Annotated in this window: 383 protein-coding genes, 1 tRNA gene and 4 pseudogenes (1 of these 388 running past the window's edge); 175 read left to right on the forward strand and 213 right to left on the reverse strand. The window is 61.9% G+C overall.

The genetic code is table 11. The features are described 5' to 3' along the window. The 4 genes in view from ACSW29_RS18585 to ACSW29_RS18600 are tightly spaced (at most 26 nt apart) and all read right to left on the reverse strand, a layout consistent with a single transcriptional unit that may run on beyond the window. Positions 1-329: the 5' portion of a DUF350 domain-containing protein gene (locus ACSW29_RS18585; RefSeq protein WP_448277969.1), read on the reverse strand. Its footprint begins 175 nt before the window's first position; only the first 329 of its 504 coding nucleotides appear in the window; its start codon is at positions 327-329; its stop codon lies beyond the left edge, outside the window. Then, positions 326-703, reverse strand: a complete 378-nt coding sequence (locus tag ACSW29_RS18590; RefSeq protein ID WP_042448578.1) for a DUF4247 domain-containing protein — start codon at positions 701-703, stop codon at positions 326-328. The genes ACSW29_RS18585 and ACSW29_RS18590 overlap by 4 nt, the downstream gene beginning before the upstream one ends. A gap of 26 nt (positions 704-729) precedes the next feature. Beyond that, the gene (locus tag ACSW29_RS18595) at positions 730-1,230 is read right to left on the reverse strand and encodes a DUF2617 family protein (RefSeq protein WP_448277970.1); all 501 of its coding nucleotides are present in this window, start codon (positions 1,228-1,230) and stop codon (positions 730-732) included. After that, the gene (locus tag ACSW29_RS18600; RefSeq protein WP_230815187.1) at positions 1,227-1,859 is read right to left on the reverse strand and encodes a DUF4178 domain-containing protein; all 633 of its coding nucleotides are present in this window, start codon (positions 1,857-1,859) and stop codon (positions 1,227-1,229) included. Before ACSW29_RS18600 ends, ACSW29_RS18595 begins: the two co-directional genes overlap by 4 nt. Before the next feature lie 171 nt (positions 1,860-2,030). On the opposite strand from ACSW29_RS18600, the gene ACSW29_RS18605 reads away from it, so the two are divergent. Together ACSW29_RS18605 and ACSW29_RS18610 are read left to right on the forward strand one after the other, a co-directional pair. Further along, positions 2,031-3,344 carry a YhgE/Pip domain-containing protein gene (locus ACSW29_RS18605; RefSeq protein ID WP_347874799.1) on the forward strand — a complete coding sequence of 438 codons (1,314 nt, stop codon included), beginning with the start codon at positions 2,031-2,033 and terminating at the stop codon, positions 3,342-3,344. Positions 3,345-3,443: 99 nt separating this feature from the next. Beyond that, positions 3,444-4,820 (forward strand): NAD-dependent succinate-semialdehyde dehydrogenase, encoded by a 1,377-nt coding sequence (locus ACSW29_RS18610; protein WP_230815185.1) that lies wholly within the window; start codon positions 3,444-3,446, stop codon positions 4,818-4,820. 101 nt (positions 4,821-4,921) lie between these two features. Here ACSW29_RS18610 and ACSW29_RS18615 read toward each other — a convergent pair whose 3' ends face one another. Further along, entirely contained in the window at positions 4,922-5,200 is a 279-nt protein-coding gene (locus ACSW29_RS18615) for a hypothetical protein (RefSeq protein WP_230815184.1), read from the reverse strand. 49 nt (positions 5,201-5,249) lie between these two features. Here ACSW29_RS18615 and ACSW29_RS18620 point away from each other — a divergent pair, with 49 nt between their 5' ends. After that, positions 5,250-5,693 carry a hypothetical protein gene (locus ACSW29_RS18620; RefSeq protein ID WP_448277971.1) on the forward strand — a complete coding sequence of 148 codons (444 nt, stop codon included), beginning with the start codon at positions 5,250-5,252 and terminating at the stop codon, positions 5,691-5,693. Positions 5,694-5,704: 11 nt separating this feature from the next. Here ACSW29_RS18620 and ACSW29_RS18625 read toward each other — a convergent pair whose 3' ends face one another. Beyond that, positions 5,705-6,538 (reverse strand): alpha/beta fold hydrolase, encoded by an 834-nt coding sequence (locus ACSW29_RS18625; protein WP_448277972.1) that lies wholly within the window; start codon positions 6,536-6,538, stop codon positions 5,705-5,707. Between the two features lie 74 nt (positions 6,539-6,612). Between ACSW29_RS18625 and ACSW29_RS18630 the strand changes: the two genes are divergently transcribed. From ACSW29_RS18630 to ACSW29_RS18650, 5 genes are all read left to right on the forward strand, one after another. Beyond that, positions 6,613-7,092, forward strand: coding sequence for a MarR family winged helix-turn-helix transcriptional regulator (locus ACSW29_RS18630; RefSeq protein ID WP_448277973.1), 480 nt, complete (start codon positions 6,613-6,615; stop codon positions 7,090-7,092). Further along, complete coding sequence (locus ACSW29_RS18635; RefSeq protein ID WP_448277974.1) at positions 7,089-7,721, forward strand: 5-oxoprolinase subunit B family protein; 633 nt, start codon at positions 7,089-7,091, stop codon at positions 7,719-7,721. Before ACSW29_RS18630 ends, ACSW29_RS18635 begins: the two co-directional genes overlap by 4 nt. Then, complete coding sequence (locus ACSW29_RS18640; RefSeq protein WP_347874805.1) at positions 7,718-8,581, forward strand: 5-oxoprolinase subunit C family protein; 864 nt, start codon at positions 7,718-7,720, stop codon at positions 8,579-8,581. The genes ACSW29_RS18635 and ACSW29_RS18640 overlap by 4 nt, the downstream gene beginning before the upstream one ends. Before the next feature lie 47 nt (positions 8,582-8,628). After that, positions 8,629-10,179 carry a bifunctional 3'-5' exonuclease/DNA polymerase gene (locus tag ACSW29_RS18645; protein WP_448277975.1) on the forward strand — a complete coding sequence of 517 codons (1,551 nt, stop codon included), beginning with the start codon at positions 8,629-8,631 and terminating at the stop codon, positions 10,177-10,179. A 102-nt stretch (positions 10,180-10,281) separates the two neighbouring features. After that, complete coding sequence (locus ACSW29_RS18650; RefSeq protein ID WP_448277976.1) at positions 10,282-12,507, forward strand: MMPL family transporter; 2,226 nt, start codon at positions 10,282-10,284, stop codon at positions 12,505-12,507. A gap of 4 nt (positions 12,508-12,511) precedes the next feature. Here the strand turns inward: ACSW29_RS18650 and ACSW29_RS18655 are convergent, their stop codons facing one another. Genes ACSW29_RS18655 through ACSW29_RS18670 form a run of 4 tightly spaced genes read right to left on the reverse strand, consistent with a single transcriptional unit; the run spans position 12,512 to position 14,991 of the window. Beyond that, entirely contained in the window at positions 12,512-13,357 is an 846-nt protein-coding gene (locus ACSW29_RS18655) for a DNA-3-methyladenine glycosylase family protein (protein WP_448277977.1), read from the reverse strand. Further along, positions 13,354-13,953 carry a methylated-DNA--[protein]-cysteine S-methyltransferase gene (locus ACSW29_RS18660; RefSeq protein WP_448277978.1) on the reverse strand — a complete coding sequence of 200 codons (600 nt, stop codon included), beginning with the start codon at positions 13,951-13,953 and terminating at the stop codon, positions 13,354-13,356. The genes ACSW29_RS18655 and ACSW29_RS18660 overlap by 4 nt, the downstream gene beginning before the upstream one ends. Then, entirely contained in the window at positions 13,950-14,504 is a 555-nt protein-coding gene (locus ACSW29_RS18665) for an RNA polymerase sigma factor (protein WP_230815174.1), read from the reverse strand. The genes ACSW29_RS18660 and ACSW29_RS18665 overlap by 4 nt, the downstream gene beginning before the upstream one ends. Next, on the reverse strand, positions 14,491-14,991 hold the full coding sequence (locus tag ACSW29_RS18670) for a methylated-DNA--[protein]-cysteine S-methyltransferase (RefSeq protein WP_448277979.1): 501 nt from the start codon (positions 14,989-14,991) through the stop codon (positions 14,491-14,493). Before ACSW29_RS18670 ends, ACSW29_RS18665 begins: the two co-directional genes overlap by 14 nt. 144 nt (positions 14,992-15,135) lie before the next feature. Here ACSW29_RS18670 and ACSW29_RS18675 point away from each other — a divergent pair, with 144 nt between their 5' ends. Next, positions 15,136-15,681 carry a ribulose 1,5-bisphosphate carboxylase large subunit gene (locus ACSW29_RS18675; RefSeq protein ID WP_230815172.1) on the forward strand — a complete coding sequence of 182 codons (546 nt, stop codon included), beginning with the start codon at positions 15,136-15,138 and terminating at the stop codon, positions 15,679-15,681. A 4-nt stretch (positions 15,682-15,685) separates the two neighbouring features. On the opposite strand, the gene ACSW29_RS18680 is transcribed toward ACSW29_RS18675, so the two are convergent. The 4 genes from ACSW29_RS18680 to ACSW29_RS18695 all read right to left on the reverse strand — a co-directional run bounded on the left by ACSW29_RS18680 (position 15,686) and on the right by ACSW29_RS18695 (position 20,507). Continuing rightward, on the reverse strand, positions 15,686-16,423 hold the full coding sequence (locus ACSW29_RS18680) for an SDR family NAD(P)-dependent oxidoreductase (RefSeq protein WP_448277980.1): 738 nt from the start codon (positions 16,421-16,423) through the stop codon (positions 15,686-15,688). Then, a complete protein-coding gene (locus ACSW29_RS18685; RefSeq protein ID WP_448277981.1) occupies positions 16,420-17,445 on the reverse strand; it encodes a phosphotransferase family protein in 1,026 nt (341 codons plus the stop codon). The genes ACSW29_RS18680 and ACSW29_RS18685 overlap by 4 nt, the downstream gene beginning before the upstream one ends. Continuing rightward, entirely contained in the window at positions 17,442-18,653 is a 1,212-nt protein-coding gene (locus ACSW29_RS18690) for an acyl-CoA dehydrogenase family protein (protein ID WP_317825835.1), read from the reverse strand. Before ACSW29_RS18690 ends, ACSW29_RS18685 begins: the two co-directional genes overlap by 4 nt. A 75-nt stretch (positions 18,654-18,728) precedes the next feature. Further along, positions 18,729-20,507 carry an ABC transporter ATP-binding protein gene (locus ACSW29_RS18695; RefSeq protein ID WP_317825836.1) on the reverse strand — a complete coding sequence of 593 codons (1,779 nt, stop codon included), beginning with the start codon at positions 20,505-20,507 and terminating at the stop codon, positions 18,729-18,731. 94 nt (positions 20,508-20,601) lie between these two features. Here ACSW29_RS18695 and ACSW29_RS18700 point away from each other — a divergent pair, with 94 nt between their 5' ends. Then, complete coding sequence (locus tag ACSW29_RS18700; protein ID WP_019745447.1) at positions 20,602-21,189, forward strand: TetR/AcrR family transcriptional regulator; 588 nt, start codon at positions 20,602-20,604, stop codon at positions 21,187-21,189. Here the strand turns inward: ACSW29_RS18700 and ACSW29_RS18705 are convergent. Beyond that, positions 21,124-21,441, reverse strand: a complete 318-nt coding sequence (locus tag ACSW29_RS18705) for a response regulator transcription factor (RefSeq protein WP_448277982.1) — start codon at positions 21,439-21,441, stop codon at positions 21,124-21,126. The two genes, ACSW29_RS18700 and ACSW29_RS18705, sit on opposite strands and share 66 nt — an antisense overlap. Between ACSW29_RS18705 and ACSW29_RS18710 the strand changes: the two are divergent. Continuing rightward, positions 21,440-21,954: pseudogene (locus tag ACSW29_RS18710) on the forward strand (tyrosine-protein phosphatase). The gene ACSW29_RS18705 and the pseudogene ACSW29_RS18710 sit on opposite strands and share 2 nt — an antisense overlap. Here the strand turns inward: ACSW29_RS18710 and ACSW29_RS18715 are convergent. Further along, on the reverse strand, positions 21,941-22,918 hold the full coding sequence (locus tag ACSW29_RS18715) for a DMT family transporter (RefSeq protein WP_448277983.1): 978 nt from the start codon (positions 22,916-22,918) through the stop codon (positions 21,941-21,943). The pseudogene ACSW29_RS18710 and the gene ACSW29_RS18715 sit on opposite strands and share 14 nt — an antisense overlap. Before the next feature lie 34 nt (positions 22,919-22,952). Between ACSW29_RS18715 and ACSW29_RS18720 the strand changes: the two genes are divergently transcribed. After that, positions 22,953-23,531 carry a TetR/AcrR family transcriptional regulator gene (locus tag ACSW29_RS18720; protein WP_448277984.1) on the forward strand — a complete coding sequence of 193 codons (579 nt, stop codon included), beginning with the start codon at positions 22,953-22,955 and terminating at the stop codon, positions 23,529-23,531. Between the two features lie 50 nt (positions 23,532-23,581). Here the strand turns inward: ACSW29_RS18720 and ACSW29_RS18725 are convergent, their stop codons facing one another. Continuing rightward, complete coding sequence (locus ACSW29_RS18725) at positions 23,582-24,208, reverse strand: TetR/AcrR family transcriptional regulator (RefSeq protein WP_230815166.1); 627 nt, start codon at positions 24,206-24,208, stop codon at positions 23,582-23,584. A gap of 89 nt (positions 24,209-24,297) precedes the next feature. On the opposite strand from ACSW29_RS18725, the gene ACSW29_RS18730 reads away from it, so the two are divergent. Next, positions 24,298-24,759 carry an SRPBCC family protein gene (locus ACSW29_RS18730; protein WP_019745480.1) on the forward strand — a complete coding sequence of 154 codons (462 nt, stop codon included), beginning with the start codon at positions 24,298-24,300 and terminating at the stop codon, positions 24,757-24,759. Between the two features lie 2 nt (positions 24,760-24,761). Here ACSW29_RS18730 and ACSW29_RS18735 read toward each other — a convergent pair whose 3' ends face one another. The 3 genes from ACSW29_RS18735 to ACSW29_RS18745 all read right to left on the reverse strand — a co-directional run bounded on the left by ACSW29_RS18735 (position 24,762) and on the right by ACSW29_RS18745 (position 27,509). Continuing rightward, on the reverse strand, positions 24,762-25,409 hold the full coding sequence (locus ACSW29_RS18735) for a TetR/AcrR family transcriptional regulator (protein ID WP_230815469.1): 648 nt from the start codon (positions 25,407-25,409) through the stop codon (positions 24,762-24,764). A gap of 97 nt (positions 25,410-25,506) precedes the next feature. Further along, positions 25,507-26,268: an SDR family NAD(P)-dependent oxidoreductase gene (locus ACSW29_RS18740; protein ID WP_003939707.1), complete on the reverse strand. Its 762-nt coding sequence runs from the start codon at positions 26,266-26,268 to the stop codon at positions 25,507-25,509. 95 nt (positions 26,269-26,363) lie between these two features. Then, a complete protein-coding gene (locus ACSW29_RS18745; protein ID WP_448277985.1) occupies positions 26,364-27,509 on the reverse strand; it encodes an acyl-CoA dehydrogenase family protein in 1,146 nt (381 codons plus the stop codon). Positions 27,510-27,649: 140 nt separating this feature from the next. On the opposite strand from ACSW29_RS18745, the gene ACSW29_RS18750 reads away from it, so the two are divergent. The 3 genes from ACSW29_RS18750 to ACSW29_RS18760 all read left to right on the forward strand — a co-directional run bounded on the left by ACSW29_RS18750 (position 27,650) and on the right by ACSW29_RS18760 (position 30,338). Then, the gene (locus tag ACSW29_RS18750; protein WP_448277986.1) at positions 27,650-28,249 is read left to right on the forward strand and encodes a TetR/AcrR family transcriptional regulator; all 600 of its coding nucleotides are present in this window, start codon (positions 27,650-27,652) and stop codon (positions 28,247-28,249) included. Positions 28,250-28,284: 35 nt separating this feature from the next. Next, positions 28,285-28,863 (forward strand): DUF7822 domain-containing protein, encoded by a 579-nt coding sequence (locus ACSW29_RS18755; protein WP_317825845.1) that lies wholly within the window; start codon positions 28,285-28,287, stop codon positions 28,861-28,863. 62 nt (positions 28,864-28,925) lie between these two features. Next, positions 28,926-30,338 carry an FAD-binding protein gene (locus ACSW29_RS18760; RefSeq protein WP_448277987.1) on the forward strand — a complete coding sequence of 471 codons (1,413 nt, stop codon included), beginning with the start codon at positions 28,926-28,928 and terminating at the stop codon, positions 30,336-30,338. 8 nt (positions 30,339-30,346) lie between these two features. On the opposite strand, the gene ACSW29_RS18765 is transcribed toward ACSW29_RS18760, so the two are convergent. Both ACSW29_RS18765 and ACSW29_RS18770 read right to left on the reverse strand, forming a co-directional pair. Beyond that, positions 30,347-31,588, reverse strand: coding sequence for an RNA polymerase sigma factor (locus ACSW29_RS18765; protein WP_080909891.1), 1,242 nt, complete (start codon positions 31,586-31,588; stop codon positions 30,347-30,349). Positions 31,589-31,594: 6 nt separating this feature from the next. Next, positions 31,595-31,939, reverse strand: coding sequence for a YciI family protein (locus ACSW29_RS18770; RefSeq protein ID WP_007730031.1), 345 nt, complete (start codon positions 31,937-31,939; stop codon positions 31,595-31,597). 140 nt (positions 31,940-32,079) lie between these two features. On the opposite strand from ACSW29_RS18770, the gene ACSW29_RS18775 reads away from it, so the two are divergent. Both ACSW29_RS18775 and ACSW29_RS18780 read left to right on the forward strand, forming a co-directional pair. Then, positions 32,080-32,556, forward strand: a complete 477-nt coding sequence (locus ACSW29_RS18775) for a DUF309 domain-containing protein (RefSeq protein ID WP_020970927.1) — start codon at positions 32,080-32,082, stop codon at positions 32,554-32,556. Continuing rightward, positions 32,556-33,194: an LON peptidase substrate-binding domain-containing protein gene (locus ACSW29_RS18780; RefSeq protein ID WP_020970928.1), complete on the forward strand. Its 639-nt coding sequence runs from the start codon at positions 32,556-32,558 to the stop codon at positions 33,192-33,194. Before ACSW29_RS18775 ends, ACSW29_RS18780 begins: the two co-directional genes overlap by 1 nt. A gap of 6 nt (positions 33,195-33,200) precedes the next feature. Here ACSW29_RS18780 and ACSW29_RS18785 read toward each other — a convergent pair whose 3' ends face one another. The 4 genes from ACSW29_RS18785 to ACSW29_RS18800 are packed head-to-tail and all read right to left on the reverse strand — an operon-like array spanning position 33,201 to position 36,964. Continuing rightward, on the reverse strand, positions 33,201-34,016 hold the full coding sequence (locus ACSW29_RS18785) for a mycofactocin-coupled SDR family oxidoreductase (protein ID WP_019745487.1): 816 nt from the start codon (positions 34,014-34,016) through the stop codon (positions 33,201-33,203). Between the two features lie 58 nt (positions 34,017-34,074). Further along, positions 34,075-34,701: a LutC/YkgG family protein gene (locus ACSW29_RS18790; RefSeq protein ID WP_448277988.1), complete on the reverse strand. Its 627-nt coding sequence runs from the start codon at positions 34,699-34,701 to the stop codon at positions 34,075-34,077. Beyond that, positions 34,698-36,218 carry a LutB/LldF family L-lactate oxidation iron-sulfur protein gene (locus ACSW29_RS18795; RefSeq protein WP_448277989.1) on the reverse strand — a complete coding sequence of 507 codons (1,521 nt, stop codon included), beginning with the start codon at positions 36,216-36,218 and terminating at the stop codon, positions 34,698-34,700. Before ACSW29_RS18795 ends, ACSW29_RS18790 begins: the two co-directional genes overlap by 4 nt. Further along, positions 36,215-36,964, reverse strand: a complete 750-nt coding sequence (locus ACSW29_RS18800) for a (Fe-S)-binding protein (RefSeq protein WP_230815154.1) — start codon at positions 36,962-36,964, stop codon at positions 36,215-36,217. Before ACSW29_RS18800 ends, ACSW29_RS18795 begins: the two co-directional genes overlap by 4 nt. Positions 36,965-37,062: 98 nt before the next feature. Between ACSW29_RS18800 and ACSW29_RS18805 the strand changes: the two genes are divergently transcribed. Both ACSW29_RS18805 and ACSW29_RS18810 read left to right on the forward strand, forming a co-directional pair. Next, complete coding sequence (locus ACSW29_RS18805) at positions 37,063-37,773, forward strand: FadR/GntR family transcriptional regulator (protein WP_448277990.1); 711 nt, start codon at positions 37,063-37,065, stop codon at positions 37,771-37,773. Between the two features lie 53 nt (positions 37,774-37,826). Next, positions 37,827-37,900 (forward strand) — tRNA-Met (locus tag ACSW29_RS18810). A gap of 97 nt (positions 37,901-37,997) precedes the next feature. On the opposite strand, the gene ACSW29_RS18815 is transcribed toward ACSW29_RS18810, so the two are convergent. From ACSW29_RS18815 to ACSW29_RS18850, 8 genes are read right to left on the reverse strand one after another with little or no spacing between them, the layout of a single operon-like run. After that, on the reverse strand, positions 37,998-38,624 hold the full coding sequence (locus ACSW29_RS18815) for a TenA family protein (protein WP_448277991.1): 627 nt from the start codon (positions 38,622-38,624) through the stop codon (positions 37,998-38,000). After that, positions 38,621-39,373, reverse strand: coding sequence for a glutamine amidotransferase (locus ACSW29_RS18820; RefSeq protein ID WP_003939869.1), 753 nt, complete (start codon positions 39,371-39,373; stop codon positions 38,621-38,623). Before ACSW29_RS18820 ends, ACSW29_RS18815 begins: the two co-directional genes overlap by 4 nt. Further along, complete coding sequence (locus ACSW29_RS18825; protein ID WP_448277992.1) at positions 39,366-40,457, reverse strand: phosphotriesterase family protein; 1,092 nt, start codon at positions 40,455-40,457, stop codon at positions 39,366-39,368. The genes ACSW29_RS18820 and ACSW29_RS18825 overlap by 8 nt, the downstream gene beginning before the upstream one ends. Continuing rightward, positions 40,412-41,455, reverse strand: coding sequence for an ABC transporter permease (locus tag ACSW29_RS18830; protein ID WP_020970933.1), 1,044 nt, complete (start codon positions 41,453-41,455; stop codon positions 40,412-40,414). Before ACSW29_RS18830 ends, ACSW29_RS18825 begins: the two co-directional genes overlap by 46 nt. Beyond that, entirely contained in the window at positions 41,452-42,222 is a 771-nt protein-coding gene (locus tag ACSW29_RS18835) for an ATP-binding cassette domain-containing protein (RefSeq protein ID WP_003939830.1), read from the reverse strand. The genes ACSW29_RS18830 and ACSW29_RS18835 overlap by 4 nt, the downstream gene beginning before the upstream one ends. A gap of 2 nt (positions 42,223-42,224) precedes the next feature. Beyond that, positions 42,225-43,232 (reverse strand): substrate-binding domain-containing protein, encoded by a 1,008-nt coding sequence (locus tag ACSW29_RS18840; RefSeq protein ID WP_317825856.1) that lies wholly within the window; start codon positions 43,230-43,232, stop codon positions 42,225-42,227. Next, positions 43,229-44,128 (reverse strand): carbohydrate kinase family protein, encoded by a 900-nt coding sequence (locus ACSW29_RS18845; RefSeq protein WP_448277993.1) that lies wholly within the window; start codon positions 44,126-44,128, stop codon positions 43,229-43,231. The genes ACSW29_RS18840 and ACSW29_RS18845 overlap by 4 nt, the downstream gene beginning before the upstream one ends. A gap of 2 nt (positions 44,129-44,130) precedes the next feature. After that, entirely contained in the window at positions 44,131-44,973 is an 843-nt protein-coding gene (locus ACSW29_RS18850; protein WP_003940276.1) for a BtpA/SgcQ family protein, read from the reverse strand. 234 nt (positions 44,974-45,207) lie between these two features. On the opposite strand from ACSW29_RS18850, the gene ACSW29_RS18855 reads away from it, so the two are divergent. Beyond that, positions 45,208-46,233, forward strand: coding sequence for a LacI family DNA-binding transcriptional regulator (locus ACSW29_RS18855; RefSeq protein WP_317825858.1), 1,026 nt, complete (start codon positions 45,208-45,210; stop codon positions 46,231-46,233). On the opposite strand, the gene ACSW29_RS18860 is transcribed toward ACSW29_RS18855, so the two are convergent. From ACSW29_RS18860 to ACSW29_RS18875, 4 genes are all read right to left on the reverse strand, one after another. Continuing rightward, positions 46,194-47,276, reverse strand: coding sequence for a M20/M25/M40 family metallo-hydrolase (locus ACSW29_RS18860; protein WP_448277994.1), 1,083 nt, complete (start codon positions 47,274-47,276; stop codon positions 46,194-46,196). The two genes, ACSW29_RS18855 and ACSW29_RS18860, sit on opposite strands and share 40 nt — an antisense overlap. A 27-nt stretch (positions 47,277-47,303) precedes the next feature. Then, positions 47,304-47,921, reverse strand: coding sequence for a class F sortase (locus tag ACSW29_RS18865; protein WP_448277995.1), 618 nt, complete (start codon positions 47,919-47,921; stop codon positions 47,304-47,306). Continuing rightward, entirely contained in the window at positions 47,893-49,587 is a 1,695-nt protein-coding gene (locus ACSW29_RS18870) for a hypothetical protein (RefSeq protein ID WP_448277996.1), read from the reverse strand. The genes ACSW29_RS18865 and ACSW29_RS18870 overlap by 29 nt, the downstream gene beginning before the upstream one ends. 133 nt (positions 49,588-49,720) lie before the next feature. Beyond that, entirely contained in the window at positions 49,721-50,293 is a 573-nt protein-coding gene (locus ACSW29_RS18875; RefSeq protein WP_070795619.1) for a peroxidase-related enzyme, read from the reverse strand. Between the two features lie 154 nt (positions 50,294-50,447). Here ACSW29_RS18875 and ACSW29_RS18880 point away from each other — a divergent pair, with 154 nt between their 5' ends. After that, positions 50,448-51,326: an AraC family transcriptional regulator gene (locus ACSW29_RS18880; protein ID WP_230815144.1), complete on the forward strand. Its 879-nt coding sequence runs from the start codon at positions 50,448-50,450 to the stop codon at positions 51,324-51,326. A gap of 63 nt (positions 51,327-51,389) precedes the next feature. Here ACSW29_RS18880 and ACSW29_RS18885 read toward each other — a convergent pair whose 3' ends face one another. After that, positions 51,390-52,037, reverse strand: a complete 648-nt coding sequence (locus ACSW29_RS18885; protein WP_007730017.1) for a CoA transferase subunit B — start codon at positions 52,035-52,037, stop codon at positions 51,390-51,392. Then, a complete protein-coding gene (locus ACSW29_RS18890) occupies positions 52,034-52,780 on the reverse strand; it encodes a CoA transferase subunit A (RefSeq protein WP_007730016.1) in 747 nt (248 codons plus the stop codon). The genes ACSW29_RS18885 and ACSW29_RS18890 overlap by 4 nt, the downstream gene beginning before the upstream one ends. Before the next feature lie 171 nt (positions 52,781-52,951). Here ACSW29_RS18890 and pcaH point away from each other — a divergent pair, with 171 nt between their 5' ends. The 6 genes from pcaH to ACSW29_RS18920 are packed head-to-tail and all read left to right on the forward strand — an operon-like array spanning position 52,952 to position 58,961. Next, the gene (gene pcaH / locus ACSW29_RS18895) at positions 52,952-53,671 is read left to right on the forward strand and encodes a protocatechuate 3,4-dioxygenase subunit beta (RefSeq protein WP_317825863.1); all 720 of its coding nucleotides are present in this window, start codon (positions 52,952-52,954) and stop codon (positions 53,669-53,671) included. Further along, positions 53,664-54,386 (forward strand): protocatechuate 3,4-dioxygenase subunit alpha, encoded by a 723-nt coding sequence (gene pcaG / locus ACSW29_RS18900; RefSeq protein WP_448277997.1) that lies wholly within the window; start codon positions 53,664-53,666, stop codon positions 54,384-54,386. The genes pcaH and pcaG overlap by 8 nt, the downstream gene beginning before the upstream one ends. A gap of 11 nt (positions 54,387-54,397) precedes the next feature. Continuing rightward, a complete protein-coding gene (gene pcaB, locus ACSW29_RS18905; protein ID WP_448277998.1) occupies positions 54,398-55,726 on the forward strand; it encodes a 3-carboxy-cis,cis-muconate cycloisomerase in 1,329 nt (442 codons plus the stop codon). Further along, the gene (gene pcaDC / locus ACSW29_RS18910) at positions 55,723-56,904 is read left to right on the forward strand and encodes a bifunctional 3-oxoadipate enol-lactonase/4-carboxymuconolactone decarboxylase PcaDC (protein ID WP_448277999.1); all 1,182 of its coding nucleotides are present in this window, start codon (positions 55,723-55,725) and stop codon (positions 56,902-56,904) included. Before pcaB ends, pcaDC begins: the two co-directional genes overlap by 4 nt. Beyond that, positions 56,901-57,725 carry an IclR family transcriptional regulator domain-containing protein gene (locus ACSW29_RS18915; RefSeq protein WP_095972084.1) on the forward strand — a complete coding sequence of 275 codons (825 nt, stop codon included), beginning with the start codon at positions 56,901-56,903 and terminating at the stop codon, positions 57,723-57,725. The genes pcaDC and ACSW29_RS18915 overlap by 4 nt, the downstream gene beginning before the upstream one ends. Before the next feature lie 24 nt (positions 57,726-57,749). Next, complete coding sequence (locus ACSW29_RS18920; RefSeq protein ID WP_448278000.1) at positions 57,750-58,961, forward strand: acetyl-CoA C-acetyltransferase; 1,212 nt, start codon at positions 57,750-57,752, stop codon at positions 58,959-58,961. On the opposite strand, the gene ACSW29_RS18925 is transcribed toward ACSW29_RS18920, so the two are convergent. Next, positions 58,962-59,498, reverse strand: a complete 537-nt coding sequence (locus ACSW29_RS18925) for a MarR family winged helix-turn-helix transcriptional regulator (protein ID WP_230815137.1) — start codon at positions 59,496-59,498, stop codon at positions 58,962-58,964. A gap of 72 nt (positions 59,499-59,570) precedes the next feature. Between ACSW29_RS18925 and ACSW29_RS18930 the strand changes: the two genes are divergently transcribed. Further along, positions 59,571-60,296, forward strand: a complete 726-nt coding sequence (locus ACSW29_RS18930; RefSeq protein ID WP_317825869.1) for an SDR family NAD(P)-dependent oxidoreductase — start codon at positions 59,571-59,573, stop codon at positions 60,294-60,296. Here the strand turns inward: ACSW29_RS18930 and ACSW29_RS18935 are convergent, their stop codons facing one another. Together ACSW29_RS18935 and ACSW29_RS18940 are read right to left on the reverse strand one after the other, a co-directional pair. Beyond that, complete coding sequence (locus ACSW29_RS18935) at positions 60,297-61,016, reverse strand: dienelactone hydrolase family protein (RefSeq protein ID WP_317825870.1); 720 nt, start codon at positions 61,014-61,016, stop codon at positions 60,297-60,299. 46 nt (positions 61,017-61,062) lie between these two features. Then, positions 61,063-62,070 (reverse strand): ABC transporter substrate-binding protein, encoded by a 1,008-nt coding sequence (locus tag ACSW29_RS18940; RefSeq protein ID WP_317825872.1) that lies wholly within the window; start codon positions 62,068-62,070, stop codon positions 61,063-61,065. Positions 62,071-62,435: 365 nt separating this feature from the next. Between ACSW29_RS18940 and ACSW29_RS18945 the strand changes: the two genes are divergently transcribed. Beyond that, entirely contained in the window at positions 62,436-62,639 is a 204-nt protein-coding gene (locus ACSW29_RS18945) for a cold-shock protein (RefSeq protein ID WP_003939930.1), read from the forward strand. Between the two features lie 69 nt (positions 62,640-62,708). On the opposite strand, the gene ACSW29_RS18950 is transcribed toward ACSW29_RS18945, so the two are convergent. From ACSW29_RS18950 to ACSW29_RS18965, 4 genes are all read right to left on the reverse strand, one after another. Beyond that, a complete protein-coding gene (locus tag ACSW29_RS18950) occupies positions 62,709-63,437 on the reverse strand; it encodes a Clp protease N-terminal domain-containing protein (RefSeq protein ID WP_317825873.1) in 729 nt (242 codons plus the stop codon). Positions 63,438-63,507: 70 nt separating this feature from the next. Beyond that, complete coding sequence (locus tag ACSW29_RS18955) at positions 63,508-64,293, reverse strand: alpha/beta fold hydrolase (protein ID WP_448278001.1); 786 nt, start codon at positions 64,291-64,293, stop codon at positions 63,508-63,510. An 83-nt stretch (positions 64,294-64,376) separates the two neighbouring features. Then, positions 64,377-65,369: an ABC transporter substrate-binding protein gene (locus ACSW29_RS18960; RefSeq protein ID WP_448278002.1), complete on the reverse strand. Its 993-nt coding sequence runs from the start codon at positions 65,367-65,369 to the stop codon at positions 64,377-64,379. 428 nt (positions 65,370-65,797) lie between these two features. Then, entirely contained in the window at positions 65,798-66,436 is a 639-nt protein-coding gene (locus tag ACSW29_RS18965; RefSeq protein WP_448278003.1) for a DUF2461 domain-containing protein, read from the reverse strand. Positions 66,437-66,516: 80 nt separating this feature from the next. Here ACSW29_RS18965 and ACSW29_RS18970 point away from each other — a divergent pair, with 80 nt between their 5' ends. Continuing rightward, the gene (locus ACSW29_RS18970; protein WP_019745515.1) at positions 66,517-67,368 is read left to right on the forward strand and encodes a mechanosensitive ion channel family protein; all 852 of its coding nucleotides are present in this window, start codon (positions 66,517-66,519) and stop codon (positions 67,366-67,368) included. 94 nt (positions 67,369-67,462) lie between these two features. Here the strand turns inward: ACSW29_RS18970 and codB are convergent, their stop codons facing one another. Together codB and ACSW29_RS18980 are read right to left on the reverse strand one after the other, a co-directional pair. Then, positions 67,463-68,794, reverse strand: coding sequence for a cytosine permease (gene codB / locus ACSW29_RS18975; protein WP_448278004.1), 1,332 nt, complete (start codon positions 68,792-68,794; stop codon positions 67,463-67,465). Further along, complete coding sequence (locus ACSW29_RS18980) at positions 68,791-69,255, reverse strand: nucleoside deaminase (protein WP_347874846.1); 465 nt, start codon at positions 69,253-69,255, stop codon at positions 68,791-68,793. Before ACSW29_RS18980 ends, codB begins: the two co-directional genes overlap by 4 nt. 175 nt (positions 69,256-69,430) lie before the next feature. Between ACSW29_RS18980 and ACSW29_RS18985 the strand changes: the two genes are divergently transcribed. Both ACSW29_RS18985 and ACSW29_RS18990 read left to right on the forward strand, forming a co-directional pair. Then, positions 69,431-70,951 (forward strand): PucR family transcriptional regulator, encoded by a 1,521-nt coding sequence (locus tag ACSW29_RS18985; protein ID WP_448278005.1) that lies wholly within the window; start codon positions 69,431-69,433, stop codon positions 70,949-70,951. Positions 70,952-70,977: 26 nt separating this feature from the next. Then, positions 70,978-71,622, forward strand: a complete 645-nt coding sequence (locus ACSW29_RS18990) for a formylglycine-generating enzyme family protein (protein WP_230815126.1) — start codon at positions 70,978-70,980, stop codon at positions 71,620-71,622. On the opposite strand, the gene ACSW29_RS18995 is transcribed toward ACSW29_RS18990, so the two are convergent. Next, positions 71,605-72,180: an AAA family ATPase gene (locus ACSW29_RS18995; protein ID WP_347874848.1), complete on the reverse strand. Its 576-nt coding sequence runs from the start codon at positions 72,178-72,180 to the stop codon at positions 71,605-71,607. The two genes, ACSW29_RS18990 and ACSW29_RS18995, sit on opposite strands and share 18 nt — an antisense overlap. 18 nt (positions 72,181-72,198) lie before the next feature. Further along, on the reverse strand, positions 72,199-73,308 hold the full coding sequence (locus ACSW29_RS19000; RefSeq protein WP_448278006.1) for a DUF6670 family protein: 1,110 nt from the start codon (positions 73,306-73,308) through the stop codon (positions 72,199-72,201). 145 nt (positions 73,309-73,453) lie between these two features. Between ACSW29_RS19000 and ACSW29_RS19005 the strand changes: the two genes are divergently transcribed. Genes ACSW29_RS19005 through ACSW29_RS19015 form a run of 3 tightly spaced genes read left to right on the forward strand, consistent with a single transcriptional unit; the run spans position 73,454 to position 75,727 of the window. Then, complete coding sequence (locus ACSW29_RS19005; protein WP_019745522.1) at positions 73,454-74,296, forward strand: alpha/beta hydrolase; 843 nt, start codon at positions 73,454-73,456, stop codon at positions 74,294-74,296. A 2-nt stretch (positions 74,297-74,298) separates the two neighbouring features. Further along, complete coding sequence (locus tag ACSW29_RS19010; protein WP_230815123.1) at positions 74,299-74,865, forward strand: nucleotidyltransferase family protein; 567 nt, start codon at positions 74,299-74,301, stop codon at positions 74,863-74,865. A gap of 58 nt (positions 74,866-74,923) precedes the next feature. Continuing rightward, positions 74,924-75,727 (forward strand): transglutaminase-like domain-containing protein, encoded by an 804-nt coding sequence (locus tag ACSW29_RS19015; protein WP_230815122.1) that lies wholly within the window; start codon positions 74,924-74,926, stop codon positions 75,725-75,727. A 7-nt stretch (positions 75,728-75,734) separates the two neighbouring features. Here the strand turns inward: ACSW29_RS19015 and ACSW29_RS19020 are convergent, their stop codons facing one another. The 5 genes from ACSW29_RS19020 to ACSW29_RS19040 form a co-directional block, all read right to left on the reverse strand. Then, entirely contained in the window at positions 75,735-76,706 is a 972-nt protein-coding gene (locus ACSW29_RS19020; RefSeq protein WP_230815121.1) for an alpha/beta hydrolase, read from the reverse strand. A gap of 143 nt (positions 76,707-76,849) precedes the next feature. Beyond that, complete coding sequence (locus ACSW29_RS19025; protein WP_448278007.1) at positions 76,850-77,287, reverse strand: SRPBCC family protein; 438 nt, start codon at positions 77,285-77,287, stop codon at positions 76,850-76,852. Positions 77,288-77,304: 17 nt separating this feature from the next. Then, positions 77,305-77,844 carry a LiaF domain-containing protein gene (locus ACSW29_RS19030; RefSeq protein ID WP_448278008.1) on the reverse strand — a complete coding sequence of 180 codons (540 nt, stop codon included), beginning with the start codon at positions 77,842-77,844 and terminating at the stop codon, positions 77,305-77,307. A gap of 46 nt (positions 77,845-77,890) precedes the next feature. Then, on the reverse strand, positions 77,891-78,421 hold the full coding sequence (locus tag ACSW29_RS19035; protein ID WP_230815118.1) for a gluconokinase: 531 nt from the start codon (positions 78,419-78,421) through the stop codon (positions 77,891-77,893). Positions 78,422-78,433: 12 nt separating this feature from the next. Then, positions 78,434-79,822, reverse strand: coding sequence for a GntP family permease (locus ACSW29_RS19040; protein WP_003939838.1), 1,389 nt, complete (start codon positions 79,820-79,822; stop codon positions 78,434-78,436). Positions 79,823-79,955: 133 nt separating this feature from the next. Here ACSW29_RS19040 and ACSW29_RS19045 point away from each other — a divergent pair, with 133 nt between their 5' ends. Both ACSW29_RS19045 and ACSW29_RS19050 read left to right on the forward strand, forming a co-directional pair. Beyond that, positions 79,956-80,684 (forward strand): FadR/GntR family transcriptional regulator, encoded by a 729-nt coding sequence (locus ACSW29_RS19045; RefSeq protein WP_230815117.1) that lies wholly within the window; start codon positions 79,956-79,958, stop codon positions 80,682-80,684. 97 nt (positions 80,685-80,781) lie between these two features. Next, the gene (locus ACSW29_RS19050) at positions 80,782-81,789 is read left to right on the forward strand and encodes an NAD(P)H-dependent glycerol-3-phosphate dehydrogenase (RefSeq protein WP_003940093.1); all 1,008 of its coding nucleotides are present in this window, start codon (positions 80,782-80,784) and stop codon (positions 81,787-81,789) included. Between the two features lie 54 nt (positions 81,790-81,843). Here the strand turns inward: ACSW29_RS19050 and ACSW29_RS19055 are convergent, their stop codons facing one another. From ACSW29_RS19055 to ACSW29_RS19090, 8 genes are all read right to left on the reverse strand, one after another. After that, complete coding sequence (locus tag ACSW29_RS19055) at positions 81,844-82,680, reverse strand: SDR family oxidoreductase (protein WP_317825881.1); 837 nt, start codon at positions 82,678-82,680, stop codon at positions 81,844-81,846. 173 nt (positions 82,681-82,853) lie between these two features. Then, positions 82,854-83,573, reverse strand: a complete 720-nt coding sequence (locus ACSW29_RS19060) for a M50 family metallopeptidase (RefSeq protein WP_230815115.1) — start codon at positions 83,571-83,573, stop codon at positions 82,854-82,856. After that, positions 83,570-84,757, reverse strand: coding sequence for an AAA family ATPase (locus tag ACSW29_RS19065; protein ID WP_448278009.1), 1,188 nt, complete (start codon positions 84,755-84,757; stop codon positions 83,570-83,572). The genes ACSW29_RS19060 and ACSW29_RS19065 overlap by 4 nt, the downstream gene beginning before the upstream one ends. Before the next feature lie 118 nt (positions 84,758-84,875). Then, positions 84,876-85,937 carry an NAD(P)/FAD-dependent oxidoreductase gene (locus ACSW29_RS19070; RefSeq protein ID WP_317825882.1) on the reverse strand — a complete coding sequence of 354 codons (1,062 nt, stop codon included), beginning with the start codon at positions 85,935-85,937 and terminating at the stop codon, positions 84,876-84,878. Positions 85,938-86,017: 80 nt separating this feature from the next. Next, positions 86,018-86,311 (reverse strand): DUF4259 domain-containing protein, encoded by a 294-nt coding sequence (locus tag ACSW29_RS19075; RefSeq protein ID WP_317825883.1) that lies wholly within the window; start codon positions 86,309-86,311, stop codon positions 86,018-86,020. 121 nt (positions 86,312-86,432) lie between these two features. Continuing rightward, positions 86,433-86,915: a MaoC/PaaZ C-terminal domain-containing protein gene (locus ACSW29_RS19080; protein ID WP_448278010.1), complete on the reverse strand. Its 483-nt coding sequence runs from the start codon at positions 86,913-86,915 to the stop codon at positions 86,433-86,435. Then, complete coding sequence (locus ACSW29_RS19085; RefSeq protein ID WP_124569115.1) at positions 86,912-87,361, reverse strand: FAS1-like dehydratase domain-containing protein; 450 nt, start codon at positions 87,359-87,361, stop codon at positions 86,912-86,914. Before ACSW29_RS19085 ends, ACSW29_RS19080 begins: the two co-directional genes overlap by 4 nt. A gap of 9 nt (positions 87,362-87,370) precedes the next feature. Then, positions 87,371-88,015 carry a TetR/AcrR family transcriptional regulator gene (locus ACSW29_RS19090; protein WP_448278011.1) on the reverse strand — a complete coding sequence of 215 codons (645 nt, stop codon included), beginning with the start codon at positions 88,013-88,015 and terminating at the stop codon, positions 87,371-87,373. Positions 88,016-88,126: 111 nt separating this feature from the next. On the opposite strand from ACSW29_RS19090, the gene ACSW29_RS19095 reads away from it, so the two are divergent. Together ACSW29_RS19095 and ACSW29_RS19100 are read left to right on the forward strand one after the other, a co-directional pair. Further along, positions 88,127-89,008, forward strand: coding sequence for an alpha/beta fold hydrolase (locus tag ACSW29_RS19095; RefSeq protein WP_448278012.1), 882 nt, complete (start codon positions 88,127-88,129; stop codon positions 89,006-89,008). A gap of 207 nt (positions 89,009-89,215) precedes the next feature. Then, on the forward strand, positions 89,216-91,171 hold the full coding sequence (locus tag ACSW29_RS19100) for an ABC1 kinase family protein (RefSeq protein ID WP_448278013.1): 1,956 nt from the start codon (positions 89,216-89,218) through the stop codon (positions 91,169-91,171). A gap of 14 nt (positions 91,172-91,185) precedes the next feature. Here ACSW29_RS19100 and ACSW29_RS19105 read toward each other — a convergent pair whose 3' ends face one another. The 3 genes from ACSW29_RS19105 to ACSW29_RS19115 all read right to left on the reverse strand — a co-directional run bounded on the left by ACSW29_RS19105 (position 91,186) and on the right by ACSW29_RS19115 (position 93,986). After that, positions 91,186-91,917 carry a hypothetical protein gene (locus ACSW29_RS19105; RefSeq protein ID WP_230817582.1) on the reverse strand — a complete coding sequence of 244 codons (732 nt, stop codon included), beginning with the start codon at positions 91,915-91,917 and terminating at the stop codon, positions 91,186-91,188. Between the two features lie 37 nt (positions 91,918-91,954). After that, complete coding sequence (locus tag ACSW29_RS19110) at positions 91,955-92,239, reverse strand: hypothetical protein (protein WP_230817581.1); 285 nt, start codon at positions 92,237-92,239, stop codon at positions 91,955-91,957. Between the two features lie 139 nt (positions 92,240-92,378). Beyond that, on the reverse strand, positions 92,379-93,986 hold the full coding sequence (locus ACSW29_RS19115; protein ID WP_230817579.1) for an AMP-binding protein: 1,608 nt from the start codon (positions 93,984-93,986) through the stop codon (positions 92,379-92,381). Positions 93,987-94,321: 335 nt separating this feature from the next. Between ACSW29_RS19115 and ACSW29_RS19120 the strand changes: the two genes are divergently transcribed. Beyond that, a complete protein-coding gene (locus ACSW29_RS19120; protein WP_448278014.1) occupies positions 94,322-94,837 on the forward strand; it encodes a CGNR zinc finger domain-containing protein in 516 nt (171 codons plus the stop codon). A 10-nt stretch (positions 94,838-94,847) separates the two neighbouring features. Here ACSW29_RS19120 and ACSW29_RS19125 read toward each other — a convergent pair whose 3' ends face one another. The 3 genes from ACSW29_RS19125 to ACSW29_RS19135 form a co-directional block, all read right to left on the reverse strand. Then, entirely contained in the window at positions 94,848-94,982 is a 135-nt protein-coding gene (locus ACSW29_RS19125; RefSeq protein WP_269068824.1) for a hypothetical protein, read from the reverse strand. Between the two features lie 88 nt (positions 94,983-95,070). Continuing rightward, positions 95,071-95,607, reverse strand: a complete 537-nt coding sequence (locus ACSW29_RS19130; RefSeq protein ID WP_317825891.1) for a hypothetical protein — start codon at positions 95,605-95,607, stop codon at positions 95,071-95,073. A gap of 150 nt (positions 95,608-95,757) precedes the next feature. Further along, positions 95,758-96,921 (reverse strand): LLM class flavin-dependent oxidoreductase, encoded by a 1,164-nt coding sequence (locus tag ACSW29_RS19135; RefSeq protein ID WP_448278015.1) that lies wholly within the window; start codon positions 96,919-96,921, stop codon positions 95,758-95,760. A 157-nt stretch (positions 96,922-97,078) separates the two neighbouring features. Between ACSW29_RS19135 and ACSW29_RS19140 the strand changes: the two genes are divergently transcribed. From ACSW29_RS19140 to ACSW29_RS19150, 3 genes are all read left to right on the forward strand, one after another. Further along, positions 97,079-98,410 (forward strand): MFS transporter, encoded by a 1,332-nt coding sequence (locus tag ACSW29_RS19140; RefSeq protein ID WP_448278016.1) that lies wholly within the window; start codon positions 97,079-97,081, stop codon positions 98,408-98,410. 140 nt (positions 98,411-98,550) lie between these two features. Next, positions 98,551-99,216: a TetR/AcrR family transcriptional regulator gene (locus tag ACSW29_RS19145; protein ID WP_347874869.1), complete on the forward strand. Its 666-nt coding sequence runs from the start codon at positions 98,551-98,553 to the stop codon at positions 99,214-99,216. Next, the gene (locus ACSW29_RS19150; RefSeq protein WP_317825895.1) at positions 99,213-100,868 is read left to right on the forward strand and encodes an FAD-binding dehydrogenase; all 1,656 of its coding nucleotides are present in this window, start codon (positions 99,213-99,215) and stop codon (positions 100,866-100,868) included. The genes ACSW29_RS19145 and ACSW29_RS19150 overlap by 4 nt, the downstream gene beginning before the upstream one ends. Before the next feature lie 6 nt (positions 100,869-100,874). On the opposite strand, the gene ACSW29_RS19155 is transcribed toward ACSW29_RS19150, so the two are convergent. Together ACSW29_RS19155 and ACSW29_RS19160 are read right to left on the reverse strand one after the other, a co-directional pair. Beyond that, complete coding sequence (locus tag ACSW29_RS19155) at positions 100,875-101,012, reverse strand: hypothetical protein (protein ID WP_153211511.1); 138 nt, start codon at positions 101,010-101,012, stop codon at positions 100,875-100,877. Between the two features lie 47 nt (positions 101,013-101,059). Further along, positions 101,060-103,426 (reverse strand): arylsulfatase, encoded by a 2,367-nt coding sequence (locus ACSW29_RS19160; RefSeq protein ID WP_448278017.1) that lies wholly within the window; start codon positions 103,424-103,426, stop codon positions 101,060-101,062. A 117-nt stretch (positions 103,427-103,543) separates the two neighbouring features. On the opposite strand from ACSW29_RS19160, the gene ACSW29_RS19165 reads away from it, so the two are divergent. Both ACSW29_RS19165 and ACSW29_RS19170 read left to right on the forward strand, forming a co-directional pair. Further along, positions 103,544-104,755, forward strand: a complete 1,212-nt coding sequence (locus ACSW29_RS19165) for a DUF2254 family protein (protein ID WP_448278018.1) — start codon at positions 103,544-103,546, stop codon at positions 104,753-104,755. A gap of 94 nt (positions 104,756-104,849) precedes the next feature. Further along, a complete protein-coding gene (locus ACSW29_RS19170) occupies positions 104,850-106,682 on the forward strand; it encodes an APC family permease (RefSeq protein ID WP_448278174.1) in 1,833 nt (610 codons plus the stop codon). 8 nt (positions 106,683-106,690) lie between these two features. Here ACSW29_RS19170 and ACSW29_RS19175 read toward each other — a convergent pair whose 3' ends face one another. Together ACSW29_RS19175 and ACSW29_RS19180 are read right to left on the reverse strand one after the other, a co-directional pair. Then, on the reverse strand, positions 106,691-107,764 hold the full coding sequence (locus ACSW29_RS19175; protein WP_448278019.1) for a VIT1/CCC1 transporter family protein: 1,074 nt from the start codon (positions 107,762-107,764) through the stop codon (positions 106,691-106,693). Between the two features lie 24 nt (positions 107,765-107,788). After that, positions 107,789-108,634, reverse strand: a complete 846-nt coding sequence (locus ACSW29_RS19180; protein WP_230817560.1) for an alpha/beta hydrolase — start codon at positions 108,632-108,634, stop codon at positions 107,789-107,791. A 190-nt stretch (positions 108,635-108,824) separates the two neighbouring features. Between ACSW29_RS19180 and ACSW29_RS19185 the strand changes: the two genes are divergently transcribed. Continuing rightward, a complete protein-coding gene (locus tag ACSW29_RS19185; RefSeq protein WP_448278020.1) occupies positions 108,825-109,451 on the forward strand; it encodes a DUF4232 domain-containing protein in 627 nt (208 codons plus the stop codon). 1 nt (position 109,452) lies between these two features. On the opposite strand, the gene ACSW29_RS19190 is transcribed toward ACSW29_RS19185, so the two are convergent. From ACSW29_RS19190 to ACSW29_RS19200, 3 genes are read right to left on the reverse strand one after another with little or no spacing between them, the layout of a single operon-like run. Continuing rightward, entirely contained in the window at positions 109,453-110,523 is a 1,071-nt protein-coding gene (locus ACSW29_RS19190; protein WP_448278021.1) for an ABC transporter permease, read from the reverse strand. Continuing rightward, positions 110,520-111,389, reverse strand: coding sequence for an ABC transporter ATP-binding protein (locus ACSW29_RS19195; RefSeq protein WP_448278022.1), 870 nt, complete (start codon positions 111,387-111,389; stop codon positions 110,520-110,522). The genes ACSW29_RS19190 and ACSW29_RS19195 overlap by 4 nt, the downstream gene beginning before the upstream one ends. After that, positions 111,386-111,802, reverse strand: coding sequence for a GntR family transcriptional regulator (locus tag ACSW29_RS19200; RefSeq protein ID WP_007729675.1), 417 nt, complete (start codon positions 111,800-111,802; stop codon positions 111,386-111,388). The genes ACSW29_RS19195 and ACSW29_RS19200 overlap by 4 nt, the downstream gene beginning before the upstream one ends. 308 nt (positions 111,803-112,110) lie before the next feature. Between ACSW29_RS19200 and ACSW29_RS19205 the strand changes: the two genes are divergently transcribed. From ACSW29_RS19205 to cobU, 4 genes are read left to right on the forward strand one after another with little or no spacing between them, the layout of a single operon-like run. Next, entirely contained in the window at positions 112,111-113,070 is a 960-nt protein-coding gene (locus tag ACSW29_RS19205; RefSeq protein WP_448278023.1) for an ABC transporter substrate-binding protein, read from the forward strand. 7 nt (positions 113,071-113,077) lie between these two features. Next, the gene (locus ACSW29_RS19210; RefSeq protein ID WP_448278024.1) at positions 113,078-114,112 is read left to right on the forward strand and encodes a FecCD family ABC transporter permease; all 1,035 of its coding nucleotides are present in this window, start codon (positions 113,078-113,080) and stop codon (positions 114,110-114,112) included. Beyond that, positions 114,109-114,897 carry an ABC transporter ATP-binding protein gene (locus ACSW29_RS19215; RefSeq protein ID WP_317825919.1) on the forward strand — a complete coding sequence of 263 codons (789 nt, stop codon included), beginning with the start codon at positions 114,109-114,111 and terminating at the stop codon, positions 114,895-114,897. Before ACSW29_RS19210 ends, ACSW29_RS19215 begins: the two co-directional genes overlap by 4 nt. Continuing rightward, entirely contained in the window at positions 114,897-116,219 is a 1,323-nt protein-coding gene (gene cobU, locus ACSW29_RS19220; RefSeq protein WP_448278025.1) for a bifunctional adenosylcobinamide kinase/adenosylcobinamide-phosphate guanylyltransferase, read from the forward strand. Before ACSW29_RS19215 ends, cobU begins: the two co-directional genes overlap by 1 nt. A gap of 2 nt (positions 116,220-116,221) precedes the next feature. Here the strand turns inward: cobU and ACSW29_RS19225 are convergent, their stop codons facing one another. Further along, the gene (locus ACSW29_RS19225) at positions 116,222-117,007 is read right to left on the reverse strand and encodes an IclR family transcriptional regulator (RefSeq protein ID WP_230817550.1); all 786 of its coding nucleotides are present in this window, start codon (positions 117,005-117,007) and stop codon (positions 116,222-116,224) included. Beyond that, positions 117,004-118,542: an APC family permease gene (locus tag ACSW29_RS19230; protein ID WP_230817549.1), complete on the reverse strand. Its 1,539-nt coding sequence runs from the start codon at positions 118,540-118,542 to the stop codon at positions 117,004-117,006. The genes ACSW29_RS19225 and ACSW29_RS19230 overlap by 4 nt, the downstream gene beginning before the upstream one ends. A 348-nt stretch (positions 118,543-118,890) precedes the next feature. On the opposite strand from ACSW29_RS19230, the gene ACSW29_RS19235 reads away from it, so the two are divergent. The 8 genes from ACSW29_RS19235 to ACSW29_RS19270 all read left to right on the forward strand — a co-directional run bounded on the left by ACSW29_RS19235 (position 118,891) and on the right by ACSW29_RS19270 (position 125,365). Then, on the forward strand, positions 118,891-119,481 hold the full coding sequence (locus ACSW29_RS19235; protein ID WP_448278026.1) for a MauE/DoxX family redox-associated membrane protein: 591 nt from the start codon (positions 118,891-118,893) through the stop codon (positions 119,479-119,481). A 43-nt stretch (positions 119,482-119,524) separates the two neighbouring features. Continuing rightward, on the forward strand, positions 119,525-120,133 hold the full coding sequence (locus ACSW29_RS19240; protein WP_448278027.1) for a redoxin domain-containing protein: 609 nt from the start codon (positions 119,525-119,527) through the stop codon (positions 120,131-120,133). Between the two features lie 75 nt (positions 120,134-120,208). After that, positions 120,209-120,880 (forward strand): methylamine dehydrogenase light chain, encoded by a 672-nt coding sequence (locus tag ACSW29_RS19245; protein WP_029256402.1) that lies wholly within the window; start codon positions 120,209-120,211, stop codon positions 120,878-120,880. Then, entirely contained in the window at positions 120,877-122,196 is a 1,320-nt protein-coding gene (locus tag ACSW29_RS19250) for a hypothetical protein (RefSeq protein ID WP_448278028.1), read from the forward strand. The genes ACSW29_RS19245 and ACSW29_RS19250 overlap by 4 nt, the downstream gene beginning before the upstream one ends. Then, positions 122,193-123,782: a multicopper oxidase family protein gene (locus tag ACSW29_RS19255; RefSeq protein ID WP_448278029.1), complete on the forward strand. Its 1,590-nt coding sequence runs from the start codon at positions 122,193-122,195 to the stop codon at positions 123,780-123,782. Before ACSW29_RS19250 ends, ACSW29_RS19255 begins: the two co-directional genes overlap by 4 nt. Before the next feature lie 27 nt (positions 123,783-123,809). Beyond that, a complete protein-coding gene (locus ACSW29_RS19260; RefSeq protein WP_003940240.1) occupies positions 123,810-124,157 on the forward strand; it encodes a plastocyanin/azurin family copper-binding protein in 348 nt (115 codons plus the stop codon). Beyond that, the gene (locus tag ACSW29_RS19265; protein WP_448278030.1) at positions 124,157-124,480 is read left to right on the forward strand and encodes a cupredoxin domain-containing protein; all 324 of its coding nucleotides are present in this window, start codon (positions 124,157-124,159) and stop codon (positions 124,478-124,480) included. The genes ACSW29_RS19260 and ACSW29_RS19265 overlap by 1 nt, the downstream gene beginning before the upstream one ends. 48 nt (positions 124,481-124,528) lie before the next feature. Beyond that, positions 124,529-125,365: a methylamine utilization protein gene (locus ACSW29_RS19270; protein ID WP_317825929.1), complete on the forward strand. Its 837-nt coding sequence runs from the start codon at positions 124,529-124,531 to the stop codon at positions 125,363-125,365. A gap of 95 nt (positions 125,366-125,460) precedes the next feature. On the opposite strand, the gene ACSW29_RS19275 is transcribed toward ACSW29_RS19270, so the two are convergent. Genes ACSW29_RS19275 through ACSW29_RS19300 form a run of 6 tightly spaced genes read right to left on the reverse strand, consistent with a single transcriptional unit; the run spans position 125,461 to position 132,518 of the window. Next, complete coding sequence (locus ACSW29_RS19275) at positions 125,461-126,150, reverse strand: SanA/YdcF family protein (RefSeq protein WP_448278031.1); 690 nt, start codon at positions 126,148-126,150, stop codon at positions 125,461-125,463. Between the two features lie 28 nt (positions 126,151-126,178). After that, positions 126,179-127,909, reverse strand: a complete 1,731-nt coding sequence (locus ACSW29_RS19280) for an ABC transporter ATP-binding protein (protein ID WP_448278032.1) — start codon at positions 127,907-127,909, stop codon at positions 126,179-126,181. Then, the gene (locus ACSW29_RS19285; RefSeq protein ID WP_448278033.1) at positions 127,906-129,720 is read right to left on the reverse strand and encodes an ABC transporter ATP-binding protein; all 1,815 of its coding nucleotides are present in this window, start codon (positions 129,718-129,720) and stop codon (positions 127,906-127,908) included. The genes ACSW29_RS19280 and ACSW29_RS19285 overlap by 4 nt, the downstream gene beginning before the upstream one ends. Continuing rightward, on the reverse strand, positions 129,717-130,064 hold the full coding sequence (locus tag ACSW29_RS19290) for a plastocyanin/azurin family copper-binding protein (protein ID WP_448278034.1): 348 nt from the start codon (positions 130,062-130,064) through the stop codon (positions 129,717-129,719). The genes ACSW29_RS19285 and ACSW29_RS19290 overlap by 4 nt, the downstream gene beginning before the upstream one ends. Before the next feature lie 10 nt (positions 130,065-130,074). Then, complete coding sequence (locus tag ACSW29_RS19295) at positions 130,075-131,637, reverse strand: multicopper oxidase family protein (RefSeq protein WP_448278035.1); 1,563 nt, start codon at positions 131,635-131,637, stop codon at positions 130,075-130,077. Then, entirely contained in the window at positions 131,634-132,518 is an 885-nt protein-coding gene (locus ACSW29_RS19300) for an ABC transporter substrate-binding protein (protein WP_225989551.1), read from the reverse strand. The genes ACSW29_RS19295 and ACSW29_RS19300 overlap by 4 nt, the downstream gene beginning before the upstream one ends. Before the next feature lie 284 nt (positions 132,519-132,802). Between ACSW29_RS19300 and ACSW29_RS19305 the strand changes: the two genes are divergently transcribed. Continuing rightward, complete coding sequence (locus ACSW29_RS19305) at positions 132,803-133,681, forward strand: TetR/AcrR family transcriptional regulator (RefSeq protein WP_448278036.1); 879 nt, start codon at positions 132,803-132,805, stop codon at positions 133,679-133,681. Here the strand turns inward: ACSW29_RS19305 and ACSW29_RS19310 are convergent. Beyond that, positions 133,596-134,759: an alpha/beta hydrolase family protein gene (locus tag ACSW29_RS19310; RefSeq protein ID WP_317825931.1), complete on the reverse strand. Its 1,164-nt coding sequence runs from the start codon at positions 134,757-134,759 to the stop codon at positions 133,596-133,598. The genes ACSW29_RS19305 and ACSW29_RS19310 overlap by 86 nt on opposite strands. A 175-nt stretch (positions 134,760-134,934) precedes the next feature. Between ACSW29_RS19310 and ACSW29_RS19315 the strand changes: the two genes are divergently transcribed. Continuing rightward, complete coding sequence (locus ACSW29_RS19315) at positions 134,935-135,375, forward strand: VOC family protein (protein ID WP_317825932.1); 441 nt, start codon at positions 134,935-134,937, stop codon at positions 135,373-135,375. A gap of 21 nt (positions 135,376-135,396) precedes the next feature. On the opposite strand, the gene ACSW29_RS19320 is transcribed toward ACSW29_RS19315, so the two are convergent. Both ACSW29_RS19320 and ACSW29_RS19325 read right to left on the reverse strand, forming a co-directional pair. Beyond that, complete coding sequence (locus tag ACSW29_RS19320) at positions 135,397-135,996, reverse strand: TetR/AcrR family transcriptional regulator (RefSeq protein ID WP_124569079.1); 600 nt, start codon at positions 135,994-135,996, stop codon at positions 135,397-135,399. 42 nt (positions 135,997-136,038) lie between these two features. Next, complete coding sequence (locus ACSW29_RS19325) at positions 136,039-137,472, reverse strand: FUSC family protein (protein WP_347874892.1); 1,434 nt, start codon at positions 137,470-137,472, stop codon at positions 136,039-136,041. A 58-nt stretch (positions 137,473-137,530) separates the two neighbouring features. Between ACSW29_RS19325 and ACSW29_RS19330 the strand changes: the two genes are divergently transcribed. Next, positions 137,531-138,046: a MarR family winged helix-turn-helix transcriptional regulator gene (locus ACSW29_RS19330; RefSeq protein WP_448278037.1), complete on the forward strand. Its 516-nt coding sequence runs from the start codon at positions 137,531-137,533 to the stop codon at positions 138,044-138,046. A gap of 1 nt (position 138,047) precedes the next feature. On the opposite strand, the gene ACSW29_RS19335 is transcribed toward ACSW29_RS19330, so the two are convergent. Further along, on the reverse strand, positions 138,048-138,452 hold the full coding sequence (locus tag ACSW29_RS19335) for a PaaI family thioesterase (RefSeq protein ID WP_019745591.1): 405 nt from the start codon (positions 138,450-138,452) through the stop codon (positions 138,048-138,050). A gap of 117 nt (positions 138,453-138,569) precedes the next feature. Between ACSW29_RS19335 and ACSW29_RS19340 the strand changes: the two genes are divergently transcribed. Beyond that, positions 138,570-139,013: a winged helix-turn-helix transcriptional regulator gene (locus ACSW29_RS19340; protein ID WP_448278038.1), complete on the forward strand. Its 444-nt coding sequence runs from the start codon at positions 138,570-138,572 to the stop codon at positions 139,011-139,013. Between the two features lie 2 nt (positions 139,014-139,015). On the opposite strand, the gene ACSW29_RS19345 is transcribed toward ACSW29_RS19340, so the two are convergent. The 4 genes from ACSW29_RS19345 to ACSW29_RS19360 all read right to left on the reverse strand — a co-directional run bounded on the left by ACSW29_RS19345 (position 139,016) and on the right by ACSW29_RS19360 (position 141,128). After that, positions 139,016-139,471: a PPOX class F420-dependent oxidoreductase gene (locus ACSW29_RS19345; protein WP_030536493.1), complete on the reverse strand. Its 456-nt coding sequence runs from the start codon at positions 139,469-139,471 to the stop codon at positions 139,016-139,018. A gap of 33 nt (positions 139,472-139,504) precedes the next feature. After that, positions 139,505-140,014: a hypothetical protein gene (locus tag ACSW29_RS19350; RefSeq protein ID WP_230817533.1), complete on the reverse strand. Its 510-nt coding sequence runs from the start codon at positions 140,012-140,014 to the stop codon at positions 139,505-139,507. A 70-nt stretch (positions 140,015-140,084) separates the two neighbouring features. After that, on the reverse strand, positions 140,085-140,900 hold the full coding sequence (locus tag ACSW29_RS19355; protein ID WP_448278039.1) for a DUF72 domain-containing protein: 816 nt from the start codon (positions 140,898-140,900) through the stop codon (positions 140,085-140,087). Positions 140,901-140,945: 45 nt separating this feature from the next. Next, positions 140,946-141,128 carry a hypothetical protein gene (locus ACSW29_RS19360; RefSeq protein ID WP_230817531.1) on the reverse strand — a complete coding sequence of 61 codons (183 nt, stop codon included), beginning with the start codon at positions 141,126-141,128 and terminating at the stop codon, positions 140,946-140,948. Between the two features lie 81 nt (positions 141,129-141,209). Between ACSW29_RS19360 and ACSW29_RS19365 the strand changes: the two genes are divergently transcribed. The 5 genes and pseudogenes from ACSW29_RS19365 to ACSW29_RS19385 all read left to right on the forward strand — a co-directional run bounded on the left by ACSW29_RS19365 (position 141,210) and on the right by ACSW29_RS19385 (position 145,035). Further along, positions 141,210-141,530, forward strand: a complete 321-nt coding sequence (locus ACSW29_RS19365) for a GYD domain-containing protein (RefSeq protein WP_448278040.1) — start codon at positions 141,210-141,212, stop codon at positions 141,528-141,530. Then, a complete protein-coding gene (locus ACSW29_RS19370; protein WP_230817529.1) occupies positions 141,527-142,423 on the forward strand; it encodes an LLM class F420-dependent oxidoreductase in 897 nt (298 codons plus the stop codon). The genes ACSW29_RS19365 and ACSW29_RS19370 overlap by 4 nt, the downstream gene beginning before the upstream one ends. Before the next feature lie 74 nt (positions 142,424-142,497). After that, a pseudogene (locus tag ACSW29_RS19375) lies at positions 142,498-143,248 on the forward strand (SDR family oxidoreductase). A 61-nt stretch (positions 143,249-143,309) separates the two neighbouring features. Next, positions 143,310-143,774 (forward strand): RrF2 family transcriptional regulator, encoded by a 465-nt coding sequence (locus ACSW29_RS19380; RefSeq protein WP_448278041.1) that lies wholly within the window; start codon positions 143,310-143,312, stop codon positions 143,772-143,774. 118 nt (positions 143,775-143,892) lie between these two features. Beyond that, complete coding sequence (locus tag ACSW29_RS19385; RefSeq protein ID WP_230817527.1) at positions 143,893-145,035, forward strand: GGDEF domain-containing protein; 1,143 nt, start codon at positions 143,893-143,895, stop codon at positions 145,033-145,035. Between the two features lie 70 nt (positions 145,036-145,105). Here the strand turns inward: ACSW29_RS19385 and lexA are convergent, their stop codons facing one another. After that, a complete protein-coding gene (lexA, locus tag ACSW29_RS19390; protein ID WP_020909365.1) occupies positions 145,106-145,795 on the reverse strand; it encodes a transcriptional repressor LexA in 690 nt (229 codons plus the stop codon). A gap of 77 nt (positions 145,796-145,872) precedes the next feature. Here lexA and ACSW29_RS19395 point away from each other — a divergent pair, with 77 nt between their 5' ends. Beyond that, a complete protein-coding gene (locus ACSW29_RS19395) occupies positions 145,873-146,331 on the forward strand; it encodes a hypothetical protein (protein ID WP_448278042.1) in 459 nt (152 codons plus the stop codon). Positions 146,332-146,431: 100 nt separating this feature from the next. On the opposite strand, the gene ACSW29_RS19400 is transcribed toward ACSW29_RS19395, so the two are convergent. After that, complete coding sequence (locus ACSW29_RS19400; protein WP_448278043.1) at positions 146,432-147,931, reverse strand: flavin-containing monooxygenase; 1,500 nt, start codon at positions 147,929-147,931, stop codon at positions 146,432-146,434. Between the two features lie 577 nt (positions 147,932-148,508). Between ACSW29_RS19400 and ACSW29_RS19405 the strand changes: the two genes are divergently transcribed. Together ACSW29_RS19405 and ACSW29_RS19410 are read left to right on the forward strand one after the other, a co-directional pair. Then, positions 148,509-149,168: a response regulator transcription factor gene (locus tag ACSW29_RS19405; protein WP_448278044.1), complete on the forward strand. Its 660-nt coding sequence runs from the start codon at positions 148,509-148,511 to the stop codon at positions 149,166-149,168. Between the two features lie 167 nt (positions 149,169-149,335). Further along, the gene (locus tag ACSW29_RS19410) at positions 149,336-150,223 is read left to right on the forward strand and encodes a ScbA/BarX family gamma-butyrolactone biosynthesis protein (protein ID WP_448278045.1); all 888 of its coding nucleotides are present in this window, start codon (positions 149,336-149,338) and stop codon (positions 150,221-150,223) included. 38 nt (positions 150,224-150,261) lie between these two features. Here ACSW29_RS19410 and ACSW29_RS19415 read toward each other — a convergent pair whose 3' ends face one another. Continuing rightward, the gene (locus ACSW29_RS19415) at positions 150,262-150,906 is read right to left on the reverse strand and encodes a ScbR family autoregulator-binding transcription factor (protein WP_019745609.1); all 645 of its coding nucleotides are present in this window, start codon (positions 150,904-150,906) and stop codon (positions 150,262-150,264) included. 86 nt (positions 150,907-150,992) lie between these two features. Between ACSW29_RS19415 and ACSW29_RS19420 the strand changes: the two genes are divergently transcribed. Next, entirely contained in the window at positions 150,993-151,835 is an 843-nt protein-coding gene (locus ACSW29_RS19420) for an NAD-dependent epimerase/dehydratase family protein (protein WP_448278046.1), read from the forward strand. A 343-nt stretch (positions 151,836-152,178) separates the two neighbouring features. Here ACSW29_RS19420 and ACSW29_RS19425 read toward each other — a convergent pair whose 3' ends face one another. Together ACSW29_RS19425 and ACSW29_RS19430 are read right to left on the reverse strand one after the other, a co-directional pair. After that, entirely contained in the window at positions 152,179-152,685 is a 507-nt protein-coding gene (locus ACSW29_RS19425; protein WP_317825948.1) for a hypothetical protein, read from the reverse strand. 248 nt (positions 152,686-152,933) lie between these two features. Beyond that, positions 152,934-153,590 carry an alpha-ketoglutarate-dependent dioxygenase AlkB family protein gene (locus ACSW29_RS19430; RefSeq protein WP_317825949.1) on the reverse strand — a complete coding sequence of 219 codons (657 nt, stop codon included), beginning with the start codon at positions 153,588-153,590 and terminating at the stop codon, positions 152,934-152,936. A gap of 94 nt (positions 153,591-153,684) precedes the next feature. On the opposite strand from ACSW29_RS19430, the gene ACSW29_RS19435 reads away from it, so the two are divergent. Genes ACSW29_RS19435 through ACSW29_RS19445 form a run of 3 tightly spaced genes read left to right on the forward strand, consistent with a single transcriptional unit; the run spans position 153,685 to position 154,983 of the window. Continuing rightward, the gene (locus tag ACSW29_RS19435; protein WP_317825950.1) at positions 153,685-154,029 is read left to right on the forward strand and encodes an ArsR/SmtB family transcription factor; all 345 of its coding nucleotides are present in this window, start codon (positions 153,685-153,687) and stop codon (positions 154,027-154,029) included. A gap of 2 nt (positions 154,030-154,031) precedes the next feature. Continuing rightward, on the forward strand, positions 154,032-154,514 hold the full coding sequence (locus ACSW29_RS19440; protein WP_448278047.1) for an SRPBCC family protein: 483 nt from the start codon (positions 154,032-154,034) through the stop codon (positions 154,512-154,514). A 40-nt stretch (positions 154,515-154,554) separates the two neighbouring features. Further along, entirely contained in the window at positions 154,555-154,983 is a 429-nt protein-coding gene (locus tag ACSW29_RS19445) for a VOC family protein (RefSeq protein WP_317825952.1), read from the forward strand. On the opposite strand, the gene ACSW29_RS19450 is transcribed toward ACSW29_RS19445, so the two are convergent. The 5 genes from ACSW29_RS19450 to ACSW29_RS19470 are packed head-to-tail and all read right to left on the reverse strand — an operon-like array spanning position 154,946 to position 158,828. Next, the gene (locus ACSW29_RS19450; RefSeq protein WP_317825953.1) at positions 154,946-155,239 is read right to left on the reverse strand and encodes an Ada metal-binding domain-containing protein; all 294 of its coding nucleotides are present in this window, start codon (positions 155,237-155,239) and stop codon (positions 154,946-154,948) included. The genes ACSW29_RS19445 and ACSW29_RS19450 overlap by 38 nt on opposite strands. Continuing rightward, on the reverse strand, positions 155,229-155,948 hold the full coding sequence (locus ACSW29_RS19455; RefSeq protein WP_448278048.1) for a 2OG-Fe(II) oxygenase: 720 nt from the start codon (positions 155,946-155,948) through the stop codon (positions 155,229-155,231). The genes ACSW29_RS19450 and ACSW29_RS19455 overlap by 11 nt, the downstream gene beginning before the upstream one ends. Positions 155,949-155,969: 21 nt before the next feature. Beyond that, the gene (locus ACSW29_RS19460) at positions 155,970-156,989 is read right to left on the reverse strand and encodes an ABC transporter substrate-binding protein (protein ID WP_448278049.1); all 1,020 of its coding nucleotides are present in this window, start codon (positions 156,987-156,989) and stop codon (positions 155,970-155,972) included. After that, the gene (locus ACSW29_RS19465) at positions 156,986-158,362 is read right to left on the reverse strand and encodes an MFS transporter (protein ID WP_448278050.1); all 1,377 of its coding nucleotides are present in this window, start codon (positions 158,360-158,362) and stop codon (positions 156,986-156,988) included. Before ACSW29_RS19465 ends, ACSW29_RS19460 begins: the two co-directional genes overlap by 4 nt. 46 nt (positions 158,363-158,408) lie before the next feature. Next, positions 158,409-158,828 carry a MerR family transcriptional regulator gene (locus ACSW29_RS19470; protein ID WP_230817510.1) on the reverse strand — a complete coding sequence of 140 codons (420 nt, stop codon included), beginning with the start codon at positions 158,826-158,828 and terminating at the stop codon, positions 158,409-158,411. A 132-nt stretch (positions 158,829-158,960) separates the two neighbouring features. Between ACSW29_RS19470 and ACSW29_RS19475 the strand changes: the two genes are divergently transcribed. After that, positions 158,961-160,370 (forward strand): ABC1 kinase family protein, encoded by a 1,410-nt coding sequence (locus ACSW29_RS19475; protein ID WP_448278051.1) that lies wholly within the window; start codon positions 158,961-158,963, stop codon positions 160,368-160,370. Positions 160,371-160,590: 220 nt separating this feature from the next. Beyond that, a complete protein-coding gene (locus ACSW29_RS19480) occupies positions 160,591-161,706 on the forward strand; it encodes an NDMA-dependent alcohol dehydrogenase (RefSeq protein ID WP_448278052.1) in 1,116 nt (371 codons plus the stop codon). 58 nt (positions 161,707-161,764) lie between these two features. On the opposite strand, the gene ACSW29_RS19485 is transcribed toward ACSW29_RS19480, so the two are convergent. Both ACSW29_RS19485 and ACSW29_RS19490 read right to left on the reverse strand, forming a co-directional pair. Continuing rightward, on the reverse strand, positions 161,765-162,769 hold the full coding sequence (locus ACSW29_RS19485) for an alpha/beta hydrolase (protein WP_448278175.1): 1,005 nt from the start codon (positions 162,767-162,769) through the stop codon (positions 161,765-161,767). Positions 162,770-162,978: 209 nt separating this feature from the next. After that, complete coding sequence (locus ACSW29_RS19490; RefSeq protein ID WP_448278053.1) at positions 162,979-163,569, reverse strand: GlcG/HbpS family heme-binding protein; 591 nt, start codon at positions 163,567-163,569, stop codon at positions 162,979-162,981. Between the two features lie 170 nt (positions 163,570-163,739). Between ACSW29_RS19490 and ACSW29_RS19495 the strand changes: the two genes are divergently transcribed. Together ACSW29_RS19495 and ACSW29_RS19500 are read left to right on the forward strand one after the other, a co-directional pair. Continuing rightward, on the forward strand, positions 163,740-164,927 hold the full coding sequence (locus tag ACSW29_RS19495) for a sensor histidine kinase (protein WP_448278054.1): 1,188 nt from the start codon (positions 163,740-163,742) through the stop codon (positions 164,925-164,927). Next, entirely contained in the window at positions 164,924-165,550 is a 627-nt protein-coding gene (locus ACSW29_RS19500; RefSeq protein ID WP_448278055.1) for a response regulator, read from the forward strand. The genes ACSW29_RS19495 and ACSW29_RS19500 overlap by 4 nt, the downstream gene beginning before the upstream one ends. 22 nt (positions 165,551-165,572) lie before the next feature. Here the strand turns inward: ACSW29_RS19500 and catC are convergent, their stop codons facing one another. The 3 genes from catC to catA are packed head-to-tail and all read right to left on the reverse strand — an operon-like array spanning position 165,573 to position 167,857. Then, positions 165,573-165,854 carry a muconolactone Delta-isomerase gene (catC, locus tag ACSW29_RS19505; RefSeq protein WP_138870757.1) on the reverse strand — a complete coding sequence of 94 codons (282 nt, stop codon included), beginning with the start codon at positions 165,852-165,854 and terminating at the stop codon, positions 165,573-165,575. A gap of 12 nt (positions 165,855-165,866) precedes the next feature. After that, a complete protein-coding gene (locus ACSW29_RS19510) occupies positions 165,867-166,988 on the reverse strand; it encodes a muconate/chloromuconate family cycloisomerase (RefSeq protein ID WP_448278056.1) in 1,122 nt (373 codons plus the stop codon). 29 nt (positions 166,989-167,017) lie between these two features. Further along, positions 167,018-167,857, reverse strand: coding sequence for a catechol 1,2-dioxygenase (gene catA, locus ACSW29_RS19515; protein ID WP_448278057.1), 840 nt, complete (start codon positions 167,855-167,857; stop codon positions 167,018-167,020). Between the two features lie 211 nt (positions 167,858-168,068). On the opposite strand from catA, the gene ACSW29_RS19520 reads away from it, so the two are divergent. Further along, a complete protein-coding gene (locus ACSW29_RS19520) occupies positions 168,069-168,839 on the forward strand; it encodes an IclR family transcriptional regulator (RefSeq protein ID WP_317825964.1) in 771 nt (256 codons plus the stop codon). On the opposite strand, the gene ACSW29_RS19525 is transcribed toward ACSW29_RS19520, so the two are convergent. Then, a complete protein-coding gene (locus ACSW29_RS19525; protein WP_317825965.1) occupies positions 168,836-169,774 on the reverse strand; it encodes an AraC family transcriptional regulator in 939 nt (312 codons plus the stop codon). The genes ACSW29_RS19520 and ACSW29_RS19525 overlap by 4 nt on opposite strands. Positions 169,775-170,047: 273 nt before the next feature. On the opposite strand from ACSW29_RS19525, the gene ACSW29_RS19530 reads away from it, so the two are divergent. Further along, positions 170,048-170,617, forward strand: coding sequence for a flavin reductase family protein (locus ACSW29_RS19530; RefSeq protein WP_230817500.1), 570 nt, complete (start codon positions 170,048-170,050; stop codon positions 170,615-170,617). Positions 170,618-170,628: 11 nt separating this feature from the next. Then, positions 170,629-172,257 (forward strand): 4-hydroxyphenylacetate 3-hydroxylase family protein, encoded by a 1,629-nt coding sequence (locus ACSW29_RS19535; protein WP_317825966.1) that lies wholly within the window; start codon positions 170,629-170,631, stop codon positions 172,255-172,257. Between the two features lie 185 nt (positions 172,258-172,442). Here the strand turns inward: ACSW29_RS19535 and ACSW29_RS19540 are convergent, their stop codons facing one another. The 9 genes from ACSW29_RS19540 to ACSW29_RS19580 are packed head-to-tail and all read right to left on the reverse strand — an operon-like array spanning position 172,443 to position 182,568. Then, positions 172,443-173,333, reverse strand: coding sequence for a phytanoyl-CoA dioxygenase family protein (locus ACSW29_RS19540; protein ID WP_020971037.1), 891 nt, complete (start codon positions 173,331-173,333; stop codon positions 172,443-172,445). A gap of 10 nt (positions 173,334-173,343) precedes the next feature. Further along, positions 173,344-174,219: an NAD(P)-dependent oxidoreductase gene (locus ACSW29_RS19545; protein WP_448278058.1), complete on the reverse strand. Its 876-nt coding sequence runs from the start codon at positions 174,217-174,219 to the stop codon at positions 173,344-173,346. A 5-nt stretch (positions 174,220-174,224) separates the two neighbouring features. After that, a complete protein-coding gene (locus ACSW29_RS19550; RefSeq protein WP_230817497.1) occupies positions 174,225-175,706 on the reverse strand; it encodes a flavin-containing monooxygenase in 1,482 nt (493 codons plus the stop codon). A 15-nt stretch (positions 175,707-175,721) separates the two neighbouring features. Then, on the reverse strand, positions 175,722-177,206 hold the full coding sequence (locus ACSW29_RS19555; protein WP_317825970.1) for an aldehyde dehydrogenase family protein: 1,485 nt from the start codon (positions 177,204-177,206) through the stop codon (positions 175,722-175,724). Continuing rightward, the gene (locus tag ACSW29_RS19560) at positions 177,203-178,693 is read right to left on the reverse strand and encodes an amidase (protein ID WP_347874916.1); all 1,491 of its coding nucleotides are present in this window, start codon (positions 178,691-178,693) and stop codon (positions 177,203-177,205) included. The genes ACSW29_RS19555 and ACSW29_RS19560 overlap by 4 nt, the downstream gene beginning before the upstream one ends. Then, positions 178,680-179,438 (reverse strand): gamma-glutamyl-gamma-aminobutyrate hydrolase family protein, encoded by a 759-nt coding sequence (locus ACSW29_RS19565; protein WP_347874917.1) that lies wholly within the window; start codon positions 179,436-179,438, stop codon positions 178,680-178,682. The genes ACSW29_RS19560 and ACSW29_RS19565 overlap by 14 nt, the downstream gene beginning before the upstream one ends. Continuing rightward, positions 179,416-180,501 (reverse strand): Zn-dependent alcohol dehydrogenase, encoded by a 1,086-nt coding sequence (locus ACSW29_RS19570; RefSeq protein ID WP_448278059.1) that lies wholly within the window; start codon positions 180,499-180,501, stop codon positions 179,416-179,418. Before ACSW29_RS19570 ends, ACSW29_RS19565 begins: the two co-directional genes overlap by 23 nt. Positions 180,502-180,521: 20 nt before the next feature. Continuing rightward, a complete protein-coding gene (locus ACSW29_RS19575; RefSeq protein ID WP_448278060.1) occupies positions 180,522-181,901 on the reverse strand; it encodes a glutamine synthetase family protein in 1,380 nt (459 codons plus the stop codon). Further along, positions 181,894-182,568 carry a hypothetical protein gene (locus ACSW29_RS19580; RefSeq protein WP_448278061.1) on the reverse strand — a complete coding sequence of 225 codons (675 nt, stop codon included), beginning with the start codon at positions 182,566-182,568 and terminating at the stop codon, positions 181,894-181,896. Before ACSW29_RS19580 ends, ACSW29_RS19575 begins: the two co-directional genes overlap by 8 nt. A 342-nt stretch (positions 182,569-182,910) precedes the next feature. Here ACSW29_RS19580 and ACSW29_RS19585 point away from each other — a divergent pair, with 342 nt between their 5' ends. The 5 genes from ACSW29_RS19585 to ACSW29_RS19605 all read left to right on the forward strand — a co-directional run bounded on the left by ACSW29_RS19585 (position 182,911) and on the right by ACSW29_RS19605 (position 188,099). Next, the gene (locus ACSW29_RS19585; protein ID WP_230817490.1) at positions 182,911-183,504 is read left to right on the forward strand and encodes a TetR/AcrR family transcriptional regulator; all 594 of its coding nucleotides are present in this window, start codon (positions 182,911-182,913) and stop codon (positions 183,502-183,504) included. Positions 183,505-183,776: 272 nt separating this feature from the next. Next, positions 183,777-185,234, forward strand: a complete 1,458-nt coding sequence (locus ACSW29_RS19590) for an APC family permease (RefSeq protein WP_347874921.1) — start codon at positions 183,777-183,779, stop codon at positions 185,232-185,234. 317 nt (positions 185,235-185,551) lie between these two features. After that, entirely contained in the window at positions 185,552-185,710 is a 159-nt protein-coding gene (locus ACSW29_RS19595; RefSeq protein WP_317825976.1) for a hypothetical protein, read from the forward strand. Between the two features lie 62 nt (positions 185,711-185,772). Beyond that, a complete protein-coding gene (gene aztD / locus ACSW29_RS19600; RefSeq protein WP_347874922.1) occupies positions 185,773-187,020 on the forward strand; it encodes a zinc metallochaperone AztD in 1,248 nt (415 codons plus the stop codon). 278 nt (positions 187,021-187,298) lie between these two features. Beyond that, positions 187,299-188,099 carry an NAD(P)H-binding protein gene (locus ACSW29_RS19605; protein ID WP_230817486.1) on the forward strand — a complete coding sequence of 267 codons (801 nt, stop codon included), beginning with the start codon at positions 187,299-187,301 and terminating at the stop codon, positions 188,097-188,099. Between the two features lie 219 nt (positions 188,100-188,318). On the opposite strand, the gene ACSW29_RS19610 is transcribed toward ACSW29_RS19605, so the two are convergent. Further along, the gene (locus ACSW29_RS19610; RefSeq protein ID WP_448278062.1) at positions 188,319-188,786 is read right to left on the reverse strand and encodes a VOC family protein; all 468 of its coding nucleotides are present in this window, start codon (positions 188,784-188,786) and stop codon (positions 188,319-188,321) included. Between the two features lie 102 nt (positions 188,787-188,888). Here ACSW29_RS19610 and ACSW29_RS19615 point away from each other — a divergent pair, with 102 nt between their 5' ends. The 6 genes from ACSW29_RS19615 to ACSW29_RS19640 all read left to right on the forward strand — a co-directional run bounded on the left by ACSW29_RS19615 (position 188,889) and on the right by ACSW29_RS19640 (position 194,539). After that, entirely contained in the window at positions 188,889-189,863 is a 975-nt protein-coding gene (locus ACSW29_RS19615) for a helix-turn-helix transcriptional regulator (RefSeq protein ID WP_448278063.1), read from the forward strand. Between the two features lie 121 nt (positions 189,864-189,984). Beyond that, on the forward strand, positions 189,985-191,187 hold the full coding sequence (locus ACSW29_RS19620; protein WP_448278064.1) for an MFS transporter: 1,203 nt from the start codon (positions 189,985-189,987) through the stop codon (positions 191,185-191,187). 102 nt (positions 191,188-191,289) lie between these two features. After that, a complete protein-coding gene (locus ACSW29_RS19625) occupies positions 191,290-191,958 on the forward strand; it encodes a FadR/GntR family transcriptional regulator (protein ID WP_448278065.1) in 669 nt (222 codons plus the stop codon). Between the two features lie 21 nt (positions 191,959-191,979). Beyond that, complete coding sequence (locus ACSW29_RS19630) at positions 191,980-192,414, forward strand: hypothetical protein (RefSeq protein ID WP_448278066.1); 435 nt, start codon at positions 191,980-191,982, stop codon at positions 192,412-192,414. Positions 192,415-192,529: 115 nt separating this feature from the next. Then, the gene (locus tag ACSW29_RS19635; RefSeq protein ID WP_448278067.1) at positions 192,530-193,891 is read left to right on the forward strand and encodes a DUF222 domain-containing protein; all 1,362 of its coding nucleotides are present in this window, start codon (positions 192,530-192,532) and stop codon (positions 193,889-193,891) included. A gap of 99 nt (positions 193,892-193,990) precedes the next feature. Continuing rightward, on the forward strand, positions 193,991-194,539 hold the full coding sequence (locus ACSW29_RS19640; protein WP_448278068.1) for a hypothetical protein: 549 nt from the start codon (positions 193,991-193,993) through the stop codon (positions 194,537-194,539). Between the two features lie 13 nt (positions 194,540-194,552). Here the strand turns inward: ACSW29_RS19640 and ACSW29_RS19645 are convergent, their stop codons facing one another. Next, complete coding sequence (locus tag ACSW29_RS19645) at positions 194,553-194,696, reverse strand: DUF4190 domain-containing protein (RefSeq protein ID WP_347874929.1); 144 nt, start codon at positions 194,694-194,696, stop codon at positions 194,553-194,555. Between the two features lie 11 nt (positions 194,697-194,707). On the opposite strand from ACSW29_RS19645, the pseudogene ACSW29_RS19650 reads away from it, so the two are divergent. Then, a pseudogene (locus ACSW29_RS19650) lies at positions 194,708-195,187 on the forward strand (SDR family oxidoreductase); the annotation flags it as partial. Positions 195,188-195,269: 82 nt separating this feature from the next. Beyond that, the gene (locus tag ACSW29_RS19655) at positions 195,270-196,577 is read left to right on the forward strand and encodes a serine hydrolase domain-containing protein (RefSeq protein WP_448278069.1); all 1,308 of its coding nucleotides are present in this window, start codon (positions 195,270-195,272) and stop codon (positions 196,575-196,577) included. A 19-nt stretch (positions 196,578-196,596) separates the two neighbouring features. Here the strand turns inward: ACSW29_RS19655 and ACSW29_RS19660 are convergent, their stop codons facing one another. The 3 genes from ACSW29_RS19660 to ACSW29_RS19670 form a co-directional block, all read right to left on the reverse strand. Then, positions 196,597-197,433: a DUF1206 domain-containing protein gene (locus ACSW29_RS19660; RefSeq protein ID WP_448278070.1), complete on the reverse strand. Its 837-nt coding sequence runs from the start codon at positions 197,431-197,433 to the stop codon at positions 196,597-196,599. 61 nt (positions 197,434-197,494) lie between these two features. Then, positions 197,495-197,896 (reverse strand): hypothetical protein, encoded by a 402-nt coding sequence (locus ACSW29_RS19665; RefSeq protein WP_347874932.1) that lies wholly within the window; start codon positions 197,894-197,896, stop codon positions 197,495-197,497. A gap of 59 nt (positions 197,897-197,955) precedes the next feature. Further along, complete coding sequence (locus tag ACSW29_RS19670; RefSeq protein WP_448278071.1) at positions 197,956-198,927, reverse strand: serine/threonine dehydratase; 972 nt, start codon at positions 198,925-198,927, stop codon at positions 197,956-197,958. 167 nt (positions 198,928-199,094) lie between these two features. Here ACSW29_RS19670 and ACSW29_RS19675 point away from each other — a divergent pair, with 167 nt between their 5' ends. Together ACSW29_RS19675 and ACSW29_RS19680 are read left to right on the forward strand one after the other, a co-directional pair. Beyond that, positions 199,095-199,733, forward strand: coding sequence for an NAD(P)-dependent oxidoreductase (locus ACSW29_RS19675; RefSeq protein ID WP_448278072.1), 639 nt, complete (start codon positions 199,095-199,097; stop codon positions 199,731-199,733). Positions 199,734-199,765: 32 nt separating this feature from the next. Then, positions 199,766-200,683 carry a nuclear transport factor 2 family protein gene (locus tag ACSW29_RS19680; RefSeq protein WP_448278073.1) on the forward strand — a complete coding sequence of 306 codons (918 nt, stop codon included), beginning with the start codon at positions 199,766-199,768 and terminating at the stop codon, positions 200,681-200,683. Positions 200,684-200,703: 20 nt separating this feature from the next. On the opposite strand, the gene ACSW29_RS19685 is transcribed toward ACSW29_RS19680, so the two are convergent. From ACSW29_RS19685 to ACSW29_RS19700, 4 genes are all read right to left on the reverse strand, one after another. Further along, positions 200,704-201,888, reverse strand: a complete 1,185-nt coding sequence (locus ACSW29_RS19685) for an alkane 1-monooxygenase (protein ID WP_448278074.1) — start codon at positions 201,886-201,888, stop codon at positions 200,704-200,706. 421 nt (positions 201,889-202,309) lie between these two features. After that, positions 202,310-203,293 carry an ABC transporter substrate-binding protein gene (locus tag ACSW29_RS19690; protein WP_448278075.1) on the reverse strand — a complete coding sequence of 328 codons (984 nt, stop codon included), beginning with the start codon at positions 203,291-203,293 and terminating at the stop codon, positions 202,310-202,312. Positions 203,294-203,388: 95 nt separating this feature from the next. Beyond that, positions 203,389-204,246, reverse strand: a complete 858-nt coding sequence (locus ACSW29_RS19695; protein WP_448278076.1) for an AraC family transcriptional regulator — start codon at positions 204,244-204,246, stop codon at positions 203,389-203,391. Beyond that, entirely contained in the window at positions 204,243-205,187 is a 945-nt protein-coding gene (locus tag ACSW29_RS19700) for a D-cysteine desulfhydrase family protein (protein ID WP_448278077.1), read from the reverse strand. The genes ACSW29_RS19695 and ACSW29_RS19700 overlap by 4 nt, the downstream gene beginning before the upstream one ends. Positions 205,188-205,258: 71 nt before the next feature. Here ACSW29_RS19700 and ACSW29_RS19705 point away from each other — a divergent pair, with 71 nt between their 5' ends. Beyond that, complete coding sequence (locus tag ACSW29_RS19705; protein WP_448278078.1) at positions 205,259-205,945, forward strand: dienelactone hydrolase family protein; 687 nt, start codon at positions 205,259-205,261, stop codon at positions 205,943-205,945. Between the two features lie 13 nt (positions 205,946-205,958). On the opposite strand, the gene ACSW29_RS19710 is transcribed toward ACSW29_RS19705, so the two are convergent. Genes ACSW29_RS19710 through kynB form a run of 3 tightly spaced genes read right to left on the reverse strand, consistent with a single transcriptional unit; the run spans position 205,959 to position 209,441 of the window. Further along, the gene (locus ACSW29_RS19710) at positions 205,959-207,392 is read right to left on the reverse strand and encodes an amino acid permease (RefSeq protein ID WP_448278079.1); all 1,434 of its coding nucleotides are present in this window, start codon (positions 207,390-207,392) and stop codon (positions 205,959-205,961) included. Between the two features lie 55 nt (positions 207,393-207,447). After that, on the reverse strand, positions 207,448-208,713 hold the full coding sequence (gene kynU / locus ACSW29_RS19715) for a kynureninase (protein WP_448278080.1): 1,266 nt from the start codon (positions 208,711-208,713) through the stop codon (positions 207,448-207,450). Then, a complete protein-coding gene (gene kynB / locus ACSW29_RS19720; RefSeq protein ID WP_448278081.1) occupies positions 208,710-209,441 on the reverse strand; it encodes an arylformamidase in 732 nt (243 codons plus the stop codon). The genes kynU and kynB overlap by 4 nt, the downstream gene beginning before the upstream one ends. 137 nt (positions 209,442-209,578) lie before the next feature. Between kynB and ACSW29_RS19725 the strand changes: the two genes are divergently transcribed. Next, entirely contained in the window at positions 209,579-210,070 is a 492-nt protein-coding gene (locus ACSW29_RS19725; RefSeq protein ID WP_007730865.1) for an Lrp/AsnC family transcriptional regulator, read from the forward strand. Positions 210,071-210,152: 82 nt separating this feature from the next. Then, positions 210,153-211,109: a phosphotransferase enzyme family protein gene (locus ACSW29_RS19730; RefSeq protein ID WP_448278082.1), complete on the forward strand. Its 957-nt coding sequence runs from the start codon at positions 210,153-210,155 to the stop codon at positions 211,107-211,109. Positions 211,110-211,157: 48 nt separating this feature from the next. On the opposite strand, the gene ACSW29_RS19735 is transcribed toward ACSW29_RS19730, so the two are convergent. The 5 genes from ACSW29_RS19735 to ACSW29_RS19755 all read right to left on the reverse strand — a co-directional run bounded on the left by ACSW29_RS19735 (position 211,158) and on the right by ACSW29_RS19755 (position 216,296). Beyond that, positions 211,158-211,784, reverse strand: a complete 627-nt coding sequence (locus tag ACSW29_RS19735; RefSeq protein ID WP_230817361.1) for an MBL fold metallo-hydrolase — start codon at positions 211,782-211,784, stop codon at positions 211,158-211,160. Beyond that, on the reverse strand, positions 211,781-212,869 hold the full coding sequence (locus ACSW29_RS19740) for an S-(hydroxymethyl)mycothiol dehydrogenase (protein ID WP_007730860.1): 1,089 nt from the start codon (positions 212,867-212,869) through the stop codon (positions 211,781-211,783). Before ACSW29_RS19740 ends, ACSW29_RS19735 begins: the two co-directional genes overlap by 4 nt. A gap of 148 nt (positions 212,870-213,017) precedes the next feature. Then, positions 213,018-214,280, reverse strand: coding sequence for a LuxR C-terminal-related transcriptional regulator (locus ACSW29_RS19745; protein ID WP_448278083.1), 1,263 nt, complete (start codon positions 214,278-214,280; stop codon positions 213,018-213,020). Between the two features lie 22 nt (positions 214,281-214,302). Continuing rightward, positions 214,303-215,472: a DUF4185 domain-containing protein gene (locus ACSW29_RS19750; RefSeq protein ID WP_448278084.1), complete on the reverse strand. Its 1,170-nt coding sequence runs from the start codon at positions 215,470-215,472 to the stop codon at positions 214,303-214,305. A 119-nt stretch (positions 215,473-215,591) separates the two neighbouring features. Next, positions 215,592-216,296 carry a type 1 glutamine amidotransferase gene (locus tag ACSW29_RS19755; RefSeq protein WP_317825996.1) on the reverse strand — a complete coding sequence of 235 codons (705 nt, stop codon included), beginning with the start codon at positions 216,294-216,296 and terminating at the stop codon, positions 215,592-215,594. Between the two features lie 131 nt (positions 216,297-216,427). Between ACSW29_RS19755 and ACSW29_RS19760 the strand changes: the two genes are divergently transcribed. The 6 genes from ACSW29_RS19760 (at position 216,428) to ACSW29_RS19785 (ending at position 221,762) form a co-directional block, all read left to right on the forward strand. Then, complete coding sequence (locus tag ACSW29_RS19760; protein ID WP_317825997.1) at positions 216,428-216,931, forward strand: PASTA domain-containing protein; 504 nt, start codon at positions 216,428-216,430, stop codon at positions 216,929-216,931. A gap of 129 nt (positions 216,932-217,060) precedes the next feature. Then, positions 217,061-217,837: an aspartate/glutamate racemase family protein gene (locus ACSW29_RS19765; protein ID WP_347874949.1), complete on the forward strand. Its 777-nt coding sequence runs from the start codon at positions 217,061-217,063 to the stop codon at positions 217,835-217,837. A gap of 36 nt (positions 217,838-217,873) precedes the next feature. Further along, the gene (locus tag ACSW29_RS19770; RefSeq protein WP_448278085.1) at positions 217,874-218,557 is read left to right on the forward strand and encodes a GntR family transcriptional regulator; all 684 of its coding nucleotides are present in this window, start codon (positions 217,874-217,876) and stop codon (positions 218,555-218,557) included. A 61-nt stretch (positions 218,558-218,618) separates the two neighbouring features. After that, positions 218,619-218,996 (forward strand): ArsR/SmtB family transcription factor, encoded by a 378-nt coding sequence (locus ACSW29_RS19775; RefSeq protein WP_003942971.1) that lies wholly within the window; start codon positions 218,619-218,621, stop codon positions 218,994-218,996. Further along, the gene (locus ACSW29_RS19780; protein ID WP_448278086.1) at positions 218,993-219,589 is read left to right on the forward strand and encodes an SRPBCC domain-containing protein; all 597 of its coding nucleotides are present in this window, start codon (positions 218,993-218,995) and stop codon (positions 219,587-219,589) included. Before ACSW29_RS19775 ends, ACSW29_RS19780 begins: the two co-directional genes overlap by 4 nt. A gap of 133 nt (positions 219,590-219,722) precedes the next feature. Next, positions 219,723-221,762 (forward strand): YhgE/Pip family protein, encoded by a 2,040-nt coding sequence (locus ACSW29_RS19785; RefSeq protein ID WP_448278087.1) that lies wholly within the window; start codon positions 219,723-219,725, stop codon positions 221,760-221,762. A 6-nt stretch (positions 221,763-221,768) separates the two neighbouring features. Here ACSW29_RS19785 and ACSW29_RS19790 read toward each other — a convergent pair whose 3' ends face one another. The 12 genes from ACSW29_RS19790 to ACSW29_RS19845 all read right to left on the reverse strand — a co-directional run bounded on the left by ACSW29_RS19790 (position 221,769) and on the right by ACSW29_RS19845 (position 233,982). Continuing rightward, entirely contained in the window at positions 221,769-222,968 is a 1,200-nt protein-coding gene (locus tag ACSW29_RS19790; RefSeq protein ID WP_448278088.1) for a DUF4185 domain-containing protein, read from the reverse strand. A 172-nt stretch (positions 222,969-223,140) separates the two neighbouring features. Continuing rightward, complete coding sequence (locus ACSW29_RS19795) at positions 223,141-223,926, reverse strand: RhlG family 3-oxoacyl-ACP reductase (RefSeq protein ID WP_020909426.1); 786 nt, start codon at positions 223,924-223,926, stop codon at positions 223,141-223,143. Further along, positions 223,923-225,122, reverse strand: a complete 1,200-nt coding sequence (locus ACSW29_RS19800) for an acetyl-CoA C-acyltransferase (protein WP_347874953.1) — start codon at positions 225,120-225,122, stop codon at positions 223,923-223,925. Before ACSW29_RS19800 ends, ACSW29_RS19795 begins: the two co-directional genes overlap by 4 nt. Positions 225,123-225,201: 79 nt before the next feature. Then, a complete protein-coding gene (locus tag ACSW29_RS19805) occupies positions 225,202-226,185 on the reverse strand; it encodes an NADPH:quinone oxidoreductase family protein (RefSeq protein WP_003943088.1) in 984 nt (327 codons plus the stop codon). Positions 226,186-226,216: 31 nt separating this feature from the next. Then, positions 226,217-227,314: an acyl-CoA dehydrogenase family protein gene (locus ACSW29_RS19810; protein ID WP_448278089.1), complete on the reverse strand. Its 1,098-nt coding sequence runs from the start codon at positions 227,312-227,314 to the stop codon at positions 226,217-226,219. Then, positions 227,311-228,504: an acyl-CoA dehydrogenase family protein gene (locus tag ACSW29_RS19815; protein WP_448278090.1), complete on the reverse strand. Its 1,194-nt coding sequence runs from the start codon at positions 228,502-228,504 to the stop codon at positions 227,311-227,313. Before ACSW29_RS19815 ends, ACSW29_RS19810 begins: the two co-directional genes overlap by 4 nt. A 34-nt stretch (positions 228,505-228,538) precedes the next feature. After that, entirely contained in the window at positions 228,539-229,297 is a 759-nt protein-coding gene (gene fabG / locus ACSW29_RS19820) for a 3-oxoacyl-ACP reductase FabG (RefSeq protein ID WP_230817346.1), read from the reverse strand. Between the two features lie 45 nt (positions 229,298-229,342). Then, positions 229,343-230,377 carry a phosphotransferase family protein gene (locus ACSW29_RS19825; protein WP_065455055.1) on the reverse strand — a complete coding sequence of 345 codons (1,035 nt, stop codon included), beginning with the start codon at positions 230,375-230,377 and terminating at the stop codon, positions 229,343-229,345. Next, positions 230,370-231,152, reverse strand: coding sequence for an SDR family oxidoreductase (locus ACSW29_RS19830; RefSeq protein WP_007730827.1), 783 nt, complete (start codon positions 231,150-231,152; stop codon positions 230,370-230,372). The genes ACSW29_RS19825 and ACSW29_RS19830 overlap by 8 nt, the downstream gene beginning before the upstream one ends. A 1-nt stretch (position 231,153) precedes the next feature. Beyond that, entirely contained in the window at positions 231,154-232,374 is a 1,221-nt protein-coding gene (locus tag ACSW29_RS19835; RefSeq protein ID WP_019745701.1) for an acyl-CoA dehydrogenase family protein, read from the reverse strand. Continuing rightward, positions 232,361-233,164: an enoyl-CoA hydratase-related protein gene (locus ACSW29_RS19840; protein ID WP_030536038.1), complete on the reverse strand. Its 804-nt coding sequence runs from the start codon at positions 233,162-233,164 to the stop codon at positions 232,361-232,363. Before ACSW29_RS19840 ends, ACSW29_RS19835 begins: the two co-directional genes overlap by 14 nt. Further along, positions 233,161-233,982 carry an SDR family oxidoreductase gene (locus tag ACSW29_RS19845; protein ID WP_003942864.1) on the reverse strand — a complete coding sequence of 274 codons (822 nt, stop codon included), beginning with the start codon at positions 233,980-233,982 and terminating at the stop codon, positions 233,161-233,163. Before ACSW29_RS19845 ends, ACSW29_RS19840 begins: the two co-directional genes overlap by 4 nt. A gap of 157 nt (positions 233,983-234,139) precedes the next feature. Here ACSW29_RS19845 and ACSW29_RS19850 point away from each other — a divergent pair, with 157 nt between their 5' ends. After that, positions 234,140-234,616, forward strand: coding sequence for a MaoC family dehydratase (locus tag ACSW29_RS19850; RefSeq protein ID WP_003942878.1), 477 nt, complete (start codon positions 234,140-234,142; stop codon positions 234,614-234,616). Positions 234,617-234,666: 50 nt separating this feature from the next. Here the strand turns inward: ACSW29_RS19850 and ACSW29_RS19855 are convergent, their stop codons facing one another. After that, positions 234,667-235,380, reverse strand: a complete 714-nt coding sequence (locus ACSW29_RS19855; RefSeq protein WP_411742517.1) for a TetR/AcrR family transcriptional regulator — start codon at positions 235,378-235,380, stop codon at positions 234,667-234,669. 105 nt (positions 235,381-235,485) lie between these two features. On the opposite strand from ACSW29_RS19855, the gene ACSW29_RS19860 reads away from it, so the two are divergent. Beyond that, a complete protein-coding gene (locus ACSW29_RS19860) occupies positions 235,486-236,988 on the forward strand; it encodes an AMP-binding protein (RefSeq protein WP_448278091.1) in 1,503 nt (500 codons plus the stop codon). A 72-nt stretch (positions 236,989-237,060) separates the two neighbouring features. On the opposite strand, the gene ACSW29_RS19865 is transcribed toward ACSW29_RS19860, so the two are convergent. The 6 genes from ACSW29_RS19865 to ACSW29_RS19890 all read right to left on the reverse strand — a co-directional run bounded on the left by ACSW29_RS19865 (position 237,061) and on the right by ACSW29_RS19890 (position 243,091). Next, on the reverse strand, positions 237,061-237,348 hold the full coding sequence (locus tag ACSW29_RS19865; RefSeq protein WP_230817338.1) for a putative quinol monooxygenase: 288 nt from the start codon (positions 237,346-237,348) through the stop codon (positions 237,061-237,063). Positions 237,349-237,404: 56 nt separating this feature from the next. Then, positions 237,405-238,037, reverse strand: a complete 633-nt coding sequence (locus ACSW29_RS19870; protein WP_347874964.1) for an HAD family hydrolase — start codon at positions 238,035-238,037, stop codon at positions 237,405-237,407. A gap of 38 nt (positions 238,038-238,075) precedes the next feature. After that, complete coding sequence (locus tag ACSW29_RS19875) at positions 238,076-238,750, reverse strand: TetR/AcrR family transcriptional regulator (protein ID WP_317826015.1); 675 nt, start codon at positions 238,748-238,750, stop codon at positions 238,076-238,078. A 68-nt stretch (positions 238,751-238,818) separates the two neighbouring features. Then, on the reverse strand, positions 238,819-240,210 hold the full coding sequence (locus ACSW29_RS19880) for an MFS transporter (RefSeq protein ID WP_230817335.1): 1,392 nt from the start codon (positions 240,208-240,210) through the stop codon (positions 238,819-238,821). 250 nt (positions 240,211-240,460) lie between these two features. After that, positions 240,461-242,116 carry an AMP-binding protein gene (locus ACSW29_RS19885; RefSeq protein ID WP_448278092.1) on the reverse strand — a complete coding sequence of 552 codons (1,656 nt, stop codon included), beginning with the start codon at positions 242,114-242,116 and terminating at the stop codon, positions 240,461-240,463. Between the two features lie 3 nt (positions 242,117-242,119). Continuing rightward, a complete protein-coding gene (locus ACSW29_RS19890; protein WP_448278093.1) occupies positions 242,120-243,091 on the reverse strand; it encodes a phosphotriesterase family protein in 972 nt (323 codons plus the stop codon). Between the two features lie 158 nt (positions 243,092-243,249). Between ACSW29_RS19890 and ACSW29_RS19895 the strand changes: the two genes are divergently transcribed. From ACSW29_RS19895 to ACSW29_RS19905, 3 genes are all read left to right on the forward strand, one after another. After that, the gene (locus ACSW29_RS19895; RefSeq protein WP_003943195.1) at positions 243,250-243,810 is read left to right on the forward strand and encodes a QsdR family transcriptional regulator; all 561 of its coding nucleotides are present in this window, start codon (positions 243,250-243,252) and stop codon (positions 243,808-243,810) included. A 101-nt stretch (positions 243,811-243,911) separates the two neighbouring features. Beyond that, a complete protein-coding gene (locus tag ACSW29_RS19900) occupies positions 243,912-244,616 on the forward strand; it encodes a FadR/GntR family transcriptional regulator (RefSeq protein ID WP_124568106.1) in 705 nt (234 codons plus the stop codon). Between the two features lie 15 nt (positions 244,617-244,631). Beyond that, entirely contained in the window at positions 244,632-245,438 is an 807-nt protein-coding gene (locus ACSW29_RS19905) for an ABC transporter ATP-binding protein (protein WP_230817332.1), read from the forward strand. A 12-nt stretch (positions 245,439-245,450) separates the two neighbouring features. On the opposite strand, the gene soxR is transcribed toward ACSW29_RS19905, so the two are convergent. Then, positions 245,451-245,891, reverse strand: a complete 441-nt coding sequence (gene soxR, locus ACSW29_RS19910; protein ID WP_283305409.1) for a redox-sensitive transcriptional activator SoxR — start codon at positions 245,889-245,891, stop codon at positions 245,451-245,453. 63 nt (positions 245,892-245,954) lie between these two features. Between soxR and ACSW29_RS19915 the strand changes: the two genes are divergently transcribed. After that, on the forward strand, positions 245,955-247,385 hold the full coding sequence (locus ACSW29_RS19915; protein ID WP_448278094.1) for an MFS transporter: 1,431 nt from the start codon (positions 245,955-245,957) through the stop codon (positions 247,383-247,385). Between the two features lie 32 nt (positions 247,386-247,417). Beyond that, complete coding sequence (locus ACSW29_RS19920; protein WP_230817329.1) at positions 247,418-247,630, forward strand: DNA-binding protein; 213 nt, start codon at positions 247,418-247,420, stop codon at positions 247,628-247,630. A gap of 9 nt (positions 247,631-247,639) precedes the next feature. On the opposite strand, the gene ACSW29_RS19925 is transcribed toward ACSW29_RS19920, so the two are convergent. The 3 genes from ACSW29_RS19925 to ACSW29_RS19935 form a co-directional block, all read right to left on the reverse strand. Beyond that, complete coding sequence (locus ACSW29_RS19925; RefSeq protein ID WP_317826019.1) at positions 247,640-248,734, reverse strand: GGDEF domain-containing protein; 1,095 nt, start codon at positions 248,732-248,734, stop codon at positions 247,640-247,642. 217 nt (positions 248,735-248,951) lie between these two features. After that, positions 248,952-250,091, reverse strand: a complete 1,140-nt coding sequence (locus ACSW29_RS19930) for a serine hydrolase domain-containing protein (RefSeq protein ID WP_448278095.1) — start codon at positions 250,089-250,091, stop codon at positions 248,952-248,954. 104 nt (positions 250,092-250,195) lie between these two features. Then, the gene (locus tag ACSW29_RS19935) at positions 250,196-251,089 is read right to left on the reverse strand and encodes an oxygenase MpaB family protein (protein ID WP_448278096.1); all 894 of its coding nucleotides are present in this window, start codon (positions 251,087-251,089) and stop codon (positions 250,196-250,198) included. Between the two features lie 95 nt (positions 251,090-251,184). Between ACSW29_RS19935 and ACSW29_RS19940 the strand changes: the two genes are divergently transcribed. Further along, positions 251,185-251,805 (forward strand): TetR/AcrR family transcriptional regulator, encoded by a 621-nt coding sequence (locus ACSW29_RS19940; protein ID WP_230817326.1) that lies wholly within the window; start codon positions 251,185-251,187, stop codon positions 251,803-251,805. A 9-nt stretch (positions 251,806-251,814) separates the two neighbouring features. On the opposite strand, the gene ACSW29_RS19945 is transcribed toward ACSW29_RS19940, so the two are convergent. Then, entirely contained in the window at positions 251,815-252,507 is a 693-nt protein-coding gene (locus ACSW29_RS19945) for a GntR family transcriptional regulator (protein ID WP_317826022.1), read from the reverse strand. 9 nt (positions 252,508-252,516) lie between these two features. Continuing rightward, on the reverse strand, positions 252,517-253,659 hold the full coding sequence (locus ACSW29_RS19950; RefSeq protein ID WP_448278097.1) for an acyl-CoA dehydrogenase family protein: 1,143 nt from the start codon (positions 253,657-253,659) through the stop codon (positions 252,517-252,519). A gap of 127 nt (positions 253,660-253,786) precedes the next feature. On the opposite strand from ACSW29_RS19950, the gene ACSW29_RS19955 reads away from it, so the two are divergent. Beyond that, positions 253,787-255,313, forward strand: a complete 1,527-nt coding sequence (locus ACSW29_RS19955; RefSeq protein WP_448278098.1) for an aldehyde dehydrogenase family protein — start codon at positions 253,787-253,789, stop codon at positions 255,311-255,313. A 12-nt stretch (positions 255,314-255,325) separates the two neighbouring features. On the opposite strand, the gene sfnG is transcribed toward ACSW29_RS19955, so the two are convergent. Continuing rightward, entirely contained in the window at positions 255,326-256,450 is a 1,125-nt protein-coding gene (gene sfnG / locus ACSW29_RS19960) for a dimethylsulfone monooxygenase SfnG (protein ID WP_007730790.1), read from the reverse strand. 98 nt (positions 256,451-256,548) lie between these two features. Here sfnG and ACSW29_RS19965 point away from each other — a divergent pair, with 98 nt between their 5' ends. Next, entirely contained in the window at positions 256,549-257,769 is a 1,221-nt protein-coding gene (locus ACSW29_RS19965) for an SfnB family sulfur acquisition oxidoreductase (RefSeq protein WP_317826024.1), read from the forward strand. A gap of 6 nt (positions 257,770-257,775) precedes the next feature. Here the strand turns inward: ACSW29_RS19965 and ACSW29_RS19970 are convergent, their stop codons facing one another. Further along, the gene (locus ACSW29_RS19970; RefSeq protein WP_448278099.1) at positions 257,776-258,438 is read right to left on the reverse strand and encodes a TetR/AcrR family transcriptional regulator; all 663 of its coding nucleotides are present in this window, start codon (positions 258,436-258,438) and stop codon (positions 257,776-257,778) included. Between the two features lie 119 nt (positions 258,439-258,557). Between ACSW29_RS19970 and ACSW29_RS19975 the strand changes: the two genes are divergently transcribed. Next, positions 258,558-259,952 (forward strand): MFS transporter, encoded by a 1,395-nt coding sequence (locus tag ACSW29_RS19975; protein ID WP_448278100.1) that lies wholly within the window; start codon positions 258,558-258,560, stop codon positions 259,950-259,952. A gap of 6 nt (positions 259,953-259,958) precedes the next feature. Continuing rightward, positions 259,959-260,954, forward strand: a complete 996-nt coding sequence (locus ACSW29_RS19980) for an ABC transporter substrate-binding protein (RefSeq protein WP_317826027.1) — start codon at positions 259,959-259,961, stop codon at positions 260,952-260,954. Here the strand turns inward: ACSW29_RS19980 and ACSW29_RS19985 are convergent. Continuing rightward, positions 260,941-261,768 carry a helix-turn-helix domain-containing protein gene (locus tag ACSW29_RS19985; protein WP_448278101.1) on the reverse strand — a complete coding sequence of 276 codons (828 nt, stop codon included), beginning with the start codon at positions 261,766-261,768 and terminating at the stop codon, positions 260,941-260,943. The genes ACSW29_RS19980 and ACSW29_RS19985 overlap by 14 nt on opposite strands. Positions 261,769-261,907: 139 nt before the next feature. Between ACSW29_RS19985 and ACSW29_RS19990 the strand changes: the two genes are divergently transcribed. The 4 genes from ACSW29_RS19990 (at position 261,908) to ACSW29_RS20005 (ending at position 265,395) form a co-directional block, all read left to right on the forward strand. Next, complete coding sequence (locus ACSW29_RS19990) at positions 261,908-262,576, forward strand: DsbA family protein (protein ID WP_317826029.1); 669 nt, start codon at positions 261,908-261,910, stop codon at positions 262,574-262,576. Positions 262,577-262,720: 144 nt separating this feature from the next. Beyond that, positions 262,721-263,152, forward strand: a complete 432-nt coding sequence (locus ACSW29_RS19995) for a MarR family winged helix-turn-helix transcriptional regulator (RefSeq protein ID WP_019745731.1) — start codon at positions 262,721-262,723, stop codon at positions 263,150-263,152. A 71-nt stretch (positions 263,153-263,223) separates the two neighbouring features. Then, entirely contained in the window at positions 263,224-263,682 is a 459-nt protein-coding gene (locus tag ACSW29_RS20000; RefSeq protein ID WP_448278102.1) for a MarR family winged helix-turn-helix transcriptional regulator, read from the forward strand. A 48-nt stretch (positions 263,683-263,730) separates the two neighbouring features. After that, complete coding sequence (locus ACSW29_RS20005; protein WP_411742518.1) at positions 263,731-265,395, forward strand: DHA2 family efflux MFS transporter permease subunit; 1,665 nt, start codon at positions 263,731-263,733, stop codon at positions 265,393-265,395. Between the two features lie 74 nt (positions 265,396-265,469). Here the strand turns inward: ACSW29_RS20005 and ACSW29_RS20010 are convergent, their stop codons facing one another. The 3 genes from ACSW29_RS20010 to ACSW29_RS20020 form a co-directional block, all read right to left on the reverse strand. Further along, positions 265,470-266,198 (reverse strand): YdcF family protein, encoded by a 729-nt coding sequence (locus ACSW29_RS20010; protein WP_019745734.1) that lies wholly within the window; start codon positions 266,196-266,198, stop codon positions 265,470-265,472. A 76-nt stretch (positions 266,199-266,274) separates the two neighbouring features. Further along, complete coding sequence (locus tag ACSW29_RS20015; RefSeq protein ID WP_448278103.1) at positions 266,275-266,421, reverse strand: hypothetical protein; 147 nt, start codon at positions 266,419-266,421, stop codon at positions 266,275-266,277. 150 nt (positions 266,422-266,571) lie between these two features. Then, entirely contained in the window at positions 266,572-267,855 is a 1,284-nt protein-coding gene (locus ACSW29_RS20020; protein ID WP_317826032.1) for a PucR family transcriptional regulator, read from the reverse strand. A gap of 136 nt (positions 267,856-267,991) precedes the next feature. Here ACSW29_RS20020 and ACSW29_RS20025 point away from each other — a divergent pair, with 136 nt between their 5' ends. Further along, complete coding sequence (locus ACSW29_RS20025; RefSeq protein WP_317826033.1) at positions 267,992-268,867, forward strand: SGNH/GDSL hydrolase family protein; 876 nt, start codon at positions 267,992-267,994, stop codon at positions 268,865-268,867. A 51-nt stretch (positions 268,868-268,918) separates the two neighbouring features. Further along, positions 268,919-270,295: a spinster family MFS transporter gene (locus tag ACSW29_RS20030; protein WP_317826034.1), complete on the forward strand. Its 1,377-nt coding sequence runs from the start codon at positions 268,919-268,921 to the stop codon at positions 270,293-270,295. A 114-nt stretch (positions 270,296-270,409) separates the two neighbouring features. Here ACSW29_RS20030 and ACSW29_RS20035 read toward each other — a convergent pair whose 3' ends face one another. Continuing rightward, complete coding sequence (locus ACSW29_RS20035; protein WP_448278104.1) at positions 270,410-270,970, reverse strand: hypothetical protein; 561 nt, start codon at positions 270,968-270,970, stop codon at positions 270,410-270,412. A 156-nt stretch (positions 270,971-271,126) separates the two neighbouring features. Here ACSW29_RS20035 and ACSW29_RS20040 point away from each other — a divergent pair, with 156 nt between their 5' ends. The 3 genes from ACSW29_RS20040 to ACSW29_RS20050 are packed head-to-tail and all read left to right on the forward strand — an operon-like array spanning position 271,127 to position 274,575. Further along, a complete protein-coding gene (locus ACSW29_RS20040; RefSeq protein ID WP_317826036.1) occupies positions 271,127-271,876 on the forward strand; it encodes a succinate dehydrogenase cytochrome b subunit in 750 nt (249 codons plus the stop codon). Further along, entirely contained in the window at positions 271,877-273,829 is a 1,953-nt protein-coding gene (locus ACSW29_RS20045; protein WP_448278105.1) for a fumarate reductase/succinate dehydrogenase flavoprotein subunit, read from the forward strand. Continuing rightward, entirely contained in the window at positions 273,826-274,575 is a 750-nt protein-coding gene (locus ACSW29_RS20050; RefSeq protein WP_448278106.1) for a succinate dehydrogenase/fumarate reductase iron-sulfur subunit, read from the forward strand. Before ACSW29_RS20045 ends, ACSW29_RS20050 begins: the two co-directional genes overlap by 4 nt. A 3-nt stretch (positions 274,576-274,578) precedes the next feature. Here ACSW29_RS20050 and ACSW29_RS20055 read toward each other — a convergent pair whose 3' ends face one another. Then, positions 274,579-276,060, reverse strand: coding sequence for an anion permease (locus ACSW29_RS20055; RefSeq protein WP_448278107.1), 1,482 nt, complete (start codon positions 276,058-276,060; stop codon positions 274,579-274,581). A 430-nt stretch (positions 276,061-276,490) separates the two neighbouring features. On the opposite strand from ACSW29_RS20055, the gene lepB reads away from it, so the two are divergent. The 10 genes from lepB (at position 276,491) to ACSW29_RS20105 (ending at position 284,764) form a co-directional block, all read left to right on the forward strand. After that, positions 276,491-277,234 (forward strand): signal peptidase I, encoded by a 744-nt coding sequence (gene lepB, locus ACSW29_RS20060; protein ID WP_448278108.1) that lies wholly within the window; start codon positions 276,491-276,493, stop codon positions 277,232-277,234. A gap of 106 nt (positions 277,235-277,340) precedes the next feature. Continuing rightward, entirely contained in the window at positions 277,341-277,694 is a 354-nt protein-coding gene (locus ACSW29_RS20065) for a VOC family protein (RefSeq protein ID WP_230817305.1), read from the forward strand. 54 nt (positions 277,695-277,748) lie between these two features. Continuing rightward, on the forward strand, positions 277,749-278,798 hold the full coding sequence (locus tag ACSW29_RS20070) for a saccharopine dehydrogenase family protein (protein ID WP_230817304.1): 1,050 nt from the start codon (positions 277,749-277,751) through the stop codon (positions 278,796-278,798). Continuing rightward, positions 278,795-279,379, forward strand: a complete 585-nt coding sequence (locus tag ACSW29_RS20075; RefSeq protein ID WP_095972813.1) for a TetR/AcrR family transcriptional regulator — start codon at positions 278,795-278,797, stop codon at positions 279,377-279,379. Before ACSW29_RS20070 ends, ACSW29_RS20075 begins: the two co-directional genes overlap by 4 nt. Positions 279,380-279,400: 21 nt before the next feature. Further along, on the forward strand, positions 279,401-280,027 hold the full coding sequence (locus ACSW29_RS20080; protein WP_448278109.1) for an SMI1/KNR4 family protein: 627 nt from the start codon (positions 279,401-279,403) through the stop codon (positions 280,025-280,027). Then, positions 280,024-281,124, forward strand: a complete 1,101-nt coding sequence (gene galT / locus ACSW29_RS20085) for a galactose-1-phosphate uridylyltransferase (protein WP_317826041.1) — start codon at positions 280,024-280,026, stop codon at positions 281,122-281,124. The genes ACSW29_RS20080 and galT overlap by 4 nt, the downstream gene beginning before the upstream one ends. Then, entirely contained in the window at positions 281,124-282,254 is a 1,131-nt protein-coding gene (galK, locus tag ACSW29_RS20090) for a galactokinase (RefSeq protein WP_317826042.1), read from the forward strand. Before galT ends, galK begins: the two co-directional genes overlap by 1 nt. A 119-nt stretch (positions 282,255-282,373) precedes the next feature. After that, the gene (locus tag ACSW29_RS20095; RefSeq protein WP_042446409.1) at positions 282,374-282,823 is read left to right on the forward strand and encodes an RrF2 family transcriptional regulator; all 450 of its coding nucleotides are present in this window, start codon (positions 282,374-282,376) and stop codon (positions 282,821-282,823) included. Between the two features lie 31 nt (positions 282,824-282,854). Further along, positions 282,855-284,048 (forward strand): globin domain-containing protein, encoded by a 1,194-nt coding sequence (locus tag ACSW29_RS20100; RefSeq protein ID WP_317826044.1) that lies wholly within the window; start codon positions 282,855-282,857, stop codon positions 284,046-284,048. Between the two features lie 92 nt (positions 284,049-284,140). Then, positions 284,141-284,764 carry a LysE family translocator gene (locus ACSW29_RS20105; RefSeq protein ID WP_230817299.1) on the forward strand — a complete coding sequence of 208 codons (624 nt, stop codon included), beginning with the start codon at positions 284,141-284,143 and terminating at the stop codon, positions 284,762-284,764. 2 nt (positions 284,765-284,766) lie between these two features. On the opposite strand, the gene paaK is transcribed toward ACSW29_RS20105, so the two are convergent. The 9 genes and pseudogenes from paaK to ACSW29_RS20150 form a co-directional block, all read right to left on the reverse strand. After that, complete coding sequence (paaK, locus tag ACSW29_RS20110) at positions 284,767-286,068, reverse strand: phenylacetate--CoA ligase PaaK (protein WP_448278110.1); 1,302 nt, start codon at positions 286,066-286,068, stop codon at positions 284,767-284,769. Between the two features lie 41 nt (positions 286,069-286,109). Further along, the gene (gene paaE / locus ACSW29_RS20115) at positions 286,110-287,189 is read right to left on the reverse strand and encodes a 1,2-phenylacetyl-CoA epoxidase subunit PaaE (RefSeq protein ID WP_317826046.1); all 1,080 of its coding nucleotides are present in this window, start codon (positions 287,187-287,189) and stop codon (positions 286,110-286,112) included. Between the two features lie 4 nt (positions 287,190-287,193). After that, the gene (gene paaD, locus ACSW29_RS20120) at positions 287,194-287,652 is read right to left on the reverse strand and encodes a 1,2-phenylacetyl-CoA epoxidase subunit PaaD (RefSeq protein WP_317826141.1); all 459 of its coding nucleotides are present in this window, start codon (positions 287,650-287,652) and stop codon (positions 287,194-287,196) included. A 65-nt stretch (positions 287,653-287,717) separates the two neighbouring features. Next, complete coding sequence (gene paaC / locus ACSW29_RS20125; RefSeq protein ID WP_230817296.1) at positions 287,718-288,635, reverse strand: 1,2-phenylacetyl-CoA epoxidase subunit PaaC; 918 nt, start codon at positions 288,633-288,635, stop codon at positions 287,718-287,720. A gap of 29 nt (positions 288,636-288,664) precedes the next feature. Then, positions 288,665-288,982, reverse strand: coding sequence for a 1,2-phenylacetyl-CoA epoxidase subunit PaaB (gene paaB / locus ACSW29_RS20130; protein WP_003942879.1), 318 nt, complete (start codon positions 288,980-288,982; stop codon positions 288,665-288,667). After that, a complete protein-coding gene (paaA, locus tag ACSW29_RS20135) occupies positions 288,979-289,947 on the reverse strand; it encodes a 1,2-phenylacetyl-CoA epoxidase subunit PaaA (RefSeq protein ID WP_317826048.1) in 969 nt (322 codons plus the stop codon). The genes paaB and paaA overlap by 4 nt, the downstream gene beginning before the upstream one ends. A gap of 91 nt (positions 289,948-290,038) precedes the next feature. After that, positions 290,039-290,824, reverse strand: a complete 786-nt coding sequence (locus ACSW29_RS20140) for an enoyl-CoA hydratase/isomerase family protein (protein ID WP_448278111.1) — start codon at positions 290,822-290,824, stop codon at positions 290,039-290,041. A 27-nt stretch (positions 290,825-290,851) separates the two neighbouring features. Further along, a pseudogene (locus ACSW29_RS20145) lies at positions 290,852-291,709 on the reverse strand (3-hydroxyacyl-CoA dehydrogenase family protein). Then, positions 291,706-292,434, reverse strand: a complete 729-nt coding sequence (locus ACSW29_RS20150) for an enoyl-CoA hydratase/isomerase family protein (protein ID WP_007730615.1) — start codon at positions 292,432-292,434, stop codon at positions 291,706-291,708. Before ACSW29_RS20150 ends, ACSW29_RS20145 begins: the two are co-directional and overlap by 4 nt. A 107-nt stretch (positions 292,435-292,541) precedes the next feature. On the opposite strand from ACSW29_RS20150, the gene ACSW29_RS20155 reads away from it, so the two are divergent. The 4 genes from ACSW29_RS20155 to paaI all read left to right on the forward strand — a co-directional run bounded on the left by ACSW29_RS20155 (position 292,542) and on the right by paaI (position 296,038). Beyond that, positions 292,542-293,153, forward strand: coding sequence for a TetR/AcrR family transcriptional regulator (locus tag ACSW29_RS20155; RefSeq protein ID WP_029256504.1), 612 nt, complete (start codon positions 292,542-292,544; stop codon positions 293,151-293,153). An 88-nt stretch (positions 293,154-293,241) separates the two neighbouring features. Beyond that, complete coding sequence (gene paaZ, locus ACSW29_RS20160) at positions 293,242-295,284, forward strand: phenylacetic acid degradation bifunctional protein PaaZ (protein ID WP_448278112.1); 2,043 nt, start codon at positions 293,242-293,244, stop codon at positions 295,282-295,284. A 6-nt stretch (positions 295,285-295,290) separates the two neighbouring features. Beyond that, positions 295,291-295,602: an EthD family reductase gene (locus tag ACSW29_RS20165; protein ID WP_003943191.1), complete on the forward strand. Its 312-nt coding sequence runs from the start codon at positions 295,291-295,293 to the stop codon at positions 295,600-295,602. Positions 295,603-295,639: 37 nt separating this feature from the next. Next, a complete protein-coding gene (gene paaI, locus ACSW29_RS20170; protein ID WP_448278113.1) occupies positions 295,640-296,038 on the forward strand; it encodes a hydroxyphenylacetyl-CoA thioesterase PaaI in 399 nt (132 codons plus the stop codon). Between the two features lie 32 nt (positions 296,039-296,070). On the opposite strand, the gene ACSW29_RS20175 is transcribed toward paaI, so the two are convergent. Together ACSW29_RS20175 and ACSW29_RS20180 are read right to left on the reverse strand one after the other, a co-directional pair. Next, on the reverse strand, positions 296,071-297,861 hold the full coding sequence (locus tag ACSW29_RS20175; RefSeq protein WP_448278114.1) for a CocE/NonD family hydrolase: 1,791 nt from the start codon (positions 297,859-297,861) through the stop codon (positions 296,071-296,073). 82 nt (positions 297,862-297,943) lie between these two features. After that, a complete protein-coding gene (locus ACSW29_RS20180; RefSeq protein ID WP_317826055.1) occupies positions 297,944-298,375 on the reverse strand; it encodes a cupredoxin domain-containing protein in 432 nt (143 codons plus the stop codon). Between the two features lie 149 nt (positions 298,376-298,524). Here ACSW29_RS20180 and ACSW29_RS20185 point away from each other — a divergent pair, with 149 nt between their 5' ends. Both ACSW29_RS20185 and ACSW29_RS20190 read left to right on the forward strand, forming a co-directional pair. Beyond that, positions 298,525-298,983, forward strand: a complete 459-nt coding sequence (locus tag ACSW29_RS20185) for a hypothetical protein (protein WP_317826056.1) — start codon at positions 298,525-298,527, stop codon at positions 298,981-298,983. 7 nt (positions 298,984-298,990) lie between these two features. Next, positions 298,991-300,130: a cation:proton antiporter gene (locus ACSW29_RS20190; protein ID WP_317826057.1), complete on the forward strand. Its 1,140-nt coding sequence runs from the start codon at positions 298,991-298,993 to the stop codon at positions 300,128-300,130. Here the strand turns inward: ACSW29_RS20190 and ACSW29_RS20195 are convergent. Continuing rightward, positions 300,114-300,875, reverse strand: coding sequence for a DUF2127 domain-containing protein (locus ACSW29_RS20195; RefSeq protein WP_230817285.1), 762 nt, complete (start codon positions 300,873-300,875; stop codon positions 300,114-300,116). The genes ACSW29_RS20190 and ACSW29_RS20195 overlap by 17 nt on opposite strands. A gap of 75 nt (positions 300,876-300,950) precedes the next feature. On the opposite strand from ACSW29_RS20195, the gene ACSW29_RS20200 reads away from it, so the two are divergent. The 3 genes from ACSW29_RS20200 to ACSW29_RS20210 all read left to right on the forward strand — a co-directional run bounded on the left by ACSW29_RS20200 (position 300,951) and on the right by ACSW29_RS20210 (position 304,670). Continuing rightward, positions 300,951-301,757, forward strand: coding sequence for an alpha/beta fold hydrolase (locus ACSW29_RS20200; protein ID WP_448278115.1), 807 nt, complete (start codon positions 300,951-300,953; stop codon positions 301,755-301,757). A 106-nt stretch (positions 301,758-301,863) separates the two neighbouring features. After that, complete coding sequence (gene gabT / locus ACSW29_RS20205; protein ID WP_448278116.1) at positions 301,864-303,237, forward strand: 4-aminobutyrate--2-oxoglutarate transaminase; 1,374 nt, start codon at positions 301,864-301,866, stop codon at positions 303,235-303,237. After that, on the forward strand, positions 303,234-304,670 hold the full coding sequence (locus ACSW29_RS20210) for an aldehyde dehydrogenase family protein (RefSeq protein ID WP_448278117.1): 1,437 nt from the start codon (positions 303,234-303,236) through the stop codon (positions 304,668-304,670). The genes gabT and ACSW29_RS20210 overlap by 4 nt, the downstream gene beginning before the upstream one ends. Here ACSW29_RS20210 and ACSW29_RS20215 read toward each other — a convergent pair. Continuing rightward, positions 304,646-306,178, reverse strand: a complete 1,533-nt coding sequence (locus ACSW29_RS20215) for a PucR family transcriptional regulator (RefSeq protein ID WP_448278118.1) — start codon at positions 306,176-306,178, stop codon at positions 304,646-304,648. The two genes, ACSW29_RS20210 and ACSW29_RS20215, sit on opposite strands and share 25 nt — an antisense overlap. 148 nt (positions 306,179-306,326) lie before the next feature. On the opposite strand from ACSW29_RS20215, the gene ACSW29_RS20220 reads away from it, so the two are divergent. Continuing rightward, the gene (locus ACSW29_RS20220) at positions 306,327-307,766 is read left to right on the forward strand and encodes an amino acid permease (protein WP_448278119.1); all 1,440 of its coding nucleotides are present in this window, start codon (positions 306,327-306,329) and stop codon (positions 307,764-307,766) included. Between the two features lie 397 nt (positions 307,767-308,163). Here the strand turns inward: ACSW29_RS20220 and ACSW29_RS20225 are convergent, their stop codons facing one another. The 7 genes from ACSW29_RS20225 to ACSW29_RS20255 form a co-directional block, all read right to left on the reverse strand. After that, complete coding sequence (locus ACSW29_RS20225; RefSeq protein WP_448278120.1) at positions 308,164-310,491, reverse strand: putative bifunctional diguanylate cyclase/phosphodiesterase; 2,328 nt, start codon at positions 310,489-310,491, stop codon at positions 308,164-308,166. Between the two features lie 237 nt (positions 310,492-310,728). Next, on the reverse strand, positions 310,729-312,351 hold the full coding sequence (locus ACSW29_RS20230) for an MFS transporter (protein WP_448278121.1): 1,623 nt from the start codon (positions 312,349-312,351) through the stop codon (positions 310,729-310,731). A gap of 42 nt (positions 312,352-312,393) precedes the next feature. Further along, entirely contained in the window at positions 312,394-313,557 is a 1,164-nt protein-coding gene (locus tag ACSW29_RS20235; RefSeq protein ID WP_317826065.1) for a VWA domain-containing protein, read from the reverse strand. After that, entirely contained in the window at positions 313,554-315,758 is a 2,205-nt protein-coding gene (locus ACSW29_RS20240) for a DUF5682 family protein (protein ID WP_448278122.1), read from the reverse strand. Before ACSW29_RS20240 ends, ACSW29_RS20235 begins: the two co-directional genes overlap by 4 nt. Beyond that, a complete protein-coding gene (locus ACSW29_RS20245) occupies positions 315,737-316,807 on the reverse strand; it encodes an ATP-binding protein (protein ID WP_317826142.1) in 1,071 nt (356 codons plus the stop codon). The genes ACSW29_RS20240 and ACSW29_RS20245 overlap by 22 nt, the downstream gene beginning before the upstream one ends. A 77-nt stretch (positions 316,808-316,884) precedes the next feature. Beyond that, positions 316,885-318,369, reverse strand: a complete 1,485-nt coding sequence (locus ACSW29_RS20250; RefSeq protein WP_448278123.1) for a DUF5691 domain-containing protein — start codon at positions 318,367-318,369, stop codon at positions 316,885-316,887. Beyond that, positions 318,366-319,667, reverse strand: a complete 1,302-nt coding sequence (locus ACSW29_RS20255; RefSeq protein ID WP_347875010.1) for an SWIM zinc finger family protein — start codon at positions 319,665-319,667, stop codon at positions 318,366-318,368. Before ACSW29_RS20255 ends, ACSW29_RS20250 begins: the two co-directional genes overlap by 4 nt. 295 nt (positions 319,668-319,962) lie before the next feature. Between ACSW29_RS20255 and ACSW29_RS20260 the strand changes: the two genes are divergently transcribed. Beyond that, the gene (locus tag ACSW29_RS20260) at positions 319,963-321,288 is read left to right on the forward strand and encodes a DUF222 domain-containing protein (protein WP_448278124.1); all 1,326 of its coding nucleotides are present in this window, start codon (positions 319,963-319,965) and stop codon (positions 321,286-321,288) included. A 93-nt stretch (positions 321,289-321,381) separates the two neighbouring features. Here the strand turns inward: ACSW29_RS20260 and ACSW29_RS20265 are convergent, their stop codons facing one another. From ACSW29_RS20265 to ACSW29_RS20285, 5 genes are all read right to left on the reverse strand, one after another. Further along, positions 321,382-322,671: a PucR family transcriptional regulator gene (locus ACSW29_RS20265; RefSeq protein WP_317826143.1), complete on the reverse strand. Its 1,290-nt coding sequence runs from the start codon at positions 322,669-322,671 to the stop codon at positions 321,382-321,384. 35 nt (positions 322,672-322,706) lie between these two features. Then, positions 322,707-324,140, reverse strand: coding sequence for a phytoene desaturase family protein (locus tag ACSW29_RS20270; RefSeq protein ID WP_448278125.1), 1,434 nt, complete (start codon positions 324,138-324,140; stop codon positions 322,707-322,709). Then, complete coding sequence (locus ACSW29_RS20275; protein ID WP_347875012.1) at positions 324,137-325,984, reverse strand: DUF3556 domain-containing protein; 1,848 nt, start codon at positions 325,982-325,984, stop codon at positions 324,137-324,139. The genes ACSW29_RS20270 and ACSW29_RS20275 overlap by 4 nt, the downstream gene beginning before the upstream one ends. 85 nt (positions 325,985-326,069) lie before the next feature. Further along, on the reverse strand, positions 326,070-327,542 hold the full coding sequence (locus ACSW29_RS20280; RefSeq protein ID WP_448278126.1) for a class I adenylate-forming enzyme family protein: 1,473 nt from the start codon (positions 327,540-327,542) through the stop codon (positions 326,070-326,072). A gap of 132 nt (positions 327,543-327,674) precedes the next feature. Continuing rightward, entirely contained in the window at positions 327,675-328,568 is an 894-nt protein-coding gene (locus ACSW29_RS20285; RefSeq protein ID WP_317826075.1) for a LysR family transcriptional regulator ArgP, read from the reverse strand. Positions 328,569-328,643: 75 nt separating this feature from the next. Here ACSW29_RS20285 and ACSW29_RS20290 point away from each other — a divergent pair, with 75 nt between their 5' ends. The 3 genes from ACSW29_RS20290 to ACSW29_RS20300 all read left to right on the forward strand — a co-directional run bounded on the left by ACSW29_RS20290 (position 328,644) and on the right by ACSW29_RS20300 (position 331,098). Further along, on the forward strand, positions 328,644-329,264 hold the full coding sequence (locus ACSW29_RS20290; RefSeq protein ID WP_448278127.1) for a LysE/ArgO family amino acid transporter: 621 nt from the start codon (positions 328,644-328,646) through the stop codon (positions 329,262-329,264). 106 nt (positions 329,265-329,370) lie between these two features. After that, positions 329,371-330,693: a ClC family H(+)/Cl(-) exchange transporter gene (locus ACSW29_RS20295; protein ID WP_448278128.1), complete on the forward strand. Its 1,323-nt coding sequence runs from the start codon at positions 329,371-329,373 to the stop codon at positions 330,691-330,693. A 48-nt stretch (positions 330,694-330,741) separates the two neighbouring features. Further along, complete coding sequence (locus tag ACSW29_RS20300) at positions 330,742-331,098, forward strand: nuclear transport factor 2 family protein (RefSeq protein WP_317826078.1); 357 nt, start codon at positions 330,742-330,744, stop codon at positions 331,096-331,098. Positions 331,099-331,126: 28 nt separating this feature from the next. Here the strand turns inward: ACSW29_RS20300 and ACSW29_RS20305 are convergent, their stop codons facing one another. From ACSW29_RS20305 to ACSW29_RS20315, 3 genes are all read right to left on the reverse strand, one after another. After that, complete coding sequence (locus ACSW29_RS20305; RefSeq protein ID WP_347875016.1) at positions 331,127-332,314, reverse strand: 4-hydroxybenzoate 3-monooxygenase; 1,188 nt, start codon at positions 332,312-332,314, stop codon at positions 331,127-331,129. Positions 332,315-332,413: 99 nt separating this feature from the next. Continuing rightward, positions 332,414-333,166: an IclR family transcriptional regulator gene (locus tag ACSW29_RS20310; RefSeq protein WP_448278129.1), complete on the reverse strand. Its 753-nt coding sequence runs from the start codon at positions 333,164-333,166 to the stop codon at positions 332,414-332,416. A gap of 66 nt (positions 333,167-333,232) precedes the next feature. Then, a complete protein-coding gene (locus ACSW29_RS20315) occupies positions 333,233-334,600 on the reverse strand; it encodes an NAD(P)/FAD-dependent oxidoreductase (RefSeq protein ID WP_347875017.1) in 1,368 nt (455 codons plus the stop codon). Positions 334,601-334,724: 124 nt separating this feature from the next. Here ACSW29_RS20315 and ACSW29_RS20320 point away from each other — a divergent pair, with 124 nt between their 5' ends. The 5 genes from ACSW29_RS20320 to ACSW29_RS20340 all read left to right on the forward strand — a co-directional run bounded on the left by ACSW29_RS20320 (position 334,725) and on the right by ACSW29_RS20340 (position 339,888). Beyond that, on the forward strand, positions 334,725-335,615 hold the full coding sequence (locus ACSW29_RS20320) for a LysR family transcriptional regulator (protein WP_230816016.1): 891 nt from the start codon (positions 334,725-334,727) through the stop codon (positions 335,613-335,615). 92 nt (positions 335,616-335,707) lie between these two features. Continuing rightward, entirely contained in the window at positions 335,708-337,171 is a 1,464-nt protein-coding gene (locus tag ACSW29_RS20325) for a benzaldehyde dehydrogenase (RefSeq protein WP_448278130.1), read from the forward strand. 154 nt (positions 337,172-337,325) lie between these two features. Continuing rightward, a complete protein-coding gene (locus ACSW29_RS20330) occupies positions 337,326-338,831 on the forward strand; it encodes an MFS transporter (RefSeq protein WP_448278131.1) in 1,506 nt (501 codons plus the stop codon). A 45-nt stretch (positions 338,832-338,876) separates the two neighbouring features. Then, positions 338,877-339,224: a hypothetical protein gene (locus ACSW29_RS20335; RefSeq protein ID WP_317826084.1), complete on the forward strand. Its 348-nt coding sequence runs from the start codon at positions 338,877-338,879 to the stop codon at positions 339,222-339,224. A gap of 10 nt (positions 339,225-339,234) precedes the next feature. Then, positions 339,235-339,888: a Dabb family protein gene (locus ACSW29_RS20340; RefSeq protein ID WP_448278132.1), complete on the forward strand. Its 654-nt coding sequence runs from the start codon at positions 339,235-339,237 to the stop codon at positions 339,886-339,888. Here the strand turns inward: ACSW29_RS20340 and ACSW29_RS20345 are convergent. Beyond that, positions 339,871-340,800: an alpha/beta hydrolase gene (locus ACSW29_RS20345; protein WP_317826086.1), complete on the reverse strand. Its 930-nt coding sequence runs from the start codon at positions 340,798-340,800 to the stop codon at positions 339,871-339,873. The genes ACSW29_RS20340 and ACSW29_RS20345 overlap by 18 nt on opposite strands. Before the next feature lie 175 nt (positions 340,801-340,975). Then, entirely contained in the window at positions 340,976-342,058 is a 1,083-nt protein-coding gene (locus ACSW29_RS20350; RefSeq protein ID WP_448278133.1) for a TerC family protein, read from the reverse strand. Positions 342,059-342,283: 225 nt separating this feature from the next. On the opposite strand from ACSW29_RS20350, the gene ACSW29_RS20355 reads away from it, so the two are divergent. Continuing rightward, a complete protein-coding gene (locus tag ACSW29_RS20355) occupies positions 342,284-342,631 on the forward strand; it encodes a hypothetical protein (protein ID WP_317826087.1) in 348 nt (115 codons plus the stop codon). A 4-nt stretch (positions 342,632-342,635) separates the two neighbouring features. On the opposite strand, the gene ACSW29_RS20360 is transcribed toward ACSW29_RS20355, so the two are convergent. After that, positions 342,636-343,868, reverse strand: coding sequence for a PucR family transcriptional regulator (locus ACSW29_RS20360; RefSeq protein ID WP_448278134.1), 1,233 nt, complete (start codon positions 343,866-343,868; stop codon positions 342,636-342,638). A gap of 167 nt (positions 343,869-344,035) precedes the next feature. Between ACSW29_RS20360 and ACSW29_RS20365 the strand changes: the two genes are divergently transcribed. Next, positions 344,036-344,863 carry an SDR family oxidoreductase gene (locus ACSW29_RS20365; protein WP_230816007.1) on the forward strand — a complete coding sequence of 276 codons (828 nt, stop codon included), beginning with the start codon at positions 344,036-344,038 and terminating at the stop codon, positions 344,861-344,863. On the opposite strand, the gene ACSW29_RS20370 is transcribed toward ACSW29_RS20365, so the two are convergent. From ACSW29_RS20370 to ACSW29_RS20390, 5 genes are all read right to left on the reverse strand, one after another. Next, a complete protein-coding gene (locus tag ACSW29_RS20370; RefSeq protein WP_317826089.1) occupies positions 344,864-346,087 on the reverse strand; it encodes a PucR family transcriptional regulator in 1,224 nt (407 codons plus the stop codon). It lies immediately after the preceding gene. Positions 346,088-346,124: 37 nt separating this feature from the next. After that, positions 346,125-347,678 carry an acetyl-CoA hydrolase/transferase family protein gene (locus ACSW29_RS20375; protein WP_448278135.1) on the reverse strand — a complete coding sequence of 518 codons (1,554 nt, stop codon included), beginning with the start codon at positions 347,676-347,678 and terminating at the stop codon, positions 346,125-346,127. Positions 347,679-347,760: 82 nt separating this feature from the next. After that, complete coding sequence (locus ACSW29_RS20380; protein ID WP_448278136.1) at positions 347,761-349,404, reverse strand: AMP-binding protein; 1,644 nt, start codon at positions 349,402-349,404, stop codon at positions 347,761-347,763. Positions 349,405-349,418: 14 nt separating this feature from the next. Further along, positions 349,419-350,297: a crotonase/enoyl-CoA hydratase family protein gene (locus ACSW29_RS20385; protein WP_317826092.1), complete on the reverse strand. Its 879-nt coding sequence runs from the start codon at positions 350,295-350,297 to the stop codon at positions 349,419-349,421. 45 nt (positions 350,298-350,342) lie between these two features. Further along, complete coding sequence (locus ACSW29_RS20390) at positions 350,343-350,936, reverse strand: TetR/AcrR family transcriptional regulator (protein WP_317826093.1); 594 nt, start codon at positions 350,934-350,936, stop codon at positions 350,343-350,345. 124 nt (positions 350,937-351,060) lie between these two features. Here ACSW29_RS20390 and ACSW29_RS20395 point away from each other — a divergent pair, with 124 nt between their 5' ends. The 3 genes from ACSW29_RS20395 (at position 351,061) to ACSW29_RS20405 (ending at position 353,839) form a co-directional block, all read left to right on the forward strand. Then, positions 351,061-351,702, forward strand: a complete 642-nt coding sequence (locus tag ACSW29_RS20395; protein ID WP_317826094.1) for a nucleoside/nucleotide kinase family protein — start codon at positions 351,061-351,063, stop codon at positions 351,700-351,702. 592 nt (positions 351,703-352,294) lie between these two features. Continuing rightward, the gene (locus ACSW29_RS20400) at positions 352,295-353,161 is read left to right on the forward strand and encodes an alpha/beta hydrolase family protein (protein ID WP_448278137.1); all 867 of its coding nucleotides are present in this window, start codon (positions 352,295-352,297) and stop codon (positions 353,159-353,161) included. A gap of 336 nt (positions 353,162-353,497) precedes the next feature. Further along, positions 353,498-353,839 carry an antar domain protein gene (locus ACSW29_RS20405; RefSeq protein ID WP_230816000.1) on the forward strand — a complete coding sequence of 114 codons (342 nt, stop codon included), beginning with the start codon at positions 353,498-353,500 and terminating at the stop codon, positions 353,837-353,839. A gap of 161 nt (positions 353,840-354,000) precedes the next feature. Here the strand turns inward: ACSW29_RS20405 and ACSW29_RS20410 are convergent, their stop codons facing one another. Together ACSW29_RS20410 and ACSW29_RS20415 are read right to left on the reverse strand one after the other, a co-directional pair. Further along, positions 354,001-355,335: an MFS transporter gene (locus tag ACSW29_RS20410; protein WP_317826096.1), complete on the reverse strand. Its 1,335-nt coding sequence runs from the start codon at positions 355,333-355,335 to the stop codon at positions 354,001-354,003. Then, on the reverse strand, positions 355,335-357,050 hold the full coding sequence (locus tag ACSW29_RS20415) for an amidohydrolase (protein ID WP_448278138.1): 1,716 nt from the start codon (positions 357,048-357,050) through the stop codon (positions 355,335-355,337). Before ACSW29_RS20415 ends, ACSW29_RS20410 begins: the two co-directional genes overlap by 1 nt. A 224-nt stretch (positions 357,051-357,274) precedes the next feature. On the opposite strand from ACSW29_RS20415, the gene ACSW29_RS20420 reads away from it, so the two are divergent. The 8 genes from ACSW29_RS20420 to ACSW29_RS20455 all read left to right on the forward strand — a co-directional run bounded on the left by ACSW29_RS20420 (position 357,275) and on the right by ACSW29_RS20455 (position 362,868). Further along, on the forward strand, positions 357,275-358,177 hold the full coding sequence (locus ACSW29_RS20420) for an Lrp/AsnC family transcriptional regulator (protein ID WP_317826098.1): 903 nt from the start codon (positions 357,275-357,277) through the stop codon (positions 358,175-358,177). Between the two features lie 78 nt (positions 358,178-358,255). Then, positions 358,256-358,915 (forward strand): FadR/GntR family transcriptional regulator, encoded by a 660-nt coding sequence (locus ACSW29_RS20425; RefSeq protein WP_448278139.1) that lies wholly within the window; start codon positions 358,256-358,258, stop codon positions 358,913-358,915. Beyond that, positions 358,912-359,715, forward strand: coding sequence for a class I SAM-dependent methyltransferase (locus ACSW29_RS20430; RefSeq protein WP_448278140.1), 804 nt, complete (start codon positions 358,912-358,914; stop codon positions 359,713-359,715). The genes ACSW29_RS20425 and ACSW29_RS20430 overlap by 4 nt, the downstream gene beginning before the upstream one ends. Positions 359,716-359,775: 60 nt before the next feature. Next, positions 359,776-360,315: an acyl-CoA thioesterase gene (locus ACSW29_RS20435; RefSeq protein ID WP_317826101.1), complete on the forward strand. Its 540-nt coding sequence runs from the start codon at positions 359,776-359,778 to the stop codon at positions 360,313-360,315. 34 nt (positions 360,316-360,349) lie between these two features. Beyond that, the gene (locus tag ACSW29_RS20440) at positions 360,350-360,652 is read left to right on the forward strand and encodes a hypothetical protein (protein WP_448278141.1); all 303 of its coding nucleotides are present in this window, start codon (positions 360,350-360,352) and stop codon (positions 360,650-360,652) included. After that, positions 360,649-360,954, forward strand: a complete 306-nt coding sequence (locus tag ACSW29_RS20445; protein ID WP_448278142.1) for a hypothetical protein — start codon at positions 360,649-360,651, stop codon at positions 360,952-360,954. Before ACSW29_RS20440 ends, ACSW29_RS20445 begins: the two co-directional genes overlap by 4 nt. An 88-nt stretch (positions 360,955-361,042) precedes the next feature. Beyond that, complete coding sequence (locus tag ACSW29_RS20450) at positions 361,043-361,366, forward strand: DUF6292 family protein (RefSeq protein ID WP_003942947.1); 324 nt, start codon at positions 361,043-361,045, stop codon at positions 361,364-361,366. Positions 361,367-361,446: 80 nt separating this feature from the next. Next, positions 361,447-362,868, forward strand: coding sequence for a DUF2252 domain-containing protein (locus ACSW29_RS20455; RefSeq protein ID WP_448278143.1), 1,422 nt, complete (start codon positions 361,447-361,449; stop codon positions 362,866-362,868). Between the two features lie 3 nt (positions 362,869-362,871). Here the strand turns inward: ACSW29_RS20455 and ACSW29_RS20460 are convergent, their stop codons facing one another. Beyond that, the gene (locus ACSW29_RS20460) at positions 362,872-363,129 is read right to left on the reverse strand and encodes a WhiB family transcriptional regulator (RefSeq protein ID WP_448278144.1); all 258 of its coding nucleotides are present in this window, start codon (positions 363,127-363,129) and stop codon (positions 362,872-362,874) included. A gap of 19 nt (positions 363,130-363,148) precedes the next feature. After that, the gene (locus ACSW29_RS20465) at positions 363,149-363,688 is read right to left on the reverse strand and encodes an HNH endonuclease (RefSeq protein ID WP_448278145.1); all 540 of its coding nucleotides are present in this window, start codon (positions 363,686-363,688) and stop codon (positions 363,149-363,151) included. 334 nt (positions 363,689-364,022) lie between these two features. On the opposite strand from ACSW29_RS20465, the gene ACSW29_RS20470 reads away from it, so the two are divergent. Next, positions 364,023-365,033, forward strand: a complete 1,011-nt coding sequence (locus ACSW29_RS20470) for a threonine aldolase family protein (RefSeq protein ID WP_448278146.1) — start codon at positions 364,023-364,025, stop codon at positions 365,031-365,033. A gap of 1 nt (position 365,034) precedes the next feature. Here the strand turns inward: ACSW29_RS20470 and ACSW29_RS20475 are convergent, their stop codons facing one another. Then, on the reverse strand, positions 365,035-365,889 hold the full coding sequence (locus ACSW29_RS20475) for an LLM class flavin-dependent oxidoreductase (protein ID WP_230815988.1): 855 nt from the start codon (positions 365,887-365,889) through the stop codon (positions 365,035-365,037). After that, positions 365,886-366,749, reverse strand: a complete 864-nt coding sequence (locus tag ACSW29_RS20480; protein WP_448278147.1) for a patatin-like phospholipase family protein — start codon at positions 366,747-366,749, stop codon at positions 365,886-365,888. Before ACSW29_RS20480 ends, ACSW29_RS20475 begins: the two co-directional genes overlap by 4 nt. 51 nt (positions 366,750-366,800) lie before the next feature. Between ACSW29_RS20480 and dhaL the strand changes: the two genes are divergently transcribed. Further along, complete coding sequence (gene dhaL, locus ACSW29_RS20485; protein ID WP_448278148.1) at positions 366,801-368,489, forward strand: dihydroxyacetone kinase subunit DhaL; 1,689 nt, start codon at positions 366,801-366,803, stop codon at positions 368,487-368,489. Positions 368,490-368,590: 101 nt separating this feature from the next. Continuing rightward, positions 368,591-370,213 (forward strand): long-chain fatty acid--CoA ligase, encoded by a 1,623-nt coding sequence (locus ACSW29_RS20490; RefSeq protein WP_003943212.1) that lies wholly within the window; start codon positions 368,591-368,593, stop codon positions 370,211-370,213. Positions 370,214-370,299: 86 nt separating this feature from the next. On the opposite strand, the gene ACSW29_RS20495 is transcribed toward ACSW29_RS20490, so the two are convergent. The 3 genes from ACSW29_RS20495 to ACSW29_RS20505 are packed head-to-tail and all read right to left on the reverse strand — an operon-like array spanning position 370,300 to position 372,923. Next, complete coding sequence (locus ACSW29_RS20495; RefSeq protein ID WP_230815984.1) at positions 370,300-370,926, reverse strand: TetR/AcrR family transcriptional regulator; 627 nt, start codon at positions 370,924-370,926, stop codon at positions 370,300-370,302. Positions 370,927-370,939: 13 nt separating this feature from the next. Further along, the gene (locus ACSW29_RS20500) at positions 370,940-371,701 is read right to left on the reverse strand and encodes a 3-hydroxyacyl-CoA dehydrogenase (RefSeq protein ID WP_003942978.1); all 762 of its coding nucleotides are present in this window, start codon (positions 371,699-371,701) and stop codon (positions 370,940-370,942) included. 28 nt (positions 371,702-371,729) lie between these two features. Next, the gene (locus ACSW29_RS20505) at positions 371,730-372,923 is read right to left on the reverse strand and encodes a thiolase family protein (protein WP_448278149.1); all 1,194 of its coding nucleotides are present in this window, start codon (positions 372,921-372,923) and stop codon (positions 371,730-371,732) included. Positions 372,924-373,294: 371 nt separating this feature from the next. Here ACSW29_RS20505 and lanKC point away from each other — a divergent pair, with 371 nt between their 5' ends. From lanKC to ACSW29_RS20520, 3 genes are all read left to right on the forward strand, one after another. Continuing rightward, positions 373,295-375,877 carry a class III lanthionine synthetase LanKC gene (gene lanKC / locus ACSW29_RS20510; RefSeq protein ID WP_448278150.1) on the forward strand — a complete coding sequence of 861 codons (2,583 nt, stop codon included), beginning with the start codon at positions 373,295-373,297 and terminating at the stop codon, positions 375,875-375,877. Between the two features lie 422 nt (positions 375,878-376,299). Next, a complete protein-coding gene (locus ACSW29_RS20515) occupies positions 376,300-377,286 on the forward strand; it encodes a hypothetical protein (RefSeq protein WP_448278151.1) in 987 nt (328 codons plus the stop codon). Positions 377,287-377,348: 62 nt separating this feature from the next. Continuing rightward, positions 377,349-377,927: DUF222 domain-containing protein (locus tag ACSW29_RS20520; protein ID WP_448278152.1), on the forward strand; the 579-nt coding region annotated here is incomplete at its 3' end.

The raw sequence follows: 377,927 nt of genomic DNA on the forward strand, positions 1-377,927 counted from the left end.
GCGGAGTCAGCGAGCCCCTGAGCAAAACCGTCCGAACTGGTCAGGATTGCCGTCACCACGATGATCGCCAGCGCAAGATGGTTGGAAGCCAACAGAATCGCAGCGTTCGGGTTCTTGTCGATGTACACCTGATGGCGGAGATTTCCGGGTGTCATGAGGTCGAGGACGAGGAAACCCGTGGCCAGGACCGCTACGCCGACGGCGAAATAGGCGAGGGTGCCGAGAACACCACCGACGAGCAATGCCGGATCCACCGTCCCGATCTCGACGGAAGTGGATGCAAAGATGTTCGTCACGCCGTTCTCCTTCTCATTGAGCATTACCGTCATTTGGCACTACCCGAACCGCCGCTGCCGCTGCTTCCACCCGCTGGGGACCCCGGGTTGAAACCCGGCCCCAGGTACGCGTATCCGCCGCTGCGATACGTGCCGTCGATGTCCTCTACCTTGATGGTGCTGCCACCGCCCGAAGCTGAACTGACAGTGACGATGTCGTCGTCGTAGCGCAGGTATTCGTTGCCGCCGTCAGCACTTCGCGCCGCGGGTTCGTCCGCGTCGACAATCCGTGAGACAGTCGTGCCCACTGGATCTTTCGACGAGTACAAAACGACGTCGCCATCCTGGGACGTCTTGGAATAGTTGTCCGCGATGAAGTCTTTGGCTCCACCACCGCACGCCGACAACATAATTGCGGCCGCCAACATCACCGGGACTAACCACGTACGCCCCCTCACGGTCGCCACCGGCTGCGTGTCTTCACGATCACTCCTGTCCCCTCCCCCGGGTACAAATGCCAACTCTGCCAACTCCACCCCTGGCGGTCTCGCACGCCACACAACGCGGTCAACGCTGTGTCGTCACCGGGAAACGATCCGCAGATCCAGCCGTCCTGACCGGCGGATTCTCTCAACGAAGCAGCTTCCGAATCGAATTCGACTCGGTCCAGGACCGTTGAGGAAGACTCGAACCGGTAGTTTTCCGTGGACTCCACTGCGGGCAACGGTTCACCGCCGGCCGCAAGAGCATCACACGAAACCTGTTCGGTCAGCTTCTTTTCCGACGCCCAGGCCGTCACCACGTGCGACGCCCCGAGGACCCCCAGCGTCAACGTCGCACCGGCAGTTTCGATCACCAACTCGGCGAGGGTCGGCGGCGCGGGAGCTCCCAGTACCAACCCCAGTGCAGCGGCATCCACGTCGGTCGGTTCCACGTCGAGTAGATACAGACTCATTCCGGTGGGCCCGAGTGGATGACGGTGAGTTCGCTACGCGTGACCGCTCGTCCCGTGGAAACCTCCCACGACTGTCCGCGCGCCCACTTCTCGAATGCGATCAGGCCGGTCTTGTCGGCGGTTGCGTAGTCCGCGTATTCCATCGAACCGGCAGGGGCCGTACCCGTCGTACCCTCGGCAGTGAACTTCGCCGTTCCACTTTCGATCTTGCGGTGAACCTTGTCGTCGAGAATGACGTCGCCGTTCGGGACCAGGTTGGTTCCTTCTCGACGCATCCAGAGAGTCATCTCCAGTTCGCCCTCGTCGTCCTCGACCGTCAGCCAGCGGCGACCGGTCGACCCGTCGAGAAGGTGCTCACGCCAGATGTACCCCTCTTCGTCGAGCGTGATGGTCCCTCGAACAACGTGGTCGATACCCGCGTACGTGATGATGTCGCCGACCCCGATCTTGTGAGGGTCGTACACCTCGGGATAGTCGGCGAGCGGGTCGACGCGGGCATTCGGCTTGCCCTGGCGTCCACGCAGGACCACGAACGCGACGGCAGCGATTACCACGAGTATCAGGACAACTATCAGCACGTTGGTCAACGGTTTCTCCGAAATCGTCTCGGCAGGGTTGCCGCGGGCCATACCCTACCGATCCGTTCTCAGCCTTTTCGGATGAGACTGCCGGCAATCTGGCCTGTCGCCGACCCGACGGGTCTCCAGCGCCGCGGGCAGATCGAAAGACTGCCCCGGCGCACCTTTGCGTTTACGCTCAGCCCGAGGAACTCCGCGCGAAAGAAAGCCGGTCGACTGACGATGAGCACGAACACGGAGCCGTCTGCCCGCACCGTCATGCACACACCACGATTCTGGTTGACACCATTGATAGTGGTCACCCTCTTGATGTCCGCGCTGGCAGCGCTGTACATGGGTGGGATACTCGACCCCAAGAAACATCTGGACCAGTTCCCGATCGCGTTGGTCAACCAAGACGAAGGCGATACCCTCCCGGGCGGTGATCCCACCGATCGCAAGAATTTCGGAAACGACATAGTCGCCGGCCTCGAAAGCGGAATCGACCACCAGAAGATCGACCTGCAGCAGATCGGTATCGCCGAAGCACAATCACGGCTGAACTCCGGCACACTGTACGGGGCGATCGTGATTCCCAGTGATTTCACGAAAAGGACGATCATCCTGGCGGAGGCGAGCGTCGTCGCCGGTGATGTAGAACAACCGATCATCACGATCTACACCAATCCTCGAGCAGGTTCCGTCTCCGCATCTCTGGTCCAGTCGATCGGTACTACAGCCCTCGCGTCGGTCAACAAGAACATGGGCGAGCAGCTCACCACACTTGTTACCGCGCAGTTGGAAGCGGGAGGCACTGGAACCCAGATCTCCGGCGCGAGCCGTCTGCTGCTCGAGAATCCGGTGAACGTACTCACCGTGGCTCACGATCCGCTTCCCGACGGCACCGGATTCGGTTTGGTTGCATTCTATTTCGCGCTGCTGTTGGTCCTTGCCGGGTTCACCGGAGCAACCGTCGTCAATTCCTTGGTGGACGGCATGCTCGGTTATGCGCCCACGGAATTCGGTCCGCTCTTTGTTCAGAACGATGTGGTGGGTATCAACAGATTTCGGACGCTGCTCGTGAAATGGGCGTTCATGATCGTGCTGTCCGGCATAGTCTCCGCAGTGTTCCAGTGGATCAGTCGCGCCCTAGGTATGCCGGTCACCCACGGGCTTGCATTGTGGGAGTACGGGGCGTTGGTCATCACAGCGGTCGGCATCACGGCAATGTCGGTGATGGCCGCGTTCGGCTCGTTGGGCATGTTGATCAACCTGTTCGTCTTCGTCATTCTCGCGCTGCCCTCGTCCGGCGGCACCATCCCCCTCGAAGCCAGCCCCAGGTTGTATGCCTGGCTGGCCCAGTTCGAGCCCATGCACCAGATTTACATGGGCACACGGTCGATCCTGTTCTTCGGTGCGCGCGGTGAGGCCGGCTTGCTGCATGCCATCTGGATGACGTTGGTGGGTCTACTGATCGGCGTCGTGCTCGGCATCGTGACCACCCGTTTCTACGACCGCAAGGGCTACGAACGCACCCATCGCCCCAAGGTGGCGTGACATGGTACCCAGCCGGGATTTGATCGAAACCTGTTGGGCCGATTCAATGTGATTGCGCGTTTCGGGAATCTTCGACCCCCTTCCGCACGTTGTACAACTATGGCTAATTACAAAACAGTCAATCCCGCGACAGGTGAAACCGTCAGGGAATTCGATACTTTGGATGACGCCGGAGTTGAAGCCGCACTTGCGAACACGCATCGCGGCTACTTGACCTGGCGCAACAGTGCGCCACAGCAACGTGCGGCAGTCCTGAGCAAGACCGCCGAACTGTACACAGAGCGAGCAGACGAACTGGCCCGAATGATCTCGTTGGAGATGGGTAAGCCGGTCCGCGAGGCCAAGGGCGAAGTACAACTCTCGGCCGCGATCTATCAGTGGTACGCAGACCACGGTCCGGCGTTGCTCGAGGAAGAACGGCTCGACGTTCCCGGGGCCGAGGAGTCGGTTGTGTACCGGCGACCGATCGGCGCCCTGATCGGTGTCATGCCGTGGAACTTCCCGTACTACCAGGTCGCCCGCTTCGCGGCACCGAATCTCATGCTGGGCAACACGATTATTCTCAAGCACGCGTCCAACTGTCCGCAGTCGGCCCTGCTGATGGAAGAAATTTTGCGACAAGCCGGATTGCCGGACGACGCCTACGTCAACGTCTTCGCGACCAACGAGCAGATCGCGGACATGATTGCCGATCCGCGCGTTCAAGGCGTGTCACTGACTGGCAGCGAACGCGCAGGCACCAGCGTCGCCGAAACTGCGGGACGCAATCTCAAGAAGGTCGTCCTCGAACTCGGCGGATCGGACGTGTTCATCGTCCTCGATTCCGACGACATGGATGCCACCGTCAAGTCCGCAACCAAGGCACGTCTGTCCAATGCCGGCCAGGCCTGCAACGCGGCCAAGCGTTTCATCGTCACCGAAGATTTCTACGACGACTTCACCCGCAAATTGGCGACGTCCTTCGAATCCGTTTCTGCCGGTGACCCGTTGGACGAATCCACCGTCTTGGGTCCGCTCTCTTCGCAGAGCGCGGCAGACACTCTGATCGAGCAGATCGACGACGCTGTGTCCAAGGGAGCAACGCTGCTGACCGGTGGAAAGAAGATCGACGGCCCGGGCGCCTACGTTCAACCGACATTGCTCGCAGACGTGACACCGGACATGCGGGCGTACAGCGAAGAACTGTTCGGACCTGCCGGCGTCGTCTACAAGGTCAAGTCGGCCACCGAGGCTGTGGAACTTGCCAATTCGTCGGTCTACGGACTCAGCGGATCCGTCTGGAGCAGCGATCTTGATTCCGCGCGGTCGGTCGCTGCCGATCTCGACGTGGGGATGGCGTTTGTCAACGAGCACGGTACGACGTTGCCTGGCCTGCCCTTCGGCGGAGTCAAGCGCTCCGGCGTTGGCCGCGAACTCGGCCCGTGGGGAATGGACGAGTTCGTCAACAAGAAGCTGATCCGTGTCTCCAAGAAGTAGCTCGACGCAGAAGTAGCTCGACACAAAGGAAGGCCCTGACCTCGATGGAGGTCGGGGCCTTCTTTCTCACCCACCGGCCAGCAAGTGGGTCCGCTGCCTGGTCACTCGCTTGCTGGCGTGGCACCCCCACGAGTGAGGCTCCACCCGAACCTCGTCGCGATGACAGCTGACACCCAGCCCAACAGCGCACCCACCAGTGGAGCAGTGACGGCGGTGTAGATCGCCTCGTTGGAAATACCAACCGACACGGCGGAGTCACCGACAAAGGCGAAATCGGTTCGGGATGCGAAGGACGCCCACTCGATCAGGCCGGAGACAACAATAATCAGAAACCCCAGCAGAAAACCGCAGCCGGCCAGAAGAACATGAAGTGCGCGCATCCGAGCAGTCTGCCTGTAACGCTCCGCAGGATGAAACCGACCTGCTGGTATGACACTTTCAGGAATCGCTCGCACTACCGTGATCACCGCCGCCCTCTGCGCGAGCGCAGCCATCTGTTCCGCGACGTCTGCTTCTGCGGACGTAGTCGACGTCACGATCCTTCCGGGTCTCAGCAGCGGGCCGACGACGCCGTACGGAGCGGGCTGCACGTATCTGGTGGTTGCCAGGACAGAAGCGTTGAACGAGCCGAACGTCTCGATTGTCGACATGAACCGGGCGTCGACCATGTTCCCGCAGGAATTGATCTGGGACACCGTCAATCCCTACTTCACCTTGCCGGTCGTACTCGGCCACGCCGTCACACTGTGGACTCCGACGGCGCCCGGTGAGCACTCCCTGATGGCCTATCAGACATCCGCGGGCGGGCCGGTCGCAACGGTCAACGTCAATCCGGCCACCCCGATCGGTCCGGGGTGCGTCGTCGCGCCCTGAACCACCGCCCCTCAGCTCTCCAAGAAATCGACGAGCACCCGGTTCAGTTCATCGGCGGGAACCATCGGAATGCTGTGGTGTGAAGCATCTTCCAAAACCTCGACGCGTGCTGCGGGAACACGCTCACGTACTACCTTGGCCACTGTTGCCGCATCATGCACCCGCCCTCCCCGCGCGAGGACCACCAACAACTCGACATCCAGAGCGCTCGAGTCCTGCTCCGAAGGACGTCGAGGCACTACCAGATTGGGTCGTGGTAGATCCGAAGTGCCCAATTCCGCAAGTGAGAGCCAGTCGGAGTCGATACCCAACTCGCCTGTCTCCCACTCCAACAGTCGCCGTCGGCGTGCTCGCGACGGCTTGATCAGCAACGGAAGCGCACGCAGAAGGTAGCCCGCCTTCATGCCGGAGAAACTCGAATTGGGATCGAGCAGGACAAGTTTCCCGACACGATTCGGTCGATGCAGCGCAAACGCCAACGCAATCATCGCGCCGTAGGAATGTCCGATGACATCGACGGTATCGGTGCCGGTGTATTCGACTATCGAGTCCATCCACTCGATCAGATCGTCGACGGACTTCATCCGATCACCATTCCGAATGCTGAGTCCGGCATCGCCCAGGGTGTCGACGGCAAAAACACGCCGGGATTTCGACAGCGCCCCAACATTGTCGAACCACACCGTCGAGGTGGCACCTCCCCCGGACAGAAGGATCAATGGCTTCCCGTCTTCGGGTCCACAGACATTCACATGTGTGCTGCCGAACCGGCCTGCGAGATCCACACCCAGCGGTTTCTGCGGCCATTTGGTCAGCACGGCGTCGTATGCACGATTGAAGTCCATCCCCACCCCATTTTCTCTCGATTATCGAGATAGTAGACAATCGAGAGACAACACACCAGGGCTGGGAGATATCCATGAGCGTCGGCGATACAGAAGACGAAGCGATGGCGATCGTCCACTCGCTTCGCGCGCTGACCGTCGACTTGAACGTGGCGGTTTCCGAATTTGCGACCAACCACACGATGCACTCCACCGACGTGCGCGCGCTGATCTGCCTACTCGATGCCGAGCGCTCGGACACGCCGGCGACGCCAGGCTGGCTCGGCGCACAACTCGGCATCAACTCGGCGTCGGTGACCGCGCTCGTCGACCGGATGGTCAAGGCGGGCCACGTAGCTCGGGAGCGGGACTCGGCGGACCGCCGGCGAGTGATCTTGCAGGTCACACCAGCGGCGGTCACACTCGGCGAGGGCTTCTTCGGCCCACTCATTTCACGGGCAGTGAGCACCATCGGCAATTACACGGCCGCCGAGCGAGCCACCATCGCGAGTTTCATCATGGCGATGCGAGCGGACGTGGAGCGGGCTCGCATCGATAGGGAGCCCTCCCTGTGACTGGCATACTTCCCGCGGGAGAACGCGCCTTTCTCGTGGACCTCGATTCCGAAGCCGACGTGCTCACGTTCACCGAAGCGCTGACGCGAAGCACCCCGGTCGGGGTCGAAGATTTCCTCCCCGCAGCCCGCACGGTCTTGGTCACGTGCACCCCGGCGGCAGATCTCACGTACGTCCGGCAGTGCTTGAACGATCTGGAGCAGTCCAAGTCCGCCGCGACCGCAGACGAGCATTCCGAGACAGAGGCACTCACCATCTCCGTCAGGTACAACGGGCCCGACCTCGACGACGTCGCACGGTCCCTCGGAATGACCCGAGCAGAGGTGGTTGCGGCTCATACCGGCGCGATGTGGCGTTGCGCCTTCATCGGATTCGCACCCGGCTTCGCCTACCTGACTACAGGCGACACTCGGCTCGACGTACCGCGTCGAACTCAATCACGAACCACAGTGCCTGCCGGTTCCGTCGCCCTGGCCGCTGGATACAGCGCGGTCTACCCGCGGGCATCGCCGGGCGGCTGGCAGATCATCGGCCGCACCGACGCCGTGATGTGGGACCTGAACGCCACACCACCGGCCACCGTTCAGCCCGGAAGACGCGTGCGCTTCGTGAACGAGGAACAAGGATGAACGTCTTCGCGATACTCGAAACCGGACCGCTGAGCCTGATCCAGGACCTTGGACGGATCGGGCACCTTCGCTCGGGCGTCGGAGTTTCCGGTGCGGCAGACAGGCGATCTCTCAGGCTTGGCAATCGGCTCGTCGGTAACAACGAGGGCGCCGCAGGCGTCGAAATCCTCCTGGGTGGGCTGAGTCTTCGAGCCCACCAACCGACAACGATCGCGTTCACCGGAGCGCCTGCACAGGCCTACCACGACGGCATTCCGGTCGGGCATTCGAGCGTGATCTCTGTGCGGCCTGGTCAGACCGTCCGCCTGGACTACGCACCGAGTGGACTGCGGACGTATCTGACCGTCCGAGGCGGCATTGTGGTTCCCGAGATCCTCGGATCGCGCAGCACCGACACGATGTCCGGGATCGGTCCGGCGCCTCTCGAGCCTGGTGTTTTCCTCCCGATCGGGCCTTCGCCGACCGCGTTCTCACCCGTCGACCTCGCACCGGTGCCGCCGATGACAAACGAGACTCTCGACATTCGAGTCGTATTCGGTCCTCGTGCAGATCGATTCACCAATCCCGAAATACTCGTCCAGGGCCGATGGGCGGTTTCGACCGACTCGGACCGCATCGGTGCACGCCTCGATCGTGTCGGCGACGACGAACTGCTTCGACGAACCGATGACACCGAATTGCCCACCGAAGGCGTAGCGCTCGGATCGATCCAGGTCCCACCCAGCGGTCAACCTGTCGTGTTCCTCGCCGATCACCCCATCACCGGCGGGTATCCGGTGGTCGGAGTGGTCGCGGACGCAGATATCGATCGGCTCGGCCAAGCCCGCCCGGGTCAGCACATCCGGTTCGTCGGGGCCTGAGCAGCGCCGAGCGATGGCGTGTCGGACCTTGCCGTCACACTGATCCCGTGCGAGTTGTCCTGGTCCCCGGTAGTACGACGTCCACGGGAGCTGTGACGGCAACTGTCCTACGGACCGATCCCGGTGGAACGCCACTTGCCGATCCGGTCGAGTATCCCGACCTGATCGCAGCGGTACGCACCATCGAGGAAGCCGAGCGTCCGCGATGGGTGTGGCCGAGTACGGCGACCGTGTACCCACCACTATTGCGGGCAGGCGTACGGGTTCGGCGGTGCCACGACATCTCCCTGACCCGCGCGATACTCGGAATGCGCGTCGGCAAACCGTCACCGCCTGCCGAGGAGTTCGACGACGATCGTCTCGGGCTCTTCGACACTGCACCCGTTCTCGATCCCCGCGCCGTCGTCACCGAATTCGCCGAGCAGCGCGCAACCATCGGCGCGGATGCGCGCCTGGATTTGTTGATCGCAGCAGAGTCAGCCGGGGCACTCAGCGCCGCGGAGATGACGCATACCGGTCTCCCCTTCTCGACCCAGAAGCACCGCGCACTCCTCGAAGAACGGCTGGGGCCGCGCCCGACCGGATACGACCTCCCCGCTCGTATGCAGGAACTTGCCGCCCAGATCAGTGAGGTCTTCGGGCGCACCGTCAATCCTTCGTCTTCGGTGGAAATCACCGAGGCGTTCGGGCGCCAGGGCATCGAACTGCCGTCGACGCGCAAGTGGTTTCTGCAGGAAATCGATCATCCGGCGGTGCCGTTGCTCCTGCGTCACCGCGAACTCGCCAAGCTGTACAGCACCAACGGTTGGCAATGGATGGACAGTTGGGTGCGGGGCGATCGATTCCGCCCGATTTACGTTCCCGGTGGTGTCGTGTCCGGCAGGTGGGCGAGCCGGGGCGGCGGGGCCCTCCAGATTCCGAAGACCATGCGCTCGAGCGTCGTCGCCGATCCGGGCCACGTGTTCGTCGTCGCCGACGCCGGTCAGCTCGAGCCCCGAATTCTGGCCGCCATGTCCGGCGACCGCCGCATGATGGCCGCCGCCGGGGACGACGATCTGTACGCACTTGTCGGTGCCGAAGCCTTCGGCGGTGATCGCGCAAAAGCCAAGGTCGCAATCCTTGGAGTCCTGTACGGGGCGACGGCGGGTGAAGCCAAAGCACTGCTCATCTTGTTGAGGAAGCGATTCCCGGTCGCCGTCGAGTACGTCGAGCAAGCTGCCAAGGCAGGTGAGCGCGGCGAGGTGGTGAAGTCACTGCTCGGCCGGGCCTGTCCCCCACCGTCTCCCGACTTCTACTCCCACGGCGACGCTCACGCCCGCGGTCGTTTCACGCGGAACTTCGTCGTGCAGGCCACTGCGTCCGAGTGGGCGCTGTGCCTCCTGGCCGACCTCAGGCGCCGCCTCGCCGAAGATCCGGACGGTGAGTTGGTCTTCTTCCAGCACGACGAAGTGGTCGTGCATACGCGAAATCCCGAGTCAGGTACCGCCCACGTGCTGGCCGCCGCGGCTTCGGCAACTCGATTGTTGTTCGGCGACACAGTCGTCCGTTTTCCCATGGACGTCGCAGCCCGCGAGACGTACGGCAAAGACACTTCGTAGCGTCGTCAATTCCACTCCAAGTGGTTCCACCGCGCCCGTATTGCGTGTTCTACTGGAAAACGTTGCTTTGTTGGTGCTGGTCGACTGCGTTCGAGGAGAACCATGACCAAGCTGGATACAACTGACGCAGAACGGAACGACAGCGGAGCGGTCAAACGGCTTCGCCTGCCGGTCTTCACCGTGATCGCCCTTGCGATCTTCGCCTTCGTCGCAGGCGGATTCGGCGGTTCGTTCCAAGGAAAACTGGCCGAGGTTCAGAAGAACGACAACGCCTCATATCTTCCGAGTTCCGCAGAATCGACGATTGTCAGCAACCAATCCGCGAACTTCCTTGCCGTCGAGACGATCCCTGGTTTTGTTCTGTTCCATCGGGATTCGGCCCTTACCGAGGCAGACAAGTCTGCAATCAACTCGGCATACGGCGCTATTGCCGGGATCTCCGGAGTAGACGCCGACGGTATGCAGCCCACCCAGTACTCCGCAGACGGCACAACTGCGTCGATCTTCGTGCCACTCGTCGCCAAAGACGGTGATACATCCGTGGCAGGCGATGTCCTGGCGACCACCGAGCAGAACGTCATCGACGCCGCAAAACAAGCAGCTGGTGATGTCGAGGTACTCCCAGCCGGTCCAGGTGGGCTACTCGTTGCGTTCATCGACGCCTTTGCCGGTCTGGACGGAGCGCTCCTTGGCGCGGCACTCCTGGTCGTGGTCCTCATCCTGCTTGTCGTGTACCGATCGCCGGTGTTGTGGTTCTTCCCGCTGTTCTCCGCGCTCCTCGCAATCGGCTTGTCGTCGATGGTGATCTATTTTCTCGCGAAAGCCGAACTGCTCACGCTGACCGGACAATCTCAAGGCATCCTTTTCGTGTTGGTGATCGGTGCCGGTACCGACTACGCCCTACTCTTGATCTCTCGCTATCGCGAAGAACTGCACACGTATCCCAACCGCTTCGACGCGATGATCAAGGCCTGGCGCGAGTCTGCGCCGGCCATCACCGCTTCAGCTGTCACCGTAATTCTCGGTCTGCTCTGCCTGACGTTCTCTCAACTCAACTCCAACAAGAGCCTCGGACCCGTCGCCGCCATCGGGATCGCCTGCACCTATCTGGTGATGATGACGTTCATGCCTGTCGCTCTGGCCGCCACCGGACGGTGGGTCTTCTGGCCGCGCAAGCCCAAGGTCGATCACGCCGCAGACCTTACGACGCACGGGATGTGGGGCAAGATCGCCGAGGCCGTCGGTAGCAAGGACCGCCCACTGTGGATCGGCGCCACAGTCTTGTTGATCATCCTGTTCGCGGCCGGGATCGGCAGTCTCAAAACCGATGGCCTGACATCCACCGAAAGCTTCACCAATCGTCCCGACGCTGTTGTCGGACAAGAACTCTACGACTCGAAGTTCGATCCCGGAGCGGGCGCACCGGCCGTGATCACCGCAAACGCCGACCAGGCCGACGCCGTCATCAAGGCAGCCAGCGGAGTCGAAGGTATCTCACAGGATCCCGGTGCCGTGTGCACCCAGGTAGACGTCGCGAAGGTCAGCGAGCTGATCAAGACCAACCCCGCTGCCGTCGCGCAAGCCGCCGCTGCGGGTTGCGCCCCTGCAGCTTTCACCGTTGCACCGATCGACGGCCGAACCATGATCAACGCAACCCTCGCCGACTCCTACGATTCTCCGCAGGCACTCGACACCGTCAAGCGACTGCGGACGGCGGTGCACGACGTGCCTGGCGCCGACGCACTTGTCGGCGGCAGCACGGCCACCACCCTCGACGTCCAGGCCGCCTCGGTCCGCGACAGAAACCTGATCATCCCGATCGTGTTGGTGGTGATCTTCCTGGTCTTGGCCGCTTTGCTTCGCGCTCTGCTGATCCCGGTGATTCTCATTGTCACCGTGGTACTTTCCTTCGCGGCCACACTCGGTGTGAGCGGATTCTTCTTCACACACGTATTCGGGTTCGCCGGGGCGGATCAATCGTTCCCGCTGTTCGCCTTCGTGTTCCTCGTCGCGCTGGGTATCGACTACAACATCTTCCTGATGACCAGAGTCCGGGAGGAGACCGGAGAATTCGGTACCCGTGCAGGTGTCCTGCGCGGTCTTGCAGTGACGGGCGGTGTGATCACCTCAGCCGGAATCGTCTTGGCCGCAACGTTTGCCGTACTGGGTATCCTGCCACTGGTCTTCCTCGCCGAGATCGGTTTTGCCGTGGCCTTCGGCGTGCTACTCGATACGATCATCGTGCGCAGCGTCCTGGTGCCGGCACTCTCGCACGACATCGGGAAACGCATCTGGTGGCCGTCCGAACTGGCCCGCGCGAAAGACTGACCGACTACAGAAACGCTTCCTTGGTCCACAGATGAAAGAGCGCGTAGGCTCGCCAGGGTCGCCAGCGCTCGGACAACGCTGCGGCTTCTTTGCCCGACGAGACCCCCAGCGCACGTTTCAACACCAGATCATCAGGTACGAATGCGTCGCGATCACCGAGAATCCGGACGGTGAGATAGTCAGCGGTCCACGGTCCGATTCCCTTTAGCGCCAACAGCTCTCGCCGAAATTGGACAGGATCCGCATCCCAGGAGAGATCGAGACCGTTCGCTGCCGCAGTTGCCAACGTGTGCACTGTTCTTGCGCGCGCTGTGGTCAATCCGACGGCTTTCTGTATGTCCTCCGGCGATTGCGCTGCAACCACGTCCGGATCAGGGAAGGCAAGAAAATCCCCTTGCGCCGGCGCTCCGAATGCGCTGACAAAACGACCACCGAACGTCCTCGCCGCGCCGAGCGAAACCTGTTGTCCCAGAACGGTGAGCACTGCGGTCTCGAACCCGTCCACCGAACCGAGCACTCGCAATCCTGGACGGGCTGCAACAAGTGGGGCCAACAACTCATCGCTGCCGAACGCTGCTTCGACAGCAGTGTGATCGGCGTCGAGGTCGAGCCAACGACGCACGATCACCTCCAGCACTGCGGAATCCTCCGCCGGCACATCGGAATCCATGACGACACCGTCGTCTGTCCACGACACCGACACGACAACCGGGCCGGAAGGCAACGGTATGACTCTGGTGTGAACACCGTCGTCGTGACGCTCGAGGCCTGCGACGCAGTGAGCCCGCAAGGCACCGGTGAGCGGTTCGACTGCATAAGGCGCCTGAAAGCGCAGCGTCACTGCGCTCACCGGCCGGCTTCCAGATCCAGCAGAATCGCTTTCAGTTCGGGGCCGCCGGCGTACTGCCCGAGGCTGCCGTCGCTGCGCACCACCCGGTGACACGGGACCACCAACGGCAGCGGGTTCTTTGCGCATGCCGTCCCCACGGCACGAACGGCACGTGGGCTACCCGACGCTGTTGCGACCACCGAATAGCTAGCGGTGTGGCCGTATTCAATTTCGGGAAGATGACGCAACACTTCGCGTCGAAATCCCTTCGCGAGTTGGAAATCCAAGTTCAGATCGAATTCCCGACGCGCACCGGCAAAGTACTCGTCCAGCTCCCGAGCGACGCTGTCGAGCCTTCGCGGGTAATGCAGAACTCGGGGGCTGACCGTGTCGGCCAATCGTTCCAGAACCAGATCGTGCCCTTCGACGGCAAATGCAACCCGCACCAAACCCACATCGGTCGCTGCCAGCAGTAGCTTTCCAACAGGTGAATCGACGGTTCGGTACGCCACGTCGATCAATTCAGCTTCGGACGCCTGCGCAGCCAGGCGCGCCCGTAGGCGGATCATGGCGTCAGCGTCAACGGCTGGAAGTGCCTCGAACACATCGTTACTCATGAGTGACTCCCTTCCGCAGCGGTAGCGGACAAGTAGGTTCTTCGTAGTGTGGCGATACCGTCGGCACCCGCGCGTCTGGCGGCTGCCGGGGTGTTGCCGAGGATGTCCGCGATCTCTGCGTACGGCAGCCCACCCAGAAAGTGATAGGCGACTGCCGCACGTTGTTTGAGCGGTAGCTGTTCGAGTGCGTCCCAGAGTTCGTGATCCCACGTGCCCGGTACGCCGATTCGCGTCGGCAATTCCGGAACGTCGTCTGTCGGAACGGCCACGCGGGCACGCACTCGGGTGATGTCGATTGCCTTGCGGTGCGCGATGGTCACCAACCACGCTTCGATGTTCGCGTCCGGGTTCAAATCCGGATAGGCCCGCATCGCTGCGATGAACGTCTCGGACCACGCGTCCTCGGCGTCGACGGGACCGACGACCGCACGGCAGACTCGAAGGACCACAGCACCGTATTCGGTCACGACGTCTTCGAACGGTTTCAGTGTCACGATCGGTAGACGTTTCCGATCACCGAATTGTGAGTCGAGCGCATCAGAAGAGGACATCCGATTCGCCGCCGTGCTCTCGATCGAGGAGGAAGCGCTTGCGTTCGAGACCGCCGGCGAAACCGGTCAGGCTTCCGTCGCTTCCGACCACGCGATGGCAGGGAACGATGATGCTGATCGGATTTTTACCGTTTGCCGCAGCGGCCGCGCGGATCGCAAGTGGATTACCCAAAGTTTGCGCGAGCTCCATGTAGGTCCAGGTTTCGCCGTACGGGATCGTTCGCAAGACGTCCCACACTCGCTTCTGGAACTCTGTACCCACGGGCGCCAGCGGCACGGAGAACTCCGTGCGATAACCCTCGAAGTACTCCGTGAGCTGCGATTCGACTTCACCGAAGACCGCCGCGGAACGATCACCGAACGTGGACTCGTCCGGCTTGTGGCGATGCTCCGCCATGTACAGCCCGCAGAGGTCGTCACCTGCCGCTACCAGCGTCAACGCCCCGATCGGCGAGTCGATCACGGTGTGCGTACGGATAGCCGTCATGTCTCGATCCTTCCAGGTTGCGCGGTGCAGCAGGCAGCGGGTGAATTGATTGTCCGCGCGGGCACCGACACCTCGAAGACGCCGCTGGCCTCGTGAATGTGAGATTTACCTGTACTTTGACGTCACATCAGGCAGTATCGAGGGATGGCTCTAGTTTTGCCCGGAAGCTCCACCGTCGTCCGCTCCGTCGGCGACGTGGTGCACTGGTCCCTGTCCACGGTCGCTTTTGCGGTCACCCTGCCCACTCGACTCGAGGCGCTCCTCTTCTCGGTGGAGAGGTTGGTGGCGCGCATCAACCAGATCGCCGACAACGCCGACCGCGTCGTCATCGGAGCCGCCGCCGTGACCGTTCGAGCTGAGACGCTGGTCGAGGCCGTCGAGCAGACCTCGGACATCGCGGGACAGATCCTCGAGATCTACGAGCCCATTGCATTGCAGCTCGCGCCGCTGGCAGCCAGATTCGCCGACGATCTTTCCGAGGCTGAGGTCAGCGCCGCGATCAAACTGATCGACCAACTGCCGGAGCTCACCGACCGGGTGACCGCGGTGCTGCCCATCCTCGGAACCCTGGACTCCGTCTCGCCCGAGATCCACGAACTCCTGGGAGTGGTCAAGGACCTGCGGCAGGCGATTGTCGGAGTGCCTGGCTTTCACTTCTTTCGCAAGCGGGGCGAAGCCAAGCTCGATTGATTTTTCAGGCCGAGTAGCCGTTGGTTCCGGCCCTCGTCATGACGACCTTCGGAACTACTGCTCGAGACGAGAGTTTGAGCAGTCCGTCCACCAACTCGACGATGTCGTCGACCTTGATCATTTTGTCGGGTGTGATCCGATCGTGCGTCCACGCCGACATGTCCGTGTCGACGTAGCCGGGAGCAATGGCCGTCGCGCTGACGCCGTTGCCGGATTCCTCGGCGTTGAGAGCCTCCACCATCGAAATCAGTGCAGCTTTGGTGGCGCCGTACACCGCCAGACCGCTCTCGGCATACACGCCGGCCATCGAGGCGAGAGCGATCACCTTTGCTCCGCCGGCGAGGTCCGCGTCCGCCGCAGTGCGCAGGAGCGGCAGCGATGCTTGCAGGAGCGCGAACGGTGTCCGCAGATTGACCGCGACGGTTTTGTCGAATCGTCGCATGGGGTAATCCGCTACTCGCCCACTGGTTCCCACTCCGGCGTTGAGGACGAGGGCGCGCATGGAGCCGAACCGCTCGCCGTGCGTAGCTACGAGCGCTGAGGCGAAGTTCTCGTCCGCCATGTCTCCTGCCGAGACTATGACGTCCGGCGATCCGGCGCACGTAAGTTCTTCGGCGACGACCGCAAGTCGTTCGGCGTCACGGGCGGTGACGGTCAGTCCGTACCCTTGCGATGCCAGGCGCGTTGCGATGCCGAGGCCGATTCCCTTGGAGGCGCCGGTGACCAGTGCTGATCGAGTCATTCGAATTTTCCTTGCAGTGCATTGAGTCCGGCCGAGATCAGTTCCGGCACAGAAGATCCAGCCTTGTCGAATCCCCCGCCGACGGTGGCGCCTGCTCGGAATCGGTGATCGATGCCCTGCGCCACGACGGCGAGTTTGAAGAACCCGAGCGCCATGTAGAAGTTCCAGTGCGCCAGCTCTCGACCCGATACGGACGAATACCGTTGCGCCAGATCGACAACGGAGGGTAGTGACGGGCTCGTCCACGCGGCAGGTTCACCCAGAACCAGATCCAAGGCGGGGTGCCGGTAGACGCACATCATCGCGATGTCCGCCAGCGGATCTCCCAGCGTCGAGAGTTCCCAGTCCACCACTGCGGCAACCTTGGTGACGTCGTTCGCCGCAAGAATCGTGTTGTCGATCCGGTAGTCGCCGTGAACGATCGACGAAGCCGATTCAGCCGGAATCATGTCCGCGAGGCTCGAGGCCAACCTGTCCACGTCTGCCGAGTCCTCGGTCTTGACGCGCGACCATTGACCGGCCCACAACTTCACCTGGCGGGCGACATAACCGTCGGGACGGCCGAGTTCGCCGAGACCCACGGCGTTGTAATCGACGTCGTGCAGGGCGGCCAGAACACGCACCAATTCGTCGATACACTGCGTGACCTGCTCTGCCGGAACAGCTTCCAGCTCGGTTTTGGTCCGGATCACCTGACCGGTGACGAACTCGACCACCGTGAACGACGCACCCATCACCGAGGCGTCCTCGCACAGCACGACGGTCGGCGCGACGGGTACAGCAGTGTTCTGTAACGCCGAGGTGATTCGGAACTCGCGCGCGACGTCATGCGCCGACGGCGTGAGGCCGGCAGTGGGTGGGCGACGCAGAATCCACTTCGAGTTGTCGTCGAAGATTCCGTACGTCAGGTTGGATTTGCCACCTGAAATCAGTTCGGCTCGCAACTCACCGCTGACAGTGACGCCTGCGGCTTGCAGATATTTGCGCAGTGCCGCGAGATCGAGTCCTGGAAAGTCCGTCACTTCGATTCCTCCCGAGCGGCCCGCTTCGCGGCTCCGACAACACGTTTCGCAATGGCCCAGCGATGAACCTCGGACGGGCCGTCGTAGACGCGGAAGGGACGCACTTCACGGGACAACCGTGCCAGGGGCAGATCGCCGGACACGCCCATTCCGCCACACATCTGAATGGAGCGGTCGACGATCCGGAAGATCGCCTCGGCCGCATAGGTCTTGGCGATGGACGTCGCGTTGCTTGCGTGCCCGCCCTGATCGAGTTCGAAGCAGGCCTGCACCAGAAGTGCACGGCTGGCTGCGATGTCGATCTCGTTGTCGGCGACCATCTTCTGGATCATTCCGAGATCACCGAGTTTCGAGCCGAAGCCTTCGCGTTCGGCAACCCTGGCCACGGCGACGTCGTGGCCGCGGCGCGCTGCACCGAGCCAGCGCATCACGTGCGTCATGCGGGCGGGACCGAGACGAACCTGCGCGTAGGCGAAACCCTGATCGACCTCACCGAGTACGGCCTCGTCGGGTACGAAGAGATCTTCGAACGTCACCTCGCAGTGCCCACCGATCATTGCCTTGTCGAGGGTGTCGATGTGTCGACCCACTACCAGGCCGGGAGTGTCCGTCGGCGCCAGGAACATGGTCGCTCCGCCGCGCTGCCCGGGCTCGCCGGACGTGCGCGCCATGATGATGAAGAACCCGGCGCCGTCGGCGCCGGTGATGAACCATTTCTTACCGTTGATCTTCCAGCCACCGGGGACTTTCTCGGCGCGGGTGTTCAAAGCCGAAGGATCGGATCCCGCTCCGGGCGCGGGTTCGGTCATGGCGAATGCCGACCGCATGTCCCCGCTTGCGAGCGGCGCGAGGAACTGCTGCTTCTGTGCTTCGTTCGCCACGTGGGCCAGCATGTGAACGTTGCCCTCGTCCGGCGCCGCGATGTTGAGCGCCGTCGGCCCGAAGAGCGAGTAGCCGGCTTCCTCGAAGACCGGCGCGCGATCACTCATGTTGAGCCCGTGTCCGCCGTACTCGATCGGCACATGCGGGGCGAAGACACCGGCTTCTTTGGCTGCCGACTGCATCTCGATGCGAATGGCATCGCCACCCGCTACGGCGATGTCACCGGCGTGTTCGTCTTCGATGGGGAGCACTACGTTGCGCGTGAAGTCGCGCGTCTTCTCGATCAGCGCCACCACCTCGGGCGCGTACGTCAGATCGATTGCCACCAGCCACCTCCGAAAGAACATCCCGACCGAGCGATCGCTCGGTATCAGCACTCTCGCACACGCCGATGCGTCGGGTCAACAATCTTCGAGCATCGCCTCGCCCTGATCGAGCCGGCCGGCAACGACCATGTCGCGGTACAGATCGTCCTTGTCCATGAGCTCCTCATGGTTGCCGATGTTGCGGATCCGACCGTCTTCCATGACCACGATCCAGTCGGCGTCACGCACCGTCGAGAGCCGGTGAGCGATAGTCACCACGGCCCCGGTGCGCGCCCGTTCGTTGATTGCGTCGACAATCGCGGCTTCTGTGAGCGTGTCGACCTGGGCAGTGGCTTCGTCGAGCAGAAGCAAAGCACTCGGCCGCAGAACTGCGCGCGCCATCGCGATCCGCTGACGTTGGCCACCCGACAGCGAAGTGGCCGTCAGAGCGGTGTCGAGTCCGTCGGGCAGGGCCTCGATCGCGTCGTCGAGCCGAAGCAAGCGCAGAACAGCCTGGACTTCTTCGTCCGTCGCGTCGGGATGACTGAAGACCACGTTCTCCCGAATCGTTCCGGGTACCACCGGCGTCTCCTGCTCCACGTACGCGAGACTCTCGCGCACAGCGCGGTGATCGAGCGCGTCGTAACCGACTCCACGCAGGAGAACTTCACCCGATCGCGGTTCGACAAATCGCAGCACAGTCGAGAGCAAGGTCGTCTTTCCGGCACCCGACGGGCCGACGATGGCCATGTGCCCACGCGTCGGAATAACCAGCGAGACATCGCGCAACGCCGGCTGGTTCGATCCGTGATAACTCACGGTGACGTCGCGCAACTCGATCAGCGGCGCGGCAGCGTTTGTTTTCGCGACCACGTCCACGACCTCGTCGTACTGCTCGGTGGGCAACGACTGCATCTCGCGAATCCGGATAGCTGCCGCGATTCCCGACTGAACGGAAGTCACGTTCTGCGCAAGCTCCGACACCGGCCCCATCAGGGTGAAGGCGTAGAGCAAAAACGCGATGAGCGTCGAGACTGCCATTTCGCCGTCGGCGACTCGCCAGGCACCGAAGCCCAGGATGGCAATGATCGATCCTTGAATGGCGGTCCACGCGACAGTCCACGCGGTTGCCGACACTCGAACCGCCGTGATCGCATGCTTTTTCGCATCGGACGCATTGTTCGTCACCAGAGCGCCGACGCGATCCTCGGCGAGGGAAACCTTGACCGTCCGGATCGCACGCAAGCCACCCTCGAGAACGCCGCCGAGCTGACCGAGCGATTCCTGGGTTCGCGCTTCGGCCGCGGAAATCCGGGGCATCAGAACGGCAAAGAGTATGGAGGCGAACACGATTGCCACCATGGTCACGCCTAACAACGGCAGATCCAGAACGCCCATCAGAACAATCGTTCCAATGGTCAACGCGGCTGCGTTCAGAATATTCACCGCGGCCGACGACGCCGCCTCCCTCAGCAGCAAGGTGTCCGACGTGACCCGGGTGACCAATTCACCCACGGATCGCGATTGCAGCGACGGCACAGTCGCAGCGAGGAATCGCCTCACCAGCGAAGACCTGGCGTCGAACACAACCTTCTCGGCTGCGGTTCCGAGAACGATCCACTGAGCACAGCCGAGCACAGCACCGACGACCAGAAGGACGACGAGCGTGAGGATCGGCCCCTTCAGCGACGCACCGGTATCGAGGGTGTCGAGAACCCACTTGGTGACCATGGGCGTTGCCAGCGTCGCCGCGGAGCCGCACAGCGCCAGTACCAATCCGAGCAGGAGCGACGGCAGATGCGGTCGAGCGAACTCCGAGAGGACGCGGAGATTGCTCCATTTCGGTGCGGGCTGAGAAGCGTCGGGTTCAAGCATGAATTTATGGAACACGAATGTTCCATAAAGGGCAAGAGAAATTCCGATTCGGAACACTGGATACCGAAACCGGACACGGCTACGCTTCGAATTCGTGACAACGATCCACAGCGCACCTGAACAAAGCGCGACCCGCGAGCGCACACGGAAGGCAATCCTCGATGCCGCCGTTTCGGTGTTCGCATCCAAGCCTGCCGCGACGCTCAGCGAGATCGCTTCGGCCGCGAAGGTCGGCCGGACCACTTTGCACCGCTACTTTCCCGAACGGTCAGACTTGGTCGACGCAGTCGCGGCCGAGGCCACCCGCGCCGTCGGAGAGGCAGCAGCAGCAGCTCGACTCGGCGAGGGTACCGGAGCCGAAGCGCTGGTTCGCCTGTGCCATGAATACTTCGAACTGGCCGACCTTTTGACGGTCCTGTTCTTCACTCCCGGCGTGTATCAAGAAGATTCGTTTGCCGAGTCCGCGTCGAACGACGACGGAGTCACCGACGCCATCGAGCGCGGACACTCCGACGGTTCCATCGACCCCGACATGGGTTCGGACTGGGTGCAGAACCTGCTGTGGTCACTGCTCTACACGTCGATGGACTACGTGAACCGCGGTTCCGGGACGCGCCTACAGGCCTTGGACCTGACGGTTCGCAGCCTCCGCCGCGGAATCGCCCCCGATCCCGCGGTCTAGGTTGTCGGCTGCTTGAACAGCGGCGTGCCGTTTGGTCACACCTAATTTTCGGTAGATCGAGCGAATGTGAGTCTTCACTGTGGGATAGGCGATGCCGGGGTGCGCAGCGATCTCGTCTGCAGTCATCGTGGTCCGCAGAAAGGTGAGAATCTCGTTCTCTCGTTCCGTCAGGACTCCGGCGACTCGGACAGAGAGCCGGCTCGACGTACTTGCCGACAATGCCCACAACGCCGCGGCCACCGGACTTCTCATGACGGACCCGGCCGCGTACGCCGAGACTGTCAGCGGCGGCCGTGGGATCGCGCAGATGGAGGAAGCGAACCGCAACTTCGTCAGCCTGCCATCCGCTCTCGACGCCTACCGCACGTTCTTCCTCGATCTCATCGACGAAAAGCGCACCGGGGCAGCACTTTTCCACTGCGCACCGGGAAGAATCGAACCGGATGGGACGTGACGTCTTTCCTACTCCTACTCGGCGCCGACGAAGCCGATGTACACGCCGATTATCTGGAGACGAACACCGATCATGCGCCCATGACAGAACCGATAGTCGACTTCGCCGCGAGCAAAGGCGTTGACGGAGAACTTCTCCGGCCCCTCCTCGGAGTCCGTGACAGTTACTTCGACGCCGCGCTCGACGAAATGCGCACACGCTTCGGCACTGTCGAGGACTACGCACTCAACGGACTCAAGCTCACTGCAGAGCAACTGACCGCGCTCCGCGAGCGGTTCACGTCACGGTCGGGCTTCGTCAACGCGATGTGATCGAAGCTCTGACCGTGCAGGAATCCGCGCTCTCGTCCTGCTTCTTCGGTCGATCGTCCACCCGGGTGACCACGATGACGGCGACGATGCCCACCGCCAAGCCGAGAGCGGTGAACGGAGTGAAGGATTCTCCGAACATCAGTGCACCCCAGACTGCGGTGACGGGGGCGATCAAGAACATCAAGGTGTTGACGGACGTAATGCCGATGCGACGAAGCAATAACCAGTACAGCCCGTAACCACCGAAGGTGGACAACACGATCAACCAGAGCAATGCGATCCAGAATGTGTTGACACTTGGCGGTACCGCCTTTCCGGAGGCAACAGCTAGTACCGTGAAAGCTATTGCGCTGGTTGAGCAGTGGATGGCCAAGGCCTGCAGTGGCGGTGTGGACGTGGGAGCGCGTTGCTGGACGAAGGTGGATGCAACCAGGCTCACCATCCCCAGGAACGGAATCGCGTACGCCCACCACGGGGCCGATGCACCGGCCCCGGCGTCGGCTGCCGTGACCATCGCGACGCCGGCCAGTCCGATTGCCAATCCGACCCACTGCATCCGCGGGACTGCGACACCGAGGACCGGGCCGAGCAGCGCAGCTGCCACCAGCGGCTGAATACCGTCGATCAGCGCTGTGGTTCCGGTGTTCACGCCGAGATCGACTGCCCAGTACACAGACAACAGGTAGCCGCTCTGGGAGAGCATTCCGATCACCACCTGTCTGCCGAGAGCCCGCGCTGTCGGCATCGTGTTCCGGCGCCGGGCGGACAGCCAGACATTCGGCACGAGTACCGCCGCAAGCGGGAGAAAACGCCACATCAGCAGCGTAAGGACTTCGGCACTGCCGGCGCCGAGTTTGGCCCCGATGAATCCCGAACTCCAGCACGCGACGAACAGGACCGACAAGATAGCCGTCACGGCAGATCTCGAGATGACGATCCGAGGTATACCGATCTGTTTACTCATGGAGTCGACTATACAGATCGGTATACTTCTGTCCATGGCAGACGAATCCGTACCCGAATTGACTCCGAAAGCACGCCGCATTCTGGAGTCTGCGTCGAAGTTGTTCTACGAAAAGGGGATTCATGCCGTTGGCGTGGATACCGTCGCACAGGACGCCGGGGTCACGAAGAAGACTTTGTACGAGCGGTTCGGCTCGAAGGACGGTCTCGTCGTGGAATACCTGAAGGATCGAGATCGGCGGTGGCGAGCCTTTCGCGACAAGAAGCTCGCATCAGCCGGAGACAGTCGCGCCGAACGGTTGAGTGCGGTGTTCGATGCTTCCGCCTCCTGGTCCAAGGCGAGCGGAGGCAAAGGGTGCAGCATGATCAACGCGCACGCCGAGTTCAGCGATCGCTCACATCAGGTGTTCGCTGTCATCGCCGAACAAAAGCGGGAGATGTTGGACCTTTTTCGGCGCATTCTGTCGACGGGAGGGCAAGCCGACGAACGTCTCGCCGAGGCAATCATGCTGCTTCACGAAGGTGCCCTGGTCGCAGACGGGATCGGTATCGGCACCGACCCCTTCGTGGCCGGCCGGGACGCAGCGCTCGAATTGCTGAAGAATTCAGACTGATTCGCGCAGTTGGGCCAACAGGTCACTCCCCCGCCCGCTTCGCCCCACAGTCACTCCCCCACCCGCTTCGCCCCCACCATGCGCCTCGCTATCTCCAAATACCTCTCCACCAACTCGTCCGGAGACAACTCACCGTCCGGTCGATACCACACCGCCACGGCGACGCACATCGTCACCACGGCGCGGCTGACATCCTCGGGATGGTCGGCCTCGAACACTCCCGAAGCGACGCCGTCGAGGACGATCCGGTCCACCTGCTTCTGCTGTTCGTCGCGCTGCGCGATGTAACTCGCCCGACTGTCGGGCTCCATGCTGCGGATCTCCGAGGAGGCAACGAACGACTGCTCGCGTCGAAACATGTGGAACCGCAACAGAGATTCGATCACCGCGTCGAAGCGATCAGAGGGATCGTCCCCGGCATCGAGTTCGGCGGCGCGGCTTCGCTCCAACAACTCCGTCATCACAACGGTCGCCAGACCGATCAACAGAGCCTGCTTGGACGGGTAGTGGTGGTAGAGCCCTGGCACCGACAGCCCGGACCGCGACGCGACGTCACGGATCGAAGTCCCGTGATAGCCCTGCTCGACGAACGCCTCCAGCGCCGCAGCGAGCGGTTTCGGTAGTCCCAGGTCTTCGTAATCGCGCCAGGACCCGCGTACCGGAAGCTCGTTCGTCATACCGATACCGTAGATCGCCGTTGCGCCGCCGCCGAACGCGTCGGTGCCATTGGTTACAGTCGATGTTCACCGAAAGACAGGGACCAGTCATGATCCATGTTCGCCACTCCGCGGTTGCTGCCGTGCCGGTTGATGTCGCCTTCGACTACATCGACGACTACCGCAACGTCCCGACGTGGATGTTCGGTGTTTCCGAGTTCACACCGTTCGGAGAGTTCGATCAGGGGCTCGGCGCCACGTTCGACGCGGCCATGCAGATCGGGCCAAGCACGTTGCGCTCCAAGCTCGAGGTCACCGAGTGGGAGAAGAATCGGATCATCAAGCTGTCTTCGCTCGGCGGTGTATCCAACTCGTCCACGTGGGAGTTCGCCGCGATCGACGATTCCAAGACCGAGCTTTCCGTCGACTTCGCCTACAAACTCCCCGGCGGCATTGCCGGCAAAGCTCTCGGCCGCTTGATCGGGCCGTTCGTCGAAAACGCTGTCAGGAACAGCGAGGAGACGTTGCGCCACAGCCTCGAGCAGCAGTTCGCGGCCCGCGGCGAAGGCTGAAACTACCCGCGGTCGCCTTCGAGGCCCAGCGCGTTGGCCCACACCTGAGTAGCCGTCTTGACGACGTCCTCGAACGGGACGGGGTTGCCGTCGGCGCCAGGTTCCTCGGAGACGAACGAACTGTAGGCAAGACGGCTCACCATCGCCGACAGTGCTCGGGAAGCCAACAGCGGATCCAACGAGCCGTCTGCCTTGCCAGCTGCTTGCAGGCGTTCGATGGCTCGGGCATTGCGAGAAATGAAGGTCTCGGCTCGGTCCCGACGCAGTTTCGCGAAGGCCGGATCGATGTGCGATACCTGCTCGAGCAGACCCATCAGTTTGGCGTTGCGGCGAAAAGCCGTCAGGTAGGCACGGTTGCTCGATTCGAGGACCGCATACGGATTGTCGACCTCGCGGACCCGTCCCATGCCGGGGTGCAGCATGTCTTCCTGCGCAACGTCGAGAACTGCGGCGAAGATCTGCTCTTTGTTGTCGAAGTAGGTGTAGAACGTGCCGGTGGAGCAGTTCGCTTCCTTGGTGATGTCCGTCAGACGGGCATCGAGATACCCTGCGCGCTCGAACACCGTTCGAGCCGCTGCGACCAGAGAAGCCCTGGTCCGGACGCCGCGGGCAGTCACCGGCAGGTCACGCAGAAGCTCCGTCGCAGCCATGGATGGTGGCGGACGGTCTTCCCAGTTCTCCTGAGGTTCGGCGCGAGAGGTCACCAGCTACTTATACGGCAAAGCCGGCGACATCTCGGCATCGGCGTCAGGTGATGGTGATTCCTCCGTCGACGGCGATGGTCTGACCGGTGACGTATCCGCCTGCCTCGGACGCGAGCCACACCATGGTGGCCGCGAGCTCTTCCGGATCGCCCATGCGGCCGAGGATCAGGCGCGGAGCCATCGCGTCCAAGTAGCCGTCGTTGTATTGGTCGGTCATTTCCGACTTGAAGAAGCCTGGCGCGATCGCGTTGACGCGAATGCCCTTGCGCGTTCCCCACTGCTGTGCGAGGTCACGGGTCAATCCGACGACGCCTGCCTTGCTCGCCGCATAGGCGGCCTGTGGGAGTCCGGCGGTCGTCAATCCGAGAATGCTCGAGATGTTGACGATGGAGCTGCCCGGGAGCATGACGCGGCCGCAGGCCTGCGCTGCCCAGTAAGACCCATTGAGGTTGATGTCGATGACGGCGCGGAACTGGTCCGGGGTCTCACGGGTCGCCGGAACAGCGGTTCCAACGCCGGCGTTGTTGACCAGTACGTCCACGCGGCCGAACTTCTCCATCGCGGCGTCGACCATGTTCTGAGCCTGAGCCGGATCGACGATGTCGGTGGCCACGCACAACGCTTCGCGGCCTGCGTCACGCACGAGCTTGGCCGTGTCTTCGAGCTTGTCGACGCGGCGAGCAGCGAGGACGACGTCCGCGCCGGCCTCTGCTGCGGCTTTCGCAAACGCCACCCCGAGGCCCGACGACGCACCGGTCACGATGACCACTCGATCGGTCAGAGAGAACTTGTCGAGAACAGACATGCGCGGTGATGCTCCTGTGTCGTCGGGTTCGGGAAGTGACGTATGGACTGCAGTGGCGTATCGACTGCAGTGACATATGGACTGCAGTTGCGAAATTACAGGCCGAGATCGCGGCCGATGAGTTCCTTCATGATCTCGTTGGATCCGGCCCAGATCTTGGTGACGCGGGCGTCCATCCACGCGCGAGCGGCGCGGTACTCGGTCATGAAGCCGTAGCCGCCGTGCAACTGAACACAGTGATCGAGGACCTCGTTCTGAACCTGCGCGGTCCACCACTTCGCTTTGGCGGCGTCGATGGCGGTCAGCTCGCCGGCAGCGTGTGCTGCGACGCAGTTGTCGACATAGGCCTGGGTGACCTCGATGCGGGTGACGAGATCCGCGAGAAGGAATTTGTTCCACTGCAGCGAGCCGATCGGCTGACCGAAAGCCTTGCGGTCCTTGGCATATTGCAGCGTCTCTTCGAGGATCGGAGCAGCGTGCGCGATGTTGGACACCGCAGCGCCGACGCGCTCCTGCGGCAGCATTTCCATCATGTGGATAAAGCCGCGGTCGATCTTACCGATGATGTTGGTGGACGGCACGCGAACGTTCTCGAAGAACAGTTCGGCGGTATCGGACTCGTGCTGGCCGACCTTGTCGAGCTTGCGTCCGCGCTCGAAACCTTCCATGCCGGTTTCGACGGCAAAGAGCGTGATGCCCTTGGACTTCTTCTCGGGACTGGTCCGCGCCGCCACGATCACGAGATCGGCGTTGTAGCCGTTGGTGATGAAGGTCTTGGAGCCGTTGATGATCCAGTCGTCGCCGTCCTTGACCGCAGTGGTCTTGAGCGAGGCGAGGTCGGATCCGCCGGAAGGCTCGGTCATGCCGATGGCCGTCAGCATCTCACCGGTGCAGAACTTGGGCAGCCAACGCTGCTTCTGCTCTTCGGTGGTGAGCTGAACGAGGTACGGAGCAACGACGTCGGCATGGATGCCGAAGCTCGAGGCAACAGCTGCACTGGCACGCGAGAGTTCCTCGGCCAGAACAGCGTTGAAGCGGTAGTCGCCGGCTTCGCTTCCGCCGTACGCCTCTGGAACCTCGAGTCCGAGGAAGCCGTTGCGTCCCGCTTCGAGCCAGATTTCACGATCGATGAAGCGCTGGTCGATCAGCTTCTCTGCGACCGGAAGGATGTTCCGGTTGACGAATTCGCGGGCAGATTCGCGAAATGCCTCGTGATCGGGTCCGTACAGAGTGCGACGCATGACGAGTTGCTTCCTTTCGGCGTGGCAATGCCACACGTAACGATGTTCCTAAGCATTCGCTTAGAATCTAAGCATCTGCTTATAGTGAATCGAGAGCGGGATATTGTCAACATCGAAATCCGTCACACCTGGAGGAAACCGTGAGCGATTCACCTGACGTGGTGATCAGCCCCTCCAAAGCTGCGGCCCGTATCCGCGCGGCAGCCGTGGACGCTTTTGCGTCCGCGGGCTACGGCGGCACCACCACCCGTGACATCGCCGCACGACTCGACATGAGTCCCGCCGCCATGTACCCGCACTACCGCTCGAAAGAAGAGCTGCTTTTCGCGATCAGCTTCGAAGGTCACACCGAAGCGTTGAAGGTGGTCGAGGGCGCCGACAGACCGGGAGAAGAACCGTCCGTTCGCTTGCAGGAACTGGTCAGCACCTTCGCCAGTTGGCAGGCCGGGCACCACTCACTCGCTCGCGTCGTCCAATACGAACTCACTGCACTCACACCAGAGCACTACCGAACCGTCGTCGCGCTTCGCCGCAGCACGACGCGGGTGGTCCGGGAGGTTGTCGACGCCGGCGTCCAGTCGGGCGACTTCACGATCCCCGATGCCGAAGGCGTCACCCTCGCCTTGATGTCCCTGTGCGTCGACGTGTGCCGCTGGTTCCCAGCCGGCAATTACACGAATCCGAAAGACATTGGAAAACTGTACGGAGACCTGGCATTGAGGATGGTGGGCGCCGCCTGAATCAGGTGACACCGACCGCAGAAAGGACTCGGCCAGTGGCCAACCGCACCTATCTCTACTCGACCCCTGTTGCTCCGCACGAGAATCCGGCTGCCACTCGCACCCGTGGACTCAGGGGAGTCTCGGAGTGGTCGTACGCGATACCGCTGGTCCCCCGGATCCTTGTGTCCGTGAATCCGCTCGCCCGCCAGTCGATCATCTGGGACGACACCCCCGACCTGATCGCGGTCACCGCGCCCTGTGGTCCTGGGATCGCCCGGCTCGAAGACTTCCTCGGCCGCATCGATCACCCCGAACTCGGCACGATGGCCGGCGATGCGCTGCGTTTCCTGCGCAGCCACACCGAGCCCGACCACTACTTCGTCCTCGAGTGCGGCGAAATCTTCGACATGGACGACGAACCGTTCGCCGAACAGAGCACGGCCCTGATGGCCGGTCTGGCGAACATCGATGCGGAGATGGAGGCAGCTTTGGCCACGCTCGCACCCGCCAAGCCGCGCTTCTGGGAGCGACTGTTCACGCCGACTCAGGAGAGCGTCGAGGAACCGCTACGCGAACTCGGCCTCGGTTACTGGTCCGAGACCCTGTACTTCGATCTCGACCTCTCGCGATAGGCGAACCGGCGCAGCCATCGGTTTCAGACCAGTTGGTCCGCAAACAGGTACCCTCGGATTTCGTGCCCGACAACTCCACCGATCTGCCAACCACTGCGTCCACTGTCCTCGGCGGTTGGGGTCGCACAGCCCGAACGACCTCGCACGTCGTTTCGACCCCTGATGTAGAGGGGATCGCGAAGGCCGTCGCCCGCGTCGCAGACGACAATGCAGACAAGCCGTTGCACCTCCGACGCGGAGTCATCGCCCGCGGTCTGGGTCGGTCTTACGGAGACAACGCGCAGAACACCGGCGGCTTGGTAATCGACATGACTGCCTTCCGTCGAATTCACAAGATCGATGTAGAGACCCGACTGGTGGAGATGGACGCCGGAGTGTCCCTCGATCAGCTGATGCGGGCGGCACTACCGTTCGGCCTCTGGGTCCCGGTGCTCCCCGGAACACGCCAGGTAACCATCGGCGGAGCGATCGCCTGCGATATCCACGGCAAGAACCACCACACCGAAGGCAGCTTCGGAAATCATGTCCGCTCGATGGATCTGCTCACTGCTGACGGCAGTATCCGAACACTGGAGCCGCAAGGCCCGACATCCGAGCTCTTCTGGGCTACCGTCGGCGGAATCGGACTGACCGGGATCATCCTTCGCGTCACCCTCGAGATGACGCCGACCGAAACGGCGTATTTCGTCAACGACGGCGCTCTGACCGCGAGCCTGGATGAAACCGTCGCTTTTCACAGCGACGGCAGCGAAGCCGACTACACATATTCGAGCGCCTGGTTCGACGCGGTCAGTGCGCCGCCGAAGCTCGGCCGGGCCTCGATCACGCGTGGTTCGTTGGCGACCGTCGACCAGCTTCCACTGAAGTTGCAGAAGAATCCGTTGAAGTTCGATGCGCCACAACTGTTCACGACGCCGGACGTGTTCCCCAACGGCTTGATGAACAAGCTTTCGGCCTCTGCGATCGGCGAGTTCTACTACCGCACCGGCGGCAACTACGTCGGGAAGGTCCAAAATCTGACGCAGTTCTACCATCCGCTCGACCTCATCGGTGAGTGGAACCGTGCCTACGGGTCCAAGGGATTCCTGCAATACCAGTTCGTGGTACCCGTCGCCGCGGTGGACGAATTCAAGAGCATCATCCGCGATATCCAGCATTCGGGACACTACTCAGCGCTCAACGTCTTCAAACTTTTCGGCGAAGGAAACGCAGCGCCACTGAGCTTTCCGATGTCCGGGTGGAACGTGGCCTTCGACTTCCCGATCAAGCCCGGACTGGGTGAGTTCGTCGCTTCGCTCGATAAACGGGTACTCGAATTCGGCGGTCGCCTCTATACCGCGAAGGACTCTCGGACTACCGCAGCAAGCTTCCACTCGATGTATCCGCGAATCGACGAGTGGATCCGGATGCGCAGGAATATCGATCCGACAGGTGTTTTTGTGTCCGACATGGCCCGAAGACTCGAATTGATCTGACGCGCTGATCAGTCAGAGATCTCACCGAGTCGACGCTCCAAGTAGGCCCGCTCCGGTTCCGTACCAACCAAATTCAGCGCACGTCGGTATGCAGACATTGCCGCGTCGGTGCGCCCCAACCGGGCGAGCAGTTCGGCGCGCGCGAGGTGATACGGGTGGTAGTCGGCAAGTTTGGGCTCCGCTGCCAGTTCTTCCAAAGCTGCCAGCCCAACCTCCTCGCCGTCGCGCATCGCCAGCGCCACTGCCCTGTTGACTGCGACGACAGGCGAAGGCGTCAACGTGAGGAGCACTCCGTAGAGCGCGCAGATCTGCGGCCAGTCGGTGCTCTCCACATCCGCCGCCTCGTCATGCAATGCGGCGATGGCAGCCTGCACCCCGTACGGCCCCGGCGCTCCCCCGGTCAACGCGACCACGACGAGGTCGCTGCCTTCCTCGATCATCGGCTGGTCCCAGCACCCGCGATCCTGATCTTCGAGGAGGACGATCCCGCCACCGGCGTCGGTACGGGCATCCCGACGCGCGTGGACGAGGAGCATCAACGCCAGCAACCCGGCGATCTCGCGCTCATCGGGAAGCAAAGCGCGCAAGATCCTCGCCAGCCTGATTGCCTCTACCGCCAAGTCGACGCGTTGCAGATCCGGACCCGAACTGGCGGCATACCCTTCGGTGAACACCGAATAGATCACCTGCAGAACACCGGGCAGACGCTCCGGGAGTTCTTCGGCGCTGGGAGTTCGGAAGGGAATCCGAGCCTGACGTATCTTCTTCTTCGCACGCACGATCCGCTGCGCCATGGTCGCCGAAGGCACGAGGAAGGCCCGAGCAACCTCGGGCGTCGTCAACCCTCCGAGGCAACGCAAGGTGAGTGCGATTCGGTCGTCCTCGGCCAGCGCTGGGTGCGAGCAGGTGAAGAACAGCTGCAACCGCTCGTCGGGAAGTTCTCCGTCGACCGTGGGCGGCGCCGGGTCGGCACGATCGGCGTCCACCTGCATCACCGCCAATCGCGCCGCATAGGCCTGATCACGACGAAGCCTGTCGACGGCTTTGCGACGCGCCGTGGTCAGCAGCCAGGCGCCGGGTTTGGCCGGCACTCCGTCCACCGGCCAGTGCACCAACGCGGCCTCGACGGCTTCGGAGGTAACTTCCTCGGCCAGATCCAGATCACCAAAACGGCGGACGAGCGAGGCCAAGAGTCGTCCACGTTCCTCCCGGAACACTGACTCGATGGAGTTCTCGGCCTGCTCGTCCACGGCGCATCAGTCCCCGAACCCGGCCAGTGGACGCACCTCGACGCTGCCGCCGTCGCGCGCGCCGGGGCACCGCGCGGCCCAGGCCAGCGCCGCGTCCAGATCAGGAACGTCGATGACGTCGTAGCCGCCGAGGATCTCACGGGTTTCAGCGAAGGGTCCGTCGGTGACGGTCTTTTCTCCGGACTGCGAGACTCGAACCGTTGTCGTAGTCGTCAGGTCGGCGAGGGCATCGCCGGACACCCAGATACCGGCATCTTTCATTTCCTTGTCGTATTGCTGCCAGTCCTCGAACGTGCACTGGGGTTCGGTGTCTCCGCCGGGCGCGGTGTAGATGAGCAACATGTACTTCATGACTGACTCCTTGGTCTGTTGTTTCTCTTCCGGCTTTCTTGCCTTACAACATGACGACGAACGGTTCTCCCCGGAATCGACAGGCGACTCGAAAAAACTTTCGGCGGGTTCGTCCGAGGTGCTGCCGTTAGGCTGAGTGTATGACCGAACGCGACCGGGACGCCGCTGGAAAGCCCCTCAATTCGCGGCCCCGCGACGGACTCGGCCGTCCACTGCCACGTGACGCAGCGGGCGGCGTCCCGCGCATTCCCGACGATGTGCGCCTCCCGCCGGACGAGTCGATCACCGAGGCTCAGCGTCTTCTCGACCACGGGATGCCTTTTCACGCGCACGAAATTTTCGAAGGAACGTGGAAGGACGCTCCCGCCGAGGAGCGTGACCTGTGGCAGGGACTGGCTCAATTGGCCGTCGGGCTCACCCATCTACTTCGGGGCAACAACACCGGTGCCGTCTCACTCCTCGGCCAGGGTCACGACCGCATCAGGCACTACGAAGTGGAAAGTCCGCACGGCCTCGACATCCCCGGCCTGCTGATGTGGTCCGAGCACTTGCTCGCTGAAATCGATCGCCCCGGCGATTTCCCCGCCCCTCCGATTCCGAGGTTGAGAATCCCCTGATGCCCATCTTCCCCATGTTTCCGCTCGGCTCTGCATTGCTTCCGGGTGAGGTGTTGCCACTGAACATCTTCGAGCCTCGGTACCGCGCACTGGTCGAGAATGTTCTCGAAGCTGCCGACGGCCCACTGTTCGGAGTAGTGCTCATCGCTCGTGGCCACGAGGTCGGTGGCGGCGAATCACGCCACGACGTCGGCACTCTGGCTCGGATCGAGTCTCATGTCGCAATGGGTGCCGGACGGTATCAGTTGTATTGCCGGACCGAAGACCGTATCCGCGTCAATCGCTGGCTGCCGGACGATCCTTACCCACTCGCCGAGGTCGAATTGTGGCCTGACGAGAACAACGGAACACCTGTCACCGCTTACGAATACGACTCTCTCCTCGAGCGCATCGAGTTCATGTACGGAATGTTGGGAAAGCTCGCACTTCGGGCCGGCGAACAGACTCCGCGAATGCCCGTCCCACCGGATCCCTTGGATCCGCTGGGTTCTCGGCTGTATGCCCTAGCCAGAAACATTCCGATGGGTGACGCCGATCGCCTGGCGATTTTGACCGCGCCAGGCGCCGACGAACGTATTCGCACGCTCTCGGAGGCGGTCGAGAACACCATCGAGGTGGCGCAGTTCAATCTGCTTTGAGCGCGACTACGCCATCGTCTGACCCATGTCGATGACGATCTTCGTCCCGGTGACCGCGCGGGAGAGGTCCGTCGCAAGGTAGACCACGGCGTTGGAGATGTCCTCGACGGTGGTGCGTGGGACGGACGTGAGCGGCCACTTGTACGAGTTCATGTACTCCGGATGAGTAGTGAGTACCTTACCGACGTTGGGATCGTTGCCCATCTCGGTCTCCACCGCGCCAGGGTGGATGCTGTTGACTCGAATGTCGAAGCTTCCCAATTCCGTTGCAGCAGTGCGAGCCAAACCCACGAGGCCGTGCTTGGCCGCCGAGTAGTGCGCACAACCAGGCGCTTCGGCGACGCCGGCAGCACTGCTGACGATCACGATGGAACCACCGTTGCCCGCCTCGATCATCGAGGGAACCGCAGCCGCCATCGTGCGCCACACACCATTGAGATTGATGTCCACCAGCGTCGACCACTGTTCTTCCGGCATCTCCCAGAAACGATTCCACGTAGCGATGCCCGCATTGGCGATCACGACGTCGAGGCGACCGAACTTGTCGACGCCCGACGCCACCGCCGCCCGCAGCGCCTCGAGGTCACGCACATCCGCTACCGCGGTGACGATCTCGCGCCCCTCTGCTCGCACGAGACGGGCCGTTTCTTCGAGGTCGGCTTCAGTCGCGGCCGCGTAACCCACGTCTTCAGACACCGACGCGCACACGTCGACAGCGATGACGTCGGCACCTTCCTGCGCGAGTCGGATCGCGTGATTGCGTCCCTGACCCCGCGCTGCACCGGTGATGAAGACGACCTTGCCTGCCAAGAGTTGTGTCATGGCCGGGACGTTAGACGCTGATGTGGCCCGCTGCCCCTGAGTTCCCGCTCGGCGGGAATCAGCCATCCACGATCACGACGTGCAGATTTCGCGGACCGTGTACACCTTCGACGCGTTCGAGTTCGATGTCGGAGGTTGCCGACGGGCCGCTGATCATGGTGGTGGGACGCTGCGGCGTCAGCCGCGCAATCGCCTCCGGCACTCCCACTTCCACACTGCTGCGATACACGACGCAGATGTGTGTGTCCGGTACCAGCGTCAACGCACGACGTCCCTGCTCCGGACCGGCGTCGAGGAAGATGGTGCCGGTCTCGACGCACGCTACCTTCGAGCCGGTGACAACGGCGTCGAGGTTCTCGAGTTCGGGAGCCGGTACGTCCGGGCTGTCCACCACCAGCGTTCCGTCGAATCCGGCTACCCATGATCGGTCGAGGCCGGCGGGGATTCCCAGAGTGTTCAGTCCGTGCTGTCTCAGTATTCCGGCGACGGCATCGGCGATTTCTGTTGCAGCGCAATGGTGAACGTGCGCCTTGTAGTCCACCAGACGGTCGACGAACAAATCGATGAGTTCCCCGTCGGACATGGTTCTGCCAGTCCGGTAGTTTCGCGGTACCTCGCCTTCACCGGCGGGCGCCAAGGTGATGGCATCACGAATGCGTCCGAGCACCACGTCACGTGAATTCATCTGTCTGCCTTCCCGTCATGACGAGCCTCGTCCAATGCATCGCGGCCTTCGTCGGAGTCCCACCAGGATCGGAAGGTCTGCTTGGGTGGAGCGGGAATGTCTCTGGCAGCTGTCCAACCGTTCAGTGGAGGGGGCAACGTGGAGATCTTCCCTTTCCTGCCGGCCACGACGCGTCCGAGCCCGGCAGCTTCCTGAGCCAGCGTCCACCTGCCCTCGGTCGACATCGCCAGAGATGCGGCTTTCATCGCCAAAGACTCTGCCGTGACACCGGATTGCTCGACCTTCTGGTGCCGCAATTCGACCAGCAGCGACGGGATGTCGATCTTGACCGGGCAGGCGTCGAAGCACGCACCGCACAGACTCGAGGCAAAAGGAAGAGTCGAATTCGGATCGTCTTTGCCATGCATGCCCGCGAGCTGCGGAGTCAGTACCGCGCCGATCGGTCCCGGATAGGTGGATCCGTAGGCGTGGCCACCGGTGCGCTCGTAGACCGGGCACACGTTCAGGCACGCCGAGCACCGTATGCAGCTCAGGGCTTCCCGCCCGATCTTGTCGGCAAGCGCGGCGGTCCGGCCGTTGTCGAGGAGGACCAGGTGAAATTCCTGTGGACCGTCGTCAGGCGTCACGCCGGTCCACAGGGAGGTGTACGGGTTCATCCGCTCCCCCGTCGACGACCGCGGCAGCAATTGAAGGAAGACCTCCAGATCCTGATACGTCGGCAGAATCTTCTCGATGCCCATCACGGTGATCAGCGTTTTCGGCAGCGTCAGGCACATTCGCCCGTTGCCCTCCGACTCCACGACGGTCAGTGTTCCCGTGTCCGCGATACCGAAGTTGGCACCGGAGACTGCGACCGGCGTCGTCATGAACTTGTGGCGCAGGAATTTTCGTGCGGCTGCGGCGAGCTCGGCCGGATTCTCCCCGAGGTTCGGATCGACATCTGGCATCTCACGAAGGAATATCTCTCGAATCTCGGACCTGTTGCGATGGATCGCGGGAACCAGAATGTGCGACGGTTTGTCGTGGCCGAGTTGGACGATCAATTCCGCGAGATCGGTCTCGTAGGCGGTGATGCCCTGGGTTTCGAGATGCTCGTTGAGACCTATCTCCTGCGTGGCCATCGACTTGACCTTGATGATCTCGTCGGAGCCGGTGGCTGTGACAAGTTCGGTCACAATGGCGTTGGCCTCGTTGGCATCCGCTGCCCAATGCACCTGCCCACCGCGCGCGATGACTGCAGCTTCGAACTGTTCGAGCAGTTCCGGCAACCGCGCCATGACGTCGGCTTTGATCGCGGATCCGGCATCACGCAGTTCTTCCCAATCGGGAAGCTCGCCGGTCACGTTGATGCGCTTGGCACGGATGGTGTGCGTCGCCTTGCCGATATTGCGTCGCAGTTGCGCGTTGGCCAGCTCGTGATGTGCTGCGGCGGGAAACTTCTCAGTACCTCGCAGGAACCCTGCACCTTCGGGTGACCTCGGCGGGAAGCTGGGCAGACCCAGCGTAACAACGCTCATGCGTGCACCCGGCTTTCCACCGATGCCAGAATCTGCGCGAGGTGAATGGTCTTGGCGCCCATCTGCAGTCGTGACATCCCGCCGCCGATGTGCATGAGGCAGGAGGAGTCTCCGGCGCTGCAGAATTCGGCGCCGGTGTCGGCGACGTGGCGAATCTTGTCCGCCAGCATGGCCGTCGACGTTTCGGCATTCTTGATGGCGAACGTGCCGCCGAAGCCGCAGCAGGAATCTGCTTCGGGGAGTTCGACCAGATCGATGTCGCGGACGTTGCGCAGCAACTGAAGTGGTTTGTCTCCCACCCTCAGCATGCGCAGTGAGTGACAGGTCGGGTGATAGGTGACCCGGTGCGGGAAGTACGCGCCCACATCGGTGACCTCGAGAACGTCCACGAGGAATTCGGAAAGCTCATACGTCTTTGCCTTCACGGTCTGCACCTGTCCGCACAGTGACGCGGTCCCGTAACGCTCGGCGACGATCTCATGTTGATGGCGGATCGAACCGACACACGATCCCGATGGTGCGACAACGGCGTCGATCGACGTGTCACCGAAGGTATCGGCGTAGTTCGCGACCAGCGGCAGCGCACCTGGCTGGTAGCCGGTGTTGACGTGCATCTGCCCGCAGCAGGTCTGCCCGGACGGAAACACGACGTCGTGCCCGAGACGGGTCAGCAGGAGGGCGGTGGCCTTGGCGGCGTCGGGAAACATCGTGTCCCCGATGCAGGTGGCGAACAGCGCTACGCGCATGTGGATCCCCGCAATCTGTCGGTGTGGTCTGACCACAGTAATACATCCCTGGACAGGCCACCCCATGAACGACGCCCACCCGGTTATGCTCTTGCCTCATGCCGACCGAGCCGAGCCCACGAGCGTGGGAACAAGTACTGAGCCATCTCGAACGTCGGCTCGTTTCAGGCGAGGTCTCTCCAGGCCAGCGGCTTCCGGGAGAGAGAATTCTGGCGGCAGAACTGGGCGTCGGACGGTCATCGGTCCGCGAGGCCCTGCGCGTTATGGAAGCTCTCGGCCTGCTGAAAGCGCAGACGGGATCCGGCCCGACGTCCGGAGCGATGATCGTGGCCAGACCGACCGGCGGCATGACCATGCTGATGCGAATGCAGGTTGCAGCACAAGGGTTTCCGGTCTCGGACGTGGTGAAGACACGACTCGTGCTCGAATCCGAGGTGATGCAGTCCCTGTCATCGCGAACCCCGTCACCTGACCTCAGCGCCGCTGTCGAACTGCTCGACTCGATGGACGACGCAGCTCTCTCGGCCGAGGAATTCCTGCTACTCGACGCACAGTTCCACGTGGCGCTCGCCGACGCGGCGGGCAATCAGGTGATCGCAGCCATGATGACCGGCCTGCGCGAGTCCATCGAGGCCTACGTTCTCGCGGGCGTCCAGTTCGACAGCTGGCCGAGCACCTGCACGCGACTACGTCACGAACACCGAGGATTGGTCGATGCGGTCAACGCGGGCGACGGCGAACTCGCACGTCAGCGCGTAGTCGGCCACATCCGCGGTTACTACTCGGAAAGCGCTCACTCCAGCCGGTGACAGGGGGTGGTAATTGCACCTCCAGAAGTCGTGTACTGTTGGTTTCACACCGACGCGGGGTGGAGCAGCTCGGTAGCTCGCTGGGCTCATAACCCAGAGGTCGCAGGTTCAAATCCTGTCCCCGCTACAAAGAAGAGGCCCGTAGGTTGCGAAAGCGACCTACGGGCCTTTTGCTGTGCGCCTCTATTAACCGCCGGGTGTTAACAAAGGCGCACAGCAGTCGTTCACACCGCCACTTTGTGAAAATCGATCTCCGCGGCCAGCATGCCGGAGAACCAACGATCCAGGTCCTCGTCAGTGACGGACTCGGGCATGGCGTCCACCTCGCACGCCAGCACCGCCACCTGAGACACGAACGGCGGAGCGACATGCATGTCCACCCAGTCCTGCAACGCTGGTTCGCGCTCGACCTTCAGGGCCGCAGCCTCCCGGCACCACGACAGATAAAGGGTTTCCGCGGCGTACATGCCCACCAGGGCCGCCGCCCTGCCCTCTTCGCGAGCGAGGGCCAAGGCGTGTGTGGACAGCACGGCCGACTCCTCGACCAGCGCCGCTGCGTCACCCTTGTACGGGAAGCGGGAACGCAACTGCGCGAAATACTCGCGCTGTTCGCCGACCAGGTTGGACATCGACGTCACGTGGTCGAGCGCGTCGTCGAGCGTCGGGGATTCGGCAACCACCAACCCCAACACCTTGACGGCCGTCAGTACAAATGCCTCTTCGATCACGAGGTACCGGCGAAATCCCTCATCACTCAACGTCCCGCCGATGGTGTCCGTGATGAATGGAACCGCCCGCGCGGCAGCGAGGTTACTCTGCTGCCGCGCGAGCAGATCTGAGGACCGACTCATTCGCCGGCGACCCAACTGATCAAGCCGTCGAACAGGTCGGTGTATCCGGGCCACTGCTCACAGAACTCCGGCGGAGCCCAGTGCGGCGAGCAGTCCGAGGTGAAGACGATCGACCGTCCGGCGCCGTATTCACCGGCAGCGACAAGCGGATCACCGTTGATGGTGGCGGGAACCACGGCACCGTCCTTTGCGACGACGCGGTTGTATCCCAGGAGCGCCGGCCAGGAATCCCCGGCACCACCGAGAGCCGGGTGAGCAGCATCGACGACGGTGGGAACGATCCCGGCCGGTGTCTCGACGCGATCGTCCTCGGCCAGCATCGTCACGGGTAGTACCTCGGCGATCGCGGTCTGGCGGAAAGCTGCTCGCGCTTGGAATCCGGAGAACGAGAGGTAGCCACCGATCATCATCAGTGAGCCGCCGGCGTTCACCCAGTCACGAAGCGCGACAAGGCGATCCTCGCCGGCGCGGAACTGGTCGAAGACACCGGGAGCCAACTGCAGCGAGTTCGCTCCGATGTCGGAGAGAACGACGACGTCGAACTGGGACAACGCTTCTGCGGTACCGGGGAACTGCGTCGGCACCAGGTGTGCGGGCATGTGTGTCACGTCGTGGCCACGTGAGGTGAGCGCATCCCGAAGCGGACCGACTCCCTCGACGTAGGAATGGACACTGAACTCGTCGACGCCCTTGACGTGCGTCGACGTCGTCATCCAGCTCTCGCCGGCGATCAGTACTCGTTTACCCATGACTGCTTCTGTTTCCTTTCGCGGCCTGCTCGAAGAGCGACCTCGGGTTGTCTCGCATCAGTGCGGACACTTGCTGGGGATCTACGCCTGCGCGCACCAACCGGGCGGCGAAGGCGAGTGGTACGTAGGAGAATCCGTTTCCGCCGTGCTTTCTGAGCATTGATTTGAGGAAGAGGTCGTGACTGAGCAGGAGCTGTGATGCGTGACCGGAGGTGACCAATCCGGCTACCGCAGTGGCTGTTTCCGCCGGATGCGGCGAAAGACCCTCGCCGGGGAAATCGAAAGGCATCCCGATCATGTCGAACTCGAGAAAGACACCGCGGTCGGCGAGCGATCGTTGGTAGTCGGCGTCGTGTCCGGACGGGTCCATGTGGCACAGGACCACTGCTTGCGGATCGACGCCCATCTCGTCGACCACGATGTCGACGACGTGATGTCCGACGCGCTGCCATCCCGGAAGGTGGACGAACAGGGGCACGTCCACCTCGCGCTGGGCGATGCATGCCGCCCTCAACGCTTTCGCCTCGTTCTGAGTGAAGAGCGGGGAGACTCCGATCTCCCCGATCACGCCAGGAGCCAATTCCTTTGCCGGATCGAACTCCTCGACGAGCGAACCTGCCAGATCGTCGACACCGAGTTCATGGACCTCGACCGGATGGGTCGTCTCGAGGTACCACCCTGAACCCATGATCACTCGCACATCTGACTTTCGCGAAAACTCCGCCAACTTCTCCGGCGCCCGGCCCAGTCCCGGCGGTGTCAGATCGACGATCGTCCGACCACCGAGGCGGGCGAAGTCCGCAAGGTCGTCCACCACGGCCGCTGCGTCGTCGACTCGACAATTGTCGAGACTGTAATACGGATTGTCGTGAAGAAGCCACGCATCCTCGGCACGTACCGGACCGGCCAACCGCTGTGCCACAACCGGATCCGGGGCCTCGGTGTACGCACCGGTGACGTCGTTGTGCAGATGTTCGTGTGGGAGAACCAGTCCGAGTTCCGAGCTGTCCACAATTCCCGTGACAGTACGAACCTTGCTCATGAGCGTGCGGGCCCCGAGGGTGCGGATTGTAGGTGTCGCCACAGCGCGCTCAGGGTGTGTCCCCGCATGTTGATCCAGATGGCCAGGAGCAGAACGACACCGGTGATGATCGGTGTCAAGAACGGGCTCACACCGAGCAGGGTCAGTCCGTTGGCGATGATGCCGGTCAGGACGGCGCCGATGACGGTACCGATAACGGTGCCGCGACCGCCGAAGAGGTTGGTGCCACCAAGAACCACCGCGGTGATCACCGTGAGCTCGAATCCCGTTGCGGAGTTGGCCGAACCCGAGCCCAGTCGAGCCGCGATCAGCAGTCCCGCGATACCGGCAGCCAAGCCGGTGAAGACGAGCGTCATCATGAGCACTCGACGCGTATTGACGCCGGACCGTCGCACGGATTCGACGTTGGATCCGATACCGGTGACGTAGCGCCCGAAGCGCATGCGGTTGAGCGCAATTGCTCCGATGATCACGACGACGAGAGCAATCCAGGCGCTGGCGGAGAACCCGAGGAACTCAGCAGTTCCGAGCTTCGCGAAGTAAGTGTCGGCCGGAACCGGAACGGAGAATCCTTCGGTCCGATACAGCGCGATACCGCGAATGACGGACATCGTCGCCAGAGTCACGATGAACGGCGGAATGCCCTGATAGGCGGCGAGCCACCCGTTGACCAGACCCCAGGCCGCACCCATCACCGGGGCGGCGACGAAGACCAGGGACGAATCGACGCCGGCCTGGATAAGCTCGGCACTCATCGCCGCGACGAACGCGACGATCGCACCGACGGACAGGTCGATCTGGCCGGCCGTGATCACGAATGTCATTGCTACCGCGATGATCAGAACCGGCGCAATCTGGGTCGCCAAGTTCGACAGGTTCGTGAACGTCAGGAATGACGACGTGGTTGCCGAGAAGACGGCTGCGACAGCAACTGTCACCGCCAGCATCGCGAGCGTCGGTTTGTTGACGCTGTCCCATAAGGAGGGTTTCGCGGCGAGCTTGCGCTCGATCGGCGCCTGGGTCTTCTCGAGAGTGGTCATGCCGTGGCTCCCTGTGTTGCTGCCGATGTCCGTTGCGGCACCGGAGTTCGAGTGATGAGTCCGACGAGGGACTCGATGTTCAGGTCGCCGATCGGAACGTCGTCGACGCTCTGCCCCTCGTACATGACCGTGATTCGGTCACATACGCGGAACAGGTCCTGCAGGCGGTGTGTCACGAGAATGACGCCCACTCCGGCCGCTGCAACGTCCGTGATCAGCTTGAGCACCGACTCGACCTCGGCGACGGCAAGCGCTGCGGTGGGCTCGTCGAGGATCAGTACGTCTGGCCGAAAGGAAACAGCGCGGGCGATCGCGACGGTTTGCCGCTGCCCGCCGGACAGTTGCCCGATCTCCTGGTAGGTCGACTTCACCTTGACATGCAGGTCGGCGAGAATGTGAGCCGCCTTCTCGTGCATGGCATGCCGGTCGAGGAATGGACCTTTTCGCGGTTCTCTGCCGAGGAACAGGTTGCTCGCGACGTCGAGCGTGTCGCACAGCGCCAGGTCCTGGTAGACGATGCCGATCTTCTTCTGCTGCGCGTCGAGCGGAGTCGAGAAGCGCACTGGTTCACCGTTGACGCGCATTTCGCCGCCGTCGTGCTGGACGGCGCCCGCGAGGATCTTCATCAGGGTGGACTTGCCGGCGCCGTTGTCGCCGACAACTCCGAGTACTTCACCCTTCGCCAGCCGAAGGTCAACTCCTTGAAGGGACTTCACCGGTCCGTACGACTTGGTGATGCCCGAGAGTTCGATCAGTGGAGGTGCCATGATTACTTCTCCAAGTAGTACATGTAGTCGGCTACGTTCTCCGGGGTCACGATCTGGGTGGGGACGGGGATGTTCGCCGGAGCGCCGCGACCACAAGCCAGGTCGATTGCCGAATTCATTGCCTCGTGGCCGAATTCGAAGGTGTTCTGCTGGACCACGCCTTTAAGCCAACCGGCTTTGAGTCCGCCTACCGCCTGATCCGAAAGATCCCAACCGACTGCTTCGATGCGATCCTGCGCCTTCTGACTGTTGACCGCCGCGACGAGTCCGATCAAAGCCGGCTCACCGGTTGCGTAGACGTACTTCATGTCGCCGCCGCCGGTCAGCAGGTTCTCCGCTGCGGTCTGTGCGTTCTCCTGAATGTTACGTCCGTCCACGACGGTGCCGACGGTCATTCCGCGGCCGGTCACGGTCTCCGTGAAGCCCTTCTGCCGCTCCAACTGGACTGTGCTGTTGAGCGCGCCGACGATACCGACCGTTCCGGTGTTGTTCGCGACGTCGGCCAAGGTGTTTCCGATCTTGGCACCGCCCTCGGCATTGGCCGTACCGACCTGAGTCGACAGCGCCGGATCGTCGATGGTTGCGTCGACCGCGACGACGGGGATGCCCGCGTTCTTGGCCTTGACCACCGACGGCTTGATTCCGTCCGTGTCGATTGCATCGACGATGATCGCGTCGACTCCGGCGGCGATCAGATTGTCGAAGGCGTTGGCCTGCGCCACGGAATCGTCGTTGCCACTGATGATCTGCAGGTCGACGCCTGCCTTGTCCGCGACGTTCTTGGCCGCATTGTTGATCTGGTTGAAGTACAGCGCCTGAAGGTTGATCGTCACCAGACCGACCTTGAGCTTGCCGTTCGTCCCGTCACAGCCCTCGGCAACCCGGGTCGGCTGCGGGACGGACGAGCCACCCGATGCGTCTTTCGAGTCACTCGACGAGGCCGAGTCACAAGCGGTGAGCGTGAGCGCGACTGCAGCTCCCAGCGCCAGAGGCAAAGCACGTTTCATCATCGAGTCTCCAAAAGGGTGTGAGGGGTCAATGTTGCTGTGAAGCTATCCAATTCATCTCGGGTGGGGCATCCGCGGGGTCCGGCGGTGGCGCACGCCAAGGCAGCCGAGGCTCCCGCGAGTCGTGCGGCGTCCACCGGTGAGCGCCCGGCGTCGATGAAGGCTATGTACGTACCGCCGAAGCAATCACCGGCTCCGACTGCATCGACGACGTCGACCACTACTGCCGGTTCGCTCGTCACCTCGCCGTCCGGTGTAGCCAGTGTCCAACCTCGCGAGCCGTCGGTCACCAGCAGGTGGGTGTTGTGCTCGGCGGCCAGTGTCTGCCACTGATCGAAGGCGATTCCGAACTCGCCTTCCCACAGGGCACGCCCTACGACGACGTGGTCGGCGAGCGCGAACGCGCGCAGTGCCGCGGCCTTGTTTTCACAACCGTCCAGATCGATTACCAGACTTACGCTTCCCGGCAGTACGTCAGGCAGAAACTCTGCCCGGTATCCGTCGAGGAACAGTCGCCCACCACCGGCAGCGGCCAATCGTGTGATGACAACTCCGATGCGTTCGGCATCGTTCGGGTCGTCCTGACTGATGATGGAGCGATCGCCGTCCTGCGCGATGAGTACAACTGCCGTCGACAGGAACGCATCTCGCGGCGCCCAGCTGGTGTCGACGCCGTCAGCCTCGAGAGTGTCAAGAAACTCGGTGGACCGCGCGTCCGGGCCCACGGCACCGGCAAAGATCACCTGCGCGCCCATTCTGGCCGCGGATACCGCAGCATTTGCATTCATTCCGCCGTCGATCTGACTGATGGCCGTTGCCTGCACGCGCTCTCCGAGCACCGGTACATGGGGGACATGTACCGTCACATCGTTGTTGGCGTATCCACAAAAGACAATCATGGTTACTTTCCTGCAGCCCGGGACAGTTCGCGAACCTTCTCGCCTGCGACCCGCCCCCACCAGCGTCCGTTGTCCTTCACCGAAGATGCAACTATGGCGCCGTCGCATTCCTTCATCAGCGCTGCGACGTTGGCAGCCGTGATGCCGGATCCGATGATCACCGGAAGAACGGTGTTGTCGCGGATCACGGAAACCTCGTCGACCGAAGCGGCGTCGCCGGTGCGCGAACCTGTCGCGATCAGGACGTCTGCATCGAAGAACTCGGCGTCTTCGGTCTGTTCCGCGACGGTCCGGTCCGCGACGATGGCATGCGCACCGTGCTTGACGTGCACGTCAGCGAAGATCCGGACCGGATCGGCGCCGATGCGATGACGGAAGCGCGTCGTCTTGGCGGCCTGACCCTCGATGAAACCCTCGTTGGCAATGTAGGCATTGGCCCACTGATTGACGCGCACAAAACTCGCGCCCGCCGCCCACGCTGCGGCCACTCCGCACTCGCCGGCGTTGGACAGGATGCTGACGCCGACGGCCTTGCCGAACTCGCCGACCACCGCTGCCGTGATGACTCCCATGCTGGCGGCGGTTTCGTACCCGTGTTCGCCGGGCTTGAGGAACGGTATGTCCCAGTGATTTTCGACGATCACGCCGTCGAAACCGTTGTCGACATACGCGTGTGCTTCCTCGACAGCGAAGCGAGCAATCTCCGAAACCGGCTGCCCGGTGTAGTGCGGGCTGCCCGGCAGGGCCGGGAGGTGAATGGCCCCGATGAGAGATGGCGTGCCGGTGAACATCTCTGCCAGCGCCGAGGGCTTGGGCGGAAAGACTCCGAGCGGTGATGCGGTCACTTCAGCTACCCCATTCCATGCGCAAGATTTGCGCTGTATGTCCATGCACAAGATCTGCACACGATGTAATCGATTGCCTTGATGAATTAGCAGGTTATGTGATCAACACCGGGTTGTGTCAAGGATTTTACAATTCGAATTTGTAAACGATTGCCTCAATCGCGTTACATGCGGGACACTGGACCGTGCGGTTCGATAACCTCGGACCCGAATCGAGCAGAAAACGGGGGACGCATGCGCAAGGCGACCATTCGCGATGTCGCGGAACTGGCCGGGGTGTCGACTGCCACCGTGTCGCGGGCGCTGTCCGGCTCCCGCCCTGTCTCGGACGAGCTTGCAGCGACGATCAAACGAGCCGCGGATTCTCTCGGATATTCGGGAAACATCATCGCCAGCTCACTGCGTCGTAATCGGACGGACACTGTCGGAATGGTGGTTCCGAGTATTGCGAACCCCTTCTTCACTTCGCTGGTGGTCAACGTCGAACACGTCCTCGCTCAGCGCGGACTACAGCTGTTCCTGTGCGATTCTCGTTCCGACCCCGACGTAGAAGCGCAGCGGCTCAAGTCGCTCGTCTCCCGGCAAGTGGACGGAATCATCATCAGCCCGTGCCACGGCGAATTGAGTGCCGAAGCTGTCCGAGCCAGCGCGGCAACGCTTCCGGTCGTTCAACTGGACCGGTTCGCCATGGATACCCAGACGGACTGGGTCGGTGTCGACGACGACGCCGCGCAATCCCTGGTGATGGAACATCTGTCCGAGCGCGGCGCACGATCAGCCGCCTTCATCAGTTCCGAGCTGACCAATTCGTCAACAGAACTTCGCCGGGCCGGCTTCTTCCGCCACGCGGATCGAATGGGCATCGAAACTCGTGACGAGTGGACACAACTCGGCGAGTACTCGATCGAGTGGGGCCGCACGGCGTCCACCACCATCCTGACCGGCAAGACCCGTCCCGACGCTCTGGTCTGCGCCGACGACCTGATCGCGCTCGGTGTGCTGCAGACCTGCCACGCATTGGGCATCGACGTCCCCGGCGACGTTCTAGTCACCGGTTTCGACAACATCCCCTTCTCCGAACTGTGCAATCCGCCGTTGACCACCGTAGGACAGCCGCAGGAAAGAATCGCAGAAGAAGCTGTGCGCCTTCTGGATCAGGCGATGAACAACACTTCCGAGTCGACAGCCCACATTGCGCTTGCTCCTGAACTGATTGTCCGTCAGTCCACCGTCGGCCAAGTCGCGGCAACGGCACCGTAGGCAGCGATCGCATCGTCCAGTTCCGAGACCTTGACGCTTTCGTTGGCCGCATGCATCAGCGAGGGAGTGCCAGGCCCCCAGATAACGACGGGAGCTCCGGGGGCGGCCGCGGCCAGCACCGAAGCGTCGGTGAAGTACGAAACCGGTTCGGTCGCAACAGGGATCGGCAAGGTATCCAACCACGGATCCGACGCGTCGGTACGCACACCTCCCAGGTGAATCGACGTCTCCACCGAGTCGACTTCCGGTTGGGCGCGCCACCATGCGAGCAGGTCTGCGCCGTCTCCCACTGTGCGGTGATCGATCACCGCTCGTGCACTGTCCGGCACGATGTTCGGAGCCGAACCGCCGCCGACCAAACCGAGGTTCCAGGTTTCGGCGCCCAGAAACGCGTCGGACGACAGCGGAAGCTCACGCCGAGCTCGATCGACGACGTCAAGCAGTTTGAGGACAGCGTTTGTTCCTCGCTGCGGCGTACTCCCGTGCGCGGCTTTTCCTTTGACGGACACTTCGAGCCACAGTGCGCCGCGGTGCCCCAGGTTGATGCGATTACCGGTCGCCTCGGGAACGATGACGGCCCCGACCTCGAGATTCGCTACGGCGTCGGCCGAACGAACGGCCCCGAGCGATCCGATTTCCTCGTCGCTCGTCAGCAGTAGTGCGGCCGGGACTCCACGTTCGAAAGCGTCGACAACCGCGGCAGTAGCGGCAACAAGGCCGGCCTTCATATCCGATGTCCCTCTGCCGAGGAACAATTCGCCGTCGACCTGCGCGGCGTACGGGTCGAACTCCCAGTCGGAGACAGTGCCCACCGGCACCGTGTCCACGTGGCAGGCGAACAGGAGTCTGGCTGCCGAGGGTGCAGCTTCGTTGGTGATCAAGGCCCAGGGATGATTGCCGGTCAGGTCTGACTCGACCTTCGCCTGTGGCGCACGTGAGAGAACCAACGAGACAATCGAATCCATCGCCCGCCGTTGAGGAGCGGCCTCCCCCGAGACCGTGTCGAGCGCTACCAGTTCCGAGAGAAGTCCGAGGGAATCCATGTACCCCATTCTTGCACTGCCACGGATTCAGTGCGCTGCCAGCTGGGCGATGACGACGTAATTGTCGTCGGTCGACTCTCCCTCGACGACATCACAATTGGCGAGGATCAACCGCCCCGGAACCGATTCACGCAACTCGTGAGTGCCCAGCAGCGAACCTTTGTGCAGCGGCCCGACTGTTTCGACGTCGTACTCGAGTGTGCCGTTCGGTGTACCCAGGAGAATTCGATCGCCCGGCTCCACTACCCGGAGCGCCCGGAACGGTGCTTCGCGAGCGGTGTAGTTGTGGCCGACCACGACAACTGTTTGTGAGGTCGACGTTCCCGGCATTCCGCTCTCACCCCACCACACCGGCAGTTCGTCGACAGGATTCAGTTGCTGCCCACTCTCGCCGCCGCGCATCAGTTTCTCCGAGTGCAACGGACTGCTCAGGTACGTGACCCCGGACGCAGACCTCAACTCGATCCGCTCGGGTTCTGCCGGATCGACGGTCACCGAAGCCGGTGCAGCCGCGATGTGCGCCTGCACCGGCGAGCGGTCAGGTAGTGATCCCGCGTTCTCGCCCGAACATCCGGATACGAGGAGGGCGAGGATCGCTACCGCCGAGAGACCGAGGCTACGCAGACGTGTTGCCCGGGCCGTCATGACGCTTGCGACGAACAACCACCGTCGTAGCTGCTGCGGCTGCGGCGCCCACGACTCCGACGCCGATCAGCACAGCAGGCAGATTGGAACTGCTGCTACCGCTGGTGCGGCTTGCAGTGTCACCGAGAGCAAGATCGACCGGGGGCAGGCTTCCGGCAAGTGCCGGATCGCCGTCGGCGTCGGTGACGTAGTAGTCGACGACGTCGAAGGCGCCCTTGTTGTTGTAGTAGCCGACCAGCTTGACGCCGGTCTTGTTCACTACAGCGGTGGTCTCGTCTACCTTCGTGACTCCGGAACCGTCGTCAGTGTGCTCACCGATGATCACTTCACCGCCGACGCCTGTTCCATTGTCGATCTCCTTCTCGCCCTTTGCCTTGAGCTCGTCGACGATCTTCTGCGCTGCATCCGCTTCGGCCTTTGCGGCAGCCGCGGCAGCCTGAGCTTCCTTGGCCTTTGCTGCTGCTGCGTCGGCTGCGGCCTTCGCGTCTTCGGCCGCCAGGTAAAGATCCTGTGCCTTCTTGCTCGCCGCTTCGGCAGCTTCGGCCTTCTTGGCAGCCTCGGCAGCCTTTTCGTCGGCGATTGCTCGCTTGTCGGTGGCAGCCTCGCCCGCAGCATCAGCTTCGGCCTGGGCCGTCTCCGCGGCCTTCTGCGCAGCGTCGGCGTCCTTTCGTGCGGAAGCCGCAGTAGCTGCCGCTTCATCTGCGGCCTTACGGGCGGCAGTGGCAGCTTCGACCTCGGTTGCGGCCGCGGACTCGGCTGCCTTGGCCGTGGTTTCGGCGGCGGTGGCCACCTTCTGAGTCTCCCTCACAGTGACTGCAAGCTGCTTGGCATTCCACGCTGCTGCCAGCGCTTCGGCCTTCGCAGCGAACGCCTTCGCGAAATCCCAGTTCTTGAGAGCTTCCTCTGCTTCCTTGTTCTTGTCATCGACCAGTTTGGCGTTCGCATCCGCGGCAGCCTTCGCCTCATCGGCTTTGGCCTGCAGAGCATCAGCCTCGGCGCGCGCCTTTGCTGCCTCTTCGGTCTTGGGCCCAGAACCGGCGGCCTTCGCAGCTTCCTCGAGTTCAGCAGCCTTGGCTGCGGCGGCGTCTGCTTCTGCCTGAGCTGTTTTTGCTACCTCTTTCGCATCGGCCGCCGCGGACTCCGCAACCTTGGCTGCCTCTTCGGCTTCCTTGGCGGACTGTTCCGCGGCCCCTGCCTCCGCCTTGGCCTGCGTCGATTCGACCGCCGCCTTGGTTGCCTCGACGCTCGCCTGAGTCATTGCCTCGGTCGCCTTCACCGAAGTGTCTGTCGCTGCGGACGAGTCGACCCCTGCCGTCGCGGCTGCTTCGGCGGCCTTCGCTGCCGCGTCGGCTGCTGCTTTGGCTTTTGCTTCGGCTTCCGCCAGCGCTGCGGCGTCCGTACCTGCGGTTTCGACACTGCCCGCGCCCGCGACGCCGGCTTCAACCTTCTCTGGTGTGGTCTCGGTGCTCGTCGCCGCGTCGGCGTCGGTGGTGGCAGCTGCCTCTTCCTCGGCGCAGGTCACCAGCGGATCGGCACTCGGGGTACACACGGTTTCGGGCTCTGCCGATGCAATTCCTGTGCCGCCCACCGCCAATCCGAGAGCTAGAACGGCACCGGCGGCCGCAGAGCGGACCCTCCGAGAATGGGCGATGGACTTCTCCGACATAGCGCTCAACCTTTCGGCCTTCTTTACGAAGACGGCAATTCCGGCGTGGACAGCCTTTACTTCGTCGGCTGAGTTCCAGACGTTACGACCGGTCGGTCCGAAAAATTGAAAGCTTATGTTCGAGACGCAGGAATCAGGACCGCGGAACGCGCCCCATCAGGTAGAACTCCGGGTTGGGCAGCATGCCGGAGAAGCTCGCCATGCGATTGCTCAGCCCGAAGAATGCAGTGATCGCGGCGATGTCCCACGCGTCCTCGTCACCGAAGCCGTGCTCACGGAGAGCATCGAAGTCTGCGTCGGCGATTTCGTGTGAGGCAGAGTTCACCTTGGTGGCGAAGTCGAGCATCGCGCGCTGTCGATCGGAGATCTCTGCGGTGCGATAGTTGACCGCAACCTGGTCGGCAACCAGCGGCTTCTTCTCGTAGATACGCAAAATCGCGCCGTGCGCGACAACGCAGTACGTACATTTGTTGGCCGCAGAGATCGTAGTGACGATCATTTCTCGATCACCCTTGGTGAGCGCGGAATCTTCCTTGAGCATGATCGCGTCGTGGTACGCGAAGAATGCCCGGAACTCGGCTGGGCGCCGAGCGAACATCAGGAAGACGTTGGGCACGAACCCCGACTTCTCCTGGATCTCGAGAATCTTGGCGGCGATGTCCTCGGGCACCTCGGTCAATTCAGCCTGCGGAAAACGGGTGCTCACTGTGCCTCCTGGTCAACGATCGATGTTCGATTCAAGATAATGATGATTAACTGAGTTGTCCAGATGCATTTCCTGCCCTACTTTTTCGGGCACGGATAGTCGGGTACGGCCCAAGTGATCTGCGTAGCGTGAAACCCGTGAACAGGAAGACACGATGATCGACGGACTGAACCGCGCGCTCGACTACATCGAAAGCAATCTGAGCTGCGAGATCGACACAGCCGAGATGGCAAGGCTGGCAACCACCTCGGAATATCATTTTCGGAGGATGTTCTCGGCCCTGGCCGGCATTCCCGTATCCGAATACATCCGTCGACGTCGACTCACCCTGGCCGGTGCCGAGTTGTCCGTCAGCAGATCAGGAGTGTTGGAGACCGCCGTGAAGTACGGCTACTCGTCCGCGGAAGCCTTCACACGAGCGTTCACCGCATTTCACGGCGTGAGCCCTGGCGCGGTCAAACGCGCTCCCGCCGTTCTCAAATCACAACAGAAACTTGTCATTCACGTGACACTGGAAGGAGCCACACCGATGGACTACATGCTTGTGGACAAACCTGCCCTGACGGTAGTCGGGTTCAAGACCCGGGTTCCACTGGTTCACGAAGGTCCCAATTCTGCGATCGAAGATTTCACCCGCTCCGTGGACAAGGTTGCGTTGCGAGGGTTGCGCGAGCTGTCCGATCAGGAACCGGCGGGAATCGTCAGTGTCGTCGACAATGTGGCGCATCCCAGAACCGAAGGCACAGAGCTGGATTACTACCTGGGAGTGGTCACCGGCAAACCTTCACCCACTGGTTTCGATGTACTGACGGTCGACGCACACTCGTGGGCCGTGTTCACCGCCGACGGGTCGGCAATCGAATCTGTGCAGTATTTGTGGCGAGATATCTACACGGAATGGTTCCCGGCCAACCCTTTTCGCTCCGTACCTGGTCCCGAGATCATGCGTACCGAATACAACGACGATTTCACCGTCGCACGGTTCGAGCTCTGGATTCCGGTCGAGAGCGAGCTGAACGACGTCGGGGCGTAAAACAGCCGCCAGGTCGGATGGAAGTCACGACCCGGCGGCTGAGCCATCAGATGAAACAGACTGTCAAAGAATCAGTTTCGCTCCGGTGGCAGCAACCACGTCCTCGACGCTGATACCCGGCGCCGTCTCCACCAGGCGGAGACCGTCGTCAGTCACGTCGATCACGGCCATGTCGGTGATGATTCGCTGGACGCAGCCCTTACCGGTCAGCGGAAGCGAGCACTCCTCGACGATCTTGTGCTCACCCTTCTTCGAGACGTGCTCCATCATCACGATGACGCGCTTTGCGCCGTGGACCAGATCCATCGCGCCGCCCATGCCTTTGACCATGTGGCCGGGGATCATCCAGTTCGCGAGGTCTCCGGTGGCACTGACCTGCATGGCACCGAGCACGGCAACGTCGACCTGGCCGCCGCGGATCATGCCGAACGACGCGGAGGAGTCGAAGAACGACGCACCGGGGAGAACGGTGATGGTCTCCTTGCCCGCATTGATCAGCTCGGGATCGAGTTCGTCCTCGGTGGGGTACGGCCCCACGCCCAGAACGCCGTTCTCCGAGTGCAATACAACGGTGATGTCGGTCGGGAGGTAGTTCGGAACCAGCGTCGGCATACCGATGCCGAGGTTCACGTACTGCCCGTCCTCGAGTTCGCGCGCGACGCGGGCCGCCATCTCTTCGCGGGTGAGTTTGGTGGGTAGTACAGAAGTCATGCTCGTACCGTCCGATTCTCGATGCCGACCGTCACGGGGCCGACGTGGACAACGCGCTGAACGTGAATGCCAGGCGTGTGGATCTCGGCGGGGTCGAGCTCACCCGGCTCGACGAGGTGCTCGACCTGCGCAATGGTGATGCGTCCCGACGTTGCTGCAGCCGGATTGAAGTTCTGGGTACTCGCGCGATAGACGAGGTTGCCGTGCCGGTCGCCCTTCCAGGCATGGACCAGTGCGTAGTCGGCAACGATGCCGCGCTCCATCACGTAGGTGACGCCGTCGAAGTCACGAGTTTCCTTGGGCGGACTGGCAACTGCGATGCCGCCGTTGCCGTCGTAACGCAGTGGCAGGCCGCCGTCGGCGACCTGGGTGCCGACGCCGGCCGGGGTGAAGAACGCGGGGATGCCCGCTCCCCCGGCGCGCATGCGCTCGGCGAGCGTGCCCTGCGGCGTGAGTTCGACTTCCAGCTCACCGGAAAGGTACTGACGCGCGAACTCCTTGTTGGAGCCGACGTACGAGCTGACAGTACGACGGATACGCCCCTTCTCCAGAAGCACTCCGAGCCCGAACCCGTCGGTGCCGCAGTTGTTGCTCACAGTTTCCAGTGATGTCGCGCCCTGCTCGAGGAGCGCATCGATGAGGATCTCCGGCACTCCGACGAGCCCGAAACCTCCGACAGCGATCGTGACGCCGTCCGGCACGTCGGCGACGGCCTCGGCAGCAGTGGGAATGACTTTGTCCATCATGTCGATCACAGTAGCGCGACGCGTACGTATTGTGAACCCCCGTCCGCATCACGAACATTTTCCACCCCCGGCATTGCCTGGGTCACATCTACGACCTATCCTGTTCGCAGAGCGCAACACATGTACACATTGCGAACAACTTCACGTAACCGAACGACGAGGTTCCCTATGCTGCATCTACCGCCGAGGTACCAGCGGCCGACTGGCGTCAACGCCCCGGCCGATTTCGCGGACTACAAGACGACTTCCCTTCGCCACCCGAAGCAACCGCTGAAGCTGCTCCCCCAGCGGCTCACGGAGCTCACCGGGCCGGTATTCGGCGAAGATCGCGTCGGCGCCGGCGAAAACGACCTGACCGTTGCCAACGGCGGCGAAGCACAGGGACAGCGCATAGTTGTCCACGGCCGCGTACTCGACGGCGACGGAAAACCGGTCCCCCACACACTGCTCGAGGTCTGGCAGGCCAACGCCGGTGGGCGCTACCGCCACACCGGCGACAACTGGCCCGCCCCGTTGGACCCGTTCTTCAACGGGCTCGGTCGCTGCGTCACCGACGCGAACGGCCACTACAGCTTCACCACGATCAAGCCGGGCGCCTACCCGTGGATGAACCACGACAACGCATGGCGACCGGCACACATCCATTTCTCGCTGTTCGGCACGGCCTTCACACAGCGCCTCGTGACGCAGATGTACTTCCCCGACGATCCGATGTTCTTCCAGGACCCGATCTACAACTCAGTGCCCGAAGAGGCCCGCCATCGCATGGTCAGCGTCTTCGACTACGACGCCACAGTCCCCAACTGGGCGCTCGGGTTCCGCTTCGACATCGTCCTGCGCGGCCGTAATGCCTCCGTATTCGAGAACGAGGAAGACCACGATGACTGAAAAGCTCACCCCGGCCACATCCCCCGTCGCTTCGCTCGCCCCGGCCACATCCCCCGTCGCTTCGCTCGCCCCGGCCACATCCCCCGTCGCTTCGCTCGCCCCGCGTTACCCCGTCGTCCCCGGCGACTTCACCACCGCCCCCTTCGGGATCACGCCCTCTCAGACCGTCGGACCGTACTGGCACATCGGCCTCCCCTGGACGGACGGCCCTGACGCTGCCCCGAGCGATACCCCCGGACGAATCACGCTGGCCATCACGGTGATCGACGGCGCCCGTACACCCGTCGCCGACGCGATGATCGAAACATGGCAGGCCGATACGCTCGGGCGCTTCAACCATCCGGACGATCCCCGCGGCGCAGTGGACCTCACTCCGGCGGGTTTTCGCGGATTCGCCCGCAGCGCAGCAGATTCCACCGGCACCGCACTGGTCTACACCGTCAAGCCCGGAGCGCAGCCCACTGAAACGGATGCGGACGAGGCCCCACACGTCAACGTGTCGGTCTTCGCTCGCGGCATGCTCGACCGCCTGGTCACCCGCTTGTACTTCCCCGAGGACACCGACGCACACGCAACAGATCCGGTGCTGTCCTCCCTGACCGAAACCGAACGCGCGAAGTTGGTTGCAACCAAGGTCGACGGTGGGTATTCCTGGACGGTCTATGTTCAGGACGAAGACTCGAACGGCGTCGAGACGCCCTTCTTCGAACTGTAAGAGGAGTACACATGCCCACTCGCGGCGCACTGTTCGACCCGGTGTTCGGGGCCACCCGAGTAGCGGAACACCTGTCCGACCAGGCGTGGGTCACCGCGCTGCTCGACGTGGAGGCCGCACTGAGCTGCGCGATGTCCACCGTCGGATTGGCGGACGGGGAACATTGCGCCACGGTGGCTGCTGCTGCGGCCGAACTCGCACAACCGGGTGGTCTGGACATCGTGGCGCTCGGCCGGGCGTCGGCAGCCGGTGGAAACCCTGTCATCCCGCTGGTGAAGATGCTTCGCGAAAGGGTGGGACAGGAAGGTGTGCCTGCCTCCGTGGTGCACCCGGGCGCCACCAGTCAGGACATCATGGACTGTGCGCTGATGCTGTTGACGCGACGCGCGGGCGCGGTGGTTCTGGCCGACCTGACCCGCGCCGCCGATTCCGCCGCCCACCTCGCCCGCATCCATCGCTCTACTCCGATGGTCGCGAGAACCCTGGGACAACAAGCACTTCCGACCACCTTCGGGCTACTGGCATCGAGTTGGTTCACGGCACTCGACGCCGCCGCGATCCGCCTCGAGATCGTGCTGTCCACGTTGCCGGTTCAGTTCGGCGGCGCCGCAGGCACACTCGCTGCGCTATATCCCGACGGGCTCAGGATCGCAGATGCACTGGCCGACGAACTCGGCCTGTCCAGGCAGGTCACTCCCTGGCACACAGACCGCGTGACCATCGCAGAACTCGCGACCACGCTCGGTATCGTCGCCGGCGCTGTTTCCAAGCCCGCCACCGACATCACCGTCATGGCGTCCACCGAGCTGTCCGAGGTTGCCGAGAGCGCTCCGGGCGGCTCATCAGCCATGCCACACAAGCAGAATCCGGTTGCCGCGATCACCGCCCGCGCGGCAGCGCGACGTGCTCCCGCACTGGTGGCCACAGCCCTGTCGAACATGGATCACGAATTCGCTCGCGCCGCAGGTCCCTGGCACGCCGAGTGGGAAACCGTCACCGATCTCCTGCGTCTGGCAGGCGGAGCAGCGCACCAGCTTTCCGTGAGCCTCACCGGCCTGCAAGTACACACCGAGTCGATGGCTCGTAATCTCGACATCACCGGTGGCCTGATTCTCGCCGAGCGTGTCACCAAGGCCCTGTCCGCACACACTGATCGAGCGCGCGACATCGTCACCGCGGCAGCCACTTCCGGAACCAGGTTGGATCGTGATCCCGCCATCGCCGAGCACCTGAGCGAAGCGGAGATCGCCGAACTACTCGACACCGCACACTATCTGGGCCACGCCACCGATCTGGTCGACCGCGCCCTCGCCGAACGCCCCACAGGAGGATCTCGATGAGCGTCGCGCTCAACTTTCAACAAACCGGCAATCCAGATGCTCCCGCAGTGGTTCTCCTGGGTTCACTCGGATCCGATCTGTCCATGTGGCAGCCGCAGATTCACGCGCTGTCGAATCGCTACCGCGTCATCGCCGTCGACCATCGCGGCCACGGCAAGTCACCGGTGCCTGCGGGCCCCTACTCCATTGCCGATCTCGCCGGCGATGTCATCTCTCTCCTCGATTCGCTCGAACTAGAGTCCGTCCATCTGGTCGGGCTCTCCCTCGGCGGCGCTGTCAGCCAGTGGATCGCCGCGCATCACCCCACTCGCGTCGAGACGTTGACCTTGATGTGCACGTCCTCGCAGTTCGCCCCGGCTCAGCCGTGGATCGATCGCGCCAAGGGTGTCCGTGCGGACGGTGTCGCATCCATCGCGGCCGCCGTGGTCGGACGCTGGTTCACGCCGGGACTGGCCGACAACGATCCGGAACTAGTTGCCCGCCACGTCGCGATGGTCGAAGCCACACCCGACGAGGGCTATGCCGCCTGCTGCGAGGCACTTTCGGGGTGGGATGGCCGCGCCGACCTGGCCCGTATCGTCGCTCCGACGCTCCTCATCGCTGGCGAGCATGATCCGGCGACGCCTCCGGCGACGTTGAGCGCGATCGCCGACGGTATCGCCGACGCGGTACTGCACGTCGTTGATCCCGGTGCACACCTCGCCAACGTCGAGCAGGCCGGGCGCGTCACCAAACTACTTGCAACGCATATTGCCTCGCACACATCTGCGCTCGCCCAACGTAGCGCCGCGGTGTCGGCAGGCATGACCGTACGACGTCAGGTGCTCGGTGACGCCCACGTCGACCGTTCCATCGCCGGTGCCACCGAGTTCACGGCCCCGTTCCAGGATTTCATCACTCGCACGGCGTGGGGCGACATCTGGTCACGCCCCGGCCTCGATCACCACACTCGCCGGCTCCTCACTCTCGCGATCCTCACCGCCGTCGGCAACGAACACGAACTCGACATGCATATTCGCGCTGCACTGCGTGCCGGGATCGATCCCGACGAACTCGTGGAAGTATTTCTCCATACCGCGGTCTATGCGGGTGTGCCGAACAGCAACTTGGCTTTTGCGCTGGGAAAGCAAGCACTCGCGGACCTCTCGGCCGAACCTGAGGAGAACGAGACAACATGAGCGAGAACAGCAGCGAGCAGTCGCCCGGACCGTCCCCGGACTACGTGCAGTCGCTGGCCCGTGGGCTTTCCGTCATCAAGGCCTTCGACGGTGAGCACCCGCGTCGCACCCTCAGCGAGGTTGCCAGGCACACCGATCTCACGCGTGCGACCGCTCGCCGCTTCCTGCTCACACTCGTCGAACTCGAATACGTACGTACTGACGGTTCGGTGTTCTGGTTGACGCCGCGTGTCCTCGAACTCGGCTACAGCTACCTCTCCAGTCTGTCCCTTCCCGAGATCGCCGGGCCGCATCTGGAAGCCTTGTCCGCCAAGGTCCGTGAATCGACGTCCGTGTCAATCCTCGACGGTGACGACGTCGTGTACGTGGCTCGTGTTCCGGTCAGCCGCATCATGACGGTGTCCATCACCATCGGCACGCGCTTTCCCGCGTACGCCACTTCCATGGGTAGGGTTCTGCTCGCCGGCTTGCCGGACGACGCACTGGACGCCTACCTCGCCCGAGTGTCCTTCGCCCGCCTGACCGGCAAGACCATCTCCACCGCCGACGGACTGCGCGCCGAACTCGAGAAGATTCGCGCCGACGGGTTCGCGATAGTCGACCAGGAACTCGAAGAGGGTCTGCGCTCGCTCGCCGCACCCATCCGGGACGCAACCGGTGACGTGGTCGCGGCCGTCAACATCTCCACCCAAGCCGCCCGCTACAGCGCCGAAGCTGTTCGCGGTGAACTGGTTCCGGCCGCAGTCGCCACCGCGGACGCCATCTCCGTCGATCTCGGACGCACTCAGTCGTCCAACAATCACTCGGCTGCTACTCGCTGACCGAGCAGACCCAAGGAAGAACCAATGCCTGACGTTGTCATCTGTGAACCGCTCCGTACCCCTGTCGGCCGCTTCGGCGGCGTATTCCGTGACGTCGCACCGGAGGATCTCGCCTCGACGCTGATCACCGAACTCGTCACGCGTACCGGCATTTCCGGCGCGGAGATCGATGACGTTATTCTCGGCCAGGCTTCGCCGAACGGTGAGGCTCCGGCGATCGGACGCATCGCGGCGCTGAACGCGGGTCTGGGTGTCGACGTTCCCGGCATGCAGGTGGATCGCCGGTGCGGGTCGGGATTGCAGGCAATCATCCAGGCCGTCATGCAGGTTCAGTCCGGTGGCAGTGACCTGGTCCTCGCGGGTGGTGCCGAGTCGATGAGCCAGGCCGAGTTCTACGCAACCGGAATGCGTTGGGGCGTCAAGGGTGAAGGTGTTGCGCTCAGCGATCGTCTCGCTCGTGCCCGCGTCACAGCCGGTGGACGCGACTTCCCGGTTCCCGGCGGAATGATCGAAACGGCGGAGAACCTGCGCGCCGAGTTCTCCATCAGCCGAGAGGATCAGGACGCACTCGCGGTGCAGTCACATCAGCGTGCAGTCGCCGCCCAGAAGAACGGCGTCTTCGCCGAGGAAATCGTTCCGGTATCCGTTCCGCAGCGCAAGGGTGAGGCCCTGATCGTCGACACCGACGAGCATCCGCGGGCCGACACCTCGATGGAATCGCTTGCACGCCTTCGTCCCATGCGCGCAAAGATCGACCCCGACTCCACCGTGACGGCAGGTAATGCCAGCGGTCAGAACGACGGCGCAGCGCTGGCGATCGTCACTACTTCCTACAAAGCTCGTGCCCTCGGACTGCGCCCCCTCGCACGCCTGGCAAGTTGGAGTGTCGCGGGCGTTCCTCCCCGCACCATGGGCATCGGTCCCGTCCCGGCGTCGGAGAAGGCACTCGGCCGCCTCGGATTGACCCTGGCGGACATGGATGTCATCGAACTCAACGAAGCCTTTGCGGCACAAGCCCTTGCAGTCCTGCAGAGTTGGAAGCTCGAGGCCGACGACCCACGCATCAACCCCAACGGCTCCGGCATCTCCCTCGGCCATCCGGTCGGTGCCACGGGTGGACGAATCCTGGCCACCCTGTTGCGCGAGATGGACCGTCGCGAAGCGCGTTACGGCCTCGAGACGATGTGCATCGGTGGCGGGCAGGGCTTGGCTGCGGTCTTCGAGCGCCTGTCCTGATCAAGCTCCGACGTGCGCGACGCCGGGGTCACCGAGTTCGCCGCGTAGACCGTCGAGAAAGACACGCAACAGTTCGGTCAGTTCGGCCTGCTGCTGCTCGGTGAGAATCGACGTGAGTTCGGCTTCACGGCCGAGGACTCGGTCCACCAGTTGCTCCACCAGCTCGTGACCGGCGGCAGTGAGTGTCACGAGAACGATTCGTGAGCCTTCGGTTGCAGACCTCTTCACCAGACCTGCGTTCTCCGCGCGCGCGAGTCGCTGCGAGATCGCCCCGGCCGTGACTCCGGTCTGCTCGGTGATCTGGCGAGTCGTCAACTGATACGGCTCGCCGGATCGCCGCAGGACACTGAGTAGGTCCAGAGTCGCGGTGTCCGCACCGGCCGAGGCGAGTACCCGTCGGCGATCCTCACCGAGCAGCTTGGCGCACATCCACAGCCTGGTCACGATGCCGATACCCTCTACGGGCGTGCCCGGCCTTTCGCGAAGCCACGCCAAGGCAACCGCGTCCACCGCGTCGTCCGGGTTGTAGTCGCCCACCACTGCACACCTCATTTAGCTCTAAATGATACGTTCTTCGTATAGGTCTAAACGTAGCTCACGGAGGTAGGCATGACACGCACAGTTCTGGTAAGCGGCGGCGGAACAGGGATCGGGCGCGCAGTTGCAGCAGCGTTCGCCCGAGACGGAGACACAGTTTTTGTCACCGGCCGACGCACGGAACCACTCGAAAAGACCGCGGAGGAGTTGGGTTCCGATGTTCACGCCTTGACGTGTGACAACTCCGACCCGAAAGACCTGAAACGGCTGCAGGATTCGCTTCCGGGAACCATCGACGCCGTCGTGCACTGCGCCGGTGGCAACACGGACTTCGATCGCGAGGCACCGTCAGATCTGGAATCCCTGGCCGCCGGGTGGCGTGCCAATCTGGACTCCAACCTCATCTCCGCGGTGTTGACCACAGCAGCAGTTCGAGATCGAATCCCCAGTGGCGGTGCCGTCATCACCATCGGATCGATCGCCGCCGACAAGGGCGCGGGAGCGTACGGCGCTGCCAAAGCCGCAGTTGCGACGTGGAATATCGATCTGGCCGCCGAACTGGGCCCCGAAGGCATCACGGCGAACGTCGTCTCCCCCGGCTACATCGCTGACACCGAGTTCTTCCGAGACTTTCTGACGGACGAGCGTCGCGCGATGCTGATCGAGTCCACCAGCACCAAGCGCGCCGGAACACCGGACGACATCGCGTCGGCCGTCCACTTCTTGGCCTCACCTGGCGCCCGGCAGATCACCGGCCAGGTACTGGCAGTCAACGGCGGTGAGAGAACCAGTCGCTGATCATGCCAGGTGGCGCTCGAAGAACGAGTCGATTCGCTTCCAGGCATCCTGCGCTGCAACAGGATCGGGACCGATTCCGACGATGCGCTCCAACGGACGAAGCACCTTGGGTCCGGCCTCCGCGTCGTTGAGGAACGCGTGGCCGGCGGTGGGGTACTCCTTGACGTCGTTCTCGATACCGGCATTGTTGAGCGCCGTCTCCAGTTTCGCTGCTGCGCCCCGGAGCGAAAAGTCCTTGCCTCCGAAACTCCCGACGATCGGGCACGCATCCACCACGGCCTCATCGAGTTTGCGTGGAAGCTGACCGTAGTTGACCGATGCAGCATCGAAATCTCCGGCGCTGACCATCGCGAAGCCGCCGCCCATACAAAATCCGATGACACCGATCTTTCCCGTGCAGTCCGGAGATTCCACCAACCAACTGCGAGCGACTTCGATGTCGGTGAACGCCTTGCCGTGGCCTCGAAGCATCGACGTCATGGTGGGCACGAGGCACCGCTTCGCCCCGCCCGCGCTGTAGAGGTCGACGGCGAGCGTCAAGAACCCCGCAGCGGCCAGCCGCTTGGCTTGACGCTGCATTACCTCTTCGAGCCCGAAGGCCTCGTGAATCATCACTACCCCCGGCCACGGGGCGGGGGTAGTGGGTGTTTCAAGTATGGCTCGTAGCGGTTGTGATCCGCCGACTACTGCGGCGCGGCCCGTCAGATCTATGTCCACCATGTCTCGATGCTAGGCCGACACGGCGTCCATAGGCTCGGAAGCGAGGTCAGGGAAGCTGTTTCCCCTGGCCCGCCGCAAGCCCGGTCAAGGCCTCTGCGAGCTGCGGCAAGGCGTACGGCGCGCTCAGTGGACCGAAATTGTCGACGAAGGCATTCGAGAGCAGTAGTTCGACCGGCGCGTAAGCTCGAGCCTTCACAGCGGGGAGGTTCTGGAAAACTGCGAAGTCTTCCAACCTCGCCGTCGCCTCCGGATCAGATGCGAGGCTGAGCAGAATGTCTGCGGGCGCGAGTACTTCGGCCTGCTCCATCGACAGAGCAGCCATCTGCTCGGCGTTGTATCCGCGATAGTTGAGTCCGAGTTCGCGCAGCAGAACCCCGGGCGCACTGGCATCCCCTTGCACATACAACTGATCGCCGTACATTGAGCCGATCATGATGGCCTTGCCGCCCAGACCGTTGAGTGAAGCTGCCGTGTCGGAGATCAGGGCATCGGTCCGGGCGATCGCCGCAGTAGCGGCCTCGTCGACAAAAGCCGCCTGGCCGACCGTGGCGACGCCGTCACGCCACGACGTGGTCCAGTCCAACGCCACGACCGGCGCGATCTGCCTGAGCTTCTCAGCCGCAGGTTCGAGATAAGTCTTCATACCGATGATGAGGTCCGGCGAGTAACCCGCGATGATTTCCGGATTGATTTCGCCTGTGGTGCCGAAGCTTTCGAGATCAGCTATCCCAGCGGTACTCTGCCACGGCAGAGCGCCGCGGTCCCACGCTCCCGTATTGCCGTAGGCGACGGGGTGCACGCCGAGGGACAGGAGGAATTCGAGATCCGTGAAGTCGCTGGCGACAACGATCCTTTCCGGCTTTCCCGAGATCGTGGTGGTTCCGAGCGCATTGATCACCTTGCGTTGTTCGCCGGCATCAGCGGCATCTGAAGTCGTCGAACAACCCGCAAGGATGGCGGCCGCTGCCGCCGCGCCTACACCGAAGAACCCACGGCGACTGAGCTGGTCCACAAGTTCAGCGGACGTCGGTGATTCGCGAATCGTTCCGTACACGTGTGCACTCTCCTTATCGGCGTCTGCTGCGCGCGCCGAGGGGCACAGCAGATGAGAGGTTAGCCCACCCTCAGCTCCCATGGGGTCCCTACGCTGTCGAGTTCGAGCGATCGGAGCGCGAGAACACAGCTGGGCAGCTTTCTCGCTGGTCCAGCCCGCAGGCCGGCATGCGAACCGCTAGTCCGGGCCTTCGACGGATTGATCAGACAAGTGTTGAAGATCGCTATCCCTCCCCCCTCGTCGGCCCCTGACAACGCGCTTATGCATGTCGCCCACCGTTCGACTTGCGCGGCATGGGAGGATAGACACATCGAGATCGGGACTTCGATGTGAGGGCCCGGATCGAGTTTGTAGGGAGTATCGGTATGGCACAGGGCATCGTGAAGTGGTTCAACGGCGAAAAGGGCTTTGGTTTCATCGCTCCCGACGACGGAACACCGGACGTGTTCGTTCATTACTCTGAAATCTCGGGCAACGGCTACAAGTCGCTCGACGAGAACCAGCGTGTGGAGTTCGAGGTTGGCCAGGGCCAGAAGGGTCCTCAGGCCACCAATGTGCGCGCTGTCTAATCAGTGACACATGAAGAGGGCCGCACCCGCAAGGGTGCGGCCCTCTTCTGCATCAAATTCACCCCTGAATCACTGACCCTGAATGACGGCCAAAGCTCCCACGATGTTCGACTCCGCAACCGACTTCGAGATTCCGAGATCAGCCAGAACACCTGATCCGTCTTCGAGTTCGAGCAGCGCGAGCAGGATGTGCTCGGTTCCGATGTAGTTGTGGCCCAGGCGAAGAGCCTCACGGAACGTCAGTTCCAGGACCTTGCGCGCACGAGCGTCGTACGGAATGAGTTCTGGTAGTTCGGAAGTCGGCGCCGGTAGTACACCGGCTACTGCAGCTCGGACGGACCCGAGCTCCACCCCCTGCGCCACTATCGCCTTCGCAGCCAACCCGGCGGGCTCCTCGACAAGCCCCAGGAGCAGGTGCTCAGGCTGGATCTCTGCGTTACCTGCGGCGCGGGCTTCGTTCTGCGAGGCCATGACGACGTTCTTCGCCCGGGGAGTGAATCGGTTGAATCCTTCGTTCGGATCCATCGGCTTCTGATCACTCGACGCCTTGGGAACAAAACGCTTCTGCGCAGCCTGCTTCGAGACACCCATGCTCGCGCCGATCTCCGTCCACGACGCTCCCGACCTGCGTGCCTGGTCGACGAAGTGGCCAATCAGGTGATCTGCAACTTCACCGAGATGATCAGCGGCGATCACGGCGTCGGAAAGCTGGTCGAGCGCGTCGGTGTGCACCTTCTTGATCGCGTCGATGAGGTCGTCGAGTCGAACCTTGTTGGTCATTTCCACTGGCTTACTCATGCGTCAACCCTAGGTTGACGCAATCGAAAACGTCAACCCTAGGTTGACGATCGTCTTCGCCGCCCAGTGATCAGCCGGAAAAGAATTCACGCAGAGCCGGGACAATAGCGTCGTCGGCGACGCCATGACCCTGACCGGGAATCTCCAAATTCTTTGTCCCCGAGACTTTTGCAGCGATACGCATCGCTGAGGCAGGTGCCCATCGACCACTGTCACCGCCGTACATGACCAACGTGGGGACGGTAATCGAGGCCAGCCAGTCGAGCGACTCGCAGCCGTGATCACACACCGCGACGTCATAGGGCAAGGTGTGCGCGATGGCGCACATTTCGGGCCAATCGGTACTGCGCTTGATCTCGTCGACCATCTCCGGAGACGCGCCGGTCAGGTCCAGAAAACGGATCACAGCACCTTCTCTGTCGCCGGCCGCAATCAACCGCTCCAGATCACTTTGGACGGTTTCGTCTTGCTGGTCGTCGTCCATGTACGGCGCCTCGTAGACGGCGAGCTTACGCATCGGAACGGCCTGCGCAGCGGCTTCCAATGCCAGCGCCGCACCCGACGACAATCCGTAGATCAGCGGTGTTTCACCGGTGGCCGCGACGACTGCTCGCAAATCCTCCACCTCGTCGCCGATCGAGAACGCGTGGCTGTCACCGCTGTCCCCGCGCCCGCGCCTGTCGTACGAATACACCGTGAAGTCCGCCGCCAACTCCCCAGCGAGAGAATCGAACCATCCTCGATCGCAGAACGCTCCGGCAACCAGAACTACTGCTGGTCCGGCACCGGAGCGTTCGTACGCGATGGTCGTACCGTCGCGGGATTGCACTACCTCTGGGGATTGCTCTGTTCTCACGTCGATCTCCTCAGGTCTGGTCAATGCCTACCTGATTAGACCGCCCGCACTACCGAAACTCATCGGTCCAGTCGGCAGAGGCTTCAGCTGATCTTGTTGTAGAGCGCATCCCAACCCTGTGCCACGTACGAAATCGTGTAGATCGAACCGTAGAACGTGGAGCCACCCAGACTGGTGACGTTGCCCGCCTGCACTGCCGGGAGTCGCTGCCACAACTTGCTCGCCACCAATGCCTGGTACGCGGCACTGTCCTCGTTTTCGGTGATCATGAAGCCGTCGACGCCGGCCAGCACACCGAGTCCTTCGAGGCTGACGCCGCCCTCGGGATCGAGGCCCTCCGAGGTCGCAGTTTTGCCACCGATGTCGCCGAGCGTCATGTCGCTGGGCTTGTCGCCCTTCTCGGACGTACGGATGCTCGTGACGTACAGCGTGTTCGTGTCTGGCATGAACGAGACACTGGCGACTGTCTTGGACGCAATCTTCTCGGCATGACGACTACGGATGCCGGAAATCAGATTGTCGTAGTCGAGCGTCAATCGATCGAGGGTGGCTGTTCGACCGAGCCAGCCCGACAGTCGCGAGAGGTTGGTACGCCAATCATCGGTGAACTCGGTCGTCAGAACCGGTGCGATGGTGGACATCTCGGCGACCGGCCACCACTCGCTCTCGTAGTTCAGGCACACTATCAGGTCAGGTTCGAGCGCCAAGATCTGCTCGCGGTTGGGGATCTCCGACAGGAACGGTACCGACGAATCGATGGGTACCCACGGTGTCGCTTGGGCGTACGTGTAGCCGACGAGCGGAAGTTCCAGCGCTACAGCAGGTTCCAGGTCGAGCCGAGAGTCGACCGCGACAACCCTCTTCGGATTGACGGGAATGTCGTACGTTCCGAGAGGTGTCGTCACAGAACGCATTTCGGCTTCTCCCGGACTGCTTCCACTGTCACCGCACGCCGCCAGGAACGCGCCCAGTCCGGCGATTCCGGCGCCGAAGCCGAATTGCCGACGAGTGAGGTCCGAGACGAGGCGGTTGTCGGAGTAACCCTCGGGAAGCAAGAGCGTGGATTGAGCGGGCATGCGTGTCGAACCTCCAGAAGAATGAATCATCCACTGTTTGCAAGCGGATAAGGATGCCCTAACAGCGTACGCAGGGAGAGTCGTCGCGATCGGCCCAGAAATAGTCGGATCAGGCCAAATCGAACCCCTTACTTGTCGAGTTTGCGCATCTCGACGAAGTAGACCGCACTGAACGCGAGGTAGGTACCGACGATTCCGAGGACCGAGATGATCAGGACGAGAGCGAGAAACATAGCCATGATGGTCTCCACTGACACGGGTTGTTCACGATGTCGATCGAGAGAGAATGGCTTCGAACTGCGGCGCTGCGACTCGAAGCGGGGCCGAAACTTTCGGTTACACACACCACGCTAGCCCCAGGCGTCTCGAGTTTCGATGAACTCGAGGTGAACTCTCCTACGGCTACGTCACACTTTTCTGTCGGACGGTCAGTTCGGTCCGAGCACCTGCCCCGACCACTCGACCAAAGGCGTCAGCGCGCGCCACGCCGTGCGAACTTCCTTCAACGTCCTGGCGCTGTCCAGCCACGACGGGCTTGGATAACTGCGACCGGCCGTCAGCGACTTGTGTCGCAACAACTCGATTCGCGGGTGGTCCACCGTGAACCCGCGAGGTGCCGTCTTGAGCTTGTCGCCGCCGATCGTGAATCCGGACTTCTCGACGGAGGCCAGGATCTTCTCGAGCTCTGGTCCCCGAACGTCGTCGTCGACAGCCACACGATAACGCGCGATAGTCTCCGAACTGCTGGCATAGAACCCGCCGGCCACCATCAACCCTGCTGCGTCGATCTGCACGTAGTACCCACAGCTCTCGGCGAGACCGACAAACGCGCCCTGATGCGTCTTGTACGGAATCTTGTCCTTCGAGAAGCGAACGTCACGATATGGCCGAAAGAGCTTGGCTGAGCCGAATTCGTCCTCCAACGCCGCGGTCAACGACGCCATCGGACGACGAACCACCTCGTCGTATGTCCCCTTGTGCGCTGCCCACCAGGTCTTGCTGTTGTCGGCCTCTAGGTCTTCGTAGAAATCGAGTGCAGCAACGGGTATGCCAGTGAACGCAGCCATGACGTAAGCCTAGCTGCCTGTTCGGCTTTGGACCGCCTGCCCTGCACCGATGCCCGGATCGGCCGGAATCCGTAGACTGCATGGGGATGATTTCCGAAATACAAGCATGGGAACTGACCGATACCAACCGAGACTGGCTGATTCACCGACCCGTCGAGATCGCGATCTACGTGGCGCTCGCAGTCGTTCTGCGCTTCGCACTGCACCGCGGGATTGATCGAATGTCGAAGCCTCGCAAGTCTCCGAACGCCAAGGTGAACGAGCGCAGATCGCAGCGAGCCCGGACCATCGGTTCGGTACTCAAATCGACGGTGTCCATCGTCATCCTCGTCTGGTGTGTGTTGCAGATCCTCGGCATCCTCGGGATCAACGTCGCGCCGTTCATCGCATCCGCCGGCGTTATCGGTCTTGCCATCGGTTTCGGTGCACAAAACCTGGTGCGTGACTTCCTCTCCGGCATCTTCATGTTGCTCGAGGATCAGTACGGTGTCGGCGACGTCGTCGATCTCGGCGACGCGGTCGGGACCGTCGAAACAGTGGGCCTGCGTGTCACCACGATTCGAGATGTCAACGGCACCTTGTGGTATTGCCGCAACGGCGAAATCCTGCGAGTCGGCAACATGAGTCAGGGTTACGCCACTGCAGTTCTCGATCTCCCGATCGCCCACAACGCGAACGTGCACAAAGCGTGCGAGGTGGCGACGCGAGCTGTCCTCGAGGCGGCGGAGTCCGAACCGATCAGGGCCGACATGATCGACAAGCCGGAGATGCTGGGAGTCAATTCGGTTACTGCCGAGGCAATTACCATTCGAGTGACGGCGCAGGTCAAGCCTGGGCGTCAATGGGCAGTCCAGCGCGCGTTTGCGCGCTCGGCACTGACTGCGTTCGAAGAGCAGGGTATCGAGGCGCCCTACCTCCCTGTGTTGCGATGATTGTTGGGACGGAGTCAGTAGCCCTTTCCATCGACTACGCGAGCCCCCGGCGCGGTCGATACCGCCGGGGGCTCGCTCGTGCCTGAAGCGTGATTCAGACGGTGGAGGTCGAGACCTCCCGGTTTGCCGATGCGTTACCAAAAACCCTGTGCAGGAACATCGTCAGAGCAATGGCTGCCACGATGCCGATCAGCGGCGGGATTCCCACCTCGAACTCACCGGAAAGCCAAGCGAGGAACGCTGCGACGGCATAAACGGCGAGGTTGCGCCAGTGCACCGGCCGCGGCATGTAATCCCCGGGAATGCCGCGCCGCCACCGGCACAGGAAATCAGCAATGATCACGCCACCCAACGGCGGGATGAACGTTCCGAGCAGGCTCAGGTAGTCGACAAGATGGTTGTGCACACCGGTCAGAGCGAGTGCTGTGCCGATCACGCACCCACCGATGACGAACGGAGTCTTGCGGGGCTTTCTGAACAATTCGGCGCCGGCCACCCCGAAGGCGTACGCAGTGTCGGCGTTGCTCTTCCAGAGATTCCCGAACAGCAAGACCAGGCCCCAGCCGACAAGCCCGAGGTTGTAGAGGATCAACACGAAGTCACCCTCGTGGAACGTGATGGCTCCGATCGCGCCGAACAGGATCATCAATCCGTTTCCGAGGAGGAACCCGATAACGCAGGCCCACACCGCTTGTGATCCGGAGCGAGCAAATCTGGTCCAGTTGGGCGCTTGCGTTCCCGCCGATACAAACGTGCCGACCACAGTGGTGATTGCGAGCGCGATCGTCATGGTCGTCTGCGGTTGAACCGAGACCAGGCCGGAGAATCCACCAACTTCTTCGAGGGACCGGAACACGACCCAGCAGGCCAACGCCAGGATCAAGGGCGTCGAGACGAGCGAGACCCAATACATTCCGCGGTAGCCGTAGCAGGCGGTGATGCACATCAAGATGCTCGCCGCGATCATCACCGACGCCCTGGCGAGGTAGGAATCCCAGCCCAATGCCTGCGCGGTGAGATCGCCGATCGTGCCGATGATGACTCCGTACCAGCCGATCTGGGTACCGCCCAGCAGGATCGAAGCGAGCTTGGACCCGCGAGTGCCGAAACTGTAGCGCGCCATCACAACTGTTGTCAGTCCGGTTCGGGCTCCGACGAATCCCATCATGGCGACATAGACCCCCAAGATGGCAGATCCGGCGGCGATTACCACCATCAGTTTCCAGAACGAGAACGCGGTACCGAGCGCTGCTCCGGCCAACATCGTCGGCGTGAAGATGGTGAACCCCAACAACACCACCGCGAGCGAGAAGAACGGCTTTCGTGCATGAAGCGGAACCGGAGTAACGGGGTAGTCTGGATCGATCGGGTGGCCTGCGCTCTCCGAATCGCCTGCGACCGTCGCACGTTCGACGGCGCTGCTCATACAACTTCGCCGATGTCTTCGAGCCACAGGCTCGGGCGCTCGGCCAGCATGCGGTCCATCAGTGCCACACACTCCGCGTCGTCGACGACGTCGATCTGAATTCCGCTGCTACGCAACCATTCTTCCGACGCCTCGAAGGATCGATTCTCGCCGACTACGATTCGAGGGATCTCGTAGAGGCGAGCAGTTCCGGCGCACATGAAGCACGGCGACAAAGTCGTGTAGAGGACGCACTCGCGATACACCGAGGCTGGGAGCCGACCGGCTCGCTCGATGCAGTCGGTCTCGCCGTGACGGATGGCGCTGTTCATCTGGACCCGACGGTTGCGGCCGACTGCAAGCACCTCGCCGCGATGAATCAGTGCCGCGCCGATCGGCACGCCGCCCTCCTCCCAACCGATCTTCGCCTGTTCGATCGCTAGCCCTAGGAAATACTCATCGGTGTCTGCCGGGTGATTCATGTGCGCTCCTGGAGTCTGACCAAAATCGTCGATTGTGGCTCGTGTCACAATCCGACCACGGTGGTAACAGCCCGACAAGGGACAACCTGTCAGTTCGGCAGAACTAGCTCTATGACGAAGTGCCCCCTCGGCGGACGATATAGAAATGCTCCCGACTCTGCGACAAGTTCTTGCGATGCCCTCGTTCAAGGCCGCCGCAATCGAGGTGCTCGCGGGCGACGTCGATACCGCGGTGGTCCGCTGGGTCCATTCTTCCGAGGTATACGAGATGGGTGGGCTGCTGTCCGGAGGTGAGGTCCTTCTGACCACGGGTCTCGGTCTCCACGGACGGTCTCCCGAGCAGCTCACCGCCTACATCGACCAATTGGCAGACGCGGGATGCGTCGCACTCGCGATGGAAGTCGGGCGCTCGTTCCTCACGGCCCCTCCCGAACTCGTCGAAGCTTCACGCCGACGCGGGCTCGCATTCTTGGCCCTGCACGCGGTAGTGCCATTCGAGCGGATGGTCGAAGACTTTCACGACCTGATGCTCCGCCGCACTCTCGGTTCGGCGCAAGCGGGCGAGCCTGTCTGGCAAGAACTTCTGAGTCTCGTGGTGGCAGGCCAGGGCATGACCGCGCTGCTCGACAAGGTGTCACGACTCGCGGGGTGCGCCGTCGATCTCCTCGACGCGGATGGCAGAACCGTCGAGCGCAGCACAACCGGCGCAGAGCGATCCGAGACCGAACGGACGATCCACGACGTACGCGGTCCGACGAACTCACTCGGTCGACTTGTCCTGTGCGGGCCCGCAACCACACGCCGAACCGCCGTCGCAAACTGCGCCGCCGTCGCGGTGGCTCTGGAACTCGGCCGTCACGGCGATCTCGGCCCAAGACAGTCACTCGCCCAATCGGTGATCACCGACGTGGTGGGCGGTGTGCTCACATCGCACGGCGACTTGTCCGAGCGACTGACAGCGACCGGGTGGACGCCGTTATCGGAGGGGCACCATGTCCTCGTCGCCGCTGTCGACGTCGATCGGCAAACGCCGGTACGAGAGCTCGCTGACCAAGTACGCGACGCCGTGCGGGCCGTGCTCGGCTCCTGTGTTGTCGGGACTGCGGCCAATCACGTCATCGTGCTCGCGCATGGGTGGGCGTCCGCATCCCCCGCTCGAGTGCGGACTGCGTTTACCGAAGCCGACGAGCTGCTACGCCACGGGCCGGGCGGTTCCGCGGTACGCACGCTCGGAGTGGCGACGCCGGTCGAGGATCTATCGGGCGTCGGGGCGGCGGTCGCGCAAGCTCGCGAAGTCGTCCAGATCGCACGGCGCTTCGGCACCCGGACCGGAGTGATCCTCGCGAGGGACGTCGGCGTCCAGCGACTGCTCGCCGCCGGAACGACACCCGCTTCGCTGTCCTTGTTCGTAACGGAGCAACTCGGTTCGCTGATCGCATACGACACAGCACATTCCGCCGATCTCGTCCGAACACTCGACGCGTACCTCGCACATCGGGGCGGCAAGGCGAGAACCGCGGATTTCCTCGGCATTCGGCGTCAGTCGCTTTACGCACGGCTCACGCGTATCGAGAAGCTGATGGGTGTTTCCCTTGACGATCCGGCACAGGTGGTCTGCCTCGGGCTTGCGCTGACCGCATGGCGCATGCGTACCGGCCTTGATCCGCAAGCAGCGTTCGAGCGCCTCCCCGGGTGAGCGACAACCTCTGCGATGATGAACGAATGACCGGAGCAGCGGAGTTGATGATCGAGATCCCTGCCGGTGAGGTGCATCTCAGAGACGATCGCAAAGGCACTGCGTGGACCTCGAAAGTCGAATCATTCCGCCTCGCTCGCCATCTCACCACCAGGGCACTGCTACACGGTGATTCGTCGGACGATTCGAACAAACCCGCGGTCGATCTTTCGTGGAATGACGTCATCGCAACCTGCAACTCACTGTCAGTCGCGGACGGTCTGACACCCGCATATCAACACGTCGACACCGATTCTCCGCAGTGGGATCGGGGCGCAACTGGCTACCGACTCGCCACCGAGGCCGAGTGGCAGTACGCATGCAAAGCCGGCACCTCCGGCTACCGCTACGGCGAAATCGACGAGATTGCCTGGTACAGCGACAATTCAGAGGGACGAGCACATGAAGTCGGAATGAAGGCACCCAACAATTGGGGCTTGTTCGACATGATCGGCAATGTCTGGGAATGGTGCTGGGATCTCTACGACCCCGAGGTGTACGGCACGTACCGGATCTTCCGCGGCGGCAGTTGGGCCGAAAGTGCACGCGGTTGCGGCGCTACCGTAAGGAGGCGAAGCCACCCGACGTTTGCTATCGACGACCTGGGATTTCGCCTAGCTCAGACGATCTGAGGGCAGACGGCCGAGGACTTCGAGCACAGCCTCGATCTCTTCTCGTCTGCGCAGCCGAACTATCGGCAACGACGGCACATCGACAAGGACCGCGACCATTCGCTCCGCGTTGCGTCCGTCGTTTCGCCAGGCCCAGCGCACCACATGATCCGGATCGAACAGAATGGTGTGCAGTGGCGGCTCCATGTTGCGGTTCCACAACACCTCTCGCTGCAATCGCCGACGCACGGTTCGTGTTATCACCTGACGCATCACCGTCCGCCGAGGCAAATCCAACCACAGCATCAGGTCCGCGCGCTCGGCCAGAAGCTCGCGCACCGCACCGTACTGCCACTCGGTCACCCAAGCCGGCTCACTGGAAAAGCGTCGTACTTCGGTTTCGAAACTCTCGAGCGGAATCCAGTCGGGCCCGTGGAAGAGAGAGTCCAGCTCAGTGTGTTCGATCTCGAGAAGCCGCCCGATTCGACCGGCGAGAGTCGTCTTTCCGGCACCGGAGGTCCCCGCGACAAGGATCTTCTGCGGACGAATCGTCAGCGCGGTGGGGTCTACGAAAGGCACCGATACACAGTAGGGGCCTTACACTTCGCAGTCCACCCATTCGATGTAACCGGTACCGTTGATCGACGCACCGTCGAAGCTTCCCCGGTAGGTGTATGCACCGACGTATCCCTTGCCGTGACCGTAGCGCCACTCCGAGTCGATCTCCGCCTCGAACTCCACGACCGTCCTACCGTAATCGCTTACCTGCCAACGCAGTACGCGCGGCACACGCATCTCGCGACCCTGTGGGTCGATGTGCAGGTTGTCGGCGTACTCGAGCACGTCGAACTCGACGTCGTCGAAGACCTTCGCACTACCGTCAACAGTCCGAATGTAGGCGAGCTTGCACGCCGTAACCCCAGACGCTCGAACATCGGTGAGCAACAACTGATACCGGTCGTCCAGTTGAACGATCTGGTAGGTGAAGAAGTCGGCCGGGAGCTTCCACGACTCGGGAAGCGCGCGGCGAGTCAAAGATTGTGGTGTCATGCACCGCGCGTATTCAACGGTGCACGGAGCCGAAATGCTCACCGGTCCAATTGGACTCGAGATCGTCCCCGAACACTGCGCCAGGAGACTGACGTGGTCGTAGACCGGATTGCGCACGAACCACGACGCTTGATCTGTTGCCACGATCTCGAGATCGACGTCGAATGAGTCGTATCGCCCGTTGACACGGAAGTTCGGATAGTTGTTCTCGATGATCAGGTTGTCACCGAAGGCGATTCGCGAACCATCTTCTTCGAACGCACACTCATCGGCAGCGTCGTAGGCCCGATAGAAGTGATGCCCCGGCGCTGCGGTGGAACTCAGCACGGTTGCGGTGTTACGCGCGTCGGGTGCAGCGAGATAGTCGTTGTCGAACACCACCGTCCCGGTTGCACCGATCAACGTCATGGTGTTGAGGTAACGGAGAGGCCCTGGCAACTCGGGAACAAAGAACCCGTAGTGCGTCCAGGCAAATTTCCGCGAAGCAAGATGCGGGCGCATCATCTCCGGTCGATCGAACGGGCATACCGATTCGGCCATCCGCTTGTCGATCAGCGGAAGCGCGCCGTCCAGCAAGGCCCGAACCGCCGGTCGCCACAACCGGCGCGAGTGGGTGGCGGAGGCAGTGCGGGAACGATCAACAGTTTGTCCGGTCACGCCCCCAAGTTAATGTAACCAGCCGTAACAAACAAGTGTCGAAGTTTCCTCGACGACCTCACCCCTGAACACCCGCGCCCTGCGCAAGGGGCGAATAGCATGTGAGAATCCGCGTACCGGAACCGGTCGCAGAGAGGGCGCAACAATGCAGCACGAAGAGTCGTCGTTCACCGGGGTAGCCGGCACCAAGATCGTCTACGACGTGTGGACTCCGGACCGCGAACCCACCGGGGTTCTTGTCCTCTGCCACGGTCTCGGCGAACACGCGAGGCGCTACGACCACGTAGCCGCGCGACTCGGGGAACTCGGTCTCATCGTGTACGCACCCGACCACCGCGGGCACGGTCGGTCCGGCGGCAAGCGCGTCCACCTGAAGGAATTCTCCGACTTCACCGACGACGTCCACACCTTGTTCTCGATCGTGACCGCAGCACACCCCGGCAAGGACAAATTCCTGCTCGGACACAGCATGGGCGGCGCGATCGCGCTTTCCTACGCCCTCGATCATCAGGCCGACCTGAAGGCGCTCGCGCTTTCCGGACCTGCTGTGATCATCGCAACCGGCACGCCGAAGATCGTGATGCAATTGGGCAAGATCGTCGGCAAATACCTCCCCGACGTGCCCGTCGAGAACCTGGAAGCGGCTGCCGTATCGCGTGATCAGAAGGTCGTCGACAAGTACAACGCCGACCCGCTGGTTCACCACGGCAAGGTTCCCGCCGGAATCGCGCGCGGCATGATCACCGCCGCGGAAGGCTTCCCGGCGCGCCTGCCTTCGCTCACCATTCCCGTACTACTTCAACACGGTTCGGACGACCGTTTGACGGACCCCGCCGGCAGCAAGCTCGTCGCAGATCTGGCCGGCTCTTCGGACGTCACCTTGAAGGTGTACGACGGTTTGTATCACGAGATCTTCAACGAGCCTGAGCAGGAAGAAGTTCTGAACGATCTGATCGAGTGGCTGCGTCCGCGGGTCACCGGAGCATAGTCATGTCGACGTGCGGGATCCTGCTGGCTGCCGGGGCCGGATCCCGCATGGGTAAACCCAAAGCGCTCGTCACAAACGCCGACGGTCAGTCTTGGCTTCGCCACGGGGTGACGACGCTGCAGTCCGCCGGACTCTCACCGGTCATCGTGGTTCTCGGCGCGCAGGCAGAAGACGCCCTCGAACTACTGCCCACCACCGATGTCATTGTGGTGATATCGGATTGGCAACACGGAATGAGCGCGTCACTGCGCTGCGGACTCGAGGCCGCCATGCGAATCGACGACGCCGGTGCGGCAGCGATCTCCCTGGTCGACGTCCCGGATCTCAATGCTGATACCGTGACGCGGATCGTAGGCGAGGGAACTCTTGCACGAAATATACTGCGAAGAGCCGTTTTTCACGGTAGACCCGGCCATCCCGTCCTGATCGGACGCGACCATTGGCCGATGCTCGCGGAGTCTCTCACCGGGGACGGGGGCGCCAATACCTACCTACGCGAACACGGGGTCGAGTTGGTGGAGTGCAGCGACCTCAGCAGCGGTGTCGACGTCGACTATCCCGAAGCCTGATCGCACGCCGCAATCCTCCCAGGTGGTGGGTGTCCATATTCGGTGTAAAGATGATCCGATGAAACGTACCGTCGCCGCCCTGCTCGACATCGAGATCGACGAGGCGACCAACCTGGAGTTCAAGATCGCGGTGACGCGCGCGCCGGGTGTCGAACTGCTGGAAACGATGTCGTTCGTCCATGACGGCAATCCGCTCGAACCCCGCGAGATCACCGCCGAACACGGTACCCGAATCCACCTACTCGACTGTGCCCCAGGCAAACTGATCGTCAGCTACGACGCGACCGTCATCGGCCGGGCAGCACCGGCGTCGGTCAGCGACTACGACGTGTCGAAGTATCTGCGCCCCAGTCGGTATGCCGAGGCGGACAAGTTCTTCGGTTTTGTCGCCGGGCAATTCGATCTCGCCACTCCCCCGGCCGAACTCCTTCTCGAAGTCACTCGCTGGGTGAGTACACATTTGAGTTATGTTCCCGGCACCAGTCGCGGCACCGACAGTGCGGTCGACACCTTGCTCGCGGGCGCTGGAGTGTGCCGCGACTACTCGCACCTGACCATCTCACTTCTACGCGCCGTGGGGATTCCCGCTCGACTGGTGGCTGTCTACGCGCCGGGTTGCGATCCGATGGATTTTCACGCCGTAGTCGAAGCCGATATCGACAACGTGTGGCGCGTGGTCGATGCAACGCAATTGGCGCCGCGCAGCAATCTTGTGCGCATCTCGACCGGCCGAGACGCCGCAGACACAGCGTTCCTCGACAACCACGGCGGTTCGATCACGTTGCATGCCTCGGAAGTTCGCGCAGTCGTCGACGGCGTTCTCGACAACGACGACTACGCGACCCTCACGTCGATCGGCTGAAACAGCGTCAGGCGCTGATCTGGTTCTGCGAGGCCATCGTTCGTTCGAGGAACTTAACTGTGAGATCGACGATCGCCTTCCCCTCTCGAAGAGCTTTGCCGATCACCGGGAAAGCATGGATCTGCCCACTCCAGATGTGCGTTTCGACGGCTTGTCCTGCCTTGATCAGGTTCTCGGTCATGATCTCGACGTCCGGACGCATCAATTCGTATTCGGCAGACACCAGGAACGACGGCGGAATCAGACTGGCATCGGCATTGATCGGAGACTCTGCACCGACTATTTCGTCCGGACCTTCGAGCCACCGGTCCTTGAGCTTTTCCACCTGTGACATCGGTAGGTAGGCATCGCGTTTCATGAAATCGGGATCGTGGTCCTCGAGGTTCACGTTGAGAAGTGGCGAGTAGCCGATCACGGCTGCGGGCCTCGTGATTCCGCGTAGTGCGGCAATTTCGGCGACCTTCATGGCCAGGTATCCGCCCGCCGAATCACCGGCAACCACAATCTTGTTCGGGTCTTCCGCTGACTCGAGCAACGCGGCGTACGCGGCCATTGCGTCCTTGACGGAGGTGCCGATGGAACCTTCCGGCAGCTGGCGGTATCGCACGGAGATCACCGGTACGCCGGCCTTCGCCGACAGCAGGCCGCACAGTGCCCGGTGCGTTGCCAGACCGCAGAAGACGAAACCACCGCCGTGGAAGTACAGGATCGTGGCGCCGGCCAACTCGCCCTGCGCTTTGCGCGGATGCTTCACCTTCTCGCTGGGCACACCGCCCAGCGTGAAAGGCTCGATGTCGAGGTTCTTCGGCTTCGGCAGCTTGTCCGCCATCGCGTCGAGTCGCTCGAGTTGGCGGATACCGCGTTCGGTGGTCGGCCAGAGGGTGAACATCGGCTTCACGAACGTCCTGGTCAGGCAAAAGATAACCCGCGCTCGCGGACTCACGTTCCAATGCCATACCGTCGAATCTCGCGTCCGCATAGCGTCCTCCCAGGTCAAGCCGTTTTGTGCATTTGAGTTACACATACTTGTCGGCTGCTGTTGTGAACGATAACTGACGCTGCGTCGAAATGACACGACGGGTAGGGCTCAATTGCTCGAGCGTGTGCAAGTTCTGCTCGCGATCACGGCCGGGAGAGATACGCGGACAGTCCGCGGTGCCCTCCACACATCATCGCTTCATGATTCCACTCGAACAGCGGCTTCGCGATCTTCGAGGCCAGGCCGAGTGCTCCGGACACCGCTACTTGTTGCCGAAAGTCGGCGACGCAACCAGATCCAGCGGGGCGCACCGCCCAGCTACTCCAGCCGATCATTGCTCCGGAGAGATGCACTTTCAGGTAGCGCGCAATGGGGTCTTCGACCTCGCGTCGCCCGAAAACCAGCAACGTCAGAGGGACGGCGCTGCGGATGGCCATGGAGCCCGAATGCTCATCGGTCGTCCGGACTCGGCGTATCTGAGGCCACCACTGTGAATACCTCTCGGCGTCCGCGAGAACGTCGTAGACACAGTCGGCAGAGGCCGGGAGCGTCCAGACGCTGTGGAAGTTGAAGTCCGTCACGGTTTACGGCGTCCGAGCTAGCCGGTGCGCACTGTGAGATCACCGAACAACGAATACGAGACAACACGAATAACCGGTGCACCTGGGCCGGGATCCTGTCGACCCCCGTCGAATTCCCGATCTCCGAAAAGGTCGAAGCCACCCAACTCGACTGAAACCCCCTCCGGAACTCGCAGCCTCGTGTCCCCGAAGATCGACACGATGGTGATCGTCGAGGAGGACGCTGTGATGGTTGCCGACCGCAGATCGAACTTGACGTCCCCGAACAACAGCAGGGCGAGTGTCTTTTTCGCCAAAGACCAACGGCCGGAGCGCTTCGTGTCACCGAAGACACCGACGATCGTTGTTTGCGGCGGCGACATCACAGCGGGTGGTGCCGCACTGAACGGCACGATCTGCTCGAGGTGCCCCCGATCCGCGGTGGGCGACCACACCACTGCTGCCTTGTCCGAGTACTCCTCAAGGGTCAAACGCCCTTCACCCACCGCGACTTCCAGACGCGCTTGGGCATCGACACGCAATTGATCGACGTCGTGGCCTTCTTCAGCAGCAGTCACCCGAGCACCGTAACCCGAACAGCGGGTGACTACACGCCTGGCCCGCTCAGTACTCGAAGGTCTCCACCCGTCGCAGGATCTCCTCCGCGATCTTGGCGGGACTTCCACCCACGTCGACGACGATGGCCTGCTCATCCGGATCGACGGCCTCGAGCGTCGAGATCTGGGAATCGAGGAGCGAAGCGGGCATGTAGTGATCGAGGCGAGCGGTCAACCGCTGACCGATCTGATCCCGCGAACCGGCGAGGTGCACGAACACGACGTGCTCACCGCGAAGGACGTCGCGGTAGCTCCGCTTGAGTGCCGAACACGTGACGATTCCCGGCTGACCGGCGTCGGTGTGACCCTTGATCCAGACGGCGATCTTGTCGAGCCAGGGCCAGCGATCTTCGTCGTTCAACGGGTGCCCGGTCGCCATCTTGTCGATGTTCGCCTGCGGGTGGAGATCGTCGCCCTCTTGAAGGTCCCAGCCCATCGCTCCTGCGAGCATGCCGCCGACCGTCGACTTTCCCGAACCCGAGACACCCATCAGGACGAGCACGGGATACTGCTTCTGCTGTGCCGCTTCGCTGTTCATGTGCTCGCCTACCTAGATGAATGCGCTCAACACGAGCACTCCGGCCAGGCCCGATACCGAGATGATGCATTCCATCACGGTCCAGGTCTTGAGGTTCTGTACCACGCTGACGCCCAGATACTCCTTCACCAACCAGAATCCAGCGTCGTTGACGTGTGAGAGGAAGAGCGAGCCTGCGCCGATCGCCAAGACCATCAGCGAGACATGTGCGGACGAGAGGTCGGCCGCGACCGGAGCGAGTATGCCCGACGCCGTCACCGTTGCCACCGTTGCCGAACCTGTTGCGACGCGGATCAATACCGCCACCAGCCAGGCCAGGAACAACACGGGAAGGCTGCTGCCCTTGATCGCGTCGGCGATCACTCCGGCGATACCGGTATCGATGAGGACCTGCTTGAATCCGCCACCGGCGCCGACTATCAACAAAATGCCTGCGATGGGAGGCAGGGAGCTTTCGAGTGACTTCGAGATGGCCTTGCGGTCCATACCGCCGCCGCGCCCCAGAAGCACCATTCCGACCAGAACCGCGAGACCCAGAGCGACAACGGGTGTTCCGAGGAAGTCGAGGACCGACTTGGGGAGTGCCTCGGAATCAGGAGCGATCACGTCGGCAAATGCCTTGCCCAGCATGAGAACAACCGGGAGGAGGATCGCTGCGAGAGTAGCCGCGAACGAGGGACGCTGCTTCTTCTCTTCCTCGCCTCGATCTTCGCCTGTGACAAAAAGATCCGGGACCTTCACGTCGACCCACCGTGCTGCGTACTTACTGAAAACCGGTCCGGCGAGAACAACCGTGGGGATCGCTACGAGAACACCGAGCGCGAGGGTGAGGCCGAGGTTGGCGTTCAAGGCCGAGACCGCAACCAGTGGCCCGGGGTGCGGCGGAACCAAACCGTGCATGGCCGAGAGGCCGGCGAGGGTGGGGATCGCGATGCGCATCAGGGACAGGCCGGAACGCCGCGCGACGAGGATGATGACCGGCATCAACAGGACGAGACCGATTTCGAAGAACATCGGCAGACCGATCACCGCGCCGACCAGAGCCATGGTCCACGGAAGCGCCTTGGTGCTGGATCGGCCCACCAGCGTGTCGACCACTCGGTCGGCACCGCCGGAATCGGCGAGGAGCTTGCCGAACATCGCGCCGAAACCGATCAGGATTCCGACGCTTCCCATGGTCGACCCGAAGCCGGTGGCGAACGCCGCGACCGACTCGGCCGATCCGAGGCCGGCCGCCAGACCGACGCCCACCGCGCCGATGGACAGCGCAAGGAAGGGGTGCAGGTCCAGCCAGGTGATCAGCGCGATGATGACCGCGACGCCGGCGACTGCAGCGATGATCAATCGTGCGTCGCTACCAGCGGGGACGACCTCGGCCGCCAGCAATGCTGTGGTGTTCATAGGGACTCCCAGTCCGATGAGTGATTGAGGTCACTGTTCCTTAATTAACCTACAATTTCAAGAGCAGACACTAATTTGTAGTATTTATCCGGCTTCCACCGGGCTTACTCCACACGCATGGGACGATCTACGTATGCCTTCTGTCCCGTTTCAGCAGTTACACGACTCGATGCTGGAACAGCTCGGCCAAGACATAGTCGGTGGTGTGCTCGCTCCGGGTACGACGATCTCTGCCGACGAGGTGGCAACGCGCTACGACGTGTCGCGAACCGTCATCCGTGAAGTTGTCCGCGTTCTCGAATCACTCGGACTGGCCTCGGTTCGTCGACGCGTCGGAATCACCATCCTCGGCTCCGAGCACTGGAACTCGCTCGACCCCAATGTCATCCGCTGGCAACTGGCCGGTCCTGATCGGTTCGAGCAGCTTTCGATCCTCAGTGAACTCCGTTCCGGCATCGAACCTCTGGCTGCGCGACTGGCCGCAACTCGCGCCACACCCGAGCAGTGCGGCGCACTCACTGCAGCCGTCATAGGCATGTCAGCTACCTCGCGCGCTGCCGATACCGACGCATATCTCGGCCATGATTCCGACTTTCACCGCACACTGCTCGCCGCTTCCGGCAACCCGATGCTGCGGGCGATGTCGCAGATCGTCGTCGAGATACTCGAAGGCCGCACCCGCCACTCGTTGATGCCCCACGAGGCCGACCCCGAAGCGATTCACCTGCACGGAGTGGTCGCGTCAGCCATACAGTCCGGCGACGCCGACGCTGCAGAAACCGCGATGCGCTCGATCGTCGCAGAATCCGCAGAAGCGGTCGAAACAATGCGCGAAAGCCCCGAACCGCCGCCTCATCTGTAAGTCGAGCCACAGACTCGGCGGAATTGGCCCGCAACTGCTCCGCGAGTGGAACGCTGGGCGCCATGACAGCACTCGCTACCCAGAACAGCGCACTCTGATGGCCCGCCCGGTACGCGTCGTCGTCCTCGGCGCCGGATCGTGGGGAACCACGGTGGCCGGCCTCGCTGCCCGCAACACCCCAACCCTGTTGTGGGCACGCAATTCCGAAGCGGCCGACGAGATCAATTCGCAACGGACCAACTCCAAATACCTTGGTGAGCGCAAACTTCCCAAGGGGCTCAAGGCAACCTCGGATCTGGTCGAAGCCGCTCGCGAAGCGGACGTACTCGTGTGCGGGGTGCCGTCGCACGCCGTTCGCTCCACGCTCGCCGAGATCGCCAACGAAGTTCGGGCGTGGGTCCCGGTGCTGTCACTGTCCAAGGGCCTCGAGCCCGGCACCCGGCAGCGTCCTACCGAAGTGATCGCCGAGTGCCTGCCCGGCCATCCCGTCGGACTACTCGCGGGCCCCAACATCGCCAAAGAGATCGTCGACGGCATGGCGGCGGCATCGGTCGTGGCTACCCAGGACGACCGCGTCGCCGCCGCGCTGCAACCGCTGTTCGCGTCGTCCGTCTTCCGGGTTTACCGCAACACCGACGTGCTCGGCTGCGAACTCGGCGGAATCCTCAAGAACATCGTTGCCATCGCCTCGGGTATGGCCGACGGTTTGGGAGTCGGTGACAACACCCGCGCGATGGTGCTCGCTCGCGGCCTCGCCGAAATGACCCGACTCGGCGAAGCGATGGGCGCCAACCCGCGCACCTTTGCCGGCCTGACGGGCGTCGGCGATCTGATTGCCACCTGCATGGCTCCGACTTCTCGGAACCGTCGCGTCGGTGAGGCTCTGGCACAGGGCCTGACCGTCGAGGAGGCAGTCGCCAAACTCGGCCAGGTCGCCGAGGGCGTCAAGACCGCCCCCACCGTCATGGATCTGGCCCGCGAATACGGCGTCGACATGCCGATTGCCGCGGAGGTCGAGGCCGTCATCGGTGGCCGACAAAGTGCCAGCGACGCATATCGCGGTCTTCAGAAAGTGGCCCCCGGCGGCGAGCACGAGGTGGCGTGAGGAACATCTACAGGTATCTAGCGATTTAGCTAGATACCTGTAGATCGTCCGAGATCAGGGGGCTGGAGTATCGACGAAGATGTCGATCGCCAACGGTGACTGACCGCCGTACTGCGAGAAATCCGAGATCCCCGCCTCACGCAAGATCTCGACGTCGAGCACTGTGCGACCGGTATCCGTGCCGGCTGGACGCCCGAGAATCTCGATCGCCGCATCGGCCATGATCTCGGGTGAACGCGAGTGATCGATACTGTCGTCTCCCCCGAGCAGATTTCCGACAGCGGCAGTGGCGATCATGGTCTCCGGCCACAAGCAATTGCTCGAAATCGGTGTACCTGAATACTCCGCGGCGATACCCAAGGCCGCCAATGTCATTCCGTACTTGGCCAGCATGTAGCCCGGATGAGCGCCCAACCAGTGCGGCGAAAAGTTGAGCGGCGGCGACAGCGTCAATACGTGCGCGTTGGCCGAAACCCGAAGCTGCGGAAGGCACGCGCGGGTGAGCGCGAAGGTGCCACGGACGTTGACCTGCTGCATCAGATCGAATCGCTTCATCGATAGGTCTGCGCTTTTCGAGATGTCGAGGACGCTCGCATTGTTGACCACGATGTCGATGCCTCCGAAGTGCTCTACCGCGGTTGCCACGGCCCGCGCGATGTCGTCGTCGTTCCTCACGTCACCAACTATGGGAACGGCATGCCCCTCGAGTTCGTTCAACTCGTCGACAGCGGTGTGGATTGTCCCGGGCAGCCTGGGATCTGGCGTATCGGTCTTGGCGAGCAACACGATGTTTCCGCCGCGACGCGCTAGCGCACGGGCGATGGCAAGTCCGATACCACGGCTTCCCCCGGACATAATCGCGGTTCGTCCGCGGAAGTTCTTGTCGTCCAAAACGAATCCTTGTCATCGTCGACGGTCTTCGTCGCTGCGGATGTGGCCGAGGGAAGTCCCGACACGACCACTCGTCGCCTTCCACGATATGAGCGCCTTACCGCGATGACTACGTCCGCGGAGCATCAAGAATCATTGATCCGTTGTCCTGACGGGACAACGGATCAAGGCGATCAGCCACCCACCGGACGCAGGATCCACCATCCGCCGAGCACCAGCACCGCGACGTTCACGAGCAGGAACAAACCGACCCAGACGATCGCGGGTATCGGTGAGAGCCTGGCCAATTGGTCTGCGTCCGAGTCCGGTGCCCCACCTCGTCGCATCCGCTGCCGTTGAAGTTCCACGACGGGGCGTGGTCCGGCAAAGAGGAGGAAGAGCGTCAGGAAGTACGCTGCGGCCACTTGCTGCTCCTGGGTCCCCCACCAGACGAGCCCGAACAACACTGCTCCCACCACGGCAAGTGAGAAGATTCCGTAGAGGTTTCGGATCAGGACCATCATGACCGCGATCACGAACACACCGATCCACAGCACCGAGACCGCACGCTGCGCACCCAACAGACCGGCCGCACCGAGGCCGAGAATCGACGGCCCGACGTACCCCGCGAACGTCATCAGGATGACGCCGAAGCCGGTCGGCTTGCCGGACGAAATCGCAACACCCGACGTATCCGAATGCAGGCGAAGGCCTTTCAACCGTCGACCGACCAGGACTGCGACGATCAGATGAGCACCCTCGTGTGCGATGGTGACGACGTTGCGTGCGATCCGCCACAGGTGCGGCTCGAGAACGATGATCACGGCAATCAACGCGGCCAACTGAACTACCCACGCCGGCGGATTGGGGCTGACGGCCGCCACCCGATCCCACGCGGTTTCGAGGGCGTTCACTCCGCTTGTCCGCGCAGGTATCGGCCGAAGTGCGGGACTGTGAATCCGATGGACCCCCGTTCGGCCGAGTAGATGAGGCCCTTCTTGATCAGTCCGTCCCGTGCCGGCGACAGCGAAGCCGGCTTACGGCCGAGCTCGACGGCGATCTTCGCGGTCGCGACAGGTCCGTCGTCTCCGGCGAGATCGGCCATGGCTCGCATGTACTCGCGCTCCGCGGGCGTTGCTCGCTCGTACCGTGATCCGAAGAAACCGACAGCGAGTTCTTCCTCCGCGGTTGGTGCGCCGACGCGCACGTCTTCTGCCGTGATCGGACTCGAGGCCGCCACATCCCACGTGGCTTTTCCGTAGGCCTGGACGAAGTACGGATACCCGTCGGCCGCTTCGTATAGAGCGTCGAGCGCGGATTCGGTGAACTCGACGTCCTCACGCTCGGCAGGTGCAATCAGGGCCTGATCTGCAGCTTCACGCTCGAGCCGGTCGATCCGGTGGTAGCTGAACAGGCGCTCCGAGTAGCTTTTCGACGCCGACAGCACGGCAGGCAGATGCGGAAGCCCCGCCCCGACGACGATCAACGGTGCCGCGTCCTGACTCAACTCGTGGCAGGCCCCGCAGATCGCCGAGACATCCGCGGCACCGAGGTCCTGCATCTCGTCGATGAAGATTGCGATCCCGACGCCGACATCCCTGGCCAGCGACGACGCGTCGAGCAGCAACTCGACCAGGTCGATCTCGATGTCGCCGCTGTCTGCCCGACCTTTGATCGCGGGTGCGTCGATGCCTGGCTGCCAACGCTCGCGCATTCCCTTGTCCGCGGTGGAGCGTAGGGCAAACGATTTGAGGACTCCGAGGAACTGCTCGACCCGCTCCGGATCGCGATGGGAGACCGCGATCTCGCGGACTGCCATGTGCAGCGCCGACGAGAGTGGGCGTCGTAAATCCTGGTCGGGGCGCGCCTCGATCTTTCCGGTCCCCCAGCTGCGGGAGATCGCGGCCGAACGCAACTGATTGAGCAGGACGGTCTTGCCGACGCCACGCAATCCGGTGAGGACAACACTTCGTTCCGGGCGGCCACGTGCGATCCGCTCGAGCACGACGTCGAAAGCATCGATCTGCTTGTCGCGCCCGGCGAGTTCCGGCGGGCGTTGACCGGCACCGGGGGCATACGGATTGCGCACGGGGTCCATGCCCATCGACGGTACAAGCAGAGTAGACGAATATCCCGCTCTCTAGCGCGTGTCCTAGAGAGAACTAGGGACGGCAATATCGGCTCGACCTTGTCGAATCAGGCTCCCGGCATGTCGTCTAACAGTCCCGGCTTGACGCTCGGGCGAAGTCCCCGGCCACGTGGGCCCCAATTGCTCCGGCCAGAATGATCGCCGGATGCGCCGCGGCCAGATAGAGCCCCGACACGCCTTCGGCGAAGCCCAGCAGTGGGCGGCCACCACGCGGAATGGGACGGTCAGCGATTACCGCCTCGATCAGTTCCACGTGGTCACCGTCAACGAGCTGACTGCGGACTGCCTGCAGCGTCGGCTCGGCCAGCTCGCGAGCATCTCCGGAGAACCCGGCCGGAACATCCTCAGCCGCAATCAGTGTCGTGTCATCCAATTGCCGGATCTCGAAATCCGGAGTGGAGAGTATTCCGTTCACCAGTGTGCGGGGAGTCGAGAATCTGATTAGGCAACATGGCGAGGCGTCGACCTTGACGTCGACTCCCGCCGACGCCGCGAGCTCGGGGATCGCGGTACCTGCAGCGAGCACGGTGGTCGATCCGTAGACGGGACCGTCGGCAGTCATTACACCGCACACTCTCATGCCCTCCGCGAGCATCGAGAGCACACTGACATCGGAATACACTGTGGCACCGTATGCTTCGGCACTTCGCAGGAGCGATCGAGCGAATGCAACCGGGTCAACGCCGCCGTCATCGGGTGCGTACGCTGCCACCACCGGGGCCGTCCGCAATCCCGGCTCACGAGCAAGGATCTCCTCTTTGCCGATGAGGTCGACGGGATGGCCGAGTGCTCGATGAGCATCTACGAACGCTCGGGTCTCCGCTTCCGTCTCTTCCCAGGTGATCGCACCTCTGCGGCGCAAACCGATTGGTTCGACGAGTTCGCGCTCCAGGCGGTCGAATTCGACTGCGGCGCCTTGCCGGAACGGATCTGAGTAAGTTTCTGCGACACTCTTCGAGAGGCCGACCCAGGCAAAGGAGTTGCCGGTCACCCCTCCTGCCACCGAGCCGTGCTCCAGCACGGTGACTCGGAGACCAATGCGCGCCAGGTGATACGCGATCGACGCGCCGACGACGCCGGCACCAATCACCAGGATCGGACCGTCGTTTCGACCATTTGGTTCCGTCACCAGTGGACCATATCTACGAGCCGTACCCTGGATCCACTCAATTTGGATGCAAGGACGTCGGCGTTAGGGGAGGACTAGGCTCATTCCCGCTCGGCGGCGAGGGCAACAGCCCGCTCGAAGGTGTGGACGAGCACTGCACGTCGAGCGACCTTGTGATCCTCGTCAGGTTCGAGTTCGTCGATGTAGCCATCCCACACGCGCAGATATCGATCGCGCCAGTCGATCAGCACTTGCGACGACGGAAAGGTCACACCGACTCGTTTCGTCTGGGCAATATCGGTGAGAATCTCGAGCCAGGCCGGCACCATCTCCCCGCCCCATTCATCCGGCTCCAGACTCGAATCGTCTTCGAACTCGGCAGTGATATCGTCCACGATTCGACCGGTCAGTACCCCCAACCCATCCGCGACGGTGTCACTGTCAAAGTTTCCCGGACCCCAGACTCCCACAAAACCTCCCGCTGTCGCTCGTATCGATAGTGGATAACCTGACCAATTAGCCCAGGCCTGAAACTGAGACTGGGGCAACAGATCCTGTCGGATCCCCCGGAAACTGAAGGTGTGCCTGGGTCTTTCCCAGAACCGTCTGACCCTTGTGCATGACGGTGACATCGATGCGCGCAGTGCGCGTTGTGGAGTCGATCCGCGCGATCTTCGCAGCGATGGAGAGATCTGCACCATCAACGGCATCGACTACGACGGGCCGAGTGAAGCGAGTTTCATACGAGATCACACCGCTCGGGTCACCAACCCAGTCGACGATGGCTTGCAAAGCAATTCCGGCGGTGAGCATTCCGTGCGCCAGAACTCCCGGTAGCCCAGCCGCAGTAGCGATTGCTTCGTTGAAATGGATCGGGTTCATGTCGCCAGAGGCACCTGCGTAGCGAACTAGGTCATCACGAGTGAGGACCAGATCGACCTTCGCGACGATGTCACCGAGGACGAGGTTCTCGAAGACCGGCACGGCGGGAATGGTCATGCCTCTTCTCCTCGCGCCAGCAGGGTCGAGGTGACCGTCGCGACCAAAGCCTCGGTCGCGTCGTGAATCTCGGAAACTGTCGACAGGATCGCACTGCCTGCTCGCACTGTCACCCCTGTAATCGTCAGTGTCGTGGACAGGTCATCGCCAGCGACTATCGGACGCTGATGCTCGATCTTCTCGGAAGTATGCACCACACGCGTTGGATCGAGCCCAGTATCCGGCGTGCGCAGCAGAGCCATGATCGCTCGTTGCTGGACAACGGTTGTGAATGTTGTCGGCGCGATGACATCGACGAACCCGGCCTCCCTGGCGACACCGACATCATGGTGCAAGGGATTGCTCGAACGCACCGCCAGAGCGAACTCGCGAATCTTCTCGCGCCCGACAAGGTACGAAGACGAGGGAAACACCCGGCCGGCGAGCGCTGGGTTCACAGGAGACATCCCGAAATACTAACGGCGGCCGACTTCGGGTTGATTCGTGGCCTGAGGTCTCGTCGGCCCGAGAATGCGATCGAGGAGACGCTCAACCAACTGGACCGCCAATTCTGCTGTGGCGTAGCCGGGAAGCATCCCCTGGGCGAGCCCGGCGACAGCCGCCAGAATGAGCTCGGCGTCGAGGTCGGGATCCATTGACGGCGCAACCGCGTCCCGATTGGTCACTCGTTGAAGCTGGCCGGAAATGAGCGCTGTCAACTCTCTCGGGGCAGTGAGGGTTTCCTCGGCGGCGATTCCTTGTCCGGTCAGTGCGGCAGCGTGGAAGGCGCCGAGAACAATCGCTTCCTCTCGACGTTGCTGATCAAGCGGGAGCATGCCGACGAGGAACGCTGAAATGACCTCGCGGGGTGTCGCTTCCGCGCCCAGAACAGACAACTCCTGCATGAGGCGAGCACCCGCATCCTGACGAACGGCTTGATGCGTCGCGAGGAGGAACTCCCGCTTCGTACCGAAGTAGTACTGCACGAGACGCACCGAAATCCCAGCCTCGGCAGCAACGGACTGAAACGTCACCGCCGCGAGCCCACCGTCGACAATCACTCGCCGCACCGCATCGGTGATCTCCCGTTGCCGCACTTCATGGTCGACCAGTCGCGGCATGTGGCTGTCCTTCCCCTTTCGAATGGATGACTTTGACTCGTTAATGATACGCACGTACCGCCATAGTGATACGTTCGTACCATCAAATCAATCGCAGCGAGAGGGGCACTCATGCCGAAGATCGGACGATTCAAGAACGAGGCATCAAAGCAGGCGTACGACCGCATCTACCGAGAACTGGAAGACACCTGGCCGGTTCCGTCGACACAACTCGACGTGCCGACATCGTTCGGAACCACCCATGTCCGCAGGTCGGGGACCGGCACGGAAACGCCGATCGTCCTGCTGCACGCAGTCGGCGCCAATTGCCTGCAATGGCACATCGTCATCGAGGACCTGTGCCGAGACCGAGTCGTTTATGCGCTGGACACGATCGGTACCGCAGGCCGCAGTGTGCAGACCGCTCCATTGACCGGGGAATCCGACTTCGCCACCTGGGTGGGCGAGGTATTGAACGAACTCGGGGTCGATCGCGTCCACCTGGTCGGCTACTCGCACGGTGCGTGGCACGCCGTTCTCGTGGCACTTCATTCTCCTGAACGACTGGCGAGTGTGACGCTCATCGAACCGGGTGGAGTCTTCGACAAGCCCTCGTGGCGTGTGCTGCTGAAGATGGTCCGCGCCGGTATGCGTCGCACCGACAAAAATATTCGCAGGCTCAACGATTGGCTCTCCCCCGGGTACGTCATCGGCGATCGCGAGTTCGCGTTGGTTACAGAGGCATTGAACTACCGGCCCGGTATCGGATGGGCGCGGATGCTAGAGGATACAGAAGTGCAGTCAATCTCGGTTCCCATGCTCGTAATCTCCGACGCCGAGACAGTGGTCTCCAACCCCAAGCAGGTGGCCGCGAGGCTAGCCGATCTTCAACCTGAAGCCGAGGTGGAGATTTATGCCGGAACCGGCCACGGAATCCTGGGTCACATACCTGATCGGGTAGTTCCCCGACTCATGAGGTTCGTCCGCAATCACGACGACGCGAAACAAATGTGATCTCCCCGATCAGGCACCGGTAGGGCGATAGCCTCGCCATCATCTTTTGGACCGTCGATCAGGACGGGTCGACAGCCGGGCGACTGAATACCGAAGTGCCCCGGCATGTTCTACACTTCGGCGCTTTCAATCTTGTGCGCCTCAATCAGGGGCGGGCTCAGGGTTTTCCTGGATGAATCGCAGATTGCGAACCCGTACGCTATCGCCATGGACTTGATGGTCTGGATCGTCACGACGCCATTTCTTGCAGCAGCACTCGCGGGCGTGATGCGACGAACATTGGGGACGAGAGTCGGATGGCCGCGAACCCTTGCAGTCGCGGTGATAGCGCTCTCGGTGGGAGTCCCACTGTCGGGATATGTTGCAACACTTGCAGGAATTGCCAGCCAAGACGATCAACTTCTGGTGAGCGTAGGAACAGCGCTCATATTCTTCGGAGTTGTCGCGCTCTGGGTGTTCGCAGCATGCCTGGCCGCATTGGTTTTCCTCGAAGTCGTCGTTCCTACGGGGTCCCTACCAGGTCCGTCGGAAGCCTTGCGGCGCAGTCGAAAATCGTGGCGCCGAACGAAGCGGTACGTGCAGATCATGAGTATCTTCGTGCGAGCGGGAGGCGGGTCAGCTCTCCGCGCCGGACCGTCCGCACCTCAGTTCGGGGACGCGTTGGTCGAGATTGTCAGCCGATGCGGTGTCACTTTCGTGAAGTTGGGACAGATCCTCGGGACGCGAGACGACCTCATAGCACCCGAGCTGGCTCGTGCACTCTCGTCCTTGCAAAGTTCGGCGCGCCCGGCTGATCCCGACCGTATCGCGGAGCTACTGGCATCGGAACTCGGCGACGCACCAGAGTCGGTGTTCGCGCGGTTCGATGTGGAGCCGTTCGCCGCCGCCTCTGTCGCACAGGTACATTCCGCGCGCACCGTTGAAGGTGTCGACGTTGTGGTGAAGGTTCAACGCCCCGAGGCGAGCGCACAGGTGAGCGTGGATTGCGATATCTTCCTCCGCGTTTCATCCCTTGCGGAAACCCGTTTTCCCTGGGCACACGATATCGGCGTTCATCGACTCGCCGGCGGGCTCGTCACGTCGCTGCTCGAAGAGCTCGACTACCGCACCGAGGCCGCGAACACCGCCACGATCGCCGCCACGATGGTGAGTCGATCGGATATTGTCGTTCCGCACATCTACCCCGAACTCAGCAGCGGACGAGTGGTCGTGATGGAGCGTCTTCACGGAACACCACTTTCCGACGGCGAGGCAGCGCTCACCGACGTCGACGTCGACTCTCGCAGCAGAATTGCGAACGAGCTTCTTGCATCGCTGCTCGACGGGATCTTCGTCCACGGGGTGTTCCACGCCGATCTGCACCCGGGCAACATCATGATCCTTGACGACGGACGCGTCGGCCTACTCGACTTCGGCGCGGTAGGTGTTCTGGACGGGGAGACACGGATCCTGTTCGCCGTACTCCTGAATGCCGCACTGGCAGGTGACCCGGTGGCAACAGTCGACGCGATGCTGATGGCATTCGACGTGCCTGATGACGTGGATCGTGGAGCGCTGCGTCACCAAGTAGGCCGCGAGATCACCCTTCTCGGTCTTGCGCCCAATGTTTCCATGGGATCGTTCGCGCGAATGTTCACCGCGCTTCGAGAGCACCGAATAGGTGTGCCGGGAGACGTCGCAGCAGCTTTCCGTTCACTCGCGTCGGTGGAACGCGCCCTCCGGCTTCTGGATCCGAACATCGACCTCGTCTCCGCGGTGCGCGCCGAAGTACCCCGACTGTTGACCCAGGTCGCCAGCCCCTCCGCAGCGGCGCAGGCGATGCTGTCGACGATTGCGGTCACAACGGCCGTGGTCAGGCGGCTGCCTGGTCAGCTCGACCAGATCACGACCTCACTGGCGTCGGGAAGCTTCACACTCCGAACCCGCTCCATCGCGCACCCCGACGACAGGCGATGGCTCCGACGGTCGACGAACAACGCCCTGGGTATGGCGGCTGGAGTGACCGCGCTGATCGTCGCGGCGATCCTGCTGTCCGTACCTGGCGGACCACAACTCACACCTCAGCTGTCAGGCTACGCACTCGTGAGTGCGGTACTGGGCTTCGTCGGGGTTGTTCTGTGCATGCGGACCGTGTTCCGTTTGTTCACACTCGACAACAGGTAACCAAGCACTGATGTTCATCGCTTTATCTCGATGTCGTCGAAGTCGAGCGCCAGGAGCGTCGGCCGCGAGAGGACACGGCCACCTGGACCCCGCGGGAGAACGCGCCGTCGGGTGGGGAATGTGAGGCCGTCGAACTGGCGGTGCTGGTCGCAGTAAAGCGCAGCTCTCGCCCAGCTGCCTATCGGTTCGGCGACGAAGTCGTGCCGGCGGATGAGGCCACCGTTGTCGACATAAAAGGTCTGCTGCCGGCAATGGGTATCGATTGCCGGTGCGAACGTTGCCTGCAGTCGTCGCCATTGCTGCCCGGATTCCTGCCAAGGTTCGGCTTCGGTGACAGTGATGTCGTCGCGCGCGAGCAGCAGCGGTGCCGTCAGATAGTTCCAAAAGGCGTAGCCGGCGAAGTAAGCGGTGTCGAGCGCGTCCCAGCGAAAGTTGCGCCGGATTCCACTCAACCCGAAGAACTCTGGACGCGGGTCGGTTCGGCTCTCGAGTTGTTCGCCGTCACGAGTTTCGATCCGCACGACGCCCTTGTCGAACACAGCGCGCTCGCCGACACGCGGAAAGTCTTGGAGGAGAGTGCGTTGCTCGGCAACTTGTACCTCGACCGTAAACGTCGCGAGCTTGTTGCCGGGGAAGCGCCCAGGCAACAGACCGCCGAGGCGTCCCCGCGCCGTGATCGCTGGAACGGACTGCCAATGTTCGACTCCGCCATGTGCGGTGAGAACTTCATCGAGCAATTCGTTCATGTCTCGTCGCTTTCCGTCCCCTGGCGGAACTGAGGAATCAGTGATCAGACGGACGCGATGCTGGCGTTGCGTTCTTCCGGCGGTACCACTGCCAGCTTGCGGTGATGATGACGGCGCCGGCGAGGGAACCCAGGATGCCGCTGGGACGCAATGATATTCCGTCGCCCGCAATCAAACTCACAAGCAGTCCGCCCACCAGCGAACCACCGATTCCAGCGATGAACGCGAAGGTCCAATCCACTCGTGCGGCCCTCTGCCCCAGAATCAACTGGGCTCCCGCTCCGATGACGATCCCGAACAGAAGAATTCCGATGATGAGCATGAGCTGAGACCCTTTCGTGGAGTGACGACGCAAGGCGCGAACGACTTACTGAACGACTTACTCTGCGCTATCTTTCCGGTATGTCTCTTATGTCGTGGTGAAATCCGTGTGAAAGGTCTTCGCCGCCCACTGCACGTTGCTAGGACGACGCCAGTGTCGTCGCCCAGCGGTAGTCCGCCTTACCGGCCGGGGTTCGCTTGACTTCATCGACCAGCACGATCGTGCGCGGCACTTTGTATCCGGCCAACGTCTTGCGGCAATGTTCCTGAACCGCTTCGAGAGTCAACTCGTCAGATCCGGGGTAGGTCGCGATCACCGCTGCGACCTGCTGCCCCATGCGCGGGTCGGGTGCGGGGACAACAAGCGCGTCCGATATTGCCGGATGCGCGTGAAGGGCGGCCTCGACCTCTTCGGCGAATACCTTCTCGCCGCCGGTGTTGATGCACTGTGAGCCGCGGCCGAGGAAGACAATGGTGCCGTCCGCTTCCACCTTGCCCATGTCGCCGAGCACCGAAAGACGGGTGCCATCAGCGCGGGTCGGGAACGTCCGGGCGGTCTTCTCCTCGTCCTTGTAGTAACCGAGCGGGACGTTTCCGATGCGCGCGATGTATCCCACATCGTCGGAGCCAGCTGGGATCTCTTCGAGACGCTCGTCAACCAGAATCATGTTCGGCGAGGGCGGCATCCGCAGATTTCCTGCCTCGTCGATAGCGAAGGCGCCGTCGTTGCCTGACTCCGAGGCTCCGAAGTTGTCCCGCAACAGCAGGTCCGGCTTCACCGCCAGCATGCGGTCCCGGACGCTGGTGGACCAGATCGCGCCACCCGAGGTGATCGAGAACAGGGTGCTGAAATCAACCTCGTCTTTGCGGCGTTCCATCTCGTCGACCAACGGCAGTCCCATACCGTCGCCGACGATCAAGATCACCTGTACCGAGTCCTTCTCGATCGCTTCGACGACCTTCGCCGGGTCGAACTCTCGTCGTAGAACAACCCGCGCACCGAGGGTGAGGAAGGTGAACAGCGAGTACAACGCGGCGCCATGCATCAGAGGGGCGGCAACGAGGAACGAGAGTTCCGGAAATTCCTTTGCAGCACTGGCGATCTCGGCGAGATCCTGCCGCGCTCCCTCGCCGTACGGATTTCCGCCGGAGAGCGGCTTACGGAAGAAGTCGTCGTGACGCCACATGACGCCCTTCGGGTATCCGGTTGTCCCGCCGGTGTAGAGCAGGTACACGTCGTCGCCCGAACGGGAGTCGAACTCTCCCACTGGCGACTGCTCACGAGCGTCGTCGAAGGAAACCACGGAAACTTCGTGCTCATTCGCGGCAGCGACCAGGTCGGCGTCGATCTCGCCGATCACGATCACCGTCTTCACCTTCGGGCATGCACCGAAGAGGGAAGCAAGGACACGCTGATGTTCGGGAAGCTCTACGACAACCGCGACCGAGTCGGAGTTGGTGAAGATGTACTCCAGTTCGGCGGGCGTGTACCGGTAGTTCACGTTGATCGGGACCGCACGGATCTTGATCAACCCGAGGATCGACGTGACATGTTCAACGCTGTTCTTCAGGAACAGAGCCACGTGGTCACCACGTGAGATACCGGCTTGCGCGAGCAGGTTGGCGGTTCGATTGGCTTCGGCGTCCAACTGAGCGTAGGAGAAGTTCTCTCCCTCGTAAGTCAAGGCGACGCGATCAGGTACCGAGCTGGCGACGGTTTCGAATACATCAGCGAGGTTGAACTGCATCGTCTTCCCTTTCAGAGTCTGCGCCGCGATATCGAGGCATACAACCCTGAATCTAGAACACGTTCCATGTCACGCGAGGCGAAACGGAACGATTAGCTGATCATTACCTGGACCTGACCTTTATCGGTGCGGCAACTATCGGTGCGGCAACGGCCGAGGCTGCACCTCCCGACATCCATTCGGTGAGCAGGGTCTGCCACGACCCACAATGACAGCGCAGATAGGTGACCGTCCCCTCGCTTGTTCGATGCCGGGATTCGACCTCCCAGCGATGGATGCAACCGATCGGCGTGAGCTCTGTTTTTTTCATGCAACGAGCATGATGTAATGGCATTGTGCATCTCAACCCTTACGGCGAATATGCGGTGACGCTGGCCGCCGACCTGGCCAATCGACATCCCGAAAGCTTGGCCGAACTCGTCGAACGCTGCGTCGATGCAGGCATCATTCTCGATTTCCCCATCGCCGAGAAGGACCTCGACGAAACCCTCGACCTTCTGATCGAGTGGTCGAAAATCGTCGACGTCACGGACGAGACGGCACGCGCCGAATTGGTGAACATCATGCTCGAGCAAGCGTCGGCGTATCCGCGTATGACCAACCACGCGAACGACGGCTGGCATCTGCACTACCGCGATCCCCAACAGTCACTCGCCGAGGTCCTCAAGGCACTCTTCTCGGTGGGCACGGCGCTACACCTCGTCGGCCGCGGCATGCACCGATTAGGTCGATGCACCCTGGACGAGTGCACCAACATCTACGCTGACACCTCCCGCAACGGCAATCAGCGGTACTGCTCCCCCACATGCGCGAATCGCGACGCGGTACGGCGCCACCGCGCACGAAACTGAGTCGTAGACACTAGGACGTCGGGCCGACCACCTCGAAGTCGGAACCACCTTGGTAGTCGAACTGGAAGCTGACAGCCAGTCCCACGACGGCGACCGACGCCGCGACAATGCTTCTGAGGGCGCGTTTGAATCCACCACTTCGCATTTTCCGAACCTCCAGGCACGTCGGTCAGATCACCAGATGCATGAAGAATAGACCGCTCAGTCGGAAAATTGGGGAGACAGACGGTGAGCTACCCGAAAAGGCCCTCGGCGCTGCCACTGCCGAACAGGTCGCTCAAGCTGCCGGTATTGATGCCGCTGAACGGTCCGCCGATGACAACCAGGCTTGGTACGCCAGGAACCGGCTTACCCAACGTCTCGAGATCGAGAAGATCGGAGCAGGCGCCGAGCACGGCGTAGGTTCCGTCCGGAACATCGGTCACGGTGTTGGTGACCGTCTGCCCCTTGCCCACGGCGAACAGCGAGGCCGGATCGGTGATCTTGGGGTACACCACAAGGTTCGGATCGAGCAGTTTCAGCGGATCATCAAGCACAGCAGCAGAATCCGCGGCGTTGACGACAAACGCCTGGCACAACGGAGCAATGCCCGTGTTGTTGTTCGTGATCGTCAGTGACAGATCGTTTCCGGTCACCTTGTACGAGACGACCGGCGGGACCACCTCGGCCGACGCAGTTGCAGGATTGACCATCGCGACGCCTGCCGCGGTTGCAGCGGCAACCGCCACGGTTCCCACTACGCGACGTACTCCACTTGTGCCCAGCTTCATCGAGGTTCCTTTCGTACTGCGCCTTGAGTTCGGCAACAGTGCGCAGCCTAGATCGGATCTAGCGCCCGAAATGGCCCATTTGTCCCGCCGGGAGGTCATGCCCGAAAGATCGGGACAAACGTCCCGTTCTCGAAGAGCTCGCTGTTCGACTCAGTTCCCACTGGAGACGAAGGGCGTTCGCACCGGTCCGCCGGCCGAACCGTGCGGTGCCACCAATCCACGCTTTTCGAGGATCGGACGCACGCCCTCACCGAACTGATACGCCTCTTCGAGATGCGGATACCCCGACAGTACGAAGTGATCCAGACCGATCGCTGCGTACTCGGCAATCCGATCAGCCACTTCTTGGTGCGAACCGACCAATGCGGTGCCCGCTCCCCCTCGGACCAACCCGACGCCGGTCCACAGGTTCGGCGCAATTTCCAGCGACCTTGCTCCGACGCCCTGCTTGTAAGCCGAACCGCCGCCGTGCAATTCCAGCATCCGACGCTGACCTTCGGAGCCGGATCGCGCAAGACTCGCCTGAGCCTGCTCGACGGTCGCCGGGTCGAGCGCGCTGAGCAGCCGATCCGCTTCTGCCCATGCCTGCTCCGAGGTGTCCCGGCTGATGACGTGCAAACGGATTCCGTAGTCGAGGTGCCGACCTTGAACTTCTGCGAGGTCGCGAATCCAGGCGATCTTGGCGGCGACAGCGGACGGCGTCTCACCCCAGGTGAGGTAGGTGTCGGCGTAACGCGATGCGACGGTTCCGGCTGCCGGCGAGGATCCGCCGAAGAAGATGGGCGGTACCGGATCCGGAATACGCTGCAGCGTAGCCTTTTCCACGTTGACGTACTCACCGGAAAAATCAACCGGACCGTTACCGGACCACAGCTGGCGGATCACGTCGAGGAACTCGCCGCATCGTGCGTACCGCTGGTTCTTGTCGAGGAAATCACCGAAGGTGCGCTGCTCGTGGTCCTCCCCGCCGGTGACGACGTTGAGCAGCAGGCGACCGCCCGATTGCCATTGGAAGGTTGCGGCCATCTGGGCGGCAAGCGTGGGGCTGAGCAATCCCGGGCGCAGAGCAACCAGAAACTTGAGTGTCTCGCTGGTCTCGACCATCATCGCCGTCGTCAGCCATGCGTCTTCGCACCACGCGCCGGTGGGCGTGAGGACGGCTTCGAAACCGTTCGTCTCAGCGGCCGCGCCGATCTGATTGAGGTATTTCAGCGTCGCCGGACGATCACCGGACATCGAGCTGCCGTGCCCACCCGCCATCAGATTCCGGGAATCACCGTAAGTAGGCAAGAACCAGTGGAAGCGCAGTGACACGGTGATTCCTTTCGTCGACGAACAGGCAGAACTCTTCTGTCATTACAACCACACGCCACCTGGAAGAACAGGGTTGAAATCACCCTGATCGCTATGGGTGCCCACTTTCGGCTCCGGCGATACCTTCGTGAATTTGCACCGCAACCCGGGGGCTCCGATGACCACGTTTGCCGAAGTCGAGCACAATTCACCGTTCTCGAACGAAACCGACGGTGAGCGACGTTCCAGACTGAGAACCGTCGTCGCAGCAAGCCTGCTCGGCACGACGGTCGAGTGGTACGACTTCTTCCTCTACGCGACGGCCGCGAGCCTGGTCTTCAACCAACTGTTCTTCCCGAATCAGAGTTCTTTTGTCGGGACGATGCTTTCTTTTGCGACCTTCGCGGTCGGCTTTCTCGTTCGCCCCATCGGTGGAGTGGTGTTCGGTCACATCGGCGATCGCATCGGACGCAAGAAGACGCTGGCTCTCACGATGTTCATCATGGGTATCGCGACGGCGCTCATGGGTGTTCTTCCAACTGCCGCCCAGATCGGAGTCGTGGCACCGATTCTGCTTCTGCTGCTTCGCATCCTGCAGGGATTTGCTCTCGGCGGTGAGTGGGCCGGAGCCGTCCTTCTCGCGGTGGAACACAGTCCGGAGAAGAAGCGCGGCCTGTTCGGCAGCATCCCGCAGATCGGATTAGCCCTCGGGTTGGCATTGGGCACAGGAATGTTCGCGCTGCTTCAAACGATCTTCGACGACGACCAGTTTCTCCGTTTCGGCTGGCGCATCACCTTTGTTCTGAGCTTGGTTCTCGTGATCGTAGGGTTGGTGGTCCGTTTGAAGGTGGATGAGACGCCGGCATTTCAGGCGGTTCGCGACCTCGAACAACGCTCCTCCGCACCGCTCAAGGAAGTCTTCCAAGGAAAGGTCGCCCGAAACACCGTACTGGGCATGCTGTCTCGCTGGGGCGAGGGCGCTGCCTTCAATACCTGGGGCGTCTTTGCAATCACTTATGCAACCAAGACTCTGCATTTCGAGAAGGTTCCCGTACTTCTCGTAGTCACAGTCGCCGCGGTCGTGATGGCGATCTTGCTGCCTTTCTCCGGTTTGCTCACCGATCGGTTCGGCCCGCAACGGGTCTACATCGTGGGCATCGCCGCGTACGGCCTTGCGATCTTCCCCGCCCTCGCACTGTTCGGGACCGAGAGCCTTCTGCTCTTCGGAGTCGCGATGGTCGTGGTCTTCGGAGTGATTCACGCCCTGTTCTACGGCGCCCAGGGAACGCTCTACGCGAGCGTCTACCCCACCGAAATCCGGTACACCGGGTTGTCCGTCGTCTACCAGTTCTCGGGTATCTACGCCTCCGGCGTCACTCCTCTGATCCTGACTGCACTGATCGGCGCCAGCGGCGGTTCACCGTGGCTGGCATGTGGATATCTGGTGGCCACCTCGGCGATCAGCGTCGTCGCCACTGCGGCGATCAGGAAGCGTGATCTGTACCTGTAGTGGATGACATCTAAATATCTCTATCTCTTGCATATTTACTAGATATTTATAGAAAGACCTGCGAAGAAGAACAGATCGAGATACGCCCACGCATCGGATACATCGGTGTATCGTTTGGGTTCCACCCGACGGAGGCGCCGATGACGACTGGAACGGACAACTCGCCGGCCAAGCGCGTCACCAAACGCCGTGGTCAGACCAGACAGCGCCTTCTGGACGCGGCCGCGGACGTCTTCTCCGAATCCGGGTTCGGACATGCAACGGTCGAGCAGATCTGCGAACGCGGCGGATACTCCAGAGGCGCGTTCTACTCCAACTTCGATTCACTCGACGAACTGTTCTTCGCGATGTGGGAGCAGCGATCTGCAGCAATGCTCTCCGACCTCCGGTCGGCGACGGAGTCGATCACCGCCGGCAACGCCGTCGACATCCATTCCGCCGTGGCCCGAATAGTGGCCGTGGTTCCGGTCGACCCGCAGTGGTACCGGATCAACGCAGAATTCACAGCCCACGCGCTCCGCAACCCGGCACTTCGTAAAGCGCTTGCCGACCGTGAAGACGCAATTCTTCGGACCCTGCTTCCCATCGTGGAGTCCGCACTCAGCGATGTCGGTCGAACAATCGTCGGTGACCCGACGTCGCTGGGACGAGCGTTGGTCGCAGTTCACGACGGCACGAGCGTGCAGTGCCTCATCGATACCGACACCAACGCCGCCTTCGCGCTGCGTCGCGATGTCTTCACTCGAATTCTGCTGTCCTACAGCGAAATAATCCAGAACAACCAATCTGAAGAGGAGCTGTCGTGAGCGAACAAGCTGACGTCATCGTTGTCGGGGCAGGGCTGGCGGGACTGGTCGCCACCTACGAACTGACGCGCGCCGGCCGCAAAGTCCTTGTGGTGGAACAGGAGAACGCGGCCAACCTCGGAGCGCAGGCATTCTGGTCGCTCGGCGGACTCTTCCTCGTGAACAGCCCCGAACAACGCCGACTCGGCATCAAGGACTCCCTCGAGTTGGCCATGCAGGACTGGATGGGCACCGCCGCATTCGACCGCGACCGCGAAGATCACTGGCCGCGTCAGTGGGCCAAGGCGTACGTCGAGTTCGCGGCCGGAGACAAGCGTCAGTACCTGCACGATCTGGGCCTTCGCCTGATGCCCAACGTCGGCTGGGCCGAGCGCGGGCGCGGAATGGCTCTCGGACACGGCAATTCGGTGCCGCGCTTCCACCTCACCTGGGGCACCGGACCTGGCGTCGTCGACGTTTTCCTGACCAAGGTCATCGCTGCCCAGAAACGTGGGCTGGTCACATTCAAGCACCGCCACCAGGTGGATCAATTAGTGGTGACCGATGGTGCGGTCACGGGTGTACGAGGAACCGTCCTCGAACCTTCCAGTGATCTGCGCGGTGTGAAGAGTTCACGCACCCCCGTCGGCGAATTCGAGTTCGCCGCACAGGCCGTGGTGGTCACCTCCGGTGGAATCGGCGGCAATTACGAACTGGTGAAGAAGAATTGGCCGGAGCGACTCGGCAAGGCACCGAAGCACATGCTGACCGGCGTGCCCGCGCACGTCGACGGACGCATGCTCGAAATCACCGAATCCGCGGGCGGAAACATCGTCAACCGCGACCGCATGTGGCACTACACCGAAGGCATCCAGAACTGGAATCCGATCTGGCCGAACCACGGAATCCGCATCATCCCCGGACCGTCCTCGATGTGGTTCGACGCCACCGGCAAGCGTCTGCCGGTCCCCAATTTCCCGGGCTTCGACACGATGGGGACCTTCAAGTACATCCTGGACAGCGGCCACGAGTACACGTGGTTCATTCTCGATCAGAAGATCATCGAGAAGGAGTTCGCACTATCGGGATCGGAACAGAACCCGGACTTCACCAACCGCGACTTCAAGCTCCTTCTCGAACGAATCAAGAAGGGTGCCCCGGGACCGGTCGAGGCGTTCAAGCAGAAGGGCGCAGACTTCGTGGTGCGCACCAATCTTCGCGATCTGGTCGACGGCATGAACGCCCTCACCGACGAACCCCTCCTCGACTACGAGGACATCGAGCGCGAGATGATCGCCCGTGACCGCGAAGTCGACAACAAGTACAGCAAGGACTTCCAGGTCACTGCCATCCACGGTGCCCGTAATCTGTTGGCAGACAAGATCGTGCGCGTCGTTGCGCCGCACAAGATCCTGGACCCCAAGAACGGCCCACTGATCGCGGTCCGGTTGCACCTGCTCACCCGCAAGACTCTCGGCGGCTTGGAAACCAACCTGGATTCACAGGTCATCAAGGCCGACGGCAGCGTCTTCGACGGCCTGTACGCGGCCGGTGAGGTCGCGGGCTTCGGCGGCGGCGGAGTCCACGGTTACAGCGCGCTCGAAGGGACCTTCCTCGGTGGCTGCATCTTCTCGGGCCGCGCAGCCGGACGAGCATTGGCGCGCGACCTGTAGCCCAAATCAGGCGAGCGAATGCGTGACCAGTATGTGGTGGGCGCGCATTCGCCGTGCCTCGTGCACGGATTGATGGTGGTGATGGTGCGTCGGCCCGCGCGCGTGGCGGACCAGATCGTGAACGGTTCGGATGACGGTCGGCATTGCGCCCCTCCCTCAGGAGATTGTGACTGCTGCTCGTGCCTGTGGAATCACTGTCTGGACACCACCACTCGCGCCACCTCCTCCGGATCGATGAGGTGGGTATGGTCGTCGTCACCGACATCGATCTGCACGACGTCGATACGGCCGTTGAATGTGGTTGTGCCACTGTAATCGACACTGACAGGCATGCCGTAGTCGTCACCGATGTCGGTGGTCTCGTCCGCGGAGAAGACCATCGGTTGGGTCTGCTCGACGCGACCCGAGCCCACTTCCCGACCGTCGTGATAGATCGTGACCCCGCCGCCCCTCGCGAGTCCACCTCCGTCGTAGGCGAACTCGGCCCTGATCTGATGTGATCCTGCCGGTATGTCAACGTCGGAACCGATGACGAACTCGGTCATGCCGAGCAGGTTGTAGACGAATTTCGCACGGCCTTCCCGCGCGTAGAGCGCCCAGCCGCCGAACCTGCCTCCCTGCGCGATCATCACACCGTTGGCAGTAACGCCATCCGCGACGTCGACAGCTGCTGTGACACTGAACGATCGGTTCTTGATACTCAGCACGCTGTGCTCGCTCAGTCGCTTCATTCCGGGGAACAGAACTTGCCTGTTCCCCGATACCAACTGCGGACGCCCCGCGATGTGAGGGTTGAACCTCTCGAACCTACGGTCGTCGATCGGAAGTACGTTGTACTTGACCGCTTCGATCAACCACAAGCGTTGCAGTGCAGCCAATTTCTCCGGCATTTCGGCGGCCAAATCTTGGGATTGCGTCCAATCCTGCGACCCGTCGTAGAGTTCCCACACGTCGTCGTCGAGAGCGGGGAGCGTCTCCGCGAAGAGCCACGGAGTGCTGTGCCTGGTGACCGCACTCCAACCCTTGTAATAGATCCCACGGTTGCCGGCCATCTCGAAGTACTGCAGATCGTGACGTTCGGCGACTTCGGCGTCGTCGAAGGTGTAGACCATGCTGGTCCCCTCGATGGGTGATTGCTGGACGCCGTTGACAATGGTCGGTTCCGGTAGTTTCGCGACCTCGAGGATCGTCGGTGCAACGTCGATGACGTGGGTGAACTGCGACCGTGTCTCCCCCTTGGTCCGAATCCCTGCCGGCCAGTGCACGATCGTCCCGTTGCGAGTGCCACCCCAATGCGACGCAACCTGTTTCGTCCACTGATACGGCGTACACATTGCCCACGCCCACCCCACGGAATAGTGGTTGTACGCGTCCTTGGTGCCGAACTTGTCCTTCACTTCCGCCATGAACTCGGGCGTCTCGATGGCGGCGAGTCCGTTGAAGTTGGCCATCTCGTTGAAGGCTCCGTTGATCGTCCCCTCTGCGGACGCTCCGTTGTCCCCGATGATGTAGTACACGAGGGTGTTGTCGAGAGCTCCAAGTTCTTCGATCGCATCGACAAGCCGTCCGACATGGAAGTCGGTGTGTTCGAGAAATCCTGCATAGACTTCCATTTGGCGTTCGAGGACAGGCTTCAATTCCTCACTCATGTCGTCCCACGCCGGAATGGCCTCAGGGCGCGGGGTGAGGACCGCATCCGCGGGAACGACTCCCCGCTGCTTCTGCTGCTCGAGAATCGACTCGCGTTGAGCGTCCCAACCTCCGGCGAACCGGCCCTCGTACTTATCGGCCCACTCCTTCGGAACATGGTGTGGCGCATGGGTAGCGCCGGGAGCGAAGTAGACGAAGAACGGCTTGTCCGGAGCCAAGGATTTCTGCATCCGAACCCAGTCGATGGCGTGGTCGGCCAGGTCCTCGGTGAGGTGGTAGCCCTCTTCCGGTGTCTTGTCCGGCTCGACAGGCGCGACGCCCTCGTACAGCGCCGGGTAATACTGGTTGTTCTCCCCGCCGATGAATCCGTAGAAGTGCTCGAAGCCGCCTTCTCCCGTCGGCCATGATGTGAACGGCCCTACCGGGGATGTTTGCCACGGCGGTACCTCGTGACACTTGCCGAACTGCGCTGTCGAGTATCCGTTGAGTTTCAACGTCATCGGTAATGCAGCTTTGGTATTCGGGCGCAGACCGGAAAGGCCAGGAGCCGAGGTCGCGGTTTCGGTGATCGAACCCATTCCGACCGAATGGTGGTTGCGCCCACTCAGCAGAGCGGCGCGGGTCGGCGCGCATAGCGCAGTCGTGTGAAACCGCGTGTACGTGAGCCCATTACTTTGCAATCGCTCAGCAGTCGGCGTGTCCGCTGGTCCGCCGAAGGCACTGCTGGCGCCATATCCCACGTCGTCCAACAGGACCACCAGAACATTGGGTGCCCCGGCCGGCGGTAGTAGCGGAGTGATCGGCGGAAACTCGGTGTCCGGATCCTTCGCGTCGTACGTCACCAGACCAAGATGTTGTCGATCCGGAATCGGTAGTACAGCGCGGCTCGGGCCTGTCGGATCCGTCATGACGTCTCGCCTTCTGTCTCTCACATGGCTCTTTCAAGCGTTTCAGGATCACCACGACGTCGACATCATCCGTTTCGGGTGAAGGCGCACCAATGCCGCAGCGTGGAGGCTTGAAGTGTGGATCAGCCCGGACGTTTCGCTCCCACCCCGATAGGGCATGCCTTCCTCATCCCCCGGCGCCGTGTGCGTGCCGGCCTGACCCAGATCCTGTGCGTCGTCGTAGGACTGGCTACCGGACTGTTGATGCCGTATATCCGGAGTGGCCCGACGATCCCCGCCCGTCAGGTCAGCGAAATGCTCGTTGCCCTCGGACTGGGGTTATTGGGTGTAGTCGCAGTGATCTTCTCGCTGCTGTTCCTCGTCGTCCAATGGGCCGCGACCACCTTCACCCCTCGCTTGTTGTTGTTCCGCGACGACCCCCTCGTGTGGCGGACGTTTGCCTTCGCGATAGGCCAGTCGGTTTTCGACATCACGGCAGCGCTCGCCATCAGCGGCGACACGGATGTGTCCGTGGTCGTGCCCGGTCTCGCAGTGCTGGCACTCTTGGCCACGTTGACGCTGATCCGGCTGCTCCAGTTGCGTGCCTTCTCGGCCATCCAGTTGGCTCCGGTACTGGCCTCCATCTCGTGCCGTGGACGAGCAGTCTTCGAATCCGTGTACCCCGACACCGATCGGGAGTTGCCTCCTCTACCAACACTTCCGGTGATCACGACCATCGAGTGGCATCGACCGCCGGCCGTTCTGCAGCAGATCCTCGTCGAAGATCTGCTGCAGAGCGCTCGGACTTGCCGATCCGTGGTGGTCCTCCGAGTGTCTCCGGGTACCACGCTGCGAGACGGATTGCCGCTCGCCGATGTCTACGGCGAAACCATTCCCGCCGACGCGATCCACGGCGCCTTGGTCAGTGGGAGTGAGCGAACCTTCACCCAGGACCCCATACTCGCGATTCGCTTGTTGGCTGACATCGCACTCAGAGCGCTCTCACCCGCGATCAACGATCCTGCGACGGCCGTCCAGGCTCTGGACGAGATCGAGGACCTCCTCTCGCGGGTGGCCGCCGTACGCGCAGATTCGATCCGGGCCCTCGACCAGCGTGGTGAACTGCGCGTGGTGATTCCGCTGCCCGACTTCGCGACCCTCGTGCGAACCGGACTGGACGACGTCATAGCCTCTGCATCGAACTCGCCGCTCGTTCTGGACCGACTTCGCGAGCTACTTTCGCACGTCGCCGCCCAATCGGCGCATCGGAACCGCGATATTCTCGCCACACGCGCCCGCTGGATTGATCAGCTGTCACAAGGCTTCCCGCGACTCGAACCGCCGTTGTGAACCCGTACAGATTTGTTGGTGATCGCGTCAAGGCATCGTCAAGATCGGTCTCAGCTGAACGGAAAGTATCGATACTGACTCAGTGAGACATGCAGTGATACTCGGACACCGTGGAGTCATATCGTCGACCACCCGCACCGGCGGCGAACCTGAGAAGCAAAAGCTCTCCGTCGCAACCGGACTGGCGGGCCTGTCGCTCGACGCGATGGCTTCGGTGTCGTACGGCCCAGAGGCCATCGTGTTGGTGTTGGCCCTCGCCGGCGGCGCGGGAATCGGCTTCACCGTGCCGGTGACGATCGCCATCGCCGTGCTGCTTGTGGTCCTGGTGGCGTCGTACCGCCAGGTGATCGCCGCATTTCCCGAAGGCGGTGGCGCATACGCCGTCGCGAAGAAGCATCTGAGCCCCCGTGCGAGCCTGACCGCTGCCGCCTCGTTGATCGTCGACTACACCCTCAACGTCGCGGTATCGATCGCAGCCGGCGTCGCGGCTCTGACCTCAGCCTTCCCCACACTTCTCCCCTACACGGTCTGGATCGCACTGGCGATACTCGGCGGCATTACGGCGCTGAATCTGCGCGGCATCGCAGATTCAGCGCGAGTATTCATGCTGCCCACCGTGATCTTTGTCATCAGCATCTTCACGGTGATCGGTGCCGGACTACTTCGGGAGAACCCTGCCGCCGCCTCGGCTCCCTTCGTCGCCGATAACGCGCACACGATCGGCATTCTCCTTCTGCTCAAGGCATTTTCGAGTGGTTGCGCCGCATTGACCGGTGTCGAAGCCATCGCCAACGCGGTACCCAGCTTCAAGAAGCCTCGCGTGCGTAGCGCTCAGCGCGCCGAAGTCGCTCTGGGAATCCTGTTGGGCGCCATGCTGATCGGCCTTGCCGTGCTGATCGAGAAGTTCTCACTGGCCCCGATCCCTGGAACAACGGTCCTGTCGCAACTCACTTCCGCTGCCCTTGGAAATGGTGTGGGCTACTACGTCGTCCAATTCTCCACTGTGATCCTGCTGGCGTTGGCCGCGAACACCTCGTACGGCGGACTTCCCAACCTGATGCGCATCCTCGCCGACGACAACGTGCTCCCTCACCGCTTCAGCCGGAAGTCGACGCGCGACGTCTTCACGTACGGCGTCTTGTCGCTCGGCGGCGTCGGTGCTCTCCTGCTCATCGGATCGGGCGGAAGCATGAACACCTTGGTGCCGCTGTTCGCCATCGGTGTGTTCATCGGATTCACGCTCGCGCAGTTCGGCATGGTGCGCCACTGGCTCGCCGAACAGACGCCGGGCTGGAAGTGGCGCCTAGCGCTCAACGGTTTCGGCGCTGCGTTGACTTCGATCGCAGCAGTGGTGACTACCGCCATGAAGTTCACCGAGGGCGCCTGGCTGATCGCTCTCGCGCTGCCTGCCCTCGTCCTCGGCATGGAACGCATCCGTGGCGCTTACACGCATATCGGTGCACGACTGACCGTTCAGAGCGAGAGCGATTCTCTGTCCATCGGATACAAACCAGCGGTGCTAGTACCCGTGTCGGAAATTACGTCACTCTCCACCCGCGCGATGGCCGCGGCAACAGCGATGTCGTCACAACCCATCGCAATTCGAGTCTGCCTGGCCCACGAATCGACGACGGACTTCACCCGCCGATGGCAAGCCCGACACCCGAATTCGCGTTTGATCGTCATCGAGGATACCGAGAATTCCGTGGGGAACACCCTCGCTCGATACATCCGTACGCACTTCCCCCACCGAGAAACCTTCGTCGTAGTCGCCACCATCGACCCGGCGACCAGATGGCACCGATTCCTCCCGAGCCAACGAACCGATGAGATCGCTCATGCACTGCGCAAACACACCGAGGCCGTGGTGTGCCAAATTCCGGTTCGGATCGATCCGGCTCACCGCGATCCCGCCCTGCGTGCGTGAGCAGACGCTCAGAGCGAAGTCCCGAACAACATGCCGAGCAAATACGTCGCGCCGGCAGCGCCGTAGCCGATCGCGAGTTGGCGTAGCGCCCGTTTGAACGGAGGTCCGCCCGAGAGCAGGCCGACTACGACGCCCGTCGTCAGCAACGCGATCCCCACGAGAACAGATGCGACGATCAGGGCCGTCATGCCTTCCAGGCCGAACAGATACGGCAACACCGGAATGATTGCGCCCGAGGCGAAGAAGCAGAAACTTGCCGCCGCTGCACCCAACCCGGTTCCGACGGCTTCATGGTCGTCGACAACGTCCGCGGCGCCGAAGGCGTTGTTCGCGAGGACCTCGGCGGCGCGTTGGTCCGCTTCCTCGGCGGACATGCCGCGGGCCCGGTAGACCAGGGCCAATTCGTTGGCGTCGACGTCGAGCAGCCCGACAGCTTCGCTGGCGGCGGGACCGGGATTGGACGCTTCCAACAACTCTCGCTGAGAGCGGACTGAAACGTACTCGCCGGCTCCCATCGACAGGGCGCCGGCCAGAAGCCCGGCCATGCCGGTGATCAGCACGATCTGGTTGGAGACGCCGCTACCACTGATGCCGAGCACGAGTGCGAGGTTGCTGACCAGGCCGTCGTTGGCTCCGAAGACGGCGGCACGAAACGTCCCCGAAAGCCTGTTGCGGCCCCGGGTAGCCAAGGCCCGCACCACTTCTTCGTGGATCTTCTCGTCCGCGCCCATCGATGCGGTCGCGTCGGCGTCGTTCGGATAAGGGGATCGTGTCTCCGCGCGCTGGGCAAGAGCGAGCACGAACACGGAGCCGAAGCGCCTGGCCAGAAGGCCCAGTAATCGGGTACGGATGTCACCGCGCAGTGGTTTGCCGACGTGATCGCCGAGAAGCGCTCGCCAGTGCGCCTCGTGTCGGCCCTCCGCGTCGGCGAGGGCGAGAAGGATTTCGCGCTCCTCGCCGCTGCGCCTACCCGCGAGGTCGCGGTAGACGGCAGCCTCGGCTTGTTCGTCGGCGAGGTATCGTCTCCAGCGCTTGACATCTCGCGGGTCTGGATCGGGTCGTGCGGCCGGAACTGTGGACATCGTGTTCCCCTTCCGGTGAGGCGGTCACGCTTCGAGTACGCGGTCCATCCACGTCGTCAGATCGTTGATGACATCGTCGCGGTTGGTCTCGTTGAAGATCTCGTGTCTGGCGCCCGGATAGGTGTAGTAGGTGACGTCTTCGATACCGGCCGAGTTGTACCGTTCGACTGCGACGTCGGTACGACTCAGCGCTGCGTTGAGAGGATCCGAGGTGCCAACGAAGACCAGGATCGGAAGGTCTTGTCGCACGCCCTCGACGTCGACGAACCTCGGCCCCGCGGCGATAAGTCCGCCCATGCCTGCGTCGTCCAGGCTGAAACCACACAGCGGATCGTTGATGTACAGGTCCACCTGCGCTTCATCACGGCTGAGCCAGTCGTGCGGAGTACGCGCCGGTTCGAATTCGGCATTGAACTGGGCGAGGACGTCCGGGCCGTCGTTGACGAGGCTCTCGATGAGTTGATCGACCGCGGTAGTCCCCGACAGCGCGACGGCGTCGATCAGGTGCGAATGATCGAGGATGTACTGCTGCGAAGCGAACGAACCGAGACTGTGGCTGAGCAGTACGACGGGCAGGCCAGGGTGTTTGTCGCGGATGATGCCCGTGAGGGTCACCATGTCTGCCACCAAGCGGTTCCAGCCGTCGTCGCCGATGTTGCCGGGGCCGGCGTGCATGCTCTCACCGTGGCCGCGGTGGTCCGCCGCGTAGACGTGGAAACCGCGAGCATTCAGGGCTTCGGCAACGTGTGCGTAGCGTCTTGCGTGCTCACCCATACCGTGCGCGAGTTGAACAACCCCTCGAGGTTCCTGCTCGGTGGGCCATTCGTGGACATGAATGGCCACTCCGTCGTCGCTGGTGAAGGTGAACATGCGCTACTCTCGGTGGTCGCGATCCGGACAGGTCATTTCCCATGCTAGATCCGCAGCGGCAATCCATCCGGGAAGTAGGTCCTGATCACCGGCGAGCCTGATTCGTTTCTGCACATCCGGCCTCGGATTCGGATATACCGGACACGGATGTTCGGAAACAGTTGTCGACCAGCCTGAGGAGTACAGAGCGATGAATTCGAACCGCATGCGCAACGTCGGCTTGTTGGCGGCTCCACTTGCTGCTCTCACCCTTCTCAGCGGTTGCGGCTCGGATGAAACGGGAACGGCCGAGAGTTCACCGGCACCCGCCTCAACGACGACCGCCTCTGCCGGTCCCACCGCACCTTCGACGACCCATACCGATCACACCCAAACCACCACCTCCTCAGCACCCAACCCTGAGGGCTGCACGGTCGGGGAACTGAACGTCACCCTTGGCCAGCCGAGCGGCGCCGCCGGTTCTGCGGAGCTTCCGGTGGTCTTCACCAACACGGGCGGCCGCACGTGCACGCTCGACGGTTTCCCCGGCGTCTCGTATGTCACGGGAGCGTCCGGAAGCGAAGTGGGTGCTGCAGCCGGCCGCTCCGGATCCGGATCACTCGTCTCCCTTGCCCCTGGCGCTGCCGCAACGTCTTTGGTGCGAGCCACGAACGTCGAGAACTACCCGGCAGATCAGTGCGGCGTGACCGACGTTGCGGGACTGAAGGTTTACCCGCCCAACAGCTACGACTCGGTCTTCCTCGCCTACCCCACCAAGGGTTGCTCGATGACCGGCGCAAACATCAACCAGCTGACGGTCGCACCGGTCGCCCGCTGAGTCACGGCTTGAGGCGCCGCAGACCCCAGAGCGCCGGCAGGAGGAACAAGCCCGAAAGGATCAGGACGAGTGCAGCTTCCGTGAATTGAAAGCGCCAGAACCGATCAGCTGAGTGGTAGCGAACTTCAAAGTGATCGACGCCGTGTTCCCGCAAACAGATCTCCATCTCTCTGTTCTGCTGCGCTGACAGCACATCCATGCGGAGGCTGTATTCGGCACCAGTCTCCTCCGGGCGCTGATCGTTCGGGTTTTCGCCGCCGGATCCACCCCACGTGCACTCGTCGTATCTGATGTCGACCCAGTTACCTCGGAGGTCGACATATCCCTGCGCGAGTTCCCAATTGACCGCGACGACTCTGTCATCGCTCGAATAGTAGGAACTGGATCCGGCAATGGGTGATGTTCGGACACTCGGCTCGGCGTAATCGGGTCGTGCAACCAACTGAAATGCTGCCAGGATCGCAACAACACCGACCATGGTGATCGCCATTGCGCCGATCGAACTACGCACCAGCAAAGCCAGTGCCGCTCCGAGCATGAGCGCCATGAATGTGTACGCACCCAAGGCCAGTCCACTGGATTGAAAGAGCGGATACGACAGGTTCGACATCTCGACGAAAGTCGAACGCCCAGCAACAAATGCATACCGGGAGTTGTCCGGGAGAGATCGAGCCCATTGCAATGCAAAACCGAGCAATGCCGAAGCCACAGAAATCGGCAGGAAGACAATCAACACCCGGGTCCAGAACCAACGAGTCCGACTGACCGATTGAGTAAGCCCCAATACATGTGTTCCTTGTTCGACATCCCGCGAAAACACGGTGACACCGATCAACACCCCGAGGAACACCGGCAGAGTCGTCGCAACCACTGTCGTCAGAGTGAGAGCAGTCTCTGCCGTGCAGATCGCGGTGATGTCATCGAAGCAACTGAGAGGCGATCCGAAGAGTTGGGCTTGTCCGCCGCTCTTGATGATCGCACCACTCGACAAGACAATGACTGCGAGTACTGCGATGAATCCCAATGACACAATGAGCGATGTGCGGTGATGCCGCCACGTAACCCAGATCATGCCGCCACCATCGTTTCCGCGCTCAGGTGCCCGAGCACCACGTCGTCGAGAGTTGCGTCGTCGATTACCCAGCCGGCCCGAGGGCTCGGACGGATTCCCTCCACCACATGAGAATTCGACCGCATCCCCTTGTCGGTATGAATGACCGCACCGGCGCCGACCACGTCCGAAGGATCGCCGTCCCCGATCAATACGTAATGGGCAGCAATCAATTCATCCAACGGACCGGACAATCTCGCGTTTCCGCCGCCCAGCAGAAGAAGTCGATCCGAGACGTCTGCCAATTCGGAAACGATGTGTGACGACAACAGAACCGTCGTGCCGTACTCGGCAACGTCTTCGAGCAGTGTGGTCGCGACGGACCGCCGCGCCACGGGATCAAGATCCGCCAAGGGCTCGTCGAGTAGAAGCAACTGCGGTCTGCGTCCGAGCGCCAAAGCCAGTGCAACCCTGGTTCGTTGACCTGGTGACAGCGTCTTCGCCTTTGCATCGAGAGCAATCCCAGCGCACTCCACCAGATCCAGAGCGTACTTCGCATCCCACTCGTCGTTGGTGTATGCACCGAATCGAAGCAGTTCTGCAACAGTGAATTTGGGGTACAGCGGCTTGTGTTGAGCGAGGTACGACAGGCCTGGGCAGATGCCATCCTGATCCGGCGTGCTGCCGAGGACCGAGATCGAACCGTGGTCGGGCATCGTCAACCCGACCGCCAGGGACATCAGCGTGGACTTACCAGCGCCGTTCACCCCGACCAGGGCAGTGATGCTTCCTGTTGCGACCTCGAACGTGCAGGCGTCGAGCACCTTCTTCTTGCCGAAGCGCTTGTCCACGTCCTGCATCGTGAGCGCCGATTCTTGCTCAGTCATGATGTCTCCCCCTGCTTTCCGGACGGATCCGATTCGATGAACGTCTTCTCGAGTTCCAAACTCACCAGTGCTTCGATGTCCGTGCGCTCGAGTCCAGCGGCCACGGCATCTGCCACCCAGCGGGCCAACTCGCGCCGTAGCGCAGAGCTTTCCGCCATACCGGGCTTGGCCAGGGACTTGACGACGAACGTGCCCAATCCAGGCCGCGGAGCAACAAGTCCGTCGCGCTCGAGTTCCTTGTAGGCCTTCAGGACTGTGTTCGGGTTGATCGCGAGCGCTCCCACGACGTCCTTGGCAGTGGGCAGCCGATCCCCGACTTGAAGATCACCGAGCCTGAGCGCCTGCTTCACCTGAAGAACCAATTGCACGTAAGTGGGAATGCCGGATCGGCGGTCGATACGGAAGTCGATCATCCGAACCCTTTCACTAGTTCATTAGTGGAATAGATATTTACCCTGTCTTGACCTCCCGGGTCAAGCCCGACGACCCCTGTAAAGTGCAGATGCCCCGGTTCACCGGGGTGCCACGCTGCTCGTGTGAAGTTCGGTGAAACCCCGGCACTGTCGACGCAACTGTGAATTCGCCCGTCACTACTCGAGGCGAACGAGTCAGGTCACCGGCCTCGTGGCGACACGATGGTTCTCGGACGAAGGACCGCTCGTGGCGCTTCCCTTCGCGGCCGCGCTGCTCGCGGCCCTCGTCCACTAGCGGAGGGGTGGCTGTGAGTACTCGGCCGACACGTATATTCAAATCCGTACTTGCAGCGCTGACGGTGAGTACCGCACTGCTTGCCGGTGCCTGCAGTAGTTCGACATCCGACGCACCGACAACAACAGCCGCCTCGGACGGTTCGTTTCCGGTGACTGTTGTTTCCGGTCCTACGGATTCCGGCACGGACATCACCATCGAGTCGCGTCCGCAGTCGATCGTGTCACTCAGTCCCAGCGCCACCGAGACCCTGTGGGCCGTCGGCGCGGGCGATCAGGTGAAGGCCGTCGACAATCAGTCCGACTACCCAGCCGGCATCCCGGTCACCGATCTCTCGGGCTTTCAACCCAACGTCGAAGCCATCCTCGGTTACGCACCGGATCTGGTGATCGCATCGGATGACATGAACGATCTTGTCTCCGGACTGCAAAAGGCGCAGGTGCCGACGCTCCTGTTACCGGCAGCGACCAGCATCGACGACGTCTATGCCCAGATCGAGCGCGTCGCGAAGGCCACCGGCCACGAAGACAAGGGCACCGAGGTAGTCGACACCATGCGCTCGGACATCGACGCCGCTGTCGCCAGTGTTCCTGCGCGCCAACAGCCGCTGACGTACTTCCACGAACTCGACTCCTCGCTCTACACCGTCACGAGTTCCAGCTTCGTCGGGCAGATCTACTCGCTGTTCGGAATGAAGAGTATCGCCGACGCCGCGGGGCAGGGTGACTACCCGCAGCTGTCCGCCGAATTCGTGGTAGAGGCCAGTCCCGATCTCATCTTTCTCGCAGACTCCCAATGCTGCGGAGTGACTGCAGAATCCGTCGCCGCCCGACCTGGGTGGAGGGGCATGAAAGCGGTTACCGGCAACCAGATCCATGTGCTCGACGAAGACCTCTCCAGCCGGTGGGGACCCCGTGTCGCCGATCAGGTGAAGGCCGTCGCGGCCATCGTTGCCCAAGTTCCCGCGGCCTGAGCACTCGATGATCAAAGCCGGTATCTCCCAACATCGGACCGCCGTTCTGCTCGGCGCCGCGCTGATTCTGTGCGCTGCCTTGTTGATCGGTGTTCTGGTGGGGCCGGCCGGTTTGACGCCTGATCGGACCATTCTCGAACTTCTGGACGGAATACCCGGCATCAACATCGATTCCGGTCTCACCGCGACACAGCAGGCAATTCTCTGGCAGATCCGGCTCCCGCGAGTAATCCTGGGCGCGTTGGTCGGAGCAATGTTGGCCGTGGCCGGCGCCGCCTACCAGGGCGTGTTCCGAAATCCCTTGGCGGATCCGTATCTTCTCGGCGTTTCGAGCGGAGCCGGACTGGGCGCAACCCTCGCCATCGTTTCGGGTGGCGCGCTGGGCATGTTCGGAATTCCCATGGCCGCCTTCGTCGGTGGCGTGCTGGCCGTGTTCGCAACATATTCGCTCGGCCGAAGCATTGGCGGGCCGCAGAACGCGGTAGTCATCATCCTCGCCGGTGTCGCTGTCGCGGCGTTCACGAATGCAGCGCAGACTTTTGTTCAGCAGCGGTTCGACGATTCACTCCGCGAGGTCTATTCCTGGCTGCTCGGCGGATTGTCCACCGACGGTTGGTCGGAAGTTCTGGTCGTCCTGCCGTACGTCGTACTGGCATCTTTCGTCATCCTCGTACACCGACGCGTGCTCGACGTGATGGCGGTCGGTGACGTCGAAGCCGCCAGCCTCGGCGTCGATCCGGCCAGATCACGCCTGGTTCTGGTGCTCGCCGCAACACTGGGAACAGCCGCAGTAGTGAGTGCAAGTGGGCTCATCGGCTTTGTCGGAATCGTTGTTCCCCATGCGGTTCGACTAGTCGTCGGACCGTCGCATCGACTACTGCTCCCCCTGTCAATCATGCTGGGTGCGGCGTTTCTCGTCCTCACCGACGTCGCCGCCCGCACGGTCATGGCGCCGGCCGAACTCCCCATCGGGGTTGTGACCGCGATGATCGGTGCTCCGTTCTTCCTTCTGGTTCTGCGCCGCAGTCGGGTTTCGGCATGACCGACAGCGCAGTCCGGTGCCGAGGCCTCCGAATCAACCTCGGAGGCAAGGACGTCGTCGACGGCATCGATCTCGATGTGACACCGGGCGATTGGGTGGCCGTGGTCGGGCCGAATGGCGCGGGTAAGACGACCTTGATGCACGCCCTCGCTGGATTGGTTCCGTCTACCGGTGAGCTCTCGGTCGGGGGACTCAGTCCTCGCAAATCCAGCCGCAAGGCCATGTCAGCCGTAGTCGCGCTGATGCCGCAACGCCCAGTAGTACCCGAGGGCGCGACGGTTGCCCAATTGGTGGCGCTCGGCCGAACTCCGTATCTACGACGCTTCGGAACCGAAACCGCCACAGATCGTTCGGTGATTTCCTCGGTCATCGAAAGGCTCGACCTCACCGAGTTCGCAGATCGACGAGCCACCGAGCTTTCCGGTGGCGAATTGCAACGCGTGGTCCTGGCTCGGGCACTGGCTCAAGAACCGCAGGTGCTGCTCCTGGACGAACCCACCAGTGCCCTCGACATCGGCCACCAGCAGCAGGTTCTCGACTTGGTGGAGGAACTGCGAGAAACCGACAACATCACAGTCATCGCCGCGATGCACGACCTCACTCTCGCAGGGCAATACGGGCGACGAATCGTGCTGCTGGACAAGGGCAGCGTGGTTGCCGACGGCACACCCTCAGCGGTGCTGCAAGCAGACCTCCTCGGCCGTGTGTACGGCGCTCGGGTCGAAATCCTGGACCGGCCCAGTGGTCCCATAGTTGTTCCGATTCGGCAGGAAGGCACCCGCTGATGGAACTGGTGATGCTCGGCACCGGTGCTGCCGACGGTTGGCCGAACCCCTTCTGTACTTGCCCTTCGTGTGTGGCGGCCTTGTCGAGTGGAACCATTCGCGGGCACACTGCCGCCCTGGTGGACAACAGAATCCTGTTGGACTGTGGACCCGAAGTACCGCGTGCGGCAACGCGCTACGGACGCACGCTGGCACACGTCGAACACATCCTGCTGACGCATTCTCATCCCGATCATCTGGGCCCGATGGCATTGCTGTTCCGGTCCTGGGCCTCTCGCACCGAACCACTACAGGTTCTCGGGCCACCGGACGCGCTCGATCTCTGCCGAGACTGGGTAGGCCCGGAGGATCCGGTGACCTTCACGTCGCTCGAGCCCGGTCAGTCGATCATGTTGGGCACCTACCGTGTTCGTACGCTCGAAGCCGCGCACGAAGTACCCACCCTTCTCTACGACATCACCGACGCATCCGGAACCCGAATCTTCTGGGCCACCGACACCGGGCCTCTGCCCGAATCCACTGTCGACGCACTTGCCGAGGCCCGTTTCGACGCCGTCTTTCTCGAAGAGACCTTCGGCTACAAAACTGACCACGGCACCGGGCACCACGATCTGCCGAGTTTCGCGAGAACCGTGTCACAGCTACGCAACTGCGACGCGATCACCGACAGAACCGATGTGGTCGCCGTACACCTCGGGCACCACAACCCAGTCGAAAACGAACTCTCGGAAGCACTTCGCGGGTCCGGGGCGCGAGCGGTTCCGGATGGAAGTGTGCTCGAGATCGGGGTAGGACAAAGCCATCGAACCCTCGTCACCGGTGGCGCCCGTTCGGGCAAGTCCACTTACGCGGAGGACCTGCTTTCCGGCTACCGGCACGTCACGTACATCGCCACCGGGGATCCGCAGGACGACGATCCCGATTGGATCGAACGAATTGCGTCGCATCGCGCGCGGCGGCCGTCGACGTGGACGACGGTGGAGACCTCCGAGGTCGCCGAGATTCTGGCGGCCGCAACAACACCGATCCTGCTCGACTGTCTGGGTACCTGGTTGACTGCGCGTCTGGACCGACATCAGGCGTGGACCACAGAAGATCTCAGCGGCGTCCACGTGGACATCGACCACTTGGTCGACGCCTGGGCCGCCTGTCCGGTACCGATTGTCGCCGTCACCAACGAAGTCGGAAGCGGCGTCGTCCCGGACACGAAGTCCGGGAGGCTGTTCCGCGATCTACTCGGTCTGGTGAACAGCCGCATCGCCAGTGAATCGGAGTCCGTGGTCCTGATGACCGCCGGGCTCCCCCTGAGCCTGCGCGTGTGACGTCAGAGCAATCCGGTGAGCTGACGCGCACAATCGAGTAGGAAACCGACCAACTCTCGATCCTCATCCGTCACTCGCCCACTAGCTCCCTGAACACACAACCCGCCGGCCACCTGGTCTGCGTGATCTCGAACCGGTACCGCCACCGCGGATCGGCCCAGGCGGCATTCCTGGTTCTCGAATGCAAAACCCTGCAGGCGAACAGACCTCAACTGCTCATACAGCGCATCGAAATCACCGAGGGTGAACTCCGTGACCCGACGAAGTTCCAAACCCGAAAGCAACTGCTCGTCGTGCGCCAACAGAACCTTCCCCAGCGCATTCGCGTGAAGGTTCTTGGCCAGTGCCGCTATTCCGATGATCTCGTGGTCCGGATCCTTGTCGACGAACCTCAAGCGCCCACCGGCGAATGACGCGACGTGCAATCCGAACCTCGTGTGTGTCCGCATGTCCTCGACGCGCTCGTGCAGCGTCGGCGCCGGACCACTCGACGACGCCGCATGCGAGAGCTCGGCAGTCCGACGCCCCAACGCGAACCCTGACAGGTCTGGCACCCGCACGAGAAAGCCCTCCGCCACCAGCAGATTCAGCATCCGGTACGCCGTGGCCGATGGAACGCCTGCAAAAGTGGCGATCTCCTTCGCGGTTGTTCCCGGTCCCAGATGAGCCACCGCCTCGAGCATCCCCAGCGCCTTCTGAACCGCACGCGGTTGTTGTCCACTGAAGTGGGTCTCTTCGCCGATCCGTTTGTCTGATCGTGGACCAGCGGTTGCACGGTCCGCGGTCACCGCCCATGCTCCGGCGAGTCACCCTCGGCGGTCCCACGATCCGGAACGAGTCGCCTTCGCCCGTCACCGTCGATCAGCAGAGTGCCCGCACCGGGCAACAGGTCCGCCGTCTCGACGCTGTCGAAAGCGCCGACCATCAGAAGGCTTTCCGGTCTGGCTCTTCGAAGCAATGAACTCCACACTGTCCCCGACACAGCAACAGCAAGAGCCGCGATCGGCAGCGCCCACATCCCGTGAAACGCACCGTCGAGAACGATGTAGACCAATAGACCGGCACCGGCGACGCTCACGGACACGGTGCATATCCGGGTCAGCGAAGTATGTTCCCCGATTCGGCGCAAGAACTTCCATGAAGCAAAGGCCACCAGCGTGTAAGCGCAGACCAACGCGGTCTCCACCACGCCGTCGAAGGATCCCGAATCGTCGCGAACCGTATCCGAATAGATGAATACTCCCGCCGCACTTACCGCGACGAACGCAAGTACCGCAACGTACGGGGTGCGGAACCGTCTGTGCACGCGAGCGAGCGGCGCAGGCAGTACCCGTTCGATCCCCATCGAGTACAGCAGCCGCGAACCCGCCTGCGCACAACCGAGAGTGGATGCGAACCAGGAACACGTCATTCCGATCTTGACTGCCAGAACCACCTCCGCGCTGGCCCCGGATGCCGTTCCCTCGAAGTACGCTCCGACGATCGTTGCGCCGTGGCCGGTCATCGCCGCCCACGCCGCGAAAACGAAGAGGACCCCGCAGATGATCGGCGAAATGAGAACCGTGCGTGTGACGCTGATGAGTGGTCGCTTCGCTTCCGGGCCGAAGAAGGCCGAACTTTCGAAGCCCGCCATGCTGAGTACCGTCAGCATCGCGAGAAACGGAACTGCACTCAGCGACGGATTCGGCAGGGCAACAGCAGTTGTCGTGTCACTGTGCGTCGCCAGCATGACCACGACGATCAGGATCAGCGAGCACGCTTCGACGACCAGGATCGCTCGGGTGGCGAACCGGACGCCTCGTACTGCAATCCACGCGACGGCCAGGGCAATCGCCACCGTCGTGATCACCGTCGCGGCAGTCCCTCGCACGTCGGGTCCGACAATGGCGATGGTATCGAGCAGACTCGGAACTGCCTGCGAGAAAACCGAAACCGAGATTCCGAGATACCCGAGTACCAGTGCGGCGCCCGCCGTCAGTGTCGCCCGGATACCGGAGCCTTGGAAGACGAAACTGTACAACGATCCTGCTGCGGCCAGTCTCCGCGTGAACTGAGTGATGCAGAACGCAACGAGAAACACCGCCGAAGTCGTTGCTGCAATCGCAGCCAACCCGACGTAGCCGGGACTGTAGGTGATCATCCACAGGGCGATGAATACCATTCCCGTTGCCGGCGCGATCGTGGAGAGTGATTGCCCCAACAGGTCGATCGGGGTCAGACGTCCTCGTCCGAGACCACGGAGCGGGGAGAACACGGGCTCACTGTGTTGATCCGCATTCTGCGATCGCGTGATCGCTGCACGCAGTGCCGCGCTCACGGCCATGTCTCACCGTCCGTCGCGTCGGGGCCCGAACCTACGAGCGAATTGTCAGAATTCGGTCAAGTTAGTCCGCTTATGTTTCCGCGCAGTTTCCACGATGGCGCGCACAGAACTTTCAAGTGAGAATCCGACTCTGTTTCCCACCCAGCGTCATGCCGGATCAAGGGCGGCCGACGATATCCGGTCCCTCCGGCAGCACCTTTACCTGCGAGTTTTCCGATTCTCACACGAGAACTGCTCTCTCAGTTGCACCTCGTCCAGGCGTAGCGCGGTCGACGCGGGTTCGCAGCACTGCCCGTACAGGATGTGTCCCACACACCACCGGAACTACCCGAGAGGAACGGAGGAAGCATGGACTTGGTCAGCGCCACCACTTCGGCGATCATCGGATTTGTTCTCCTGCTCGCCGGCATTCCCAAGCTGAACGACCACAACGGGGTACTCAGTTCCGTACGCGGCTACAAAGTGCTGCCGACGCCACTCGAAGTTCCGATCGCTCGCGCCCTTCCCATCGCCGAGTCCGTCGTGGGTGTCCTGCTGGTTCTCGGCGTGGCCCATCGCCTCGCCGCCTTGGTTGCTGCCTTCATGTTCGCGTCGTTCTTCACGGGCCTCACGATCAATCTCACGCGCGGCCGACGCGATCTGGACTGCGGTTGTTTTTCATTCGGGGCAGACAAGATTCCGCATATCGGATGGTTCCACGCCGTTCGCGCCGGAACACTTGCGGCGATATCCGTGGCCGTGTCGGTCGCCCCCAACCACGCCGAGATCGGCGTCCAGGTTCCGGCAGCATCTTTCGCATTCCTCCTCGTCCTGGCGGGAGTCGCGCTCGCGCAGATTCGTTCGGTGGTCCACCTCGGAAGACGCCCCGTCGACGACTACCTGTCGAGCGCGTCCATCCGACTCCGCACCGCCGAGACCGCATCCCGGTACGGCTCGTGAACCACACCCATAGCCCCGAAAACTCGAAGGCAGGACTACTACGATGACCACTTTCCTACTCGCCGCGACCGTGATCCTGGTGATCGCCGTAGCCGTACTCTTCTTGATGGTTCTTGCTCTGGCTCGTGAAATCGGCCGCGTACAAGTACGTCTCGGACCTCTCGGTGCCCGCATGATGGATACCGGCCCCAAGGTCGAACAGGTCGGCCCGTCGTTTGCCGGTCTCATCGATCAGGAAGGACGGACCGTCGGAGTCGGTGGTCACCGCGACAAACCTCAACTCCTGCTGTTCACAGCACCGAGTTGCTCGACGTGCAAGAGCCTTCTTCCCGGCGTAAGGGCAATGGCCCGAGCTGAATCCGACCTCGATGTGGTGATCATCTCCGACGGCACACCCGAAGAGCACCGCGAGTTCCTGGCCGGTAGCGGGATCGGTTCCGAACTCAGCTACATCGACGCTCGAGACGTCGGTATCGCGTACCAGGTGGGCACCACTCCGTACGGCGTGATTCTCGACGAGCACGGCAAGATCCGAGGAAAGGGCCTGTGCAATCACATGGCTCAGGTGGAGAGCCTGCTCAATGCGCTCGAATCCGGCACCCCCTCACTCCAGCACCTTGATGCCCAGGCGAAATCCGGCAGCGCGGCCTGATCATCCTGCACAGTTCGATCCTCTTCACGAATGAGGAGAAAATCGTTGGACGACAATGAATTCCCGCAGCACAACATGACGGAGAACCGATATCCCGTCGACGAGGCGACAGTTCAGGCTCAGGCCGAATGGATGGCGGGCCAGGGCGGTTCGCTCACCAGTCGAACCGGCCGCAAACTCTCCGAACGAGTTTCGCGGCGGTCCATGATCAGTCGGATCGGCAAGTGGACCATGGGTGTGTCAGGGGTGGCACTGATCAGCACACTTCCTGTGACGCGTAGTGCCTTCGCCCAAGAACCCGAGGTTCCTGCGCCGGCACCTGGCCCCGAACCTCTTGTCCCTGTCTACGACGGTAAAGATCCGGCCGAGTGCGAGTACTGGCGCTGGTGCAACATGGACGGAACGTCTTGTGCCGCATGCAACGGCGGCGGTGTCACCACCTGCGCCCCCGGCAGCAAGCCCGGCGCAGAGTTCTGGGTCGGATGCTGCACCAACCCTGATACCGGCAAGACCTATCTGATCGCCTACTACGACTGCTGCGGTGCGCCTTCGTGTTCCAACGCATTCTGCGGCGAACCGGACATGCAGGCCGTGATGTACAACCCGGTCTCCGGAAGCTACGACCAGGAAATCATCTGGTGTGTCTCCGACGAGTCTCAGGCATACACCTGCACGATGGCGCCCATCATCGGTGAGGACTGCCAGACTCGACCGGCCGAGCGCCCCAAGGTCGGTGCCGGATCATGAGCAGTCCGCGAACCCGAAAACTGGCGCGACCCGCCGTTGCCGTCATCCCACTCACCGTCGTACTCGCGCTGGCCGGTTGCAGTTCGTCCGACAACGACGAACCGTCCAGCGCAGGTGATGTCACCTATCCGACAGTTCCGTTCACTGCTCCGGGCGAGGGGATCTCCCTCGGTCACGACGACCAGGAAATCGGCGATACCATTCCCGAGCCGTTGCACGTCGGTTCGATCACCCCGATCGCAGCTGACCGCTTGCTGGGCGTCGAAGGTGGATTCGGCCAGCTCGAGCTCAGCGTCAACGTCATCGATCCGAAAACCGGTGTGGCCGAGAGCCGGATCACCGTCGGCCCGGGCATCTGGGATCCGGTCATTCACGGATTCGTCGGGGATTCCGCCGAAGATCCTGCGGTGCTCGCCGCGGAGGTGTGGCGCCCCCGAGGTTCCCGTGGCGCAGCAGATTTCACGGTCAGCACCTACTCCGGCAACCTGCTGGAGCCAGCCGAGGTCATGCTTCCGGACGTCGCACGCGTACATTCCCGTCCCGGCTCCAATGCGGTGACCTCCGACGGCAAGTTCTTTGTCACTTGGGATGACGGTTTGTACGGCATCAGAGTGGTCGACCTCGACAAGAAGGAAGCAACCGGCGCACTCCAGATAGTCGGCTGCGGTCCGTTCACGTGGATGGTCGATCACGAGCTGTACAGCGTCTGCGAGGACACCCGGGAACTGCTGCACGTCACGATCGGTGACGACGGTGTTCCGAAGGAAACCGCCCGAAGCAAGGTCCTACCCGAAGATTTTGTCTCCACCCGCAAGGTCACGTGGGCATCGGAGGCGCAAAAAGCCTTGCTGGTCAGTGAGAACGGCGATGTGTACGTCTTCGACTTCTCCAACGGACTGCCTCAGGAAGGTGTCAAGCCGATCGGAAACGCCGGGCAGGACTCCGGTCGATTCTCGGAGAACGTCATCAACGCCGACGCAACCCGGCTCGCAATCGCGTACACGGACACGGCTATTCATCCGGACTCTGCTCGAGGAGGCTCACTGGTCAAGATCGACTTGTCCGACGCAACGGCCTTCGCCCCGGTGAAGAGCTTGACGCTTGCCGACCTCGGCCTGACAGACATCAAGAGCATGACCTTTTCCGTCGACGGCACCACGTTCTACGTGCTCGGTTCGGGACCAGAGGTCGAAGGCTCCGCTCCGCAGAAGATCGTGGGTTACAACGCGAGCACCGGCGAGCAGGTCAGTTCCGTCGATGTCTCGGGCAACGTCGGGGATGTCAGCGGGTTGATCACACCAGAAGTACTCCGATGAGTCGTCCCGGATCCGGTGTGGTGATGGGCCGGCGCCGCTTCCTCAGTTTGGGAGCACTCGGCGCCGGGGCACTCGGGCTCGGCGCAATGGGGACGATTGCCGGATGCAGTTCCACTGCAGCATCTCCGACGCCCACGACCGACCTCGACTACATCCTGCCCACCGACCCCGAAGTTGCTGCCACAGAATCGGCGCGAGCCTGGAACGGGACCACCGCTGCGTTTGCCCTTGCCGCCGGATTCTCGACGGTAGATCTTGCCGGACGCCTCGTGGACACCTGGACGTACGGAGGCGCTGCGGTGGCTCCGGAACTTCGCCTGAAGTCCGGTGACCGGGTGAACGTCAGCGTCCAGAACGGTCTCGACGCCGAAACAACACTGCACTGGCACGGAATTCGAATCCGCAACGACATGGACGGCGCGGCACCCACCACGCAGGCTCCCATCGGCGCCGGTTCGAGTTTCGAGTACAACTTCATCGCACCGGATCCGGGAACGTACTGGTACCACTCGCACAGCGGATTACAAGCCGATCGGGGACTCTTCGGCGCCATGATCGTCGAGGATCCGAACGACACCACGGGGGCCGACGTCGATGCCGTTCTGGTGCTCGACGACTGGCTCGACGGATTGGGCACCACCCCGGATTCCGTCCTGATGGCCCTGAACCCGGCAATTGCGGGCGGGCACGGCGGACACGGCGGTGGAGCAACAACTCCGGCGGAACACTCGGAAGCCGACATGTCCACCGCAAAGCAGTTGGTGAGCGGCGGACACGGTTCTTCCGAACCACTCGGCGGAATGACTCAACACATCGCGTATCCACTGCACTTGATCAACGGGCGGCCACCCAATGATCCTGCTGTCATCAGCGCTGCGCCCGGTTCGACCCTTCGACTACGAATCATCAACGCAGCGGCCGAGACTCCGTACCGGTTCGCTGTGGCCGGTCACGAGATGACAATTGTCGCTACCGATGGCTACGACGTGGAACCAACTCCTGCCGACACCATCATCGTCGGAATGGCCCAACGCTACGACGTACTGGTGACACTTAAGTCGGGAACATGGCCGGTGGTGGCGAAGGTCGAGGGCCGAGATGGTTATGCGTCGACCGTCCTACGCAGCACCGACGCGTTGGCCCTGGCGAACCCGGATGTGGGCGGAAACCTCTCGGAACTGGCCGGCCGACTGGTAACCGAGAGCGAACTCCGGCCCACGGAATCCGCACGGCTCGAGACGAAGTCGCCTGATCGCGACTACCACATCGAATTGATCCAGGCCGGCGATCGGTACGTCTGGGGAATGGCGGGAGCCGATGCGGGCAAGCTCGTCATGAAACAGGGCGAACGGGTCCGGATCACGATGAAGAACACGTCCACGATGTGGCACCCCATGCACACCCACGGCCACACGTTTGCGGTACCGGATTACGGCGGACTTCGCCGCGACACCGTCAACGTCCTACCCGGCACCGAGCTTGCCATCGAGTTCGACGCCGACAATCCCGGCGAGTGGATGTTCCACTGCCACAACGCCTACCACTTCGAGGCCGGCATGACGGCAAATCTGCGTTACGTCCGCTGACAAGTCGAAGAATGGAGAGAACACCTCATGAAGAAACTCGTTCCCGCTTTCCTGGCCGCGTGCGCTGCCCTGAGCCTCACCGCCTGCAGTAGTGATGCCGGTGCGTCGTCGGACGAACCTGCAGTCGTGATCGAGGTGAAGAACATGGCGTACACACCGGCATCGGTCACCATCGAGAAGGGACAGACCGTCGAATGGAAGTTCGACGACAGCGGACTCCCCCACGACGTGGTCGGCAACGGTGATCTCGACGGGAAGCTGAAGAGCGAGTTGCTCACTGAGGGAACCTTCTCGTACACGTTCGACGACGCCGGAACCTTCACCTACCACTGCACGCCCCATCCGATGATGGTGGGCACCGTGATCGTTCAATAGTGAGGAGGTGGATCGTCGGCTTCGGCCTCGCCGTCACAACAACGTGCGTGTTGGCCTGCGGCACACAAGATCCCGTCCCCGACGTGGTCGTCGAGATCAGCAATGTTCAGTTCAGCCCGATGGACGTCACCGTGGAACACGGCGGCACCGTCGAGTGGCGCTTCGACGACGGTGGACTCCTGCATCACGTCGAGTCGCCCGGGCTGTTCGACAGTGGTATCACCGGAGACGGAACATTCCGGCACACGTTCGAGAGCGCCGGCGTTTACGAATATTCGTGCTCCGTACACCCGTACATGATCGGGGTCATCACAGTGCTGTGAACACTGGCTCACTACTTTCATTGAACCACAAATATTTTGGAGGATCTGATGACTACCGTTCTCTCACACGGTCCACTGCAGACCGATGTCCCTGACATCCGGCCGACCCTTCAAGGCTCGGTCGGCACCGCTACCCGTGTCAGCCTTGTCGCGGCGGGCGCTGCTGCGGGTGCCGGCCTCGCACTCGTGGCCACGCCATCTGCGACAACAGCTTTGACGACAGCCGTTATCGGGGCGGGACTGGTTACGTCGCTGGCCGCGAACTGGTCGACCTGCGGAATGTCCGTTGCCGGAGTTGTTGCCGCACCGAAGCAAGCGGACCGGAAGGGATCCTCGACTCCCGTCCGCCGACTCGGCTGGCACGCACTGGGTTCGGTCACGACAGGAGCCGCCACCGGGGCATTGATCGGCGCTCTCGGTGCGGCGATGTCCGGCTACGTCCCGATCGGCTGGGCGCTGGGTGTCTGGGCAGTCGTCGCGGTTGCGTATGGGTTGCACGAGTTGGGTGCAGTGAGGATGCCGACTCCGATGCGGCGTCAACAGCTTCCGCGCCATTTGCGCCGCACAATGGCGCCTTGGAAGGTCTCGTTGATCTTCGGCGCGATCATCGGTCCTGGATTCCTGATCTTCATCCGCTCGAGTGCGTACTACCTGCTGGCACTCGGAGTCATCGCCTCGGGTTCACCGGCTCTCGGGGCGGCGCTGTTCACGGTGGTTTCGCTTGGCCGCTGCATGCCCAGCCTCGCGGCAATCGTGCACACCAAGCGTGGTGGCTCGATGCCGGGATTCCTCTCGGTCATGTGCGTCGTGGACCGTCGAGTGCAGAGCGTCACCGGCGCGGCATTGATCGCACTGGGAGCATTTGCCGCCGCAGCACTGATCTGACTGTCGAGCCAGCACCCTCTATCTCAAGTGAACACACGCTCCAACTCCCCGGAGCGTGTGTTCGCTCGACACAAACTGTGCACACTCTCAGCGCGTCAGGACACCGAGAGCGCCGTCTGGACCGAATCCTCCGAGGGCGATGTCACCTTCGCGTCCCGACTCCACAGCATGTCCAGCGCTGCCTTGGGCTTGGCCAGAACCCACTCCCGCGCGGCGTTCTTGATCAGCGTCGGAGTTGCGCACCCGCAATCGCTGTTCACACCGTCTGCGTCGATGCCGACGTCCCGGCACAATGCCACAGCGCGGGGCACGTGATACCCCTGAGTGACGATCAACGCTTTGGTCACCCCATACGTATGTATGGCCCGGAAGCAGGTGTCGTAGGTGTCGAGGCCGTACGGATCCCCGACGATGCGACGCTCGTCTATTCCCTGCTCCACCAGGTAGTTCGTCATCGCCGCGATCTCGTCACCCGAGCCGCCGTTCGCGTCGCCGGAGACCAAGACCGCTTTAGCCTTTCCTGCTTCGACCAGCTCGACGGCTGCGTCCAGCCGCCCTTTCAGGAAAGCCATCGGCTTGCCGTCCTTGATCTGCGCACCCAGCACGATCACGACCGGAGCCTCGGGGGCATCGGCTGCGTCCGACGTATGGCCGGCCGACGCCACGGAAATCCACACGATCGAGCCCGCGTAGACAACTGCTCCGAGCACCGCGATGCCTGCAACCCAACGAGGCCACCGGCGCTTTCGCGTCGGTTTCACTGGATCTGCAGCGGCTTCGTCCATTCCTCGATCAAACCACACGGTTCGCTCACTACTCGTGTGCTCGGTCGATCCTCCATCCCTCCGCGCCACTGCGCTCGGCCCACAGATCCGAATACTTTCCACCTCGTGCGATCAGGTCTTCGTGGGAACCGACCTCCTCCACCCCTCCGGCTTCGAGGTAGACGATGCGATCTGCTCCCTGAATAGTCGACAGGCGATGAGCGATGATCACCACCGTTCGACCACGGGCCAATCGGTGAATCGCCTCGGTGATGGCGACTTCGTTCTCTCCGTCGAGGGCAGAAGTCGCTTCATCGAGAAGAACTATCGGAGTGTCCTTGAGGAATGCCCGCGCAATCGAGACCCGCTGACGTTCACCGCCGGACAGCAGTGATCCACCTTCACCTACCCTGGTCCCCTCACCGCTCGGCAAACGGTCGATCACTTCGCCTAGCCTGGAATCCACCACTGCTTGACGGACCTCCGACTCGGTGGCATCCGGTCTCGCCAACCGAACGTTCTCCAGGATGGTTCCGTCGAACAGGTAAACCTGCTGTGAGACAGTCGATATCCGAGACATCAATGCCCTCGTTCCGATGTCGCGAACATCGGCTCCCCCGATGGATACCGCACCTTCGTCTACATCCCAGAATCTGGAGATCAGCCGAACCAGCGTTGTCTTTCCGGAACCGGAAGGACCGACCAGAGCAGTGACCGAGCAGTCCGGGAATTCGAGTCTCACGTTACGAATCACGCGATCCGGGCCGTAGCCGAAGGAGACCGAATCGAACCGAATATCATACGACGTTGGCTCTTTCGGCACCTCAGGCTCCGCCAGCACCGGTACATCGATCATCTCTCGGACAGATCCGAGCGACACCCGGGCCAGTGAGATACCTTCACCGAATCCTGCGAGCATTTGCATCGGCTCCACGAACCTCACGGCCAACACGAGAACAACGATCACGCTTGCTGTGTCGATGGACCCGGTGGTGACCAGCAGTGCCGCCAGAACCAGTACGGTGAGAAAGGCAACCTGAACGACGATCATGAAGCGCAGCAGATACTTGTCGACCGATCCGATTTCCCGCAGGTGTGCGTCCCGGTTGGAAACAAGAGCTTCGTCCAACCGAGTCCAGCCTTCGCCACTCTTACCGGCCGAACGTAGAACTTGCTGCGCCTGTGCGTATTCGACTACGCGTGATGCCAACTCGGATTCGCTCTTGCCGATAGCCTCGTATTCGGGAACAACCGCCCGCTGCACGTTGCGGTAAGCCCGGATCCCCAGTGGAACGAAGACGACCATCGCGAGGGACAGTCGCCAGTCCACAAACAAGACAGCGATCGCCACTGTCGCTGGAGTCACCGTGACGGTGACGAGTTGCGCGATGATCATTCCCGGGATGCTCATCAGGATAGCCGTGCCCTCGGTGACCAGGCGAGTGAACGCTCCACGGTTCGCCTTGCTGAACCACCCGAGCGGAACCTGCACCAAGTGCTCGCCGAGGCGATGCATGATTCCACCGGCAAAACCCTCGATTCCGATGCGGTACGCCCGATTCTCGGCGACCCACCGTACGGCGCCACAGGCCACCGCCACGAGAGCAGCAGTGACAATCCACGGAACTGCGGCGTCGTAATCGCCACGAACCACCGCTTTCAGGATCGGAATCATCAGTGCAAAGACGACACCCTCGAGTATCCCGGCGAGCGTGAAACCTGCTATCTGACCTCGCATCCCATTGTCGCGCCCGAGGATTTCGTCCAGGTCTCGAATCATTGCAGCGCCTTTCGCGCAGATATGTCTTCGACGAGGGGGCTCTGGAGCGCCCACATCCGCGCGTAGGTTCCGCCGAGCGCCGACAACTGTTCGTGCGTACCCTTTTCCACCATCCGCCCGGCGTCGAGAACGAGTATCTGATCTGCATATCGAACGGTGTGCAGTCGATGAGCGATCACCATCAGGGTGCCGCCGTCTGCACTGATCTCGCCCAGTGCGCGTTGAACGGCCGATTCACTGTGGGGATCGGCCTGCGAAGTCGCCTCGTCCAGGATGACGATCGGCGGGTTCTGAAGGATGGCGCGGGCGATCGTCAGGCGTTGCTTCTCCCCACCCGACAGCTCACCGCCCGAACCACCACCGATCTCGGTGTCATACCCGTCCGGCAGTCGCATGATCACGTCGTGAATCTGCGCCCGCCTCGCCGCTGTCTCCACTTCCAGATCCGTTGCATCCGGTCGACCGAGCCGAATATTCTCGCGCACGCTGTCCCGCAAGAGCACAACATCCTGGAAGACGATGGCCATCGATTTCAAGACTTCACGACTGGACTGATCTCGTAAATCGCTTCCGCCCAGTCGAATAGAACCGTCCGTGACGTCCCAGAACCGCGGAAGTAGACGCGCCAAAGTGGTCTTTCCGGAGCCGGAGGGGCCAACGATCGCGGTCACGGTGCCCGGTTGCATCTCGAAGGAGATGTTCTCGAGGACGCGCTGCCCAGTGGTGTATTCGAAGCCGACGCTGTCGAATTCGACCAAAGTGCTGCGAGCAGGCATTGCATCCTGAGGTTCGGCCAGCTCTGGTTCGCCGAGGATGCTCTCGACGTGAGTCGCTCCCAGTTGGCCTTCGCGGTAGAGGTTGGCCATCGTTCCCATGTGCAGAACCGACGACGGAACACCGATTCCGACGACCAGAAAGGCAACAAGAGCTACCGGGGTAATCCAAACCCCGGACAACATTGCGGTTCCCGTCGCCGTGATGACCACGATGAGTACCGCCGGCGAGAGGAGGATCGACATCGCGACCACCGGCCTTCCCATCCCCGACATCCATCGCACGCACACCGCAACCATCGAATCGACAGCGCTCGAGTAGCGCGCCAATGCGCGACTCCCACTCCCGTACGTCTTGACGACCTCGATACCGTCGCCCAGTTCTACTGTCGCAGAAGTCAATGTCGACATTGCAAGATTCCAGGAGTCGACGTTCGTTCGATAGGCTCTGCGCATCGACGGCGCGGCAAGAGCGAGACACACTCCGATGTAGCCGACCAAGATCAGGCTGAACTTCCAGTCCATCGCCACCAGATAGATCAGGGCCACTATCGGCGACAGGATCGCGGGTACCACGTCGGCGGGAAGGTGAGCGACGAGAAGATGCATCCGCTTCACGTCGTCGGTCATCGCCTGCTTCACTTCACCGGTGCCACCATTTGCAAACCACCCCAGAGGAACTCGGGACAGATGCCGAGCGATACGCGAGCGGATCGAGTATTTGAAATGCGCGTCGGCGGTGTGGCACACGGTCAGCGCTGCGTTGTAGACGACAAAACCGAGAATTGTGCCCGCTGCACCGATTGCGGCCCACAGCCAGACCAGGTTCAACGACGAGTCGGTCAGGAGCACCCGCGCGATCTCGACCACCGAAACGTAGGGCAGGAATCGTAGCGGCACCGACAGCGCCGACAAACCTGCACCCAGGAGCAGGCGATCTCTCACGGGAGCGATCATGCGGCCCAAAGCGTCTCGGTCGACCAGACCAGGCGAGTCTTCGAAGGCCACAGTCTCCTTCACTGTCATCGAGTTACTCACTCTTCGACGATGATCGTGCCGGTCATGTTCGGATGTGGTGTGCACGTGTAGGTGAACGTTCCGGCTTTGTCGAAGGTCTGGCTGTAGGTTCCGCTTCCTTGGAGATCGCTCTTGATCCCCAGCTCGGCGAACACGACATCGTGCGGCATTCCCTGGTCCTCGAAAATCCACGTGACCGTCTGTCCTGTGTGCACAGTGACGGAGTTCGGTGAGTACGCAAGGTTCTTCACCGAGATCTCGACCGGCGCCTGCTCAGTGAAACCCTGTGATTCACCTCCGCACGACGTCAGCGTGAACACCGCTGCAACAGCGATCAATGTGGTCAACCCGGTGCGAACTGACATTCTGCTCTCCTCATCGAACGTAGTGGAGGTCGGCAGTCATCCCGGCCTCGAAGTGGTACGCGTTGTGACAGTGGAACATCCACCGTCCTGGATTGTCGGCGTCGAAGTCGATCGCCAATTGTGCACGCGGAAGCACGATCACGGTGTCTCGGCGAAGCCCGCCGTACGAGGGAACCGAGAAGGTGTGTCCGTGGGTGTGCATCGGATGCCACATATCGGTGTTGTTGTTCATGACGATTCGTATTCGCTCGCCCTGCTTCATGATCAACCGACCCGCATCGGCGCCCGCCATTCCCCAGACGTATCGATCCCCGGCCTGGATGAGATCAACCGAATACTCACGATCCGGCACCCGCTGTTCCCGCGCGCCCGACGGTCGAAGCGTCGGTTCCAGAACGAGTCGACCGCCGGACTCTGACAGCACTGCAGGAGAAGTCAGGTCGACCCTCGCTACCGAATCCGGCGTCCGAAGCAGGCACGCGGCGCCACCTGGCTTCCCTTCCACCTTCGCGGCAATGGGCCACGAACCGGACTGCACCGTCACCAATACGTCGTATCGCTGCGCGGGTGCGATCAGAATCTCGTCTCCGGCTGTGTAGGCGATGTCCTGCCCGTCAGCACTGACAACGGTCAACTCGTGCCCGGCGACCGAGAAACGGTACGGAGTCTCCGCCCCGGCATTGATCACCCGCAATCGAAGCCGTGTTCCGGCCGCCGCACTGACGACGAAGGGATCTTCCACGGGCCGTCCGTTGATCAGGTGCAGTGGATACGTGATGTGCGTTACCATTCCACCGAGCGCCTCGGAGTTTCCGTGACCGCTGGCGAGAAGTTCTGCGGCAGAATCAATCTCTGCATCATCGACTTCCGGTGGAGCTCCGCCGTGCCCGTGGTGTCCTCCCTGTACGTCCGGTGACAATGCGCGAAGCACTGCATCCGGGGTTGTTCCCAGCCCGTCGAGCCAGTCGTCGATCACGATGACGACGTCCTCGTCGGCTCCGGTCCGGTCGTTCGGGTCCTCGACCACGAGTGCACCGAATAGCCCTCGATCGGCCTGCAATCCGGAATGGGAGTGGTACCAATATGTTCCGTGATCCGGGGCCACGAAATCGTAGGTGAACTCGGCACCTGGTCGGATTCGTTCCTGGGTGACCGGTGGGACACCGTCCATGTCGTTGCGGATCGCAATGCCGTGCCAGTGCACCGAGGTCTCCGTCGGAAGGTCGTTCTGCAACCGAACGTTGAGCCGGTCTCCCTTGGAGATTCGAATCTCCGGACCCACCGCTTCTGCACCGTACGACCATGTGTCCACCCCTCTGGCGCCCAGACTCACCCGAGCGGGTGCAGCTGTCAGATTCCGTCGGACTGTGTGCCCGCTACGAAATCTCGCCTGTTCGGCAGCACGTACTTCGTCGTCGAACGGTGAAATCTCAGAACTGGTTTCGTTCGCCGAGCCACGGCTGCACGCGCTCAATGCCACAGAACCCAAAGCCGCAGAACCCACAGCCGCCGAGCCGAGAGTCACCGCTCCCCATCGCAGAGCCAGGCGCCGACTCAACGCACTCGAACTCATGCCGTCAGCGCCGTGAATTCCTGATAGCGCGTCGCGGCAACAGCTTCGGTTCCGGTGCCGGTCAGATTGCCGGCAGCCATGGCATCCATATCCTCGATCATCCAGAAAGTGGCGAAGGGATGAGTGGCGAGCCACATGTCTCCGTTGACCTTGGCCACTCGGTTCTCCTGCACCGCTGAAAGACTCGAGAACCCGGGAACACCGGCAACCTTGCCGAACTCGTACACGCCCTCGTCGAACACGGCCACGATCCGAGCATCCTGCGCCGGGATCGCCTCGTCGGACAGGGGCGCATACGGCAGTCCTCCAGCGGCATTCGCTCTTTGGGATTCCGGACGCCCGAAGCCGCTCTCCGCCAACAGCAACGACGGCGGCGCCTGCTCGGTGGTGGTGGCAAGGATTCCAGAACTGCTCATCAACACCGACACGGTGTTCGCCTCACCACCGGACCGAGCAGAGACGTCAGCGATCTTGCCTTCCAAAGCGACAGTCAACTTGTCGGCAACCGACTGACGATCAAAAGCGCGTCCGAAGAAGGCAAGATTCTCACGCCACGGAGTTGTGACGGCCGGGACCGGCACTGTGGGGACGGTCGACGCGAGGGAGTCGTAGTAGCTCCGATCGCCCATCGACGTGAAGATGACCAGTCCAGGATCCTGGGCGAGGACCTGCTCGATCGGGGGTGCACCGAGCGGCGGCACCGTGACCACCTCGGTACCCGCTGACGCCAAGATGTCCTGACCGATCTCCGATCCCCACGACGTGAAGACCACGTCAGGGGTGATGCCGACGGCAAGGAGACCGAGTGCGGCGTATTCGTCGAGGGAAACAATTCGCCCGAGGTCGCCCGGAACCGACGTCTCACCGAATTCGTGGGACACAACACGCGTTCCCTCGGCAGGTTCCGTCGTCGGTCCCGCCTCACTCGAGCTACAGGCGGCCACAGTCAGGGCAACGACACTGACCAGCAGCGAAGCTCCCAGCCTCGATAGGTAACCGGGTCGCGTTTTCAACTTCATAATGTCCTTCAGCTTCGAAAAATCGGGGGTTCGATACAAATCGGAGCACTGCTCGGATTTGGCAAGTAAACCTCACCTAAGTTCATCCGTCAATCGGTTGCGTCGACTACGCGACCCGATCCGACGCCGCTAAGCTCGGTCGGACCATGACTGCGCCATCACCTGACAAGAAGTCCGCCGCGAAATCACAGCGCCGCCGGAGTTACAACACCGGGATAACTGCGGACGCCGTGCTGACCGCGGCGCTCGGGCTCAGTCGCGAGCACGGAGTCGAGGGCTGGTCGCTGCGGCAGCTGCTCAGCGAACTCGATACGTCGTTCTCCGTCGTCTATCGACTCGTCGGAGATCGGGACGCACTCTCGGCTGCGGTGGTCGACAGTGCGGTGTCGGCCGTGAACGTGCCATCCGCACAAGAAGATTGGCGTCAATGGCTGACGCATCTGCTCTTGCAGATGCGAGAGGCCTTGATCGAGTGTCCAGGCGCGGCACAGTGGCTGCTGATGAACGGAGTTGCCACCCAGCGCAGCCGGGAACTCATGGAGGCCGGATTGGCTTCACTGACCGCCGCCGGGTTCGGGGAAGAAGCCGCTCAGGCTTACACCGTCGCCTTCACTTCGACAACCACACTGATTGCCATGAACGACGCCAGGCGCATTCCCAGCGGACAGCCTTCACCCGATCACAGCGCGATGCTGGAACGCCTGAGCAACGACGGACCCTCAGATCCCCGTTCATCGATGGAGACACTGATCGGGAAATTTGCCGGTCCACCGGATGCTGCGGAAGCAACACGGGCAGAACACTATCGCTACACACTCGACCGTGTCCTCGACGGTCTAGAGGCGCGGCTGGACGCAATCAAAGAGTCACAGATAGGGTCGCGGGGTCGTCGCACTTGCGCGACAGCGACCCCGCGGATGATCTGGATTCTCGGTATGCCTAGCGGAACAGGTTCGCGACAAACGGAATCGTGTCGGCCTGCGATTCGACCAAAGCGCCGCTGTGATCGGTGTTGTAGGTCTTGAACGTGACCGGTTCACCGTTGGCGACCAACGCTGCAACCAGCGAAAGTGCAGACGGTGCAGGGACATCCACGTCAAGCAGGCCCTGGCCGATAAAGATAGGGCGGTCGTATCCACTGGTCGGTACACCCATGTAATCGTTCAGCAGACCCTGGAAGTTCGGGATCTGACTGAGCGGGCGGGAGAAGATGTCACCGAGGACCAGATCCTTGGATGCCTCGTCCAGGTCTGCGGCGCAGAGCTTTTCGGCCGAGTCGACCTTTTCCCTTCCCAAGTCGTTCAGGTAGGAATTCAAGTCGATCTCGGGGTGCGCTTCCCGCAAGCCCGCGAGGATGTAGAGCGCGTACGACGTCAACCCGCCGCCGAGGGCGATGGGAGGGAAGCCCGGACCGGCAGGCAGGAGGGTCAACTCGATGTTGGCCGGCACTCCGGTACCCACGCCACCGCGGTAGTCGAGCGAATCCCCACCGTATTCGGTGGCGTAGCGGGCCGTCGTGATGGCCGCACCGCCGCCCTGCGACTGTCCGACCACTGCCCAACGATTCGAGATGGAGGAGTCGATGACCCGGGCCGCCTTGACCGAGTCGACTACGCTGTGCGCCTCCACCTTTCCGTCGAGGTACGGCATCAGCCCTGGTGTACCCAGACCGACGTAGTCGGTGGCGACGACGGCGTAGCCCTCCGAGAGCCAGCGCCCCAGGTACGGGTAGTCACGTTCGGGCAGGCCGGGACCGACCAGCGAAGGGGCACAGGAATCGTCGAGTCCGGTGGTGCCGTGCGCCCAGGCGATGACGGGCCAACCACCTTCCGGAGCGGGACCGGCCGGGACGTAGTACGCGCCACTGCTCAGCGCAGGTCCGCCATTGGAACCGATGGTCCAATACGTGAACCGCTTGGCGTCGGCGGTACCCGGAATCCACAGACCCTTCGGCAGCGGCTCACTCGACACCACCGTGCCCGTGGCCTGCGACGCGCTCGGCGCCTGCGCGGACGCGACAGGCGCAGCAACGGCGGAGCCGATCGTTGCAGCACAGAGGGCTGCGATGGATATGCGGGCAAACGACTTCGACTGGAATTTCACGTCTGACGACTCCGGTTCGTGCGGTGGGCGACCTCGTTGGACGTTATCGTAGATTTTGTTTAACCGATCGGTCAAGCAAAATCTTGCAGCTTTGCGACACGTACATGTCGAGATCCCGGCCCCGACTCCGACCTAGCATCGAACCGGCACGAAACAACCGCAGGAGGATGGATCCATGGCACACGTACAGCGTTTCGACCACATCGGTATCACCGTCGCGAACCTCGAATCGGCAACGGCGTTCTTCGTCGGACTGGGGCTCGAACTGGAGGGCACCGGATCCGTGGAGGGTGAGTTCGTGGAAACCGTCTGCGGTATCCCTGGAGCCAAGTGTGAAATCGCAATGCTGCGCCCTCCGGGCGAAGGATCACGGCTCGAGCTCTCGTCCTTCGTCACGCCTGACCACACACCCGGATCGACTGCTCCAATGGCCAACGAGATCGGTCTGCGCAACGTGTCTTTCCAGGTGGGCGATCTCCAGGCGGCGGTCGACGCGGTGGCTGCGGACGGTTACGGGCTCATCGGCGGGATCGGCGAGTACGAGAACAGTGTGCGCATGGCCTATGTCCGAGGGCCGGAAGGACTCATCGTGTCTCTGTTCGAGCAGATCGGCTGAGGCATCACGACGACCGGACCGTCAGATCGCCTTCCAGGAGCTGACCAAAGCGCCCATCGCGGCCGCGAATTCGGCGAACGCCGCGTCAATTCTGACGCGGTCACCGGTGGTCACGAGATCGAGCGTCAACCCCCGAATCTGCGCCAACACGATCGTCGCGTACCGATCAGCGCGATCGGGCGGACATCCATGCGCGAGCGCAGCTTCCGTCAAACCACCCAACCAGTCCCCCACCACATGATCGAGAAACTCGCGATACCGCTCCGGATGCAACAACGCCTGTCCGTAGATCTCGAACATCAAGCGAAAGTTCGGCAACGATTCCGCTGATGTGCGCCGATTCCAGTAACTCGTCATCATCTCGACGATGTCGGTCCCGGAAGAGATGTCGAGAGAAGAGCTGTCTCGCAGGGTGGCGACTACTTCAGTGAGCAGTTGTTCCTTCGAACCGAAATGATGGATGAGTGTCGCATGGCTGATCCCCAGGTCCTTGGCCAACGGCCGCATGGACAATTCACCGACGCCGTTCGCCGTGACATACGCGGTTACCTGCTCGAGCAATTCGGCACGGCGATGCTGGTAACGCAGTTTCCGGCCGTCGATCGGCGTGCTGTCCTCCACTTGCAGGAGCCTACGGAGGATTGGAAACACAGCAGCACTGGGTCACACGGTGACGTGGTGGCGATCCGATCGACTGATCGTGACAGCGGCGACGACGACACCGATCACCACGCCGATGAGAGTGTCCGCGACGCGAGCCACTGCCGCATCGGTCCCGATCGGAGCGCTGAAACCGATGAGTAGGAGTGCCATCGGAGTGACGGCCAGTGACGTCAGCGCATAGTTCTTGATCACGAGTAGCTCCGCGGCAGTCTGCAGAATCACAACCACGGCAACGGCTTGCCAGTAACCGAGCGTCAGCGCGATGAGAGCAGCAGCGACGACGGCGCCACCGACATTTCCCACCAACCGCTGAATCCCGCGCTGGACGGTCTGCTTGTAGTTCAGCCCCTGCATCGCGGCGATGGCACCCATCGATGCCCACAGCGGATGCTCCAGCCCGGCTCCCGCCGCGAGCCAACCGGCCAGAGCCGAGGCGGCCACGATGCGGAGAGCATTCATCCGCACCGGGCGCGAATACAGTCGGCGCAATCCTTCGAGGAAATAACCTTCGGGCGCCGCCAGGGTTCGTGCCGGCGCAAGGTCGTGTTCGATCATGCTGGAGCGCTTGAGCTTCCGAAGCTCCTTCTCGTGCTGAGCAATACTCCGGATCAAAGTCGCGTCGCCGTGCAACTGCCACTGCTGTACTGCCGCTTCTGCTTCGTCGAGCACTGCCACCAGTTCACGTCCGTGATCGACGGTCGACTTGATTCGACCGCTCGACGCAATGACCAAGCGGGCGTTGGCAATCGATCCGAGCGCCGGTTCCACTCCGTCTGTGCCGGACTGTTCGAGACGCCCCACCGCAGAGACTGCACGAGCCACCGCCAGGCGGGCAGGTCCCATCGGCAGTACGAGCGCTGGGAGCATCGCGGCCACCCAACCAACCAGAACTCCAAGCGCACCGGCAGTCACCAGTCTCGCCAGATCATCGACACTGGAGGCATATCCGGCTGCACCGGTCGCCGCGAAGACGAGGATGACTGGCCCTGGTCCGGTGATCCGGAAGCCCGACATGAAGCAGTACGACGCACCGGCAAGCAACGAGAGGATGCCGATCTGCAACCAGGTCGGAACGCCCACAACACCCATTGCGCCGCCGAAAGCGATGGAAACCACCAATGCGGCACCGACCATCGCCAGCTTGCCGGCCAACCGGGGATACGGCTCGTACCTACCGAAGGCGGCACACAGCGCGCCCAAGGCCGCGAAGCCGGCCAATTCCCGATGCCCGAGCAGTCCGCCGACCACGAGCACTACGGCGGTGGCGAGTCCGACCCTGATCGCGGGCGCGATGGTAGCGTCCGCGGACCCGATGCGAAAAGCCGCTCGCCACGTCGCCCCGGAGACGGTGTGTGCAATGGCCTCACTCGAATGAGTGAGGCGGCTGGGCGTCCTGGCTGCGGTTTCGGTTCGGGTCACCGAACCAGCATACATTTATTTCACTAGTAAATTACTTGTGAAGTAATGTGAATTCTGTCGCTAAGATGGGGCCATGGGCGCGGCGAACAGATCCGAAGACGACTTCATCGACAAAGTCCGTCACGAATGGAAGCGCGCCTACCCCGAGTTCGACACCGCGCCCGTCGAGGTGATGGGCAGGATCGCCCGCATCAACGCGCAGTCTCTTCACCAACTCGACCGCGCGCTGGCATCCAGCGGAGTCTCTCGCGCCGAATTCGACGTGATGAGCGCACTCGCTCGCAGCGACCGTCCCCTGCGAGCGAGCGAGGTCACCGCCGTCACGATGGTCAGCGGCGCCGCCACCACAAAACACGCCGACCGCCTGGCCAAACTGGGCTTTGTCGAGCGTCAGCGTTTCGAACACGACGGGCGGGTGGTTCTGCTTCAACTCACCGACGCCGGTCGCGAATTAGTCGAGGCCGAGTTTCCCCGACGAGTCGAGCGAGACCGTCAGGTTCTGACCGGACTCGACGAGAGCGAACGAGCCCAACTGACGGCGCTGCTCAAACGAATCTCACTCAACATCGACTCGGGGATCTGGGACTGACCTACTTCGGCAGCGGTACGTTCTGCAAGCGCACCTGACCGCGCGCCACCTCTTTGCCCGATTCCGGATCGGTGATGACCACCGACCACAACTGCTGAACCCGGCCCTGCTGTATCGGCACAGCCACGACGTCCACGCGCCCACCCGTACGCGCTCGCAGGAAATCCGTTCCGTTGTGCACTCCGACGGCGAATTCGCCACGGTCCGCCACTGCAGTGCTGGCCCCGATGCTCGCGGCGGACTCGACGGCGGTCGTGTAGACACCGCCGTGGACAACGCCCCACGGCGTGTGATGCGCCTCGGACAGATCGATGTGCCCGACGACCTTCGTGCCGGACACCTCGTCCAGTTGCAATCCGGCAGCGCTGACAAATCCGCTTGCTGCCTCGAGATTCAATTCCGTCATGACGACCCCTCATCTGCTCCGTTGGATTTCTCGACCTACCTTCCGCCCTCGAATACATACCGTCAAGTGCTAAGTTGGAATTTCCAACTAACACTTCCAACTAGCAGGGGCCCAGAGATGACGGCGACAAAAGGACGTAACTGCTCCATCGCCAACGCCTTGGAGATCGTCGGCGAGAAGTGGTCACTTCTGGTGCTCAGAGAAATCGTCCTCGGGCAACGACGGTTCGACGAGATCGCCGCGGGCACGGGAGCCAGCCGCGACATCCTCGCCGCGCGTCTGCGCACCCTTGTCGACGCCGACGTCCTCGCAAAGCGTCGGTATGAAGAACATCCGCCGCGCTACGAATACGTCGCCACCGAATCAGGGAAGGCGCTCTACCCGATCCTGATGGCACTCATGGAATGGGGCGACACCTTTGCGGCGACGGGTCCGCCACCAACCGTCGTCGAGCATCGTTGCGGTGAAATCATGCACGCCCAAGTTGTGTGCGCACACTGCAAAGAGCCGCTGGCCGCCAGAGACGCGCACGTAGTCGAACTCTCGCCACCTGCTCGATAGCGTCAACGTCCGGGTGGAAACCCGCCGGTTGCGATTGGACCCCACGAGTCGACGGTGACGCGGATCAGGCTCTTGCCCTGCTTGCGCATGGCTTCGCGGTACTCGTCCCAGTCAGGATGATCACCGGCGATGGATCGGTAGTAGTCGACCAACGGTTCCACCGAATCCGGGAGATCGATCAACTCCGCGGTTCCGTTCACCTGGACGTACGGACCGTTCCACTCGTCAGAGTGGATACACAGAGACACCGCCGGTGTCCGTCGAACATTCGCCGCTTTGGCCCGTTCCGGGTACGTGGAGATGACAATCCGACCCTCGTCGTCGACACCACACGTCACCGGAGAGATCTGCAGCTCGCCGGATTTCTTCACCGTGACGAACGTGGCCCGATGGCGCGGCCTGACGAATTCGAGGAGCTCGGCAAACGACACACGATCTGCGCTGGCGATCTTGGACATGACCTCAGCCTAATTCGATTTACGAACTGACGCTCAGGGCATCTCGATGGTCTGTGCACGTGCGATTTCGCCGATTGCACGAATGATGTACGCGCTCTGAGCTTTCTTCACTCCGGTGGACAAGCTCCCGATGACCAGGACCGCCGAACGCAGGTACGCGCCGTGCCCGATGCGGAACGAATCGTCTTCCAGATCCGAGATCCCGAGCGCCCCGGTGTAGACCGCAGCGAGCGCCTGAACGTCCAGATCCGGCAGCCACACGATCGTGGACTTGGCGCAGGTAGTCAGCGCATCCTGCACGTCCTCACTGGACAAGCCGTCCGGATGCGTGTCCTCGAGCAATTCACGCACGATCGCCGCGTGAACTGAGCTGACCTGCTCGAAGGAGAGCCCGCGCAGTTCTTCGACGGCGGCGAGCAATCCGTCACGATTCGCCGCCCGCACCGCGACCAGGGCATCGGCGGTGGCATCGGCGATGTCACGGGCCACGTTCGGCCAAGCTGTCGGCCAGCTCTGTTCGGGCGTCCGCTGTTCGGGCGTCATCCTGATATCTCCTCGGTCTTCGCGTTCGCGCGGAAGCCTGCCACAGCCCACCGACAGGCTGGGCGTTCCGTCAGTGCAACCGCTTCAACAACGACATTGCGTTATGCGGCGCAAAGCCTTTCATGTCGTTGTCGAAGTAGACGTACACGTCGAGGCCCTCGTCCGCCCAGGCCTGAAATCGCTTGGACCACTTGTCCAGAGCTTCGTCGGTGTACCCACTCGCATACAGCTCCTTGTCCCCGTGCATCCGCACATAGACGAAGTCGGTCGTCGGAGTGGTGATGCGGGGGTACCTGCCGGCGGTGTCTGCAACGACAAAACCGATGGAGTGCTCGCGCATCAAGTCCACGGCTTCGTCGGTCTCGAAGCTGGCGTGCCGCGCCTCCACCGCGTAACGGATCGGCTCGTCCTGCTCAGTCTGCGCGAACACTCTCTCGTCGGTCAGCTTGTCGTCGTGCTGAGCTGCCAGATCAGCTGCAGCCTGCGTGGTGCGGGGAAGACCGTCGAAGAAGTCCGCCAATCGCCGCGGTTCGAACGGCAACGTCGGAGGTAGTTGCCACAGAATCGGCCCGAGCTTCGGCCCGAGGGCGAGCGTCCCGGCGGCGAAGAAGTTCGCGAGTCCGTCGCGGGCGTCGAGCAGCCGTTTCATGTGCGTGATGTACCGGCCGCCCTTGATAGCGAACACAAAATCTTCGGGAGTTTCACTGCGCCATTTGGTGTAGCTTTCCGGCTTCTGCAGCGCATAGAACGAGCCGTTGATCTCGATCGACGTCAATCTCTCTGCGGCATAAGACAATTCTTTGCGGTGAGCAAGACCTTTCGGATAGAAATCTCCGCGCCACGCGGGATACGTCCACCCGGAGATACCTACCCGAATATCTGCCATCGCTTCAGACTAAGCGGCACTCGAGTGTTTTTACACTCCGTGTTTTCAAACTCCGGCACTGAGCGCGACGGATACCGGTACGACGGTCAGGCACACCACCGCGGCGACGAACAATGCGATCACGAGGCGACGGTCCCATCTTCCGCGTGCACCGCTGGCAGCCAGCATGAAGATCACAAAACCTACACACACGGACACGATAGTCACGATCACCGGAGTTCCAACCATGCCGTGATTGTCCCCTACCCATTGCCACCGAGCGCCCTACGGGTACACGATCGAAGTACCCATCCCGAGCAAGGAGTGGAAATGCCGAAATACCTCTGGCAAGTGACATACTCGCCCTCCGGCGCCGCCGGCGTACAGCAGGAGGGAGGCACTGCTCGACGCGACGCGATAACCCGAATGGTCGAAAGCATCGGCGGCACAGTCGAATCCTGCCACTTCGCACTCGGTGGACATGACATGTTCGTCATCGGCAACCTGCCGGACGACGTCGCGGCCGCCGCATTGAGCATTCGCACGGCTGCCGCAGGTGCAGCCCGCTCCGAGTCGATCACACTGCTCACGCCGGAGCAGATCGACGAGGCTGTCAAGCGACCGACCGACTACCGTGCGCCGGGTAAATGACGGCAGAAGGAATAGATCCCGGCAGCGCCCGAGTTGCACCCGCTGTGACGGAGACTACGCAAACACCTGACCTGGGCACCTACGGAATCTGGCGAGGAGCGGCTGGTTTGCCGCCCGAACTGGGAACAACGATCGAGAAACTCGGTTTCGGCACCATCTGGATCGGCGGCTCACCGCGGGCCGATCTACGGATCGCCGAGAAACTCCTCGATGCGACCGAGCACATCACCGTGGCAACCGGAATCGTCAACATCTGGTCCTCACCTGCGGCTGAGGTGGCGGAGTCCTATCACCGACTCGAAGCCGCACATCCAGGTCGATTCCTCCTCGGCGTAGGCGTCGGACATCCGGAGGCGACCGGCGACTACACCAAGCCGTACGCCTCGCTCGTGTCTTACCTCGACGAACTCGACGCGGCCCAGGTCCCGGAATCTCGCCGCGTCCTCGCCGCGCTGGGACCGAAGGTGTTGAAACTGTCCGCCGATCGCGCCGCCGGCGCGCATCCGTACCTGACCACCCCCGAACACACGGCCGAAGCTCGTGAAATCCTCGGACCCTCGAAGATCCTTGCTCCTGAGCACAAGGTTGTTCTGGAAACCGATCCGGAGAAGGCCAGAGCAATCGGACGTCCCGCCGTCGCCAACCCCTATCTGTATTTGCGCAACTACACGAGCAATCTCGAGCGCCTCGGTTTTGCACCCGAAGAGTTGGCCAACGAGGGAAACGATCGCGTCATCGACGCTCTGGTTGCGCGCGGTACCGCGAAGTCCATCGCGGATCGGCTTCGCGAGCATGTCGCAGCAGGCGCCGATCACGTTGCGATCCAAGCACTTCCCGCCGAAGGTGATCCGCTCGCGACCTACGAAGCACTGGCCGCCGAACTCTTCGGCTGACCGGACAACTCTTGACTTGGATAAGTTGTGTCCGAGCATACTTGGACATGACTTATCCAAGTAAGGAGAACATCATGAAGATCGTCATCTTCGGGAGCGGGCTCATCGGAAGCCAGGTCGCCGCGGGGCTCGCTGACGCCGGGCACGACGTGAAGGCACTCGGTCGCGCCGACGGGATCGACGTCACCACCAGCATGGGTATCGCCGAAGCCGTCGAGGGCGCCGACGTCGTCGTGGATCTGACCAATTCCCCGTCCTGGTCGGACGAGGACGTCTTGGCCTTCTTCCGTGACGGAACCGGCCACATCCTCGCCGCCGAAGAGAAGGCAGGCGTCGGGCATCACGTAATTCTGTCCATCGTGGGTGCCGATCGACTGCCCGATTCCGGGTACATGCGAGCCAAGGTCACCCAGGAAGACCTGGTCAAAGCCGGCCCGATCCCCTAACGCGATCGTCCGCTCGACCCAGTTCTTCGAGTTCGTCGCCGGAATCGCCGACGCGGGAACCACCGACGGCGCCGTCCACGCAACGCCGGGACATCTGCAACCCATCGCGTCTCGAGACGTCGTGTCCCACGTCGCCGAGGTAGTGACCGCCGCCCCGCAAAACGGCACGGTCGAGATTGCCGGGCCCGAACCGCTGGGCATCGACGAACTGGTCCGGCGCCTGTTCATCGTCACCGGCGACAACCGCTCGGTGATCTCCGATCCCGAGGCCGGCTACTTCGGCGCGAAACTCGACAACTCGGCACTTACCCCGACGCCCGGTGCAGATCCATGGATTGCGCCGACAACATACGACGCGTGGCTTGCCGAGAAGCCCTGACGTACACCCTCGACCGATGTCCGATCCGCACCGCTTTCCGCGGCGTCGATAGAGTCCAATCATGAGGCTTTCCGGAGGCGTGGAGTGGTCACTCCACTGCTGTGTGCTTCTGAGCCAGTCCAAGGGGCCGGTACCCACAGCCAGACTCGCCGAACTTCACGGGGTATCGAAGACATACCTGGCGAAGCATCTGCGAGCGCTCGCGCACGCCGGTCTGGTCAATCCGACCGAGGGCCGAGACGGCGGGTACGTTCTCACCCGAGCTCCCGATAACATCACGGTTCTCGACGTCGTACAGGCGGTTGACGGCACCGAACCTGCGTTCCGGTGCACGGAGATTCGTCAGCAAGGAATCCTCGCCACTCCACCCGAGCAGTGCCGTTCCGCCTGCGGAATAGCCAAAGTCATGGCTGACGCCGAAAAAGCCTGGCGCGCATCATTGTCGGGGGTCACGATTGCCGATCTTGCTGCAACCCTGGATCTTCCAGCCCTCAGAAAGATCCTGACCGAACCGATCTCGCCCTAGAGTTGTCTACGCCTCACGATGCATTAATGCGTCTTTCAACTATCGGGTACCTTGTTCGGGGATCAAATCTTGACGAAGAAGCCTCCGGGAATTTTCGCAGGATCTCGGAGGGGGTTTCATGGGAGTCAGTGGCGCTGCGGGTTTGGGGCAGAATATCCGTCAGACAACGGGACTGTTGCGTCGCTGGTGGTCCCTTGCGTACGACGGCGAGTGGTTCCCCAGGTTTCTGGCTGCTCGATCGATGTTGGGGACAGCCAGGGTCGTCGTCACCTTCTGGTGTGCTGTGTTCGTCGCACTCGCAGTACTGGCGCAATTCGTGAAGGGTGGCGCGACCGAAGTCCCTGAACGACTCGCTGCTGGGACAGCATGCGTGATCGCGCTGTACTGCATGATTCGTTGGTCGTTCGGACGATCCTGGCCGAGCCACCGACAATCCGTTCGCTTCATTGCGCTCACCAACATCTGTTTGTCCTTGATCCTGCTCGCCGGAATCCACGCGAGCTTCCTGGCACTGACCGGTGCTGTGCTGTTCGTGGTCGTCGCGAACTATTCGTCGGTGTTTCACAGCCCCCGGATAGTCACGGCACAGATCGCCGGCGCACTGCTGGTCGTAGCACTACTGACAATTCGGGCGGTAACCGATCCGGATACCGATTCCTCGCTTTCGGTGTCCACCGGATTGGTCATCGGGTGTGTTATCGCATCAGCCGCGATGACCGTGCATTTTCTCGTCCTGTATTTGACCGACGACGCGCGACACGCTTGGCGAGATCCGCTCACCGCTGCTCTGAATCGGCGTGGGCTGCACAACGTCTGGCACCAACTGTTCGATGTCGAAGAACTCCGGGGACACGTAGTCCTTGCGATAGTAATCGACGTCGATTCGTTCAAGAGCGTCAACGACAAACTGGGTCACGCAGAAGGCGATCGGATGCTGGTGACCGTGGGTCGACGATTGAACTCGGTCGTCGGAGAGGTCGGATTGGTTGCGCGGACGGGTGGCGACGAGTTCGTGATTCTCATGCCTGTCGAGCCACGTCGCATCGAACAAACCGTGGTGAACATCCACCACTCGATATCGCGCCCCGCCGGCCGACAGTCGATTTCCGTGAGCGTCGGAGCCAGCGTGTGGCTGTCTTCGACAATCCCGGACGCTTCGGGAACCATCGATCGGATTCTTGCCGATGCCGACAACGCGATGTATCGGGCGAAGCGACGAGGTGGAGACCAGGTAGCTTGGGCAGTAACGCATCTGAGCTGAATCAGCACGTCGCATACCGATCAACTTCTAGACGGTCTTCGCGCCAACCGTCGCTGAGACCGGATACCCCTCAGATACGTCGCATCACGGAAACAACCTTGCCCAAGATGGCCGCTCGGTCGCCGTCGATGACGCTGTACGCGGGATTGCGAGGCTCGAGATAAACGTGGCCGTCGCGGCGACGGAGCACCTTCACGGTGGCCTCCCCGTCGATCATCGCGGCGACGATCTCACCGGAATGGGCCTCGTCCTGGCGGCGCACCACGACGACGTCACCGTCGCAGATAGCTGCGTCGACCATCGACTCACCACGCACCCGAAGACCGAACACCGTACCGGAACCGACCAGCTCGCGAGGAAGCGCGAGTACCTCGTCGGCGTGCTCCTCCGCGAGGATCGGCGCGCCGGCCGCAATGTCACCGACGACCGGAACCGTCACCGTATTCGACGACGATTGCTCCTTCGCTCCCACGAGGAACGGCCGCACGTCCAACTGCCGAGCCATGGCCGCTCCTCGGCGGAGGAAACCCTTCTCTTCGAGGCTCTTGAGGTGCTTGGACACCGTCGAGGTCGAGCGCAGACCAACCGCGTCTCCGATCTGCCGCGTGCTCGGCGTGCACCCGTTGGCAGCCACGAGATCCCGGATGGTCATCAGAATCTGCTGCTGGCGGAGCGGCAGGGAGGAGGCGTCGAGGCCACCGAACATGTCGAGATCGTCGTAATCGGTCACGACGAGAATCGTAGTGAGGGGTCCCGACATCCAGGCCAGGCAGCCGGAGTCTGCCAGAAACGGCACAGCCAGTTTGTTTCCCGAGCGGCGCATGGCACGCTGAGCTGATGGAGCCTCTCGAACCGATGCGCCCGGTCAGTGTTGCAGTCGACACGCGGACCAAGACTCCACTCTGGAAGATGGCGGTTCTCTATCCGGCAGTGACATCGGTGTTCATGTTTGCCGCACTCACCACCCGAACGGGAATTGGTCTTGTCGTCCTGGGACTGGTCATTTTCGCAGTCGGCGCGAGCACTTACGCGATGTCGGAGCGACGGATGCTTCGGGAGAACTCGGGGGTTCGAGTTCCATACTTCACCGGACCTTCCGTCGCCCCGCGGCACCTCGATCTACTCGCGGCAGCAGGGATGCCCCTGCTTGGGAGTGGAGCGGTGTTGACCGTCCGAGCATCCGATGCAGAACGTCCTTGGGTTTTCATATCGGTGTTCGTGATAGCGATGGTCCTGGCAATAACTGTCCCGATGGTTGTGCATAACGTGCGGGTCAAGCGGACAGAATCAGCCTGAGCAGTCGCGCCATACCGATATCTCGCAGCGTCACGTTCAACCTTCCCAGACGTCGGACCGACGTCTGGGTGGTGCGACCGGTTCACCCCGGTGGAGTCGGCTAGGCGCTGGCGGCCTTGTCTGCAGTTTCGACAGGGGTCTCGACCTTGCTGAACTGCAGCACGCCGTCTTCGATCTCGGCGTCGTGCATCAGCTTGCGGTCGCGGTAGTAATTGTTGACCACTTTCCACGCACCGCGGGCACCCTGACGCGGCATTTCTCCGTCGCCGCGCTGAATGTAGCCCGAGGTCAGAGCTCCGCCCATGAGAGATTCTTCCGCGAAGTCCTCGGGTTCGGCGTGAACCTCGAAAGTCGTATAGTCACGCTTACGCATGATCTTGAGTACGCGACACAAATAGGACGCGGCCAGGTCGGCCTTGAGCGTCCAGGATGCGTTGGTGTAGCCGAGGATCATCAGGAAGTTCGGAATGTCGGAGTAGAGAACGCTCTTGTAAGCGACGGTCTTGTTGAGCTTGACCGGCTCGCCGTCAATGCTCATGCTCGCCCCGCCCAGGATCTGCACGTTCAAGCCGGTCGCCGTGACGATGACGTCGGCCTCGAGTTCGCGGCCCGACTCGGTCAGGATGCCCTTGTCGGTGAACTTGGCGATACGGTCCGTGACGATGTCGGCCTTGCCACTCTTGAGCACCTTGAAAAGGTCCCCGTTGGGAACCACGCACAGGCGCTGATCCCACGGGTTGTAGCTGGGGGTGAAGTGACTCAGGTCCACGTTCTTGCCGAGCTGCAAGCGGATCTGGGCGAGGAACAGCTTCTTTGCCAGCTTCGGGTTGGTGCGTGAAAGCTGAAAGCTGGCGCGTTGCAATGCAATATTGCGGGCTCGACCGATCTTGTACGCAATCTGGTCGGGAACGCGCGCGAACTTGAGACCCACTGCAACGGGGTCCTCGGAGGGCAGCGCCTGGATCCACGTGGGTGAGCGCTGCAGCATGGTGACGTGGCCGGCCGTGGGAGCCATCGACGGGATCAGTGTGATCGCGGTGGCACCGGACCCGATGACCACTACCTTCTTGCCGGTGTAATCGAGATCCTCCGGCCAGTGCTGCGGGTGCACGATCCGACCGCGGAAGTCGTCCTCACCGGGGAAGGTGGGGCGGTAACCCTTGTCGTAGTTGTAGTAACCACAGGCGCCGACGAGGACGTTCGCGGTCCACGTCTCGGTCTCACCCGTCGCCTCGACCAGGACGGTCACGGTCCACCGAGCAGTCGCGCGATCGAAGTCCATTGCCACGACCTTGCGGCCGAAGTTGATGTGATCGGTGACGCCGTATTCCTTGGCGGTTTCCTCCACGTAGTCACGGATGCTGGCGCCGTCCGCGAGCACCTTGGTCCCGATCCACGGACGGAAACCGAATCCGAAGGTGAGCATGTCGGAGTCCGAACGGATGCCTGGGTACTTGAACAGGTCCCAGGTGCCACCGATGTTCTCGCGGCGCTCGAGGATCGCGTAAGTGCTTCCGGTCTGCTCACGAATGAGGTGACAAGCCGCGCCGATTCCGGACAAGCCAGCGCCGATGATCAGTACGTCGACATGCTGTGTCATGAGGAAACTCGTTTCGTAGGTCGTCGCGAAGCTACTTCTGGCGTCGGCAGTGGCCGAGAACGATCGGCCGGTTCAGGCCGGGTTCCCTAAGGTCAGCGCCAATGAACAGGGTATGTGCAACTGTCGGTAACAGTCAATATCTCGACCCGACCAAGTACGGAACATTGAGGTGCGACGCACCGGCCTCACGGCAACTCGACCGAGACGGCTGAATGCCTCGAGCCACCGGGGTGTCGTTCACGTCATCGGCGGAAAGGTCGGATAGCTCGTCTACGCGAGATACCCATCGCCCAAATATTCAGCGTCCTAACATAATTCGAGGGTTCACAACCAGGTATCTAGGCGAGCTTTTACGTGGCCCCGGAGGTGCCGCACTCTATTCGCCTGGATGACGCGTCGAACGCGCGAGTTTCCATGGGCGGACGGGCAACTGCGATATCGCCGTAACCTTCGTACGCATCAGTGGAGAGGTCACTGCGATAACTAGCCCGCTGACGAAACCACGCTGAAAGCAACGGTTTTGGTTTCGCAGCGACGAGAACGGGCGGACTCGACCCCCACCGGTCATGTAGTCGCTATGACACACTCCAGCACAGTCACCGTGTACACCACTCATAGCGATCGAGGGTTCGCCAATGCAATCGTTGCCGGAATCAGCACCAGGGCTGATTCCGGGCCACAAACCGCAGACATGAAACTGTTAAAGCACCACACCAGCGATCACGGTAGAGCGATTGTTCTCCTACCACTCGGGGGCATCGACTGGCAGGTGAAGGAGCTCTCCGCACTCGAGGGATCGGTCCTGGTCGGCGATCTCAGTGGCGGCCGCTCCATGATTCGGGGGCTGGTAGCGGGCGCCCACACCGCGCTCAACTCTCAACTACCGTTCCCATCGCTGCTCGATGAGCTGCAGGCCGCCCTCAACCCCAACTCCACTCAGCCTGCACACGACAACTCCGCTCTCGTACAACGCATCCGGTTGCGTACCGAAGAAACCGCACGAATCGGCAGTCTCACCGATCGCGAATTCGAAATCGTGGGACTTCTCTACGGCGGTTCGAATGTCGACTTGATTGCTCGAACCGCCCACATTGCACCGACCACGGTTCGCGCCCACATCCGAAGCATCTTGCAGAAGCTTGGGGTGCACTCTCAGCTGGAGGCCTGCGCGATGCTCCGCCGCTCTGGTCACGACGCACGCAGACACCCACTCGAGCTTCGGATCGGACGCTTCTAACCGGAAGTGTCCCAGACGCACTCATTGAGATGGGTGCTCAACCCGATCGAACTCGAAGTTCGCAAAGATAGTCAATTTTGACGATTCGACGACGTGCCCGGACGTCGAACATTGGGTCCTACACGACATCAAAGACACGAGTGAACATCGAAAGGTGCATTCAATCAATGGAATACACACGCACAGTGCCGCGCCATCTCGTCCACAGACATGCTGTTGCCGAGGTTTTCTTGACGGATTACCGGATCGAATCGGACTCGGCGTACCAGGTTGCTGTGCAGCTCCCGGTCTCGCACCGAGTATTCGACGCATCGAGCGAGCAACACGATCCGCTCGGGGTGGCAGAAGCATTCCGACAGGCAGTGGTGCTTCTGTGCCACACCCGATACGACATTCCACTGCACTACAAGTTCCTCATGGAAACATTCAGCTTCGAGATGTTGGATGCACTCGACGTGAAACCAGTAGCGGAGCCGTTGAGTTTCTCGATGACCGTGGAAAAACTCACCCACCGTGACGGAGCGGTCTCGGGCGTTGAAGTGTCCGGGGTCCTCAGCGAGGGCACCCGGCACGTCGCCAGATGCAACGCTGTTGCGCGAGGAGTCAGCCCCGAGGGATATCGTCGAATTCGGCAAGGACGAGAAGACCACCGCCCGAGCCGGCGCGTCGTTCCCTCCGGAACCGCGGTAGTCGGATCGGAGCGAGTCGGACGCCTGACCGATGGAGATGTGCTCATCAGCACTGATCCTGCTCGGCACACGATGTTCTGCACTCCCGATCCGCGCAACCACTCCCTTTTCGACCACCCCGTCGACCACATCCCAGGAATGATTCTCTTCGAGGCCGCCCGACAAGCGGTCCGATTCCACATCGGCAACCCAGCAACAAAGATCGCCTCACTCTCGGCGGTCTTTCCGAGGTTCACTGAATGGGAAACGCCGTGCGAGGTGTCAACGACCCCCCTTGACGCGTCAGGCCATGCGCACCGAGTTCGGTTCACTCAAGAACTGGAAACCACCGCGGAACTTGAACTTACAGTTGCGGACCAATTATGAGAGGGAACGAACACGTTCTTCTCGTCGCGTCATCCACGTCAAACGCTCGGTGGTTCCCACTCTCTCGGCGCAAGCGCCGCCAGTTGCATGACGTGCGCCAACTTGTCCTCGCGGACAATCGTTGGCAGCACCAAGTTCCACATCTGACTCAACCGCTCGTACAGATCGGTTCTGCCCGTCAGCATTTCCGAGAGAATCTGCACTCCGGTGAACGACCCCACCACAAATCGAGCCAATGCGTCGATATCGGTACCCGGGACGATATCGCCGGCTTCAGCTGCTTGGGTTGCCACCTGCTTGATAGCCTCGATCCAATCGAGGTACGGCTGTTCGATAGGACCTTGAATACTGCCGATCTCCATCGTCAACCGCATGCCACCTCGCGCGATGGGCTCGGTCACAAGCTGCCTTGCCATCTCCTGCGAAACGAGCACCAGGGTTTCGACCGCGATGTCAGAATGCGCAGCAACCCGCCGGGTACCCTCCATCGCCATACCGTGCTGCGCTGCGATGACCGCGTGCGCAAGCTCCTCCTTCGACGCGAAATGAAAATACATCGCGCCCTTGGACACACCCCCGTGCTGCAAGATCGTACCCAAACTGGCGGAGTACCCGAACTTCTCGAAGCTCTTCGCAGCACCCAAAATGACGGCCTGGCGCGTGAGGACAGCACGCTCCTGCATGATCTAACCAGCTCTCGTTGCCGACGGAATGAATCTCAACGATACGTCGAAAGACCCGGCAGCAACGCTCTCGACACGGACACACCGTGACGACTCTGGTACTCGGGGCCACTGGTTTCATCGGCTCAGCGGTGATGAAACAACTGGTTTCCCGGGGCGGAAACGCTGCAATCGGTTTCGTGCGCACGGACAGCGCAGCCAAACGACTCAGCCGCAAAGGAATTGCCGCCACTATCGGCGACATCAACGACAGCGCCTCTCTACGAGGTGCAATGAGCCAGGCGTCTACCGTCATCTGCTGCGTGTCGTACGTGGGTGACGACGAACAACAGTGCGTTCACGTCAACCAACACGGCATACGGAACGTTGCGTCGATCGCCGCCGCCGTCGGCGTCGAACGGCTGCTCTACATCAGCACCGCGGCTGTGTACGGGCCAGGCCCGTTTCGAGACTTGCCGGTCAACGGCGTACCTCTCAATCCCCTCTCACCTGCCAGTCGCACGCGCGCTCTCGCCGAGAAGTTCGTGCGCGACGCCGGAGGCCTGGTCATCCGGCCCCATCTCGTGTACGGATCCGGCGACAGATGGTTTCTGCCGACACTGACGCGAATTGTCTCTCGACTCGACTCGATCATCGACGACGGTAACGCCATCCTGTCAGTAGTCGACGTAGACCTACTCGCCCGATCTATCTGCAAACTGTCGATAGAACAGCAATTTCGCTACGGCTCAACACTTCACGTCAACGAGCCTGTCCCACGGACAGTCATCGACCTTCTCGAGCATCATGCGCGGGAGACCAACTGGACTCGGCCCCAGAACTCTATCCCCCGCGCCGACGCAGTGAAAGTTGCTGCCCAGCTAGGTCTCGACATGCACAAGATAGACATGATCAGCCTCGATCACTGGTTCCGGTCGAGACTGTACTGAGGACACCTGCGTAATGAACAAGACCTATTGGCAGTCACCAAGCATTTATGGGGACAACCCTTTTGAGGAGATGCGTACATGGCTGGATAGCGTGGTGAACTTCGAGGACACTGCACCGCTTTCCTCGGACGGGTGGCAACCAAGTCTCACCACCCTGAACTGTCGAGCGAGGCACTGCGGACAAGCGGCCCAGCGCAGTAGCCGCCCAGCCAGAGTTCGTTCACGGGCCGCATTCTACGAGGCCGAAAATTAATGTCTGCTGGCATCCTGGCCCCGCCGACGCAGACGCCAACGACGGCGACAGCGACAGCGACAGCGGCGGGCTACAGTTCCGCTGCCGGTGTCAGCTCCCGAAGTTCACGCCAGGGGCTGGTGTGGGCGCACCAGCGCTGGGCAGTGAGACCACCCAGGATGCTTGTTGCACCGCGTAAGTGGTGTACGGGAACATCGCCAGGTAGGGCTCGAGTCCTGGGTAGTCCGATACCCACATGCTCGTCGGTTCATCGACGCTGCTGCAGGACGCCAGGACGACGTAGGAGCCGTACGGGATATCGTTGATCGTCTGAACTGTTGTGCCGGTGGGGATCACACCGCTCTCATAGATCGTCTGTCCCGGACCGATCGTCACTTCGATCGGTGGCAGCACTCCGCTGGGCGCGTTCCCGAGCGAGGTGCTGCATTGCAGAGCTCCGCCCGAATTGTTGGTGATGGTGTTGCTCACGGTCGAGTCGGAAGCACTGTAGGCGAAGGTGACGTCGGCAGCGGTGGAAGCTGAGGCCAGCGAGGGAGCGGCCATTGCCAACGGAAGAGCGGCAGCACCGATGAGGGCCGCGCGTGTGATCGAACGCATCGAATCTCCTTCTCGTTCAGCGTGAAAGGTCGTCAGTTGATCTTGGCACGAAACGAGACCATTTGGACGGATTTACCGAAGATTGATGCCTTAGCTAATGACCACAGTTGGCGGCTATCTCAGAATGACTTGGGATGCCGACAAGTTGAATGCCCGTTTCTTCTTCGAGTGCTGGCCACCGATCGCCCCGATTCGCGAGCGAATCGACATCGGCCGCTTGCTAGTCACGACCGAAATCAGCCTGAAACTCAGAACATTCCGGTTACTCGCAGGGTGATGTTCAGCCTTCCCGATGGCAGACCGATTCCCGGAAGACTACTTCCCGCAATAACTTTCGGCACACCGTGATACGCGAACCGCGACTCTCCGCCGAACACGAAGAGATCACCCGAGTGCAATTCGACGTCGGTGTACGGCTTGTTCCGGTTCTCGGAATTCCCGAACCGAAAGACACAACTCTGCCCGACACTCAGCGAGACGACAGGAGCGTTGCAGCGCTCGTCCTTGTCCTGATGCATACCCATGCGAGCGCCCTCGTCGTAGAAGTTGATCAGCGCGGTGTCGGGTGCGTACCTCTCCCCCTCACTCGGGTCACCGTAGGCAGCGGCAACGGCGGTGCGGCCGAGGTCGACGAGCCAGTCAGGTACCGCTGCAACGGGCGCACCGTTCACGTCGTCGGCCGTGCGGGTGTACTTGTACGGCTGCCAATGCCAACCGAGGCAGACTGTCTGCACCGACATCTTGTGCCCACCAGGAACAACAGCGGAGCGCATCGGCACGGGCGCGGTGGCCCACCGTCGACACTCGGCCACCAAGGTGCGTTGCTGTTCGACGCCGAGCCAATCCGGAACGAGGATCGCCCCCGGCGCCACTTCCAAACGTGGCCGAGGAATCAGAGCGTTCATGGTTTCCACGCTAATCGGTTTCGAAGCATTGACACCCTCCACACGGACTTGTATCGTAATCAACAGATTGGTTGATAAAGGAGATGGTTGACAAGTGATCGTGGATCCAGGGGCAGACGAGCGTCTTGACAAAGCGTTCATGGCGCTCGCCGACCCGGTACGACGGCGGATCATCGCCCGCCTGAGCACCGGTCCCCAAACGGTCAACGAGTTGGCCGAGCCATTCGAGATCACGAAACAGGCCGTCTCCAAACATATTCAGGTACTCGAGACCGCGGGTTTGGTCACTCGCAGCCGCGAAGCCCAAAGGCGGCCGGTACATCTCAACGCCGCAACTCTCGAGGCTTTGACGGCCTGGATCGACCGCTATCGACTGATCCACGAACAACAGTTCCGCAAGCTCGATCACCTACTCAGCACCACACAGAAGGAGACTTAGCCATGGCTACCACCAATCCCGTCACGATCACGGCTCCTGAGGGCGTGCCGTTCATCGACATCACCCGCGAGTTCGACGCACCTGTCAGTGCCGTCTTCGCAGCTCATTCGAATCCCGAACTGGTCAAGCAGTGGCTCGGCCCCAACGGATACGAGATGGAGATCGACGAATACGACTTCGTCAGCGGCGGCCGGTACAAGTACGTTCATCGCAACCCCGAGGGAGAAGAGTTCCGGTTCAACGGCGTGTTTCACGTCGTTCGCGAGAACGAATTTGCCATCCAGACGTTCGAATACGAGGGATTCCCCGACGTGGTCAGCATCGAATCGATCACGTTCGAGGACCTGGGCAACGGACGCACCCGGCTCTCCGGCCATTCCGTGTATCCGAGCCTCGAAGCGCGGGACGGAATGATCGAGAGCAATATGGAACTCGGCGTCACCGAAGGTTACGAACGCCTGGACAAGATCGTCGCGCAACTCTGAGCACCTGCTTGCCAAAACCTCCGCAGTGAAAGGCAGTTTCATGGACTGGACCCTCGAAGTAGTCGTCGTTCCCGTCAGCGACCTCGACCGTTCGATCGAGTTCTACCGCGACAAAGTCGGTTTCGACCTCGACCACCACACCGTGAACGAACACATGACGGTTGCCCAGCTCACGCCGCGAGGTTCGGGCTGCTCCATCGTCATCGGCAACCTGCCGTCGCAAACCGAGATGGCCCCTGGTTCACTGAAAGGCTTGCAGCTGGTGGTTGCCGACGCTGCAGCGGCTCGGCAGGAGCTCATCGACCGCGGCGTCGATGCCAGCGGGGTCACTGTCTTCGATGAGCGTGACGGTGGCACTTTCTTCGGGTTCTCGGACCCCGACGGTAATACCTGGGCTGTCCAGCAGCTGAAGGTACGCGGAGAGAAGCCGCTCATTCCGAAGGAGTACCGCGACCGCTTCGGCGCGTAAAGCCCGCCTTCCACGCTGCGTAGTCTTCGGGCATGCAGACAGCGCAGGGGCGATAGCCGGCCGCAATCGCGGTCGGCTCGTCCGCGAAGAACACTCGACTGGCGACATAGCCACCACGCGCGATTGCCTGCGCCGCCCCTCGACAGTCGAGTCGGCCGTAGATCTTCGTTTTCCGGTGCCCGCCAAGCGCACCGGGCGTCGAACTCTCGTGGGGTTTGTTGCGGGCGTCGCGGAGTATGTACGTCCTATTCGGCATCGTGAAGCACCAATCCCAATGTTCGACGCGTGCCGGAGTGCACCACGCTGACACCATGTCGCACAGGGGCTCTCGACCACCCCCGCGAACTCTGCACCGGTCGATCCCGCGTGGTGAAGATCAACGCGTGACCTTGCTCGAGAACTGTCACCGTCCCTTTCGACTGGGCGCGCGGCCGCTGTTCCACGAGCAAGAACTCGCCGCCGGCGTGATCGATGCTAGGCCTGTCGAGCCCGATCACGACTTGCAAGGGAAACACCAACTCTCCGTACAGATCCCGATGCAGTGCATTCCAGTCACCAGGTCCGTAGGACAGGAGAATCGGGGTAGGGCGATTCTGACCGGCGTCGTGACACTGATCGATCCATTCTTCGAAAGAACCCGGCCACGGTGCACCCTCGCCCAGCTTGAACGCCCACTCCCGCGCCACGGGCAGCAGGTGTCGGTAGAAAGCCGCTCGCATAGCGGTGATCGGCTCGGGTACCGGATCACCGAAGTACCGGTACGCCCCCTGGCCGAAGCGGTATCGAGCCATGTCGATGGTGCTCCGGAACCGGTCGACGTCCGAGTACCAGGAAGCGATTTCGCGACACTCCGATTTGTCGAGTAGCGGTGTGGTCTGAGCACACCCACTGGAGTTGATTCCCTCGCTCAGCGCAGGCCAATCGAGGGAATCAACTCGAGCAGACAGATCGGTGAAAAGGTCCATATGTCGTAGACGCCGCGGCGGTCAGGAATGTGAGAATGCCAGCAGCTGGTCAGCCAGATCGTTGTACGTACGGGCGATCCCGGCATAACTGAGCACGGGTTCCGGATTCCAGGTCCCGATCTTCCCCGCCTTCACCGCGGGCAAGTTGGACCACGCAGGATTGGTGCCGAGTGTATCCAGTCGCAAACTGGACGGGCGATCGTCGAGGAAGATCATGTCGGCCGGATAGTGGTCCGCCATCTCCCAAGCCAGTTTCTCGACGTAGACCGACGACCCCTCGGCCGGATCGACGACGGCAAGGCCCAATCCCGCCAGGTCCGCGAGGATCGGGAATCCCGAACGACTGACACGAATCGTGTCCGGATCTGCGGAAGCGAACAAAACCTGTGAATTATTCAGCGAAGAAGCAACTTCGGAGATCCGCGCACGCGCAGCGTCGTAGTCTTTTCGCTGAGCCTCCATATCCCGGTCCGCCCCGAGTTCCACGGCCAGTTCCACGATCTCTTGCACGGTTCTGTCGATGGTTCCTGCTGCCGTTTCCACGAACAGTACTGTCGACAAGCCTTTCACCGCATCCAAGTTCGCCTCGTCGAGTAGTGCTGAACCATGCAATTGAGGGACTATGACGACGTCCGGCTCCAGCGCAGCGACCTTCTCGAGTTCCACTTGTCCCCAGAGCTGCCCGACCATGTCGGTCTTCGAGAAATCCAAATTGCCGGAGATGCTGGTGTCCGTTGATCCCGGTGATCGTGTCAGCGCCCCGAAAACACCGACAGGCACCAGTCCGTAATCCCACAGAGCGCCCGCGATACCGGTGTAGGTGACAAATGTCCTTGGCGGTGAATCCAATTCGATCAGATTGCCGCGATCATCGGTGAAGGACCAGCCTGCATCGCCTTCACCCCCGGCGTCTGCATCCGAACGCGAGCAACCGGCCGCTGCCAGCGCAGCAGCCAATCCTGCTGCAGCGCCGAAGAACTTGCGGCGATTCCAGTCCATCTCGAGACGCCTGTGCGGTCGTGGAGTGAACAGCGTGGTCATGTGTGTGCCCTTTCGGCGATTGGTTGAACTGTTGCAGGAGTTGGCGAACGAGAAAAGAGAAGGATCGATCCAAAACCCGTGAGCATTCCGACGCCGGCACAGACGATCAACGGCCATAGCAAGGCAAACTCGTCCGAGCCGACGAAGAGCGAGCCGCACAAAGCAATTCCGGCAGCAAGCCCGAATTGGCGCGACGAGTTGGCTGTTGCCGAAGCCGTCCCGGCGCGCTCTGCCGGGGCGTCCGACATCGCGGCATTCGGCAACACCGGTGACACCATGGCCGAACCGACACCGGTCAGAATCAGTCCGGCGATCAGCGCCGGCCAGATCGGCGTGACGAGAACGTATAACATGGCCAGGCAACCGATTCCGCAGAGGATCGTCCCGAATCCGAGCGAAAATCGAAGATCGACTCGCTGAAGTCGTGATCCACCCAGCGCCGATACGAGGACAAAAGCGAGCGGTTGAATCGAGAGCACAAGTGCGGCCGTCGACGCCGACAGTTCCAACCCGTTCTGCAGCCACAGTGATAGAACTACGAGCGGGCCGTAAGCCGCAAGGTAGTACCCGAAAGCAGCGACGAGAACTCCGTCGAATTTCAGGGATCGGAACACGGCCGGATCGAGCATCGGACTGCTGCTTCGACGCTGCCAGGACACAAATGCCGTCAGCGCACCGATTGCGATGAGGAAGGCAAGAGCTGTCGACGACGAAGCCCACCCGATGTCGCCGCCCCACGTCACGCCGAGAACCCCGGCAACGGCAGCGAGGGTGAACAAAACCATTCCGGCCCAGTCGATATTGTCGTCGCCGCGCTCACTGTCGGCGAAACAGAACACAGCCAGTGCGAGCGCCACTGCGGCCACGGGGATTCCGAAATAAAAGACCGCACGCCAGTCGAAGAACTGCGTCAGCAGCCCTCCTGCAATATTCCCGATTCCTGCCGCCAATCCGGCGACGGTGCCCCACGCGGCAAAGGCGACGTGACGATCACGTCCCGAATATGCGTCGCCGAGCAGAGGCAGGAGCGTCGCGAACATCGCCGCACCGGCAATTCCTTGCGCGCCACGAGCTGCGACCAGAGCCGTGACGTCCGGAGCAACAGCGCACACGGCCGTCGCAACCAGGAACACGACCAGGCCGCAGATGTAGAGGCGTTTGCGTCCCCAAGCATCACCGAGTGCGCCCATGCCCACAAGAAGCGCGGCAAGAGCCAGCGTGTAGGCGTCGACGACCCAGGACATCGCACCCGTACTGCCGTCCAAACCGACTGCGATAGCCGGCACCGCGATCGTTGTGATCGTGGCGTACGTCAGTAACAAGAAAGTTCCGATGCATGCGGCGATGAGCGGCAGCCATCGTCGTGTCGACATGGTCAACCTCCGAATAGGGCGGTAAGTGCGCCCTAACTATGGAGGTTCAAGTCAACTTGAAGTCAAGGGCCGATTCGACGCGAATGTCGAGTTGCTCGAGCAACCACGGACACTGCATCGGACGCTCCAGCCGACACGTCAGGTGATGCTCGAGAATCAGTTTCGCTCGTGTAGCGGCGGCGATCTGCGCCTCGAGTGTCGACACTTGATCCGCGAGAACCGTGGAGAACTGCTCAGACGTGGTGTCGGTTTCGATGAAGGAGCGCACCTGGTCCAAGGACATCCCAGTCTCGGTATACATCCGGATCAATGCCAGCCGGCGCAGCTCACGCTGCCCGTACCAGCGTTTGCCGCCAGTTCGCGACCGCGCGGACAGCAATCCTTCAACCTCGTAATACCGCAAGGTCGACGCCGCGATTCCGAACGATTTTGCAACCTCGCCGATCGGGATCAAGTGCTCACGCATTCACCGATCGTAGGCTGAATGCGTAGGCGGTTCCGGCAGTTATGTGTGACTTGGCATACTAACTAACGGAAGGGGTCGCGTAAGTGATCTCACGGCAAAATGCTGGATGCGCTCGTTGAACGAGGGAGAGCTGTGCTGGATCCAACGCGACCTGTCGGGCCGTACTCGTCAGGAGTGCCCGCCACTGCCCTCGAAGTCCGCATGCCGGACCTCGAACGCTTCGGCCTCGCCCAGTTGTGGCGTTCCGCGATCATCGCCGTCGTGCTGTCGACGTCCATCATGTTGGCGCTGATCGTGTGGCCTTTCCGCAAGCGTGGACGCACCTGGGCGGATGCTGCCTCCGACGGGATGGTCGACGGCTTCATCGCACTGGGTCCCACCTTCGTCAAGCTCGGCCAACTAGTCGCGTCGTCGTCCGGCCTGTTCCCGGCCCCGGTCGCCAATGCATGCCTGCGTTGCCTCGACGACGTTCCGTCCTTCCCTGCCGAGCAGGCCCGAAGAGTCGTACAGGAGGACCTCGGTTACTCCGTGGACGAACTGTTCGCGAAATTCGACGACGCGCCTCTCGCGGCCGCATCGGTTGCGCAGGTACACGCGTGCGTTCTGCACGACGGCCTAGAGGCAGTCATCAAGATCCAGCGCCCGGACATCTATGCGCGCATGCTGATCGACCTGCGGGCGGCATATTGGGGTGCGAACATCCTCGAGAAGTTTGTCGAATTCCTTCGAATTGCCAATGCCACCGCTATCATTCGCGATCTGCACAATGCCACGATGACGGAATTGAACAGCGCGGTCGAGGCCGACCGGCAAACCACTTTCCGGAACAACATCAGTGCGTTCGGCGACAACAAAGGAGTCACGACGCCGGAGGTCTACTGGGATTACTGCGGTCCCAGAGTCATCTGTATGGAACGCATGCGGGGCGTTCCGCTCGATCGGTTCGTCGCCGGCCCCGACGGAATCGACGAAGCCCGGATGTTGATCCGGCGCGGGGTGAAGGTCTGGCTCGAATCAGTCATCGTTCACGGTCCTTTCCACGGAGACGTACACGCCGGGAATCTGTGGGTTCTCGACGACGGCCGGATAGCAATGCTCGACTTCGGCATTGTCGGTGTTCTTCCGGAAACATGGCGATCGATCCTCTCCGATATGTTCCGCGCGACGATTATCGACGGGGATTTCGCCCGCGTTGCCCGGGGAATTCGATCCTTGGGTTATGCAACCGACTACGAAGTCGACGACGCCCAACTCGGTATGCAGGTCGCCACTGCGCTAGCTCCGATCCTCGGCCGTGATCTGGGTGAACTCAAGCTCAGCGAGCTGATCATCGCGCTGATTCAATTGGGTAAACAGTGGGGTGTTGCGAGTCCCGAAGAATTGGTCCTTTTCGGAAAGCAACTCGGATACTTCGAGAGATATGCGACGGCGTTGGCACCCGGTTGGGTGATCGGACAAGACCTTTATCTGTTCAAGAACGTATTTCCCGAGGCAGTCGCCGAAAAGGCGCAAGAACTCGGCATCACGATGCCTGACGAATAGATTTGTCCCCTATTTCCTTATTCTGCATTCGCCTGTCAGGGTTAGCCTGTAATAACCCACCGGCCAAGGAGCAAATGTGCAGCCACTTTCTGCAGCCCTCCGGCCGGACGAGTCTGAACGATACGAAACGTCCGATCAGTGAGACGGATCTCGAGCCCGTCTCGAACTCTCGAGTAGACAACTGAGGAAGCCGAAGAACAACTCTTACTCAGGAGATACCTTGCGCACTCGTGGAGCCGTCATTCGCCAAGCACCAGGCGCATACGAGGTGGTCGATCTCGTACTCGACTCACCCCGCAGCGGCGAACTCACCGTCAAGATGGTCGCCTCCGGCTTGTGCCACTCGGACGACCACATCGCCAGCGGCGACCACGGCGTAGGTCGCTACCCCATCTGCGGCGGGCACGAAGGCGCCGGAATCGTCGTCGAGGTCGGGCCGAACACCGAAGGGTGGTCCGAGGGTGATCATGTCGTGTTCTCTTTCCTCGCCGCCTGCGGCCGCTGTCGTTGGTGTGCAAGCGGAATCCAGAATCTCTGCGACAACGGCGCCGCCATCATGACCGGCAGCAGGCCAGGCGAAACCTCGAGCTACAGAATGTCCCTCGACGGTCAACCCGTCGCACAAACCTGCGGCCTGTCCACCTTCAGCGAATACACCACGGTCAGCACTCTCTCGGCGGTGAAGGTCGACAAACATCTGCCACTCGACGCTCTGTGCCTGCTCGGCTGCGGCGTCGGAACCGGTTGGGGCGCCGCCGTCAACTCCGCTCAGGTGTATCCCGGGCAGACCGTCATCGTCATGGGCATCGGCGGAATCGGAATCAACGCGGTACAGGGCGCCGCGCACGCCGGCGCCGCCCACGTGATCGCGGTGGACCCGGTCGCTTTCAAGCGCGAGAGTGCATTGAAGTTGGGCGCCACCCATGCCGTGGCCACCATGGAGGAAGCCACCGACATCGCACGCTCGTTCACCAACGGCCAGGGCGCCGATTCCGCCGTCGTCACCGTCGGAGTCACCACCGGAGAACATGTCGCGCAGGCATTCTCGTCGATCCGCAAGGCCGGAACATGCGTCGTCACCGGTCTCGGGAAGATGACGGACGTCGGAATTCCCGTGAGCCTGATGGAACTCACGCTGTACCAGAAGAGAATTCAAGGATCCCTGTTCGGCGCGTCCAATCCCACCGCCGACATTCCCTGGATGATCGATCTCTACACCAGCGGCAAACTCGAACTCGACGGACTGATCACCAACCGGTACACCCTCGACCAGATCAACAACGGTTTCGCCGACATGCATGCCGGTCGCAATCTTCGCGGAATCATCACCTTCTGAGCGAGTTCTCTCCGGACTTTCACTCGAGAGCAAGTCCGGAGAGATCCTCACAACGGCTTCACCAGGCGTTCATGGTGTCCAGGATTTGTCCTCTGGCCATCCACAATTCAGCAGACCAGTACGGCCACGAGTGAATTCCGGCGGGCGGAAAGCTGTACGTCGCTGGGATTCCCAAGGATTTCAGGCGAATCTCGAATGCACGCGCATGAACCCACGAGAGCGCCTCGAGTCCCATACCCGTCGCCGTGTGGAAGTACTCGATCGGCGCAGACGGATGATCATACGGTCCTGGGATTCCGTTGGACGACGAAATGTACATCGACAGTCCGCGAAGCGATTCCGCGTTGACAAACGGGTCGTTGCGAAGCCAGCCTGACGACCACGGCGGGCCCCACATCGAGTCGACGTTGTACCGCCCGGCATCGAACATCGCTACCCTGATCGCTTCACGCATGCCCGGCCCCGAGATGTTGATGTACCCGGACAGCGAGCCCGCGAACTTGAACTGATCACGATGGTGCCCAGCCAGGTTCAATGCCGCGCTACCACCCATCGACAACCCGATGATCGCGTTGTTGGTCGGTGAAACACCGTATCCCGCAAGAAAATCTGGGAGCTCGCGCGTCAGAAACGTTTCCCACCTGTACGTTATCGGCTGGGCGTTGAAGTTCGACGGCGCGTACCAGTCCGTGTAGAAACTCGACTCGCCGCCCACCGGCATCACCAAAGTAATGTTGTCGTTGCGGTACTGATCGAGTGCGTTCGTTTCGAAACTCCAAGCATTCCTGTCATTTTGCGCGCGAAGACCGTCGAGCAAGTACAACGCGGCGTTGCCGCCCCTCGCGGCCCACTGCACCTGAACCTTGATGTTTCCCATCGAAGACGGGACCCACAACTCGTCGTATCCGCCCCATGTCGCCGAGTGAGCCGGGCTAGCGCCACGGGCCGGGGAAGCAGTCGCCGCGGTCAGCCCGAACATACCGCCGAGAAGGAGTATCGACAACAACGCCGCTAGGAGCACCCGCACCCGCCGTGTATTGCGTTCGGGCACCGCGAATTTGATTCTCTGCAAGGTTGTGTCTTTCCCCGAAACTATGCATGAAGAAACTGCTCCGGTAAGTGCATCGTCGGTTCCACTGTCGACGTGTTTGTCCCTTTCCGGGGGCTCCGGCGTTACAAAGTCGAGGTCATCGCAGCAAATGGACAACTGTCATGCCGAGCGAATCCAGGTGGCGAAAAGCACAATTCACGAAGCACGCTGTCTGCGCTCACTCAGCCGAGCAGCGAAGCGATCGCGTCTCGCCCAGCAGCAGCACAAGCTTGGTCCTGCATTCCGTCTGGAGCGCCACCGACACCGATACCGGCGATCGACCCGGTTCCAGCCTTCAATGTGACTCCACCTGCAAGGAAGAGAGTGCCGGGAAGGTCGGCGATGGTCGATCCTTCGCCTTTGGTACGCCGCGAGAGGTCACTGGTGTCGGCTCCGAAAGCTGCAGAGGTGTATGCCTTCTCGCGAGAGGCCTCTACCGTGTGCTGCGCTGCGTTGTCGCCGCGCACCATGGCGATGACATTTCCCGCACGGTCGACGACGGAGACTGTGACGAAGCCGAGACCGTCGGCGCGGCATTTCGCCAGCGCTGCACCGGCAGCCGTCACTGCTGCATCGGCGCTGAGTCGATTCTGAGTGACAACCGCCGAATCTCCGGTCGCAGCAGGCTGCTGCGTGGCAGAAATCGACGTCGTGCTCGACAGGTTCTCCACGGGTGTGTCGGTGCTCGAGCATGCGGCGCTCGCAAGGATCGCGACAACCGGAATGGCGACAGCAAGCGTCCGGGGCAGTCGTGTGTAAATGCGGTAGTTCATGATGGGCACACTTTCAGTCGAGTGGTTCGAAACCGTCCACTACAGCGTCGCGTCTCGGCGAGGGTCCGCACATCGGGCGCTCGGGTGGCGAACAGTGCCCCCTACGGCTACCCAGATGTCATCCGAATGGTTGATACGAGGGCCAGGGCGCACTCCGTAACATTCGAGGGATGAGCAGTGGAGCCACGGCGAATGCCGACGCCGACCTCGGCCTACGCGGTCCGTTGGCGTATGCGATCCACGCGTCGTTCTTCGTGCTGCTGTCCACGTCGGGAGTCCGGTACGTCGCGGTCCACGGCACCAGCGGCCGGTTCGGGGTGGTACTCGTCCTGGCCGCGGTCCTCGCACTGCTCTACGCCGTCATGGCTACGGTGTCCTCGCGAGTTGTGGGTCGCCAACGGCTCTGGATGTGGCCGGTACTGAGCACATGGGCAGCGTTGGTCTGGCTTGCACCGAGTTTCGCGTGGTGCGCGTTCCCTGTTCTCTTCCTCTGCATTCGTCTGTACCCCAGCAAAATCGCCTACCCCCTCGTCGGGATCCTTGGCGTTCTCGCCGGCATCGCGTTCTACCGGGTCACCGGTCGTGCCGAATTGGTGACCCTGCTCGGGCCTCTGTGCACCGCTGCACTGGTCGCGGCAGCGTACGGACAGATGGAACGCGATGCCCGAGAACGTCTTCGGCTTCTGCGCCAGGTAGCGGAAGCGCAGTCGGCATTGGCAGATACCGAACGGGCTGCCGGGGTTGCCGCTGAACGAGAGCGCCTCGCTCGCGAGATCCACGACACCGTTACTCAGGGACTGGCAAGCGCCCTACTTCGGCTCGAGGCAGCCGAACAAACTTGGAATACAACAGGTTCGCCGTCTCGAACCGATGTCGATGCCGCGACAGCGAACATCCGCACGAGCCTGACGCAGAGCCGCGATCTCGTCCATGACCTCGCACCTGCCAAAGATGGCCCCGCTGACTTCAGCGCCCTGGTCGTGGCCGCCGCCCGTCAGTTCACCCCTGATGTTCGGGTTCGCACTGTGGGCGAACCGGTCGCCGTGCCGCCGGACGTGGCTCACGCCATCGTGCGAGTGGTCTCGAGCGCGTCGTCCAACATCGCCCGCCACGCTCGCGCCGACACAGCGGGCGTGACGATCACGTATCTCGACAACTCCATCTCCGTAGACATCTTCGACGACGGCGTCGGCTTCGATCCGGGAAAACTCGCCGACCATTCTCGGTACGGTGGATACGGCCTACGCGCGATGCGAAGTCGCGTCGCGCAGCTCGGGGGATCGTTCACCGTGGAAAGCGTACCGGGAGACGGCACCGTAATCGCGGCCCAGTTCCCGCTCGAACGGAGGATCCAGTGACCACCATTCGCGTCTTCCTCGTCGATGATCACCTGGTGGTGCGCGCCGGGCTGAGAGCGCTGCTCGACACTCAGCCGGACGTCGAAGTAGTCGGCGAAGCATCGTCCGGCGAAGAATCGGCCACGGCGATACCGTCGGCCTCGCCGGATCTGGTGATGATGGATCTGGACATGGGCACCGGCATGCACGGTGCTGAAGCGATCAAACGCCTGCGAAGCGACGGTGTCGACGTACCCGTACTGGTTTTCACGACGTATGACACCGACGCCGACGTCGTGCGGGCCGTGGACGCCGGTGCCATCGGGTACCTACTCAAGGACTCGACGAGCGACGAGATCTTCGGCGCGGTGCGCGGCGCGGTAGCCGGGCGAAGCGTTCTCTCCCCTACCGTGGCCTCTCGTCTTGTCCAGCAGATGCAGCGCCCGCAGGAAACCCTCACCGCGCGTGAGTCCGAACTGCTCAGTCTGCTCGCCGAGGGGATGACCAACCGTGAGCTGGGCAAGGCACTTTTCATCAGCGAGGCGACTGTGAAAACCCACCTCGGGCATATCTACGCCAAGCTCGGCGTAGATACCCGCTCTGCCGCAGTGTCCGTCGCACTACGTCGTGACGGAATACGCTGACCCGCCCGCGCACGTGCAGGCTCTACTTGATCGAAGATCCGTGCTGCGTCAACGGCATGACCTCGATGCTCATGTACGGGAACAAGGGGAGATTCCAGAGAATCTCGTGCAGTTCGTCAGCCGACTCGACGTCGAAAATGCTGATGTTGCTGAACTGACCCACAATTCGCCACAAATGAACCCACTTGCCCTGTCGCTGAAGGTCTTGTGAGTACGCCTTCTCCGTCGCGACGGTATCGGCGCGAACTTCCGGATCCAGGTCGCGCGGAATGTCGACGTCCATCCGAACGTGAAAGAGTGCCATGTTCCTTTTCCTCTAGTTCCTGGTCCAGGTCTTGACGGCGTCCATGTTCAGTTCGACTCCCAAGCCAGGCCCGGCGGGGAGGTGCAACTGACCCTCGGAATACTTCAGGGGTTTCTGGAGCAGTTCCTCACTGAAGAGTAGCGGGCCGAAAAGTTCTGTTCCGAAGTTGATTCCGGGCTCAGCGCACGCGAAGTGCAACGAAGCCGCTGTGCCGATCGGACCTTCGATGGACGTCGCACCGTGGCACGCGATACCCGCGGCCTTGGCAATCGCGACGATGTCGCGACTGCGCTGGAGGCCACCGCACTTGGTGGTCTTGAGGGCGATGACATCGGCGGCGCTCCGGCGAGCGATTTCCAGGGCGTCGTGTGGGGTCTGCACACTCTCGTCGGCCATGATCGGAATCGGCAGTAGCCTGCTGAGTTCGGCGAGGACCTCGATTTGGTCTGCCGGAGTGGGTTGTTCGATCAGTTCGACTCCGCCGTCTGCGAGTTGTGGCAGGTACCGCAGTGCCGTGAAGCGATCCCACCGCGCGTTGACGTCGACACGGACTCCGGCGTGGCCGTCCAGCGCCTGCGCGATGTTGACGATGCGCGCGACGTCGACTGCTGGATCGAGTGCTCCCATTTTGAGTTTGAAGCTGAAATTGAGCCTGGACTCGAGCTTTTCGTGAGCTTCCTCGATGATCTCGTCCGCCGGCGCAGCACCAAGTGCCCACGTGACGTCGACACTCTCGCGGAAAGCCCCGCCGAGGAGCGTGTGCACGGGGACTCCCAGGCTACGAGCCCAGGCGTCGTGCAACGCCACGTCGACGGCGGCCTTCGCGAATCGTGCATTGGCAACAACTTTTTCGATGTCGGCCATGATCGCGGTGATCTGATCCACGCGCCTGCCGACCACCACCGGCGCGATGTACTTCTCGATGATGACCTGCATCGTCTCCACTGATTCGCCGCCCCACCACGGCCCGCCCGGAACGACACCTTCGCCGTATCCGATCACCCCGTCGGAGGTGCGAATCGCGACCAGCAACAACGGCTGCGCCGTCATCGACGTGGTGGCGAACTTGTGGGGGCGAACCAGCGGAACGTCGAGGATGGTCGTCTCGATGGAGACGATCGACAGGTCTGTCATCAAATCACTTTCTTCAGAGCAGTTGTGGATCAGGCCGGATCGAGCACGAAGTCGTATGTGACCCGGTTGATTCCGTCGACACCCGGCTTCGGATCGAGAATCAGTTCGGGCTTCGTCGCCGTTGCCACGTCGTTCTCGATCCACTCTCCATCCTTGAAATAGAGCTGGGTGGTGATGGTGCGCTTACCGGGAGCCTTCACCATGAGGTGCAGGTGAGCCGGACGCCACGGGTGCCAGCCGGCCTTCTCGATGAACCAGCCGGTGGGGCCGTCGGTCGGGATCTGGTACGGCGCAGGCTGAATCGTGGTGATCGAGAAGCGCCCCTCGTCGTCGGCGACGATCGTTCCGCGGAGGTTGCCGTCGGGGATGTGCGGCGCGAAATGGGAGTAGTAGCCTTCGTCGTCCGCGTGCCAGAGTTCGACGGTTGCACCGCCCAACCCCTTGCCGTCGAGATCGCGAACCTGGCCCTCGAAGACCAGCTTCGATCCAACCTCGTTGTCACGCATCGGAAGTTCACACTTGGCAGGCAACGTCTTGGCATCGGCAACGTAGTACGGGCCCTCGATGCTTCCCTTGGTGCCGTGCTGGCCGCGGTACGCAACCTCCTCGACGTTGTGCTCGAGGAAGACGTCCAGCCACAGGGGCCACTCGCCGAACTGGCCGATGTCGATGAGCCACTGCTTGAGGACGCGGTACTCGGGGTAGGTGATGCCGTGCTTGTCGATGACGCCGGCGAGTGCCTCGAGCACGTCCTTGGCGATGGCCGAGACGCGCTCGGGCGGGGTGTCGGCGCTGACTCGTTCCTGGAGGAACTTGTCGGTGGCGGCAGTGCCCGAACCTACTGCGGTGGGGCTCTCGGAAGTGGTCATGTGGTCCTCCTCGGGGCCGTATGTGGCTGTTACCGGGTGGGTGCCGTACTGCTGGGCTGAGTCGGCTTCCCAAGTCTGGTTGTACGCATTGGTTGTACGCTCTGCGTACATCTGTTACGCTCTGCGTACGCTTGTACTGTGCGCCCAGTCACAAGGTTTGTCAACCTCCGAAGGCGTCGATCGGTCATACCCGCAGATGAAAGGCCATTCCGTGAGCGAGAACGATCGCGATTACATCCAGAGCATCGAGCGCGGATTTGCTGTGCTGACGGCGTTCGACGAGAAGAACCCCAACCCGTCGCTCGCCGATCTTGCCGCCGAAACGGGTCTCTCCCGCCCAGCGGTCCGGCGCATCCTCCTCACGCTGCAGAAGCTCGGATACGTCACCGGCAACAACAGTCGGTGGTCGCTCACCCCGCGCGTTCTGAGCATCGGGCAGCACTTCTCGGCATCACATGCCTTGACGGAGGCGGCGCTCCCTCGTCTGCTGGAGATCGCAGAACACACCCACGAGTCGGCGTCGCTCGGGGTGCTCGACGGCGTCGACGTGGTCTACGCCGCGCGTGTACCCGTCCGCCGGATCATGAGCATCAACGTCAGCGTCGGCACCAGAGTGCCTGCATATGCCACCTCCATGGGTCGGGCCCTGCTAGCTTGGGCGCCAACCGAAATCGTCGCAAACGTCATCGCGAACTCCACGTTCGACGCCCTCACGCCCACCACGATCACCGACGAAGGCGCATTCCATACCGCCCTTCGGGTGGTGCGCGAGCAGGGATACGCGCTCACGTCCGAGGAACTGGAAGACGGCCTGATTTCCCTCGCTGCTCCCGTCCGCGACGCCGGCGGAAGCGTCGTCGGAGTGACAGCGTGTTCGACCTCGGCCGGACGAACATCCCCGGAAGCCTTCCGCGCCGACGTCGCACCGTTCCTCGTCGAGAAGGCGAATCAACTCAGCGCGGACATGGGGTACCGAGGCTAGCGCCTCAACACCTCGGAAGGAAGCAATCCGTACTTACGCCGAAAGGACGACGCGAACCGTCCGGTGTGCGTAAAACCCCATCTCACAGCGACATCGGTGACCGTCGTCGAGTCGTCGGCATCCACCAGATCTGCATGGACCCGCTCGAGACGGATGTCGAGCAGGCATTCCGACGGACTCCGGCCCACGTACTGCCGAAATCCTTCCTGCAATCTCCGTACGCTGACGCCCGCAACCTCGGCCATCTCCGCTGCGGTCCACACGCGGGCCGGGTCGTCGTGCATCTCGTCGAGCACCCGTTTGACGATGCGCGGCCTGGCGTTACACACCGCGTCCTCACTTTCGGGCATTGCAGCAAGGACGAATGCCGTGACCACGGCGCCGGAGAGCTGACCTGCCACCAGTTCGTTGTGCAGCACGCCGACCGGGCCGAGTATCTGATCCGACAGTGAGCGAACAAATTTCAGCCATCTGGCTCCGTCGTCTCCCCGAAGATCCACCTGATCAGGCAAGTGCATTCCGGGTCGACCGAGAACCTTTTCCACCTCACGGTCGAGGTACTGACGGTCCATCCGGACTCCGACGATCTCGCAGTCCGCACTCCACCGCGTGATTCTTGTGGTGATGTCAGGCGGACATACCGTCGCGACGCCCTGCGTCGAGAGCACGTGCGAGCCCGCGAACACCGACTCGAGCTCGCCCGAGAGCGGGATGTTCACCCCATAGGCACCGGGATGATCGGATTCGACGGCGACGTCTGCTCCCCACCGAATATGAGCGATCCGCAGCGGTCCCAACTCGGTGGTGCACACCCCCACTCCACTGGCCGCATGCCGCGACAACGGCGTCAGCGTGTGCGGAAAATAGGCGTCCGAAACCGCATGACACGCCTCGTCCCAATCGCGGGGAGCTGTACTGATCATGGAGTCGACCATCGTCCTTCTTCACCTTCCAAACCCGTGACCAGCCACATTGCCGAGCATGGGCGCTGAACATCATTGAACACTGTGTCCCCGGTCACTTCCAAGAGGAAACGGGTACCGGCCGCGATCGGGTGCGCAATCCGGATAGACACCGCGCTGTACGGATCGACCGAAGCCTGCGCCCGCCGTACGTTCGTCTTCACTCCCGGCGCTAGTCGCCCACTACTTCCCTCCCACACTTCGCGGCACTCTCACTCAACCGCCATCCGACAAGGAGGTCCGGTCATGGAACAAAATCAGCTTCGAGGAATCTTCGGTCAATTCGCGAGCGGCGTCACCGTCATCACCTGTACCAATGGCGACGGTCAGCCACATGGGGCCACGGTCACGGCATTCACGGCAATCTCTCTGGAACCACGTCTGTGCCAGATCACGATGACTCGCAAGTCCAAGGCGTGCGGCTATCTCGGCAACGCGCCGTTTGCCGTCAACATACTTGCCTCCGACCAAGTGGACACGGCCATGCATTTTGCCGGCCGACCGCAGCGCACCGAACCGAGGTGGATCGACGGACCGACCGCTCCCCTGCTCGACGGCGCCGCAGCAACCATCTCGTGCGTCCCGTGGAAGGAGTACGACGGCGGTGACCACATCATCTTCATCGGCGAGATCGTCGACGCGCAGTCGAGTGGCAAGGATCCGCTTCTGTTCTACCGAAGCACTTTTCACGATCTAGGCGCTACCTCGTCGACCACAGTCTGGAGCGGAAGTCAGGACGACCCACACAGCGGCTGGTTCGACGCCACCACTTCGTTCACCCCGATACATCTTCAGCCCGCACCCCAAACGATCTGAAAGGCGTTACCATGACGACCACCGAAATCCCTCCCACCGGCACCGACCCCGCAGATTCCGGAGCGCCACAGGTCAATCCGGCCGCCGACTGCGAAGCCAACCGCACGAAGAACTTCGCCACCCGACCGATGACCGGTGACGAGTACATCTCGAGCCTGCAGGACGGTCGCGAGATCTGGCTTCACGGTGATCGCGTCAAGGACGTCACAACGCACCCCGCGTTCCGGAATCCGATCCGCATGACCGCAAGGCTGTACGACGCTCTGCATACGGGCGAGCACGTGGACGCCTTGACCGTTCCGACGGACACGGGCAACGGCGGTGTCACCATGCCGTTCTTCCGCACTCCGACGTCGTCGGCTGACCTGCTCAAGGAACGCGACGCCATCGCGACGTGGGCGCGTATGACCTACGGCTGGATGGGCCGCTCCCCCGACTACAAGGCAAGTTTCCTGGGAACTCTCCACGCCAACAAGGAGTTGTACGCACCGTTCCAGGACAACGCCGAGCGCTGGTACCGCGAATCGCAGGAGAAGGTTCTGTACTGGAACCACGCGATCATCAATCCCCCGGTGGATCGCCAACTTCCACCGGACGAGGTCGGCGACGTCTTCATGAAGGTGGAGAAGGAAACCGACGCAGGTTTGATCGTCAGCGGCGCCAAGGTGGTCGCCACCGGATCGGCGATCACCAACTACAACTTCATCGCTCATTACGGTCTGCCGATCAAGAAGAAGCAGTTCGCCTTGATCTGCACGGTACCGATGGACGCTCCGGGTGTGAAGCTGATCTGCCGCACCTCGTACACCGAACATGCTGCGGTGATGGGCAGTCCGTTCGACTACCCGCTCTCGAGCCGCATGGATGAGAACGACACTATCTTCGTCTTCGACAAGGTTCTGGTGCCGTGGGAGAACGTCTTCATGTACGGCGACGTCGACCGGATCAACGCGTTCTTCCCTCAGTCGGGATTCTTGCCCCGCTTCACCTTTCAGGGCTGCACTCGCCTGGCCGTCAAGCTCGACTTCATCGCCGGACTGTTGATGAAGGCACTCGAAGCCACCGGCGCCGGCGGCTTCCGCGGAGTCCAGACCCGCGTCGGTGAAGTGATCGGCTGGCGAAACCTCTTCTGGTCGTTGACCGAATCGATGGCGCGCGACCCGGAACAGTGGGTCGGCGATTCTGTGATCCCGAAGCTCGAGTACGGCCTCACCTATCGGATGTTCATGATCCAGGGATACCCCCGGATCAAGGAAATCATCGAGCAGGACGTGGCATCAGGCCTGATCTACCTGCCTTCGAGTTCACTCGATTTCAAAAGCCCGGACGTGCGTCCATACCTCGACAAGTACGTTCGCGGTTCCGACGGTATCACCGCCGTCGATCGGGTGAAAGTCATGAAAGCACTGTGGGATTCGATCGGAACCGAGTTCGGCGGTCGCCACGAACTCTACGAGCGCAACTACTCCGGCAACCACGAGAACGTCAAGGCGGAGCTGCTGTTCGCGGCCCAGAATCGTGGGCACGCCAGTTCCATGAAGGGACTGGCCGAGCAGTGCCTGAGTGAATACGACCTCGACGGCTGGACGGTTCCGGACCTCATCGGCAACGACGACGTCTCGTTCTTCAAGAACCGGTAGCTCACACGGTACGGATACTGCGCCCTTGGTCAGGACTAGGCAATTGCCTAGTCCTGACCTGAGACACACGATGTCAAGGTGAATTCAGCTGGAGGACGCCCATGACGGATATGTTTCTCGATTCGAAACCCAGAAACTACTGTGCGAGTTGAGTAGCGAGTGGCAAGCGACGTGCAGGCGAGGGTTCAGCGGGCAGTCGGGAGCTCGACGGCGCCGTTTTCGAGGAGAACGTGTGCGTCGATCATCTGACCGCCCCGTTCGACGTAACCCATCAGGTTCGCTCCGGACCCCCAGCCGAGCAGTCGCTGCACCTCTTCCGAAAGATCAAGCAGTTTTTCACGCGGGATTGACAGGTATTGGTTCTCTTCCTGACGTAAGCAGGCGAGGTCGAACGCCATCGTCAAGCCGGTCCGTGGCGCTTCTGACGAGTTGTTACCGCCGCCGTGGTACGTAGAACCGGTCCAGATGAGGGCCGCACCGGCCCGCATCACGGTCGGCGCCGCTTCGGCCTGTTTCGGACCTCGTTGGTCGTCCCACCGGTGGCTTCCGGGTATGACGAGGGTGCCACCGTTTTCTGCTGTGAAATCGCTGACCGCCACCATGATCTGCAGTCGGCCCTCGCGTCCGTAGTCGGGGTGGCGCCACAGAAAGCTCGTGTCGTCACGATGGAGACGCTGGGCACCTTGCCCTGGGTGGATTTCGATTGCCTGGGTGACACCGATCTGGATATCGGGCGTGATTTCGATCTGGTCGTCTCCGACCCAGACGGACAGGGGTACCTGAAGGATTTTCTTGGCGGCCCCGTAGTAGAGCGGATGGAGCGCGATTTGGGGCATGAGATCGATCCGGCCGAAGAGCCCTCCTGCTCTTCGTGTTTGGGTTCCGGCGAAGAATTCGTCTTCTCCGTAGCCGGTGCTTTCGAGGACGGGTCCGAGTTGGGCTCGCAGCTCATCGAGCTGTGGGGTGTCGAGAAAATCTTCGACGATGACTCCGCCGTCGCGGTGGATCACGTCGACGATCTCGTCGACTGTTGTCGTCGAGGGCAGGGCGGTGAGGTGGTTGGCCATGGTTGTCATTGGTGTCTCCTTAGATTGCGGATCGAGGATTGGCGGAGAGTGTTTCAATTTGGGCGAAGATGCCCTTGTCTCCGTGCCCGGCGGCGCATGCACGTAGTAAGTTGTCGAGATTCGCCGTCATCAGAGCGGCACGTTGGCCTGCTCGCTGCATCGATTGTTGCCAGGCTTCTACTGCGGCTGCGTATACGTTCAAGGTTGCCTGATCGGTCTCGTACTCTCCGGATTCGAACGCTTTGAGTGCTTCATGAAGGAGTTCGAGAAGTTTGTCGGTCCACAGGTGCAAACTGTGGCGCATCTCTGCGATCGCGACGTCCTCGGACCGCACGTACGCTGCTGCTTCGTGAAAGGCACCGAGTGCGACATTGAAGAATGCGCCTGCCATGGCCGCGTCGATCACGTTGGCGGCCCCGGGACGGGCTCCGACATATCGTGATTGGGCGGCGATGGGTGTCAGAAGGCTCTGGACGTCCTCCCACACGTCCTCGTCTCCGGAATAGTTGATCCCTGAGCTTTCGGTTCCGATGTCCTCCGGGTATGCAGCTATGGCTCCGTCGAGGTACCGAGCGCCTCGCCCTGCGATCCACTCGGCGAACTGGTTCGCTTCCTCCGGCGTACCCGTTGCGGTGTTGACGATGATTTTTCCGGTAATCGAATCTGCCTCTGTAACGACATCTTTGGCGATCTCGTAGTTCAGGAGACTGATGACGATTAGCGGACTGGCCGCAATCGCGGATTGTGGAGATTCGGCGACTGTAGCTCCAGCCGCAGCGAGGGGTAACGCTCTGTCGGCGGTTCGATTCCACACCGTCACCTTTGTCCCGTTGCGTATGAGCGCCTGGGCGAGAGCCGTTCCCATCAAGCCGGTGCCGAGTATTGATACGTCCATGTTGTTCATCCTTTGCCTGTCGTCAGTGCGTGGAAGTCGGACTTGCGGAACAGCCTGGTGCGCAACCAGTATTCGATTGTGCTGGCCGGCCACAGGGTGTCGATTCGACCGTCAGAGGATTGATACCAGCTGTCGCAGCCACCCGATGCCCATACAGTTCGGCGCATGCGTTCTTGGGTGGCGGCGTAGCTGCGAATCTGGACGGTACGATCGAGTTCGAGGGCAGAAATCCTTTTTCGGCGCATGTGCTGCACTGCCGACGCGATGTATCTGGCTTGTGCTTCGATCATGAAGATGATCGAGTTGTGACCGAGACCGGTGTTCGGGCCGTTGAGGAACCACAGGTTCGGGAACGCGGCGGATGCAAGCCCGAGCTTTGTTGCGGCGCCCTCGCGCCAACTGTCGGAGAGTTCGACTCCTTCGCGGCCGAATACTTTCATCGGTGCCAGGAAGCTGGTTGCCTGGAATCCAGTCGCGAAGATCAGAGTGTCGACCTCGTGTTCCGCTCCCTCTGAATCAATGATCGAATGCGGGCGGATCTCGGCAATCCCCGAGGTGTTCAAGTGCACATTTTCCCGTTGCAGTGCGGGGTACCAGTCGTCGGATATCAAGCGACGTTTACAGCCAGGATCGTAGTTTGGGGTGACCTTGTGCCTCAAGTCCGAATCCGGCACTTGCTGTTGAAGATTGGTGAGCGCCTGGGTTCGGTACTGTTCGACGAGTTTGCGGTTTCCGAGGAATGCGCTGGCGAGCTTTTCGAATGCCCAGTAGGTCCGCCATCGCAGCCACCGTTGACGGTAAGGACGCCGCGAGAATCTTTCGCGGGTGGCGGGCGACAGGGCGGCATCACCACGTGGCATGACCCAGTTGGGTGATCGCTGAAATACATGCAGGGTCTCTGTGTGCGGGGCGATTTCGGGGACGAACTGGATCGCACTGGCGCCGGAACCTATCACTGCGACACGCCTTCCCGTCATGTCGAGGTCATGTCGCCACTTGGCAGAGTGGAACGCGGCACCCTCGAATGACTCCAGTCCGGGTAGCTGCGGGATGTACGGATTACTCAAGCCCCCCGAGCCGTTCACGACAACGGCCGCCGTCACTGATTCGCCGGAAGCGAACTGGATGTTCCACCGGAGCCGGTCCTCGTCGAATCGCATTTCGGAGACCTCGACACCGAAGCGGATGTGCGGCAGCAGATCATACTGCGCAGCAACAGATCTGAGGTAGTCGAGCAGTTCCGACCATGGCGGGAAGATACGGGTCCAGTTCGGGTTCTGAGCGAAGGAGTAGGAATACAACACGCTGGGCACATCGCAGGCTGCCCCTGGGTATGTGTTGTCGCGCCAGGTTCCGCCGACATCGTCGGCGCGTTCGTACAGGACGAAGTCGTCGATACCCTTCTTCTTCAGTTCGATCGCCATGCACAGCCCGGAAAACCCGGTTCCGATGATCGCGATGTGGCCGTCGTTGACCCGTGATGACATGTGCTGTGCCTTTGTTCAGAGATGGATCCACGTCGACTTCGTCGACGTGAATTTGTCGAGTGCATGGATGCTCTTGTCCACACTGTGGCCTGAGAGTTTGCGACCGCCGAAGGGGACGGAGAGATCCCCTTCCTCATAGCAGTTCACCCAGACAAGGCCTGCGTCGATTTCGCGCGCGAGCCGGTGGGCTCGTGTGAGATTCGACGTCCACACCCCCGCTCCGAGACCGAACGGTGTGGCGTTAGCCAACGTGACGGCGTCAGCGTCGTCAGTGAAACGGGTGACTGCGAGGATCGGTCCGAAAACTTCTTCGAGGAACAGGCAGTGCTCGGCCTGAACATCGGTGAACACGATCGGATCCAGGTACGCCCCCGAACCTGCTCGTTCCTGCAGTGAACCGTGGGCGAGCGTTGCGCCTTCTGTGTGAGCAGTTCTCGCGTGTTCGAGGACGTCCGCGCGATGCGCCCGACTCGCGACGGGCCCGATGTGTGTATCGGGATCGAAAGGGTCACCGACAGTGCATCGCTTGATTTCCGAAATCACCTCGGCGACGAATTGATCCGCGATCGATTCCTCGACCAACAAGCGAGCACCTGCAGTGCACATCTGTCCGGCGTTGAAGGTAATTGCCCATGCCACGGTGCGCGCTGCAACGGCGAGGTCCGGGGCATCGGCGAATACCAACTGTGGGCTCTTGCCGCCGAGTTCGAGATGTACGGGTTTCGCATTCGATTCACCCGCGTAGATCAGCAACTGTTTGCCGACATCCGGTGATCCGGTGAAGGTGAGACAGTCGACGCCGTTGTGGCGAGCAAGGGCAGCTCCGGCCTGTCCACCGCTACCTGTGACAACTTGCAGCACGCCGTCGGGAAGTCCTGCAGCCGAACCCAGCTGAGCCAAGCGGAGCAAGGACAACGGTGACTGTGTAGCGGGCTTGATCACCATGCTGTTGCCTGCAAGCAACGCAGGGGCGATCTTCCAACTACTGAGCGTGAGTGGGAAGTTCCATGGGGTGATCGCCGCGACCACCCCCACCGGCTCACGGCTCACCAACGCGACCGCATCGATCAGGCCGCGTGGCGACTCGTCGTAGAGTTTGTCAGCCAGTTCTCCATACCAGCGGAAGGTGTTCTCGACGGCTCGCAGCTCGATATCACGTGCCACCTGGATCGGCTTACCCATCTCGAGTGTGATGAGCGCAGCGAGTTCGTCACGGTGCTCGTGGACGAGCTCTGCCCACCGCTGCAGTACCGCACCACGCTCGCGCGCACTGATTCTCGCCCACCGGCCATCGAGAAACGCCGCGCGGGCACCCTCGACGGCTCTGTCGACGTCGGCGTGAATGGCCAGCGGGACACTGGTTACGACAGTGTCGTTATGCGGGGATACAACATGGTGACGATCACTCCCGTCGCCGTTGAACCACTGACCGTTCAGCCACATAGCCGATGGCGCTTCGATCGACGTCGCGAATTGTGTCCATTCCTCGCGGGTGTTCATGTGCGTTCCGTTTCCGAGTAGAGGGTCGGCATTTTTTCCGTTTCCGGGAGGAGCGGCTTGCCGGCATGAATCGGTGGGACGCGGCCTGCCCATGGGACGGCTTCCTCGAGTTGCGCGGCCACGGCAAGCAACAGATCGTCACGGCCGGGAGCTGCGGCGAGCTGCACTCCGATCGGCAGTCCGTCACACATTCCTGTGGGGATGGAGATAGCCGGTTGGCCGGTGACGTTGTAGATGGCAGTAAAGGGCGAGTACTTCGCCAAGGTGTCCACCCACTCGCCGGCGGTGATACCCCGTCGGTTGGAGTCGAGCTCGCCGACGTGCCAGGCGGTCGTCGGCGTGGTGGGCGTGAGAGTGAGGTCGAAGAATTCGAAGAAGCTCGCCGTGCCACGGGTCAGGTGATTCTGGTAGCGGCGGGCGCGGGCGATGTCTGCCCATTCCACGGCGAATCCGTGACGAACCATGGCGGCAGTCGAACTCTCCAGCGAGGAGTACATGTCCTCGCTGGCGCCTGCTCCGGTCAGTGCGCGCATGGACTCTGCGATCGACGCCGACCAGAAAGTGAGATTGAGATCCCGAAACAGTTCGGGGTCAACATCTGGTGCCGCATTCTCGACGTGGTCGCCGAACTGTTCGAGCAAGCGCGCGATACGCATCACCTCGGCTGTCACGGCGGGGTCCGCAGCGTGACGACTGCCAGGTGATTCGGTCGACACAGCGATCCGGAGGCCTTTCGGTCGCCGGCCGACTGCTCGGCTGTAGTGGCCGGGGCTTCGACGCGGCTGAAAGTACCGGTCCCCCGGTGCGCTGCCGTGCACTACGTCCATCAACGCGGCGGCGTCGCGAACTGTCCGGGTGACCGCGAACTCAGTCGTGAGGCCGAAGAGCGGTTCATCCGAATCCGGGCCGGGTGGAACGAGCCCGCGGGTCGGTTTGAGTCCTACCACCCCGCACAGTGCGGCAGGGATTCTTATGGATCCGCCGGCGTCGTTGGCGTGCGCCCACGGCAAGGCCCCGGCGGCAACGAGCGCCGCGGAGCCACCGCTGGATCCACCGGCGACTCGCTGCGGGTTCCAGGGGTTGCGGGTAGGACCATTCACTGCCGATTCCGTGGTTGCACTGAATCCGAATTCTGGTGTGGCAGTGCGACAGGTCACGGATAGTCCGGCAGCGCGCCACCTACCCATCAGATCGGAGTCACGTGTGGCGATATAGCCTGCGGTTGCTGCACTACCGTTCTCGTTCGGTATCCCCGCCGCAGTGCACAGAAGATCCTTGAGCGCGAACGGAATTCCACTGAAAGGACCGGACGTGGAATACGTCGGTGGTGGGTCGAGGGGAGGACCGACGGTGGCACCGAGGTGCGTGTCGACGTGGGAGATTGCAGCTAGTGCGGCTTCGCGCACTTCAGCAGGGGTGACTTCTTTCCGATCGAGTCGACATTTCAGGCCCGTGGCGTCCATGTCCGAGTATTCATGCAACTCCATCGAGCACTTCCTTTCGTGCGAGAGCGACCTGGACCAACCATGCGAAGACAGGGTCCTTCCGGCGCCATTCCGGATGCCATTGGACGCCGACGATCGGTCTCCCGCGCATCTCCACCGCTTCGATGACACCGTCCGGAGCCCACCCGCTGGCAGTGAGGTCAGGGCCGAGTCGGTCCACTGCTTGGTGGTGCAAAGAGTTGACCTCTACGTGTGCGCCGTATATCTCGAACACCGTCGAATCGGTGGCGGTCCGTACGGGGTGGGTCTCCTCGGCTATGCCCAGTCCTGGTGACTTGTGGTTGATGTCTATGGTCGGAAGATCAGGCACGAGCGTGCCTCCCAATGTCACATTCAGCATCTGCATCCCGCGACAGACACCGAGCAGTGGAGTGCCGAGTTCTACTGCACCCGATATTAATTCGATCTCATACGCATCTCGACGCGGGTCACTGTCCGGATCGGTGGGCGCGGCGTCGATACCCAGTGTTTCAGGGTGGACATCCTGCCCACCAGAGATGACTATTCCGTCGAGCCGCTCAATCAGGTCGATTCCGCTTGCCTCATAGGGAATTTGGACGACAAGGGCACCTTCGGACGACAGCCGGGCAGGAAAATCGGAGTAGTGCATGTCGAACTCGAGGTGGCGGTACCGAGGTTCGACGGCCAGGTGTTTTGCGCTCGAGCGCCGACCGGTCACTCCGATCAATGGGCGACGCGCACGCTCAGACGAATTCGACGACGACACGATTCACCCCTCCTGCACGAAGCGCTGCGATTCCTGTGTTGATCTCGTCGAAGGGGACTCGCAACGAGATCATCTCGTCGAGTTCGAGTCGGCCCTGGACGTACAGCTCGGCCAATCGCGGAATATCGGTCGGGAATTGGTTCGACCCGAGGAGGGAGCCTTGCAATCGCTTCTCCTGGAAAAACAATTCCGACGCTGTGATCCGCAGCGGCTCGTCATCAGGAACCATGCCGAGGACCGTGGCTACTCCGCCGGGAGCGAGCATCGAGAATGCCTGTTCGACAGTGACTCTGCGGCCGATGGCCTCGAACGAGTAGTCCACCCCACCCGGACACAACGCGCGTACGGCGTCGACGGGTTCGATCTCAGCCGCGTTCACTGACGCAGTCGCCCCGACTCGAAGAGCCTGATCGATACTTCGCTGGTCAACATCGATCGCGATGATCCGGGCCGCGCCGGCTATCCGGGCACCCTGAACTACCGAAAGCCCCACGCCTCCACAACCGATGACGGCAACCGACGACCCGGGTTCGATGCGAGCACTGTGCCAGACCGCCCCGACGCCGGTGATGGTGGCACACCCGAGCAAACTCGCGCGATCGAGAGGTACCGAATCGTCGACGCGGACGACGCTGTTCTCGTGCACGAGCATCTGTTCGGCGAATCCACCGATGCCACCCATTCGTCCCACTGCGCGCCCGGACTTGGTAGTCAACGCCGGCTGGGGCCGCGAGCGGAGACGGGAATGATTGGAGCAGAGGGTGAGTCGACCCGCAATGCAGTATCGGCATCGGCCACAGAAAGCTGTCATGCACGTCACGACGTGGTCGCCAGGCGCTACAGCCGTGACGTCTGACCCAACCGATTCGACGATGCCCGATGCCTCGTGACCGAGCACCTCCGGAAGTTCTGTTCGCCAGAGCGCGTCCACGTAGTGCAGATCGGTATGACACAGCCCGACGGCTGCTGTACGTATGCGAACTTCTCGAGGTCCGGTCACGTCGATGTCGAGTTCTTCGAACTCGAGCCGACCAGGGGCAGCGTTCAGTATTGCTGCTTTCATCTTCAGACCTGTCCTCGTTGTCAGACGTGCTCGAAGTAGCGTTCGAGCTCCCAGTCGGAGACTCCTGCGGCCGGGTCTCCCCCAGTGGTGAAGAACTGCAACCATTCCCACCGGCGCGTGCCGATCCAGTACTCCACCAGCTCTCGCCCCAAAACCTCCGTCAGGTTTACATCGCCACTCAATTCCGCGATCGCTCGAGAAAGGCTGGCTGGCAACTTCGGGGTTCCCGGCGGCAATCCCCAGGCCATGACGGTGCATTCGAGGCCAGGATCGCTGTGATCGCGCAGACCGATCAGACCGCCGGCAAGGAACGATGCCATCGACAGATAGATGTTCACGTCCGCCGACGGGACGCGATACTCGACACGAGAGAGCTTCTCGGTCGTACAGACGGCTCGAACGGCCGCACTCTTGTTGTCAACGCCCCACGTGACGGTGGTGGGAGGTCCGTCGAATTCTGCGATTCTGCGGTATGAGTTCACGGTCGGATACTGGAAAGAACTGGCCGCCGCCATTGTGTCGAGGACGCCGCCGATGAAGTTCCGCATCGTCTCCGACGGGCGCGAGGGCTCAACTTCATCGAAGAAGGCGTTCCGTCCGTCCTGTTGAAGCGAAAGGTTGATGTGAGCGCCCTGCCCGAACTGGTCCGGCGACCACCGAGCCATGAAGGTGATGGTGCGACCGTGCTCGTAGGCGACTTCCCGCATGATCTGCTTCGTTCGTACGTACCAGTCCGCTGCGGTGAGAATGTCGGTCGGTGGGAGATTTACTTCGATCTGGCCGTGCGCGGACTCGTCTGCCCAGCCTTCCCAAGGGATTCCGGCCCGTTCGATGCGGTCAGCCATTGCGTCCATGAGCGTCGTGTAGTCCCGTGATCTGCTCAAAAGGTAGATCGCGCCCTGGGTACCGCCGAGTGGATGCAGGTTCGTGAAACGCTGTTCGCGGGCCTGCTCGATCGACTCTTCGAACACCGTGGCCTCGATCTCCACGGCCGCCTTACCTGTAAATCCAAGCTCGGCAAGCTCTTTGACCACACGTGCGAGCGTGGATCGCGAACACACCGGAAGCGGTGCCCCGTGTTGATCGACCAGATCACACATCACCGTGGCGAGACCTGGTAGTGATGCGTCGGTTGACAGAGTCGTAAGGTCGGGACGAAGGAAGACGTCGTGCATCTCACCGCGCCAGTCACCGAAGTCGAACCCGAGCTGAGCGGTGTTCCCGAGATCGACTGCCAGGGCGATATCGGCGAATCCCCAGCCCGATTGCGCTCCGGACTCAAACTTTTTGGGTGACAGATGTTTTCCGACCAAGGCACCATCCAACGTCACGGTTTGTGCGCGAATCGTGCGAACGGAATTGTTGCCGATCCATTCACCGAGGTTCGTCGTGTCAGACATGGAGGACCGCCTTCATTGATGCTCCCGCGACGACCGACAATTGTCGGTTCGTGCCTTTGATGTAGAACTTCCCTGCGCGCAGGGAGTAGACGAACAACTCGAAACCCGCGAGCAGTCGACGTAGATCTATCTCGAGGCCGTGAATTTCATACGCATCCGTTGTCGGCCCCACGTGCACGGCTGCGCCCGTGTCGAGAGCAGCCAATGACAATCCGGGCATCCCGGGCAGGCCCGAAGCTTTCTCCCAGAATTCACACGCTGCGATGTCCAGCGTCGGTGGCTCTGGTTCGATGAGAGGGGTTATCGCGGCAACATCCGCAGTGCCCGCCAGGTGCTCGTCCTCGGATATCGCCAGTTCGTCGACGCTGATTCCGACAACAGGAAATGTCGACCCCTCGGGGCTACTGACGTGCACGCCGGTTGTTGTTCGAGTCAATCGCGCGCTTTGCGGATCACTGGTCGACTGCAGGTCGACCTCGGGGGGCATTGCCTCGAGAGCTTTCCTGCCTGAGTCGGAATCGAGAGCAACGCGCAGGCGGGTCACGACAGCTCGTACCAACGGGGGTGGGTCGAACTCCATCGTGACGGCGACGTCGGGCGCACACCGGGTATGGGATTCATCGGGTTGCGGTGGATCTGTATCCACCCGCTCTCGGATGTCGGTCATGGGGTGGTCCCTCCAGTTTCGGGGCATGGGGCAAGCGATTTGGTTGCGCGTCAGTGAGGCGCGGTTTTGTGCGATGTCGCAGCTCTCGCCCTGGTGTGATCTGCCAAGCGCTATAGTCGAGCAATGAAGTCAGTCACATGACTAACTCATGTGACTGAGATTATGGCGGATCGGAGCTAGCGTCAATAGGCAAACTGCAGGAGACCCCGAAGTGCGGCAATGTCCGCACCCAGAACGCACCGGGCAGATCAAGGATCGACCAGGGTGTCACGCACGCTGAGTGACATCGATACGCTCGACCCCTGGAGTCCCACGACAACGAGAAGGTGAACGGTAAAGCGAATGGCGTACCTGACAGCATCCGAGCGGCGGACTGCGATCGTCGAGGCCGCCGCCCGAGTCATCATTCGCGACGGACTGGCCGCGGCGACCACCCGCCGCATCGCCGACGAAGCCGGAGTCAACCTCGCTGCGTTGCACTACAGTTTCGACGGCAAAGGAGAGATCTACACCGCCGTGGACGACATGTTTCGTGCCACCACAGTGGGATCACGCCTGGTATCGACGACTGGCCGGACACGACAAGAGATCATCCGTTCATTGCTCGAACGCTTCCAAGATCTTCTCCACACCGATCGGGACGTCCCGATCGCCCAATACGAGCTGCTGCTGTGGGCGCTGCGCAATCCGGACAAGGCCGAACTCGCCGGAGCCAGCTACACGACGTACATATCCGCCTTCGCCGATGAGCTTCGGCACGCAACCGACATCGACGGCAGCGACGCCACACTGCTCGCCCGCTACACGATCGGCGCGATCGACGGAATCTACATGCAAAATCTCGCAACTGGCACGACCGGCGTGAGCGCACCTGAACTCGACGCCATCTCGTCCGCGATCGTCGGCATCATCGATTCGATCCACCCGCCCCACTAGAGCTTTCCCGTTTCCCGCCCGGCGTTGCAATCGACAGCGTCGGGCCACAGTCGTGCCCGTAGTCATCCAAATACCGCGGCTGCATTCAAAGAATTTTCCGGAACTCATTGACGAACAGCAGGGGCGAAGCTAATCTCAGTCGATCGACTCAGTCATGTGACTGACATCACCATCTCCTGAGGGCTTTCCCGATCCTCACACGCGCGATCGCGGCCGATCCCGGCATATACCCCTGCCCGCACTCGACAGTGCACCAATTCAAGGACGCACATATGAATCACTCGTCGAATAACGCTGTAGCACAGACTGATACGGAGTCCATCAACCTTGAATCCGGCCATCTCAGCCGCCTTCAACTGACCTCGCTGGCCATCTCGTCAATGATCCCCGCCGTCGGCATGGCGTCGTTTCCAATGCTGCTGGTACTCAACGCCGGACTCGGTGGTTGGGTCGCTGCTCTGATCGCAGCGCTGACAGTCATCTGCGTCGGCAGAGCAGTAACCGTCTTCGCCAGCCGCTATGTCGCCTCCGGATCGCTCTACTCCTACGCCGGTGAAGTATTCGGGCGATGGGCCCAGTCACTGATCGCAGCCTCGTTGTTCCTCGGGTATCTGGCGATGGTCGCAAGCATTTTGCTTGTCATCGGCGCCTACAGCGGTAGCTTTCTGCAATCCGTCGGCATCGACGGCGGCCTCGATCGCCCTGCGCAAATCGCGATCTACCTCGCCTCCGCAGCAATTGTCGCGGCGATCACCTGTCGCGGCCTAGATGTTTCGATCGTGATCGCGGTCCTACTCACCGCGATTTGCCTTCCACTGTTGCTGGTCATTACCGGGGCGAGTGCGATTCACACTGGTCTACATCTGCAGGAACAACTGACTCTTCAGGGCGCGTCCGTCAGCGGGATCGTGGCCGGCATCGCATCCGGAACTGCATTCCTGGTCGGTTTCGAGGGGAGCGCGGCCCTGGCCGCGGAGACCCGCGACCCGAAGAAGAATGTGCCGGCCGCCGTGATGAGTGTCCCCATTGTGCTTGGAACCTTGTACGTGATCGCAACCTTCCTACAGGCACCAGGAATCACGGAGACGTCCGACCAAATCCTTTCCGGCACATCATCCCCCGCCGCCCTGGCCGAGAATGCGGGCTTACCGACCGCGATGGGACAAATGACGGACCTCGTTGTCGCCGTAGCGACCTTCGCCGCACTGATCGGATTCGTCAACTACGGATCCCGCTTCGTCGCCACCCTGTCAGCCGAAAAGCTTCTACCACAAAGGTTCACACGCATACACTCCCGATTCCACAGCCCTGCTTCCGCAATCCTGCTGATCGTTCTCGGTGGTCTCGTCGGCATTTGCACCTTGGTGATCGGCGCCACGGGCCCACTCCCCTCTATCTATAACGCAGTGTCAACCCTGGTCGTCTATTTCTGGGTGAGCCCCTACGCCGTCATCAGCATCGGCGCCGTGATGCTCCTCTTCCGCGAGCGCGCAGCCACCACCGTGACAATCGCAGCACTGATCGCCGGCGCCGTCGCAACCTCATGGATCTATCTCAACGGAATCTTCTTCCCCGCACCGTCTCCAGTCAGTGCTATGTCCTACGTTGCCCTCGCAACCATCACGCCGGCCACTATCGCCTTTTACCTGATGGGGCGTCGAAGCCACGCTGACGCCTCCCAGTCGCCACCTCACCTGCACTCGGGACGAGCGACGGCCCGAGAGCAGTAGACGAACCTCAACTTCAAGCCAACAAACCAGCTTCCCCGTCGCAAGGCACGGGCCCACTGGTGAATGAAGACCACGCCGCCCAACCTGCACTGGAACTAAAAGCGGAAGCGCCGTCGGCGCCAATTTGCTCGAGTTGGATCAGTTGGCCAAAGACATTGTCCTTTAAGCCGTCGCTACGTCGCGTACGCGCCATCCTTCGGGCGCAGCCTCTTCGGCTACTACGCGTGCGCGGCAGCCAACAACACTGTGGCGCATGGAATGCCCTTCGACCATGCACTCGATGACGGAGACCTTCAGAACCGTGCAACCGGAAGGCCATGATCCAAGGTCGCGGGCAGGCGTTCGACGCGACCGTTCCGTACGCGGCGAAGGAAACGCAGGCGTGCTCTCAGCCGCTCAATACCGGAGCGACCTTCTGGGAACTCGTGTTCGGGGCCATCGCCTCGCGAATGCTCGAGCGCGGTGCCCAAGCCTGACATGCGAACATTCGCATACTCGACTTTGACAATCATTTACATTAAGCAGTAAATCTATAACCATGCACCTCAATACCCGCATGTCGCGGCGCCTCACCCTTGCCACATCAGTAGGCCTCTCACTCGCCCTCGTTACGGGCTGCTCGTCCGACAACAAGGACTCGGCAGCGTCGGAGACCACCACGACAACCGCGTCCGCACCCACCGAACAAGCCTCGGCAACACCACGTCTCGCAGTCTCCTACGACGGTGGCGTCCTGGTGCTGGATGCAACTTCGCTCGACGTGGTCGGCGAGACCAAGATCGACGGCTTCACGCGACTCAACCCGGCCGGCGACGGTCGCCACGTCATGATCTCGTCGGGCGAGGCGTTCAAGGTGCTCGACACCGGCACGTGGTCCTCGGCCCACGGCGACCATTCCCACTACTACACAGCCGATCCCGCGATGTCCGACGTCGAGTTCGCAGCCAACGAGCCCGGACACGTTGTACGCCATGCCGGAAAGACTGTCCTCTTCAACGACGGCTCGGGACTCGTCGAGATCTTCGATCCGGCGCAACTGGCAAAACGCCAACCCCGCGTCGAGACGTACACCACGCCAGAACCCCATCACGGCGTTGCGGTCGCACTTGCCGACGGCAGCCTGTTGACGACCATCGGAAATTCGGAGTCCCGCAACGGCATTGCCATCCTCGATGCCGACCGCAAGGAAATCCTGCGCAACGAACAGTGCCCCGGTGTCCACGGCGAAGCAGTCGCTGCCGGCGAAGCCATCGTGCTGGGCTGCCAGGACGGGTTGCTCGTGTACAAGAACGGAGCGATCACCAAGGTCCAGAGTCCGGATGCTTACGGCCGCATCGGAAATCAGGCAGGCTCGGAGGAGTCGGACATCGTGCTGGGTGATTACAAGACTGACAAGGACGCCGAACTCGAACGTCCGCAACGGGTCTCGCTGACCAACACGACGACGTCCGAACTCAAGCTCGTCGACCTCGGCACCAGCTACACCTTCCGCTCACTCGGCCGCGGACCGCACGGAGAGGCACTGGTGCTCGGCACCGACGGCGCCATCCACGTCATCGACCCGAACACCGGCGTCGTCACCAAGAAGATCGCCGTCATCGACGCATGGACCGAGCCCACCAAGTGGCAAGAGCCCAGGCCGGCACTCTTCGTGGAAGACCACACCGCGTACGTCACCGATCCCACGTCAAAGAAGCTGATCGCCGTCGACCTCGAAGACGGCAGCATCCTGACCGAGACCACCCTCGATCACATCCCGAACGAATTAACCGGCGTCACTGGCTGATTCAGATCCTCACGTCAAGCCCCCATCGCACTCCGAGATGGGGGCCTGCGCCGTTTTCGTGCCTCTCACCGGGCAATCTCGATATGCAGGCTGGCCGCTCGGTTCATTCGTCCTGCTACAGTCGCATCAATGCATTCTTGCCGCACGTCCTGACCACCATCCGCAGCAGTACCTTGTTACTCCGCCCTGGGATGGCGATTCTGTGTGCCTTCATAGGGACTCGCGATAACCGAGTCCCTATCTGACCACTCAACAGAATCCAACTATGGAGTACGTACATGAAGAACTTTCTCGTCACCGGAGCCACCGGAAATTTGGGCGGCGCTGCGCTGAGTATCCTGCAGGCACAGACCGGGCCGAAACCTTTGGCGTTGGTCCGAAGCACTACCCAAGCTGATGCACTCGGCCGCCGAGGGATCGATACGCGAATCGGCGATTACACGGATCGCGCGAGTTTGCGGACCGCTTTCAGAGGAATCGACGGTCTACTGTTCGTATCGAGTCCGGCACTCGATCCGAATGTCAGAATCGCCCAACACAAAGCCGTTGTGCAGGAGGCGGTCTCGGCAGGCGTCGAGCACATCGTGTACACGAGTGCAATGGGAGCGCAGCATGATCCCGGGCATCGCACTACGGAAATCGAACTGCAGGAGATCGGCGTGAGCCACACTGTTCTCCGCAATGCGCTCTACTCGGATGCATTTGCTGCCAAAGTAATTCACGACATGGAATCAGGCCCCATCATTTCCGCCGGCGCGGGAAGTTCTCTGGTCACCTCCTCCATTGCCGATCTCGCCGAAGCAGCAGTCATCGCACTGACATCCCCTCCCGCCAAGCAGTTGTGGGAACTTCGAGGCCCGGCCTGGACCTTCGATCAACTCGCCGAATCGGTCTCGGCGGAACTCGGAAGGACGATCGAGCACAGAGAGGTGGACGACCTCGAAACCGGATCCTTTGCTGTCCTCTTTCCACTGATTCGCAAAGGGGTCTTCAGCGAAGAGTCCAATGACCTGGCAACACTGCTACGACGCGCACCTCAGACAATCGAAGCCGTTGTCGCCCGGCTCTGCCGAAGCTGAGCGGTGGGCACGGCCACGACTGACAGCGATACAAGTCCGCGTGGAATAACTCTGCGTAGAAGTTCGTTGCAGAGGGTGTCGGTGTTCGATTCTTTGCCCCGGGTACCACCGAAAGAATTGCCACTTCGAGTGGCCACTTGCCGAGAGGCGCAAGACGGGCACCGACGCGCTGGAGCCGCTGGACACCTTTCGGTGCCAGCGGCTTTGTCGTCTGAATGATCAGGCCGGGTTTTCGCCGGCAGCGACGTCGAGGATCCACGCCACCCCGAACGCATCGGTGAGCATGCCGAAACCGGGGCTCCACGCCGCGGCGGCAAGACCCTCGATGATGGATCCACCGACAGAGAGTTTGGCCCAGTAACTCTGCACCTCTTCGAGCGATTCACCGCGAACCGAGACGAAGAACGGTTGGTCGGTGATCGTGGTGCCGTTCTCGCGGTGCGTCATGCCTGCGTTGCCGGCCGAACCGCCCGACTGTCCTGGGATGTCGTACGCCATCACGCTGAAGCCGTCCGCGGTTTCGACTTGGCCGAACACAATGTTCTCAGCGCCAGGCACATCGTTGGGCATTCCGAAGTCGCCGTAGGTTGCGATCGTGACCTGGCCACCGAAGACGGACTGGTAGAACTCCAGAGCCGCGCGGGCGTCTCCGCGGAAGTTGAGGTGGGTCGTTGTCTTGATGCTCATGTCTGCTCCTGAAAAGATTGTCGCGCGGGTTTTCCCTTGCAGCGTCAACTCTCACAGCCGTATAGGACTGTTTTCGTCCTAGACTCGTCGTAGTCTCACGACATGGCGACCACCACTCGGCTCTTGAATCTGCTGTCCCTCTTGCAGACGAGGCGCGACTGGCCGGGTGCTCTACTCGCCGAGCGGCTCGACATCAGCCACCGCACGGTCCGCCGCGACATCGACCGGCTCCGGGAGATGGGTTACAGCATTGCGGCGACCATGGGCCCGGACGGCGGATACCGACTCGATGCCGGCAGCGAGCTACCACCCCTGCTGTTCGACGACGATCAGGTCATCGCCTTGGCAGTCGCTCTGCAGGCGGCGACGCTGACCGGCGTCGGCATCGAAGAGGACGCAGTGCGTGCGCTGACCACCGTGCGGCAAGTGATGCCGTCGCGTCTGCGTCATCGCCTCGACGCACTCACGTTCACCACGATTTCGGCCGATTCCAGCGACGCAGACTCGGTGTCCCCTGAGGTGCTCGTAGCGATTTCCGCAGCGGTGCGCGCTCGCGAGGTGCTCCGCTTCGACTACTCGAACGGCCGCTCAACCGACAACATCGAAATAACACCCCCACGCCGCGTGGAGCCACATCATCTGGTGACCTCCAAGCGTCGCTGGTACCTCGTCGCGTGGGATCTCGAGCGAGACGACTGGCGAATCTTCCGCGCCGATCGCATCACTCCACGCACCCCGAACGGCCCGCGGTTCACACCGAAGGGGATCCCCGGCGGTGACGTGAGCGAATACGTGGCCGCACGCTTCAAGGGATCGGAACATATCAACAAATGGCCGTGCCACGGCAAGGTCGTTCTCCATCGACCAGCCAGTTATCTTCTTCCCTTTGTCGAGGACGGCGCCGTCGAAGATCTTGGCCCCGACCAGTGCAGCCTCGAAGCCGGATCATGGTCCTGGACGGCGCTGGCAGCCTCCTTCAACCGATTCGACACCGACATCGATGTCGTAGGCCCGGCAGAACTGACCCACGCTTTCGCACAACTCGCCGCCCGCAATGCCGCGACTGCTGCGAGTTAGTCAGTCGTCGCGAATGAGATCCAGGTCTCCAACACAACCGTGCGTCCGTGGGTTCATGTAGGTTTCAAGTCCTCAGAGGACCTGAGGACTTGAAGACCTGAACGAAGGGATGCCCAAGGAGATGAAGAAGGGGCAAGTTGCGTTTCTCACCGGCACACACGTCGTGAACGATCTGTACCAGGGGGCTGTGCCTGCACTGTTGCCGTTCATGATGCTGGAACGCGGATATTCCTACTCCGCGGTTGCCGGAATCACGCTCGCCGCGACCGGACTATCCAGTGTCGTGCAACCCGCATTCGGCATGCTGGTCGATCGAAAGAGCCGGAATTGGCTGGTACCCACAGGTTTTGTGACGGCCGCAACGGGAATTGTCGTGGCCGCGATGAGCACCACCTACATCGTTACTTGGCTGGCAATTGCTCTGGCCGGCATCGGCATTGCCGCATACCATCCGCCCGCCACAAATTTGGCACGCGCAGCTGGAGGTCACTCGCAGAAGGCCATGAGCGTGTTCTCCGTGGGCGGCACGTTGGGAGCCTCACTGGCGCCACCGTTCGTCACGCTCGTGGTCGGTTCGCTCGGATTGTCCGGCGGCTACCTGCTCGCAGTTCCTGCACTGGTAGCGGCTATTTGGTGGATCGTCGCCCAATCACGATCGGCCGGCACGGACGCCGAATCAGCCCAGTCGTTGAGTTCGCAGCTAGCAGCGAACGGTCCCGTGTCAGATGATTGGCGCTCGTTCACCCGACTCGTGCTGGTAACGGTGTGTTGGTCAATTCCATACGTGACCACGCTGTCGTTGGTCTCACCGTACGTACTCAACGGACTGAACGGATCATCCTCGAGTGCAGCAATCGTGTTGTCCTCCTTCACCTTGGCGGGAGCGGCCGGCACGCTACTGGGCGGAGTCCTCGCGGACCGTCGTGGTCGACGTGCATCCATCCGACTCGGTTACCTGCTTGCGGTACCTTCACTGGCATTGCTCGCCGCGGCTCCGAACGTGGCAATTGCCGAACTTGGAATCGCCTGTCTCGGATTCGCGATGTTCTTGCCCTTCGCGCCACAGGTGACGTTGGCGCAGGACTACCTACCGAACCGCCCAGGCACTGCAAGTGGGGTGACACTCGGACTCGCAATGTCAGTGGGAGGCATCGCATCTCCGCTGTTCGGTTACCTGGCAGATCACTACGGGCCGCGCATGGCGATCGGGGCGACAACTGCAGTGCTGTTCGTCGGCGCCGTCATCGCCTTCACCTTGCGCGATCGATGCCTCGACCCGGAGGACGAGACGGAGCGCGAACTGGATGTCATCGCCCTTCGATAAACCGACAGACTGCACCGTAGTCTGAAGATTCATCGGAGGACATGAAGAGTCACTCGGTGGGCCGCTTCACGGCGGTTCACCGAGCCAGTCAGGAGCAGACACATGGCAGTACGCCAGGTCAAGCAGCAGTCACTGGTACAGAAAGCCGCAGACGAACTGGCTCGCCTCATCGGCGACGGCGAGTGGCCGGTCGGGACCAAAATCCCGAACGAGCAGGATCTGAGCACACTCCTCGGAGTCGGGCGTTCGACCGGCAGGGAAGCCGTGCGCGCACTGATCGCGTCGGGACAGCTCTACTCTCATCAAGGATCCGGCACCTACGTCATGTCCTCGACTCCGGTCACAGAACTCGAGCGGGAACTCAAACGCTCGGACCGCCGCGAAGTCTACGAAGTACGCCGACTTCTGGAAGTGGAAGCGGGCCGCCTGGCTGCCATGCGTCGAACTTCCGCCGACGTCGACCTGTTACGGGCGGCACTCGAAGCCCGTGAAAATGCTTCGACACCAACAGAATTTGTCGACGCTGACATGGACCTACATCGCGCTGTGGTAAATGCTGCACACAACAGCGTGTTGTCGATGGTGTTCGATTCATTCATCGAAACGCTCCGCAACTCAGCCCTGGACGTGATCACCGACGTCGCGGCGCGAAACCCCGAATCGATCGACGACGAAGCCGCTGCCCACCGAGATCTGGTGGAAGCCATCGTCGCGGGTGATGCCGACGCTGCCAGCGCGGCAACGCGCAGGAACATGGACGGGCTCGACTGACCCTCTCTATCGTTGCCTGGCATGACGTCCACATCGCTCCCTCCACGGGGTCTCCGGATCGGTCTGTCCGCCATCGCGTGGCTCAACCTGCTCCCTGCGCTCGTAGGAATGGCGGGCCTGACGATCGGCGGCGGGATGGGCCTGCCTCCGGACTGGATCGAGGGAACCGTCTTCCCTTCATATTTCTGGCCCGGAATCCTCCTCGGCGTCGTCGTCGTCGGAGGCATCCAAGCCGTCTCACTCTTCGCTCAGCACAACAGGTTCCGCCTGGCATGGGGCCTGCACGCCGCCGCCGGGCTGACCATGATTATCTGGATCTTCGTCGAGATCGCCATCGTTCTCGCCTGGTCGCCGCTGCAGGGCATCTTCTTCACCACCGGACTGGCCCAGACGATCCTCGCCATGCTCGCACTCGGCGCCTGGTCTCGCCCCTTCCTCCAACGAGTCGAGCGGTGACGGAATCAGCTCTCGAACAACAGAATCGCGGCGGCCGGACCCACCGCACCTTCTCAAAAAGTCCTTGACTCGAAAGTATGTTCGAGTATGATGGGAGGTGGAACGGGGGGTTCTCATGACGATCGACATCACCGACGACGCTGCCACTGCCGTGGTCAACAGCTCCGCTGTGGGTGTGCGCGGACGATTGTGGCGGCTGCACCCCACCGACGTCCGCGAGATCGCCATCGCCGCATCAGCGGAAATCCTTCGCCTGGAAGCCATTCGAGTGGCCGCCGTCGACACCCTGACGTTGAACCCGGACGAACAAGTACTCTGCCACCGCGGCACCGGACAATGGCTCGCGAACCACACCATGCTGCAAATCTCCGCCGGCAGAAGAATCGCAGCCCTGGGCAAAGCCCTACGGTCATTCCCCGAGATCGAAGACCAATTCGACTCCGGCGACCTCACTTTCGAGCACGCAGCACTGATCGTGGCGTTCTGCGAATCCCCACCCAAGGCAATGCCCGACGCCGCGCTACCGTACTGCCGCGACACACTCCTCGCCGCAGCATCCGGCGTCGAAGCGACCACCGTCAAACTGCGCTACGCCATCAGCGTCCTCGAGCACATGTTCGAATCCGACGACATACCGCCAAGCGAAGACACCGACCGCAACGAACTACGCATCTCCGCGACCCTCAACGGAAGAATCGCCGTACGAGGCGATTTCGACGGAGTGACCGGCGAGATGCTTCTCTCCGCCCTCTCCAACCTCTCGATGCCCACCCCCGGCACAGACGGCGCACCCGACAAACGACCCGCCGCCACACGCAACGCAGACGCCATGGCAGAACTCATCCGGCGCTACCTCGACAACGCTGCCACCGGCATCGACGGCGGCCAACGCCCACACCTGAACGTACACATCAACGCCAAAGACCTGGCCTACCATCGTGAATGCGCCACAACGGGTGATGGCTCAACACCTGGCCCGTCCGACCGTGACGACCTCGACACCCTGGACCTTGGCATGCCGGATCTCGACAAACAAGATCTCGATGTCGGCCACATGCCCTGGATGGGACCACTGAGCGTCGGCCGCACCCGCATGATCGCCTGCGACTGCATGCTCGGCGCCATCCTCCTCGACGAAAACGGCACCCCACTCGACGTCACCCCACTGAAAAGGCTTGTCACCGCGGCACAACGCACCGCCCTGATCGCCCGCGACAAAGGATGCGCCTTCCCCGGCTGCGACTGCGTCCCCGCCTGGACCGACGCCCACCACATCAAACACTGGGCCAAAGGAGGACCAACCGTCATGGACAACCTGGTCCTACTCTGCCGAACCCACCACACCCTGATGCACCGAAAACCCGGATTCACCGGACAATGGGAAATCCAGATAGGCGCTGATCACCTGCCCTGGTTCATCCCACCGCCAGGCATCGACCCCGACCGAAAACCCCGCCGCTCCACCACACGACTCTGAACCCGGAGGTCACCGAGCACATGCCTCGGTGACCCATTCCGGCGTGCTTCGATAGCCGGAAAGGGCGGCACGGTGTCCCCTATTGCTAGCGTTGAGGGTGTGTTTGCACAGGGACCCAACGCGCTGACAGTAGACGGCCGGCCGACGCTCGAGCATATCGATTTTGCCCTTATGGATTCCTATCGATTTCCCGACCGGCAGGGCTTCCCCGATTCATATCGCGCATTCATCAGGCACGCAGGTTGGGCGCGGACCTTCGGACTCTGGCTCATTTACCCACCCGTTGTTCCCGGATTCGCCGATAGCTGGCAAGGGCGGGCCGGCAACCTCACCGCTCATCTTCAATCTGTCTACGAAGACGGACGGGACGAGGAGTTCGATTGGATGATCGAACCCGACGGCAATTGGTCACTCTTTGACTCGCTGCAGGTTTTCGGATGGAGCGAAAACGGCGACGCACTGCTGTGGGACACAGCATCCCGCGGCACCGACGGCGAGTTCCCGGTCTGGGAATCACGCTCGTTCAACTCCCTCCACCGCCTCGGCGGGAGCCTTTACGAAGCACTTCCGTCCATTCGCGCCCGGACCGCGAGCCTGTTCGGACCTCGCACCTGCGACATCGAGCCCCTCCTGCCGATCCCGCTCTGACGCGCGACCCAAATTATCGATACGCCGCGGACACAGCCACTAGTACGAAACCTCCGATGACGACCAGCGACAGGTAGCAGAGACCCAGGCCGGCCACAGCCAGCCCACGCCCACTTTCGCCGGAACACCGGATCTGGTTCAGCGACACATGGCCCACTGGAACAGCACATGATCCTCTCCACCGTCGCAGAATTGAACTTCGACGATTTCGATCGGATGCAGCGGCAACGACACCCCGGACGAGATGAGCCCGTTCGTCCGAGGGACCTTCGTGGTCGACCAGCAGGCAGTCAGACGTGTCCGGCGCAGTGGTGCGATCATCAATTTCTCCACCTCTGTGAAGAAGCTGGCGTTTCCGACTTATGCCGCGTACCCGCCACCAAAGGTGCTGTCGACCCGATCACTCCGGTTCTCGCGAAAGAGCTACGGGGACGCGATTCACGGTCAACGCCGTAGCCCCAGGGCCCTACGGCCACCGATCTATTCCTGGACGGGAAAGACGAAGCTACAGTGGAGAATCCGTCCAAGTTGGCTCCCCTGGAACCCCTCGGCACACCGGTGAACATCGCGGAGGCTGTCGCGTTCCTCGCCGGCCCAGCTCGTTGGGTCAACGGCCAGGTCATTTACGTCAACGGCGGCGTGATCTAGCGAAACCATCGTCTAAGAAGCACACCTTGGCAATTCCGACAAAACAGTCAAACCAGTCGACTTTGGTTGTAATGTGCAAACAATGGAAAACCAGGATCGAGGGTCCGCCCGGACGTCACGACGACAGTTCATCAGCGCTGCAGGACTTGCTGCAACCGCCGTCATAACCCTCGCAACCTCGTCGACCGCCAAAGCCGCCGGCCCAACGGCCCCCAATCCAGGTTCGAGGATCGGCGACGCTGCCGAAGCCCAGGCCGTACAGCGAGTCGCGGAGACACTGCTGAACAACGGCGTTCCCGGCCTTGCCTTCGTCATCGTCAAACCGGATGAAAAGAACCGCAAGTCAAGTGTCACCACCACATATCACTACGGTCTGGCCGACGTCGAGAACGGCGTGAGGGTTACTCCGCGAACGCAATTCGAGATCGCCTCGAAGACCAAGACTTTCACCGCTGCACTGCTGGCGAGAATGATCGCTCGGGGAGAAGTCGGATTGGACGACCTGGCGAGCGAGTATTCGGATGGGAACCCTATGCCGAAAGGCAGTGATGGTTCCGAAATCACGCTTCGCCAACTGGTCACCCACCGTTCCGGTCTGAGCGACGACCCACCCAATCTCTCGGCTGGGTGCGCCGATCCCACACAATCGTGCCCGGACGAGAAAGCGAAGTACACGAGAGACATGCTCTGGGAAGGACTCCAGGCTCCCGGGGCCTTGGAGTTCTCCCCCGGAAGCCACTGGCTGTACTCGGACTTCGGGTTCGGACTACTCGGCACACTCATGGCAGACAAAATCATTCCGGGACAGGAGAAACCGCCCTTCGCGGCGGCAGTCGCCCGCGAGATCACCGACCCACTCGGGATGATGGGTACCGTGATCGAGACCAAAGCCACGGACCTGGCCATCCCGTATTACCTCGACGGCACAAGAGCACCGCTGTGGAACAACACCGGTGCGATCGCCGGCGGCGGTGGCCTGGTCAGTACCGCTGACGATATGTCGATCTGGGCCGCAACAACTCTCGGCTACGGAAACAGCCCGCTCAAACCAGTCCTGACCTCGATGCTCGAGCAGATCGACACGCAAGCTCCGGAGAATCCGGCCTTCGGAATGGGAATGGCGTGGCAGCTCCAACCCCCGACGCCGAACTTCCCACAACGGTTCGCCAAGAAGAACGGAGACAGCTCGGGATCCAACTGCATCACCCTGCTCGTTCCCGACAGCGGCTGGTCGATCACGATAATGGCGAACGGTGGAAATGCGGCGATGGTCGACCCTGCAGCAGTGAACCTAATGCATGATCTGGTTCCGAGACGACCGACATTCGGTAGCTCGACGGGAAGTTCGTCGGGCAGCGACGTCGGCTTCCAGACCGGGTCATTCGGGTAGACCCACTTACCTACGGGCGCTACATCTTCGTCGAGCGTGCCATCACGAAGCAGTAGAGCCCGTAGGTGATGATGCCCAATCCGGCAAGGATCAGCAGGGCTACTCCGTACGGCTGCGCGCCCAGCGTCTTGAACGCTCCGTCGAGTCCGGAGGACTTGCCAGGTTCGGAACTGTTGACCGCAAGAAGAACCAGAATCCCGACTGCAGCGATGGCCAAGCCCTTGGCGACATACCCGACGGTTCCGAGGCGGCGCACGAAGTTGCTGGGTGTGCCCTTCAGATCATCCAGGAAGTTCTGGCTCGCGCCCTTGTACACGTGGTAAACGCCAACAGCGATGATCGCGATCCCGCCGATCACCAATGCGATAGTCCCAAGCGTGTTCTCCATCAAACGCGCCGTAATTCCCGCACTCTGACCGCTGCTGGACTTCCCGCTACCGCGGGCGAATCCGAATGCAGTGAACGCAAAACCGAAATAGACGAGCGAAATGCCCAGAGCCTTTGCGCGGTTGAAGAACTCCTTCTTCTTGTCGTCCGAGGACGGCGACGACGAGCTTCCCAACGCAGCTTCGGCCAATCTCCACAACGCCATGGCAAGGAAGGCCACGACGCCGACCCACAGAGCGAAGACACCCCCTGGCTTTCCTGCCAACTCGGCCATCGCACCCGATTGGTCCGCAGACCCGGATCCACCGAGAGCAAGGCGGATCGCGATGTATCCGATCAGCAGATGAACCACACCGCTGACGACGAATCCGGCACGGGCAAAGCGCTCGAAGACATTGTTCTGTGCGACGTCAGCCGCCGTGGACGCGACACTTTTCTGGTCCTGCGGTGACGATTCTTTATTCATCATGATCGTCGAACCATATACGGGCAGACACTTCCCTCGAACGCCTGCATCAAGTGTTTCGAGATCAAGGGTTTCGAGGGTTCTGATCCGGCGTCGACCGCGATTCTTCGGGGTTGGGAACCTTGGGGTCGATCGTGTCTGCATGATCTCTTTGCTGGTTCAGTTCCTCGCGAGAACTCGTCGCCTCTTTCCGATGCTGCGCTGCATGATGTTGCAGCGCAGACGCTTCCGCCGCTTTGGCGTCGGCCTCTGCCTGCACCATGCGCGCTTTGGCTGCTGTCTCTTCTGCCCGCGCCTCGCGCTCGCCTACTTGCAGCGACTTGTCTGCGACGTCTTCGCGGATCTGTTCTGCCTCGATGTGACGACGCTCGTCACGCCTGTTTCGCGCCACCCACAGGAGTGCGGCCACGATCGCTATCACTACGACCACGGCAACAATTATCCAGATAATGCTGCTGGTACTCATACTGCGAGAGGTACCCACCTGGGACTTTCTCACACGCAGGCAAAGAAATACGAAGAAAATTACAGGTCGGTCGGATGCGTATTGGCACCGCACAAGACAACGCACAGTTCACCGCCGGACGGCGGCGACACCGTTCCGTTCAGAACCGGAACCAATGCTGCTGCGGTTCCCAACTCCACCAGAATCCGGAACTCCCGCCACAGGAATGCCCGCGCCTGTCGGATCGAATCATCTTCGACCACAACACTGTCTACCGAACTCTCACGCAGTGTCTCCCAGGCAATGGCGCCAATTCGTGTAGCCCCCAATGAGTCCCCGGCGATACTGTTAACTTCGATATCCACCGGACGCCCCGCATCGAGCGAGGTGTGCAAGGTGGCAGCTCCGGTCGGCTCGACGGCTACCATGTGATCTTCGGGACGAGCCGCCGCGACGATTCCAGAGACCAACCCGCCGCCACCGACTGCAACGCAATACGTGATCGGTCCGGACGCGTCGTCTTCGATCTCGAGAGCTATGGTACCGGCCCCACTGACGATGTCGGGCAGGTCGTAGGCATGCAGTGCGAGCGCACCACTGGTGCGTGCGATGTCCGCCGCAGCGGCAGCAGCGAGTGCATACCGATCGCCTACCTTGTGAACGGTTGCACCCAACTCGCCGAGAGCCTTCACCTTCGCATCGGGCGCTGTCTCCGGCACCACCACTGTGCAGGTGAGTCCCCGTCGTCGGGCTGCCCACGCGGCCCCGATCGCAGCATTGCCGCCGGACGCGATCACCACGCCGGCATCGGGCATGGTGCCGTTGGCTACAGCTCGTTCCACTGCATTGAGACTGCCGCGCACTTTGAAGGAACCGCCGTGCTGGAGGTACTCGAGCTTGAACAGAACCGGTACCTCACCGCGTGGCGTCGGTAGCGCAGTTCGAAAGATCGGAGTACGCCGCGCCAAACCTGCGATACGAGTCCGTGCGGCTTCGACGTCCGAACGCTCGATTGCCAGCGGACCTGCGTTGTTGTCGGCGGTGAGAGTCATGCACCAACCCTACGGTTCGCAACTTCGACCCGAAGCAGTCGGCCCATCACCATAAAAATGTCTGTTTTTCACCAAGGATTGCCCGCATATGACCAAGACATCTGCCTTTCAGGTGAATAAATTTACTACTGCAAGCACAACGACGACATCAAGGAAAGGCACACGCCATGTCGAAGATCGCAGTATTCGGTGGAAACGGTTTTGCAGGTAGCGCAATCGCGAAGGAAGCCGCTTCACGCGGCCACGAGGTAACCGTCGTCGCTCGCAGCGCGCAGTCGGGAACCGACACGAATGTCGTGCAGGGTTCTGTTCACGACAACACGATCGTGGAGCAGGTCACGGCGGACAACGACGTCGTTGTCATTGCCATCCCCGCCCGCGAGATCGACGGCAAGCGCCTGCTCGACGCCATCACTCCCCTCGCAGATGCCGCCGCACGCAACGGCGCTCGCATTGCAGTGGTCGGTGGCGCCGGCAGCCTGTTGGTCTCCGACGGTGGGCCACGCGTCGTCGACACCCCTGACTTCCCGGACGCATACAAGGGTGAGGCGCTCGCTCACGCCGACGTCCTCGATGCGCTCCGCGCGACCGACAGCAATGTCGACTGGTTCTACGTGAGCCCGGCCGCAGCATTCGGCGCCCATGCCGGCGTCGCTCCGAAGGGATCCTTCCAGGTGGGTGGCGACATTCTCCTGACGGACGCCGAGGGGAACTCCGCCATCGCGGGCGAAGATTACGCACACGCTTTTGTCGACGAGATCGAGACTCCGGCACACCGTCGCCAGCGTTTCACCGTCGCACACTGAGCATGGGCAACCTTCGTAGGCGCGCAGCCTGGATGACTGTTCCCGCTGCCGCCGCCCTCCTGCTCACCGCGTGCTCCAACGACGCGGAATCCGCAACGCCCAGCAGTTCTACGACGTCAACGAGCGTTGTTGCCGAACAGGGCGATCAACTCGAATCAAACAAGACCATCGTCACGGATTTCTACGAACTGGCGTTCAACGGCCGTCAGGTCCAGCAAGCCGCCGACCGGTACCTTGGCGACGTCTACATCCAACACAACCCCACCGCCGCCGATGGGGCAGCCGGATTTGTCAGCGGCATAGGCGGTTACGTCGAGGCCACACCCGGGTTGCATGCCGAGATCGCTCGCGTTTTCGCCGAGGGTGATCTTGTCGCCCTCCAGTCTCACACCACGTCTGCACCCGGCGACCGCGGCCAGGCCGTGTTCGACATCTTCCGTGTCGACAACGGCAAGATCGTCGAACACTGGGATGCCATTCAAGACGTGCCGGAAACGTCCGCGAATCCGAACACGATGTTCGACGGGCCCACCTCGTCGCCGTCCAGGACGTCAGAAGTATTGGAGCGCAACACTGCCAACGCCCTGACATTCCTGCAGCTCGCCTTCAACGAGGGCAAAGCCGCCGAGGCTGCCGACCAGCTGGTCGGCCCGACCTACACGCAGCACAACCCCTCGTTCGCAGACGGTAAGGATGCGTTTGTCACGGCACTGGCCGGGATCGAACCTGTTACCGGAGACAAGGCCACCAAGTTTCCTCGAACGGTAGCCGAGGGAGACTTCGTCTTCGTTCAGACCTTCGCGTCGTCCAGTGAGGGAACGTCCGGCAGCGGCTCGATGGACATCTTCCGATTCGACGAGAACGGCAAAATCGTCGAACACTGGGACGCCGTCCAGGACTACCCGTCGACGACTGCAAGCGGTAACACCGTGTGGGACGACGGTCGCTGAGACTTCAAACTCCGAACAGTTCAGCGCCGGCTACGTGATCGGCCGACGTTGATCCGTTCTATATCGCCGTCGTAGTAGTCCAGCAATCTCTGATCCATCACCCGACGCCACAAGGGCGGAATCCACGCGATCACGATCATCACTGCGTAGCCGGCCGGAAGTTGCGGGGCTTCGGCGGCGCTGCGCAAGCTTTGGTACCGCAACTTCGGGTTGGCGTGGTGGTCGCTGTGCCGCTGCAACTGATAGAGAAACAGATTGCTCACGATGTGATCGCTGTTCCAACTGTCAGCGGGGCTGCAGCGTACATGCGAGCCGTCGGCACGCTTGCCACGCAGCAGGCCGTAATGCTCGAGGTAGTTCGCGGCTTCGAGGAAGGTGAATCCGGCGACTGCCTGCAGCAGAAGCCAGGGTGCGACCTCCCAACCGAAGATGCCGATCAGCGTCGCGAAGAGGACAACGCTCATCGCCCAAGCGTTGAGAATATTGTTCTCGACGCTCCAGGTTCGTTTGCCTTTCCGCTGGAGTCGAGCGCTCTCGATACGCCAGGCAGAACGCAGGCCGCCGAACACACTTCGTGGCAAGAACCTCCAGAAGCTCTCACCGAACCGTGAGCTGGCCGGGTCCTGCGGAGTAGCTACACGCACATGGTGGCCGAAATTATGTTCCACGTAGAAGTGCCCGTAGAGAGATTGCGCAAGCGCCACTTTCGCGAGCCACTGTTCGAGCTTCTCGCTCTTGTGGCCGAGCTCGTGGGCCGCGTTGATACCGACACCGGCGACGACGCCCACCGTGAACGACATCGCGATCTTCTCCGCGATCCCCATCGGAGCGTTGATCCAGCACCAGCACGCGAAGACAAGACCGGCGTATTGCAAGGGGAGGAACGCGTAAGTGCACCAGCGGTAGTAGCGGTCCTTCTGCAGTCGGGGGATCGCATCGTCCGGAGGGCTTTCGCCGTCTTCACCGGCCAGCATGTCGATGATCGGGATGACGATGACCAGCAGCCACGCGCCGGTCGCCCAGAACAATCCGAGACGAAGGTTGTCGACGAGAAACCAGGAGATGAATGGGCTGAGTGGAATCAGCAATCCGAGCGGCCACAGGTACCTCTTGCGGTCGCGCCAGCGCGGATTTTCGCCGGACGGCGAGTCGGTTTTCTGGACAGGCCTCGATTCGGTATGTCGTGCGTCGGAAGTAGCTGTCATTCGCCGATCTCGCCTTTCGTCCCCTCGAACGATTCGCCCCACGCACCGTTCACGCTCAGCAAACCAGAAATCATGTCCGGACGGGTATGGTCCCGAAATCCAGAGCACCCTGCTCGAAAGACGGCACGAGCGCTTGTACTCACCAAAAAATCCCCCCGTACATCACTGCTCACCCCGACAGTAGATACGGACAAAATACCCCACCGATCTGCGGGGATGGCGACCACCTCAGCACGTCGCCGAGGATCGGAGATTCCTGCCGAGGCAAGGTCGAACCGCGTCGCACTCGCCGAAGTAACGGTAACCAGCAGTGACAGAAATCATAAGCAGAGGACAGGATTCTCGCTCGGAGCGGCAAGCAAAAAGACTGCGCGCCCTCAACTGGTCAGTTGCGGGCGCGCAGTCAAAAGGTGAGCAAGCGTCAGAGCGTTGCAAACACCTTCGTTTTCACTTCGTTCAGCCAACCGTTCGCGGTCACGAAATCCGTGACGCTCGACTGCAATCCGAAGACGTGCCCAGCCTGCGCCGCCGGCAGCCTCGTGAAGAGATTGTCGTCGAGGACCGCCTGAACCGCCGCACTGGTCGACCCGTCCGCGTTCAGCGGATACAGCACGACCGTCACACCGTTCATGATGTCGGCCAACTGCTCTATCGGGTAGGACTCGTATCCGGCAGCGGTGTAATTGGTCGGAACACCGGGCCCGTACACCAATCCGAGTTCGTTGACCACCAAATTGCCGATCGCACCGGTGGGCTGCTGAACCGAGAAAGCGCCGGGTGCGTCTCCGAGTGAAATGTGAATCCACTTGTTGGTCGCGATCACGTCGGCGTACTCGCCACGGACACGTTCGAGATTCTCTTCGTAAGCAGTCCGCGTCGACTCGAGCACGTCGGTCTTACCAATTGCCTCAGCGAGCTCGGTGGTGATCGTCTTCCAGTCGCCTCGGCTCTCGCCCTTGACGATGACGGTGGGCGCAATGCCCGACAGACGGTCGAACGCCGCTTGGTCCACCTCGTCGGCGTCGCCGACGATGATGTCGGGATCTGCCGCAGCGATCGCTTCGAAGTTCATTTCCCCGTACGGCCCGATGGTCGAGAGCCCGTCGACGAAGGCCTGCTGCTCCGGCGTGAATTCACTGATCCACTTGCCGTAGTCCTGCACAGCAGCCGGTTTCACTCCGAGGGACATGAGCTGCCAAGGAGTGTCGTACGACGCGGCGACGACGCGCTCCGGCGAGGCAGGAACCTCGATGTCCCCGTATGCCGAGGCAACGGTCCGGACGTCCGTCGGCTCGGAGTCGGCCGATGACGAGGAACAGCCAGTCACCACCATCGCACCGACAACGGCAACTGCCGCCGCTGCGATGACTCGGGAACCGAAAGAAAATGATCGAATTGCGCGCACGCAGAGCTCCTACAGGGGTGATTGTTTAGCCAACCCTAAGTTCATTCTGTGGCACGACACAAGTCCGATCGAGGCGCTTTGAGTCGCTGTTCGGACTAGTCCTGTAGCCAATCGGCCATCGGCGTGCGCGGATGATCGATCAGGCTTGCGAACTCGCCCGGAGTCACACCCATCGTTCGACGGAATGCTGCGCCGAACGCGCTTTCGGAACGAAAACCCGTCTTCCGCGCCACAAACGAGATGCTTCGACCGAGCGCCAGAAGTTGCATCGCGTGATGAGCCCGCAGTCGCATACGCCATTCCGAGAAGGTCAGTCCCGTCTCAACCGGAAACCTTCGCGTGAGGGTCCTCGTGCTGACTTTCGCGTCGGCGGCCCACTCCTCCACCGATCGGGTGTCGGCCGGGCTGGCAACCAACTGATCTGCGATCTGCCGAAGCCACGGCGTCGTCGGCAGCGGTACATCGAAAATCAGTCGCGGAACGGGTTCGACGAGGTCGATGGCAAACGCCTCGGCTCGCCGACGCTCCGCGTCCGTCAAGTCGTCTCGGGTGAGGTGATCGAGTACTTGTTCGAGCAGCGGCGGGGTGGACAAGGCCACCACACGATCCAACCCGGTCACATCGGATGCCACCAACCACGTGCACGACAATTCGGTGCCGCTGCGCGCCGTCACCTCGTGGGGAACAAAGGAGGGGATCCACAGACTGACCCCGCTCGGCACGGTGTACACGGTCTCCGGAGTACGGACCTCGAGAACACCATCGATCGCCCACAGCAATTCGTGATCGCTGTGGCGGTGCATGTCCCAGGTGTAGTCGGAATCGACCGCCAGCCGATTGGTCGCCAACCGCAGGTAACCGTCGGCGCTGACACGCAGCGGTCGCACCACGCGTTGCCACTCGGACAGTTCGTCGAGTGGACTGCTGAGCGGGTAGTCCATCTGCTCGCTCACCGCAGAGTCGACAGTTCGGGGTGGCCGAACAGGCCGGGTAACCCGCCGGTGTGCACGAAGACCGTCTTCGATCCCGCCGTGATGGCCTTGTCTTTCACGAGTTGGATCAATCCTGCAAAGGCCCGGCCGGTGTACGTCGGGTCGAGGAAGATGCCCTCCGTACGAGCCAAACATCGGATCGCGCCGGCTGATGCTTCCGTGAGCGTCGAATATCCTTGTCCAACTTGGCTTCGCAGGATCTGAAGATCTGCGGCTCGCAGGGTCGGACCAGGCATCTCGTCCACTAACCCAGCGACAGTCGACACTGGATCGGCAACAGCCCCGACATCGACGCCGACAACCCTGTCGACACCCAGATGTGCGACAAGGCCAGCCATCGTTCCACCCGATCCGAGCGCAACCACGACGCGATCCACTCCGGGGAGTTGCTGCTCGATCTCGCGTGCGCAGTCGACGTAGCCCTGCGCGGCCACCGCGCTGGTACCACCGAAGGGAATGACAAAAGGAACACCGCCCGAGTCAGCGACGGCCTGCACCGCGACGTCGACCGCGGATGCCGTGTCCCCACCAGCCCAGACGATCTCAGCGCCAGCGAGTGCATCCAGAACGAGATTGCCCTGCGCGGATTCCGGCTCGGCACCACCGAGCACCAGCACACAACGCAATCCCAACCGAGCTGCTGCCGCTGCAGTCAACCGAGCGTGATTGCTTTGCGGTGCACCGGTAGTGATCAGAGTCGTCGCGCCGACGGCCAAAGCCTGAGCGCAGGTGTACTGCAGCTTTCGGATCTTGTTGCCGCCGCCGCCCAAGCCGGTGACGTCGTCACGTTTGATCCACAGGTCTTCCGGCCCCAATCCGAGTGCCTGCGCGCAACGTGCCATTGGTTCGACGGGCGTGGGCCAACTGCCCAGGCTGATCGGCGGAACGTCGGAACTGAACATTCGACGAGTCTAATTCGTCCGTGCACCTACAGTCCGTGCTCGAGTACAGTCTGCTCGCATACAGTCGGGACATGGGAACTTTCACGACGACCACACGTGACGTACCGCTGACCGTCAGTCGACCGGATTCGCCGGGTGGACCGTTGCATGCGGTAGTAGTTCTCCAAGAAGCGTGGGGCGTGAACCAGCACATCGAGAGCATCCTCGAACGCCTCGCCGACACCGGCTACCTTGCCGTGGCCCCGCACCTTTACCACCGCGGCGCACAAACGTCCTTCACCGACTTTCCGTCCGCCAAGGACGCGCTCATGGCACTCGACAGCACAGGCATCGGTCACGACGTACGCGCCGCTGTCGACTACTGCCGATCCGAGGAAGCAGACAAAGTCGGCTCCCTCGGATTCTGCATGGGCGGCACCGCGTCGCTGTGGTGTGCCGCGGTACCCCTCGTCGATTCCGCCGTTACCTACTACGGCGGAGGTGTCGCCGAAACCCGGTGGGATGGAGTCGCGGCAGGCACCGAACTCGCAGCGCAGCTGCAGGTCCCGTGGCTCGGCCACTACGGCGACCTCGATCCGAGTATCCCGCCGGAGAGCGTCGAGCAATTGCGCGCAACCGCCTCCGATCTCGCCCGGGTATACCGCTACGCCGGCGCCGGCCACGCGTTCAACAACGACACTTCGGCCAGCCACTACGCCCCGGATTCTGCTGCCCTCGCGTGGACCCGCACTATGGAGTTCTTCGCCGAAACCCTGTGATTCCCAATATGAGTCAGGGCACCCGTTTGACCACCGTGCCGGTGATCTCGTCCTGAATCTGTTCAGCATCCATTGCCAGACTCTGTGCACGACGTGAGCGGGTGAAGTAGTAGATGCCGATCACGGCAAGGACGAACGGTACCCCGAACACCAAGGTCATCTTGAAATCCTCGACCCACAACGTCGTGACGAGGATAGCGACCATGAGGACACCTCCCAGTATCGTCCCCACCGGGAAGAACGGAATCGTAAAGGAAAGCTTGGTTCCGTCCTCTTTCATTCGCTTGCGAAAGAACCAGTGCGTCACGAAGATCAGCAGCCACGTCGCCATTGCCCCGAACATCGACAGCGAGATCATCAACGTGAATGCCTGCTCGGGAAAGAGCACGTAGACGATGGTCGCGACGGCGATACCCGACGTCGACAGCAGCAAGGCATTGACCGGTGAGCCGTTGGCCCTGACCTTGCCGAGAATGGCCGGGGCGTCACCAGCGCGGGAGAGCGAGAACATCATTCGCGAAGACACGTACAACTGACTGTTCATCGCGGAGAGTGCGGCAATGATCACCACGAAGTTCAGCACGCTGTCTGCGCCCGGAATCTTCACGACCTGCATCACCGTGACGAAAGGGCTTCCGCCGCTCAAGATCTTGTCCATCGGAGCGATTGCCAGAATCAAGGCAAGCGTTGCGATGTAGAAGACGAACAGCCGGACGATCGTCACTCGGAATGCTTTCTTCACCGCCACTGCCGGGTTTTCTGCCTCACCGGCCGCAATGGCGATCATCTCGATGCTCAGGTAACTGAAGATCGACACGATCACGGCAAACCACATGCCGGACAAACCATTCGGAAAGAACCCGCCACCCGCCGTGTAATTGTGGAATCCATAGTCAGGGTTTCCACTACCGAACACGACATATGCTGCCATCACGATGAAAGCCACGATCGCGAAGACCTTGATCGTCGAGAACCAGTACTCCATCGTTCCGAAGGCCCTGACGTTGAACATGTTCACACCGATCAGCACTCCGGAGAACAACACGATCCACAGCCACGACGGTACGTCGGCGAACCAGAACTGCATGTATTCACCGATCGCGGTGACCTCGGTACCGACCGCGAGGACGATGCACGACCAGTAGAGATAACGGACGAGGAAGCCGATCAACGGTCCGACGTAGAACTCTGCGTACGCACCGAACGAACCCGATGTCGCATGTGCGACGGTCATTTCAGCAAGAGCGCCCATCAGCAGGAGGGCGATCAGCCCGCCGATCGCGTAGCTGATGATCACACTCGGGCCGGCAAACCCGATCGCGAACTTACTGCCGAGAAAGAGTCCGGTGCCGATTGCACCGCCGAGCGCGATCATGCTCATCTGTTTGGGGCCGAGTTCGCGTTTGAGACCTGATTCTCGTTGCTGGATGTTTTTGAAATCACTCATGAAAGCTCCTTGCGAAAGGCGGCACCTCCCGGTCCGCGGAAACTTGGAAGAAGAATCAGGTGACTGCGTCGCGCTCGCGGAATTCGGGGCGATCCCAGGACTTGTTCTCGAGGATGTCTCGCAACACGTCGACGGCGTTCCACACGTCGGCATATCCTAGATAGAGCGGAGTGATACCGAACCTCAGCACTCCGGGTTCGCGGTAGTCGCCGATGACGCCCCGCGCAATGAGTGCCTTCATGATCGAATAGCCCTCGGGATGAACAAAACTCACGTGCGAGCCACGACGCTCGTGCTCGCGGGGCGTGATCAACTCCAAACCGTAGGCCGCGCAACGCTCCTCGACGAGGTCGATGAAGAGATCGGCCAGCGCGAGCGACTTGCTCCGGATGTCGGCCATGTCAGCTTTGAGCGCGACGTCGAGACCACATTCGACGAGTGACAACGACGTGATGGGTTGAGTACCACTCAGAAACCGTCGTATTCCTGCCCGCGGTTCGTAGGCCGACTCCATCGCAAACGGTCGCGCGTGCCCCCACCACCCGGACAGCGGCTGGATTCCGGTGTTCTGATGGCGACAGTTGACCCAGATGAATGCAGGTGAACCCGGACCACCGTTGAGGTACTTGTACGTACATCCGACCGCGAAGTCGGCGTCGGCGCCGCCCAGGTCGACAGTCACGGCGCCGGCAGAGTGTGCGAGGTCCCAGATCATGAGCGCACCACATTCCTGCACTGCTGCAGTGACTTCCGTCATCGCATACAGGTTTCCGGTGCGATAGTTGACGTGCGACAGCATCACCACGGCGGTGTCCGGCCCTACCACCTCGACGAGGTCGCCCGGTTGGTCGATCAGGCGTAGTTCGTATCCCTGATCGAGCAGCGAGATGATGCCCTCCGCAATGTAGAGGTCCGTGGGGAAATTGTCTCGCTCGGAGACGATCACCTTCCGGCTGGGATCGTGTGCAGCCGCGATGGACAGTGCAGAGGCCAATGCCTTGAACAGGTTGATCGACGTCGAATCCGTTACTACCACTTCGCCTTCACCTGCTCCCAGCAACGGCGCAAGTTTGTCACCGAGGCGGACCGGGAGGTCGAACCATCCAGCCCCGTTCCAACTGCGAACCAAGCCGTTGCCCCACTCGTCGTCGATCACTCTCGCGGCGCATTCCTGTGCAGCAATGGGACGCGCGCCGAGCGAGTTTCCGTCGAAGTAGAGGACGCCCTCCGGAATCGCGAACTCGCGGCGGAACTCCCTCAAGGGATCCACTGCGTCGGCTTTGACGCAGCCTTCCAACGAAAGGGTGGTTGTCGATGTCATGACGATTCTTCTCCTGCATGTGTCGGCGTTGAAAGTGATGAAGGCAGAGTCCGGAGCACGGCGCGTACCGGGCTGGCATCGAGATCGAGGAACTTCAGCGGCAGTGCGATCAACTCGTAGTAGCCTTCGTCGACGTCGTCGAGGCAAAGTCCTTCGAGGATCGCGACGCCACGATCGCTGGCCGTGTGGTGCCCGTCCATGGTCTTGCTGTCCATCGGATCGAACGAGGCGCCGTCGATTCCGATCAGAACTCCACCGCGGTCGGCGAACCAGTGGGTCAGCTCCGGAGAAACGCCGGCGAAGTCGTTGTCCCACTCGCGCGGGTACTTCGGGTAAGTCCTCAGAATCAGCCGCTGCGGCAGATTGCCGCCGAGTCGCTCCACCGTCTCTTCGACGGGCCTGATGCATGCGGCACCGTCGACGCCCGTCATGTCGACCACCAGTGCTTCGCCGAGATAGGACTCGAGGGGAACAGAACCGATGGGCGCACCGTCGATGCGGGTGTGCGCCGGCGCATCGGCGTGAGCACCGATATGAGGAGTGGTGGTGATTCGGTTGATGGTGACGGCGTCACTGCCGCCGAGGTCTGACGTGACAGCGCGGGTGAAGGCGGTATCGCCTGGCCACACCGGCGTCGATTCGGAGATCGGCGGGCTGATGTCGATCAACCGTGCCACCCAGTCGCCCATGTGTCCGTCGCCCGTGTGTCGGCCGATCCTCGGAAGCATCCAGACCCCTTCGTCGCAACAGTCGACTGTGTCGATCTCGACCGTTTGATAATTCGATGTGTTTGGCAAAAGCTAGAATCATCGACGGGCGCGGTCAATAGTTGCTGAATATTTTCGCGACGGCAGGGAGAAATCGGATGATAAATGCGATCGAACGGGCAGCTGCCGCAGCTCGACCGAATCATGTTCGGCTCGACGACGTCGATACGGCGATTCTCCGCGAACTCGTCCGGGATGCACGCATCCCCAACAACGCACTCGCCGAGAAGGTCGGGATAGCGCCGTCGACCGCTCTGGCGCGGATGCGCGCTCTACGCGAATCGGGCGTCATCAAGGGGTTTCATGCAGACATAGACCTCGAGCTACTCGGCCTCGAGATCTCGGCGATGGTGTCGATTCTGATTCACTCCCACGCCAGGAGCCGGATGACGGAAATTGCCGAGCACCTGAGCGGACTGGATTCGGTTCAGCGAGTGTTCCTGATGAGTGGGGACCGTGATCTCCTGGTGCACGTGTCGTGTGAATCCCCCACTCGGCTTCGCGATTTCGTCAGCGCACACCTCAACGATCCGGCCATCGCCAATACCCAGACCAACCTGATCTTCAGCGAACTGAGTCAAGGCGGCTGAACTGCAGCTGTCGCCAAGGCGTCTTCGGGTGCTTCCGAGATCGACACCTCGATTCGAACTTCCCCCACTAGAGTCGAACGGCATGTTGCCACTCGGGTTGTCCATGCTCTGGGAGTCGGTGGAGTCGGAAGCCGCTCTGAAGCAGCGATTCGGATTCAACAGCTTCGGCGCAGCCACCCATTGGGTTTCGGCGGTACTCGAGCAGACTTGGGGATTGACGGCCCTCGAGTGCTCGCGAATGGCGATCAGTGACCAGAACGCGATTGTGTGGGTTGCGAGCGACCGAGGTGGGCTGGTGGTGAAGTGGTCGCGCGCCACAGAGCGCTTCACGAACCTGGAGGCGTCGACGCGCCTGCTGAGCGCACTCGCCGCGCAGGGCGTGCCCGTTCCGTCACCAATCACGTCCCTGAACGGATTGGACCGGGAAACACTGGAAGGTCCTTCGTGCGCAGTGTCGTTCACCGTACTGCCGGAGATGGCGGGAGATTGGTTGGACGTGCAGGACCACGCGGCGGTCCGTTCGGCAGGAGCATGTCTGGCAGAAATACACCGAACGCTCGGCGCCACCCATGTCGACGGATCGGTTTTCTCGTCGCGCAGCACCGGGTTGATGGAGCGCATCGGTGGTTGGCTCGAGAATTTCGACCACGGGTTCGCGCCTGAGGCAACGCGTAGGCTCGTGGACCTCCTTGCGCGGGTGCCCGAGCTCGATGACCAAACACAACTGGTACACAACGACTTCCGTGCAGCCAACATCTTGACTCGAAACTCTCAGACCACCGGAGTACTCGACTTCGACGACGTGGTGATCGACCACCGGGTGAGCGACCTGGCCAAGGCAAGCGTCTATCTGGGCACCCTGTTCACCGATTGGCGACCGACACCGATCGCGGTACGGCAGAGCCTGCGCGCCGGCTACGAATCTGTACGTCCCCTCAGCCGATCCGAGACAGAATGGTTCGAGATCCTCGAACTGTGGCACGGCCTGATGGCGATCCCGGGTGAGAACGACACCGCCGGTTGGGCATCAGCATTGTGACAAAAGTGGGGACGCCGGTACCGGCGTCCCCACTTTGTTCCGATCACATCAGGAACCGGCGCGGATCCATTCTTCGAGATGCGGCGCCTCAGTGCCGATCGTGGTTCCGTCGCCGTGACCGGTGTGGACCTTGGTCTCGGCGGGGAGCGCGAAAAGCTTGTCGCGAATCGATCCGATGATGGTCGGGAAATCGGAGTACGACCGCCCGGTTGCCCCGGGACCACCGGAGAACAAGGTGTCGCCGCTGAACAATTCGCCGGCCTCCGGCAGGTAGAGGCAGGTCGACCCCGGCGAATGACCGGGTGTGTGGATTGCCAGAATATCCGTGCCCGCCACAGCAATACGCTGATCATCTTCCAAGCTCAGATGCCTCACCCCGGGGTGAGTCATCTCCCAGAGGACATCGTCGGCCGGGTTCAGGTAGATAGGAGCGTCGAGTTTCTCGGCCAGCTCCGGCGCAACGGTGACGTGATCGTTGTGGCCGTGGGTGCAGACGATTCCGATCACCTTGCGTCCACCGACAGCGTCGATGATCGGCTGCGCGGTGTGAGCTGCGTCGACGATCACCACTTCGTTGTCGTCACCGATCAGCCAGATGTTGTTGTCGACGTCCCACGTTCCGCCGTCGAGGCTGAACGTGCCCGAGGTGACGACGCGATCGACACGCAATGTCACAGGACCACCACCGAACGAAGGACCTCGCCGCGGTGCATCGTCTCGAAGGCCTTCTCCACCTCGTCGAGCTTGATGCGCTCACTGACGAACTTCTCGAGCGGCAGACGCCCCTGCTGGTACAGGTCGACCAGAACGGGGAAGTCACGCTCGGGCAGGCAATCGCCGTACCACGACGACTTGAGGGCTCCGCCGCGCGAGAAGAAGTCCACCAGCGGCATTTCCAGCTTCATGTCCGGCGTCGGAACACCCACCAGCACTACGGTTCCCGCGAGGTCGCGGGCGTAGAACGCCTGCTTCCAGGTCTCCGGGCGACCGACTGCGTCGACAACCACGTCGGCACCGAAACCTCCGGTCAGCTCCTGGACTGCCTCGACGACGTCGTCGACCTCGGTGGCATTGATCGTGTGCGTGGCACCAAGTTCCGTGGCCCACTCCAGCTTTCGAGGATCCCGGTCGATGGCGATGATGGTATTGGCACCGGCCAGGCGTGAACCCATGATCGCTGCGTCGCCGACGCCGCCACACCCGATCACGGCCACTGAATCACCGCGTCCGACGTTGCCGGTGTTCATCGCGGCACCCATGCCGGCCATGACACCGCAACCGAGCAGTCCGACCACGGCCGGATCGGCCGAGGCGTCGACCTTGGTGCACTGGCCTTCGTGAACCAGCGTCTTGTCTGCGAATGCGCCGATGCCGAGTGCCGGCGTCAGTTCGGTGCCGTCTTCGAGCGTCATCTTCTGCTCGGCGTTGAACGTGTCGAAGCAGTACTGCGGGCGGCCACGCTTACACGCACGACACTGCCCGCACACGGCACGCCAGTTGAGCACGACGAAGTCGCCCACCTCGACATGAGTGACGCCGGGGCCAACGCTCTCGACGATGCCCGATGCCTCGTGCCCGAGCAGGAACGGGTACTCGTCGTTGATTCCGCCGTCGCGGTAGGTCAGGTCGGTGTGGCACACACCGCACGCTGCAATGGCGACCACTACCTCGTTGGCGCCGGGATCGGGAATCGTGATGGGGACGATTTCGACGGGGGCACCCTTGGATCGGGCGATGACGCCGCGTACCTGCTGTGGCATGGCTTTGCTCCTGGCTTCGTGCGATTGAGGACGTGTCGTCACATGGCGCCGTGTTTTCACATTGCGATATGTGCACTCGTTCAAAGGTTAGCCCGAAGCAGGTGCCCGCAACCCTGGTCGAACTGACTGACCGACCTGGCCGAAAGGACTAGGGTGCAGGCTTCACGCCGGCCTCCGCGCCCGCGGCGGCCGCCGCACCCCGACTCTCGACGCCCAATTTCCGCAGGACCCCGGCAACATGAAACTTGACTGTGCTCTCGCTGACGCCGAGGCGCTCCGAGATCGCCTTGTTTCGTCGTCCGGCCACCAGATGCTCGAGTACCTCGAACTCCCGCGGAGCCAGTTCGGTGAGGACGTCGCGGTTCGGTAGGGCGACGGGGGCGTCGAGCGGGATGGTTGCGCTGATCCGGTTCCCCCACCCGGGCGTCGACTCGGATTCGACGGTTCCACCCAAAGTCTCTACCCTCGAACGTAATTGGCGTTCCACGTCAACCACGTCGGCTTCACCACCGCCGTCGTCGCGAATGTCGATCGAGAGTGAAGCCGCGTCGAGCGTCCAGGCCACCCGGATACGCGAGAGCATCTGCTGATCCGACAACGCCAAGACCGCGCCGCGGACGACCGCGCGGGCGCCGTGCGCCACTTCACCGGGTAACCCACGCCCGTCGACGGGTGGCTCCACCAACTCCAACGCGATTTCCCGATGCTTGAGCAGCGAACGCAATTCCCCACGCATCCGTGCAAAAGCCGTGGTGGTCGACTCTTCGGCCAACTCGCGGTGCACGTCGACGGCTGAACGCAGGCCGATCAGAGCCGAGGCCGCAGTCTCCCTGGCCGAGGTTCGCGCACGTGTGTCGTCGAGATCCGCCGAGCGCAGCGTCGCCAGCATCGTCTCGAGGGTGGCCGCATGCACCTCCGTCATCTCCGCCACGGTGCGTGCACGCTCCGACGACGCTGCCCGTGACTCGGCGAGATATGCCGGGCTCGCGTTCCGGACCTGGAGCTGAATTCCGGTTGCAGTCACTGCGAACAGTGCCTGGATCAATTCGAGGGATGCTGTCTTCACCGGTACGGGGTGCGGTGTCAAAACGAGAAGCGTATCGGTTCGATCAAGCATCGCAAGCACTTCACGGTCCCGGCCGGCGATAGCGCATTTTCCCCGAAAGATCTGTCCGACAGTGAGATCCGTACGGATACGGTCGAGTTCGGCGATGGTCACACGATCGACGACGGCTGGATCCCCAGCGACCTTGCGCGGCCTACCGGTGCATTCACGGGTGAAGATCACCAGGGAAGTGTGCGGCGCCATGTCCGCGATCAACGTCGAAAATCGTCGGCCGATTTCGGGTAGTGGTCCCACCAACACGTCTCGAAGGGCAGTGATCAGTAGCGCATCGTCGGTGGTGCTCACCGTTCAACGATAACCATCCGGTTCACTGGTGCAGCGTGGTCTTCATGAGCATCACGTTGTAGTCGGACCAGGTGGTGGCGAGAAAGTAGAGGTCCTGCCCCTGTGACCAGGGGTGCATGTACGCGCCGTAGAGTCCCGGAACCTCGTCGGTGCCGATCACTACGTCGGGCGCACTCCACGGGCCGGTCAGGTCCGACGCCGTCCGCAGCACTAGCGCTCCCCACTCGTTGGAGTACATCGCGACGAACTTGCCGAGATAGTCGTTGTACTGCACCGACAGTTCGCTGACATCCCCGTCGAGAACTACTGCAGCGGCAGCGGGATTGTTGGGGACCCATGCCTTTCCGTCCCAGTATTCGTACGCCGCGACGTCCGCGATGGAGGCTTCCTTGACTCGCGAGAGACGCCCCTCGCCGAAACGTCCCGCGGGGGTACCGAAGTTGTAGACGTAACCACCGTCTTTGACAAAGGAACCCATCTGGAAGTTGTCGTTACCCGTCAACGGCAGATTGGGCCGGGACGAGGCCGGTTCGACCTGCCAGGTCTCACCGTTGTCGTGTGAGGACGCGATCTGCGAGAAGTTGGTGACCCACTCGCCCGACCCTCCCCACGAGCGGATCGACATGTAATTGACGTATTGAACGCCACCCACCGAGATACCCGTCGTCGGGATGCTGCTGGTTTCGACGCCGGTGACTTTCAGACTTCCGATGATCTCGCGCGAGTGATTCGGCCGGTCGGTCGGCGAGGAGTCGATGTTCATGCCGTCGGACAGATTTCCGTCCGAGCTACGGAACAGGACGTTGCTGCGCCAGTCACCGACCACCCCGGAACACAGGGGGTCAGATCCGATGCCGACGGTGTCACCGAAGGCTGTCAGGACCTGACCTGCGCCGTTGTCCCACATGATGCCGAGATCCGTGCCGAGAACATTGAAACGCTCGACGGTTTGGTTGGGGCTGAGCGCGCCCGTGATGTACTCGACCGCCGAGGTGCGGCCTTGCAATTCCGGCAGTTTGCCGTCCGTGCCGTTGAGCCAGGGAATCGGATTGGTCGGCCCACCTGATTGATCCAAGCTCCCGGTGACATTGCAATCCCACGGGGATGCATTGGCCTGGGTCGCCCCCAAGACCGCGGTCGACGCGAGTACACACGTCACTGCTGCTGTCGATATCTTCCGCATCCGGCGCATCGCTCCCCTTTCGCGGGGGAGATCCGGACTCTACGAGGTGTCTTGCTCGACCGGATCGGTTCATCCACCCACGACAACACAAGGTAACAGGTAAATCGGTCAATCAGGACAAAACGGCCTTATTCAACAGAGATCGATTTCAACCACTTCTCCATCACGGCTGCGGCAATCTCGAGCCCCTGCGACTCGGCTGCACCCAACTGCTCCATGAAGATGCGCGGACCGTCCACTCCCAACGAAGCATGCAGCGAATCGCGATACTCGGCCAGTTCCATCCATTCACGCGCCACCTCGGACGACGCTTCGAGGTGAAACTGAACGGCGTAACTCTGCTTGTACCGGAATACTTGATTCGGAAACTTGGCAGAACCGGCGAGCCGCACCGCGCCATTCGGGATATCGAAAGTGTCCGAATGCCATTGCATCGCAGGAAAAGTAAAGGGAAGGCCTCCCCACACCGAATCTTGCCGCCCCTCGGCTGTCAAGGTGATCTCCTCGACTCCGACTTCGGGCACTGCGCCCGTGTAGACGCGAGCCCCCAGCGCTGCGGCGAGCAATTGCGAACCCAGACACACTCCCCACACCGGGACGTCGTTCTCGACCAGATCGCGAATGTACTCGATCTCGGACGTCAGCCACTCGACCTCGCCTTGATCGCCGACGCCCATCGGCCCACCCATCACGATCACGGCGTCGAACCGTCGGTGGTCAGGAAGCGGGTCGGTTCCCAGAAGAACGGTCTGCACATCTCCGTAGCTCTCCAGGACGGGCGAATACGCCGCTGGGGGTTCGCACTGCGCGTGTCGTAGTTCCAGAAAATGCATGTAGGCAATTCCTCTCGAATCCGGTGCCGAAAGCCTATGGTTCTATTCGACATAAGGCACATCGACGGCGTCGGATGTGCTCTGCGCTCGAATCTCCGCTTTCATCGCCCCTTTACCGACAAGGAACGTCTGTGCGCGCACCACACCTCTTTTCGACATCGATTCGCCCGTCCTCAACTGCCGTTCGCATCGGACTCAGCGCATTCGCCTTGGCGTCACTTGCCGCGTGCTCAGGAACAAGCACCGACAGCGAGGCCGAATCAACATCCACCGCGACCACCACTGCAACCTCGACAACTCAACCCACGACGACTCAGGCTCCATTGACCACCTCGGTGGCCGGTACGACGAATTCTCCACTGGCCACGACCCCAGTCGCCGCGGAAGTGACGCCCGCTGCAGCTCCCGCGATCATGCCCAACGTCGTGTGCATGAATCTTCAAGACGCGCAGGACACCATTCAGTCGGCCGGAGTCTTCTTCTCCAGAAGTGCTGACGCAACTGGCGCTGGTCGACGCCAACTGGTCGATTCCAACTGGATTGTCGTCGATCAGACACCCTCTGCCGGAAGTCCTTTCGGGGAAATCGAAGCCGTGCTCTCGGCCGTGAAGATCGGCGAACCGAACCCGTGCTGATCGACCGAGTTTTCGAACTTCGCAATTCCGGGAACGCTGCGCCTTACTTGACAACTACCTCCGATCTCCTTCACTGTAGTCAACATTACGAGTATCCAATATATTGGATGCGAAAGGTTGGATTGCAACATGAAGGTGCAACGAATACGGCAGAGCGCCAACTCTCCGGCGGCCATGAGCGAACCTGTCATCGGAATACTCGGAGGCATGGGGCCCGCCGCTACTGCCGACTTCTACTCCAAACTCGTTGCGCTGACACCAGGTTCGACGGATCAGGAGCACCCCAAAGTTGTCATCTGGGCCGATCCCACCGTTCCCGACCGGACATTGGCACTCACCGAGAACGGCCCTGACCCCACTCCGTGGCTGATCCGCGGTGCGCGCGTTCTCCGAGAGTCGGGCGCGACGACGCTCGCCATCCCATGCAATACCGCCCACGCCTTCCTGCCCGCCATCTCGTCCCAACTGGGACTTCCCGTAGTCCACATGATCGACGAAGTCGCTCGGCACATCCGGACGCTCTCACCCGCCGTCACATCCGTCGGACTATTGGCCACCACGGGGACGGTCCGCACCGGGTTGTATCAACAATGGCTGTCGGAATACTCGATCGACGTCCTGGTGCCAGGACCTGCGATCCAGAACGAACTGGTGATGCCGGCGATCCGAGCAATCAAGAGCGGCAACGTCGGAGACGAGACCACCGACAAGCTCGTCAGGGCCGCTGATCTTCTCGTCGAATCGGGCGCGCAGGTCGTCGTGGCCGGATGCACCGAGATTCCGCTCGGACTGCCCGCCGACGCCACAACCTGTCAGATCATCGATCCGGCAACAATTCTCGCCCGCGCTCTGCTGCGGCGGGTTGCGGATGCCCGGAGACACCCCTCGATGGTCATTTCGGGCTGACCTGCAGTAGGGAGGCTGCAGAGTACGATATCCAGTATGTTGCGTGGCGGTAAACCGGTTGAGCGAGCACGAATGAGCGACATCGCTCTCGAACGCATTCGGCAGGCGATCGTCACCGGTGAACTGGCGCCGGGCTCGAAGATCAAGGACAGCGAACTCGCCGAGTATCTGGGACTGAGCAGAACTCCGGTCCGCGAAGCGCTCGCAAGGCTGGTCGACACCGGACTCGTGGAAGCGAAACCTGGTGCGTACACGCGCATCACCACCCTCGACCGCGGCGACGTCGAGGCGACACTCGCAGTCATCGAAGCTCTCGACCAACTGGCCGTCGTCACCGCAGTGCCGAACCTCACCGACGAGATGATCGGGGCGATGCGCTCCGCCAACAAAGACTTCGCCGCTGCCGTCAAGCGAAACGACATAGGCCGAGCCCTCACCGCCGACGATCGCCTACACAGCGTCATCATCGATGCTGCGGCAAATCCGCTGTTGAAGAAGCTGATTCACCAGGTTCACCCACAAATTCACCGCATCTACTACCGCAAGTTCTCGAGCCTCCTCGGGAGCCAGGACTCCGTCGATCATCACAACAGGCTGATCAAGCTGTGCGCAGACCACGATGCCGAGGCGGCAGCGACGCTGTCAGCCGAACATCGACGCCATCTCGGCGGGCTGATCGGCGAACTTTTCGACGCCGACGAGTTCGCGCTCTCGGACTGACCGAGTCCGGGGACAAGTTTCGGCGATTGCCTATATTGGTCATTGCCGATATAAATGACTGGTGCATGCATTCGACGTTCTCGGAGACCCAGTGCGGCGACGAATCATGGAACTCCTGTCCGGCGGCGAGCGCTCGGCGGGTCAGATCGCCGAAGTCGTGGCAGCGGAGTTCGGAATCTCGCAACCGACCGCGTCCGGACACCTGCGAGTACTCCGAGAAAACGGATTCGCCACCGTCCGCAGCGAAGGCACCAGGCGTCTCTATGCCGTCGAGCCCGCGCCATTGCAAGAAGTGGACCAATGGCTCGACGGATTCCGGCAGTTCTGGAGCGGCCCTCTCGACGCATTGGCCACAGAACTCGCACGCGGGAAACGACGCGGCTCGAAGCGGAGCAGATCTTCACAATCGAATTCTTCCGACGAAGGAGACTCACAATGACCGAGATCGCGAACCAGGACACCAGCCTCACCGCGGTGGAGCGGAGCATGGGTAACCGCGACATCGCAGAAGGTTCGGCTCGAACTGCCGTACTCAAGCGCCGCTACAACGCGTCGGTCGACGACGTCTGGGACGCCATCACGACCCCTGACCGCGTCAACCGCTTCTTCCTCCCGGTGAGCGGAGACTTCCAGGTGGGCGGCTCGTACGCCTTCGAAGGCCAGGCAAGTGGCGAGATCCTGGCCTGCGACGCCCCACACCTGCTGCGACTGCAGTGGACACCGCCCGGCGATCGTGGATACAGCGATCAGGTCGAGATCCGGCTGACTGCCGACGGCCTAGACGCCACCTGGCTCGAGTTGGAGCACGCCTCCGTAGCCGATGTCTTCCGCAACGACCCGGACACCGGCTGCTACGGCGTCGGAACCGGCTGGGAAGGCCCACTTCACTACCTGGGCGAATACTTGCGCGGCACTCTCCCTGATGCGCCGAGCACCGAGTGGTACACCTTCGACGAAGCAGAGGAACTTCGTCTGGCCAACTTCCGAGGGTGGGAGTGGGCAAAGATCGAGGCAGAGCACGGCGGCCGATAACGCCCAATTCTTCGAAAACGGTCACAGGATGGCCGTTAGCTTTGTATCGTGACCGAGCTGGACGTATGTCCAGTAGCTTTGGTGGCTTCCTTTCGTGCCACACCTGCTTCGGTCCACGAGAAGAGAGCTCCACATGGCGCCACAACCCGTAGTCGACAACGCGGCCACGACGCGACGCACGCACATCATCCGGACAGTTCTCGCTGTCCTCGTCATCGCACCGCTGTCGATTGCGGCGTTCTACATGTGGGCACTGTGGGATCCGGGCGACACGGTCAACCGCTTGCCCGTCGCCATCGTCAACGCCGATGCCGGCACAGAACTCGACGGAACACGTCTGCAAGCCGGCGATGAAGTTGTTGCCGCGCTCGTCGAGAGCGGAGACGTTGCGTGGAAGGTCGTCTCGCAACAGGAAGCCGCCAACGGCGTCAACGACGGCACTTATTACTTCTCGGTCGTCATTCCCAAGACTTTCAGCGCAGATGTGGCCAGTGCCGCATCGGGTTCGGGCCGCAAGGCCGAACTCGACGTCTTGTACAACGACTACAACAGTCTGGTCGCCGGCCCGGTCGGTGAAAGCATCATCGCTCAGGTGCGCTCGGCGGTCTCCGAGTCGATCGGCGAGCAGTCCATCGACCAGGTGCTGGTCGGGTTGGGTGAACTCGGAACAGGATTCGGTGACGCAGCAGCAGGAGCGCAACAGCTGTCCGACGGATCCTCCGAAGCGCTTGCCGGAACCAACGAGCTCTACGCCGGAAGCAAGGAACTCGCCACCGGCATGGGCGAAGCAAATCAGGGCGGCAAGGAGCTGGCCGCCGGAGCCGGCGAGCTGGCTGCTGGAGCGAACGAAGCTGCTGCAGGCTCGGGCGAGCTGAGCAGCGGACTCAACCAGTTGGTCGGGGGCACCGACGAACTCGGCGCTGGAGCCCGTCAGATCAGCGAAGTGGTCGACATGGTCACAACCCCGGTACTCGACCTCGCGGGGTCCTCCGACGCCGTCGTCGGGCAGATCGACGCCCTCACGTCGATGCTTCGAAACTCGGCCGATCCGGTCTCCGCCGGACTCGTCGAGGCCCTGGGCGGACTGCGGGCCTCCCTGACCGCGCAACCGTCGGACGACGACGTGATCGGTCAGCTCGGTCAGCTTCGCGACGGTGCGCGGGAGATCTCGCGGCAGCTCACCGATCCGAGCAGCGACTACCGTGGCGGGCTTCTTGCCGCGGCGGCCGGTGCGGGTGAACTCAACACGGGACTAGGCCAACTGTCCGACGGCGCAGGCCAACTCGCCACCGGCGCTCAGGAACTCTCCACCGGCCTCGGGCAGTTGGATACCGGAAGTATTGCGCTCCGTGACGGCCTCGGCCAGCTCGCGGCGGGCGTCGGCGAGCTCGACGCGGGTAGCGCGGAACTCGCCACCGGTTTATCCGACGGTGCCGCCCAGGTGCCGCAGTTCTCGGACGACGAGCGCGCCACCACGGCCAATCTGCTCTCTTCCCCGGTTGCCGTCGATGCGCGGAACAACTATCCCGCAGCCGGTTTCGGACCGGGAGCCGTCCCTGCCGTGATCTCGGTGGCACTGTTCCTGTGCGGAATTCTCACGTGGTTCGTCGTCCGTCCACGACGCGGACGTTCACTGAACTCGCACACCAGCGTGGTGCGTGAGGGGCTGCGCCGCTACCGCATTCCCGCCCTGGTCACCTTGGTCGCGGCGCTCGTGTTGTCGGTGGTGTCACTGACCGTGGCAAACGTCGAACCACCTAGTGTTCTGGCGATGATCGCAGTGATGATCCTGGTGGGTGCCGCCGCGGTCAGCTCGGGCAGGCTCTTCACCGTTGTGTTCGGAGCCGTCAACGGAACCTTCATCGCTTTGGGTGCCTTGATGATTCAGATCTTCGCCTTCGGCGCGGTGTACCCCATCGAACAGATGCCGACGGTGCTGCAGTGGCTGCACGCTCTGATGCCACTCACGTGGGCGCGCAACGCCATGCGCATGGTCCTTGTCGGATACTACGGCCCGAAATTCTGGGTGGCGGTAATCGCTCTGGCTGCTTTGGTGATCGGAGCCGTCCTGTTCACCATCTGGTGGCGCCGCCGACAAGAACCGCCGACAGAAGCCGACGACGACGCGCCGATCACCGAGGAGATCGTGTACCTCCAGCAAACGCAAGCGTGAGTCGGATCAGCGAACGAGCGTCGTACGCATCAACATGACGTTGTAGTCGGCCCACGTGGTGGCAAGGAAATACAGATCCGAACCACTGGACCACGGGTGGATGTATGCAGCGTAGATACCGGGAACCTCGACCAGATTGACCAGTGTTTCCGGTGCCGTCCACGGACCGACCGGACTGGGAGCGGTTCGCATCACAATCGAACTGAACGCGTCGGCGTACATCGCGACGAACTTGCCGAGGAACTCGTTGTACTGAACGGAGATCTCGCCGATGCGGCCGTCCATGACGGGTACGGCCGCAGCGGGATCGGCTCGGATCCAGCCGTTTCCGTTCCAATACTCGTAGGCGGAAAGATCGAGGATCGCCCCCTCGGGCGCGCGAGAAAGTCGAACCTCGCCGGATCGTCCCGCGGGGGTTCCGTAGTTGTAGACGAACCCGCCGTCCAACACCATCGAGCTCATCTGAAAGTTCTCGCTACCGGCGACGGGGGCGACACCCGCGGGAAGAACCCCACCGATGTTGGGGCGCAGCGTCTCCGGACGCATGGTCCACGTCTCGCCGTTGTCCGAGGAGGTGGCAATCTGTGAGTAGTTTGTACTCCACTGCCCGGCCTCGCCCCAGTTGCGCACCGACATGTAGCTCAGATACTGCACACCGTTCATCGCAATGCCGCTGGTGGGGATACTGGACGCCTCGACGCCCGGAACCTTCAGACCGGCGATGACCTCGCTTGCCTGACCGGCGCCGTCCATCGGCGCACTGTCGATGCGCATACCGTCGGCCAGCACCCGATCCGAGCTGCGGAAGAGTACATTGCTTCGCCACTCGCCCACCAAACCGTCGCAGGCGGGGTTGCGACTGAGCCCGGTGGTGTCACCGAAAGCGGTCAGAATCTGACCGGCACCGTTGTCCCACATGATGCCCAGATCCGTGCCCAGAACATTGAAGCGATCGACCGTCTTGTTGGGACTGTATGTCCCGGTAACTTTTTCGATCGCGGTAGTACGCCCGGACAGACCCGGCAACCCTCCGGTGTTGCCGTTGAGCCACGGCGCCGCATTGGCCGGACCTCCGCTACTACCGACGCCGCTCACTCCGACGCATCCCGGCGCTGCCGTCGCCGGCGAAGCCACCGCCGTGACTGCAGCAGTCGCCAGAGCAGCAACTACCCCGAACACCCCCAACGATCTCCCCGCGCGAAACATGACTCCCCCAAGGCCGGGATTGTTGGTGTTGTCGTCGTCGCTCCCCCCGAACCTCGGACAATCTAGCAACTGCAGTCACAGATAACCCAATCAGACAAAGACGCGAAAAGGCCTGAAAGTCACAGCAATTCAGACTTTCAGGCCTTTTCGGACAGAGAAAATCAGTCAGAGGTCAGCGCGCTCCGCTCGCACCGCCGTCGAGTGGAATCACCGCGCCGGTCAGGTAAGCCCCGGCACGTGAAGCAAGGAAGATGGCAAGACCTGCAGCATCCTGGGGAGTTCCGACCCGGCCCAACGGGACCGAGTCCGCCACAGCCTTTGCACTCTGCTCGTCCTCGAGGAGGAATGCCATCATCTTCGACGGGAACGGGCCCGGCGCAATGGCATTGACCGTGATCTGTTCCCCCGCAAGCGTTGCCGCGAGCTTGCGCGTCAACATGTGCACCGCAGCCTTACTGGCTCCGTACGAGAAGTTCTCCGAACCCGACACCACGAGTCCGTCGATCGATCCGATATTGATCACGCGCGCGGGATCTTCCGCAGTGGCCGCAGAACGCAACTGCGGCAACAGCTTCTGTGTCAAGAGGAAGATTGCCTTGACATTGATGTCGAAAATCTTGTCGAAGCCGGCAGCCGGAAAATCGTCGACGGGAGCTCCCCACGTGGCACCGGCGTTGTTGACCAGTACGTCGAGCGTCGGCGAAATCTCGGCGACCTTCGCAGCGAGGCTCTCGATCCCCTCGTCCGTGGACAGATCGGCCGGGTGAGAGATGCAGGTGCCGAACTCCGAAAGCTCTCGCGCGGCTTCGTCACAGGCTTCGGCTTTTCGGGCCGAAATGACGACCGTCGCTCCGCCTTCGACAAATCCGCGAGCGATCATGTATCCGATGCCGCGTGATCCACCGGTGACCACAACGGTCTTGCCACTGACGTCGAACAGTCCCTCGATCAAGCTCATGCGACCTCGAAAAGCCCGGCAGCGCCCATGCCGCCACCGATGCACATGGTCACGACCACGAGCTTGGCTCCGCGCCGTTTACCTTCCAGGAGCGCATGTCCGACCAGACGCGCACCCGTCATACCGTACGGATGGCCGACGGAGATACCGCCACCGTCGACGTTGTACTTCTCGGGATCGATCCCGAGCTTGTCACGGCAGTACAGGGCCTGAGAGGCGAAGGCCTCGTTGAGTTCCCAGAGATCGATGTCGTCGACCTTCAGCCCATGAAGATCCAGCAGACGCGGAATCGCGTACACCGGTCCGATGCCCATCTCGTCGGGAGCGCAACCCGCGACAGCCATGCCACGGTAGATACCGAGAGGCGCCAACCCGCGGCGTTCCGCCTCGCCTGCCTCCATCAGCACCGACGCCGAAGCGCCGTCGGAGAGCTGAGACGAGTTGCCCGCAGTGATGGAGGAATGCGCACTGACAGTCCCGTCGGCCAGAACCGGTCGCAGACTCGACAGCCCTTCCAACGTGGTGGAAGCGCGGTTGCCTTCGTCCCGGGTCAGCGTCACGGACTCGCTGCGGATCTCACCCGTCTCCTTGTCCTGCACCTGCTTGATCGAGGGCAGCGGGACGATTTCGAGATCGAACCGACCTGCGTTCTGAGCTGCTGCGGTCCGCTGCTGCGAGACGAGCGCGAACTCGTCCTGCTGCTCGCGGGTCACTCCGTAGCGCTCGGCGACGATCTCGGCCGTGTGCAGCATCGGCATGTAGATCGACGGCTTGTTTTCCTTCAGCCACGGATCAGCCGCGCGGAAGTTGTTCATATGATCGTTCTGGACCAACGAGATCGATTCGACTCCGCCGCCGACCGCGATCTGCATTCCGTCGTCCACGATCTGCTTTGCTGCGGTCGCGATGGCCATGAGCCCGGACGAGCACTGACGATCGATCGTCATTCCGGAAACCGAGTCCGGAAGCCCCGCCCGCAGCACCGCTTGCCGTGCGACGTTGCCGCCGGAAGATCCCTGCTGCAACGCGGCGCCGAGAATGACGTCCTCGACCTCGCCGCCCTCGAGGCCCGCGCGCTGAACTGCATTCGAAATGGCATGTGCAGCAAGCTCTTGAGCCTGAGTGTTGTTGAACGCGCCGCGGTACGCCTTACCGATCGGGGTACGGGCGGTGGAAACGATGACAGCTTGCCTCATCGGGGAAACCTTTCGTCGAACACGAAGTGCTGTGCGCCTTTATTAACCGCCGGGGTCAATAAAGGCGCACAGCAGAGGATCAGGGCTGGAACACGACACGACCGACAGTGGTGCCGTCGCCGAGGCGGCCGATACCGTCGGCCACGTCCGTCAACGACAGCCGCTCACTGATCAGGGGTTTGACCAGACCGGCATCGGCGAGCCTGGTGAGCTCGACGTGGCAATCGTCGATGGCCTGCTGGTTGTAGGCCTTGTACAGCCCCCAGTGCAGACCGATGATCGAATAGTTCTTGATGAGAGCATGATTGAGTGCCGGCTGCGGAATCGTCCCACCCGCGAAACCGATGATGACGATCCGTCCCTCGAAGGCGATGCACTTCGTGGACTTCGCGTATGCGTCACCGCCTACCGGATCGAAGACGACATCGGCGCCCTTACCACCGGTGAACTCCTTGACCGCTGCCACAAAGTCCTCACTGTGACGGTCGACCACGAGGTCTGCGCCCAGCTTGCGCGCGTACTCTGCCTTGTCCGGGCCGCCGACGACACCGATCACCTTGGCGCCTGCCGCCTTGCCGAGTTGCACTGCCGCACTACCGACACCACCCGCAGCGGCGTGGACCAACAACGTCTCACCCTCGAGCAGTTGGGTGCGACGATGCAGAGCGAACCACGCTGTCTGATAGCCGATGCTCAGAGCGGATGCTTCCGCGTCGTCGAGAGCCGACGGCGCCGGGAACGTGTTGTTCTGATCCAGTACCGAGTACTCGGCGAATCCGCCGGACGGCAGACTCGGGTTACCGATCACCCGGTCCCCCACCGCGAACTTGGTCACCGATTCACCGACCGAGACCACTTCACCACACAGTTCGACGCCGGGGGTGAAGGGCAGCGGCGGCTTGATCTGGTACTCACCCCGGCACATGAGGACGTCGGGGAAGTTGGCCGGAGCCGCCAGCACCTTGACCAACATCTCCGTCGCATTAGGGGTGGGATCCGCGGTCTCCTCCAACGCGAGCACATCGCGGGGTTGACCGAGTTCGTTGACGCGCCAAGCCTTCACAGCAATTCTCCAGACAGATAGTGGGTGAAATTCAGGACGAGATCGGGAGGTCGACCAACTCGGCGAGACGTGCCCGATGCTGATACGCGGTTCCCAGCGACAACTGATCGCTCTTCGCCCGCTTGAGGTACAGGTGCGCCGGATACTCCCACGTCATTCCGATACCACCGTGGAGTTGGACGCATTCCTCGGCAGCGTGAACAGCGACGCCGCTGCAGAATGCCTGGGCCACCGTCGCTGCGATCCCCGCATCGTCGTCGCCGCGTGCATAGGTGTCCGCCGCGTATCGTGCTGCCGCACCCGAAGAACTGACTTCGAGCCAGAGATCGGCGAGGCGGTGCTTGATCGCCTGGTACGAACCGATCGCGCGGCCGAACTGCTTGCGCTCCTTCACATACGCGAGAGTCGTTTCGAGGCACCACTGAGCCACAGCGAACTGTTCGGACGCCAGAAGTGCGCTTCCGCAGAGCAACGCTTCCTCAACCGCCTGCGCCGCATTGCCGCTGTCGACCCGGACCGACGACGACCCCGAGAACTCGACGTCCGCCAATCGGCGCGTCATGTCCAGGGACAGAACCGGCGTGACGGTAGCGTCGGCGATCCGAACGGTGTGCAGCTCCAGGCCGCCCTCACCGGCAACCGGAACAACAAGAACATCGGACTCGGCGACGCCGGCAACCGTCGTGACGCTGCCGACGAGTCCACTCGCCGTTGCCTTGACAGTAGGTGTGAAAGTTCCTGGTGCAGTGGACAACGGGACGACCAGAGCAGCCGTCGAATCCCCCGCTGCCAATTGACCGAGCACCTCGGTCTCGCCGGCCTTCAGCAACGCCGTCGTCGCCAGCACCGCGCTGGTGAAGAACGGAACGGGAGCGACCGCACGTCCGATCTCCTCCATCACGACCGCCGCCTCACGCGTCGACGCACCAGCCCCGCCCAGTTCCTCGGGTACCAGCAGTCCCGCCAAACCGAGTTCCGACGCCAACGACTTCCACAGCCCGGTGAAGTCGGCGGACACGTCGTCGTACGCCGTGACCACGGTGTCGGCGCCGGCCCGCTCGCTCAGCAGTCGTCTGACGCTGGCCCGCAGATCTTGTTCGGTCTCGGAGTACAGCAGATCTGCGCTCATCGGGGTAGGTCCTTCCAGGCGATGTCCTTGTCGACGCGATGCTCGGGTGGCAAGCCGAGTACACGTTCTGCGATGACGTTGCGCAGGATCTCCGACGTTCCGCCCTCGATCGAATTGCCCTTGGCTCGCAGGTACCGGTATCCGGGTTCACGCCCGGTGAAGTCGACGGAATCCGGTCGACGCAGCGTCCAGTCGTCGTAACGCAGACCGGCTTCGCCGTGCAACTCGAGGTCGAAACCCGAAATCTGCTGGGCCAAACCGGCAAACGCGAGCTTCATTCCCGAGCCTTCGGGGCCGGGCTGTCCGGCGGCGAGCTGCTGGCGCAGTCGCTCACCGGTCAGACGCGCGACTTCGGATTCGGTCCAGAGCCGCATCAACTCGTCATGCATCGCCGGGTTACGCAGCTCGGGCTCGTTACGCCAGGCCTGAGCGACCTTTCCGATCATGCCGCCCTCACGCGGCGCGCCCGAACCGATGGCAACACGCTCGTTGTTCAGGGTGGTGGTCGCAACCTTCCACCCTTGGCCTTCGGCTCCGAGGCGATTGGCGTCCGGAATCCTGACGTCCGTGAGGAATACCTCGTTGAATTCGGCCTCGCCGGTGATCTGACGGAGCGGCCGGACGTCGACGCCCGGGTCGGTCATGTCGCAGATGAAGTAGCTCAGACCCGCGTGCTTCGAGCGTGACGGATCGGTTCTGGCCACGAGAATCGCCAGCTGCGCGTTCTGCGCGCCCGACGTCCACACCTTCTGCCCGTTGACTATCCAGTCGTCGCCGTCGCGGACAGCGCGGGTGGAGACGGCCGCGAGGTCCGAACCTGCGCCCGGTTCACTGAACAGCTGGCAGTAAACCGTCTCCGCAGTCCACAACGGGCGCAGGAACTTCTGCTTCTGCTCCTCGGTACCGAAGGCAGCGATGGTCGGTGCTGCCATGCCCAGTCCGATCCCGTTCTTGCCGGTGGCCGGGACGGGTGCACCGGCAGCCTCCAGCTGAGCGTTCACCTGCCGCTGAAAGCTCTGCGGTACACCGAGTCCCCCATGACCTTCGGGGAAATGAACCCACGCCAGTCCGGCGTCGAATCGTGCGCCGAGGAAATCCGATACCGACACACTGTTCGGATCGTTTTCCGCGAGAAGCGTGTTCACCTTGTCGGTGATGTCACGTGATACTGCCTCTTCGTCGAAAGCCATGCCCATTCCTTCGGTTCGAGCGGTGAGCGGACGGTCAGTCCTTGGGTCCACCGGCGACGTAGACGACCTGACCGGAAACGAAGCCTGCGCCTTCACTGACGAAGAACGACGCGGTGTGCGCGATGTCCTCGGGCTGACCGACGCGGTTGACCGGAATCTGCGAAGCGGCAGCGGTCTTGAAGTCCTCGAAGCCGACGCCCATGCGCTCGGCCGTTGCGGCGGTCATCTCGGTTTCGATGAACCCGGGGGCAATAGCGTTGGCGGTCACGCCGAACTTTCCCAGCTCGAAGGCCAATGTCTTGGTGAATCCCTGCATGCCGGCCTTCGCTGCGGAGTAGTTGACCTGTCCGCGATTACCGAGAGCCGACGTGCTCGAGAGGTTCACGATGCGGCCGAACTTCGCTTCCACCATGTACTTCTGCACCGCACGCGACATGAGGAACGCTCCACGCAGGTGGACGTTCATCACCGAATCCCACTCGGCAACGCTCATCTTGAACAGAAGGTTGTCGCGAGTGATTCCGGCATTGTTGATCAGCACGGTAGGTGCACCCAGCTCTGCCGCAACACGATCCACCGCTGCAGCGACCGAAGACTCATCGGAGACGTCAGCGCCGACGGCCAGTGCCTGGCCACCTGCAGCCTTGATCGCATCGACGGTTCCGGCACACGCCGCTTCGTCGAGGTCGAGCACGGCGACGGCAAAACCGTCTTCCGACAGTCGCTTCGCCACTGCCGCACCGATTCCGCGCGCTGCACCCGTGACAATTGCGGTTCTACGTTCCTGGCTCACTGGCCCTCCATACTTTCGTGATTCGACGGACACCGGACGATCTCGTCAGATCCCGGCCTGATCTGCAATTTCCCTGGCTTTGGCGACCAAGGCGTCAATACGTTCCACGGTGGGAGTTCCGCTCTCGGCGGCATTCTGCGGTTCGTCGCGGGCGCGACGCATCACGCCCTCGGCGATCACGGCGATCTTCCACAGCCCCAACGTGTGCCAGAACTTCAGCGCAGCAGGATCCCGTCCGGTGGCCTCGAGATAGATCCGGGAGATCTCCTCTCGCGAAGGGAACCCGGGGAGCGCCGACGCCGGAAAATCGCCGCCGGTATTCTCACCAGCCGCCGGCCAGTACGCCAACAAGCTACCGACGTCCGCCAACGGATCACCGAGAGTGCAGAGTTCCCAGTCGAGGGCCGCGACAACTTCGCCGTTCTGAGCGGAGGTGATCACATTGCGCAAGTGAAAGTCGCCGTGCACCAACGTGGTTTCGGTATGAGCCGGCTGAGCTGCAATCAAGCGTCGCGTGAGATCGTCGAGATCGGGGCATTCCCGCGTCTTCGACTGTTCCCATTGACCTCCCCAACGCTTCAGCTGCCGTGCAGCGTAGGGCTTGTGGCTTGCCAGGTCGTCGAGGCCGGCCTTCTTCAGATCCACGGCGTGTATCTTCGCCAACGTCTGAGCCAGCGAGATGCCGATTGCCCGACGACGATCTTCCGACAACGCCTCCGCAAGAGGCATTCGGTCCACCACTTCGCCGTCCACGAATTCCATGAGGAGCAGCGGAACTTCGGTGACGGCAGGATCCTCGGTCAACCCGAATACTCGCGGCGAAGGCACGTCGGTGGATTCGAGAGCGCTCAGGATTCGAGCCTCACGCGCCACGTCGTGAGCCGAGGCCAGCAGATGCCCCAGCGGTGGGCGTCGTAGCACCCAGCGATTGCCGTCCTGATCGCGAACCAGGTACGTGAGATTCGACTGCCCCAAGCCGATTCGATCGAAGGACAACGGCCCGGAAAAGTCGATCCCCAGGCCTGCGATCCACCCGGTGACCGCTTCGGTATCGAGTCCCACTACTCCGACGCTAGCCACCGACGGACGCTCCCTGCCGGAACGGGAGTGCGTCACCCAACAACTGGCCACCGTCGATGGTCATGATCTCGCCGGTGATCCACTGGGCTGCATCCGAAACCAGGAAGGCAATGGCAGCGGCCACGTCCTCGGGTTCACCGATGCGTCCGAGAGCAGTCGACGCGGACACCGCTTCTTCGTGTTCTTTCCACAGAGCTTCGGCGAGTTTGGTTCTCACCACTCCCGGCGCAACGGCGTTGACACGAATCTTCGGTGACAACTCGAGCGCCAACTGCTTGGTGATGTGGATCAGAGCAGCCTTCGACGCGTTGTACGTACCGATTCCCGCCTCGAACGCCATGCCGCCGATCGAAGCGGTGTTGACCACGGAACCACCGTGCTCGCCCATCCAGGCCCGCGCTGCGAGGCCGGTCCACAGGACTGGAGCCCACACGTTGACGTCGAAAGTCTTGGCGAAGCGCGAGTGATCCTGGTTGATGATCGGCCCGAACGACGGGTTGGTGCCCGCGTTGTTCACCAAGATGTCGAGACTGCCGAAACGCTCGATCGTCTGCTCGACGCACTTGCGTGCAGCATCCTCGTCCGTCGCGTGAGCGCCGACGCCGATCGCGTTGCCGTTCACCTGCGCGGCAGCCGCATCTGCGGATTCCTGTGAGCGCGAAGTCAGTACGACGTTTCCGCCCGCCGCCGCAATCGCCTGCGCGGTCGCGAGGCCGATGCCCCGCGATGCGCCTGTGACGATTGCCGTCTTACCGGTGAGATCCAGTCCTGCCATGTCAGTTCGCCTTGACTTCGCGGTACTTGCGCAGTTCCTGCTTGGCGATGGCGCGCTTGTGCACCTCGTCCGGGCCGTCGGCCAGGCGAAGGGTGCGCATGTGGGCGTAAGCCATCGCGAGCGGGAAGTCGTCGGTGACGCCGCCACCGCCGTGAACCTGGATGGCGCGGTCGATGATCTTGAGCGCGATGTTCGGTGCCGCAACCTTGATGGCTGCGATCTCGGTGCGCGCTTCCTTGTTGCCCACCGTGTCCATCATGTGTGCGGCCTTGAGCGTGAGGAGTCGAACCATCTCGATGTCGATACGAGCCTCGGCGATCCAGTCCTGGATATTCGCGTTGTCACTGACGGGCTTCCCGAAGGTGATGCGGGTGGATGCGCGCTTGCACATCAGTTCCAGTGCGCGCTCGGCCATTCCGATTGCACGCATGCAGTGGTGGATGCGGCCGGGGCCGAGGCGGGCCTGGCTGATCGCGAATCCTTCACCCTCACCGGCGAGAATGTCCTTGGCCGGGACGCGCACGTCCTCGAAAGTGATCTCGCCGTGCCCTTCGCGGTCCTGGTAGCCGAAAACCGGCAGGTTGCGCAGGATCGTGACGCCGGGAGCATCGATCGGCACGACCATCATCGACTGCTGACGGTGGGTGGCGGCATTGAAGTCGGTCTTACCCATGACGATCAGAACCTTGCAGTTCTGGTGCAAGGCGTTGGAAGCGAACCACTTACGGCCGTTCAGCACGTACTCGTCGCCGTCACGGTCCATACGGAGCTGGATGTTGGTGGCGTCGGAGCTGGCAACCTCGGGCTCGGTCATCGCAAAAGCGGAACGAATTTCGCCTTCGAGAAGCGGCTTGAGGTACTTCTCCTTGTGCTCGTCGGTGCCGAAGAGCGTGAGCACCTCCATGTTTCCCGTGTCCGGAGCGGCGCAGTTGGTGGCCTCGGAGGCCAGGTGGCTGCGGCCCATGATCTCCGCGAGCGGTGCGTATTCCAGGTTGGTCAGGCCGGGGCCCCATTCGGGATGGGGATGGAAGAGGTTCCACAGCCCGCGGGCCTTGGCTTCCTTCTTCAAGTCGTCGATGATCGGCGGCTGAAAGTGCGGGTTACCGGACTCACGCATCTGCTCTTCGTAGACCGCTTCGGCCGGGTAAACGTGCTTGTCCATGAAATCGAGCAGTTCGGCCTGGTACTTCTTGGTGCGATCCGAGAACTCAAACACTGACATGTGAACTCCTGACAGAGAGGGAAGGAAAATTGGGGGCTCGATGTTCGAGATGGCTGTTGACACCCTCGACGACATCCGGGCCGTGAAATGCGTTCAGCATCAGCGATTCCGCACGCCTGGCGGAATCGGTGAAGGTCGAGTGCGCGTCGGCACTCATCTGAGATTTGATGACGGAGAGGGACGTCGGCGAGCAGTTCGCCGCGATGTCCTCGGCGTAAGCAATCGCCGCATCCAGAACGTCACCGCCGGTGACCAGGTGGTCGACCAGACCGATGCGGTACGCCTCGTCGGCGTCCACCATCCGGCTGGAAAGCAGAAGATCGACTGCTCGACTGTGCCCGACCAAGCGGGGCAACATCCAGGAGATGCCGTACTCCGCAATCAGGCCTCGACGCGCGAACGCGGTAGTGAATCGTGTTGCGCTCGAACCGAAACGAACGTCGCAGTACAGAGCCTCGACCATTCCGAGCCCGGCAGCGACGCCGTTGACGGCGGCGATCAGCGGCTTGCGGATGGTTGTCGGGAAATGACGGTCTCGCGGCCGGACAAGATCACTTTCGGAGACTTCGCCGACGTTCTTCAAATTGCCGAGGTCAGCCCCCGAGCAGAATCCTCGGCCGGAGCCGGTGACAACAATTGCTCGGACACTGGGATCTTCGTCTGCCACGGCCAGAAAGTCGTAGTACTGATCTTCGAGCTCGTTGGTCCACGCGTTGAGAACGCGGGGCCGATTGAATGTCAGAACCAGCACCGCTCCTCTCTGCTCGGAGAGGACGAGTTCCTCGGTCATCGTGTTCCCGCGAGGAGCGACGCCTGGTACCGGCGCATCCCGCGCAGCCAACGGTCGTAGTCGGCGCCCTTCTGCCGGTACATGTCCAGCACGTTCTTGTGCGGAAGGATGAGAAATTCTTCGGCATCCACTGCCGCAAGAACGATTTCGGCGCATTCGGCAGGCTCGAGAACATTGCCTGCCGCAAGCACGGCTCCGGTTGCGGCCTTGCCGACCGGATCGCCGGAGTTCTCACCTTCGTAGAGAAGCTTGGTGTTGACGCCCATCGGGCACAGGCAACTGACGCGAACACCCTGATCTCCGTAGGTGATCGAGAGCCACTCGGCAAACGCGACCGCGGCATGTTTGGTCACCGAGTACGCGGCGGACCCGACCTGACTGAGCAAGCCGGCCGCAGAGGCCGTGCTGATGAAGTAGCCCTCCCCGCGCTCCGTCCAGCCGGGGACGAGGAGCCTGGCAGCGCGAATGTGGGCGCGAACGTTGACGTCGATCGTCGTGTCCCAGACGTCTTCACTGATGTCGAGGCCCATGCCACCGGTAACGCCGGCATTGGCGAAGTAGAGGTCGACCGGGCCGAATTCCTTTTCCGCCTGCGCGATCAGGCCCGCAATGACCGTCTCGTCGGAGACGTCGCCACCGGCAGACACGGCCGCTCCGGGACGCTCCGCGTTGATCGCCTCTGCTACTGCCGAAGCTGCTGCCCCGTCCAGGTCAGCCACTACGACGCGAGCACCCTCGGCAGCCAGTCGCTCGGCCAGTGCACCGCCGATTCCCCCGCCGCCACCGGTGACAATTGCTACCTTCTGGGCAACCTTCATGAGCGATTCCTCTCGCTTGCGTCATACCTACGCGCTGACAGTGATCCACGTCTCCCCTCATGTATAGTTGAATCCGGCGTCAGTTTCAACCGTCGAATCGCGACGGTCACCCGAACGGCCCGTTCCGTCCTCCTGAACTGCGAGTAAAGGGATAACGATGACTGAAAACCAATTGCCCGTCCGCCCGTCCACCTTCGCCGAGCTCGAGAAGCTCATCGGCCAGGAACTTGGCCCGACGGAGTGGTACGACATCACCCAGGAGCGCATCAACGCGTTCGCCGAAGCCACAAACGATCATCAGTGGATTCACGTCGACCCGGAACGAGCAGCATCGAGCCCGCTCGGCAGCACCATCGCGCACGGACTCTTCAGCCTCTCGCTGGGCCCCCAGTTCTCCTACCAACTCATCCACTTCGACGGCTTCGCCCACAGCCTCAATTACGGCTACGACAAGGTGCGCTTCCCCGCTCCCGTTCCCGTGGGATCCCGGGTCCGCATGCGCGCAACCGTCGTGTCCGCGGAGCAGTTGCCCGGCGGAATCCAGGTGAAGATGAGCCAGGTGGTCGAGCGGGAAGGTTCCGACAAGCCCGTGGTCGTCGCCGAATCCGTCGCTCGCGTCGTCGAGAAAAGCTGAACCTGCGTGCCCCGGCCGCTCCGAGCCTCCCGGCCCGGGGCGGCCCCTCGTCAGAGACGGTCAGGAAATTTGAGAGCGTTCGCCCACAGATCGGTCACCGTGGCGACAATCTGATCGAACTCCGGCGAACGCCCGTCCACCTCACCCTCACGGAGGGTGAACAGACTGTAGGCGAGTCGACTCACCATGCCGGACAGAGCAATCGACGCCGTCATCGGATCCAGCGTCGTGTCCGCGATGCCGCGGGACTGCAGATCTGCAATCCCGCGGGCATTACGGCGTATGAACGCATTGGCCCGCTCGCTGCGGAACTTCCGGAACTCCGGGTCGATGTGAGCAACCTGCTCCATGAGCCCCATCAACTTCGCATTGCGTTGGTACGCGGCCAGATACGCTCGATTGCTCGCCTCCAGCACGGCGTACGGATCGTCCGCGCCCGCAACGCGTCCCATGCCCGGATGCATCATGTCGTCTCGCGCGACCTCGAGGACGGCGGCGAACACCTCTTCCTTGTTCGCGAAGTACGTATAGAACGATCCCGTAGCGCAGCCGGCTTCTTTGGCGATGTCGATCAGACGGGCATCGAGATAGCCACTACGCTCGAAAACCTTACGGGCAGCGGCAACTAATGCCGCACGCGTGCGGGTCCCCCGCTCGGTGGTCGGTCGATCCCGGAGCAGCGCGGGCGGAGCCACCGGCAAGGCGGCAATTCGCGTTTCGTCGTCGAGCACGGTGCGCTCCTCATCCTTCCGAGTCAACATCATTTTCGGGACAATCCCAGCAGACTCGATGTTGACGCCGGATTCAAGTGTACGCTCTGGTGAGACCCAGGACACACAATCGGTCGATTCCTCCCGAAAGGCAGAACCATGGTTAGCGTTCTCGACCCGGTGACCCGTCACGCGGAAGCCACTCCGGACAATATTGCAATTCGCGGCACGGGCAATCATTGGACCTACCGGCAGCTTCACGACGCATCTCTGGCGTTCGCCGGCCGCATTCGTGACGAAGGGTTGAGCCTCGGCGACCGCGTTCTGCTCGCAGCGCCGTCGGTGCCGGAATTCATCGTGGCGTACATGGGAATTCAGGCCGCAGGTTGTGTCGTGGTACCGATCAACACGATGTCGGCGCAACCCGAAGTCGAGTACGTTCTTGACGACGCGGAGATTTCCCTGGCCATCGCCTGGCATCAGCTCGGCCCCGCAGTCCAGGATGCAGGGAGTGCGCGCGGCGTCCCGGTGTGGGCGCTCACCGAAGAATCGGCGAAGGCCGACCATCCACCGGCAACGGTGGTCGACCGCGACGCAGCAGACACCACGGCGATTCTCTACACCTCCGGCACCACCGGACGCCCGAAGGGTGCTCAGCTGACAGTCGGGAATCTGTTGTCTGCCGGTGAGATCGGCGCCGAGAGCAGCCGCGGAAACCCTTCGGACCGCACCGGAACCGGACTGCCGCTCTTCCACATCTTCGGCCAGGGCTCGGTCATGATGGCAACCTTCACCGGCGGCGGATCACTGTCCCTGCTCGCCCGGTTCGACCCCGCCGCCATGCTCGATCTGGTGCGCCGGCACAAACTCACCATCATGGCCGGCGTGCCCACCATGTGGAATGCCATGCTGCACGCCGCCGCCGACGTGGACCGCTCCGACTTCGAACAACTGCGGATCGCGATCTCCGGCGGTGCGTCACTGCCCGGCGAGGTGGCACGCGCCTTCGAAGCACGTTTCAACTGCACGATCCTCGAGGGCTACGGCCTGACCGAGACGAGCGCGTTCGGAACTTTCAACAGTATCGACCGCGTTGCAAAGATCGGTTACACCGGCCGCGCCGTACCGCGCACCGAGGTCGAGGTGCGTGATCACGACGGAAATGTCTGCGAGGCAAGCACAGTGGGCGAGGTGTTCATCAAGGGGCCGACGGTCATGAAAGGATACTGGAAGCGCCCGGACGACACTGCCGCCGTTCTGTCCGACGACGGATGGTTCCGCACCGGAGACCTCGGTGAGACCGATACCGAGGGGGATCTTCGTATCGTCGACCGCGTCAAGGACCTCATCATCCGTGGTGGATACAACGTCTATCCGGGTGAAGTCGAAGAGGTGCTCTACCAGCATCCCGACATCATCGAAGCTGCGGTGATCGGCATCCCTGACGACTACTACGGCGAGGAGGTTGCTGCAGTGGTGGCCGTGCGCCCAGGCGCCGAACTCGAAGCAGATGCCGTCACGTCGTGGGCTCGGGAACGCTTGTCCGCCTACAAGATTCCCCGGGTCGTCCAGTTCATCGACGCACTCCCCAAGGGGTCGACGGGAAAGATCCTCAAGCGATCGATCGACCGGTCCGAACTCGTCGCGCAGAAGCAGAACTGAAAACAGGTGAGCCCCAGCGAGATTTCGCCGGGGCTCACCTGTTCATACGCTCAGAGAGCCCGGTCCATGCGCTCAGAGAGCGTCGAAGTACTCGATCTGTGGGGCACCGGCCAGGAAGGGCGCCATCGCCTTTCCGGCAGCCTGGAAATGCTCGGACGTTCCGTGCGCCTTGATGGCAGCGCCGTCCTGATACAGCTCCATGAACTTGTAGGAATTCGTATCCGTCTTCGAGCGGATCAGTTGATACAGAACCGTTCCGGGCTCTTCCGTGCGCACCTTCTCGGCGAGTTCGGCGACTACGGCTTCGAACTGCTCGCCGCTTCCGTCCTTGACGGTGATATCCGCGATGACAGCAATCATTCATTCCTCCAAAAGTGTTCCGGCAGTATTCGAGTACTATCGAGCAACCTACAGTTTCACCGCGTGGACAGTAGTCCGAACGTCGATTCCAATTGTCTGCGAGTGCTTTCCGCGTCAGTGTGAAGAATGCCGGCGATCCCCAACCGCGCCGCACCGTCGAGGTTCTGTCGCAGATCGTCGATCATCACGGCATCTTCGGGCGCGACACCCAGGCGCTCGCACGCGATGGTGTAGATCTGACGAGAGGGCTTACGAATCCCGACTTCCGACGAGATCACCACCTCGTCGGCCAGGTCTTCGAGGACAAAGCCCGCATAACAATCACGCCCGAAAGCGTTGGACACGAGCGCAACAGGGTGTCCCGCCGCCCGCACGTCTGCGAGCAGGCGCACCATCTCCTCGTCTCGAATCAGCCCGGCCTGCATCCGGTCGACCAGCCCCGCGCTGTCGACGACGGCGCCGTGCGCACGTAGACGTTCCCCGAATCCTGCCTCGAAGGCTTCCTGGTCGATCTTTCCGGATTCGTGGTCGGAGAGCAGCTTCTTCGAGACGTCGTCGCGGGAGAGCAGGGTCAGCGGAAGGCGCGGGTCACCGCCGAGCGTGGCCCCGAAGTCCGCGAAGGCCTGCAGAACACTGGAGGTGAGAACTCCACCGAAATCGACGAGCACTGCCGTACGCGTGGGGGTCATTCCTCCATCAGACACCAAACATGAACCCGGCGTCAATATCAATTGAGGTGTAACGAGAATTGTAAAGTGTTGATCCACAACCGGTTGACTGTATCGAGCAGACCATCGAAGGTCACTCCGGCGGCGCCGTCCTCGCCGCCGCGGGATACGAAGTACCCGAACGCAAGTCGACTGATCATCCCGGAGAGTGCCCGAGACGTCAGTAGCGGATCCAGATTCGCGTCCGCCAGGCCGGCTTTCTGCAGCTTCTCGATACTGCGCGCGTTGCGTCGAACAAACGCGTCAGCGCGCTCGAGGCGGAGAACCCGGAACTCCGGATCGATGCTTGCGACCTGCTCGAGCAGTCCCATCAGCTTCGCGTTCCGTCGGTACGCCTCGAGGTATGCGCGGTTACTCGCCGCGATGACCTCAGCGGGATCGGCGCCTTTCGGAGTGTGCGGCATGCCCGGATGCATCATGTCTTCGCGCGCCAGCTCCATCACTGCCGCGAAGATCTCTTCCTTGCTCGCGAAGTAAGTGTAGAAGGTGCCGGCCGAGCACTGCGCCTCCACCGTGATGTCGATCAGACGCGAGTCCAGATAACCGGTCCGTTCGAAGACGGTGCGAGCCGCATCGATCAACGTTCGACGCGTACGCAAACCACGCTGAGTGGAAGGAAGTTCCCGTGACACTGTCGACGAAGCATCTTCGGAGCCTGTGCGTGCTGCAGCCATGCTCCAGTTATACGTCAGACGCCCGCCACCGGTGACCGGTAGCGGGCGTCTGTTCGAAACCGACGGTGTTACTTGGCGTAGAGATGCGCGCCGGGAATGGCGTTCGGATCGTCCCGAACTTCCTTCGGGTTGGTCTCTTTCAGTACCCAGGCACTGAAGAAGGTCACCAAGCCCATGAGTGCTACGAACACGGCAACCCACGTCGTGGTTCCGGTCTTCGCGATAAGCGCGGTCATGATGAACGGGGTTCCACCACTGACCGTGATCGCGGCCAACTGGTAGGCCAACGATGCTGCCGAGTAACGCACATTGGGTGCGAACAGCTCACCCATGTATGCCGCGATCGGCCCGTAGGTCATCGACTGGAACACGCTACCGACCGTGACTGCAATGAAGAACAGCGGCAGGGACTTGGTGTTGATCAACCAGAAGTACGGGAACGCCCACACCACGATCGCCGCAGCGCCGATCAGGATCATCGGACGACGACCGATCTTGTCCGACATCTTTCCGGACCACAGCACCACTCCGACGGTCAGCAACGCACTCAGGAGCGAGATGATGAGCAGCGAGTTCCGCTTCAACCCCAGTTCGGTTGTGCCGTAGCTGAGCACGCCGGCGATGCTGATGTAGAACAGCGCATTGGTGGCAGCGAGCAGTCCGCAGCCGAGCAGGATCTTGCGCCAGTGATCCTTGAGCGCCTGGGCCAACGGAGCCTGAACGACGACGTCCTTTTGATTCTTCTTGGCGTCTTCCTGCAGCTCGAGAAATTCCGGCGTGTCCTCGACCTTCGTCTGGATGTACAGAACAACGGGGAAGAGCAGCGCACTGGCGAAGAACGGAACCCGCCAACCCCAGCTCAGGAACGCGTCGTTGGAAATAGTCGCGGTCGCGACGAGGAAGACCAGGTTGCCCAGGACAACACCGAAGGAGACACCCATCTGACCGAAAGTGCCTGAGAAACCACGCTTCTTGGGACTCGCGGATTCGGTGAGAAGAAGGACGATTCCACCCCACTGACCACCGCAGGCAAGACCCTGAATGAATCGCAGCGTCACAAGAAGGATCGGAGCGACGACGCCGATCGCAGAAGCACTCGGAATCGCGCCGATCAGGAAGGTTGCGACAGCCATCAACAGCAGGCAGGTGACCACCGCGGGCTTGCGTCCGTACTTGTCACCGTAATGCCCCGCGACCAATCCGCCGATGGGACGAGCTACGAACCCGGCCCAGAACGTACTGAACGAGAGCAGGGTGCCCATCAGTGCCGAGGAATCAGGGAAGAACACATGCGGAAAGACCAGTGCTGCAGCCGTTCCGTACAAGAAGAAGTCGTACCACTCGATGGAACTGCCGAGCAGTCCCGCGCCTAGAAGTTTGCGGTGCGCCTTCTTCTTCTTCCGTTCCTGATCGGACAGGCCCCCTGCCTGCGTGCTCGAATCCACTGCCGATCTCGTCATGGGTTACTCCTCGATGGGTCGGACACTCGTCGCGCCGGAAGTTGAGAAGTGAAACCGGGCCAGAAGTAGAAACTGACACCAACTTCAACTCTGCGGCGTTGCGATCAGTCTGCGACACGAAAAGAGTGATGTCAATCACTGAAATGCATTGCCGCATAAGGGACTTAATTCCCTATCGGCATCCGGACGGTTCCACGACGAACAGCCGGCTCACCCTGTCGGCGGCCGGCAATTCGTTTGTCAGGTGGATCTAGTTCGGTACCCGCAGTTCGCGACGCAAAATCTTTCCGCTCACGGTCTTGGGCAGGTCGTTCATGATCTCGACAATGCGCGGATACTTGTATGCTGCAAGTCTTTCCTTGCAGAACTCGACCAGATCCTCGGTGGTCGCTTCGGATCCTTCCTTGAACGACACGAAGGCCTTCACAGTTTCGCCGCGATATGGATCCATGACGCCGACGACGGCAGCTTCCCGCACGGCAGGGTGTTCGTAGAGAACATCTTCCACTTCGCGCGGCCACACTTTGAAGCCTGAGGCATTGATCTGATCCTTCATCCGGTCGACGATGTAGAACCAACCGTCGCCGTCCATGAATCCGATGTCTCCGGTGTGAAAACGCCCGCCCGGCATGGCATGTGCGGTTTCCTCCGGCTTGTTCCAGTAACCGAGTGCGACCTGTGGACCAGAGACCACGATCTCGCCGTACTCGCCGATCGATACCGGCTTGTCGTTCTCGTCCACTACCTCCGCGTACGTATTCGATACCGGTACACCGACGGCGACTGCCCCCGACGACGGATCCACCGGCGCTTCACGAGAGTTCGGTACCACGATTGCCGGACTGTTCGTCTCGGTCAGCCCGTAGCCGTTGTGAATGTAGTGACCGAACTTCGCCCGGAACGCTTCCAACGCCGCATGCGGGATCGGCGCGCCACCCGAATACACCGATTCGAGACTGCTCAACGATTCCTTCGAGACTGCGGCGCTGTCCGTCCACGCGATGAATACGGTGATCGCTCCGATGATCGCGGTAGCCCGATGCTCCGAAATCGACTCCGCTGCAACGATGGGATGGAATCGGCAGGTCAGAATCGTGGGCGCGCCTGCCAGGAGTGGAGCCGCGACGTGCCCGATCAACCCGGTGATATGGAACAGTGGCGCCACCGCGAACATCGCGCCGCCGGGGCGCAACCCCAACCAGTCCCGATAGATCTGCGCTGCGAACACGACATTTGCGTGCGTGTTCATCGACCCCTTCGGCGGGCCGGTTGTCCCCGACGTATAGGGAAGGTAGGCAAGGTCTTCCGGGGACAGATCGACCTTCTCGGGATTCTGCCCTCGACGAGCCTCGATCAATTCCAGTAGATCCGGAAATCCATCATGACGAATCCTGGACGCCGAACCGAAGATCCGTTCATCGTCGCGCGACTGAAAATCCAGTTCCGACGTGGTGACCACCCGTCTCACTGCGGTGCCCTCGGACGCAGTAGCCACGGTCTCGGCCGAGGACTCGAGACAGATGACTGCTACCGCGCCGCTGTCGGCGAGTACGGTGGACAGCTCACGGTCCCGATACATCGGATTGACCGGAACGACGACGGCGCCGAGCTTCCAGACCGCGACCGTCGCGATCACAAACTGCGGAATATTCTGCAGGACAAAGGAAACTCTGTCTGCGAACCCGATTCCATCCTCGGCGAGGGCTACGGCGAGCGCGTCCGACATCTCGTCGAGCTCGGCAAAGCTGATGGTCCTGTCGAAGTACCGGATGATCGGGGCGGTGCGATCGCGCTCCAGCGACGCACGGAACATCGCGAGGGCGCTGGCATGCTCGATGTCTAGGTTCGGCGGAGTGTCGGCGTCGTAATTGGCGAGCCACGGCAGGCTCTCGTACGCGTTGGTCATAACTCAGCTCTCGAAGTACCGACGTGGGTTGTCCACCAGCATGGTGTTGATCTGATCCTCGGTGACGCCACGTTCGAGCAGCGCGGGAATGACCTGATCGCTGATGTGGGTGAAGTTCCAGTTCGGTACTGCGGCCGCCTTGGCCTCACTCGAGAACCAGTCGATGAAGCACGAGGCATCATGTGCCAGAACCATTTTCTCGGCATAGCCTCGGCGGGCCAGTTCCACGACGGTGTTCACCCGCTCCTCGAACGGGAGCAGAACATCGAGACCGAAACGATCCATCCCGAGTAGCGAGCCCGCATCGGCAAGTGCACACAGGTAGTCCAGGTCGGTGGAATCACCCGAGTGCCCGATGACGACCTTGCTCAGATCCGCACCCTCCTCGGTCAGAACCTTCTGCGCAACGAGGCCCGATTCCGTGTGCGGGTTCGTGTGAACCGTGATCGGTACCCCGGTTTCGACCTGCGCCTGACCGACCGCTCGCATCACACGCTCCACGCCGGGAGTCAGACCAGGTTCTTCGATGGCGCACTTGAGGAACGACGCGCGGATGCCTGTGCCGGCAATGCCGTCCTTGATGTCTTTCACAAATAGATCAACCATCGGCTCGCGCACGTCGAACAGCAAACCTGGACCGGTGTAATGGAATTGGAACGGAATGTCGTTGTAGGTGTAGACACCGGTCGCCACGATGATGTTGAGGTCGACCTGCTCGTTGATCCGCGCAATACGCGGGATGTAGCGACCGAGTCCGATGACCGTGGGATCGACGATCGTGCTGATCCCTCGCGACTTCAGTTCGGACAGCTTGGTCACTGCATCGGCTACTCGAGCCTCCTCGTCCCAAGGCTCCGGGTAGTCGGGATAGTTCTGACGCATCTCCTCACCCAGAACGAAGACATGCTCGTGCATCAACACCTTCCCCAGATCGGCTGTGTCCACCGGCCCACGAACGGTTTGTACTGAACTCATCGATGAAACCCCTGACTGTGATCGCCATCACTAACATGAGACAATGAGCTAGTGTGTCTCACGTTGCTTGGTTCGTCAATAGGCTCGATCCACCCGAAGCCCACCTCTGTTCGACCGCCGAAATTGTGCAGTACCGGACAACCGGAGAGAATGTCCCGATGCCTACCGACCTCGAACGCCGACGCGCGATCGACACCGCCGCGAGCATGTACCTCGCGGAGGAACCACTCGACATGTCACTGCTCGCCGAACGTCTCGGAGTAGGCCGCGCGACGCTCTACCGCTGGGTCGGCAACCGCGACGAACTGCTCGGAACAGTGCTGGCCGAGGCCACAGAACGGACATACCGGAAGGCGATGTCACAGGCGTCGGGTCAAGGTCCGGAGTACATCCTCGACGTATTCGGCCGCGTCATGCGATCGGTGGAATCGTCGACCGAACTGCGAGCGCTGACCAAACGTGAACCGATGGTGTTCATCAAACTCGCGATGATGCCCGGTTCCATCGAATCGATCTCCGCCTCCATCACCGCCGAAATCCTGCAATCCCAGGTCGACGCCGGCCAGCTGACGATCACGCTTTCGCCACAAGTGCTGGGCGAAGCTCTCGTTCGCATCTGCGACGTACACCTCTACGCGCCTCTACTCGGGCGGGAAAAAGCGGAGATCGAGACGGCCCTCGACCTGATCGCACTGCTTCTCGGCGTCACCCGTAACTGACGGCATCGACCGCGTGAGCGCTGCTGCGACACGCCGTCAAGCCGAGTCCTCAGACGTCTGACGAGTTGCTACCCTGTCGGTACCCCCACGAGAGGCAAGCCGTGTCCGACGACCACACAGGATTCACACTTCGCAGTGGTCCACTGGTACCGCAACTCGAACAGTTGCTGCGCGGGCGAATCATGCAAGGAACGTGGGCGCCGTCCGAGCGCATACCGAGCGAGGCGGCGCTCGCCGTCGAACTCGGCGTCGGGCGTTCCTCGATTCGCGAGGCCATCCGCCTCCTCGCTCGCGACGGACTACTCGAAGTCCGACACGGCGTCGGAACCTTCGTGGCTGCCGCGTCCGAACTCGAGCACGTCGACGAATTCACCAAACTTCTTCGACGCTCGCGGATCCTCGAGGTCTTCGAAGTGCGTCGCGCACTCGAGATCGAGGCCGCCAGGCTGGCCGCGGAGCGGGTACAACCCGAGGACCTCGACGGCCTGCGGAGGCGACTAACCATGCGACACAGTCATTTCGAGGGTGATGTCGAGAAGTTCGTCGACGTCGACCTCGACTTCCACACCGAAGTCGTTCGGCTGTCCGGAAACGCAGTTCTGCTCTCGCTTTTCACGTCGGTGCGTCCACTCCTTCGTGAATCCCTCGTCGAGATGATGGCCCACGAGGCCGGCGTCCCCGACACCTCACATGCCCATGATCAGTTGGTCGAGGCCCTTCAAGACGCCGATCCAGAAGCCGCGGTAGCGGCAACTCGAGCAAACATCGACACCGTCCTACGACGCCTACGTGTGCTCGACGCCTAAGAGAGGTTAGTTCTCGTGCAGCACCCCACCGGCACAGTTCTGTCGACCGAACACGTGGATCTCGTCCGCGACGGCCGATACTTGTTGAAAGACATCAACATTTCGATCGAACCCGGACAACACTGGGTCCTCCTCGGCGCGAACGGCGCGGGCAAGAGCACGCTTCTGAGCCTGCTCGGAGCAACCGCCCACCCGACTCGCGGTTCCGTTTACGTCCTCGGCCACAAGTTGGGCCGCGTCGACATGCGGGAACTGCGAATGGACATCGGGCACGTGAACCCTCGTCATACGATCGGAATTCCGATCACCGTCCGCAACGTCGTGATCACCGGCCTCACCAACACCACCGAGGTAATGCCGCGGTGGTCACCGACGCCGGAGCAAGAGGCTCATGCCGACGCACTGATCGATCTACTCGGAATGAGTCCGCGTTCGGACGCACTGTGGCCCAACTTGTCCCAAGGTGAACGGGGACGAGCCCTGATCGCCCGCGCACTCATGGTCGAACCGCGCCTGCTCCTGCTCGACGAACCGGCGACCGGGCTGGATCTGGCTGCACGCGAACAACTCTTGACGGCATTGGACGACCTCCGCAATCAGAACCCGTCACTTGCCAGCATCCTCGTGACGCATCACATCGAAGAGATTCCGAGCACCACGACGCACGCCCTCCTGATCAAGGACGGCGTCGTGACCGCCGGCGGCCTCGCCGAGAATGTGATCACCACCCAGAACATCAGCGAGTGCTTCTCGCATCCCATCGAGATCGAGCGTCGCGGTGGCCGGTGGAATGCACAGTCTCGGCCACGCGAAAGAGTCTGACCGACAGGAGTTTCAGAGACGTCTGGCGCCGGGACCCTCCCGGCCCAGCTCGTCTCCCGGGTTCAAGAGGTTGCAGGTCTTGAGTGAGAGACACCCGCAGCCGATACAGCCCGTCAACTCGTCCTGCATCCGATTGATAGCCTGCTTGCGATCCTCGAGGCGTTGATTCCACTCCGTCGAGATCTTGCGCCAGTCCTTCTTCGTCGGAGTTCGCCCCTGTGGCAACGACCCGAAAACTTCGGCAACTTCAGCAAGCGGTATCCCGAATCTGACTGCCAGTTGGATCAACGACACCCGCCGGATCGAGTGACGCGGGAACTTCCTCATGTTTCCCGCCGTCCGCTCCGCAGGAACCAGACCGAGTGTTTCGTAGTAGCGCACCGCCGACACGGCGACGCCGGTTCGCGCCGATACCTCACCGATCGAGAGAAGTTCGTCACTCTTGCGGATCATTTGGCCTCCCAATGGCTGCGCAACATTGACCTGAAGCGCACTTGAGATTCTACCTTCGACAACATGCACTCCCCCACCGATGCTCCCTCCGGAACCTGGCGGCAGCTCCTGAGCGGTCGATACCTCGGCACCGCTACCGTCCTCGCAGGCGGCGTCGCGCTGTATGCAACCAACGTCTACCTGACGACCAGCCTGCTTCCGACTGCCATCGACGACATCGGTGGTCAGCAGTACTATGCCTGGACCGCAACGGTCTTTCTCATCGCTTCCGTCATCTCCTCGATGCTGGTCACCAACGTCCTCGCAGCCAGGGGACCGCGCGGGGCCTATCTGATCGGCCTCGCGATCTTCGCGCTCGGCACCGTCGTGTGTGCGGTCAGCCCGACCATGGAATTGCTGTTGGTCGGCCGCACGATCCAGGGCTCGGGAGGTGGCCTGCTGGCCGGTCTCGGCTACGCCGTCATCAACGCCGCGCTCCCCAGACATCTGTGGACGCGCGGCGCCGCGCTGGTCTCGGCGATGTGGGGAGTCGGCACTTTCGCCGGGCCCGCGATCGGCGGCGTCTTTGCTCAATTCGGCGCCTGGCGATGGGCTTTCGGCGTTCTGGTCATCGGGACGCTTGCAGTTGCCGCTCTCGTTCCCGGTGCCCTGCCAGCGCATGAACCGGGCCGCACCACCAGTAGCCCAGTGCCGGTCCTCTCACTGGCACTGCTCACCGCCGCAGCACTGTTGGTCAGCGTCGCCGGAATTCTGTCAAACCTCGCAGCGACCGCCGGGATGGTCCTCGCCGCTGTGCTGCTACTGATCGCTTTTGTCGCCGCAGACCGCCGCTCGGGCCACGGCGTACTGCCATCGTCGACGTTCAACGCGTCGTCTCTCAAATGGGTGTACCTGACCATCGTCGTCCTCGCCGTCGCGTCGACCGTCGAGACGTTCATTCCACTCTTCGGCCAACGACTTGCCGGACTGGCACCGCTCGCCGCCGGATTCCTCGGCGCCGCACTCGCTCTGGGATGGACTCTCGGCGAAATCCCGAGCGCCTCGGCCACCACCCCTCGTATCGTGCGACGAATCGTTGTCAGCGGTCCGATCCTCGTCGCGATCGGGTTGGGCATCATGGCAGCATTTCTCACCGAGCACGCCGGCGCCGGCGCGATGGTCGCGTGGGTGATCGGACTGCTGGTCGCCGGCGTCGGAATCGGCATCGCCTGGCCTCATCTTGCAGTCGGTGCGATGACCTCTGTTGCAGATCCCGGGGAAGGTGCGCGGGCCTCGGCTGCCATCAACACCGTGCAGTTGATCGCCAATGCCTTCGGCGCAGCTCTGGCCGGAGTGCTGGTGAACATCGGCGAACCGTCGACGCTTCGTTCTGCACAATTGCTTCTCTTCACCTTCGCCGCTATCTCGATCATCGGCATTGCCGTGGCCGGTCGCGCGCTTCCGCGAACGCTCGACAAAGTCGACAGACCCGAAATCGTTCACGACGCTCGCTAAACTGTGGAAAACCCACACCGAGGAGTTGGCCAGTGACAGAACCGGATCCGGACACAGTGGAAACCGACTTCCCGAAAACGAGCGCTCCCGCCCAGCGGGCGCTGATCGGCGCGGGTTACACCCGCCTCGCACAACTGACGTCCGTGTCCGAGAAAGAACTCGGCACCTTGCACGGGATGGGTCCGAAAGCCCTGAGGATTCTGCGCGAAGCACTCGCCGAACGTGGTCTGAGCTTCGCCGACTGAGCTCTCGCATCAGACCAGGCTCACGCGAACCTGGTTGCCACCTTGCCGCTTCGCTTCGTACATCGCCGAATCTGCAACACGGAAGAGTTCGGCAAAGGCTTCGCCGACCGACTCGTCCGAATTCCGTGGCGCGGCGCGGACCGCCATTCCGACACTGGCACTCGTTGGCGGATCATCGGTCGCGCCGTCCATCGCCGAGCGGATCTGTTCTTCCAACCTGGCTATCACGCTGACCGGCACCCGCTCGACCACGACGAACTCGTCACCGCCCATACGAGCTGTCAAGGCGGACTGGGTGGCCCACAAACGGATGCGCAGTGCAGTTCGCATGATCGTGCTGTCTCCGACGTCATGGCCGTGAACGTCGTTGATCGTCTTGAATCGGTCGAGGTCGATCACCACTACGAGTAGTGCGTCCGCTTCGGTGGCCGGAGCGCCCATCAAGTCGTTCACCCGACGGGCCAATCCGCGACGGTTGAGCAGACCGGTCAACGGGTCGATATCGGAAGTGGTGGCGTCCGAACCCAGAACCGCTAGAACGATTTGCGACACAACGGGAATCACGATGATCGTGGCCAACACAACCGATATCTTCGCCAGCCCCAGCCCGACGTCGGCCGTTGGCCCGAACAACAGAGTCCACCCCGAAAACACTGTAATGACCGAAGCGAAGATCATGTGTCCTGCTTGCAGTTTCGGATCATGAAAGAAGGCAATGTATCCGCCGATCGACGCAAACACGACACACGCGATCAATCTGCCCAGCGGCTCCGAATCGGTTGCCGCCGCCGCCGCAATCGCAATGTCGGAACCCACTACAAAAATGTACGACCACAACCGCGTCGGCGGAAACAACCACCAGATGAGTGCCGCGGCGAGGCACAGCACGATGACCGTCAGATTGACCGCTCGCGAGAACGTACTTTCCGGACCCGCGTCACTGAATCGCGCCGACAGCAACACCAACCCCATCCAGAACGCAGTTCCGCCGACCAGCACCCGGCGAGAAGCCAAGAGCCCACGGTCCTCGAGGTAGCGACTGAAACTGTAAAACTGGTCCGGCAACCGCCACCAGCGCAGGACGACTTCGACGAGACGGTTCATCGCCCGTCAGCCGATGCGGGGCTACAACTTTCGGGCCTACTTCGACTTAGCAGACAAGCTGATTTCCCCCCGGAGCATACTGGCATAACCGGCAGCATAGTCAGCCACGACGGGCAAACCAACATTATGCCGACTTGGCCACAAGGCGCGAACCGGCGAGGTTCGGCTATTGCTCAGCAAGGATTTGGCCATGGCATCGCGCTCACTGTCACGCCGATCAACTCAGGGCGCCAAAGGCCGCCGCTACGTACTGCGCCGATCGCTCCGAACCGAGCAGACCCGGACCCATCTTGTTCATCACGTACGAGAACGTCATGCGCTTGTCGGTGTCGATGATGATCTGCGAGCCACCCCAACCACCCCAGAAACAGATCCGCCCCTCCGGAATGAACGGGACGGACTCGGGCGTCGGCAAGCCGAATCCGACGCCGAACCGGACCGGCACACCGAGGACGAGGTCGACTCCGTACGACTGCTCCTCGAAGATCTTGTCAATCGTCTCCTCCGACAACAGACGGACGTCACCGACCTTGCCACCGCATGCGATCACCGACTGGATGCGTGCGAGCGCCCTCGCATTCGAATGACCGTTGGCCGCGCCGATCTCGGCGTCGCGCCACCCGTCGGTCCATGAATCAGTCGCGTCAGCCGGCGGTGCGGTGAAGGTCTTCACCATGATGTTGTCCATCCCGAGTGCCTCGATGTCGATCGGCAACGGCGGTGGCGCAATGACATTCGAGACTCGCCCGTACTCGGACTTCGGCAAGCCCAGGCGGAAATCAGCATCGAGTGGACCGGCTATTTCCTCGTCGATGAAGTGGCCGAGGGTCCGTCCGTCGATGCGCCTGACGACCTCACCGATCAAGTGACCGTAATTGAGGGCGTGATATCCGGATGCCGTACCCGGTTCCCACCAGGGAGCTTGGGTCGCCAACCGGGCCGTGGCGTACTCGTCGTCGCAGATGTTCTCCAAGGTGAAGGGTTGATCCCACCCCGACACACCCGACGTGTGAGACAGCAGTTGCCGGACCTGAATACGATCCTTGCCTGCTGCGGCGAACTCGGGCCAGTACTGCGCGACAGAGGCGTCGAGATCCAGCAAGCCGCGGTCGACGAGCATCAGCGCGGCCAGTGCGGTCACGGTCTTGCTGCAGGACCAGACGTTGGTGACGGTGTCGCGGACCCAAGGAGCGGTGTGCTCGACGTCGACCCAACCGCCCCACATGTCGACGACGGATTCGCCGTCGATCGTCAGTGCGATCGCTGCCCCGACGTCCTCGCCGGAATCGAGATTGCGTGCCAGCGCCTCCTTCAAGCCAGAGAATCGCTGGTCACATACGCCTTCGATGTTCGCCACTGACAGCCTCCACAGGAATGATGAAACTTGACGTCAACTTCAACTATGTTGAGTATGTGTCCGGTTTGCCTGTGGTGTCAATCACTTCAAGTCCCAGAGTCGGCTCAGACCAACGGGATTCCCTTGGCGATCCGCCGACGCAGATCCCAGAGATAGAAGTTGTAGGGGAACATCCGCAGAATCTTCGGACTGAACCGATTGACCAGCGCGGCGACACGCATGGATCGGTCGAAGTTGCGCTGCCGACGCACTGACCACGGAAGCCGCATTTCGTCGCGAAAGGCCTGGGGAAGGAACCCGGTGGTGAGAAATCGATTGAACGGGCCGACCACAGGATGCAACAACTTCGGCGTGAATGTCGCCGACGCGATTCCGTACAGATGCTCACGAATCGTCTCGTCGATGGCAACCTTGCCGAGGTTCTCGTTCCAGTAGACCTCGAACGCATCCCGGTCCGCCGGCCACATGTCGCGTCGCATCTGAAGGGTCGTGCCGAACGTGGCGCTGCGCTGATAGAACGCGTCCCGGGTCATCGGATCGAGATCGCCGTACAGAATTTTGTACACATCCTCGAAGCCTCGGTACAGGCAGGCGGCCACCCACAACTGCAGTTCCGGATCGAACGCGTTGTACTCGACCGCACTGTTCTCATCGGAGCGAACGTGCTTGTGCGAGCCGTTGACTGCGCGTCGGTACAGCTTCTTTTCTTCCTCCGTCGCCAGGCTCGCGACCGCGAGATACGTCAGCGTCGTCCGGGTTCGCTTCACCGGGTGTCGGTCCAACCGGCCTGTCTCGACCTTGCTCTCATACACGCCGTACCCCACCGCCGGACGCGCCAACTGCATGATGACGTTCGCACCGGCGGCCAACAGTCCGAGACCGGACATCGCCTTTTCGACTTCCGCATCGATGTCGATCGCTTTGGTGCCGACCGCTTCGATACCGCCGACTGCCTCGGTTTCCCCGAGCCCGCCCGTCGAATCCCTACTCACCGTCATGGCAGAACCCCTTCGAAGTCATATCTGCGAACGCACGTTCTCAGATGAGTGAAACGCTGAAATGCCGAGATGTCAAGCAATCTCGGGATGCAAAGATGGTCTTCATGAATGACCAACCGCGTTCGTACGGTGGCGTCGACGGCGCGCTCCGCGTAGCCCAACGACGGGAGATGCTGATCGAGGCCGGTCTGGAACTCATGGGGTCGGCCGAACCCGAACTGACGGTCCGCGGAGTGTGCAAGCAGGCCGGTGTAGCGGCGAGGTACTTCTACGAGAGCTTCACCGATCGTGATGCATTGATGTCGGCCGTCTACGACACCGTCATCACGGACATCGCCGTTTCAACCCAGGCCGCGGTGGACGCCGCCGAGACCGAACGCGGCAAGGCGCTCGCCGGAATCGCGAACATCGTCCGCACTATCGCGAACGATCCCCGTCGCGGACGTCTACTGTTCTCCAGCGCCCTGACGAGCCCTGTCCTGGCCGAGAAACGCCAAGCGTCGACGACGATATTCATCGGTCTCCTGGCTGCCAACGCCAAGACCTTCTACCGATTGAACGACAGCGGTCATCTGACCCTGACGGCAACATTCCTGGTCGGCGGCCTGGCACAGACCCTCAGTGCATGGCTCGACGGGTACATCGACGTGACGGAAGAAGAGCTGGTCGCCGAGTGTGCGGCGATCCTGCTCGCACCCGCCCTACCGCCGTCTTGAGCTCCTGATTCAGTCCCAGATACCGATGTTGTCGAGGTGCGCCAGCAGTCGGGCAGCGCCGTCGGAGAACTGCAGACCCATCTGCGCGTCGACCTGCTCACGATCACCTTTTTCGAACGCTTCGATCAGGCTGTCGTGACTCGATACCGCAAGCTCACCCCAGCCGGGATCTGTCGCGTAGAGACGAGCAGGGGTGTACCGAATCGCGCCGAACAGGAACCACGCCAGTTTCGCTCCGCCTGCGGCTCGGTTGATCAGGCGGTGGAACTCGAATTCGCACTGCTCGATCGCAGCTGCATCCGAGGCGTCGACCGCCGCTCGCAAATCGGCATTGAGTTCCGAGAGTTCCACCAGTTGATCAGCGGTGATTCTGTCCATCGCCCGCAAAGCCAGCTTGACCGCGATCTGCCCCTGCAACCAGAAGATGTCTTCGATGTCCTGGCGACTGAGGGGCGAGACGAGATAGCCGCGATGCGGAACCAACTCGACCATCCCCTCGCCGCGTAATGCGACGAGGGCTTCTCGCACCGGCGTGACGCTGACCCCGAGGTCGGCTGCGGTTTCGTCCAGCCTGACGAACTCGCCCGGACGGACCGAGCCGGACATGATCAGGTTGCGAACGTGATTGGCCACGTCCTCCGACAACTGTGGCCGTCTCCTCAGCTCAGATGTCGCTCTCCGAGTGCGTGCAGACGTTGCCACAACCGATCCTCACAGTCCGTACGTTTTGCCGATGATGTCTCGCTGAATCTCGTTGGTACCACCATAAATGGAGGACACAAGAGTCTTTCGCACATGATGCTCCATGTCGAACTCAGTCGCGTAACCGTACCCACCCATCATCTGCATCCCCTCGAGCGCGACCTTCTTGGCAGTCTCGGTCAGCTTGAGCTTGGCCATCGACGCTTCCCGCGGGAACATCTTCGTCGGGTTGGCGTCGACCATCCTGGCCACGCTGTAGACCAACAGACGGCCGCATTCGATCTCCGTGGCGAGATCCGCGATCCTGTGGCGAAGTGCTTGAAACGATCCGACCGGACGGCCGAACTGCTTACGCGTGGTGACGAATTCGAGGGTGTCGTCGAAAGCGCGCTGTGCGGTCCCGAGCATCATTGCCGCGAGGATGAGGCGTTCGATGTTGAGTCCGGCCATGAGTTGACGCCAGCCGTTGCCGACTCCCCCGACCACCGCGTCCTCGGGCAGGAATGTATCGGTGAAGTAGAGATCGTTGACCTCCTTGCCGCCCATGGTGTCGATCCCACTGATCTTCAATCCGGAGATGTCGGCCGGGACATGGAACATGGTCAAGCCCTCGTGCTTGCCTTCACCTCGGGATGTGCGAGCCACCAGAAGGATGTTCTCGGCGAAGTGCGCGTTGGAACACCACGTCTTCTGGCCGTTGATCAGCCACCCACCGTCGACCTTCTCGGCGCGGCAACTCAGATTTCCCACGTCGGAGCCTGCTTCGGGTTCGGACATCGAGATCGACTGAGACGCGCCACGGACGATCCCGCCGAGCACTGCCTCCTTCTGGGCTGGGCTGCCGAACTTCTCGTATGCGGCCCCGGTGATGACGGTCGGGCCGAGTCCACCGATCGGTGCCATGCCCTTGGCGGCTTCCTCCAGAAAGATGCATAGGTCGACCGTGCTTCCGGCCGATCCCCCGTACTCCTCCGGGACGGTCAGCCCGAGCCATCCCAATTCCGCCATCTTCTCGTAGAACGCCTGGTTGTGATTGTGGGCGCCGTGATCGGTCAGCAGATCTCGCTGCTCGCGGGTCCCACTTTCCTTCTTGCAGAACGCCGCTACCGACTTGGCGAAATCAGACTGCTCCTGCGTGAAATCCATGTACATCGAAAACTCCCGAGTGAGATGAGGCTGGAGGCTTGTCGGAGCTCGGTCCGACGCATACTGTGACTACCAGCACAGTAAATCACATCACATATATGTGATGCACCGACATGTGGAGGATCTGAAGAACATGACAGAACAGCTCGGCCGCCAGAGCACGTCCACGTCGACAGATCCGAAATCGGACGATCACACCTTCGCGAGCCTCGACCCTCGCAACGATTCCGTGGTCGCGCAGCACCCCATTGCAGATCAGCAAGAGATCGAGAAAGCGGTCGCCGCAGCACGCACGGCGTCGAAGTGGTGGGATCAACTCGGATTCCAAGGCCGCCGGAAGGTGCTCGGCAATTTCCGTGCCGCGATCGCCACTCACGCCGAATCGATGGCGGCGATCATTTCCGCCGAGACCGGAAAACCCAGCGACGACGCCCTTCTCGAAGTCATGCTGGCCGTCGAACATCTCGACTGGGCGGCACGCAACGCCCAGAAAGTGTTGCGCCGCAGACGCGTCGGTGCAGGACTGATCAGCGCCAACCAGTCTGCATCCGTCGGCTACCGGCCGATGGGTGTTGTCGGCGTGATCGGCCCCTGGAACTATCCGCTGTACACACCGATGGGGTCGATCGGCTACGCACTGGCCGCCGGTAACTCCGTTGTGTTCAAACCGAGCGAACTTTCACCAGGAGTCGGCGTCGAATTGGCCCGGTTGTGGAACATCGCGGCACCTGGACACCCTGTCCTGCAGACCATTACCGGTGACGGCAAAACCGGTGCACTTCTGTGTTCGTCCGGTGTCGACAAGATTGCATTCACGGGCTCGACGGCTACCGCAAAGCGCGTGATGGCCGCCTGCGCGGACACCCTCACTCCCCTGGTCGCCGAATGCGGCGGCAAGGATGCCATGCTGGTGGACTCCGACGCTAATCTCGATGCGGCCGTGAGCTTCGCCGCGTTCGGGGCGGTGGGCAACGGCGGGCAAACCTGCGCCGGCGTCGAGCGAATCTACGTCGCAGCGCCCGTGTACGACGCCTTCCTGTCCAAGCTCACGGCCGCGCTACGGGACGCCCACGCCGGCGCCACCGACAGTTCGACCTATGGGCCGATGACGCTGGGAAAGCAGACCGCGATAGTCCGGGGCCAGATCGAAGACGCTCTCAGTCGCGGCGCGAAAGCTGTACTCGGCGGACTTGATTCTTTCAACGGTCCGTTCATCGATCCGATCATCCTGACGGATGTTCCGGAGGATTCCACGGCGATCACCGAGGAAACGTTCGGCCCGAGCGTCGTGGTGAACAAGGTCGCCGACATGAATGAGGGTATCGAGCGTGCCAACGCGTCGAAGTACGGCTTGGGCGCCTCGGTGTTCACCAAGAGTTCGTCGAAGGGCCGAGCGATTGCCGAGAAGCTCGAATGCGGTGTCGTCACGGTCAATTCGGTTCTCGGATTCGCCGGAATCGCCGCCCTGCCATTCGGCGGGGTCGGCGATTCCGGATTCGGCCGTATCCACGGAGCTGACGGGCTGCGTGAGTTCAGCAGTGTGAAATCACTGGCCGTTCAGAAGTTCAGCGCTCCGCTGGACCTGCTGACCATCGAGCGAAAAGCTCGGGACATGAAGATCTCACGTTGGATGCTGGCGAAACGCCACGCGAAGTCCTGAGAGATCAGGCAATCAGCCGGCGGTGACGAGCACCTGCTCGTCACTGTCGGCTGCTTCGAGTTCACGAACCAGCGGAAGCACCTTGGCCCCGAAGTACTCGATCTCCTCCTGGAAGTGCAGGAATCCGCCGAGAATCAGATCAACACCGCGACGGCGATATTCGACGATCCGATGGGCGATCTGTTCCGGCGTGCCGATCAGTTGTGAGCGGAAGCCGTCGTTGTACTGAACCAAGTCCTCGAACGTCGAATCCGCCCACATCCCGTCCTTGGACGCGGTCGACGCGCCGGCCTGTTGGACTGCATTCTTGAATCCCTCGACCGCAGGGCGGTTGGCCTTGGCGATGATCTCGCGCAGTGTGTCTTTTGCTTCCGCCTCGGTGTCGCGGGCGATGATGAATCCGTTGAGCCCGAACTTGACCTCCCGATCGTTCTCACGAGCAACCCGGCGAACGTCGACCAACTGTTCGGTGACTCCGTCGTAGTCCTTGCCGTTACTGAAGTACCAATCCGAATACCGGCCCGCGTTCTCACGGGCTGCCGCCGAGTTACCACCTTGGAACAGTTCGGGATTGGGACGCTCCGGAGTGTTCAGAGGCTTCGGCTTCAACGTGAAGTCGTGGATGCGGTAGAAGTCGCCTCGGAAATCGACGTCGTCCTCGGTCCAGATCTTTCGAAGAACTTGAAGGAACTCGGCGCTACGCCGATAGCGCTCGTCGTGCTCGAGCCACGGCTCGCCCAGATGAGTGAACTCGTCCTTGAACCAACCACTGACGACGTTGACGGCAAAACGACCGTTCGACAGGTGGTCGGCGGTAGCGCCCAGCTTCGCCAACACTGCCGGCTGCCAGAGTCCGGGATGCACCGCAGCGATGACCTTGAGCTTCTCGGTGGCCAGGAGAAGCGCAAGGCTGAAGCTCGTGGATTCGTGCTGGAATTCCGCCCCGTAGCTCGCCTCGTAACGAACCTGGCTCAGGGCGTACTCGAAGCCGTTGTTCTCCGCGGTCTGCGCCAGCTTCTTGTTGTACTCGTAGTCCCAGCTGGTCCGCTGCTCGATGTCGGAGGTGACCAGACCACCACTGACATTGGGCACCCAGTAGGCGAACTTGATCTCGTCGGCGATACGTTCAGTAGACATGAAACCCAGCAAACATGCAGTTCCCAGAGGTTTCCAGGGTAGCGATCACACAGGTTGTAAGTGTTGGGTGGGTGCTGCGACTGTGAAACGGTGGCAGCATGACTGCTGTGGACATTCAGGGGATCGCGCACCGCATCACCAGTGAAGACGAGGCGCTCTCGGTAGCGTCACAGCTGTCCGACGAGTTCGCAGCAGGTGCCGGCGTCCGCGATGCGCAGCGCCTCCTTCCCCACGACGAGGTTCGCACCCTGGCGCGGTCCGGTCTGCTCGGACTCTCGGTGCCGAAGGAGTTCGGTGGCATCGACGCGAGCACCGAGACGTTGGCCGAGGTCTTCCGTCTACTCGCCGAGGGCGATCCCAGCATCGCGCAGATTCCGCACAGCCACTTCACGTTCCTGGAAGCGCTCCGGCACCAAGGGTCCAAGGAGCAGAAGCAGTTCTTCTACGCCGAGGCATTGTCGGGCAAGCAGTTCGCCAACGCCCAGAGCGAGCGCGGCAACAAGACCATCGACATCGACGGCACCACACTCACCCCAGACGGGGAAGACTTTGTGCTCGAAGGTCGCAAATTCTATTGCACGGGAGCGCTCTTCGCCGATTGGATAGTAGTGCGTGCCGCCAATACGGATCAGCTCACAGAGACCGGCGCACAAGTGAAATCCGCGGTCTACCTACCCCGGAATACTCCCGGACTGTCGATCGTCGACGACTGGGACGGTATGGGGCAGAAGACAACTGCAAGCGGAACCGTGACCCTGGAATCCGTTTCGGTGCCGCGGTTCAACGTCGTACCCTTCACGTCGCTCTTCACTCACCCGACCACCTACGGGGCACAGGCCCAGATCCTGCACGCCGCGATCGACACCGGCATCGCGTCGGCTGCACTGCGTGAATCCGTCGAACTCGCTGCAAAAGCGCGTCCGTTCTTCGAGGCGAAAGTCGATACGGCGGTAGAGGATCCACTGCTCGTGCAACTCGCCGGTGAAGCGGCCATCGAGGTTCGCGCTGCCCGATCCCTCTTGGCGGAAGCAGCGCGATCGATCGACGTGGCGCGTCGTGATCCCACCGAGAACTCCACTGCCCTAGCATCCATCGACGCCGCAACTGCCAAGGTTGTCGGCGCCAGGGCGTCGTTGGCGGCTACGAGCACGCTGTTCGAGATCGGTGGCACCAGAAGCGCAGGCGAATCGGCGAACCTCTCGCGGTTCTGGCGTGACGCGCGCACGCACACCCTGCACGATCCGACGAGGTGGAAGGTCCAACACATCGGCCGCTGGACACTGTCCGGGACAATCCCACCGCGGCACGGGCTGCTGTAAACACTCTCAGCCGGAATTCATGTATCCGCTGATCAAGACTTCCAGTCCTTCCAAGTAACTCTCAGTCGTCGTCCCTCCCGGCCAGTCCTCGAGCACCTCACTGAGTACCGGCAGTTTCTCGGGGCCGATTTCTCGGATCTTGACCGCAAGAGGCGACACACTGCCTTCCGGCCGCGTCGTGGTGTCGTAGATGTTGAGCAGTGCGCCGAGTGTGTAGTTCCACAGCGCTCGATAGACCAGCAGAGCGCGACGCGGCGACATACCGAGTTCGACACACGCGGCCATGGCCCGGTCAACCAAAACCACGGCACCGCTCCCACCACGGCCACCGCGCTGAAGCAACTCGATGATCCAGCGCTCCGATGCCAGCTTTTCGAAGATCGCGGTGAAGATCGTGCGAAGCCGATCGACCTGATCCTGCGGCAGAACCAGCGCGCCGAGATCTTGTGAATACACATCGAGCACCGCGCTGATCAGCTGTTCCTTGTCGCCCACGTGCCGGTACAGGGCCATCGGCGTGGTGCCGAGCGACTTCGCCAACGCTCGCATGCTCAACGCGTCGGCGCCGCCGGTCTGAAGTTGCCGTTTCGCCTCGTCGACTATCTGCTCCGACGTGATCGTCGGGGGACGTCCGAGCCGCGGTGATCTCGGTTCCATCTTTTCGGCCATCCGTCGATTCTGCGCGTTCCCGCTACGACGCTCTCACCCGGGGAACCCCTTGCATCTCAGCAGCAAGCAAGGTAAACCTAACTACTTATGAGAACGCGTATACAAATTAGGCACCTGCAATGACAACAACAACTCGAGCGGTAGCCGCGCCGGCTCTGGTCCTCACCGCCGCCGCGGCAGCGCAGTTCCTGGTGGCCTTCGACATGTCGGTCATCAACGTCGCACTGCCCGACATCCAGGAATCGCTGAACTTTTCCGACGCCGGGTTGTCCTGGGTCGTCAACGCGTACGCCCTCGCCTTCGGCGGACTGCTGCTTCTCGGCGGTCGTCTGTGCGACGTGATGGGCACTCGTCGAGTTCTGGTTTCCGGGCTTCTGCTGTTCGCCCTCGTCAGCATCGTCGGCACCTTCTCCGTGTCCGCCGAAATGCTTGTCGGAGCTCGGGCGCTTCAAGGCGTCGGCGCTGCACTGATCGCGCCGGCCGGGCTCGCCGCCCTCAGTCAGGCCTTTCCCACCGGACGCGCCAGGGCCAAGGCGTTCGGCATCGGCGCAATGTCATCAGCACTGGGCGGCGCACTCGGTGTCGTCCTGAGCGGCATTTTGACCGAAGGGCTCAGTTGGCGATGGGTGATGTTCGCCGGCGCACCGGTGTCCCTGATCGCCGCAGTTGCCGGTGCCCGTGGCCTGCCGGCCGGCCAAGCCGCTAGCGGCGGCTCCCTCGATCTCCCCGGCGCCATTTTGGCGACGGCCGGAATCACCGCCCTTGTCGGCACAGTGATTACCACTGAATCACATTCCTGGACTTCGGGTTACGTGCTGGGTGGATTCGCGCTCACGATCGCCCTGCTGACCGCCTTCGTTGTGATCGAAAGCCGCTGCGCCACACCACTGGTACGACTGTCCACTCTGCTTCGACCCCGAATCGGACTGGCCAACGCCATCATGTGCCTGGTATGTGCGGCACAGTTCAGCGCGTTCTTCTTCGTCTCGCTCTTCCTGCAACGTGGACTGCGCTATTCACCGACCACCACCGGCCTGGCATTCCTGCCCTTCTGTTTCGGCCTGGTAATCGGCATCCTCGCGTCCACCAAACTCCTTCCGCGCTACGGAGTTCGGCCGCTGCTCGTAATCGGAACAGCAGTCGCCGCAATCGGAACTTTCATCTTTTCGACGATGAACCTAGACAGTTCCTTCTGGGCCGTCATCCTGGTGCCTTCGCTTCTGGTGAGCATCGGCATCGGTCTGTCGTTCATGCCGCTCAGTAACATCGCCACCGCCGACGCTCCCCCAGAAGAAGTCGGCATGGCATCAGGGCTACTGAGCACATCGCGTCAGATCGGCGGTTCACTCGGACTAGCCGTTCTCGTGAGCGTCGCCGCTTCCTCGACGGCGCACTCGGACAGCGCACCGACCGAAGCACTGGTTTCCGGATACTCCCAAGCCCTCTTCGTCTGCTCTGGCCTACTGCTGGCCGGCACCCTCCTGTCCTTCTTCTTCCCACGAATGGATCGTTGACCTCAGATGTTCACCACCCGAACCGCATTCGGCATCGTCTCGGCGCTTCTCCTCACCGTTGCCGGCGCAAGCGCGTGCAGCAGCTCCGCCGAGTCCGAAACCGCTTCTGCAACTCGCTCCGTCACACACGAACTCGGCACCGTCGAAGTTCCGGCCTCACCGCAGCGCATTCTCGCGCTCGACGAGTACGCGGGGCTGAGTGCACTCGCACTCGGCGTGAAGCCCACCGTCGTCTACAGCACCCTGCGATCGGACGTCGCCAAAACGATTCTGCGCGAGCAGGGCGTCGAAGTTCTCGACAAGCCGACTTTCTTCGCCAACCCCGCCGTCGAAGAGATCGCGTCCGTCGAACCCGATGAGATCCTGATGAGCAATGCCGGTCCACTACCGAGCCTGTTCGCACAGATCAATTCCGTGGCGCCAACCTTGGTCCTCCCGTACTCGGCGCCGTGGCGTGACGTGCTCGAACAAGCTGGGGCACAGCTCGATCGAGGCAGCGAAGCAACCGCCATGATCGGAAAGCTGGAATCCAGCCTCGAAGACGTCAAGTCCGCGTCTGCCGGCCAGAGCCTTGCGATCCTTCTCGGCTACAGCGGAAACCTGTTCACCGTGCCACCGACCACTCCCATCTCCACACTCGTCACCGAGGCCGGATTCACCAGGCCGGTATCGGAAGTCAACGCGACCAACAATCAAGACACCGGCACGATTTCGCCCGTCTCACCTGAACTCCTACCCGAGCATGCGGCGCAGACCGTCGCCGTACTTTCCGGGCAGCAGTACGACGCATCTATCGTGCGAAACACTCCACTGTTCGACAACCTGACACCCGATCCGGCGCACGCATTGGACGTCAGCGGTGATCTCTGGTTCGGCAGCCACCCTTTTGCCATCTACTGGATCATCCAGGATCTGGACGGCATCGCACATGGCAAGGGGCAGAACAGCATCGGAACCCTCGACAGCGCCGACGCGCGATGGGCGGCGTTCAGCGCGCTCTGACGTCCTGACGGAAGGTCAGCGGAGAAACACCCACCCGGGTGGCGAAGAACTTTGTGAAGTTCGCAGAATCGTCGAACCCCAGCTTCGACGCCACCTGGGTGACCGTGTCCGTGCCGAAAGACAGCAGACGTTTCGCTTCGAGCACCACACGCTGATCGATGTACTGCTTTGCCGTCATTCCGGCAGCAGCTCGGGTAGCTCGCAATACAGTCTTCTCGGAGTACCCGATCTTGTTGGCGTACTCCGAAACCGAACGGACCGTGGCGAAGTCACGTTCGACAACGGCATGAAACCTTTCGAACACGTCATTGTGTGCCAGCACGGAACTCTGTTCCTGTCTACCGAGGTGGGTCAGTTTCAACAGAATTGCCGTCAGCGTGTGCCGCAGAATGGCCGCGCGAACGACGGGCGCGGAAGTATCCGGGCAGCCGTAGTTCAGGTTCAGGTGTTTCATACCTGTGCTGATGGTCTCGAGGTTCTCGCCGGACAACTGCCACGCTGCCTGCCGACTGTGAGCGTTCCCGTCCAACAACTGCTGGCTGACGGCATCGAGCGACGAGGGTGTGAACAGAACGACCATCGCCTCGAAATCCTGGATTCGCCCCCACTGTTGCACCTGCCCCGGTCTGACCCAGAACACGGTCCCCGGGCTCACCGCGTAGTTGACGAAGTCGATGGTGTGTAGTGCCGAACCCTCGGTCACCAGTGCGAGTAAGTGAAACTGCGGGCGTTGGGGTCCGACGAACTCTGCACTACCCCCGTTGATGCGAATGGTGTCCAGGCTGAGTACTTCGATCTCGGTCGCGTCAGCCACCGAAGACGCGTACCCGACGTCCCGGACGGGTACTTGTCTGTTTTTCACTAGTTCGGGACTCATCTTCACCGTGACCGAATACCCGAATGCGACATACCGTCAGAGTATCAATCAGTTCGCGCTCGGATAGGAACCAACAATGCAACCAACAGGCTCGAAAACAGCAGGCAAAACGCAACTCACCTACGTCTTCGACGCCTATTGCGGGTGGTGTTTCGGCTTCGGCCCGGCGTTGACGGAACTCGTCCGTCAAAATGCCGATTCCATCGACTTGTCCGTGGTCAGCGGCGGGCTGTTCACCGGTGAGCGCGTCGCACCCATGTCTTCGGCTCCGTACCTGAAATCAGCCAACGCCACCATCGCAGCCCAGACGGGCGCTGTCTTCGGTGACGGATATTCACAACTGGTGACTGACGGGCGGTTCGTCATGGATTCGACGGATGCAGCGATCGGACTCGCCGCGCTGCGCGAGCAAGATCCGACACGCGCACTCGACATCGCGGAGGCCATGCAGATCGCGTTCTACCGAGACGGCCGCAGTCTCTCCGATCCCGAGACCTACCGAGCCGTGGCGAAATCGCTCGGACTCGACCCATCTGCCGCAGTGTCTTCCCTGTTCACCGCCGCTTCGAAGGACGCCGCCCGCGCGGATTTCGCCCGTGCACGCAGACTCGGTGCTACTTCGTTTCCGACGCTGTTGTTCCACGGGAGCGACGGGTCCGTCGTGAAATTCGGTTCTCCGACCAGTACAGCGGCTGATCTCACCCGCGACCTGAACACGTGCGTGCGGGCGTATGCGGTGGCTTGAGCCCCCGCCTTCCGAGCGAAAGGTACGTTCAGCGCCTTCAGTACGCCGAACGTACCTTTCGCTCAGCGTGACTTCACCCAAATCACTCCGGCCCCCCTTCTGGTTTGATGAACACCGAACGAATCGCACCAAAGGGGAACGACAGTGGTTTCAGATCCGATCACGGGCCTGGAGATGGAACTTGCCGACATGTGGCAACGAGGACGCGCCCAGGCGCGCACCTATGCGCGTGCAATTCATCCCAAACTCGATCCGGCGCTCTACCCGGTTCTTGTCATCCTGAACCGTTCCGATGCCGTGCGGATGTCTGACTTGATCTCCACGCTCGATATCGAGAAGTCCACCCTGACCAGGCAAATTGATGCCGCAGCTCGGCTCGGCCTGGTGGAACGGATCCCCGACCCCGACGACGCTCGCGCGAAGCTGGTGACCCTGACCCCTGAGGCTCGGACGAAGCTCACGACGATCCGCAATCATCAGATCGATCGTTGGCGCGCCCGACTCGCAAAATGGGAAACTGACGACATCACTACGCTGACGGCCTTGCTGCACCGACTGGGCAGTTCCGAGGACTGACAACAAAGTAGTTGTGCAGTGCAACCAACTTGATCTATAGTTGCAAATATCAACTATTCGAGGAGGTGGCCGTGATCACTCACGACAGTGCCGAGGCAATCCTCGACAACCTTCGCGCCCTCGTCCGGCGCCACCGCGAGGTTTCGTCGACCGGCTCACGCCAACTGTCCCCCGACATGTTGCCGGACCCACTGGGCGCCCTCCTCTCGCAGTTGTCGGCCGCAGATTCCACGAGATCGACGGATCTGGCGGAAAAGTTGAGAGTGACAGTCTCGACACTGAGCAGACAGATCACACACGCCGAATCTTGTGGATACATTCAGCGGCGACCGGACCCGGATGACGGACGGGCAACGCTCCTGTCCTTGACTCCACTCGGCGTCCGGACCCTGGTCTTCCATCGCCGCGCCCAGGCGCAGCGACTCATCGACCATCTCGACGGATGGACCGAAGAGGACGCCGTCGACGTCGCATGTGCACTCGATCGACTACGACGCTCGACCTGCCCAGAGTCCCACGCGGCGCACTGACCGACGCTGCACGATCAGATCGAATCATTCTCCGATGCAAGGACATTCATGAGTTCTTTCACGTCTACCGACGTTCCACCATCTCAGTCATCGACCGATGCGCCGATGACCCACAAGCAGAAGATCGAGGCACTTGTCGGGCTCCTACTCGGCATGTTCGTCGCATTCCTGTCATCGACGATCGTCTCGAATGCACTCCCCACCATCATCACCGAACTACACGGCACCCAGGATCAGTACACCTGGGTCGTGACGGCAACGCTGTTGGCTTCCACCGCAACAACTCCCATTTGGGGCAAGTTCTCGGATCTGGTGAGTAAGAAGCTATTGGTCCAGCTGTCCATCACGCTGTTCACGATCGGCTCGATCCTTGCGGGCATGTCGCAATCGGTCGGCATGCTGATCGGTTTCCGCGCTGTTCAGGGACTGGGCCTCGGCGGCTTGCAAGCCCTCGTGATCATCGTGATCGCGGCGATGTTCAGCCCGCGTGAGCGTGGCCGATACCAGGGACCGATCGCAGCCGTCATGTCCGTCGCGACAGTCGCCGGCCCACTGATCGGCGGCCTGATCGTGGACACTAGTTGGCTCGGCTGGCGCTGGACGTTCTTCGTCGGCGTGCCGCTGGCAGTCATCGCATTGATCGTCGTGCAGCGTACGTTGAACCTCCCGATCGTCAAGAAGGACGTCAGCATCGACTACGTCGGTGCAACCCTCATTGCCGCCGGTGTCAGCACTCTTTTGATCTGGGTCACTTTGGCAGGTAAGAACTTCGAGTGGGCTTCTGCGATGTCGTTCTTCCTCGTCGGACTCGGCGTGGTGCTGCTCGCCGCAGCACTGTGGGTGGAAAGCAAGGTCAAGGAACCCATCATTCCGCTCCGCCTCTTCCGAGATCGGACTACCACGCTGGCGACGCTGGCAAGCATCGCCGTCGGCGTCGCAATGTTCGGCGGAGCAGTGTTCTTGGGTCAGTACTTCCAGATTGCCCGCGGCTACTCTCCCACTGCCGCAGGTCTTCTGACACTGCCCATGGTGATCGGTTCCATGCTCTCCGCCGGCCTGTCCGGGGCAATGATCACGAAGTTCGGGCGCTGGAAGGGCTTCCTGATCGCCGGTGCCGTCGCAATGTCGGCAGGCTTCTTCCTCCTCTCGACCATCGATCACGCGACGCCGATGTTCTGGGTCGGACTGTTCCTCTTCGTGCTCGGCGCCGGGATGGGCATGGTGATGCAGAATCTTGTTCTCGCAGTTCAGAACACCGTCGCGCCTAGCGATCTCGGCACCGCAAGTTCGACGGTCTCGTTCTTCCGCTCACTCGGCGGCGCGGCAGGCGTGTCCGTCCTCGGCGCAGTGCTCTCCACTCACGTTGCAGATCTGACGACCAAGGGCCTCAGCGCAATCGGGGTCGATCTGAGTGCCTCCGGAGAGTCCGGCGCAGGGCTGTCGAACCTCAACGAACTACCCGAAGCGATCCAGGATGTGGTCCGCGCTGCGTACGGCGATGCCACCGCACGGGTCTTCCTCATCGCCGGAATCCTGGCTCTGTTGAGTCTGATCGCGATCGCCTTCATCAGGGAGAAGGCGCTTCGGACGGAAAGTGGTGACGAGCAACTCCTGGCGAAGATCGCCGTTCCCGGTGAGATCGATTCCGACACCGTCGATGCCGAACTTGCGCTTCTGACCGAAGGTGACGACGAGTTGCAACGACGAAAGTAGCAACCCAGAAACAGTTCCGCGTACCGTCCGGGTGATTCCGGCGGTACGCGGAACTGTATGGGCAGCTGGGTGCGTCAGGTCGCAGCGATCACGCCTGCGACCGGGATCCGGCCGAGAACTGCAACCCGGAAGTCCACCATCGCGCGTTCCACGTGATTGGCGCTCGAGACCACAACCACGCCCGTTGCTCCTCGATCGGCGAGAATCCGCGCAGAGTTGAGCGCGTTCTCCACCGTGGACCACGACGTTCCTTCTTCGGTGATCCGGCCCGGGTCGACGCCGTTGGCGACGAGCCACTCGCGCATCGCCCTGGCTTCCGTCACTCCGGCCTTCGGGGCCCCACCGCTCGTGATGATCGGAGACTGCGGGTACTGACGAGCCAGCTGCAGCGCCGCCTGAAGTCGGTCGACCAGCATCGGACGCATCGTGCCGTCGTCGAAGAGGCCGGCGCCCAAGACGACGATGTTGGTACCCACCGGGTTGAGGTCGAGCAGCACGGGCGACTGGCGCGTCAGCGTCTCAGCACCCGTGCACGCAAGGATGAGAGACCGCACCGGCGTCTGGCAGCCGCCGACAGTCGACAAGATACCGTTGACGACCGTGGTCGGTGTGATGTCGGCGCTCGCTGTCGCCGGCGAAAGGCCCACGCCAGCTGCGGCGATCACCGAAGCAGCGATCAATCCCTTCGTCACAGACCTGCGAACATTTGCCATGTAGCCGAACCCCCAGATTGTCGGTTGTCCAGCACACGGTAGCGAACATTTCGCCACGGTTGCATCATTTGACTCAAATTTACTGTTCACTGACCGTCACACAGACTAAACATAAATATTGGGCAACAATTCGGGTTCGAAACCGTCATCTACCAGCATCTCGAATCTACGCGCCCGCCGCATTACCTATCTGAGCAGCAGCGTCACCGAGAAGGTTGACAACGCTGAACGGCAACAACTCGTCGTTACAGATCACGATGTTGCATCCAGGTGTTCCCGCCCGCCCCATCCCGACCAGGGTGTCGAAGATCAATTCAGGGTTCGCGAAACCGACAAGCTCTGCCGGGTCGTCGACGAGCGGACCACTCGAACCGTGTATGGGTGGCCCCGCATACAGCGCCTGGCCATGTGCCCCGGCCGGATCGCCAGCCCTCCGGCTCGTTCACCGAGAACCGCAGACGCATCACATTCGGGAAGAGTCCGCCTCCATTCCGATTGCGCGACGCGCTCCCAGCGCCATGGCGACTTGCACGAGATCCTTCGGAGACGAAAGATCAAGTCCTGTAAGAGAACTTGCCTTTCGTAGGCGGTACACCACTGTGTTCGGATGTACATGTAGCTGCCGGGCGGTGGCGGCTCGATCGAATCCGGAGTCGATGAAAGATTCGAGCGTCTCGAGTACCGCACTATCGGACTCCAACGGCAACAACACATCTGCCAGTATCGGTAGGGCAGCGCTGGGCCGCGTCAATTGGTACTCGACTGCAAGATCTTCGAGACGGACTACGCCACTGGTACGTCCGTACTTTCGGGCGACGTCCAGCACCTCGCGCGCCTGAGTCACGGCTGCAGGAACTGCGACCGGTGCGGCGAGATGTACGGCGGCCACTGTGGATGCACCGATCACCTTCTCGAGGTCCCCCAACCGTCGACACAGCGTCAGGTACTGCGGGCTCGACGCCCAGTTTCCCCCTGCTGGTTCCGATTCCACAATAGGGATCAGCACGGCTCCTCCACTGCTCCCGAGCACTCCGAGGGCTTTGTCCCGCCCCACCTGATCCAGCTCGCGTTGCAGGTGGCGCACCTTTCTCCGCTCCGCGACGGCAGTGTCCACCTCGGTCGAGGACTCGTCGTCGTTCCGCTCGACGTGCAGCGCCACCACCCAGTACAGGCGCGCCAACCTGATCCCCACCTCGTCGGAGACTCGATCCACATCGACACCCGTCGAAAGCGCTACGAACAGCGACCTTCGCGCCGAATCCTCGTCCGTCTGGGTGGCGTGGTCGGAACCGTAGCCGGCAAGAACCGCGGACGTGGAGGCCGCGGTGTATGCATTCAAGAGTCGTCCGGTGCGGGCAAGTGCGACACCGTCTTCCGGAACTGCCCATTCGCTGATCGTCTCCCACCACAACCCTGCTGCCAGGTGATATGCGCGCAGCACCTCGCCGAGCGGAACCAATTCCTGCGCCCGTTGACGAGCCGATTCGCTGATGTCGGCGAGCAACTCGGGCGCCAGATCTGCGCCCGTCCGGAGCATCGAGATGAACAGTTCCAGGTTTCGCCTCACGATAGTGGTGACGTCGTTACGCAACGCCTCGTCTGGGAGCAACCGGTAGAAGGTGACGTCGCGGTGAACCAGGTCGACCGTCGCCATGACCAGCGGATGGGTGCGTTGCGCCAAGCGATCGGCCAGAGATCTGCCACCAACCGCTATCGGCTCGAACGGCAAATCTTTGTTTCCAGACACAAAACCCTCCACAGAATTGAATTGCCACCACAAGGTCGACCTGCCTTTTTCCTATCACTATGTAACCCACGCCACTCTCGAATTCACAATCGGTGGCGTAACTGGAAGTCTCACTTTCGACCAATAGGAGCCTCGAGTGACGTGGAAGACGCGCAGCGCAGCCCTTCTGGCAGGCGTCGTCACTGCCGGTTCGATCGCCGCCATCGGGACCGGCGTATCGAGCGCCGAGACGTCTGACAGTGCTGTCCAGTACGTCGCGCTCGGCGATTCCGCGGCGGCCGGCCCGCTGGTAAACGCACAGGACTCGTCGTCCCCAGGCTGCCTACGATCACTCGACAACTACCCTTCCGTAGTGGCGCAAAGACTCGGCGCTCAACTCACGGACGTGACCTGCTCGTCGGCGCGATCCGCCAACGTCACGGACACCGCACAATCGACGTTCTCCGGTCAAGTACCGCCGCAGGCAACAGCATTGGGTCCTGACACCGACCTCGTCACCATCACCATCGGCGCCAACGACATCTCGTTGTTCCCGACAGTTCTGAGCTGTGTCAATCCACTTCCCGAACCCACCGGAACCTCCTGCCGTGACAAGTTCACCGCGGGTGGCGTAGATCGACAGCGACAAATGATCGAAAATGCCTCCGCAGGTTGGAGTTCCATGATCGAATCGGTTCGCGACCGTGCACCATCGGCGCGCATCGTCGTGATCGGGTACGGGACATACATCGCCACCGGCGGATGCCCCGGCACCCAGCCGTTCTGGCCGCGCGACGCCGACTATCTCCAGAGTGTGATCGACTACGGCAACACTGTCATGGCAGCGACCGCTGCCCGTCACGACGTCGAGTACATCGATATCACCGAAGCCACTGCCGGACATGACATCTGCACGGATCCGTCAACCGCGTTCTACACCGGAATCGTCCCGACCCAGCCGGCGGTTCCACTGCATCCCACCGCAGTCGGAATGCAGGCCATCGGCAACGCCGTCGCCGACGCGCTGTCCTGAGCCCCTCCCCAGCACAATTCATTCAGCACTCGCGAAAAGGGTGGAACAACCATGTCAATTCAACGAGACGCTCCGCCGCTGCCGTCAGTCGACGGCGCCCCTGTCGGAACCCGTGACAAACTTCTCGGCGGCACACTCGTCGCACTGTTTCTCGCAAACATGCTCAACTTCTTCGATCGGGCGATCCCCTCGGTCGTCGCCGAGCCGATCAAGAACGAGTTCTCGCTCAGCGACTTGCAATTGGGATTGATCACCTCTGCCTTCACCCTCGTGTACGCGATCGCCGGACTGCCGCTGGGCCGGTTGGCCGACACGAAGAACCGTCCCAAGATCATCGGGATCGGACTCCTGGTGTGGAGCGGACTGACGGCAGCAACCGGTGCCGCCGGCAGCTATGTGCTGTTCATCCTCGCGCGTCTAGGCGTCGGTGTGGGCGAAGCGACCTTCACACCCGCAGCCAACTCGATGATCGGTGATATCTATCCGGCGGAGCGACGCTCACGCGCACTTGGTGTCTTCATGCTCGGTTTGCCAATTGGCCTCATGCTCGCCTACTTCACCGTCGGCAAGATCGCCGAGGCATTCGACAGCTGGCGTGCACCGTTCTTCCTCGCGGCGATTCCCGGTGTCCTGCTGGCAGTCGTGCTCTACCGCATGGCAGATCCGGTTCGTGGTGGTTCCGAAAGTCCGGAGGCCCGCGCAGCCGCTGTTTCACAGGCACCGATCACCCGTCCGATCCGTCGCCTGCTCGCAATTCCCACGCTTCGTTGGCTCATCCTTGCCGGGCTGACGTTCAACTTCGCCGCCTACGCAGTGAATTCGTTTGTCGTTCCGCTGCTCATGCGCCAGTACCACCTGAAACTGACTGCTGCGGCATCGGTCACCGGCATCATCGTCGGTATCACCGGTCTGATCGGATTGGTTCTCGGCGCCAAGTACGCCGACAAGGCCAGCGCACGCTCGCCGCGCGCACGGTTGATGATCGGTGTCGGAACCTCGGCATTGGCAGCACCTTTCACGGCACTGGCGCTGTTGCAGCACGGCAATAACGTCGTGATGTTCACTCTCTTGTTCTCAGCCGGCTGGTTGTTGGCCTACGGCTTCTACATCAGCGTCTACCCTGCCATTCACGACGTCGTGGTTCCCAGGCTCCGCGGCACTGCGACGGCGTTGTTCTTCGCTGCCATGTACCTTCTCGGCGGATTCTCGGGACCGGTTGCCGTGGGTGCGATCTCGGACTGGTTTGCCAAACGCGCGCTTGCCGATGCCGGTACAGGGAAGTTGGCTCAGTACGCCGGCGACGGGCTGAACTCGGCCATGTATCTCGTGCCGATCATGTTGGCACTCACCGCGGCATTCATCTACCTGGCTACCCGCACTGTCGGCAAGGACTCAGCGCGCATGCAAGCGGAGCTGAGCCAAGCCTGACCGACGAGTTCACGGGCGGTGGCGGGACCCCGAGGCCCCGCCACCGCCGAGTTCAGTTGACCGTAATCGCCAGAGTCGACAGCATGGACCGCAACATGTCCGGCAAGCGAGCGATCATTCTCTGCCGTGACCGAACATCTGGGCCACCGGGCCGAGCGCCGAGAACAACGCGGGGTCGCTCCGGTTGCCACCGGTCCACTGATGACTGGGCGCGCAGTTCGCGCCCAGGCTGTCGTTCGCCTCGGCGTACCCGATGATCTTGCGTTCACCTGGTGCAGTGCCGTCCTCGGGGATTATCAGAATCCCGGTGCTGATCACCTGCCGACCGAAGTGATCAGTGGCCGTGTACATGAGCTGGTGAGCCGAAACGACGTCCGGGCGGACCTGGTAGACCTGAACGCTCACCGGACGCGCCTTGAGAAGAGTGCCTGGGGCGGTGCCGGGCTCGATTGCAGGCTCGTCGAACCACGGATCGTCTGACGAGAGCCCGAGGGGAGTCAATTCGGTCGAGATGTCGGCGCCCTGAAGTGCCTTCACGACCAACGGGTTGGACACGCCGGCCAGGTCGACAATCTCCTGCGCACCAGCCGGCGACCCCACCGCAAACAAGGCCACTGCCAGGGCCGATGCCGTTCCGGCGCGCCATGACCACCGTCGCCACGTCGAGTCAAACATCGTTCACGGGTTCCTCACTTTCGGGTAATGAGCACCCCTGCATTCCCATTCACCTGCATTAACAGACAAGTCGGGCACCGATCCGTTGGCCGAAAACCTCGATCGGGCTTAGGCTGACGGCACCTGTCCGGCAAGTCTGGCGTGGGAGGTTTGTCTGTGAGTGCACCGACCCGTGTATCGCGAGCTACCGGCGATTCACTCCAAGCTCGACCGCGGCCGTCCAACATCACGTGCAAGATTCTGATGGCCGTGACAGGACTGATCTTCGCCGCTTTCGTTCTCGTCCACATGATCGGAAACCTGAAGGTCTACACCGGTGCCGATCACTTCGACGACTACGCACACTGGCTACGAACGGTGTTCGAACCCTTCCTGCCCTACGAGGGACTTCTGTGGATTCTTCGCATCGTCTTGCTCGCGTCATTGGTCGCACACGTCTGGTGCGCCTGGCTGCTCACCGCCCGCGGACGCCGAGCGCGAGGAAAATTTCGACGTAAAGGCTTGGGAATCAAGTCCTTTACAGCGCGCACGATGCCCGTCACCGGAGCAGTGCTGCTGCTATTCATCATCTTCCACATACTCGATCTCACGACCGGAACCCGACCCATCGGCAGCAGCGAGTACGAAGCGGCCACGCGCACACAGAGTTACGCATACGACAATCTGGTCGCCAGCTTCGAGCGTCCACTCGTGGCGGCGTTCTACATCGTCGCGATGGCTCTACTGGCAATGCACCTCGCGCACGGACTCTGGAGTGCGGTCAACGATCTCGGTGTGACCGGTCAACGGCTGCGACAGATTGCCGTTGCACTCTCCGGAATCTTTGCGCTCGTCGTGATGGTCGGAAACATGTCGATCCCCATCGCAGTGATGACCGGCGTCATCTCGAAGACAGGAGCGTCATAAGTGAACAGCTTCGAACTCGAAGATCTGCGCATCATCGGGGCGCCGGTGGACGGTAAGGTCCCGGCCGGCGATCCGCAGACCGCCTGGCCCACCCGAAAACTCGACTACAAGCTCGTCAGCCCACTCAACCGGCGCAAGTTCACGGTCATCGTCGTCGGTACCGGCCTCGCCGGCGCGGCCTGCGCCGCCTCCCTCGGCGAACTGGGTTATCACGTCGAGTCCTTCACATTCCACGATGCACCCCGCCGTGCACACAGCGTCGCCGCACAAGGAGGCATCAACGCCGCTCGCTCTCGAAAGGTGGACAACGACAGCCTTGCCCGCTTCGTGAAGGACACCGTGAAGGGCGGTGATTTCCGGGGCCGTGAGGCCGACTGTTTCCGTCTCGCCGAAGAATCCGTACGCGTCATCGATCACATGAATGCCATCGGGGCACCGTTTGCTCGCGAGTACGGCGGCACTCTCGCCACTCGATCGTTCGGCGGCGTACAGGTGTCGCGCACCTACTACACGCGCGGGCAGACAGGCCAGCAGTTGCAGATAGCGTCGTCGCAGGCACTGCAACGTCAGATCGCAGCCGGAACGGTCAACCTTCACACCCGAACCGAGATGCTCGATCTCATCGTTTCAGACGGCCGAGCACAAGGGATAGTCACACGCGATCTCGTGACCGGTGAGATCGGCGCCACCACAGGCCATGCCGTCGTACTGGCATCCGGCGGTTACGGCACCGTGTTCCATAAGTCCACACTTGCGAAGAACTCCAACGCCACCGCCGCATGGCGAGCGCACCGACGCGGCGCCCTGATGGCTTCACCCTCGTTCATCCAATTCCATCCGACGGCACTTCCCGTCAACTCCGAGTGGCAGTCGAAAACCATTCTGATGAGCGAATCCCTGCGCAATGACGGTCGGATCTGGGTACCGGCCAGGCCAGGAGACGATCGTGAGCCCGGCGACATTCCCGAAAATGAACGCGACTACTACCTCGAGCGTAAGTATCCGGCGTTCGGGAACCTCTCTCCCCGCGACGTCTCGTCACGGGCCGCCCGCGAGCAAATCGACTCCGGTCACGGCGTCGGCCCTCTGAAAAACAGTGTTTACCTGGATTTCCGCGACGCATTGGCACGGCTCGGCCGTAAGACCATCGAGGAGCGGTACGGAAATCTGTTCTCGATGTATCGCGATGCCACCAGCGAAGACCCGTACACGGTGCCGATGCGCATCGCCCCCGGAGCCCACTTCACCATGGGCGGACTGTGGAACGACTACGACCAGATGACCTCCATCCCAGGCTTGTTCGTCGGAGGCGAGGCGGGCTGGGGATATCACGGAGCCAACCGCCTCGGCGCCAATTCGCTGCTCTCGGCCTGCGTCGACGGCTGGTTCACCCTCCCGTACGCGATTCCGAATTATCTTGCGCCGCTACTCGGATCCACTCCACTCGAACTGTCCGATCCCGCTGTGACGTCGACGCTCAGTGACGTGAGTGGTCGGGTGGACCTGCTGCTCTCGGTCGGCGGGACACACGGTCCCGACAGGTTTCATCGACAACTGGGCGAGATCCTCTATGCGGGTTGCGGTGTCACCCGAGCGGCCGAGGGCTTGACCAAGGCCATCTCCGAAATCCGAGCATTGCGAGGCGATTTCTGGTCGAACCTACGAGTTGCCGGCAGCGGAAACCAGTTCAACCAGGAGCTGGAAAGGGCCGGCAGGGTGGCCGATTTCCTCGAGCTTGCCGAACTGATGTGCGTCGATGCTCTCGATCGTGACGAGTCCTGTGGAGCGCACTTTCGTGCCGAACATCAAACTCCCGACGGCGAAGCGCAACGAAACGATCAGGACTGGTGCTTCGTCTCCGCGTGGGAAACCGCCAAGGACGGCAGACATATTCGACACGACGAGCCGTTGTCCTTCACCGCTGTTCCACTGCAGACGAGGAACTACGTATGAAAATCACCGTGGACGTATGGCGCCAGTCCGGACCCGAATCGCCCGGTACATTCGACACCTACCAGGTGGACGACGCGACAGTGGAGATGTCGCTACTGGAGCTCCTCGATCGACTCAACGACCAACTCGTGGAGAGTGGCAACGAACCTATCGCCTTCGATTCCGACTGCCGAGAGGGGATCTGCGGGTCCTGCGGCATCACGGTCGACGACATTCCCCATGGGCCGGTTGCGAACACTCCCACATGCCGTCAGCACCTACGAAGCTTCTCCGACGGTGACCGAATCAAACTGGAGCCGTTCCGCTCCGCAGCCTTTCCCGTGGTCCGAGACCTCGTCGTCGATCGTTCGGCGCTCGACCGGGTGCTCGAAGCCGGTGGATACGTTTCGGTCAATGCAGGAGCCGCGCCGGACGCAGACAGTCAGCCGCTCTCGCATCAAAGTGCCGAAGCTGCACTGGACTTCGCCGCGTGCATCGGCTGCGGCGCTTGCGTGGCAGCCTGCCCGAACGGTGCCGCGCACCTCTTCACCGGGTCCAAACTGACCCACCTGTCTCTCGTCACGCAGGGCCGCAACGAGCGTGGCAAGCGGGCCCGAGCAATGTCGCACCAGATGGAGGCCGATTTCGGGCCGTGCTCGACCTACGGTGAATGTGCGGAAGTATGTCCCGCGGAGATACCGCTGACCGCGATTGCCGCTGTCAACAAGGAATCGATGCGATTCGGATTGCGGCGCAAGGACAACTGAGCCTCACCAGGCGCCGATCAGCTTCATCCAGGCACCGCCGATGATCGTCCAGATCAGGATGATCACGACGCTCATCACGAAACCGATCCGGAACCACTCCGAGGTCTTGATGTATCCGGAACCGTAGATCACTCCGGCCGGACCGGAAGCGTAGTGCGAGATACCGCCGAACAGGCTGCCGATGAAGCCGAACACCAGGGCCGAGAACAGCGGCGGTGCACCGGTTGCCACCGCCGCGCCGAGAAACACCGCGTACATCGCGACGATCTGCGCAGTGTTCGATGCAAACAGATAGTGCGCGTAGAAGTAGACCAAGGTCAGGATCGCGAAAGCCCAGATCCACGGCAAACCGTCGACGCTCGAGGAGACCTGGGTTCCGATCCACGAGATCACGCCGAGTTCTTCGAGATGGCTTGCCATACCGACCAGAACGGCAAAGAACACGAGCGTCTGCCAAGCCCCGGTGTCGTGGACCAGGTTATTCCACGTCAGCACCTTGGTCACCAACAGGATGCCGATTCCGACGAATGCTGTTGTGGTGGCATTGACGTTGAGCTGCGAGCCCAGGCACCAGAGCACCAGCAGCAGAACGAAGGTGGCGGCCATGATCTTCTCGTTGCGACTGATCGGGCCGGCCTTGCGGAGTTCCTCCCTGGCTTGCTCGGGCGCCTTCGGTGTCTTCAACATCGTGGGCGGGAAGATCTTCGACATCACCCACGGAATTGCGATGAGGCTCGCAATTCCCGGAACCGAGGCTGCGAGCGCCCATTTGCCCCAGGAGATGTCGATGCCGATCTTGGCAGCCGCATCGACGGCGACGGGATTACCCGCCATGGCGGTGATGAACATCGCCGAGGTCACGACGTTGACTTGCAGCGACGTGAGCAGCAGATATGCTCCGAGTTTCTTGCGAGAGGCCTCGGGCTCGGGATTGGAGTCCTCCAACTTGCTCAGCGAGACGATGATCGGATAGACGACGCCACCCGCACGGGCGGTGTTCGACGGCGTCGCCGGAGCAAGTATCAAGTCCGTCAACGCCATTCCGTACGACAATCCGAGGCTCGACTTACCGAGTTTTGTCACGAACATGAGTGCAACCCGTTTGCCGAGTCCAGTGACCAGAAAGCCTTCGGCGATGAAGAACGATGCGACGATCAGCCAGATCGTGGTGTTACTGAAGCCGGACAATGCTTCTGTCGGCGTCTCGGTCTGGGTGATCATGGCGATCGACAGGCCCACCAGCGCCACAGAACCCGTCGGCAGGGGTTGCAAAATCAAGGCCACGATGGTGCCTACGAAGATTCCGAGCATGTGCATGCCCTTGGGATCCACACCGTCCGGAACAGGCATGAAATAGATGATCAAGCCGAGGACGACGGGCACAGCAGCCGGGTAGTACCGCCTGAGCACCGATTGTTTCGACGGCTCCGTCGGCTGTGTCGTCTCAGAAAGAGACTCAGTGCTTTCGGATTTGGCCTCGGACATCTGCATCTCCTCGACTTGTCGCCCCAGGTGATCGCCCCTGATGATTGTCCCCCAAACATCAGGTTTTCGTGCGGTCAATCCAAGTTCAAGAGAAATTGCCCGGAAGTACGACAGTTGTCCTTACGAGGCGCTGCCTCCGATGGACGCTTCAGTGGGAGAATGCCCATCTCTCTCCAACGATTGCGCCAATCGATCACCAGAGACGCCGGCGTGCCGCACGCTTGAATCTCGGAGAGTTGATCAACTTGCCTCTGCGAAAGGGATTCGTTGGCAGGATGTTTGGGTCAGGGCTGCGTGGATTGCCGACCCCGACCGGACCTTCGCGTGTGATGTGATCAGATTCTGAAGCATGACGGCCGGCAGGTAGACGCACGAATCGAGAAGGTTCGTATCGGGCCGGCGACTGGTGGCGCCATCTATTGTCGGGAGTGTGACGGAATCCGACGCCCACGAAGACTCGGCTGAATCGACTGAATCGACTGTGGCTGACCGCCGGAGAAAACGCCCACTGTGGCGTGAGATCCTGATCCTCGTTGTCGTCGCACTTGTGCTCAGTGTTGTCATTCAGAACTTCGTCGGACGCATATTTCTGATCCCGTCGGAGTCCATGGAACCGACGCTTCACGGATGCACCGGCTGCACGGGAGACAAGATCCTCGTCGACAGGATCAGCTATCGATTCGGAAATCCGCAACCTGGGGATGTGGTCGTGTTCAAGGGACCCGAATCCTGGAACGACGAGTATCAATCGATTCGATCCGACAATTCGGTGGTTCGCGCGTTTCAGGGGCTCGGGTCTATCGTCGGCTTGGTCCCGCCGGACGAAAACGACCTCGTGAAGCGGGTAGTCGCGGTTGGAGGCCAAACCGTACAGTGCCTGTCCGAGGAAGAGGGGCTCAGAGTGAACGGCAAGCCGCTGACGGAGCCGTACATCGACGATCGCATCTCGGGTAACGGTATTCCTTGTCAGGGACGATATTTCGGTCCGGTCACCGTTCCCGACGGGAATCTGTGGGTGATGGGCGACAACCGCGCCCATTCGAAGGATTCACGATTCCATCTCGATGACGAACGCAGCGGAACGGTGCCGATCGACAATGTCATCGGCAAGGTTCAATTGATCGTCCTTCCCTTCTCGCGGTGGGGAACTGTGAGCTCGTTCGATCCGCAGTAACAGTTCGAATCAGCCCGGTAGCCCGAATCTTCGTACGGCACAGTCGACATCACTCCGCTTTCGGACGATCATCGAGCGCACCTGTTGCCGAGGCTAGGAGAACCACATGCGTGCACGACGCATCACCGCCAATCTCAAAGTCGCCGATGTCGGAACCGCCAAGGGTTTCTACTCCGACTATCTCGGCCTGAGCACCGAAGAGTTCAACATGGGGTGGGTTGCTCGCTACACCTCTCCCGACACCGGCGCGAACGTACAGCTCGTCACGCACGACGCCACTGCCGCCGAGGACTCGGCCATCTCCGTCCACACGGACGACGTCGACGGCGCCTACGAAGAGGCCCGAAGGCTCGGCTACGAAATCGTACACCCCATCACGACCGAAGAGTGGGGTGTTCGCCGATTCCTCGTCCGGGCACCCGACGGCAACGTCGTCAACATCGTGCGACACCGGGACTGATCACCGGGAAGACCCCATTCGACGTTTTAGGTCATTTGACCTAGAGTTGAGTGCATGACCGATTCATTGCAGTATTCAGCCGACGGCCCGATCCTCGTAGCAGGCGGATACGGAACCGTGGGCAGCGCCCTGACCACCTTGCTCGCCCCTGACTTCCCGCTACTCCTCACCGGACGCACCCCCGAGCGAGGCAACGAACTGGCCAGCCGTCACGGCGCTTCCGTTCGTCGTTGGGACCTCATCGACCCGACCCCCTTCGACGCGTCGGTACGCGCAGTCGTGTCGACGGTCAACGATCCCCATGACCGCGTGTTGTCCGCGGCTGTCGAGGCCGGAATCCCCTACGTGGATATCACTCGCTGGACATCCCGCGTCGCTCGCGCCGCCACTCTGGCGGGTCAGATGTCGCCGAGCGCACCGGTATACCTCTCGTCCGGATGGATGGGCGGAGTCACCAACATCGTCGCCGCAGCGCTGGCCGAGGAACTGGGCGGCGCGAACACGATCGACGTCTCGATTCGCTACGACGTCAACGACATTGCCGGGCTCGACTCCGTCGACTTCATCGATCGTCTCGGCCAGGATTTCGAGGTGATGCAGCAAGGAAACCCGATCACCGTCAGCCCGTTGACGGATACACGCTGGGTCGACTTCCCCGGATCGCGCACCAAGGTCGGAAGAATCGACACTCCGGAACAATTCACGTTTCCCATGACCCTGGGTGCCGAAACTGCCAGTACTCGAATCGGTTTCAGTTCAAATGCGTCCACTACCGCCCTGCTTGCCGCAAAGAAGGTGGGTCTGTTCCGTTGGGGTCGCGGCGATCGCTTCACGCCGCTACGACGCGGACTCCTGTACTCGCCCGGCAAGGGCGGGAGCGCGCAAGTACGCATCGATGTCACCGGCCCGCGCGGCACGACAAGCGCAACGATCGTCGACCCGCAGGGCCAGGCTCACCTCACCGCGGTGGGCGGCGCGCTCGCGGTCAGACGCGCCTTGGACGGCGATACTCGGCCGGGAGTTGCTTTCCCCGAGTCGCTTCCGAACCCGCGCAGCACCGTCTCCGAGTTGGAGAACTTCGGGGTGGCAGTATTGCGGGCATGACCCCCTCCAAGGGTGCCGCCCGGGCGGCAGCACTTCTCGACGCAGCAGAACAGGTCCTCACCACGCAGGGCAATGCCAACTCGGCAATGCGCGATTTCGCGGCCGCGGCCGGAGTGCGGGTGGGGCACCTGCAGCATTACTACCCCACCCGTGCGGATCTGATCCGCGCAGTGATGTCACGTGCATTGACCCGTTCACTGGATCGCCTTGCCGTCGTCACCGATACGGATCAGAGTTTGTCCCGCGAGGAATCCGAACACTTCATCGCAGTCCTGCTCGGAGAACAGGACGACGAGGCAACAGTGCGCTTGTACGTCGAAGTGTGGGCGATTGCTGCGGCAGACGAGGAAGTGGCTGTGGTGGTTCGAGACTTCTACGCGCAGTACATCGCACACGTGGAGCGCGCTGTTGCGTGTGCACAACCGGATCTGGATGCGGTGGACCTCAGCGCAACGGCCCAGACCATCGTGAGCCTGCTCGAAGGTTCCGCCGTTCTCCGCTCGGGAATTACCGGCCGAAAGTCCGAGGCTTCGGACCGAAAGCTGGTGAACACGCTCCAGTACCTGATTCACGGGTCCTGACTCGGACGTATCGTAAAGCCCATGAGCGTTGCAAACGAATGGAGCCGAATCGAAGCGTGGTGCCGTACACACGCACCGGTGACGGCTGCAGCGTTTCAGCCAGGGCTCGGTGACGCCGTTATCCAAGAATTCGAGGCCTCGACCGGCGTCACCTGGCCTCAGGAACTTCGCGACCTGTACCGGGTGCACAACGGCAGCCTGACCCACGACGACCGGACGGGACTCTTCCTCGGCAGCGTGCTCCCCGACAAGTTCTTCTACCCCATCGACGTCGCAACCGAAGTTCGTCTCACTCTCCTCGAAACGTGGGACGAGACGATCTACGAGAATCCCGACCTCTATGCCGAGGACGAGATGGATCGACACGATCAACGCGACGCCGGCACTGCCGCAACCATGTTCATCCCTTCGTTCATTCCCTTTGCCGGGCTGGACGAGTACCACTACTTCGTGGACACGCGCAGCGGCGCACTCCATCATTGTGTGACCGAGTATTCGTCCGATGCCACCGACAACGGCGGGCCGATCTGGGCGTCCATCTCGGTCATGCTGGCCGCCCATGCCGCTGCGTTGGAGTCAGGATCCACGATCGGAGTGTGGAAACCCGTTGTCAGCAAGGGTGTTCTGGAATGGGAAGTCGACGCATGACGCCAGAGCGGAACCCGCACCGACGCCCCCTCGCCGACGGGCGTCAGATCTTCTACTTCGACGATGCCGGCCGTAATCGCGCCCACACCGCACGAGATACCCGCGAATTGCCGACGCTCGACCACTCGTCTCGGATGAGGTACGACGTGCTCACCGGCGAGTGGATCACCGTGGCCTCCCATCGCATGACACGGACCCATCTCCCCTCCACTGCCGAATGCCCGTTGTGCCCGACCACCGAAACACGCACGCCTACAGAAATACCCGATGCGGACTACGACGTCGCCGTGTTCGAGAATCGGTTTCCGAGCTTTGCGTCGGCACCCCAGGATGCCGCTTACAGTCCCGGAGACGGTTTGGGTGATCGACCAGCGGTCGGCCACTGCGAAGTGATGTGTTTCTCGAGCGATCACACGGCGTCCGTGGCCGAACTTCCGCTCGAACGCATGCGCACGATTGTGGGCGCATGGATTTCTCGGACCGAAGAGTTGTCGGCGGATCCAGTTGTGGAACAAGTCTTCTGCTTCGAGAACCGCGGCGAAGAGATCGGGGTGACACTCACCCATCCGCACGGACAGATCTACGCGTACCCGTATGTCACGCCACGCACCCGATCGATGCTGACGCAAGCTGACAAACACTTCGAGCGCACCGGTCGCTCACTACTCGCCGACGTTCTGGCGTTCGAGCGAGAGGACCGGACCCGGTTGATCTACGACGGCGATCACTGGAGCGCCTATGTCCCGACCGCCGCACGATGGCCCATCGAGATTCACCTGGCACCGCATCGCGACATCCCGGACCTTCCCTCGTTGAACGACGAAGAGCGCGAGGAACTTGCGGTCGTCTACCAAGATCTCCTGCGCCGTGTCGATCGCTTCTATCCGGGCGTCGACCGGGTACCGTACATCGCGGCCTGGCACCAAGCTCCCGTCCGCATCGACCGACCTCTGGGTCGACTGCATCTTCAGCTGTTCTCGATCTTGCGCGCACCAGGCAAACTCAAATACCTCGCTGGGTCCGAGTCCGCCATGGGCGCCTGGGTGAACGACGCCATTCCCGAGGCAGTCGCGGCCCGCCTACGGGAGTTGAAATAGTGGATCCAGTCTCGAAAGAATCCGTGCTCCAACAGTTCCACGACACCTACGGATATCCGGCAACCGGGGTCTGGGCGGCGCCCGGTCGAGTCAATCTCATCGGCGAGCACACCGACTACAACAACGGCTTGTGCTTGCCCGCCGCTCTCGAGCAGCGAACACTGGTAGCCGCCGCGCTGCGCAACGACAGGACCGTGCGCGTACACAGTCGGCAATCCGACAAGACATACTCCGGGTCCGTCGGCGACATCGCAGCTGGATGGGCCGCCTACCCCACGGCCGTCATCTGGTCGCTGGCGCGCGAAGGTCTTCCCCTCGGTGGAATCGATCTGACAGTCGACTCGTCGGTACCGGTCGGGGCCGGACTGTCGAGCTCCGCTGCCCTCACCTGCTCTGTTGCGTTGGCCGTCAACGATCTTCACGGTTCGCCGTTTACCCGAGATCAGCTGGTGAAGGTTTGCATCCGAGCGGAGAACGAGGGCGTCGGCGCACCGACCGGCGGGATGGACCAAACCATTGCCCTCTTTGCCAGACCCTCGACTGCGTTGCTGCTGGACTGCCAGGACGGATCCACCGAACCCATTCCATTCGATCTCCACAATGCCGGCTTCGAACTGATCGTCGTCGACACTCGGGTCAAACACTCGCTCGCGGACGGACAGTACGGGTTGCGCCGCTCCCAATGCGTCGACGCTGCAAAGGCTCTCGGCGTCGGCAGCTTGCGAGAGGCTACTGCAGACCAAGCCGAGACAGTGCGAGATCCGATCCTCCGGGCGCGGGCACGGCACGTCGTGACCGAGATCGAGCGGACACGGAAAACCGCAGAACTTCTGCGCAGCAGCAGATTCAGTGACGTCGGAAAGCTGTTCGACGAATCCCATGCGTCGTTGCGTGACGACTTCGAGGCCTCGTGCGAAGAACTCGACGTCGCCGTTGCCGCAGCACGACGCGGCGGTGCGATCGGCGCCCGGATGACCGGCGGCGGATTCGGAGGCTCGGCCATCGCGTTGGTTCCGGAAGGAAGCGGTGCGGAGGTCACCGCGTCGGTGAACCGCGAATTTGCAGCGCGAGGCTGGCGAGCACCCCACTTTCTCACCGCCGTTGCCGGGGGTTCGGCCACCCGGTTGTGAGCGAACGGTACGTTCAGCGCACGGACGGCGCCAAACGTACCGTTCGCCCCGGTTGGGGCACCTCGAGATCCCCCTCACATAAATAGTCATCTCAGATGCGAATTATGTAGGTTCAGATCATGCAACTGACGCAGTTCACCGATCTGGGATTGCGCGTCGTCATGCGGTTGGCCGTACTCGACGCGGATGCCTCCCCCAGTACCCGGGATGTTGCGCAGCAGCTCAACGTGTCGTACTCCCATGCCACCAAAGTGGTTACACGGCTCGGCGAGTTGGGCATCGTCACAACCAGACGTGGCCGCGGCGGTGGGCTTTCCATCACCGAACTCGGCCGCACCGCCACCATCGGCTGGCTGGCCCGACGCCTCGAAGGGCCAGGCGAGGTCGTCGACTGCGAAGGCGACAAGCCGTGCCCACTGCGCGGCGGTTGCCTCCTTCGAAGTGCATTGCGTGACGCGCAGGAAGCGTTTTTCGTCTCACTCGACGCGGTCACGATCGAAGACGTCATCCGTCAGCCGTCCAAGACTGTTCTGCTTCGCCTCACCACTCGGAGCGACGAAGCAGGCTGATCAATCGAATTTCGACCGAACGGAGCAGCTCATGCTTTCCCCACAGTCAACCGAGGTCATTCGCGCCACCCTTCCCGTGGTCGGCGCCGCTATCGGCGATATCACAACCCTGTTCTACCGCAAGATGTTCGACGCACATCCCGAGCTCGAACGCGATCTGTTCAATCGAGGCAATCAGAAGCAGGGTGAACAGCAGAAAGCACTCGCGGGCGCTATCGCAGCATTCGCGACATTACAGCTCGAACCCGACAGCGCCAAGGTTGATCTCATTCTTTCCCGTATCGCTCACAAGCACGCGTCGTTGGGCATCACCCCCGACCAGTATGCGATCGTCCACGAACACCTCTTCGCCGCAATCGTCGAAATACTCGGCGATGCAGTCACTCCCGACGTCGCAGCAGCCTGGGACGAAGTCTACTGGCTGATGGCCGAAACCCTCATCACGATGGAGCGTGGCCTCTACCAGCTCGCCGGAGTCGAAGCCGGTGACGTCTGGCGCACGGTCAGGATCAGCGAACGAGTTCTTCAGTCCGCCGATACCGTCTCCCTGACGCTCACTTCGCTCGACGGCAGTGCACTCCCCACCTTCGCACCCGGACAGTATCTTTCGGTCGGGGTTACGCTGCCCGACGGCGCTCGCCAGATCCGCCAATACAGCCTGTGTTCGATACCGAGCAGCGCAGACTGGCGGATCAGCGTCAAGCGAATCTCCGGCACTCCTGATGGCGAAGTGTCTAACTTCCTCTACAACAACGTATTCGAAGGGCAGGAACTCTCCGTCACCACACCTTTCGGTGATCTCACCATGCCGGATGACAACTCACCTCTCCTACTCGCGTCGGCCGGAATCGGTTGCACACCGATGATCGGGATGCTCAATCATCTCGTGGACACCGGCGCCGAGCGTTCGGTCTCCGTCATTCATGCTGATCGATCCATCGCGGACCATGCTCACCGCGCGGAACTCAGCACACTCGTCGACAAGATTCCCGCCGCAACTTTGCATCGTTGGTACGAGGATCTCGGCACGCACGTGGCGTTCGGATCTGTTCACGAAGGACGGGCGGATTTGCAAGACATTGCGGTGGAGCCCGATACCCAAGCCTTCCTGTGCGGGCCGATGCCGTTCATGTTGGCGATGCGCGCATCGTTGCTCGAACGGGACGTCCCGGCGCAGAATATCCACTACGAGGTCTTCGGACCGGACAGCTGGGCCAATACCTGAGCGGACCACTGTCTGCGAACTGGACCTTGGCCCGCCACGGCAATCCCTTGTGTACTCGACGAAACATTCATACCGAGTAGTGGGAGACCGACATGATCACGTCAGCGTCGATGACGGGAGTCGCGCTGATAGCCCTGGCGATGGTTCTGACACCGGGCCCCAACATGATCTACCTGGTGTCACGCAGCATCAGCCAGGGCCGCCGGGCAGGCTTGATCTCGCTCGGAGGAGTCGCAACCGGTTTCCTGGTCTACCTCGCCGCCACGTGCGCTGGACTGACAGCGGTTCTCTTCGCCGTACCCGCGGTGTTCACCGCGGTGAAAATCGGCGGCGCCCTGTATCTGGCCTATCTCGCCTGGTCGACACTCCGGCCGGGTGGGAAGTCAGCCTTCGAGGTGGGCGAAGTCGACCGCCACGGTAGCGGCCGTCTGTTCGGGATGGGGTTGACCACCAATCTGCTCAATCCCAAGATTGCGCTGATGTACGCGGCCCTGATCCCCCAGTTCGTCGATCCCACTGCTGGCCCGGTCTGGCAACAGGCACTCGTACTCGGCGGCGTGCAGATCCTGGTCGCAGTCACCGTCAACGCGTTGATCGTGTGCTGTGCGGCGGCCGTGTCGACCTTCCTCGTGGCACGTCCGGTATGGATGCGGGCTCAGAAGTGGCTAGCTGGTGGCATTCTCGGAATCTTCGCCACCCGCATGGCGCTGGAGTAGTTTCAGTCCTTCGGGCGTTGGTCGATCAGCCGACGCGCCTTACCGATCGAGCGTTCGAGTCCGCCGGGTTCGAGAACGTTCACCTCGACCGTGACACCGATCTTGTTCTTCACCAGCTTCTGCAATGCAGACGACGCTGCCGCATGGTCCGAAATTGCCGCGTCGGGGCGAGCCTCGACGCGAACTGTCAGGGTGTCCATACGACCCGGTCGGTCCAGTACACACTGGAATTGAGGCGCGAGGGCGGGGACGGTCAGGATCAGTTCTTCGATCTGTGTGGGGAACAGATTGACTCCACGCAGGATGATCATGTCGTCGGTCCGGCCGGTGACCTTCTGCATCCGTCGCATCGAGCGCGCCGTCCCTGGCAACAGACGGGTCAGGTCCCTGGTTCGGTAGCGAATGATAGGCAGCGCTTCCTTGGTGAGCGAGGTGAAAACGAGTTCACCTTCCTCTCCGTCCGGCAGCACCTCACCCGTGACCGGGTCGATGATCTCCGGGTAGAAGTGGTCTTCCCAGATATGGAGCCCGTCTTTGGTTTCCACACATTCCATTGCCACGCCCGGGCCCATGATCTCGGAGAGTCCGTAGATGTCGACGGCGTGCATGTCGAGTTGTTGTTCCAGCTCGGTACGCATCTGTTCGGTCCACGGCTCCGCTCCGAAAACTCCAACCCGCAGCGAGGTTTTCGAAGGATCAATACCCTTCTTGATCATCGCATCCACGATGGTCAACATGTACGACGGCGTCACCATGATCGCGTCGGGTTCGAAGTCCTCGATCAGTTGGATCTGCCGCTCGGTCATGCCACCGGACATGGGAATGACCGTGCAGCCCAAACGCTCCGCACCGTAGTGTGCTCCCAACCCGCCGGTGAACAGACCGTACCCGTAAGCCACGTGCACCTTGTCCGAAGACCGCACGCCGCCGGCCGAGAGACTGCGCGCGATGAGATCGGCCCAGTTGTTCAGGTCGTTGCTCGTGTACCCCACCACCGTCGGGCGACCGGTGGTCCCCGAAGACGCGTGAATTCGCGAGACCTTGTCCTGGGGCACCGCAAACATCTTGAACGGGTAGTTCTCGCGCAGATCCGCTTTCGTGGTGAAGGGGAATTTCGCGAGATCGCTCAGGTCCTTCAAGTCGCTCGGGTGAACGCCGGCGTCGTCGAAAGCTTTGCGGTAGTGCGGAACATTGGTGTACGCGTGCATCAGGGACCATTGCATCCGCTCGAGTTGGAGCGTCGAAATGCGGTCCCGACTGGCAAATTCGATTTCTTGCGAAGTAGCAGTGGCGAGTTCGGTCATGATTGTCTCCGGTGGGCTCAGTGAGGGCGCTGTGCGGGCGGTCAGGCGTCGAAATCGACTGTTATCTGTTCACCGACAGGAAAGGTCTGGCAGGTCAGCACGAAACCCGCGTCGACTTCGTAGTCTTCGAGTGCGTAGTTCCTGAGCATCTCGACATCACCGCAGGTGACCTTGGCGCGGCAGGTTCCGCACACTCCGCCCTTGCACGCGAAGGGCAGATCCGAGCGGTACTGTTCGGCCGCATCGAGAATCGACTGGTCGCGTGGCAACGTCGCGGTGGTCGATCGACCGTCGAGAGTAATCGTCACCTCGCTGCTCGGTCCGACAATTCCGCGCTCACGATGCACCGCGACCGGCGGAGCGACGTCGTCGACGTAGAACAGCTCGTGATGGATGCGATCCTTGGCAATTCCCAAGCCGGCCAGCACTTCCTGGGCGTCGTTGACCATCCCGAACGGGCCACACAACCAGAAGCCGTCGACCTGGTCGCAAGGAACCAGCGAGGTGAATATCTCACGCAACCGGTCGGCGTCGAGACGGCCCGAGAACAACTCGACCTCCCGCGGCTCGCGCGAGAGAACGTGAATGACGTCCAGACGCGCACCGTACCGGTCCTTCAGGTCGGCGATCTCTTCGGCGAACATCACCGAGCGCGTCCGCCTGTTCCCGTACAGCAGGGTGACATCGGCGTCCGGGTTCGCCAAAAGTGTTGCAGCGATGGACAACATAGGCGTGATGCCGGAGCCCGCCGCGATCAGAACGTGCCGTCCACCCAGTGCCGGATCGGCGACAAAATTGCCCGAAGGACCCTGGACGTCGATTTGATCCCCGGCCTTGACGTCGCGCACCAACCAGGTGGAGAAGAGTCCGTCTGCTACTTCGCGGACCCCCACACGTGGAGACGCCCCTACCGGCGCACAGATCGAGTAGGAACGACGGTGTTCGACGCCGTCGATCATCCGCCGCAGTGTCAGTGACTGCCCGGCGCCGAAATCGAATTGATCGGCGATATCGGCAGGCACGTCGAAGGTGACGGCAACTGCGTCGTCGCACAGTGATTCGACACCGGCAACCGTCAACGGGTGAAAGGGTTTGTTCCGGTTCGTCGTTGCGGTACTCATCTGTTCAGATCTCCTTCACGTGATCGAACGGCTCGAGGCAGTCGAGGCAGCGATACAGCGCTTTGCACAGGGTCGCACCGAATTCCGAACTCAGTCTGGTGTTTGCCGAACCGCACTGGGGGCAGAGGATGCCGCGGGGCTTGGCCGTCAAGGTCAATGCGATCGGCCCCGAGGTGCGGCGCGGCGCTGCCCCCGGCACCGAGTACCCAGCCGTCCGAAGTTTCGCGAGCCCCTCTTCGCTGATCCAATCCGAACTCCAAGGCGGCGACAGTTGAGTCTTGATCTGGACGCTGCCGTATCCCGCATCGTTCAGCTTGTGCTCGATGTCGTCTCGCATCGTCGCCATTGCGGGACACCCAGAATAGGTGGGAGTGATTGTCACACAGACGAAGTTCGCTTCGACGTCGACCGATCGGATGACGCCGAGATCGACCAAAGTCAACAGTGGCATCTCCGGATCCATCACCGAGGCGACGATCTCCCGCGCGGAAGAGACGGCAGTGGAAGAGACGGCAGTGGCAGCCACGGTCACCACACCCCTTCCGGGTGCTCCCGAGCGACGCTCTGCATTTCGGCGAGAAGCAGTCCCAGTGCCCCGGTATGCAATCCGGCACGTCCACCGCGGCCGCCGACGAAACCGGAGAAACGTGCAGGGGGTTCTTCCATTTCGGCAGCGTGCAGGACCTGGGCAAGAACAGCGTCGAACTCCGGCCGAACAGTACGCGGATCCACTCCGACGCCAACTTCTGCCAAAACGAGTTCGTCCTGGGTGGGAACAAAGAGTTCGTCCACGAACGGGAAAATCTCGAGCAGGGCTGCGGCTGTACGACGCTTGGACTCTGCCGTGCCGGCCCCCAAGGTGACGACCCATCTTGCCGCGTAGTCGCGGTGATAGGTCAGTTCCTTGACACCTTTGTTCGCCACGGCAGCGAGAACCGGATCCCGCGATGTGCGGAGCCGATCGAACAGCGCCAGCCGCCAGGTCGAGAACACGAGTAGCCGAACGACCGTGTGCGCGAAGTCGCCGTTGGCGAGCTCCACCAGTCTCACGTTGCGGAAACCGAACTGATCACGAAAGAAAGCGAGCGCATCTTCGGCCGGCACCGGTGACGTATCCGAGATGAACGGAACCACATTGGAATCGGCTGCTGCCGCGCGAGCAAGCAGCAGCCTGGCCTGCCCGATCAGGTCCAGGCCGACATTCGCGAGAGCCACCTCTTCTTCGAGTTCCGGTGCCCGCGTCGACCATTCGGCGAGGCGCTGCGAACTGACGAGCGCGTCGTCGCCGAGCATGAGGCAGTAGCGCGCCAGAGCACCGAGATCGACGTCATCCGGCACCGTGGTGTCGACTCCGGCGAGGGGGTCGTCGAAGCTGGTTCCGAACGCCCACTGACCGTGGCCGTCGCCGTCGACCAGGCCGTCGTAGGCACTGTCGTGATCGTTCATCTGTTGGTCCTCGAAGTCGAAGTGGTTTCTCACATGTGGGGAACGGAGTCCGGGATGTCGTAGAAGGTCGGGTGCCGGTAGACCTTGTCTCCACTCGGCGCGAAGAACGGATCCTTCTCCGCCGGACTCGAAGCCACGATGTTCGCGGAAGGCACGACCCAGATACTCACGCCTTCGTTACGTCTGGTGTAGACGTCGCGCGCGTGGCGTAGGGCCATCTGATCGTCTGCCGCACGCAGGGACCCGACATGCACGTGGTTCAGTCCGCGCTTTCCCCGCAGAAACACCTCGTACAAAGGCCATTCGCCCCGTACCTGATCGCCTTGTACCTGATCGTTTTCGCTCATGATGTTTCCCCGGTCGTGAGATCGTGCGCGACTCTCTCGCGCTGTGCAAAGGCGTAGGCGGCGTCACGGACCCAGGCCCCGTTGTCGTGGGCAGCTTTCCGATTGGCGATCCGCTCGACGCTGGCCGCACCGTTACCGCGGACCACGTCCATGAATTCACTCCAGTCCGGCTCACCGAAATCGTGTGCACCACGTTCGGGGTTCCAGCGCAGATCGGGATCGGGGAAGCTCACACCGAGTACCTCGGCCTGCGGTATCGACATGTCGACAAATCGCTGTCGCAGTTCGTCGTTCGTGTGTCGCTTGATGCGCCACTTCATCGACTGTTCGGTGTTCGGCGACTCGTCATCCGGGGGTCCGAACATCATCAGAGCGGGCCACCACCATCGGTCGACGGCTTCCTGCACCATCGCGCGTTGAGCGTCCGTGCCTCGCATCATCGTCGCCAACAGCTCGAAGCCTTGCCGCTGATGGAACGATTCCTCCTTGCACACACGGATCATCGCGCGCGCATACGGCCCGAAGGAGCTGCGGCACAGTGGAACCTGATTGCAGATAGCGGCTCCGTCGACCAGCCAGCCGATCACTCCCACGTCGGCGTAGGTCAGTGTCGGATAGTTGAAGATCGAGGAGTACTTCTGCTTTCCCTCGATCAGTTTGGTGGTCAGATCGCCGCGATCGGCACCGAGCGTCTCGGCCGCGGAGTAGAGATACAGACCGTGCCCGGCTTCATCCTGCACCTTCGCCATCAGGATCGCCTTGCGTCGCAGCGACGGCGCCCGGGTGAGCCAGTTTCCTTCGGGCTGCATCCCGATGATCTCGGAGTGCGCGTGCTGGGCAACCTGACGGATCAGAGTCTTGCGGTAGCCGTCCGGCATCCAGTCGCGAGGCTCGATGCGCTGGTCTGCCGCGATCGTCTCGTCGAACAAGTTCTGCAGGTCTTGTGGAGCTTCCACGTTGGTCATCGTACCTACCTTTTATTACCGAATGATCGGTTGGTAACTAGTATGCACCGAGGTGTCCCAGCACACAAGAGAATCTTTCAGAGCAATCGAATCAGCGGCCCTCGAAAACCGGATTCTGCTTCGACAGGAACGCCGCGACAGCGCCTTGATGATCTGCCGTGGAACCCAACTCCACCTGCGCACTCGCCTCGGCCTCCAGCGCCTGGGGAAGCCCAGGAGCGGCGGCCCTGATCAGTGATTTCACGTGCACGAAGGCGGCGGTGGGTCCGTCGGCAAGTCGACGGGCAACCGAGCGAGCCTCGGCCGCAACGTCCTCGTCGGCCACCACCCGATGGACCAATCCCCACTCCAATGCACTCTGCGCGTCGAACTTGTCGCCGAGCAACATCAGGCCACTGGCGCGGCTCGGTCCGAGCGCATGCACGAGCACATGACTGAGCCCGGAGTCACTGGCCAGACCGATGCCGGTGAATGCCGTCGCAAAGCTGGCGCGAGCCCCCACGACACGGATGTCCCCTGCCAACGCGATTCCCAACCCGGCCCCGACGCAGGCCCCGCCGATACCCACCACCACCGGAACAGAGAGCGTCGACAGCGCCGTGACGATGGGGTTGTAGTGTGCGGCGACGGTATCCATCGCGTGAGCCGGATCAGCATCCAACGCTGCCGCGTGCTCGCCCAGATCCTGACCGACGCAGAAGTTCTTGCCTTCGGCGAGAATCAACACCGCTCGAACGTCTGCGTCCGTGTGGACCTGCAGCAACGCTTCGAGCAGCTGAGCCTTCATCTCGCCGTTGACGGCGTTGGCGGCCTTCGGCCGGTCGAGAGTGATTGTCGCCAAACCTCGCTCGATCTCCAAGCGAATCACGTCAGTCATCGATGTTCCTTTCGCAGGCAGTTCGGTTCAGCTCCATGTGTGAAAACCCTGTCCTGTCTTGCGCCCCAACTCGCCGCGAGCGACCTTCTCTCGCAGCAGTGCGGGAGGCGCAAATCGATCGCCGAGTGTGCGCGCGAGGTGCTCGGCGATCGCCAGGCGCACATCCAACCCGACCAGATCTGTCGAACGCAGCGGGCCCATCGGATGCCGATACCCCAATTCCATGGCCCGGTCGATCGATTCCGCGTCCGCCACACCCTCTTCGAGCATTCGGATGGCTTCGAGCCCGAGACCGACGCCAAGCCGGCTGGTCGCAAAACCAGGTGAGTCGTTGACGAGCACCTCGGCTTTGCCGAGCATCGACACCCACGCTCGTACCGAGTCGACAACCTCGGGGCGGGTCTGAGGCGCCCGGACGATCTCAACCAACAGCGACGCCGGGACAGGATTGAAGAAGTGCATACCGATGAACCGGCTCGGATCCGTCAGCGCTGCGCCGAGTTCGGTGATCGACATTGAACTGGTGTTGCTGGCGATCACGGTGCGTTCTCCGGCAACGGTTTCGGCAGCGGCGAGAACCTCGACCTTGAGGGCCGCAATTTCCGGGACCGCCTCGACGATCAAGTCGAGCGACGGCGGCAACGAGGTCACTGCGTCCACGGTGCTCACGCGCGCCAGCACAGTCGCGGGGTCCTGGTCGTCGAGTTTCCCTCGCTAGTGGGCTCTATCGAGGCCGGTGGAAACACGCTGCAACGCGGCCGCGGTGTCGCCGCTCTCCGCGATGGTGACCGCCCCGCCGAGACTGGCGAACACCTGGGCGATACCCGCACCCATGCGTCCACCGCCGATGACTCCGACGGTCTTCGGCGCAACTGCTTCAGTCATGATTTCTTCTCCAGGAAGGCCGTCATGCGATCGCGCTTGTCCGAACTCTCGAACAGGACGGCCTGGGCGATGTCGTCGGCAAACGGATGCGATCCCGGCGCGTCGACGATGATCTTGGTCAATCGCAGAGCCAGCGGGGACAGTCGGGAAATGCGGTCGAGCAGCCGATGCGCTGCGTCGACGTGGCAGTTCGGTTCGGTTACCTCGACAACCAGGCCCGCTCGTAGCGCCTGCTCGGCGTCGAGGTTCCTGGCACCGAGGAGCACCTGCTTCGCGATCGAGACGCCGACGAGCTTCGGCAGCCGATAGCTGGCGCCTGCGGCTGCCATTATGCCGAGATTGGGCTCCGGATTCCCGAAGACCGCCGTGGTTGTCGCGATGCGAATGTCGCAGGCGTAGGTCAACTCTGCCCCACCGCCGAGCGCGTAGCCGCTCACGGCGGCCACGGTGGGAAGCGGGAGCTTTCCGATGCGGTCGAACAGCGTGCGGTTGATACCCGCGAACGCTTCCTCTCGTCCGCGCTCTCGGAGCTCCGCGATGTCAGCGCCGCCCGCGAAGTGGTCTCCGCGCCCGGCGAGCAGGAGCAGCTTCGGATCCCGTTCGAGGCGTCCACACACCTGATGCAGTTCGTCGATCATTTCCGCGTTGATCGCGTTGCGTTGCGCGGGCCTGTCGAGGGTGACCACGACGCGATCCTCGCGCTCGTCCACGTGCAGGGTGTTCACATTCACTCCTTCTCACTCTTCTACATTAGTAACCGAACATTCGGTCGTTTGGCAAGGGCGAAAACGAGGATGGTGCACAGCTTTGCCCGAACTGAGAAGATGGGGACATGACTACGGCACGCCCCACTCGACGCACCGGCCTCCCCGGACGTCCCGGCTACGACCTCGATTCGCTCCTCGCCGTGGCCGTGAAGGTGTTCAACGACAAGGGCTACGACGGCGCCAGCATGGAGGTGCTCGCCAAGAAACTCGGCATCACGAAGTCCTCGATCTACCACCATGTGTCCGGAAAGTCGGAACTCCTCGAACTTGCTCTTTCCCGTGCGCTCAACGCACTGTTTGCGGTCACGACCGAAGAGGGTGCCACCACCGGCCCCTACATCGACCGACTCGAATACCTGGTCCGGCGCAGCGTAGAGGTGCTGGTAGCAGAGCTTCCGTACGTCACTCTGCTCCTGCGCGTCCGCGGCAACACGACGGTCGAACGGGCCGCACTCGCCCGTCGGCGCGAATTCGACAACTTCGTCGGAGGCCTCGTCTCGTCAGCCGCAGCGGAGGGCGACCTGCGTCCGGACATTGAACCAGCCCTCGCCAGCAAGCTGATGTTCGGCACCGTCAACTCGCTGATCGAGTGGTACAAACCTCGCACGGGTGAGTCCGTCTCCGACATTGCCGACGCGGTCGTCGCCGTCACTTTCGACGGACTTCGTAAGGCCTGATTCCAGGCAGTTCTGCCGAATCCTTGACAACGCGGCGTTACCGGGCGATCGTAATTACCGACCGAACGTACGGTGAGATGGAGTTGTCGTGAGCAGACTGTTGGAAAGCTATGTAGCCGGTCAGTGGTACGCCGCACCGGACGCAGGTACCCCGTTGCCGAGCGCAGTGGACGGATCGGAGGTGGCCCGGATCTCCGCAACCGGCGTCGACCTCGCCGAGATGGTTACGTACGCACGCGAGGTCGGTGGACCTGCACTGTCTGCGATGACCTTCCACGAACGTGCCGGCGCGCTCAAGGCTCTCGCCCTCACGTTGATGGCAGGAAAAGCCGAGTTCTACGCACTCTCCACTGCCACCGGTGCGACGACGCGAGATTCCGGCGTGGACATCGACGGCGGATTCGGGACCCTGCTGAGCTACGCGAGCAAGGCTCGGCGCGAATTGCCCGACAGCACAGTCTATCTGGACGGAAACGTCGAAACTCTGGGCAAGGGCGGAACTTTCCTCGGGCAACACATCTATACATCACGTCGCGGCGTCGCCGTACAGATCAACGCCTTCAATTTCCCGGTGTGGGGGTTCCTGGAGAAGCTGGCACCGGCATTCATCGCGGGGGTGCCGTCCATCGTCAAACCTGCCAGTTCCACGGCATATCTCACCGAACTCGTCTTCCGGCGCATCATCGAATCAGGCTTGCTCCCGGAGGGTTCCGTCCAACTGCTCTCCGGTAGTGCACGCGGCCTCCTCGATCACCTCGGCGGGCAGGACTCAGTGGCATTCACCGGATCCGCCGACACCGCCGCAACGCTGCGTGCTCACCCGAACGTCGTCGGCAAGGGCGTCCATTTCAATGCCGAGGCCGATTCACTCAACGCGTCGATCCTTGGCGAGGACGCTGTGCCCGGAACACCCGAATTCGATTTGTACGTCAAACAACTCGTCACCGAAATGACGGTCAAGGCGGGCCAGAAGTGCACGGCGATCCGGCGCGCCCTGGTCCCGGTCTCGCTGGTCGACGCCGTTGTCGATGCAGCATCCGAGCGACTGAACAAAGTGGTCGTGGGGCACCCCGATGCTGATGGCGTCACGATGGGAGCTCTCGCCAGCATCGAACAGCGTGACGAGGTCTTGAAATCCATTCGCGGTCTGACGAAGTCGGCAACTATCGTATTCGGAGACCCGGACAACGTCGACGTGGTCGGTGCCGACGGCCAGTCGGGAGCCTTCCTTTCCCCTGTCCTTCTCCGGGCGGAAGAGAATGCGCACGAGGTACACGAGCTGGAGGCCTTCGGACCCGTCAGCACCGTCATCGGATACGACGGCATCGATCATGCGATCGAACTCGCGGCCCGTGGCGAAGGAAGCCTTGTCGCCTCGGTGGTCACTGCCGACACCGACATCGCACGTCGACTGGTGCTGGGCCTCGCAGCTTTTCACGGCAGAGTGCTCGTGCTGAACCGCGACGACGCCAACGAATCCACCGGCCACGGCTCTCCCCTTCCAGTCCTCGTACACGGCGGTCCCGGCCGTGCCGGCGGCGGCGAGGAGCTCGGTGGCATCCGCGGAGTTCTGCACCACATGCAGCGGACCGCGGTACAGGGCACACCCGACGTGCTCACCGCGGTCGGCGAGCGCTGGTTCACCGGGTCGCAGCGCACGACCGAATCCGAACATCCATTCCGAAAGAGTCTCGCCGAGTTGAAGATCGGCGACACTGTTGTCGGCGGTCCGCGCCAAGTCACACTCGCAGACATCGATCATTTTGCAGAGTTCACCGGTGACACCTTCTACGCTCACACCGATCCGGCGGCCGCAGCGGCGAATCCACTGTTCGGCGGCATCGTCGCGCACGGCTATCTGGTTGTCTCACTCGCTGCGGGCCTGTTCGTCGACCCGGCTCCCGGCCCGGTTCTCGCGAACTTCGGCGTGGACAGCCTCAGGTTCCTGACTCCGGTGAAAGCCGAGGACCGCCTGACGGTCACCCTCACAGCCAAGACCATCACACCTCGCAGCAGCGCCGACTACGGTGAGGTTCGTTGGGATGCCGTGGTGACGAACCAGGACAACGATCCGGTCGCGACATACGACGTCCTGACTCTGGTAGCCAAGACTCGCCCCGAAGGGAATTGAAAGCACATGACCTATCGAGTAGCAGTGTGTTACGGACGCCCCACCGATCCGGAGGCTTTCGACAAGTACTACAACGAGATCCACGTCCCGCTCGCCAGCGCAGTGCCAGGGCTCTCGGACTTCACGTTCAGCAAGTGCTCGACGCTGGACGGCTCCGATCCAGTCTTCTACGCCGTCGCCAACCTCGTGTTTCCCGATCTCGAGACGATGCAGAGCGGCCTGAAGTCCCCGGAGATGGGCGCCGCTGGAAAAGACGTCGCAAACTTTGCCACCGGCACGGTCGACATGTATGTCCAGGAAGTTGTCTCGGTCCTCTAGACCCCTGCAGTTCTCTGATCCCACAGGAGTTTCTCTCATGAGCACAGGAAGCATCACCGCGAGAGAGATGTTCGACGCGGACCAGGCGTCTCGGGCACTCGGTATCGAGATTTCCGAACTGGCGCCAGGTAGCGCAACCGTGACCGTCACGGTGAGCGAGAACATGGTGAACGGTCACGGAATCACACACGGCGGCTTTGTTTTCCTGCTCGCGGACACCGCGTTCGCGCTCGCCTGCAACGGCTACGAGGATTCAGCCGTTGCAGCGCGTGCGGACATCCGATTTCTCCGTCCAACACGTCTGGGCGACATGTTGACCGCCGTCGCGTGCGAGAAGGCACGAGGGGGCCGAAGCGGGATCTACGACGTGACGGTTCGCAGTGGCGACACCGTCGTGGCCGAGTTCCGCGGCGACAGTCGAACCATCTCCCGGTAGTTTCACCCCAAGGCGTTTCACCCCACGGCGTTTCACCCCACGACGGGAAGCTCCAAAGGGCCGGACCCGTCGGCGAAGATCGTGACCGGCATGCCTTGCAATCCCCCACGGAAACTGATGTCGCCACCGGTGATTGCCAGGCGAACAGAATGCCCCGGCTCGAATCGATGCACTATCGCCGGCATCGTCACCGGTACCGGTTGCAACGGATCACTGATGCGAACAGGTGCGATGAGCCCGTTGATCAGCGACGACGTCCCGTCCGGTGCCACGTCGTATAGCTTCGCGAACACCACCGGCTGCCCAGGCGCCGCGACGCGCAACGTCACGGTGGGAGCTCCCACCACGTCCATTGCCTCGGACATCGGCGGCCTGGTCCACAGCGCCTCGGTCCCCGGAATCTGTGCATTCGGAATGTTTCCGGCCGGATTGATATTGAGCGGCTCGACGCCCGTCGGGAGCCCACCCGGTGCGGTGACAATCGTCTTCGAACCAGGGGCCACCGGCGCACCGTCGGGCAGTAGTCCCCCGTCAGCGGACAGATGGAAGGAGCGGGCGGTCCCGACATCGACGGTGTCGGACGTCGCGTATGCCGGCGCCGCGTTCCCCTCGTAGTCGATCCAGTTACGGAAGTACGCGAACTCCGGTCCGGTCTCCGTGTTCTCGTCCTTGAGGTAGTGATCAAACCAGTCCATGAAGCGACCGGTTTCGTACTGGGTGTCTTCGTCGGGTGCGGAGAAGCTGAATTCGCCCGGCGCAGCAGCCAAGTGGCTGTGTCCCCACGAATGCCAGATCATCTTGGCGTCCACGCCGCGCGCTTTCAGGTCGTCGTAGGTCGCGGTTGCCTCGTTCAGATCGAACAGGGTGTCTTGTTGTCCCTGCGCAAGCAGTACCGGAATGTTGATCCGGTCGACGAACGACGACACCGACGACGCTCGGAGATCACTCACTACCTGCGGTCCGATGTCGCCGGTCACCACCGCCTCGGCGATCGCGTTGCACATGTACGGGACGTAGTTCGGGCAGCCGGGTAGTCGTGCGGGGTCGGCGATGTAACCGTCCACACCGGGGTTTGCAATGCCGGCACCGAAGAGCAGCGACGCAAAAAGCACTTTCGCGGCTCCCGGTTCAGCAGTCGACACACCGGAGATGATCCCGGTGCTGTTGGGCGCCAGGGAATACGAGAGGTCGTTCCAGGTGATCATGGGGATGATCGTGTCGATACGGGGATCCACACTCGCGGCGGCGAATTGAATGCCACCGCCGTAAGAGCCACCCGTCATGCCGAGCCGCGGGTCGTTCGTCGACGGTGCACCGTTGTGATCAACAGAGTCCTGCACCACCGCGGTGAGCGCCGGATAGGGCTGCGTCAGAGCCTGATCCGTGTAGGCAATCCCCTCTTGGCCGCCGAGGAAACTGACCAACTTCGAAGCGGCGACGCCGTCGTATGCGGGAGAGTCGAGTGTGATCTTGCAACTCGAGCCGCCGAAGCCCAATCCCGAATACGTCAGTCCGACATACCCGTTCTCGGAAAAGTTCTGCAGAGCGGGAATCTGATCCTTGTACGAACCGCCGAACCCGTTGGTGGTCAGGATCGCGGGAGCTGGGTGGTCCGCATCGACGCCGTCGGGAACAAAAAGTTCACCGACGACGGTGCACGGCGTCGAGAGTTCAGGCCCGACATCGACCGAGAAGTACAGTAGCTGTGACGAATACGAGCCGTTCGGTGAATCCGCGAGCGCCGGCGGCGAGAAGCCGAGGGCACAAACCACGAGCGTGACGATACTGATCGCTATTCTCCGGCGCACCTGAAAACCGTACACCCGGATCTGTTCTCCGCCAGCCTGATCGGGTGCGTGCCGCCGAAGTTTCCGCAGCAGGTGTCACGCCGGGCCGGGTCGACGTCTACTTGACCGTCAAGGTGCCATGCATGCTCGGATGATAGGTGCAGTGGAACGTGTACGTTCCCGGCTCGTTCGGCACCGTGATGGTTTCCGTCTCCCCAGCTTCGATGTCCTCGTTGAACAATCCTGCGGTATCGGACGTGACCGAGTGCTCGACGGTGTCGTTGTTCTGAATGGTCAGTACCTGTCCAGGCATCACCGACTCCGGTGTCGAGTACTCGAAGCCGCTGATCACGATTCCCATCGATGACGCTCCCGGCGTCGACATACCCAGAGGCATGCTCGGCATCGACATGCTGGTCGGCTCGCTGGTCATCGCCATGCCATAGTGATCTGCCGAATCGCTGTCCGACGAATCGCTGTTGTCACTGCACGCGGTCAGTGCGAACACCGCCAGGATCAGCGCTGCGAGCACCGCGAGAATCCTCCTCATTGCTTCGCCTCCTGCTCGTTCCCCCGCAGTCTGCTGATTACCCGCCGCCTAGAGGGCCAAACAGCTCCGATGTGGTGCCTGCGACGCTGATAGTGCACGATTTCTGCACCAGCTCCACTTGCAGACCGACACTGAAGGACACAGCACAGATGGCCAAGATCAAAACGTCGAAGGCAGCCAAGACGAAGGCGCCGGTAGCTTCAAAAGCGCCCGTGGCGAAGGCGCCCGCAGTCCTCTGGAAGGACCTACCGGACGAGCACGACTACCCGGCGGCCCGCGATTACCTCCAGTTGGGCGCGACACCGGTCCAGGTTCAAGCTCTCGTGTACGCCCTCAAGACGGCGACGCTGGTCTCGAAGAAAGCCAAGGACATCCTGCGGGCTGCTGGGCTCCCTCTGCTTCCGGTCGACAACCCACACGTGGCTGCCGACCTGAAGAAGATCCGCAAGGGGATCGCGCTGTCACCGATCCTGCTGGTGCAGGGAGACTTCCGCGCCGGAGTACCGGCGCAAATCGCCGACGGCTACCACCGGGTCTGTGCGAGCTACCACGTGGACGAGAACACCGGCATTCCTGCAAAGATCGCTCCCTCGACAGTGACGTCGTAGGTCGTCGATGACCTTCGGCATCCTTGCCCTCGTCGCACTGGCCGGCATCCTCGGTCCGCTGCTCGGCGCTCGCGTCAGCTGGCATGTCCCTGTGGTGGTCGGCGAGCTTGCCGCGGGCGTCGTCTTCGGTGTCACCGGTTTCGGGCTACTCGACTCTTCCGACCGAACTTTCACGTTTCTGGCCGATATCGGGTTCGCGCTCACGATGATGGTGGCCGGCTCGCACGTCCCGGTCCGCGATCCGGCAGTTCGTGCGGCAATAGGCAAGGGTGCCGTTCGCGCGGTTGTCGTCGGACTCCTGTCGGTTGTTGCCGGCTACGGTGCAGCGACGGCGTTCGGCACCGGCCACGCCGCGTTGTACGCCGTCCTGATCGCATCGTCGTCCGCGGCGTTGATTCTCCCCATCGTCGATTCGCTGGCGCTCGGTGGAACCTCGGTTCTGCAGATGACTGCCCAGGTCGCGATCGCGGACACAATCTGCATTGTCGCGCTGCCGTTGGTGATCGACCCGGACAATGCCCCTCGTGCCGGCGTAGGCGCAGTGGCGGTGGCGGTGTCTGCAGTTGCCTTGTTCTTCGTACTGCGAGCCTTCCACCGGTCCGGCCGTTGGCGAAGGCTCCACAAGTTCTCCGAGAAACGGAAGTTTGCACTCGAACTCCGGATCAATCTGGTGATCCTCTTTTCTCTGGCAGCGCTGGCCTCCAGCACTCATGTGTCGATCATGCTCGCGGGCTTCGCCTTCGGGCTCGTTCTTGCAGCGATCGGCGAACCTCGCCGCCTCGCCAAACAGCTCTTCGCCATCACCGACGGCTTCTTCGCGCCCCTCTTCTTCGTCTGGCTGGGAGCGGCGATCAATCTGCGCGACCTCGTGACCCATCCATCCGCCATCTGGCTCGGATTGGCCTTGGGCGGCGCAACTCTCGTCGTTCACGCAGCGATACGAATCCTCGGTCTACCTCTCCCCTTGGGAGTGCTGTCCGCCGCACAACTGGGGGTACCCGTTGCCGCAGTAACGGTGGGCACCCAACTGGGGGTGATGGGCAACGGTGAACCCGCTGCCATCCTCCTCGCCGCCATGATAACGATCGGAGCAGCAACGCTGGCGGGTGCTGCCGCGTCGAAAGCTGGTCTCACGAAGCCTGCTTGACCGCGGCCCTCTCCACCGTCAGCAGGCTCTCCTCCGAATGCTCAGCGTGATACGCCGCGCCGCCGCCACGGACTCCGAAAAGCCGCTTGCTCCAGATCAGCCACACGACGGCAGCGATGTTCACCAGCAGCAACCCGGCCCTCAACCACGTGACCTTCTCCGTCAATTCGTAGATCTCGAGGGGCAGGAACAAGCTGGTCGCCACCACCGCGAAGTACTCGCCCCAGCGTTTGACCATCCACAGTCCGACAGCCTCGATCACTTGAAGGCCGGCGTAGACCAACAGCCCGACTGCGATCCAGGTGAGCGTCGTCGCCGACAACGAAAACGCCTGCTCGATGTGATGGACCAGTTTGGAATCGTCGATGTTCCAGCCCAATTGACGGGCGAGTGGCCTGATCAACGGCAATTCGTTCTCGAAGGCGTCCTCGGCGCGTCCCTTCGACGACCTCAGTTTGAACACACCGATCGCCAGAAGAACCAAACCCAGAGCGCGGAACATTCTCTCGGTGGCGAGAAGTCGCATGATCAACCGGTCGCGAAGCAGCCGTCCCCGCGGAACCTCGGGGGCCGCGTCCGCAGGTCCGGATGCTCGGGGCGCTCCCGGGACGAAGTTGCCGCAACGAAGGCACCGCCACGCCTGACCCACCGCGGTATCCACATGAAGTCGATCCCGCAGTTCCGGTTCGTCCGGAGCGTAGGTCTCGTGACCGTGCCAACTGCACGAGCGCAATGCGAAGTCCACGGGTGAACTCTATGCCGCATATGCCCGGTAGCGTGGATACCCGCTGACCGTGCACTTCGAACGACGAGGATTCCGATGACTACCACCAAGATCGAAACCCGGCATGGCGTCATGGCCGTCGACGACAGTGCCACCGACGGTTTCCCGGTGGTCTTCATCCATGGAAACTCGGCCAGTCGCTCCATCTTCCGCAACCAGGTCGACGCCGACTGGGCCGGCGGCTACCGCATGATCACCCTTGACCTACTCGGTCACGGTGATTCCGAGGACGCGAGCGATCCCGAAGCCGCGTACACCCAGGGCGGCTACGCCGACGCCATCGTCGATGTTCTGACCGAACTCGGCGTCGAACGGGCCGTGGTTGTCGGTTGGTCGCTCGGCGGACACATCGCCCTCGAGTTGATCGCGAAGTTCCCCGGGCTCGCTGGAATCGTCATCACCGGTACGCCGCCTGCCAATCCCGAGACGCTAGGCGACGCATTCAATGCCGGCGACGGATTGTCCATCGGCGGTACCGAGGTCATCACCGAACAGGAAGCCGAACTCTACGCTCGGATGACCGCCGTTCCCTTCGAACAGGCGGCCCTCGAGGCCGCGATTCGTACGGACGGTCGCGCTCGCAAGATCATGTTCGACGCATTCGGCGCGGGCCGCGAATCAGATCAGAAAGCTCTCGTCGCAACAGCGGCCGTGCCGCTCGCGGTGATCGACGGTGCCAGGGACCCGTTCGTGAACACGTCGTATGTCGCGTCGTTGACCTTCGCGAACCTTTGGGAGGGCACCTATCACCTCATCCCGGGAGTCGGGCATGCGGCGTTCTGGGAAGCCCCTGAGGTCTACAACCCGCTGTTGCAAAGGTTCCTCGGCGGTTTCGCGAGGTAACCAGCTGGACGCGACGTCCAATGAGATAGTAGCCCCTCGACAATCCGGCCATGTCCGGATTGTCTATCGCCGTCCTACAGTTCGGAAAACGACTGGAGGCACTGCGATGACCATTCTCGAGCACGGCACGGAAACGTGCATCGGTGGACCAACCCTTCCTCAGGTACGACGCCTCGTCACCGAAGTGCCTGGCCCCAACTCGCGCGCTTTGGCCGAACGCCGGGGCGCCGCACTGCCGGCCGGACTGACCAGCGGATCCAGCATTTACGTTGCTGCAGCGGGCGGAGGAGTTGTCGTCGACGTCGATGACAACTCGTTCATCGACTTCGGGAGCGGCATCGCCGTAACCACCGTCGGAAACAGCGCGCCGCGCGTGGTCGAACGGACTACGCGCCAGCTCGGTCAGTTCACCCATACGTGTTTCCTCGCAAACCCCTACGAGGGATACGTCGAGGTCTGCGAAGCGCTCAACCGCCTGACCCCGGGCGACCACGAGAAGCGAACAGCGCTGTTCAACACCGGCAGCGAGGCGCTCGAGAACGCCGTGAAATACGCACGTGCCGCCACCGGTCGCCCGGCAGTTGTCGTCTTCGACCACGCATTCCACGGTCGCACGCTGATGACCATGACGATGACAGCCAAGAACCAGCCGTACAAGGCCACATTCGGCCCGTTCGCTCCCGAGGTCTATCGGGTTCCGATGGCCTACCCCTACCGTTGGCCGAGCGGCCCCGAAAACGCGGCCGACGAAGCATTCGCACAGTTCCGTCTTGCGATCGACACTCAGATCGGTGCCGAATCGGTAGCCGCCGTGGTCGTGGAACCGATTCAGGGTGAAGGAGGTTTCATCGTTCCGGCACCGGGATTCCTGAAGCGCGTCGCCGAATTCTGCCGTGAGCGCGGCATTCTCGTCGTCGCGGACGAGGTCCAGACCGGTATCGCACGAACCGGCGCCTGGTTCGCCTGCGAGAGTGAGAACTTCGTCCCCGACATCATCACAACTGCAAAAGGTCTCGCCGGCGGAATGCCACTCGCCGCCGTGACCGGCCGTGCCGACGTCATGGACGCCGCGCATCCCGGTGGTATCGGCGGTACGTACAGCGGCAATCCAGTTGCCTGCGCGGCCGCCTTGGCAGTTTTCGAGACGATCGAGGTGGAAGGCCTCCTCGACCGTGCCAAGGACATCGGCGAGATCCTGACCGCAGGACTGTCCGAAATCTCTTCGGCCACAACCATCATCGGCGATATCCGTGGACGCGGCGCCATGATTGCGATCGAACTCGTCCACCACGAGGGCAAGGCTCCGAATCGCGCGGCCGTCGCCCAGATCGTCAGCTACGCCCACACACACGGTCTCCTTCTCCTCACCGCCGGCACCTACGGAAACGTCGTCCGGTTCCTCCCGCCGCTGAGCATCTCCGACGAATTGCTGGCCGAAGGCCTCGATATCCTTCGCGACGCAGTGGCCGCAGTCCGATGAGCGTCGCAGTGCGCAGCTTGATCGGCGGAGCTTGGGTCACGGGATGCGAAGGCACACTGACAGATACCAACCCGGCGCGTCCCGACGAAGTTGTCGCCACCGGAGGCCGCGCCGGTGCCTCCGAAATGGCGACCGGCGTTCGCGTCGCCCGAATTGCCGCAAACGACTGGGCGCGCCTGCCGATGTCCGTGCGCGGCGCATACCTCACTCGCGCAGCAGAAATCATCGAATCCAACGCCGAGGCCTGGGGTGAAGAACTCACCCGTGAAGAAGGGAAAACACTGGCCGAGGGTATCGGAGAAGTACGCCGGGCGGCGCAGATTCTGCGTTACTACGGCAACGCCGCCGACCGCGAGTCCGGAACGATGTATTCCTCCCCTCGCAGCGGCGAGCAGATTCTCGTCACTCGCAAGCCTCTCGGAGTGGTAGGCGTCGTCACGCCCTTCAACTTCCCGATCGCGATCCCGGCATGGAAGATTGCGCCCGCCCTGGTATACGGAAACACCGTCGTCTGGAAACCGGCTGCCGCGGTGCCTCTTCTGGCTTTCCGTCTCGCACAGGCATTGACCGAAGCAGGCCTACCCGACGGTGTCCTGAACATGATCCTCGCCGACAGCGCGGCCGGTGAAGCGCTGGTCGATCATCCGGACCTCGACGCCGTAACCTTCACCGGTTCCACCGGCGTCGGCCGAAAGATCGCGGGAGCTGCTGCGGCGCGCGGAGTTCCGGTCCAGGCGGAGATGGGTGGAAAGAACGCAGCCATCGTGCTTGCCGACGCAGATCTCGAGCTTGCAGTCGAGCAGGTCATGCTCGGCGCATTCCGATCAACCGGCCAGAAATGCACGGCCACTTCACGTCTGGTGCTCCACGAATCCATCGCCGAGGAGTTCCTGGCGAGGCTGACAGTCGAGGTCAAGGAACTGAGAGTCGGAGATCCACTCGATCCCGACGTCACTACAGGTCCCGTGGTCAGCGCATCCGCACAGAAGTCGATTATCAACGGGATCGATCGAGCCGTCGGCGGCGGCGCCAGAGTTGTGGCCACCGCCGAAGCGCCGGAGACAGGCCACTACGTCCAGCCGACGGTGCTGGAACTACCGGCGAGCACCGAACTGTGGTTCGAGGAGCTTTTCGGCCCGGTACTGGCGGTGCAGCGGGCAGCAACAACTGCAGACGCATTCCGCTTGGCAAACGAGGGCGAATTCGGTTTGTCCGCAGCGTTGTTCACCCAGGATCTGGCCAACGCCCTTGCCGGTATCGACGACCTGGACGTGGGGATCCTGCACGTCAATTCGGAATCGGCGGGCGCTGATCCTCACGTACCTTTCGGCGGCGTGAAAAAGAGTGGATACGGGCCCAAGGAACAAGGCGACGCGGCGCGAGAGTTCTTCACTCACACCACCACCGTCTATCTCAGGGGCGGCCGAGCGTGATCTGAATTCGATTCCGCCTGCAGCAGTTCACGAGCTTTGAGCGCGACCCACAGCTCGGACCGAGTGTGGGCGGAATCGAGATCTCGGCCGATCAACTCGGCAGCCTTGTCCATGCGGTTGCGCAGCGTGTGCCGGTGAACACCCAACTGCGCTGCAGCGGACTCCCATTGACCATTGTGGTGCAGGAACGCTTCGATCGAGTCCACCAGACGAGAACCGTTCTCGGCGTCGTAGTCTTCCAGCACACCGAGACAGCCGTCAGCGATCGACTGCAGAACATCGTTCGACTGCACGCTCAACAGGATACTGAAAGTCCCGAGTTCCGAGAACGAAACGAGCGTGTGACCGTCGACCTGCCCCACTTTGGCAGCAGAGACGGCCTCGCGCAGACTGGCTGCTACACCGCTCATCGGCCGGACGCTTCCGATTCCGCCGTTGATGCTCCGGCGTGAATTCTCCCGCACTCTCGCATAGGCACTGCGCGTGACCTTCTCCGCAACTTCACTTTTCACGACGAACCACACGCCGGTACCGTCATTCAGCGGAGCCAAGAGGTACGGCACCGCCTCTTCTTCGAGGGCCGCTGAAGTGATGTCGGTTGCCGCCAGCAATGGTCCGACATCGGTCAAGGCAGTTGCAACCACCGGCGATTCGGATTCGAATCCGAAGTACCGCAACAGACTTTCGTCGACGTCGCCGCCGGCCTGGCGCACCATCGTCGCGACCGCCAACCTCAGCCGCTGTTCGGCATTGACAACCCGTGACGGCTTGGCAAGCTCGATGGTCAACAGCGATACCGTGTGCCCGACCAACAGTCGTTCGGACTGATCCAAGGCGGCGTCGGACGCCACGGCGAGCGTGCCGCTCACGGCAAGCCGGTGAATAGCCAGGTGGCCGTCGTCGTCCACCACGACCCGGCTGCGCTCCTTGCCTGATCGCTCCCTGATGCGTTCGGGCAGAGACGAACTCGCACCTTCCGTCAGAGCCAGCACCGCTCCGTCCCGATCGAGAACACACACTGCTGCATGAACGGCTCGACCCAGGGCAGTGATCAGGGCCGGCACCCCGTCGAGCAGGGCACGCGCCAATTTCTCCTGCGCGTCGACCACCGCCTGCACCGTTCGTATCTGGTCGGCGGTCAGTTCGTCGATCACGGCCCGCGAGATGGCGATGAACGGCGTCTCCTTGGCGACGGAAAGCACGGCGAAACCCAGTTCGTCGCCGGCCCTGATGATCGCGTCCGGAACCTTCGCGTGCACGGTGCCGGTGTCGAATGCCAGTGCCACTGCACCGGTCTGCGCAATGCGCTCGACGTACTCGTATTGCTTTGTCGCCGAACGCGAAAGGTGCAGTCCCGTCGTCATGACAAGTTCTCCACCGGCGAGCCACCGACTCGGATCCTGCAATTCGATTGCGTGCGCCCAGCTGATCGGCAGATCCACGTCGTCGTGACCTGCAACGATCGTCAGGCCGAGCGAGGTGGTGGCCGCCAGCCGCCGAACAGTCATCGGCATTGCCGGAACCTCCGAAGGCAGTGGACAGAACTGACAGTTTCCAGTTGAGTTTTGTACATCAGGTCCATGTTCTGGATCACACGATGAGTTTAGCGTCTCTCCGAAAGAACTGATCGCGTCATGTAATAGGAGCTGAGCCCAGATGCCCGACAGCAGCACCGAAACAGCCGAAGCCGCCAGTGTTCATTCGACGCTCAAGACAGGCCTGAAGAAGCGCCACCTGACCATGCTTTCCATGGGCGGTGTCATCGGAGCCGGTTTCTTCGTCGGGCTGAGCGGAATCATCAACCAGGCCGGGCCCGGCGCCGTCATCACGTGCGCGATCTGCGGCATCATCGTGTTCCTGGTGATGCGCATGCTCGGTGAAATGGCGGTGGCCAAACCGTGCACGGGATCGTTCACCGAGTACGCGCGAATGGCGTTGGGCGACTGGGCGGGCTTCACCACTGGCTGGCTGTACTGGTACTTCTGGGTGATCGTCGTCGGCATCGAATCCGTCGTCGGAGCTACTCTGCTCTCCCGGTGGATCCATGGCGTCCCACTCTGGCTCATGTCAGCGGTACTCCTGTTGGTGATGACCGGAGTCAACCTTCTCTCCGTCAGCAACTTCGGCGAGGCCGAATACTGGTTTGCGGGTATCAAGGTCGCCGTCATCATCGGCTTCATCGTGCTCGGCAGTCTGTTCGTCTTCGGCATCTGGCCCGGCAGTGAAGTCGATTTCAGCAACCTGACCGGCCACGGAGGATTTTTGCCGAACGGCTTCACTCCCGTACTGGTGGGCGTCGTCGCCGTGATCTTCTCCATGACCGGAGCCGAGCTCGTCACGATCGCCGCAGCGGAATCCGCCGAACCGGCCGGAGCGATCAGACGAGCCACGAACACCGTCGTCTTCCGTATTCTCGCCTTCTTCGTTGTCGCCACCTTCCTCCTCGTGTCGATGCTGCCGTGGGATTCGTTTGTCGTCGGCGATTCTCCGTTCATCTCCGCACTCGACCTGCTTGGAATTCCTGCCGCCGCCGACATTCTGAACCTCGTGGTTCTGGTCGCGGTGCTGTCCTGCCTCAACTCCGGCCTGTACACGGCGTCGCGGATGCTCTTCGCGCTCTCGGTCTATAACGACGCGCCGGCCTGGATGACGCGGACCAACAGCCGCGGGGTGCCGGTGAAGGGCGTACTCGCCTGCACCGTGGCCGGCTACTTCTGTATCGCGGCCGGGTACATCTGGCCGGATACGATCTTCTTGTTCCTCGTGAATTCTTCCGGCGCAATCTGTTTGTTCGTCTACATCCTGATCTGTGTATCCGAACTACGCCTCCGTCGCCGATGGGAACGTGAAAGCCCCGAGATTCTGAAATTCCGTGTCTGGCTGTATCCCGGCCTACCGATAGTGGTCACCGGCCTGATTCTGGTGATCCTTGTGGGAATGGGTCTCAACGAACCCACGCGCGCGGAATTCGTCCAAAGCCTGGTCGCGCTGAGCATCATTCTCATCGCGTACGGTGTGAAAAAGTCTCGTACGCGAAAAGTCGGATCGTTCGTGACTGTCTCGGACAACGTGCACAGCAGTTCGGACAACGCTTGAAACAGGCATCGATCGAGCAGAAATTTCTCTTTATCCGGATTCAGGGCAAGATAGACAGCACGCCGATCACTGCCATCGCCTCCGAAGGGCACAGTTCTCGGCGAACGCTCCAGGAATGGTTCAACGAACCACACGACAACGAGTGGACAAAGCACCAGAAATCCGGCCGAGCGATCATTCCGATTCGAGAGCGCCCGAGATGATTCTTCTTGTCTCGCTTTCACCGTCGTTGATAACACCAAATTCAAGACGGAGAATGATCTTCGCGGTCACGCCGAATCAAAGGCGTGGAGCGGCGGCGCTTCCGCAATCCTGGCCGCGACGAATGTCGCGGATTCGATGATGTACCAAGAAGAAGCGGCAGGCGGCAATACCATCCGCTCGGCTCAGATCTGATTCACAGCCACGTCAACGGGTGAACGCTCCGACCGGATTCGGTGTCGGTTGCCGCCAGATACGCATCGACGCGCTCAGCCGTCAGAGCCTTGCTGATGTGATAGCCCTGGACCAGGTCGCAGCCGACCCACTGAACTCGGCGGAACTGCTCGATGGTCTCTACTCCCTCGGCCAACGACTTCATGCCAAGTGCTGCAGCCAACTCGACGATGGATTTCACCACGGACATCTTCGGATCGTCCGAGTCGGTGACAAGCATGCGATCGATCTTGAGAACGTCGATCGGCAGTCTCTGGAGCGTGGCGAAAGACGAATAGCCGGTGCCGAAATCGTCGAGTGCGACGGTGACACCGAGTTCACGCAGCTTGTAGAGATCCCGGATTGCCCGATCGTCCACAACACCTGTCTCGGTGATTTCGAGTTGGAGCAGATGCGGAGGCAAACCCGAATCCGTCAGGGCCTTCTTCACCATCGCGCCGAACTCTCGCGACACCAACTGCACTGGTGAAACATTGACCGAGACGCCTATTCCGCTCGGCCACCCCGCAGCAGCCGCGGTCGCCATCGCCATTGCCTGCGCGCCGAGGGGGATGATCATTCCGGTTTCCTCTGCCACCGAGATGAACTGACTGGGCCCGATGAGGCCGCGACTGGGATGGTTCCACCGGAGAAGAGCCTCGAAGCCCACCACTTCGCCGGTCTGAGTGTCGACCTGGGGTTGGTAGTGGAGATCGAACTGCCCTTCCTCGATCCCTCTGTCCAGCTCGTGCAGCGCTGTTGCCCGCGCCGATGCCCGCGCTCGCAGTAACGGCGAGAACTTGCCTACTCGATTCCGTCCCGTCGACTTTGCTTCGTACAGAGCCAGATCCGCCAGCATCACCAGTCCGTCTGCGTCGATGGAATCCTCGGGTGCGCTTGAGTAACCGATCGTGGCCCGCACCTCGATTCGACTGCCTTCGACGAAGAAAGGCTCATGGAGCGCTGCCAGATAGCGATCGAAAATGACACTGGGATCATCGCCGGCCGAGGTACAGACGATGAGTCCGAATTCGTCGCCGCCCATCCGCGAGCACATGTCCGAACCGATGACGTCGCGCAGGCGTTTCGTGACTTCGAGAAGTAAGTGGTCCCCGATCGGATGGCCGAGGGTGTCGTTCACCGACTTGAAGTTGTCGAGGTCGAGAATCCCGACGAGAACCTGCTTCTCCGGCACACGAGATTTGATGGCCTCCTCGAGCGCCACACCAAAGGCGCGACGGTTCGGCAACCCGGTCAGCGAGTCGGTGGCAGCAAGTCGAAGGATCTCCTGCTCGTGGACATACCTCTCCGTGATGTCCGATCCGACACCGCGCCAACCCAGAATCACCCCGGATTCGAGAACGCGAGGATTACCGGAGAGTGACCACCAGCGTCGCTTACCGTCGACATGCACTGGAACGACGGCGTCCCGGAAAGGAGCACTCGATTCGAGTTTGTCGATCAGCTGGGCTGCGGCCGCACGCCCCTCCGGACTCGACGCGATCTGGAGTCTGGTGAGGAGTTCTCCGAAGGCGAGTTGCTGCAACTCGTCCACCGTCATACCTGCAACCTCGGCGAGACGTGCCGAGGTGTGGGAGAACCGGCCGTTGGTGTCGCACTCCCACAGCCAGTCTCGGGAACCGCCCTCGAAACCGTCGAGCAACAGTGCCACAGTCTGACGCTCGGATTCCGCCTGAAACTCTGCGAGACAACGTCGCTGGAACGAGGCCGACAGATAGACCGCCCCCACAGTGAGCGCAAACATGTAGATGCACAACTGAATCGCAAGTACGCGAAAGTGGGATTCGGTGTGGACGACGAGAACAGTGAATACGCCGAGGCCGTGAATGTAGATCCAGGTCAGGCTCACCGATCTCAGGCTGGAGAACGTCACGGTCCCGGCGCCCATGATTCCTGCCATCGTCGCGATCAGAACCAAGTCGCGGAAGACGTCCATGTCGTGGAAAAGCAGGGCAAAAAGTGTGACGTCGAGGCCCGCGACCACGATCACCTCGAGGAGCAGACCCGCGTAGTCGTAGCGCGGTGTGTGTTTCGACGGTCGCCAGCGAAGGGGAATCCAAACTCGAATCGAGTTTGCGAGGACAAGAAGGACGAGCGCGCCACCCAGCCACCTGAGCGTCTGACGTCCGGGCGGAACGGTATACGCCAGAATCACCACCAAACTCGCCATGTACGCAAGATTGGCGAACGGTGCGACGGCCGCGGCTTCGTCGATCTGACGGCGAAACAGGCTGTTACAGTCGGATTCCGAAGCAGGATCTTGCCTAGCTGATCGACTCAGACGGTTCATCAGCGAGGCATCCTGACATCTACGCAGGCGCCATCAGCGGGCGTCAAAACCGCTCGCCTGCCCATCCGAACCTCCCCTGGCTCCCCACCGAACCCTTGTCCGGTGAAACGTCAGTGTTTCAGACTCGCTGCTTGTTTCCTTCACAACGGTAGCCATCTGACGAAACGATTGGGCGCAGATCACTATATCCAGAGGTCGATCGACCGATATTCCAGGATGACAAACAATTGCTGAATATTAGCTTGATGCACGCTTGTCGCCGACCGCGACGCGGGGGATACGAGAGGTGGGGAACAACGCAGCGATCGCGAGCAGCGCTGCCACGGCAAAGGCGACACGCAACGCGTCCAACCTGGCATCTTCGTTCACATTCACGATCGCGTCCGCCGTGGATTCGGCGACACCGGCATCACTGAGAGCTGATCGAAGTTGCGTCGTCGACAAGAAGGGCACGCCCGAGTCCAGGTCGGTGCTCGCTTGCTGCTGCACCGAGGTCGGAACTGCCGGGTTGTCTTCGATCCCGGCAATCGCTGATGTCGTGAGAGTTGCAATGAGAACTGATCCGATCAGCGCGGTCCCCAATGATGCGCCCAGGTTCGTGGCAGTGTTCTGCAGCCCGCCGACCTCGGTACTGCGATCGTCCGGGACCGCCGACACGGTGACCGCTCCGAGCTGCGAAGACAGGCAGCCCAAGCCGAAACCCATGAACAGCATGGGGATCATCACGACCGCCGCGTTGGCTCCGGGGTCCATGCCCGCCACGAGCATCAAGATGCCGAAGATCATGACCAACAATCCGACCCGAACCACGCGCCGCGGATTCGCGGTAGGCCGCAGCTTCGGAATACCGATCGCAGCCAACACGAGCGCCGCCGACAACGGCAGGATGCGAACTCCCGTCTCGAGGGCGCTGAGTTCCAGAACTACGGACAAGAACAACGGGACCGCAAAGAACACGCCCGCCTGGACCAGAAACTGCGCGAAGAACATGGAAAGCCCGCCACTGAGCTCGCGGTTTCGCAGCATCGCCGGATCAAGCAACGGTTCTTTCCCCATAGCGGCCAGGCGCCCCTCCCAGCGCAGGAATCCGTATACGACAAGAAGCCCGGCGATCAGCAGCCACACCACCGGTGAAAGCCCCACCAGCTGTGGCCCGTCGGGTTTCGCCTGAACCCAACCCCACTCGCTCGAACGCAGAACAGCGAAGACGATCATGCCCAGGCCCACCACAGACAGGACCGACCCGAAGTAGTCGAGGCGCGACTTCGACGGTGGGACGTCGACCACCTTGCTGAGCACCAGCAAGATCAGGACAACGATCACGACTTCGCCGACGAACACGTAACGCCACGACGCAAATGTCGTCGCCGCGCCGCCGATCAGCGGCCCCACTGCCACGGCTATCGCGCCGGCTGCAGCGACGAGGCCGTAGGCCGCCGGACGCTTCTCCGCAGTGAAGTTGGTGGCGACCAGCGCGACGATCGCGGGCATGATGAGCGCCGCACCGACGCCTTCGAGGAACGACCATCCAATCAGCAGGACCGCGAGATTCGGAGCGAGCGCAGTCGTCAGAGAACCAGCGCCGTAGATGACCAAGCCGAGTGCGAAGGCTCTACGACGGCCCAACATCGACCCCACCTTGCTGCCCGTGATCATCAGAGTCGCCATGACCAGGGTGTACAGCGTGATCGCGGTTTGAATGCCGGTAATGCTCGTGCCGACGTCCTCGGCGACGGTTGCCATCGAAACGTTCATGACCGAGCTGTCCAGGGTCATCAGGAACTGGCTGCTCGCCAACACCGTGAGAACCAGTCCCGAACCCGCCTGCATCGTCGAACCAGCAACCTGTCCCTCACCCATCGTGCGGGTATACCCGGTGTTCAGGTCCTCGAAGCAGACCGGTCAGTGCTGTTCGAGAGTCAGCTGATCCGCCCAGGCCGACACGTCCCCGCGTTCCAGCGCCACCGCCAGCAGTTCCGGAAACTTGTCCGGCGTGCACGCAAACGCGGGAATGCCGAGGGCACTGAGCGCCGCCGCATTGTCGTGATCGAACGACGGTGCCCCGTCGTCCGAAAGCGCCAGGAGAACCACGACTTGAACGCCGGAGGTCTTCATGGCCGCCATGCGGCGCAACATCTCGTTGCGGATACCGCCCTCGTAAAGGTCGGAGATGAGGACGAACATCGACTCGGCGGGACGCGAAATCAAGGACTGGCTGTACGCGATCGCGCGGTTGATATCTGTGCCGCCACCGAGTTGAGCCCCGAACAGGACGTCAACGGGATCGGACAGTTTGTCTGTCAAGTCAACGACGGCGGTGTCGAAAACGACGAGCGAAGTCTTCAGCGCCTGCATCGATGCCAACACCGCGCCGAACACCGATGCGTAGACGACGCTGGACGCCATCGAACCCGATTGGTCGATCGCGAGGACCACGTCGCGCTGCACGGATTTCGACTTTCGGCCATACCCGACGAGCCGCTCCGGGACGACGGTTCGATACTCCGGAAGGTAGTGCGACAGATTTGCTCGGATGGTTCGGTTCCAGTCGATGTCGCGCAGCTTCGGATTCGACGTTCTGGCCGTCCGATTGAGTGCGCCGGTAACTGCAGCCTTCGTTTTCTGTGCGATTCGCTCCTCGACTTCGCGAACCACCTTGCCGACGACCATCCGAGCAGTTGCCTTGCTGGCCTCCGGCATGACCTGATTGAGGCTCAGGAGGGTCCCGACCAGGTGCACATCGGGTTCGACCGCGTCGAGCAGTTCCGGTTCAAGCAGCAACTGCGCCAAACCCAGTCGGTCGATCGCGTCCTTCTGCATCACCTGCACCACCGTGCTGGGAAAGTACGTCCGGATATCGCCGAGCCATCTGGCGACGGACGGCGCCGACGCCCCCAATCCGGCTGAGCGGCGTCGCCCCTTGGTCGGGCCGGACGAATCGTAGAGTGCGGCAAGAGCTGCATCCATTCGACTGTCGCCCGGTTGGCCCAGCCCACCCGTCGATTCTTCGGCGGATTCCCCGAGCATCAATCTCCAGCGTCGAAGGCGCTGATCGTCGTCGCTCATGCGCCCACCCCCAAGATGTCCGCAACGACCGCCATTGCCGCTCTGCCGCGTCGAGCATCGGTCTCCACTGTCGTTTCGACGCGTCGTCCGCCTCTGACCGCCTGACCGATCGCCCGACGTTCCCCTGCTTCGAAGGCTCCGAACGTGCGTCGAAGCAACGGAAGCGTGTCGATGAAATCCTGCTCACGAAGTTGGCGAACCCACGTGTCGATCAGAGTGAGCAGCGCTCGATCGTGAACGAGCACAAGCCCTCCTCCGCCGAGAAACCCGTCGACCCACCCAGCCTTGGCGGTTGGTGCGCTTCCCACCGAAAGGGCCCGAGACAAACGCTGAGCCGCAGCGGTTTCCGTAATGGAACCGCTGTCGCGCAGTAGCCGCACCATCCGGCCGACGAGAAGCCCGTTGACATCGTCACGGTCGATCACCCCGGCCATCGCCTGCAACCACCGTGCGCTCGCATCACTGTCGTCACGGACCATGACTGCCGAGTGCACCTTGTCGAGGTGATCGCGAAACTCCTCGGCGCTGGGATCGTCCAACCCGGTGACGGCGACTGCGAGGCCGGTGCAAATTCGGATCAGCAAGCTGTCGGCGACGTCGATCAACGCCGACACGTCGGTTCCGCGCACGTCGCCGTATCGCAGTGTTCGGGTCAGCGTGGGCAGCGCGGCCATCAGATGTGACACGTCATGATCCAGCGCTGCAACCGTTTTCACGTTTTCCAACACGGCGGACAGCGCGGCGGGAAGGTTTGCCAGCAGCGAGTCCTCCAGCAGTTCGATGAGTGAAGCAAGAGTGATTTCCGGTTCGTGAATCTTCGAGACGACCCGCGACGCTGCCGCTTCGGCCACCGTCGTACCCCACAGCGACGCCTCGATCACCGACACCGAGAATTCGGGTTTCCATTGCAGTGCCCAGGTTTCTCGGAAGGTTCCGGTGGAACGGACCTCACTGTCGGCCGGAGTCCCCCAATCGATCTCGAGAATTCCCAGACGGTGCAGGAACTGGGAACGCTCGACGTCGATGTCGCGTCGCAGGTCCAGATCGAGATCCTTTGCCCCTGCTTGTTGTTTGAGCCGCAAAGTCTTCGAACGTGCGCGCAGGTCTGCTTCGAGTGGGACTGTCGGCGTCTCCTCGGGCACGGCGCCCAGTGCTTCGCCCACAACGAGCCTCCGCGTGATCAGATCCAGGAGAACATCGTTGCCGTCGCACATCACCGACCTCGTGGCCTCGGTAACTTCCGACAATCCCGCTAAGGGGCGAGAACGCAGTGCTGCCAACGTGTCTGCCAACCGGACAGCCTCGATGACGTGGGCACTCGAGATCGGAAGGTCCTCGTCTCTGAGCACCCGGGCAACTTTGGTGAGCCACCGGGTGATCGCCTTGTAGTTCGCGGTGAACAGATGGTGATACCAACCCGGCGACGTGATTCCGGCGCCGTAACCCGATGCCGACGCAAGGCGTGAATGTGTCCAGGGAACCCACGTCAGCGACGTCTTGACCTTGGACATTCCTTTGAGAATGCGGGCATCGGGGGCTGCAGGACCCAAGGCACCGACCAACGCCGGCGCGTGCCACGCACCGCAGACGACGGCGACCCTCTCAGCGCCTTCTTTCAACGTCTTCCGCAGCACTTGGCGCATGTACGCTTCGCGATGCGCTGTCTCCTCGTCGATCGGTACGGTTTCACGCAGCGCCTCCATCGCCTCGGTGATCGCATCGAAAGAGTCTGCGCCCGAGCTCGATTCGATCACCGAATCCCACCAGCGTTCGGTATCGTCGAAACCCGCGGCCGACGCCAGTTCAGCCAGAGGATCACCCTCGCGTGTAGTACGAATCCCCTGATCCGCCAACACGTTGAACGCGGGCAGGTCGCAGAACCGTGCCTGCACACCGTTGTTCGCAGCCCACTGCAGCGCTTGCCACTCGGGTGAAAACACCGCAAATGGCCAGAAAGCCGCCTTCGACGGTTCACCAGTGGCGTACGCAAGCAACGCAATCGGCGGTTCCATCGACTCGGATGCCGCCAGCATCACCAACGGGTCTGCATCCGAAGGCCCTTCGATCAGGACGACGTCGGGCGAAAACTCTTCCAGACCTTGCCGAACCGAACGGGCAGATCCCGGGCCGTGGTGACGGATACCGAAGACCCTGACACGCAGGTCCGGAATGGCGATGGTCACCCGGTGACCTCGCGGCATGCCCGGTAGAAGTCGGACCACTCTCCGCGCTCACGCACTACAGCCTCGAGGTACTCGTTCCACACGACCTTGTCTGCGACCGGATCCTTGATCACCGAACCCAGGATTCCGGCAGCGACGTCGGACGCCCGCAATACACCGTCCCCGAAATGCGCGGACAGCGCCAGACCATTGGTGACCACCGAGATAGCCTCCGCCGTCGAGAGGGTTCCCGAGGGGGACTTCAGTTTGGTGCGGCCGTCGGTGGTAGTTCCCGATCGTAGTTCCCGGAACACTGTGACGACCCGGCGAATTTCCTCGGCTGCTGCGGGGGTCGTCGGCAATTCCAGTGCTGCGCCCAGCTGTTCGACTCGGCGCGCCACGATAGCCACCTCGTCCTCCTCACTGGCCGGCAACGGCAGGACAACGGTATTGAACCGTCGACGCAATGCCGACGACAGATCGTTGACACCGCGATCACGATCGTTGGCGGTTGCGATCAGATTGAAGCCCTTGGCTGCCTGCACCTCGATGCCCAGTTCCGGTACCGGCAACGTCTTCTCGGAGAGAATGGTGATGAGCGCGTCCTGCACATCGGCGGGAATACGCGTCAACTCTTCGACACGAGCGATCTTCCCGGTTTCCATCGCGGTCATCACTGGAGAATGCACCAACGCACCTGCCGTCGGTCCTTCCGCAAGTAGGCGGGCGTAATTCCAGCCGTAGCGGATAGCTTCCTCGGGAGTACCGGACGTACCCTGAACCAGGAGCGTCGACGCGCCCGAGATTGCCGCCGAAAGATGCTCGGAGACCCAGGTCTTGGCTGTTCCCGGCACCCCCAACAACAAAAGCGCCCGATCGGTGGCAAGAGTTGCGACGGCCACTTCCATCAACCGCCGCGGACCGACGTACTTCGGCGAAATGACTGTTCCGTCATCGAGAGTGCCACCCAACAGATACGTCACCACAGCCCACGGCGACAAGTTCCACGACGGCGGGCGCGGGCGGGTGTCCTGCGCGGCAAGCGCCGCGAGTTCGAGCGCGTACTCCTGCTCTGCGTGGGGCCGCATCAGCTTTGCCGGTTCCGCGAGCTTTGCCGGTTCCTCGAGCTTTGCCGGTTCCCCGGCGGGCACGGTTACGCTGTCAGTCACTTGAGCTCCTCGAGCAGAGTCTTGCGGTGGGTGATGGCACTGGCCGTTCTGGCGAAGGTTTGCCGCCAGTCCGGGTCACGAGCACGCTCCGCCGCCCGGTCCAGCAAAGTTACTGCGCTGTAGGGAAATCGAGTCTCGCCGAGGCGCAGCGAGGCCACGTACTTGTAACGTGAGAATTCGCCGGCCTTGGCGCCCCCATCGGCGCGTCTGGCCGCAACTCGTTCCCACTGAGCCACGACTGCCCGGGTGATGTCCTCGGGCCATGGACCTCGTAGAGCGTCGTAGATCGCTGCCCGGCCCGGGTGCAGAACATTGGCATCCCCGTTTCCGGACCTCAACAGATCCGCCAGCGCCTTGACGGGCACCAATGGGAGAAGTCGACGATCGGTGGCCACGCCTCGCATGCGAAAGAGTTCCAGGGCCCATTCCGCATTGTTCTGCGCCACTGCAGCGTTGGACCAAGCGTCATGAAGGATCGGCTCCCAACCTTCGTCGACGCTCATCCCCAAAACCTTGTCGGGTCCACCGATCATGTTGTTCCACAGGGACAAAGGTGCAGAACTGATCGCTTGACGGACGTACTCGGCGCGATAGTCGGTGTGTGGATTCGGCCGGTCTTCGATGCCGTCTCGTCTCGCCGCTGCATCGACTTCCGCAGGCGGCACGATGACAAGCGTGGACCGAAGGAGTTTCCGTTCCACCCGCACCCATTTCTGAACCCGAGCAGCCATTCTCTCCCCGAACTCCGATTCGGGGAGTCGTCCAAGTACCTCCACCGCTGAGCGTCGCACGTCCTTGCGACGGTCGTCGAGGGCTTCCTCCAACAATGGTTGATCATCCGCGCTCAGTCCGTTTGCCAGCGCCACGACGAACGCAGCCTTCTGTTCGCCACGCTCGGTCGCCCACGACCTTCGGAGTTCGGCCAGCGCCAGCGCGGGGTCAGTTCGACGAGTGTCTATCAGCCACTGCGTGCGCTGGGACGAACTTCCGTGGCGCCACACATCTGGGTTTGCATCCCTGGTTCGGACGAGCTTGCTCCACTCGGGGTTTTGCGCGGCAAGCCAACGACCCCGCTCGCCGACCAGCTGCAGAATACTCTCACGGTGAGTCTCGCTCGCCCGAGCAAAGGAAAGCAGTTCGGCAACAAGATGATCAGGCGCACGGTAGTTGTGCGCCAACGCGACGATGAACCATTCGTCGAGCAAGGTCGCCTTGGCAGCGAGCATCGACAGCAGATGTGCGGATGACGATTCCGGCAGGGTGAATCGCGCATCGTCTGGAGCAGGCGTCGGCACCGTCGCCGTGGTGGAACCCGCACCGCCACGGCGGTACGCCCGCTCCAGCGCGACTGCTGCGAGAAGCAACTCGGCAGGATCTCCGTATAGTTCGCACGCGTAGGCGCGCACGTCGGCCGGAAGGTCCTCGAATGTTGTTACTGTTCTGGCCGTCCCGAGAAGCGCAGCCGAAATCAATGTGCTCACAGGACGATCACCTGTCCTCCCGTGAAAACAGAGATCGGGGTAAGAGCCTGCGCATTCCACGTTCCACAGACCGTGACCGGGTAGCCACCGGAAATGCCCAGCAATTTCCACAGTAGGTCCGAATCGCCCTCTGCCCGAATCGCTGTGCCCGATTCGTCGACGAGAAACCAGGCGCCGTCGACGAACGAGGGGACCACCGAACTGATCACTGCCGGCCACGACCGCAGCCATGGATCTGCCGCGAGCGCATCGGTAAACTGCTGCAACGCAGCGTCGATGCTTCCGGACGGCATGGTCGTGAAGGGCTCCGGTTCGCCATGCGTTGCTCCCAACCGGGCGCGCAAAGCCGACGCACCGGGATAGAAATGAACATCGGCGTCGACCAGATACCCGACTAGCGGCGTTTCGGTGGAAAAGTTGGGTGACCCATGTGAGAAGTCGAGCAGCATGGCCCAACGTCTCGAATTCCTGCCGAGCATCCACACAGTTCGGGTGAACAGGCGCTTCTCCTCGGTGATCCCGAAACCGAGAACCATCCAGTTCTCGCGCACCGGAGTCGATTCCATCACGCTGTCGGCGGAGACGGGATAGCCGACGTGCGCTTTCACTGAATGGGCAAGATCTTCCGGCAGCCCGGGCAGCTTCTGATGCGCAGCGACCAGCAGGCGCAACCGAGCCAACTCGTCGAGGACTTTCTCGGGCCAGTTTTCGTTAGATGCCGCGGTTCCCGCCAATGCTCGAAGCGTGCCTGCAATACCGGGCGCCTGAGCATCCACCATTCGAGCGGCGACTGCGTCGAGGCCCGCCCAGGACGTGTCCATCGCCGCCAGTCCACTCCGGATCTGATCGGTGATCCACAGGTCCAATTCGACGAGACCACTCGCAACGCGGTCGGCGCGCTTCTGCGCTGTTGCCGGGTCGCGAGTCTTCTTGGGTGCCTCGTCGCCGGCGGTCTCGGCGCTGGTATCGGCCTTTTCCTCACGGCGCAACAACCACTCGGCAGCGAAGTCGGCCGGCTCGTCCGCCGAAGGCACTCGCCCTTCCGACCATTCCACCAGCAGCCCCAGGGCATGTTTGCACGGAAACTTCCGACTGGGGCACGAGCACTTGTATGCAGGGCCGCGCAGGTCGACCACAGCTTGATACGGCTTCGAGCCGCTTCCCTGGCACAGCCCCCAGAGCGCGAGGCCCTTGTTACCGGCGTGGCTCCACGATCCAACCAACTTGCGAGCAGCCGCCAGCGATGCGGCGTCGGGAGCTACCGATGCCACCTGCCCAGCTGTCCACGGCGAAGTCACTCGACCACAGTATGACAACCCGCTGACATCGCAGAGTCAGGCCGATCCCATGCACAACACGGCTCACTTACATCAACCTCTTGGCCCCGATATGCTCTCGCTTGCCAAGCATGGCAATCCGCCGCAGTTGGCTGGAACGGAAAGAACATGCCAGTCGCGCAACACCTCAAATAGGCAGTCCCTCTGCAATTCTCGGAATGCGACCCGAGAAACACTCCTAGAAAGTTGAGCTTCAACAGGCTCTTGACTCGAACGCATGTTCGAGTATTGTTGGGGGTGGGGATCGGGGGATTCAATGAGCATCGACACATCATCGGACGTGGTGTCTGGTTCTGCGGTGGGGTTGCGCGGACGCCTGTGGCAGTTGTCTGCTGCCGAGTTGCGCACGGCCGCTATCGAGGCGAGTGCGGAGATTCTTCGCCTGGAAGCCGTGCGGGTGGCCGTGGTGGACGAGCTGTCGATGCGCCCGGATGATCAGGTGATCGCCAGCCGCGGAGTGGGTTGTTGGTTGGCGGCGAACACGATGCTGCAGGTTCGAGACGGGAAGAAGATCGCCGCCCTCGGTGCAGCGCTGCGCGCGTTCCCGGCCGTAGCGGCAGGCTTCGATGACGGGGATTGCTCCTTCGAGCACGCCGCGCTGATCGTCTCGTTCTGTGAATCCCCACCTAAAGGCATGCCTGACGAAGCGCTACCGAAGTGCATCGACCTGCTGCTCGCGGCTGCGTCGGGTGTGGAAGCGACGACGACGAAGGTGCGGCACGTCATCGCAACCTTGGAGCGGTTGTTCGAATCGGATGAGATTCCGCCCGCCGAAGATGTCGATCGCAACGAGCTCCGGATCGCCTCGACGTTGAACGGTCGGGTGGTGGTGCGCGGAGATTTCGACGCCCTCACCGGCGAAATGCTGCTGTCGGCGTTGTCGAATCTGACGATGCCCACCCCGGCGCCGGACGGCACCCCCGATGCCCGGTCCGCGGCGAAGCGAACCGCGGACGGGTTCACCGAACTGATCCGCCGCTACCTCGACTGCGCCAACACCGGTACCGATGGTGGGCAACGCCCGCATGTCAACGTGCACATCAACGCCCGCGATCTGGCTGAGCATCGGGACTGCGCCGCTGCGCCTTCTGCTACTGATGTGGACGGCGAAGGCTCACCCGATCTGAACCTGCCGGATCTCGATGTCGGACACATGCCATGGCTCGGGCCACTGTCCGTCTCGCAGACCAGGCTCCTCGGGTGTGACTGTTTCCTCTCGACCGTCCTGCTCGACGATCACGGCGCACCACTCGACGCGAAACCCGGAAAACGGTTGGTCACCGCCGAACAACGAGTCGCCCTGATCGCCCGAGACAAAGGCTGCGCGTTCCCCGGCTGCACATGCGTTCCGGCGTGGACGGACGCGCACCACATTAGGCACTGGGCCAACGGCGGCCCTACGGTGATGAACAACCTTGTCCTGCTGTGCCGTTCACATCACCGGCTGATGCACCGCAAGACCGGGTTCGTCGGAAGATGGGAAATCCGGATCGGTGTCGACAACAAACCGTGGTTCATCCCCCCGCCCTCGATCGACCCCGGGCAGCAGCCACGGCCGGCGAACACCACCTTCAAAACCTGAGAACAGCTTCTCGGGGACAACAGAACACGGCCAGGCTCCGCATCGGACATCAAAACCCGATACGGAGCCCACAGGCCATGCCGCATCCAATACTCACAATGTTCGAGCGGGACGCAAGACCGATCTACCCAACAACTCACAAACCTGCAGCGCCAGAGCGAGATCCAACTTGTCTCGACCCGCAGCAACAGGATCGCCGAGCGCCTTGTTGATACGATATTTCACCGTATTGCGGTGCAAGTTCATGTAATTGGCCGTGTGCAGATGACTTTCCCCGTGGGCGAAATACACGCTCAGCGTCGTCCGTAAGGATGCGGCAGAAGGTGTATCGTCCGCCAACGGACCAAGTACCTCCCAGACCCATGACTTCGTAGCATCGATGTTCTCCGAGAGGAGCGATACCACGGCTATGCCTCGGTCCCCGAAACTCACCACGGGACGCTGCGGCGTATCCGGCACGGCAGCAACGGAATAGGCTGCAGTAGCCTGTTCGTGGGACCGTTTGAATCCTTCGACCCCTGAACCTGGCAGTCCGATTGCCACCCGCGCTCCGCCGTCCAACGGCACTGCCGCCGCGAGAACTTCCGGATCCGCCGCAGGCACCCGTCGACCGAAGGGCAACCACGCCCACACGGTGCGTCGATCGATGGCGGTGATGATCGGCGGCTTGTCTGCTCCCGCCGCCGCGCCGAGATCGCGAACGAGTCGGTCCAGGGTGTTGATGCCCATGACGTCTGCATCCCACGTCGACCAGACCACCAGGGCGACGTGGTTCTGACCAAGGCGGTATCCGGTCTCCGCTTCGAAAGCAGCGGTATCTGCGTTGGTGCCGGACAGGAGGGCGTGGATCGCGGCCGAATGGAGATTTCCCTGCGCTGCCATCCATCGACTGCGTTCCCGCTCGTATGCGTCGAAAACGTAGAGCGTGATCCAGTCGATGTAGCTGTAGACCACATCCGAAGTGTGTTTCAGGACAGCCAAAGTGAGTCGTGCCGGAATATCCAGTGTGCTGATCTCGTCGTGACAGATTCGCATCAGATCGCCTTGGCCCATATGGTAGGCGCGAACGAGAGAGTTGGACGGAACATCGCGTTGCGCCAGCCGCAGAGCGTATTCCACTGCGGCAGTAGTCGGTTGGAGATGATCGATCGGAATGTCGTTGGCCAATACGTGGATGATCGTCGTGATGTTTCCCTGCACGCTGGCCTCGAGCATTTCGAGCAGATTGGCATCTGCGTCCAACTGGTCGATTTCGTGCGCCATCATGAAAGCCATCTCACGCGCGATATCGGCGCTGCGCGCGTCGAGTCGCCGCGCCAATTCGGCAACTACGGCAAGCACTTCCGGCTCCGCGGCTGCAGGCACCCGGGCGAGGCGCCGCATTGCACCGGCGCCTCGCTCCTTGTGCGATGGGCTACTCACAGAACCTCTGCACCCTTCCGCCGCAGGTACTTCAGTGCCGACTCTGCCGCGTTGTACCCGCACATTCCATGCGCTCCGGCACCCGGCGGGGTCGAGGCCGAACACAGGTAGGTGCCCGCGATCCCAGTGCTGTACGGATCGACTGCAATACGCGGACGCAAGACAACTTGCAGCTCGGTGTTGGCACCTCCGATGATGTCGCCGCCTACCTGATTCGGATTGTCCTGTGCCAGGTCAGAGGTGCTACGACTCGACGTCGCGACGATCTGTTCCCGGAACCCTGGTGCAAACCTCTCGATCTGACGAGTTATCGCCTCCGTAGCATCGCCGGCGTAGCCGTGAGGCACATGGGCATAGGCGTACAACGGATGAATGTTCCCGGCAGAGCGGGTGGGATCAGCCAGGTATTGCTGACCGAGAAGCACAAACGGTCGGTCCGGCATACGGCCTGAATTCGTGTCACGCTCAGCTGCCACGATCTCCTCGAAACTACCTGCCAGGTGGACTGTTCCGGCCCGAGCGCAATCCGGATTGGTCCACGGCACATGGCCTTCGATGACGAAATCAACCTTGAAGGCCCCGGGAGCCTGCTTGAACTTTCGATAGGCCTTCGCCACTCGGCCGGGGAGACGATCACCCAGGATTTCGAGCGCACCACCCGGATTGACATCCAGCAGAACAACATCGGCGTCAGGAATCTCGGAGGCAGTGCGTATCCGAACGCCGGTGTCGACCTTGCCACCGTGATCGAGAAGCATCGCCGCCATGGCGTCGGTGATCGAACGCGAACCTCCCTCGGCGACCGGCCACCCGTAGCGGTGACCGGCCGCCGTGATCATCAACCCCACCGCCGATGTGGCCGGACGGTTGAGCGGATAGAACGCGTGCGCGGCGACCCCGCCGAACAGCGCTCTGCCCTTCTCCGTCTTCCACAGTTTCGCGGTCACGGTTGCCGGAAGCAGTGCTCGCGGGCCGAAAGCCGCAAGCCGCAACGGATGGCGCGGAACGTTGACGATCGGGCGCATCAGGTCGGACGCCAGAGCGTCGAATCCCGTCGACAAGTCACCGAACATCCGTTGCCATCGCTGCCCGTCCGCGCCCAACCCCGCCGCGGTCTGCTCCAGCGAGCGGTACAGAACGCCCGCGTCGCCGTCGTCGAGCGGATGCGCACAGTCCACCTCTGCCCATCGCCAGATCAGCCCGTATCGCTCGAGGTCGAGTTTTGACAGGTACGGCGAGCCGATGCCCATCGGGTGAAACGCCGAGCAGTGGTCGTGGATCAATCCGGGTACGTCGATCGGACCGGAGCGGGTGCCTCCGCCGATCTGGTCGGCGGCCTCGAGCACTTGCACGTCCACACCGCTACGTGCGAGGTGTACCGCGGCAGCGAGCCCATTGGGCCCGCTGCCGACGACTACGGCCTTTGTCACTTACTCACCTCTTGCTCGCTACCGCTGACCCTCGTACGCATCTTCGGTTCGGAGACGACCTGCGGATCTGTCGCCGCGCGGTCGGCCCGTACGTCCAGTGTCCACTGAACGTCGAACGGAATGGGTCCGTTCGGCAACCACGGCTGTTCGGCGACTGCGTCGGCGACCTTGAAAGTACCCCGTTCGATGACACCGAGAGCCGCATCGATCACCTGGTACTCCTGTGTTCCCTTGTGGATGGGCTGCGATTCGATCCAGGTCACCAGGAACTCACCAGGTGCGAAATTGCAGCGACGCTGAATAGCGGCGATCAGTTTCGCGTCGTGCAAGTGGCCGTCACCGAAGTTGAAGGCGACGATGGAGTTGCACATGAACTCGGCTTCGCGCAGCGAGTACGTGTTGATGTCGTCACCGAGGTGCCGGATCATCAGAGAGAACAACGCACGCCCCTGGCTGTGCATGGAACGCCAGCCCAACAACTGATGCAGAACGACGTCGGACACGTCCTCGGGGTACATCGTCATCAACTGATTGCGGGTATCCGGCGACGGACGCTTGATGCACTGGTCGATCTTGGCTTCGGCGCCCGGCGCGAAAGCCCACGTCGCCGATGCCCAGTTGCCGGCGTACTGACGCATCGACGGCAGGAACGACACCAGATCGGGTCGAAGGTTTCCGAGAATCGGGAAGAAGGCAAGGGCTGCAACGATTCCCGCAGTAATCCACGGTGAGGACATGGCGCCGAGTCCGTAGCCGTCCCACGCCGGGAATCCCAGGAACAGGAAGACCGAGGCGTAAGCGAACAGAAGATTCCATTCGAGCGGAACTGCCAGCGGGAAAGTCGACGCGATGAACAGGTGGAATCCGACCATGAGGATCACGGCAAGGATCGTGAGGGTCTTGTTCGTCGAGAACAGCAGTATCAACGGGGTGACGATTTCGACCATCGTTCCGGCCACGTGAGCGACGCCGCCGCCCAGGTGCGAAGGCCGCAGATCCTCCGGGAAGTTCCGGTAGTGCGCACGCTTGATCTTCTTCGACGGGATCCACGGCGTGTTGCTGAGCATCGGGGGGACCACCAGCGAGAAGTGGCGACCGAACTTCGAGACACCGGCACCGATCCACACCATGACGATCAGCAGTTTGAGCGCCAGGATCATGTCGACAAAAGGCAGGAACGTGAAGAAGAAGATCGCGGGCAGGTACTGCTCGCTACGTGCAGCGATGAAGGGCACCTTGTCACGCAACCCGAGAATCACCATGAGCACCAGGAAGGAGTACAAGACCGTCGGGCGTACCAGTCCGGCATTGTCGGCGATTGCCGAATCGAGTCCGGTGGTGTGAACTCCCGGAAGAACCGCTGCAACAAGTAGATTGGCGACTGCAGCGACATAGATGAAAACGTCGAACACCGAGCGGGAGTCGCCCGAGGTGAGCGGCACTTTGCCCGGCCACGGTGGCAGGCGAATCGTGCCGGGGCGAATCCAGTAGAGAACGCCACCGGTCATCGGCTTGAAGTGGCCGGCGAGCGGTCCCCAGGATCCTGCCAAGCCCAGCATCTCGAGCATCATCGTCCAGATGATGAGTTTCTGGTAGACGATCGGCTGGTTCCACCACGAATCGACGTCGAACCACGAGAGGCCGGAAGTCAGAGTGGCAACGGCTGTTCCAGCTGCCAGGTAGAGGAACAACAATTTCATGATGTAGACGGTGTGGACCATTTTCGGCGTACCGAAGCCGTAATCCACCCAGTGCGTGGACATGTCACGCAGACGCTCGAGAAACGGCTTGTCCATGAACGTTGCCGGATCGACGGGAGGGAAGTTTCCTTCTTTGAATCCCATGATGTGCTCCTGAAATACGGAATGTGGGCATGACGGATCGACTCGACGGACGTCGTCGAGTTGTGCTGGTATTACGGGGAAGTGACTAGTGAGCGGGAGTTGCGCTCAAAGCTCGTCTCATTCCAGGTTTGTCGATCTTGCCCACCGGGTTTCGGGGAAGCGCATCGACGACGTAGATCGCCACTGGCACCTTTACTCGGGTGAGCAAGGCCGTGACATGTTCGAGCAGTTCGTCTTCGGTGACGGGTGCATCGGGGTAGGCAACGACATAGGCAACTGGCACCTCTCCGTAGACCTGGTGCGGAGCGCCGATGACGGCGGCCTCGAGCACGGAAGGATGTGTGGCGAGAGAGTTTTCGATCTCCTTGGGGTAGATGTTCTCTCCCCCACGGATGATCATGTCCTTGATGCGGTCGACGAGGGTCAGGTAGCCGTCCTCGTCCAGGACTCCGACGTCACCGGTGTACAACCAACCGTCCCTGACTGTCTTCGCGGTCTCCTCCGGCTTGCCGAGGTAGCCACGCATCACGTTGTCGCCCTTGATGACCACCTCTCCGGCAGTGCCGACAGGAGCAAAGGTTCCGTCCTCGGCAAGAATGGCAATCTGCTGGCCGGGCAACGCCGGTCCGACCGTACCGAGTTTGCGCACGCCGTCCACAGGATTGCAGGCCGACGCGCAGGTCCCCTCGGTAAGTCCGTAACCCTCCACGATCACGAACCCGAAGCGCTGCTCCGCGCGGTCGAGGAGTTCCTTGCTGATCGGCGCCGCACCGCACACGGCAAACCTCAAGGATGACGTGTCGATGGAGGAGTCTTCCGGCTGTGAGGTCAGCATCGCGTAGATTGCCGGCACTGCCGAGAAATACGTGGGGCGAAGCCGCGCAACGTCGTCGAAGAATCTCGAAACCGAGAACTTCCCGGTGACACTCACCTGTCCGCCGACGAGCAAGGGCGTCAAGACGCTGACGCAGATCGCGTTGACGTGGAACAGCGGCAGAATCAGCAGGCAGTGATCTGCGCCGGTGACACCGATGTTCTTGCCCATCGACAAAGCCATGAATTGCAGGTTGGCATGCGAGAGCATCACTCCCTTGGGGCGTCCGGTGGAACCGCTGGTGTAGATGAGTAGAGCCAGATCGTCTGCTGCAACATCGATTCCGGGCCGAGGGTCCGTCGGTGGCGCTGTCGCAAGATCATCGACGACCAACACCGCACGGCCACCCGAGGGCGCGTCGGCAGTGGCGGTGATGACCAACTCGGCCCCGGAGTCCGCGATCTGGTAATCCGCTTCGTTCGCGGTGAACATCGGATTGATGGGGGTAGCGGCAGCACCGATGCGCCAGGCAGCCATGGTCGCGATCAGCAACTCGACGCGATTGGGCAGCATGACCGCCACCACGTCACCGAGTCCGATCCCGAGTCCGGCCAATTGCGCGGCAACAGCTTCCGTGCGATCTGCGAACTCCTCATATGTGAGTTCGACGTGGTCGTCCCGCAGGCACGGCTTCTTTCCGTACTTTTCTGCAAGATCCCAAGCCAGATATCCGATGTCCGCCACGAGAGTCAGCACCTTTCATTCGTGTGTGACTCAAAACACTATCGGCGTCCCGTGGTCGAAGAAACGGTCCCAGGAGATCAACTTATCCAGGTTCTTTGTTCCCGGAGCACAACGCCGCATGTGCTGCGCACGTCAGATCAAAGGCTGATGCAACACCTCGTCAGCCCGCTGCGTCACCACTTCGGAGATCCGACGCAAGACTGGCGACGACAGTTTCCACTGCTGCCAATACAGCGGAACGTCGTCCACGAAGTCCGGGTCGAATTCGATCAGCGCCCCGGAATGCTCGTCGTCGCCACGCTGCAGGTCCGGTATCAGCCCCCAGCCGTATCCCCGCCGAACCGCGTCCGCAAAATCTGCCGACGAAGGAACAAGATGGCGGGGCGGATCGACGGGATGGCCGACTTTTTGATCGAGATACCGATCCTGCAAGAGATCCTTCCGATTGAACACCACTAACGGCGCGTCCGAAAGAGACTCGGCCGTAACACCATCCGCAAACCAACGACGACAGAACTCCGCGCTCGCCATCGGTCGATACCGCATTATGCCGAGCCGACTGGAAGAACAACCTTGAATCGGCGACGCGACCGACGTGACAGCTGCCATAACCGAACCGTCGCGCAACAGCTCAGTGGTGTGGTCTTGGTCGTCGAGATGGAAGTCGAAACTGACCTCGTGCGTGAACTCCGCGAGAGCACCCAGAACCCAGGTGGACAGCGAATCTGCGTTGACCGCGATCGAGACTCGGGCGAATGTTCCCGAACCGTTTTCAAGGCCGAGTTCTCGCACGGTATCGCGCGAAAGGGCATCTATCTGACGGGCAAGACGCAGGACTTCCCGTCCTGAATCGGTAACCCTGATGGGTTTGGTGCGCTGCACCAGGATCCGGCCTACCGCGGTCTCGAGAGCTTTGATCCGTTGGCTGACCGCCGACGGCGTGATGTGCAACTTCCGCGCCGCCGCGTCGAAGGTTCCCTCGTCGACCGCAGCGTGCAATGCCCTCAGTTGCTCGAAGTCCAACATAATCTGAAGCTACTCTGATGCATCCTAAGAATCATTAGCTGGACTGATTAACATCTGCGGGGCAGGCTCGACAACATGCTCAGCACCACCGACCCTGCGTCGGCCCTCGTCGGTTTCGGAGTCGGACTCTCTCTGATCGTCGCAATCGGCGCACAGAATGCATTCGTCCTTCGCCAAGGCCTGACGCGCTCGCACGTACTCCCGATCGTCGCAGTCTGCACCGTCTCAGACGCAGTTCTGATCCTTGCAGGCATCAGCGGAATCGGGGCCCTCCTCGAACACGCACCGTCTCTGATCACTGCCGTTCGCATCGCCGGTGCCCTTTTCCTACTCAGCTATGCACTCTTCGCTGCCAGACGAGCACTTCGACCGCAGACGTTGGCACCGGATCAGCATGGCAACGGGTCGAGGCTTACCGCCGTCACGATGGCATTGGCACTCACCTGGCTGAATCCACACGTCTATCTCGACACCGTTGTCCTGATGGGTTCAATTGCCAACGGTCGCGGCGAGATCGGACGGTGGTGGTTTGCGGCCGGCGCCATCACCGCAAGTGCAGTCTGGTTCAGCGCCCTCGGTTACAGCGCACGTCTGCTGACACCGCTTTTTGCAAAACCCAGTGCCTGGCGGGTTCTCGACGCTCTGATCGCCGTGATGATGACAGTTCTCGGAATCAGTCTGCTCACCGAATTGTGACCCGTCGATACAAACACTTTCCGGTGTCGGGATGGGTTACCGTCCAAGGTGAGGAAGGCTCAATTCACCTGTCGAGAGTTGTGACCATCAGGTAGGGCTGATCACGATGACCGAGGACGATGTCGACTCCGAACCGCGTGCCTCCAACCGCGGACTGGGCTTGCTGTGTCTACTTGCTGCAGTCGCCGGCGTCGTGGTCGGATTTGTCGGCGGCGCGTTCCGATGGTGCCTGATCAGGGCCGACGAACTTCGTCAGACGATCGTGAACTGGGCGCATCACGTTCCGTATGTCGGGTGGCTCGTGCCGGTGGTCCTGGTGGCCTTGTGCACCGTACTTGCCGTTCTGATCGTCAGACGAATACCCCTCGCGCAGGGAAGCGGGATCCAGCACGTAGAGGCAGTGTCCCGCGGTGAGGCTAGACCGCCGGGAATCAATCTCGTGCCTGCCAGATTCATCGGCGGGCTCTTGGCGATCGGCTCCGGTCTGGTTCTCGGCCGTGAAGGCCCCACTGTACATATGGGTGCGGCGATCGGGGCAGAAGCGGGACGGCGGGCCCGCCTTGCCGAAACGGACGTCGCTATGCTGCAAACATCCACGGCCGGAGCAGGACTCGCCGTCGCGTTCAACGCGCCGATCGCCGGCGCACTGTTCGTCTGCGAGGAGGTGACGCACTCGTTCCGGCTGCGCACCGTTCTGCCAACGCTTTTCGGCGTTTCGGTCGCGGTCGGCTCTGCGCGACTTGTCATCGGCGATCAACCAGATTTCGAGGTCGGCACCGTGCCGACACCTCAACTCGCACTCTTGCCGCTGTTTGTCGTCTTCGGAATCCTCACCGGACTGCTGGGTATCGCGTACAACCGCTTGATTCTAGGAATACTCGATATCGTTGCACGACTCGACAGGATCCCACCGACCGTCATCGGCGCAATGATCGGCGCCGTCATCGGCCTGACGCTGTTCCTCGACCCACTGGCCGGTGGGGGCGGTGACGTCCTTGCACAGATGATCGTCGGTGGCAGGACCTTCGTTCTGCCGATTCTGCTGCTGTACTTGGTGGTTCGGTTCTTCACGGGCCCACTGTCGTACGCCGCTGGAACTCCCGGCGGACTTTTCGCTCCCTTACTCGCACTCGGCGCACTCTGGGGGTCGATCTTCAACGGACTGTCGAGCTTCGTGCCCGGAGTCGGCGCCGGACTCACGATCACCATGGCCACCGTAGGCATGGCCGCGTTCTTCGGTGCTGTAGTACGCGCACCATTCACCGGCATCGTGATCGTGATCGAGATGACAGCGGTGACGTCGACGCTGGTCCCGATGCTCGCGGCCACGGCCGCAGCGGTATTCGTCGCTACCTTGGCAGGGGCGGCCCCCATCTACGACAGTCTCCGAGAACGGATGTTGGAAGCGCGGCGCCCGCCTCTGGGATGATCATGATCAACATCGGGCCCGCCATAATGTGTACGTTGAGGAGCATCCATGACCCCACGAACCGACGTCGGGGAAGTCCTCGCCCTGGAGCGGGAATTGCAAACTGTCGAATGCAGGCGCAACAGCGCACGTGTGCTCGCGTTGCTTGCCGAAGACTTCATCGAGATTGGCGCGTCGGGTAGCGTCTGGGACCTCCCGTCGACAGTTGAATCGCTGCGGAAAGAACCCATCGACGGCGACGCCATCGAAGTCCACAATATGACCGGTCGAATCATCGACGACGGATACGTCCTCACGCAGTGGGATTCGGTTCGCGGGATGCGTCGCGCGCGGCGCACATCCCTGTGGCGACGCGCCCCGGTCGGATGGCAACTGGTACACCATCAAGGCACGCCGCTCCACTGATTACGCGCCGCAAATCTGCGAATACTCTCTAGATCAAGGGCGTTCCGACATAGTTCTCGGCAATCAAGGTTCGTCCGGCCACCGAACGCGTGACCATGTCCAGTTCGGCCAACTGACGACGATGGCCGAAACCGCTGTCGTCTGGCAAGCGATGGAGCATCGACGACATCCACCACGAAAAGTGCTGCGTCCGCCACACTCGCGGCAGCACCGTTTCGGTATACCCGTCCAGCATCTTTCGGTCGGACGAGGTCAAGAAAATGTCCATTGCCTTTGCCAGAGCGTAAACGTCGGCGATCGCGAGATTCATTCCCTTCGCGCCGGTCGGCGGCACGGTGTGCGCCGCATCCCCTGCAAGAAACAGGTTGCCGTGCTGCATCGGCTCACAGACGAAACTGCGGAACTGAAGGACCGACTTCTGAAAGATCTTGCCGTCCTTGATCTCTGCGCCCTCACCGTCGACTCGCATGTGCAACTCGTCCCAGATTCGATCGTCGGACCAGTTGTCCACGGAGTCGTCCGGATCGACCTGAAGATAATGACGCTGCACCTCGGGCGTCCGTGTGCTGATCAGCGCAAACCCACGCTCGTGGTTGGCGTAGATCAATTCTTCCGATGACGGCGGCGCCTCGGCCAGGATGCCGAACCATGCGAAGGGATACTGCCGAAAATGATCCGTGCGGATCGCCGGTTCGGGAATCAGCTTTCGCGTTTCGGTTCGTGACCCGTCGCAACCGGCCACCAGGACGCACTCGAGCTTCTGGTCGCTTCCGTCCGAGTCGACGAAAGTAATACTCGGGCGACCTGATTCGTGATCGTGTACTCGCGCGTCGGTCACTCCGAATCGAATGTCGCCGCCATCAGCGAGGCGTCGCGCAATCAGGTCCTTGAGCACCTCGTGCTGCGGGTACACCGTGACTGCGCGCCCGCCGGTCAGTTCGTCGAATGCGATGCGGTGCCCTCGCCCACCGAATCGCAACTCGATTCCGTGATGTTCGAGACCTTCTCGCTTCAGTCGGTCACCGAGTCCGGTCTCAACCATGAGATCAACGGTGTTCTGTTCGAGCACACCCGCACGAATGGTGCCTTCCACCTCTTCACGGGTGCGGCATTCAAGGACGATCGAATCGATTCCTCTCAGATGCAAGAGATGCGAGAGCATCAACCCGGCGGGACCACCACCGACGATTCCGACCTGGGTGCGCAACGAAGACATACAGAGAACTCCTGAGGTGAGTGGCGATTGAGACCACCCTCAACCACGGCCGCTCCCCGGAACAGCTGCAATTTCACTCAGTGAAAGACCGAAAATGAGCTATCGAAACCCGCCGCCACCAAGCCCGCGTGATATTCCGCGAGCAGCCGCGGCCAAGGCCGGCAGTAAAGGAGCCGGATCCTGCTCCACCGGAACAACTGTCGACACCGCTGCGACGACATTGCCGCCGGCTTCGCGGACCGGAGCGGCGACGGCAAGAGTTCCAACGTTCAGATACTCACGACACACCACGAATCCGGTGCGTCTGATCTCGTCGAGAGTTGCTCTCAAGATGCGCTCGGACGTAATGGTTTTGGGTGTGAACGCCTCGAGGCCGGCTCGGAGGACGTCGTCGAGAAGCTCGGTTCCGCCGTGCGCCAGGAGAATCAATCCACCGCTGGACGCGTGCAACGGCAACCTACCGCCGGCGCGGCCGACCACGGTGACGGCGCTACGCGAGGACAAGCGCTCGAGGTACAGAGCCTCGGTGCCCTCACGGACAACCAACTGCACGTTCTCCCGGGTGACCTCGTAAAGGTCCTCGAGGAACGGCAACGCCACCTGTCTCAGACCGTGCGCCCCGGGAGCGAGAGCGCCGATCTCCCACAACCGGACCCCGACCTGGTATTTGCCGTCGCTCCGACGCTCGAGGCCGCCGGCAGCGACCAATTGCCCACACAGTCGATGGACGGTGGGCAGAGGCAGATCGGTGCGGCGACTGATCTCCGATTGAGTCAACCGAGGAGACGTCGCATCGAAGGCACCGAGCACGATAAATGCCCGGCCGATCAACGAACGGTCGCCTGATGCCATTCACACAGTGTGACTCACAAAGCCGTGTGACTGGCATCAGGCGAAACGTGTTCAGACGGTGCAGAGCTACGCGGAGTGCGCCAATTCCGATTCGCGTTCGGTCACCGGCGGCGCGGCCTCGATCTTCATCGGCTCCTGCGCGTAATGGAAGTGCGGACGACGATGGCCGATGAACGAACCGAACCACGACATCACAGCGACGTACCGATTGCGGAAGCCCACCAGGTACATCACGTGGACGGCCAGCCACATGAACCAGGCGATCGTGCCCTTGAACTCGACCTTGCGGACGCGACACACAGCGCTGAATCGGCTGATGATCGACATGCTGCCCTTGTCGAAGTATTTGAAAGGCGTTCCGGCCTTGACCTTTCCGTTCACAGTCTTCGCGGCGTGACGGCCACCCTGCATTGCAACGGGCGACTGACCCGGCAGACCGTTCAGCGAAGTCATGTCGCCGACGGCAAAGACGTTGGCAAACCCGCCGACGGTCAAGTCCGGATTGATGAGCAGACGACCTGCGCGGTCACTCTCACAACCGGTTGCCTCTCCGAGCACTGCAGCGAAGTCGTTCGCGCGTACACCGGCCGACCAGATGACGGTCTCGGCGTCGATGCGCTTCTCTTCCTTGGTCTTTGCCGAAGAGACGGTGACACCGTGCTCGTCGATGGCGGTGACCATGGTGTTGAGGACCACCTCGACACCCGACTTCTCGAGCGAGGCCTGCGTGTACTCACTGAGCTTGCCGCCGAAGGCCGGAAGCGCTACACCGGCGCCTTCGACCATGGTGACCGTGACCTCGTCGGCACTGATGTTGTTGATGGCCTTCGCAAAGTAGCGACGCGCCAGTTCCTTGATCTGTCCGGCGAGCTCGACGCCGGTCGCGCCTGCACCCACGACAACAAAGCTGAGCAGGTTGCGGCGAACCAGCGCGTCGTTGGTGGTGTGGGCTTCTTCGAAGCAGCGCAAGATCTGCTTGCGCAGTACCTCGGCATCCTCGACGGTCTTGAGCTTGTAGGTGACCTTCTCGAACTCGTCATGACCGAAGTACGCCTGCGTGGCACCGGTGGCTGCGATGAGCGAGCGGTACCCGAGCGTATGGCGGGTACCCGAGGCTTCGTAGACGACGGTGTTCTCTTCGGCGTTGACCTCGACGACGCGGCCGAGGCGCACGTCGGCGTTGGGGTACTTCTGCAGGATCGTGCGGATGGGCGGAGCAACCTCGCCCGCCGACAGAACACCCGTCGCCACCTGGTAGAGCAGCGGCTGGAAGAGGTGCTCGGTGGTGGCGGAGATGAGGACGAACGGCGTCTTGGACTTCGCGAGGGTCTTGGCCGCGGCGAGGGCTCCGAATCCCGAACCGACGATCACTACCTGAGTCTGCTCGTGTCCAGTCGCGTCGATGTCTGCGCGACCCGCAGCTGTTCTATCCACAACAAATCTCCTCAACCAAATTGAAAGTATGACTATTACGGTATGGACTGATCATGGGTCCGGTCCAGCTAGCTGGAGTATTCGCAAGACTGTTATCTCGATCGCTCATAAGTAAGCTGTCCTCATGGACTTCCGCCAACTCAAGTACTTCCTCGTCGTGAGCGAGGAACTGAGCTTCAGTCGAGCTGCGGAGCGCTGCTTCATCTCGCAGTCGGCGATCAGCCACCAGGTCGCGCGACTGGAGAAGGAACTGGGCGCGACGCTCTTCGAACGCTCGACCCGAGCTGTTCGGCTGGCCCCGGCAGGATCGCGACTGGTGCCCATCGCGCAGCAAGTCCTCAGCCTCGAGACGATGGCGTACTCAGTCGCACGCGACCCGAGAGCCCGGATCCGGATCACCGGAAACATGAGCTTTGCCGCTCAGACGCTGGACGCCATCGCACACGTACGCGAACTTCACCCCGACCTGGACGTCGAGTTCGTCATCAAGAGTTTTGCCCACCGCATGGACGCCGTGGCCTCCGGCGATGCGGACATCGCACTGATTCGCGGCGGCGTCGACCGCCCCGGGCTCGAGCCCCTGGACCTCGGCGTCGAGGACCTCTTGGTCGTCATGTCGAGCCGGCACCCCCTGGCCGGCCAGCAAAGCGTCGATCTCAACGATCTGGCCGCATATCCCCTGCTCTTGCCGCCACGCCAAAGCCAGGTGCTCATCCACAAGGTGGTCGAGGACGCGTTTCGCGAAATAGATCGACGCGTACAACTGGGCCCCGCAATTCCGAGCGACCACACCGCCACGCTGGACGTGATCACCAACCCTCGAGCCTGGACCCTGCTGTATTCGATCACCGCAGGCGAATCTCCACGTGCTGGAATCAGCTTCATGCGAGAATCGCATGGCCGCTTGCGAATTCCGGTGTCCGGGGTGACCCGCAGCGGCATCACCTACTCCACCGAGTTCGCCGATCTGATCCAAGCACTCAAGGACGCAATGAACCCGTCTTTCACTGAATGAAAGTGTGATGGCGATCGACCTCCTCGCAGAGCAACGTAGTGGGCAACCATGTGATGCGGCGCGCAGTCGCATCCCTTTCTCGAGGAGCGGCCATGTCGAGTTTGTTGAGTGAACCTGTGTGGGAATCGAAGATCTTCGACGGTGAATGGATCCGCGGTAACGCCGAAGATCGGATTGTCGTCGAACCGGCCACGGGCAAGCAGTTGACGACGGTGGGCATGGCAACACCAGACGACGTGGCAGCCGCTGCAACAAAAGCTACTGCAGCTCAGAAGGATTGGGCAGCACGACCCTACACCGAACGCGCCGCCGTTCTGCGCCGCGCCGGTCAATTGTTCGAGCAGTACGCCGACGAAATCGGGGAATGGGTGATCCGGGAGGCCGGCAGCATCCCGGCCAAGGCCGGACTGGAAACCCATACCGCTGCCGAGGAGTGCTACAACGCCGCAGCCCTGGCCGCACACCCCGTGGGTGAAGTACTGCGCTCGGAGCAACCTCGACTGAGCTTCTCTCGTCGCGTACCCGTCGGAACCGTCGGCGTCATCGCACCTTTCAACTTTCCGATCATCCTGTCGATTCGTGCAGTCGCTCCCGCACTGGCACTGGGTAACTCGGTGATCCTCAAGCCTGACCCGCGCACGGCGATCTGTGGCGGTGTGGTTCTCGCTCGCATCTTCGAAGAGGCCGGCTTGCCTGCCGGCGTGTTCAGCATGCTGCCGGGCGGCGCTGACGCCGGTGAGGCAATCGTGGTTCATCCGAGCGTTCGCGTCATCGCATTCACCGGGTCGACCCGGGCGGGACGGGCTGTCGGCGAACTGGCGGGCCGCCACCTCAAACGAGCGCATCTCGAACTCGGCGGCAACAACGCGCTGATCGTCATGGACGACGTCGACCTCGAAAAAGCCGCATCTGTCGGCGCTTTCGGCTCATTCATGCATCAGGGGCAGATCTGCATGACCACCGGCCGTCAACTGGTCCACGAAAGTATCGCTGCCGACTACACCGCACTCCTTGCCGAACGCGCCGACAAGCTTCCGGTAGGCGACCCGTTCACCGGTCAGGTCGCACTCGGTCCCATCATCGACGCCAAACAACGCGACCACATCCACTCCCTGGTCACCGGAAGCATCGCGGCCGGAGCAAAACTGGCTGCCGGTGGCACCTACGAGGATCTCTTCTACCGGCCCACCGTTCTGGCTGACACCCCACTGACCGCCCCGGCCTTCGCCGACGAGGTCTTCGGGCCGGTCGCACCGGTGACCTCCTTTGCCACCGTCGAACAAGCCGTCGCCATCGCCATCGATTCCGAATACGGATTGTCGCTGGGCATTCTGACCTCCGACGCCATGCGCGGACTCGAACTCGCCCAACAGATCCCCACCGGCCTCGTGCACATCAACGATCAGACGGTCGGCGACGAAGCCGTCATCCCGTTCGGCGGCATGGCATCTTCGGGTAACGGTGGCCGCGTCGGCGGTATCGGCGCAAACCTCGACGCCTTCACCGAAACGCAGTGGGTGACGGCCCAGAGCACACTCCCGATCTACCCCTTCTAGTCCGTCAAACACCGAGCTAGACCGATAAATACCAGGCGCGACCCAGGGACTCACTGACCAGCATTGACGGGATCGATCTCGCGGACTTACCATCCAGAGAAAATTACTTCGCCACATTAAGCATTTTCTCTTGTAATTCCCGAGAAGGACCCACTTGACGAATTCAGTGACCACCGACAGTGCTGCGCAGCCAACGGTTTGCGACACCCCGGATGTAGCCGTCGTAACATCACCGCGCCGCGAGGCCGTCATCATCGGGGCCCTCAGCCTGGCCGCGATGATCGTCTCCATGATGCAGACGCTGCCCGTTCCGATCTTGGGACGCATTCAGTCCGATCTGGGCGCATCCGCGGCTGGAATCAGCTGGGTGACGACGGCGACGTTGCTCTCGGCCGCCGTCTTCACTCCCCTATTGGGCCGCTACGGCGATCAGCACGGCAAGAAGCGCACGCTGGTCGGCGTTCTGATCGTGATGGTCATCGGTTCGATCGTCGCCGCGTTGGCACACAATCTGCCACTTCTCATTCTCGGACGCGTCCTCCAGGGAACTGCCACCGCCATCTTCCCGCTGGCTCTGTCGGTCCTGCGCGAAGAGGTTCGCCCACACAAGCTTCCCGGCGCGATGGCATTGGTCAGCGGAACTCTCGCATTCGGCAGCGGACTCGCCCTCGTAGCCACCGGACTTCTCACATCGGCGCCGGATGCCGACTACCGCAGCGCCTTCTGGATGGCCACCGGGTTCGCGTTGCTTGCCCTCGTCGCCGTCATCACGCTGGTGCCGGCAACCAAACACAAGAGCGGTGGACGCGTCGACGTCATCGGTGCGCTGAGCCTGGGCGCTGCACTCCTTCTGCTCCTGTTGTCGATTTCGCAAGGCCACCAATGGGGTTGGTTCTCGCCCTTGACCATCGGTGTTTTCCTGGGGTCGATCGTGATGTTCGCAGTCTGGGTCTGGATCGAGAAGATCGTAGACGAACCACTGGTCGACATGCGGATGTTCGTCCACCGGCCCGTGATGATGGCGAACCTGGCGGGGGTCATGCTGGGCTTCGGAATGTTTGCCAACTTCCTGGGCATCTCCTATCTCGTCCAACTTCCCCACGCCCTCACGGGGTACGGATTCGACGCCAGCATTCTGCGTGCGTCGGTGGAATTCCTACTGCCGGGAGCGATTGCCTCGCTGATCGCAGCGCCGATCGGCGGGCGCCTCATCAGAGTGCGCGGGCCACGCTTCGTCCTGGGACTCACCGCGATCTGTGGTGCGGTGCCGTTCGCCTGGCTCGCATACGACCACACGCACACCGCATCGGTCATCGGGGCCGGCATCGTGATCGGCACCGCCGTCAGCCTGGGTTACGCGGCCATGCCCGCGATCATCATGTCGAGCGTTCCGCATCGCCAGAGTGGAATAGCCAACGGCATCAACTCGATCTCGCGTTCCACCGGCAGCGCCATGGGCAGTGCAGTGGTAACCACGATTCTCGCCTCGATGACCATCGCGAATCTGCCCGAGGGCGTCGCCGCTCTGCCCAGCGAATCCGCCTTCACCGTCACGTTCGTCACCGCCGCTGTGGCCTTCGCCCTCGTCGGTTTGGTCGGATGGCTGGGTCTGCGCCCGGCACGTTCCCCAGCCTCCTCGGAACAACCTCCCGCTGCGTGAGATCGGAAGTACCGCAGGGGGTTAAGCGCACCGTAGCCTGCGCAGATGCCAGGTGAGACGCTCTACGTGATCGACCGGATAGTCACGAATCCCGGATGCGGGCAGAAGTTTGTCGACGAATTTCGCGCCGGCTACCTGCCGAATGCCAGTCGCCGCAACCTGACTCTCGACAATATACTTGTCAGTCCGCCGCTGTGGGCCGAGGACGAGTCCAGCATCGTCACGATCACGTGGACCGTCGAAGGGACCGCCGGTTGGTGGGCGATGACTCGTTCGAGCCGCGGTGACGGCACTCTGAGGCAATGGTGGGACGCAATGGCTCCACTCATTGCGGAACGAAGCCGCACCATGGCTGCCACCGCCGATGACGTCGAGGGACTGGCCGATGTATAACGTCACGAGGGTGGTGTTTGCAGCCGACAGCACGGACTCGGCCAACTGGGTCGATGCGATGAACACCATTGCAGCAGTGGCCGAATCGTCGGGATCAGTTCGCCATCTCGTCACCGCCACACTGCCCGGCGTCATCAACGGCGGAGATCTGATCATGCATCTCCAGTTCGAGGACGAAGCGGCGTGGCAGGCCGCTCGCGGTGCCGTTGACGCCGGACTTCACCACGGCGCCATCGAGCACTTTCACGGCGCCGAGTACGTTTCGGGCACCGAGGGCCGCTCGGGCGCCACCGGCAAGAACGGGGTGTACCGAGCGCTGCTGATTCGCGTTGCACCCCATACCTCCGAGGACGCAATCGAACGCTTCGAAAGTGACTTGCTGAAGATGCCAGGGCATATCTCCTCGATCGCTGCCTGGCGGCTCAGTCGAGTGAGTGCGGCGACCTGCGCGACATCTGCATGTGACGAAGCACCGTGGACCCATGTGTGGGAGCAGGAGTTCACCGATCTCGTGTCACTGCAGACCCAATACCTCGACCATCCGATCCATTGGGGCGTCGTTGATCGATGGTTCGACCCCGAATGCACCGAAGTCATTGTGCGGGACAGAATCTGTCATACCTTCGGCGAATTGAGCGAAGAGCTCCTATCGAGTGACGGCTGACGCCTCGCGGATCATCGCCCAAACTTTCTGTCGTGCCGGTTCCGTGAGCGACAACGACGGAATAGTGAGGAACCCGTGAAATAACCCGTCGAAGCGATGATGCTGCACGGGGACGCCGGCGGTGGCAAGCAGTTTCGCGTATTCGTCGCCGGACGAGCACGGCGGATCCAGCTCGGCTGTCACGATGACGGCCGCTGGAAGATCGGTGAACGATTCTGCCCGAGTAGGTATCACCCGCACGTCATCTCGGCACTCGGGTGCATATTGGTCCCAGTACCACTTCATGGCCGTGGTCGTGTTGTAGTGGTCGGTGCCGTAGAGACGGTAGGACTCGGTGTCGAAATCGTCGTCGATCACGGGATAGATGAGAACTTGCGCCGCAACCTCCGGACCTCCACGATCGCGGGCGGCGATAGCAACTGTCGCAGCAAGATTGCCACCCGCGCTGTCGCCGGCAAGCACGATCCTGCTCGGGTCTGCGCCGTACTCTGCCGCGTGCTTCGCTGCCCACTCTACTGCGGCATAGACGTCGTCATGTGCTGCCGGGGCGGGATGTTCAGGGGCCAGACGATAATCGACGGAGACCACAACGGCGCCGACACCTTCCGCCATGGACCGGCAGAATTCGTCATGGCTGTCCAGGTCGCAGAACACGAAGCCTCCGCCGTGAGCGAAGACGACCAGCGGAATGGCGTCGGAGGAAGTGTGCGGGCGGTAGACGCGGATCGACAGATCTCCCCCGGGACCGTCGATTGCGAGATCTTCGACCGCACGCATATCGGGAAGCCGCTCCAGCGGGGCTCGTCGATTCCGAAGCAGAGCACGTAACTCCGACGGGTCGAAGCTGGTGACGTCCGGGAATGCTGCGTTGAGCGTGGCCAGCATTGTGACGACTTCCGCGTGAATTGTCATGGGCACTCCTGATCTCGGACGTCGGGCATTCGCCAAGGTAGATCGCCCACGGCCGAGTGAGAACACACCTTCCCGATCAGTGGTCTGTTTTGTAGCGAGAGTCGTGAGCAACGAGAAGGGAGACCACACCTCGTTGTGTGGTCTCCCTTTTCGATTCGGTTCAGCCGATCAGGTGTCAGCTCCTACTGCGAGCATCCACCTTGTCGTCGTCATCACGATCGCCGGCCGCGAGCTCGATGCCCGAAGCCTCTATCTCGGCTTCACTGCCTGCCTTCTCGAGCTCGACCGGAGTGTCACCGGGCGCAACCTCCTCGGCGTCAGGCGCTTCCGGTAGCGGTTTCTTGAGGCTCAGGATGATCGAGCCTGCCAACACCACGATGATCACCGCGAGGCTGACCAGTGAGGGAATCTCGGGGATCGACGTGCTGATCACCTTGTGGCTGGCCTGCATGATCAGCTTCACGCCGATGAAGGCGAGGATGATCGACAGACCCTTGGACAGGTAGTGGAACTTCTCGAGCAGACCCGAGAGCAGGAAGTACAGGGCACGCAGTCCCAAGATCGCAAACGCGTTGCTGGAGTACACGATGAACGGATCGTCACTCACTGCCAGCACTGCCGGGACGCTGTCGACTGCGAACACGAGGTCGGCGGCTTCGATGGCGACGACAACGGCGAACAGCGGTGTTGCGACGCGCTTTCCGGCTTCCTTGACGAAGAACTTGGTTCCGGCATATTCCTCACGGACCGGCATGATCTTGCGCAGCAGGCGAACTGCCAGCGAGGTTCCCGGATCGAAGCTCTCGTCGTCATCCTTGAGCAGCTTGTACGCGCTGTAGAGCAGGATGGCGGCGAAGACGAACAGCACGGCCGTGAACTTGCTGACCACGGCAACGCCGGCGGCGAGGAAAATTCCGCGGAAGATCAGGGCGCCGATGACACCGAAGAACAACACGCGGTGCTGATACTCACGGGGCACCTTGAAGTAACCGAAGATCAGGGCGAACACGAAGAGGTTGTCGACGGAGAGACTCTTCTCCAACAGCCAGGCCGTGGTGAATTCGACGCCCGAGTTCACCCCCAAGGTCAGGGTGACAACCACCGCGAACACGAGAGACAAACCGACCCAGAGTGCACTCCACCAGGCCGCTTCCTTGAAGCCGATGACGTGCGCGCCGCGGTGGGCGAGCAGGTCGATGAGCAACATGACGACGATGACTGCGGCGAACGCGGCCCACGCCCACATGGGAACGTTCATCGCTGACCACCTACCCGAATGGCACTGATGACTGCGGTCACGGGGAGCTCCTTCACTGAGTTCGGACGGCCGTCTCGCCGTCTCCTCCAGTGTTCCTTGCCGACTTCTATCCATCCCTGTCGAAATATCGACGACTTTTACACTTGAAGTTGCCGAGACCATGCAATTTGAGGGTGTTGCGTCCGAAACCGCTGTTGGAAGGCATCTTGTTCTAGCCTGGCAGGCATGAGCACCTCGTTGTACTACTCCGCCGTCCGCACCACACCGCTGACCGATGACGAGAAGGCCGAAGTCGACCGACTCATCGCCGTCCACAACGACGAATTTCCGTTCGACTACGAGGTCCTGGACCTCTACCCGTCGGATATTCCCAACACCTTGCTCAACGGTTCCACCAAGATCTCGAGCGATCCGACCGAGGTAATCCCTTCGCTCGTCTACTGGTTCAGCGCTCTGACCGAGCTGCGCAGAGCAGTGCCGGACGCCGACTGGGACGTTTCACTCGACGACACCCCCGCCGATTGGGATGACAACTCCGGCTACTCGCTCCCCGGTCTCGACGACCTGCAGTAGCGAATCACTCGGCCGGCAAGATGCTGACCCCGTAGCTCTCCAGAGCGATGAGAGCCAACTCCGTCGGCAGGCGTCGATCGTCGACGCTGCGACCTAGTAGCGTTTCGGCCTGATCGAGTCGGTACCGCACAGTGTTCTTGTGCAGGCCGAGCGCCGCGGCCGTAGCGGCCGCGGTGCAATTGTTCTCGTAGTAGACCCGGACGGTGTCACGAAGACGCGTCGCGACACCATCCCCGCCGGCCAGGCCCTTCAGTTCCCGAGCCACCAACGCACGCAGTTCCCCCAGATCTTCGGTAAGCAGACAGGGAACCTGAACGTCCTCGTAGACGGTGACGGGCGAAGAACCCGTCGACCGGACTGCGACGCGCTGCGCGGCGAGCGCCTCGCGATGACTGCGAGCGAATCCCTCCATTCCGTAACCGCTGGCCCCCACTGCGACACGAAGATCCGCATTCCGAGCATGATCGAGCGGCGCCCACTCCAGGTGGTCGAAATGCGCGACCCACGACCACACCTCGCGCGCACCCGAAGGTAGCGTCAGCACACGCTCGCCGTTCGACTCGTCCACCAAGGAACGCGCATACGAGTCCAATCGGGCCAATACGTCTGCAGCCGGGTCGGTGTCATCCGTCCAGAGAACAAACGCAGTGTGATGGCGCCGCATCGGGTAGTCGAGAATCTGCGAAACCTCTTCGGAGTGAAGAGCTTCGCCGGCCACAAGCGCGTGCACCGTCTCGGAGCGACGCGCAAAAGCGCCGCGCGCCAAATTCTCCCGCTCCTTCGCGTAAGTGGCCACCAACAATTCGGTGGTCACCTCCAGCCATCGCATCGCCGAACCCCACACCCGAACGAGAAGTGCGCGTTTGAGTTCCGGACCGATCGGCAGTGCCTCGATCGACTCGTCGACGAAGCCCAGCATCGCGAGGCGTCCGGCGCCGTAGATCTTGAGCAGGACTCGAAGATCCATTCCGCGCCTGGCAACGGTGAGCGCAAGCGCAACCGACTCCGCCGGCGGCGTGACCTCCTGGGAACCGCCCGCGATCGCGGCCACGATGACGCGGAGCTGCGCCGCGGTGCTTGCATCCACATCGCGTCGCAGCTCCCTGTCCGCTGCGACTTCCGGATTGGCCAGGGCAATGGCGTCGTCGATGCGTTGGACAAAACCGTCGATCACCTCCGGCTGGAGATAGATGGGTGCGAGATTTGCAATCCAGCCGTCCAACTCCGATGTGTCCATATCCGCCTCCCCGATTCGTGGCCCTAATTGTGACTTTGTCACAAACCTGGCGTTTGAGTTCGGCCACCAAGGCCTAGTAACCCGGTTTCGGCTGGTCCACAATCACATCTCACTGCAGATTCATCTCACTGCAACCCCATCCCCTATCTTTGGAGACGCTGGAGCAAATGAACAAGCCTTTCGACGGTCAGGTAGTGGTCATCACCGGCGGCGCCCGAGGCATCGGATACGCCACCGCGAAGCGGCTCATCAGCCTCGGTGCGACGGTCGCGATCGGCGACATCGACGAAGACACTTTGATGCAGGCGGCGCAGGATCTGGGCATCCGCACGTTCGGCCGCCTCGACGTCACCGATCCCGCATCGTTCTTCGACTTCCTCGACACCGTCGAAGGTGAACTCGGCCCGATCGACGTACTGGTCAACAATGCGGGCATCATGCCGGTCGGCCGGATCGTCGACGAGGACGACACCGTGACCAGGCGCATCATCGAGATCGACGTCCTCGGCGTGATTACGGGAACCAAGCTCGCATTGCGGCGGATGCTGCCGCGGGGGCGCGGACACGTCATCAATATCGCTTCGCTTGCCGGCGAACTCCCCTGCCCTGGTTTGTCGACCTACTGCGGCGCCAAGCATGCAGTCTTGGGATTCACCGATTCGGTCCGCAAGGAAGTTCGTGGCACCGGAGTGCACGTCTCGTCCGTATTGCCGACGCTCACCAACACCCAACTCACCTCAGGCACTTCGGGAATGAAGGGATTCCGCGAGGTTCAGCCGGAAGAGATCGCCGAAGCCATCGTCGGATTGATCACCAAACCTCGACCACGCGTGCGCATTACGCGAGCGTCCGGACTACTCGTCCAGGCACAAGGGTTCTTCCCCCGTCGACCGTACGAGGCATTGAGCCGCCTGTTCGGCGTCGAAACGCAGTTTCTCGGCGACGTCGACATCGCAGCGCGCGCTTCCTACGAGGAGCGTGCCCGCGCAAGCTGATCAGGTCAGCTCGGAAGCAGGCCAATCGAGCAGCTTCGCGCCCAGTACAGCGGCGTGCAGCGCGAAGCTGTCGTTGGGGTCGTTGACGTTCTGGCCGGTGAGTTCACGGATACGGTCCAACCGGTACGTCACCGCGCGGACAGACAGATGTAGGTCTCGGGCGGTCTTCGCCGTGTTGCCGCCGGCAGAGAAGTACGCAAGCAGTGTGTCGATCATCGGCCCAGCGCCGCCACGCGCCTCGAGCAGCGGTGTGAGAAGCGTCTGGATCAGGTCGGTGACCGCTGGTCTGTCGTTGACCAGGACTCGGTAGACCAGCAGATCGCGAGCGTCGATGATCGGCGCGTTCAACGACAGTCGCTGCGCCAGGTCGAGTGCGTCGAGTGCCTCCCGGTACGACGCCACCACGCCCGAAGCGGTGGCGCGCGGGCGCCCGACCGCGATCTGCCAAGTGCCGTCCAATACGCGTCGCTGCAACTGCACTCGCCCGTCGTTATCGGTTACGGGGCCTGGTCCTGGTCCGAGAGCCGACCGAATGCCGGCCAGCACGTGGTCGACGGCATCGCGGTCCGGCGCCGCGAAAACGACGACCAGTTTGCCGCTCTTGCTGGCAACCAGCGCGTCGGCGTCACCTTTGCTGCCCAGAACGGCACGTTCGACAGCCCGCACCAAAGGGTTGTCGTCGGTGAACTCGCGGGCAGCGTTCACTACCGCCACGGCATGCGGACCACTGAGGTGGAGACCGAATCCTGAAGCACGACCCAATAATCCGACGACGTCAGCGCCGCCGGTCAACAAGTCGTCGACGAACTCGCGGCGTGCCGATACCTGCGAACGAACCAGCGATCGCCTCGCCAACTGAAATCCTTCGGCCAATTCGGCCACGGCATCGTCGACGGCGCGCAGCATGACTTCGCCGGCGGCGACTACGGCAGTCGGATCCGATTGTGCCGCAACAACAGCGGGAAGCTCACGCCACAGGCGCCAAGCCGAGGAGAGATACAGATCGAGCAGGGCTCGCAGGGCCACACCCTGCTGCGCCGCTTCTTCACCGCGGGCGCGGAAACGGTGCAGCTGACGTCGCTGCAGCGGTTTCCCCTCGCATACGGCGACACTGAGCACTTCCAGGAAATCACCCAGCAGTTCGACGGGTAGGCCACCAGCGTCGTCCGCCCCCGCCGCGGCGACACGGCGTATGGCGTCGTCAGTTACCCCGGTTCGGCTCACCCTCGCATTCTCTCACTGTCAGCGGAATTGCCCGGCGTCAGGAAAGGCGCATCGAACCCGTGTCGATGTACCGCTGATGGAACGAGAATGCCTCGCCCAGGATGTGCGGCGTCTGCCCCGCGCCCGGCTGAGCGTCGGCGCGAGCGATGTAATCGCGGAGCAGTGGCCGGAACTCCGGGTGAGCACAGTTGTCGACGATCAGGCGCGCGCGTCGCCGCGGAGACAGACCGCGCAGATCGGCCAACCCCTGCTCGGTGACCAACACCTGAGTGTCGTGCTCGGTGTGGTCGACGTGCGGAACCATCGGAACGATCGCCGAGATCTCACCCCCGCAGGCCGTCGACGGGCTCAGGAACATGGACACGTAGCCGTTACGAGCGAAGTCTCCCGAGCCGCCGATTCCGTTCATGATCTTCGTCCCCATGACGTGCGTCGAGTTCACGTTGCCGTAGATGTCGGCCTCGAGCATGCCGTTCATGGCGATGATTCCGAGTCTGCGCACCACCTCTGGGTGGTTGCTGATTTCCTGCGGACGGAGCGTGATGTGGTTGCGGTAGAAGTCGATGTTCGCGGTCAGTTCTTCGATGCCCTCGTCGGTGAGCGCCAAAGCCGTCGACGACGCATGCGCGACGGTTCCGTCCTTGATCAGCTTGAGCATCCCGTCCTGGATGACCTCGGAGTAGCAGGTCAGGCCGCGGTACGGCCCCCGATCGAGACCGCCGAGCACCGCGTTGGCAACATTGCCGATGCCTGCCTGCAGCGGAAGCAAGGTATCCGCCGGCATCCGTCCGGCGCGCACCTCGAAGTCGAAGAATTCCAGGACGTGGCCGGCGATCGCCTCACTGACGGCGTCGGGTGCAGTGAGAGGGCTCGCGCTGTCTCGGCAGTCGGTCTCGACAACGGCCACAACCTTCGCGGGATCCACTCGGAATGTCGTCTGGCCGATCCGGTCTTCGACGCGGGTGATCTCGAGAGGCTTGCGATGCGGCGGCAACGCGGTGCCGTAGTAGACGTCGTGGATGCCTTCCATCGCCTCGGGCACCCAGGAGTTGACTTCGAGAATGACCTTGTCTGCGACGTCGAGCCACGTCTTGTTGTTGCCGATCGACGCGGAGGGAATCAGTTCACCTGATTCGGTGATACCGGCGACTTCGACGACCGCGACGTCGACGTTGCCGTAGTAGCCCTCCCACACCTGCTGAGCAACGTGGGAGAGATGGATGTCGACGTAGTCCATGCGACCGTCGTTGATGCGGCGACGCGCGGTGGCCTCGGACTGATACGGCATACGCAGCGCGATTCCGTCGACCTCGGCGAGCAGCCTTTCGGTCTCGGTGGACACCGAAGCACCGGTCAGGAGATTGATCGTGAAGTTCGATCCGTTGCCACGGGTGTGGTGAATGCGCTCGGCCAGTGCCGGAATGATCACCTTGGGAGTACCGGCGCTTGCGAAACCGCTGATCGCGACCGTGTCGCCGGGGTGAATGAACTTCACAGCGTCGGACGCGGCCATCACCTTCGACGCAAAGGCTGTGGCGCGGATGCGGCTGGAGGTGGCTTTGTGTCCGGTCTCACCGAAAGATGAACTCACGCCACCAGGATAAACAGGGCACATCGGAGCGATTTACGGGGATAACCCAGACAGAATCGCTCCGACGTGCTATGCGCTCGGGTCAGCTGACGACGCCGTAGGCGCCCTCGCCGACCAGGCTTGCAATTCGATATTTCTGAATCTTGCCCGAGCCGGTCAGAGGAAATGCTTCTGCACTGAACCACTCCTTGGGTGCTTTGTGGCGTGCCAGTCGCTCGGTGCAGAACTCGACCAGTTCGGCTGCGGTCGGCTGGTCGGACTCGTCTTTCCACCTGATGACGGCAACCACCCGCTCGCCCCATACCTCGTCAGGCACACCCACGACCGCCACATCGAGGATCTTCGGATGTGTGAAGATCACGGACTCGACCTCTCGCGGATAGATGTTCTCCCCGCCGCGGATGATCATGTCCTTGAGCCGGCCGGTCACCCGGACGTATCCACGCTGATCCATCGTCCCCAAGTCGCCGGTATGTAACCAACCGTCCTTGTCCACGGTGGCGGCCGAAGCCTCCGGGTTGCGGAAGTATTCGGTCATGACGAGGTACCCGCGCGCGCAGATCTCACCTTGTTCGCCGAGTGGCACGCTGTCCCCGGTCACCACGTCGGAAATCTTCACCTCGACCTGCGGCAACGCGAGACCGACCGTCTCCGATTTGTCTTCGGGGGTGTCGGCGGGGCTGGTCTGCGTGATCACGGGGCTCGCCTCGGTTTGTCCGTAGACGATGCTGAACCCAGCACCGAAGGCCGACTCCACCGTGCTCACGAGTTCGGGCGGGACCGACGACCCACCCGACACGACCACCGAACAGGTCGAGAAATCGCGGCTCGCGAAGCTGGCGTCGTTGATCATCGCGATCAGCATCGTCGGAACTCCACTGACCACATCCGCGCGAAAGCGTTCCGCCGCTTCGAGAACCGCAGTCGGGTCGAAATACTGGATCAGACCGATGGACATTCTTCGCTGTGCGGCGCCGAGGACCAGGATGCCGCACCCAGCGGTGTGGAAGAGCGGCATCGCCGACACCACCGACCCCCTTTCGGGGAATTGACCTCTCCGACTGACGAAATCGGCATTGTTGACCAGTCCTCGGTGATGCAGCAGCGCACCTTTGGGAACTCCGGTGGTTCCCGACGTGTACTGGATCTGCGCATTGTCGTCAGGAGAGACTTCGGGCAGTGCGCCCCGTTCGCCCGCCCAACCTCGAACCTGACGATCCCAATCCTCGAAGTTCACTGCCAGAACTTCTGCTCCCGCAATCGAAATCGCCTCGGATGCCACCGCCGCCATGTCACCGCCGCAAAACTTTCCGGTGTGGAACAACCCGCGGGACTGGGACTGCGACAAGACGTACGCCAACTCCTCGGCGCCCAACGCCGGATTGGCAGTCACCAGAACCATTCCGGCGAGCGCGGCGCCGTACTGCAGAATCATCCACTCCGGAATGTTCGGAGCCCAGACCGTTATCCGGTCGCCGCGGTCGAACTGCGACAAGAGGTAGTGCGCGCACCCCTCCGCTTCACCCAGGAGTTCCGCAAAGGTCCAGGTGCGATCCGTCTCGGAGGCACCGGACAACGAATGCGATTGCGTCGGAACCACTTCTCGGATTGCAATCAGGTTCGGCGAGTCCGCGGCGCACTCTCGGAGCAGCCCGCCGACCGTTTGTTCCACTATCGGGTCCGACACGTCGGCGGGGAAGTACGACGTTTCGAGAACACTGCTCATCTCACATCCACTTTCTATCGAGGAGGGGTGTCGGATTCGGGGAGCGGCCCGCCTCCGTCTGGAATCTTGCGGCCGGAATCGCGGTACTGCACCGCGGCATGGAAGCCGTCGCGTTCGGCAAAATCCTTGAACCAGCGCCCTTCCGGAGAGTGACGCGTAATTCCGTCGAACAGGGTTGCCAGCACCTGGGTGCCCTGCAACCCCATGTTGTCGTACGCCTGATTGATCATCATCTTTTGCATTGCCAATTGATTGAGCGGGACACCGGCGATGCGATCCGCCAAGGCCTCCACCGCAGCGTCCAGTTCGTCGGCGGGCACCGATTCGAGTGCCAATCCCCAATCGGCGGCGGTGACACCGTCAATAGTGTCTCCCGTCAACAACATTCGCTTGGCACGTTGGGCCCCGAGGCGGTACACCCACATAGCGGTGGTCGGGCAACCCCAGACGCGAGCAGGCGGGTATCCGATGCGGGCGTCGTCAGCCATGATCAGCATGTCGCAGGACAGTGCAATGTCGCTTCCACCTGCGACCGCATGACCCTGAACTTTGCAGATGGTCGGCTTGAGCGATCGCCAGAGGGTGAAGAAGTCGTCGGTGTTCTGCTTCATACCCCGAAAGTCCTTGATGGGGTCCCACACCGGGCCTTGATTCCACTTTCCGTCGAGATCTCCTTCGGCGAACTTCTTGAGGTCGTACCCGGCGCAAAACGCCCTGCCTGCGCCTTGCAAGATGATCACGCGAACGTCGTCGTCGTCGTTGGCCGCCGCAACTGCATTTCGGATGTCCGACGGCATCCGATCATCGATTGCGTTGAGCCGATCGGGGCGGTTGAGGGTGATGTACGCCTTACCACCAGAGGTCTCGTATTTCAGGGTCGCAAAATCTGTCATCATCGGTCCTGTCGATCGAGCACACCTCGAACGAAACGAGTTGCGCTAGTTCTGAGTGAGCAGCAGGCGAACGACGCCCGCCCATTGACTGATCGAACGACGCGCGGAGGCATCGCTCTTGTGCACAGCCCGGGACAACGCCAAACCACGGAGCATCAGCACGGTTAAATCTGCAATTTGCGAATAGTTCTCGGAAGCAACAATTTCAGGCCCGAATGCGTCGTGGACAACTCGCTGCAAATCCCGCCCAGCGATGCGCTCCGACTCGCGGAGAACGCCCGCCAAAACCGGATCCGTCCGAGCCGCCGACCACAGTTCGAGTTCCGCTTGGAACGGCGGCTGAGTCAACGCCGAATACAGAGCGGAGATCGAGTTCTCGATCGTATCCACCGACGGGTCCTGTCGAGACATCGCCGACCTCACCGCCGCCTCGTTCCGCACGACGATGTTCGATACCAACGCCGCAGTGAGTTCCTGCATATTCGGAAAGTGGTGCAGGAGAGCGCCACGACTGACTCCGGCAGCCGTTTGAACCGACTGCGTCGTCAACGACGAATACCCGTCCGCTATCAGTAAATCCGTTGCCGCATCGAGAATCCGGTGGCGCGTCGCTTCGCGCTGCGCGTCACGCAGAGTCACGGTCACACCTCCAGCTTTTCAAGTGGCATGGCTCACAGTTTCACAGTCCATTTAGACTGTCAATAGGTCTCGGCTCCGCGCGTACGCTCGGGGAACCCGACCCGCATACAGGATGGAGCTTCGCGTGGAGACCACTCCGCCGACCGTCGCACTGACGCTCGATCAACTTGCCTCACGCGCTGATTCCCTGATCACTGACAACCGCCGGCACATCCTCGGCATCACGGGGGCGCCGGGAGCCGGAAAATCGACGGCATCACAGGCTATTGCCCGGAAACTGGGTTCTCGTTGCGCCATCGTCGAGATGGACGGTTTTCATCTGGCCAATCGGGAACTCGACAAGCTGGGCAGGCGTGATCGCAAAGGCGCTCCGGACACGTTCGACGCCGGCGGATACGCGGCTCTACTACGCCGACTCCAAGTCTCGGAATCCACCGTTTACACACCCGTCTTCGATCGCGAGATCGACCAATCAATCGGCAGCGCAACCGCCGTCGAACCACATACACCGTTAATCGTCACCGAAGGGAACTACCTCCTTCTACCGACCGGTGAGTGGCCTGAAGTGCGTTCGGCACTCGACGAGGTCTGGTATCTCGACGTTCCGGAGGCAACACGCACGGAACGATTGGTGAAACGCCACAGCCGCTTCGGAAAGAGTCCCGAAGCGGCTGCCGAGTGGGTGAAACAGGTCGATCAACCGAACGCCGACATGATCGCGGCCGGAAGATCACGTGCCGATTTGATCGTGGAGATCCTCGGCTGACTGCCGAAATTCGGCAGCTTCCCGCCATCCAACTGAACTCCGAAGACTCGGTAGTTTGGTTTCAAAAACCCTGGTCAAGTCGACTCTGCATCTTCATGCATACGTACGTATTGATATTTCTCTCTGCCATCACCTGCGGGGCAAGAAACTCTACCGCTGATCGCGCCGTCAGTTGGTCTCCGCAGTGAAGCTCGACAGTTGCACAGCAAACAGATTCAGTACGTTGCGGTTACTCGTTCAGTGAAAACATCGATGCGCGCAACGACGATCGCTTACCTCGCGTGGTGCCACACCCCCGGCGTGTTGCCCCGAGCCACCGACGACCTGGCGTCGTTCGAGGGCGTCAATTCCGGCCGCTGCACGAGCGGCGCTCGATCTCGGTCTGTCAATTCCCGGAAGCATCTTGGTCGCCCAGGACAGTGACGAGCCCGCTCTACTGATCTCCGATCCCCCGATCACCGCCGTCAACTTTTTCCGGAAGAACAGGCAGCGTCGGCGGTGGGTGCACTCGGCACCGATAGACTGATTTCCTGACAATCGTCCGTCGCAGACCGAGAGGAATCAAGCCATCGCGCACCGCTCCCGCGACCGCTTGGCCAGGTACCTCGCCGTAGCGCTCGTCTGCATCTTCACGCTCGTGATCTCGGTCGCCAGCGCCTCCGGTCTCGACCGCGATGTCCCTCCGGTACGCATCGCTTACGCCGCTGCCGCAGATACTTTCGGCGATCTGTATCTTCCGGCCGGATCGGACGGCGACCTGCCTGTCGTCGTATTGATCCACGGCGGCGGCTGGGCGCAGAAGAGCAATCTCGAGTACGCGGGTGCGTGGGCAAAAACGCTGACCCCCTACGGAATTGCGGTCTGGAACATCGAATACAGACGCATAGGCGGGCAGGGTGGTTGGCCTACGACACTCTCCGATACCGTTGCGGCGACCAATGCGCTTGCCGGCATCGTTCAGGAAAAGGCCTCCGGGCGACTGGATTTGAGCCGCGTGCACATCGCCGGATACTCCGCGGGCGGACAACTGGCGGCGTGGGTCGCGTCGCGACCACAACAGGACACAGATGCTCCCGCGCCTGAACTCACCGTGCCGATTCGTTCGGCGACGATCATGGCCGGCGTCTTCGACATGACACTCGCCTCAACCGTGGGCAAAGATCGATTTGTTCGAAATCTTCTGGGCGGCATGCCCGTCGATCACCCTGACCGTTACCGCATCGCATCACCGATCGACCACCTCCCCATCCGCCTCCCCGTCACGGCGATCCACGGACTCGGCGACAAGGTCGTGTCGATCGAACAAAGCCGGCGCTATGCCCGTGCCGCACGAGCAGCAGGCGACGTGGCCGACCTGATCGAACTGCCCGGCGTCGGCCACGGCGACTTCGGAAACCCGACGAGCACCGCCTGGGCTACCACCAAGCAAGCAATAATCGATCACGTAAACACTTCTTGAGCAGGTAAAACCGCCTACTGTGAGCACGATCGCCTGCAAAAGGATTAGCTGAAACCGACTCCATGACGTACGGTGGGGTTATCAGAGGGCAGCCGTCAGTCAGGCAGCCGGTCGCTTCGCCCGGAACGACAGTTCCAATATTCGTTCCAGGGGCAGACTTCCAGTTCGGTGCAAATCCGCGCCTTTGATCACTACGCACTTTCATCAGTCCCGCAGATTGTTGACCAGGCCGAAGGCTCCGACGGAGTCCGCCGCCAATCGCGTACCGACTGCACCAGTATCAACATGCGCTACACACCGCTCAGGTCCAAAACCTGCGTGGTTCAAAGGAATACCTTGATCAACACCATGATTCACCCCGACAACACGACAAACGGTCTACGGATCCCGACAACTTCGGGCCGGACCCGCCAGCGTGCACTCGAAATCGTCTGCACCCTCTACCGTTGCAGCACCGACGAAGCTGCCGACCTGCTGGTCCGACATTCTCAGACCAACAACCTCAAGGTCACCAGCCTGATCAAGGCGCTTGTCGCCCTGATCGACGAAGACACGTCCGGCACCGGCTACGGAAGCAATAACGCACTGGCGTCTCACTTCTGGCTGCGTGAAATCAGAAATCTCAGCCAGGCACACCGACGCAGCGATCACTTTCATCGCCATCTCGTCAGCGCGTAACCGGCACTGAGCGCCAACTGACCTGAAACGACAGCTGGGGCAGTACACGGAAATCGTGTACTGCCCCAGCTTCGTGTTTTCAGTTGTCAGGCGGAAGCCGATTCTCGGTAGTCAGGCGGAAGCCGACTCTCGGTAGTCAGGCGGAAGCCGACTCTCGGTAGTCAGGCGGAAGCCGATTCCTTGTTGAGGTCTTTCCGGACATCGTCGATATCGGTCGCCTCATCCACATGCTGTGGAGCGAAGAGCAGGCAGACGATGCTCAAGATGCACATGCCGATCAGCAGGGCGATGACCGGCCAGATGCTGCCGGTTGCCTTGTACATCAGCGTCGACACCAGCGGTGACAAGCCGCCGAAGATAGCGCCTGCACCCTGGTACGCCAACGAGATGCTCGTGTAGCGTGCCTGCGGCTTGAACATTTGCGACAGAACAGCGGCAATCGGGCCGTACGTGGCAGCCAGCACCAGTCGCATGACAGCGAAGGTCAGGAAGATCAGGAACACGGACCCGGACTTCAGCACCAGGAACTGCGGCGCTGCGAGTATTGCGACCGCGGCAAGACCCCAGATAACTACGCGAACGCGTCCCACCTTGTCACCGAGCCACGCCACTCCGAGAGTCGCGATCAACTCGACCACTGCCGCGACGCTGAGCGCGTTGAGAATCAACGTCTCCGACAAGCCGACGTCGGGGTCGGTTGCATATGCGGTGATGAAGGTCGTCACGAGGTAGTAGCCGCCGACTGCGACGGGCAGAATGCCGATGCCCAGGATGATCGGACGCCAGTTGGTCACCAGCGCGTACTTGAGCGGCAGCATCTCCGGAACGTCCGCGGACTTCACCTCGGACTCGAAAACCGGGGACTCTTCGACCTTCAGGCGAACGACCAAGCCGACCAGAATCAGCAGCGCAGAGCAGAGGAACGGCAGACGCCACGCCCACTCCCGCAGAGCGTCGTCGCCGAAGGTGGAGAGAATGCTGAAGAAACCGGTAGCCAGAAGCGCGCCGGCCGGGTTGCCCAGCTGGGCGAATCCGCCGTAGAAAGTCTTCTTGTCCTCGGGCGCGTGCTCGACGGCCATCAAAACGGCACCGCCCCATTCGCCGCCGACGGCAAAGCCCTGGACGAAGCGGAGCAGTACCAGCAGCAACGGCGCCCAGAACCCGATCGACGCGTAAGTGGGCAACATGCCGATGAGGAACGTGCCTGCACCCATCAGCGTCAAAGTCACAACCAATGCTGTGCGTCGGCCCATCTTGTCACCGACATGGCCGAACACGATTCCGCCGAGCGGACGAGCGAAGAAACCGACGGCGTACGTCGCGAACGCCGCCGCAACGCCGGTCAGGCGGTCGGTTCCGGGTGGGAAGAAGATGTCACCGAACACCAGGGCGGCTGCCGTGGCATACACGTAGAAGTCGTACCACTCGATAGTCGTACCGACGAAGGCTGCAAATCCCGCCTTGCGGGCCTTCACGATCTGTTGCTCTCGGTTCATTACTTTTCCTCGGTGGTCGAAGTGCTCGACAATAGGTGGTTATGACCTGAATGTGCGAGTTCGCCGTCGATCCAGGTCTCCCGGACATCGATCTGCGCAATCGCGTCGGCCGGAACCTCGAGGGGATCCGCACCCAGAATCACGAAGTCGGCCCGCTTGCCGACCGAGATGCTGCCAAGTTCCGCTTCTCGGCCCAGCGCACGCGCACCGTTGAGCGTGTGAGCCTGCAGTGCCTGGTCGGCGGTGATGCGGAGTGCATCGGAGCCGAGCTGATGGCCCTGACGCGTCACACGGGTGACAGCAGCCTGAATCGCTTCGAGCGGCTTGGGCTCGGCCACCGGGGCGTCGGAGCTGATGGTCACGGGAACCTCGGCAGCGATGAACTCGCCGAGCGGGTTGAACCGCTCACCGGGAGTCCCGATCGCAGCGGTGACGCCCTCACCCCAGTTGTAGTAGTGCTGCGGCTGGTTCACCGGGTAGACGCCGGCCAGGTTCATCCGGGCGATCTGCTCGGCCGTCGGGAGTCCGCAGTGCTCGATGCGGTGACGCGCGTCGGCGTCGGGGTGAGCCTTCTGCGCAGCTTCGATGGCGTCGAGCACCATGTCGATGGCGGTCGGTGACTGAGCGTGCGTAGCGGTCTGCAGACCCACCGAGTGTGCCTTGGCAATCAGCTCCGAGTAGTCCGCCGGCTCGTGGTAGAGCTGCCCGGTACGGCACGGGTCGCCCACGTAACCGTCGGGGAAGTATGCGGTCCAGCCACCGAGAGTGCCGTCGGCGTAGAACTTGATGCCGCCGAATGCGAGACGCGAATTGCCGAAGGCGCCATGCATTCCCGTGTCGATGACGTGATCGAGAAGGTGGCTGAGCATGTACATGCTGACGCGGGTCTTGAGCTGATCCTGTTCGGCCAGACGCAGGTACATGTCGAATTCACGCCGAGTCACCTGGCAGTCACCGATGGTGGTGACGCCACCGGCCAGGAACTTGTCCTGAGCGACCGACAGCTGACGAAGGTGCTCTTCGGGCTCGTCCTCGAGATGGAAGTTGGGTCCGTGATGACCGACCTTCACCCCGTTGACGCCGGTGAGGATGTTGCACGCGGCGTCGGACAGCTCGCCCGTCAGCTCGCCGTCTTCATCTCGGAAGAACTCTCCACCGGCCGGGTTCTCGGTGCTCGCATCGATGCCGTGTTTGTCGAAAGTGAAGGAGTTGACGACGCCGCCGTGCCCGCTCGCGTTCATGAGGTAGACCTCGCGATCGGTGGCCACCTGATCGAGCTCTTCCTTGAGCGGATGACGCCCTTCGATCAGGTTGCGGTGCTCGTAGCCGTATCCGCGAATCGGGACACCCGCAGGCGCTGTGAGTGCCGCTTCCTGAAGCAGCGCAATGATTCCGGGGATCGAGTGAGCCTTCTCCGGACCGCAGTCCACCCAGCTGAGCATCTGCCCGTACATCAGCGGGTGTGCGTGCGGATCGACGAATCCGGGGACGACGGTGGCACCCTCGAGTTCGACCACCGCGATCGTGCGAGTGCTCAGGCGACGCGCCTCGGTGCGGCATTCCTCGAGTGTTCCCACCGCTGCAAAGCGGTTTCCGTACACCAGGAATGCTTCGGCTCCCGCCGTGTTGTCGTCAACGGTGTGAATCTTGGCGCCGGTGAAGATCGTGGCGGTGGCGTCGAGCGGCGAGGCTTCGTGCGTGTGCAACTTGCGCATGGTGGTCCTTAGTCGAGATGGTGGTGCAGGTCACTGCGTGTTGAGCGAAAACTACGCCCTGACCTGGAGCTATGCAATGCATCAAAGTTTCAGACCAGGCGGTATACAACTTTTTTGTATGAGCTTTCGAGCATTTCTGCACTTATCCGCATAATTCATGGCCACATGCGACTGTTCTAATAGGAAGCGAGTACAGAAAAATCTCTGGAAAAGTTGGGACATCCATGACCGTCGACCTCGATTCCAAGCTCATTGCCGCACTTCAGCGCAATGGGCGAGCGACGTACCGCGAACTGTCCGCGGCGGTCGACGCACCACGAGCGGCGGTGTCCACCAGAGTCCAGGCACTGCTCGACTCCGGAACGGTGTCCGTGGTTGCCGTCGCACACCCCGAACTTCTCGGACTGAAGGCGCTCGCACACGTCTCGATCGCCGTGTCCGGACCGATGGCACCGGTGCTGGACGCGTTGATCGAATCCGAGGCCGCCGTCTACATCTCGGCAGTCAGCGGGCAGTACAACGTGATTGCGGAACTTCGGGTGCCCAGTCACGACGATCTGTACCGCGCCATCGCCGAACTCCGCTCACAACGTGGCGTTCGATCCGTGAGCACGCTGGTCTACGTCGACGTCATCAAGGGAATCTTCATGCCCGAGACCGCTTTACAAGCCGACATCCGACTCGATTCGACGGACGTTGCCTTGATCGAACTACTCGAGCGCAACGGGCGCATGCCATTTCTCGAGCTGGCCGAACATACCGGTCTGTCGCCGAGCGCCGTACGCAACCGCGTCAATCACCTGATCGCGAGCACGGCACTTCGCGTCGGAGCCGTCGTCAAGCGGCGAGGCGGTGGCCGGACATTGGCGATGGGCATCGGCGTCAACCTGGGCTCACGGGACGACAACGCGGTATCGGAGATCGAGTCGCTGCCCGGAATCGAATTCCTCGCCCGAACCCTGGGACGATACGACGTGATCGCGACGGTTGCCGCCAACTCCTCGAGCGACCTGCATGCGCTGTCCGAACGAATCCGCGGGATCGACGGTGTCAGCGGCTTGGAATCCTGGGCACATCTCGAGGTATTCAAGGAGCACTACGCCCGCAGCCTGGACGTACGGGGATAGTTCGCAAGTCATTGACCCACTTATGGGGGCACGCTAATCTCGGACAAGTCATTGACTCACTTACCCGAGGTTGCATATATGTCCGACTCCGGACGCAAGGTCGACACCGTCGCCGCGACGATCGAGGAGGCCATCGCGTCCGGACGATGGACCGTCGGGTCAAAACTCCCGCCGGAAACCGCACTGGTCGAGGAATTGGGAGTCGCCCGAAACACCATGCGCGAAGCGGTACGGGCGCTTGCACATGCCGGAGTTCTGTCCGTTCGCCACGGCGGCGGCGTGTACGTCACGGCGGCGTCGCCGGTCGAAGGGCTACTCGGGCGTCGACTCGCCAAAGGTGACGTTCTCGACGTGCTGAGCTTGCGACGCGGACTCGAGGTCGAAGCCGCACGACTTACAGCGCAGCGCCGCACCCCCGAAGACCTCGCACGGATCCACGCAGCCTGGAACACCCACCCCGATCACGCCGGCGGCTTCGGCACTACCGAAGCCGGCATGGCCCTGCACCTTTCGATCGTCGAGGCGTCACACAATTCCGCGCTGATCGACGTCTATCGGGGAGTCCTTGCCGCCGTGGCGGATTCACTGTCCGCGGTGTGCGTCGGTCCAGGATTCCACGTCGACGAGCATCAAGCCTTGATCGCAGCCATCGAAGAACGCAACCCCGACGAAGCAGCACGCGCGGCAGGCGCAGCACTCGATACGGTCATCGACGCAATCGAGAGGAGCTTGTCATGAATCGGAGAAACTGGAACAGCGCAACGTATTCGACTCTTGCCGAACACCTCTCACCGGCGTCGATGGAGGCACTACGCTCGATCGGACACGTCAGCACGGTGTACGACGTCTGCACCGGAACCGGGAACTTCGCCCTCCCGGCGGCCCAGTGCGGCATGGCGGTCCACGCACTCGACCTCTCCGGCAGCCAGCTCGAGGCCGCGCGCGAACGCTGGATTCCCCGCCCCGGCATCACTGAACCCACCTTCACGATCGGCGATGCACAGTCCTTGCCGTGGCCGGATTCGAGCGCCGACGCCTGCGTCAGCATCTTCGGGATCATCTTCTGTCCCGACCCAGCGATCGCTCTCGCAGAGATGATGCGGGTGACCCGGCCAGGCGGAAAGATCTGCGTCGCAACGTGGTCGGAGAACGGGTGGGCAGCAGCACTCCGCAGAGAGGCAGCCTCAGCATGGAAAGGCATCACACCGCTACCGACGACGTGGGCGAGCTCCAGCGAATTCGAGAAGGCAGGAGCGGGATTGGAATCGGTGAGCTCGTCCTCTCATGTGCTCGAGTGGCACCTACCAGCCGGGTCGGACCCCGTCGAGGAACTGTGCGACCAGGCACCGGCGTTGAAGAACTTTCGCGAGGCAGTCAGAGAAACCGAAAGCTGGGCTTCGATGTCCTCTCACCTGCGCTCGACGCTTGCTCCCTTTCTCAGGTCGAGCGCAACCGGACCCGTCGCTACCAGTGAATACATCCTGCACGTCGGGACTGTCCCGAGCCCTAGGACCGCACCCCTTCGAACGCGCGGGTAACCCGTGGGGCCGGATACGGTCTCTTCATTCACCGTCCACCGACCCGAAGAGGCCCGCTCGATGTCTGAATCTAACTCCCTGACTGAAACGAAGCAAGCGTCGAAACACACCTTGTCCATGACCGTCCTCATGACGCCGGACATGTCCAACTTCTCGGGCAACGTGCACGGCGGAACGATTTTGAAGTTCCTCGACCAGGTTGCCTACGCGTGCGCGAGCCGATACGCCCAGACCTACGTCGTGACCTTGTCGGTGGATCGTGTGGTGTTCCGCGAACCGGTGCATGTCGGAGAACTCGTCACGTTCAGCGCTTCCGTCAATTACACCGGGCGCACCTCGATGGAAATCGGGATACGTGTCGAAACCGAAGACATTCTTCTCGGAAAATCTCGACACACAAACAGTTGTTACTTCACGATGGTAGCAATGGGCAGCGACGGAAAACCCGCTGAGGTACCCCAACTCCGACCGACCGGAACAGTCGCGAGGCAGCGGTTCGAAGCCGGGCGTCGGCGTCGTGAACTGCGCAGAGAGAACGAGCTTCGTGAACACTCCATCCGGGCCGCAGTTCGCGACTTAACGCCCGAACACGACGACTAAATCCAGTCTGCTCCCCAACGACGGCGGAATCAGCGTGCTGGTCATCCTCCCTGCCCTCGACAAGCTCGGATCGTTCGCTGACGACCTGTCTACCCCTTTCCTCGAGTACACCAACGCATTACCCGGCGTTCCGCCGATTCGTCGTGGGCACCTCGTGGGGAAGATCGTTGGTACCAAACACTTCTCCACAACCCTCACCGAACCGGTAGGTAACGGGTTCGCACTCATCGGCGACGCCGCGGCGACCAACGACCCGTTGGGGGCATCGGATGCTCGTGGGCACTCGAGACCGCTCAGATGCTTGTCGGCGCCACCGCGCTCATGCTGGTGGAGATGACGGCACACACACTCGATTCACATCGCAACGTGAACGCCACATTGACCGAATACCGCAGTGCTAGAGCGAGTATGACGAGTCACATCGACTACATGAGTGGTTACGCCGGTGGGCGAGAGTTCACCGTATTCGAACGTCTGCTGATCTCCGCGACCACCCATGACAAAGACGAATCTCGAAGGTTCTACTTGTTCGTCTCCCGGTTGATACCTGCCGAGCAGTATCTCTCGGCTCGCTCGGTCGCTCGGTCGCTCGGTCGCTCGGGCAGCACAAAAACATCTCAGGCACCGTCTGCGTCGTAGATCTGTGGCCTGGACGTAATCTGCCAAGCGTTTTTTCGGCGCCCGCAATGGGGAACCCTCCGATCGCAACCGAGCCGGAGGAGCGACCATGCGTGCACACATCGCCATTCCGAGTGAATCGACATGTCACAGGTACGTAGTCGCTGTCGCCAGCTCCACCTTCGCCGAGTCGGTGATCTGGTGCGACGGTCCCGCGTTCGACGCAGTACTCGTTCTGGGTAGCGAAATTCCGCAGCACAGCGGCCACCGAGCGGTACTCGCCTGGAATCACTACTTCGGGTGGGCTCTTGGTGTGGAAACCACACCGGATGCATCGTTCGCCGTTGTCGAATGCCTCGGCATCGGGAGAATGCCGGATCCGGAACTGTGCGCCGACCGCGCTGTCGAGTTGATTGCCCAGGCGGGTAGTTAAGGAACTCGTCGCGCGGCGCGCAATCCGCCGGGCATAAGATCGAGCGCGAGTTTCGCACGCCCGACGAAAGAGAGCCCGACATGGACCCGCTGAACAGGCCTGCCGGTCAGCTGGCTCTCGAGAACGAACCGGACGGCAGGGCGACTTTGCGCGCGCGTCAGACGCCCCGCAGTGAGCGTCGCAAGATCGGGAAAGGCCTGCGCAAGCGAGTGGCACGCTCGTCGCTCGGTGATTGGACGACCCCACCCAACCGACGTGATCCGGTCGATCAGGTCAACACGGCACACGAGGGAAGACTCGACTGGTTGGTTCCGATCCGTGTGGGACGCATGGTCGCTTCACCGTACGGATTCCTGCGCGGTACCGCCGGCTTGATGGCCGAGGACATGGCGCAGCTCCCGTCAACCGGCATCACTCCCGTCATCTGTGGGGATGCGCACGTCGGAAACTTCGGGTTCTACGGGTCCCCGGAACGCGAACTTGTCATAGACCTCAACGATTTCGACGAAGCACATCCGGGCCCCTGGGAATGGGACCTGAGAAGGTTGGCTGCGAGCATCTGGGTGGCCGGGCGGCAGAACGGTCTCACCGAAGCTCAATGCGAAACAGCAACAACCTCGTGTGTGTCCGCATATCGCCTCCACTTGGCAAAGCTGTCCGAGCGTCCTCTGTTCGATCGCTCCTTCGACCGGGTCGATCTCGACGGACTCACCGACCACGTCACTGATCCCGGGTTGCTGGCCGAGATCCGACGCGCCGCGGAGCGCGCACGACGGCGTACGAGCGATCACGCGGTGCCCCGGTTCACCGTCGAGGATCACGGACGGCGCCAGTTGGTCGAGAACCCGCCGCTCACAACACGACTCACGCCGCAGGACACCGACTTCCTCCTGGAGGGTCTGGACGAGTATCTCGAAACCCTTGCACCACACTGGCGCCGAGTCGTCTCGGGATACAACGTCATCGACGTTGCGCACCGGGTTGTCGGAGTCGGAAGCGTCGCTCTGCGTGCGTATGTCGCCCTGTGCGAAGGGAGCATCCCGGACGACGTCATCTTCTTGCAGCTCAAGCAGGCTCGCCGATCCGTCGTTGCACCCTTCGTGCACGGTGACTCGGCCTGGCACGACCATCAAGGACGACGCGTCGCGGAATACCAGCAGGCTCTCCAGACAGTCAGTGATCCACTGCTCGGGTGGTGCACCGTGGACGACCGCCAGTACTACGTCCGTCAGTTCCGGAACATGAAAGGTTCTGTGGACCTGAACAATATCGATGCAGCAGCCTTGACCGATTATGTCGCGATCTGCGGTCGCCTACTGGCCAAGGGACATGCACGAACCAGTGGCGCGTCACTGATTTCCGGTTACCTGGGAACCTCGGACACGGTCGACACCGCCCTCACCCGGTTTGCTCGGCTCTACGCCGATCAGACCGAACGTGACCACGACGCCCTGTGCCGGGCGGTGTCGGCCGGCACGCTCGCCGCGGAGCCGGGAATCTGACCCTCACGCCGCGACGATCCTGCCCTGTTCGAATTTCACTCCACCCCAGATTCCGGTCTGGCCATTGGCAGAGGCGAATTCACGACATGAATCCACAATCGGACATCTGCTGCACACGTCGGTGGCGTAGTCGTACCCCTCGGACGGAAAAGGAAACCAGCGGTCCGGCTCGGGGTCTCCTCGACATTCCGCCTGCCACCAGGTTCGGTCGTCCGAGATCGGCAGAAGCTCAGCCAGATTCGAGATTTCGTCAGCGCACATCACTTACTCCTTTCGACCGTCACGTCCGACTCAATTCACGCCAGATCTTCTGCTGCACCTTCTCGATGCGGCGAGGTGCCTTCGGTTCCCACAGCAGCCGCATGCCGGCCTCAGCCGGTGTGCGATCCGCTTTGTGCTGATTGCAGGAACTGCAGCACGCCACCAGATTCCCCCACGTATTGGGCCCGTTGCGGCTTCGCGGCTGGACGTGGTCGATGGTCGTTGCTCTGGCGGCGCAGTACACACATTGACGACCGTCCCGGTCGAAGATGCCGGCGAAGGTCGCTCGGCTGGAATCGGTGACCGTAACCCGGTGGGCGACATACACGTACTCGGCAAGCAGGATCGTCCGAGGCAGTGGGATCTCGACGTGCTTGGAGCGCACCGGAAATATCGGGATCACGTCTTCGGTGGACTGCGCGGAACCGGTGGCGATCAGGACGACCGCACGATCGGCGCTCACTTCACCGAGGTACTCGTACGTTGCGTTGAGTACCCGGACGGACCGGTTCATCCAACTGTGAGAAGCGGCGGTAGATGCGCGGTTCGGGTTCCGCATGAGACGTCTCAGTTCATGTCGAGGAGTGGAACTCCTGGACGTGAAGACGGGTCAGGAGCAAATACAAGAAACGGGGAACGGCATATATTCAGCGCCAATCTGTTCCCCGAATGCGGGATGGGAAATGCCGCGGGGTGAGTGCCCGCGCAGGTGCAACGCTTGCTTCGAGTCGCGCATGCCTGTCCCTTCCACTTCTTGTTCTCTTCACCGGCGATTGCCGGCGCCCATCATCACACGGAAGGCATCCTCAGCGATATTGATTTATCAGGCCGGAAGAGCCGTCCTGGAAATACCGCGGTTTGACGCCGGAACACGCGGCTTGATCGAATGAGCCATGACTTCGTCGTACATCGACTTACGCTCGGACACCGTCACCAAGCCTGACGCGGAGATGCGCAAGGCGATGGCTGACGCCGAGGTCGGTGACGACGTCCTCGATCACGACCCGACCATGGCGGCGCTCGAGGAAGAAGTGGCGCACACTCTGGGGTTCACGGCCGCACTGTGGGTGCCGAGCGGATCGATGGGCAACCTGATTGCGCTGATGCTCCACCTTCGCCGCGGCGATCAGTTCCTCGCACCGGAGCACTCTCACGTCCTGGGTTCCGAATTGGGCACCGCCGCCTGGCTCGCCCAGGGAATGCCGATGGCATTGCCGCATGACGGCGGACCCGGGCGTCCCAGCCCCGAGACGGTCGTGAAGGCGGCGGGCTCCCCCGGCCCGTACTTCACGTTGAACACCACGCTGCTCTGTCTCGAGAACACCCACAATTTCGCCGGCGGCGCCGTCATGAATCCGACGGAGTGGACGAAACTGGTCGCCGCGGCGCGATCACGCGACTTGAAGGTTCACCTCGATGGCGCCCGCCTCTGGAATGCCGCTGCTGCACTCGATGTTTCGCCCACCGAATTGACTTCCGGCGCCGATACCGTCCAGGTGTGCCTGAGCAAGGGACTCGGTGCGCCGGTCGGCTCGATTCTGGCCGCATCACCTGAATTGATCACCGAAGCCCGAAGGATCCGCAAGATGCTCGGCGGCGGCGTTCGTCAGGGCGGGGTGCTTGCCGCAGCCGGCATCGTCGCGCTTCGCTCACAAGCTCGCCTGTCCGACGATCACGACAATGCGCAACGCCTGGCGTCGGGCCTTCGTGAGCGCGGTTGGGCTGTCGACGAACCCGCAACCAACATCGTTCTCGCTGCCACAGCCGATCCGTCGGCTACCGTCGCTCAGCTGGCCGCTGTCGACGTCGGTGCGGTCACCGTCGCCGGGAAGGTTCGGTTCGTGACACATCGAGACGTGAGCACTGCCGACATCGACACCGTTCTGTCCCGAGTGGCCTCCTGAACTACAGAACCAGCGGTTGAACCTCCTGCGCGACAAGGCGAATGAACTCTCGGACGTCCGGCTCGTCAACGGTCGGTTGGAGTACCACGGTGGTCGCACCTGCGTCAGTCCATCGTTGCGCTGCTACCGCAACTTCGGCCGCGGTGCCCGCGGCAATCGCTTCCTCCGGCGACTCGCTACCGGACGCTGAGGCTTCGGCAAGGGCGCGCTCACGACCGCCTGAACCAAACGCGCAGATGACGTAAACGACCACCTCGTGATCCTGTGCTCCGATGTGAGCGATCGCTCGACGCACGCCGTCCGGGGTCGTCCCTCCCGAGAGCACGGTGCCCTGAGCCAACTCGCCACTGAGCGCCAAAGTCTTCGGCCCCGTGGCACCGACGAGCAACTGCGGCACCTTTTCCGGGGGCCACGCCAGCTCGACGTCCGTGAGATTCACGTATCGACCGGAAACCGTCACCGACTCACCGCGCAGTAGCCGCTCGACTGCTCCGAACTGCTCCCGGAGGAGGGTCAACGGCGAATCGGCCTTGGCGCCGATCTGCCGCATCCAACTCTGAACGCCGTGACCGAAGCCGACCCGCAGTCGATCCGGATGAACTCTGGCCAGCGCCGAAACCTCCATCGCCGTGATCGCAGTGTTGCGCATCGGGGTCGGCAGCACACCGATCGCTACTCCCAGACGCTCGGTTGCAGCCAATACAGCTGCAGCAGTGGCAATTCCTCCGCCGAAGAAGCAGTCCTCCCACAGCCAAACCTCCTCGATACCCGCTTCGTCGGCATACCTCGCATGCCGAACCAGATCCTCCGGGGACTGCTCCGGGCGCACGACGACGGCGATCCGTGCGGCGCTCATGCCGTCACCAGAAACGCGGCGATCTCGTCGGCTGTTCGACGGCCCTGTTCGCGGCCGAGCTCAGCTGCCGGACGTCTGGTTGTCGGCGAGAGGGAGTTGGTTCCGATCGCTTCGACGACGGCGTCGTCGGCGAAGATCGGCAGTACGCGCTTGGGCGCTATCACATCGATTTCCTCTCGTAGACTGCCGCCCAGAAGATTCGGGGCGGGGTCGGCCGCAGGTGAAAGAACCACGACCACATCGCAGTCGGCAGCCAAATGAACATTCGAGCCACTTGCCATTCCGCCGTCCATGTACCGCTCGCCGTCGATCGTGACTACCGGCCACACCCCGGGGACAGCGCAACTCGCTCCGACTGCGTCGATCAGGTCGACGCCGGAGGCATTGCCGAACACCCTCAACTCACTGGTCTCCGCGTTGATCGCCGGGATGCGCAACTCCCGGTCGGGCCACAACCGATTGGGCAGCCGCGCCTCGATGACCGCACGACGCACGACGGGTTCGACGGTATCGGCTCTCATCGCTGCCTCGCCGAGCAAACGGAGCTGCTCGGCCCGGTCCTGCGACCCTGCGATCGCGTCGACGAACATCTGACCGAGTACCTCGACATCGACCTTCGGATCGATCTCGCCGGTCGCCTCCGCTGTTTGTGCGTCGAAAAGTTCTTGCAGTGGTGCCCCGCCCGCAATCTGAGCGCCCACCGTGGAACCTGCAGAGGTGCCGATCAGCACGTCCGCCGTCAGCAGCGATGCAGCAGTGTCAGGTGATTTGTCCTGAACGCCCAACAGGAAACCTGTTTCCCAGGCGATTCCCGCAACGCCGCCACCGGCAAGTACCAACCCCAATTTCACGCCGTCCACCTCTCGTCGATCGTGATCCGTGCCCGAAGTCGACGTTAGACCTACTCTGAAATGATGTTCATGCGCAGCGCAAAGACATTTGTTCCCGACGCACTCCGCGGGTTGATCGCATCCACCGACGACATCGCCTGGAATCCCGACCCTGGATACCTCACACGCGCGAGGCCACTTCCCCGCGGACGGGTCGCGCTCGTCTCCGGCGGCGGCTCCGGTCACGAACCCATGCACGCCGGATTCATCGGCGAAGGAATGCTCACGGCCGTCTGCCCCGGGTTGGTCTTCAGCTCACCCAACGCACTTCAGATCCACAAGGGATCCAAGGCTGCCGCTGCAGGAGGTGGCGTCCTGCACATCGTGAAGAACTACACCGGCGACGTGATGAACTTCGGTATCGCGCGAGAATTGCTACGCGAGGACAAGATCGATACCGACGTCGTACTGGTGGACGACGACGTCGCGACCGAACGCGCAGACGGAAGCGGCCCGGGGCGGCGCGGTACTGCGGCGACCATCGTGGTGGAGAAGGTGTGCGGTGCATCCGCCGCCCGCGGTGACGACCTGGCCGAGGTGACCCGGATCGGACAACACGTCGCACACTCCGCACGAAGCATGGCCGTCGCTCTGCGCCCTTGTACCTTGCCGGGGGCTGACGAGCCGTCCTTCGACCTACCGGACGGCCAGATGGAACTCGGTATCGGAATCCACGGCGAACGCGGCACAGAACGCGTGGACGCCCTGCCCGCACCGGAATTGGTGAAGCGGCTGACGGACCCGATCATCAAGTCCCTGAGTCTCGCCGAAGGTGATCGCGTCATCGCCGTCGTCAACGGTCTCGGTGCAACCCACCCACTGGAGTTGCAAATACTGTTCGCCGAACTCGGAGAATATCTGGACGAACAGGGAATTCACATCGAGCGGACATTGATCGGAACATTCGTCACTGCATTGAACATGGCCGGGGCATCCATCACCCTTGTTCGCACAGACAAAGAAATCCTCGAATTATGGGACGCACCAACAAAAGCGCCCGCCTGGCCGAATGCTATGGGGCGTGAGTACACCGGTGTCGGCAAGCGCGAATCATTCGGTCCCACATTCACACCCGACACCTCACGCACGGCCGAAAGCAGCTTCGTCGGCAGCTGGATTGCGGACTGGGCCGAAAAGGTACTGGAGCAGGAACCGGCACTGACCGATCTCGACCGACGAGCGGGCGACGGCGATTTCGGAACCAACATGGTGGCCGCACTGGATCAGCTCGACATCTCGGCAATCCGTGACACATATTCCACCGCAACGATATTCGATGCAGTCTCACAGGCGTACCTCGGCCATGCCGGTGGTACGTCCGGCGCGTTGTTCGGCATCTGGTTCCGGCATTTCTTCCGCGTCGCCGCAGACTCGGCGGACTCCGAACTCGACCTCGGCGCGATCGCGGCTGCAGCGCGAGCGGGGCTCGACAACATCACTTCGCTCGGCGGCGCACGCGTCGGCGACAAGACGATGGTCGACGCGATAGTTCCGGCGGTCGAGTCGTTGGAGCAATCCGTGAGCTCGGAAGCCGATCGAGATGCTGCGCTGGCGAGCGCAGCGGAAGCCGCAGCGGCCGGGGCGGAGTCGACCGAAACCATGCTCGCAAACCGCGGACGTGCAAGTTATGTGGGCGAAGCCGCTCGCGGAGTGGTCGATCCAGGAGCGCTACTCATAGCGTGGTTCTTCGCCAGTGCAGTGGGTCACTAGCGAGCACTTCGGAGCTGTGACTAATCTGGCAGCCACAGCACATCGTTTGTGACGACCCGTGGGCAAAAGCACCGGTCTCACACACCACACAGGAGCAGCCCATGCTGAGCACCATGCAAGACGCCCCCCTCTCCATTGCTCAACTTCTCCGCCACGGTGCCTCCGTTCACGGCGCCTCCGAAGTTGTCACGTGGACCGAGTCCGGCCCGCGCCGTGTGTCCTACGCTGACGTCGGCAAGCGCTGCGCACAGCTCGCGCACGCCCTGCGCGGGCTCGGCGTCGAGGGCGACGAGAGAGTCGCCACGTTCATGTGGAACAACTCCGAGCACCTCGAGGCGTACCTGGCGATCCCCTCGATGGGCGCTGTGCTCCACACCCTGAACATTCGTCTGTTCCCCGAGCAGTTGATCCATGTCGCCAATCACGCCGAGGACCGCGTGATCATCGTCGACCCGTCCCTGATTCCGCTTCTCTCTCCGCAGCTTCCGTCGCTGACTACCGTCAAGCACATCGTCGTCACCGGCTCCTCCACTGCAGGACTCGAAGCTCCCGAGGGAGTACAGGTTCACACCTACGAGGGCTTGATCGCCGATCAGCCCACCGAGTTCGACTGGCCCGAGGTCGACGAACTCAGCGCTGCCGCAATGTGTTACACGTCCGGCACTACGGGTGACCCCAAAGGCGTCGTCTACTCCCACCGTTCGATCTACCTGCACTCCATGCAGGTCTGCATGAGCGACGGCCCCAACCTCGCGCAGGGCGATCGTGCACTCGCCGTGGTGCCTCAGTTCCACGCCATGTCGTGGGGACTTCCCTACGCCGCATTCATGATCGGTGCTTCGCTGATCATGCCCGACCGCTTCCTCCAGCCTGCCCCGTTGGCTGCGATCATCGCCAGCGAGAAGCCGACGTTCGCCGCAGCCGTACCCACCATCTGGCAGGGCCTGCACCTCTACCTCGAGCAGAACCCGCAGGACATCTCCTCGATGCGCGAGGTTCTTATCGGCGGGTCCGCGGTACCGCCGGCCCTCATGCACGCATTCGAAGCCGATCACAACGTCTCGGTCCTGCATGCCTGGGGCATGACCGAAACCTCCCCGCTCGGATCCGTTGCCCGCCCGCCGGCCGGCGTCACCGGCGACGCAATGTGGAAGTACCGCTACTCCCAGGGGCGATTCCCGGCATCCGTCGAGGCACGTCTCATCGACGACGACGGCAAAGTTGTTGCACACGACGGAGTTTCCGTCGGCGAGCTGGAAGTGCGCGGCCCCTGGATCACCGGGTCGTACTACGGCGTCGACGCGGAAGACAAGTTCAACGACGGCTGGCTCAAGACCGGCGACGTCGGATCCATCACGGCCGACGGCTTCCTGAGCCTGTCCGACCGCTCCAAGGACATCATCAAGTCCGGCGGCGAATGGATCTCATCGGTCGACCTCGAGAATGCCGTCATGGGTCACCCCGATGTCACCGAAGCTGCAGTCATCGGCGTGCCGGACGAGAAGTGGGACGAGCGCCCGTTGGTCGCGGTTGTTCTTCGCGCCGGTTCCGAGACCACGATGTCCGAACTCCAGCAATATCTTTCGGACAAGGTCGCCAAGTGGCAGCTCCCCGAGAACTGGGCTGTGGTTCAGGAAGTCCCGAAGACGAGCGTCGGCAAGTTCGACAAGAAGCGCCTGAGGGCCGACTACCACGAGGGCGGACTCGAAGTAACGCGACTCTGACACGGAGTGAATTCTGAAGTACGAATACTGAAGGTGGGCAACAGGTTTTCGACCTGTTGCCCACCTTCGTTCAGGCCGAGACACTGTTACGGACGATGCCCGACCGTATGAAATGCGATGTCGACGTACTTCTGCGCCAATTGCGACGGTGACATCGGGCCACCGGTCTGAAACCAACGCGGTAGTGACTGCGCCATACCGAGTATGGCCCGGACGGTCTCTTCGGTGTCGGCGACCGAGAAATCTCCAGACGCCACACCGTCATCGACGATCCTGCGCATGAGCAACTCGAGCCGCTTACGACTGGCGGCGTATCGGCTGCGGCTTTCCGGTGAGACATGCCGGATCTCGGTGTCCAACGCAGCATGCCGCGACCGGTGGGTCATGTAGAGCACAATCGCCTCCACCACCAACGCGAAGCGTCGTACCGGGTTTTCGCCGGCTTCCGCCTCTGCCGCTTCGGTTCTGGTATTCAGCTCACTCATCGAGATCTCGAACAGAGCGACGAGGACTGCCTCTTTGTTCGCGTGGTGATAGTAGAGCGCGGGAACGGTTACCCCGACACGATTGGCGATCTGCCGCACAGTCGTGCCGTGGTAACCGTTCTCGTCGAACAACTCGAGCGAGGCCGTCAGGATGTCGGTCATCACCAGCGGCGGGAAGGACCTCCAGTCCGCTGCCACCGAATTCACCGACCTCACCTCGCCAGTCATGTATTGGCCGAAATTACCGCGGTGCCATACGGATTGCACCGTCGAGGCGGATCGTCTCACCGTTGAGCATCGGATTGGAGACGATGTGCGCAGCAAGCGCGCCGTACTCGCTGGGATCACCCAGGCGTGAGGGGTGGGGCACCTGCTGACCCAACGATGCCTGGGCAGCTTCAGGCAGTCCTGCCAGCAACGGGGTCTTGAACAGGCCGGGTGCGATGGTGTTGACGCGGATCAGCAGCGACGCGAGGTCACGGGCGATGGGAAGCGTCATACCGACGACGCCGCCCTTCGACGCGGAGTACGCAGCCTGCCCGATCTGACCGTCGTACGCTGCGACCGAGGCGGTGTTGATGATGACGCCGCGTTCGCCGTCGATGGGTTCGGTCTTCGAAATACGTTCCGCAGCAAGACGAAGGACGTTGAAGGTGCCGATCAGGTTGACGTCGATGACCTTCTTGAACGCGTCGAGCGGGAAGGCGCCCTTCTTGCTGACCGTCTTGACTGCGTTGCCGATTCCGGCGCAGTTGACTGCCACGCGCAGGGGTCCGAGAGACTCGGCCACGTCGAGTGCAGCGGTGACCGCAGCCTCGTCGGTGACATCTGCCGCCGCGAAGCGGACCCGGTCGCCGAGTTCCTTGGCGATGGCTTCACCGTTCGACGACGGAAGGTCGATGATGACGACGCTGGCGCCGTCGGCAAGAAGGGCTTTGGTGGTGGCCAAGCCGAGGCCGGATGCTCCACCGGTGACGACGGCGACGCTGTCGTTGACGATCATGGGAGTTCCTTTCGAAAGGTTATGTTTTTCAGATACGTTCGATGATGGTGGCGTTGGCCATGCCGGCGCCCTCGCACATGGTCTGCAGACCGTAACGTCCGCCGGTGGCCTCGAGGTGGTTGACCATCGTGGTCAGCAGACGAGTACCCGAGGACCCAAGGGCATGGCCGAGAGCAATGGCGCCGCCCCACGGGTTGAGCTTTGCCGGGTCGGCGCCGAACTCGTGAGCCCAGGCGAGTGGCACGGGAGCAAATGCCTCGTTGACCTCGTACGTGTCGATGTCGTCGATACTCAGACCGGCGCGAGCGAGCACCTTGTGTGTGGCCGGGATGGGCGCGGTGAGCATGAAGATCGGGTCATCGCCCGCGACGGAGAAGGAATGGAAGCGTGCTCGCGGCGTCAACCCCAGCTTCGACGCCATTTCTTCGCTCATGATCAGTGCCGCGGACGCGCCGTCGGTGAGCGGCGACGAGTTACCGGGAGTGATCGACCACTGCGCCTCGGGGAAACGCTGCGCGTACTTCTCCGAGTAGAACGACGGCTTCAAGCCGACGAGGCCCTCTGCGGTAGTGGACGCACGAACCGTCTCGTCGACGGTGTGCGAGAAAGTCTCACCGGCAGCATCGGTCACCGAGATCGGCAGGATTTCCTTGTCGAAGAGCCCCTTCGCCGCTGCCTCCGCTGCACGCTGGTGGGACTGCGCAGCGAATGCGTCGAGAGCCTCGCGGTCGAACTTCCACTTCGCAGCGATCAACTCCGCGGAGATGCCCTGATTGACCAGTCCTTCGGGGTAGCGAGCCGCGATACCCGGACCGGAAGCGTCCTTCCCCATCGTCGTAGTGCCCATCGGGACACGACTCATCGATTCGACGCCCGCCGCGATCACGATGTCGTATGCACCGGCGATCACACCCTGCGCCGCAAAGTGCGCAGCTTGCTGACTTGATCCGCACTGGCGATCGATCGTGGTGGCGGGTACCGACTCGGGGAATCCTGCCGAGAGGACCGCGCTGCGGGTTATGTTGAGAGCCTGCTCACCGGCCTGTCCGACACAACCGCCGATTACGTCGTCCACCAGGGCGGGGTCGAGGCCGTTTCGCGAGGTGATGGAACGCAGAACGTGGGCCATCAGTTCGACGGGGTGCGTCCCGGACAGTGCTCCGCCCGGCTTCCCCTTACCGGACGCGATCCGGACTACATCGACGATCACTGCCTTGGTCATCTTCGTTCCCTTCGAGGACGTGCATTGCTGGGGCGGTCCGGCACCCGAGTTTCGTGGCGCCGGGCACCGGACCGAGATCGAGGGCGCACCTGACTTAGCGCTCGCTAAAGAACTACCACCGACGTGACCCGCGCGTCAAGAGGAACCGTCAGGCTTCGAAGCAAGTGCTGACCAACGATGGTTCGCGCGATCAGCAACCTCGCCAGGCCCCAAGCCATCCGTTAGTACTTTCGAATGATAGGTTTTCAATCTTCGCCCGAAATGTCCGGAATCGGATAACCTTCCGCCACAAGCAATCCAAGCCACATGGGGATTCGGGACGTGGCACCAATCGATGACAAACCGCAGGGGGACTGACCGGGAGGTTGAGCGTGGACCTGCGATACGTTGCCTTCACACGTGCCGACTCGCATTTCTACGACCGAATCAGAACTGCCACTCGACCTGAAACACCGACTGATCAGCACTTTGTCCCTGCAAAGTCTGTGGAGTGGTCACTCTGGCGGCGAGGTCCCCAAAGCGGGCCGTGGAACTACTTCCAACCGCCCGACGGTCTGCTGCCAGAACAAGGATGGAAGATTCACTGCTCCGCTACCCAAGCCAATGCACAGGAACTGCTCGATACTGTTTCCGCGTATTGCGGCCACAATCTGGTGCCGTTCAAATTTCTTCGGACGGCGACAGACCTCATGTTGTCCAACAGCAAGCAGGCCAATCGAACTTCCAGCGGAAAATTCATCACGATCTATCCGCCGGATGGTGTTGCCACACAACGTGTCATCACCGAACTGGACAGGCTTGTAGCGGGTGCCGACGGGCCCTACATCCTCAGCGATGTGCGCTGGAACCGTGGACCGCTCTACCTTCGATACGGCGCGTACCTGCCCATGCAGACCTACGATTCGTTCGGCGATCGTGTCCCGGCAATCCGGCGTCCTGACGGATCGCTCGAGCCAGATCTGCGCGGCACTTCCTTCAGAACTCCCGACTGGGTACAAATCCCGGACTTTGTTCGTGCGCAACAAGACAAACTCAAATCACCAGGTGAGTTCCCCTTCTCGATTCGAGAAGCCCTGCACTTCAGCAATAGTGGAGGAATCTACTCTGCGTTCGACAGCAGCGGCGTCAATCTGGTCATCAAAGAAGGCAGACCCTTCACCGCCCCGGACGCCAACGGCCGGTACGCAATCGACCGCATCCGCAACGAGTACGACAAGTTGACACACCTCGCCGACAACCCGTACTCACCTTCTGCCATCAGCTTGTTCGAGCGCGAGGGACACCACTTCCTTGTCACCTCGCGCGCTCCCGGCACTCCCCTGAATCAGGAAATTGCGCTCCGCTACCCACTGATACGTGCGGACCAGACACTCGGTTCCCGAACGGATTACAGAACCTGGGCGCTCGATATTGCACAACAGCTGACCACCGCGGTCGAGAGCTTCCACAACGCCGGAATCGTTCATGCCGATCTTCACCCTGGCAACGTCATGTGCTCACCGTCTGGTATTCGGATCATCGACTTCGAGATGGCCCATAACATCGACGCGCATCCGCCCCGGTCCACCGGAGCCCCCGGATACACCGCGCCGCAACAGTTGACAGGAATCGAGGCGGATCGATACTCCTTGGGATGCATCGAGCTGGGACTCTTTGTCCCACTTACTACATTGTTCCCTCTCGATTGCAACAAGATTCCCGAACTCATCGCCTATGCGGTGTCTCGATTCGATCTTCCTCATGCCTTCCGTGCCTCGCTCTACTCGATGCTCGACGTACAGCCGCCGGAACCGGAGGAACGCCCACATCGTTGGGACACGTCGTCGAAGGAAACCTTGCAACGTACGGCCGCTCTACTGCGCTGCGGCATCCTCGCCTCGCTTGATCTCTCCCGCTCTGATCGACTCTTTCCCGGCGACATCGCCCAGTTCGAACTGAACGGCTACGGCATTGCTCACGGCTCTTGCGGAAACCTGCTCGCCGACGATCTTCCCACCGACACCTTGGAGCCAGTTCTGGAATGGACTGAACACCAGGTTGATTCGGATGCGCCACCACAGTTCGGCTTCTTCGACGGGCTCGCGGGTGCGGTGCACACCTTTCGGCAACTAGGACGACACTCGACTGCCGACAGATGGGTCGAGACTTTATGCAGAGCCCCACTCGACGAGCTCGACTCCAGCCTTTTCAGCGGCCTTTCCGGAATCGGTTGCCTTCTACTCGAGGAATCGGTTTCACGACCGACGGTGTCACCCACTCTCGCTGTCGTGACCGAGACTCTGCGCGAACGAATTTCAGCTGCTCGCTTGCATGTCCGCGACACCGGCGGAACGCCTTGGGCAGTGGCCGGCCGAGGCGGGCTGATGCGGGGACCGAGCGGACAAGCGCTGTTCTGGACTCGCCACTACGAACTGAGCGGTGACCCTCGATCGCTGAAACACGCACGCCAGCTCGTCGACATCGATCTGTCTGTGATGCCGATGTGCCCCGACGGTTCGATGCAGCTGCGAGAAGAGCGCCGGACAATGCCGTATCTGGGATCGGGATCCGTCGGTGTGGGCCTGGTGCTTCTACAACTTGTGCGACATGTCGACGAACCGCGCTATGCGTCTGCCCTACTTGCCATAGCCCGCGCTGCCGCCGTCGAATTCACTGCCCAAGCCGGACTACTCAACGGGCGAGCTGGATTGATCCTTTTTCTGGTCGAGCTTTCCAGGACTCCCTATGTCGACTCCGATTGTGAAAGAACATTGGCCCAGCAGTTACAGCTTCTGGGCCACCACTCCGTCAATCACCAAGGAAGCCTGCACTTCCCAGGCGAGCAGAACCTGAGACTCTCGACAGACTGGGCAACCGGATCTGCAGGAATACTGGCATTGCTCCGACATACCGGCTCGGCAACTGCCCGACAGCCGTTTCCACTGATGTGTGCGTCGAACTGCCACATCTCCTAATTGTTCGGAAGTTATCACCACCGGGAGATTGGAGCACAGAAGTATCAGGCCAAGAACCTGAAATGAGATCAGTACCGCAAGAAAATTCGATCGATCAAATCCATCGGTAAGAACCGATCAACAAAGGAAATAACAATGGACGCTATTCTCTCCCTTCAAGATCTGTCAGTCGCCGCCGGCAACGTCGGAGATGCCGGCCAACTTGATCAGAACGCGGCAATCAGTTCGCTCAGCTTCTTCTGCTGAGCTCGGGCCGATACCTCGGATCAAATCCGGGGTATCGGCTTTCGAAATCCGTGCATATCACCAAACGAACAGTATTGTCTGATCATGAGACGCATCAACACATCACCGAGTCGCGTACGCCGATGATCTACGCGACCTGGCGACAATGCCGAGGGCAGATCGTATGGTCATTGGCGGTGATATTCCTCCTGATCCTGACCGCCGCAATCTCAGGATGGTTCGTTCAGCGTTCAGGCAAGAGTTGGGTTTTCGGAGATATCTGCTCACGCTGGTACGACGGAGGTGGCGGTTGCCGCGCCGACACCGCTCTCACCTTGACGACGCTTCTCGTACTTCTACTACCGTTCGTCTCAGGAATGCTGGTCGGCGTCACTACATTCTCGAGAGATTTCGAGCAGGGGCCCGAGAATCTCGATCTTCGGGAATCCACCAGCCTTGTTCGGTGGTATTTCTTGCGGATCCTGGTGGTCTTCGTGCCGGTCACGCTTGCGATGACACTCCTGGGTTTGGTGCTCGGCTGGACCCATTCGCTGGGTCGGGGAGCAACCGCAACAGATGAAATGACCTCGTTCTCCTTGATGGAGTTCCCCAATTTTCACACGACGGGAATCGTCTTCGGCGCCTACACCTTTGTCGCCATGGTCACCGGCAGCGCGGCCGCATTGCTCGTACGCAACACCGTCGTCGCAATGGTCACGACTCTTCTCGTGTTCTTCATCCTGCCCGTCGCACTGAGCGCGATGGTCCGCGAGCATTACACGGCTCCCGACATCGACGTCCAACCCATCGACGGACTGGCCCGTGCAGCGGAATACGCACCGTCGCCGTATCAAAATCTCGACTCGAGATGGGTCATCGGTGCCGGCTTCGCCGATACGGACGGCAACATCATCGACGCCGACTACTCAATGTGCTGGGGCTCAGACAATTCCGATCGCCAGCAGCAAGCCCTCGAAGTCGACAACTGCCTTCGAGCACAGGGAATCGATCACCATGCCGTGGTCTATCACCCGCAGAGCCGGTACTGGCATTTTCAGTTCATCGAGACTGCCGTGATGCTGTTGTGCTCCGGGTTGATGATGGCGCTCGCACTCGTCGGCGCACATGGACTGCGTCGGCAACCCGCCGAGAACCGAATGTCCGAAATGCCGAAATCGGTTTAACAGCAGCAATTTTCGATCAAACTGTTCTTGCGTTCGAATCTGTGTTCGAATATGATTGCCGCATGGACAGCCGGGATGCGTGGCAACTGGATGGCGAGGACCTCAAGAGTGAGGTTCTCGATCTGGTGCGTGTCCGGCACGAGTTGCAGTCGCGGATGGTGCTGCTGATCGTGGAGATGTTTTCCCGTGAGGTTCTCGGTGGGAAGGGTTTTCGGGCGATCGCGCAGTGGTTGCATGGTTCGACGAATCTGGAGATCGGTGAGTGCAGTCTGCTGGTCGGCCTGGCGCGGTTGTTGATGCTCGAACCTGTTGTCGCGGATGCGTTTCACCGGGGCGATGTTGATGCGTTGAAGGCGCGGCAGGTGGCGTCGTTTTGTCAGCATCCGCCGAAGAATATGACCCTGGCGGAGGTGGACAAAGCTCGCGGGATCTTGTTGTCGTTGGCGTCGAAGAATATTGCGGATTGTGATGCGGTGCGGGCGGCGATCCGGAGGATCGAGAAGCAGTACGGCAAGCGTGAGGACGGTGTTCCGGTCGGGGAAGACTCTGAGCGCAATGAGTTCTACGCCTCGAAAGGCCTGTACGGGCGGGTCACAGTCAAGGGCGATCTGGATGCGGTGAACGGGGCGCGGTTGATCACG

The sequence above is a fragment of the Rhodococcus sp. GB-02 genome (genome assembly GCF_053470465.1).

Bases quoted from the DNA above. Each gene is read 5' to 3' on its own strand.
- ACSW29_RS18590 (WP_042448578.1), bottom strand. From the start codon at position 703: ATGTTGGCGGCCGCAATTATGTTGTCGGCGTGCGGTGGTGGAGCCAAA.
- ACSW29_RS18595 (WP_448277970.1), bottom strand. From the start codon at position 1,230: ATGAGTCTGTATCTACTCGACGTGGAACCGACCGACGTGGATGCCGCT.
- ACSW29_RS18600 (WP_230815187.1), bottom strand. From the start codon at position 1,859: ATGGCCCGCGGCAACCCTGCCGAGACGATTTCGGAGAAACCGTTGACC.
- ACSW29_RS18605 (WP_347874799.1), top strand. From the start codon at position 2,031: ATGAGCACGAACACGGAGCCGTCTGCCCGCACCGTCATGCACACACCA.
- ACSW29_RS18610 (WP_230815185.1), top strand. From the start codon at position 3,444: ATGGCTAATTACAAAACAGTCAATCCCGCGACAGGTGAAACCGTCAGG.
- ACSW29_RS18615 (WP_230815184.1), bottom strand. From the start codon at position 5,200: ATGCGCGCACTTCATGTTCTTCTGGCCGGCTGCGGTTTTCTGCTGGGG.
- ACSW29_RS18620 (WP_448277971.1), top strand. From the start codon at position 5,250: ATGACACTTTCAGGAATCGCTCGCACTACCGTGATCACCGCCGCCCTC.
- ACSW29_RS18625 (WP_448277972.1), bottom strand. From the start codon at position 6,538: ATGGACTTCAATCGTGCATACGACGCCGTGCTGACCAAATGGCCGCAG.
- ACSW29_RS18630 (WP_448277973.1), top strand. From the start codon at position 6,613: ATGAGCGTCGGCGATACAGAAGACGAAGCGATGGCGATCGTCCACTCG.
- ACSW29_RS18640 (WP_347874805.1), top strand. From the start codon at position 7,718: ATGAACGTCTTCGCGATACTCGAAACCGGACCGCTGAGCCTGATCCAG.
- ACSW29_RS18650 (WP_448277976.1), top strand. From the start codon at position 10,282: ATGACCAAGCTGGATACAACTGACGCAGAACGGAACGACAGCGGAGCG.
- ACSW29_RS18660 (WP_448277978.1), bottom strand. From the start codon at position 13,953: ATGAGTAACGATGTGTTCGAGGCACTTCCAGCCGTTGACGCTGACGCC.
- ACSW29_RS18665 (WP_230815174.1), bottom strand. From the start codon at position 14,504: ATGTCCTCTTCTGATGCGCTCGACTCACAATTCGGTGATCGGAAACGT.
- ACSW29_RS18670 (WP_448277979.1), bottom strand. From the start codon at position 14,991: ATGACGGCTATCCGTACGCACACCGTGATCGACTCGCCGATCGGGGCG.
- ACSW29_RS18675 (WP_230815172.1), top strand. From the start codon at position 15,136: ATGGCTCTAGTTTTGCCCGGAAGCTCCACCGTCGTCCGCTCCGTCGGC.
- ACSW29_RS18680 (WP_448277980.1), bottom strand. From the start codon at position 16,423: ATGACTCGATCAGCACTGGTCACCGGCGCCTCCAAGGGAATCGGCCTC.
- ACSW29_RS18695 (WP_317825836.1), bottom strand. From the start codon at position 20,507: ATGCTTGAACCCGACGCTTCTCAGCCCGCACCGAAATGGAGCAATCTC.
- ACSW29_RS18705 (WP_448277982.1), bottom strand. From the start codon at position 21,441: ATGAGAAGTCCGGTGGCCGCGGCGTTGTGGGCATTGTCGGCAAGTACG.
- ACSW29_RS18715 (WP_448277983.1), bottom strand. From the start codon at position 22,918: ATGAGTAAACAGATCGGTATACCTCGGATCGTCATCTCGAGATCTGCC.
- ACSW29_RS18720 (WP_448277984.1), top strand. From the start codon at position 22,953: ATGGCAGACGAATCCGTACCCGAATTGACTCCGAAAGCACGCCGCATT.
- ACSW29_RS18725 (WP_230815166.1), bottom strand. From the start codon at position 24,208: ATGACGAACGAGCTTCCGGTACGCGGGTCCTGGCGCGATTACGAAGAC.
- ACSW29_RS18730 (WP_019745480.1), top strand. From the start codon at position 24,298: ATGATCCATGTTCGCCACTCCGCGGTTGCTGCCGTGCCGGTTGATGTC.
- ACSW29_RS18735 (WP_230815469.1), bottom strand. From the start codon at position 25,409: ATGGCTGCGACGGAGCTTCTGCGTGACCTGCCGGTGACTGCCCGCGGC.
- ACSW29_RS18740 (WP_003939707.1), bottom strand. From the start codon at position 26,268: ATGTCTGTTCTCGACAAGTTCTCTCTGACCGATCGAGTGGTCATCGTG.
- ACSW29_RS18745 (WP_448277985.1), bottom strand. From the start codon at position 27,509: ATGCGTCGCACTCTGTACGGACCCGATCACGAGGCATTTCGCGAATCT.
- ACSW29_RS18770 (WP_007730031.1), bottom strand. From the start codon at position 31,939: ATGAAGTACATGTTGCTCATCTACACCGCGCCCGGCGGAGACACCGAA.
- ACSW29_RS18775 (WP_020970927.1), top strand. From the start codon at position 32,080: ATGACCGAACGCGACCGGGACGCCGCTGGAAAGCCCCTCAATTCGCGG.
- ACSW29_RS18780 (WP_020970928.1), top strand. From the start codon at position 32,556: ATGCCCATCTTCCCCATGTTTCCGCTCGGCTCTGCATTGCTTCCGGGT.
- ACSW29_RS18785 (WP_019745487.1), bottom strand. From the start codon at position 34,016: ATGACACAACTCTTGGCAGGCAAGGTCGTCTTCATCACCGGTGCAGCG.
- ACSW29_RS18790 (WP_448277988.1), bottom strand. From the start codon at position 34,701: ATGAATTCACGTGACGTGGTGCTCGGACGCATTCGTGATGCCATCACC.
- ACSW29_RS18795 (WP_448277989.1), bottom strand. From the start codon at position 36,218: ATGAGCGTTGTTACGCTGGGTCTGCCCAGCTTCCCGCCGAGGTCACCC.
- ACSW29_RS18800 (WP_230815154.1), bottom strand. From the start codon at position 36,964: ATGCGCGTAGCGCTGTTCGCCACCTGCATCGGGGACACGATGTTTCCC.
- ACSW29_RS18805 (WP_448277990.1), top strand. From the start codon at position 37,063: ATGCCGACCGAGCCGAGCCCACGAGCGTGGGAACAAGTACTGAGCCAT.
- ACSW29_RS18815 (WP_448277991.1), bottom strand. From the start codon at position 38,624: ATGAGTCGGTCCTCAGATCTGCTCGCGCGGCAGCAGAGTAACCTCGCT.
- ACSW29_RS18820 (WP_003939869.1), bottom strand. From the start codon at position 39,373: ATGGGTAAACGAGTACTGATCGCCGGCGAGAGCTGGATGACGACGTCG.
- ACSW29_RS18830 (WP_020970933.1), bottom strand. From the start codon at position 41,455: ATGACCACTCTCGAGAAGACCCAGGCGCCGATCGAGCGCAAGCTCGCC.
- ACSW29_RS18835 (WP_003939830.1), bottom strand. From the start codon at position 42,222: ATGGCACCTCCACTGATCGAACTCTCGGGCATCACCAAGTCGTACGGA.
- ACSW29_RS18840 (WP_317825856.1), bottom strand. From the start codon at position 43,232: ATGATGAAACGTGCTTTGCCTCTGGCGCTGGGAGCTGCAGTCGCGCTC.
- ACSW29_RS18845 (WP_448277993.1), bottom strand. From the start codon at position 44,128: ATGATTGTCTTTTGTGGATACGCCAACAACGATGTGACGGTACATGTC.
- ACSW29_RS18855 (WP_317825858.1), top strand. From the start codon at position 45,208: ATGCGCAAGGCGACCATTCGCGATGTCGCGGAACTGGCCGGGGTGTCG.
- ACSW29_RS18860 (WP_448277994.1), bottom strand. From the start codon at position 47,276: ATGGATTCCCTCGGACTTCTCTCGGAACTGGTAGCGCTCGACACGGTC.
- ACSW29_RS18865 (WP_448277995.1), bottom strand. From the start codon at position 47,921: ATGACGGCCCGGGCAACACGTCTGCGTAGCCTCGGTCTCTCGGCGGTA.
- ACSW29_RS18870 (WP_448277996.1), bottom strand. From the start codon at position 49,587: ATGTCGGAGAAGTCCATCGCCCATTCTCGGAGGGTCCGCTCTGCGGCC.
- ACSW29_RS18880 (WP_230815144.1), top strand. From the start codon at position 50,448: ATGATCGACGGACTGAACCGCGCGCTCGACTACATCGAAAGCAATCTG.
- ACSW29_RS18885 (WP_007730017.1), bottom strand. From the start codon at position 52,037: ATGACTTCTGTACTACCCACCAAACTCACCCGCGAAGAGATGGCGGCC.
- ACSW29_RS18890 (WP_007730016.1), bottom strand. From the start codon at position 52,780: ATGGACAAAGTCATTCCCACTGCTGCCGAGGCCGTCGCCGACGTGCCG.
- pcaH (WP_317825863.1), top strand. From the start codon at position 52,952: ATGCTGCATCTACCGCCGAGGTACCAGCGGCCGACTGGCGTCAACGCC.
- pcaG (WP_448277997.1), top strand. From the start codon at position 53,664: ATGACTGAAAAGCTCACCCCGGCCACATCCCCCGTCGCTTCGCTCGCC.
- pcaB (WP_448277998.1), top strand. From the start codon at position 54,398: ATGCCCACTCGCGGCGCACTGTTCGACCCGGTGTTCGGGGCCACCCGA.
- pcaDC (WP_448277999.1), top strand. From the start codon at position 55,723: ATGAGCGTCGCGCTCAACTTTCAACAAACCGGCAATCCAGATGCTCCC.
- ACSW29_RS18915 (WP_095972084.1), top strand. From the start codon at position 56,901: ATGAGCGAGAACAGCAGCGAGCAGTCGCCCGGACCGTCCCCGGACTAC.
- ACSW29_RS18920 (WP_448278000.1), top strand. From the start codon at position 57,750: ATGCCTGACGTTGTCATCTGTGAACCGCTCCGTACCCCTGTCGGCCGC.
- ACSW29_RS18930 (WP_317825869.1), top strand. From the start codon at position 59,571: ATGACACGCACAGTTCTGGTAAGCGGCGGCGGAACAGGGATCGGGCGC.
- ACSW29_RS18935 (WP_317825870.1), bottom strand. From the start codon at position 61,016: ATGGTGGACATAGATCTGACGGGCCGCGCCGCAGTAGTCGGCGGATCA.
- ACSW29_RS18945 (WP_003939930.1), top strand. From the start codon at position 62,436: ATGGCACAGGGCATCGTGAAGTGGTTCAACGGCGAAAAGGGCTTTGGT.
- ACSW29_RS18950 (WP_317825873.1), bottom strand. From the start codon at position 63,437: ATGAGTAAGCCAGTGGAAATGACCAACAAGGTTCGACTCGACGACCTC.
- ACSW29_RS18960 (WP_448278002.1), bottom strand. From the start codon at position 65,369: ATGCCCGCTCAATCCACGCTCTTGCTTCCCGAGGGTTACTCCGACAAC.
- ACSW29_RS18965 (WP_448278003.1), bottom strand. From the start codon at position 66,436: ATGGCTGCGTTCACTGGCATACCCGTTGCTGCACTCGATTTCTACGAA.
- ACSW29_RS18970 (WP_019745515.1), top strand. From the start codon at position 66,517: ATGGGGATGATTTCCGAAATACAAGCATGGGAACTGACCGATACCAAC.
- codB (WP_448278004.1), bottom strand. From the start codon at position 68,794: ATGAGCAGCGCCGTCGAACGTGCGACGGTCGCAGGCGATTCGGAGAGC.
- ACSW29_RS18980 (WP_347874846.1), bottom strand. From the start codon at position 69,255: ATGAATCACCCGGCAGACACCGATGAGTATTTCCTAGGGCTAGCGATC.
- ACSW29_RS18985 (WP_448278005.1), top strand. From the start codon at position 69,431: ATGCCCTCGTTCAAGGCCGCCGCAATCGAGGTGCTCGCGGGCGACGTC.
- ACSW29_RS18990 (WP_230815126.1), top strand. From the start codon at position 70,978: ATGACCGGAGCAGCGGAGTTGATGATCGAGATCCCTGCCGGTGAGGTG.
- ACSW29_RS19005 (WP_019745522.1), top strand. From the start codon at position 73,454: ATGCAGCACGAAGAGTCGTCGTTCACCGGGGTAGCCGGCACCAAGATC.
- ACSW29_RS19010 (WP_230815123.1), top strand. From the start codon at position 74,299: ATGTCGACGTGCGGGATCCTGCTGGCTGCCGGGGCCGGATCCCGCATG.
- ACSW29_RS19015 (WP_230815122.1), top strand. From the start codon at position 74,924: ATGAAACGTACCGTCGCCGCCCTGCTCGACATCGAGATCGACGAGGCG.
- ACSW29_RS19020 (WP_230815121.1), bottom strand. From the start codon at position 76,706: ATGCGGACGCGAGATTCGACGGTATGGCATTGGAACGTGAGTCCGCGA.
- ACSW29_RS19035 (WP_230815118.1), bottom strand. From the start codon at position 78,421: ATGAACAGCGAAGCGGCACAGCAGAAGCAGTATCCCGTGCTCGTCCTG.
- ACSW29_RS19040 (WP_003939838.1), bottom strand. From the start codon at position 79,822: ATGAACACCACAGCATTGCTGGCGGCCGAGGTCGTCCCCGCTGGTAGC.
- ACSW29_RS19045 (WP_230815117.1), top strand. From the start codon at position 79,956: ATGCCTTCTGTCCCGTTTCAGCAGTTACACGACTCGATGCTGGAACAG.
- ACSW29_RS19050 (WP_003940093.1), top strand. From the start codon at position 80,782: ATGGCCCGCCCGGTACGCGTCGTCGTCCTCGGCGCCGGATCGTGGGGA.
- ACSW29_RS19065 (WP_448278009.1), bottom strand. From the start codon at position 84,757: ATGGACCCCGTGCGCAATCCGTATGCCCCCGGTGCCGGTCAACGCCCG.
- ACSW29_RS19080 (WP_448278010.1), bottom strand. From the start codon at position 86,915: ATGACCATTCCCGCCGTGCCGGTCTTCGAGAACCTCGTCCTCGGTGAC.
- ACSW29_RS19085 (WP_124569115.1), bottom strand. From the start codon at position 87,361: ATGTCTCCTGTGAACCCAGCGCTCGCCGGCCGGGTGTTTCCCTCGTCT.
- ACSW29_RS19090 (WP_448278011.1), bottom strand. From the start codon at position 88,015: ATGCCGCGACTGGTCGACCATGAAGTGCGGCAACGGGAGATCACCGAT.
- ACSW29_RS19095 (WP_448278012.1), top strand. From the start codon at position 88,127: ATGCCGAAGATCGGACGATTCAAGAACGAGGCATCAAAGCAGGCGTAC.
- ACSW29_RS19100 (WP_448278013.1), top strand. From the start codon at position 89,216: ATGGACTTGATGGTCTGGATCGTCACGACGCCATTTCTTGCAGCAGCA.
- ACSW29_RS19105 (WP_230817582.1), bottom strand. From the start codon at position 91,917: ATGAACGAATTGCTCGATGAAGTTCTCACCGCACATGGCGGAGTCGAA.
- ACSW29_RS19110 (WP_230817581.1), bottom strand. From the start codon at position 92,239: ATGCTCATCATCGGAATTCTTCTGTTCGGGATCGTCATCGGAGCGGGA.
- ACSW29_RS19115 (WP_230817579.1), bottom strand. From the start codon at position 93,986: ATGCAGTTCAACCTCGCTGATGTATTCGAAACCGTCGCCAGCTCGGTA.
- ACSW29_RS19125 (WP_269068824.1), bottom strand. From the start codon at position 94,982: ATGCGAAGTGGTGGATTCAAACGCGCCCTCAGAAGCATTGTCGCGGCG.
- ACSW29_RS19130 (WP_317825891.1), bottom strand. From the start codon at position 95,607: ATGAAGCTGGGCACAAGTGGAGTACGTCGCGTAGTGGGAACCGTGGCG.
- ACSW29_RS19140 (WP_448278016.1), top strand. From the start codon at position 97,079: ATGACCACGTTTGCCGAAGTCGAGCACAATTCACCGTTCTCGAACGAA.
- ACSW29_RS19145 (WP_347874869.1), top strand. From the start codon at position 98,551: ATGACGACTGGAACGGACAACTCGCCGGCCAAGCGCGTCACCAAACGC.
- ACSW29_RS19155 (WP_153211511.1), bottom strand. From the start codon at position 101,012: ATGCCGACCGTCATCCGAACCGTTCACGATCTGGTCCGCCACGCGCGC.
- ACSW29_RS19160 (WP_448278017.1), bottom strand. From the start codon at position 103,426: ATGACGGATCCGACAGGCCCGAGCCGCGCTGTACTACCGATTCCGGAT.
- ACSW29_RS19175 (WP_448278019.1), bottom strand. From the start codon at position 107,764: ATGTCCACAGTTCCGGCCGCACGACCCGATCCAGACCCGCGAGATGTC.
- ACSW29_RS19180 (WP_230817560.1), bottom strand. From the start codon at position 108,634: ATGTTCACCTTCACCAGCGACGACGGAGTGGCCATTCATGTCCACGAA.
- ACSW29_RS19185 (WP_448278020.1), top strand. From the start codon at position 108,825: ATGAATTCGAACCGCATGCGCAACGTCGGCTTGTTGGCGGCTCCACTT.
- ACSW29_RS19190 (WP_448278021.1), bottom strand. From the start codon at position 110,523: ATGATCTGGGTTACGTGGCGGCATCACCGCACATCGCTCATTGTGTCA.
- ACSW29_RS19195 (WP_448278022.1), bottom strand. From the start codon at position 111,389: ATGACTGAGCAAGAATCGGCGCTCACGATGCAGGACGTGGACAAGCGC.
- ACSW29_RS19200 (WP_007729675.1), bottom strand. From the start codon at position 111,802: ATGATCGACTTCCGTATCGACCGCCGATCCGGCATTCCCACTTACGTG.
- ACSW29_RS19210 (WP_448278024.1), top strand. From the start codon at position 113,078: ATGATCAAAGCCGGTATCTCCCAACATCGGACCGCCGTTCTGCTCGGC.
- ACSW29_RS19215 (WP_317825919.1), top strand. From the start codon at position 114,109: ATGACCGACAGCGCAGTCCGGTGCCGAGGCCTCCGAATCAACCTCGGA.
- cobU (WP_448278025.1), top strand. From the start codon at position 114,897: ATGGAACTGGTGATGCTCGGCACCGGTGCTGCCGACGGTTGGCCGAAC.
- ACSW29_RS19230 (WP_230817549.1), bottom strand. From the start codon at position 118,542: ATGGCCGTGAGCGCGGCACTGCGTGCAGCGATCACGCGATCGCAGAAT.
- ACSW29_RS19235 (WP_448278026.1), top strand. From the start codon at position 118,891: ATGGACTTGGTCAGCGCCACCACTTCGGCGATCATCGGATTTGTTCTC.
- ACSW29_RS19240 (WP_448278027.1), top strand. From the start codon at position 119,525: ATGACCACTTTCCTACTCGCCGCGACCGTGATCCTGGTGATCGCCGTA.
- ACSW29_RS19245 (WP_029256402.1), top strand. From the start codon at position 120,209: ATGACGGAGAACCGATATCCCGTCGACGAGGCGACAGTTCAGGCTCAG.
- ACSW29_RS19250 (WP_448278028.1), top strand. From the start codon at position 120,877: ATGAGCAGTCCGCGAACCCGAAAACTGGCGCGACCCGCCGTTGCCGTC.
- ACSW29_RS19255 (WP_448278029.1), top strand. From the start codon at position 122,193: ATGAGTCGTCCCGGATCCGGTGTGGTGATGGGCCGGCGCCGCTTCCTC.
- ACSW29_RS19260 (WP_003940240.1), top strand. From the start codon at position 123,810: ATGAAGAAACTCGTTCCCGCTTTCCTGGCCGCGTGCGCTGCCCTGAGC.
- ACSW29_RS19270 (WP_317825929.1), top strand. From the start codon at position 124,529: ATGACTACCGTTCTCTCACACGGTCCACTGCAGACCGATGTCCCTGAC.
- ACSW29_RS19275 (WP_448278031.1), bottom strand. From the start codon at position 126,150: ATGGACGAAGCCGCTGCAGATCCAGTGAAACCGACGCGAAAGCGCCGG.
- ACSW29_RS19280 (WP_448278032.1), bottom strand. From the start codon at position 127,909: ATGATTCGAGACCTGGACGAAATCCTCGGGCGCGACAATGGGATGCGA.
- ACSW29_RS19290 (WP_448278034.1), bottom strand. From the start codon at position 130,064: ATGTCAGTTCGCACCGGGTTGACCACATTGATCGCTGTTGCAGCGGTG.
- ACSW29_RS19295 (WP_448278035.1), bottom strand. From the start codon at position 131,637: ATGAGTTCGAGTGCGTTGAGTCGGCGCCTGGCTCTGCGATGGGGAGCG.
- ACSW29_RS19305 (WP_448278036.1), top strand. From the start codon at position 132,803: ATGACTGCGCCATCACCTGACAAGAAGTCCGCCGCGAAATCACAGCGC.
- ACSW29_RS19315 (WP_317825932.1), top strand. From the start codon at position 134,935: ATGGCACACGTACAGCGTTTCGACCACATCGGTATCACCGTCGCGAAC.
- ACSW29_RS19325 (WP_347874892.1), bottom strand. From the start codon at position 137,472: ATGTATGCTGGTTCGGTGACCCGAACCGAAACCGCAGCCAGGACGCCC.
- ACSW29_RS19330 (WP_448278037.1), top strand. From the start codon at position 137,531: ATGGGCGCGGCGAACAGATCCGAAGACGACTTCATCGACAAAGTCCGT.
- ACSW29_RS19335 (WP_019745591.1), bottom strand. From the start codon at position 138,452: ATGACGGAATTGAATCTCGAGGCAGCAAGCGGATTTGTCAGCGCTGCC.
- ACSW29_RS19340 (WP_448278038.1), top strand. From the start codon at position 138,570: ATGACGGCGACAAAAGGACGTAACTGCTCCATCGCCAACGCCTTGGAG.
- ACSW29_RS19345 (WP_030536493.1), bottom strand. From the start codon at position 139,471: ATGTCCAAGATCGCCAGCGCAGATCGTGTGTCGTTTGCCGAGCTCCTC.
- ACSW29_RS19350 (WP_230817533.1), bottom strand. From the start codon at position 140,014: ATGACGCCCGAACAGCGGACGCCCGAACAGAGCTGGCCGACAGCTTGG.
- ACSW29_RS19355 (WP_448278039.1), bottom strand. From the start codon at position 140,900: ATGGCAGATATTCGGGTAGGTATCTCCGGGTGGACGTATCCCGCGTGG.
- ACSW29_RS19360 (WP_230817531.1), bottom strand. From the start codon at position 141,128: ATGGTTGGAACTCCGGTGATCGTGACTATCGTGTCCGTGTGTGTAGGT.
- ACSW29_RS19365 (WP_448278040.1), top strand. From the start codon at position 141,210: ATGCCGAAATACCTCTGGCAAGTGACATACTCGCCCTCCGGCGCCGCC.
- ACSW29_RS19370 (WP_230817529.1), top strand. From the start codon at position 141,527: ATGACGGCAGAAGGAATAGATCCCGGCAGCGCCCGAGTTGCACCCGCT.
- ACSW29_RS19380 (WP_448278041.1), top strand. From the start codon at position 143,310: ATGAGGCTTTCCGGAGGCGTGGAGTGGTCACTCCACTGCTGTGTGCTT.
- ACSW29_RS19385 (WP_230817527.1), top strand. From the start codon at position 143,893: ATGGGAGTCAGTGGCGCTGCGGGTTTGGGGCAGAATATCCGTCAGACA.
- lexA (WP_020909365.1), bottom strand. From the start codon at position 145,795: ATGTCGGGACCCCTCACTACGATTCTCGTCGTGACCGATTACGACGAT.
- ACSW29_RS19395 (WP_448278042.1), top strand. From the start codon at position 145,873: ATGGAGCCTCTCGAACCGATGCGCCCGGTCAGTGTTGCAGTCGACACG.
- ACSW29_RS19400 (WP_448278043.1), bottom strand. From the start codon at position 147,931: ATGACACAGCATGTCGACGTACTGATCATCGGCGCTGGCTTGTCCGGA.
- ACSW29_RS19405 (WP_448278044.1), top strand. From the start codon at position 148,509: ATGACACACTCCAGCACAGTCACCGTGTACACCACTCATAGCGATCGA.
- ACSW29_RS19410 (WP_448278045.1), top strand. From the start codon at position 149,336: ATGGAATACACACGCACAGTGCCGCGCCATCTCGTCCACAGACATGCT.
- ACSW29_RS19415 (WP_019745609.1), bottom strand. From the start codon at position 150,906: ATGCAGGAGCGTGCTGTCCTCACGCGCCAGGCCGTCATTTTGGGTGCT.
- ACSW29_RS19425 (WP_317825948.1), bottom strand. From the start codon at position 152,685: ATGCGTTCGATCACACGCGCGGCCCTCATCGGTGCTGCCGCTCTTCCG.
- ACSW29_RS19430 (WP_317825949.1), bottom strand. From the start codon at position 153,590: ATGAACGCTCTGATTCCTCGGCCACGTTTGGAAGTGGCGCCGGGGGCG.
- ACSW29_RS19440 (WP_448278047.1), top strand. From the start codon at position 154,032: ATGGCTACCACCAATCCCGTCACGATCACGGCTCCTGAGGGCGTGCCG.
- ACSW29_RS19445 (WP_317825952.1), top strand. From the start codon at position 154,555: ATGGACTGGACCCTCGAAGTAGTCGTCGTTCCCGTCAGCGACCTCGAC.
- ACSW29_RS19450 (WP_317825953.1), bottom strand. From the start codon at position 155,239: ATGCCGAATAGGACGTACATACTCCGCGACGCCCGCAACAAACCCCAC.
- ACSW29_RS19455 (WP_448278048.1), bottom strand. From the start codon at position 155,948: ATGGACCTTTTCACCGATCTGTCTGCTCGAGTTGATTCCCTCGATTGG.
- ACSW29_RS19460 (WP_448278049.1), bottom strand. From the start codon at position 156,989: ATGACCACGCTGTTCACTCCACGACCGCACAGGCGTCTCGAGATGGAC.
- ACSW29_RS19465 (WP_448278050.1), bottom strand. From the start codon at position 158,362: ATGTCGACACGACGATGGCTGCCGCTCATCGCCGCATGCATCGGAACT.
- ACSW29_RS19470 (WP_230817510.1), bottom strand. From the start codon at position 158,828: ATGCGTGAGCACTTGATCCCGATCGGCGAGGTTGCAAAATCGTTCGGA.
- ACSW29_RS19490 (WP_448278053.1), bottom strand. From the start codon at position 163,569: ATGAACTACCGCATTTACACACGACTGCCCCGGACGCTTGCTGTCGCC.
- ACSW29_RS19495 (WP_448278054.1), top strand. From the start codon at position 163,740: ATGAGCAGTGGAGCCACGGCGAATGCCGACGCCGACCTCGGCCTACGC.
- catC (WP_138870757.1), bottom strand. From the start codon at position 165,854: ATGGCACTCTTTCACGTTCGGATGGACGTCGACATTCCGCGCGACCTG.
- ACSW29_RS19510 (WP_448278056.1), bottom strand. From the start codon at position 166,988: ATGACAGACCTGTCGATCGTCTCCATCGAGACGACCATCCTCGACGTT.
- catA (WP_448278057.1), bottom strand. From the start codon at position 167,857: ATGACCACTTCCGAGAGCCCCACCGCAGTAGGTTCGGGCACTGCCGCC.
- ACSW29_RS19525 (WP_317825965.1), bottom strand. From the start codon at position 169,774: ATGGTCGACTCCATGATCAGTACAGCTCCCCGCGATTGGGACGAGGCG.
- ACSW29_RS19530 (WP_230817500.1), top strand. From the start codon at position 170,048: ATGGAACAAAATCAGCTTCGAGGAATCTTCGGTCAATTCGCGAGCGGC.
- ACSW29_RS19535 (WP_317825966.1), top strand. From the start codon at position 170,629: ATGACGACCACCGAAATCCCTCCCACCGGCACCGACCCCGCAGATTCC.
- ACSW29_RS19540 (WP_020971037.1), bottom strand. From the start codon at position 173,333: ATGACAACCATGGCCAACCACCTCACCGCCCTGCCCTCGACGACAACA.
- ACSW29_RS19545 (WP_448278058.1), bottom strand. From the start codon at position 174,219: ATGGACGTATCAATACTCGGCACCGGCTTGATGGGAACGGCTCTCGCC.
- ACSW29_RS19550 (WP_230817497.1), bottom strand. From the start codon at position 175,706: ATGTCATCACGGGTCAACGACGGCCACATCGCGATCATCGGAACCGGG.
- ACSW29_RS19555 (WP_317825970.1), bottom strand. From the start codon at position 177,206: ATGAACACCCGCGAGGAATGGACACAATTCGCGACGTCGATCGAAGCG.
- ACSW29_RS19560 (WP_347874916.1), bottom strand. From the start codon at position 178,693: ATGGAGTTGCATGAATACTCGGACATGGACGCCACGGGCCTGAAATGT.
- ACSW29_RS19570 (WP_448278059.1), bottom strand. From the start codon at position 180,501: ATGAAAGCAGCAATACTGAACGCTGCCCCTGGTCGGCTCGAGTTCGAA.
- ACSW29_RS19575 (WP_448278060.1), bottom strand. From the start codon at position 181,901: ATGTCTGACACGACGAACCTCGGTGAATGGATCGGCAACAATTCCGTT.
- ACSW29_RS19580 (WP_448278061.1), bottom strand. From the start codon at position 182,568: ATGACCGACATCCGAGAGCGGGTGGATACAGATCCACCGCAACCCGAT.
- ACSW29_RS19585 (WP_230817490.1), top strand. From the start codon at position 182,911: ATGGCGTACCTGACAGCATCCGAGCGGCGGACTGCGATCGTCGAGGCC.
- ACSW29_RS19590 (WP_347874921.1), top strand. From the start codon at position 183,777: ATGAATCACTCGTCGAATAACGCTGTAGCACAGACTGATACGGAGTCC.
- ACSW29_RS19595 (WP_317825976.1), top strand. From the start codon at position 185,552: ATGATCCAAGGTCGCGGGCAGGCGTTCGACGCGACCGTTCCGTACGCG.
- aztD (WP_347874922.1), top strand. From the start codon at position 185,773: ATGCACCTCAATACCCGCATGTCGCGGCGCCTCACCCTTGCCACATCA.
- ACSW29_RS19605 (WP_230817486.1), top strand. From the start codon at position 187,299: ATGAAGAACTTTCTCGTCACCGGAGCCACCGGAAATTTGGGCGGCGCT.
- ACSW29_RS19610 (WP_448278062.1), bottom strand. From the start codon at position 188,786: ATGAGCATCAAGACAACGACCCACCTCAACTTCCGCGGAGACGCCCGC.
- ACSW29_RS19615 (WP_448278063.1), top strand. From the start codon at position 188,889: ATGGCGACCACCACTCGGCTCTTGAATCTGCTGTCCCTCTTGCAGACG.
- ACSW29_RS19620 (WP_448278064.1), top strand. From the start codon at position 189,985: ATGAAGAAGGGGCAAGTTGCGTTTCTCACCGGCACACACGTCGTGAAC.
- ACSW29_RS19625 (WP_448278065.1), top strand. From the start codon at position 191,290: ATGGCAGTACGCCAGGTCAAGCAGCAGTCACTGGTACAGAAAGCCGCA.
- ACSW29_RS19630 (WP_448278066.1), top strand. From the start codon at position 191,980: ATGACGTCCACATCGCTCCCTCCACGGGGTCTCCGGATCGGTCTGTCC.
- ACSW29_RS19635 (WP_448278067.1), top strand. From the start codon at position 192,530: ATGACGATCGACATCACCGACGACGCTGCCACTGCCGTGGTCAACAGC.
- ACSW29_RS19655 (WP_448278069.1), top strand. From the start codon at position 195,270: ATGGAAAACCAGGATCGAGGGTCCGCCCGGACGTCACGACGACAGTTC.
- ACSW29_RS19660 (WP_448278070.1), bottom strand. From the start codon at position 197,433: ATGATGAATAAAGAATCGTCACCGCAGGACCAGAAAAGTGTCGCGTCC.
- ACSW29_RS19665 (WP_347874932.1), bottom strand. From the start codon at position 197,896: ATGAGTACCAGCAGCATTATCTGGATAATTGTTGCCGTGGTCGTAGTG.
- ACSW29_RS19670 (WP_448278071.1), bottom strand. From the start codon at position 198,927: ATGACTCTCACCGCCGACAACAACGCAGGTCCGCTGGCAATCGAGCGT.
- ACSW29_RS19675 (WP_448278072.1), top strand. From the start codon at position 199,095: ATGTCGAAGATCGCAGTATTCGGTGGAAACGGTTTTGCAGGTAGCGCA.
- ACSW29_RS19680 (WP_448278073.1), top strand. From the start codon at position 199,766: ATGACTGTTCCCGCTGCCGCCGCCCTCCTGCTCACCGCGTGCTCCAAC.
- ACSW29_RS19685 (WP_448278074.1), bottom strand. From the start codon at position 201,888: ATGACAGCTACTTCCGACGCACGACATACCGAATCGAGGCCTGTCCAG.
- ACSW29_RS19700 (WP_448278077.1), bottom strand. From the start codon at position 205,187: ATGTTCAGTTCCGACGTTCCGCCGATCAGCCTGGGCAGTTGGCCCACG.
- ACSW29_RS19705 (WP_448278078.1), top strand. From the start codon at position 205,259: ATGGGAACTTTCACGACGACCACACGTGACGTACCGCTGACCGTCAGT.
- ACSW29_RS19710 (WP_448278079.1), bottom strand. From the start codon at position 207,392: ATGAGTGATTTCAAAAACATCCAGCAACGAGAATCAGGTCTCAAACGC.
- kynU (WP_448278080.1), bottom strand. From the start codon at position 208,713: ATGACATCGACAACCACCCTTTCGTTGGAAGGCTGCGTCAAAGCCGAC.
- kynB (WP_448278081.1), bottom strand. From the start codon at position 209,441: ATGCTTCCGAGGATCGGCCGACACACGGGCGACGGACACATGGGCGAC.
- ACSW29_RS19725 (WP_007730865.1), top strand. From the start codon at position 209,579: ATGATAAATGCGATCGAACGGGCAGCTGCCGCAGCTCGACCGAATCAT.
- ACSW29_RS19730 (WP_448278082.1), top strand. From the start codon at position 210,153: ATGTTGCCACTCGGGTTGTCCATGCTCTGGGAGTCGGTGGAGTCGGAA.
- ACSW29_RS19740 (WP_007730860.1), bottom strand. From the start codon at position 212,869: ATGCCACAGCAGGTACGCGGCGTCATCGCCCGATCCAAGGGTGCCCCC.
- ACSW29_RS19750 (WP_448278084.1), bottom strand. From the start codon at position 215,472: ATGCGCCGGATGCGGAAGATATCGACAGCAGCAGTGACGTGTGTACTC.
- ACSW29_RS19755 (WP_317825996.1), bottom strand. From the start codon at position 216,296: ATGCATTTTCTGGAACTACGACACGCGCAGTGCGAACCCCCAGCGGCG.
- ACSW29_RS19765 (WP_347874949.1), top strand. From the start codon at position 217,061: ATGAAGGTGCAACGAATACGGCAGAGCGCCAACTCTCCGGCGGCCATG.
- ACSW29_RS19770 (WP_448278085.1), top strand. From the start codon at position 217,874: ATGTTGCGTGGCGGTAAACCGGTTGAGCGAGCACGAATGAGCGACATC.
- ACSW29_RS19780 (WP_448278086.1), top strand. From the start codon at position 218,993: ATGACCGAGATCGCGAACCAGGACACCAGCCTCACCGCGGTGGAGCGG.
- ACSW29_RS19785 (WP_448278087.1), top strand. From the start codon at position 219,723: ATGGCGCCACAACCCGTAGTCGACAACGCGGCCACGACGCGACGCACG.
- ACSW29_RS19790 (WP_448278088.1), bottom strand. From the start codon at position 222,968: ATGTTTCGCGCGGGGAGATCGTTGGGGGTGTTCGGGGTAGTTGCTGCT.
- ACSW29_RS19795 (WP_020909426.1), bottom strand. From the start codon at position 223,926: ATGAGCTTGATCGAGGGACTGTTCGACGTCAGTGGCAAGACCGTTGTG.
- ACSW29_RS19800 (WP_347874953.1), bottom strand. From the start codon at position 225,122: ATGAGGCAAGCTGTCATCGTTTCCACCGCCCGTACCCCGATCGGTAAG.
- ACSW29_RS19810 (WP_448278089.1), bottom strand. From the start codon at position 227,314: ATGAGCGCAGATCTGCTGTACTCCGAGACCGAACAAGATCTGCGGGCC.
- ACSW29_RS19815 (WP_448278090.1), bottom strand. From the start codon at position 228,504: ATGGCTTTCGACGAAGAGGCAGTATCACGTGACATCACCGACAAGGTG.
- ACSW29_RS19830 (WP_007730827.1), bottom strand. From the start codon at position 231,152: ATGGCAGGACTGGATCTCACCGGTAAGACGGCAATCGTCACAGGCGCA.
- ACSW29_RS19835 (WP_019745701.1), bottom strand. From the start codon at position 232,374: ATGTCAGTGTTTGAGTTCTCGGATCGCACCAAGAAGTACCAGGCCGAA.
- ACSW29_RS19840 (WP_030536038.1), bottom strand. From the start codon at position 233,164: ATGACCGAGGAACTCGTCCTCTCCGAGCAGAGAGGAGCGGTGCTGGTT.
- ACSW29_RS19845 (WP_003942864.1), bottom strand. From the start codon at position 233,982: ATGAAGGTTGCCCAGAAGGTAGCAATTGTCACCGGTGGCGGCGGGGGA.
- ACSW29_RS19850 (WP_003942878.1), top strand. From the start codon at position 234,140: ATGACTGAAAACCAATTGCCCGTCCGCCCGTCCACCTTCGCCGAGCTC.
- ACSW29_RS19855 (WP_411742517.1), bottom strand. From the start codon at position 235,380: ATGATGTTGACTCGGAAGGATGAGGAGCGCACCGTGCTCGACGACGAA.
- ACSW29_RS19860 (WP_448278091.1), top strand. From the start codon at position 235,486: ATGGTTAGCGTTCTCGACCCGGTGACCCGTCACGCGGAAGCCACTCCG.
- ACSW29_RS19865 (WP_230817338.1), bottom strand. From the start codon at position 237,348: ATGATTGCTGTCATCGCGGATATCACCGTCAAGGACGGAAGCGGCGAG.
- ACSW29_RS19870 (WP_347874964.1), bottom strand. From the start codon at position 238,037: ATGACCCCCACGCGTACGGCAGTGCTCGTCGATTTCGGTGGAGTTCTC.
- ACSW29_RS19875 (WP_317826015.1), bottom strand. From the start codon at position 238,750: ATGGCTGCAGCACGCACAGGCTCCGAAGATGCTTCGTCGACAGTGTCA.
- ACSW29_RS19880 (WP_230817335.1), bottom strand. From the start codon at position 240,210: ATGACGAGATCGGCAGTGGATTCGAGCACGCAGGCAGGGGGCCTGTCC.
- ACSW29_RS19885 (WP_448278092.1), bottom strand. From the start codon at position 242,116: ATGACCAACGCGTACGAGAGCCTGCCGTGGCTCGCCAATTACGACGCC.
- ACSW29_RS19890 (WP_448278093.1), bottom strand. From the start codon at position 243,091: ATGAGTTCAGTACAAACCGTTCGTGGGCCGGTGGACACAGCCGATCTG.
- ACSW29_RS19895 (WP_003943195.1), top strand. From the start codon at position 243,250: ATGCCTACCGACCTCGAACGCCGACGCGCGATCGACACCGCCGCGAGC.
- soxR (WP_283305409.1), bottom strand. From the start codon at position 245,891: ATGATCCGCAAGAGTGACGAACTTCTCTCGATCGGTGAGGTATCGGCG.
- ACSW29_RS19915 (WP_448278094.1), top strand. From the start codon at position 245,955: ATGCACTCCCCCACCGATGCTCCCTCCGGAACCTGGCGGCAGCTCCTG.
- ACSW29_RS19925 (WP_317826019.1), bottom strand. From the start codon at position 248,734: ATGAACCGTCTCGTCGAAGTCGTCCTGCGCTGGTGGCGGTTGCCGGAC.
- ACSW29_RS19935 (WP_448278096.1), bottom strand. From the start codon at position 251,089: ATGACGGTGAGTAGGGATTCGACGGGCGGGCTCGGGGAAACCGAGGCA.
- ACSW29_RS19940 (WP_230817326.1), top strand. From the start codon at position 251,185: ATGGTCTTCATGAATGACCAACCGCGTTCGTACGGTGGCGTCGACGGC.
- ACSW29_RS19950 (WP_448278097.1), bottom strand. From the start codon at position 253,659: ATGTACATGGATTTCACGCAGGAGCAGTCTGATTTCGCCAAGTCGGTA.
- ACSW29_RS19955 (WP_448278098.1), top strand. From the start codon at position 253,787: ATGACAGAACAGCTCGGCCGCCAGAGCACGTCCACGTCGACAGATCCG.
- sfnG (WP_007730790.1), bottom strand. From the start codon at position 256,450: ATGTCTACTGAACGTATCGCCGACGAGATCAAGTTCGCCTACTGGGTG.
- ACSW29_RS19965 (WP_317826024.1), top strand. From the start codon at position 256,549: ATGACTGCTGTGGACATTCAGGGGATCGCGCACCGCATCACCAGTGAA.
- ACSW29_RS19970 (WP_448278099.1), bottom strand. From the start codon at position 258,438: ATGGCCGAAAAGATGGAACCGAGATCACCGCGGCTCGGACGTCCCCCG.
- ACSW29_RS19975 (WP_448278100.1), top strand. From the start codon at position 258,558: ATGACAACAACAACTCGAGCGGTAGCCGCGCCGGCTCTGGTCCTCACC.
- ACSW29_RS19980 (WP_317826027.1), top strand. From the start codon at position 259,959: ATGTTCACCACCCGAACCGCATTCGGCATCGTCTCGGCGCTTCTCCTC.
- ACSW29_RS19990 (WP_317826029.1), top strand. From the start codon at position 261,908: ATGCAACCAACAGGCTCGAAAACAGCAGGCAAAACGCAACTCACCTAC.
- ACSW29_RS20005 (WP_411742518.1), top strand. From the start codon at position 263,731: ATGAGTTCTTTCACGTCTACCGACGTTCCACCATCTCAGTCATCGACC.
- ACSW29_RS20030 (WP_317826034.1), top strand. From the start codon at position 268,919: ATGTCAATTCAACGAGACGCTCCGCCGCTGCCGTCAGTCGACGGCGCC.
- ACSW29_RS20035 (WP_448278104.1), bottom strand. From the start codon at position 270,970: ATGTTTGACTCGACGTGGCGACGGTGGTCATGGCGCGCCGGAACGGCA.
- ACSW29_RS20050 (WP_448278106.1), top strand. From the start codon at position 273,826: ATGAAAATCACCGTGGACGTATGGCGCCAGTCCGGACCCGAATCGCCC.
- ACSW29_RS20055 (WP_448278107.1), bottom strand. From the start codon at position 276,060: ATGTCCGAGGCCAAATCCGAAAGCACTGAGTCTCTTTCTGAGACGACA.
- ACSW29_RS20065 (WP_230817305.1), top strand. From the start codon at position 277,341: ATGCGTGCACGACGCATCACCGCCAATCTCAAAGTCGCCGATGTCGGA.
- ACSW29_RS20070 (WP_230817304.1), top strand. From the start codon at position 277,749: ATGACCGATTCATTGCAGTATTCAGCCGACGGCCCGATCCTCGTAGCA.
- ACSW29_RS20075 (WP_095972813.1), top strand. From the start codon at position 278,795: ATGACCCCCTCCAAGGGTGCCGCCCGGGCGGCAGCACTTCTCGACGCA.
- ACSW29_RS20080 (WP_448278109.1), top strand. From the start codon at position 279,401: ATGAGCGTTGCAAACGAATGGAGCCGAATCGAAGCGTGGTGCCGTACA.
- galT (WP_317826041.1), top strand. From the start codon at position 280,024: ATGACGCCAGAGCGGAACCCGCACCGACGCCCCCTCGCCGACGGGCGT.
- ACSW29_RS20095 (WP_042446409.1), top strand. From the start codon at position 282,374: ATGCAACTGACGCAGTTCACCGATCTGGGATTGCGCGTCGTCATGCGG.
- ACSW29_RS20100 (WP_317826044.1), top strand. From the start codon at position 282,855: ATGCTTTCCCCACAGTCAACCGAGGTCATTCGCGCCACCCTTCCCGTG.
- ACSW29_RS20105 (WP_230817299.1), top strand. From the start codon at position 284,141: ATGATCACGTCAGCGTCGATGACGGGAGTCGCGCTGATAGCCCTGGCG.
- paaK (WP_448278110.1), bottom strand. From the start codon at position 286,068: ATGACCGAACTCGCCACTGCTACTTCGCAAGAAATCGAATTTGCCAGT.
- paaE (WP_317826046.1), bottom strand. From the start codon at position 287,189: ATGAGTACCGCAACGACGAACCGGAACAAACCCTTTCACCCGTTGACG.
- paaD (WP_317826141.1), bottom strand. From the start codon at position 287,652: ATGGATCCGGAGATGCCACTGTTGACTTTGGTCGATCTCGGCGTCATC.
- paaC (WP_230817296.1), bottom strand. From the start codon at position 288,635: ATGAACGATCACGACAGTGCCTACGACGGCCTGGTCGACGGCGACGGC.
- paaB (WP_003942879.1), bottom strand. From the start codon at position 288,982: ATGAGCGAAAACGATCAGGTACAAGGCGATCAGGTACGGGGCGAATGG.
- paaA (WP_317826048.1), bottom strand. From the start codon at position 289,947: ATGACCAACGTGGAAGCTCCACAAGACCTGCAGAACTTGTTCGACGAG.
- ACSW29_RS20140 (WP_448278111.1), bottom strand. From the start codon at position 290,824: ATGACTGACGTGATTCGCTTGGAGATCGAGCGAGGTTTGGCGACAATC.
- ACSW29_RS20155 (WP_029256504.1), top strand. From the start codon at position 292,542: ATGACTACGGCACGCCCCACTCGACGCACCGGCCTCCCCGGACGTCCC.
- ACSW29_RS20165 (WP_003943191.1), top strand. From the start codon at position 295,291: ATGACCTATCGAGTAGCAGTGTGTTACGGACGCCCCACCGATCCGGAG.
- paaI (WP_448278113.1), top strand. From the start codon at position 295,640: ATGAGCACAGGAAGCATCACCGCGAGAGAGATGTTCGACGCGGACCAG.
- ACSW29_RS20180 (WP_317826055.1), bottom strand. From the start codon at position 298,375: ATGAGGAGGATTCTCGCGGTGCTCGCAGCGCTGATCCTGGCGGTGTTC.
- ACSW29_RS20185 (WP_317826056.1), top strand. From the start codon at position 298,525: ATGGCCAAGATCAAAACGTCGAAGGCAGCCAAGACGAAGGCGCCGGTA.
- ACSW29_RS20190 (WP_317826057.1), top strand. From the start codon at position 298,991: ATGACCTTCGGCATCCTTGCCCTCGTCGCACTGGCCGGCATCCTCGGT.
- ACSW29_RS20200 (WP_448278115.1), top strand. From the start codon at position 300,951: ATGACTACCACCAAGATCGAAACCCGGCATGGCGTCATGGCCGTCGAC.
- gabT (WP_448278116.1), top strand. From the start codon at position 301,864: ATGACCATTCTCGAGCACGGCACGGAAACGTGCATCGGTGGACCAACC.
- ACSW29_RS20210 (WP_448278117.1), top strand. From the start codon at position 303,234: ATGAGCGTCGCAGTGCGCAGCTTGATCGGCGGAGCTTGGGTCACGGGA.
- ACSW29_RS20215 (WP_448278118.1), bottom strand. From the start codon at position 306,178: ATGACTGTTCGGCGGCTGGCGGCCACCACCTCGCTCGGCCTGACGATC.
- ACSW29_RS20220 (WP_448278119.1), top strand. From the start codon at position 306,327: ATGCCCGACAGCAGCACCGAAACAGCCGAAGCCGCCAGTGTTCATTCG.
- ACSW29_RS20225 (WP_448278120.1), bottom strand. From the start codon at position 310,491: ATGAACCGTCTGAGTCGATCAGCTAGGCAAGATCCTGCTTCGGAATCC.
- ACSW29_RS20230 (WP_448278121.1), bottom strand. From the start codon at position 312,351: ATGGGTGAGGGACAGGTTGCTGGTTCGACGATGCAGGCGGGTTCGGGA.
- ACSW29_RS20235 (WP_317826065.1), bottom strand. From the start codon at position 313,557: ATGAGCGACGACGATCAGCGCCTTCGACGCTGGAGATTGATGCTCGGG.
- ACSW29_RS20240 (WP_448278122.1), bottom strand. From the start codon at position 315,758: ATGCCGCGAGGTCACCGGGTGACCATCGCCATTCCGGACCTGCGTGTC.
- ACSW29_RS20245 (WP_317826142.1), bottom strand. From the start codon at position 316,807: ATGCGGCCCCACGCAGAGCAGGAGTACGCGCTCGAACTCGCGGCGCTT.
- ACSW29_RS20260 (WP_448278124.1), top strand. From the start codon at position 319,963: ATGAGCATCGACACATCATCGGACGTGGTGTCTGGTTCTGCGGTGGGG.
- ACSW29_RS20265 (WP_317826143.1), bottom strand. From the start codon at position 322,671: ATGCGGCGCCTCGCCCGGGTGCCTGCAGCCGCGGAGCCGGAAGTGCTT.
- ACSW29_RS20275 (WP_347875012.1), bottom strand. From the start codon at position 325,984: ATGGGATTCAAAGAAGGAAACTTCCCTCCCGTCGATCCGGCAACGTTC.
- ACSW29_RS20285 (WP_317826075.1), bottom strand. From the start codon at position 328,568: ATGTTGGACTTCGAGCAACTGAGGGCATTGCACGCTGCGGTCGACGAG.
- ACSW29_RS20290 (WP_448278127.1), top strand. From the start codon at position 328,644: ATGCTCAGCACCACCGACCCTGCGTCGGCCCTCGTCGGTTTCGGAGTC.
- ACSW29_RS20295 (WP_448278128.1), top strand. From the start codon at position 329,371: ATGACCGAGGACGATGTCGACTCCGAACCGCGTGCCTCCAACCGCGGA.
- ACSW29_RS20300 (WP_317826078.1), top strand. From the start codon at position 330,742: ATGACCCCACGAACCGACGTCGGGGAAGTCCTCGCCCTGGAGCGGGAA.
- ACSW29_RS20305 (WP_347875016.1), bottom strand. From the start codon at position 332,314: ATGTCTTCGTTGCGCACCCAGGTCGGAATCGTCGGTGGTGGTCCCGCC.
- ACSW29_RS20310 (WP_448278129.1), bottom strand. From the start codon at position 333,166: ATGGCATCAGGCGACCGTTCGTTGATCGGCCGGGCATTTATCGTGCTC.
- ACSW29_RS20320 (WP_230816016.1), top strand. From the start codon at position 334,725: ATGGACTTCCGCCAACTCAAGTACTTCCTCGTCGTGAGCGAGGAACTG.
- ACSW29_RS20325 (WP_448278130.1), top strand. From the start codon at position 335,708: ATGTCGAGTTTGTTGAGTGAACCTGTGTGGGAATCGAAGATCTTCGAC.
- ACSW29_RS20335 (WP_317826084.1), top strand. From the start codon at position 338,877: ATGCCAGGTGAGACGCTCTACGTGATCGACCGGATAGTCACGAATCCC.
- ACSW29_RS20345 (WP_317826086.1), bottom strand. From the start codon at position 340,800: ATGACAATTCACGCGGAAGTCGTCACAATGCTGGCCACGCTCAACGCA.
- ACSW29_RS20350 (WP_448278133.1), bottom strand. From the start codon at position 342,058: ATGAACGTTCCCATGTGGGCGTGGGCCGCGTTCGCCGCAGTCATCGTC.
- ACSW29_RS20355 (WP_317826087.1), top strand. From the start codon at position 342,284: ATGAGCACCTCGTTGTACTACTCCGCCGTCCGCACCACACCGCTGACC.
- ACSW29_RS20360 (WP_448278134.1), bottom strand. From the start codon at position 343,868: ATGGACACATCGGAGTTGGACGGCTGGATTGCAAATCTCGCACCCATC.
- ACSW29_RS20365 (WP_230816007.1), top strand. From the start codon at position 344,036: ATGAACAAGCCTTTCGACGGTCAGGTAGTGGTCATCACCGGCGGCGCC.
- ACSW29_RS20380 (WP_448278136.1), bottom strand. From the start codon at position 349,404: ATGAGCAGTGTTCTCGAAACGTCGTACTTCCCCGCCGACGTGTCGGAC.
- ACSW29_RS20385 (WP_317826092.1), bottom strand. From the start codon at position 350,297: ATGACAGATTTTGCGACCCTGAAATACGAGACCTCTGGTGGTAAGGCG.
- ACSW29_RS20410 (WP_317826096.1), bottom strand. From the start codon at position 355,335: ATGAACCGAGAGCAACAGATCGTGAAGGCCCGCAAGGCGGGATTTGCA.
- ACSW29_RS20415 (WP_448278138.1), bottom strand. From the start codon at position 357,050: ATGCGCAAGTTGCACACGCACGAAGCCTCGCCGCTCGACGCCACCGCC.
- ACSW29_RS20420 (WP_317826098.1), top strand. From the start codon at position 357,275: ATGACCGTCGACCTCGATTCCAAGCTCATTGCCGCACTTCAGCGCAAT.
- ACSW29_RS20425 (WP_448278139.1), top strand. From the start codon at position 358,256: ATGTCCGACTCCGGACGCAAGGTCGACACCGTCGCCGCGACGATCGAG.
- ACSW29_RS20430 (WP_448278140.1), top strand. From the start codon at position 358,912: ATGAATCGGAGAAACTGGAACAGCGCAACGTATTCGACTCTTGCCGAA.
- ACSW29_RS20435 (WP_317826101.1), top strand. From the start codon at position 359,776: ATGTCTGAATCTAACTCCCTGACTGAAACGAAGCAAGCGTCGAAACAC.
- ACSW29_RS20445 (WP_448278142.1), top strand. From the start codon at position 360,649: ATGACGGCACACACACTCGATTCACATCGCAACGTGAACGCCACATTG.
- ACSW29_RS20450 (WP_003942947.1), top strand. From the start codon at position 361,043: ATGCGTGCACACATCGCCATTCCGAGTGAATCGACATGTCACAGGTAC.
- ACSW29_RS20455 (WP_448278143.1), top strand. From the start codon at position 361,447: ATGGACCCGCTGAACAGGCCTGCCGGTCAGCTGGCTCTCGAGAACGAA.
- ACSW29_RS20460 (WP_448278144.1), bottom strand. From the start codon at position 363,129: ATGTGCGCTGACGAAATCTCGAATCTGGCTGAGCTTCTGCCGATCTCG.
- ACSW29_RS20465 (WP_448278145.1), bottom strand. From the start codon at position 363,688: ATGCGGAACCCGAACCGCGCATCTACCGCCGCTTCTCACAGTTGGATG.
- ACSW29_RS20470 (WP_448278146.1), top strand. From the start codon at position 364,023: ATGACTTCGTCGTACATCGACTTACGCTCGGACACCGTCACCAAGCCT.
- ACSW29_RS20475 (WP_230815988.1), bottom strand. From the start codon at position 365,889: ATGAGCGCCGCACGGATCGCCGTCGTCGTGCGCCCGGAGCAGTCCCCG.
- dhaL (WP_448278148.1), top strand. From the start codon at position 366,801: ATGATGTTCATGCGCAGCGCAAAGACATTTGTTCCCGACGCACTCCGC.
- ACSW29_RS20490 (WP_003943212.1), top strand. From the start codon at position 368,591: ATGCTGAGCACCATGCAAGACGCCCCCCTCTCCATTGCTCAACTTCTC.
- ACSW29_RS20495 (WP_230815984.1), bottom strand. From the start codon at position 370,926: ATGACTGGCGAGGTGAGGTCGGTGAATTCGGTGGCAGCGGACTGGAGG.
- ACSW29_RS20500 (WP_003942978.1), bottom strand. From the start codon at position 371,701: ATGATCGTCAACGACAGCGTCGCCGTCGTCACCGGTGGAGCATCCGGC.
- ACSW29_RS20505 (WP_448278149.1), bottom strand. From the start codon at position 372,923: ATGACCAAGGCAGTGATCGTCGATGTAGTCCGGATCGCGTCCGGTAAG.